The 461,373-nt window shown below is 67.3% G+C and carries 418 protein-coding genes, 3 tRNA genes, 1 other RNA gene and 11 pseudogenes (2 of these 433 running past the window's edge); 243 read left to right on the plus strand and 190 right to left on the minus strand.

The features are described from left to right. The 3 genes and pseudogenes from DYE23_RS08165 to DYE23_RS32015 form a co-directional block, all read right to left on the minus strand. Positions 1 to 265 carry the beginning of an acyl-CoA dehydrogenase family protein gene (locus tag DYE23_RS08165; RefSeq protein ID WP_115326962.1) on the minus strand. It extends 944 nt beyond the left edge of the window, so only the first 265 of its 1,209 coding nucleotides appear in the window; it begins with the start codon at positions 263 to 265; its stop codon lies beyond the left edge, outside the window. Positions 266 to 298: 33 nt separating this feature from the next. After that, positions 299 to 436 (minus strand): hypothetical protein, encoded by a 138-nt coding sequence (locus tag DYE23_RS30805; protein ID WP_011895355.1) that lies wholly within the window; start codon positions 434 to 436, stop codon positions 299 to 301. Then, positions 423 to 575 (minus strand): annotated as a pseudogene (locus tag DYE23_RS32015) (4-aminobutyrate--2-oxoglutarate transaminase); the annotation flags it as partial. The gene DYE23_RS30805 and the pseudogene DYE23_RS32015, both read right to left, overlap by 14 nt. Before the next feature lie 105 nt (positions 576 to 680). Here DYE23_RS32015 and DYE23_RS08175 point away from each other — a divergent pair. From DYE23_RS08175 to DYE23_RS08185, 3 genes are all read left to right on the plus strand, one after another. After that, positions 681 to 1,220 (plus strand): cysteine hydrolase family protein, encoded by a 540-nt coding sequence (locus tag DYE23_RS08175; RefSeq protein WP_041788042.1) that lies wholly within the window; start codon positions 681 to 683, stop codon positions 1,218 to 1,220. 136 nt (positions 1,221 to 1,356) lie between these two features. Continuing rightward, complete coding sequence (locus DYE23_RS08180) at positions 1,357 to 1,608, plus strand: CDGP domain-containing protein (protein ID WP_011895353.1); 252 nt, start codon at positions 1,357 to 1,359, stop codon at positions 1,606 to 1,608. 85 nt (positions 1,609 to 1,693) lie between these two features. After that, a complete protein-coding gene (locus tag DYE23_RS08185; protein WP_011895352.1) occupies positions 1,694 to 2,047 on the plus strand; it encodes a hypothetical protein in 354 nt (117 codons plus the stop codon). Positions 2,048 to 2,050: 3 nt separating this feature from the next. Here DYE23_RS08185 and DYE23_RS08190 read toward each other — a convergent pair whose 3' ends face one another. Continuing rightward, a complete protein-coding gene (locus tag DYE23_RS08190; RefSeq protein ID WP_041788733.1) occupies positions 2,051 to 2,851 on the minus strand; it encodes an SDR family NAD(P)-dependent oxidoreductase in 801 nt (266 codons plus the stop codon). Positions 2,852 to 2,931: 80 nt separating this feature from the next. Here DYE23_RS08190 and DYE23_RS08195 point away from each other — a divergent pair, with 80 nt between their 5' ends. The 3 genes from DYE23_RS08195 to DYE23_RS08205 are packed head-to-tail and all read left to right on the plus strand — an operon-like array spanning position 2,932 to position 6,617. Continuing rightward, on the plus strand, positions 2,932 to 3,819 hold the full coding sequence (locus DYE23_RS08195) for an alpha/beta fold hydrolase (RefSeq protein WP_115326963.1): 888 nt from the start codon (positions 2,932 to 2,934) through the stop codon (positions 3,817 to 3,819). 33 nt (positions 3,820 to 3,852) lie between these two features. Next, complete coding sequence (locus DYE23_RS08200; RefSeq protein ID WP_115326964.1) at positions 3,853 to 5,838, plus strand: flavin-containing monooxygenase; 1,986 nt, start codon at positions 3,853 to 3,855, stop codon at positions 5,836 to 5,838. Further along, positions 5,835 to 6,617 (plus strand): glucose 1-dehydrogenase, encoded by a 783-nt coding sequence (locus DYE23_RS08205; RefSeq protein ID WP_115326965.1) that lies wholly within the window; start codon positions 5,835 to 5,837, stop codon positions 6,615 to 6,617. The genes DYE23_RS08200 and DYE23_RS08205 overlap by 4 nt, the downstream gene beginning before the upstream one ends. On the opposite strand, the gene DYE23_RS08210 is transcribed toward DYE23_RS08205, so the two are convergent. Together DYE23_RS08210 and DYE23_RS08215 are read right to left on the minus strand one after the other, a co-directional pair. After that, positions 6,614 to 9,244, minus strand: coding sequence for a helix-turn-helix transcriptional regulator (locus DYE23_RS08210; RefSeq protein WP_435404782.1), 2,631 nt, complete (start codon positions 9,242 to 9,244; stop codon positions 6,614 to 6,616). The two genes, DYE23_RS08205 and DYE23_RS08210, sit on opposite strands and share 4 nt — an antisense overlap. A gap of 171 nt (positions 9,245 to 9,415) precedes the next feature. Continuing rightward, complete coding sequence (locus tag DYE23_RS08215; protein WP_115326966.1) at positions 9,416 to 10,390, minus strand: NADPH:quinone oxidoreductase family protein; 975 nt, start codon at positions 10,388 to 10,390, stop codon at positions 9,416 to 9,418. Between the two features lie 131 nt (positions 10,391 to 10,521). Between DYE23_RS08215 and DYE23_RS08220 the strand changes: the two genes are divergently transcribed. Further along, positions 10,522 to 11,583, plus strand: a complete 1,062-nt coding sequence (locus DYE23_RS08220) for an alpha/beta fold hydrolase (protein ID WP_115326967.1) — start codon at positions 10,522 to 10,524, stop codon at positions 11,581 to 11,583. On the opposite strand, the gene DYE23_RS08225 is transcribed toward DYE23_RS08220, so the two are convergent. Then, entirely contained in the window at positions 11,559 to 12,899 is a 1,341-nt protein-coding gene (locus DYE23_RS08225) for a flavin monoamine oxidase family protein (RefSeq protein WP_115326968.1), read from the minus strand. The two genes, DYE23_RS08220 and DYE23_RS08225, sit on opposite strands and share 25 nt — an antisense overlap. Positions 12,900 to 12,988: 89 nt before the next feature. Between DYE23_RS08225 and DYE23_RS08230 the strand changes: the two genes are divergently transcribed. Together DYE23_RS08230 and DYE23_RS08235 are read left to right on the plus strand one after the other, a co-directional pair. Beyond that, on the plus strand, positions 12,989 to 13,966 hold the full coding sequence (locus tag DYE23_RS08230; RefSeq protein WP_011895343.1) for a TIGR03617 family F420-dependent LLM class oxidoreductase: 978 nt from the start codon (positions 12,989 to 12,991) through the stop codon (positions 13,964 to 13,966). A gap of 39 nt (positions 13,967 to 14,005) precedes the next feature. Continuing rightward, positions 14,006 to 15,535 (plus strand): flavin-containing monooxygenase, encoded by a 1,530-nt coding sequence (locus DYE23_RS08235; RefSeq protein ID WP_011895342.1) that lies wholly within the window; start codon positions 14,006 to 14,008, stop codon positions 15,533 to 15,535. Between the two features lie 3 nt (positions 15,536 to 15,538). Here the strand turns inward: DYE23_RS08235 and DYE23_RS08240 are convergent, their stop codons facing one another. Together DYE23_RS08240 and DYE23_RS08245 are read right to left on the minus strand one after the other, a co-directional pair. After that, a complete protein-coding gene (locus tag DYE23_RS08240; protein ID WP_115326969.1) occupies positions 15,539 to 16,654 on the minus strand; it encodes an Rv3169 family protein in 1,116 nt (371 codons plus the stop codon). Next, positions 16,654 to 17,802 carry a phosphotransferase family protein gene (locus DYE23_RS08245; RefSeq protein ID WP_115326970.1) on the minus strand — a complete coding sequence of 383 codons (1,149 nt, stop codon included), beginning with the start codon at positions 17,800 to 17,802 and terminating at the stop codon, positions 16,654 to 16,656. The genes DYE23_RS08240 and DYE23_RS08245 overlap by 1 nt, the downstream gene beginning before the upstream one ends. Positions 17,803 to 17,867: 65 nt before the next feature. Here DYE23_RS08245 and DYE23_RS08250 point away from each other — a divergent pair, with 65 nt between their 5' ends. Then, a complete protein-coding gene (locus DYE23_RS08250) occupies positions 17,868 to 18,476 on the plus strand; it encodes a TetR/AcrR family transcriptional regulator C-terminal ligand-binding domain-containing protein (protein WP_011895339.1) in 609 nt (202 codons plus the stop codon). 4 nt (positions 18,477 to 18,480) lie between these two features. Here the strand turns inward: DYE23_RS08250 and DYE23_RS08255 are convergent, their stop codons facing one another. The 16 genes from DYE23_RS08255 to DYE23_RS08330 all read right to left on the minus strand — a co-directional run bounded on the left by DYE23_RS08255 (position 18,481) and on the right by DYE23_RS08330 (position 35,252). Beyond that, entirely contained in the window at positions 18,481 to 19,257 is a 777-nt protein-coding gene (locus DYE23_RS08255) for an enoyl-CoA hydratase (RefSeq protein WP_115326971.1), read from the minus strand. A 13-nt stretch (positions 19,258 to 19,270) separates the two neighbouring features. Beyond that, positions 19,271 to 20,854, minus strand: a complete 1,584-nt coding sequence (gene nuoN, locus DYE23_RS08260) for an NADH-quinone oxidoreductase subunit NuoN (RefSeq protein WP_115326972.1) — start codon at positions 20,852 to 20,854, stop codon at positions 19,271 to 19,273. Then, positions 20,851 to 22,431, minus strand: a complete 1,581-nt coding sequence (locus DYE23_RS08265; protein WP_115326973.1) for an NADH-quinone oxidoreductase subunit M — start codon at positions 22,429 to 22,431, stop codon at positions 20,851 to 20,853. The genes nuoN and DYE23_RS08265 overlap by 4 nt, the downstream gene beginning before the upstream one ends. Beyond that, a complete protein-coding gene (nuoL, locus tag DYE23_RS08270) occupies positions 22,425 to 24,341 on the minus strand; it encodes an NADH-quinone oxidoreductase subunit L (protein ID WP_115326974.1) in 1,917 nt (638 codons plus the stop codon). Before nuoL ends, DYE23_RS08265 begins: the two co-directional genes overlap by 7 nt. Before the next feature lie 8 nt (positions 24,342 to 24,349). Further along, a complete protein-coding gene (gene nuoK / locus DYE23_RS08275; protein ID WP_011895334.1) occupies positions 24,350 to 24,649 on the minus strand; it encodes an NADH-quinone oxidoreductase subunit NuoK in 300 nt (99 codons plus the stop codon). Then, positions 24,646 to 25,365 (minus strand): NADH-quinone oxidoreductase subunit J, encoded by a 720-nt coding sequence (locus DYE23_RS08280; protein WP_115326975.1) that lies wholly within the window; start codon positions 25,363 to 25,365, stop codon positions 24,646 to 24,648. Before DYE23_RS08280 ends, nuoK begins: the two co-directional genes overlap by 4 nt. Beyond that, complete coding sequence (gene nuoI, locus DYE23_RS08285; RefSeq protein WP_011895332.1) at positions 25,362 to 25,889, minus strand: NADH-quinone oxidoreductase subunit NuoI; 528 nt, start codon at positions 25,887 to 25,889, stop codon at positions 25,362 to 25,364. Before nuoI ends, DYE23_RS08280 begins: the two co-directional genes overlap by 4 nt. Further along, the gene (gene nuoH / locus DYE23_RS08290) at positions 25,882 to 27,114 is read right to left on the minus strand and encodes an NADH-quinone oxidoreductase subunit NuoH (RefSeq protein WP_115328903.1); all 1,233 of its coding nucleotides are present in this window, start codon (positions 27,112 to 27,114) and stop codon (positions 25,882 to 25,884) included. Before nuoH ends, nuoI begins: the two co-directional genes overlap by 8 nt. After that, entirely contained in the window at positions 27,111 to 29,510 is a 2,400-nt protein-coding gene (locus DYE23_RS08295) for an NADH-quinone oxidoreductase subunit G (RefSeq protein WP_115326976.1), read from the minus strand. The genes nuoH and DYE23_RS08295 overlap by 4 nt, the downstream gene beginning before the upstream one ends. After that, the gene (nuoF, locus tag DYE23_RS08300) at positions 29,507 to 30,823 is read right to left on the minus strand and encodes an NADH-quinone oxidoreductase subunit NuoF (RefSeq protein WP_013472367.1); all 1,317 of its coding nucleotides are present in this window, start codon (positions 30,821 to 30,823) and stop codon (positions 29,507 to 29,509) included. Before nuoF ends, DYE23_RS08295 begins: the two co-directional genes overlap by 4 nt. After that, complete coding sequence (nuoE, locus tag DYE23_RS08305; RefSeq protein ID WP_099961150.1) at positions 30,820 to 31,686, minus strand: NADH-quinone oxidoreductase subunit NuoE; 867 nt, start codon at positions 31,684 to 31,686, stop codon at positions 30,820 to 30,822. The genes nuoF and nuoE overlap by 4 nt, the downstream gene beginning before the upstream one ends. Before the next feature lie 28 nt (positions 31,687 to 31,714). Next, positions 31,715 to 33,070, minus strand: a complete 1,356-nt coding sequence (nuoD, locus tag DYE23_RS08310; RefSeq protein ID WP_099961151.1) for an NADH dehydrogenase (quinone) subunit D — start codon at positions 33,068 to 33,070, stop codon at positions 31,715 to 31,717. Continuing rightward, positions 33,070 to 33,750: an NADH-quinone oxidoreductase subunit C gene (locus DYE23_RS08315; RefSeq protein ID WP_115326977.1), complete on the minus strand. Its 681-nt coding sequence runs from the start codon at positions 33,748 to 33,750 to the stop codon at positions 33,070 to 33,072. Before DYE23_RS08315 ends, nuoD begins: the two co-directional genes overlap by 1 nt. Further along, a complete protein-coding gene (locus tag DYE23_RS08320) occupies positions 33,747 to 34,301 on the minus strand; it encodes a NuoB/complex I 20 kDa subunit family protein (protein WP_011895325.1) in 555 nt (184 codons plus the stop codon). The genes DYE23_RS08315 and DYE23_RS08320 overlap by 4 nt, the downstream gene beginning before the upstream one ends. Next, positions 34,292 to 34,666, minus strand: coding sequence for an NADH-quinone oxidoreductase subunit A (locus tag DYE23_RS08325; protein ID WP_011895324.1), 375 nt, complete (start codon positions 34,664 to 34,666; stop codon positions 34,292 to 34,294). The genes DYE23_RS08320 and DYE23_RS08325 overlap by 10 nt, the downstream gene beginning before the upstream one ends. 175 nt (positions 34,667 to 34,841) lie before the next feature. Further along, positions 34,842 to 35,252 (minus strand): Rv3143 family two-component system response regulator, encoded by a 411-nt coding sequence (locus DYE23_RS08330; protein ID WP_115326978.1) that lies wholly within the window; start codon positions 35,250 to 35,252, stop codon positions 34,842 to 34,844. 254 nt (positions 35,253 to 35,506) lie between these two features. On the opposite strand from DYE23_RS08330, the gene DYE23_RS08335 reads away from it, so the two are divergent. Genes DYE23_RS08335 through DYE23_RS08350 form a run of 4 tightly spaced genes read left to right on the plus strand, consistent with a single transcriptional unit; the run spans position 35,507 to position 40,157 of the window. Continuing rightward, positions 35,507 to 38,104: a LuxR family transcriptional regulator gene (locus DYE23_RS08335; RefSeq protein WP_115326979.1), complete on the plus strand. Its 2,598-nt coding sequence runs from the start codon at positions 35,507 to 35,509 to the stop codon at positions 38,102 to 38,104. Next, complete coding sequence (locus DYE23_RS08340; protein WP_115326980.1) at positions 38,105 to 39,208, plus strand: lipase family protein; 1,104 nt, start codon at positions 38,105 to 38,107, stop codon at positions 39,206 to 39,208. It abuts the gene before it with no gap. Continuing rightward, positions 39,208 to 39,537, plus strand: coding sequence for a hypothetical protein (locus DYE23_RS08345; RefSeq protein WP_013472361.1), 330 nt, complete (start codon positions 39,208 to 39,210; stop codon positions 39,535 to 39,537). Before DYE23_RS08340 ends, DYE23_RS08345 begins: the two co-directional genes overlap by 1 nt. Then, complete coding sequence (locus DYE23_RS08350; protein ID WP_115326981.1) at positions 39,534 to 40,157, plus strand: hypothetical protein; 624 nt, start codon at positions 39,534 to 39,536, stop codon at positions 40,155 to 40,157. Before DYE23_RS08345 ends, DYE23_RS08350 begins: the two co-directional genes overlap by 4 nt. On the opposite strand, the gene DYE23_RS08355 is transcribed toward DYE23_RS08350, so the two are convergent. Next, a complete protein-coding gene (locus DYE23_RS08355; RefSeq protein WP_115326982.1) occupies positions 40,117 to 41,781 on the minus strand; it encodes a GMC oxidoreductase in 1,665 nt (554 codons plus the stop codon). The genes DYE23_RS08350 and DYE23_RS08355 overlap by 41 nt on opposite strands. 343 nt (positions 41,782 to 42,124) lie before the next feature. Here DYE23_RS08355 and DYE23_RS08360 point away from each other — a divergent pair, with 343 nt between their 5' ends. Both DYE23_RS08360 and DYE23_RS08365 read left to right on the plus strand, forming a co-directional pair. Beyond that, positions 42,125 to 44,896 (plus strand): helix-turn-helix transcriptional regulator, encoded by a 2,772-nt coding sequence (locus DYE23_RS08360; protein ID WP_235660356.1) that lies wholly within the window; start codon positions 42,125 to 42,127, stop codon positions 44,894 to 44,896. Position 44,897: 1 nt separating this feature from the next. Then, a complete protein-coding gene (locus DYE23_RS08365; protein ID WP_011895316.1) occupies positions 44,898 to 45,185 on the plus strand; it encodes a hypothetical protein in 288 nt (95 codons plus the stop codon). Here the strand turns inward: DYE23_RS08365 and DYE23_RS08370 are convergent, their stop codons facing one another. After that, on the minus strand, positions 45,186 to 45,569 hold the full coding sequence (locus tag DYE23_RS08370; protein WP_011895315.1) for a nuclear transport factor 2 family protein: 384 nt from the start codon (positions 45,567 to 45,569) through the stop codon (positions 45,186 to 45,188). A gap of 40 nt (positions 45,570 to 45,609) precedes the next feature. Between DYE23_RS08370 and DYE23_RS08375 the strand changes: the two genes are divergently transcribed. Further along, a complete protein-coding gene (locus DYE23_RS08375; RefSeq protein ID WP_115326984.1) occupies positions 45,610 to 46,248 on the plus strand; it encodes a class I SAM-dependent methyltransferase in 639 nt (212 codons plus the stop codon). 1 nt (position 46,249) lies between these two features. Here DYE23_RS08375 and DYE23_RS08380 read toward each other — a convergent pair whose 3' ends face one another. The 11 genes from DYE23_RS08380 to DYE23_RS08430 all read right to left on the minus strand — a co-directional run bounded on the left by DYE23_RS08380 (position 46,250) and on the right by DYE23_RS08430 (position 56,191). Beyond that, a complete protein-coding gene (locus DYE23_RS08380) occupies positions 46,250 to 46,585 on the minus strand; it encodes a DUF6285 domain-containing protein (protein WP_115326985.1) in 336 nt (111 codons plus the stop codon). Next, on the minus strand, positions 46,582 to 47,553 hold the full coding sequence (locus DYE23_RS08385; RefSeq protein ID WP_115326986.1) for a phosphotransferase family protein: 972 nt from the start codon (positions 47,551 to 47,553) through the stop codon (positions 46,582 to 46,584). Before DYE23_RS08385 ends, DYE23_RS08380 begins: the two co-directional genes overlap by 4 nt. Continuing rightward, complete coding sequence (locus tag DYE23_RS08390; protein ID WP_115326987.1) at positions 47,550 to 48,788, minus strand: acyl-CoA dehydrogenase family protein; 1,239 nt, start codon at positions 48,786 to 48,788, stop codon at positions 47,550 to 47,552. Before DYE23_RS08390 ends, DYE23_RS08385 begins: the two co-directional genes overlap by 4 nt. 24 nt (positions 48,789 to 48,812) lie before the next feature. Beyond that, a complete protein-coding gene (locus DYE23_RS08395; RefSeq protein ID WP_013472353.1) occupies positions 48,813 to 49,433 on the minus strand; it encodes a TetR/AcrR family transcriptional regulator in 621 nt (206 codons plus the stop codon). A gap of 6 nt (positions 49,434 to 49,439) precedes the next feature. Next, positions 49,440 to 50,345: a hydroxymethylglutaryl-CoA lyase gene (locus tag DYE23_RS08400; RefSeq protein ID WP_115326988.1), complete on the minus strand. Its 906-nt coding sequence runs from the start codon at positions 50,343 to 50,345 to the stop codon at positions 49,440 to 49,442. Then, positions 50,342 to 51,544, minus strand: a complete 1,203-nt coding sequence (locus tag DYE23_RS08405) for a CaiB/BaiF CoA transferase family protein (protein ID WP_115326989.1) — start codon at positions 51,542 to 51,544, stop codon at positions 50,342 to 50,344. The genes DYE23_RS08400 and DYE23_RS08405 overlap by 4 nt, the downstream gene beginning before the upstream one ends. Beyond that, positions 51,541 to 52,719 (minus strand): alpha/beta hydrolase, encoded by a 1,179-nt coding sequence (locus DYE23_RS08410; protein ID WP_115326990.1) that lies wholly within the window; start codon positions 52,717 to 52,719, stop codon positions 51,541 to 51,543. The genes DYE23_RS08405 and DYE23_RS08410 overlap by 4 nt, the downstream gene beginning before the upstream one ends. After that, entirely contained in the window at positions 52,720 to 53,823 is a 1,104-nt protein-coding gene (locus DYE23_RS08415) for a homogentisate 1,2-dioxygenase (RefSeq protein WP_011895306.1), read from the minus strand. A gap of 183 nt (positions 53,824 to 54,006) precedes the next feature. Further along, complete coding sequence (locus DYE23_RS08420) at positions 54,007 to 54,396, minus strand: nitroreductase/quinone reductase family protein (RefSeq protein WP_099961159.1); 390 nt, start codon at positions 54,394 to 54,396, stop codon at positions 54,007 to 54,009. 15 nt (positions 54,397 to 54,411) lie between these two features. After that, positions 54,412 to 55,590, minus strand: coding sequence for an acyl-CoA dehydrogenase family protein (locus tag DYE23_RS08425; RefSeq protein WP_011895304.1), 1,179 nt, complete (start codon positions 55,588 to 55,590; stop codon positions 54,412 to 54,414). 37 nt (positions 55,591 to 55,627) lie between these two features. Beyond that, complete coding sequence (locus DYE23_RS08430) at positions 55,628 to 56,191, minus strand: TetR/AcrR family transcriptional regulator (protein WP_011895303.1); 564 nt, start codon at positions 56,189 to 56,191, stop codon at positions 55,628 to 55,630. 392 nt (positions 56,192 to 56,583) lie between these two features. Here DYE23_RS08430 and DYE23_RS08435 point away from each other — a divergent pair, with 392 nt between their 5' ends. Both DYE23_RS08435 and DYE23_RS08440 read left to right on the plus strand, forming a co-directional pair. Beyond that, entirely contained in the window at positions 56,584 to 57,561 is a 978-nt protein-coding gene (locus tag DYE23_RS08435) for an esterase family protein (RefSeq protein ID WP_011895302.1), read from the plus strand. A gap of 124 nt (positions 57,562 to 57,685) precedes the next feature. Next, complete coding sequence (locus tag DYE23_RS08440) at positions 57,686 to 58,684, plus strand: MDR family oxidoreductase (protein ID WP_115326991.1); 999 nt, start codon at positions 57,686 to 57,688, stop codon at positions 58,682 to 58,684. Here DYE23_RS08440 and DYE23_RS08445 read toward each other — a convergent pair. The 4 genes and pseudogenes from DYE23_RS08445 to hisN form a co-directional block, all read right to left on the minus strand. Then, positions 58,644 to 60,916: pseudogene (locus DYE23_RS08445) on the minus strand (molybdopterin-dependent oxidoreductase). The gene DYE23_RS08440 and the pseudogene DYE23_RS08445 overlap by 41 nt on opposite strands. Before the next feature lie 30 nt (positions 60,917 to 60,946). Further along, positions 60,947 to 62,158 carry an acyl-CoA dehydrogenase family protein gene (locus DYE23_RS08450; protein WP_013472343.1) on the minus strand — a complete coding sequence of 404 codons (1,212 nt, stop codon included), beginning with the start codon at positions 62,156 to 62,158 and terminating at the stop codon, positions 60,947 to 60,949. Positions 62,159 to 62,185: 27 nt separating this feature from the next. After that, positions 62,186 to 63,580 carry an acyl-CoA dehydrogenase family protein gene (locus DYE23_RS08455; protein WP_013472342.1) on the minus strand — a complete coding sequence of 465 codons (1,395 nt, stop codon included), beginning with the start codon at positions 63,578 to 63,580 and terminating at the stop codon, positions 62,186 to 62,188. 109 nt (positions 63,581 to 63,689) lie between these two features. After that, positions 63,690 to 64,469, minus strand: coding sequence for a histidinol-phosphatase (gene hisN / locus DYE23_RS08460; protein WP_011895297.1), 780 nt, complete (start codon positions 64,467 to 64,469; stop codon positions 63,690 to 63,692). 23 nt (positions 64,470 to 64,492) lie between these two features. Between hisN and DYE23_RS08465 the strand changes: the two genes are divergently transcribed. Continuing rightward, complete coding sequence (locus tag DYE23_RS08465) at positions 64,493 to 64,870, plus strand: hypothetical protein (RefSeq protein WP_011895296.1); 378 nt, start codon at positions 64,493 to 64,495, stop codon at positions 64,868 to 64,870. Position 64,871: 1 nt separating this feature from the next. Here DYE23_RS08465 and DYE23_RS08470 read toward each other — a convergent pair whose 3' ends face one another. Continuing rightward, positions 64,872 to 66,248, minus strand: a complete 1,377-nt coding sequence (locus DYE23_RS08470) for an FAD-dependent oxidoreductase (RefSeq protein ID WP_011895295.1) — start codon at positions 66,246 to 66,248, stop codon at positions 64,872 to 64,874. Positions 66,249 to 66,443: 195 nt separating this feature from the next. On the opposite strand from DYE23_RS08470, the gene prfB reads away from it, so the two are divergent. The 9 genes and pseudogenes from prfB (at position 66,444) to ssrA (ending at position 74,889) form a co-directional block, all read left to right on the plus strand. Further along, positions 66,444 to 67,562 (plus strand): peptide chain release factor 2, encoded by a 1,119-nt coding sequence (prfB, locus tag DYE23_RS08475; protein ID WP_013472340.1) that lies wholly within the window; start codon positions 66,444 to 66,446, stop codon positions 67,560 to 67,562. 29 nt (positions 67,563 to 67,591) lie between these two features. Continuing rightward, complete coding sequence (locus tag DYE23_RS08480; RefSeq protein ID WP_172527731.1) at positions 67,592 to 68,536, plus strand: mechanosensitive ion channel family protein; 945 nt, start codon at positions 67,592 to 67,594, stop codon at positions 68,534 to 68,536. Then, the gene (locus DYE23_RS08485) at positions 68,533 to 69,069 is read left to right on the plus strand and encodes an Rv3103c family proline-rich protein (protein WP_115326992.1); all 537 of its coding nucleotides are present in this window, start codon (positions 68,533 to 68,535) and stop codon (positions 69,067 to 69,069) included. The genes DYE23_RS08480 and DYE23_RS08485 overlap by 4 nt, the downstream gene beginning before the upstream one ends. 45 nt (positions 69,070 to 69,114) lie before the next feature. Continuing rightward, complete coding sequence (gene ftsE / locus DYE23_RS08490) at positions 69,115 to 69,804, plus strand: cell division ATP-binding protein FtsE (protein WP_011895291.1); 690 nt, start codon at positions 69,115 to 69,117, stop codon at positions 69,802 to 69,804. Next, a complete protein-coding gene (gene ftsX, locus DYE23_RS08495) occupies positions 69,805 to 70,701 on the plus strand; it encodes a permease-like cell division protein FtsX (RefSeq protein WP_115326993.1) in 897 nt (298 codons plus the stop codon). A 2-nt stretch (positions 70,702 to 70,703) separates the two neighbouring features. Continuing rightward, the gene (smpB, locus tag DYE23_RS08500; RefSeq protein WP_011895289.1) at positions 70,704 to 71,201 is read left to right on the plus strand and encodes an SsrA-binding protein SmpB; all 498 of its coding nucleotides are present in this window, start codon (positions 70,704 to 70,706) and stop codon (positions 71,199 to 71,201) included. Beyond that, on the plus strand, positions 71,198 to 72,052 hold the full coding sequence (locus DYE23_RS08505) for a DMT family transporter (RefSeq protein WP_172527895.1): 855 nt from the start codon (positions 71,198 to 71,200) through the stop codon (positions 72,050 to 72,052). Before smpB ends, DYE23_RS08505 begins: the two co-directional genes overlap by 4 nt. A 60-nt stretch (positions 72,053 to 72,112) precedes the next feature. After that, positions 72,113 to 74,426, plus strand: a pseudogene (locus DYE23_RS32020) (putative bifunctional diguanylate cyclase/phosphodiesterase). 95 nt (positions 74,427 to 74,521) lie between these two features. Continuing rightward, positions 74,522 to 74,889: a transfer-messenger RNA gene (gene ssrA, locus DYE23_RS08515) on the plus strand. 67 nt (positions 74,890 to 74,956) lie between these two features. On the opposite strand, the gene DYE23_RS08520 is transcribed toward ssrA, so the two are convergent. Beyond that, complete coding sequence (locus DYE23_RS08520; protein WP_013472337.1) at positions 74,957 to 75,865, minus strand: NYN domain-containing protein; 909 nt, start codon at positions 75,863 to 75,865, stop codon at positions 74,957 to 74,959. An 89-nt stretch (positions 75,866 to 75,954) separates the two neighbouring features. Here DYE23_RS08520 and DYE23_RS08525 point away from each other — a divergent pair, with 89 nt between their 5' ends. Genes DYE23_RS08525 through DYE23_RS08535 form a run of 3 tightly spaced genes read left to right on the plus strand, consistent with a single transcriptional unit; the run spans position 75,955 to position 79,441 of the window. Next, positions 75,955 to 77,394, plus strand: a complete 1,440-nt coding sequence (locus DYE23_RS08525; protein WP_013472336.1) for a DUF2252 domain-containing protein — start codon at positions 75,955 to 75,957, stop codon at positions 77,392 to 77,394. A 38-nt stretch (positions 77,395 to 77,432) separates the two neighbouring features. Then, positions 77,433 to 78,857, plus strand: coding sequence for an SDR family NAD(P)-dependent oxidoreductase (locus DYE23_RS08530; protein WP_013472335.1), 1,425 nt, complete (start codon positions 77,433 to 77,435; stop codon positions 78,855 to 78,857). After that, a complete protein-coding gene (locus tag DYE23_RS08535) occupies positions 78,857 to 79,441 on the plus strand; it encodes a DUF998 domain-containing protein (RefSeq protein ID WP_013472334.1) in 585 nt (194 codons plus the stop codon). The genes DYE23_RS08530 and DYE23_RS08535 overlap by 1 nt, the downstream gene beginning before the upstream one ends. A gap of 2 nt (positions 79,442 to 79,443) precedes the next feature. Here DYE23_RS08535 and DYE23_RS08540 read toward each other — a convergent pair whose 3' ends face one another. Further along, complete coding sequence (locus DYE23_RS08540) at positions 79,444 to 80,163, minus strand: cutinase family protein (RefSeq protein WP_178061078.1); 720 nt, start codon at positions 80,161 to 80,163, stop codon at positions 79,444 to 79,446. A 135-nt stretch (positions 80,164 to 80,298) separates the two neighbouring features. Further along, positions 80,299 to 80,775, minus strand: coding sequence for an acyl-CoA thioesterase (locus tag DYE23_RS08545; RefSeq protein WP_013472332.1), 477 nt, complete (start codon positions 80,773 to 80,775; stop codon positions 80,299 to 80,301). 79 nt (positions 80,776 to 80,854) lie between these two features. On the opposite strand from DYE23_RS08545, the gene DYE23_RS08550 reads away from it, so the two are divergent. Beyond that, on the plus strand, positions 80,855 to 81,739 hold the full coding sequence (locus DYE23_RS08550) for an LmeA family phospholipid-binding protein (protein WP_099961167.1): 885 nt from the start codon (positions 80,855 to 80,857) through the stop codon (positions 81,737 to 81,739). A gap of 3 nt (positions 81,740 to 81,742) precedes the next feature. On the opposite strand, the gene DYE23_RS08555 is transcribed toward DYE23_RS08550, so the two are convergent. After that, positions 81,743 to 82,216, minus strand: coding sequence for an Lrp/AsnC family transcriptional regulator (locus DYE23_RS08555; RefSeq protein WP_011895277.1), 474 nt, complete (start codon positions 82,214 to 82,216; stop codon positions 81,743 to 81,745). Positions 82,217 to 82,353: 137 nt separating this feature from the next. Here DYE23_RS08555 and DYE23_RS08560 point away from each other — a divergent pair, with 137 nt between their 5' ends. Further along, entirely contained in the window at positions 82,354 to 85,800 is a 3,447-nt protein-coding gene (locus DYE23_RS08560) for an indolepyruvate ferredoxin oxidoreductase family protein (protein ID WP_115328905.1), read from the plus strand. A gap of 212 nt (positions 85,801 to 86,012) precedes the next feature. Here the strand turns inward: DYE23_RS08560 and DYE23_RS08570 are convergent, their stop codons facing one another. The 5 genes from DYE23_RS08570 to DYE23_RS08590 form a co-directional block, all read right to left on the minus strand. After that, on the minus strand, positions 86,013 to 87,218 hold the full coding sequence (locus DYE23_RS08570) for an IS4-like element ISMfl1 family transposase (protein ID WP_011891513.1): 1,206 nt from the start codon (positions 87,216 to 87,218) through the stop codon (positions 86,013 to 86,015). A 45-nt stretch (positions 87,219 to 87,263) separates the two neighbouring features. Continuing rightward, positions 87,264 to 87,929: a cutinase family protein gene (locus DYE23_RS08575; RefSeq protein ID WP_255207146.1), complete on the minus strand. Its 666-nt coding sequence runs from the start codon at positions 87,927 to 87,929 to the stop codon at positions 87,264 to 87,266. A gap of 70 nt (positions 87,930 to 87,999) precedes the next feature. Continuing rightward, a complete protein-coding gene (locus DYE23_RS08580; RefSeq protein WP_011895274.1) occupies positions 88,000 to 88,551 on the minus strand; it encodes a nuclear transport factor 2 family protein in 552 nt (183 codons plus the stop codon). A 13-nt stretch (positions 88,552 to 88,564) separates the two neighbouring features. Continuing rightward, positions 88,565 to 89,416, minus strand: a complete 852-nt coding sequence (locus DYE23_RS08585) for an aminoglycoside phosphotransferase family protein (protein ID WP_013472328.1) — start codon at positions 89,414 to 89,416, stop codon at positions 88,565 to 88,567. A gap of 3 nt (positions 89,417 to 89,419) precedes the next feature. Then, positions 89,420 to 90,586 (minus strand): LLM class flavin-dependent oxidoreductase, encoded by a 1,167-nt coding sequence (locus tag DYE23_RS08590; protein ID WP_013472327.1) that lies wholly within the window; start codon positions 90,584 to 90,586, stop codon positions 89,420 to 89,422. Positions 90,587 to 90,710: 124 nt separating this feature from the next. Between DYE23_RS08590 and DYE23_RS08595 the strand changes: the two genes are divergently transcribed. Continuing rightward, positions 90,711 to 91,652, plus strand: a complete 942-nt coding sequence (locus tag DYE23_RS08595) for a tocopherol cyclase family protein (RefSeq protein ID WP_013472326.1) — start codon at positions 90,711 to 90,713, stop codon at positions 91,650 to 91,652. 99 nt (positions 91,653 to 91,751) lie between these two features. Beyond that, complete coding sequence (locus tag DYE23_RS08600) at positions 91,752 to 93,110, plus strand: APC family permease (protein ID WP_013472325.1); 1,359 nt, start codon at positions 91,752 to 91,754, stop codon at positions 93,108 to 93,110. Here the strand turns inward: DYE23_RS08600 and DYE23_RS08605 are convergent. Continuing rightward, positions 93,071 to 94,522 (minus strand): alpha/beta hydrolase, encoded by a 1,452-nt coding sequence (locus DYE23_RS08605; protein WP_235660360.1) that lies wholly within the window; start codon positions 94,520 to 94,522, stop codon positions 93,071 to 93,073. The genes DYE23_RS08600 and DYE23_RS08605 overlap by 40 nt on opposite strands. A 250-nt stretch (positions 94,523 to 94,772) precedes the next feature. On the opposite strand from DYE23_RS08605, the gene DYE23_RS08610 reads away from it, so the two are divergent. From DYE23_RS08610 to DYE23_RS08625, 4 genes are read left to right on the plus strand one after another with little or no spacing between them, the layout of a single operon-like run. After that, on the plus strand, positions 94,773 to 95,441 hold the full coding sequence (locus tag DYE23_RS08610; protein WP_049794298.1) for a PAS and ANTAR domain-containing protein: 669 nt from the start codon (positions 94,773 to 94,775) through the stop codon (positions 95,439 to 95,441). A gap of 14 nt (positions 95,442 to 95,455) precedes the next feature. After that, positions 95,456 to 95,821, plus strand: coding sequence for an STAS domain-containing protein (locus tag DYE23_RS08615; RefSeq protein WP_041788724.1), 366 nt, complete (start codon positions 95,456 to 95,458; stop codon positions 95,819 to 95,821). Next, entirely contained in the window at positions 95,818 to 99,978 is a 4,161-nt protein-coding gene (locus DYE23_RS08620; RefSeq protein WP_099961174.1) for a SpoIIE family protein phosphatase, read from the plus strand. Before DYE23_RS08615 ends, DYE23_RS08620 begins: the two co-directional genes overlap by 4 nt. Continuing rightward, positions 99,978 to 100,286 (plus strand): STAS domain-containing protein, encoded by a 309-nt coding sequence (locus DYE23_RS08625; protein ID WP_013472320.1) that lies wholly within the window; start codon positions 99,978 to 99,980, stop codon positions 100,284 to 100,286. The genes DYE23_RS08620 and DYE23_RS08625 overlap by 1 nt, the downstream gene beginning before the upstream one ends. On the opposite strand, the gene DYE23_RS08630 is transcribed toward DYE23_RS08625, so the two are convergent. Beyond that, the gene (locus DYE23_RS08630) at positions 100,283 to 101,263 is read right to left on the minus strand and encodes a DNA polymerase domain-containing protein (protein WP_013472319.1); all 981 of its coding nucleotides are present in this window, start codon (positions 101,261 to 101,263) and stop codon (positions 100,283 to 100,285) included. The two genes, DYE23_RS08625 and DYE23_RS08630, sit on opposite strands and share 4 nt — an antisense overlap. A 223-nt stretch (positions 101,264 to 101,486) precedes the next feature. On the opposite strand from DYE23_RS08630, the gene DYE23_RS08635 reads away from it, so the two are divergent. From DYE23_RS08635 to DYE23_RS08645, 3 genes are all read left to right on the plus strand, one after another. Then, complete coding sequence (locus DYE23_RS08635; RefSeq protein WP_099961176.1) at positions 101,487 to 103,487, plus strand: TRAP transporter permease; 2,001 nt, start codon at positions 101,487 to 101,489, stop codon at positions 103,485 to 103,487. Further along, positions 103,484 to 104,494: a TAXI family TRAP transporter solute-binding subunit gene (locus DYE23_RS08640; RefSeq protein ID WP_115326994.1), complete on the plus strand. Its 1,011-nt coding sequence runs from the start codon at positions 103,484 to 103,486 to the stop codon at positions 104,492 to 104,494. Before DYE23_RS08635 ends, DYE23_RS08640 begins: the two co-directional genes overlap by 4 nt. A gap of 155 nt (positions 104,495 to 104,649) precedes the next feature. Beyond that, positions 104,650 to 107,496, plus strand: coding sequence for an MMPL/RND family transporter (locus tag DYE23_RS08645; protein ID WP_115326995.1), 2,847 nt, complete (start codon positions 104,650 to 104,652; stop codon positions 107,494 to 107,496). Here DYE23_RS08645 and DYE23_RS08650 read toward each other — a convergent pair. Beyond that, positions 107,480 to 108,178, minus strand: coding sequence for an HAD family hydrolase (locus DYE23_RS08650; protein ID WP_115326996.1), 699 nt, complete (start codon positions 108,176 to 108,178; stop codon positions 107,480 to 107,482). The two genes, DYE23_RS08645 and DYE23_RS08650, sit on opposite strands and share 17 nt — an antisense overlap. A gap of 5 nt (positions 108,179 to 108,183) precedes the next feature. Then, positions 108,184 to 108,615, minus strand: coding sequence for a hypothetical protein (locus DYE23_RS08655; protein ID WP_115326997.1), 432 nt, complete (start codon positions 108,613 to 108,615; stop codon positions 108,184 to 108,186). A 161-nt stretch (positions 108,616 to 108,776) separates the two neighbouring features. Between DYE23_RS08655 and DYE23_RS08660 the strand changes: the two genes are divergently transcribed. Further along, entirely contained in the window at positions 108,777 to 109,730 is a 954-nt protein-coding gene (locus DYE23_RS08660; protein WP_115326998.1) for a DUF808 domain-containing protein, read from the plus strand. A gap of 3 nt (positions 109,731 to 109,733) precedes the next feature. On the opposite strand, the gene DYE23_RS08665 is transcribed toward DYE23_RS08660, so the two are convergent. Continuing rightward, positions 109,734 to 111,575: a DUF1214 domain-containing protein gene (locus DYE23_RS08665; protein WP_115326999.1), complete on the minus strand. Its 1,842-nt coding sequence runs from the start codon at positions 111,573 to 111,575 to the stop codon at positions 109,734 to 109,736. Positions 111,576 to 111,669: 94 nt separating this feature from the next. Next, the gene (locus tag DYE23_RS08670; protein ID WP_115327000.1) at positions 111,670 to 111,864 is read right to left on the minus strand and encodes a hypothetical protein; all 195 of its coding nucleotides are present in this window, start codon (positions 111,862 to 111,864) and stop codon (positions 111,670 to 111,672) included. Positions 111,865 to 111,893: 29 nt separating this feature from the next. Here DYE23_RS08670 and DYE23_RS08675 point away from each other — a divergent pair, with 29 nt between their 5' ends. Together DYE23_RS08675 and DYE23_RS08680 are read left to right on the plus strand one after the other, a co-directional pair. After that, the gene (locus tag DYE23_RS08675) at positions 111,894 to 112,325 is read left to right on the plus strand and encodes a hypothetical protein (protein WP_011895256.1); all 432 of its coding nucleotides are present in this window, start codon (positions 111,894 to 111,896) and stop codon (positions 112,323 to 112,325) included. A gap of 40 nt (positions 112,326 to 112,365) precedes the next feature. Further along, complete coding sequence (locus DYE23_RS08680; RefSeq protein ID WP_013472310.1) at positions 112,366 to 112,965, plus strand: GNAT family N-acetyltransferase; 600 nt, start codon at positions 112,366 to 112,368, stop codon at positions 112,963 to 112,965. A gap of 24 nt (positions 112,966 to 112,989) precedes the next feature. On the opposite strand, the gene mbtM is transcribed toward DYE23_RS08680, so the two are convergent. From mbtM to crcB (DYE23_RS08705), 5 genes are read right to left on the minus strand one after another with little or no spacing between them, the layout of a single operon-like run. Further along, positions 112,990 to 114,576, minus strand: coding sequence for a long-chain-fatty acid--ACP ligase MbtM (gene mbtM / locus DYE23_RS08685; RefSeq protein ID WP_115327001.1), 1,587 nt, complete (start codon positions 114,574 to 114,576; stop codon positions 112,990 to 112,992). Further along, positions 114,573 to 114,851 (minus strand): acyl carrier protein, encoded by a 279-nt coding sequence (locus tag DYE23_RS08690; protein WP_115327002.1) that lies wholly within the window; start codon positions 114,849 to 114,851, stop codon positions 114,573 to 114,575. Before DYE23_RS08690 ends, mbtM begins: the two co-directional genes overlap by 4 nt. Positions 114,852 to 114,891: 40 nt before the next feature. Further along, complete coding sequence (locus DYE23_RS08695) at positions 114,892 to 115,938, minus strand: DUF190 domain-containing protein (RefSeq protein ID WP_115327003.1); 1,047 nt, start codon at positions 115,936 to 115,938, stop codon at positions 114,892 to 114,894. Beyond that, positions 115,935 to 116,303 carry a fluoride efflux transporter CrcB gene (crcB, locus tag DYE23_RS08700; RefSeq protein ID WP_115327004.1) on the minus strand — a complete coding sequence of 123 codons (369 nt, stop codon included), beginning with the start codon at positions 116,301 to 116,303 and terminating at the stop codon, positions 115,935 to 115,937. Before crcB (DYE23_RS08700) ends, DYE23_RS08695 begins: the two co-directional genes overlap by 4 nt. Next, a complete protein-coding gene (crcB, locus tag DYE23_RS08705) occupies positions 116,300 to 116,695 on the minus strand; it encodes a fluoride efflux transporter CrcB (RefSeq protein WP_011895250.1) in 396 nt (131 codons plus the stop codon). The genes crcB (DYE23_RS08700) and crcB (DYE23_RS08705) overlap by 4 nt, the downstream gene beginning before the upstream one ends. A 63-nt stretch (positions 116,696 to 116,758) precedes the next feature. Here crcB (DYE23_RS08705) and pgm point away from each other — a divergent pair, with 63 nt between their 5' ends. From pgm to DYE23_RS08720, 3 genes are all read left to right on the plus strand, one after another. Then, complete coding sequence (gene pgm, locus DYE23_RS08710; protein ID WP_115327005.1) at positions 116,759 to 118,393, plus strand: phosphoglucomutase (alpha-D-glucose-1,6-bisphosphate-dependent); 1,635 nt, start codon at positions 116,759 to 116,761, stop codon at positions 118,391 to 118,393. Next, positions 118,390 to 119,655: an MFS transporter gene (locus DYE23_RS08715; protein WP_115327006.1), complete on the plus strand. Its 1,266-nt coding sequence runs from the start codon at positions 118,390 to 118,392 to the stop codon at positions 119,653 to 119,655. The genes pgm and DYE23_RS08715 overlap by 4 nt, the downstream gene beginning before the upstream one ends. Positions 119,656 to 119,708: 53 nt before the next feature. Continuing rightward, positions 119,709 to 119,781, plus strand: a tRNA-Ala gene (locus DYE23_RS08720). 225 nt (positions 119,782 to 120,006) lie between these two features. On the opposite strand, the gene DYE23_RS08725 is transcribed toward DYE23_RS08720, so the two are convergent. The 4 genes from DYE23_RS08725 to DYE23_RS08735 form a co-directional block, all read right to left on the minus strand. Beyond that, positions 120,007 to 121,101 (minus strand): hypothetical protein, encoded by a 1,095-nt coding sequence (locus DYE23_RS08725; protein WP_115327007.1) that lies wholly within the window; start codon positions 121,099 to 121,101, stop codon positions 120,007 to 120,009. Positions 121,102 to 121,162: 61 nt separating this feature from the next. Beyond that, positions 121,163 to 121,780, minus strand: a complete 618-nt coding sequence (locus tag DYE23_RS31320; RefSeq protein WP_235660361.1) for a site-specific integrase — start codon at positions 121,778 to 121,780, stop codon at positions 121,163 to 121,165. 12 nt (positions 121,781 to 121,792) lie between these two features. Beyond that, on the minus strand, positions 121,793 to 122,395 hold the full coding sequence (locus tag DYE23_RS31325) for a site-specific integrase (protein WP_235660362.1): 603 nt from the start codon (positions 122,393 to 122,395) through the stop codon (positions 121,793 to 121,795). Then, positions 122,392 to 123,081, minus strand: a complete 690-nt coding sequence (locus tag DYE23_RS08735) for an MBL fold metallo-hydrolase (RefSeq protein WP_115327008.1) — start codon at positions 123,079 to 123,081, stop codon at positions 122,392 to 122,394. Before DYE23_RS08735 ends, DYE23_RS31325 begins: the two co-directional genes overlap by 4 nt. Positions 123,082 to 123,134: 53 nt before the next feature. Between DYE23_RS08735 and DYE23_RS08740 the strand changes: the two genes are divergently transcribed. The 9 genes from DYE23_RS08740 to DYE23_RS31930 all read left to right on the plus strand — a co-directional run bounded on the left by DYE23_RS08740 (position 123,135) and on the right by DYE23_RS31930 (position 133,119). Next, complete coding sequence (locus DYE23_RS08740) at positions 123,135 to 123,350, plus strand: helix-turn-helix domain-containing protein (RefSeq protein WP_115328906.1); 216 nt, start codon at positions 123,135 to 123,137, stop codon at positions 123,348 to 123,350. A gap of 90 nt (positions 123,351 to 123,440) precedes the next feature. Then, a complete protein-coding gene (locus DYE23_RS08745) occupies positions 123,441 to 124,967 on the plus strand; it encodes an AAA family ATPase (protein ID WP_147292272.1) in 1,527 nt (508 codons plus the stop codon). Positions 124,968 to 125,245: 278 nt separating this feature from the next. Further along, positions 125,246 to 125,542, plus strand: coding sequence for a hypothetical protein (locus DYE23_RS08750; protein ID WP_115327010.1), 297 nt, complete (start codon positions 125,246 to 125,248; stop codon positions 125,540 to 125,542). A gap of 56 nt (positions 125,543 to 125,598) precedes the next feature. Beyond that, positions 125,599 to 126,360, plus strand: a complete 762-nt coding sequence (locus tag DYE23_RS08755) for a helix-turn-helix domain-containing protein (RefSeq protein WP_115327011.1) — start codon at positions 125,599 to 125,601, stop codon at positions 126,358 to 126,360. Between the two features lie 208 nt (positions 126,361 to 126,568). Then, positions 126,569 to 127,531, plus strand: coding sequence for a hypothetical protein (locus tag DYE23_RS30575; protein WP_147292273.1), 963 nt, complete (start codon positions 126,569 to 126,571; stop codon positions 127,529 to 127,531). A 456-nt stretch (positions 127,532 to 127,987) separates the two neighbouring features. After that, positions 127,988 to 129,424 (plus strand): AAA family ATPase, encoded by a 1,437-nt coding sequence (locus DYE23_RS08765; RefSeq protein ID WP_115327013.1) that lies wholly within the window; start codon positions 127,988 to 127,990, stop codon positions 129,422 to 129,424. After that, positions 129,418 to 131,082, plus strand: a complete 1,665-nt coding sequence (locus DYE23_RS08770) for a DUF2357 domain-containing protein (RefSeq protein ID WP_115327014.1) — start codon at positions 129,418 to 129,420, stop codon at positions 131,080 to 131,082. The genes DYE23_RS08765 and DYE23_RS08770 overlap by 7 nt, the downstream gene beginning before the upstream one ends. Continuing rightward, positions 131,079 to 132,260, plus strand: coding sequence for a DNA cytosine methyltransferase (locus tag DYE23_RS08775; RefSeq protein ID WP_115327015.1), 1,182 nt, complete (start codon positions 131,079 to 131,081; stop codon positions 132,258 to 132,260). The genes DYE23_RS08770 and DYE23_RS08775 overlap by 4 nt, the downstream gene beginning before the upstream one ends. 451 nt (positions 132,261 to 132,711) lie before the next feature. Then, on the plus strand, positions 132,712 to 133,119 hold the full coding sequence (locus DYE23_RS31930; RefSeq protein WP_353961824.1) for a helix-turn-helix domain-containing protein: 408 nt from the start codon (positions 132,712 to 132,714) through the stop codon (positions 133,117 to 133,119). On the opposite strand, the gene DYE23_RS08785 is transcribed toward DYE23_RS31930, so the two are convergent. Then, entirely contained in the window at positions 133,097 to 133,531 is a 435-nt protein-coding gene (locus DYE23_RS08785) for a very short patch repair endonuclease (protein WP_115327017.1), read from the minus strand. The two genes, DYE23_RS31930 and DYE23_RS08785, sit on opposite strands and share 23 nt — an antisense overlap. A gap of 263 nt (positions 133,532 to 133,794) precedes the next feature. Then, on the minus strand, positions 133,795 to 135,201 hold the full coding sequence (locus DYE23_RS08790; RefSeq protein WP_016341434.1) for an IS1380 family transposase: 1,407 nt from the start codon (positions 135,199 to 135,201) through the stop codon (positions 133,795 to 133,797). A gap of 168 nt (positions 135,202 to 135,369) precedes the next feature. Here DYE23_RS08790 and DYE23_RS08795 point away from each other — a divergent pair. Next, positions 135,370 to 135,635: pseudogene (locus tag DYE23_RS08795) on the plus strand (transposase); the annotation flags it as partial. Positions 135,636 to 135,660: 25 nt separating this feature from the next. Here the strand turns inward: DYE23_RS08795 and DYE23_RS08800 are convergent. From DYE23_RS08800 to DYE23_RS08815, 5 genes are all read right to left on the minus strand, one after another. After that, positions 135,661 to 136,848 (minus strand): MFS transporter, encoded by a 1,188-nt coding sequence (locus tag DYE23_RS08800; protein WP_172527898.1) that lies wholly within the window; start codon positions 136,846 to 136,848, stop codon positions 135,661 to 135,663. Positions 136,849 to 136,898: 50 nt separating this feature from the next. Then, on the minus strand, positions 136,899 to 138,008 hold the full coding sequence (locus DYE23_RS08805) for a PLP-dependent cysteine synthase family protein (protein ID WP_235660565.1): 1,110 nt from the start codon (positions 138,006 to 138,008) through the stop codon (positions 136,899 to 136,901). Positions 138,009 to 138,110: 102 nt separating this feature from the next. Further along, complete coding sequence (lpqS, locus tag DYE23_RS32065; RefSeq protein ID WP_459076712.1) at positions 138,111 to 138,464, minus strand: putative copper homeostasis (lipo)protein LpqS; 354 nt, start codon at positions 138,462 to 138,464, stop codon at positions 138,111 to 138,113. 180 nt (positions 138,465 to 138,644) lie between these two features. After that, positions 138,645 to 139,915, minus strand: a protein-coding gene (locus DYE23_RS08810; RefSeq protein ID WP_110783669.1) for an IS3 family transposase whose coding sequence is annotated in 2 segments (ribosomal slippage) — positions 138,645 to 139,642 and positions 139,642 to 139,915 — 1,272 coding nt in all. Because the reading frame shifts where the segments join, the coding sequence is not laid out codon by codon here. A gap of 330 nt (positions 139,916 to 140,245) precedes the next feature. Beyond that, entirely contained in the window at positions 140,246 to 141,652 is a 1,407-nt protein-coding gene (locus tag DYE23_RS08815; protein ID WP_016341434.1) for an IS1380 family transposase, read from the minus strand. 200 nt (positions 141,653 to 141,852) lie between these two features. Between DYE23_RS08815 and DYE23_RS08820 the strand changes: the two are divergent. The 5 genes and pseudogenes from DYE23_RS08820 to DYE23_RS08835 form a co-directional block, all read left to right on the plus strand. Continuing rightward, positions 141,853 to 142,263 (plus strand): annotated as a pseudogene (locus DYE23_RS08820) (response regulator transcription factor); the annotation flags it as partial. Between the two features lie 373 nt (positions 142,264 to 142,636). Further along, positions 142,637 to 143,794: a sensor histidine kinase gene (locus DYE23_RS08825; RefSeq protein ID WP_115327020.1), complete on the plus strand. Its 1,158-nt coding sequence runs from the start codon at positions 142,637 to 142,639 to the stop codon at positions 143,792 to 143,794. A 427-nt stretch (positions 143,795 to 144,221) separates the two neighbouring features. Next, positions 144,222 to 144,326 (plus strand): annotated as a pseudogene (locus DYE23_RS31330) (IS21-like element helper ATPase IstB); the annotation flags it as partial. A 49-nt stretch (positions 144,327 to 144,375) separates the two neighbouring features. Next, positions 144,376 to 144,633, plus strand: a complete 258-nt coding sequence (locus DYE23_RS30590) for a hypothetical protein (protein WP_131808489.1) — start codon at positions 144,376 to 144,378, stop codon at positions 144,631 to 144,633. 541 nt (positions 144,634 to 145,174) lie between these two features. Beyond that, positions 145,175 to 145,774 carry an MspA family porin gene (locus DYE23_RS08835; protein WP_067387100.1) on the plus strand — a complete coding sequence of 200 codons (600 nt, stop codon included), beginning with the start codon at positions 145,175 to 145,177 and terminating at the stop codon, positions 145,772 to 145,774. 1,592 nt (positions 145,775 to 147,366) lie between these two features. Here DYE23_RS08835 and DYE23_RS08850 read toward each other — a convergent pair. The 6 genes from DYE23_RS08850 to DYE23_RS08870 form a co-directional block, all read right to left on the minus strand. Further along, positions 147,367 to 148,410, minus strand: a complete 1,044-nt coding sequence (locus DYE23_RS08850; RefSeq protein ID WP_234787543.1) for a PLP-dependent cysteine synthase family protein — start codon at positions 148,408 to 148,410, stop codon at positions 147,367 to 147,369. Between the two features lie 196 nt (positions 148,411 to 148,606). Beyond that, entirely contained in the window at positions 148,607 to 149,197 is a 591-nt protein-coding gene (lpqS, locus tag DYE23_RS32070) for a putative copper homeostasis (lipo)protein LpqS (RefSeq protein WP_459076707.1), read from the minus strand. Between the two features lie 115 nt (positions 149,198 to 149,312). Continuing rightward, a complete protein-coding gene (gene mscL / locus DYE23_RS08855) occupies positions 149,313 to 149,798 on the minus strand; it encodes a large-conductance mechanosensitive channel protein MscL (RefSeq protein ID WP_067387089.1) in 486 nt (161 codons plus the stop codon). A gap of 100 nt (positions 149,799 to 149,898) precedes the next feature. Beyond that, positions 149,899 to 150,549 (minus strand): SAF domain-containing protein, encoded by a 651-nt coding sequence (locus DYE23_RS08860; RefSeq protein WP_067388097.1) that lies wholly within the window; start codon positions 150,547 to 150,549, stop codon positions 149,899 to 149,901. A gap of 183 nt (positions 150,550 to 150,732) precedes the next feature. Next, entirely contained in the window at positions 150,733 to 152,139 is a 1,407-nt protein-coding gene (locus DYE23_RS08865) for an IS1380 family transposase (protein WP_016341434.1), read from the minus strand. 225 nt (positions 152,140 to 152,364) lie between these two features. Beyond that, positions 152,365 to 153,600, minus strand: coding sequence for an IS256 family transposase (locus DYE23_RS08870; protein WP_115327021.1), 1,236 nt, complete (start codon positions 153,598 to 153,600; stop codon positions 152,365 to 152,367). Positions 153,601 to 153,799: 199 nt separating this feature from the next. Here DYE23_RS08870 and DYE23_RS08875 point away from each other — a divergent pair, with 199 nt between their 5' ends. The 8 genes and pseudogenes from DYE23_RS08875 to DYE23_RS08910 all read left to right on the plus strand — a co-directional run bounded on the left by DYE23_RS08875 (position 153,800) and on the right by DYE23_RS08910 (position 160,990). Then, on the plus strand, positions 153,800 to 154,078 hold the full coding sequence (locus DYE23_RS08875; RefSeq protein ID WP_115327022.1) for a hypothetical protein: 279 nt from the start codon (positions 153,800 to 153,802) through the stop codon (positions 154,076 to 154,078). Positions 154,079 to 154,406: 328 nt separating this feature from the next. Continuing rightward, on the plus strand, positions 154,407 to 154,664 hold the full coding sequence (locus DYE23_RS08880) for a DUF3297 family protein (RefSeq protein ID WP_013472275.1): 258 nt from the start codon (positions 154,407 to 154,409) through the stop codon (positions 154,662 to 154,664). 92 nt (positions 154,665 to 154,756) lie between these two features. Beyond that, positions 154,757 to 155,452 carry a ZIP family metal transporter gene (locus DYE23_RS08885; RefSeq protein ID WP_115327023.1) on the plus strand — a complete coding sequence of 232 codons (696 nt, stop codon included), beginning with the start codon at positions 154,757 to 154,759 and terminating at the stop codon, positions 155,450 to 155,452. Positions 155,453 to 155,517: 65 nt separating this feature from the next. Then, positions 155,518 to 156,633 (plus strand): annotated as a pseudogene (locus tag DYE23_RS08890) (LLM class flavin-dependent oxidoreductase). Beyond that, positions 156,630 to 157,811 (plus strand): sulfotransferase family protein, encoded by a 1,182-nt coding sequence (locus DYE23_RS08895; RefSeq protein ID WP_115327024.1) that lies wholly within the window; start codon positions 156,630 to 156,632, stop codon positions 157,809 to 157,811. Before DYE23_RS08890 ends, DYE23_RS08895 begins: the two are co-directional and overlap by 4 nt. Next, entirely contained in the window at positions 157,811 to 159,055 is a 1,245-nt protein-coding gene (locus DYE23_RS08900) for a DUF1214 domain-containing protein (RefSeq protein ID WP_115327025.1), read from the plus strand. Before DYE23_RS08895 ends, DYE23_RS08900 begins: the two co-directional genes overlap by 1 nt. Position 159,056: 1 nt before the next feature. Then, positions 159,057 to 159,563 (plus strand): VOC family protein, encoded by a 507-nt coding sequence (locus DYE23_RS08905; RefSeq protein ID WP_115327026.1) that lies wholly within the window; start codon positions 159,057 to 159,059, stop codon positions 159,561 to 159,563. Then, entirely contained in the window at positions 159,560 to 160,990 is a 1,431-nt protein-coding gene (locus DYE23_RS08910; protein ID WP_115327027.1) for a carboxylesterase/lipase family protein, read from the plus strand. Before DYE23_RS08905 ends, DYE23_RS08910 begins: the two co-directional genes overlap by 4 nt. A 71-nt stretch (positions 160,991 to 161,061) precedes the next feature. Here DYE23_RS08910 and DYE23_RS08915 read toward each other — a convergent pair whose 3' ends face one another. Together DYE23_RS08915 and DYE23_RS08920 are read right to left on the minus strand one after the other, a co-directional pair. After that, entirely contained in the window at positions 161,062 to 162,582 is a 1,521-nt protein-coding gene (locus DYE23_RS08915) for an HNH endonuclease signature motif containing protein (RefSeq protein ID WP_115327028.1), read from the minus strand. Positions 162,583 to 162,590: 8 nt separating this feature from the next. Next, the gene (locus DYE23_RS08920; RefSeq protein WP_013470473.1) at positions 162,591 to 163,814 is read right to left on the minus strand and encodes an ISL3 family transposase; all 1,224 of its coding nucleotides are present in this window, start codon (positions 163,812 to 163,814) and stop codon (positions 162,591 to 162,593) included. Positions 163,815 to 164,149: 335 nt separating this feature from the next. Here DYE23_RS08920 and DYE23_RS08925 point away from each other — a divergent pair, with 335 nt between their 5' ends. After that, positions 164,150 to 164,377 carry a hypothetical protein gene (locus DYE23_RS08925; protein WP_115327029.1) on the plus strand — a complete coding sequence of 76 codons (228 nt, stop codon included), beginning with the start codon at positions 164,150 to 164,152 and terminating at the stop codon, positions 164,375 to 164,377. A gap of 13 nt (positions 164,378 to 164,390) precedes the next feature. After that, a complete protein-coding gene (locus DYE23_RS08930; RefSeq protein WP_115327030.1) occupies positions 164,391 to 165,785 on the plus strand; it encodes a phenylacetate--CoA ligase family protein in 1,395 nt (464 codons plus the stop codon). Positions 165,786 to 165,821: 36 nt separating this feature from the next. Here DYE23_RS08930 and DYE23_RS08935 read toward each other — a convergent pair whose 3' ends face one another. Both DYE23_RS08935 and DYE23_RS08940 read right to left on the minus strand, forming a co-directional pair. Further along, on the minus strand, positions 165,822 to 167,702 hold the full coding sequence (locus tag DYE23_RS08935; protein WP_115327031.1) for a S9 family peptidase: 1,881 nt from the start codon (positions 167,700 to 167,702) through the stop codon (positions 165,822 to 165,824). A gap of 83 nt (positions 167,703 to 167,785) precedes the next feature. Next, on the minus strand, positions 167,786 to 168,370 hold the full coding sequence (locus DYE23_RS08940) for a TetR/AcrR family transcriptional regulator (protein WP_115327032.1): 585 nt from the start codon (positions 168,368 to 168,370) through the stop codon (positions 167,786 to 167,788). 167 nt (positions 168,371 to 168,537) lie between these two features. Here DYE23_RS08940 and DYE23_RS08945 point away from each other — a divergent pair, with 167 nt between their 5' ends. Further along, positions 168,538 to 169,044, plus strand: a complete 507-nt coding sequence (locus DYE23_RS08945) for a DUF2243 domain-containing protein (RefSeq protein WP_115327033.1) — start codon at positions 168,538 to 168,540, stop codon at positions 169,042 to 169,044. Positions 169,045 to 169,087: 43 nt separating this feature from the next. Here the strand turns inward: DYE23_RS08945 and DYE23_RS08950 are convergent, their stop codons facing one another. Further along, positions 169,088 to 169,447, minus strand: coding sequence for a DUF6319 family protein (locus tag DYE23_RS08950; RefSeq protein WP_011895234.1), 360 nt, complete (start codon positions 169,445 to 169,447; stop codon positions 169,088 to 169,090). A 115-nt stretch (positions 169,448 to 169,562) separates the two neighbouring features. Between DYE23_RS08950 and DYE23_RS08955 the strand changes: the two genes are divergently transcribed. Then, positions 169,563 to 171,011: an aldehyde dehydrogenase gene (locus DYE23_RS08955; protein ID WP_115327034.1), complete on the plus strand. Its 1,449-nt coding sequence runs from the start codon at positions 169,563 to 169,565 to the stop codon at positions 171,009 to 171,011. A 17-nt stretch (positions 171,012 to 171,028) separates the two neighbouring features. Here the strand turns inward: DYE23_RS08955 and DYE23_RS08960 are convergent, their stop codons facing one another. Both DYE23_RS08960 and DYE23_RS08965 read right to left on the minus strand, forming a co-directional pair. Continuing rightward, a complete protein-coding gene (locus DYE23_RS08960; RefSeq protein ID WP_115327035.1) occupies positions 171,029 to 171,706 on the minus strand; it encodes a Crp/Fnr family transcriptional regulator in 678 nt (225 codons plus the stop codon). 148 nt (positions 171,707 to 171,854) lie between these two features. After that, positions 171,855 to 172,412, minus strand: coding sequence for a hypothetical protein (locus DYE23_RS08965; protein WP_115327036.1), 558 nt, complete (start codon positions 172,410 to 172,412; stop codon positions 171,855 to 171,857). Between the two features lie 47 nt (positions 172,413 to 172,459). Between DYE23_RS08965 and DYE23_RS08970 the strand changes: the two genes are divergently transcribed. Continuing rightward, positions 172,460 to 173,251, plus strand: a complete 792-nt coding sequence (locus DYE23_RS08970; RefSeq protein ID WP_115327037.1) for an endonuclease/exonuclease/phosphatase family protein — start codon at positions 172,460 to 172,462, stop codon at positions 173,249 to 173,251. Positions 173,252 to 173,257: 6 nt separating this feature from the next. Here DYE23_RS08970 and DYE23_RS08975 read toward each other — a convergent pair whose 3' ends face one another. Beyond that, positions 173,258 to 174,502 (minus strand): sulfotransferase family protein, encoded by a 1,245-nt coding sequence (locus DYE23_RS08975; protein ID WP_115327038.1) that lies wholly within the window; start codon positions 174,500 to 174,502, stop codon positions 173,258 to 173,260. Positions 174,503 to 174,530: 28 nt separating this feature from the next. Between DYE23_RS08975 and DYE23_RS08980 the strand changes: the two genes are divergently transcribed. From DYE23_RS08980 to DYE23_RS09000, 5 genes are all read left to right on the plus strand, one after another. Next, positions 174,531 to 175,106, plus strand: a complete 576-nt coding sequence (locus tag DYE23_RS08980) for a TetR/AcrR family transcriptional regulator (RefSeq protein WP_099961188.1) — start codon at positions 174,531 to 174,533, stop codon at positions 175,104 to 175,106. Further along, positions 175,103 to 176,215, plus strand: a complete 1,113-nt coding sequence (locus DYE23_RS08985; RefSeq protein ID WP_099961189.1) for a DUF1214 domain-containing protein — start codon at positions 175,103 to 175,105, stop codon at positions 176,213 to 176,215. Before DYE23_RS08980 ends, DYE23_RS08985 begins: the two co-directional genes overlap by 4 nt. A gap of 144 nt (positions 176,216 to 176,359) precedes the next feature. Continuing rightward, complete coding sequence (locus tag DYE23_RS08990) at positions 176,360 to 177,754, plus strand: IS1380 family transposase (RefSeq protein WP_115326321.1); 1,395 nt, start codon at positions 176,360 to 176,362, stop codon at positions 177,752 to 177,754. Between the two features lie 268 nt (positions 177,755 to 178,022). After that, a complete protein-coding gene (locus DYE23_RS08995) occupies positions 178,023 to 178,910 on the plus strand; it encodes a universal stress protein (protein WP_011895226.1) in 888 nt (295 codons plus the stop codon). After that, the gene (locus DYE23_RS09000; protein ID WP_099961191.1) at positions 178,907 to 179,554 is read left to right on the plus strand and encodes a hypothetical protein; all 648 of its coding nucleotides are present in this window, start codon (positions 178,907 to 178,909) and stop codon (positions 179,552 to 179,554) included. Before DYE23_RS08995 ends, DYE23_RS09000 begins: the two co-directional genes overlap by 4 nt. On the opposite strand, the gene DYE23_RS09005 is transcribed toward DYE23_RS09000, so the two are convergent. Together DYE23_RS09005 and DYE23_RS09010 are read right to left on the minus strand one after the other, a co-directional pair. Continuing rightward, entirely contained in the window at positions 179,523 to 180,665 is a 1,143-nt protein-coding gene (locus DYE23_RS09005) for an acyl-CoA dehydrogenase family protein (RefSeq protein ID WP_011895224.1), read from the minus strand. The genes DYE23_RS09000 and DYE23_RS09005 overlap by 32 nt on opposite strands. After that, complete coding sequence (locus tag DYE23_RS09010; protein WP_099961193.1) at positions 180,666 to 181,898, minus strand: acyl-CoA dehydrogenase family protein; 1,233 nt, start codon at positions 181,896 to 181,898, stop codon at positions 180,666 to 180,668. 199 nt (positions 181,899 to 182,097) lie between these two features. On the opposite strand from DYE23_RS09010, the gene DYE23_RS09015 reads away from it, so the two are divergent. Further along, positions 182,098 to 182,901, plus strand: coding sequence for a hypothetical protein (locus DYE23_RS09015; protein WP_235660363.1), 804 nt, complete (start codon positions 182,098 to 182,100; stop codon positions 182,899 to 182,901). 4 nt (positions 182,902 to 182,905) lie between these two features. On the opposite strand, the gene DYE23_RS09020 is transcribed toward DYE23_RS09015, so the two are convergent. From DYE23_RS09020 to DYE23_RS09030, 3 genes are read right to left on the minus strand one after another with little or no spacing between them, the layout of a single operon-like run. Then, a complete protein-coding gene (locus DYE23_RS09020) occupies positions 182,906 to 184,744 on the minus strand; it encodes a putative bifunctional diguanylate cyclase/phosphodiesterase (RefSeq protein WP_013472255.1) in 1,839 nt (612 codons plus the stop codon). A 16-nt stretch (positions 184,745 to 184,760) separates the two neighbouring features. After that, a complete protein-coding gene (locus DYE23_RS09025; protein ID WP_115327040.1) occupies positions 184,761 to 186,893 on the minus strand; it encodes an Rv1355c family protein in 2,133 nt (710 codons plus the stop codon). Continuing rightward, a complete protein-coding gene (locus DYE23_RS09030; protein WP_013472253.1) occupies positions 186,890 to 187,639 on the minus strand; it encodes a hypothetical protein in 750 nt (249 codons plus the stop codon). The genes DYE23_RS09025 and DYE23_RS09030 overlap by 4 nt, the downstream gene beginning before the upstream one ends. Before the next feature lie 762 nt (positions 187,640 to 188,401). Here DYE23_RS09030 and DYE23_RS09035 point away from each other — a divergent pair. From DYE23_RS09035 to DYE23_RS09045, 3 genes are all read left to right on the plus strand, one after another. Next, on the plus strand, positions 188,402 to 188,854 hold the full coding sequence (locus DYE23_RS09035; protein WP_011895218.1) for a MaoC family dehydratase: 453 nt from the start codon (positions 188,402 to 188,404) through the stop codon (positions 188,852 to 188,854). Between the two features lie 94 nt (positions 188,855 to 188,948). Further along, positions 188,949 to 190,289 carry a flavin-containing monooxygenase gene (locus tag DYE23_RS09040; protein ID WP_115327041.1) on the plus strand — a complete coding sequence of 447 codons (1,341 nt, stop codon included), beginning with the start codon at positions 188,949 to 188,951 and terminating at the stop codon, positions 190,287 to 190,289. Beyond that, positions 190,286 to 191,176 carry an alpha/beta hydrolase gene (locus DYE23_RS09045; protein WP_011895216.1) on the plus strand — a complete coding sequence of 297 codons (891 nt, stop codon included), beginning with the start codon at positions 190,286 to 190,288 and terminating at the stop codon, positions 191,174 to 191,176. Before DYE23_RS09040 ends, DYE23_RS09045 begins: the two co-directional genes overlap by 4 nt. Here DYE23_RS09045 and DYE23_RS09050 read toward each other — a convergent pair. After that, positions 191,170 to 191,985 (minus strand): mycofactocin-coupled SDR family oxidoreductase, encoded by an 816-nt coding sequence (locus tag DYE23_RS09050; protein ID WP_011895215.1) that lies wholly within the window; start codon positions 191,983 to 191,985, stop codon positions 191,170 to 191,172. The two genes, DYE23_RS09045 and DYE23_RS09050, sit on opposite strands and share 7 nt — an antisense overlap. Further along, positions 191,982 to 193,196, minus strand: coding sequence for an acyl-CoA dehydrogenase family protein (locus tag DYE23_RS09055; RefSeq protein WP_115327042.1), 1,215 nt, complete (start codon positions 193,194 to 193,196; stop codon positions 191,982 to 191,984). Before DYE23_RS09055 ends, DYE23_RS09050 begins: the two co-directional genes overlap by 4 nt. A gap of 102 nt (positions 193,197 to 193,298) precedes the next feature. Here DYE23_RS09055 and fabG point away from each other — a divergent pair, with 102 nt between their 5' ends. From fabG to DYE23_RS09080, 5 genes are read left to right on the plus strand one after another with little or no spacing between them, the layout of a single operon-like run. After that, entirely contained in the window at positions 193,299 to 194,048 is a 750-nt protein-coding gene (gene fabG, locus DYE23_RS09060) for a 3-oxoacyl-ACP reductase FabG (RefSeq protein ID WP_172527733.1), read from the plus strand. After that, the gene (locus tag DYE23_RS09065) at positions 194,045 to 195,262 is read left to right on the plus strand and encodes an acetyl-CoA C-acetyltransferase (protein ID WP_011895212.1); all 1,218 of its coding nucleotides are present in this window, start codon (positions 194,045 to 194,047) and stop codon (positions 195,260 to 195,262) included. The genes fabG and DYE23_RS09065 overlap by 4 nt, the downstream gene beginning before the upstream one ends. A 30-nt stretch (positions 195,263 to 195,292) precedes the next feature. Next, the gene (locus DYE23_RS09070) at positions 195,293 to 196,486 is read left to right on the plus strand and encodes an acyl-CoA dehydrogenase family protein (protein WP_115327043.1); all 1,194 of its coding nucleotides are present in this window, start codon (positions 195,293 to 195,295) and stop codon (positions 196,484 to 196,486) included. A gap of 4 nt (positions 196,487 to 196,490) precedes the next feature. Continuing rightward, entirely contained in the window at positions 196,491 to 197,159 is a 669-nt protein-coding gene (locus tag DYE23_RS09075) for a GntR family transcriptional regulator (protein WP_011895210.1), read from the plus strand. Further along, entirely contained in the window at positions 197,156 to 198,343 is a 1,188-nt protein-coding gene (locus DYE23_RS09080) for a CaiB/BaiF CoA transferase family protein (protein WP_011895209.1), read from the plus strand. The genes DYE23_RS09075 and DYE23_RS09080 overlap by 4 nt, the downstream gene beginning before the upstream one ends. A 5-nt stretch (positions 198,344 to 198,348) precedes the next feature. On the opposite strand, the gene DYE23_RS09085 is transcribed toward DYE23_RS09080, so the two are convergent. The 6 genes from DYE23_RS09085 to DYE23_RS09110 are packed head-to-tail and all read right to left on the minus strand — an operon-like array spanning position 198,349 to position 205,242. Then, complete coding sequence (locus DYE23_RS09085; RefSeq protein WP_115327044.1) at positions 198,349 to 199,851, minus strand: class I adenylate-forming enzyme family protein; 1,503 nt, start codon at positions 199,849 to 199,851, stop codon at positions 198,349 to 198,351. Further along, the gene (locus tag DYE23_RS09090; protein WP_115327045.1) at positions 199,844 to 201,391 is read right to left on the minus strand and encodes a class I adenylate-forming enzyme family protein; all 1,548 of its coding nucleotides are present in this window, start codon (positions 201,389 to 201,391) and stop codon (positions 199,844 to 199,846) included. The genes DYE23_RS09085 and DYE23_RS09090 overlap by 8 nt, the downstream gene beginning before the upstream one ends. Next, complete coding sequence (locus DYE23_RS09095) at positions 201,388 to 202,830, minus strand: class I adenylate-forming enzyme family protein (protein WP_115328908.1); 1,443 nt, start codon at positions 202,828 to 202,830, stop codon at positions 201,388 to 201,390. Before DYE23_RS09095 ends, DYE23_RS09090 begins: the two co-directional genes overlap by 4 nt. Beyond that, entirely contained in the window at positions 202,830 to 203,609 is a 780-nt protein-coding gene (locus DYE23_RS09100; protein ID WP_041800842.1) for an enoyl-CoA hydratase/isomerase family protein, read from the minus strand. The genes DYE23_RS09095 and DYE23_RS09100 overlap by 1 nt, the downstream gene beginning before the upstream one ends. Further along, positions 203,606 to 204,421, minus strand: a complete 816-nt coding sequence (locus DYE23_RS09105) for an enoyl-CoA hydratase/isomerase family protein (RefSeq protein ID WP_115327046.1) — start codon at positions 204,419 to 204,421, stop codon at positions 203,606 to 203,608. The genes DYE23_RS09100 and DYE23_RS09105 overlap by 4 nt, the downstream gene beginning before the upstream one ends. 14 nt (positions 204,422 to 204,435) lie before the next feature. Further along, positions 204,436 to 205,242, minus strand: coding sequence for an enoyl-CoA hydratase/isomerase family protein (locus DYE23_RS09110; RefSeq protein ID WP_115327047.1), 807 nt, complete (start codon positions 205,240 to 205,242; stop codon positions 204,436 to 204,438). A 120-nt stretch (positions 205,243 to 205,362) separates the two neighbouring features. Between DYE23_RS09110 and DYE23_RS09115 the strand changes: the two genes are divergently transcribed. The 3 genes from DYE23_RS09115 (at position 205,363) to DYE23_RS09125 (ending at position 208,285) form a co-directional block, all read left to right on the plus strand. After that, positions 205,363 to 206,130, plus strand: a complete 768-nt coding sequence (locus DYE23_RS09115; protein WP_013472246.1) for a FadR/GntR family transcriptional regulator — start codon at positions 205,363 to 205,365, stop codon at positions 206,128 to 206,130. Positions 206,131 to 206,142: 12 nt separating this feature from the next. Beyond that, positions 206,143 to 207,027 carry an enoyl-CoA hydratase/isomerase family protein gene (locus DYE23_RS09120; RefSeq protein WP_011895201.1) on the plus strand — a complete coding sequence of 295 codons (885 nt, stop codon included), beginning with the start codon at positions 206,143 to 206,145 and terminating at the stop codon, positions 207,025 to 207,027. A gap of 82 nt (positions 207,028 to 207,109) precedes the next feature. Continuing rightward, positions 207,110 to 208,285 carry a thiolase family protein gene (locus tag DYE23_RS09125; protein WP_013472245.1) on the plus strand — a complete coding sequence of 392 codons (1,176 nt, stop codon included), beginning with the start codon at positions 207,110 to 207,112 and terminating at the stop codon, positions 208,283 to 208,285. Between the two features lie 87 nt (positions 208,286 to 208,372). Here DYE23_RS09125 and DYE23_RS09130 read toward each other — a convergent pair whose 3' ends face one another. Beyond that, a complete protein-coding gene (locus DYE23_RS09130) occupies positions 208,373 to 209,107 on the minus strand; it encodes a TetR/AcrR family transcriptional regulator (protein WP_011895199.1) in 735 nt (244 codons plus the stop codon). Between the two features lie 254 nt (positions 209,108 to 209,361). Between DYE23_RS09130 and DYE23_RS09135 the strand changes: the two genes are divergently transcribed. From DYE23_RS09135 to DYE23_RS09175, 9 genes are all read left to right on the plus strand, one after another. Next, positions 209,362 to 210,123, plus strand: a complete 762-nt coding sequence (locus DYE23_RS09135; protein WP_011895198.1) for a crotonase/enoyl-CoA hydratase family protein — start codon at positions 209,362 to 209,364, stop codon at positions 210,121 to 210,123. Between the two features lie 12 nt (positions 210,124 to 210,135). Further along, the gene (locus DYE23_RS09140; protein ID WP_115327048.1) at positions 210,136 to 210,933 is read left to right on the plus strand and encodes an SDR family NAD(P)-dependent oxidoreductase; all 798 of its coding nucleotides are present in this window, start codon (positions 210,136 to 210,138) and stop codon (positions 210,931 to 210,933) included. A 47-nt stretch (positions 210,934 to 210,980) separates the two neighbouring features. Further along, on the plus strand, positions 210,981 to 211,988 hold the full coding sequence (locus tag DYE23_RS09145) for a dihydrodipicolinate synthase family protein (protein WP_115327049.1): 1,008 nt from the start codon (positions 210,981 to 210,983) through the stop codon (positions 211,986 to 211,988). 76 nt (positions 211,989 to 212,064) lie between these two features. Beyond that, positions 212,065 to 212,913, plus strand: a complete 849-nt coding sequence (locus DYE23_RS09150) for an enoyl-CoA hydratase (protein WP_099961204.1) — start codon at positions 212,065 to 212,067, stop codon at positions 212,911 to 212,913. After that, on the plus strand, positions 212,910 to 214,136 hold the full coding sequence (locus DYE23_RS09155) for an amidohydrolase family protein (protein WP_013472243.1): 1,227 nt from the start codon (positions 212,910 to 212,912) through the stop codon (positions 214,134 to 214,136). The genes DYE23_RS09150 and DYE23_RS09155 overlap by 4 nt, the downstream gene beginning before the upstream one ends. Positions 214,137 to 214,167: 31 nt before the next feature. Continuing rightward, entirely contained in the window at positions 214,168 to 215,793 is a 1,626-nt protein-coding gene (locus tag DYE23_RS09160) for an acyl-CoA synthetase (protein ID WP_115328909.1), read from the plus strand. 74 nt (positions 215,794 to 215,867) lie between these two features. Beyond that, positions 215,868 to 216,638 carry an amidohydrolase family protein gene (locus DYE23_RS09165; protein WP_235660566.1) on the plus strand — a complete coding sequence of 257 codons (771 nt, stop codon included), beginning with the start codon at positions 215,868 to 215,870 and terminating at the stop codon, positions 216,636 to 216,638. A gap of 2 nt (positions 216,639 to 216,640) precedes the next feature. After that, a complete protein-coding gene (locus DYE23_RS09170) occupies positions 216,641 to 217,678 on the plus strand; it encodes an acyl-CoA dehydrogenase family protein (RefSeq protein WP_115327051.1) in 1,038 nt (345 codons plus the stop codon). A gap of 3 nt (positions 217,679 to 217,681) precedes the next feature. Next, complete coding sequence (locus tag DYE23_RS09175) at positions 217,682 to 218,872, plus strand: acyl-CoA dehydrogenase family protein (RefSeq protein ID WP_011895190.1); 1,191 nt, start codon at positions 217,682 to 217,684, stop codon at positions 218,870 to 218,872. A gap of 70 nt (positions 218,873 to 218,942) precedes the next feature. On the opposite strand, the gene DYE23_RS09180 is transcribed toward DYE23_RS09175, so the two are convergent. Next, complete coding sequence (locus tag DYE23_RS09180; RefSeq protein WP_011895189.1) at positions 218,943 to 220,088, minus strand: thiolase family protein; 1,146 nt, start codon at positions 220,086 to 220,088, stop codon at positions 218,943 to 218,945. Positions 220,089 to 220,107: 19 nt separating this feature from the next. Next, positions 220,108 to 220,917, minus strand: a complete 810-nt coding sequence (locus DYE23_RS09185) for a thioesterase family protein (protein ID WP_115327052.1) — start codon at positions 220,915 to 220,917, stop codon at positions 220,108 to 220,110. 88 nt (positions 220,918 to 221,005) lie between these two features. On the opposite strand from DYE23_RS09185, the gene DYE23_RS09190 reads away from it, so the two are divergent. Continuing rightward, positions 221,006 to 222,232, plus strand: a complete 1,227-nt coding sequence (locus tag DYE23_RS09190) for a cytochrome P450 (RefSeq protein WP_115327053.1) — start codon at positions 221,006 to 221,008, stop codon at positions 222,230 to 222,232. On the opposite strand, the gene DYE23_RS09195 is transcribed toward DYE23_RS09190, so the two are convergent. Beyond that, positions 222,233 to 222,607, minus strand: coding sequence for an NYN domain-containing protein (locus tag DYE23_RS09195; RefSeq protein ID WP_013472236.1), 375 nt, complete (start codon positions 222,605 to 222,607; stop codon positions 222,233 to 222,235). A 46-nt stretch (positions 222,608 to 222,653) separates the two neighbouring features. On the opposite strand from DYE23_RS09195, the gene DYE23_RS09200 reads away from it, so the two are divergent. Further along, positions 222,654 to 224,852, plus strand: coding sequence for a molybdopterin-containing oxidoreductase family protein (locus DYE23_RS09200; protein ID WP_115327054.1), 2,199 nt, complete (start codon positions 222,654 to 222,656; stop codon positions 224,850 to 224,852). Between the two features lie 15 nt (positions 224,853 to 224,867). Here the strand turns inward: DYE23_RS09200 and DYE23_RS09205 are convergent, their stop codons facing one another. Both DYE23_RS09205 and DYE23_RS09210 read right to left on the minus strand, forming a co-directional pair. Continuing rightward, positions 224,868 to 225,248: a hypothetical protein gene (locus tag DYE23_RS09205; RefSeq protein ID WP_115327055.1), complete on the minus strand. Its 381-nt coding sequence runs from the start codon at positions 225,246 to 225,248 to the stop codon at positions 224,868 to 224,870. Between the two features lie 92 nt (positions 225,249 to 225,340). After that, complete coding sequence (locus tag DYE23_RS09210; protein ID WP_041800840.1) at positions 225,341 to 226,552, minus strand: CaiB/BaiF CoA transferase family protein; 1,212 nt, start codon at positions 226,550 to 226,552, stop codon at positions 225,341 to 225,343. A gap of 216 nt (positions 226,553 to 226,768) precedes the next feature. Here DYE23_RS09210 and DYE23_RS09215 point away from each other — a divergent pair, with 216 nt between their 5' ends. Next, positions 226,769 to 228,232: an aldehyde dehydrogenase family protein gene (locus DYE23_RS09215; protein ID WP_235660567.1), complete on the plus strand. Its 1,464-nt coding sequence runs from the start codon at positions 226,769 to 226,771 to the stop codon at positions 228,230 to 228,232. 57 nt (positions 228,233 to 228,289) lie between these two features. Here DYE23_RS09215 and DYE23_RS09220 read toward each other — a convergent pair whose 3' ends face one another. Beyond that, complete coding sequence (locus DYE23_RS09220; protein ID WP_115327056.1) at positions 228,290 to 229,507, minus strand: cytochrome P450; 1,218 nt, start codon at positions 229,505 to 229,507, stop codon at positions 228,290 to 228,292. A 139-nt stretch (positions 229,508 to 229,646) separates the two neighbouring features. Here DYE23_RS09220 and DYE23_RS09225 point away from each other — a divergent pair, with 139 nt between their 5' ends. Genes DYE23_RS09225 through DYE23_RS09235 form a run of 3 tightly spaced genes read left to right on the plus strand, consistent with a single transcriptional unit; the run spans position 229,647 to position 232,284 of the window. Further along, positions 229,647 to 230,435 carry an SDR family oxidoreductase gene (locus DYE23_RS09225; RefSeq protein WP_041788687.1) on the plus strand — a complete coding sequence of 263 codons (789 nt, stop codon included), beginning with the start codon at positions 229,647 to 229,649 and terminating at the stop codon, positions 230,433 to 230,435. Beyond that, positions 230,432 to 230,797, plus strand: a complete 366-nt coding sequence (locus DYE23_RS09230; RefSeq protein WP_011895181.1) for a DUF2834 domain-containing protein — start codon at positions 230,432 to 230,434, stop codon at positions 230,795 to 230,797. The genes DYE23_RS09225 and DYE23_RS09230 overlap by 4 nt, the downstream gene beginning before the upstream one ends. Positions 230,798 to 230,847: 50 nt before the next feature. Then, complete coding sequence (locus DYE23_RS09235; protein WP_235660568.1) at positions 230,848 to 232,284, plus strand: coniferyl aldehyde dehydrogenase; 1,437 nt, start codon at positions 230,848 to 230,850, stop codon at positions 232,282 to 232,284. On the opposite strand, the gene DYE23_RS09240 is transcribed toward DYE23_RS09235, so the two are convergent. Genes DYE23_RS09240 through DYE23_RS09250 form a run of 3 tightly spaced genes read right to left on the minus strand, consistent with a single transcriptional unit; the run spans position 232,271 to position 235,618 of the window. Next, positions 232,271 to 233,923 carry a medium-chain acyl-CoA ligase Mig gene (locus DYE23_RS09240; protein WP_115327058.1) on the minus strand — a complete coding sequence of 551 codons (1,653 nt, stop codon included), beginning with the start codon at positions 233,921 to 233,923 and terminating at the stop codon, positions 232,271 to 232,273. The two genes, DYE23_RS09235 and DYE23_RS09240, sit on opposite strands and share 14 nt — an antisense overlap. A 58-nt stretch (positions 233,924 to 233,981) precedes the next feature. Next, positions 233,982 to 234,605 (minus strand): cysteine hydrolase family protein, encoded by a 624-nt coding sequence (locus DYE23_RS09245; protein ID WP_115327059.1) that lies wholly within the window; start codon positions 234,603 to 234,605, stop codon positions 233,982 to 233,984. Further along, positions 234,602 to 235,618: an aromatic ring-hydroxylating oxygenase subunit alpha gene (locus DYE23_RS09250; RefSeq protein ID WP_099961211.1), complete on the minus strand. Its 1,017-nt coding sequence runs from the start codon at positions 235,616 to 235,618 to the stop codon at positions 234,602 to 234,604. Before DYE23_RS09250 ends, DYE23_RS09245 begins: the two co-directional genes overlap by 4 nt. Positions 235,619 to 235,744: 126 nt before the next feature. Here DYE23_RS09250 and DYE23_RS09255 point away from each other — a divergent pair, with 126 nt between their 5' ends. The 5 genes from DYE23_RS09255 to DYE23_RS09275 are packed head-to-tail and all read left to right on the plus strand — an operon-like array spanning position 235,745 to position 240,980. Beyond that, on the plus strand, positions 235,745 to 237,370 hold the full coding sequence (locus DYE23_RS09255; RefSeq protein ID WP_115328910.1) for a flavin-containing monooxygenase: 1,626 nt from the start codon (positions 235,745 to 235,747) through the stop codon (positions 237,368 to 237,370). After that, positions 237,367 to 238,470, plus strand: a complete 1,104-nt coding sequence (locus DYE23_RS09260) for an alpha/beta hydrolase (protein WP_115327060.1) — start codon at positions 237,367 to 237,369, stop codon at positions 238,468 to 238,470. The genes DYE23_RS09255 and DYE23_RS09260 overlap by 4 nt, the downstream gene beginning before the upstream one ends. A gap of 43 nt (positions 238,471 to 238,513) precedes the next feature. After that, positions 238,514 to 239,566 carry a phosphotransferase gene (locus tag DYE23_RS09265; protein ID WP_011895174.1) on the plus strand — a complete coding sequence of 351 codons (1,053 nt, stop codon included), beginning with the start codon at positions 238,514 to 238,516 and terminating at the stop codon, positions 239,564 to 239,566. After that, complete coding sequence (locus tag DYE23_RS09270) at positions 239,563 to 239,937, plus strand: nuclear transport factor 2 family protein (RefSeq protein WP_011895173.1); 375 nt, start codon at positions 239,563 to 239,565, stop codon at positions 239,935 to 239,937. Before DYE23_RS09265 ends, DYE23_RS09270 begins: the two co-directional genes overlap by 4 nt. A gap of 11 nt (positions 239,938 to 239,948) precedes the next feature. Continuing rightward, positions 239,949 to 240,980, plus strand: a complete 1,032-nt coding sequence (locus DYE23_RS09275) for a TIGR03857 family LLM class F420-dependent oxidoreductase (RefSeq protein ID WP_172527899.1) — start codon at positions 239,949 to 239,951, stop codon at positions 240,978 to 240,980. A 54-nt stretch (positions 240,981 to 241,034) separates the two neighbouring features. On the opposite strand, the gene DYE23_RS09280 is transcribed toward DYE23_RS09275, so the two are convergent. After that, a complete protein-coding gene (locus tag DYE23_RS09280; protein ID WP_011895171.1) occupies positions 241,035 to 242,531 on the minus strand; it encodes an acyl-CoA carboxylase subunit beta in 1,497 nt (498 codons plus the stop codon). A gap of 80 nt (positions 242,532 to 242,611) precedes the next feature. On the opposite strand from DYE23_RS09280, the gene DYE23_RS09285 reads away from it, so the two are divergent. Together DYE23_RS09285 and DYE23_RS09290 are read left to right on the plus strand one after the other, a co-directional pair. Further along, entirely contained in the window at positions 242,612 to 243,649 is a 1,038-nt protein-coding gene (locus tag DYE23_RS09285) for an LLM class F420-dependent oxidoreductase (RefSeq protein WP_172527735.1), read from the plus strand. After that, positions 243,646 to 244,884 carry a cytochrome P450 gene (locus tag DYE23_RS09290; protein WP_013472224.1) on the plus strand — a complete coding sequence of 413 codons (1,239 nt, stop codon included), beginning with the start codon at positions 243,646 to 243,648 and terminating at the stop codon, positions 244,882 to 244,884. The genes DYE23_RS09285 and DYE23_RS09290 overlap by 4 nt, the downstream gene beginning before the upstream one ends. Positions 244,885 to 244,959: 75 nt before the next feature. Here the strand turns inward: DYE23_RS09290 and DYE23_RS09295 are convergent, their stop codons facing one another. From DYE23_RS09295 to DYE23_RS09315, 5 genes are all read right to left on the minus strand, one after another. After that, positions 244,960 to 246,261, minus strand: coding sequence for an amidohydrolase family protein (locus tag DYE23_RS09295; RefSeq protein ID WP_013472223.1), 1,302 nt, complete (start codon positions 246,259 to 246,261; stop codon positions 244,960 to 244,962). 54 nt (positions 246,262 to 246,315) lie between these two features. Continuing rightward, the gene (locus DYE23_RS09300; protein WP_013472222.1) at positions 246,316 to 246,453 is read right to left on the minus strand and encodes a CstA-like transporter-associated (seleno)protein; all 138 of its coding nucleotides are present in this window, start codon (positions 246,451 to 246,453) and stop codon (positions 246,316 to 246,318) included. Further along, the gene (locus DYE23_RS09305; RefSeq protein WP_115328912.1) at positions 246,453 to 248,759 is read right to left on the minus strand and encodes a carbon starvation CstA family protein; all 2,307 of its coding nucleotides are present in this window, start codon (positions 248,757 to 248,759) and stop codon (positions 246,453 to 246,455) included. The genes DYE23_RS09300 and DYE23_RS09305 overlap by 1 nt, the downstream gene beginning before the upstream one ends. A gap of 107 nt (positions 248,760 to 248,866) precedes the next feature. Continuing rightward, positions 248,867 to 250,402 (minus strand): ATP-dependent DNA ligase, encoded by a 1,536-nt coding sequence (locus tag DYE23_RS09310; protein ID WP_099961216.1) that lies wholly within the window; start codon positions 250,400 to 250,402, stop codon positions 248,867 to 248,869. Between the two features lies 1 nt (position 250,403). Then, the gene (locus tag DYE23_RS09315) at positions 250,404 to 251,921 is read right to left on the minus strand and encodes a molybdopterin-dependent oxidoreductase (RefSeq protein WP_013472220.1); all 1,518 of its coding nucleotides are present in this window, start codon (positions 251,919 to 251,921) and stop codon (positions 250,404 to 250,406) included. 117 nt (positions 251,922 to 252,038) lie between these two features. On the opposite strand from DYE23_RS09315, the gene DYE23_RS09320 reads away from it, so the two are divergent. Continuing rightward, positions 252,039 to 252,806, plus strand: coding sequence for an SDR family NAD(P)-dependent oxidoreductase (locus tag DYE23_RS09320; protein WP_011895163.1), 768 nt, complete (start codon positions 252,039 to 252,041; stop codon positions 252,804 to 252,806). A gap of 78 nt (positions 252,807 to 252,884) precedes the next feature. After that, positions 252,885 to 253,937 carry a phosphotransferase family protein gene (locus DYE23_RS09325; protein ID WP_041788685.1) on the plus strand — a complete coding sequence of 351 codons (1,053 nt, stop codon included), beginning with the start codon at positions 252,885 to 252,887 and terminating at the stop codon, positions 253,935 to 253,937. Here the strand turns inward: DYE23_RS09325 and DYE23_RS09330 are convergent, their stop codons facing one another. Beyond that, the gene (locus DYE23_RS09330) at positions 253,938 to 254,681 is read right to left on the minus strand and encodes a sulfite exporter TauE/SafE family protein (protein ID WP_013472218.1); all 744 of its coding nucleotides are present in this window, start codon (positions 254,679 to 254,681) and stop codon (positions 253,938 to 253,940) included. Between the two features lie 117 nt (positions 254,682 to 254,798). After that, on the minus strand, positions 254,799 to 255,065 hold the full coding sequence (locus DYE23_RS09335; RefSeq protein ID WP_013472217.1) for a WGxxGxxG family protein: 267 nt from the start codon (positions 255,063 to 255,065) through the stop codon (positions 254,799 to 254,801). 480 nt (positions 255,066 to 255,545) lie between these two features. Between DYE23_RS09335 and DYE23_RS09340 the strand changes: the two genes are divergently transcribed. Further along, entirely contained in the window at positions 255,546 to 256,055 is a 510-nt protein-coding gene (locus DYE23_RS09340) for a 2-isopropylmalate synthase (protein ID WP_013472216.1), read from the plus strand. An 87-nt stretch (positions 256,056 to 256,142) separates the two neighbouring features. Then, positions 256,143 to 257,348: pseudogene (locus DYE23_RS32025) on the plus strand (IS30 family transposase). Between the two features lie 67 nt (positions 257,349 to 257,415). Here DYE23_RS32025 and DYE23_RS09350 read toward each other — a convergent pair. Next, positions 257,416 to 258,897, minus strand: a complete 1,482-nt coding sequence (locus DYE23_RS09350) for a cytochrome P450 (protein WP_011895159.1) — start codon at positions 258,895 to 258,897, stop codon at positions 257,416 to 257,418. Between the two features lie 127 nt (positions 258,898 to 259,024). On the opposite strand from DYE23_RS09350, the gene DYE23_RS09355 reads away from it, so the two are divergent. Both DYE23_RS09355 and DYE23_RS09360 read left to right on the plus strand, forming a co-directional pair. After that, entirely contained in the window at positions 259,025 to 259,645 is a 621-nt protein-coding gene (locus DYE23_RS09355) for a TetR/AcrR family transcriptional regulator (protein ID WP_172527736.1), read from the plus strand. Positions 259,646 to 259,714: 69 nt separating this feature from the next. Next, a complete protein-coding gene (locus DYE23_RS09360) occupies positions 259,715 to 260,587 on the plus strand; it encodes an SDR family oxidoreductase (protein WP_011895157.1) in 873 nt (290 codons plus the stop codon). A 3-nt stretch (positions 260,588 to 260,590) separates the two neighbouring features. Here DYE23_RS09360 and DYE23_RS09365 read toward each other — a convergent pair whose 3' ends face one another. The 4 genes from DYE23_RS09365 to DYE23_RS09380 are packed head-to-tail and all read right to left on the minus strand — an operon-like array spanning position 260,591 to position 264,274. Next, complete coding sequence (locus DYE23_RS09365; protein ID WP_011895156.1) at positions 260,591 to 261,757, minus strand: AAA family ATPase; 1,167 nt, start codon at positions 261,755 to 261,757, stop codon at positions 260,591 to 260,593. 47 nt (positions 261,758 to 261,804) lie between these two features. Continuing rightward, a complete protein-coding gene (locus DYE23_RS09370) occupies positions 261,805 to 262,521 on the minus strand; it encodes a GAF domain-containing protein (protein WP_011895155.1) in 717 nt (238 codons plus the stop codon). A 53-nt stretch (positions 262,522 to 262,574) separates the two neighbouring features. Further along, positions 262,575 to 263,648 carry a DNA polymerase IV gene (locus DYE23_RS09375; protein WP_011895154.1) on the minus strand — a complete coding sequence of 358 codons (1,074 nt, stop codon included), beginning with the start codon at positions 263,646 to 263,648 and terminating at the stop codon, positions 262,575 to 262,577. After that, positions 263,645 to 264,274 carry a TetR/AcrR family transcriptional regulator gene (locus DYE23_RS09380; protein ID WP_011895153.1) on the minus strand — a complete coding sequence of 210 codons (630 nt, stop codon included), beginning with the start codon at positions 264,272 to 264,274 and terminating at the stop codon, positions 263,645 to 263,647. Before DYE23_RS09380 ends, DYE23_RS09375 begins: the two co-directional genes overlap by 4 nt. A gap of 84 nt (positions 264,275 to 264,358) precedes the next feature. On the opposite strand from DYE23_RS09380, the gene DYE23_RS09385 reads away from it, so the two are divergent. From DYE23_RS09385 to DYE23_RS30815, 5 genes are all read left to right on the plus strand, one after another. Further along, positions 264,359 to 264,910, plus strand: a complete 552-nt coding sequence (locus tag DYE23_RS09385; RefSeq protein WP_011895152.1) for an NAD(P)H-dependent oxidoreductase — start codon at positions 264,359 to 264,361, stop codon at positions 264,908 to 264,910. A 580-nt stretch (positions 264,911 to 265,490) separates the two neighbouring features. Next, the gene (locus DYE23_RS09390) at positions 265,491 to 265,745 is read left to right on the plus strand and encodes a redoxin NrdH (protein WP_013472213.1); all 255 of its coding nucleotides are present in this window, start codon (positions 265,491 to 265,493) and stop codon (positions 265,743 to 265,745) included. Positions 265,746 to 265,795: 50 nt separating this feature from the next. Next, the gene (gene nrdI / locus DYE23_RS09395; RefSeq protein ID WP_011895150.1) at positions 265,796 to 266,242 is read left to right on the plus strand and encodes a class Ib ribonucleoside-diphosphate reductase assembly flavoprotein NrdI; all 447 of its coding nucleotides are present in this window, start codon (positions 265,796 to 265,798) and stop codon (positions 266,240 to 266,242) included. After that, positions 266,209 to 268,377 (plus strand): class 1b ribonucleoside-diphosphate reductase subunit alpha, encoded by a 2,169-nt coding sequence (gene nrdE, locus DYE23_RS09400; RefSeq protein WP_013472212.1) that lies wholly within the window; start codon positions 266,209 to 266,211, stop codon positions 268,375 to 268,377. Before nrdI ends, nrdE begins: the two co-directional genes overlap by 34 nt. 4 nt (positions 268,378 to 268,381) lie before the next feature. Beyond that, a complete protein-coding gene (locus DYE23_RS30815) occupies positions 268,382 to 268,546 on the plus strand; it encodes a hypothetical protein (protein ID WP_172527737.1) in 165 nt (54 codons plus the stop codon). A 167-nt stretch (positions 268,547 to 268,713) separates the two neighbouring features. On the opposite strand, the gene DYE23_RS09405 is transcribed toward DYE23_RS30815, so the two are convergent. Then, positions 268,714 to 269,646, minus strand: coding sequence for a GIY-YIG nuclease family protein (locus DYE23_RS09405; protein WP_235660366.1), 933 nt, complete (start codon positions 269,644 to 269,646; stop codon positions 268,714 to 268,716). 9 nt (positions 269,647 to 269,655) lie between these two features. Beyond that, a complete protein-coding gene (locus DYE23_RS09410; RefSeq protein WP_011895147.1) occupies positions 269,656 to 270,042 on the minus strand; it encodes a DUF5997 family protein in 387 nt (128 codons plus the stop codon). Between the two features lie 59 nt (positions 270,043 to 270,101). Between DYE23_RS09410 and DYE23_RS09415 the strand changes: the two genes are divergently transcribed. The 7 genes from DYE23_RS09415 (at position 270,102) to DYE23_RS09445 (ending at position 274,707) form a co-directional block, all read left to right on the plus strand. Next, complete coding sequence (locus DYE23_RS09415) at positions 270,102 to 270,806, plus strand: LysR family substrate-binding domain-containing protein (RefSeq protein WP_115327061.1); 705 nt, start codon at positions 270,102 to 270,104, stop codon at positions 270,804 to 270,806. A gap of 102 nt (positions 270,807 to 270,908) precedes the next feature. Next, complete coding sequence (locus DYE23_RS09420) at positions 270,909 to 271,391, plus strand: MTB12 C-terminal domain-containing protein (protein WP_013472209.1); 483 nt, start codon at positions 270,909 to 270,911, stop codon at positions 271,389 to 271,391. Continuing rightward, complete coding sequence (locus DYE23_RS09425; protein WP_013472208.1) at positions 271,388 to 272,089, plus strand: ABC transporter ATP-binding protein; 702 nt, start codon at positions 271,388 to 271,390, stop codon at positions 272,087 to 272,089. Before DYE23_RS09420 ends, DYE23_RS09425 begins: the two co-directional genes overlap by 4 nt. After that, positions 272,086 to 272,868, plus strand: coding sequence for an ABC transporter permease (locus tag DYE23_RS09430; RefSeq protein WP_099961218.1), 783 nt, complete (start codon positions 272,086 to 272,088; stop codon positions 272,866 to 272,868). The genes DYE23_RS09425 and DYE23_RS09430 overlap by 4 nt, the downstream gene beginning before the upstream one ends. Then, positions 272,861 to 273,661 (plus strand): class I SAM-dependent methyltransferase, encoded by an 801-nt coding sequence (locus tag DYE23_RS09435; protein WP_013472206.1) that lies wholly within the window; start codon positions 272,861 to 272,863, stop codon positions 273,659 to 273,661. The genes DYE23_RS09430 and DYE23_RS09435 overlap by 8 nt, the downstream gene beginning before the upstream one ends. A 12-nt stretch (positions 273,662 to 273,673) precedes the next feature. Beyond that, positions 273,674 to 274,372, plus strand: coding sequence for a helix-turn-helix transcriptional regulator (locus DYE23_RS09440; RefSeq protein WP_115327062.1), 699 nt, complete (start codon positions 273,674 to 273,676; stop codon positions 274,370 to 274,372). Between the two features lie 2 nt (positions 274,373 to 274,374). Next, the gene (locus DYE23_RS09445; RefSeq protein WP_011895141.1) at positions 274,375 to 274,707 is read left to right on the plus strand and encodes a cupin domain-containing protein; all 333 of its coding nucleotides are present in this window, start codon (positions 274,375 to 274,377) and stop codon (positions 274,705 to 274,707) included. Positions 274,708 to 274,711: 4 nt separating this feature from the next. On the opposite strand, the gene DYE23_RS09450 is transcribed toward DYE23_RS09445, so the two are convergent. Further along, positions 274,712 to 275,128, minus strand: coding sequence for a VOC family protein (locus DYE23_RS09450; protein ID WP_115327063.1), 417 nt, complete (start codon positions 275,126 to 275,128; stop codon positions 274,712 to 274,714). Positions 275,129 to 275,236: 108 nt separating this feature from the next. On the opposite strand from DYE23_RS09450, the gene DYE23_RS09455 reads away from it, so the two are divergent. Then, positions 275,237 to 279,436, plus strand: coding sequence for an nSTAND1 domain-containing NTPase (locus DYE23_RS09455; protein ID WP_115327064.1), 4,200 nt, complete (start codon positions 275,237 to 275,239; stop codon positions 279,434 to 279,436). A 9-nt stretch (positions 279,437 to 279,445) separates the two neighbouring features. After that, a complete protein-coding gene (locus DYE23_RS09460) occupies positions 279,446 to 280,594 on the plus strand; it encodes a patatin-like phospholipase family protein (RefSeq protein ID WP_115327065.1) in 1,149 nt (382 codons plus the stop codon). Here DYE23_RS09460 and DYE23_RS09465 read toward each other — a convergent pair. The 3 genes from DYE23_RS09465 to DYE23_RS09475 are packed head-to-tail and all read right to left on the minus strand — an operon-like array spanning position 280,564 to position 284,743. Beyond that, positions 280,564 to 282,933 carry a hypothetical protein gene (locus tag DYE23_RS09465; protein WP_115327066.1) on the minus strand — a complete coding sequence of 790 codons (2,370 nt, stop codon included), beginning with the start codon at positions 282,931 to 282,933 and terminating at the stop codon, positions 280,564 to 280,566. The two genes, DYE23_RS09460 and DYE23_RS09465, sit on opposite strands and share 31 nt — an antisense overlap. A 39-nt stretch (positions 282,934 to 282,972) precedes the next feature. Further along, positions 282,973 to 283,548 (minus strand): hypothetical protein, encoded by a 576-nt coding sequence (locus DYE23_RS09470; RefSeq protein ID WP_115327067.1) that lies wholly within the window; start codon positions 283,546 to 283,548, stop codon positions 282,973 to 282,975. Positions 283,549 to 283,561: 13 nt separating this feature from the next. Next, positions 283,562 to 284,743: a geranylgeranyl reductase family protein gene (locus DYE23_RS09475; RefSeq protein ID WP_011895135.1), complete on the minus strand. Its 1,182-nt coding sequence runs from the start codon at positions 284,741 to 284,743 to the stop codon at positions 283,562 to 283,564. Between the two features lie 154 nt (positions 284,744 to 284,897). Between DYE23_RS09475 and DYE23_RS09480 the strand changes: the two genes are divergently transcribed. The 5 genes and pseudogenes from DYE23_RS09480 (at position 284,898) to nrdF (ending at position 290,546) form a co-directional block, all read left to right on the plus strand. Further along, positions 284,898 to 285,638: a TetR/AcrR family transcriptional regulator gene (locus tag DYE23_RS09480; RefSeq protein WP_011895134.1), complete on the plus strand. Its 741-nt coding sequence runs from the start codon at positions 284,898 to 284,900 to the stop codon at positions 285,636 to 285,638. A gap of 142 nt (positions 285,639 to 285,780) precedes the next feature. After that, positions 285,781 to 286,407, plus strand: a pseudogene (locus tag DYE23_RS31065) (hypothetical protein); the annotation flags it as partial. After that, positions 286,405 to 287,799: pseudogene (locus tag DYE23_RS09485) on the plus strand (HD domain-containing phosphohydrolase); the annotation flags it as partial. The pseudogenes DYE23_RS31065 and DYE23_RS09485, both read left to right, overlap by 3 nt. A gap of 108 nt (positions 287,800 to 287,907) precedes the next feature. Then, the gene (locus tag DYE23_RS09490) at positions 287,908 to 289,428 is read left to right on the plus strand and encodes a flavin-containing monooxygenase (protein ID WP_115327068.1); all 1,521 of its coding nucleotides are present in this window, start codon (positions 287,908 to 287,910) and stop codon (positions 289,426 to 289,428) included. Between the two features lie 155 nt (positions 289,429 to 289,583). Continuing rightward, positions 289,584 to 290,546, plus strand: coding sequence for a class 1b ribonucleoside-diphosphate reductase subunit beta (nrdF, locus tag DYE23_RS09495; RefSeq protein WP_011895130.1), 963 nt, complete (start codon positions 289,584 to 289,586; stop codon positions 290,544 to 290,546). A 177-nt stretch (positions 290,547 to 290,723) separates the two neighbouring features. On the opposite strand, the gene DYE23_RS09500 is transcribed toward nrdF, so the two are convergent. The 9 genes from DYE23_RS09500 to DYE23_RS09540 all read right to left on the minus strand — a co-directional run bounded on the left by DYE23_RS09500 (position 290,724) and on the right by DYE23_RS09540 (position 300,977). Next, positions 290,724 to 291,044, minus strand: coding sequence for a DMT family transporter (locus DYE23_RS09500; RefSeq protein WP_115328913.1), 321 nt, complete (start codon positions 291,042 to 291,044; stop codon positions 290,724 to 290,726). Between the two features lie 9 nt (positions 291,045 to 291,053). After that, positions 291,054 to 291,818, minus strand: coding sequence for an enoyl-CoA hydratase/isomerase family protein (locus tag DYE23_RS09505; protein ID WP_115327069.1), 765 nt, complete (start codon positions 291,816 to 291,818; stop codon positions 291,054 to 291,056). A 15-nt stretch (positions 291,819 to 291,833) separates the two neighbouring features. Continuing rightward, positions 291,834 to 292,970, minus strand: coding sequence for an acyl-CoA dehydrogenase family protein (locus DYE23_RS09510; RefSeq protein WP_115327070.1), 1,137 nt, complete (start codon positions 292,968 to 292,970; stop codon positions 291,834 to 291,836). After that, positions 292,970 to 294,733 (minus strand): acyclic terpene utilization AtuA family protein, encoded by a 1,764-nt coding sequence (locus tag DYE23_RS09515; RefSeq protein ID WP_115327071.1) that lies wholly within the window; start codon positions 294,731 to 294,733, stop codon positions 292,970 to 292,972. Before DYE23_RS09515 ends, DYE23_RS09510 begins: the two co-directional genes overlap by 1 nt. After that, the gene (locus DYE23_RS09520; protein ID WP_115327072.1) at positions 294,730 to 295,524 is read right to left on the minus strand and encodes a TIGR03084 family metal-binding protein; all 795 of its coding nucleotides are present in this window, start codon (positions 295,522 to 295,524) and stop codon (positions 294,730 to 294,732) included. Before DYE23_RS09520 ends, DYE23_RS09515 begins: the two co-directional genes overlap by 4 nt. Before the next feature lie 3 nt (positions 295,525 to 295,527). Beyond that, a complete protein-coding gene (locus DYE23_RS09525; RefSeq protein WP_115327073.1) occupies positions 295,528 to 296,286 on the minus strand; it encodes an enoyl-CoA hydratase/isomerase family protein in 759 nt (252 codons plus the stop codon). Continuing rightward, complete coding sequence (locus tag DYE23_RS09530) at positions 296,283 to 298,277, minus strand: acetyl/propionyl/methylcrotonyl-CoA carboxylase subunit alpha (protein ID WP_115327074.1); 1,995 nt, start codon at positions 298,275 to 298,277, stop codon at positions 296,283 to 296,285. The genes DYE23_RS09525 and DYE23_RS09530 overlap by 4 nt, the downstream gene beginning before the upstream one ends. 8 nt (positions 298,278 to 298,285) lie before the next feature. Beyond that, positions 298,286 to 299,884, minus strand: coding sequence for an acyl-CoA carboxylase subunit beta (locus DYE23_RS09535; protein WP_115327075.1), 1,599 nt, complete (start codon positions 299,882 to 299,884; stop codon positions 298,286 to 298,288). Positions 299,885 to 300,050: 166 nt separating this feature from the next. Further along, positions 300,051 to 300,977, minus strand: coding sequence for an NAD(P)H-dependent flavin oxidoreductase (locus DYE23_RS09540; RefSeq protein ID WP_372516202.1), 927 nt, complete (start codon positions 300,975 to 300,977; stop codon positions 300,051 to 300,053). A gap of 230 nt (positions 300,978 to 301,207) precedes the next feature. On the opposite strand from DYE23_RS09540, the gene DYE23_RS31345 reads away from it, so the two are divergent. Continuing rightward, the gene (locus tag DYE23_RS31345; RefSeq protein ID WP_147292276.1) at positions 301,208 to 302,230 is read left to right on the plus strand and encodes a LuxR C-terminal-related transcriptional regulator; all 1,023 of its coding nucleotides are present in this window, start codon (positions 301,208 to 301,210) and stop codon (positions 302,228 to 302,230) included. After that, positions 302,227 to 303,405 carry a helix-turn-helix transcriptional regulator gene (locus DYE23_RS09550; RefSeq protein ID WP_115327077.1) on the plus strand — a complete coding sequence of 393 codons (1,179 nt, stop codon included), beginning with the start codon at positions 302,227 to 302,229 and terminating at the stop codon, positions 303,403 to 303,405. Before DYE23_RS31345 ends, DYE23_RS09550 begins: the two co-directional genes overlap by 4 nt. A 9-nt stretch (positions 303,406 to 303,414) precedes the next feature. Here the strand turns inward: DYE23_RS09550 and DYE23_RS09555 are convergent, their stop codons facing one another. The 6 genes from DYE23_RS09555 to DYE23_RS09580 all read right to left on the minus strand — a co-directional run bounded on the left by DYE23_RS09555 (position 303,415) and on the right by DYE23_RS09580 (position 308,525). Further along, on the minus strand, positions 303,415 to 303,924 hold the full coding sequence (locus tag DYE23_RS09555; protein WP_115327078.1) for a flavin reductase family protein: 510 nt from the start codon (positions 303,922 to 303,924) through the stop codon (positions 303,415 to 303,417). After that, positions 303,921 to 304,262: a hypothetical protein gene (locus tag DYE23_RS30605; RefSeq protein ID WP_147292277.1), complete on the minus strand. Its 342-nt coding sequence runs from the start codon at positions 304,260 to 304,262 to the stop codon at positions 303,921 to 303,923. The genes DYE23_RS09555 and DYE23_RS30605 overlap by 4 nt, the downstream gene beginning before the upstream one ends. A gap of 163 nt (positions 304,263 to 304,425) precedes the next feature. Beyond that, positions 304,426 to 305,925 carry an aldehyde dehydrogenase family protein gene (locus DYE23_RS09565; RefSeq protein WP_115327080.1) on the minus strand — a complete coding sequence of 500 codons (1,500 nt, stop codon included), beginning with the start codon at positions 305,923 to 305,925 and terminating at the stop codon, positions 304,426 to 304,428. Between the two features lie 14 nt (positions 305,926 to 305,939). Continuing rightward, positions 305,940 to 307,523 carry an acyl-CoA synthetase gene (locus tag DYE23_RS09570; RefSeq protein ID WP_115327081.1) on the minus strand — a complete coding sequence of 528 codons (1,584 nt, stop codon included), beginning with the start codon at positions 307,521 to 307,523 and terminating at the stop codon, positions 305,940 to 305,942. Positions 307,524 to 307,549: 26 nt separating this feature from the next. Then, positions 307,550 to 308,062, minus strand: coding sequence for a ketosteroid isomerase-related protein (locus DYE23_RS09575; RefSeq protein ID WP_115327082.1), 513 nt, complete (start codon positions 308,060 to 308,062; stop codon positions 307,550 to 307,552). A gap of 10 nt (positions 308,063 to 308,072) precedes the next feature. Then, positions 308,073 to 308,525, minus strand: a complete 453-nt coding sequence (locus DYE23_RS09580) for a ketosteroid isomerase-related protein (protein ID WP_115328915.1) — start codon at positions 308,523 to 308,525, stop codon at positions 308,073 to 308,075. A gap of 245 nt (positions 308,526 to 308,770) precedes the next feature. Here DYE23_RS09580 and DYE23_RS09585 point away from each other — a divergent pair, with 245 nt between their 5' ends. Then, complete coding sequence (locus DYE23_RS09585; protein ID WP_115327083.1) at positions 308,771 to 310,012, plus strand: acyl-CoA dehydrogenase family protein; 1,242 nt, start codon at positions 308,771 to 308,773, stop codon at positions 310,010 to 310,012. Positions 310,013 to 310,106: 94 nt separating this feature from the next. On the opposite strand, the gene DYE23_RS09590 is transcribed toward DYE23_RS09585, so the two are convergent. Beyond that, complete coding sequence (locus tag DYE23_RS09590; protein ID WP_115327084.1) at positions 310,107 to 311,141, minus strand: LLM class F420-dependent oxidoreductase; 1,035 nt, start codon at positions 311,139 to 311,141, stop codon at positions 310,107 to 310,109. Positions 311,142 to 311,298: 157 nt separating this feature from the next. On the opposite strand from DYE23_RS09590, the gene DYE23_RS09595 reads away from it, so the two are divergent. Further along, positions 311,299 to 312,192: a hypothetical protein gene (locus tag DYE23_RS09595; protein ID WP_115327085.1), complete on the plus strand. Its 894-nt coding sequence runs from the start codon at positions 311,299 to 311,301 to the stop codon at positions 312,190 to 312,192. Here the strand turns inward: DYE23_RS09595 and DYE23_RS09600 are convergent. Continuing rightward, positions 312,100 to 312,702 carry a TetR/AcrR family transcriptional regulator gene (locus DYE23_RS09600; RefSeq protein WP_115327086.1) on the minus strand — a complete coding sequence of 201 codons (603 nt, stop codon included), beginning with the start codon at positions 312,700 to 312,702 and terminating at the stop codon, positions 312,100 to 312,102. The two genes, DYE23_RS09595 and DYE23_RS09600, sit on opposite strands and share 93 nt — an antisense overlap. Positions 312,703 to 312,903: 201 nt before the next feature. Here DYE23_RS09600 and DYE23_RS09605 point away from each other — a divergent pair, with 201 nt between their 5' ends. The 9 genes from DYE23_RS09605 to DYE23_RS09645 all read left to right on the plus strand — a co-directional run bounded on the left by DYE23_RS09605 (position 312,904) and on the right by DYE23_RS09645 (position 322,894). Further along, complete coding sequence (locus DYE23_RS09605) at positions 312,904 to 313,671, plus strand: MlaE family ABC transporter permease (protein WP_115327087.1); 768 nt, start codon at positions 312,904 to 312,906, stop codon at positions 313,669 to 313,671. A gap of 7 nt (positions 313,672 to 313,678) precedes the next feature. Continuing rightward, positions 313,679 to 314,536: an MlaE family ABC transporter permease gene (locus DYE23_RS09610; protein ID WP_115327088.1), complete on the plus strand. Its 858-nt coding sequence runs from the start codon at positions 313,679 to 313,681 to the stop codon at positions 314,534 to 314,536. A 2-nt stretch (positions 314,537 to 314,538) separates the two neighbouring features. Then, positions 314,539 to 315,906, plus strand: coding sequence for an MCE family protein (locus tag DYE23_RS09615; RefSeq protein WP_115327089.1), 1,368 nt, complete (start codon positions 314,539 to 314,541; stop codon positions 315,904 to 315,906). Then, the gene (locus DYE23_RS09620) at positions 315,903 to 316,931 is read left to right on the plus strand and encodes an MCE family protein (RefSeq protein WP_115327090.1); all 1,029 of its coding nucleotides are present in this window, start codon (positions 315,903 to 315,905) and stop codon (positions 316,929 to 316,931) included. The genes DYE23_RS09615 and DYE23_RS09620 overlap by 4 nt, the downstream gene beginning before the upstream one ends. Continuing rightward, positions 316,928 to 318,238, plus strand: coding sequence for a virulence factor Mce family protein (locus DYE23_RS09625; RefSeq protein ID WP_115328917.1), 1,311 nt, complete (start codon positions 316,928 to 316,930; stop codon positions 318,236 to 318,238). The genes DYE23_RS09620 and DYE23_RS09625 overlap by 4 nt, the downstream gene beginning before the upstream one ends. After that, positions 318,235 to 319,548, plus strand: a complete 1,314-nt coding sequence (locus DYE23_RS09630) for an MCE family protein (RefSeq protein ID WP_115327091.1) — start codon at positions 318,235 to 318,237, stop codon at positions 319,546 to 319,548. The genes DYE23_RS09625 and DYE23_RS09630 overlap by 4 nt, the downstream gene beginning before the upstream one ends. A 23-nt stretch (positions 319,549 to 319,571) precedes the next feature. Next, positions 319,572 to 320,675: a virulence factor Mce family protein gene (locus DYE23_RS09635; RefSeq protein ID WP_115328916.1), complete on the plus strand. Its 1,104-nt coding sequence runs from the start codon at positions 319,572 to 319,574 to the stop codon at positions 320,673 to 320,675. Next, positions 320,675 to 322,102, plus strand: coding sequence for an MCE family protein (locus tag DYE23_RS09640; protein WP_115327092.1), 1,428 nt, complete (start codon positions 320,675 to 320,677; stop codon positions 322,100 to 322,102). The genes DYE23_RS09635 and DYE23_RS09640 overlap by 1 nt, the downstream gene beginning before the upstream one ends. A gap of 456 nt (positions 322,103 to 322,558) precedes the next feature. Next, positions 322,559 to 322,894, plus strand: coding sequence for a DUF3349 domain-containing protein (locus DYE23_RS09645; protein ID WP_013472194.1), 336 nt, complete (start codon positions 322,559 to 322,561; stop codon positions 322,892 to 322,894). A 3-nt stretch (positions 322,895 to 322,897) separates the two neighbouring features. Here the strand turns inward: DYE23_RS09645 and DYE23_RS09650 are convergent, their stop codons facing one another. Together DYE23_RS09650 and DYE23_RS09655 are read right to left on the minus strand one after the other, a co-directional pair. Further along, entirely contained in the window at positions 322,898 to 323,944 is a 1,047-nt protein-coding gene (locus tag DYE23_RS09650; RefSeq protein ID WP_013472193.1) for an NAD(P)-dependent alcohol dehydrogenase, read from the minus strand. Between the two features lie 133 nt (positions 323,945 to 324,077). Beyond that, positions 324,078 to 325,229, minus strand: coding sequence for an iron-siderophore ABC transporter substrate-binding protein (locus tag DYE23_RS09655; RefSeq protein WP_172527739.1), 1,152 nt, complete (start codon positions 325,227 to 325,229; stop codon positions 324,078 to 324,080). Positions 325,230 to 325,436: 207 nt separating this feature from the next. On the opposite strand from DYE23_RS09655, the gene ctaD reads away from it, so the two are divergent. Both ctaD and serB read left to right on the plus strand, forming a co-directional pair. Continuing rightward, positions 325,437 to 327,179 carry an aa3-type cytochrome oxidase subunit I gene (ctaD, locus tag DYE23_RS09660; protein ID WP_011895121.1) on the plus strand — a complete coding sequence of 581 codons (1,743 nt, stop codon included), beginning with the start codon at positions 325,437 to 325,439 and terminating at the stop codon, positions 327,177 to 327,179. Positions 327,180 to 327,218: 39 nt separating this feature from the next. Further along, positions 327,219 to 328,451 carry a phosphoserine phosphatase SerB gene (gene serB / locus DYE23_RS09665; RefSeq protein ID WP_115327094.1) on the plus strand — a complete coding sequence of 411 codons (1,233 nt, stop codon included), beginning with the start codon at positions 327,219 to 327,221 and terminating at the stop codon, positions 328,449 to 328,451. A 64-nt stretch (positions 328,452 to 328,515) separates the two neighbouring features. Here serB and yczR read toward each other — a convergent pair whose 3' ends face one another. Next, positions 328,516 to 329,958 carry a MocR-like transcription factor YczR gene (gene yczR, locus DYE23_RS09670; protein WP_115327095.1) on the minus strand — a complete coding sequence of 481 codons (1,443 nt, stop codon included), beginning with the start codon at positions 329,956 to 329,958 and terminating at the stop codon, positions 328,516 to 328,518. 63 nt (positions 329,959 to 330,021) lie between these two features. Here yczR and DYE23_RS30825 point away from each other — a divergent pair, with 63 nt between their 5' ends. The 9 genes from DYE23_RS30825 to DYE23_RS09710 all read left to right on the plus strand — a co-directional run bounded on the left by DYE23_RS30825 (position 330,022) and on the right by DYE23_RS09710 (position 336,948). Further along, positions 330,022 to 330,174, plus strand: coding sequence for a hypothetical protein (locus DYE23_RS30825; protein ID WP_085978063.1), 153 nt, complete (start codon positions 330,022 to 330,024; stop codon positions 330,172 to 330,174). Between the two features lie 65 nt (positions 330,175 to 330,239). Then, the gene (gene yczE, locus DYE23_RS09675) at positions 330,240 to 330,857 is read left to right on the plus strand and encodes a membrane protein YczE (protein ID WP_443678365.1); all 618 of its coding nucleotides are present in this window, start codon (positions 330,240 to 330,242) and stop codon (positions 330,855 to 330,857) included. Then, positions 330,820 to 331,494, plus strand: a complete 675-nt coding sequence (locus DYE23_RS09680; protein ID WP_115327097.1) for a nucleoside/nucleotide kinase family protein — start codon at positions 330,820 to 330,822, stop codon at positions 331,492 to 331,494. Before yczE ends, DYE23_RS09680 begins: the two co-directional genes overlap by 38 nt. A gap of 4 nt (positions 331,495 to 331,498) precedes the next feature. After that, complete coding sequence (locus DYE23_RS09685; RefSeq protein ID WP_013472187.1) at positions 331,499 to 332,341, plus strand: ABC transporter ATP-binding protein; 843 nt, start codon at positions 331,499 to 331,501, stop codon at positions 332,339 to 332,341. Then, positions 332,338 to 333,189, plus strand: coding sequence for an NUDIX hydrolase (locus DYE23_RS09690; protein WP_115327098.1), 852 nt, complete (start codon positions 332,338 to 332,340; stop codon positions 333,187 to 333,189). The genes DYE23_RS09685 and DYE23_RS09690 overlap by 4 nt, the downstream gene beginning before the upstream one ends. After that, positions 333,186 to 333,878 (plus strand): enoyl-CoA hydratase, encoded by a 693-nt coding sequence (locus tag DYE23_RS09695; RefSeq protein ID WP_041788000.1) that lies wholly within the window; start codon positions 333,186 to 333,188, stop codon positions 333,876 to 333,878. Before DYE23_RS09690 ends, DYE23_RS09695 begins: the two co-directional genes overlap by 4 nt. A gap of 55 nt (positions 333,879 to 333,933) precedes the next feature. Continuing rightward, a complete protein-coding gene (locus tag DYE23_RS09700; protein ID WP_115327099.1) occupies positions 333,934 to 334,959 on the plus strand; it encodes a class I SAM-dependent methyltransferase in 1,026 nt (341 codons plus the stop codon). After that, complete coding sequence (locus DYE23_RS09705; protein WP_235660367.1) at positions 334,917 to 336,131, plus strand: THUMP-like domain-containing protein; 1,215 nt, start codon at positions 334,917 to 334,919, stop codon at positions 336,129 to 336,131. The genes DYE23_RS09700 and DYE23_RS09705 overlap by 43 nt, the downstream gene beginning before the upstream one ends. A gap of 82 nt (positions 336,132 to 336,213) precedes the next feature. Further along, positions 336,214 to 336,948 carry an esterase gene (locus DYE23_RS09710; protein ID WP_115328919.1) on the plus strand — a complete coding sequence of 245 codons (735 nt, stop codon included), beginning with the start codon at positions 336,214 to 336,216 and terminating at the stop codon, positions 336,946 to 336,948. Here the strand turns inward: DYE23_RS09710 and DYE23_RS09715 are convergent. Continuing rightward, complete coding sequence (locus DYE23_RS09715; RefSeq protein WP_115328918.1) at positions 336,938 to 338,488, minus strand: alanine/glycine:cation symporter family protein; 1,551 nt, start codon at positions 338,486 to 338,488, stop codon at positions 336,938 to 336,940. The genes DYE23_RS09710 and DYE23_RS09715 overlap by 11 nt on opposite strands. Before the next feature lie 116 nt (positions 338,489 to 338,604). Further along, entirely contained in the window at positions 338,605 to 339,894 is a 1,290-nt protein-coding gene (locus DYE23_RS09720) for a BamB-related PQQ repeat family beta-propellar protein (protein WP_115327101.1), read from the minus strand. A gap of 142 nt (positions 339,895 to 340,036) precedes the next feature. On the opposite strand from DYE23_RS09720, the gene DYE23_RS09725 reads away from it, so the two are divergent. Both DYE23_RS09725 and zwf read left to right on the plus strand, forming a co-directional pair. After that, entirely contained in the window at positions 340,037 to 340,774 is a 738-nt protein-coding gene (locus tag DYE23_RS09725) for an acyltransferase (protein WP_115327102.1), read from the plus strand. A gap of 74 nt (positions 340,775 to 340,848) precedes the next feature. Beyond that, on the plus strand, positions 340,849 to 342,372 hold the full coding sequence (zwf, locus tag DYE23_RS09730) for a glucose-6-phosphate dehydrogenase (RefSeq protein ID WP_013472178.1): 1,524 nt from the start codon (positions 340,849 to 340,851) through the stop codon (positions 342,370 to 342,372). Positions 342,373 to 342,440: 68 nt separating this feature from the next. Here zwf and DYE23_RS09735 read toward each other — a convergent pair whose 3' ends face one another. The 3 genes from DYE23_RS09735 to DYE23_RS09745 are packed head-to-tail and all read right to left on the minus strand — an operon-like array spanning position 342,441 to position 346,047. Further along, positions 342,441 to 343,667, minus strand: a complete 1,227-nt coding sequence (locus DYE23_RS09735) for a glycosyltransferase family 4 protein (protein WP_041788678.1) — start codon at positions 343,665 to 343,667, stop codon at positions 342,441 to 342,443. Between the two features lie 2 nt (positions 343,668 to 343,669). Further along, positions 343,670 to 345,265 carry a 1,4-alpha-glucan branching protein domain-containing protein gene (locus DYE23_RS09740; RefSeq protein ID WP_115327103.1) on the minus strand — a complete coding sequence of 532 codons (1,596 nt, stop codon included), beginning with the start codon at positions 345,263 to 345,265 and terminating at the stop codon, positions 343,670 to 343,672. Continuing rightward, positions 345,262 to 346,047, minus strand: coding sequence for a methyltransferase domain-containing protein (locus tag DYE23_RS09745; protein ID WP_011895104.1), 786 nt, complete (start codon positions 346,045 to 346,047; stop codon positions 345,262 to 345,264). Before DYE23_RS09745 ends, DYE23_RS09740 begins: the two co-directional genes overlap by 4 nt. A 207-nt stretch (positions 346,048 to 346,254) precedes the next feature. Here DYE23_RS09745 and DYE23_RS09750 point away from each other — a divergent pair, with 207 nt between their 5' ends. The 6 genes from DYE23_RS09750 to mnmA all read left to right on the plus strand — a co-directional run bounded on the left by DYE23_RS09750 (position 346,255) and on the right by mnmA (position 352,235). After that, positions 346,255 to 347,046 (plus strand): electron transfer flavoprotein subunit beta/FixA family protein, encoded by a 792-nt coding sequence (locus DYE23_RS09750; protein ID WP_011895103.1) that lies wholly within the window; start codon positions 346,255 to 346,257, stop codon positions 347,044 to 347,046. 49 nt (positions 347,047 to 347,095) lie between these two features. Beyond that, the gene (locus tag DYE23_RS09755; RefSeq protein WP_115327104.1) at positions 347,096 to 348,052 is read left to right on the plus strand and encodes an electron transfer flavoprotein subunit alpha/FixB family protein; all 957 of its coding nucleotides are present in this window, start codon (positions 347,096 to 347,098) and stop codon (positions 348,050 to 348,052) included. A gap of 146 nt (positions 348,053 to 348,198) precedes the next feature. Further along, entirely contained in the window at positions 348,199 to 349,050 is an 852-nt protein-coding gene (locus DYE23_RS09760; RefSeq protein WP_115327105.1) for a GNAT family N-acetyltransferase, read from the plus strand. Next, positions 349,047 to 349,907 (plus strand): lysophospholipid acyltransferase family protein, encoded by an 861-nt coding sequence (locus DYE23_RS09765; protein ID WP_115327106.1) that lies wholly within the window; start codon positions 349,047 to 349,049, stop codon positions 349,905 to 349,907. Before DYE23_RS09760 ends, DYE23_RS09765 begins: the two co-directional genes overlap by 4 nt. 46 nt (positions 349,908 to 349,953) lie before the next feature. Further along, complete coding sequence (locus DYE23_RS09770; RefSeq protein WP_115327107.1) at positions 349,954 to 351,159, plus strand: cysteine desulfurase family protein; 1,206 nt, start codon at positions 349,954 to 349,956, stop codon at positions 351,157 to 351,159. Between the two features lie 2 nt (positions 351,160 to 351,161). Further along, on the plus strand, positions 351,162 to 352,235 hold the full coding sequence (mnmA, locus tag DYE23_RS09775; protein ID WP_115327108.1) for a tRNA 2-thiouridine(34) synthase MnmA: 1,074 nt from the start codon (positions 351,162 to 351,164) through the stop codon (positions 352,233 to 352,235). A 9-nt stretch (positions 352,236 to 352,244) separates the two neighbouring features. Here the strand turns inward: mnmA and DYE23_RS09780 are convergent, their stop codons facing one another. Then, positions 352,245 to 352,904, minus strand: a complete 660-nt coding sequence (locus tag DYE23_RS09780) for a sensor domain-containing protein (protein WP_115327109.1) — start codon at positions 352,902 to 352,904, stop codon at positions 352,245 to 352,247. A gap of 35 nt (positions 352,905 to 352,939) precedes the next feature. Between DYE23_RS09780 and DYE23_RS09785 the strand changes: the two genes are divergently transcribed. After that, on the plus strand, positions 352,940 to 353,950 hold the full coding sequence (locus tag DYE23_RS09785; RefSeq protein ID WP_115327110.1) for a uroporphyrinogen decarboxylase/cobalamine-independent methonine synthase family protein: 1,011 nt from the start codon (positions 352,940 to 352,942) through the stop codon (positions 353,948 to 353,950). Next, entirely contained in the window at positions 353,947 to 354,096 is a 150-nt protein-coding gene (locus DYE23_RS30830) for a nucleotidyl cyclase domain-containing protein (protein WP_172527740.1), read from the plus strand. Before DYE23_RS09785 ends, DYE23_RS30830 begins: the two co-directional genes overlap by 4 nt. Here DYE23_RS30830 and DYE23_RS09790 read toward each other — a convergent pair. Together DYE23_RS09790 and DYE23_RS09795 are read right to left on the minus strand one after the other, a co-directional pair. After that, positions 354,093 to 355,721 (minus strand): 4-coumarate--CoA ligase family protein, encoded by a 1,629-nt coding sequence (locus DYE23_RS09790; RefSeq protein WP_115327111.1) that lies wholly within the window; start codon positions 355,719 to 355,721, stop codon positions 354,093 to 354,095. The genes DYE23_RS30830 and DYE23_RS09790 overlap by 4 nt on opposite strands. A 38-nt stretch (positions 355,722 to 355,759) precedes the next feature. Further along, positions 355,760 to 356,161, minus strand: coding sequence for an MmcQ/YjbR family DNA-binding protein (locus tag DYE23_RS09795; RefSeq protein WP_115327112.1), 402 nt, complete (start codon positions 356,159 to 356,161; stop codon positions 355,760 to 355,762). Between the two features lie 114 nt (positions 356,162 to 356,275). On the opposite strand from DYE23_RS09795, the gene ligA reads away from it, so the two are divergent. Further along, positions 356,276 to 358,381, plus strand: a complete 2,106-nt coding sequence (gene ligA / locus DYE23_RS09800; protein WP_276051353.1) for an NAD-dependent DNA ligase LigA — start codon at positions 356,276 to 356,278, stop codon at positions 358,379 to 358,381. On the opposite strand, the gene DYE23_RS09805 is transcribed toward ligA, so the two are convergent. Beyond that, entirely contained in the window at positions 358,378 to 359,046 is a 669-nt protein-coding gene (locus DYE23_RS09805) for an ACT domain-containing protein (protein ID WP_115327114.1), read from the minus strand. The genes ligA and DYE23_RS09805 overlap by 4 nt on opposite strands. 74 nt (positions 359,047 to 359,120) lie before the next feature. Here DYE23_RS09805 and gatC point away from each other — a divergent pair, with 74 nt between their 5' ends. The 5 genes from gatC (at position 359,121) to DYE23_RS09830 (ending at position 365,008) form a co-directional block, all read left to right on the plus strand. Beyond that, positions 359,121 to 359,441 (plus strand): Asp-tRNA(Asn)/Glu-tRNA(Gln) amidotransferase subunit GatC, encoded by a 321-nt coding sequence (gene gatC, locus DYE23_RS09810; RefSeq protein ID WP_115328920.1) that lies wholly within the window; start codon positions 359,121 to 359,123, stop codon positions 359,439 to 359,441. Beyond that, positions 359,438 to 360,922 (plus strand): Asp-tRNA(Asn)/Glu-tRNA(Gln) amidotransferase subunit GatA, encoded by a 1,485-nt coding sequence (gatA, locus tag DYE23_RS09815; protein WP_115327115.1) that lies wholly within the window; start codon positions 359,438 to 359,440, stop codon positions 360,920 to 360,922. Before gatC ends, gatA begins: the two co-directional genes overlap by 4 nt. 45 nt (positions 360,923 to 360,967) lie before the next feature. Further along, the gene (locus tag DYE23_RS09820; RefSeq protein ID WP_011895089.1) at positions 360,968 to 361,999 is read left to right on the plus strand and encodes an ATP-dependent 6-phosphofructokinase; all 1,032 of its coding nucleotides are present in this window, start codon (positions 360,968 to 360,970) and stop codon (positions 361,997 to 361,999) included. A 124-nt stretch (positions 362,000 to 362,123) separates the two neighbouring features. Beyond that, positions 362,124 to 363,626 carry an Asp-tRNA(Asn)/Glu-tRNA(Gln) amidotransferase subunit GatB gene (gene gatB / locus DYE23_RS09825; RefSeq protein WP_115327116.1) on the plus strand — a complete coding sequence of 501 codons (1,503 nt, stop codon included), beginning with the start codon at positions 362,124 to 362,126 and terminating at the stop codon, positions 363,624 to 363,626. Between the two features lie 17 nt (positions 363,627 to 363,643). Beyond that, a complete protein-coding gene (locus DYE23_RS09830; RefSeq protein ID WP_011895087.1) occupies positions 363,644 to 365,008 on the plus strand; it encodes a sensor histidine kinase in 1,365 nt (454 codons plus the stop codon). 4 nt (positions 365,009 to 365,012) lie between these two features. Here DYE23_RS09830 and DYE23_RS09835 read toward each other — a convergent pair whose 3' ends face one another. Beyond that, entirely contained in the window at positions 365,013 to 366,134 is a 1,122-nt protein-coding gene (locus DYE23_RS09835) for a PQQ-dependent sugar dehydrogenase (protein ID WP_115327117.1), read from the minus strand. A 148-nt stretch (positions 366,135 to 366,282) separates the two neighbouring features. Here DYE23_RS09835 and DYE23_RS09840 point away from each other — a divergent pair, with 148 nt between their 5' ends. Beyond that, the gene (locus tag DYE23_RS09840) at positions 366,283 to 367,116 is read left to right on the plus strand and encodes a DoxX family protein (protein WP_178061064.1); all 834 of its coding nucleotides are present in this window, start codon (positions 366,283 to 366,285) and stop codon (positions 367,114 to 367,116) included. Positions 367,117 to 367,131: 15 nt separating this feature from the next. On the opposite strand, the gene DYE23_RS09845 is transcribed toward DYE23_RS09840, so the two are convergent. Next, entirely contained in the window at positions 367,132 to 367,527 is a 396-nt protein-coding gene (locus DYE23_RS09845; RefSeq protein ID WP_178061066.1) for a PH domain-containing protein, read from the minus strand. A 271-nt stretch (positions 367,528 to 367,798) separates the two neighbouring features. Between DYE23_RS09845 and DYE23_RS09850 the strand changes: the two genes are divergently transcribed. The 4 genes from DYE23_RS09850 (at position 367,799) to DYE23_RS09865 (ending at position 371,999) form a co-directional block, all read left to right on the plus strand. Beyond that, positions 367,799 to 369,661 carry an acetolactate synthase large subunit gene (locus tag DYE23_RS09850; RefSeq protein WP_011895083.1) on the plus strand — a complete coding sequence of 621 codons (1,863 nt, stop codon included), beginning with the start codon at positions 367,799 to 367,801 and terminating at the stop codon, positions 369,659 to 369,661. A gap of 64 nt (positions 369,662 to 369,725) precedes the next feature. Continuing rightward, positions 369,726 to 370,226: an acetolactate synthase small subunit gene (ilvN, locus tag DYE23_RS09855; protein ID WP_011895082.1), complete on the plus strand. Its 501-nt coding sequence runs from the start codon at positions 369,726 to 369,728 to the stop codon at positions 370,224 to 370,226. A gap of 54 nt (positions 370,227 to 370,280) precedes the next feature. Beyond that, positions 370,281 to 371,294 carry a ketol-acid reductoisomerase gene (gene ilvC, locus DYE23_RS09860; protein WP_011895081.1) on the plus strand — a complete coding sequence of 338 codons (1,014 nt, stop codon included), beginning with the start codon at positions 370,281 to 370,283 and terminating at the stop codon, positions 371,292 to 371,294. A gap of 81 nt (positions 371,295 to 371,375) precedes the next feature. After that, complete coding sequence (locus DYE23_RS09865) at positions 371,376 to 371,999, plus strand: DUF3159 domain-containing protein (RefSeq protein ID WP_041788675.1); 624 nt, start codon at positions 371,376 to 371,378, stop codon at positions 371,997 to 371,999. Between the two features lie 45 nt (positions 372,000 to 372,044). On the opposite strand, the gene DYE23_RS09870 is transcribed toward DYE23_RS09865, so the two are convergent. After that, positions 372,045 to 373,475, minus strand: a complete 1,431-nt coding sequence (locus DYE23_RS09870) for a phytoene desaturase family protein (protein WP_178061068.1) — start codon at positions 373,473 to 373,475, stop codon at positions 372,045 to 372,047. 32 nt (positions 373,476 to 373,507) lie between these two features. Between DYE23_RS09870 and serA the strand changes: the two genes are divergently transcribed. From serA to DYE23_RS09885, 3 genes are all read left to right on the plus strand, one after another. Beyond that, positions 373,508 to 375,094 carry a phosphoglycerate dehydrogenase gene (gene serA, locus DYE23_RS09875; protein WP_115327119.1) on the plus strand — a complete coding sequence of 529 codons (1,587 nt, stop codon included), beginning with the start codon at positions 373,508 to 373,510 and terminating at the stop codon, positions 375,092 to 375,094. Next, a complete protein-coding gene (locus DYE23_RS09880; RefSeq protein WP_013472164.1) occupies positions 375,091 to 376,101 on the plus strand; it encodes a 3-isopropylmalate dehydrogenase in 1,011 nt (336 codons plus the stop codon). Before serA ends, DYE23_RS09880 begins: the two co-directional genes overlap by 4 nt. A gap of 110 nt (positions 376,102 to 376,211) precedes the next feature. Continuing rightward, positions 376,212 to 376,703 carry a hypothetical protein gene (locus tag DYE23_RS09885; RefSeq protein WP_172527741.1) on the plus strand — a complete coding sequence of 164 codons (492 nt, stop codon included), beginning with the start codon at positions 376,212 to 376,214 and terminating at the stop codon, positions 376,701 to 376,703. Here DYE23_RS09885 and DYE23_RS09890 read toward each other — a convergent pair. Further along, complete coding sequence (locus tag DYE23_RS09890) at positions 376,687 to 377,898, minus strand: MFS transporter (protein ID WP_115327121.1); 1,212 nt, start codon at positions 377,896 to 377,898, stop codon at positions 376,687 to 376,689. The two genes, DYE23_RS09885 and DYE23_RS09890, sit on opposite strands and share 17 nt — an antisense overlap. Positions 377,899 to 378,014: 116 nt before the next feature. Here DYE23_RS09890 and DYE23_RS09895 point away from each other — a divergent pair, with 116 nt between their 5' ends. The 4 genes from DYE23_RS09895 (at position 378,015) to DYE23_RS09910 (ending at position 380,613) form a co-directional block, all read left to right on the plus strand. Then, positions 378,015 to 378,803, plus strand: a complete 789-nt coding sequence (locus tag DYE23_RS09895) for a fumarylacetoacetate hydrolase family protein (protein WP_011895074.1) — start codon at positions 378,015 to 378,017, stop codon at positions 378,801 to 378,803. Next, positions 378,800 to 380,275 (plus strand): glutamate--tRNA ligase, encoded by a 1,476-nt coding sequence (gene gltX, locus DYE23_RS09900; protein WP_115327122.1) that lies wholly within the window; start codon positions 378,800 to 378,802, stop codon positions 380,273 to 380,275. The genes DYE23_RS09895 and gltX overlap by 4 nt, the downstream gene beginning before the upstream one ends. Positions 380,276 to 380,403: 128 nt before the next feature. Beyond that, a tRNA-Gln gene (locus DYE23_RS09905) sits at positions 380,404 to 380,478 on the plus strand. 62 nt (positions 380,479 to 380,540) lie between these two features. Next, a tRNA-Glu gene (locus tag DYE23_RS09910) sits at positions 380,541 to 380,613 on the plus strand. Between the two features lie 62 nt (positions 380,614 to 380,675). Here DYE23_RS09910 and DYE23_RS09915 read toward each other — a convergent pair. Beyond that, positions 380,676 to 381,377, minus strand: a complete 702-nt coding sequence (locus DYE23_RS09915; protein WP_011895072.1) for an IclR family transcriptional regulator — start codon at positions 381,375 to 381,377, stop codon at positions 380,676 to 380,678. A 38-nt stretch (positions 381,378 to 381,415) separates the two neighbouring features. Here DYE23_RS09915 and leuC point away from each other — a divergent pair, with 38 nt between their 5' ends. The 3 genes from leuC to DYE23_RS09930 all read left to right on the plus strand — a co-directional run bounded on the left by leuC (position 381,416) and on the right by DYE23_RS09930 (position 384,330). Continuing rightward, complete coding sequence (leuC, locus tag DYE23_RS09920; protein ID WP_011895071.1) at positions 381,416 to 382,861, plus strand: 3-isopropylmalate dehydratase large subunit; 1,446 nt, start codon at positions 381,416 to 381,418, stop codon at positions 382,859 to 382,861. 20 nt (positions 382,862 to 382,881) lie between these two features. Continuing rightward, complete coding sequence (gene leuD, locus DYE23_RS09925; protein WP_011895070.1) at positions 382,882 to 383,475, plus strand: 3-isopropylmalate dehydratase small subunit; 594 nt, start codon at positions 382,882 to 382,884, stop codon at positions 383,473 to 383,475. Between the two features lie 201 nt (positions 383,476 to 383,676). Then, positions 383,677 to 384,330: an HU family DNA-binding protein gene (locus tag DYE23_RS09930; RefSeq protein ID WP_011895069.1), complete on the plus strand. Its 654-nt coding sequence runs from the start codon at positions 383,677 to 383,679 to the stop codon at positions 384,328 to 384,330. 113 nt (positions 384,331 to 384,443) lie between these two features. Here the strand turns inward: DYE23_RS09930 and mutT1 are convergent, their stop codons facing one another. From mutT1 to cofC, 3 genes are all read right to left on the minus strand, one after another. Next, positions 384,444 to 385,325, minus strand: coding sequence for an 8-oxo-(d)GTP phosphatase MutT1 (gene mutT1, locus DYE23_RS09935; RefSeq protein ID WP_115328922.1), 882 nt, complete (start codon positions 385,323 to 385,325; stop codon positions 384,444 to 384,446). 23 nt (positions 385,326 to 385,348) lie between these two features. After that, positions 385,349 to 387,538: an RNA degradosome polyphosphate kinase gene (locus DYE23_RS09940; RefSeq protein ID WP_115327123.1), complete on the minus strand. Its 2,190-nt coding sequence runs from the start codon at positions 387,536 to 387,538 to the stop codon at positions 385,349 to 385,351. Positions 387,539 to 387,604: 66 nt separating this feature from the next. Next, positions 387,605 to 388,249, minus strand: coding sequence for a 2-phospho-L-lactate guanylyltransferase (cofC, locus tag DYE23_RS09945; protein WP_041788673.1), 645 nt, complete (start codon positions 388,247 to 388,249; stop codon positions 387,605 to 387,607). Between the two features lie 53 nt (positions 388,250 to 388,302). Here cofC and DYE23_RS09950 point away from each other — a divergent pair, with 53 nt between their 5' ends. From DYE23_RS09950 to DYE23_RS09960, 3 genes are read left to right on the plus strand one after another with little or no spacing between them, the layout of a single operon-like run. Beyond that, entirely contained in the window at positions 388,303 to 389,298 is a 996-nt protein-coding gene (locus DYE23_RS09950) for an NAD(P)H-dependent glycerol-3-phosphate dehydrogenase (RefSeq protein ID WP_235660368.1), read from the plus strand. 3 nt (positions 389,299 to 389,301) lie between these two features. After that, positions 389,302 to 390,411, plus strand: coding sequence for a cystathionine gamma-lyase (locus DYE23_RS09955; RefSeq protein WP_115327124.1), 1,110 nt, complete (start codon positions 389,302 to 389,304; stop codon positions 390,409 to 390,411). Positions 390,412 to 390,440: 29 nt separating this feature from the next. Further along, a complete protein-coding gene (locus tag DYE23_RS09960; RefSeq protein ID WP_011895063.1) occupies positions 390,441 to 391,544 on the plus strand; it encodes a D-alanine--D-alanine ligase family protein in 1,104 nt (367 codons plus the stop codon). 6 nt (positions 391,545 to 391,550) lie between these two features. On the opposite strand, the gene DYE23_RS09965 is transcribed toward DYE23_RS09960, so the two are convergent. Both DYE23_RS09965 and DYE23_RS09970 read right to left on the minus strand, forming a co-directional pair. Next, on the minus strand, positions 391,551 to 392,123 hold the full coding sequence (locus tag DYE23_RS09965; protein ID WP_115327125.1) for a DUF3515 domain-containing protein: 573 nt from the start codon (positions 392,121 to 392,123) through the stop codon (positions 391,551 to 391,553). A gap of 11 nt (positions 392,124 to 392,134) precedes the next feature. Further along, positions 392,135 to 392,377 carry an Lrp/AsnC family transcriptional regulator gene (locus DYE23_RS09970; RefSeq protein ID WP_011895061.1) on the minus strand — a complete coding sequence of 81 codons (243 nt, stop codon included), beginning with the start codon at positions 392,375 to 392,377 and terminating at the stop codon, positions 392,135 to 392,137. 75 nt (positions 392,378 to 392,452) lie between these two features. Here DYE23_RS09970 and DYE23_RS09975 point away from each other — a divergent pair, with 75 nt between their 5' ends. Together DYE23_RS09975 and DYE23_RS09980 are read left to right on the plus strand one after the other, a co-directional pair. After that, a complete protein-coding gene (locus DYE23_RS09975) occupies positions 392,453 to 393,421 on the plus strand; it encodes a thiamine-phosphate kinase (protein ID WP_115327126.1) in 969 nt (322 codons plus the stop codon). Between the two features lie 28 nt (positions 393,422 to 393,449). After that, complete coding sequence (locus DYE23_RS09980) at positions 393,450 to 394,127, plus strand: uracil-DNA glycosylase (protein WP_011895059.1); 678 nt, start codon at positions 393,450 to 393,452, stop codon at positions 394,125 to 394,127. 84 nt (positions 394,128 to 394,211) lie between these two features. Here DYE23_RS09980 and rpmB read toward each other — a convergent pair whose 3' ends face one another. Beyond that, the gene (rpmB, locus tag DYE23_RS09985) at positions 394,212 to 394,406 is read right to left on the minus strand and encodes a 50S ribosomal protein L28 (protein ID WP_011895058.1); all 195 of its coding nucleotides are present in this window, start codon (positions 394,404 to 394,406) and stop codon (positions 394,212 to 394,214) included. Between the two features lie 228 nt (positions 394,407 to 394,634). Here rpmB and DYE23_RS09990 point away from each other — a divergent pair, with 228 nt between their 5' ends. The 4 genes from DYE23_RS09990 to DYE23_RS30835 all read left to right on the plus strand — a co-directional run bounded on the left by DYE23_RS09990 (position 394,635) and on the right by DYE23_RS30835 (position 399,889). After that, complete coding sequence (locus DYE23_RS09990) at positions 394,635 to 396,278, plus strand: fatty acid kinase ATP-binding subunit FakA (protein ID WP_115327127.1); 1,644 nt, start codon at positions 394,635 to 394,637, stop codon at positions 396,276 to 396,278. 1 nt (position 396,279) lies between these two features. Continuing rightward, positions 396,280 to 398,541 (plus strand): ATP-dependent DNA helicase RecG, encoded by a 2,262-nt coding sequence (recG, locus tag DYE23_RS09995; RefSeq protein WP_115327128.1) that lies wholly within the window; start codon positions 396,280 to 396,282, stop codon positions 398,539 to 398,541. Continuing rightward, positions 398,538 to 399,248 (plus strand): HNH endonuclease family protein, encoded by a 711-nt coding sequence (locus tag DYE23_RS10000; RefSeq protein ID WP_011895055.1) that lies wholly within the window; start codon positions 398,538 to 398,540, stop codon positions 399,246 to 399,248. The genes recG and DYE23_RS10000 overlap by 4 nt, the downstream gene beginning before the upstream one ends. A gap of 134 nt (positions 399,249 to 399,382) precedes the next feature. Then, complete coding sequence (locus DYE23_RS30835) at positions 399,383 to 399,889, plus strand: hypothetical protein (RefSeq protein ID WP_172527742.1); 507 nt, start codon at positions 399,383 to 399,385, stop codon at positions 399,887 to 399,889. 22 nt (positions 399,890 to 399,911) lie between these two features. Here DYE23_RS30835 and DYE23_RS10010 read toward each other — a convergent pair whose 3' ends face one another. From DYE23_RS10010 to DYE23_RS10030, 5 genes are all read right to left on the minus strand, one after another. Continuing rightward, positions 399,912 to 401,120, minus strand: a complete 1,209-nt coding sequence (locus DYE23_RS10010; RefSeq protein WP_115328923.1) for a Dyp-type peroxidase — start codon at positions 401,118 to 401,120, stop codon at positions 399,912 to 399,914. Continuing rightward, positions 401,113 to 401,619 carry a copper chaperone PCu(A)C gene (locus DYE23_RS10015; RefSeq protein ID WP_115327130.1) on the minus strand — a complete coding sequence of 169 codons (507 nt, stop codon included), beginning with the start codon at positions 401,617 to 401,619 and terminating at the stop codon, positions 401,113 to 401,115. The genes DYE23_RS10010 and DYE23_RS10015 overlap by 8 nt, the downstream gene beginning before the upstream one ends. Then, entirely contained in the window at positions 401,609 to 403,081 is a 1,473-nt protein-coding gene (locus DYE23_RS10020) for a PepSY-associated TM helix domain-containing protein (protein ID WP_115327131.1), read from the minus strand. The genes DYE23_RS10015 and DYE23_RS10020 overlap by 11 nt, the downstream gene beginning before the upstream one ends. A 136-nt stretch (positions 403,082 to 403,217) precedes the next feature. After that, positions 403,218 to 403,760 (minus strand): hypothetical protein, encoded by a 543-nt coding sequence (locus tag DYE23_RS10025; protein ID WP_011895050.1) that lies wholly within the window; start codon positions 403,758 to 403,760, stop codon positions 403,218 to 403,220. Between the two features lie 8 nt (positions 403,761 to 403,768). Next, positions 403,769 to 404,608, minus strand: coding sequence for an aldo/keto reductase (locus tag DYE23_RS10030; protein ID WP_011895049.1), 840 nt, complete (start codon positions 404,606 to 404,608; stop codon positions 403,769 to 403,771). 148 nt (positions 404,609 to 404,756) lie between these two features. On the opposite strand from DYE23_RS10030, the gene DYE23_RS10035 reads away from it, so the two are divergent. The 3 genes from DYE23_RS10035 to DYE23_RS10045 are packed head-to-tail and all read left to right on the plus strand — an operon-like array spanning position 404,757 to position 407,319. Next, the gene (locus DYE23_RS10035) at positions 404,757 to 405,881 is read left to right on the plus strand and encodes an alpha/beta hydrolase (RefSeq protein WP_013472145.1); all 1,125 of its coding nucleotides are present in this window, start codon (positions 404,757 to 404,759) and stop codon (positions 405,879 to 405,881) included. A gap of 32 nt (positions 405,882 to 405,913) precedes the next feature. Next, positions 405,914 to 406,687: a DsbA family protein gene (locus DYE23_RS10040; RefSeq protein WP_115327132.1), complete on the plus strand. Its 774-nt coding sequence runs from the start codon at positions 405,914 to 405,916 to the stop codon at positions 406,685 to 406,687. Further along, a complete protein-coding gene (locus tag DYE23_RS10045) occupies positions 406,684 to 407,319 on the plus strand; it encodes a vitamin K epoxide reductase family protein (protein WP_115327133.1) in 636 nt (211 codons plus the stop codon). Before DYE23_RS10040 ends, DYE23_RS10045 begins: the two co-directional genes overlap by 4 nt. Positions 407,320 to 407,668: 349 nt before the next feature. Here the strand turns inward: DYE23_RS10045 and DYE23_RS10050 are convergent, their stop codons facing one another. Then, positions 407,669 to 408,883 carry an IS110 family RNA-guided transposase gene (locus DYE23_RS10050; RefSeq protein ID WP_115327134.1) on the minus strand — a complete coding sequence of 405 codons (1,215 nt, stop codon included), beginning with the start codon at positions 408,881 to 408,883 and terminating at the stop codon, positions 407,669 to 407,671. Between the two features lie 199 nt (positions 408,884 to 409,082). On the opposite strand from DYE23_RS10050, the gene DYE23_RS10060 reads away from it, so the two are divergent. From DYE23_RS10060 to smc, 11 genes are all read left to right on the plus strand, one after another. Further along, positions 409,083 to 412,529 carry a pyruvate carboxylase gene (locus DYE23_RS10060; protein ID WP_115327136.1) on the plus strand — a complete coding sequence of 1,149 codons (3,447 nt, stop codon included), beginning with the start codon at positions 409,083 to 409,085 and terminating at the stop codon, positions 412,527 to 412,529. After that, on the plus strand, positions 412,526 to 413,095 hold the full coding sequence (gene rsmD, locus DYE23_RS10065; RefSeq protein WP_172527902.1) for a 16S rRNA (guanine(966)-N(2))-methyltransferase RsmD: 570 nt from the start codon (positions 412,526 to 412,528) through the stop codon (positions 413,093 to 413,095). The genes DYE23_RS10060 and rsmD overlap by 4 nt, the downstream gene beginning before the upstream one ends. Before the next feature lie 144 nt (positions 413,096 to 413,239). Beyond that, complete coding sequence (gene coaD, locus DYE23_RS10070) at positions 413,240 to 413,722, plus strand: pantetheine-phosphate adenylyltransferase (protein WP_011895042.1); 483 nt, start codon at positions 413,240 to 413,242, stop codon at positions 413,720 to 413,722. 87 nt (positions 413,723 to 413,809) lie between these two features. After that, the gene (locus DYE23_RS10075) at positions 413,810 to 414,376 is read left to right on the plus strand and encodes a hemerythrin domain-containing protein (protein WP_011895041.1); all 567 of its coding nucleotides are present in this window, start codon (positions 413,810 to 413,812) and stop codon (positions 414,374 to 414,376) included. Positions 414,377 to 414,489: 113 nt separating this feature from the next. Continuing rightward, positions 414,490 to 415,227, plus strand: a complete 738-nt coding sequence (gene sepIVA / locus DYE23_RS10080; RefSeq protein ID WP_011895040.1) for a cell division protein SepIVA — start codon at positions 414,490 to 414,492, stop codon at positions 415,225 to 415,227. Positions 415,228 to 415,258: 31 nt separating this feature from the next. Then, complete coding sequence (locus tag DYE23_RS10085; protein ID WP_011895039.1) at positions 415,259 to 415,849, plus strand: YceD family protein; 591 nt, start codon at positions 415,259 to 415,261, stop codon at positions 415,847 to 415,849. Next, complete coding sequence (gene rnc, locus DYE23_RS10090; RefSeq protein ID WP_011895038.1) at positions 415,846 to 416,550, plus strand: ribonuclease III; 705 nt, start codon at positions 415,846 to 415,848, stop codon at positions 416,548 to 416,550. The genes DYE23_RS10085 and rnc overlap by 4 nt, the downstream gene beginning before the upstream one ends. Next, positions 416,543 to 417,391, plus strand: a complete 849-nt coding sequence (gene mutM / locus DYE23_RS10095; protein WP_011895037.1) for a bifunctional DNA-formamidopyrimidine glycosylase/DNA-(apurinic or apyrimidinic site) lyase — start codon at positions 416,543 to 416,545, stop codon at positions 417,389 to 417,391. The genes rnc and mutM overlap by 8 nt, the downstream gene beginning before the upstream one ends. An 85-nt stretch (positions 417,392 to 417,476) precedes the next feature. Next, entirely contained in the window at positions 417,477 to 417,893 is a 417-nt protein-coding gene (locus tag DYE23_RS10100; protein WP_115327137.1) for an OsmC family protein, read from the plus strand. After that, a complete protein-coding gene (locus DYE23_RS10105; RefSeq protein WP_115327138.1) occupies positions 417,877 to 418,161 on the plus strand; it encodes an acylphosphatase in 285 nt (94 codons plus the stop codon). The genes DYE23_RS10100 and DYE23_RS10105 overlap by 17 nt, the downstream gene beginning before the upstream one ends. Positions 418,162 to 418,187: 26 nt before the next feature. After that, complete coding sequence (smc, locus tag DYE23_RS10110; RefSeq protein ID WP_115327139.1) at positions 418,188 to 421,772, plus strand: chromosome segregation protein SMC; 3,585 nt, start codon at positions 418,188 to 418,190, stop codon at positions 421,770 to 421,772. 6 nt (positions 421,773 to 421,778) lie between these two features. Here smc and fni read toward each other — a convergent pair whose 3' ends face one another. Further along, the gene (gene fni / locus DYE23_RS10115; protein WP_011895033.1) at positions 421,779 to 422,807 is read right to left on the minus strand and encodes a type 2 isopentenyl-diphosphate Delta-isomerase; all 1,029 of its coding nucleotides are present in this window, start codon (positions 422,805 to 422,807) and stop codon (positions 421,779 to 421,781) included. On the opposite strand from fni, the gene ftsY reads away from it, so the two are divergent. The 6 genes from ftsY to DYE23_RS10145 all read left to right on the plus strand — a co-directional run bounded on the left by ftsY (position 422,758) and on the right by DYE23_RS10145 (position 431,451). After that, positions 422,758 to 424,227, plus strand: coding sequence for a signal recognition particle-docking protein FtsY (gene ftsY, locus DYE23_RS10120; protein WP_372516208.1), 1,470 nt, complete (start codon positions 422,758 to 422,760; stop codon positions 424,225 to 424,227). The two genes, fni and ftsY, sit on opposite strands and share 50 nt — an antisense overlap. A 184-nt stretch (positions 424,228 to 424,411) precedes the next feature. Continuing rightward, entirely contained in the window at positions 424,412 to 425,764 is a 1,353-nt protein-coding gene (locus DYE23_RS10125; protein WP_115327140.1) for an ammonium transporter, read from the plus strand. A gap of 36 nt (positions 425,765 to 425,800) precedes the next feature. Further along, positions 425,801 to 426,139: a P-II family nitrogen regulator gene (locus DYE23_RS10130; RefSeq protein WP_011779408.1), complete on the plus strand. Its 339-nt coding sequence runs from the start codon at positions 425,801 to 425,803 to the stop codon at positions 426,137 to 426,139. 81 nt (positions 426,140 to 426,220) lie between these two features. Then, positions 426,221 to 428,695: a [protein-PII] uridylyltransferase gene (locus DYE23_RS10135; RefSeq protein ID WP_115327141.1), complete on the plus strand. Its 2,475-nt coding sequence runs from the start codon at positions 426,221 to 426,223 to the stop codon at positions 428,693 to 428,695. Between the two features lie 57 nt (positions 428,696 to 428,752). Beyond that, positions 428,753 to 430,360 (plus strand): signal recognition particle protein, encoded by a 1,608-nt coding sequence (gene ffh / locus DYE23_RS10140; RefSeq protein ID WP_011895029.1) that lies wholly within the window; start codon positions 428,753 to 428,755, stop codon positions 430,358 to 430,360. 2 nt (positions 430,361 to 430,362) lie between these two features. Further along, positions 430,363 to 431,451 carry an amidohydrolase family protein gene (locus DYE23_RS10145; RefSeq protein WP_115327142.1) on the plus strand — a complete coding sequence of 363 codons (1,089 nt, stop codon included), beginning with the start codon at positions 430,363 to 430,365 and terminating at the stop codon, positions 431,449 to 431,451. A 124-nt stretch (positions 431,452 to 431,575) separates the two neighbouring features. On the opposite strand, the gene DYE23_RS10150 is transcribed toward DYE23_RS10145, so the two are convergent. Beyond that, positions 431,576 to 432,409 (minus strand): D-alanyl-D-alanine carboxypeptidase family protein, encoded by an 834-nt coding sequence (locus tag DYE23_RS10150; protein WP_115327143.1) that lies wholly within the window; start codon positions 432,407 to 432,409, stop codon positions 431,576 to 431,578. A 93-nt stretch (positions 432,410 to 432,502) separates the two neighbouring features. Next, complete coding sequence (locus tag DYE23_RS10155; RefSeq protein WP_115327144.1) at positions 432,503 to 433,396, minus strand: D-alanyl-D-alanine carboxypeptidase family protein; 894 nt, start codon at positions 433,394 to 433,396, stop codon at positions 432,503 to 432,505. Between the two features lie 57 nt (positions 433,397 to 433,453). Here DYE23_RS10155 and DYE23_RS10160 point away from each other — a divergent pair, with 57 nt between their 5' ends. Then, positions 433,454 to 433,879, plus strand: a complete 426-nt coding sequence (locus DYE23_RS10160) for a nuclear transport factor 2 family protein (protein WP_115327145.1) — start codon at positions 433,454 to 433,456, stop codon at positions 433,877 to 433,879. Positions 433,880 to 433,888: 9 nt separating this feature from the next. Here DYE23_RS10160 and DYE23_RS10165 read toward each other — a convergent pair whose 3' ends face one another. Beyond that, a complete protein-coding gene (locus DYE23_RS10165) occupies positions 433,889 to 434,383 on the minus strand; it encodes a nuclear transport factor 2 family protein (protein ID WP_115327146.1) in 495 nt (164 codons plus the stop codon). A 103-nt stretch (positions 434,384 to 434,486) separates the two neighbouring features. Here DYE23_RS10165 and mgtE point away from each other — a divergent pair. The 5 genes and pseudogenes from mgtE (at position 434,487) to trmD (ending at position 437,979) form a co-directional block, all read left to right on the plus strand. Then, a pseudogene (gene mgtE, locus DYE23_RS10170) lies at positions 434,487 to 435,846 on the plus strand (magnesium transporter). 163 nt (positions 435,847 to 436,009) lie between these two features. Further along, positions 436,010 to 436,498, plus strand: a complete 489-nt coding sequence (gene rpsP / locus DYE23_RS10175) for a 30S ribosomal protein S16 (protein WP_013472134.1) — start codon at positions 436,010 to 436,012, stop codon at positions 436,496 to 436,498. After that, a complete protein-coding gene (locus DYE23_RS10180) occupies positions 436,495 to 436,737 on the plus strand; it encodes an RNA-binding protein (RefSeq protein ID WP_005148848.1) in 243 nt (80 codons plus the stop codon). Before rpsP ends, DYE23_RS10180 begins: the two co-directional genes overlap by 4 nt. Before the next feature lie 19 nt (positions 436,738 to 436,756). Beyond that, positions 436,757 to 437,278 (plus strand): ribosome maturation factor RimM, encoded by a 522-nt coding sequence (rimM, locus tag DYE23_RS10185; protein WP_115327147.1) that lies wholly within the window; start codon positions 436,757 to 436,759, stop codon positions 437,276 to 437,278. Between the two features lie 2 nt (positions 437,279 to 437,280). Beyond that, a complete protein-coding gene (gene trmD, locus DYE23_RS10190) occupies positions 437,281 to 437,979 on the plus strand; it encodes a tRNA (guanosine(37)-N1)-methyltransferase TrmD (protein ID WP_011895020.1) in 699 nt (232 codons plus the stop codon). 5 nt (positions 437,980 to 437,984) lie between these two features. Here the strand turns inward: trmD and DYE23_RS10195 are convergent, their stop codons facing one another. Then, complete coding sequence (locus DYE23_RS10195; RefSeq protein WP_115328926.1) at positions 437,985 to 438,923, minus strand: serine hydrolase; 939 nt, start codon at positions 438,921 to 438,923, stop codon at positions 437,985 to 437,987. Positions 438,924 to 439,237: 314 nt separating this feature from the next. Here DYE23_RS10195 and rplS point away from each other — a divergent pair, with 314 nt between their 5' ends. The 4 genes from rplS to DYE23_RS10215 are packed head-to-tail and all read left to right on the plus strand — an operon-like array spanning position 439,238 to position 441,558. Further along, positions 439,238 to 439,579, plus strand: coding sequence for a 50S ribosomal protein L19 (rplS, locus tag DYE23_RS10200; RefSeq protein ID WP_011895018.1), 342 nt, complete (start codon positions 439,238 to 439,240; stop codon positions 439,577 to 439,579). Positions 439,580 to 439,627: 48 nt separating this feature from the next. After that, positions 439,628 to 440,455: a signal peptidase I gene (lepB, locus tag DYE23_RS10205; RefSeq protein ID WP_115327148.1), complete on the plus strand. Its 828-nt coding sequence runs from the start codon at positions 439,628 to 439,630 to the stop codon at positions 440,453 to 440,455. 39 nt (positions 440,456 to 440,494) lie between these two features. Next, entirely contained in the window at positions 440,495 to 441,256 is a 762-nt protein-coding gene (locus tag DYE23_RS10210; protein ID WP_011895016.1) for a ribonuclease HII, read from the plus strand. Beyond that, positions 441,253 to 441,558 (plus strand): DUF2469 domain-containing protein, encoded by a 306-nt coding sequence (locus DYE23_RS10215; RefSeq protein ID WP_011895015.1) that lies wholly within the window; start codon positions 441,253 to 441,255, stop codon positions 441,556 to 441,558. Before DYE23_RS10210 ends, DYE23_RS10215 begins: the two co-directional genes overlap by 4 nt. Positions 441,559 to 441,561: 3 nt before the next feature. Here the strand turns inward: DYE23_RS10215 and DYE23_RS10220 are convergent, their stop codons facing one another. From DYE23_RS10220 to DYE23_RS10250, 7 genes are read right to left on the minus strand one after another with little or no spacing between them, the layout of a single operon-like run. Next, a complete protein-coding gene (locus DYE23_RS10220; protein WP_115327149.1) occupies positions 441,562 to 442,062 on the minus strand; it encodes an Rv2253/PknI dimerization domain-containing protein in 501 nt (166 codons plus the stop codon). After that, on the minus strand, positions 442,044 to 443,498 hold the full coding sequence (locus tag DYE23_RS10225) for an MCE family protein (RefSeq protein ID WP_115327150.1): 1,455 nt from the start codon (positions 443,496 to 443,498) through the stop codon (positions 442,044 to 442,046). The genes DYE23_RS10220 and DYE23_RS10225 overlap by 19 nt, the downstream gene beginning before the upstream one ends. Continuing rightward, positions 443,498 to 444,658, minus strand: coding sequence for an MCE family protein (locus DYE23_RS10230; RefSeq protein ID WP_115327151.1), 1,161 nt, complete (start codon positions 444,656 to 444,658; stop codon positions 443,498 to 443,500). The genes DYE23_RS10225 and DYE23_RS10230 overlap by 1 nt, the downstream gene beginning before the upstream one ends. After that, a complete protein-coding gene (locus DYE23_RS10235) occupies positions 444,655 to 445,929 on the minus strand; it encodes an MCE family protein (RefSeq protein WP_115327152.1) in 1,275 nt (424 codons plus the stop codon). The genes DYE23_RS10230 and DYE23_RS10235 overlap by 4 nt, the downstream gene beginning before the upstream one ends. Further along, complete coding sequence (locus DYE23_RS10240) at positions 445,926 to 447,011, minus strand: MCE family protein (protein ID WP_115327153.1); 1,086 nt, start codon at positions 447,009 to 447,011, stop codon at positions 445,926 to 445,928. Before DYE23_RS10240 ends, DYE23_RS10235 begins: the two co-directional genes overlap by 4 nt. Further along, the gene (locus DYE23_RS10245; RefSeq protein WP_115327154.1) at positions 447,011 to 448,036 is read right to left on the minus strand and encodes an MCE family protein; all 1,026 of its coding nucleotides are present in this window, start codon (positions 448,034 to 448,036) and stop codon (positions 447,011 to 447,013) included. The genes DYE23_RS10240 and DYE23_RS10245 overlap by 1 nt, the downstream gene beginning before the upstream one ends. Beyond that, the gene (locus DYE23_RS10250) at positions 448,033 to 449,220 is read right to left on the minus strand and encodes an MCE family protein (protein WP_115327155.1); all 1,188 of its coding nucleotides are present in this window, start codon (positions 449,218 to 449,220) and stop codon (positions 448,033 to 448,035) included. Before DYE23_RS10250 ends, DYE23_RS10245 begins: the two co-directional genes overlap by 4 nt. A 377-nt stretch (positions 449,221 to 449,597) precedes the next feature. On the opposite strand from DYE23_RS10250, the gene DYE23_RS10255 reads away from it, so the two are divergent. Next, entirely contained in the window at positions 449,598 to 450,680 is a 1,083-nt protein-coding gene (locus DYE23_RS10255; RefSeq protein ID WP_115327156.1) for an NAD(P)H-dependent amine dehydrogenase family protein, read from the plus strand. 33 nt (positions 450,681 to 450,713) lie between these two features. Here DYE23_RS10255 and DYE23_RS10260 read toward each other — a convergent pair whose 3' ends face one another. Beyond that, the gene (locus DYE23_RS10260) at positions 450,714 to 452,051 is read right to left on the minus strand and encodes a TetR/AcrR family transcriptional regulator (protein ID WP_115327157.1); all 1,338 of its coding nucleotides are present in this window, start codon (positions 452,049 to 452,051) and stop codon (positions 450,714 to 450,716) included. Positions 452,052 to 452,098: 47 nt separating this feature from the next. Next, positions 452,099 to 453,073, minus strand: coding sequence for an SDR family NAD(P)-dependent oxidoreductase (locus DYE23_RS10265; protein WP_115328927.1), 975 nt, complete (start codon positions 453,071 to 453,073; stop codon positions 452,099 to 452,101). A 93-nt stretch (positions 453,074 to 453,166) separates the two neighbouring features. On the opposite strand from DYE23_RS10265, the gene DYE23_RS10270 reads away from it, so the two are divergent. From DYE23_RS10270 to DYE23_RS10300, 7 genes are all read left to right on the plus strand, one after another. Further along, complete coding sequence (locus tag DYE23_RS10270; RefSeq protein WP_115327158.1) at positions 453,167 to 454,861, plus strand: nitric oxide reductase activation protein NorD; 1,695 nt, start codon at positions 453,167 to 453,169, stop codon at positions 454,859 to 454,861. Between the two features lie 57 nt (positions 454,862 to 454,918). Beyond that, complete coding sequence (locus DYE23_RS10275) at positions 454,919 to 455,767, plus strand: CbbQ/NirQ/NorQ/GpvN family protein (RefSeq protein ID WP_011895003.1); 849 nt, start codon at positions 454,919 to 454,921, stop codon at positions 455,765 to 455,767. Between the two features lie 87 nt (positions 455,768 to 455,854). Further along, positions 455,855 to 456,973 (plus strand): ABC transporter substrate-binding protein, encoded by a 1,119-nt coding sequence (locus DYE23_RS10280; protein ID WP_099961247.1) that lies wholly within the window; start codon positions 455,855 to 455,857, stop codon positions 456,971 to 456,973. Beyond that, the gene (locus tag DYE23_RS10285) at positions 456,973 to 458,121 is read left to right on the plus strand and encodes a spirocyclase AveC family protein (RefSeq protein ID WP_011895001.1); all 1,149 of its coding nucleotides are present in this window, start codon (positions 456,973 to 456,975) and stop codon (positions 458,119 to 458,121) included. Before DYE23_RS10280 ends, DYE23_RS10285 begins: the two co-directional genes overlap by 1 nt. Beyond that, complete coding sequence (locus DYE23_RS10290; protein ID WP_099961248.1) at positions 458,114 to 459,133, plus strand: SDR family NAD(P)-dependent oxidoreductase; 1,020 nt, start codon at positions 458,114 to 458,116, stop codon at positions 459,131 to 459,133. The genes DYE23_RS10285 and DYE23_RS10290 overlap by 8 nt, the downstream gene beginning before the upstream one ends. A 37-nt stretch (positions 459,134 to 459,170) precedes the next feature. Continuing rightward, positions 459,171 to 460,619 carry an aldehyde dehydrogenase family protein gene (locus tag DYE23_RS10295; RefSeq protein WP_099962671.1) on the plus strand — a complete coding sequence of 483 codons (1,449 nt, stop codon included), beginning with the start codon at positions 459,171 to 459,173 and terminating at the stop codon, positions 460,617 to 460,619. A 30-nt stretch (positions 460,620 to 460,649) separates the two neighbouring features. Further along, a protein-coding gene (locus DYE23_RS10300; protein ID WP_011894999.1) for a cytochrome P450 crosses the window boundary here: on the plus strand, positions 460,650 to 461,373 show its 5' portion. It continues 503 nt past the right edge of the window; 724 of the gene's 1,227 nt are visible here — the first part of the coding sequence; its start codon is at positions 460,650 to 460,652; the stop codon falls past the right edge of the window.

The following is a 461,373-nucleotide window of genomic DNA, read 5'->3' on the forward strand; positions in this document are numbered from 1 at the left end:
CGTAGCTGACCGCGTTGGTGCCCGCGCAGCCGTAGCCCTGCAGGTGCATGCCCAGCAGGCCCAACTCGCCGAACCGCTTCCCGAGCTCTTTGGGCAGGGTGGCCGACTCGAACCAGTCCTCGACGTTCGGCTTCAGTTCGCTTTCGACGAATTTGCGTACTGTGGCGGCGATCTCGCGTTCGTCCTGATCGAGCAGCCGCGCCGTGTCGAACAGCTCCAGCGGTGCGTAGACGGCCTTCGTGGCGGGGGCGGTGGTGGTCGACATGAGGTCTACTCCTGATGGTTACAAGCGGCGTGGTTACACGCGGCGTGGTTTCAGCGACGCGAATCCGTCGCGGAGGACGTCGAAGGCTTCGGTGAGCAGCTCATCGGAGATCGACAGCGGGGGCAGGAAGCGCAGCACATTGCCGAAAGTACCCGCGGTGAGCGTCAGCACACCGCACCCGCGAACCCCCGAACGGCCCGACGCCGTGCTTGTAGGGCTGGTTCTTGGCCGTCATGGTCATGGTCAGCAGCGACCGGCCGTGGAAGGCGTGGTCGAACACCACGACGGCGTCGCGCCCGGTCGCGACCCGGCCGGCAGCGCCCATGTCCAGCGGGGACAACCGGTATCCCGTCCTTGTAGGGACCGGCGATCACAAGGTGGGTTAAGGAGCCGCAGCGTGGATATCAGTAGCGCCATGAGTGAGACCGCGCTTCTGGTGATCGACATGTTCAACACCTACGACCATCCCGACGCAGAACCGCTCGCCGACAACGTCGCGGCGATCGTCGACCCCCTCACCGAGCTGATCCGGCGCAGCAACGAGCGTGACGACGTCGCCGTGGTCTACGTCAACGACAACTACGGCGATTTCGCCGCCGAGCCGTCCGACATCGTCGAGGCCGCCGTCAACGGTGCCCGACCCGAACTGGTGCGCCCGCTGGTTCCCGGGCCCGAGGCACGCTTCCTCACCAAGGTCCGGCACAGCGCGTTCTACGCCACCTCGCTGGACTACCTGCTCACCCGCCTCGATACCCGTCGCATCATCCTGACCGGTCAGGTCACCGAGCAGTGCGTGCTCTACACGGCGTTGGACGGGTACGTGCGGCACTACGACGTCGTGGTGCCGCCGGATACGGTCGCCCACATCGACGACAAGCTCGGCACGGCGGCGCTGGAGATGATGGAGCGCAACATGAAGGCCGAGCTGCCCGAGTCCACCGCCAGCCTGCCCTGACGAGTCGGCCGCCGGCGGTGGTTGTCGCCCGGATCCGGGTACACCGGATACACCGGAGGCCGGTGCGTGTCGACGCCGCTTCGCGTGGCCTCCCAGGGTGGCGTCCGCCCTGCGCGGACGCGGGAAGGAGCGAGAAATGAAGAACACGAAACTGCTTCTCGGTATCGGCGCGGCGGCAGTTCTCCCCGCCGCGGGACTCGTGGGTGCGGGGTCCGCCGCGGCACAACCGTGCACGGGGCCGAGCACGGTGATCGCGGGCCACGGGGGTGGCCGGTGCGACTCGCCGCCGGCGCCCGACGGTTCGTTCACCCGCTGCGACACCGTCTATGTCTTCGGCCTGGGTGGCACCAACTGCTATCAGGTGCCCGCCGGCACGCCGCCGGTGTAGCGGCCGCGGGCGGGTGGCCGAATCCGTGCCGCGCGTGTCCGAAAATCGGCGTCGGATCGCGTGGCGGGTGCGGTAACCTCACGGCATGGAAGTACTACGGTCTGTAGTTGTTCTGCTGCACATCGTCGGCTTCGCCGTCATCTTCGGAGCCTGGGCGGCCGAAGCTGCGGCGCGTCGCTTTCGGACAACCCGGTTGATGGATTACGGCGTGCTGGTCTCGTTGCTGACCGGCCTCGCGCTGGCGGCGCCCTGGCCCGCCGGCATCGAGCTCAACTATCCGAAGATCGGGATCAAGCTCGTCATCCTGGTGGTCCTCGGCGGAGTGCTCGGCATGAGCAACGCGCGTCAGCGCAAAACCGGCCAGGACGTGGCGCGCCCGCTGTTCTACAGCGTCGGCGCCCTGGCCTTCACCGCCGCCGCCATCGCCGTCCTGTGGTGAGAGCTACTGCTCTCCCAGACCGAGCAGTTCGGTCACGTGATGATCCCGGCCCGCGGTGTACCCGCCGTCCACGGCGATGGCCTGCCCGCTGACGAAACTGGCCTCGGCTGACACAAGAAACGTTGCCACCGAGGCGACTTCCTCGGGGCGGCCGAACCGTCGGAGCTTGTGCTCGTGCCGCAGACCGTCGCGCGGACCCTCCATCCCGGGTAGGCCCATCACCGAGTCGAACAGGGGCGTCTCGATGAAGCCCGGGCAGATCGCGTTGATCCGGATTCCGCTGGGGCCGTAGTCGATCGCCGCGTTCTTCGTCAGCAGCACCACGCCGCCCTTGGACGCGTTGTAGGCGCTGCCGCCGGCCGTGCCCTCCAACCCCTCCACACTGGAGAGCGTGACGATCGACCCCCGTTCTCCGGTGACGCGGTCCTGGGTCGTCATCTGGGCGAGCGCCGCGCGCAGCACCACGAACGTGCCCTTGAGGTTGACGTCGACGACCCGGTCCCATTCGTCGTCGGGCAGCAGATGGATCGGCCCTCCGCCGCCCACACCGGCGGAGTGCACGACCCCGTCGAGACGGCCGGTTCGTTCGACCACGGCGGTGACCGCACGCCCGACCGCCGCGGCATCGAGCACATCACCCCGGTGATAGGTGAAATCGCCCGGTACGTCGGCGGGAGCCTCGGTGCAGACATCCATGCCGACGACCGCGGCGCCCTCCTCGAGCAGGCGGCGCACGGTGGCCAGCCCGATTCCCGACGCCGCGCCGGTCACCAGGACGCCCTTGCCTGCAAGACCTTTCACCACGCGCCACAGTATGGCCCACACACCCGTGTCATCGGTCGAGTCCGCCGAATACCCGCTGCGGTCGGCCTACCATCTGCGAGATGACGGAAACGCTCGGGGCGCCGGAGCCCTTTCTGACCGACGGGCACGGCGGCATCGTCATCGCCGCCGACCGGCGGGGCGAGCCCGCCGCACGCGCGGTCGTCTTCCTGCACGGCGGTGGGCAGACGCGACGGTCGTGGGACAGGGCCGCCGCGGCGGTGGCTCAGCGCGGCTGGCAGTCCGTCACCGTCGACATGCGCGGCCACGGTGAGTCGGACTGGTCGCCCGACGGCGACTACCGCGTCGCGAGCTTCGCCGCCGACGTGCGCGAGATCCTCGCGCAACTGCCTCCGCGACCGGTGCTCGTCGGCGCCTCCCTGGGCGGGATCACCGCGATGCTGCTGGCCGGCGAATTGGCGCGGGGCATCGCCTCGGCGGTGGTGCTGGTCGACATCGTGCCCGACATGGACCCGACGGGCGCCGAACGCATCCATGCGTTCATGGCCGACAAGATGGTCGACGGTTTCGCCTCTCTCGACGAGGTCGCCGACATGATCGCCGAGTACAACCCGCACCGGCCGAAGCCGACAGACCTCGACGGTCTGCGAAAGAACCTGCGGCACAAAGGGGGGCGCTGGTACTGGCACTGGGACCCCCGGTTCATCGACGGCACCGCGCCGCACCCTCCGATGGAGGTGACCGACATCGACCGGCTGCACGCGGCCGTCGGCCGGATCGTCGACGACGGCGTGCCCGTGCTGTTGGTGCGCGGCCAGGTCAGCGACCTCGTCAGCCGTGACCGCGCGGCGGCCTTCCTGTCCCGATTCCCGCAGATCGATTTCGTCGACGTCGACGGTGCCGGGCACATGGTCGCCGGGGACCGCAACGATCTGTTCGCCAACGCGGTCCTCAGCTTCCTTACGCGACGCGAAGTTGCGAAACCATGACCATCCACTGATCGTCACGCGTATGGTCGGTCCGTGCCTTTCCTGACCGGCGAGCACGTGCGCAGCCCCGAGCTGACGGCGTTGACCGGACTGCCGTTCGACGATGACGACGAGGTGCTGCGGGCGGCGATCGACGACGCCAGCGTCCCCGCCCTGCTGATGTCGATGGTGCACATGACCGGCGATCCGGGGATCCTCGACCGACTGCCCCGGCCGTACATGCTGATCGCGATGGACCTCCAGGGCGGGATGAGCGAACCCGACAAGCAGGTGGTGCGCGACAAGGCTTTCGAGGTGGCGCGCGAGTACCGCGACAGGGGGTGTCCGCCTCCGTTCGTGCCCGATGAGCACCAACTCCGGGTCATGCTCGACGTGATCACCGGCGGCCAGGTCGGAAGCGAGCTCATCGAGTACATCGCCGCCGACCTCCGGGTCACCGACGCCGATCAGAACGGCCCGCCGCTCGCCTCGACCGCCCGACAGCGCGCCGACTTCCCGGTGCTCGTGATCGGGTGCGGGGAAGCGGGTCTGCTCGCCGGCATCAAGCTCAAGGCCGCGGGCCTGCCGTTCACCATCGTCGAGAAGCAGTCCGGGGTCGGCGGCACGTGGCTGGCGAACCGCTATCCCGGTTGCCGTGTCGACATCGCCAGCCAGTACTACACGTATTCCTTTGAGCCGACCGATCACTGGGAACACCACTACGCCACGCAACCGGAGATCCTGCGGTATCTGCGCGACGTCATGGACCGTCACGGCATCGCCGATCATGTCCGCTTCGACACCGAGGTCGTCGGCGCGCGGTGGGACGAGTCGTCGGCCACCTGGAGGGTTCGTGTCCGCACCGGCGGGGGAGCCGTCGAGGAGTTGACGGCGCGCGCGTTGATCTGCGCGGTGGGGCAGTTCAGCAACCCCGTCATCCCCGACATCGACGGCGCCGACACCTTCGAGGGACCGACGTGTCACACCGCGGACTGGGACGACACGGTGGACCTGACGGGTCGACGGGTGGCGGTGATCGGCGCGGGCGCCAGTGGATTTCAGCTGGTACCGGCGATCGCCGGCACCGCTGCGCACGTCGACGTGTATCAGCGCACCCCGCAGTGGATGGCGCCCAACGTGCACTACCACGAGGCGGTGAGCGACGGCGCACGGTGGGCGACCCGACACCTGCCGTACTACGGTCGCTGGCTGCGTTTCGTGTCCTGGTGGCCGATCGCCGACGCGCTCGACGAGCAGATCACCATCGACCCCGACTGGGACACCGGGGGATTGTCGGTCAGCGCGGGCAACCAGATGATCCGGGACATGTTCATCGCGTGGATGCAGGCCTTCACCGACGACGAGGACCTGCTCGCCAAGGTGACGCCGAAGTATCCGCCGATGGGCAAGCGCACACTCCAGGACGACGGCACCTGGCTGCGGACCCTGCAGCGCGACGACGTCGAACTGATCAACGACGGCATCGCGGCCATCACCGCAGACGGTGTCACCGACGTCCACGGGGTGCACCGGCGCGCCGATGTGCTGGTGTGGGCCACCGGTTTCGACGTCAACCACCAGCTCGGGCCGATCGACATCCGCGGCCGGGACGGGCTGAGCCTCAACGAGGTGTGGGGCGACGCCGCCTATGCCTACCTCGGGATGACCGTGACCGGATTTCCGAACTTCTACTGCATGTTCGGGCCCGGCACCAACGCGGTCAACGGTGCGAGCCTCATCTACAACTCCGAATGCCAGATGCGCTACATCCTCGGCTGCATCGACATGATCATCGCGTCCGGCGCCGCGGCCGCCGAGCCGCGCGCCGAGGTGTGCCGTGACTACGACCGCCGCAGCCAGCAGCGGCTGCAGACGATGGTCTACGCCCACCCCGCGGTGACCAGCAGCTACTACAAGAACTCGACCGGGGAGCTGCCGACGCTGTTCGCGTGGCGGATCGCGGACTACTGGAAGTGGACACGCTACCCCGACCCCGCCGACTATCAGCTGGAAACAGCTGCACCCCAGGAGGTTTCATGACCGGACGGTTGGCAGGAAAGGTCGCGCTGATCAGCGGCGCCGCCAGGGGCATGGGAGCATCGCACGCGAGGGTGATGGCCGGACACGGAGCCAGGGTGGTGTGCGGCGACATCCTCGACTCCGACGGTGAGGCGGTCGCCGCCGAACTGGGCGACGCCGCGCGGTACGTCCACCTCGACGTCACCAGTCCGGACGACTGGGACCGGGCCGTGGCGGCCGCGGTCGCCGACTTCGGGGGCCTCGATGTGCTCGTCAACAACGCCGGCATCCTCAACATCGGCACCGTGGAGGACTACGAGCTCTCGGAGTGGCACCGCATCCTCGACGTGAACCTCACCGGTGTGTTCCTCGGAATCCGTGCCGCCACACCGGCGATGAAGGCCGCCGGCCGGGGTTCCATCATCAACATCGCGTCGATCGAGGGGATGGCGGGCACGGTCGGATGCCACGGCTACACCGCGACGAAGTTCGCGGTACGCGGCCTCACCAAGTCGACCGCACTGGAGTTGGGTCCCTTCGGCATCCGGGTCAACTCGGTGCATCCCGGTCTGGTGAAGACACCGATGGCCGACTGGGTGCCCGAGGACATCTTCCAGTCGGCTCTCGGCCGCATCGCCCAGCCCCACGAGGTCAGCAACCTCGTGGTGTACCTGGCCAGTGACGAGTCCAGCTACTCGACGGGCGCCGAATTCGTGGTCGACGGAGGCACTCTCGCAGGCCTGGCCCACAAGGACTTCTCGGCCGTCGACGTCGATCAGCAGCCGGAGTGGATCACCTAGAGGCCGGGCTGATCCATCCGCCGGCCCAGCTCGGCGCGGGAGCTGATCCCGAGCTTGCGGTAGATCCTGGTCAGGTTGTGCTCGACGGTCTTGCTGCTGATGAACATCGCCGCCGCGATGTCCTTGTTGGTCGCACCCGCCGCCGCCATCTCCGCGACCTTCTGCTCCGACGGCGTCAGCCCCTCGGCCGGCGCCACGACCGCGCGCGCGAGCTCCGAGCGCGCCCGCTGTGCCCACAGCGGTGTGCCGAGCTGCTCGAAGGTGTGCAGCGCATCGGTCAGATTCTTTGCCGCCGTGGCCTTCTGCCGGAGCCGCCGCTGAAGCTGGCCGAGCAGCAACCGGGTCCTCGCGCGCTCGAACGGCATCGGGAGGTGGTCGTGCTCGCTGATCGCGCGGTGTGCCATCTGTTCGGCGGCGGCGACATCACCGTGCGCCGCGAGCAGCATGGCCCGGCACCGTGCACCCACTGCTCTCATCCAGCGCCGGTCGTGTTCGACGCCGTTGCGCTCCAGGGCCGCGGTCAGGATCTCGGCATCGTCGAGCCGTCCCACCCCGACCATCGCCTCGATCGCGTCGGGCAGGTGCCACGCGTACATCAGCTCGGTGGTCGGCGGTCCGGCGGTGATGAACGAATTATCGAGCGCTGCAAGGGCTTCGCGGTGATTGCCCAGAGACTCCTCCAGGAAGCACAACGTCATTCCCGGCCAGTCGGCGATGTGGGACGCCTTGCGGTTGCGGACCGCCGCGAGAACCCATCGCGCATCGGCGCGGGCATCGTCGACCCGGCCCGCGTACGCGGCGATGGCACCCCGCACCGTCATCGGGATGATCAGAACGTCGTCGCCGCCCAGTTGTTCGGCACGTTCCACCGCTTCGGCGGCCTCGGCCTCGGCGTCGGCGATCTGACCGCGCCACAGATGGTTGATCGCCAGGAATCCGGCGATCGCCATCATGTCGCTCTCGGCGCCCCGTTCCAGGCAGACCCCGCGTACGGCGGTCAACTCCTGGTGCGCCTGCTCGAGTCGCCCCGTCCAGGACATGGCGAGGGCATGCACGAACGGGGCGCGGAAGATGATCGGCACGTCGAAGGTGCTGTCGTAGAGCTTCATCGCCCGCGCCAGCGCTGTCTCGTCCAGGCCGCGTCCACACTGGAAGTCGACGTGGACCGCCCAGGCCAGCGCGGCACTGGTGGCTCCCGGGAAGCCGAGTTCCTCGGCCAGCTTCACGGCGTCGCGCGCATAGCGGCGCGCATCGTCGAGCTCGCCGATGCTGTTGAGCGCGAACGACAGTCGCAGCAGAACCTGGACCTGCACGGGCACGTTGTCCGCGGCGTCGTCGAGCGCGCTGCGCAGGAGATCCACCGCCTGTCGGTGCTCGTTGTCGTACATCCGCACAGTGGCGAGCAGGCTGGTCGCCATCGCCCGCAGGATCGGAGGTTCGATGGAGCCGACCTCGCCGAGAGCGGCGGCGGCCTTGGCGGTGTCGCCGGCGAGGAAGTGGTTCTCGGCGGCCTTCAACCTGCGCATCGGATCGTGGGCGCCGAGACCGAGCGCCAGATCCATCAGTTCGGCGGCGGCAGCGGGCGCGCCGCGGGCGCGGGCGGAATCGGCCGCCTGGTCGAGTGCGGCGAAGATCTCGTCGTCCCCGCTGGATGCGGCCAGCGCGAGGTGTCGCGCCCGCAGCTCGGGGTGGCTCTCGACCGACGCGATCGCGCGGTGCATGGCCCGGCGCGCGGTCGGTCCCGCGTCGGTGTAGACGCCACCGGCCAACAGCGGGTGGGTGAACCGGACGCGGTTGCCCTCGAGAACGACGATGCCCGCCGCCTCGGCACGCTCCAGACCGGCGGTGATCTCGTCGGTGCTCGCCCCGTGGGCACGGGCCAGGAGCTCGACGGTCGGATCGGCCACGCACGCGACGCCCAGCAGCAGGGTGCGGGTCGCGTCGTCGAGCAGACCTACCCTGCGGCGCACGACGTCGGCGAGGGTGGCCGGCAGCGGAGGTTCCGCCGCGGGCGGGCTGTCACCGGAGTTCACGTGGGTGTGCGCCAGTTCCAGGGCATAGAACGGGTTACCGCCCGACATCTCGGCGATACGCAGGACGACCGGGCGGGTGAGGGTGCGTCCCAGCCGCTGGGAGATCAATGCGTGCAGCCGGCCGGCATCCATCGGAGGGACCGACACCCGGATGAGTCCGTCCGGACGTTCGAGCGTGAGCCAGCCGGCGGTCGTCCCGTCGCCAGGCACGCATCGCTCGGTCACTACGACACCGAACGCGCCCTTGAGGCGTCGTACCGCGAACTCGATCGCGGTGCGACTGGACGCGTCGAGCCACTGCACGTCGTCGATCGCGATGAGCACCGGGGCATCGGCGGCGAGGATGTGCAGGAGGGAGACGAAGCCTGCCGCGACCACCCGTTGGTCGGTGGCCGGCCCGTCGGCGCCGGCGCGCAGCAGCACCCGGTCCAGCGCGAGACGCTGCAGCGGCGGCAGCGCCGCGAAGTGCTCGTCGGAGACCGCCCCCAGCAGATCGGCCAACGCGGCGAACGCCATCACCGATTCGGCCTGTCCCACGCGCGCGGTGAGCACCTGGAAGCCGCGTGTGCGGGCGGTCTGCAGCAGCGACGCCACAGCGTGGTCTTGCCGATGCCCGCGTCGCCCTCGATGATCAGACCGGTCGGGGCGGAGGTCGCCGCGGACAGGAAGCCAGCAACCTGCGGATCGTCGGCGGCTTGCGGGCTAGCGTCGGACATGGCGTTCATCATCGCAGCGGGCAAAGCCGCGCGCATCGGCTTCGCGTACTCAGCGGACCGCGACGACCACTTTGCCGCGGGCCGAACGGTCTTCCAGCGATGCGATCGCTTCCGCGGCGCGCTCCAGCGGATACACGACGGGTTCCGGTGCCGGCACCGTTCCCGATGCCAGCAGCGGTTCCAGCTCGGCCCACTGCTCCTGCAGGTATCCGGGGTGGGTCATCGTCCAGGCGCCCCAGCCGACCCCGACGGCGTCGACGTTGTTGAGCAGCAACCGGTTGACCTTCACCGTCGGGATGTCACCTCCGGTGAACCCGACCACCAGCAGACGGCCGCCGGGGGCCAGGGAGCGCAGGGAATCGGTGAACCTGTCACCTCCGACAGGGTCGACCACGATGTCGACGCCCCTGCCGCCGGTCAGTTCCTTGACCGCGTCCTTGAACCCGTCGGCCAGCACCACGTCCGTCGCACCGGCGGCCCGGGCGACGTCGGCCTTCTCCTCGGCGCTGACGACCGCGATGGTGCGGGATGCGCCGAACGCGGGAGCCAGTCGCAGCGTCGAGGTTCCGATGCCGCCGGCAGCGCCGTGCACGAGCACCGTCTCTCCCGCCGCCAGTCGGCCCCGGGTCCGCAGCGCGAACTGCACGGTCAGATCGTTGAACAGAATCCCGGCACCCGCCTCGAACGATACCGAGTCCGGCAGAGCGAACACCCGTTCCGGTTGCAGCGCAACGACTTCGGCCATCGCTCCGCACAGCATCGTCAGTCCGGCGACACGGTCACCGGCCTTGACATGAGCCCCTGCGGGCGCGCTGCGCACCACGCCGGCGACCTCCGCGCCCGGCGTGTAGGGCATCTCCGGTTTGTATTGGTAAAGCCCGCGGGACTGCAGCGCGTCGGGGAACGCGACCCCGGCGGCGTGGACCTCGACGAGCACCGTGGCGTCGTCGGCGGCAGGCTCGTCGATCTCGACGAGCCTGGCCGCTCCGGGTCCGCTGAGCTCGGCAATCTGGATAGCACGCATGGTCGGCCTCGCTACGTCGCTGGGATGGTCGCGGGTCCCATTTAACCCACCCCCCGGTATGCGGGCGGACGGCAGTCCCCGGCGGGTACAGTCACGTACCCGGCAAAGTCGCCGACCCGAGGAGCGCGCAGATGGCACGAAGCAGCAGCACCCGAAGTCGCCGTGCAGGATCGGGCCCCGCCGTGGAGTTGCCGCGCGGGCGTGTGGTCGATGTGCGATCCAGGGACGGCGTGCGATTGCACGCCGAGGTGTTCGGCCCGGAGGACGGCTACCCGATCGTGCTCGCGCACGGCATCACCTGTGCGATCCCGGTGTGGGCACACCAGATCGCCGACCTGTCCCGCGACCACCGCGTCATCGCCTACGACCACCGCGGGCACGGACGCAGCGGCGTCCCGCCACGGCGCGGCGGGTACAGCCTCGATTATCTGGCGTCCGATCTGGACGCAGTGCTGGAGGCGACTCTGGCGACCGGGGAGCGCGCCGTGATCGCCGGACACTCCATGGGCGGTATCGCGATCTCGTCGTGGTCGGAGCGTCTGCCCCATCGGGTCGCCGAGCGCGCCGACGGCGTCGCGCTGATCAACACCACCACCGGGGATCTGCTGCGCAACGTGAACCTGTTGCCGGTGCCGGCGCGATTCGCCGACGCGCGGGTCCGTGCCGCGGGCGGGGTGATCCGGACGTTCGGTGGAACGTCGATGGTGCGGGTCGCCGATCTGCCGAGCCGGCGGTTCGTCTCGATGATCGCGGTGGGCCGAGACGCCGATCCCTCGATCGCCGACTTCGTGTTCGAGTTGTTCCACCGCACGCCGCCGGCGGGCCGCGGCGGGTGGGCTCGTGTGCTGGTGGACCACCTGGGCCCGCGCCACATCGGGCTGGACAATCTGACCGTGCCGGCACTCGTGATCGGCAGCACCCACGACCGGTTGTTGCCGGTGTCGTCGGCGCGCCACATCGCTTCGGCCGCACCGGATCTGGCCCGGTTCGTCGAGCTCGCCGGCGGACACTGCGCGATTCTGGAGCGCCCCGAGGAGGTGAACCAGCAGCTGCGGTGGCTGGTGGACTCGGTGAGTCGCTCCACCCGGGCGAGCGCAGCGACGGGGGATCAGGCCCGGGCGAGCGAAGCGACGGGGGATCAGGCCCGGGCGAGCGCAGCGACGGGGGATCAGGCTCGGGCGAGCTCGCGGTGAGCCTCGTCGGCCGCGCGCAGACCTGAGCGCACGGCGCCGTCGAGGAACCCGGTCCAGCGGTCCGCGGTCTCGGTTCCGGCCCAGAAGATGCCGTCGACGGGTGCACGCAGCCACCGGCCGTGCGCGGTCCACGCGCCGGGTGGGACGGCGGCCGTGGGGCCGCCGGGGGAGAACGGTTCGGCGCCCCAGCAGTGATCGACGTAGTCGATCGGATGAGCGGCGGCGTCGCCGAACAGCGCGCTGAAGCCCGCGAGCGCGATCTCGCGGCGTTGCTCACCCGGCAGCGGGTCGAAGCTGCGGGGGTCGGTGAAGCCGAGCAGCACGCCGGGACCGTCGTCGCCGGGGCTGCAGTCGAACGTGATGAACACCGGCCCCTCGTCCGACAGTGATTCGCCGGAGTGGCCGTCGGCCCGCCAGAACGGTGTCTCGTAGGCCGCGTAGGCCTTGCTGAGTCGTCCCTGCGGCCAATGCCGGCTCAGCTCACGATGTTCGGCGGGCAGCGGGGGATCGAACTCGATGCCGGAGCGGTGTTCCGGTGGGACGGCCACGATGACCGCACCGGCCTGGTACTCGGCGCCGGCGGTCGTCACGGTGACCGTGCGATCAGGGTTGCGGGTGATACGGCGGACGGGTGCGCCGACGACGACGCGGTCGCCGAGTTCGGCGGCCATCAAGTCGGCGATCTTCTGGGTGCCGGCGGGGAAGCGGTCCTGCTGAGCGCCGCCCTCGACGTCGAGCATGCGGTTGAGTCCGCCGGCGGCGTTGACGTAGCGCACGGCGTGCAACATCGATACGTCGCCGGGCTCGGCACCCCACGTCACGCGGGCCATGATCGCCATCAGGTCCCGGGTGGAGGCGCCCGCGTGGACCGATCGCAACCAGGCGTCGAGGGAGATGTCGTCGAGCTGACCGGCCAGCGGGGAGGCCCACGGCTGGTCCACGGGAACCCGCTTGCTGATGCGGTCGAATCGCCACTGGATCCGCGATACGTCGAGCAGTTCGAGGATCGACAGCCGCGGGATCGTGCTGCGGTAGGACCGCACCCGGCCGCGCCACCGGATCAGGTTCTTGCCTTCGCCGTAGGTCGGCACCGACTCGACGCCCAACTCGGCGGCCAGGGCCAGCACGGCGTCCTGGGTCGGTCCGACGAACGTCGCGCCGAAGTCGACGGGCACACCGCCGACCGACCCGGTGTAGGAGCGGCCGCCCACGCGGTCGCGGCCCTCCACGACCACCACGTCGCGGCCGAGCCGGCTCAGCTCGCGGGCGGCTGCGAGCCCGGCGAATCCCGCCCCCACGACAACAACCTCGGCCATGGGGCCATCCTCGCGGATCCGGCGCGCCAACGTACCCATAGCGGCGTATTGCGCGCCCGATCCGCCTAGCATCCCGGGGTGTGCAGGTAATGACAGCGCTGTTCGGGCCCATCGACGCCGTGGAGCGGGCCCGTGCTCTGCGCGAGGCCGGAGCCGCCGGCGTGTTCACGTTCGAAGGCCCTCACGACGTCTTCACCCCGCTGACGCTGGCATCCACCGTGGGCGGGCTCGATCTGATGACCAATGTCGCGATTGCGTTCCCCCGCAATCCGATTCACCTCGCGCATCAGGCCGTCGATCATCAGCTCCTGTCCGGGGGGCGCTTCACCCTCGGGCTCGGCACCCAGATTCGCACCCAGATCGAGAAGCGGTACGGCACCGACTTCGACCGGCCGGTGGCCAGGATGCGCGACCTGGTCGGAGCGTTGCGGGCGATCTTCCACACGTGGAGCACCGGTGACCGACTGGCCTACCGCGGCGAGTTCTACCGGCACACGCTGATGACGCCGACGTTCACCCCCAGGGCACCGTTCGACCCGATCCCCATCTATGTCGGTGCGCTGGGGCCGAGGCTGACACGGATGACCGCCGAGGTCGCCGACGGGCTGCTGGTGATGCCGTTCGGGTCCAGACGGTTCCTCACCGAGGTCACGATGCCGAACGTGGCGGAGGGGCTTGCGGCGGCGGGACGCACCCGCGCCGACCTCGCGGTGGTCCCGGAGATCATCGTCTCGGTCGCCGACCAGGATCCCGACCACATGTCGGCGCGGCGGCTGCTGGCGTTCTACGGGTCGACTCCCGCCTACCGCCCGGTGCTGGAGGTGCACGGGTGGGGCGACCTGCAACCCGAGCTCAACGCGCTGTCCAAGCAGGGCCGGTGGGAGGACATGGGACGGCTGATCGACGACGACGTCCTGCACACCATCGCCGCGTGCGGCACCCCGGCCGACGTCGCCAAACACATCAGGGACCGGGTCGACGGCGTCTCCGACCGCATCTGCCTCTACCAACCAGGACCGATCGCGGTGAACTCGTTGGCCGAGATCGTCGACGCGCTGCGGGGCTGAGTCTAGGGTGGTACGTACGCGGACCAAAGGAGGTTGCGGGTGGACCAGCTCTATCCGGAGACGGAATCGACCGACGTACTGATCGTCGGCGCAGGCATCTCCGGGATCGGGGCCGCCTATCGCATCCAGGAACGCAACCCGCAGCTGACCTACACCGTGCTGGAGCGACGCTCGCGCATCGGCGGTACCTGGGATCTGCACCGGTATCCCGGTATCCGCTCCGACAGCGACATCTTCACGCTGTCGTTCCCGTGGGAACCGTGGGACCGGCCCGAGAACGTCGCCGACGGCGAGGACATCCGCCAGTACCTCGTCGACGCCGCGCGTAAGCACGGCATCGACCGGCACATCCACTTCGACACCCGCGTCCTGTCGGCGGACTGGGACTCGACGGCCGACGTGTGGACCGTGCGGACCGAGTGCAATGGTGTGCCCCGCACCTACCGGACGCGCTTCCTGTTCTTCGGCACCGGTTACTACGACTACGACAACCCGTACCGGCCCGAGTTCCCGGGTCTGGAATCGTTCGAGGGTCCGGTGGTCCACCCTCAGCACTGGCCCGAGGACCTCGACTGCACCGGTAAGAAGGTGGCGGTCATCGGCAGTGGCGCCACGGCGATCAGCATGATCCCCGCGCTGGCCGAGAGCGCCGAGCGCGTGACGATGGTGCAACGCTCGCCGACGTATCTGCTGTCGGGACAACGGATCAACCCCGTGGTGAACCTGCTGCGCAAAGTGCCTCCGCGCAAACTCGGCTACCGCCTGGCGTGGCTCTACAACGTCCTGTTCATCGTGGCCGTGTACGGGGTGGCGCGCAAGGCGCCGCGGATCTCCCGCCGGCTCATCCGTGCGGTCGCCAAACACTATCTGCCCGAAGGCTATCCGGTGGATACGCACTTCAAGCCCCGGTACGACCCGTGGGACCAGCGCCTGTGCCTGATCTTGTCCGGCGACTTCTACGACGCGATCGCCCGTGGCCGCGCCGAGGTGGTCACCGACGAGATCGACCACATCGACGCGCACGGACTGGTCCTCAAGTCAGGCAGGCGGATCGACGCCGATGTGCTGGTGACAGCCACCGGGTTGCAACTGCAGGCGCTGGGCGGCATCGAGATCAGCATCGACGGCACAGAGGTCAAGCCGGCCGACCGGTTCGTCTACAAGGAGCACCTGCTCGAAGACGTGCCGAACCTGGCCTGGTGCGTCGGCTACATCAACGCCTCGTGGACGCTGCGGGCCGACCTCACCGCGCGTGCGGTCGCGAAGCTGTTGGCGCACATGGACTCTCACGGCTACACCCATGCCTACCCGCATCTCGGTGGAGTGCCGATGGAGGAGAAGCCGGCGTGGAACATCAACGCCGGCTACGTGCACCGTGCCCCCCATGTGCTGCCCAAGTCCGGTACGCACCGACCGTGGAACGTGCGGCACAACTACGTCCTCGACGCCGTCGACCAACGTTTCGACCGCATCGACGAGTCGATGGTCTTCGGTCGGGTATCGCCGAAATTGCATTCCAGCAGCGAAATGTCGAGTGAAGACCTGCTGGAACGCAATTTCGGCGCTTGAGGGTTAGGGAGCGACGGTAAGCCAGTCCGCGAAGCCCGACGGGTCGTGACGGCCCAGGGCGCCGTGCTCGAACAGGCCCCAGCCCTCGCGTTCGGTCCCGTCCGCCTCGCGGCACACCGCCCGGCCGACGTGGTCGATGACGCCGAACCCGGCCCGCCCGATGACGGCGGGATCGGTCATGTCATAGGTCAGCCGTTCGGTGAAGTTCGGTCCCTTCCACACGCCGTGCAGCCAGTCGGAGTCCCCGCCGTACCCGCCGCCGGCGTGAATCGGTACCGCGAGTTTGGATTCCACGTCGAAATGCAGCGGGCTGCCGTCCAATGCGGTGGCCTCGACCGTCGCGCCGGTCGGGATGCGGGTGCCCGAGCGGTACTGGATCTTGACCCGCGGCCAGCCCAGTTGCTCGACACGGCCGTCCTTCCAGACCCGGGTGCAGTCGTTGAGCGACCGGAACCCCAGCGGATCCTCCTGGATGATGATCACGATGCCGAAGTCGTCGAAAGCCATCGGGATGTAGAGCCACCACATGCCTTCGAACGGCGGATCGTCGGGCCGGCCGGCGGGTTCGGCCTCGCCGATCGGCCGGATGCCCCACGACCTGTCGCGGGTGCCGATCCACTGGGCGGGGTCGACGGCGATATCGGTGCCGTCGATCGACAACTGCCCGCTCCATGACCCGACCTGCGCGAAGCGCTGCGCGTTCAGCGTGACCCGGGTGCCGCGCCGCATGATGTGCGGCTGCTCCTGGACGGCGTCGAACAGCCCCTCCCAGGTGAGATCGGCTACGATGCCGTCGGTTTCGTCGAGGACGATACGCAGCTTGCGCAGCGGTTCGATGACCTCGACGCGGTAGTTGCCGATGTGCTGGTTGAGCCGGTCCTGGTCGATCGCGTCGGACAGGTGCACCGCGGTCTGGGTGTCACCGCGCCTTACCAGAAAGAAGGCGTCCTTGACCCCGAGGTTCGGGTAGTACCCGAGGCCGGTGATGACGAAGATGTCGCCGGTGCGGTCATGGGCGTTGAAGTACGACCGGTCGTAGAAATTGCGGTCCGACGAGCCGGGCCACGCAATCGGCTGGGGGATCTGGTGTACCGGGAATTCGTCCATCGGTCCGAGCATCAGTCGGCCTCTCCGATCAGTCGTTTGAGCAGTGACGCGTGGTAGAACAACGATTCGATGTCGTCGGGCCTCTCGATCTCACCGAAGTGGACACGGCGTGTGCCGGTGCGCATGAACACGCAGCACCACACCACCGCCGAGTACACGTGGAACCAGTGCAGATCACCGACCTCGACACCGGTGAGCTTCCGGTACGTGTCGCGAACGTCGTCCTCGCGCAGGAAGTCCGGCATACCCGGTAGCCCGGCGAGTTTCGTCAACTCCTGGAAGACCATGTGCGCGAAGCTGATCCAGGCGAGGTCGAACTCCCGCGGCCCGATGGTGGCCATCTCCCAGTCGAGGACGGCGACGGGGCGGAAGTCCCGGTAGATGACGTTGCCGATCCGCGAATCGCCCCACACCAGTACGGGTTCGGAGGCGGCGACGTCGTGCGAGAAGTGTTCTTCGAGCCAGCTGATCGCGCGTTCGACCAGGGGGGAGCTCCCGAGGTCGGCGCTGCTGAACGCATACCACCGGGTGAGCCAGCCGAAATGACGGTGCAGCGCGGTCTCGCCCGGTGGGTCGATCTCCTGCAGGAAGCCGAAAGTCCGCTGCGCGTCGGGGATCGAGTGCAGCGCCGCCAGCACCTCGACGGTGCGGTCCTGCAGCGCGCGCTGTTGTTCCGGTGAGGCGTCGTAGAGCCAGTTGTCGCCGAACGTGTAGGGCATCACGTCGGGCGGGACCACACCGTCGACACGGTCCATCAGGAAGAAGGGCCGACCCAGCACGTCGCCGGTGTCCTCGAGCCACCGCACCGCCGGCACGGCGACATCTGTCGACTCGGCGACCAGTCGCATCACTTCGTGTTGGTGGTCGAGGCGGTAGTGTTCGAACACGGGAATGTCCGCATCGGTGGGTGCCACCCGGGCGACCCAACGGTGCTCGACGGGATCGCCGCCGTCGGACCACCGCCCGCGCAACAGGATCGTTTCGGAGGACATGCCGTTGGCGTCGATACCGTCTTCGACCGTGATGTCCACCGGCGCGTCCGGGGTGACGCCGGGCAGCTTCGTCGACAGCCACCGGGACAGGGCCGCCGGGACGTCGGACAGGTCTCTGCTGGAGCGCTGGAGCCGATCCACGTTGTCGACAGCTGGTTCGCTCGTCACTGAACTGGTCCTTCCGGCTGAACGCGGCCACCGCACCGCCCTATTACGATACCGTGGGTAGCGATATGAAAACAGACTCGTCCGCGGGTGGCAAGGCCACGGGTGCAGGGCGCCCGCGGGACCCACGCATCGACGCTGCCATACTCGCAGCCACCGCGGATCTACTTGTCGAAATCGGCTATTCGAACGTGACGATGGCGGCGGTCGCCGAGCGGGCGGGCACCACCAAAACCGCGCTCTACCGGCGATGGTCGAGCAAGGCCGAACTGGTGCACGAGGCCGCGTTTCCGGTGACCCCGACGGCGATCCAGTCACCGCCGGGTGACATCGCCGCCGACCTGCGGGCCATGATCGAGGTGACCCGCGACGTGTTCCTCAGCCCGGTCGTGCGCGCCGCACTGCCCGGGCTCATCGCCGACATGTCGGCCAACGCGGACCTCACCGGAAGGATCGGGGCGCGCTTCACCGATCTGTTCGCCGCGGTGCGGGCGCGTCTGCAGGACGCCGTCGAGCGCGGCGAGGTCCGCGAGAGTGTGGATCCCGACCGCCTGGTGAGCCTGGTCGGAGGTGCCACCCTGCTGGCGCTGCTGCAGACTCCCGACGCGCTCGCGAGTCCGTCCTGGGTGGACTCGACGACCGACATCCTGCTGCGCGGCGTGGTGGCCGGAGCGTGACCCGTCAGGCTCCGCCGATCTGGTCCCGGTTGCGTTGCGACACCGCGCTGAACCGGTCGCCGAGGCCGTCGAAATCGCGGTGCTGGGCGAACGCGATGCGCTCTTCGGCGGCCAGGGCGGGGTCGACCACCACCGAGGCGCCGGCGGTGTAGATCTCTTTGAGGCCGCGCATGGTCGGGCGGGGCACCTCGGCGATCTGGTGCGCGAGGTCGATCGCGCGCTGCAGGAGATGCTCGTGCGCGACCACCTCGGTCACCAACCCGATCCGTTCGGCGCGGGCGGCGTCGACCACCTCACCGGTCATCGACAGCCGCCGGGCCATCGCCGCACCGACGAGCTGGGGCAACCGCGCGGTCATCCCGCCGCCCGGCAGGATCCCGACCCGCGCATGGGTGTCGGCGAACAGCGCGCGCTCGGAGGCGACCATGAAGTCACATCCGAGGGCCATCTCCAGACCGCCGGTGAAGGTGGCGCCGTTGATCGCCCCGACAACCGGTGTCCGCATCGCCGCGACGGCTGCGATGCAACTCTGCGTGCGGAACTCGGCGAAGTACGACAGACCGTCGCGGGCAGCCTCTTTCAGATCGACACCCGCGCAGAACGCGGGATCCGCGCCGGTGAGGACGACGGCGCGGACGGCATCGTCGTCGTCGGCGGAGGTCAACGCGGTATAGGTCGCGCGGATCAGGTCGCGGCTGAGCGCGTTCCTCGCGGCCGGGCGGTTCAAGGTGATCACCCGCACGCCGTCGTGGTCGGCGGTCAGCACCAGATCTTCGGTCATGGCTACGGTGTTATCAGAAGAACCGGTCGGCCGAGTCGGCCAGGTCCAGAAGTGGTTGCGGCAGCGCGCCGAGCATGAACGTGACGGCTGCGGTCACGGTGACCACCGCGGTGGTCAACACGCTGGGAACGACCACGGCCGGTGCGTCGTCGGGGCTGTCGGTGAAGAACATCAGCACGATCACCCGCACGTAGAAGTACGCCGCAATCGCGCTGGCGACGACGCCCACGACGACCAACGGGATGGCGCCGCCCTCACCCGCGGCCTTGAACACCGCGAACTTGCCGACGAAACCGCTCGTCAGCGGAATGCCGGCGAAGGCGAGCAGGAACAACGAGAACACGATGCCCACCAACGGATATCGCTTCCCGAGGCCCGCCCAGCGGGCCATCGCGGTGTCCTCCTCGCCGTCGGAGTTCCGCACCAGGCCCACGACGGCGAAGGCGCCGACCGTGGAGAACCCGTAGGCGAACAGATAGAACAGCGTCGACGACACGCCCGCGTCGTTGCCGGCGATGACACCGGTCAGGATGAAACCGGTGTGGGCCACCGCCGAATATCCCAGCATGCGTTTGACGTCGGTCTGGGTCACCGCGGTGACGGTGCCGACGACCATGGTCAGGATCGCGATCGCCCACAGCACCGGCCGCCAGTCGTCGCGAAGTCCGGGCAGGGCGACGTAGAACAGCCGGAGCATCGCACCGAACGCGGCGATCTTCGTCGCGGCCGCCATGAACGCCGTGATCGGGGTCGGAGCTCCCTGATAGACGTCGGGAATCCACGAATGGAACGGCACCGCACCGATTTTGAACAGGATGCCGACCAGCAGCAGGGCGACGCCGATCAGACCCAACGAGGTGGTCCCGGTGCCGTCGGCCACCGCATCCGCGATCCCCGGAAAGCTCAGCGTGCCCGCATAGCCGTACAGCATCGCGGCGCCGTACAGGAAGAAGGCCGACGAGAACGCCCCGAGCAGAAAGTATTTCACCGCCGATTCCTGCGACAGCAGCCGGCGGCGCCGGGCCAGACCGCACAGCAGGTACAGCGGCAGCGACAACACCTCGAGCGCGATGAACATCGTCAACAGGTCGTCGGCGGCCGGGAACAACAGCATGCCGGCCACCGCGAACATCGTCAGCGGGAAGACCTCGGTCTGGATGTTGCCCGCCCTGGCGGCCACCTTCTCGGCGACGCTGCCGGCCACCGCCGAGGCCTGCGGGGTGAAAGCGTCCAGCCCGCGGCCGTTCTCGGAGTCCTCGACAACCCCGATCTGGCGTTCGCCGATCAGCAGGACGCCGAGCACCCCGACCGCCAGGATGGTGCCCTGGAGGAACAGCGCGGGCATATCGACCGCGACGGCGCCCATGACCGCCGAAACAGCCCCGTCGGCCGGCAGATCCCTGGCCACCATGACGACGGCGACGAACGCGGCGAGCAATGCCGCGAGGCTCAGGCCCGCCTGGGCGCGGTAGCGCAGGTGGCGCGGGAGGAGCGCCTCGACGAGCACCCCGAGCACCGCGGCGCCCAGCACGATCAGCATCGGTGACAGGAAGAAGTATTCGACAGTCGGTGTCGGTAGAGGGGTCAGCGTGTTCATCGCACCGGGCCTTCCGCCATCCGGGGTGCCGGGTCGGTCTGTTCGACGGTGGTGAGGGTGTGGGCGACAGCCGGGTCGATGATGTCGAGCGCCGGTTTCGGATAGATCCCGAGCAGCAGCAGAAGTGCGATCAGCGGTGTGACGACCACCAGCTCACGAGGCACGAGATCGCGAATCCTGTTCTCTCCCTCGGATAGTGAAGGGGGCACCGGCCCGGTCATCATCCGCTGGTACATCCACAGGATGTAGATCGCTGAGAGCACCAGAGCGCTCGCGGCCAGCACCGCGAACACGGGATACCTCGTGAAGGTGCCGATCAGAACCAGGAACTCGCTGATGAACGGTGCCAGACCCGGCAACGACAGCGTCGCCAGGCCCGCGATCAGGAAGGTTCCGGCCAGCACCGGCGCGACCTTCTGGACGCCGCCGTAGGCGCTGATGAGACGGGATCCGCGCCGCGACACCAGGAACCCGGCGATGAGGAACAACGCGGCGGTGGAGATGCCGTGATTGACCATGTACAGCGTCGAACCGGACTGGCCCTGACTGGTCATCACGAAGATGCCCAGGATGATGAAACCGAAATGCGAGATGGAGGTGTAGGCGATCAGCCTCATCACATCGGTCTGGCCGATCGCCACGACCGCGCCGTAGACGATGCCGATCACCGCCAGCGTGATGATCGCCGGGCCGAACAGCGTCGCCGAGTCCGGGAACAACGGCAGGCAGTACCGGATCATGCCGAACGTGCCGACCTTGTCCATGATCGCCATCATCAGCACGGCGCTGGCGGGGGTGGCCTCGACCGCCGAGTCGGGCAGCCAGCGGTGCAACGGCCACAGCGGCGCCTTGATCGCGAACGCGAACATGAAGCCGCCGAACAGCAGATGCATCACCACGGGATCGACGGCGAACTCTCCGCTGGACACGGCGGCGACGATCGCCCGGAAATCGAACGTCCCGGCGTCGAAGGCGTCGCTGGTGGCCGTGGCCACGTACAGGCCGACGACCGCGGCGAGCATGATGAGCCCGCCGACGAGGTTGTACAGCAGGAACTTCACCGCGGCCCTGCCCCGATGTTCGCCGCCGAAGCCCCCGATGAGGAAGTACATCGGGATGAGCATCGCCTCGAAGAAGACGTAGAACAACAGGATGTCCAGCGACACCAGCGAGATCAGGACCATGCCCTCGACAGCCAGAGTCAGCGCGAAGTAGATGTGTGTCGAACGCCCGCCCCAGCTGAGTCGGTCACCCGCATCGTTCCAGCCGGCGATGATCAGCAGGGGGAGCAGCACCGCCGCCAGAACCACCAGGGACAGAGCGATACCGTCGATGCCAAGGATGTAGCCGGTGCCGAAAGACGGTATCCAGCGGTAGTTCTCGACGAACTGGAACTGGTCGCCGACGGGATCGAAGCCCACGGCGATCACACCGGTCACCGCCAGCACCACCAGCGAAACGACCAGCGCCGTCCACTTGGCGAGGTGACGCGCGGCGGCCGGTAGCAGCAGTACCGCGACCGCCCCGACCATCGGGACGACCCACAGGGTTGTCAGCAGCGGAAAAGAGGTCACCACAGATTCACCGCCAGAATCATCCCCACCACGATCGCCGTACCGGCCAACATCGACAGCGCGTAAGAGCGGGCGAACCCGGTCTGCCACTGCCGCAACCGCTCTGAGACCCGGGAGACGCCCGCGCCCAGCCCGGCGCCGGCACCGTCGACCGCCTCGTCGTCGAGTTCGACCAGACGGCGGGTGAAGGTCATCCCCGGCCGCATCAGCACCCGTTCGTTGACGGTGTCGCCGTAGAGATCCCGCCTCGCGGCCACGGTCAACGCGGACCCGGGCGGCACGTCGGCGGGGACGGGGCGGGCGCCGTACATGCGGTACGCGATCGCCACCCCGACGGCCACCACCGACAACACGATCACCGTGACGACCCACACCGGCAGGACGTGGTGGATCTCCTGTGCCCCCACCACCGGTTCCAGCCAGTGCTCGAGAGTGCCTCCGATCGCCAGCGCCGCGCCGGCGGTCACCGAGCCGATCGCCAGCAGGATCATCGGCCACGTCATCACCGCGGGTGCCTCGTGCGGATGTGCGCCCGAACCCTCCCAGCGCCTCGTGCCGAAGAACGTCATCAGCATCACCCGGGTCATGTAGAACGCCGTGATCCCAGCCCCCAGAATCGTGACGCCGCCCAGGATCACACCCTTGACGCCGCCCGCACCGAGTGCCGCCTCGATGATGCCGTCCTTGGAGAAGAACCCGGCCAGCGGCGGAATCCCGATGATCGCGAGGTATCCGAGCCCGAACGTGACGAAGGTGATCGGCAGCGCCGTGCGCAGACCTCCGTAGCGGCGCATGTCGACCTCGTCGTTCATCGCGTGCATCACCGAACCGGCGCCCAGGAACAGGCCGGCCTTGAAGAAGCCGTGGGTCAGCAGATGCATGATCGCGAACGCATAACCGGCAGGACCCAGTCCGGCGGCCAGCACCATGTAGCCGATCTGGCTCATCGTCGACGCGGCGAGGGCCTTCTTGATGTCGTCCTTCGCGCATCCGATCACCGCACCGAACAGCAGCGTGACCGCCCCGACGATGACCACCGCCGTCTGGGCGTGCGGCGCGAGGTCGAACACGGGCCCCGAGCGCACGATCAGATACACGCCGGCGGTGACCATCGTCGCGGCGTGGATGAGCGCCGACACCGGTGTCGGGCCCTCCATCGCATCGCCGAGCCAGGACTGCAGCGGCACCTGCGCCGACTTGCCGCAGGCGGCGAGCAGCAGGGTCAGTCCGATCGCGGTCAGCGTGCCGTCACCGAGTTGCGGTGCCGCCTCGAAGACAGCGTCGAACCCGACGGCGCCGACCGACGCGAACATCACCATCAGTGCCACGGCGAGTCCGACGTCGCCGACACGGTTCACGACGAACGCCTTCTTCGCCGCCGTGGCCGCCGACGGCTTGTGCGACCAGAACCCGATCAGCAGGTAGGACGCGAGACCCACACCCTCCCAACCCATGTAGAGCCCGAGGTAGTTGTCGGCCAGGACCAGCAGCAGCATCGCGGCGACGAACAGGTTGAGGTAGGCGAAAAATAGACGTCGACTCCGCCCGGGGTCATCGGGTCGCTCCGCAGGCTGCGCTCCCGAAGCCATGTAGCCGATCGAGTAGATGTGGATCAGGGATCCGACGCCGGTGATCAGCAGGGCGAAGCACATCGACAGCTGGTCCAGTTGCAGACCGAAATCGACGCGAAGATCGCCGACGGGCACCCAGCTGAACAGCGTCTCGTGCACCGCGCGCTGCTCGGGATCTCGGCCCAGCATGCCGGTGAACATCACTGCGGCACAACCGAACGAGGCGAGGGCCGCCGCGGTGCCGAGCAGATGGCCCCACGCATCGCAGCGGCGTCCGGCCAGCAGCAGGATCGCCGCACCGGCCAGCGGCACTGCGATGAGAAGCCACACGGGTAGCGTCATTGCCGGTCCTAGTGCCTCAGCAGGCTTGCCGCGTCGACGTTTGCCGACCGGCGCGTCCGGAAGATCGTCATGATGATCGCCAAGCCGATCACGACCTCGCAGGCGGCGACGACCATCGTGAAGAACGCGACCACCTGACCGTCGAGGTTCCCGTGGACACGGGCGAACGTGACGAAGGCCAGGTTCCCGGCGTTCAACATCAACTCGACACACATGAACATCACGATGGCGTTGCGCCGCAGCAGCACTCCCGCGGCGCCGATGGTGAACAGCAAGGCCGACAGGTACAGGTAGTTGTCGGGATTCACTGCTCACCCCCGGGCGATCGCTCATCGGTAGGTACGGGGCGCACCTGCAGAATCGCGCTCACCGACAACTCCGAGCCCGACCCGTCGGGTAACCGGGCGGGGACGTCGACGGCATTGTGGCGGGCGTACACGCCGGGGTTGGGCAGTGTCGTCGGGTGCCCGCCCGGCGCAAAGCGCTCGACAGCGAGTTCGCGCTGGGTCTTTCGGCGCTGGAACCGCTCTCGGTGGGCCAGCACCATCGCGCCGAGTGCGGCGGTGATCAGGAGTGCGCCGGTCAGCTCGAACGCCCACAGGTACTTCGTGAAGATCAGCGCCGCGAGGCCCTCGACGTTGCCTCCGCCGTTGGCCTTGTCCAGACCGACGATGCCGGTGGCGGACACCGACCCGATGCCCGCGATGAGCAGGATGCCGAAGCCCAGACCGACCGCCAGCGCCGCGATCCGTTGCCCGCGCAGTGTTTCCACGAGGGATTCCGAGGAGTCTACACCGATCATCATCAGCACGAAGAGGAACAGCATCATGACCGCGCCGGTGTAGACGACGATCTGCACGACCCCCAGGAACGGCGCACCCTGGGCGATGTAGAGGACGGCGAGCGCAATCATGGTGGCGGCCAGTGACATCGCCGAGTAGACGGCCTTCGGCGCGGCGATCACCCCCAGTGCGCCACCGACGCTGACGACGGCCATCACCCAGAACAGGATCGTCTCGGTCACCTGGCATCCGCCTCTGCCGATGGCGAGACGGTGCCACGGTAGTAGTCCTCGTCGGTGGCGCCGGGGGCCATCGCGTGTGGCGGCGCCCCCATGCCCGGTTCCAGCGGCGCCAGCAGCTTGTCCTTGCCGTAGATCAGGTCGGCGCGGTTGTCGTCGGCCATCTCGTAGTCGTTGGTCATCGTCAGCGCGCGGGTCGGGCAGGCCTCGATGCACAGGCCGCATCCGATGCAGCGCAGATAGTTGATCTGGTACACCCGGCCGTACCGCTCGCCGGGGGAGTAACGCTCGGCCTCGGTGTTGTCGGCGCCCTCGACGAAGATCGCGTCCGCCGGGCAGGCCCATGCACACAGTTCGCAGCCGATGCACTTCTCCAGCCCGTCGGCATACCGGTTCAGTTGATGGCGCCCGTGGTAGCGCTTGGCGACGGGCCCAGGCTTCTCCGGGTACTCCTCGGTGACCGGCTTCTTGAACATCGAGCCGAAGGTGACACCGAATCCGGCGACAGCGTCGAGGAACTTAGGCATCGGCGGACTCCTTCACCGGTAACGGCGGCACCGGGAAGGCGCCGTGGTCAGAGGACTGGGCGGGGGGACCGTGCGGTGTGCGACGTCTCCTGGCGCGCAGGGCCCGCCACGCGAGCAGTGACGCGAGGATCGCCGCCACACCGGTCACACCGATCAGCGCGGTGACCCACCCCTGGTAGCCCTGGTTCTGCATCGCGCGGGTCGTGGCGACGATCGCGATCCATGCCAGCGAGACCGGGATCAGGAGCTTCCAGCCCAGCCCCATGAACTGGTCGTAGCGCATCCGGGGCAGGGTGGCGCGCAGCCACATGAAGAAGAACAGGAACAGCCACACCTTCGCGGTGAACCACAGCAGTGGCCACCACCCGCTGTTCGCGCCGTCGGCGATGCTGATCGGCCACGGCGCGTGCCAGCCTCCGAGGAACAGCGTGGTCGCCAGAGCGGACACGGTCGTCATGTTGACGTACTCGGCGAGCATGAACATCGCGAACTTCAACGACGAGTACTCGGTGTGGAAACCGCCGACCAGTTCACCTTCGGCCTCGGGGAGATCGAAAGGCGCCCGGTTGGTTTCGCCGACCATCGAGGTCAGGTAGACCAGGAAGGACGGCAACAGAAGGAAGATGAACCACACGTCGTTCTGCGCGGCGACGATTCCGGACGTCGACATCGTGCCCGCGTAGATGAAGACCGCGACGAACGACAGCGCCATCGCGATCTCGTACGAGATCACCTGCGCCGAGGATCGCAGCCCGCCCAGCAAGGGGTACACCGATCCCGACGCCCATCCGGCCAGCACGATTCCGTACACCCCGATCGAGGTGACCGCGAGGATGTAGAGCACCGCGACGGGAAGGTCGGTCAGTTGCAGGGCGGTGCGGTGGCCGAACACGGACACCTCCGGGCCCAGCGGGATCACGGCGAAGGCCATGAAGGCGGGGATCACCGAGATGACCGGTGCGGCAAGGTAGATCCACTTGTCCACCCCCGCGGGTACGAGGCCTTCCTTGAGCGCGAGTTTGATGCCGTCGGCCAGCGACTGCAGCAGTCCCCGTGGTCCGACGCGGTTGGGCCCCAACCGCAACTGCATCCGTCCCAGGATCTTGCGTTCGATGAGGATCGCGGCGAGGACGGTGAGCAGCAGGAAGACGAACACCCCCAGCGACTTCGCCAGGATCAGCCACCACGGGTCATGGCCGAACAGGGTCGGGTCGGGGTAGGTCATGCCGGCCCCCGCTGCTCGGCGCATCCGATGGACACCCGCGCTCCCGTCGTGACACCGAGGGTCTGGTGGACCTGGCTGCCGGGTGAGTTCAAGGGCAACCAGACCACGCCGTCGGCCATGTCGGTCACGGTCAGCGGGAGGGTGATCGCGCCGCGGTCGGTGCTGACGGTGACCACGTCACCGCCGCGTGCACCGATGTCGGCCGCGGTGCGCTCCGACAGCCGGACCGTCGGCGTTCGGGCGGTGCCCGCCAGATGCGGTTCCCCGTCCTGAAGACGGCCCCCGTCGAGCAGCATGCGCCACCCGGCAAGGATCGCCTCCCCATGTGCCGCGGGCGCGCGGTGCTCCTCGGCCCGGGGCGGCGCCGGGCGGTCGCCGGCCCACAGGCCGAGTCGGGCGTGCTCCTCGGCGGCAGCCACGGAGGTGGGTATGCCGAGGTCCACTCCGATCTCGTCGGCGAGGAGGCTCAGCACTCGCAGATCGGTGACGGAGTTCGTGTGCACGGAGGGCTCGAACGGGCGAATTCGCCCCTCCCAGTTGACGAATGCGCCGGCCTTCTCCACGACCGGCGCCACCGGGAACACGACGTCGGCGCGATCGGTGACCGCGCTGCGACGCACCTCCAGGCTCACCACGAACGGGACGGCGTCGAGCGCGGCAGCGGCATGGTCGGGATCGGGCAGGTCGGCCAGTTCGACACCGCCGACCAGCAGTGCACCCAACTCCCCGGCGCGGGCTGCGTCGAGGATCGCCGTGCCGTCGCGACCGGGTTGGGCGGGCAATTCGTCGACGTGCCAGGCGAGTGCGGTCTGGGCGCGCGCGCCGACGTCGTCGACGGGTCGGCCGCCCGGCAGCAGGTGCGGCAGAGCGCCCGCCTCCACGGCGCCGCGGTCTCCGGCACGCCGGGGGACCCACGCCAGCCGTGCGCCGGTCGCGGTGGCCAGTCGCCCGGCAGCCGACAGCGCGCCCGGAGAGGTCGCCAGACGCTCGCCGACCAGGATCACCGCACCCGGCATCGTCAGCAGCTCATCGGCGGCCAGACCGTCCAGTACCCCTGCCTCGGCGCCGGGAGCCGCGGTGATCAGGCGGGCGGAGAGTTTGTCCGAACCTCGGGTGCGCAGCGGTGCCACCGAGATCACCTGAACTCCGTGCTTGCGCACCGCTTTCCGCAGCCGCAGATACACGATCGGCGATTCCTCTTCCGGCTCGAAGCCTGCGAGCAACACCGCGGGCGCTTTTTCGAGATCGGCATACGTCACGCTCTTGGGCCGGCCCGCGACGTACGCTGCGAGGAACGCGGCCTCCTCGGCGCTGTGCGGCCGTGAGCGGAAGTCGATGTCGTTGGTGGCCAGCACGATTCGGGCGAACTTGGCGTAGGCGTATGCATCTTCGAGGGTCGATCGGCCGCCCACCAGCACGCCGGTGCGCCCGCGCGACGCCGCGAGCCCGGCTCCCGCGACGGTGAGTGCCTCCGACCACGACGCCGCGCGCAGGGTGCCGTCCTCGTCGCGTATCAGCGGGGTCGTGAGGCGGTCGCCGGCCGTGGCGTAGGTGAACGCCCACCGCCCCTTGTCGCAGTTCCACTCCTCGTTGACCTCGGGATCGTCACCGGCGAGGCGGCGCAGGACTTTTCCGCGCCGGTGGTCGGTGCGCTGCGCGCACCCGGAGGCGCAGTGCTCACAGACGCTCGGGCTGGAGACGAGATCGAACGGCCGCGCCCGGAAGCGGTACGCCGTGCCGGTGAGGGCGCCCACCGGGCAGATCTGGACGGTGTTGCCGGAGAAGTAGGACTGGAACGGGACGCCGGGGGCGATGCCGACCTGTTGCTGCGCACCGCGTTCGAGCAGATCGATGAACCGGTCCCCGGCGATCTGATCCGAGAAGCGTGTGCACCGGGCACACAGCACACAACGTTCGCGGTCGAGGAGTACCTGGGACGAGATATTGATCGGCTTGGGGAAGGTGCGCTTGACGTCGGTGAACCTGGTCTCGGCGCGGCCGTGCGCCATCGCCTGGTTCTGCAGCGGACACTCGCCGCCCTTGTCGCACACCGGGCAGTCCAGCGGATGGTTGATGAGCAACAGCTCCATCACGCCCTGCTGGGCCTTGTCGGCCACCGCAGAGCTGTGCTGGGTGTGCACCACCATGTCGGGGGAGACCGTGGTCGTGCACGACGCCAACGGCTTTCGCTGGCCTTCGACCTCGACGAGGCACTGGCGGCAGGCCCCGACCGGGTCGAGCAACGGATGGTCGCAGAAGCGCGGAATCTGCACCCCGATCAGTTCCGCGGCGCGGATCACCAACGTGCCCTTGGGCACCGTGACGGGTTGGTCGTCGATGGTCAGCGTCACCATCTCGACGGGTGGCGCGTCGGAGGCGCGCTCGGCGATGGTCATACACCCACTCCTTCCGGCGCCGTGAGCATCGAGGCATAAGGATCGAACGGGCACGCGTTCCCCAGGTGCGCTTCGTATTCGTCGCGGAAATGCTTGAGCGACGACATGATCGGGCTTGCCGCACCGTCGCCGAGGGCGCAGAAGGACTTACCGAAGATGTTGTCGGAGATGTCGAGCAGCTTGTCGAGATCGGCCTCGGTGCCGCGACCGGTCTCCAGCCGCTCGTAGATCTGGGCCAGCCAGTAGGTGCCCTCCCGGCACGGCGTGCACTTGCCGCAGGACTCGTGTGCGTAGAACTGCGTCCACCGGCGCACCGCACGCACGACGCACGTGGTGTCGTCGAATATCTGTAGGGCTTTCGTGCCGAGCATCGATCCGACGCCGGCCATGCCCTCGTAGTCCAGGGGCACATCGAGGTGGTCGGCTGTCAGCAGCGGCGTCGACGAACCGCCCGGCGTCCAGAACTTCAGCTCGTGTCCCGCACGTACACCACCGGCGTAGTCGAGGAGCTCCCGCAGCGTGATGCCCAGTGGCGCCTCGTACTGTCCCGGCGTGGTCACGTGGCCCGACAGCGAGTACAGCGTGAAACCCGGTGACTTCTCCGAACCCATCGACCGGAACCAGTCGACGCCGTTGAGCAGGATCGGCGGCACGCTGGCGATCGATTCGACGTTGTTGACCACCGTCGGGCAGGCGTAGAGCCCGGCGACCGCCGGGAACGGCGGCCGTAGCCGGGGCTGTCCGCGGCGACCCTCCAGCGAGTCCAGCAGTGCGGTCTCCTCACCGCAGATGTAGGCGCCCGCCCCCGCGTGCACGATGAGCTCCAGGTCGAAACCCGAACCGTGGATATCGTGTCCGAGGTGGCCGGCGGCGTAGGCCTCCGCGACCGCGGCCTGCAGGCGCCGCAGCACGGGGACGACTTCGCCCCGCAGATAGATGAACGCGTGATGTGCCCGGATCGCATAGGCTGCGATGATCGCGCCCTCCACCAGGAAGTGCGGCGTGGTCAACATCAGCGGAATGTCTTTGCACGTCCCGGGTTCGGACTCGTCGGCGTTGATCACCAGGTAGTGCGGTTTGGCCGCCGCGCCTTCACCGCCTTGGGGGATGAACGACCACTTCGTGCCGGTCGGGAATCCCGCGCCGCCGCGGCCGCGCAGGCCGGAGTCCTTGACCGTGCCGATGACCTCATCGGGGCTCATCGCCAGAGCGCGTTCCAAGGCCTGATACCCGCCGTGACGGATGTAGGTGTCCATCGTCCACGGTTGCGGCTCGTCCCAGAATCGGCTGAGTACCGGGGTCAGTGACGTCACGGTGCGTCCGTCGCTTCCGGATCGGTCTCGGCAGTGCCCGACCTCGCGGGGACGTCGGCCTCCGGTGCCGGTGCGGGTTCGTCCTTCACCGACTCGGCCGCGACGGCCTGCTCCTGTCCGCCACCCGCGGTGGTGTCCGAGGGGCTTCCGGCCGCGGGCGCGGCCATCCGGTGCTCGCGGGCGAATCGCAGTCCGGCGAGCGTGGCCTCGCCGACGGTACCGGCCGTCGCTGAATCCGGGCCGTCCAGCCCGGCAAGGATTCTCGACGTCTCGCGGAACGTGCACAGCGAGCCGCCGCGTGACGGTGCCGGTGTCTGCCCGGAGCGCAACCCGTCGACGAGTTCACGCGCCGAGGCGGGGGTCTGGTTGTCGAAGAAGTCCCAGTTGACCATCACGACCGGTGCGAAATCGCATGCGGCATTGCACTCCACGTGTTCGAGCGTGATACGGCCGTCCGCGGTGGTCTGCCCGGGTGCGATGTCCAGATGCTGCTCGAGCGACTCCAGGATCGCGTCGCCACCCATCACGGCGCACAGGGTGTTGGTGCACACACCCACCAGATACTCCCCGGTCGGGGTCCTGCGGTACATGGAGTAGAAGGTCGCGACCGCCGTCACCTCGGCGTCCGTCAGGCCCAAACGGTCTGCGCAGAAAGCGATTCCGGCCGGTGTCAGGCAGCCGTCCTGGGCCTGCACCAGATGCAGCAGCGGCAGCAGCGCCGACCTGGTCTGCGGGTACCGGGCGATGATCGTCGCGGCATCGGCCGTCAAGCGCTCGTGGACCGCCGCGGGATAGGTGGCGGGCCCGTGGATCGGGGGTCCCGGTTCGTCGGGCCGCTGTCCGAGCTCGAGAAACACACTCATGACGACCTGCTCTTCGCGCCGGCGCTCATCACCTATCCACCCCACCCATCACCGGATCGATCGACGCCACCGCCGTGATCGCATCGGCGACCATGCCGCCTTCGCACATCGCCGCGACGGCCTGCAGGTTGGTGAACGACGGATCCCGGTAGTGCACCCGGTAGGGCCGGGTTCCGCCGTCGGACACCATGTGTACGCCCAATTCGCCGCGCGGGGACTCCACCGCGACGTAGACCTGACCCGGCGGCACCCGGATGCCCTCGGTCACCAGTTTGAAGTGGTGGATCAGCCCCTCCATCGAGTGGCCCATGATCTTGGCGATGTGCTCCGGGGAGTTGCCCAGCCCGTCGGGCCCGACCTTCAGATCTGCCGGCCACGCGAGCTTCCTGTCGGTGATCATCACCGGTTCGCCGGTACTGCGCTCGAGGCGTTCGACGCACTGCTCGACGATCCGGATGGATTCCCGCATCTCCTTGACTCTGATGAGATAGCGGCCGTAGGAGTCGCACCGGTCATCGGTGATGACGTCGAAATCGTATGTCTGGTAACCGCAGTAGGGCTGCGACTTGCGCAGGTCGTGCGGCAGGCCGGTGGAACGCAGGACCGGACCGGTGATCCCCAGCGCCATGCAACCGGTGAGATCGAGATAACCCACGCCCAGGGTGCGGGCCTTCCAGATGTAGTTCTCGTTGAGCAGGTTCTCCATGTCGCGCAGCCGGGTCGGCAGCAGCGTCAGGAGCTCGCGGATCTGGGGGAGGCCCTCCTCGGGGAGGTCGGCCGCGACACCGCCGGGCCGGATGTAGGCACTGTTCATGCGCAATCCGGTGATGGTCTCGAACACCGACAGGATCAACTCGCGTTCCCGGAAACCGAGGAACATCGCGGTCATCGCACCGAGTTCCATTCCGCCGGTGGCGAGTGCCACCAGATGGCTGGAGATTCTGTTGAGCTCCATCATCATCACCCGGATCACCGAGGCGCGTTCCGGGATGTCGTCGGTGACACCGAGGAGCTTCTCGACACCGAGGCAGTACGCCGTCTCGTTGAAAAACGGTGACAGGTAGTCCATTCGGGTGACGAACGTGACGCCCTGAGTCCATGTACGGAATTCCAGGTTCTTCTCGATGCCGGTGTGCAGGTAGCCGATTCCGCACCGGGCCTCCACGATGGTTTCGCCCTCGATCTCGAGGATCAGCCGCAACACCCCGTGGGTCGAGGGATGTTGCGGGCCCATGTTGACGACGATCCGTTCACCGGCGTGCTCGGCGGCGTCCCCCGCACGCGAGGAGGAATTAGACATTTGCCGTGCCGCCGTGACGACCTGATCCCAGTCCTGGCCGCCGACGACGATGACCCGCTCGGGGCGTTGCGCGGAGGTGGTCATCAGTTGTACGCCCTGCGCTGATCGGGCGGCGGGATCTCCGCCCCGTGGTACTCGACCGGGATCCCACCCAACGGATAGTCCTTCCGCTGCGGGTGGCCCACCCAGTCGTCGGGCATCTCGATACGGGTCAGCGAGGGATGCCCGTCGAAGATGATGCCGAAGAAATCGTAGGTCTCGCGCTCGTGCCAGTCCACCGTCGGATAGACGCCGAACAACGACGGGATGTGCGGATCATCGTCGGGGACAGCCACTTCCAGGCGGATGCGACGGTTGTGGGTGATCGACATCAGCGGATACGCGGCGTGCAGCTCCCGGCCGGAGTCGTCGGGGTAGTGCACGCCGCTGACACCGAGGCACAGTTCGAAGCGCAACGCCGGATCGTCACGCAACGCCTGGGCCACCTCCACGAGGCGGTCCCGGTGCACCTCAAGGGTGAGCTCGTCGCGGTGGATCACGACGCGTTCGATCGACTCGGTGAACGCATCGTCGCCGACGGCCTCGGCGAGTCTGTCCACCACCTCGTCGAAATAGCCGCCGTACGGGCGCGGACTGCTGCCGGGAAGGGCGACGGGACGGACCAGCCGACCGTAGCCCGAGGTGTCCCCAGAGCCCTTGGCGCCGAACATGCCACGCCGTACACCGATGATCTCGGGTGTCTGGTCGCCGGTCGGCTCCGTCACCTCAACAGGCCTTTCAGCTCGATGGTCGGAGTGAGAGCCATGGCCGCCTGTTCGGCTTCCCTGATGGCCTCTTCGCGGTTCACGCCGAGCGGCATCTGCTGGATCTTGTCGTGCAGTTTGAGGATTGCGTGCAACAGCATCTCGGGCCGGGGCGGACAACCGGGCAGGTAGATGTCGACGGGTACGACGTGATCGACGCCCTGGACGACGGCGTAGTTGTTGAACATTCCGCCCGACGAGGCGCAAACCCCCATGGCCAGAACCCACTTCGGCTCGGCCATCTGGTCGTAGATCTGCCGCAGAACCGGCGCCATCTTCTGGCTCACCCGCCCCGCCACGATCATCAGATCCGCCTGCCGCGGGGTGGCCGAGAAGCGTTCCATGCCGAAGCGCGAGATGTCGAAACGCGGACCGGCGGTGGCCATCATCTCGATCGCGCAGCACGCCAACCCGAACGTCGCCGGCCACAGCGAGCCCTTCCGGACGTACCCGGCGACCTTCTCGACGGTCGAGAGCAGGATGCCCCCGGGAAGTTTCTCTTCTAGTCCCATTGCAGTCCTCCCCGGCGCCAGACGTACGCATAGGCCACGAATACGACGACCATGAACAAGAGCATCTCGATCAGCGCGAACATCCCGAGGCTGTCGAACGCGACGGCCCAGGGGTAGAGGAAGACGATCTCGATGTCGAAGACGATGAACAGCATCGCGGTCAGGTAGTACCGCATCGGGAAGCGTTGAGCCGTCGCGGCGACCGCGGGATCCGAGGCGTCCATCGGCTCGATTCCGCACTCGTAGGCTTCGAGCTTCGCGCGGTTGAACCGGCGCGGGCCGATCAGCAACGCGATCCCGACCGATCCCACCGCGAACACGGCAGCGATCGCACCGAGCACCAGGATTGGCGTGTACAGATTCATACTGCGCAGCAGCTCCTCGCAGGCTGTCGATGTGAGCTATCACACAGCCTAGCCCTGTTTGGGATGCAAGCCACACATTTTGGTTAGTATCGCTACTGGCGTCGCCCGGCGATGCCGCGCTGCCCTCAGCGGGCGCGAAGAATCAAGCGCAGCAGTGACTTTCGCCGTACCGGGGTCAAGCGGCAGGTCGCAACAACGACACGACGGCATCCCCGAGGCGTATCGGGTCGATCGGGTGCGGAACCGCCGCCTCGGCACGCGACCATCGCGCCAGCCACGCGTCGTCGGGTCGTCCGGTCAGCACGAGGATCGGCGGGCAGACGTCGAGTTCATCCTTGAGCTGCTTGGCGATACCCATCCCGCCCACCGGCGTCGCCTCACCGTCGAGGATCGCCAGATCGAATCCGCCCGCATCCATCTGGCGGACCACCATCGGACCGGTCGCCACCTCGACGTAGTCCAGCTCGGGCAGTTCGGGGTGGATCCTTCTGCCCAGCGCGAGCTTGACCTGCTCGCGCGTTCTCGGGTTGTCGCTGTAGACGAGGACGCGCAGCACACCACGCGTCTCGGCAGACGGCACGACCATGGGCGCGATGGTAGCCCGTGAATGTCGTTCCCACCTACGGAATCTGGCGGACGATCCGCGCCTGTGGCCGTCGTCGGCCGCCTCCGGCCGGGCCGGCCCCGGCGCCCGGAGAAGCTTGCTGAGGAACGCCCTCGATCGGAAGCTGCCTGGCCGGCGGGGGTGCCCGGCGGATTATCGCGCCCGACAAATTTTGCTATTCATCGCGACGGAGAGATCGGTCGGCGCTAGCATTCGCGCGTGGGGGACGGAGCCGGATGACGGCCGGTCTGGGGCTGGCGCGCACGCAGGTGGAGTCTGCGATCGTGGCGTCGCGCCTGCGCGCCGTGCTGGTCGGCGCCGCCGGCGTCGGGAAGACCTCGATGGCCCGCAAGCTGGCCCGTGACTATGCCCGCAAACATCCGCGGCTCACCTCGCACTGGGTGTCGGCGACCGCATCGGCCAGGGACATCCCGTTCGCAGCGTTCAGCCACCTCATCGATGTGTCCGGCGGCGAGGAACCGACGACGTTGCTGCGCGCCGCGCGGGAGTCGCTGAGGTCTGCGCACGGCCTTCTGCTCGTTGTCGACGACGCGCATCACCTCGACACGTTGTCGGCGACGCTGGTGCACCAGCTCGCCGTCACCGACAACGCGCACATCATGCTCACCGTCCGCGAGGGCGAACCGGTCCCCGACGCCGTCACCGCGTTGTGGAAGGACTCCATCCTCGCCCGCCACGACATCGCCCCGTTCGATCGGCGGGAGAGTGGGCTGCTGCTCGAACAGATCCTGGGCGGCACCGTCGAAGATGTCAGCACCGTGCGGATGTTCGAGATCAGCCAGGGCAATCCGCTGTATCTGCGCCACCTCGTGGACGCAGCGCTGGGAACCGGCTCGCTGCGCCAGGTCGAAGGGGTGTGGCAGCTGCGCGGGGAGATGACGCTGAGCCCGCAGCTCACCACGCTCATCGACGCGCATCTGACCAACCTGCCCGAGCCGGTGCGGTCGGTCCTGGAGTTCCTCGCCATCGACGATCCACTGTCGGTCGACGATCTCGCCGCACTGACGGGTATCGACGCCGTCGACGCGGCGGAGACCTGCGGGGTCGTCACCATCACCGACCGGGCCGGCGCCCTGTACGCCCATCCGTTCCATCCGATCTACACAGAACGCGTGCGCTCGTCGCTGGGTCTGCTCGCGATGCGCCGGCTGCGCAAACTGCTGGCGGGCCGGATGTCCGTGCGCGCCCCGGGGAACCTGAGCACACGGCTGCGGATGGCGGCGCTGGCCATGGGGACCGATGAACCGCCGAGCGCCGACGAACTCGTCGGATTGTCCTGGGAGGCCATGAGGCTCGGCGATCTCGCGCTCGGTGAGCGCCTCGCGCGCGCCGCGCTCGAGCAGGCCGACGGATTGGCCGCGCGACTTCCGCTCGCTCACTCGTTGTCGTGGCAGGGCCGCGGACGAGACGCCGACGACGTGCTCAACCCGGTGGATCCGGACACCCTGACGCAATGGGATCTGATGGCCTGGACACTGCCCAAGGCGGCCAACAGGTTCTGGATGCTGTCCGAATCCGAAGAGGCTGTGGAGTACCTGCGGCAGATGCGCGCACGCATCACCGAACGAGGCGCCCTGCACACCATCGACGCGCTGGCCGCGACGTTCGCGATGAACGCCGGCGACCCTGCGGAAGCGGTGACGGTCGCCAAGGGCATCCTCGCCGCTGACGACGCGCAGGACCTGGCGGTGGCGTGGGCGTCGGCCGCCGCGACGCTGTCGTCGGCGCGTATGGGCCGCTTCGCCGAGGTCGACGGTCTCGCGCAACGCGGCCTGGACGCGGCGCATCCCGGACTGCTCCGGTTCACGATAGGCCTCGGGCAGACGCTCGCTCTGATCATGAACGCCGACGTCGCGTCGGCCGAACACCTGGCCCGCCACTACCTCAGTTTCTCGGAGTTCCAGCAGCCCGGCCGCGCCATCGGTGAGGTGCTGCTGGGGCACACGCTCTTGGCTTCCGGCCGGTTCGGCGACGCGGTGACGCTGTTGCGGCAGGCGGCGGCGGCACTGACCTACACCGGGTACAGCTGGGGGCCGCTGGCGTTGACGGGGCTCGCCCAGGCGCTCGGGCAGCAGGGGCGCGCCGCCGACGCCTCCGCCGTGCTCACACGCGCGGAGGCCAGTCACGGGATGCGCTCGGCGCTCTACGCACCCGACCTGGCGCTCGCCCGGGCATGGACCCTGGCCGCCGCCCGGGACCTCCGTGGCGCGGTCGCCTCGGCGCGCGACGCGGTGCACGCCGCGGTGCAGTCGGGTCAGGATGCGGTGGCGCTGCGGGCTCTGCAGGACTGTGCACGGCTGGGCGACACCCACGGGCTGGCGACGGCGGTCCGTCTCAGTGACAGGATCGGTTGTGTCACAGGACCGTTGTGCGTCGCGCATCTGCGTGCGCTCGCGGCGGGGGACGGGGCTGCGCTCGATGCGGTCTCGGCAGACCTGGAGACCGCGGGTCTGCCGGCAGCCGCCGCGGATGCCGCGGCCCAGGCGACGTTCGCCCACCAGCGCCGGGGAGATCGCGCGGGTGAGGTCGCGTCGAGGTCACGGGCGAGCCGCCTCTCGCAGGTCTGCGGCGCCCCGGCGACTCCGGCGCTCGAACAGGTGCTCAACCCGATGCCGTTGACGGGTCGGGAGCGTGAGGTGGCGGTGATGGTATCCCAGGGGTTGACGAACAAGGCCATCGCGCAGCGTCTTTCGGTGTCCGTCCGCACCGTCGAGGGCCACGTCTACCGGGCCTGTATGAAGATCGGTGTTCCGGATCGGGCGGCGCTCGCGTCGACGGTGGGGGGCATGCACGGACGTGAAGGGACGGCGTGAATGAGCGTGTTCTCCGTGTCGGCGTCGTTGAGGCAGTCCGGTGTCTCGCTGCGCAGCCCCGACGGGGTGACGCTGCCTGAGGTCGAGACGGTCTGGTTCGAGACCGAAGACCGGATGCGCCTGAACTTCCGGCATCTGCCTCCGGTTCCGGGCACCGAGGACAAAGGGCCCGTGATGTTCGTCCACGGGTCCGGCACCCGCGCCGATCTGTTCTGTCCGCCCAGCACGATCACACTGCCCGCGCTGTTGTCGGCGGCAGGCTTCGACGTGTGGTTGTTGAACTGGCGCGGCAGTATCGACGTCGAGCCGACGTCGTACACGTTCGACGACGCGGCGGTCTTCGACTTCCCGGCCGCGGTGTCGGAGATCCTGCAGCGGACCTGTTCGACGGTGGGCGGGATCAAAGCGGTGGTGCACTGTCAGGGTTCGCACGCCTTCATGATGTCGATCGCATCGGGTCTGCTTCCCGAGATCACCACGGTCGTGGCCAATTCGACGGCAATGCACCCGCGGGTGCGGTGGTCGGCCTCGGTGAAACTGCCCTTCGCCCTCAAGACGCTGGGCAAGACGACGGAATGGTTCAATCCGCAGCACGGGTTGTATGCGTCGAGCTTCAGTGCGCGCGTGCTCGATCTGCTCGTGCGGCTGTTCCACCACGAGTGCGACAACGCGGTGTGCAAGCACTCCAGTTTCATCTACGGCGTGGGGTTCCCGACACTGTGGAGTCACCACCATCTCGACGAGGTCACCCACGACTGGATCAAGGGTGAGTTCGCCCACGTCCCGGTGAGCCTGTTCCGGCAGACGCACCGATGCCTCGCGGCGGGCCGGCTCGTGCCGGTACGCGGATATCCGGGGATCCAGCCCGGTGTGGCGATACACGAACCGAAGACCGACGCGAACTTTCTGTTCATGTGCGGATCCGACAACAAGACGTTCCATCCGTCGGGGATGAGGAAGACCTTCGAACATTTCACGACGCGCACGCGCGGCACCCAGGAGCATTGGGAGATCACGGGATACGGGCATCTCGACCCGTTCCTGGGCAAGTATGCCGCCGAGGACGTCTTCCCCAGGGTCATCGCCTTCCTGGAAGGCCAGTGATGCCCAAGGTCTCGTTGGTCTGCCATGTCGGCCTGCTGCTCGTGCTGTCGATCCTGGTTTTCCCCGGCATGTTCGGCGGTGACGTCCCCCGCGCCGTCCCGCTGGCTGTCGTCGCTCTGGTGCTGGCGGTGGTGTTGGCGGTCACCGAGGTCTTCTCCGGGCTGCGGTGGGTGGCGCTGGTCGCTCTCGCCGCGGCCGTGGCGGGCCTGATCGCCACCGTGTGCGACGACCCGGTCTCGGGAGCGGCCCTGTGGGGATGGGGCCTGGCCTGGATGGCAGTGGTTGTGTGGTTCGCGGTGCTGGCCTCGCGGGCACGGAGTAACCGGTGACGGGCCTGCGGTTTCGGGAGACGATGACGGGCCGGATCGCCCTGCGGGCGAGGGATCCCGTGGATGGCTACGGACGGGTCGACGGATATGCCGCGGTCATGCACATCACGATCGACATCCCCGACGTCGCGGCGTTCACCGCCGGCCGGGTGGATGCGGCCCGGTTGCGGGCCGATGTGCTGATCCCTGTGCTGGGCGGGCGATTTCAGACCTCGTCCGGAGAGTTCGTCTGCTTCCGGTCCGGTGAGGGACCGGACGGGACACCGGTTCAACAGATGATCTATACGGCGACGCTGACCAATGACGATCGGGTATTGGAGATGTCGGCGCGAAAGGTGCTGGAACCCAGGGGATGGCGGATCTGGCGGGTCTGGCCGGACACCACCACACTGTTGGTGACGCTGGTCGACGTGACCCCCGATGACGACAAGGAGCGACCGCGGCATCTCGCCGGGGTGGTGTACATCACGGTGCGCGGATTCGCGCGTCAGCTGACCACGATGAGGCCGTACGGAAGTCGGCGGTGGTCGGAGAAGCTCGGTGCCTTGTTCGGCTACCTGAGCTTCTTCGCCGGGCGCCTCATCCGGATCTATCTGAGTCGCCGTATGGCTGCGGAATGAACGGTGCTGGGAGCGAGGGTGTTGCGAGATCCTCTTTTCTCAATTCGTGCGCTGCTCTGCGGGCGAACGCGGCGATCGTCAGCGACGGGTTGGCGCCGACCGGTCCCGGCATCACCGAGCCGTCGGTGATCCACAGCCCGGGAACACCCCGCACCCTGCCATAGCTGTCGACGACGCCTTCCTGGGCGGACGTGTCGGCGGGGCAACCGCCGAGCGGATGCACGGTGATGACCTCGTTGATGAAGTCCCACAGGAAATTACGCAGGAAGCCTGCCCCGAGGTCCTTCGTCAGCGCTTCCATCCGGCGGGCCACATCCTGGAAGTGTTTGTCGGAGGTGTGTTTCTTCCATGTGCACGTCATCTTGGTGTCGTCGGAGTCCTTGAGGCACAGCTGTCCGTCGGGGATGTCGGCGCCCATTCCGAGCAGCGGCAGCGGCCACCGGAGACGCCGCAGCCAGGCGGACGCGAATCTCGGAACCGACAGCTTCGCCAGCGCCTCTCTCAGGTCGTCCGGCCCCCAACCCCACGTGGCGAGATTCGGTAAACCGCCGTCCTGCAACAGAATGCGCCGTTCGCCCTCGTCGTAGGAGCGATAGGTGGTGATGACGGGGCCACCGCTCGGCAGGAGCTCGTCGTCATCTCCGTCCGGGAGCGCGAACCCGAGCAGATCGCCGTTGCCGCAGAACCGCTTCCCGAGTGCGGCGCAGTCGGACAGGCCGAGCTTCTTGCTACGCAGCATCAGATACGTGCTGCCCAGAGTGCCGGCGGCGAGAATCACACGTTTGGCCCGGATCACTCCTTCAACCGGCTCACTCTTGTTCCGGCATTCGGGATGCACGACGTAGGCGACCTCGAAAAGATAGTCGGAATCGTCTGTGCAGGGCGCGATCTCGCGTACCTCGGTACGCACGCAGATCTGCGCGCCGTGATGTGCCGCCATCGACAGGTAGGTGTGGTCCAGGCTGCTTTTCGCCCCACGGTTGCAGCCGACATCGCACTCGCCGCACATCGTGCAGGTGGTGCGCTCCACGTCGTCGCCGTGGATGTTGGGGTAGTCCGCGGGCGGCAGGGGAGCGCCTTTCGCCGGACCGTCAGCTCCGTCGAAGCGCACCGCCAACGGGGCGAGCACAGAGCCGGCATCAAGGAATTTAGTGGTCTTCTTCGAATGTTCTTCGTGCAGGCTCTGCGGTATCTCCTGGACCTGGAGGACCTCTCTGACAGCCCGGTAATGATCGCGCAGGTCCCGGTGGGTGAACGACCAGGTCTCGGTTTTCCCGTTGCCGTCGGGGACGGGCTGGGTGAACCATTGCGCGGGCTTCTCCAGCATCACGTTGGCGTAGATCAACGATCCGCCGCCGAGTCCGCTCGCGGTGACGGCGTCGATGCCGTCGAACGACCACAGGTCGAACATTCCGTGCTTCCCGAACCCCGGTGCCCAGATGGAGTCGTCGATCTCCATCACCCGACGAGGGAAGGATCCTGGCGGATAGGCTTTGCCACGTTCGAACAGGCAGACACCTCTCCTCCTTGTGGCGAGTTCGGCCGCCATGACGGACCCGCCGAACCCGCTCCCGATGATCAGGTAGTTGACTTCGTCGGCGCACGGTCCGTTTTGCAGCTCCATGGCGAAGACGATAAGTCTCCGGTACCGGCTGTATGTGCAGATCAGCAAGGATTCCGGAAATCTCGCCGACGTGGTGGCCGACCGAAAACAGGTAGTGCGCTACGCATGACCGGGTAGCGCCCGCCTCCCTAGTGTTCGGCATGTCAGCCCCCGCACGTCGTACACCACCGAGGAGACGCCGATGCCTGTCACAGTGCTCGGCGCGCAGCCGAAGAAGTTCGCTGACCGTCATGCCGACCCGGTGACCGCGCGGGCGCTGCACGTCCCGGTGCAACAGGTCTGGGGGTACCGCAGTGATCGATCCGCAGTGTCATCCGATAGGCCACCCGCGGTCCACCGACCGATGAGCGAGGAACGGGGCGACGAATACGTCGTCAGCTTCGTCGAGTCGATGACCCGGCGTCCGGCGGCCCTGGTGATCCAGGGGGAGCCCGGGATCGGTAAGACGACTCGGTGGATGGATGTCTGCGAGGAGGCGCGACGCGCGGGCGTGCGGGTGCTCTCGACGCGGTCCGGCGTCGGCGAATCGGCGCTCGACTTCGTCGGTGTCGATGACCTGCTCGCCGACGTCGAACCCGAGGTGTTCGACGCGCTGCCGATCGCGCAGCGCACGGCCCTGCGACAGGTTCTGGTCCGCTCCGGCGCCGACGGTACCGAGATCGACAGACGCGCTGCAATCGGCGCGTTCCGGGCTCTGGTCGCGGAACTGGCCACCCGCACACCGGTGTTGATCGGCGTCGACGACGTGCAATGGCTCGACGAGGCGACCCGCGACGCACTGGTCTACACGATGCGCCGGGTGCGTGGCCCGGTCGCGGTAGTGGTCACCGAGCGTGCCGTGACCGGACGGGGAAGCGCGGTGTCCTGGCTCGACCTCGGAGAGGCCGGATCCGTCACACGCCTGGTGGTCCGACCGATGTCGGTGGCTGAACTGCACCGCCTCGTGGCCGGCCGGACGGGGCGGTCCCTCTCGCGGCCTGCGATGGCGCGGCTCGCGGAGATGTCGGGTGGAAATCCCTACTACGCATTGGAACTCGCGCAGGCCATGGACTCCGCCGGCTGGGTATGGAGCGCGGGACTGCCGTCGAGCCTGGTCGACGCCACCGGTCTGCACAGGGAGCGGCTCGACGCGGACGTCAACGAGGTCCTGCTCGCCGCCGCATCCGTCGTCGGGCCCACCGTCGACCTGCTCGCCGCCGTGCTGCACCGTCCGGTCGAGCAGATCGTCGGATCGCTGGAGAAGGCCGAAAATCTCGGCATCGCCTCGATCGAGGCCGGCCGCGTGGGCTTCTCACATCCACTGCTGCCCCACATCATCTACAGCCAGGCACGGCCGGGTGAGCGCAGACGGATCCACCGCGCCGTCGCCTCGGTCGAACCGTCGCCGCAACGCCAGGCACGGCACCTGGCGTTGGCGGCGACGACCGGCGACCCCGAGATCCTGCGCGCCCTCGATTCGGCCGCCGAGACGGCACGCGCCGACGCTGCGCCGGCGACCGCGGCGGAACTCACGGAGTTCGCGATCGGTCTCGGCGGCGACACACCTGTGCGACGTCTGCACGCTGCCCGCGACCACCTGCTGGCCGGCGACATCGACCGCTCGCTGGCGCTCCTGGAACCCACCGCGCGGGGTCTGCCCGACGGGCTGATGCGGGCCCACGCACGCGTTCTGGTCGGTGGTGCGCTCGCGGTGCGCGGGACTTTCGGTCGAGCCGTCGACGAACTGCGGGTCGCACTCGCCGATGCGGCCGAGGATCCGGGCCTGACGGTACAGATACAGCTGGCTCTGGCGATGACGCTGTCGGCCGCCGGAGACCACGACGGTGCCGATGACCATGTACGACAGGCACGGATGCACGCCGAAGGCATGGCCGACCACGTTCTGACCAGTCAGGCGCTGGCCGCGCAGGTGCTGGTCCGGACGGCGAACGGTGAAGTGGCGGACGAGGTTTCACTGCGGCGGGCGGCCGACCTGGAGCAACGCGTTCACCACACCTCTGGACTCCCGGCTGGCGTCCACACCGCCGCGCCGTTCAGCGCACGGGTGGTCAAAGCGCTGGTCTCGGTGTGGACCGGGCGACTCACCGAAGGCCGGGCACAACTCGCCGAGGCGCAGGCCCGGTACGCCGCCCGCGGATCCGATGTCGATGTGCTCTGGATCCAGTTCCACTCGGCGATGACAGACATCGGGCTGGGACGACACGGCGACGCCGCACGTCTCGCCGAGGACATGCTGCTGGGCGCCGAGCAGCTCGGAGGTGCCGCGGCGAGGGCGCTGGCCGCCGAACCGCGCGCGCTGCTCGCGACGCTGGAGGGTCGGGAGTCCGATGCCAGGGCCGAGGTGGATCAGGTGCTCGAGCAGGTCTCAGACGACGTGCCGCCCAGCAACGGACTCCGAACGGTCCTGGGCTTCCTGGAGTTGTCCCTCGGGCGTCACGCAGCCGCGGTCGACGTGTTGTCCCCGTTGCTGGCGCGCAGCCGGACCGGCGGGAGCATCGAGATCGCGACGCTGCGTTTCCTGCCCGACCTTCTGGAAGCGGCGTTCTCGGTGGGGCGCGTCGATGAGTTCGCGGCGTGGGTCGATGCCCTGGAGGACGCCGGTACCCGGCTGAACCGTCCATGGATAGTCGCGGTCGCGGCACGCTGCCGCACCATGCAGTTGGCCGCACGCGGAGAACTCGCCGCAGCACAGGTCACCGCGCTGCGCGCACTCGACGCGCACCGCGGACTGCCGATGCCGTTCGAACTCGCCCGTACTCAGCTCATCGTCGGGCAACTGCAGCGACGGCTACGCCAGAAACGGCTGGCCCGAACGACATTGACGGAGGCACTGACCATTTTCGAACAACTCGGGACCCCACTGTGGGCGGCTCGCGCCCGCACCGAACTCGCCCGCACCGCGGAGAGCCCGCAGCAGCATCTGCTGACCGCCACCGAACAGCGCGTCGCCGAGCTGGTGGCGTCGGGACTCACCAACAAGGACGTCGCGGCCGCGCTCTACATCAGCCCGAAGACGGTGGAGCACAACCTGGGCCGGGTCTACCGCAAGCTCGGAATCCGCAACCGCACCGAACTGGGCCGCCAGATGGACAGTCTGCGCGACGGGCCGAACTGACATGCCCACCTTTCTCGCAGAATGGCAGCGCTCCACGTTCAGCGACCCCACAATCTCCAAATTCGTCACCCTGCTCGAATCCTGCGCCGCGCAGATCGCGGCACCGGAATCACCGGTCCGGCTGATCATGGTGCTCGCCGTGGCCGCCGACCTCGGTGTCTGCGCGGTGTTCGAAGCCGACAGCGCTCAGACCGTGCTGCGCGTGTGCAGGAACGCCGGCGCGATGCCGCAACGGCTGACACCCGACGTCGAAGCGAGGATCCTCGCGTCCGAGTCCGCGTCGTCCTGATCAGGACCCGCCCACGAGAAGCGGCTGCATCTCGGCGGGATCGAAGTATTCGTCGATACGGGTGATCAAACCGTCGTCACCGACGACGATCACGATGCACACCCGCATCGCGATCGCCTCCCCGCTACGGGCGGTGGCGTGCAGGATGTGCTGCTGCACAAAGCCGCCGTCGAAGAACCGGCGGTCGGTGATCTCATAGCGCCGGTCCACGGTCGCCCGGACGAACCAGTCGATGACCTTCACCGCCCGCCGGTGGTCGCAGTCCCGGTCGTCGCCGCTATGCCACACCGCGACCCCGGGGCTGAACATCTGTGCGACCGTGTCGATGTCGCTGCGTGTGATGGCGGCGAACAACCGGTCGGCGACGACTGCGGTGTCAGGCATGTATTGACCTCAACTCAGGTTTGGGTTGAACACTGTGGACATGGACCAGACACCCACACTCTCCCGTTTCGACGACTTCTACAAGGACGAGGACCAGACCCCGCCGTGGGTCATCGGCGAACCACAGCCGGCCGTCGTCGACATCGAGCGCGCCGGCCTCATCACCGGCCGCGTACTCGACGTCGGCTGCGGGACCGGTGAGCACACGATCCTGCTCACCGCCGCGGGCTACGACGTACTCGGGGTGGACGGTGCGCCGAGCGCCGTTGAGCAGGCGCGGCACAACGCGAAGACGCGCGGGGTCGATGCCCGCTTCGACGTGGCCGACGCTCTCGACCTCGGGGACGAGCCGGCCTACGACACGATCATCGACAGCGCCCTGTTCCACATCTTCGACGACGCCGACCGCGAGAAGTATGTTCGGAGCCTGGGCCGCGCCACCGCCCCGGGATCCGTCGTCCACCTGCTTGCGCTGTCCGACACCGGCCGCGGCTTCGGGCCCGAGGTCAGCGAGGAGACCATCCGCGCCGCATTCGCCGATCCCGGATGGGACATCGAGGCGTTGACCACGACGTACTACCGCGGGCTGATCACCGCTCCGCACGCAGACGCGATGGGCCTCGACGTCGGCACCGTGGTCGACGAACCGGCCTGGCTGGCACGCATCCGTCGACTCTGACTCAGCCGTCGGCATACCCGGGGTGATCGATACCCAGGCGGTGACGGACCAGCGTTCGCAGCGCGGTCATCACCTCCTCCGGGCGGTCATCGAGTCGACCCTCCCGGATGGACTGTGCCAATGCCGACTCGTCGTCAGCGCCCAGCCCCGAGATCGCGTCCCGGACAGCGTCGTCGGTGTCGTCGAGCAGTCCACGTTCCACGATCCGCAGCACATTGGCGGCCACCCTGGCGTGAAAGCCGACCTGGCCGCCGACGCCGCGCACATCATGGTCGAGAAAGTCGGCGACGGCGGCCACCAGCTCGGCGGTGGTGGGGCGTCCTGTCAGCGCTGTCATTGGGGGCCCTTCCCGGACAGTAGGTCCAACAGATCCCATTCGGTCTCGCTCACCCGTCGCCCGATGGCGGCGAGCTCGACCGAGCGTGCCTCCCCGGACAGGTGCCGTTCGGCCTGATGCCGACAGATGACGCCCCAGCGGAGCGTCGCGACGGTCAACCACCAACGGAACGTGCTGCGGTCCAACACGATCTGCGCTGCCGACTCGTAGGCCTGCAGGAACGTCTCGACACTGCCGAGCCCCCCGGCGCCCAGCGATTCGGCGGCGCCGAACCGCCACGCCCGGATGCAGAACCAGGCGAGATCCTCATAGATCTCGCCGATGTGGGTCAACTCCCAATCCAGTACGGCGGCAAGACCCGAGTCATCGACGATCAGGTTCCCCATCCGGAAATCGCCGTGTACGAGGCGCATCGGCGACGGATCGGGTCGTTCGTCGGCCAGCCGGCGGAACGTCCATTCGAATGTCGCGGTGGTGTCACCGATCTCATCGAGACGCGTACGCCACCCGGCCAGTTCGTCGGGCGCGGCCAACCCCACGCCGTCGGGGTCGGCGCGATGGATGGCGGCCAGCGCCTTCGCGCACTGCGTGAGCAGCCGCGCGCGCCCGGTGTCATCGAGCATGCGGAAGATCTTGCGCACGATGGTCTCGCCCGCAATCGCATCACAGATCAGATACGGCTCGCCCACGGCATCAGGCGAGTTGTCGGCGGCCAGGATGTGGGGCACCGGAGCGCCGGCAGCAGCCGCGCGCTGCTGCACCTTGGCTTCGAGTTCCATGCTCGCGTGGATGTCGTCACGGGCCCCGGTGCGCAGGATCAGATGGCGAGACCGCCCGTCCGACCGCGAGGTGAACGCCCACGTGGTCCGGCTCGCGCCACCGGTCAGACGCTGCAGATCCTCGACGGTCGTGTCGCCGAGAACAGGACGCAAGACGTCCTCCAGCGCCCGGGCGAGGTCATCGCTCACTTGCGCCCAAACCCGAACAGGCGCTGCGCCACCCGCCGGATCTGGATCTCCTCGGCGCCCTCGGTGATGCGGTAGCGGCGGTGGTGCCGGTAGATGTGCTCGAACGGCTCGTGCCTGCTGTACCCGACACCTCCGAACACCTGCATGGCGCGGTCGGCGGCTTCACACACCAACCGGTTGGCGCGGTAGTTGGCCATCGACACCTTGTCCGAGACCTCCATGTGGTGGTTGCGGTCCAGTTCGGATGCCGCATAACGCACCAGCAGGCGCACCATCTGCGCCTCGGTCTGCAACTCGACCAGCGGCCACTGGACCGCCTGGTGCGTCGCGAGCGGCTTGCCGAACACCTTGCGGTCGTTGGCGTATGCGACCGCCCGGTCGATGCAGTACTGCGCCGCTCCGAGGCTGCTGGCCGCCTGGCGGATCCGGTTCTCGTGCAGGAAGGTCTGCCCGACCTCCAGGCCGCGATCCACCTCACCCAGGATCGCGCCCGAGGGCACGCGCACGTTCTCCAGCAGCACCTCACCGTGATCGGTGGGCATGTTGAACGTCCACCAGTAGTACGGCACGGTGAATCCCGGGGAGTCGCAGGGCACCAGGAACGCGGTGATCCCGCGGGCCTGCCCGGCCTCACCGGAGGTTCTGGCGAACACCAGATCGTGTGTGGCCCGGTGCACACCGGTGTTGAACCGCTTGGCGCCGTTGATGATCCACTCGTCGCCGTCCTGCACGGCGGTGGTCTCCAGCCAGGTCGCGTCCGAGCCGTGGTTGGGTTCGGTCAATCCGAACGCCATCGACCGCTTGCCGGTCACCAGTGCGTCGGTCCATTCCCGCTTCTGCTCCTCGGTACCGAACCGGTCCATCATGATGACCTGCGGGAAGTTTCCGACGATCGACGACTCGTCCTGCAGGTCGTTGTGCAGCCCGAGGCCCTTGGCCGCCAGATGCTCGCGGATCACCGCCATGTCGAGATTGCTGCCGTCCCGGCCGCCGAATTGTGAGGGCAGCCCGTAACGCAGCCACCCGGCCGCGTCGGCGCGCCTGCGCATCTCGTCGAGCAGTTCCTCCCATTCGCGCCGCGGGACGCCGCCGTTGTCCCAGTCGGTGCGGGCATGCTCGCGGCGGTGATCGAAGTACTGGATGTGTTCCCGCTCCAGCGGCTTGATCTCGGCCTCGATGAACGCATCCATCTCGGCGAGCAGGCCCGGCAGATGGTCGGGAAGGGTGAAATCCACGTGTTCTCCTTTGAACGTCTTCGATCAGTACCCGTACAGCGTTTTCTTCCAGATGCGTGACAGTGTCGCAATGGCGTCCTGGTCGGTCATCTGCACCCCCAACCCGGACGCTCCGACGAACACGGTGGTGAAGTTCTCGAACAACAGCGCGATCGCGGCTGCGGTGTGCTCCGGGTTGAGTTCTGTGCCGTAGCCCTGTTCCTGCGCGCGCCGCACCGACGCCGCTACGATGTCCATCCCGAATCGGCGGAACTCGTTCTGCACCAGGGTGAATCGAGGCTGCGTGGCGGCCAGCTGCGCCACCGCGATCATGATGCCGATGTTCTGCTTGAACATCGTCCAGTATCCGGTGACGACCGCGGTGAAGAACGCGTCGTCGTCCGGGGACTCGGGGAGCGGCACCCGCAGGCCGGACGGGGCGACGACGTCGTGTAGGAACGATTCGGCGAGCGCCGCGAGCAGATCTTCCTTGTCGTTGAAATAACGGTAGAACGCCGCCGGTGACTTTCCCGCCGCCGAGGTGATGTCGGCCAGGGTGGTGCCGTGGAAACCACGTTCGGCGAACAGCTTTCGCGCCGCCTGCGCCAGAGCGTCCCGGGTCTGCCGACCTTTGGCGCTCAGTGTCTCCGACGGTCCCGGCGGCACGATCGGCTAGCCCGGGATCCGGTCGCCGGCGCGCAGCAAGGCACTGGGAAGTCCGTGGCCCACCGCGTGCTGCGCGACGCGCGCCGCGTCGATCGCAGCCGCCAGGTCGACATCGGTGTGGATGCCGCTGTCGCGGAGCAGGTAGACGAGATCCTCGGTCGCGATGTTGCCGCTCGCGCCGGGTGCGAACGGGCATCCGCCGAGTCCGCCGACCGAGGCGTCCAGTCGCGTGACGCCGGCACCGACCGCTGCGTAGGCGCTGGCCAAGCCGGCGCCGCGGGTGTTGTGGAAGTGCGCGCCCAGCGGTGTGTCGCCGATCAGGGGACGTACCAGCGTGATCAGGTCGGTGACCCGTCGCGGCGTGGCGGTCCCGATGGTGTCGGCAATCACCAGCCGATCCACCGCGTCGTTCGTGGCGGCAGCGACGACGTCGAGGACCCGCTGCGGCGGGGTGGGGCCGTCGAAGGGGCAGTCCCAGGCCGTGGCGATGATGACCTCGACGGTGACGTCGCTGTCGTGTGCGATCGCGACGATCTCGGGGATCAGCGCGGTCGCCTCGGCGGTGGACCGGCCGACGTTGGCCCTGCTGTGACCATCGGCGGCCGACACCACATACTCGATCGACCGCAGGCCCGCCGCGATCGCGCGTTTCGCGCCGTTGGGGCTGGCGACCAGCGCCGAGAACTCGATGTCCGGGAAGTTGTGGAGTTGGGCAGCGAGTTCGGCGGCGTCGGCGAGGGCGGGAACCTTCGAGGGGGACACGAAGGCCGTCGCCTCCATCTCCCGAACCCCGGTGGCGGCGATGGCGGCGAGCATGTCGAGCTTGGCCGACAACGGAATCGGCTCCTCGATCTGCAGACCGTCGCGCAGGGACACATCCCGGATGTCGACATGGGTCGGCAGTCCGCTCACAGCACACCCCCTTCTCGCAGCTTCACCAGATCCGACTCGCTGCGGCCCAGCAGATCGCGGTAGATCTCGTCGTTGTGCTGACCCGGTCGCGCCGACCCCGCGGTGCGGATGGTGCCCGGTGTCTCCGACAGCACCGGAACCACGCCGGGGCCCTTGACGTTTCGTCCGATGCGTTCGTCCCAGTGATCGGCGATCATGCCGCGCGCCTGCAGCTGCGGATCCTCGACCACCTCGGCGACGGTGTTGATCGGCCCGCTGATCACCCCGGCCTCCGACAAAGTCGCGATGACGTCCGCGGGCTGACGTTGGGCGGCCCAGGCCCCGATGATCGCGTCGAGCTCATCCTGGTTGCGGCCCCGCGCAACGTGGTTGACGAAACGCTCGTCGGTGGCGAGCTCCGGTTGCCCCATGGCGCTGCACAGTCGACGGAACACGGTGTCCTGGTTCGCCGCGATGACCACCCAGCTGCCGTCGGCGGTGGGGTAGATGTTCGACGGGGCGATGCCTTCGAGGCGGGTTCCGGACGGCCCGCGCACGACACCGCCGACGTCGTAGTCGGGGATCGTCGACTCCTGCACCGCCAGGCAGGATTCGGTCAGCGCAGCATCGACGATCTGCCCCTCGCCGGTGACCGAGCGGCGGTACAGGGCGGCCAGCGCGCCCTGCGCGGCGAACATACCGGCGAGGCTGTCGCCCAGGGACAGCGCCAGCCGCGGGGGAGGACCACCGGGAAAACCGTTCATGTGCCGCAGGCCGCTGGCGGCTTCGGCGACCGACGCGTAACCCGCCTTGTGGGCGTCCGGTCCGGTCTGCCCGTATCCGGAGACCCGCACCAGGATGATGCCCCGGTTACGTTCTCGCAGAACGTCGTAGCCGAGTCCCCATTTCTCCAGCGTGCCCGGCCGGAAGTTCTCGACGATCACGTCGCTGCGCTCGACAAGATCCAGGAACAGGTCGCGACCCTCGGGCACACGCAGGTTGAGGGTGACGGCTTTCTTGTTGCGCGCGTGGACCGTCCAGAAGAAGTGGTGTCCGTCGAGTTCGGCCTGCCCCCAGGTGCGAAGCGGATCGGGTGCACCCGGCGGCTCGATCTTGATCACCTCGGCACCCATGTCTCCGAGTAGCCGGCCGGCGAACGGTCCCGAGATCAGCGTGCCGACCTCGATGACCCGGATACCGTCGAGCGGACCTGTCGTCATCGAACGCCCGCGAAGTCGTGCCGCTGCAGCCAGTCGGTGACGATGCCGACGGCTTGGCGGAGCTTGTCCCGTTGATCCGCGCCCGCGTAGTAGTGGTTCGCTCCGGCGATCTCGTGCATTTCCTTGTCCTCGTGCCCGATGGCCTCGAAGATGCGTCGGGTGTGGCTCGGAGTGCAGGCGTCGTCGGCGAGGTTGCCGATCACCAGCGCCGGGACCGCGATGTCTGGCCCGGCCTTGACCGCGTCGCCGTTGGCGTCGTCGTAGCTCCATTGAGACAGCCAGCTGCGGAGCGTGCAGAAACGCGCCAGGCCGACCGGACTCATGTTCACCACCTGAGGATCGCCCAGGTAGCACGTTCCCGGGGCGCGTTCGTTCGGATCGACGGTGGGATCCAGCCAGCGCGGGTCGGCCATGGTGCCGTGCACGACGAACGCGAACTCGTCCTCCGGGCGCCCCGCTGCCTTCAACTCGGCCAGCTTCTCCTTGACCCACTTGGTGATTCGCCGGTTGCGGGCGATCTGCGCCTGGTGGTAGCGCTCCAGGAACTCCTGGGTGTAGGGCGGCTGATGCGGATTGTCGGGGTTGTACAGATCCAGTTCGGGATCGCGCTTGGACGGGTCGCTCTCGTCGAGGATCGACGCGTCCATCCATTCGGTCATGGTGCCGTGCCTGCTGATGTGTGCGGCCAGCAGCATGATGCCGTCGGCGGGAATCAGACCCAGCTTGGTGAGGTCCGGCCCGTCCCCGGACGGGCTCGCGGTGACCGTGGGGTGCTGGGCCTGCTGCTGGTAGAAGACCGACAGCGAACCACCGCCGCTCCAGCCGGCGAGGACGACCTTCCGATAGCCGAGACGGTTCTTGGCGTCCTTGATGCACTCGCCGAGGTCTTCGACGACCTTCTCCATCAGCAGGGCCGAGTCGGTGCCGCGGAAGCGGCTGTTGCAGTAGATGACGTGATGGCCGGCACGGGCGAGCGCGTTGATCATCGGCAGGTAGGCGCCGCCGCCGATCGGGTGCATGAACACCAGCACGGTATCGGACTCGACGGTCTTGGGCTTGAGCAGGTAGCTCTCCAGCACGACGAGCTCGGCGACGCCGCCATACACGTCGCGCACAGCTGAGTTGTTCTGGTAGGCAACCAGATACGGGATGCGGTCGTACTCGTACTTGGTCACTTAGTGCTGCCCCAGATCGTTGGCGAGAATCTCCGGAGACGGGATCAACCGCCTGCGGGTGTCGACGGCGATGACGGACCAGTCCACGCGGTCGTAGTCGTCGAACTTGCGTCGTGCACGCTCGCGCGCCTTCTCCGGCGCGCCGTGATGGACGCCCTGGGGGGCGTGAGAGACCAGGCCGGGCGGCATCGGGATTCCGTACAGCGAGCCGTCGTGGAAGAACGCGATCTCATCGAAGTCGACGTTGCGGTGGTACCACGGTGTGCGCTCGGTCCCGGGAACCGATTCCGCGGGCTTGGGCAGGAAGTTCATGATGTAGACGCCGGTCGCCTGCATGAACAGGTGCACGGTCGGCGGCAGGTGGACGCTGTCGGAGGTGATCACCGTGTAGTCGTCGATGTTGAAGGTGAACGGGAAGTTGTCGCCGCGCCAGCCTTCGACATCGAGCGGATGGTGCTTGTAGAACAGCGATGTGGGGCCGCCCTCATGGATCAGCCGCACCTCGTATTCGTCCCTGCCGTCGTCGTCGATCGGCTGCGGTTCCGGGATGACCGCCTGCGCCGGGTCGAACGGGAAATGCCGCCCCAGAGTGCCTGCGGGTGGGACACGGAACTCCTCGGTGGCCTGGACCATCAGCAGCGTGGTAGTCCCGGTGGGACCAGGATCAGGAATTTGGCGCCATGTGCAGGCCTTCGGGATGTAGATCCAGTCGCCCTGGCGGTAGGTCAGCGGCCCGAATTCTGTTTCCAGCGAGCCGGATCCGCGGTGGACGAACGAGAGCAGGTCGCCGTCGACGTACCGCACGAAGAAGGGCATCTCCTCGGTGCGCCGGGACAGCAGCACCTGACAGTCCGCGTTGGAGAACATGAGTAGGGGGCCGCCGCGAGGGTCGGTCGCGTCGCTCGGCTTGAGTTCGGAGCTCAGGACGTCGGTGGGTCGCAGTGGCCCGACGGTGCGGTACGCCGTCGGGTCATTGCGGCGGTACATGTTCGCGGTGCGTCCGACGAATCCGCCGCGTCCGAGCTCGTCGTCCTTGAGCCCGTCCAGATCGGCATGAATCCGCTTGGGCGTCTTACCCTTTCGCAGGTGGACGAAGGATTCCACAGTCATCTCCTCGATCGGAAGTGAAACTGACTTTACTTTTAGTTCTCGACGGGGTCAATGGCCTGTCGGAGATGCGGGGCCTGGCTCGCCGTGGGGAACCCGAATGCACGATTTCTGTGCAGATTCGGGGGAAATTACGTCAGAACGCGTGCACTCGATGGCCTGTCTGACCGCCAGTCAGGGTCAGTCGATCAGGTCGACCCTGATCGTCAGCAGGTTGGTGCCGAAGGTGCGGACGCCAACGTTGTTGTACCGCGGCAGCATCCGCATCCGGGCCTGCGCATCGTCCTCGGGAAGCAGATGCGCGATGCCACGGTGCCAGCGTCCCCTCAGTCGCAGCCGGACGTTCGGGTCGGCCATGATGTTGCGCACGTACTGGGATCGGTCGCCGAACTCGGAGACGAACCAGAACTCGTCACCGATGCGGCGGCCGCCCAGTGGCGTGGTGCGCGGCAGACCGGATTTCCGTCCCGTCGTCTCCAGCAGCGTCTGGATCGGAATGTGCCGCATCACGCGGTTGGCGATGTTCTTCTGGAAGAACTTCGTGACGCGGTCACGTGTTGTCTCGGCCATCGGATCCTTCCGGGTTCACACCATCGCGGTGCGGGGGATCGGTGCTCCCATTGTCACCGCCCCGGCAAGTTCGCGGCTGGTGTCGTAGTCGAAGACGACGTGCCCGGCGATCACGTCGACGTCGCGCTTCACCCGCTGCAACGGATTGTCGAGGAAGTGGGCACTGGCGCCCGACGCCCCGAGCAGCTCACCGATCACCGCGCGGGATTCGTGGACGATATGCGCTGCGGCCAGTCGGGCGTGCGCCCGAACCGGCCGTTCGACGGGATCGCCGGCGGCGATGATGTTCTCGATCTCGCCGACCGTGTCGGCCAGCAGAGCGTCCAGCGCGCGCAATCGGACCGAGGCGGAACCCAGATGGATCGACGCCACCGGTTTGTCCTTCTGCATGACGCCCTCGTAGGCCAGGAACCTCTGGGACAACCTCTCGGTGTAGATCTCTACGGCGCGTTCAGCGCTGCCGAGGGCGGGCATCGCAGCCAGTAGGGCGAGCGCGGGCACCATCGGCCACCGATAGGTGTCCGCGTCGTGCAGCGCCGCGCCCGGTGCGGCACCGGTATAGATGTCGGTGACCTTCACGATCCGGTGCGAGGGAACGAAGGCGCCGTCGATGATCACGTCGTTGGAACCGGTCGCCCGCATGCCGTCGGTGTGCCAGACGTCCTCGATACGAGCCTCGTCGATCGGAAGCAACGCCAGAACGGGGTAGAGCGTGCTCGGGTCGCCGGCGGTGCGCTCGCACAGTGCACCGACCATGATCCAGTTGCCGTCCATCACGCCCGTCGCCCACGACCACCGGCCCGTCACCCGGATGCCGCCCTCGCAGGCGACTCCGTGTCCGGTCGGCGCCAGGGGAGCGGGCGCCAGGAACGGACGGGCCGCGAAGCCCTCCTGCTGGGCCTCCTCGCTGAACAACGCCAGCATCCAGTTGTGGAGTGTGTAGAAGCCGAGGGTCCACGCGCTCGATGCGCAGCCGTGCGCCATCCTGCGGACGGGTTCGAGGATCGCCGGGAACGGCGCCTCCTGTCCGCCGTAGCGGCTCGGTACGAGGAGATCGAACAGTCCCGATGCCGACGCATCCGTCAGCGTCTCCGCGGGAAGCCGGCGCAGACGCTCGGCGTCGTCTGCCCGGTCGGACAGATCGGCGATGAACTGGTCGGTTACCGCTGCTGGTGCCGTCACCTTCGAGGACATGCCCGGAAACTACCATACCTTTTGGTATGGAACGCTCCTATCGGCTGAGCATCAGATCGAGAAAGCGTTCCCGTTGTTCGGTCAGCCTCGCGTCGGGAGGCGCCGCGGACAGATGCAGGAAGCCGATACCTGCGGCGAATGTCGCGTTGGCGCGCACGTCGGCGTCGTCGTCGTCGAAACCCGCGGCGAGAAACGCATCGCGCACCGCGCCCAGAACCAGCAGGTCTGCGTTATGGACGCTGTCGGCGACCACGGGGTCGGTTCTGGCCCATTCCCGCATCGCCCGCTCCAACGTCCACTGGCGCTCGCCCAGGAGCGACGCCATCATCCGGGTCAGGCGTTCGCGCGGAGTGAGGTCGCCCAGGTCGCCGAAGTGGCTGCGATCGCTGTCCCGGAGTTCGGCCCACGCCTGCACCAGCGCCGCACGGTAGGCCGCCATATCGCGGAAATGCCAGTAGAAACTGCCCTTGGTGACCCCGAGTCGCGTGCACAGACGGTCGATCTTGAGCGCTGACCGTCCCTCGTCGGCGATGATCGCGTAACCGGCCTGGATCCAGTCGTCGACCGACAGCCGACCCGCGCTCTCGCCGCTCTTCGCCATCCGCGGAGCCTACTGACACGTCCGTGCCGGGGTGCCTGCGCGACGGACCCGAATGTCGGTCACCCGTCCGTTTTGCGAAACAGGCGGCCGCGGTCGGAGTCGGCTTTTGCCCACTTCGGAGATATCTTCATCGAGACCGTCAAATTCGCTTACGTGCAGGAAGAGGCACTGTCTTGCGTGTTCGGGCTTTTCCATACCCCAGACCCATGCTTTACTGCAAACGCTACAACTGAAGTTTTCTCGGGGCCCTCCGTCGTCAATTGGCTGTTTCGGAGTGGTGGGACAGCGCGGTGAAGGCAAGGCTGTGATGTCTGTGGCGTGGACGTCGACCCGGGGAAGCTCGCAGGGACAAGCCGCGCCAGGCGGTACCGGAAGATGGATGGATTGACGGTATGAGACTTCTTGACAGGATTCGCGGGCCTTGGGCACGACGACTCGGCATCGCGACACTCGCCGCGTTGCTGCTGCCCGGCGTGGTGGGCCTCACTGGAGGATCGGTGACCGCGGGGGCCTTCTCCCGGCCGGGTCTGCCGGTCGAGTACCTGATGGTGCCGTCCCCGTCGATGGGACGCGACATCAAGGTGCAGTTCCAGAGCGGCGGCCCGAACTCGCCGGCCCTGTACCTGCTCGACGGCCTGCGCGCGCAGGATGACTTCAACGGGTGGGACATCAACACCCAGGCATTCGAGTGGTACCTCGATTCCGGCATCTCCGTCGTCATGCCGGTCGGCGGCCAGTCCAGCTTCTACTCGAACTGGTACAAGCCGGCGTGCGGTAAGAACGGCTGCCTCACCTACAACTGGGAGACGTTCCTGACCCAGGAACTGCCGGCTTGGCTGCAGGCCAACCGGGACGTGCGCCCCACCAACAACGCGGCCGTCGGCCTATCGATGGCGGGCGGCTCCTCGCTGGTGCTCGCTGCCCATCACCCCGGTCAGTTCAGCTACGCGGGATCGATGTCCGGCTTCCTGAACCCGTCCGAGGGTTGGTGGCCCGGTCTGATCAACATCTCGATGGGCGATGCCGGTGGCTACAAGGCCAACGACATGTGGGGCCCCGCCGAGACCGACCCGGCGTGGCAGTACAACGACCCGATGGTGCAGATCCCGAATCTCGTCGCCAACAACAGTCGCATCTGGGTTTACTGCGGCAACGGCACTCCCAACGAGCTCGGCGGCGGCGACCTGCCCGCCACCTTCCTCGAGGGATTGACGATCCGCACCAACCGGACCTTCCAGGACAACTACCTCGCTGCCGGTGGAAAGAACGGTGTGTTCAACTTCCCGAACAACGGCACGCACAACTGGGCGTACTGGGGTCGCGAACTGCAGGCCATGAAGCCTGACCTGCAGGCACACCTCCTCGGCTGATTCAGCTGAACGAATGGAGCCCCCGGCCGGCGGCCGGGGGCTCCGTCGTGTTCGCGGTCGTGTTCGCGGTCGTGTTCGCGGTCGTGTTCCCGTCGACCCGCCCACGGCTGGCTACTGTGACTGCATGACGCAAATCAACGCGATGGTGGCCCACGAGGACGCCGAAGGCGGCATCGTCCTGCGCCGGGAGATCCTCGACGAATCCGCCCTTCCCGACGGCGACGTCGAGATCCACGTCGAGTTCTCCAGCGTCAACTACAAAGACGCACTGGCCGTGACCCCGAAGGGCGGTGTGGCGCGGTCGTATCCGCTGGTGCCCGGTATCGACGTGGCGGGCACCGTGACGTCGAGTTCGTCCCCGGACTTCGCCGTCGGTGACCGCGTCATCGCCCACGGGCAGGACATCGGCACGGGTCGGCACGGCGGCTACGCGCAGACGGCCCGGTATCCGGCCGACTATCTCGTCAAGCTCGCAACCCTGAGCACCGCCGACGCCGCCGCGATCGGCACGGCAGGCTTCGCCGCCGCGATGAGCGTGCTCGCGTTGCGCACCCACGGAGTCGAGCCGTCCGACGGTCCGGTGTTGGTCACCGGCGCCACCGGTGGGGTCGGGGCGGTCAGCGTGGACCTGCTGGCCGGACTCGGGTACGAGGTCGTCGCGTCGACGGGCAAGAGCCAGGCCCACGATCTGCTCCGTGACCTCGGCGCCGCCGAGGTGATCGATCGGGTCCCCGGACCCGATGAGAAGGTGCGCGCACTGGGGAAGGCCCACTGGGCGGGAGTGGTCGACTGTGTCGGCGGCAAGACCCTCGCCTACGCGCTGAGCACCCTGAAATACGGTGGTGTCGCGGCGATCTCGGGTCTGGCCGGTTCGCCCGAGCTGCCGACGACGGTGATGCCGTTCATCCTGCGCGGTGCGACGCTGGCCGGTATCGACTCGGTTCTGCTGCCCATCGAGTCTCGGCGGGAGATCTGGACGCAGATCGAATCCGACCTGGCGCCACGGCATCTCGCGCGGATCACCCGTGACGTACCGGTGCGCGACGTCGCTGACGTCCTCGGCACGATCATCGGCGGCGGCGTCACCGGGCGGACGCGTGTGGTGGTTCACGACGGCTTCTGAGTCGGCACGGGACACCGTTAACCACCTGGGTGTTGCTCGGAACATCCACCAGCGCGGGCGGGCTGAGCAGGTTGGAGTTGACGCCGGGATGAGCGTTGGCGACGGCCAGGCGGGCGCCGTCGATGCCGTGGCCCCAGCCGTGGGGCAGACAGACCACGCCCGGCATCATCTCGTCGGACACCTGGCGACCACCACGATCGAACCCTCGATGGTCGACACCTCGACCTGCCCGCCGTCGGCCACATCGTGGCGCAGCGCGTCGTCGGGATGAATCAACAAGGTGCAGCGGTCCTTTCCCCGCATCAGTGCCGCGACGTTGTGCATCCAGGAGTTGTTGGACCGGAGGTGGCGTCTGCTCGTGAGGACGAGATCGTCACGGCTGCGGTCGATCCGGCTCACCAGCCGAGGGATGTCGGCTTCCAGCAGCGGGTGCAGCAGCTCGATGCGCCGCGACGGGGTCGTCAAGATGTCGGGGAGGCGGCCGCCCTCGAGTTCTGCGAGCCGTAGCCCGTCGGGATGGCGTCGGACCTCGTCGAGGGTGAGTCCGCCGGGCCGGCGACCGAGGTCGTCGCCCCACGGCCCCACCCTGATGCCGAGGTCGGTCATCCGTTCGGGCCCAACGCCGTCGAGCGCCTCGAACACCTCACCGGGATCACGGCCGGACAGCGGCGTGTCGTCGGCCTGACATGCGGTGTGAATGATGCCCTGGGTGTACAGATCGTCCATTGCCCGCACGTCGACGTCGGGGACCGCGGTACCCAGAACCGCCCCGGCGAGGCGCAGCAGAATCTCCCATTCCTGCGGCCGGTCCGGTCGGGTCGGGAACACCGGCTCCGTCCATTTCACGCACGACGCAACGGAATACATCCAGTAGAGGTCGTCGCAGTGCGCCCGCTCGAGGGGCGACAACCCGGGCAACACGACATGGGCGTGCCGGCTGGTCTCGTTGAGCCAGTTGTCCACCGAGATCATCGCGTCCAACCCGGACAGCGCCGCGTCGAGCCGACGCGAACCCGGTGCCGAGATCACCGGATTGCCCGCCACGGTGATGAGCCCGCGGATCTGGCCGTCACCGGGTGTGTCGATCTCTTCGGCCAGACAGCTCACCGGGAACTGGCCCAGCACCTCGGGGACCCTGCGGACGCGGCTGTGGAAGCGGCCGAACCGCCACCCGGGACCGTCCTGGTCGGGAGGCTTCATGAACATCGGTGACCACACCGCAGCCTTCGGGAACAGTGCGCCGCCGGGTGCGTCCACGCTGCCGAGCGCGACGTTGAGCACGAAGACCAGCCAGGTCGCCAGCGTGCCGAATTCCTGTGTACACGCGCCGATCCGGCTGTAGAGCACCGGGCGTTCGGCAGCCGCGAGGTCGGCTGCCAGTCGGCGGACGGTGCCCGCGGGCACCCCGGTGGCCACCTCCACGCGTTCGGGGGAGAACCGGGCGGCGAGCCCGACGATGTCGTCGAGCCCGGCGACCAGGTCCTGCAGATGCGGTGGACGTCGTATCCAGCCGCGCTCGGCGAGGGTGTGCAGGATCGCGAACAACAGCAACGCATCGGTCCCGGGATGTACGGGCACCCACTCCGAGGCTCGCCGCGCGGTCGGGGTCCGACGCGGATCGACCACGACGACCGTGCCCCCGCGGGCGCGGATCGCCGCGAGACGTCCCATGATGTCGGGTGCCGACAGCATGGACCCCTGAGACGCAGAAGGGTTGGCGCCCAGCATCATCAGGTGGTCGGTACGGTCGAGGTCAGGGATCGGGGCGTTCCACATTCCGCCAAACAGCAGCGCGCTGACCACGTTGAGCGGCCACTGGTCGACCGTGCCCGGCGTGTAGTACGCGGGCATGCCCACTGCCCCTGCCATACCGACCAGCGCGCCGATGTAGGTCTGCAGTCCGAGGTTGTGGGCGACCGGATTGCCGAGGTAGACCGTGACCGCCCGTGCGCCGTACCGGTCGATCACCGGGCGCAGAACGCGTTCGGTCTCGGTGAACGCGTCGTCCCAGGACACCTGCACGTGCTCGCCCGACCGCGAGCGCACCAGGGGGAGCCGCAGACGGTCCGGATCATGGTGGATCTGGTGCAGGGACGCACCTTTCGGGCACAGATGACCCCGCGACCAGACGTCGTCGGCATTGCCGCGAGCCGAGGTGGCGACCCCGTCGGACACGGTGATCTTCAGTCCGCACATCGCCTCACACAGCGGGCACGTGATGCGATGCTCCACCAGCGCACCGTAGCAACCGGTGCGCCCGCATCACTTCAATTCGGCGGAGGACAATCCGAGGAGCCGGCGGGCCACGACGAGCTGCTGGATCTGCTGGGTGCCCTCGAAGATGTCGAGGATCTTCGAGTCGCGGGCCCACTTCTCCAGCAGTGCCTGCTCGGAATAGCCTGTCGTACCGGCCAGCTCCACCGTCTTCAGGGTGATGTCGCTGGCGACACGGGCAGCCTTCGCCTTACCCATCGAGGCTTCCTTGGAGTTCGGGATCCTGTTGTCCGCCTGCCAGGCCGAGCGCAGGGTCAACAGGTATCCGGACTCCCAGTCGGCCTCCATCCGCAGGAACTCCGCGGCTGCGGCGCTCTGGGCGTGGGCGGGCTTGTCGTAGGAAATCTCGATGCCCGCATCGGTCAGGATCTTGCGAAGCTCCTCGAGCGCCGCGCGCGCGACACCGACGGCCATCCCCGCCACGACGGGCCTGGTGTTGTCGAAGGTCTCCATGACCCCGGCAAAGCCCTTCTCGACGTTGATGTCCGGGCTGCCCAACAGGTTTTCCCTGGGGATCCGGACATTGTCGAAACGGATCGCCGCGGTGTCGGAGGCCTTGATGCCGAGCTTGTGTTCCAGGCGTTCGATCGTGACACCCGGATGCTCGCGCGGCACGATGAACGACTTGATGGCCGCCCGGCCCTTCGATTTGTCCAGAGACGCCCAAACCACGATGTGGGTGGCGCGCGACCCTGCCGTGACGTAGATCTTCTCGCCGTTGATCACGTACTCGTCACCGTCGAGCTTGGCGGTGGTCGAGACAGCGGCGGAGTCCGACCCGAAACCGGGTTCGGTGATCGCCATCGCGGCCCACACCTTGCCGAGACGTTCGAGTTGCTCGTCGGTCGCGACGCCGGAGATGGCCGCGTTCCCCAATCCCTGGAAGGGGATCGACAGCACGAGTGCGACGTCGCCCCAGCTCACTTCGATGATGTTCAGGACGGCGGACATGTTGCCGCCGTTGATGTTTCCCTTGGGGCCGTCATCCCCGTCGCGGAACGCCTCGGCGCCGGCGAACGAGATGGTCTTGGCCTCGGAGATGCCTTCGAACAGCGTCGCGACGGTGTCCAACTCGACGGGGTAGGCGTGTTCCTTCTCGTCGTACTTGCGGGAGATGGGGCGCAGTATCTCCGCAGCGCCCTGGTGGCCCTTCTCGATGACGGCCCGCAGTTTTTTCGGCAGTTCCAGATTGATCGCCATGTCCGAATCCTTTTCCTAGAGACTGCGTTACAGGACGACAACACCCTCGGCGACGCCGATGGCCCGCAGATCGCGGTACCAGCGCTCGACCGGGTGTTCCTTCGTGTACCCGTGGCCGCCGAGCAGCTGGACGCCGTCGAGGCCGATCTGCATGCCCTTGTCGGTGCCGAGCTTCTTGGCCAGGGCGGCCTCGCGGGCGAAGGACAGACCCTGCTCGGCACGCGACGCGCCGCGCCACGTGATCAGGCGGAGTCCATCGAGTTCGATGGCGATGTTGGCGCACATGAAGGCGACCGACTGTCTGCGGGCGATCGGTTCGCCGAAGGCTTCGCGTTCCTTGACATACGGGATGACGTAGTCGAGCACTGCGTGCGAGGTGCCGACGGCCAGCGCCGCCCAGCCGAGCCGGGACAGGGCGATCGCCTCGCTGTAGATCCGGGCGGCATCGGAGGTGGACGCGTCCTCCTCGCCGAGCCGGGCGCTCAGCGGCACGGTCACCTTCGCGAGCTCCACCCGGCCCAGTGCGGCGGCGCGGATGCCCATGCTGGGATCGGCGGTGACGGTCAGCCCCGAGGTGGACGCCTCGACGAGGAACAGCGTGGGCCGGCCGTCGAGCTGAGCGGCGATGATGAACAGCTCGGCGTCCGCGGCGGCAGGTACGAGCGACTTGACCCCGTCGAGCCGGTATCCGCTCGGTGTGCGCACCGCGGTGGTCCTGAGTGCCGTGGGGTCGAACAACGGATGGGGTTCGGCGATCGTCAGGCAGGCCTGTGGGACGTGCTCGCCGGCGAACTCCTTCAGGTAGGTGGCCTGCTGATCCGCGCTGCCCCAGTGGGTCAGGGCGGATGCGACCCCGCCGGGAGCCAGGATCGGCAGCGCCAGACCCATGTCGCCGTACGCGAGGGCCTCGGCGACGAGGGCATTGGTGACGGTGCTGCGATGCTCGGCGATGCCGTCGAAATCCTCGGGAATGTTGATCGCGGTGATGCCGAGCTCGGCGGCCTTGGCGATCAGGTCCGGCGGGTACGTGGCGGCGTCGTCGGCGTCATAAGCCGCGGGCCGCAGGATCTCCTCGGCGAACTCCTCGACCGTCTGCACGATCATCTTCTGGTCGTCGTCAGGGGTCAGATCGAAATAGTCCGAGCCCTTGGGGCGGTTCTCGGTCAGCCTGGTCGCCGGTTTGCCGATGCCCTGGACGCGCTTGAACTGGCGGGTTGCGGCGCCGGCTGCGGAGAAGCCGTGTTTCACGCCGTATTTGAGGCCGCGGTTCAACGGGTCGCGGAGGTTGTACTTGTCCAGGAACTCCTGGCCCATCAGCGGCGTGAGCAGCGCCATCCCGACATCGATCGCCGTGCGACGGTGCTTCTGGAGGCCGACGGCGCTCTCGCGGTCGCCCCGCTTGGGCGGCAAGGTGTTCGTCATGAGTGGCTGCCCTCGGTGTGAGTTCGTCGGACGCGCGAACGCGCATCTGACTCCAGAGTAAGGTACGTGAACTGACTGCTGAGTAAGGTAGTGCCCGCTGTAGCCGAACTCACACATCGAGAGCGGCGAGAACCGCGTCGTGCACACGGCCGTTGGTCGCCACCGCGCTGCCGCCGTGCGGCCCGGCACCACCGGACAGATCCGTGAACCGCCCCCCGGCCTCACGGACCAGGACGTCGAGCGGGGCGAGGTCCCACAGCTTGACCTCGGGTTCCACCGCGATGTCGACAGCACCCTCGGCGACCAGGCAGTAGGACCAGAAGTCGCCGTATCCGCGCACCCGCCACACCGCGTCGAGCAGCTCGACGAAGCGGGCACGCTTGTCGTCCCAGCCCGTCGTCAGGTCGGAATACGACAGGCTCGCCGATGCGAGGTCGCCGACCCCGGACACCGAGATCCGCCGCGTCGTCCCGGCGAAGGATGTGAACGCCCCCTGGCCCTGGCCGGCCCACCAGCGGCGGCCCAGCGCCGGGGCGCTGACGACGCCGACGACCGGCACCCCGTCGACCAGCAGGGCGATCAGCGTCGACCAGACCGGGACTCCGCGGACGAAGTTCTTGGTGCCGTCGATGGGGTCGACGACCCACTGCCTGCCCGTGAACTCCTTCGTGCCGCCGAACTCCTCGCCGAACACCGAGTCCTGCGGTCGCGCCTCACCCAGCCGCGCGCGCAGCAGCCGCTCGGCGTCCAGGTCGGCGTCGGTGGCCGGCGTGAGATCCGGCTTCGTCTCCACCCGCAGATCGACCGCGCCGAATCGCTGCATCGTCAGAACATCGGCTTCATCGGCCAGTTGCAGTGCGAGGGTCACGTCGTCGGCGAGGGTGCTCATAGCTGTCGTCCTACCATGTCGGTGTGTTCGAATTCGCGATGATCCTGCTGCTCGTCGGCGCGCTGGTGCTTCTCGCGCGGCCGCTCCTCGCACGCCGGCGGGGGGTGGGCAACGGCTGGGTGCCCGGCACGCTGCTGGTCACCGGGGTCAGCCCACGGCCCGACGGGGTCAGCGGAGAGCAGTTCGTCACGATCACCGGGGTCATCAACGGGCCGACCGTCAACGAGTACACGGTCTACACGCGGATGACGTCCGACGTGAACAGCTGGCCGACGATGGGCCAGCTCATCGACGTGATGTACAACCCCGGAAACCCGGAGAAGTGGGCGTTCGGCTCGCGGCCCGAGCCGCTGCCGCCGACCGACCCGCCGCCACCTGCGCCGCCCGCGCCGTACAACTAGCTCAGGCGTGCCCGATCCGGAGCAGGTCCTCCACACTCGTCACCTTCACCCGCGGCCGGCCTGACCCTTCGCCGGCTGTGCGCTCGTGGGTGTCGATGAGCTTCCAGTGCTCGCTGGTGATCAGCTTCGGCTGCCGCTCCTGCAGCCACTGCTGCACCTTGTCGGGGTGATCGGACCCGAAGTCGGCCAGCTCCGCGGAGCTCAGATCGTTGAGCAGGGTCGCGACGGTATCCGCCGAATCCTTCTTGTTGCTGCCGATGACGCCGGTGGGTCCCCGCTTGATCCAGCCGACGACGTAGTCGTTGCGCCGTCCCTCGACCTTGCCGTCGACATGCGGGATGGTGCCGGCCCGATCGTCGAACGGCAGGCCCGGCGTCGGCAGACCGCGGTAACCGACCGCCCGGACCACGAGCTGGGCGGCGACCTCGTCGCGTTCACCGGTGTCCTTGGCGCTGATCCGGCCGTCGTCGCCTCTGATCAACTCGTTGCGGCCCAGCACGATCGACTCGACCTTGCCGTCACCCCTGATCTCGATCGGCGACGTGCGGAAGCGGAACACGATCCGGCGTTTCGCGCCCTTCGGGGTCGTCTCGGCGTAGCCGCGCAGCACCTTGATGTTGTTGCGCACGGTCTTCCCCGCGGCCTCGAGGTCCTCATCGGTGATATCGGCGAAATCTCCGGGATCGACGATCACGTCGACATCGCCGAGGGCTTCGAGATCTCCGAGCTCCCGCAGTTCGAGCGTCGTGAACGGCGCCTGCAGCGGACCCCGCCGCCCGATGATGAGCACCTCCTCGACACCGCGGGCGTGCAGTGACTCCAGCGCGTGGTCGGCGATGTCGGTCTCGGCGAGGACGTCGGGGTCGCTGACCAGGATCCGGGCCACGTCGATCGCGACGTTGCCGTTGCCGACCACCACCGCGCGCCCGCCCGACACGTCGGGCGCCATGTCCACGAAATGGGGGTGCGCGTTGTACCAGCCGACGAAATCGACGGCAGGCACGCTGCCGGGCAGATCCTCCCCGGGGATACCGAGCGCGCGGTCCGACTGGGCTCCGATGGCGTAGATGACCGCGTCGTAACGCTCGGCCAGTTCGTCGGGGTGCACGTGCTCGCCGATCACCACGTTGCCGAAGAACCGGAACCGCGGATCGGCGGACGTCTTGTCGAACTGCGCGCTGATCGACTTGATCTTCGGATGATCCGGCGCCACACCGGAGCGCACCAGTCCCCACGGGGTGGGCAGCATCTCCAGCATGTCGACACAGACGTCCCGGTTTCCGTCGGCTCCCCCGGATTTCAACAGGGACGCCGCGGCGAAGTACCCGGAAGGTCCCGAGCCGACGATCGCTACGTAGTACGGCCGCAATGGGGGCATGCACACGCTTTCTGTCGAGCCCAGACGCGCGCAAGGGGCTGTCGCGACGCGGCCGGACAAGGTCCAGTGACCGACTTTAGAACGCGCCGACCGGAGGCGATGGGATGTCGACGGGATTGGGGAGACCTCGATGCGAAATTCGGCACCCGGCAGCGACGACCGGCACTCGCGGGAAGGTGGGTAACCTGTTCTTCCGTGGATCCTGACCGCCAATCCGACATCGCCGCCCTCGACACGACGCTCACCACCGTGGAGCGCGTCGTCGACGTCGACGGCCTGCGCGGTCGCATCCAGCAGCTCGAGAGCGACGCGTCGGACCCGAAGCTGTGGGACGACCAGGCGCGCGCCCAGAAGGTCACCAGCGACCTGTCCCACGCCCAGAACGAGCTGCGTCGCGTCGAGGAACTGCGCAGCCGCCTCGACGATCTGCCGGTGCTCTACGAACTCGCCGCCGAGGAAGAGGGGGCAGGCAGTTCCGAAGCCTTCGCCGAGGCCGACGCCGAGCTGGCCAAACTGCGCGAGGACATCGCGGGCATGGAGGTCCGCACCCTGCTGTCCGGGGAGTACGACGAACGCGAGGCGCTGGTCAACATCCGGTCGGGAGCGGGCGGCGTCGACGCCGCCGACTGGGCCGAGATGCTGATGCGGATGTACATCCGGTGGGCCGAGCAGCACGACTACCCCGTCGAGGTCTTCGACACCTCGTACGCCGAGGAGGCCGGCATCAAGAGCGCCACGTTCGCCGTGCACGCGCCGTATGCGTACGGCAACCTGTCCGTCGAGCAGGGCACCCACCGGCTGGTGCGCATCAGCCCGTTCGACAACCAGAGCCGGCGCCAGACGTCGTTCGCCGACGTCGAGGTGCTGCCGGTGGTGGAAACCACCGACCACATCGACATCCCCGAGGGCGACGTCCGCGTCGACGTGTACCGCTCCAGCGGCCCCGGCGGGCAGTCGGTGAACACGACGGACTCTGCTGTGCGGCTCACCCACATCCCGACCGGAATCGTCGTCACCTGTCAGAACGAGAAGTCGCAGCTGCAGAACAAGGTGTCGGCGATGCGGGTGCTGCAGGCGAAGCTGTTGGAGCGCAAGCGGTTGGAAGAACGCGCCGAGATGGACGCCCTCAAGGGTGACGGCGGCAGCTCGTGGGGTAACCAGATGCGGTCCTACGTTCTGCACCCGTATCAGATGGTCAAGGATCTGCGCACCGAGTACGAGGTCGGAAATCCTGCCGCGGTGCTCGACGGCGACATCGACGGATTCCTGGAAGCAGGGATCAGGTGGCGCAACCAGAAAGTCGACGACGAATAACCTTGAATACCACTGTTCTCGCGTTTGACATGGCCGGCGCCTGGCGCGGGTTCTGGCAGGGCGACACCGGAGTCTGGATTCTGGGACGCGGTGTTCCGATCGCGCTGCTGTTGATCGGTGGACTGCTGGCGGCGCGCTTCATCAACTGGTCCGCTCGGCGCATCACCCGCCGCATCGACGCGCAGTACCTGGAGAGCGACCAACTCGTCCGTACCGAAAGCGCGAAGCACCGCCAGGCGGTGGCGTCGGTGATCTCGTGGGTTTCGGTGGCCCTGCTCTTCGTGATGGTGGCCGTCCAGATCACCGACATCTTGGCCATCCCGATCGGTTCTCTGGTCGCACCCGCCGCGGTCATCGGCGCCGCGCTCGGTTTCGGCGCGCAGAAACTGGTTCAGGATCTGTTGGCCGGCTTCTTCATCATCACCGAACGGCAGTACGGATTCGGGGACCTGGTGGAGTTGAACATGGTCGGTGCCCCCCAAGCCGCACAGGGCACCGTCGAAGAGGTCACGCTGAGGGTCACCAAGCTGCGCACCAGCGAGGGCGAGGTGTTCACCGTCCCGAACGGCAACATCGTGCAATCGCTGAACATGTCCAAGGACTGGGCGCGCGCCGTCGTCGACATTCCGGTGCCCACCACGGTGGACCTCAACCGCGTCAACGAGGTGCTGCACAGGGTCGGTGAGACGGCCATGCAGGACGACGAACTGCGCGCGTTGCTGCTGGACACCCCCCAGCTGATGGGCGTGGAAAGCATCGAGGTCGACACCGTGAACCTGCGCATGGTGGCGCGGACGTTGCCCGGTAAGCAGTTCGAGGTCGGTCGACGACTGCGGATCCTGATCATCGCGGCGCTGGCCGGAGCGGGGATCTCCACTCAGGAACACACCCCTGTCGTCAGCAACATCAGCGCCGACGGCGACACCGCGAGCAGCGAAGCCGACGCGCGGAGCCGGGCGGAGCAGAAGTCGTGACCCTTCCATCCTTCTTGCAGCGGCTGCAGCCGAAGAACCGTCACTCACGGGCCTATCTCTTCGGCGGTCGCATGCGGGTATCGACCGTCGGGCTCGTCCTGGTCTTCTTCGCGTTGTACTGGGTGAACCAGAACTATCAACCCGAGCCGCCGGCGCCGGCGATGGATCCGGCTCAGCAGGTGGTGCCGCCCGGTTTCGTGCCGGACCCGAACTACACGTGGGTGCCGCGCACCAACGTCGAGACCCGCGCGCCCGAGCCCACGACGACCACGACCACCACCACGACCACCCCGACCACGACCACCACTACGACCCCGTCGCCGACACCGGACACGCCGACCACGTCGCCGGAGACATCCACGCCACCGCCTGCCGGACCGCTGTTCCCGTCGGAGCCAACGACGACGGTCATCGACCCCGACGGACCGGGACCGCTCGCGCCGCAGACGTTCACCCAGGCGCCGCCGGTGCTGACCCCGACGACGGTCGCCCCGACGGGGCCGGTACTGCCGCCCACGCCGCCACAGCCCTAGTTGCCGGGGTGCGGACAGGCCGCCCCGCTACACTGGCGTGCCGTGATGATCACCCTCGACCGTGTGTCAAAGCAGTACAAGTCGTCCGCCCGTCCGGCGCTCGACAACGTGTCGGTCAAGATCGACAAGGGTGAGTTCGTCTTCCTCATCGGCCCGTCTGGTTCCGGCAAGTCCACGTTCATGCGCCTGCTGCTCGCCGAGGAGAACCCGTCGTCGGGGGACATCCGGGTCTCGAAGTTCCACGTGAACAAGTTGTCGGGCCGCCACATCCCCGGTCTGCGACAGGTCATCGGCTGTGTGTTCCAGGACTTCCGGCTGCTGCAACAGAAGACGGTGTTCGAGAACGTCGCCTTCGCGCTGGAGGTGATCGGCAAGCGCGCCGACACCATCAACCGCGTGGTTCCCGACGTCCTCGAGATGGTCGGTCTGTCGGGGAAGGCCAACCGGTTGCCCGGCGAACTGTCCGGCGGCGAACAGCAGCGCGTCGCGATCGCGCGGGCGTTCGTGAACCGGCCGCTGGTGCTGCTGGCCGACGAGCCGACCGGCAACCTGGACCCCGACACCAGCAAGGACATCATGGACCTGCTCGAGCGCATCAACCGCACGGGCACGACGGTGGTGATGGCCACCCACGACCACCACATCGTCGACTCGATGCGCCAGCGTGTCGTCGAACTCGAACTCGGCCGGCTGATTCGCGACGAACAGCGCGGCGTCTACGGAATGGATCGCTAAGTGCGCTTCGGCTTTCTCGTCAACGAAGTCCTGACCGGACTTCGCCGCAACGTGACCATGACGGTCGCGATGATCCTCACCACCGCGATCTCGATCGGGCTGTTCGGTGGCGGCATGCTGGTCGTGCGCCTGGCCGATCAGTCGCGCGCCATCTACCTCGACCGTGTGGAGAGCCAGGTCTTCCTGACCCCCGATGCGTCGGCAGACGACCCCACGTGTGACAACGACCCGTGCAAGGCGCTGCGGCAGACCATCGAGGACCGCGACGACGTGCGCTCGGTGCGGTTCCTGAACCGCGATGAGGCCTACGAGGACGCGATCCGCAAGTTCCCGCAATACAAAGATGTGGCGGGTCGCGACGCGTTCCCGACGTCGTTCGTCGTCAAGCTCGACGACCCGGAGCAGCACCAGAACTTCGATGAGGCCATGGTGGGCCAGCCCGGGGTGCAGAGCGTGCTGAACCAGAAGGATCTGATCGACAGGCTCTTCGCCGTCCTCGACGGCATCAGCAACGTCGCCTTCGCCGTCGCGCTGGTGCAGGCCATCGGCGCGGTGTTGTTGATCGCCAACATGGTCCAAGTCGCGGCGTACACCAGACGCACCGAGATCGGCATCATGCGACTGGTCGGCGCGACCCGCTGGTACACGCAGTTGCCGTTCCTGGTGGAGGCGATGCTGGCCGCGCTGATCGGCGTGGTGCTGGCGATCGTCGGCCTGATCCTGGTGCGCGCGTTGTTCCTGGAGAAGGCGCTGGACCAGTTCTATCAGGCGAACCTCATCGCCCAGGTCGACTACGCTGACATCCTCTACTACAGCGCGCCGTGGATGCTGTTCCTCGGCCTGGCGATGTCCGGCATCACGGCCTATGTCACGCTGCGGCTCTACGTACGAAGGTAGCGGTGGCCAAGAAGCCGAAGTCCGTCAAGGACACCAACAACATGGTTGTCGCGTCCAACCGGAAAGCGCGCCACAACTACTCGATCCTGGAGACCTACGAGGCCGGTGTCGCGCTGGTGGGCACCGAGGTGAAGAGCCTGCGCGACGGCACGGCCTCGCTGGCCGACGCGTTCGCCACCGTGGACGACGGCGAGATCTGGCTGCGCAACCTGCACATCCCGGAGTATCACCACGGCAGCTGGACCAACCACGCGCCGCGGCGCAACCGGAAACTGCTGATGCACCGCAGGGAGATCGACAACCTGGTCGGCAAGATCCGCGACGGAAACCTGACGCTTGTGCCGCTGTCGCTGTACTTCACCGGCGGCAAGGTCAAGGTGGAACTGGCCCTCGCGCGAGGCAAGCAGGCACATGACAAACGTCAGGACATGGCGCGCCGCGACGCCCAGCGGGAGGTAACCCGCGAACTGGGTCGTCGGGTCAAAGGCATGACGAACTGACCGCCGTCCTCAGCGCCCTGGTGGCCGCTCTGGGCTACGGCGTCAGCGATTTCGTCGGCGGTATCGCCTCGCGCCGCGTCGCCGCCCTCCGGGTGGTCGTCATCTCGTATCCGGTGGCGCTGCTCCTGCTCGTCCTCGCCGCCGTGCCGTTCGGCGGTCAACTCAGCACAGCCGCGATCCTGTGGGGGCTGTCGGCGGGAATCGTCCAGGCCTTCGGGGTCTGGTGGTTCTACGCGGCGCTGGGATCGGGGCCCATCTCGGTCGTGTCCCCGCTGACCGCGATCCTGGTGGCCGGAATCCCGGTACTGGCCGGGCTGGCGTTCGGGGAGCGGCCCGGAACCCTGGCCGGGGTCGGGGTGGTGCTGGCACTCATCGCGGTCGTGCTGGTCAGCCGTGACAGCGCGGGAGATGCCGAGGCCGCGCGCACAGGCGCCAGGTTCACCGCGAAGGTCGCCTGGTTGACGGTCGGCGCCGGTGTCGCCTTCGGATTGAACTTCGTCATCCTGCACCGGATCCCGAAGGAAGCGCAGCTCTGGCCGTTGGTGTTCGGCCGGGCGGCGGCGGTGGTGGTCGTGCTGATCGCGGCAGTGGCGACGGCGAACCTGGTGATCGAACGGGGGGTTCCGCTGCGCCTGGCGGTCCTGGCGGGCGGCCTGGACACAGTCGCCAATATCGCCACGCTGGTGGCCCTCCAGTCGTCATTATTGTCACTGGCCGGTGTCCTGATCGCGCTCTATCCTGCGGCGACGGTGGTCCTGGCGATCGCGGTGCTCCGAGAAAGGGTGTCACGGTCGCAGTGCGTCGGCATGGTGCTCGCGCTGGCCGCCGTCGGCATGATCGCGGCGGGTTAGCACCGCCGACCAGAGGGCACAGTGAGACGGAGCGTTACCGCGGGTTAGGGGGTGGGGACCATGACGGGGTATCGGATTCGCGCCTCTGTGGTGCTCGCAGCAACCCTGCTGGTGCTCGTCAACGGGTTCGCCCCCTGGGGACAGGCCGCCGCGCTGCGCGTCGATGCGATTCTGCAGGTGTGCACGGCGGCCGTCGCCGTCGTGTACGGACTGTGGGTGGCGCGCCGCGTGCACGGCGTCTCCCGCACCTGGCGTCTTCTGGCGGTCGGAGCGGTCGCCGGCCTGCTCGTCGGGGAGCTGGTCTGGTGGGAACCCACCGAGGCGCTGCCGGTGGCCTGGGTGATCCCGTACTGGCTGTTCCTGATCCTCGCGCTGGCATCGATGGTGGTGCTGGCCAGAGCGGGCCGCGGCATGTCCATTCCGGCCGACGGATCGCTGCGGCACACCGCGGTCATCACCGTCCTCGACGCCGGCGTGGCTGCCGCATCGTTCGCCATCCTGGTCTTCCTCGGTCGCTACGGAGCGTTCTCGGTGAGCTCGTGGCCGCATTCGACCGACCCCTCGGTGGAGATCGGCTATGCGGTGTTTCAGCTCGTGGTCGTGGTCATCGCTGCGGTCGTCGGCATGATGTACGCCGCCGATCGCCCCTTCCGGTCCAACTTCCTGCAGCTGGCGTGCGGCGTGGTGATGGCCATCTCGTCGGACCGGGTCATCGCGTATTTCGACTCCGTCGGCAACGAGGGCGCCCAGATCTGGGCGGGCGTCGGGGTGGTGCTGGGCCCGCTGCTGATCGCGTTCTCGTTCCGGGAGCGGACCGACGGCATCCGCGGGCCGACCGACACCATGCGGCCGATGGACTGGGCGCAGATGACCCTGCCGTACGCCGGTTTCATCGGCATCACGAACCTGCTGTCCTACCACGTCCTCACGGGCAACACCCTGGATCCGGCCGTGGTGATGACCACGCTGGTGATGGTCATCCTCGTCGCGGCCCGGCAGGTCGTCGCGATGGGCGCTCAGCGGCGGCTGACGCAGAGGTTGTACGAGGCTCAGCGCGGTCTGGCCCATCAGGTGCACCACGACGCCCTGACCGGCCTGCCGAATCGGCTGATGTTCGCGCAGCGTCTCGAGGCCGCGGTGCAGCACGGCGACTTCGTGCTGATCTTCGTCGACCTCGACGACGTTCAAAGAGGTCAACGACCGCTTCGGGCACGCCGCAGGCGACGAGTTGCTCTGCGCCGTGGGCGAGCGGCTCAGACGGCACGTGCGCAGCGAGGACACCCTGGCCAGGATCGGCGGCGACGAGTTCGCCATCCTGATCGACGGTGTGCGCGACATCCCCGAGCTGATCGCCGACCGCCTGCGGGTGGCCCTGCGGGATCCGTTCCCGGTGCACGGGTCGTCGTTACGGGTGCGCGCCAGCATGGGTCTGGTCCGGTCGGGAGGAGAGGGCGGCCTGCAGACACCGGACGACCTGCTGCGGCAGGCCGACATCTCGATGTATGCGGGCAAACGCCTCGGCAAGGACACCGCCGTCGTCTACCAACCGTCGGCAGGCGTGCGCGCGGAGTTCCCCGCCGCGCTGCGCGAAGCGCAGGGAGGGGTGCCCGACGGCTTCGCGCTGGCCTATCAGCCGGTCGTGCACCTGCCGGATCAGACGCCTGCGGCGCTGGAGGCGCTGGCCCGCTGGACCGCACCGAACGGGATCCTCATCGCCCCCGAGACGTTCGTCGCGGTGGCGGAGGCGTCGGGTCTCGGTGCGACGCTGGACGCGATGGTGCTGGGCCTGGCCTGCCGCGAGGTGAAGGACGCGGGGCTCGACGTGGATATCCACGTCAACGTCGGCGCCGCACGGCTGGGTAATCCGACGTTCGAGGAGCAGGTGCACCGCACGTTCGACGAATGCGGCATGGAACCGAGCAGGCTGGTGCTGGAGATCACCGAAACCGTGCCGATCGTGGACCTCGCCGACGCGGCGGCGCAGATCGAGCGATTCAAAGCGCTCGGCATCCGGATCGCGCTCGACGACTTCGGCGCCGGATACAACTCCCTGACCTATCTGCACGCGCTTCCGGTGGACATCGTGAAACTGGATCGCAGCCTGGCGGTCGGGGCGGATCCCGAGCGCGACCTGGCGCTGTACCGGTCGGTGATCGGGCTGTGCACCGACCTGGGCATGGACGTCGTCGCCGAGGGCATCGAAACGCAACTGCAGGCCGACACGGTGTACGCCGCGGGCTGCGCGTTCGCGCAGGGGCATCTGTTCGGCAAGCCGGTCGCGATCTCGGAACTCACCCGGGGATGGCACGAACCCTCGGGGCAGATCGGCGGGGGCGGCCGCGAGGTCAATCAGCCCACCAATCAGCCCACGTGAGTCGGTGGCGAGCGTCGGGACCAAATATCGGCTGGCCCATGTTGGAATGCCCGGTAGTATGAACTGTCCCACCGAAAGCCGGTGGGGTGTGCGAAGGGGCTGAACGGTTTCGACTTCGCGCATCGAATCAAGGGAAGCGTGCCGGTGCAGACAACTGACCACCGTAAGCGTCGTTGTAACCAATTAAGCGCCGATTCCAATCAGCGCGATTACGCTCTCGCTGCCTAAGCGAAGCTAATCCGTCAGACCGGGAGAGCCCTCGACCCGGACCCTGGCGTCATCTAGAGGGACCCACCCACGGGCCCGGTCGCGGGGACCGTGGGGACATCAAACAGCGACTGGGATCGTCATCCTGACTTGTTCGCGTGATCAGGAGATCCGAGTAGAGACATAGCGAACTGCGCACGGAGAAGCCTCGAGGGAATGCCGTAGGACCCGGGTTCAATTCCCGGCAGCTCCACACGGAAGGACGCGGGCCAGAGCGAAAGCTCTGGCCCGCGTTTCGTATTCGGCTCGGCGGCCCCGCGCCCCTACGCGTTCTCGCGCAACCGCACCATCCGGATCGTCGAGCTCTCGTCCAGCTCGACCACGTCCGACCGGGAGCGCAGGAAATCGCTGAAGGACTTGAACCCCAGGGATTTCTCGCTGAACGACGGATCCATCCGTTTCATCTGCGCCTTCACCGCCGAGTTGTGCAGCCAGTCGGCGTCGTCCTTCTCCAGACCGATGCGCAGCGCGCGGGTCAGCAGCCCGGTCGCGCTCGCCTGCGGGTCCGGTTGTTCCGGCTCCTCCGGGGTCTCCGTCGACGGCTCCTCCGCCGTCGACTTGGTGCGCGTGGACCGCCGCTTCGGCGCGGGCTTCTCGTCGGCCACCGGTTCCGGCTCGAACACCGGCACCCCGGGCAGCGTGTCGTAGGTGACGAACTCGTCGCACGCCGCGGCGAGCATGCGGCTCGACGACCCCGCCACGCCGATGCCCACCACGTAGCGGCCCAGCCGTTTGCACCGCTGCGCCAGCGCGATGTAGTCCGAATCGCCGGCGACGATCACCACGTGGGTGAGGTCGGGGAGGCGGAACATGTCCTCGACGGCGTCGACGGCCAACCGGATGTCGGCGCCGTTCTTGCCGTACGCGGCCGCCGGGAACAACTGCACGAGATCGACTGCGCGACCGACCAACTGACCGCGGTACCTCGCGTTGATCTCGGCCGACCAGTCGGCATAGGCGCGGGTCAGCACCAGCGTGCCGAACGACGATGCGAAGTCGATGATCGCTCCGACGTCGACGGTGGCCCGGTCCAGCTTGTCCCTGACCTCGTCGAAGCCCTTGGCCTTGTCGCGCTGGAACGAGTTACGACCGTTGACCTGGTCGTACCGGGACAGCACGATGTTGTCGAAGTCGAGATACACCGCTACGCGGCTCGCGCCGGATTCCGTCATGGCACCCAGTCTCGCCGACGGGTAGCCCGCCGCGCCCCAGTGCCTCCGAATAGGCCCGAACGTCGCGGTACGAGCACCCATCGGCCACCATGGAAGCCGTGAGTAGCGTCGGCCAGGGTCGCGAGCCCCTCAGACACACCGTGCTCGCCGATGCGGACAGCGCGGCCTACCACTCCCTGCGTCAACGCCCCGTCACGCGCGCCGAGCGATATGCGCTCGGAAAGAGCCTGCGCAAGCGGGTGCCTCGCAAATCGCTGGCGGACTGGGCGCCGCGCGCGGACCGGCCCGACCCCGTCCGGCTCATCGAGGTCAACCACCGGGGCAGGCTCGGGCAGCTCGTCCCGGTCCGGGTGGGACGGATGATCGCCTCGCCCTACGGTTTCCTGCGCGGCACAGCGGTGGTGATGGCCGACGATGTGGCCCGACTCCCGAGCACGGGCATCATGCCGGTCGTGTGCGGCGACTCGCACCTGGGCAACTTCGGCTTCTACGCCTCACCCGAACGTGACCTCGTGATCGACCTCAACGACTTCGATGAGGCGCATCCCGGCGGCTGGGAGTGGGATCTGCGCCGGCTGGTCGCCAGCATCTGGGTCGCCGGCCGACACAACGGTGCCTCCGAGGACGACTGCGAGGCCGCGGTCCGGTCGTGCGTGTCGGCCTACCGCCTCGAGGTGCGCAGGCTGGCCGACGAACCGCTGTTCTCCCGCTCGTTCACCCGGATCGACGTCGACCGCCTCGCCGGGGAGGCGGCCGGGCCGCTGGCCGACGAGGTGCGGCGCTCGGCCGCCCGCGCGCGCAACCGCACCAGTGACCGTGCGCTGCCGCGTTTCACCCAGGAGGTCGACGGGGTCCGCAGGATCATCGAGGAGCCGCCGCTGATCACCCGGCTGCCCGCCCAGGAGGCCGACGCGCTGGCCGAAGCCCTCGACGCCTACCTGCCGACACTGGCCAGCCATTGGCGGCGGGTGCTCGGCGGCTACACGCTGCTCGACGTCGCGCACAAGGTGGTCGGTGTGGGCAGCGTCGGTCTGCGCGCGTATGTGGCGCTGCTGGAAGGGTCCTCGCCCGAGGACGTGGTGTTCCTGCAGCTCAAGCAGGCCCGCCGTTCGGTGCTCGCCCGCTACGTGCACGGCGAATCCGCCTGGCACGCCCATCAGGGTCAGCGGGTCGTCGAGTACCAGCAGGCGTTGCAAACGGTCAGCGATCCGCTGTTGGGCTGGACGACGGTCAACGGTTTGCAGTTCTACGTCCGGCAGTTCCGGAACATGAAGGGCACCATCCCGCTGGACGCGATGCACCCGAAGGCGTTGATCGACTACACGGGGGTGGTCGGGCAACTCCTCGCCAAAGGGCACGCCAGGACCAGCGGCGCGTCGATGATCGCCGGGTACCTGGGACGTTCGGAGAAGGTGGACATCGCGTTGAGCACGTTCGCCCGCCGGTACGCCGATCAGACCGAGGCCGACCATGCCGCGCTGGTGGCGGCGGTCGAGGACGGCCGTCTGCCCGTCGAGCGCGGGGTGTGAAGTTCGCCGATCAGCGGTGATGTCCGTACCCTTCCCCCGTGAGCGCTATCGACCCTGACAAGTTGCGCACCTGCCTGCAGGTGCTCGCCGACATCGAGGCGTTGCCGCCCGAACACCCCGACGCCGTCGCCGTGCGCCGGGCCACGGCAAGCATCTTCAAGTCGGTCCGCAAAGCCCGCCGGCACGCCAAACGCGACGCCGTCGCCGCGGCCGACCGCGCCGTCATCGCCGCGACCGCCACGGGCGCACCCGGTCGTATCGACGACGAAACCGCCGGGCTGCCGCTGGTGTCCACCGCCGACGGCGCCACCGCCGGCACGCTGCAGCGGTCCCGGGCCTGCTACGTCTGCAAGACCCACCACACCGTGGTCGACGCGTTCTATCACCAGCTCTGCCCGAGCTGCGCGGCGCTCAACAGGGCCAAACGCGACGCACGGACCGACCTGACGGGGCGGCGGGCCCTGCTCACCGGCGGCCGCGCCAAGATCGGCATGTACATCGCGCTGCGGCTGCTGCGCGACGGCGCGCACACCACCATCACGACCCGCTTCCCGAACGACGCCGTGCGCCGCTTCGCGGCGATGCCCGACAGCGCGGACTGGCTGCACCGCCTGCGCATCGTCGGGATAGACCTGCGCGATCCGGCACAGGTCGTCGCGCTGGCCGACACCGTCGCCGCGCAGGGCCCGTTGGACATCCTGATCAACAACGCCGCCCAGACGGTGCGCCGCTCTCCGGGGTCCTACGCGGCCCTCGTGGAGGCCGAGCGTGCCGCGCCGGCAGAACTCGACCTCGTCGACGTGATCTCGTTCGACCGCGTCAGCGACGCCCACCCCGCTGCCCTCGCCGGAAGCCTGGCCGAGCAGCACACCCCGCACGCGGTCACCGAGCTCGCGCTCGCGGCACGCAGCGCGTCCCCGGAACGGATCGCGGCGGGCACCGCCATCGACGCCGGCGGGTTGCTGCCCGACACCGCGCCGGTCAACAGTTGGACCCAGCGGGTGCACGAGGTCGACGCGATGGAACTCCTCGAAGTCCAGCTGTGCAATCAGACGGCGCCGTTCATCCTCGTCAGCCGGCTGCGGCCCGCGATGGCCGCCTCGTCGGCGCGCCGCAAGTACGTCGTCAACGTCTCGGCGATGGAAGGGCAGTTCAGCCGGGCCTACAAGGGCCCCGGTCACCCGCACACCAACATGGCTAAGGCCGCGCTGAACATGCTGACGCGCACCAGCGCAGGCGAAATGCTGGAGCAGGACGGCATTCTGATGACCGCGGTGGACACGGGCTGGATCACCGACGAGCGTCCGCATCCGACGAAGCTGCGCCTGGCCGACGAAGGTTTCCATGCCCCACTGGATCTCGTCGACGGAGCCGCCCGCGTGTACGACCCGATCGTGCGCGGTGAGGCCGGCGAGGACCTGTACGGCTGTTTCCTGAAGGATTATTCGCCGGGCAACTGGTAATGGGTTCCGCCCGCCTTGCGGCCGTCCTCTGGATTCTCGGGGCGACCGTCTATCTGGTGTGCGAGACCGTCGCGGCAGCGGCAGTCCCGGGATACAGCTATATCACCGACTACATCAGCGAACTCGGCGTGCGCGAGGTGATGAACGTCGGCGCGTTCATGGTGCACGGGATCCTGTTCGGGCTCGCAGCCGTGGTGCTGGTCCGCGGCTGCCCGCTCATGGGCGCCCGGGTGTTCCTGATTGCGGCCGTGGCGAATACCGCGGGCAACATCCTGGTGGGTACGTTCCAGAGCGGGACGCCCAACGCGCACTGGCACGTCATCGGAGCAGGTCTGGCCATCGTCGGCGGCAACGTCGCGCTGATCACGGCGGGGATAGCCGGTCGCGCGGTGCGTGCGCCCACATGGTTTCGCCGGGCGAGTGTCACGCTCGGTGGTTTCGGGCTGGTGTGTCTGATCGCGCTGATCACCGACGGCGCCAACGGTTCTCGCGCATTGCCGGCCGGCATGGTGGAGAGGGGATCGGTGTATCCGATCATCATCTGGGAACTGCTCGCCGGCATCACGCTGCTGCGCCGGCGGTAGCGTCAGGCCGGCGCGCCGCCCGATTCTGCCGGCGTCTCGGCGAGTTTGCCGACCGCGAAGTCGGCCGCCTGCACCACGAGTCCGTCGGAGATGTAGCGGGCGTGTGCGCCGAGGTCGTTGCCGGGCGAGCACACGAAATCGCCGGGGACGCACAACTCCAGAGTCTTGGGCTGATACAGCGCACCGATGGTCACGGGCGGTTGCTTGATCATGTCCATGAACCGATCCGACGGCGCGCCCAGCAGTGCCACCGCGGCGACGTGGTCGGCGATGTCGGGCGGCATCGGCGCAGGAACCTCCGAGAGGGACACCCCGTCGGGAATCAATTCCGTTGTCACGAAGCCCATCACGGCCGCGCCCTGGGAGTACCCGCCGAGAACGAGCTTGGTGTCGGGACAGTTCATCGCGATCTGCTGAACGTGTGTGCTCGCGTCGGCGATGCCTTCGACGGCGGTCGGGAAGTCGGGGCTCGCCGGATAGTCGACGGCGTAGACGCCCACCGTCTTACCGCCGAGTCTGGACCGGAGGTCCTCGACGAAGGCCTGGCCCATCGCCCCGAGACCGGGCGCCTCGGTCGTGCCGCGCGCGAACACGATCTCGACGTCGGGACATCCGGGGGCCGCGGCGGCGAGTGGTTCGGGAGCGGGAGCGGCGACGGGCGCGGGAGCAGGGCCCGTCGCAGGCGGTAACGCGGGTTGCGCGAACGCATGTGGTGCGAGCAGAAGGCCGGCGGCCAACGCCAGCGCGGGGCCTGTGACACCAGCTAGACACTCTGACAGTCCCACGGTCCGATGGTCGCACAGATGCCACGGATCGGCACCCGCTGCGAGGTCCACAGCAGGGGTGTGTCGCCGGTCCTACGCGACCCGCAGCGCCAACGACTCCAGTCGGTCCCGGTTCTCGTCGGGAATCGGTGTCGGCCCGTCGTCGCCGAGCACCACGAGCACGGTGTCGCACAGGCTGACGCACCCACCGTCATGAAACAGCGCCGTGGAAGCCACGTACGAGGTACGGCCGACGCGGCCGATCCCGATCGCGGTGTCGATCACCGACGGCCAGGGCGCCTCCCGCAGGTAGTGCACGACGATCGTCGAGGTGACGATGCGCAGACTGCGGGTCGTGCGGTCGTACACGTTCGGGAACACCTGTCGGTTCAGCATCGCCCTGGTGTTCTCGTGCAGCGATTCCAATGCCACGTTGTTGAGATGACCGTTGGCGTCCATGTCGCCGAACCGCGTGTCGACGGCACGGTGAACCGGATAGCACGCCGCGTCGAGCCGTGCCGGATGCGGGCGGGCGACGGTGCTGACGATCGGCGGTGATCCTGACTCCATGGCGCCAAACTATCCGGGCGCGGTGTGCCCGCGGCCGGGGTGGGCCCGCACACCCGATGGCTGGGGCACAATCGCGGACATGACGAACCCGCGGGATCCCGAGACCCGGCGCCTCCCGCGTCCGGGTGGGCCCGACGCACCCACCGAGAGAATCCGCCGGCCGCCCCTTCCGCCGCGCCCGTCTCTGCCGCGTACTTCGCCTCCGCCGACAGCCCCGGCATCGGGCGACAATCGCGGTGGCAGAGGGTTTTTCACCCGGCGGACGAGCACGCTGCTGGCCGTCATCGCCGTCGCCGCGCTCGCCGGTGGACTGGCCGGCGCGGAACTGTATGCCCGACACCGGGCCGACGCGGTGCTCGTCGGGATCGCCGAGTGCGTCGTCGAGGACGGCACCACGATCTCCTACGGGGTGAACCCGCCGTTCCTGTGGCAGCACATCACCGGCCGGTACACGAACATCTCGGTACGCACAGCGGGGGATCGCGTGCAGTCCGCGGACGGGATGACCGCCGACGTGACCCTCGAAGACGTGCGCCTGAGCGGATCCGGCGATTCGAAGGGCACCATCGGCGCGTTGGACGCGACGCTGACGTGGACGGCGGCCGGCATCAAGGACACCGTCGCGGCGAACCTGCCGGGCGTGGGCGCCCTGGTCACCGACGTCACCACCGACCCGTCGGCCGGCACCCTCGAGATGGCTGCGGGCAGTGCGAGTGTGATCGCGAAACCTGTTGTCGTCGAAGGCAATCTGAATGTCGAGGTGCTCGATGTCACCGGTCCGTTCCCCAAGGATGCGGTGCAGTCGGCGCTCGACGACCTGACCAGGAAGCTGAACGACAACTATCCGTTGGGGATCCGTGCCGACAGCGTCGAGGTCACCGACGCCGCTGTCGTCGGGTCGTTCTCGAGCCGGGACGCGTCGATACCGGACGGCGAATCGGACCCCTGCTTCGCCCGCCTCTGAGCGTCACCGCCCGCGCGCGAGTTCCTCGATGAGCGGCCGTGTGCGGTAGGCGATGACCTCGTGCATCGCGATCGACATGGTGGTGCGCTCGACGCCGGGGACCGCCAGGACCAGCCCGGCGACCCGGTACAGGTCGTCGGCGTCGGTGGCGACGACGGCGATCAGCAGGTCGGCGGCGCCGGAGAGCCCGGTGACCTGGGTGATCTGAGAGACGGTCGCCAGCTCGGCGATGACGTCTTCGAGCTTGTGCTGGTCGACGACGACGGTGATGAACGCCTTGAGCGGATACCCGAGGTCGCGGGGCGAGACGCACCGGTCGATGGGTGCCAGGACGTTGTCCTGATCCCAGCGCGCCAGCCGCGCCTGCACGGTGTTGCGCGCCAGGTTCAGCATCGCGGCCAACTGCACGCCGGTCGCGCGCGGGGCGTCGCACAGGGCGAGAAGCAACCGTGCGTCGGTGCGGTCCAACCTCGTCATGTCGCACAGTATCGCACGTCACATTCTCCGATAATTGCGCAACATGCTCATTGATGACGTCATCGCTTGCTCACAGTGTTGTGCGGTGTCACTCTGATCACATCAATACGCCCAGCGACTGCGAGGTGGTGAGCCAGGTGACGGATCTCGACGTCCGGCCCCCGGACCCCCATCCCTACGACCTCGACAACAGGTATCGCGCCGGCTCGGATGCGGTCCTGCTCACCGGTGTGCAGGCGATCGCGCGCGCCCTGGTCGAACAACACGAGCGCGATGCGCGGGCCGGCCGCCGGGTCGCGACGTTCGTCTCGGGATATCAGGGCAGCCCGCTCGGCGGTGTCGACCGCATGTTGTCCGGCATGCCCGATGTGCTGCAGGCGCACGACATCGTGTTCGTGCCCGGACTCAACGAGGAACTCGCCGCGACCTCGGTGTGGGGCAGCCAGGCGGAGTTGCCCGCCGGGACACCGACCCACGACGGTGTGGTGGGTGTCTGGTACGGCAAGGGGCCGGGGCTCGACCGGGCGACCGACGCGCTGCGCCACGCCAACATGTACGGCGCCAACGCCCGGGGCGGCATGGTCCTGCTCGTCGGCGACGATCCGGCCTCCAAGTCGTCCACCGTCCCCGCCGTCAGCGAGCGCTCCCTGGCCGCGCTGGGAATCCCGGTGCTGTTCCCCCGCAACGCCCGCGAGATCGTGACGCTGTTTCTGCACGGCGTCGCGCTGTCGCGCGCCTCCGGGTGCGTCGTCGCCGTCAAGATCGTCGCCGATGTCGCCGACGGCGCCTGGACCGTCGATGCCGACGATCTCGACCTCGAGATCGTCGATCCCGAAGTCAAATGGCAGGGAAAGCCTTTCGTCTACCGTCAGCGTCCCATGGCCGCCCCGGCGGACAGCCTGCTGGCCGAGGCCGACCTGTACGGCCCGAGAGCAGAGATGGTTCAGGCGTACTCGTCGGCCAACCGGCTCGACGTCGTGGAAATCGATCCACCCGATGCGCGCATCGGGATCGCCGCGGCCGGAACGACATTCGACTCGCTCCGGCAGGCGTTGACCGATCTTGGCGCCGACGACTCCGCGCTGCGCGCCGCGGGGGTCAGGCTGCTGCGCATCGGCATGGTGTCCCCGCTCTGTGCCGATACCGTCCTGGGCTTCGCGTCCGGTCTCGACGAGATCCTCGTGGTCGAGGACAAGACAGCCTTCGTCGAGGCACAGATGCGCGAGATCCTCTACGGCGCAACGAACCCGCCGCGGATGATGGGTAAGAAGGATGCGGCGGGGCGGTCCTTGATCCCCGCCGATGGTGAGCTGACGGCGGGGCGCCTGCTCGCCCCGCTGCGTCGCGTCCTCGGCGACCGGTTGGAGCTGCGGAAGCCGCCGCCACCGGCATTGCCGCTGGAGGTCCTGCCCACCCGACGTACCGCATACTTCTGCAGCGGATGTCCGCACAACCGCTCCACCGCCGTCCCCGAGGGATCGCTCGCCGGTGGCGGCATCGGTTGTCACACCATGGTGACGATGTCCGGTCGCGCGGACAGTGCGGTCACCGGGTTGACGCAGATGGGTGGGGAGGGCAGCCAGTGGATCGGGCAGGCCCCGTTCACCGACATCGCCCACCTCTTCCAGAACATCGGGGACGGAACGTATTTCCACTCCGGCCAGCTCGCGGTGCAGGCGTGCGTCGCCGCAGGGGTCAACATCACCTTCAAGTTGCTCTACAACGAGGTGGTGGCGATGACCGGCGCCCAGCATGCCGAAGGTGCGCTCGGTGTCGCGTCGCTGACCCACAAGCTGAAACTCGAAGGGGTCGCCCAGGTCATCGTCTGCGCCGACGAGCCGCGCCGGCACCGCCGGCGTGACCTCGCCGCGGGAACGTTGCTGTGGCACCGCGATCGCCTCGACGAGGCACAGAGACGACTACGTGACGTGCCGGGTGTGACCGTGCTGATCTACGACCAGCACTGCGCCGCCGACGCGCGCCGGCAACGCAGTCGCGGAACTCTGCCGTCGCGTACGACCAGGGTGCTGATCAACGAAGCGGTCTGCGAAGGGTGCGGAGACTGCGGCGTGAAATCCAACTGCCTCTCGGTGCAGCCCGTGGACACCGAATTCGGCCGCAAAACCCGGATCGACCAGACGTCGTGCAACACCGACTACAGCTGCCTGGACGGCGACTGCCCTTCCTTCGTGACCGTCGAGGTGACGCCGGGCAGGGCACGAAAGCCCGGCTCGGCCCCGACTCCTCCGCCGGTGCCCGACGTGTGCGTCGAACCCGTGACCTCGACGCACAACGTGCTTCTCGCCGGGATCGGTGGCACCGGGATCGTGACCGCGAATCAGGTGCTGGCCACCGCGGCACTGCGGGCGGGCTACGACGTGGAGAGCCTGGACCAGATCGGGCTCAGCCAGAAGGCCGGGCCGGTCGTCTCCCACCTGCGCTTCGCGGCGGATCGGCTCGAGCCCGCCAACCGGCTCACACCCGGCACCGCGGACTGCATCCTCGCGTTCGATCTGCTGGCGGCTGCCGACGAGAAGAACCTCGGATACGGCGATCCCGCCACGACGGTCTCGATCGCGTCGACCAGCAGGACGCCGACCGGCGAGATGGTGTACGACGCGTCGGTCGCCTACCCGGACACCTCCTCTCTGCTGCACCGACTGGGCCGGGCGTCGCGCCGAGTGCAGGAGTTCGACGCCTCGGCCGCGGCGAAGACCTTGTTCGGGAACACGGCGGCGGCCAATTTCCTGCTGATCGGTGCGGCGTATCAGGCGGGCGCGCTACGCATTCCGGCAGCGGCGATCGAGGAGGCGATCGGAATCAACGGGGTGGCGGTGGCAACCAACGTCGCCGCCTTCCGCTGGGGGCGGGTTGCGATCGCGGATCCGGCGCACTTCCATGACGTGGCAGTCCCCGTACCGGCGGGTCCGGTGGGGACCGCTCCCGTGCACCTGCTTGCCGGAACCGGCATCTCCGGTCGGGTCGGCGACCTGATCGCCCGGCGGGCCGCGGATCTGATCGCATTCCAGAGCGAGGCGGTGGCCCGCCGCTATGTGTCTGTGCTGCAGAGGGTCTGGACCGCCGAGCGCAGGATCGGGTCGCGGACCGAGTTCAGCGAGGCTGCGGCGAAAGGTCTGTACAAGTTCACCGCCTACAAGGACGAGTACGAGGTTGCGCGGCTACTGACGCACCCGCGCTTCCTCGCACAGGTGAGGGCGGAGTTCCCCGCCGGTGAGAACCTGACCTACAAGGTGCATCCTCCGACGCTGCGGGCACTGGGGCGGCGGAAGAAGATCGGGCTGGGTCCGCGCAGTCACGTGGTGCTGAGGGCTCTCGCAGCAGGAAAGCGGTTGCGCGGAACCGTCTTCGACCCGTTCGGATACGCCCACGTCCGCAGGGTCGAGCGCCGCCTCCTCGCCGAGTACACCGACCTGATCACGGGTGTGGCGGACACGCTCGATGAGCACAACTACGACCGTGCCGTGCAGGTGGCCGGGCTGGCGGACACGGTGCGCGGCTATGAGGGCGTCAAACTCGCCAGCGTCGAGGTCTACCGCGCCAGGCTGCGCGAGATGGGATTCTAGACCCAATACCGTTCAGTTAGTGGCTGATGACGGTGACGCTGGGTGGGTGTTCGGGTTGTGGCCAGTGTTGGTGCGCTGATCTTTTGACATGCCACTTGGGCATTTTGCGTTTGATCACGCGGGGAGCTGACCGTGTGCGGCGTGCCGGGTTGATGCGGTCGAGGAGGCGACGGAGGAACGCCTGCCAGTGAGGGTCGGCGGATCGGCGCCGGTTAGGGGGAAAAAGCGCCCTGATGGGCGACGGATTGGCGCACGACGCGCAACGCGGCGGTGAAGCTGAGTCGGTCCGGGTCGTGTCCGCTGTGGTGTGCGGCTTGGCTCATCAACGAGCGAATCGCGTAGTGGCAGCACAGGTATCCCCAGATCTCCTGCAGGACGAGGTCGGGCGACTTCGACCGCAGCACCACCTTCGACCCACGCTGGTGGGTCTTGAGTTCGTCGAAGACGCTCTCGATCTCCCAGCGCTGGGCGTACGCGGCCGCCAACTCGACCGCGGGTGCGGTGTCCGGGTCGGTCAGCGTGGTGAGCAACCGGTAGGCCACGGGGTTGTCGCGGCCGTCGTCGACGGTGTAGTCGATGACGCGAGCCAGCATTGGCTCGCCGTGTCGGTCCTTGGCCGCGCGCAGGTGGGCCAGCCACGAACCGTCGGCGAGATCCTCGACGTGAGTGGGGGTCGGGCCGTTGCGTCCGGTGCTCACGCGCCACAGCAGATCGGCTCCGGTATCGGAAGCGTTACGCCACAACGCGTATGAGAAGAATCCACGATCAGCCAGCACGAGCATTTCCGGTGTCAGTGCATCGAGCACGTGCTCGACCATCGTGGACTCCGCGTCGCGGTAGGCGCCGATCGTGGCGGCGAAGATCGCATGAGTGCCGCACTCGGCGACCGCCAACAACCGCGCCTGCGGAAACGCCGACTTCTCACCCTTGTTCACCCCCGGACGCCCGAAGAACTCCTCATTGACCGGGCTATCCGCCACATCCAGGCACGTCCCGTCGATCGCGACCACCCTGCGTCCGGCCACCCACGTCCCCGGCGTATCCGCCGCGCCCAACGGACGAGCGACCCTCGCGAACAACGCAGCCAACGGCTGGGACCCCAATCGCTCCCGCGCCTGGAAAATGGCCGACTTCCCCGGCAACTGATACTGCTCACGCCACCCGGAAGCCCACGCTAAACCATCCGTGAGCTGGGATAACACATCCTCGTAGGAGCCATCGGAGTACAGGCCCATGCCGATGGCGAAATACGCCATCACCCGTGCCGGCAGTGCACGATGACGCACCTGAGTACGCCCCGTCGCCTCGATCACCTCATCAACCATCGCCGGCGGGAACACCCTCGTCAGGACACCCACAGACACCAGATCCGACAACCGACGATCCGATTCAGGCTTCCGCCAACCCGCGCGAGGCATACCAACAAACTACACCCATGTAGTCTTAACTGAACGGTATTGATTCTAGACCCGCTGCTCCACGTGTTTGGTGATCCACTGGGCCGCCAGCTTCACCAGCCCTGACTGCGGGTAGCGGACGTGGGCGTCGAAATCGGTGCCCCGCGAGCACACGGGGTCGTTGGTGTTGCACAGATCCGCCGTCCGGGATCCGAAGTCGGGCGACAGCAGCGTCAGTGGCCGTCCGATGCGCGCCGACGGGTTTCCGAACACCGCCACCGCCGCGACGTGGGGAACCACCGCGCGCGGAAGGGGCGCGGTGTAGCCGAGTCCGGCGATCGGCGCGGTGGTCACGACGTCGATGACCGCGGCGCCCTGGGAGTATCCGCCCAGCACGATCTTCGTGTCCGGACATGCCGCGGCGATCGTCTGGATGCGCCGGCTGGCGTCATTGGCGCCGACCGCCACCTGGGCGAAGTCCCACGTCGCCGGGTACTTCACCGCGTAGGTTCCGATCGACTTGCCTCTGACCATGGGTTTGAGGCTGTCGAACAGCGACTTGCCGACGACGCCGAGGCCCGGTGGTTCGTCGGTGCCGCGCGCGAAGACGAGCTCGATGTCGCTGCACCTCGGCGCTGCCGACGCCGTCGGCGTGCCGACTGCCGAGCCGGCGAACAGCACGGTGAACGCGGACAACGCAGCGAGCAGCGTCTTCTGCGCGTGCGCAGACATGGTGCGGGCAGTCACGGGCCTCTCCTCGACCTGACGAAGGTGGGGTTCGAATACCCACTCGTCACATTCTTCACTCCTGTAACAGCTTTAGCAGCGTGAAGAACGCGTGCGCCGGATCGTCGTCGCCCATCGACCCCAGCGGAGTTCCCCGGGTGACGGGATGGCTGAGATCCCTGGTGGACGGGTCGAGGACATGTGCGGTGTCGGTGACGATGGCGCGCGCGACGAACTTCCACGTACCGTCGCGCTTCTCGTATCTGTCGAGGTAGCGGCCGCCGACGACCACATCCACATCGCGGCCGTCGGCGATCAGCGTATGGGTGGCGATCATGTAGATCTCGCCTTCGGCCACATTCCCGGCGATCGCGAAGTTGGTTGTCGTGACGTGGTGTTGCATCGACCGCAGGTAAGGCCGCGCCGCGGCGATGCCGGCGATGAAGTCTCGGACCGACCCGGAGGAGAAGTCGCCGTGCGCGTCGTCGGCGTCGTCGTGATACAGGGTGCGCAACGCCTCGACGTCACCGCGGTCGACAGCGCGGCAGTAGCGGTGCACCAGCGCGCGCAGCCGATGTTCGTCGAGCAGGTTCCGCAGGGATGCCGCGTCCGGGTCGTCCCACGTCATGGTCGGTCGCCTCTCAGTCCTGGATCGCCTTGGCGATCGCCACGTACCTCGTCAACTGTGTTGTCGCAGAGGCGGGTTCAGTGCGGAGATCGTCGGCGGCGGCGTGCACCACCCGCACCAGAGTCCACGCCCGCGCGCGGTCCTCGTCGAACCCGGCCCCGTCGACGAGCCGGTGAAAACGCTGCCGGACACCGTCGCGGACATTGCCGGCGAGATCGTCGAATCGGTGCCACAGCATCGGGGCCAATTCGTAGGGCGGGTCACCGTTGCAGGGCCGCGGCGAGATCGCCAGCCACGGTTCGCGGTCGGCGGCGAGCGCATTCCGGTAGTGCAGATTGCCGTGCAGCACCACACGCTCGGCCGGCTCCACCGTGAGTTCGCGACCGAGCGTGATGGCCTGCTCGACCAGCCGTCGGGGGAGGGGAGCGCTGCGCGGCAGATCGGCGAGCGCGAGGGTGCGCCGCCTGACATCCTCTGTCAGCGAACTCAACTGGGGCATCGCCGGCACATGCAAGCGACGGTACAGCTGCGCCACGATCTCGCATGCCCGGCGGTCGGGCGCGGCGGTCAGGTCGTCGCGGCCCGCACGTTCGACGAGGATCGCGCGGCGATGCGGATCTGCCCGCAACAGACGCACGGCGCCGTGGCCGTCCCAACGGCGCAGCACCAGGTGTTCATGGGCGGTCCCCGGCCCGGGCGCGGCGATCTTCAGCGTCGCGGCCTGGCCGTCGGAGGTGCGTACGGGGGCCACATATGCCCGGGTGCGGGCGTATTCCTGCCCGTCGGCCTGCAGGGACCATGCCGCCATCACGGCGCTCGCGTCACCGGCCGGATCGTCGGCGGCCGGCGAATCAACCTCGGGCACAGGCTAACCGGAGGTCGGGTTGTGTTTGGCCTGCTGTTCTGCGGCGTGACTCTCGATGGCCCGGCCGATCGCGTGTGTCGCCTGGTCGACGAAGACGCGGCCGCTCTCGGTCACCCAGTCGCGGGAGGCGATCGGTGCGGCGAGTTGACCGGTGAAGTGCGGTATCACGTACTGGGCGAACAGTTCGTAGCTGCGCAGCTTCGCCGCGGGCGGCGCCCAGTCGTGGTCGAACAGCAGGAACGCGCCGAACCCGCCGTCGCTGGCCTCGACGAGTTCGGAGATCTTGGCGATGGCATCGTCGGGTGTCCCGATCACCGCGAATCCGGACTGGCGGTTGTTGGCGATGATCTCCTCGGGGGTATCGCCCTGCACTGGGCCCGAGGGCAGGATGTGGGTGAAATAGCGGGAGAACTCGGCGATTCCGTACTCCACGTCCCGCTCGGCCTGTTCGCGGGTCTCGGCGAGGTGCATCGGTCCGACGAGCCTCCACTTCGACCGGTCCGCCTGGTGGCCGTGCTCCCGCGCCACCTCGTCCCAGGTGTTCCAGTGCTGGGCGAGCAGATCCATGCCCTGCCTGGCGGTCGCCGCGATCGAGAGCATGCCGATACCGTGTCTGCCCGCACCGCGAGGGCCGGTGGGGGAGAACGACGCGGCCACCGCGATGTCGAAACACGGCTCGCTGTAAGGCTTGAGCTGCAGGCGCGCGTCCTGCAGCGTGAACCCGTCGGTGTGCATGGTGACCGTCTCGCCGCGCAGGAGCCGCACGATGGCGTCGAGGCACTGTTCCATTCGCGGGCGTTGTTCGTCGGCGGGGATGCCGAGCATGTGCGCATCCGAGGTCAGCTGGCCCGGCCCGCAGCCGAGCATCACCCGGCCGCGGGTCAGATGATCGAGCAGCACCATCCGGTCGGCGAGCATCAGCGGGTGGTGGTACGGCAGCGAGCTCACGCCGGTGCCCAGCCGGATGTGCTTGGTGCGTTCCGCCGCGACACCGAGAAACACCTCGGGCGAGGCGATGATCTCGAAGCCGGCCGAATGGTGCTCGCCCACCCATGCCTCGTGAAAGCCCAGGCGGTCCATCGCGACGATCAGATCGAGGTCGCGCTCCAGCGCGAGCGTGGGGTTCTGGCCGACGGGGTGGAACGGAGCCATGAAATTTCCGAAGCGCATCTAGCCATTCTGGCCGCGGGCCGGGGTGCGCACGCCGATTTCGACTAGGTTCCGGTCCGGCGGGTACCAGGGTCGGGTGGATGTCTCCGGCTCTCTGGCCCGAACAGGCAGGCAACTGGCAACGATGTACCGGCGCAGCGGTGCCGACCTGCCGTTCGGGGATCCGCTGCCCACGCACGGCACCGAGATGGAGGGATGGTTCTGGCGTCTCTCCGACGCCGCGAGCGGACGGGTGGCCATCGCGCTGTGCAGCGCGAACCGTCATCCCGACGGGGACTGGTCGACGGCCGCGATCGCCGTTCATCCGGGCGGGACGGTCCGCTCGGCGGCGATCGACGGTGTCCGCGCCGCGCGGGACCGCTTCCTTGTGACGGCGGATTCGGGCGGGCACTGTCTGCACGCGGACCGCGACCGGCTGCACATGGTCATCGACGACTGCGAGATCGACATGACGATGCGCGAGAGCGTCGACTGGCCCAAGGCGTTCGGGGGCGGTGGGGTGTTCTCGTCGGTGCCGTTCCTGAATCAGTACTGGCATCCCTACCGGCTCGGCGGCAGGGCGATCGGCACGGTCCGCACCGGCGCACAGACGTGGACGTTCACGGATGCGACGCTGTACTGCGAACGCAATTGGGGCGCAGGGTTTCCGCGCCGTTGGTGGTGGGGGCAGGCGCACGACTTCGGCGACGCCGACGTCAGCGTCGCGTTCTCGGGCGGGCTGCTCGAGCTCGGGCCGTTGCGCCGGGACGTCACCGGGGTGGTGGTCCGACTCGGCGACCGGGTCATCAGGATCACCCCGCCCGCGCCGGTCCGCAGCGACTGCGATGTCGACCGTTGGCGCATCACCGCGCGGACACCGCGATTCCACGTCGAACTCGACGGTCAGGCCGTGCCGGGCGGGCCCCACGTGCTGCCCGTGCCGTTGCCGGGCGAGCGGCGCAACATCGACACCGACTACGAATATCTCGCGGGGCGCCTGCGGTGCACGGTGCGCGAGCGCGGCCGGACCCTCTTCGACGGAATCTCAGAACTCGCCGGCCTGGAGGTGGGCAGCCGCGCGTCGTGACCGCGGCGTCGGACACCGGGTATTGATCGCCGCGAACGGGGTACCTGGTCTCACGGTCAGACGGCCACACGTGGCATCGACGGAAGGGGCGGGGGCGACATGTCCGTAGACACAGCCGAGGGGACTGCCGAACCGACCAGGTTGGCACGCCGGATCACCGGCCCGCTGCTGTTCCTGTTCATCCTCGGAGACGTCCTCGGCGCCGGCATCTACGCCCTGATGGGCGAGCTGTCCTCGGAGGTCGGCGGCGTGCTGTGGGCCCCGATGACCGTGGCGCTGGGGCTGGCGCTGCTCACCGCCGGTTCCTACGCCGAGCTGGTCACCAAGTACCCCAGGGCCGGCGGCGCGGCGGTGTTCGCCGAACGCGCGTTCGGCAAACCGTTGATCTCGTTCCTGGTGGGGTTCAGCATGCTCGCGGCGGGTGTCACGAGCGCGGCGGGCCTCGCCCTGGCCTTCTCCGGCGACTACCTGGCCACGTTCGTCGACGTGCCGGTCGCCCTGGCGGCCGTGGTGTTCCTCGCGCTGGTGGCGTGTCTGAACGCGCGGGGGATCAGCGAGTCGCTGAAGACGAACGTGGTGATGACCGCGATCGAACTCTCCGGTCTGGTCCTGGTGATCGCGGTCGTCGCGATGATGGTCGGCCGCGGCGACGGTGAGGTCAGCCGGGTCACCGAGTTCCCGGACGGCACGACGCCTGCGCTGGCGATCCTGGGCGGCGCGATCCTGGCGTACTACTCGTTTGTCGGATTCGAGACCTCGGCCAATGTGGTGGAAGAGATCAGGGATCCGCGCCGGGTGTACCCGCGGGCTCTGTTCGGTGCGCTGATCACGGCCGGTGTGGTCTACGCGCTGGTCGGACTCGCCAGCGCCATCGCCGTGCCGACGGATGAGTTGTCACAGTCGTCGGGTCCGCTGCTCGATGTGGTCGCGGCGTCTGGGGCCGCTGTTCCCGACTGGCTGTTCAGCCTGATCGCGCTGATCGCGGTCGCCAACGGAGCCCTGCTCACGATGATCATGGCCAGCCGTCTGACCTTCGGGATGTCCGATCAGGGACTGCTGCCGAGCGTCTTCGCCCGGGTGCTGCCCAACCGGCGCACGCCGTGGGTGGCGATCGTCGCGACGACCGCGGTCGCGATGGCGTTGACGCTGGTGGGTGACCTGTCCATGCTCGCCGAGACGGTCGTGCTGCTCCTGCTGGTGGTGTTCCTGTCGGCGAACGTGTCGGTGCTGGTGCTGCGCCGTGACCACGTCGAGCAGGACCACTTCCGGGTGTGGACGTTCGTGCCCGTGCTGGGCATCGCGTCGTGCCTGCTGCTGCTGACCCAGCAGACCGCGAAGGTGTGGCTGCTGGCCGCTGCGCTGCTCGCCGTCGGCGTGGTGCTCTATCTGCTCGCCAAACGGTTTGGCGGACACGGTGTTCAGGACACCGGAGACGCCGCTCCCAGCAGATCGGAGTAGACGCCGGCGCGGTCCTCGTGGGCGTCCGGCAGGAACGGGAACGTGAACCAGTCGTGGATCAGGCCCGCGCGCAGCCGAAATTCGACGTTCGGAATGCCCTCGGCGCCAACACGTTCCCGCAACCGGAGGGTGTCTACGGTGAGCAGGTCCCGCGACGAGCTGTAGACGTAGGTCGGCGGCAGTCCCTCCAGTGAGCCGAACAGCGGGCTCGCCAGCGGGTCGGTGACGCCGGCCGAACCCGCCCACTTCGCCCCCGAGCGGACCAGGTTGGGGATGTCGAGGAGGGGATCCCGGATCTCGGCGCTGCGTGGGTCGCTCATCGACACGTCCAGCCAGGGCGCGAGCAGCACCAGCCGCGACGGTGTGGCGGCAGAGCGACGATTCAGTTCCTGAACCGCGGCGAGCGCGAGCCCGCCGCCCGCGGAGTCGCCGAAGACACTGACGTTGTGCGCGCCGTGCGCGTCGATCATCTCGGTCAGGAAGTCCGCGGTGCGGGGGACCTCGGTGGCCGCGGTGCCGCCCCGGGGGACGAGGGTCTGGAGGGGGACGACGACGGTGGCACCGGTGTCGCGGGCCATGTCGGCGTAGGTCCACCAGTGGAAGATGCTCGCGGTCGCGACGTAGGCCCCGCCGTGCAGTGCGACCACGATCTGGTCGGTCTGATCGCGCCGCGGCGTGAGTGACCACACCTTCATGCCGTCGAACTCGGTGCGTTCCACGTCGAGTCCCGGCGTCAGGAAGAACGGCGGGACGCCGTCGGTGAAGAACGGGATCTTGAGGCTGGTGAACGCCAGCAGCCCACCGAACGGCTTCAGCACCACCTTGAGGACGTTCAGACCCGCGATGACGACCTGCTGGACGAACGACGGTCGGCCCGTGTACACCGGCTGATCCACGACAGGGACATCGGCGGCCGCCGGAACGGTGTCCGTGGGGTCGGTGGTGTCGGCGGTCGGCGCAGCTTCCGTCGCTGTCCCGGGTACCGCCGCGGTCGCGGTGTCGTCGCTGTCCTGCGGGCGCGCCGACCCGACGAGAGACCACAGGGCAGGTGCGGCGACCGGACTCTCGGGGGCAGGCTCCTCGACGTCGCCCGGGTCCGAAGGTTCGGGCGCGTCGGCGACTTCGACGGTCGTCGTATCGGTGTCGGGGTCGTCTCCGTCCGTCGCACGGGTGCGCGACGGGCGCGACGACACCCGGGTTTCCGACGCGTCCGCACCGGTGTCCGCGTCGGCGCGGCGTTCCGCCGATGCGCGAGAAGGCCTGTCCTGCGCCGGTTTCGATGGGGCCGCGGCGGCACTGCGTGGCTCGGCGGACGTGCCGTCCTCGGAGGCCCACGCCGGAGCTGTGGCGGTGCAGGCGATCACGGCTCCCGCACCGACGGCCAAGGTCCACGCGCCGGCCCGCGCGCTCACGCGTCCGATGCTCGGTCGAATCCGACGTACGGTCATTGGCGGCCTCCCCGGTGAGTCCGCCAACCGTAATCGATCGGTGACGCGACCGGCAATGATCTTCGAAGGACCTTCGAATGACCCTCGGACGCGCCGCATTTCGAATCACGGTGGGGACAGGACCGCCGCGACCCGGCGCCCCGCGGGTGAGCCGCACGGCACCTGAGCAGTCCGAATGCGTTTGAAAAGGGCCCTGAAGTGGAATAATGCGGAAATGCCGCACACTGGCCGGGTCGTCGGATCCGAGTTGGACGAGATGGTGCGCACGCACGGCAATCTCCGTCTGGGCAGCTTCCGTTTCTGGTTCGTCGGCCAGCGGTGGGAATGGTCGGACGAGGTGGCCCGCATGCACGGGTACGAACCAGGGACCGTCACCCCGACCACGGAGCTGCTGCTCGCCCACAAGCATCCCGAGGACCGGCAACACGTCCAGGAACTGCTCGATCGGGCGCTGCATTCCGGAGGCTCATTCTCCAGCCGCCACCGGTTCATCGACACCCGCGGCGGCGAACACACGGTCCTCGTCCTCGCCGATCGGATGACCGACGCCGACGGTGCCGTGGTGGGGACCGAGGGGTACTACATCGACCTCACCGATACATTGGACGAGGCCCGCCGCGATGCGTTGAACTCGACGCTTCCGGACCTGTTCGCCGCCCGGGCGAGCATCGAACAAGCCAAGGGGGCGTTGATGTTGGTGTACGGCGTCGGCCCGGACCAGGCGTTCGAGCTGCTGCAGTGGCGCTCCCAGCAGACCAACACCAAGCTACGCACCCTGGCCGACCGGATCGTCGCCGACTTCCCGAACCTGCGCGCGCCGCGTGACGAATTGCGAAGGCAGTTCGATCATCTGCTGCTCACCGTGCACCAGCGCGTCGAGTGACGGTGGCAGAACGCGTGGGACTTCTCGAGATCGGGCAGGAGGTCCAGGATGTCGCGGTCGTGGTGCGTGCCGGCGGCGAAGTGGACTCCGGCACAGTCGAGACGCTGGCTGCGGCACTCGATTCCGCGGTGGCCGACGCCGCGGCGCATCCGGCGAGGACGGTCGTCGTCGATCTGGACGGCATCACGTACTTCGGCAGCGCGGGTCTGAACGCGCTGCTCACCTGCCGCGAGCAGGGGGAGGGTCGCGGTGTCGCCGTGCGGTTGGTCGCCACCACCGCCGAGGTCACCCGTCCCATCGAAGTCACCCGGCTCGCGCGGATCCTGCGTCCCTACCCGAGTGTGGGCGAGGCGGTCGCGGCGCCGGAAGATCCTCGGTGAGCGGCGTCGACGGCGTCCCCGCGGGCGGGGTGTTCGCCGGCGGTGGCGTGGTGGGTCACGATCACGCACAGGTGAATTGGGCGGCGACGCCGCTGGGCCCGACGTCGGAGTGGCCGCAGAGCCTGCAGACCGCCGCCAACATTCTGCTCTCGTCGCGGTTCCCGATGTGGATGGCGTGGGGGCCCGATCTCACCTTCTTCTGCAATGACGCGTACCGCAACGTCACGTTGGGCCGCAAGTATCCGTGGGCGCTGGGCCGGCCGGCCAGTGAGGTGTGGGCGGAGATCTGGGATGACATCGGGCCGCGGATCGACCGGGTGCTGTCCACCGGGGTGGCGACCTGGGACACCTCGCTGCTGCTGTTCCTGGAGAGGTCCGGCTACACCGAGGAGTCCTATCACACGTTCTCCTACAGTCCGCTGCGCGACGACGACGGCACGGTGGTCGGCATGCTGTGCGTGGTCAGTGAGGACACGCTGCAGGTCATCGGGGAGCGCCGGATGGCGACGCTTCGCGATCTGGGTTCGGACCCCAGCGTGGTGCGCACCGAGAAGGAGATCCTGAGCTTCGTCGACCGGCAGCTCGCACAGAATCTGCGAGACCTGCCCTTCACGCTCACCTACCTTTTCGACGACGACGGTTCGGCACACCTGGCCGGGATGAGTGGCATCACCGGCGACCATCCCGCGGCGCCGGCCGTACTCACCGGCGCGGACGGTGAACTGTGGCCGGTGGGCCCGCCGGCCGGGGGTGAGACGGTTCTGCTCGAGGTGGACACCGCGCCGTATCCGGCGATGCCGACCGGAGACTGGCGGGAACCGCCCCGCCAGGTGCTGATCGTGCCGTTGTTGCAGCAGGGGGCGGCGCCGACGGGATTCCTGGTGGCGGGGCTGAATCGCTACCGGGTTCTCGACGATGCGTACCGCGGCTTCGTGGCGCTGGTGGCGGGCCATATCGCGGCCGGCATCGGGTTGTCGCGCAGCTATCGCACCCAGCAGTTGCGGGCCGAGGAACTCGCCGAACTCGACAGGGCGAAGACCACGTTCTTCTCGAACATCAGCCACGAGTTCCGTACGCCGCTGACGCTGATCCTGGATCCGGTATCGGAGCTGCGACGAGCCGACACCCTCGGCGACGCCGCGCGTCAAGAGCTCGATGTGGTGTGGCGCAACGGGTTACGGCTCACCAAGCTGGTCAACACGCTGCTCGATTTCTCCCGCATCGAAGCGGGACGAAGTCAGGCGCACTACCAGCCGGTCGACCTCGGCGCGGTGACGGCCGAGTTGGCCAGTGTCTTCCGGTCTGCGATCGAGAGGGCGGGACTGGTTTTCGACGTGGACTGCCCGCCGCTGGGGGAGCAGGTGTACGTCGATCTGGACATGTGGGAGAAGGTGATCTTCAACCTGCTGTCGAACGCGTTGAAGTTCACCTTCGAGGGCAGCGTGTCGGTCACGGCGCGTCGTGACGGTCGCGGTGCCGTGATCACGGTGTCGGACACCGGAACCGGCGTGCCGGCCGACGAGATGCCCAGGTTGTTCGAACGGTTCCACCGCATCGAGAACACCAGGGCGCGGTCCAATGAGGGCAGCGGTATCGGGCTGGCCCTGGTCAAGGAACTCGTCGGGTTGCACGGCGGCACGATCGACGCCGACAGTGCCGAGTCCCGTGGCACGACCTTCACCATCCGGCTGCCGTGGGGGGCGGCGCATCTCCCGGCCGACGCGGTCGTTTCGCAGCCCCGCGAGCGCAGACCCGGCAATACCGTGGACGCCTACGTCGAAGAGGCGTTGCGGTGGACCCCCGATGGGGTCCGTGAGTACGTGGCCGAATCCGCCCAGCCCACAACCGGACCCGAGAAGCCGATCGGCACCGGGACGCTCGCGCGTGTGCTGGTGGCCGACGACAACGCCGACATGCGGGAGTACCTGGGCCGGCTGCTGCGCTCGGACGGCTACGCGGTGGAGGCTGTCGTCGACGGCCGGCAGGCGTTGGAGGCCATTCGCGCGGAACCGCCGGACCTCGTCATCAGCGATGTGATGATGCCGCGTCTGGACGGGCTGGGTCTGGTCTCCGAACTGCGGGCGGACCGCCGCACCGCGGCGGTCCCGGTCCTGCTGCTGTCCGCGCGCGCGGGCCAGGAGGCCTCGATCAGCGGCCTGCAGGCCGGCGCCGACGACTACCTCGTCAAACCGTTCGCGGCGGCCGAACTGCTCGCCAGGGTGCGCGCCAACATCCAACTCGCGCGGCTGCGGGAAGGGCACGCGCGGTGGCGTACCGCGCTGGTCGACTCGCTGCAGGAAGCCTTCTTCGTGTGCGACGAACACGGTGCCGTCGTGGAGATCAACCCGGCGTTCACCGAGATCCTCGGCTACGACTCGACCGGACTGCCCTACCCGCTGATGCATCCGTGGTGGCCGCTCAAAGGCAGCGACGCCGAGGCGAACCGCCGCGTCGAGGAGGCGTTCGGCAGCTTCATGCGCGATCCGCACGGGACGCTCACCGAGGTGCCCGTCACGCACCGGGACGGCCACCGCCTGTACGTGACCGTCACGTTCAGCCACGCCGACGATCCCGAGACGGGCCGCGACGTCATCGTCGGAACACTGCGCGACGTCACCGCCGAGCGCTACATCGTGCAGCGCGAGTCAGCGCTGGCGTCGCTGAACGAGAAGCTCGCCCAGGCCGACACCCTCGACGACGCGGTGCTGGCCGCCGCCGAGGAGTTCTCCTCCATCTGGAGCGCCCGCCGTGTGGTCGCGGCGACGTGGCCGGACGAACCCGACGGCGAGCACGAGTCCGACGCTCCGTCGCTGACGGTGGTCGGTGCCCCGGCCACGTGGGACGGACTCCCGGGCAACGCACGTGAGCTCATCCTCACGTTGCGCCGCGATCATCTGCTGGCCCCGCACACCTCCGATGCGGGGGCGGCCGGTGTCGCGCTACGGCATCCGCGCGGGGTGCTGGTCCTCTACGTCGAACTGCCCGAACAGCGCCTGTTCACCGCCGAGGACGACACCCTGCTCACGGTGTTGGCGGGACGTCTCGGGCAGGGCCTGCAGCGGGTCCATCAGATCGACCAGCAGCGCGAGACCGCCCTGGCGCTGCAGCACGCGATCCTCGGCCCGTCGCTGTCGAGCGCGTTCGCAGTCCGGTACCAGCCGGCCACCAGACCTCTCCAGGTCGGCGGCGACTGGTATGACGTCGTCGATCTGGAGGACGGCCGGATCGGTCTGATCGTCGGCGACTGCGTGGGGCACGGGCTGGCCGCCGCGACGGTGATGGGCCAGCTCAGGAGCGCGTGCCGGGCGCTGCTGCTGGAGCATCCGAGCCCGGCGGCGGCGCTGTCCGCCCTCGACCGGTTCGCCGCGCGCCTGCCCGGCGCCCGGTGCACCACGGCGTTCTGCGCCGTGCTCGACCCCCGCATCGGCGAGGTCGTCTATTCGTGCGCCGGGCATCCGCCACCGATCATGGTGACCGCCGACCGCACGACCGAACTGTTGGAAGGCGCCCGAGCGACGCCGCTGGGGCTGAAGAACCCGCCCCACCGCACCGAGGCGCGGGTGACCATGCCGGCGCGTGCCACCCTGCTGCTCTACACCGATGGCCTGGTCGAACGTCGCCGCGAGTCCATCGACGACGGCATCGCCAGGGCCACCGATGTGGTCCAGAGCAACCGGGCCACGGATCTCGATCAGCTTGCAAACGTCATCATGGCGCGTCTCGCGCCCGCCGATGGGTATCACGATGATGTGGCTCTACTGCTGTATCGACAACCAGAACCTCTGGACCTGGATTTCCCCGCCGACGTGGCCGAGCTGGCCGGTAGCCGGACCGTGCTGCGCGGCTGGCTCGACAGCGCCGGCGTGCCGCAGGATCAGGCCCTCGACGTGCTGATCGCCGTCGGTGAGGCGCTGGCCAATGCCATCGAGCACGGGCACCGCGACGATCCGGGCGGACGGGTCCGGTTGCGCGCCGTCGCGCTGCCCGACCGGGTGCAGCTGACCATCATCGACACCGGATCGTGGAAGGCGCCCGACGACGTGCCCGCGCTGCACCGGGGACGCGGCATCGCCCTGATGAAGGCGTTGATGCAGGATGTCACCATCGATTCCCAGACCACCGGCACCACGGTGCACATGAACACCAGGATCGCGTGATGGCCACCCCGCTGCAGTTGCGTACCGAGCGCCACGATGGCGAACTCGTGCTCGTGGCCGTCGGTGAGCTCGATCTCAGCAATATCCACACCTTCGCCGGGGCGATCGGCTCCGCTGTGGCCGGTACCGACGGCGCTCCGCTGCACGTCGACCTCAGCGAGGTCGAATACCTCGACAGCGGCGCCATCAACGTGCTGTTCGACCACGCCGAATCCATCGACCTGGTCGTCAACCCGATGCTGCTGCCGGTCCTGTCGGTCAGCGGGCTGACCGATGTGGTCACGGTCAAGCCGGCGGCAGTTTCCTAACCCGTCTGATCCGCACCTGCTTCATCGTCTTTCCGCCTGGCCCTCGCGCGCCGTTTTCCCTCGTGCATCGCCGCGACCCTGGCCACCGGGATGGCGCGGCCCTGCTCGATCAGGTCGGCCGGCAGACGTGTGGGCGCGGGCATCGCGTCGGCCCAGGGGTCGCCTCCGGCGAGCGCGGAGACCGCGGTGCGCACGGTGAAATCCGACGGGTGTATCCGATCCAGGGCGTCCCATGCCACCGGGAACGACACCGGCGTGCCGGGCCGCAACCGGGGGCTGTAGGCGGCGGCCACCGTCGCGCCGCCGGCGCGCGTGGCATCGACGAATACCTTGCCCGCGCGGTCGGCGACGATGAACGCCGTCGTCGCGACAGTCGGATCGAGGGCCTCGGTGCGGGCGGCCAGCGCACGGGTCGCCGCGGCGACGTCGTCGACGGGGGCGCTGTCGTCGATGGGGACGAAGACGTGCAGACCGCGGGAACCGCTGGTCTTCACCGCACCGTCCAGTCCGCAGTCCGCGAGCGCCCGGCGTACCAGGTGCGCCACGGCGACGACGGAGGCGAAGTCACCGTCGTCGGGCGGATCGAGATCGAGGATAAGGTGCGTGGGCCGGTAGACGTCGTCGGCCGGACCGAGCGCGGGGTGGTATTCGACGGCGCGCTGGTTGGCCAGCCACAGCAGGGTGCGGCGGTCGTCGCAGACGGCGTAGCGGATCTCGCGTCTGGACGCCTCGGCCCAGATCGGCACTGTCCGAACCCAATCCGGGGTGTACTTGGGCACGTTCTTCTGCATGAACGGCGCCCGCCCGCGAAGTGCCCGCAGCACGGTAAGCGGTCGTCCGGCCAGCACCGGCAGGATGCGGTCGGCGACCGCGTCGAGATAGTCGACGAGGTCGCGTTTGGTGGCATCCGCATCGTCGGACAGCGGCTGATCGAGGTTGGTCAGGTCGACGCCGTCACGGTTCTCGCTGGTCCCCATCGGGCCAGGGTAGACCGCGCTGCGCTAGGTGAACTGCGCGATGCGTCTGCGGGCGACCCCCGGCCCGCCGCGAAAGTGGGCCCTGTGCACGGATATTGCGCGTAGTGCGTGCACATCCCCCACGCTCGATGCGGTTCCACGGGTCGGGCACGCCACCCGGTCGGTAACGAAGTCGCAGATTCCGCCGCGGGTGCCGCGACCGCCGCATAACGTTGAGGTCCCTATGGACCGCACCACAGCGTCGACGGTGGAGAGCACCGCCCTCGGGCAGGTGGACGATCAGGACAAACCCGGTCGAGAGTTGCGTGGGTGGACGTACGGACTGGTCGCCGTGGTGGCGTTCGCGGTGGCGGTCCTGACGATCTGGCAGGTGTTCCGGCCGCTCTCGCAGGGCAGCCAGTACTACCTCATCGTGTTCCTGTCCGGCACACTGCCGCTCGTCTACCTGGTGTACCGGTCCGGATGGAGATGGTCGGACCCGGAAGATCGCCCGGGAGTGCTGGACTGGGCCCTGGCCTTCGTCGCGGTCCTCGTGTGCCTGTATCCGGTGCTGGCCCCGGCGATCGGTGCCGCCGGCGGCGGGTACAACGCGTTCCTCGACAGGCAGGGCATGCTCGATCCGCTCGATGTCGTGATGGGCGCACTTCTGTTGGTGCTCATCATCGAAGCCTGCCGGCGCACGACCGGGTGGGCGCTGCCGATCGTGTGCGCAGCGTTTCTGGCCTACGGGTACTACGGCGGGCTGATGCCCCAGGGCTGGGCGATCGCGCACGCCGGGCTTGACTTCGACCAGATCGTCGACGCGTTGTACAACTCGGGGAGCGGATTCTTCGGAACCCCTCTGGACGTCGCGGCGACCTACATCGTTCTGTTCACGATCTACGGTGCGGTACTGGAACTCTCGGGCGGCGCGCGCTTCTTCGTCAACCTGTCGGTGGCGGCCTTCCGCCGCTCCCGCAGCGCGGCCGGTCGCACGGCGGTCGCGTCTGGCTTCCTGCTCGGCACCGTGTCGGGTTCGGGCACCGCGACCGCGGTGAGTGTGGGTGCGGTGACATGGCCGATCATGCGGCGGGCGGGTTACACCCCCGAACGGGCGGGCGGCGTCCTGGCCGCGGCCGGGGTGGGTGCGCTGCTGTCGCCACCGACGCTGGGCGCGGCGGCGTTCATCGTCGCGGAGTACCTCGAGGTGTCGTACCTGACGGTGCTCGGCTGGGCGATGATCCCGACCGGCCTGTACTACCTGGGCATCCTGCTCGCGGTGGAGATCGACGCGCGCCGCTTCGGCATGAAGGCTGCGAACCTCGATGCCGCGTCGCCGTGGAAACTGCTGGGACGCCTCGGCTATCACTTCTCGTCGTTGATCGCGATCGTGGTGCTTCTCGCCGTGGGGATGTCGGCGACCAGGGCCGTGATCTTCGCGACCGCACTCGCCTTCGTGCTGTCCTTCGCCGACCGGCGCTTCCGCCTGACACCGCGTCGCCTGTTCGGTGCGCTCAGCTCCGGTGTGCTCGGGGTGCTGCCCGTGGTCGCGGTGTGCGCGGCGGCGGGTGTGATCACCGCGATGACGACCAAAACCGGCCTGGGCGCGCAGTTCTCGTCCGTGCTGGTCGGTGGTGTCGACGCGATCACCGACAACCGCACGGTGATGCTGGCGCTCACCGCGGTGTTCGCCGCGGTGGCCCTGGCGCTGCTCGGCCTCGCGATCCCCGTGACCGCGTCGTTCGTGATCGGTTGGGTCATCATCGGTCCCGCGCTGCTGGCCCTCGACGTCCCAGCCCCGGCGGCGGCGATGTTCGTCTTCTATTATTCGGTGCTCTCCGAGGTCACCCCACCCACCGCGCTCGCCGCAGTCGGCGCGTCGGCGGTCACCGGGGGACAGGCGATCCCGACCATGTGGCAGGCGCTGCGGTATGCCGCACCGGCATTCCTGGTCCCGATCGCGTTCGTGCTGACCGGCCCCGGCGAATACCTGCTCGCGCGAGGACCGGTGCTCGGCGTGCTGTGGGCGTCCGCGGCCGCCTGCGTCGGCATCGTCGCGCTGTCGTTCGCCGCGGGTGGCTGGGTGCTGGGGGTCGGCGCCATGAGCCCGCCGGCCCGGGTGCTGACGGCCGTCGCGGCGTTGCTGTTGCTGTACCTCCATCCCGTGAGCATCGCCGCGGGATTCACGTGCCTGCTCTGCGCAGTCGCGTTCACCTTCATCACCGACAAGAGGAGACGACCATGAAGCGCACCGTGACGGCGTTCGCGACACTGATGCTCGCCGCGACCGCGGCAACGGCCTGCGGCGGCAGACAGGATGCTCCGGCGGCCGATTCGGGCGGCGAGATCACCTGCGAGGTCGGCACGGAGACGCGTGTGAGCATCGCGACGGGCAACTCCACGGGGGTGTACTTCTCGCTCGGGAATGCCTTCGCCGAGCAGGTGTCGGCCGCGACCGACGGCACGGTCAAGGCCACCGCGGCCGAGACGGGCGCCTCGGTGCAGAACATCCAGCAACTCGTCGCCGGGAGCTACCAGGTGGCGTTCTCGCTCGCCGACACCGCGTCCGACGCCATCGAGGGCACGGGCAGCTTCGACGGCAAAGAGCAACCGATCCAAGCGCTTTCACGGATCTACCCGAACTACACCCAGGTGATCGCCAGGACCGACAGCGGCATCACCTCGATCGCCGACATGCGCGGCAAGCGGGTGTCGACCGGCTCGCCGGGATCGGGGACGGAGGTCATCGCCAACCGGTTGCTGGAGTCGGCGGGGCTCAACCCGCAGACCGATGTCGCGGCGCAGCGTCTCGACCTGACCAAGACCGTGGACGGGATGAAGGACGGCTCGATCGACGCGATGTTCTGGTCCGGCGGCCTGCCGACTCCCGGTATCACCGACCTGTTCACCTCGGCACGCGAGGACGTGACCTTCATCGACGTCACACCGCAGCTGGGCCGGATGGCCGAGATCAGCCCGGCCTACGAGGAGGGCCTGATACCCGCCGCCACCTACCAGTTGCCGTCCGACGTCGCGACGATCGTGGTGCCGAACATGCTGCTGGTGCGCGACGACCTCGACGCGAATCTCGCCTGCGTGCTGACCAGGACCCTGTTCGAGAAGCAGCCCGAGATGGCTCAGGTCGTGGGTGCGGCCAAGGGCATTGCACTCGACAACGCCCGCGACACCGACCCGGTGCCGTTGAACCGCGGTGCCGAGTACGCCCTCGACGAGCTGAACGCACCCAGGTAGCCGACGAACCGCCAGGTCAAGCTGTGAATTCGCTGTCAAGGCCCGATTGACAGTGAATGGTTTGACGGACTAGATGTATGACACGCGACACACGATGTGTCACGCGGGCGGCTTCTGAGCGGGCCGATGGCAGGGCCTGAGCGGGGGCGGTTCACGTGGCAGATGCCGTACGGTCGGGGATCGGCCGGATCATCCGGGTCCTGTCGGTGCCGATCGTGCTCGGATGGGTGCTGCTGACCATCCTGACCAACGTCGCTGTTCCGTCGCTGGAGAAAGTCGGCGAGGAACACACCGTCGGGATGAGCGCCGCCGACGCGCCGTCGATGATGTCGATGAAGCGCGTCGGGGCGAACTTCGAGGAGTTCGACTCCGACAGCAGCGCGATGGTCGTGCTCGAAGGGGAGCAGCCTCTCGGCGATGCGGCCCACCGCTATTACGACCAGCTGATCGACCAGCTCGAGGCCGACACCGCCAACGTTCAGCACGTCGCCGACTTCTGGGGCGATCCGCTGACCGCGTCGGGCGCCCAGAGCACCGACGGCAAGGCCGCGTACGTGCAGGTTTACCTGCAGGGCAATCAGGGGGAGCCGCGCGCCAACGAGGCGGTGGCGGCCGTCCGCGAGGTCGTCGAGCAGACCCCGGCGCCACCGGGCATCAAGGCGTATGTGACCGGCGGCGCCCCGCTGGTGGCCGATCAGCACAGCGCGGGGGACAAGAGCGTCCTGCGCGTCACGCTGATCACGATCGGCGTCATCGCGGTGATGCTGCTGATCGTCTTCCGGTCGGCGGTCACCATGGCGCTGATCCTGTTCATGGTGTTCGCCGAACTCGGTGCCGCGCGTGGCATCGTCGCGTTCCTCGCCGATGCCGAGATCATCGGGCTGTCGACCTTCGCGACCAGCCTGCTGACCCTGATGGTGATCGCCGCCGGCACCGACTACGCGATCTTCGCGATCGGGCGCTACCAGGAGGCCAGGGGCGCGGGTGAGGACCGGGAAACCGCGTACTACACCATGTTCGGTGGCACCGCGCACGTCGTGCTCGGCTCCGGCCTGACCATCGCCGGGGCGATGCTGTGCCTGAGTTTCACCCGGCTGCCGTACTTCCAGACCATGGGTGTGCCGTGCGCGGTGGGCACGTTCGTCGCCGTCATGGCGGCACTGACTTTGGGCCCCGCGGTGATCGTCATCGGGAGCCGCTTCGGCCTGTTCGATCCCAAGCGTGCGATCAGCTCTCGCGGCTGGCGCCGTATCGGGGTCTCGGTGGTGCGCTGGCCTGGTCCGGTGCTCGCCGCGACGCTGGCGCTGGCGCTGGTCGGTCTGGTGACGTTGCCGGGCTACAAGACCAACTACGACGCCCGGGACTACCTTCCCGCCGACGTCCCCGCCAACGTCGGCTACGCCGTCGCCGACCGGCATTTCGGCAGCGCGCGGATGAACCCGGAGCTGCTCATGGTCGAATCCGACCACGACCTGCGCAACCCGGCGGACTTCCTCGTCATCGACAAGATTGCGAAATCGATCTTCCGAGTGCCCGGAGTGGCGCGGGTACAGACGATCACCCGGCCCGACGGCAAGCCGATCAAGCACACGACCATTCCGTTCCAGATGAGCATGCAGGGCACGACCCAGCGACTCAACGAGAAGTACATGCAGGACCGGATGGCCGACATGCTGGTCCAGGCCGACGCGATGCAGACCAACATCGACACGATGACCAAGATGCAGTCGCTGATGACCCAGATGTCCGCGACCACCCATCAGATGGTCACCAAGACCAAGGCCATGACGGCGGACATCACCGAACTGCGGGATCACATCGCCGACCTCGACGACTTCCTGCGGCCCATCAGGAACTACCTGTACTGGGAACCGCACTGCTACGACATCCCGGTGTGCTGGACCATGAGGTCGGTGTTCGACACCCTCGACGGCATCAACCCGCTGACCGACGACATCTCCGAGCTGATCCCCGACCTCGAACGCCTCGACGAGCTGATGCCGCAGCTGATCGCGTTGCTGCCCAGCCAGATCGAGACGATGCGGTCCATGCAGGCGATGATGCTGCGGCAGTACCAGACCCAGAAGGGCCAGCTCGACCAGAACGCGGCGATGTCCGAGGACGCCGACGCGATGGGCGAGGCGTTCGACGACTCGATGAACGACGACTCCTTCTACCTGCCGCCCGAAGCGTTCGACAACGACGACTTCAAGCGCGGCATGGAGAATTTCATCTCGCCCGACGGCAGGTCGGTGCGGTTCATCATCAGCCACGAAGGCGATCCCGCCACGGTGGAGGGCATCTCGGAAGTGGTGCCGATCAAGACCGCGGCCAAGGAGGCCATCAAGGGCACGCCGCTGGAAGGGTCCACCGTCTACCTGGCCGGCACCGCGGCGACGTACAAGGACATGAGCGACGGGGCGTTCTACGACCTGCTGATCGCCGGAATCGCCGCGGTGACACTGATTTTCGTCATCATGCTGGTGATCACCCGCAGCGTCGTCGCCGCAGCGGTGATCGTCGGCACCGTGCTGTTGTCGCTGGGAGCCTCGTTCGGTCTGTCGGTGTTGTTGTGGCAGCACATCATCGGGCTCGCACTGCACTGGATGGTGCTGCCGATGGCGGTCATTCTGCTGCTCGCCGTCGGCTCCGATTACAACCTGCTGCTGGTGTCGCGGTTCAAGGAGGAGCTCTCCGGAGGCCTGAAGACGGGGATCATCCGCGCGATGGCCGGCACCGGGTCGGTGGTCACCTCCGCAGGTCTGGTCTTCGCCTTCACGATGGCCTCTTTCGCCTTCAGCGACCTGAAGGTGATGGCGCAGGTCGGGACGACGATCGCACTGGGGCTCCTGTTCGACACCCTGATCGTGCGCTCCTTCATGACCCCCGCGGTCGCCGCGCTCCTCGGACGGTGGTTCTGGTGGCCGCAGAAATACCAGAGCGCGGCGTCACAGCGGCGCCTCGCGCAGATCAGGGCGCGGACAGCTACCGCGAGTCGCTGATCTTCGCGGCGAGATCGCCGATGACGGTCGACTCGAGCTTCGCCAACAGGTCGCCGGCGTCCTCGAACACGCCCGCGGCGCCTGCCTCCCGCAGTTCCCCGCGAGACACCCCGCCGCTGAGCAGACCGATCGACGAGACACCGGCCCGACCCGCCGCCTCACAGTCCCACACCGCGTCGCCGACGAACACCGCGTCCTGTGCGCCGACTCCGGCCCGGTCCAGCGCAACCTGCACGATGTCGGGTTTGGGTTTGGCCGTGTCCACATCGGCCGACGACGTGACGGCGGCGACCACGTCGTCGCAGTCGAGAACCTCACGCAGCATCGTCAATTCGTCATCGGGTGCCGACGTCGCCAGCACGACCTGCAAGCCCGTCGCCGCCACTCGACGCAGCAGATCGCGGGCTCCGGGGAGAGGTTCGAGCAGCGAGGAGTTCTGCTTGTAGAACCTGCTGTGGGCATCCTTGAGTCGGTCGAGGACGTCCTGGCCGGCATCGCCGGACAGGGTGCGGACCAGCGTCGTGCCGTCCATCCCGATGCAGCGGTGGATGCGCCAGGCCGACACGGGCAGATTCTCCTCGTCGAACGCCTCCAGCCACGCGTGCACGTGCAGATAGTTGGAGTCGACGAGGGTCCCGTCGATGTCGAAGAGGACTGCGGGAGAGACGTTTCGAGTACTCACCCGGGTCAGGGCACCGGAATGTTGATGGTGGGACCGCCGGGGATCGAACCGCTGCCGCCGCCGGGCCCGCCGGTGATGGTCGGTCCGCCGGGAATGGAGCCGCCGCCGCCCTCGGGGCCACCGCCACCGGTCGGCCCGCCGGGAATGGAGCCGCCGCCGCCCTCCGGCCCGCCGCTGCCGGTGGGACCGCCGGGGATGGAGCCGCCGCCGCCGGGCTGTGAGGGATCGCCGGGGGCCGGCGCACCCGTCGTCTCCGGCGCCATCGTCGTCTCCGGTGTGCTCGGAGCCGTGGTGGTCGTCGTGGTGACGCTGCTCTCGGTCGTCGTCGTCGACGTCGTCGTTTCCTCACCGCCGTCGCCGCCTCCGCACCCGACGGCGAGCATCAACACCGTCGTGCCACCCGCAGCGATCAGCGCTGTTCTGAGAGGAGAGTTCATGGATTCCACCTGCCTGTCGAGGATCTCCGGGGGCTTACCCCGGCGCCGACGGGCCAAAACTTGCCGTGCTCACCGCACGGAGACGACGCCGCCGTGGTGTCTGGAGACCGTGAGGTTGGGTACCGTTGCGCCATGACGGCCGACGTGCGCAGGGGGATCCGATGAGCGGGGGCTTGTTCGCGCTGCTCGACGACGTGGCCGTGCTCGCCAAACTCGCCGCGGCGTCGGTCGACGACATCGGTGCGGCCGCCGGACGTGCGACAGCCAAGGCCGCGGGTGTGGTGATCGACGACACCGCGGTGACGCCGCAGTACGTGCACGGCATCGCCGCCGAGCGTGAGCTGCCGATCATCAAGCGGATCGCGAAGGGCTCGCTGCGCAACAAGATCCTGATCATCCTGCCCGTGGCGCTGCTGCTCAGCCAGTTCGTCCCGTGGCTGCTGACGCCGATCCTGATGCTCGGTGCCACCTATCTGTGCTTCGAAGGCGCGGAGAAGGTCTGGGGCATGATCCGCGGCCACAAGTCGCACGGCACCCTGGTGGCCGGTTCCGGGGAGGCCGCGGAGAAGGCGATGGTCACGGGTGCGGTTCGCACCGATTTCATCCTGTCGGCCGAGATCATGGTGATCGCCCTCAACGAGGTCGCCGACCAGTCCTTCCTGCCGCGGTTGATCATCCTGTTGGTCGTGGCGGTGGTGATCACCATCGCGGTCTACGGCGTCGTGGCCGCCATCGTGAAGATGGACGACATCGGCCTGAGTCTGACGCAGCGCTCGTCGGGATTCGCCCAGAAGATCGGCCGGGGTCTGGTGGCGGGCATGCCGAAGCTGCTGTCGGCGTTGTCGGTCATCGGGACGGTGGCGATGCTGTGGGTCGGCGGGCACATCCTGCTCATCGGCGCCGACGAGTTGGGTTGGCACGCGCCGTACGCGCTGGTGCATCACGCCGAGGAACTCGTCCACCATGTGGCCGGCGTCGGCGGTGTGCTGGGCTGGCTGGTGAACACCGCGGCATCGGCGGTCATCGGGTTGATCGTCGGCGCGATCGTGGTCGCGATCGTGCACGCGCTGCCGTTCGGCAAGAAGGTCGGCAAGAAGAACGAAGCCCACGGCTGACCGCTACACGGGACTGCCGAATCGCCTCGCGAAACCCGTCGCGCGCTCGGTCAACTGCGCGGCCCGCTGCGCCGGCGTGACGAACACCGTCGTCGGCGGGAGAACCGAATCCAGATCCGAGACCGCGACGACCGCTGAGGTCAGCGTCGGTGTCTGCGACGACGCCAGGTCGAGATCCTGGAAGCGGATGGAGATGGTGCCTTTGTTCAGCCCGCCGGTGGACACCCAGTTGTGCACGCCGGGGTCGGTCGGCGAGATCACGAAGGTGTACCTGCCGTCGGGGTCGGGGACGGCCTGCGCGTTGTTCAGGCTCGTCTGCTGGTGCCAGTAATCGCCGGTGATCGTCCAGAGGTCGGTGACGGGCACGATGAAGTACCGCGCGTTCGCCGGAGCGATGGTCACGACCAGCGCCTGGTCGTCTGCGAGGTGGAAATAGCTGGCGCTCTGTAGCTGTGTGGCGAGAAACTCGGCGTTGCGGGACGGGTCTCTGAGCACGTTCGGGGGCACGCGCTCGCCCGTCTCGGCGTCGGTGGTCGCGACCTTGATGTACTTCGACTCCTGACCGAGGCCGAGCGCCATGATCACCGCGGTGAACACGCCGCGCAGGAACGGCGGCGGCTCCTTCATCGGTGGGATGGACGACACCAGTGAGGTCAGCAGCGGACTTCTGGTCACCAGTGGCCCGAGGCCCGGGATCGCGAAGCCGCCGAGCTGGCTGAACAGGCTGTTGCGCGGGCCCGTGAGCCGTTCGATGGACAGCGTCATCGGTGATTGGGTGTTCCAGTCCGACAGCGTGTTGCGCACCGCGATCAAGGTGGAGTCGGGGGTCAGCTGCAGATGGTTGCGCTGCCCCGGCGCGGCCGCCTCGCCGCTCACGGTGATCGTGAACGACCCGTCCGGTCCGATCTCGATCTGGCGTCCGCTCAGGTTGTCGGCGGTGATTCCCGAGAGTCCGGTCAGCACACTGAAGTTCGTGTCCGCGGGGTGGGCATCGGTGAATAGGCCCCGGATCACGTACGTCGAGGTCATGTTCACGCCCATGAAGCGGTACACGGTGTCGGGGTTGTCGTAGAGGATCCGTGAGCCGCCGACGGACTGTCGGTACCACGTGTGCGGGGGAGCGACCTGGGTTACGACCGTCGGTGTCATCGAGTTGAGCAGCTGCTGCTGGAACGCCGCGGCGAGTGCGTACTCGTCCACCGCTCGCCGCAACGTCACGAGGTTCTCCGGGTCGGGCCCGGAGATCTGGCGGTACTCGCGCGCGGCGGTGGCCCGCCATCCGGCGCTCAGCACCTGCTTCATCAGCCGGACGGGCCAGGTGCCGACGGTCTCGGTCGCGATCCGCTCCGCCTCGAGCTGCTGCGGGGTCGCCAACGGGCTCACCGGCGCGGCGGGCGACCGGTCGGGGTCGGACGGTTTGGCGGGGGTCGCCGCTGTCGGGGTCGCCGCTGTCGGAGCCGTCGCCGCGGCAACCGCCGTCGCGGGTTCCTCATCCGCCGGCTCGGGCGTCTCGCGCTCGTCGTCGGGGTCCTCGTCGTCAGGGCCCTCGTCGGCGCGCAGCCGGTCGGCGCCCGCGTCGTCAGCGTCGGCATCAGAGCGCTCGGATGCCCGGGTGTCACGGTCCTCTCCGGCGGTCTCGACCTCCGAGCGCGACGGCTTACGTTGGCGGGCAGGGCTTTCGGAATCCGACGAAGACTGCGACGCCTCGGTTCCCGTGGATGCCGCGCTCGACGGGGTGTCCTCGGCGGCGGCCGTCGGTGAGGCGGCAGCGATCGCGGCACCGATACCCAGGGCGACGGCGAGCCCGCCGACGCGTCCGATGAACCGTCCGTGCGTCGCTGCCACGAGCAAGGTCCTTCCGTGCGGCCCCCGATCCGTGCTGATGCGTACGGTAGCCCCACCGCCGCGCCGCCATCGCCGAAATCGCATTTCGGCAGACTCAGTCCGCGTTGGTGTCGCGGTCGCCGACGAACTCCAACAACTGCGGGTCGTCGCTGGTGAACGCCCCGACCTGTTCACCGCCGTCGCAGCTGAACAACGCCACCGTCACCGTCGACGACGTCCTCCCGACCACCCGCCACACCGCGCCGGAGTCCTCCCAGCGCCGCAACTCGGTGACCCGGTCTGTGTCCATGGACCCACCATGTCACTTAAGCTTCGGCCGTGGATGCTGCTCACGCTGTCGCCACCGCCGCGATCTTCGTCTGGCTCGGCATGGTGCTGGCGATCTCGTTCCTGGAAGCGCCGCTGAAGTTCCGCGCGCCGGGTGTCACGCTGCCGATCGGTCTCGGTATCGGCCGCCTGGTGTTCCGGGCGCTCAACACCTGTGAGGTCGTGCTGGGCGTGGCCGCGGTCGCGGCGCTGGTGTCGGGGGAGGGTTCGACGGCGGCGTTGATCGCCTCGATCGTCGCCGTGGCGATGTTGCTGTCTCAGATCGTGTTCGTGCGGCCGGCACTGACCCGCCGATCCGATCAGGTGCTCGCGGGGGCGGATGGCCCGCGCTCGCGCGCGCACTACGTCTACGTCGCGCTCGAACTCGTCAAAGTGGTCGCGCTGATCGTCGCGGGTGTCCTGCTGCTCACCCACAGCGCGTAAGCCTAGCCTCACCTACATTCGGGTAGGCTCTGCGCTCACGATGACTGATGCGCTGCCCCTCCTTGCCCGGGAGCTCACCGACCTCAGCGACGCGGTGCGCGCCGTGCCGGCTCCGCCGATCCCGCACCTCGACGCTCCCTACGCGATGCGGTTGGTCGATCCCGACACCGACGCCGCGATGATCTCCGAGTGGATGAACCGGCCGCACCTCGCCGAGGCGTGGGAGTACGACAGGCCCGTCGAATGGTGGGACGGATATCTGCGTGCCCAACTGGCCGGCGAGTACTCGCGACCCCTGATCGGCACGTTCCACGGGGAGCCGCAGGGCTATGTCGAGGTGTACCGGGCCGCGAAGGATTCGATCGCCCCCCGCTACGACGCCGATCCCTACGATCTCGGGCTCCATGCGGCGATCGCCGACCTGGGCCTCGTCAACCGTGGATTCGGGCCGCTGCTGTTGCCGAGGTTGGCGGCCAACCTTTTCGAGATCGAACCGAGGTGCCGCCGCATCCTGTTCGATCCCGATCACCGCAATGCCGGCGCCCGCCGGCTCTGTGAGTACGCCAGGTGCGAATTCCTCGGCGAGCACGAGATGTCGAACCGCCGGATGGCGCTGTACGCGCTGCACAGGCCCGCCTGACCCCGGGCGGTCGTCGCGCCGGATTCAGGACACCGGGGCGCGAAGACCGTCGAGGTCGTTCTTGACCGCGAGGCGCCGCAACTTTCCCGAGCTCGTGCGGGGCAGCGAGCCGGGCTTCAGGAACACCACCTCGGACGGCACCACGCCGCACTGGGACGCCACTCGTTGCACCACTTCGCTTTTCGCGCCCGACTCGTCGGCGCCGCGGAACTCGGCCGCGATGACCAGGCCCTGTCGCGCCGACCCGGAGTCGGTGCCGACGGCGACGACCGCGCCCTCGCGGACACCGCGGACCTCGGCGGCCACGCGTTCGACCTCGGTGGGGAAGATGTTGCGTCCGGCGATGGTGATGAGTTCTTTGACCCGGCCGCACACCACCAGGCCCGCGTCGGTCAGGTAGCCGAGATCGCCTGTGGGAAACCACTGTCCGGGAGCCAGCGGCTCCTCGCCGAGGTAGCCCGACATCATCGACGTGCCTCGGATCTCGACCTCGCCGATCTCGCGCTCACCGGAGCGACGGCCCTCCGACGGTGCGATCCGCAGTTCCATGCCGGGGATCGGTTCGCCGAGCACGGCGTGACGACGAGGGGTGCCGGTGTCCGGGTCGGTGATGTCGTCGACCAGCAAGCCGGTGCCGGGTCGTGGGGAGGTGACGGCGCAGGTCGACTCGGCGAGACCGTACGACGGGGCCGCCACGCCGGGATCGAGCCCGAACCGGGAGAGTTCGCGCAGGAACAGCCCGAAACCGTCGCAGTCGACGGGTTCCCCGCCGTTGAGCGCGAACCGCAGGTCGGACAGGTCGACGTCGGGCACGCGTCGCGCATACTTGCCGATCACGGAGTACGCGAAATTCGGTGCAGCAGTGAGGCCCGCTCGGCTTTCCGACAGCCAGGTCAACCAGCGGAACGGCGACGCCGCGAACGACGCCGTCGGCGCGAGCCACATCTCGCTGCCGGACATGAAACCGGTGAGCAGAAAGGTCAGCCCCATGTCGTGATACAGCGGCAGCCACGTCAGGCCGCGGTCACGGCCGGGATCGACGTCGGTGTGCCGGAGCATGCCGGCGACGTTGTGCTTCACCGCATCCGGTGACAGCAGCGCGGTACGCGGGGTGCCGGTGGATCCGGCGGTGCCCTGCAGCACCGCGGGGGTGCCCGGGGCGGCGGGTGCGGATGCGAGTGTGGTCGAGCGTTGCGCGTGCCCGACGACCGCGAGGTCTTGGACCGCGATACCGAAATGGTTGGGGCGCAACAACTCCAGATGCTCACCGTAGGTGAGGATCTGGCCGACGCCGATTCCGGCGAAGCGTTGCGCCGTCGCGGCGGCCCACTCGCGCTCATCGGCGCCGCGGATCGGACCCGGCAGGATGGCCAGAGCCCTGCCCGCCAGCCACGTTCCCTGGATCGCCGAGACCAGCTCGGCGGTGGGTTCGCCGACGAGACCGACGGCGCCGTCGCGGTCGTTGAGAATGTGTTCGGCGATGTTCTCGGCGCGGGTGTGCAGTTCCTGCCAGGGATGGCGGACCCACAGGCCGCTGGCACGATCGAGCAGCACCAGGTCGCGCGTCGAGGCGGTCATGGCCTCCGACAACGCGGTCGCGAGCACGCTCACCGGCTTTCGGGCACCTTCGCCAGGACCGCCGTCTCGAGGTCGCCCACGGTGTCACAGCTGAGCAGATCCTCTTCGTCGAGCGTCACCCCGAGCTTGTCCTGGATCGCGATCATGCCGATGGCGAACGCCACCGAGTCCAGACCGACGTCGTCGATGAGGCGCGAGTCGCGGGTCACCCGGCTGATGTCGACGTTCAGGTCGTCGCGCAGGATGTCCGCGAGTGCGGCATCGATACCGTCCGGCGACGGCGCCGCGGGCGCCGGAAAAGTGCTCATGGCGGCAGAGGTTACTCGATCAGCTAAAGGTAGGCTACCCTCACCCGCCCTGCGTGGGATTGCTGTCGCCGAGGTCGAGTGCGCCGTGACGACGTCCGGAATGCACCTCCAGCATCCCGGTCAGCGCGCTGACGGTGACCAACCCCTCGCCCCGCGTCAGCTCGTCGACGATCGGATAGGTCGCCTCGATGTTGGACGCGGTGTCGATCATCACGGTCGTCACAGGCACGTGGCGCGTCAGCTGGATGAACCTGTCGCCGTGGGGGCGCCCGGGCGCACGGAACCCCCAGATGGCCCGCAGTACGGTCGCGCCGCTGGCGTGGTCGGACTCCTTGAGGCGCTCGATGAGCGCACGGTGGATCGGTCGGCCGTCGGACAGCGACGACTCGTCGGCGTGCACGACGAGCGCCTGAAAGGCGCTGTCCGCGGCCGGCGGGCCCTGTAGGTCGCGGCCGTCGTTCTTGCAGACGGCGACCGGGGCGACGGCGAACCGGGCCTCCGGCAGCGAGTTGCCCAGTTCGTCGACGGCGGCGGCGGCCTGCGCGTTGGTGCCGACACCCATGATCGTGAGCGGGACGTCGGCATTGCGCCCGAAGAAGCGGGCGCGGCAGCGCCGGCCGGCGACGGTCCCGTCCACCCCGAGGTAGGCCTGGGCGCCGACGAAGCCGTGCCGGTGGAGCAGATCGCAGACCGCGACGTAGCCGGGCAGCCCGCAGATCCGGTGGCGGCGCCCGAGGTGCAGGGACAACCGCACGGTGTCGTCGGGGCGTCCGCCGTCGGGGACGGCCCGGCCCCGCTCCAACGTGAGGACACCACGGTCGACGAGCGCGGCCACCTGCTCGGCGAGCGAGCCGATCCGGGCCGCGGTGTCGACCGCCGTGACGGTCACCGGCGGGTCCTCGGACAGGCTCAGTGACCGGTCGGAGCGGATCACCTGTGTCGGTCCGAAGCTGGCGATACCCCGCAGCATCACGCTCGTGGCGATCTGCCACTCGTCGCACAGATCGAGGATTGCGTCGGCGAGGAAGCCGTCGCCGCTGCGGTGCCGCTCGGCGAAGTAGGCCGTCAGCGTCACGATGTCGGTCACAGCATGCTCCCGACGGTCTGTCCCGCGAACGCGGCGGCCAGGCCCAGCACGACGCTGAGGCCGAGGTTGCCCAGCGCGGAGCGGATCTGGCGCTCCTCGGCGAGGCGGTGCGTCTCCAGCATCCAGGTCGAGAAGGTGGTGTAGGACCCGACGAACGCGGTGCCGGCGAGCAGGGCGACATGCGCGGGCAGGGTCAGTCCGGCGAGGAATCCGAGCAGGGCCGCCCCGCTGATGTTCACGGCGAGGGTGCCGTACGGGAACGACCCGCGGGTGCGGTGGGACACCGCCTTGTCCACGGTGAGCCGACACACCGCGCCGAGTCCGCCGACGAGGAACACACCGACCCAGACCAGCGCGTCCGTCATGACCGCACCCGGACGCGGCGGGTCAGGACGGTACCGAGGTAGACCGCCACCAGGCCGACCGCGATGCTGGCCGCGACGTAGCCCAGCGCCAGCCAGTGGTGCCCGTGTTCGAGCATCCTGATGGTCTCGACCTGCATCGTGGAGAACGTCGTCAGGCCGCCGCACAGGCCGGTGCCCAGGAACGGTCGTCGATAGCTCGACACCGGGAGGCGTTCGAGCAGGCGGGTGACGAACACCCCGAGCAGGAACGCGCCGACGATGTTGACGGTGAACGTCGGCCAGGGCCACCGGCCCGGATCGGCGGCCGCGAGTTCTTCGAACGCCGCCCGCGCCAGCGTGCCGACCGCCCCACCTGCAAACACCGCGGCCAGTTCCCGCCGGTCGAGCGCCATGGTGAGAAAGTATGCCGACCCCGGGGCGTGCCGTGCGGGAGGTGGGCGAGCAGAATCAACAGCATGGCGGCCAACCCCCGAGCCGGTCAGCCGGCGCAGCCCGAGGATCTCATCGACGTCGCATCGGTGGTGACGGCGTATTACACGGTGAGCCCGGACCCCGACAACGTCGACCAGCAGGTCACGTTCGGTACGTCCGGCCACCGCGGATCGAGCTTGGACGCGGCGTTCAACGAAGCGCACATCCTGGCCACCACGCAGGCGATCGTGGAGTACCGCGCGGCCCAGGGCATCACCGGTCCACTGTTCATCGGCCGCGACACCCATGCCCTCTCGGAGCCCGCGTGGGTGTCGGCGCTGGAGGTCCTGGCGGCCAACGACGTTGTCGCCCATATCGATTCGGCCGATCGTTTCACGCCGACCCCGGCGGTCAGCCACGCGATCCTGGCCTACAACCGCGGCCGCGAGGGCAACCTCGCCGACGGGATCGTCGTGACCCCGTCGCACAACCCGCCGCGTGACGGCGGCTTCAAGTACAACCCGCCCAACGGCGGGCCGGCCGACACCGATGCCACCGGCGCGATCGCCAAGCGGGCCAACGAGATCCTGCGTGACGGTCTCAAGGGGGTGCACCGGGTGCCGCTGGCGCGAGCGATGCGCAGCGTGCACCGCCACGACTACCTCAACGCCTACGTCGAGGACCTGCCCAACGTCGTCGATCTGCACGCGATCAGCGCCGAGAAGATCCGCATCGGTGCCGACCCGCTCGGCGGCGCCAGCGTCGACTACTGGGGTGCGATCGCCGAGCGGCACAATCTGCAGTTGACCGTGGTGAACCCGCTCGTCGACGCGACGTGGCGGTTCATGACGCTCGACACCGACGGCAAGATCCGAATGGACTGCAGCTCGCCGAATGCGATGGCCTCGCTCATCGCCAACAGGGAGTCGTTTCAGATCGCGACCGGCAACGACGCCGACTCCGACCGGCACGGCATCGTCACGCCCGACGGCGGCCTGCTGAACCCGAACCATTTCCTCGCCGTCGCGATCGACTACCTGTTCGCGCACCGGCCCGAGTGGGCCGCCGAGACGGCGGTGGGCAAGACCGCGGTGAGCTCGTCGATCATCGACCGGGTGGTGGCCGGACTGGGACGCACGCTGGTGGAGGTGCCGGTCGGCTTCAAGTGGTTCGTCGGCGGGCTGCTCGACGGGACGATCGGTTTCGGCGGCGAGGAGAGCGCCGGGGCGTCGTTCCTGCGTCGGGACGGGTCGGTGTGGACGACCGACAAAGACGGCATCATCCTCGCGCTGCTCGCCTCGGAGATTCTGGCGGTGACCGGGTCGACGCCGTCGCAGCGGTACGCGGAGTTGGCCGAGACCTACGGCGCCCCGACCTATGCGCGCATCGACGCACCGGCCGACCGTGAGCAGAAGGCGCGGCTGGCCAAGCTGTCGCCGGAGCAGGTGACCGCGACCGAGTTGGCCGGCGAGCCGATCACCGCGAAGCTGACGGCGGCGCCCGGCAACGGCGCCCCGCTCGGTGGGCTGAAGGTGACGACGGAGAACGCGTGGTTCGCGGCGCGGCCGTCGGGCACCGAGGACGTCTACAAGATCTACGCCGAATCCTTCCGCGGCCCCGAGCATCTCGCCGAGGTGCAGGAGGCGGCCCGCGACGTGGTGTCGAAGGTCATTTCTTGAGTTCGACGAAAGAAGGGGACTGTCCCACCACGAAGCAGCGGCTGCCTCGGGAAGTCTGGGTCCTTGTCGTCGCGAACGTCGTCGTGGCCCTCGGGTACGGGGTGGTCGCGCCGGTGCTGCCGCAGTATGCGCGGCACTTCGGGGTCAGTATCGCGGCCGCGACATTCGTGATCACCGCGTTCGCGGTGATGCGTCTGGTCGGCGCCCCGCCGGCGGGTTTCCTGGTGCAACGACTGGGGGAGCGGCGCGTCTACACCAGCGGCCTGATCATCGTGGCCGTGTCGACCGGTGCCTGCGCGTTCGCCGAGACCTATTGGCAGCTGCTGCTTTTCCGATCCCTGGGCGGGGTCGGCTCGGCGATGTTCACGGTGTCGGCGCTGGGGTTGATGATCCGCATCTCGCCGGCCGACGCGCGCGGGCGGGTCGCCGGGCTGTTCTCGTCGGGATTCATGATCGGTTCGGTGGGCGGCCCGATCCTGGGCAGCCTGACCGCGGGGTTCGGGCTGGCGGCGCCCTTCCTGATCTACGGTGCCGCGCTGTTGGTCGCGGCGACGGTGGTGTTCGTCAGCCTGCGCAACTCTGCGGTGGTCGGCCAGGCCGGTGACGACGTGCAGATCCCGATCCCGTTCCGGACGGTGTTCCGGCACCGGGCGTACAAGGCGGCGCTGTTCTCCAACTTCGCGACCGGGTGGGCGTCGTTCGGGCTGCGCATCGCGCTGGTGCCGCTGTTCGTCGTCGAGGTGCTCGGCGAGGGGCCGGGGGCGGCCGGGTTGGCGTTGACGGCGTTCGCGGTGGGCAACATTGCGGTCGTGATCCCCAGCGGGCACCTGTCGGATCGGCTGGGCCGGCGCAAGCTGCTGATCTTCGGGCTCATGCTGGCGGCGGTGTCGACGGCGCTGGTGGGCTTCACCACATCGCTGCCGGTGTTCCTGGTCGCCGCGGTCATCGCCGGTGCCGCGACGGGCATCTTCGTCTCGCCGCAGCAGGCTGCGGTCGCCGACGTGGTGGGTAACAAGTCCCGGGGCGGGCCCGCCGTGGCGACGTTCCAGATGATGGCCGACTTCGGCTCGATCGGCGGATCGCTGCTGGTGGGGCTGATCGCGCAGTACACGTCCTACGGGTGGGCATTCCTGGTCAGCGGCATCATCCTGGCCGTCGCGGCGATCGGGTGGTTCTTCGCCCCCGAAACCCGGCCGACGCCGTCGACGGAGCACACGCCGGGGCGTCCGCTGGGGCCGGAGGCCGGCGGCGAAGTGCCCTGACCAGTGATTTTGAGCGGCCACCCCGCGTGGTGTAACTTCGATGAGCACAACAAGGGGCTATGGCGCAGTTGGTAGCGCACCACACTGGCAGTGTGGGGGTCAGGGGTTCGAATCCCCTTAGCTCCACCCATGTGGAAATCCGCTCTGAGCAGTGATTCGGCTGCCTGCTTTTGTTAGCTGACCGGCTTCGCGGCGAGGGCGTCTGTCCTAAATTTGTCCTATTGCCTGTGATCAACACTGAAATCCCCAGCCGCCGGTGCCGCTTCGAACGCCCTCGTCACGCATTGCGTAATGCGCGGGGGCCAGCCAGCGCTCGTACCAACCTTCAGCTGGAGACACACAGCGAAGTGATCATGGTTGGCCGGTATTCGAGAAGTAAAGCGCTCCGAGCAGCACGGCAAGAGCGAGGGCGAAGATCGCGGCTGAGAAGTAGAAGAGTTCTACCCTGTCTTGCGGTGGGCTGGAACTGGCAGAGTCTTCGTCAGAAGTCGACGTAGCGCCAGCTGTTTGGCTTTGGCCGTAGACCAGTCCAAGTACAGCTAGGGCACAGTAGAGCAAGTAGCCCACAGCCACCAACAACACTGCAAAAAGGTTGCGAGCAAAGCTCTGCTTCAGCAGCGCGAGCCAGACCATCGCGGCCATGATCGCACCGGGCGTTCCCGTTAGAAAGGTCAAGTAGACAGCCCTGTGTTGCCACAGCAACGGGGAGCCGCAGATAAAAAGAAACAGTACAAATAGTCCCATCGCGCAACCCATTTGCCATGTGAAACTCAACGGTTGATGGTTTTTTGCCTGCAGGATCGTATAGCCGAGAAGATAGAGGACGCTCGATGCCGCAATAAAATTGACTAGGAGCAGATGGATAGTATTTGCGATTTGATGTCCTGCTGTCAGTGAGCTGCCACGGATCTGCGACTCCCAGTCGCCGTTGTTCTTCACGAGCTCGTCGATGTTGCGACAGTCGGTGATCTGCTGCCATCGCAAGAACGCGAAAACGACTATGGTCGATAGCGGCAGAACGACATTGAACGCCGATGCATCGCGGAAGTCTGCCGCAAACACGACGAGACCGGGGGTCGTCGATACTGTCGCGAAGAACAGTGTGGCTGCTGCCGCGCCGACAACGTTCGAGGCCAAATGCCCAATAAACCGCTTCGAATCAAAGATCTGCTGGCCGTGCGTCCTGAGCTTATTCTCGGCCAGTCCTACAAATGGCGGTAATATCGCAAAGAACAATAGAATTAGTGCCATTAGAAAGATGGGCGCTTTGACCGGAAACAGAGTAATCATAATGCCGGTCAACACTACTGAAATGCCGGTGATCCAATCTGTGAAGCGATCCTTTATGCGCTTCGGTTGCACCTCTGGAGCCCTGCGGTTCACCCATATCAATACGAGCTGTATGGCGATGCTGGCCCAGAAGAAGTACGTTTTCCCCAGAATCACGAGTCGTGCCCCCAACCCCTCGTTCGCTCTCGCCGCGCCCGCGAAATGTTAGCTGAAGTGCTCAAATGTGGTGGGGCTTTGGAATTCTCGCCGCCGCGGACCCGCTACCCGCCGAGAACACCGCCGACGCGGCGGTCAGGCGGTCGTCGGTCACACGCCCGTACACCGCCTGCGTCATGCGCTCGGTGTGGCCGTGCCACGCGGCGACCACGTCGGCGGCGATCCCCGCCGCACGCATCCGCGAGATATTGCTGTGCCGCAGCTTGCCCAGCGTGATCGCCTTGAGTCCGGCAGCCTTGCGCTGCGCAGCGAACTCCCGGCTGTAGTCGCGCACCGGCAGCGGCGTCCCATCGGCCCGCGATAGCAGCAGGTCAGTGTCGGCCAGCGGTCGGCCCACAGCGAGGCGCTCGCGCAGATGGGCGGTGCGCATGGCCTTGAGCATGGACAACTCGCGGGGCGGCAGCGGCAGATGGCGGGCGCTGCGGTCGGTCTTGGTTCCCACGATCATGTCGCGGCCGTTGACGTCGACCCGAGCCTGCCGGATGCGCAGCGCCCCGGCGTCAAGGTCGACGTCGCACCAGCGCAGCCCGCCGACTTCCTCGCGGCGCAGCCCGAGCAGCGTTAGCGCGAAACACCCGGCGAGGCGGTGGGCGGCGACGTGATCGAGGAACTTGCCCATCTGCGCAGGTGTCTAGATGTCGTCCGCGTCGGTGGCGGTGACCGACTTCTGCTCGGGCGACTCAAGCTCGGCTGACGGGTCGTAGGTCAGCCAGCGCATCCGCTTCGCGTGAGCCATGACCGACTTGAGCCGAATAATGGCGCGGCGCTTGGTGGCCGGGGCCAGTGCCTTGCCGCCCTTGCCGGTCAGCGTCGCCGACCAGTCGGCCAGTGCGGCGGGGGTGAGCTTCTGCACCGCCACCGCGCCGAACGCCCGGCGGGCGTAGGCCAGCGACTCGCGGTCGGCGCGAACGGTGTTCGGCCCGATCGACGGGTCGGCCTCGCGCAGGTTGAGCCAGTGGTCGGCGACCTCGTCGAACGTCTGGATCGACTTGGGTGCCCATGTCGCCGATGCCCACTGCTGACGCTGCTCGGTGACCCACTGCGCAGCCTCCCCCTTGGTGCGGAACACCTTGGTGGGCCGGACCTGCTTGCCGGTCACCGGGTCGGTGCCCAGCGTGGGCCGGGCACGCCAGCCCTTGCCGTTCGGCAACCGCTTGATCGAGCTGTCGGTGCGGTCGCCGCGCTGCTTGGGCTGACGGGCGGGCTGTGTGTCGGGGGCGGCGTCCGTGCTCATCGGTCGGTCTCCTGTCGGTAGGTGGTCGGCTTGCGGGGCTTGCGCAGTTCGTCGCGTCCGAGTAGCGGTGGCTCGGCCTTCTTGCACCGCCGGACCCACCCCTTGACTGTCTCGGTGGATACGTCGCGCCCGAGGGCGCTTGCTGCGCGGTCGGCAACCCGCTCGTAGACGTTGCCGCCCTTGGGCGCTTCCTCGCGCACCCACGCCGCCACTTGCGCCAGAAACTGCCGTGACAGCCGGGGCCGGCCGACGCGCCTGCCGCCGGACGTGGGCGGTGCGACTCCCGGCGGCGCGTGCCGGATCATCGCGTCGATAACGCCGTCGGTGAACCGGAATTGCTCGATCCATTCGTGGCCGTCGGTGGCGCCGGTCGCCGCGTCAAGGGTCTGACGCAGCTTGCGAGCGGAGTCGGCGGCCTCGGCGGTGTCGTGCGTCGCGGCAGTTCGGGCCAGCCGGGCAGTGTTCACGCGGCGCAGTGCGTCCGACGTGATCGGCACGCCGTCGACGGAGGTCACGCGCAGATCAGTGATGACCGGCCCGTCGGCGGTGTCGCGCCACGCAATTTCATAGGTGTGCGCGTGATCGTGGCAGGTGATCGTCACCGGACGCTCGGCGTCGGCGTCCACCTCGACCCCGACCACCTCGCCCGCCCGGCGCGGTGAGTAATTGCGCTTAGTCCCGCTCATAGTTTTACACCCTAGACGAAACATCACTAAGGGGCAAAATAGAAACCATGACGATGACCACAGCCGCTAAGGCAATTCCCACTCTGGACGAATTGCGCAGCGGGCCACCGACTCTCAGCATCGAGCAGGCCGCACGCTACCTCGGCGTGAGCCGTGCCTACGGCTACGCAATGGCGCGTGAGGGCCGGCTGCCGACGATCAAGCTCGGCGCGAAGCGCGTGCGTGTGCCCGCCCTGGCGCTGCTCAAGATGCTCGGCGGTGACGGGTAAGACCAACTGGCGCAACGCTATTGACCTAGATACGCGTGCGTCCCGCCGGTTGACGAGACCGAGTGGGGCGACTTACCGAGATGAGGCCGGGTGAGCCAACAGCACAAGAATAACGCCGCCACGGTCGGACGACCGACCCGAGCGTCGGCCAACGGCCACAAGCGACCAGACCCCAAGGGGCGTATGCCGGGCGAACCCGGCTACAACCCCTACGACAACCCCGACCTCGATGCGAAGTTTGCCGCCGAGCGCGAGGCGCAGGCCGTCAACGAGAAGCGATTGAAGCGGTGGGCCGCTTGGCGGTATCCGGTCACTGTGCTCGACGGTCGGCCCGAGCAGTGGGCGAGGAAGCTCGCCGCCGACATCGCTCGCAGGAACGCCATGGGCGATCCGATGAAGACGACGCCCACGTTGTTCTTCCCCGGTGACAAAGCGGTGAGTGCTGGCGCGTCCGACACCGAGATGAAGGCGCTGCGAGAACTGTCAACAGACGAGATCGACGCTCTGACGCTCAAGGCGGCGGCTATCCGCGAGGATCGGCGGGCGCGGGCGAGAACGCTCGCCCGCAAGATCGCCGCCGACCGCGAGGCCACTGTCGCCGCGCCGGAACCGCTCAGCCTCACCGACCTGCTAGCTGAGCCGGACGACGGGCCGACGTACCGCATGGACGACGTATGGCCGACCGCTGGCCGTGTGCTGCTTGCCGCGCAGTTCAAGTCGGGAAAGTCGACGCTCGTCGGCAACGTGATCCGGTCGCTGGTCGACGGCGACCAGTTCCTCAGCGAGTTCGCGGTGAGGCCGGTCAGCCGCGTCGCTCTGCTCGACACCGAGTTGGACTCACGCACGCTGAGACGTTGGCTGCGTGATCAGGGCATCCGCAACACCGAGGCGGTGTCGGTGCTGGCGCTGCGCGGCGCGGTCTCGACGTTCGACATTCTCGACCCCGCCATACGCTCCGAATGGGCGCAGCGCCTCGCGGGGGCCGACGTGGTGATCCTCGACTGCCTGCGTCCGGTTATCGACTCGCTCGGCTTGTCCGAGGACAAAGACGCCGGGCGGGTGCTGGTGGCGTTCGACGCGCTGCTGGCCGAGATCGGGGCCGGTGAGGGCATGGTCATCACGCACATGGGACACCAGAACGAACGCGCTCGCGGCGATTCTAGACTGCTCGACTGGCCTGACGCGCTGTGGAAGATCGTGCGCGACGGCAACGAGACCGACGACGACGGCAACCGTCGTCGGTACTTCTCGGCGCTGGGCCGCGACGTCGCGCTGCCCGAGGGTCTGCTGAACTTCGACGCTGCCACCCGGCACCTGACCTATAGCGGCGGCAACCGCAGGGACTCCGCAGCCCTGGCATCCATGCCCGCTCTGCTGGCGATGGTCAGTGCCGAGCCGGGCCAGTTGTCCAAACGCGCTGCCGAGTCGCAGCTGTGTGAGGAACACGGCCTCACTCAGCAAGACGCCCGCCGCACGATCGCCAAGGCGATCAAGGACGGGTTGCTGACGGTCACAGTCGGTGCCCGGCGCTCACACATGTTGTCGCTGGGCGGTGTCGACCCGTTCGCACCACCTCTCGATGTTTCGCCCGATCTTGACGATTCGGAGGGTCGATAGATGCTCAGTGCGTTAGTGCGTTGCAGTGCGTTACAACGCACTAACGCAGTAGTGCGTCAGTGCGTATATATGACGCACTGCACTACCTGCAGATATGACGAGGTCGGAACGGTCGACGCGCACCGCACTCAAAGCTGGGTGCGGTGGTCGGGAGTGTCGGTGTGCCGATGACCAGATGACCCGACGCCCCGCCGAGCCGAGGCGCTGGGCGGCGTCGACCGAGACACAGCCCAACGGTCGGCGAACCGCGCCGACCAACCCAACCGAGGGAGAACGAGATGAGTCCAGACAGCAAGACCACCGAACCGACGGACGAACAGGTCGACGCCGCGATCCTGGCCGCGCTCGCCGACGCGGGCCGCGACGACGTACACCCTTGGGCTGCGATCAGGCGGCGGGTGCCCGGCAGCCACGACCGTAAGGGCGACCGGCTGGTCGCGCTGTGGCTCACTGGCCGCGTGTGGCTGTGCAAGGTCCGAGGCCGCAATTACGTCGCGCTCGGCGACGCCGACGACGAGCGGATCGTTGCGGCTGCCGGGGCGGCGGGCCGTGTGCGTTCGTTCCCGGTGCTCTGACAAACCCTCGTCCGATCTGGCCCGTCCGAACACCTGACCCGAGAGGAACCGTCACCATGAGCAACCCGTCGCGGAACAAGCCCGACGCCGACGAGCGGCAGCGTGCGCTCAAGGCGGTCGAACTGCGCGTTCAAGGCCACACCTATGCCCGGATCGCCGCCGCGCTCGACTACAGCGACGAAAGCGGCGCTCGGCACGCGGTGTCGCGGCTGCTCGCTCGCCGTGAAGCCGAGTCGATTGACGAACTGCGGGCGGTGCATGGCGCAAGGCTTGAGGGCGTGCTGTCGAGCTTCTGGCTCGCCGCCACGACCGGCGACACCCACGCGGCCAGGATCGTGCTGCGCACGCTCGATAGTCTCGCCAAGCTCCACGGCCTCGACGCGCCGACCCGCGTCGCGGTCGGCCCGCAGATCAGTGAGCGCGAGTTCGCCGAGGAAGCTGCCCGCCTGATCGAGTCGATTGCCTCGATGGGCGCGACCGATGACTTGTTGCGCTCGCTGCCCGACGGTGCCGGGCATGCTGTGCTCGACGCTCGCAAGTCAGCGGCACTGCCCGGCGATAAGAATGACGATGAGGAATGGTCGAACATCGGCGGGCCAGACCCTGTGCCAGTCGCATCCATGGTCGCGGTGCCGCAGCCGTTCGCCGCACCGGAACCGCTGACTGTGGTCGATGCCGAACCGCAGGTGGTGGCCGAGGTCGAGCCGCAGGCCGAGTCCGAGGTGACACCGCAGCAGGTCCCGTCGCCGCGAAGGTTTAATCCCTGGACTTTTCGGATTAACGATCGGTATGACCCGCTGGCTGGGTGGAGGCGGTAGGCGGTGAGGTTGCCCGCTCTTGTCGGGCGACGGGGCGTTGTCCCAATACTCTCGTTAGTTGCCGAGTTGCCGAGTTGCCGAGTTGCCGAGTTGCCGAGTTGCCGAGTTGCCGAGTTGCCGAGTTGCCGAGTTGCCGAGTTGCCGAGTTGCCGAGTTGCCGGCGTTTCTCCTGATGCCGGTGTCACTCCGCACGGTTACCGTGCGACAGATGGCGACAGATCCGATGGCGGGGCTTCGGAAAACACAGCTCATGATGAGCATCACGGAGCGAGCAGTGCGTGCTTGGCGGCTCGGAGAGTGGGCGCTATTGCACCAGGTGCGACCGGACGGCAGCAGCGCTCCACCAGACCCCCGGCCATTCATGCCCGACCGAGGCAGCAGCCTCGCGTTCGACGACCTCGATTTCACGCCGGACTTGGGCAAAAACCCGGTCACTTCGACTGCGCGGTACCCGGTGATGACGGCAGCCGAAAACCTGGTAGGTGCTGCGCAAGCCCATTCGGCGTCACTGCAGGAAGGAAGAACCAACGTTGTGTCGCTGGGCTCACTATGTCGTTGCGCCATTGAGGGGGCTGCCAAGACCGTGTGGCTGCTCGCGCCCACAGTCCGGACAGAGCGACGAGCAAGGTGCCGTGGTTTCATTCAAAGCGAGCGCCAGCCGCAACAGAGCTTCCTAAGAATCGAAGCTCGGGTGTTGGCTAAGCGGCAGAGTGACGGGCTTCCCGCTGACCTCCCAAACTTCCAGCGGCATCGCGATGAGTACGACGAGCGTCAAGTTCTGATCTCAGCGCTACCGAAGAGCGAGCGCACAAAGCCACCCAGCAACTCGTCGGACATCGTCAGTTGGTCGGCCAAGTGGATCGACGCGAACCCCCCGGCGCACGCCTCCGACGAACTCCCGCTCGGGATGGAACTCGGCGCTGATCGCTTCTACTCCATAGGTTCCAGCTTCGTGCATGGCTTCAAGTGGATGACCGACTACATCCGCGACGACGAGGCGACGCTGAAGGTTGTGGCCGAAGGCTTCGCCGCCGCTGTGGTCATGACCGAATGTGCGGTGTGTCTGTTTGAAGCGCAGGCCACAAATGCTGCCAGGGCTGCGGTGCGGAGGGCTAACTATCCGGACTGGTTGGCACCGACCGTGGCTGCATGGCTGCCCCGGTACCAGTGACGCTCGCCGCATTCCAAAGTGCGCTGAGCAGTTCGAGACAGAAATGAAAGTCCGGACGCGCTTCCTAACTTCACGAATTCGGCGGGTGTGTCGTCGCAGGTGCGCAAGCCCAATTCATGGCATGCTATCGCGCGTGGACGAAAGGCGTCGCGCCGGTGAGCGGTGGCCCTATCGCCTGCCGCGGGACGATCCGCGTCATGGCACAGTCAACGGCTACGGCAACTTGGGCTGCCGGTGTTCATCATGCAGGGCGGCCTCTACGGAAGAGCACCGCCGGTACATCGCACGCGTACGTGCGGAGGGCCGTGTGCTTAGTAAGCACGGAACTGAGACAGCGTACTCATCAGGTTGTCGCTGCGACGTCTGCCGAGAAGCCCATAACAGGCGGAGTCGCGAGTACAAGCGGCGGCGGACCCGCGATGACAACGCGAGTCGGGGCAAGGCAAGGGGCGCTTAATGGCCAATGTGACGGACCAAATCGTGGAAGTGATCAAGAAGCTGGCCGCGGAGCGCGAAACGTTCACAAGCGACGACCTCCGTCCTCTGCTTCCAGATGGCGCTACGCCGATGCAGATCCCTGCCGCGGTGGGTAAAGCGCGTCGCCAGGGACTAGTCGAAGAGGTGGACCGGGTCAGGTCAGTGATCCCCGAACGGAAGGGCAGCCTTGTACCGGTCCTCCGGCGACCAAGTTCCGATATCGCATGGTTCGGTTCAGCGACGCCTGGAGCAGTATCTGATGCACTTAAGGATGCTGGTGACGACGTCGTTTCGAGATCGGCCAGGGAGCTGGATGCGCTACGACGGCACCTTGAAGATGTTGGGTACATCATCGGCCTCGAGGAGCTTGCATCGATCCTATTGCTGTTAGCTAGTCGCGGATGGCTCATACTTTCGGGTCCAAGCGGGACCGGCAAGTCAAGTCTTGTGCGCCACCTGTGTAACGCGATCGGTGGCACTTTCCACGACGTTCAGGTCAAGCCGAATTGGGTTTCGTCAGAGGACAGCCTCGGCTATTACTCGGAGATTGCGCAGACTTTCGTTCCTGGCGTTCTGCTAACTGCGTTGATGACGGGCCAAGAAGCACCAGACGAGTTGCGTTTCATCCGACTCGATGAGATGAATCTCGCGCCGCCCGAGTACTACCTCGCGGAGGTGCTGAGTGCTGCAGAAGACTGGCACCACGCCGACGACGGTCAAAATTGGAGCGCAAAGGTGCAATTACCTCCCGCACCGCCCGACGCCAAAGTTCCCGACGTATGTATCGCCGATCGTGTCTACCTCATCGGAACCGTGAACATCGACGAGACAACTCGGACCTTAAGTCCGAAGGTTCTTGACCGAGCTGCGGTATACGACCTTCATCATGTCGATCTTTTCGCCGCTCCGCCGGAGAAGGGCGACGCCGCCGCGGGCACGAGTAACGCCTTACCGAGTGTCCCCAGTCTTGTTTCGTTATTGACTGATCGTCCTAGATCGCTCCTCGCTCTGAAGTACGCCCCCGACCATCTTGAAGCCGTCGCGACTCTGCTCTCTGCGCTGATGGATGTCGCTGCTCCCCTTGGAGGACCGATCGGTTATCGGCAGCGCGATGCCTTAGTGACGCTCTTGGCTCTAGCGGAGCGCCATGGCTTGTTCTCTGTCTTACCAAGAGACAGCGTGCTCGACGTTGGACTTCGTACCTGTGTGATGCCGAAGTGGCAAGGCTCCACTCCCGCCGCTTCGCTTGCGCTTCGGCGTGCGCTCGCGGTGCTCCTCGAAGTCGATGTAACTGAAGAGGTATCGGTCGAATCATTAAGACCCCAGATTGCCGTCAGTCGCTATCCTCGCTCAGCCGAGCGGCTCCTCGCGATGCTCGAACAGTACAGCCAATTTGGGTACTTCAGCGCATGGTGAAAGCAGCGCCGTTGATCTTTGCTCGTGTCGGCGAGTTCACGTTTACCGCCGTGCTCGTTGAAAGTCCGCCGAGCCACGACCGGCCAGCAGCAACACAGGTAAGCTTCGCTTGGGACGGCAAAGTCGAGGCGTCCGTCGACGTGCTTGGCGCCGCTTTAGGCTCGATCTCCGCTGTGACGTATCCGCTGACAAGACCGCTGATAGCGGAGAACTCACGGATAGCGATCTATCTGACCGGCCCGCAGTCGACCTCCGTAACCACCTCACCGCGATCCGATTCTGCTTCGGAGATAGTCCGCCATCACAACCTCCAACACATCGAGATTAGGTACCGCGGTGCAGTTGGCGATGTTGCTTGGAGATGGGATACGCCGTTCGGAGCTTTGACGATTCGGATGGAATGCTTTCCGACGAAAATCGACTTCAGGCGCGACTTCGAGGCTATCCGAGCCGAGTTGGAAGAACTAGCTCCGACTCTGACCGCGTCACCGGCTGGCGCGGCCGGCGCTGGTTACGCGCCCTGGGAGAAGACCCAAGACACCCCCTTGGAATGGCTGGAAATGGTTCGCAGATCAGCCGAGCGGCTCTTTGAGTCCATGGAACAGCTTCTGCCGCGTCTGAGGCCGCAACTCGAAACCTCGATCGAGATCGTCATGGCTGATCGACTGCGGGGTGCAAAGCCAGTGTCTCGCCGATCGTACGGAACGATCGCAAACCACCGAAGCACATTGCAGGCGCACACATTAAGGCAAAGCGAATCGACCCCGATCAACGGTTACCTTCGCTGGGAGGTCGATCGTCTGCGCTCGATGGCGCGATCAGTCGTTTCCGCGGTTTGGTTCAATAAGATTGATTCGAATCTGGCGGCTCCGGTCTATGCCCTCGCTCAAGCAGCGGAACAATGGAGACTTCGGCTCATCAGCGTTAAACCCGTTCACCATGTGCCCAGTCTTCACGTGCGTCTCCGAGACCCATTGTATGAGCGAGCGTTTCGAGACCTTCGACTCTTATGGCTGGCGCTCCAACCCCTTCGAGATTCAGAGCCGGTTGGTCTGAAGGACCTTCCGACCATGTACGAGTACTGGGTTTTTCTGCGGATTACTCAGATTCTCAAGACCCGCTTCCCGACCGTCATCAAGAACAGCGACCCACTCATCAAGCGTGCCGGGAGCCAGCTCGTGATGACAGCAGGTAGCAAGTCGACCGTAATCCTCGCAGACCCGTCAGGGCGGCGGATCAGATGCCAGTACAGGCGGCTTTTCCTCGGTCTTCCAACTACCGACCAAGAGCCGGACGCAATCATCGAGGTCGAGGATGGGACCAGGTTTTTGATAGTTGATGCGAAGTACCGCATTGGTCAGGATCATTCCTACCTAACGCGATACGGCGTCGCAGGGCCACTCGCCGACGATGTCAACGTCTTGCATCGTTACCGGGACGCCATCGTCAGTAAGGAGCCACCACACGTGCGCCTAGCCCATGCCGGGCTAATCGCGTTCCCTGGCGTGGAGAGGGAGAAGTACCGGTACCACCGCTTCTACATGAGCTGGTTGTCGGTGGGTGTTGGTGGAATACCAATGCTTCCCTCGGGGACTGCCCTCATGGAGGAAGCTATCAACGATTACCTGGATAAGCGTCTGGAGGGGACCGCCGCATGAAGATGCGCATCGTCGACTTGTTTGCCGGATGTGGGGGACTGTCGCACGGCTTCGTGCGTACGGGGAAGTATGAGGTCGTACTTGGGACCGACATAGATGCACAAGCACTGCAGACATTCGCGCACAACCACGCAAAAGAGGGCAATTATCCCGTGTTGATCCCGGGTGACATAACAGCCTTAGCGCCGCTTGAATTTACCGAGCGGCTTGAGCCTTTGGGCTTGGACTCGAAGGGCTCGCTTGATGTGTTGGTAGGAGGGCCGCCGTGCGAAGGCTTTAGTCAGAATCGAAGTAACGGCGTGCGCCTTCCCGACGGAAGCGTCTTACACATGCGCAATCCTCTCGACAGCCGCGACCCTAGGAACACTCTGTTCAGGTACTACTTGAACCTCGTGGACATGTTGCGACCACGAGGAGTGGTTATCGAGAACGTGCCGCAGATGGTCACATCACATGGTGGGAAGACCATCGCCGAGATTGCACGTCGGTTGGATGGGATGGGTTACAACGTTCAATGGGCAGTTCTGAATGCCGCCGACTACGGCGTACCTCAGGCGAGACGTCGTGCCTTCGTCGTTGCCGTCCAGAAGGACTTGCGCCCCTACGACTGGCCTGAACCGACCCATGTGCGCTTGACTTCTTCGTGCAGCAGTCTTGCTCCGTATGTAACTGTTCGTGATGCGATCACTGATCTTCCTCCTGCCACCCGCCGTGAGGTTGGTCGCAGAGACGTGAAGCACTATCGGCCCACCGTGGCAGGTTATGCCCTAGCGATGCGCAGCGACATAGCCACTCCCATGAACCACGTTGCTCGAATTCCTTCGGAGAGAGTGCTTAACCGCATTCGGGCGATGAAGCCGGGGATGATCGCGTCCGACCTACCGGATCACCTGAAGACGAAGTCGGCTTATTACAACAGCTACGGCCGATTGAGCTGGGATGCGCCGGCTAAGACGATTACAAAGAGCTGCAATTACCTCGGTTCAGGATGCTTCGGTCATCCTGTCGAAGATCGCGGGATCACGATGCGTGAGGCGGCACGCCTGCAGAGCTTCGATGACGACTTCGACTTCATCAGCAAGTCTGAGCCACACGTAGCGAAGATGATCGGCTCGGCCGTTCCGCCCCTCTTGTCAAGGCACATCGCCGAGAGTCTCGCGAAGTCGTTGGAGAGCTGATTAGGAAACCCTCGGAGTGATTGATGTTGAACGCTTTTCCTGTAGGCACAAGGCCGTAGACCTATCGGACAGCGCAGCCTTAGTGCTAGGTATCTTGCTCTTTGCGCCTCATGTTGAGTGGAAGTCAACGATCGAAGCCACGATTCGATGCCGCGGACAGGGAATTGCCCGACTTAAAGCTTCGCATCTTGTCCAGATTGCCGACGAATCAATCCGTCCTGATGCCGTGGGGTTTTCAGCGTCCGTGAGATTGAATGCCGGACTAGGGCACCTCGTGCGAGATCGGCTGGGCCGACAGATCCAAGGCGTGCCGCCGGCACTTATGGGCTCCAGTCAACGAATTACACTTCGCGCTGTGGACGGAGCCATCTCCGCGGCTGTGTGCCAGCCACGTGCAACCAGGTGGTGTATCGAGTGCCCTAACCATCATCGATCGCTTGCGTTGCGGGGAATGCTACGGAGGTGCGGAGTTGACGCTCGCATTGATACACGAGATCCTCGCAAGTTGATCGTCGAGGCGACGCAATCTGTGCGGGTGGAAGGGCTTTCGTTGGGTCTGCCGCAACTTGCGAAGCAGAGGGCGAGAGTCCACATCGTTTACGACAGCTTGGAAACGCTCAATGAAGTCCGCCGATCGGACCAGATCAACAGGACGCGATGGGCACTTGAAGTCCTCGGCGACCAAGCGCGTCGCGATCTCCTTGAAACTGGTCGCCTCCGAATTGATCATCCCGACATAAGTCTTGACGAATTAGGTCAGATGATGGAGCCGCCGGCGACCCGACACACTATGTGCGGGAGGCTGCGTCGTCTACACCAGGAAGCATTGAAGAGGGCTAGTGATTCGCCTCAGCCGTGAAGTCCGTCGGACCTTGCCGCGGGTTCGCGGGAAAGCTCGACCGGCTGGCGCGTACCGCAGCCACTATTTCGCTTGCTACATGGGTAGGGTCTTCGTGCTCCCAGAAACGGCGAACAGTCCAACCGCGCTCACGCAGCTGTTCATCCGTTTCATGATCCCGCCTAACGTTGCCCTCAATCTTCGATGACCAATATTCGGCGTTAGCGGCAGGCAGCCGCAGGTGTCGAGGACAGCCATGCCAGAAGCAGCCGTCGAGGAACACTGCAACGCGTGCCCGCGAGAACACGAGGTCAGCTCGGCGGTTCACGGTGGATACCGGCTTCGCGTCGACTCGATAGCGCAGTCCTGCCGCATGAACCAACCGCCGAACAGCAAGTTCAGGAGAGGTGTCACGTCGTCGGTTGCCTTGCATAGCGGCACGAGCCGCTCGGGAGGACGCCCAAGACTCGGTCACTCTGGAACTCCGTGTTCTGGTCGCGTTCGTTTAGTCAGTCGAGCGTATTAGCCCGGATTTTGCGTGGTAATTGGTGTGGGTTCGGTGTGATGCCGAGTTGTGTTGTTGGGTAGTGGTTTTCGTGTGGTGGCGTAGAGGTGCTGTCCCGTGTCGCCGGGTGGGGCGGGCTTTCCTGGGGCCTGTGGGTCCTTCATCGTTGATGGGTCCGATGGGGTGGGGTGTTATCCGAAGGCGGTGCGGACGCGGTGCCAGGCGGCGGCGATCGCCGCCGCCCAGCGCCAGGTGGCATCGATGCGTAGCCGCAGTTGGCGGGCGCCGCGGGTGATACGGGCGGCCACGTGCAGGACCCGGTAGCGGAACGTGGTGATCTCGACGCGGGCCAGAGCGCGATCGCTGGCGAACCCGATGAGGCGGGTCCAGGTGACCAGGTCAGCGGCGGCCAGGACGATTTCGAGCCAGGCAGCATTGGCCCAGAAGGAGTGGCAGGGCAGGTTACGCAGCCCGGTGGCTTTGAGTTCGCGGATACGGTCCTCGACGCGGGCGTGCTGGCGGTGCCGTAGTTCCAGACCGGCGACCTGACCGGGTACGACACCCGGTGGTGTGTCGGTGATGAACGCGGTGACCCGCATGCCGTCGGCGTCGGTGAACCGCAACTGCGCGCCGGGGTGGGGGCGTTCTTTACGCAGGATCAGCCGGGTCCCTTCGGGCCAGGAGGCCAGGTTGACCAGGTCGGTGGCTTCAGCGACCCACGCGCCGTCGCGGATCCCGCCGTCGGTGTCGATCGCTGGATACCAGCAATCGCCGAGGTTGAGGGTGTCCACGGCGTCCTGGACGCGGGTATCGACGGGGTACCCGAAGGAGAACCCGGCCCCGGCGGCCCGGCACGCTGCGGCGAATTTGTGGGTGGATCCGGCGGTATCGCAGCGCACCAACACCTTCGGGGCCTCGGGGTTGTCGGGATCGTCGGGGTTGGGCCGCCACGCCGCTGGCAGCGATGCCAAAGCCTGGTGCAGGACGATGATGTGGTCGGAGGCGGTGTTGGAGCCGGCGTTACCGTTGCGCAGCAACCCGGCCAGGGCTTCGCCGCCGGCGATGTCGGGGCGGTCCAGAAACGCCAGCAGCGGGTGCAGCCCGAACGTTTTCTTCCAGGTCGGCGCAGCCCCGGCCTTGTTGTCGGAGTGATCGATCACCAGCGTGGCATCGATGTCGATATGCAGCCAGCCGCCGGTGGTGGGGGCGGCTCCGACAGCCCAGGCCGCTGCCCGCGCCGCGGCTCGGGCTGCGCGCACCCCGGGTAGATGCGCGGCATCGATCCGCTCATCGATCAGCCGCCACATGGTGGTCGTTGAGGCCTTGGCCCCCAGGACGTGCTCCCGGTCACCGCACAGCTGACCGACCGCGTCGATGCAGTCCGCGCCGTCGGCGACCGCGGCCGCCAGATCAGCGAACACCTCCCCAGGCGCATACACCCACGGGCCGCGGTAGGTGTCGGCCAACGCGGCCGTGACCTGCGCCGATAAGCCGGTCCGGTCGGCAAGCTCACGCAGCATGCCCATCCCGGCATGCGACACAACGCCATGGCCGTCGGCGGAAACTTTCACCGGCGATGCCGCCGCGATATTCTTCACCTGCGAAGTGCCTTCCCGTCAGGGTTTTTGAACCGTAGAGAAGTCCAATTATTCCTTGCAGGACAGGCACTTTCGCTTATCTACACACCCCCACAGTCAACATTCCACGAAAAATCCGGGCTAATATGCGCGGGTTGAGTATCGCAAGAGGATGCGTGAATGCCGAGGGGCTATCGAGAGATCCTCGGTGCGGAGGTGACCTCGGCCGAAGACGGGGCGGGCATGGCTGGTGTACTTCCGCGATCGGCGCCACCCTGCCTGGGGTGGCCTGGCGGCGATGCAGAACCCACTGCACGATCAACCTGATGTCGGTCACCCCGAAGGCTTCCTGACCGTGGGTGTGCACGCTGCTGCACTCCATCTTCGACCATCCTGACGCTGAATCCGTTGTGGCCCAGGATGATCGAGTGCTCGCCGCATTGAGTGGCAAGCTATGTAGTGACCCTTCGTACCTGCCCCTCAACCGTCGGTGGGCCGCAAATGATCCTTGCGGTCGAGGCGGTGTAAGGCAGCTGCCGACATCACGCCGATGACAATCAGCCCGGCCCAGACGAGTTCGCTCCATCCGATGTCTCGCGCCGCGCCCAGGATGGAGCCGGCGGCGAGATTTCCCAAGAGGATACCGACGCCGATAATGGTGTTGTAGAACCCGTAGTGGGTAGCCACCAGGCGTCCGTTGCTCAGTGATACGACGGTGTCCATTTCGAACGGGAAGACGGCAGCTGAGCCGACTGCCAGCAGGGCCGCCGACCCGAGCAGCGCGGCCACCGCGACGGCGGTACCGAGTCGGTCTGCATCCGGGAACACGGCCAGCGGCACGAAGGAGATGGCCAGCACCATCATGCCAATGACCAGGCTGTGCCCGGCCCCCCATCGCGCCGCGAACCAGCGGGTGATACGGAGCTGTCCGGCCACCGCTACAACTCCGGATACTACGAAAGTGGCTGCCACGAGCCAAGCTTCCCGGTTCGGTGCCAAATACTTGGCCTGTAAGGGCAGGGTGAGGTAGATCTGAAAGGACAAAACGTAGGAGCCGATCATCGCCGCTGCGAACAGCAGAAACGACCGATTCCTCACCACTGTTCGCCAGTCGTCTACGATGGAGGTCTTCACTAAGACCTCATCCGCTCTATGTTGAGGTAACGCCACCAATTGTGCAACGGTCAGTGCCGCGAACACGATAGCGGCGGCCAGTGCGGTGATGCGAAAGTCAAACACCATCAAAGCGACTCCCACCAGCGGGCCGAGCAAAATCCCGGCCTGGTAGAAGATGTTGAACAATGCAAACGCTTCCAACCGCCGCTCGCCGGCATCGGCGGCCAGGTAGGCGCGCACCGCGGGATTGAACAGCGCGCCTGCGAAACCGGTTGCCGCCGAGGCTACGAGAACGATCGGCAGGGACTGAGCAAACGCCAGTAGCGCGAATCCCGCGGTGCGAAGTAGGCAGCCGGCCACGATCAGCGGTTTGTAGCCGAGCCGGTCGGCCAGTGTGCCTCCGACGATGAACATGCCCTGCTGTGAGAAGTTACGTACGCCGAGTACGAGGCCGATCGCCCAGGCCGCCAGCCCTAACGGGCCGGCGAGGTAGCCGGCCAGATAGGGCATGAGCATGTAGAAGCCCAGGTTGATGCCGAACTGGTTGATCATCAATATCCGGCTCGGCGCATCAAAGCTGCGGAACTGACCGATGACGCTTATCAACGCTTTCCGGCGGCTGGGTCGATGACGACGGGGCAGCGGGTCCAGGATTGCACGACGCGTTCGGTGGGGTGACTGATGACGTCCGGTTCGCTCGGCGGCTCGACGTCGAGCAGACCGTGCTCGCGGCAGTAGTCGTCGTTATAGATGGTGTCGAAGTAGCGTTGCGGCCCGTCCGGGAAGACCGCGGCGATTATGGTGTCGCGTGGGTGTGTCCGGACGGCCCAGCCCGCGACTAGTGCCACCGCCCCCACACTCCAGCCGCCACTGGCGTAGTGGGTCGAAGCCAGGGCACGACATGCCCATACCGCCTCTGCGGGGGCGACCCAGTGTGCTTCGTTGAAGGCGGGATAGTCGACGTTTCTGGGGTAGATGCTGGATCCGAGGCCGCGCATCAGTCGCGTGGCGGCTGGTTGCCCGAAGATGGTGGAGCCGATGGTGTCCACGCCGATCAGCTTCAGGGCAGGGTTGTATTCGCGCAGCACCCGCGCCACCCCCGCCGAGTGTCCACCGGTTCCCACCGAGCACACCAGTACGTCGATATTCCCCAGTTGGGAGATAAGCTCTAAGGCCAGTGGTCGGTAGGCATCGACGTTGTCGGGGTTGTTGTACTGGTCTGGATACCAGCTATGTGGATCTTCGGCCAATAGCTCGGCGACGCGGTCCTTGCGCGCCTGTTGCCACCCGCCGACCGGGTGAGGCTCGGCGACGAGATCGAGCTGGGCGCCGTAGGCAGTGAGCATGCGCTCGATGATCGGTTCCATGCCGGGATCGGTGACCACGGTGACCGGATGCCCGTACACGGTCCCGGCCAGCGCCAAACCCAAGCCCATGGTACCGCTGGTGGATTCGACGATTCGCGCACCGGGTAGCAGGTCTCCGCGTGCACGAGCTTGTTCCACCATGTGCAGCGCCGGACGGTCCTTCATTCCACCGGGATTAAGCCCCTCGAGCTTGGCCCAGAAGCCGCGGTCCGGGTCACTGAATGGCGCAGACACCCGCAACACCGGCGTGGTGCCGACAATCGTGTTGGCCCGTCCCTGCGTGCCCAACGCAACAGGCTGAGAGGCTATAGGTCGGTTGTTCTCAGAAGATGGAGCAGAGTTCATGATCATCGCTTCTGCGTGGAGCCGCGGCAGAGCGCGGCAGCTGACAATGACGGCGGTCACCAACCGTGATGGCAGCGGAGCCATCGGTTTGACGATGACCGGTCAGCGAATAGTGATACACAATCGGGACAAAATCTGTCTGCCGGTCAAGGAAGGAGCGAGCCGACTAGGCGGCGCCCGCATCATCGGTGACAGCAATTCCGCGAGCCACCCGGCAAGTGCGATGGCGGCCATCGCGGTGAAATCGGAACCGGCGAGCGGCGCGATTCGCGGTAAGACAGCCGCAGCAGCTGACAAGTCCGACGCACAGATTGACTCACGTTCAATGTGGTCGTGACTGGTCAGCGCGACAAAACCGACAAAACGATCCGCAGATGCCGATACGGAGGGATGTGAATGGACCGGAGAGACTTCACACGATGGCAGGGCGACTCTGGTGCCCAGAACGAGTACCACCGCCGCGCCGAAAACGAGAACGGTGGACTTCAGGTAAAGGCCCGTCGAGGTGCCGCTAAAACTTCCAATGGCCCGACTGTAACAGCATCACGACCCGAGAAACGGAGCCAAGCAGCCCACCTGTGCATTACGAATTAACACCTGTCTGAAGTGAATCGCCCCGGGTTTGATGCACACCGGTTACTGGTGTGCAGCCTCTGAGTTGGCCGCGTTTGTAGCGTAGTGGACGGCTTCGTACTCCAGGGGTGGGATGCGACCGAGGCGGTGCATGAGCCGGTCGGCGTTGTACCAGTGCACCCACTCGGCGGTGAGCAGCTCCACGTCGGTCAGACGGCTCAGAGGGCCGCGCCGAAACGGCGAGTCATCGCGGACGGCTTCAGTCTTGTAGAGCCCTATGGTCGTCTCCGCCAGAGCGTTATCGAAGGCATCGCCGACTGTCCCGATTGAGGCCACCAGTCCAGACAGCGCCAGGGTCTCGCCGAACCGCACAGACGTATATTGAGAGCCCGCATCGCTATGGTGAATAGTGTTGCCCAACAATGGATTACCCTCGTCGATACGAAGTTGGGCGGCGTGGCGGATCGCCTGACGCACGAACCGGTCCTCCTTGCTGGCCGAGCAGGTCCATCCCACTATCCGGCCCGCGTAGGCGTCGATGGCGAATGCGGTGTAGACGAACGTTCCGTTGGTCAGCCGTACGTAGGTGAAGTCCGCGACCAGCAGCACGTTGGGCGCGGGCACCCGGAACCGGCGTTTGACCAGATCGGCCGCCCGCGCCGCGGCGGGATCGGCGATCGTGGTGCGGACCTTCTTGCGGCGGGTAACCCCGCGCCAGCCGTTGGCCCGCATGAGGCGCTCCACGGTGCAGCGGGCCACCACAATGCCTTGTCGGTGCAGGTGAGCCCACATCTTGGTAGCCCCGTACAGTGACTCCGGTTTGCGTCGGCCGTGCTCGTCTGGCTCGTAGAAGCCGGCGAGCACCTCGGTGATGACGGTGTCCCACAGCGCCCGAGCGGATGGGGGGCGGGTCAGCCAGGCGTAGAAGGTTCTCGGGGCGATCTGGCAGCCGTGCTCAGTGAGCACGCGGCAGATCGGAGCGACCCCGAACCGAGCACGATGCTCGGCGATGAACGCACAAATCAACGGTGTCGCGGGTCGCTCTCCCGCACGAAGAAACTTGTTGCCGCCTTGAGGATTTCGATGGTTTCCTCAAGCTCGCGGTTCTTGCGCTTCAGCTCTCTATTCTCACGGGCGACGTCGGTGGGCACCCCGTCACGTTGGCCGGTGTCGACCTCGGTCTGGTTGACCCAGCGGCGCAGTGATTCATACGACACCCCCAACCGCTTGGCGACCGCGGTGATGCAGGCCGTGCGGGTGTCGTACTCCTCGGCATGGTCGGTGACCAACCGGACCGCTCGGGCCTTGAACTCGTCGTCGTACTTCCTTGGCATGATGCAAACGACCTTCCCTCGAAAGAAGGTGTGCATCAAACCCGGGGTGGTTCAAAGTGTTATTTGTGGCGAGAGACCGCACGGCTTGAGGCAGCGGCTTGAACCTACGTGGGCTGCCCTGCCCGGAGACAAGCCTGTGCGGCCGCAGCACGCATGTGAGCCCGGATTTTGCGTGGTAATTGGTGTGGGTTCGGTGTGATGCCGAGTTGTGTTGTTGGGTAGTGGTTTTCGTGTGGTGGCGTAGAGGTGCTGTCCCGTGTCGCCGGGTGGGGCGGGCTTTCCTGGGGCCTGTGGGTCCTTCATCGTTGATGGGTCCGATGGGGTGGGGTGTTATCCGAAGGCGGTGCGGACGCGGTGCCAGGCGGCGGCGATCGCCGCCGCCCAGCGCCAGGTGGCATCGATGCGTAGCCGCAGTTGGCGGGCGCCGCGGGTGATACGGGCGGCCACGTGCAGGACCCGGTAGCGGAACGTGGTGATCTCGACGCGGGCCAGAGCGCGATCGCTGGCGAACCCGATGAGGCGGGTCCAGGTGACCAGGTCAGCGGCGGCCAGGACGATTTCGAGCCAGGCAGCATTGGCCCAGAAGGAGTGGCAGGGCAGGTTACGCAGCCCGGTGGCTTTGAGTTCGCGGATACGGTCCTCGACGCGGGCGTGCTGGCGGTGCCGTAGTTCCAGACCGGCGACCTGACCGGGTACGACACCCGGTGGTGTGTCGGTGATGAACGCGGTGACCCGCATGCCGTCGGCGTCGGTGAACCGCAACTGCGCGCCGGGGTGGGGGCGTTCTTTACGCAGGATCAGCCGGGTCCCTTCGGGCCAGGAGGCCAGGTTGACCAGGTCGGTGGCTTCAGCGACCCACGCGCCGTCGCGGATCCCGCCGTCGGTGTCGATCGCTGGATACCAGCAATCGCCGAGGTTGAGGGTGTCCACGGCGTCCTGGACGCGGGTATCGACGGGGTACCCGAAGGAGAACCCGGCCCCGGCGGCCCGGCACGCTGCGGCGAATTTGTGGGTGGATCCGGCGGTATCGCAGCGCACCAACACCTTCGGGGCCTCGGGGTTGTCGGGATCGTCGGGGTTGGGCCGCCACGCCGCTGGCAGCGATGCCAAAGCCTGGTGCAGGACGATGATGTGGTCGGAGGCGGTGTTGGAGCCGGCGTTACCGTTGCGCAGCAACCCGGCCAGGGCTTCGCCGCCGGCGATGTCGGGGCGGTCCAGAAACGCCAGCAGCGGGTGCAGCCCGAACGTTTTCTTCCAGGTCGGCGCAGCCCCGGCCTTGTTGTCGGAGTGATCGATCACCAGCGTGGCATCGATGTCGATATGCAGCCAGCCGCCGGTGGTGGGGGCGGCTCCGACAGCCCAGGCCGCTGCCCGCGCCGCGGCTCGGGCTGCGCGCACCCCGGGTAGATGCGCGGCATCGATCCGCTCATCGATCAGCCGCCACATGGTGGTCGTTGAGGCCTTGGCCCCCAGGACGTGCTCCCGGTCACCGCACAGCTGACCGACCGCGTCGATGCAGTCCGCGCCGTCGGCGACCGCGGCCGCCAGATCAGCGAACACCTCCCCAGGCGCATACACCCACGGGCCGCGGTAGGTGTCGGCCAACGCGGCCGTGACCTGCGCCGATAAGCCGGTCCGGTCGGCAAGCTCACGCAGCATGCCCATCCCGGCATGCGACACAACGCCATGGCCGTCGGCGGAAACTTTCACCGGCGATGCCGCCGCGATATTCTTCACCTGCGAAGTGCCTTCCCGTCAGGGTTTTTGAACCGTAGAGAAGTCCAATTATTCCTTGCAGGACAGGCACTTTCGCTTATCTACACACCCCCACAGTCAACATTCCACGAAAAATCCGGGTGAGTCGTGGGAAGATTCCATGGGAACCGCTCAAGCGCCGGGATTGGATACCACAGGACCGCAGCAGGCATTATGGACGGATGGAAACAGTGCCGCAGACTTCAGTGACCGGCCGCGGTCATCGGGCATTAGTGGTCGACAACGAAGTTTCGCTGGCCGGAGTGGTTGCCAGTTACCTCGAGCATGAGCAATTCGAAGTATGTATCGCTCACGACGGTTACGATGCGCTCACTTTGGCCCGCGCGTTCCATCCTGATGTCGTTGTTCTTGATCTGGGCTTGCCGGGGATCGACGGGATTGAAACCTGCCGCCAGCTACGCACCTTCTCCGACGCCTATGTTGTGATGTTGACCGCTCGGGACAGCGAGGCGGACACACTGATTGGATTGTCGGTGGGCGCCGACGACTATGTAATTAAGCCCTTCAGGCCCCGCGAACTCATCGCACGCATCCTCGCGATGCTACGCCGTCCGCGCACTATGCAGACGGAGAGTGGAGACGGCACCGAAACCCCAGCCGACTAGCAGCAGTTGTGTCGGCGCCTTCCTCATGCACTTCTCGCCTGGACGCAACTTGACTGAACACGGAGTGCCGAAAGCTCAAGCCTTCGCCCCGGCCGCCGCGGTCGGCACAGGCCTCGTAATGCTATGCGGCGACCTAGTATGCGACTCGGAACGGGCAGTCGACCGAGTGACCTCTAGCATCGCGATAACAGTCTTGCCCCGCGATAGAGCTTGGATAGGAGTGCACATTGTCGAGATCGGCTCGGCCAAGCCTTCGGCAAGCAGTTGACCGAACACGGCGACGAGAGATTGCAGTGCGATCGAAGGTCAGCGACGTTAAATTTCGGATGGGAATTGGCCAATGAGTAACAACACCACACCGGGAGCTAAGCCGCCCCGGTTCTTGCGCCGGCCCAGCATCGGGCTGCGATTACTGCTCGCTCAGACACTGGTGCTCGCCGCCGGTGCGGTGGTCACCTGGGGAATTGCCGCCGTCGTCGGACCGCAGCTCTTTAGGATGCACATGCATGACGCGGTGCCCGTCGGCTCGTTCCTTGAAACACATGCCGACCATGCCTACAGAGGGGCCACCGCCGTGGCCGTGGGCGGCGCCCTTGCCATTTCCGTGCTGATGGCGCTGGCGGTCAGTTGGTATGTCAGCCGTCGGCTCCAGCGATCGGTCACCGAGGTCGCCGCCGCTGCGACGGCGGTCGCCCACGGCCGATACGACATCCGGGTTTCGCCTACCCGCCTCGACGAGGATTTCGACACGCTCGTTGACTCGTTCAACCAGATGGCGGCCCGGCTACAGACAGTCGACGCCACACGGCGCCAGTTGTTCAGCGACCTCGCCCACGAGATCCGCACCCCCGCCTCGGTGCTGGACGCCTACGTGGACGCGCTCGAAGACGGCGTGCGGTCGCTTACCCCGCAGACCACCGCGATGCTGCGCGACCAGACCCGCCGGCTAGTGCGGTTCTCCGAGGACACCGCTGCGCTCGCCCAAGCCGAAGAAAGTGCCTTCTCGATGGCCTCTAGCTGGATTGACGTGCCCCAGCTGATCGATGCTGCCGTGACAGCCGCGCAGGAACGCTATCGGAGCAAACACGTTGATCTAGTCGCCACGTTACCTGCGAACCTGGCCTCGCTCTGGGGTGACCCGCAACGGCTATCTCAGGTCCTAGGCAACTTGCTTGACAATGCGCTGCGCCACACGCCGCCGGGAGGACGCGTCGAGATACGCGCGGCTGCGGACGGCACTGTTTTCACGCTTTCGGTCGTCGACAGCGGTGAAGGCATCCCGGCCGAACATTTACCCCATGTGTTCGAACGGTTCTATCGAGCCGATCTCGCCCGCGACCGGGGCTACGGCGGAGGCGGAATCGGACTAGCCATCGTCAAGGCGCTGGTCGAGGCCCACAACGGACGCGTCTCCGCGGCCAGCGACGGCATCGGCAAAGGCACCGCGTTCACCGTCACCCTGCCGCTGTCCCCAACGGGTGCCGAGCGTACCTCCTGAAACCATGTGGTCGGTCGGCACGGTGGGGGACGCCTTCGAATTAGGCTCGCGGAAACCACTATTGGGCTCTACCAAAACGAGTGCGTCCGCGGGGGCTCCCGTTCGCGATGCGCTGCTGCGCGGGCCGCCGCCCAAGTGGTGGTGTCGCATCCGGTCGGTGGCCAGTCCTGCTGGCGAGTCCCCGTCAGCGGAATCGTGATCGCGCGGCACGGGCTGGGTGCCGACAGGGCTGGGAGTGATAGTCCGCGATTGCGGCCATGTCATCGCGTTGAACGCGGCAGCGATGGCGACGGCGGCCACCCGGCCCCCGCATCGCCGCAAGGAACGCATCCCACCGCGACCGGCAGCCAAAGCCGCTGCCAACCAACTACTGTGACTCCGTTACGACACCGGGCGTGCGAATGAATCCTCGACCGCGTCAAACGATTCCACTGTCATCGATCTGTCGGCTTTATACCGACTCCGCGACCACCACGCTGCCGCCGAAACCCTCCGCCGAGCCGCTACCGGCACCCGCGAACCACTACACTGACCGCTGCTCACAGGTGGGGAATCTCAGCGAGGACACCTGGGGACTTTCGATGAGCCCGAGCATCGTCGCCAGACATCAACGCAGCGCGACCATCGTGACCTCGAATCGCGATGCCGACGAATGGCTCTCGGTCATGATGGACGCGATGCTTGTCCAATCCTCCCGAGGTCGTCGTGGGACTGGCGCACGCTCACGCACCCGACCCGACGAAGGGCCCGAATTCAACGACAGAACATGCCCGGAACGACTCAGTGCAGAGATCGGTATCCTCGACCGCCGTGTCGGCATCACAGTATTTATTTCCTAGGTGTTACAGAGATGTTCACTCAGTGTCTCGCGACGTGTGCAGCAGACTGTCGGTCCGCTCACATCTCAGCTTCGTCAACCCCCTAGGCGCCTCGGCGGCATGCTGGTTGCTCAGACTTATCGCGGGCCGACGCCTTTGCCGGGAAATTTGCACCCTAGGCGATCACCGCGGTGAAATACCATGTCCGACAAAGAGAGTATGGCGACAGATAAATGTCGGCCGAACGCGGTATCCCACTACCATAGGGCTAAGTCATGCTGAGCCGAGTTCGTCTCTTCGCCCAGCAGCCCTTCGCCGGTCCTTGTTAACTTGATGTAACCAACTCGGCACTGGGAGTAGAGGCGTCGTATCTTGAGGATGCCTTTCACCGCAACGACAGGTCGCCACAAGGAACCCGCCGAGCCGACGAACTTCTCGTGCCAGAACGAAAGCTAGTCGTACGACGTGGGTTCGGGCGATCGTATGTCGCTCAGCCGTAACAGGGAAGCAAGGAGATTACGTGGCACTGCTCAAAAGGATCATAGGATTGGCTCCGCTTGCGATGACCGTTTGCGTATTTGGGGCTGCAACTGTGCACGCCGAGCCGATAGATATGGCGCCCAAGGTTTTTAGCAAAAACACCCGCGATGGCTGGCAATTGAACATCCGGATCGACCGCGAGAAAGTGAACTCAGTACCCAATCTCGCCGCAGCCGCAAACTCGAGGGAGGCGTTTGTCACGTTCGACGCAACGGCCACCGCGACCGGTGGATCAAGTCCGATCACAGACAGCCTCTTCATCGCCGGGTACCAGCTGGGCTGCCAAACCGACGTGTCGACTGGTCTGCAGATCGGTGGTACGGGGGGCATTGCACCGACGGTAGGCGTCGGCCTCCCCGACCCGTCGGTCAGTGCCGGTGTGAGCTCTGGTGTAGCGGGATTCGTCCAGACGGTTCTACAGCCAGGCGTGATCGTCGATCTTCCGTTGGCCAACATGGTCCTCAACGAGGGCGGCACGGGTATGCTTGACGTCGACAATCTGCACATCAAGGCTGACGCATGCGGAGGCGATGTTACCGTCCGTTCCTACGCTTACCTGCGCATCTCGACGGACGCCGCTCACAGCAATTTCGCCATTTACGGCGATCCGATCAAAATTTGAGGTGAGACCATGGTTTGCGCGAAGCGACGTATATTCGGCGCGGCGACTGGTTTTGCTGCGCTGTTCACCCTTGCCCCCCTACCCATGGCGGACGCCCAGCCAGCGCCGCCACCACCACCGCCTTTCTTTCCTGCTCCCACTTTCGGATTTCTGCCGGCAGTGCCAGGGAGTTACAGCGCTACCTACTACGTGATTCTGCCGCCGTCGCCGGCGATCACTGATTCGCGGGGTCTGAACGTCGCCAGCAACGCCGACCCTGCCTCGGCGGCCCACGGGCTACCTGGCAGCAAACTTGGCAACAGTCCTCACAAGACAAACCCTCTTACATCGTCGAATACGCGTTACGGGCTCTCCGCTCTAGGGGCACCTGTCCCCACGCATACCCCGGGTGTGAACTCCTCCGGTGTGGGCCACATTGCGGCACTGGAGGACCCGAGCGGTCAACCATCCGATGGTACTCCCGCAGTTGAGTCGGAAGCTCCTGACGTAACTCCTACGCCCGCACCGGTTTTGGAGGATCCAAGCGGCCAGCGACCAGAGGCGGCGGAATCGGGCGGCTAGGGCTAACCGTGTAAGGTTCGTTTGAGGGGTCGACCCTGGCAACGCGGCAGCAACGAGAACACCCACAGACTGCTGCGGGGACTACTTCCCCAAGGGTGTCAGGCTCAACAACCACTCACCGGCGGTCCTGCTGGTCATTGAACTCAACTATCGCCGCCCTATGGTCCACCGGGACCGTTGTCCGGCTGACTTGTTTGCCGCGCTGTTAACCTCGATGGCCGTCAACTCAGCGCGCGACCGCATGAGCTGGGCGCCGAAACCCAGAGCCGACTGGCTGCTTTCCGAGTGCACAGATTTTTCGATTCTGCGGTCGCAGACCCGGCTGAAAGCGGCTCAGGGCGACGCGATGCACGACGCCGAGGGGTACGGCATACCGTCACTCACGCAACGGTATGCCGTACCCTCGACCGCTTCATGTGTCATCGGCACGGTAGGAAGGGCACACAGTATTGATGTGGCAGAGGAGGCGAGAAAAATCCATGGCCTCCGCCATACCTTGGCCCGCCGTTGCCGTGTCCGCCGCCGTGTCCGCCGCCGTGTCCGCCGCCGTGTCCGCCGCCGTGTCCGCCGCCGTGAGGTCCGTTCAGACTGTAGTCAACGGCCGGGCCCGACACCGGTGCTGCCTGAGCAGAAGCGGGGACTACGCCGGCGGCCAGAGTTAGTCCGCCGGCGATGGCCAGGGCGCCGGTAAGCACCTGAATCGGTCGACGCAATTGGTTTGCTCGAATCATGGTCGGATTTCCTTCCAGAAGAATGTCTTCAAATCAGATTTGGCCTTCGATGAATGGTGGTCGGCACCTCCTCTTGTTGTCGGCATTTCCATCTCGACCGAAATGGTCGGAGCCCATTTGCGAATGCTTTGATTCCGATCGTCGTTCCCGAAAAACTTCAGCGCGGGCACTTTGCGAGTCGAGTCGTCCAAAAGGGCCGAGTCGCCAGTCCATGCGCGGCCGTGGTCCGCCGTGTCTAGCGGTCGGGAGACATCCCTGTTATGACCGAGGCCGATGTACTTGGCAAGACGCCCTTCAGCATCACTGAGCCGGGTCTACGACCGTGACACAACGGGTCCATGACTGCACCACCTGCTGGGTCGGGTGGTCGATGACCGCCGGTTGGCGCGGTGGGTCACCTCCGAGCAGATTGTGTCGGCGGCAGTAGTCGTTGTTGTAGATGGTGTCGAAATAGCGCTGGGGCCCGTCGGGAAACACCGCCGCGATCGTGGTGTCGGGTTCATAGGTGCGTGCCGCCCACCCGGAGACCAAGGCCACCGCGCCTACACTCCATCCGCCGCTGGCGTAGTGGCTCTTTGCCAGGGCGCGGCACGCCCACACTGCCTCAGCCGGAGCCACCCAGTGCACCTCGTCGAAGGCTGCGTAGTCGACGTTGCCGGGGTAGATGCTCGATCCCAGCCCTCGCATCAGGCGTGTTGCGGCCGGCTGTCCGAAGATGGTCGACCCGATAGTGTCCACCCCGATCAGCTTCAGGTTAGGGTTGGCCTGGCGAAGCACGCGCGCTACTCCCGCCGAGTGTCCGCCGGTCCCCACTGAGCACACCAGCACGTCGACGTTTCCGAGCTGGGCCAGCAACTCAAGGGCCAGCGGCTGGTAGCCGTCGACATTGTCGGGATTGCTGTATTGGTCGGGAACCCACGCGGGCGGGTCGGCAGCCAGCAGTTCGGCCACTCGGTCTTTGCGGGCCTGCTGCCATCCGCCGACCGGATGAGGCTCGCGCACTAAATCGACATCGGCGCCGTAGGCGGCCAGCATGCGCCGCACGATCGGCTCCATTCCCGGATCGGTGACAAGGGTGACCGGATGCCGATGCACCATCCCAGCCAGGGCCAGCCCCAGACCCAATGTGCCACTGGTAGATTCCACAATCCGCGCACCGGGACGCAGTTCCTCGCGGGCCTGAGCCATTTCCACCATGTGCATGGCAGGTCGGTCTTTCATACCGCCGCCAGGATTGAAGCCCTCCAATTTGGCCCAGAAGCCACGGTCGGCGTTGGTCAGCGGCGCCGACACTCGCAACACCGGCGTCCGGCCCACCAGTGTTCCGGGGCTCTGACTGGCCACGGTTGCTGCACGGTGCAATCTGCCCGCGGCGCTACGCCGAGTCGGACGCACAAACTTCCCAGTGCGGGAAGGTAGAGCTGCAGTCATATGAATCGTCGCTTTCTTAATCGCTGCCGCAAGGATGCGCGGCAAGAGAAATAGGGGTAGCGGTCACCGGCCATGCGTGCACGCAGCACGGCGGCCTGGCGCTACCCAGTCAGCGACGAGCGATACAGTTCCGAATCAGCAAGGGGCGACCCGCAGAGAAGCCAAGAAGCACACTGGGCGGCCCGCGCGTCGCGCCGAGCGCAGCCCATGCCCCCATCACGACAACGACGGCGATTGCGGAGATCGCCAACGCGGTCCTATCCGTCTCCGCCCGGAGTCCAGCCGCACAAGTGAGAACATCGGGCGGAGCCGAGTGGCACTCCTTGTCCGGCATTAGGTGAGAATGATCCGTTATCAGCGGCGACGCAGCTTGCGTAAAAGAGGACGCCTGCAGAACATGGACTCCATGACTCTCGACGGCGTCTGCGTGCGGAAGACCAACCTCGGTCCCAAGCAGCACGGCCAACGCCGCAACCGCGATGACAGCTGCGCATCGCAATCGCCTGGCCGCACGACCGGTGACTTTCACGATGCCGAGTGTAGCGCGTATAACTCCGGGCAGCAGATAACGCTGCGGTGAAGTTCCACAGGCAGGTCCATAACGAACGATGCTATGCGCGTCGCTTTGGACTCGTTCTGACGCACGATTTTGGCGCTCGCCGACTGCAATTGTTGAGAGCGACCATAATTTCGTGACCACCTGTAGCGGCCAAGAAACCCTATTGGGTGAGCGTGCCAATCTCGTCTTCCAACGACTTAGCTACGTCACCGCGGAGCCGGCTGAACGAATCGGTTCCCATAGTTGATTGGACAGATTACTCCGTTGACGAAGTGTCGACGTCGTTGCTTGTATCCCCGTTTGTCGTCTTCGATGTACACGGGCTCGGGCCGGGGCCCGAACCGCTGATATGCCTAGCGGTCGTGCCGTTGGTTTCCGCAAGGATGTTGCGGATCTCGGTCAGCAGGGCCAGCTCGGTGTCCTGGGCCTGCTCGACCTCACCCTTCTTGCGCAGCCGGTTGTACGGCAGCACGACGAGGAGATACACCACGGCCGACACCAGAATGAAGTTGATGGCGGCCGACAGGAGAACGTTCAGATCGATTGTCTCGCCGCCGCCGATGCCGAGCCGCAGAATGCCGTAGTTGGACTCACTGCCCGCGCCGATGCGGTTGATGAGCGGTTGAATGATGCTTTCGGTGAATTTGGTGACCAATGCGGTGAACGCCGTGCCGATGACCACCGCAACCGACAGGTCGACGATGTTGCCTCGCGCGAGGAAATCTTTGAACCCCTTCAACATCGTCCCGAACCCTTCCTGTTGTTCGTGCTCGACAGTTAGCGAGGTTAGTTGCGTTGCAACCGAGCAGGTCCGAAATGCCTTTGTGGAGCACCAGTGCGTCTCAATGCAGGGTGAGCGTGACCGTCTGCACCAGCGTCGCGGCAGCCACCTCGTTGGCGGCATGAGCCGGCAGCGCCACCAGAACCACTCGGTCGGTGCCGCCGCCCATTGCCGTTGGCTTGTCAGATACCAGCACGACGATCGCGTCGGTCGCGACAACGCGTGGCTGAGCGTCGGATTCGAAACCGGCGGCCAGCACGTCGACGACATCGCCCGGGCGGATCAGGTCGAGCACCGCAGTCTCGTCGAGAGATAACGGCACTATGCGCGCCGTCGGGCCCACCGCCGCCTCGGCGAGCCGCGGGGTCAGCAGGCGCACGTCGGTCAGCGCCTCGCCGCGGCGCACCGGACCGGCCAGCGTCGCACCGACCACCGCTGTGACATCTGATTGCGCGCCATCGGGAAGCGTTGCGGCACTGAAGGTTTCCAAACGGACATCGTCGGCAGTCAGTTCGCTGCCCGGACTGAGGTCTCGGGTGGCGACGACGGCAGCGACGCGCTGGTCATCGGGATCGGGTCGCAATGCCGCGACGGCGGCGAGTACCACCAGCCCGCCCGCGACGATCCGACGGGCCAACAGTGTTCGCGTCCAGTCCGGCCGCAGCATCTCGGTCAGCCGATGGATCGGCGACGGGTTGAGTGAATCCCCCATGCCGCCAAGTTAGCCCGGATTTTGCGTGGTAATTGGTGTGGGTTCGGTGTGATGCCGAGTTGTGTTGTTGGGTAGTGGTTTTCGTGTGGTGGCGTAGAGGTGCTGTCCCGTGTCGCCGGGTGGGGCGGGCTTTCCTGGGGCCTGTGGGTCCTTCATCGTTGATGGGTCCGATGGGGTGGGGTGTTATCCGAAGGCGGTGCGGACGCGGTGCCAGGCGGCGGCGATCGCCGCCGCCCAGCGCCAGGTGGCATCGATGCGTAGCCGCAGTTGGCGGGCGCCGCGGGTGATACGGGCGGCCACGTGCAGGACCCGGTAGCGGAACGTGGTGATCTCGACGCGGGCCAGAGCGCGATCGCTGGCGAACCCGATGAGGCGGGTCCAGGTGACCAGGTCAGCGGCGGCCAGGACGATTTCGAGCCAGGCAGCATTGGCCCAGAAGGAGTGGCAGGGCAGGTTACGCAGCCCGGTGGCTTTGAGTTCGCGGATACGGTCCTCGACGCGGGCGTGCTGGCGGTGCCGTAGTTCCAGACCGGCGACCTGACCGGGTACGACACCCGGTGGTGTGTCGGTGATGAACGCGGTGACCCGCATGCCGTCGGCGTCGGTGAACCGCAACTGCGCGCCGGGGTGGGGGCGTTCTTTACGCAGGATCAGCCGGGTCCCTTCGGGCCAGGAGGCCAGGTTGACCAGGTCGGTGGCTTCAGCGACCCACGCGCCGTCGCGGATCCCGCCGTCGGTGTCGATCGCTGGATACCAGCAATCGCCGAGGTTGAGGGTGTCCACGGCGTCCTGGACGCGGGTATCGACGGGGTACCCGAAGGAGAACCCGGCCCCGGCGGCCCGGCACGCTGCGGCGAATTTGTGGGTGGATCCGGCGGTATCGCAGCGCACCAACACCTTCGGGGCCTCGGGGTTGTCGGGATCGTCGGGGTTGGGCCGCCACGCCGCTGGCAGCGATGCCAAAGCCTGGTGCAGGACGATGATGTGGTCGGAGGCGGTGTTGGAGCCGGCGTTACCGTTGCGCAGCAACCCGGCCAGGGCTTCGCCGCCGGCGATGTCGGGGCGGTCCAGAAACGCCAGCAGCGGGTGCAGCCCGAACGTTTTCTTCCAGGTCGGCGCAGCCCCGGCCTTGTTGTCGGAGTGATCGATCACCAGCGTGGCATCGATGTCGATATGCAGCCAGCCGCCGGTGGTGGGGGCGGCTCCGACAGCCCAGGCCGCTGCCCGCGCCGCGGCTCGGGCTGCGCGCACCCCGGGTAGATGCGCGGCATCGATCCGCTCATCGATCAGCCGCCACATGGTGGTCGTTGAGGCCTTGGCCCCCAGGACGTGCTCCCGGTCACCGCACAGCTGACCGACCGCGTCGATGCAGTCCGCGCCGTCGGCGACCGCGGCCGCCAGATCAGCGAACACCTCCCCAGGCGCATACACCCACGGGCCGCGGTAGGTGTCGGCCAACGCGGCCGTGACCTGCGCCGATAAGCCGGTCCGGTCGGCAAGCTCACGCAGCATGCCCATCCCGGCATGCGACACAACGCCATGGCCGTCGGCGGAAACTTTCACCGGCGATGCCGCCGCGATATTCTTCACCTGCGAAGTGCCTTCCCGTCAGGGTTTTTGAACCGTAGAGAAGTCCAATTATTCCTTGCAGGACAGGCACTTTCGCTTATCTACACACCCCCACAGTCAACATTCCACGAAAAATCCGGGTTAGAGGGGCTTTCGATGGAGTGACCGGCAATTGCAGGAACAGGGTCGGTCAAGTCCAGGGACGTGGTGTATGACGTCGTCGTGTGATTCTTCGAGGTAGTTGGGTCAGGCGGGCAGTGCCGCGGGGGTGGCCTCCTGTTCGGTTGGGGTGTCGTTGACTGTGCGTGATTTGCTCAGGACGTCGAGGCCGAGGTAGCGCCGGGACTCGGCCCATTCGTCGTGTTGTTCGGCCAGCACGGCTCCGACGAGACGGATCAGGGCCGCGCGGTCGGGGAAGATGCCCACGACGTCGGTGCGCCGGCGGATCTCCTTGTTGAGTCGTTCCTGGGGATTGTTGCTCCAGATCTGGCGCCAGATCTGCTTGGGGAACGCGGTGAACGCCAGCAGATCCGGCCGTGCCGCTTCGAGGTGATCGGCGACATTGGGCAGCTTGTCGGACAATGCGTCGATGATCCGATCATATTGAGCGGCAACGGATTCAGCGTCAGGTTGGTCGAACACAGAGTGCAGCAGGGTGCGCACCCAGGGCCACGAACTCTTGGGAGTGACGGACATCAGGTTGGTCGTGTAGTGGGTTCTGCAGCGCTGCCACGCCGCTCCGGGCAGGGTGGCCCCGATGGCGGCGACAAGCCCGGCGTGGGCGTCGCTGGTGACCAGTTTGACCCCGGACAGGCCGCGGGCGGTCAGAGCCCGCCAGAACGTTAGCCAGCCTGCGCCGTCCTCGGCGGTCGTGACATCGATTCCCAGGATCTCGCGGTAGCCCTCGGCGTTGACCCCGACGGCGATCAGGGCGTGCACGTTGACCACCCGGCCGGCTTCACGCACCTTGAGCACCAGAGCGTCCGCAGCGACGAACGTATACGGGCCGGCATCGAGCGGCCGGGTCCGGAACGCCTCCACGGCGGCGTCGAGTTCCTTGGCCATCACCGACACCTGCGACTTCGACAACGACGTGATGCCCAGGGTCTCGACCAGCTTGTCCATCCGCCGCGTCGAGACACCAAGCAGGTAACACGTCGCCACCACCGTGGTCAGGGCCCGCTCGGCGCGTTTACGGCGCTCCAGCAGCCAGTCCGGGAAGTAGGATCCTTGCCGCAGCTTCGGGATCGCAAGATCCAAAGTCCCTGCACGGGTGTCGAATTGACGGTGTCGGTAGCCGTTGCGGGAATTGGTGCGCTCAGCCGAGCGTTCGCCGTAGCCGGCACCGCATAGGGCGTCGGCTTCGGCGCCCATCAGGGTGTGGATGAACGTGGCCAGCAGCTCGCGCAGCACGTCGGGATGGGCAGTGGTGAGTCGTTCGGCCAGCACAGTGGGCAGATCGATATTGTGGGCAGTGGTCATCGCGTCGATTCCTTTGCTCGAGTGACTTTGGACGGTCTCTCGAAGAATCACGCGATGACCTTCAATCACTCGGCTACGACACGCCGGTACCGCTGATCAGGTCCGACTCGTACACCACCTTGATGGACGCAACCCAGGCACCGAGTCCACCCCGGCGTTACCGTCGCAGTAAGGGGACCAGGGTCACGGGGGGACTTTCATGAGGCGTCAGATCAATCTCCGCGCAGCCCTCGTCGGGATCGCGACTGCCGTGATGACTGTGGTCGTCCTCGGCGTCCTCCTGTACACACTGCTGGAAAACCATAAGAAGGCGATGGCTGACGAGTGTGTTCACGACGTCACCGGAGGCCTGCCCGGCATGGACCTGTCCGAAGACGAGATAACGAGCCTGTTGATCCAGTGCCTACAAGATCCCGAAGTCGCTTCCGATGCCATGTTCGCGAAGTACCTCGACCGAGTCGTCGACGCCGCGAAATAGAAGAAGCCCCGCCCGGATCACCCGGAACGGGGACTTCCTACGTTCAGGGTCAGCAGAGGTCTTTGTCTGCCGCGAGAACCACGAGCTTAGACCGGCCGGTTTAGTAACTCCGTCCGCCGGTCTCTCGTGGATCGGGGTACCAACCAGCGGGGCAGAGCTTGCAGTTCGGTGGGGGAAGAGTTGATAGTGTTGACCGCGTCAAACACCCTTAAAGCGTTTCCGCAGGTCGTTTCGTGTCGCTTGGTGTCTCCACCATGGTGGGCGTGGGCGTCTTTCGAATCCCCTTGGCTCCACCCACGGAACGACGCAGCATCTACCGAAAGTCATCATGTCCGAGGACCAGATCACCGACGTTCCACCGAATCACCTCTCGATTGACCCTAACAGCCCGTTCTACAGCGAAGAGGCGCTCCTGCGCGACGTCGGCATTCGCTTCAACGGTGCCGAGAAGACCAATGTCGTCGAATACGACGTGGCCGAGGGCTGGGTGCGCGTCGAGGTGCCGACCGCCAAGGACCGTCGCGGGAATCCCATGGTGGTCAAGGTCAACGGCACCGTGGAACCCTACTTTCGCCAGTCGAAATAGCGTTGCACCGACGGTTCAAATCGACTGTGAAACAGTGGAATTGACTCCATAGGCGTTGAGGGGCCACCGCCGACGGGGTAATTTCGCCGTTGATGATGACGATCGCGGTGGTCCTGGCCGTATCCGGCGCACTGATCGCGGGTGCCGCCTGGGGGATCTACGGAACCCTTCCGGAAGGTCTGGAAGGCTTCATCGTCGCGTTGGCCGGCGGCGCATTGATCTTCTCCGTGGTCCTTGAGTTGGTCGAACCCGCGGTGCGTGACCTGCATCTTCTGTTGGTGGCGCTGGTGGTGTTGACCGGCGCGATGGTGTTCGCCGGGCTCGACCGCCTCGTGAAGGCCAGGGCGCGCAACAGCGGGGGAGCGGGACTGCTCGTCGCCATCACTTTGGATGGGGTCCCGGAGAACCTGGCGCTGGGGGTTGCGCTCATCGGCGCCGGCCCGCTGCACGTCGCCGCGTTGTCCGGATCGATCTTCCTGTCCAACCTGCCGGAGGCGGCCGGCGGCGCGAAGGAGATGTCGGAAGGTGGCCGTTCGAACGGCAAAGTGTTCGCCCTCTGGGGTGCCACGGCTGTCCTCCTCTCCGTCGCCGCCCTTGCGGGCAATTTCCTGCTGGCTGGAGCGCCGGCAGCGCTTCTTGCCGCGATCAAGTGTTTTGCCGGAGGGGCCGTGGTCTCGTCGCTGGCGACGGAGGTGTTTCCCCAGGCGTTCGCCAAGGACTCCTATCAGGCGGGTATTGCCACAGCGCTCGGTCTGGTTCTGGCGGTGTCGCTGGACCACCTCGCGTGACGACGCTGAGCGAATGCTCAGCATTACGCTGACGTAGCCGTCATCTCCGGTGTAACTTCCGCTGCATGCCCTTGGAGCTGGCCTCGTTCTTCCGGACGACTCTGCCGCTCGACCTCAAAGGGCTCGAGGCCGCCGACGATGGTCGCTACCACTCGCTCTGGATGCCCGATCACCTCGTGAGCTTCTGGCCGGATTCGATTTGGACACCTGAGTTCACCGACCTCGCCGAGGTCTCGCCGTCGCCCCACCGGTACCTCGATACGCTCGCACTCGCCGGTGCCGTCGCGGTGCGCACCACGCGCACCCGGCTGGCCACAAGTGTGCTGGACACCGTCCGCCGCCACCCGGTGATGCTGGCCTAGTCAGCGCTGACCCTGAGCCATCTGTCCGACGGTCGGTTCATCCTCGGGCTCGGCGCCGGCGAGCGAGAAAACCTGGCGCCCTACGGCTTCGACCCTCGCGGCACGGTGAGCAGGTTCGCCGAGGCGCTGCAGCTGATCAGGCTCCTCTGGAATGCGGACGGCCCGATCGACTTCGCGGGCAGGTACTTCACGCTGGAGCACGCGCGGCTCGACGCCGAGGCGCACCGCAGCGGTCCGCCGCCGATCTGGATCGGCGCCAACGGCCCGCGCATGTTGCACCTCGTCGGTGAGTACGGTGACGGTTGGTGGCCGACCGGCAGCGCCGGACCCGAGACCTATGCCCGCCAGCTGGCCCGTATCCGGGAGGCGGCGGAGCGGGCCGGACGCGACCCCCAGGCGATCACGCCGGCCAAGATGGTCGTCTGCTTGATCGGCGAGCCCGACGAACTTCGCGAGATCCTGCAACGCCCACTGGTGAAGTCACTGGTGCTGCAACTGACGGCCGACGCGCTGGCCGCCACGGGCCACCGCCATCCGATGGGGGAGCACTGGCGCGGCATTCAGGACATCGACCCGCGTGCGCTGACCCGCGACCGGCTGCTGCGGCTGTTCGAACAGGTCGACCCGGCCGCGATCCTGTCGGTCGTCCCGCACGGCACACCGGCGCAGGTGGCTGAGCAGGTTGCCGAGTTCGGCGAGGCGGGCGCCCGGGTCGTGTCGGTGCTCGATTACAGCGGAATGGCCGGGCAGGCCTACGCCGCAGCGTCGGCACGCAAGGTCCGCGAGGTCGAGACGCGGTTGACAGGAAGTGGGGCATGACAATTCTGGACAGCGACGTCCTGATCGCCGACGCGAAGGAGTCGACCGGACTCACCGACTTCGGTGACGACACCCTGCCCGAACGTGTGGCCCTCGTCGTCGAGCGGCTGAACAGCGCCGACCTTGACGAAACAGGTTCGCGTGCAGCAGCTCTCACGATCAACGGACTTCTGACCAGCCGCCTGCACTTCATGGCCGACCGCGTACGGATGCCCCTTGCGGCAGAACGGATCACGGCACCGCTGTTCGCCACCGGTGAGCCGCGGTCGGGCACGACGTTGCTGCACGCGCTGCTCGCCGAGGACGAGACCTCGCGGGCGCTGCGGTTCTGGGAGGTGATGTACCCGTCGCCGCCACCCGGCCCGGCCGTTGGGGCGAGCGAAGCGACGGGGGAACACAGCGCCGACGATCCACGCCGCGCGCAGGCCGATGCCGACTGGCGCGAGATTCTCGACCGCATCCCGCCGTGGATCGTCAGCCACCCTTACAACGATCTGCTCGGCGACGGTCTGCCCGAGTGTGAACGCACGTGGGCCTTCGACTTCCGCGCGACGAACCCGAGCGCGTGGTGGCGGGTTCCCGTAACGATCCAGAACTTCGCGCAGGACCATCACGCGCAGTACGCCCTGCACCACATGATGCTGCAACACATTCAGTACGCCCGCCCGCCGAAACGGTGGGTGCTCAAGGGATTTCACGGGCGACGTCTGGGGGCGCTGTTCGATACCTATCCCGACGCCCGCATCGTCTGGGTGCATCGCGACCCCGTGCAGGTGCTGGCATCGCAGATCGTGGCCTTCGGGCAGATCAACGAGAGCCTCGCGGGGGCGTTGGACTGGACGCAGTACGCCAAGGCCACGATCGAGGGGTCACGGGCCAACTTTCACGCCTACCTCATCGACCCGTTCGTCGACGATCCCCGTATCCATCACGTTCGCTACCGCGACTTCGTCGTCGACCCGGTGGCCACGATCGGCGGCTTCTACGATTTCGCCGAGGTGCCGTTCACCGCACACGCGGAGCAGGCGATGCGCGACTACCTCGCCACCAACCGCAGCGACCGGTACGGGAAATTCACCTATTCCACCGACGTCCTGCCCGTACCGGTGCAGCAGCTGCACGACGAATTCGCCCCCTACCGTGAACGGTTCGGCATCGACATCGAGACGAGGCGTTGATGGCCTTCGGTGACACCGACGACGACGCGCAGCTGCGCGCGGCGTGGCACGAGTTCTGCGACCGGCTCAAGACGGCCGGAGATCTCGCGTTCAAAGACACCTCGCCGCCCAATGCCCTGCAGCGGGCGGACGCATTCCGCTACCTGACACAGAACCTCGGCCAGGCCTACGATCTCGCGCTGGAGACGAAGAACACCCGCTATCCGATGATCCACCCGTTCTGCGGACCGACCCGGAAACTGGGCGGTGACAACGCCGATTTCGTCTATCTGCAGGCGTGGATCGACGGCGCGTCGACCTACCGCATCGCCGGTGACCGGGGCACGGCGCGCTTCCTGAACTTCACCGTCCAGGGCCCGCGCCCCGAAAAGGACGTGTACTACGGCGCCGATCACCCGAACCTGCACGAACCCTTCGGCGACACCCCGGAGGCGAACATCACCGGTGATGACCTGGTCACCGAACCCGACGGCAGCTTCGAACTGTACGTCGGAGGTCCGCGGCGGGAGAGCAATTGGCTCCCCACCACCCCTGGCTCGCGAAAGCTGTTCATGCGGCAGGGTTTCGACTCCTGGACGGAGCGCTCGGCGCAGTTCAGCATCGAACGCATCGACATGGACGAGCCGCGCCCTGCGCCGACCCCGCAGGATCTCATCGCGTCGATGCGGTGGGCCGGTGACTTCCTCACCGGGGTGATGACGGACTGGCCTGACCGCGAACTGCAGATCGGCTCTCTGTTCGGCGAGCCGGAGCCGAATGTGTTTCCGGGCGCCCGTTTCGCCGGCACCGCGGAGCAGCGGGATGCGCGTCGCGGCAGGCTCATCGTGACGATGCCGTGGCACCTGGAACCGGACGAAGCGCTGATCTTCGAGTTCGCCGATGACGGGGAGTTCTGGATGCTGACCAACATGGGCGCGTTCTGGAACAGCATGGACTACCTGTACCGACCGGTCAGCCACACACCGAGTCGATCAGCCATCGATGCCGACGGCCGCGTGCGAATGGTGATGTCGCACAACGACCCCGGCGTGCACAACTGGATCGACACGCAACAGTTCAGCGAGGGCTACCTCACGATGCGTGTCATCGGGAGCCGTCAGCTGCCCGAGGTCAGCACCAGGGTCGTCGCTGCGGCCGAGTTGGACACCGTCCTGCCGCCGGACACCCGACGCGTCACGCCCGAGGAGCGCGTGGTGCACCTGCACGAACGTTTCGACGCCATCCGCCGCAGATACAGGATCTGATATGGACCCCACCCTCCAGGCGCTCGCCGCGTCGGCCTTCGACAACGTCTACCACGTGGGTCACGTTGTCCCCGAACTGGTCTCGGCCATGGAGTCGCTTGCCGACGCCATGCAGATCACGTGGGCGCCGCCGTTCGAGATGCGCAGTGGCTTCGTCCGTCCCGACGGATCGGCTGACGACCAGATCGTGCGCCTGGCGTTCTCCATGTCCGGTCCGCCGTACCTGGAGCTGATCGAGGTCGTCCCTGCCGCCGACTCGATCTTCGCCGAACCGACGCTCGGGGGCATGCACCACGTCGGCTACTACGCACAGCGCTGGCGCGACGATGCTGCGCGGTTACAGGACGAGGGCTGGGAGTTGGAACGGACGGGTGCGGGCGTGGCGTTCCTGCGCGATCCACGCAGTGGACTGCGCGTCGAGGTGGTGAGTGTCAAGGGCCGCGATTTTCTCGCCCGGGTGCTCAGCGGAGAGATGGCGTCGGCCTACCCGTTGTCGGAGCGTCCGTGACCACAGTCGCGCGCACGTCGTTCGGAGCTCTTCGCGGCGAGGCCCTCGACGACGTCGTTGTGTTCCGCGGGGTGCCGTATGCGGCATCACCGACGGGCGAGAGACGTTGGCGCCCAGCACAGCCCGTGAGCGCATGGACTGATGTGCGCGATGCGACCGCTTTCGGGTCGATCCCGCCGCAGGACATCTCGCCCGAACGGCTGGCCAAGCGGGGCCTCACGATGAGCGAAGACTGCCTCACCCTCAATGTCTGGACGCCGGCCGCTGATGACACCCGGCGACCGGTGCTGGTGTTCCTGCACGGCGGCGGGCAGGCACAGGGTCACGGATCCGCACCGCTGCTCGACGGCGCCCGTCTCGCCCGCCGGGGCGACATCGTGGTGGTGACGATCAACTTCCGGCTCGGAGTGCTGGGGTCGCTGTATGCGCCCGACTGGCACGGGGCCGACTCCACGAACCTTACTGTGCGCGACCAGCAGTACGCGCTGCAGTGGGTGCGCAACGAGATCGGTGCCTTCGGTGGTGACCCGAGCGCGGTGACGGTGGCGGGGCAGTCTTCCGGGGCGATCGCAATATCGGCGATGCTCGCCGGCGGATGCGGTCTGTTCGACAGGGCCATCCTGCAGAGCGGCGGTCTGGAACGCGTGCGCTCGACGGAGGCTGCTACAGCGGTCGCTGCGCGACTTCGTGCTCTGATGCGCGATGATGAACCGGGTGTCGATGAAATCCTCGCCGCACAACGCGGTATCGACCCTGGCTTCGTTCCGCCGCAGGGTCCGTTCCATCCCTGTATCGACGGTGACGTGATCGCGGAGCATCCCCTGGTGGTGGCGAGAACGCGATCCATGCCGGCGATCCCGATCCTGGCCGGGACAACCCGCGACGAATGGCGGATCTTCGATGCAGCGTTCGACGACGGCGTCTTCACCGAGCAGTACGTGCGGGACAGGGCGCAGGCCCTCGCCGGCGACCGGCACGATCCGGACGCGGTGGTCGACAGGTACCGCGCCGACCACGGGCCGTTGCGCGACGTCGCCAGTGCGATGGTCACCGACTACCACTTCACCGCGCCGACGGAGCAGTTCGTTCGCGCACACGCCGAACGCGGCAACGCGGTGCTCCGCTATGAACTGCAATGGCCCTCTCCCCGCGCAGGTTTCGGGGCGTGTCACGATTCGTGCCTGGCTCTTGTCTTCGGCAATCTGGATGCTGCGCCTGCGTTGGCCGGCAATGACGAAGCAGCGCGTCACATGTCGGACGTCGTGCAGTCGCTGTGGGTCGACTTCATCCGTGGGGGAGAACCGTGGGAACGGTACGACGGTTCCGGCGGATCCACCATGCTGCTCGGCCGTGAGAGCGGAATCACCCGCGACCACCGCAGCGAACAGCTCGCCATCTGGGAGGGCCGTTATCCCGCCTACGGGTGAGGTGGAGGACGTAGACACCCGCCGCCCACGGAGCATCGGCCCGGCGTCATCGACGTCGGGATCTGTGACCGTCAGGCCGCCCGATTGTCGGGTGGTGCGGGTCCGCCGGGTTCGCCGGGATCATCGAGGGGCGGTGGCGCGTCTGTTTCCGGGTCGCCGATCGCCTGGTCCTCGACGGGTTCGGTTGCCGTGGTGCGGGTTCGGTGGGGTGGTTCCGGGTCTTCGGGTGGTGCCAGGAGTCGTTCGGGCCGGTGGTAGTTGTTGACGCGGGCCTGTCCTGTGTCGAGGTCGGGTGGGGGGATCCATTCGACTTCGCAGCGGTCGTTCATGCGGGTGGTCCAGCCGCCGTCGGTGACCGAGCGATTGTCAGGCCCGCAGGCCAGGCCGAGTTCGTCGATGTTGGTGTTGCCGCCGTGGGCGTAATCGGTCTCGGCGTGATGAACCTGGCAGCCGTAGGCGCCGACGGTGCAGCACGGCTTGGTGCAGCCGCCGTCGCGGGCGATCAGCATGACCCGTTGCGCCGGGGACGCGACACGTCGGGTGCGGAACAGATCCAGCGCGGAGCCGGTCGCGCGGTCGAAGACGGCGAGGTAGTGGTTGGCGTGCCCGGCCATCCGGATCACGTCTTTAATCGGTACGACGGTGCCGCCACCGGTCGTACCAACCCCGGCCCGCGATTCCAGGTCTTGCAGCGTGGTGCGAATGATGATCGACACCGGCAGCCCGTTCAACTGTCCGAGTTCGCCGCTCATCAGCGCGATCCGCCCCACCGCGACGAGCGCGTCGTGCTGGCGTTGAGCCAGGCTGCGCTGATCGTTGTCGATCTGCGCCTGGGTGGGTGTGCCCGAGGTGCAGGGTTCGGGATCGGCCGGGTTGCACATGCCGGGGGCCGCGTACTTGGCGAAGATCACTTCTAATACCGCCCAGGCTTCGGGGGTCAGGGTGCCGGCCACATCGATCATCCCGTCGGGGCGCTGTTTGCCTTTCGTCAGGCCGCGTTTGCGGGCCCGCTCGGTGTCGTCGGGTTCGGGCCCGTCCTGATCCAGCAGGAACAGGGTCAGCTCGGCGGCGTCTCTGAGTTCTTTGGGTCCGTTGCCGACAGCGGTGCGGACCAGGTTGACCTCGAACTGCTCGCGGGTCGCGACATCGACCCACCCGGGGAGTTTCTTGACAGCTTTGCGGATGACCTCGACATGTTCTCCGTTGATCAACCCGCGCGATTGCGCCACGGCAGTCGCGGGCAGCGCCGGGGGCAGGGGCTCCCCGGTCAGCGACTGGCGCGGGGCCAGCAGCGCGGCTTCAGTCAATCGGCGGTGGGCCTCACCGGTGGAGATCCGCCACCGCACCGCCAGGACCTGGTTCCACGATTTGGCGCCCATCTCCCGGGCCGTGGTCTCGACCTGCAACCGCGCCAACAACCGATGACCCACCGCAGGCAACTGACACGACAGTTCCTCGAGCTCATCCAGCGCCGCCACGAGATCCGGCCGGGTCAACAGATCCACGTCTGCGGCCGCGACCTCCTCGAACGCCGCCCGCAACACGGCGATCGAGGTCTGCAGGTCCCCACCCGACATACTTCGAACATACATGCGGCTACTCAGGTTCTCGTGGGTAGTTTCACCTGCAGTCCGCCGAGGCAGAGGTAGATCATCGAGGTGAGTGTTTCGGCGGTGTGGTGGCCGTAGCCGCGTGCGTTGATGAGGCGGATCTTGGCGTTGATACTCTCGGCGAGAGCGTTGGAGATGCCGAGTTCGATGGCGGCCAGGATGCCATCGAAGTAGACCGCGAGTCGTTTGCCGAGCGCGACGAATGCGGGGATGCGGCAGCGTTTGGCAGCGGTGATCCAGGCCTTGAGCAGTGCACGGGCGACGCCGGGTTGGTGGTCGTAGCGGTAGAGATCGCGGGCCTGTTCCTTGAGGGCCCATGCTCGTCCGACTCGTCGATTCTGCTTGGCGATCTGGTTGACCAGTTCGCGTTTGGTGTCGGTGAGTCTGTTCTCGCCGGTGCGTAGCGCCCATCGGGTGGTGCGCCATTGCGCTGAGGACATGTGGACTTTGTCGGGGCCGGCTGCCGCCTCGGAGAAGACGGCGTCGAGGGCGCGGTTGATCCATCGCATGATGTGGAAGCCGTCAAAACAGATGATCGCCTCGGGCACCTTCGAGCGAGTGGCGCCGATGTAGGGCTTGCTGACGTCCATGCTGACGGCTTGGATCTGCTTGAGCATCGAATCAGGTTGAGCTGTATAGAAATCAGTCAAGGATTGCTCGCTGCGGCCGGGTCGGATGTTGACGACGGTGCCGGTATCGTGGTCGCCGATGATGGTCAGATAGCGGTGCGGGTGTCGGTAGCAGATCTCGTCGACACCGATCCGATACAGCGTCTGCAGGCGCCGCTTGTCGAGCAGTTCGGCGACGCCGCGGTTGATGATCGCGGTGACCGATTCCCAGGCGCAGCGCATCAGTGTCGAGACGGTGGTGCGGTCGCTGCGTTGGGCCAACCACAGCACCATGTCTTCGAAGTCGCGGGTGAACCTGGATCCGGGCCGCGCCCAAGGCACCGCTTCGGTGATGACCCCGCAGTCCGGGCAATTCAGGCGGCGGATCTCATTAACCAGCCATAACCGCTTGACCCCGAGATCGAGGTGGCGCCAGCGTCGGCGACGGCGGTCATAGACGCTGGGCTGGCGTTTGCCGCACGGGCAGGTCAAGAGACGGGCAGTAGGGCGCAGGGTTACTTCGACATCACGTTCACCGATGACGACATCGGTCACCGATGCCCCCGGGATCGCCAACAGACGGTTAAATGCAGTACTGACGCGCACGTGGGTCGTCCTCGCGGTTGAGGTTGGTGTGGTAACCCCGAAACCTAGAGGTTCGACCACGTGCGCGTCCTTCATCTCGGCGCTGACACGCCGAAACCCTCACCGCACCAACCGAAAACACTGCTGAACAGCAGAAACGCGCCCACTAGAACACTAGGAGCGCCACATACATTCGACCACCGACAAATCGGATGGTACAAACCAGCTCGCCAGCGCGGGAGGTCCGTACCCCCTTTGGTGACCTCTGCCCCTAGGTAAGGGGCACCCGGACGGGCACGCTGAGTGCGCGGGCGTCCGGTGGCCGTCGGGCGGGTGGGCAATCGAAGGGAATCGCTGTGAACCGTGAAGTATGCAAGTTCCTCTCCGGGGCATTCGGTGCGCTGGCATATGTGCATGCCGCATACGCCGTGGCCACGTCGCGCGGCATCATCAACGAGCCCGTGTTCCTCGGCAGGACGTGGGGTGTCGGCTACATGTGGACCGAGGCCGCCATCTACTCGGCGCTCGGTGTGGCGTTCGGATACGCCGGCTGGAACCGTCGTCCTGCGATACCGCAGACGTGAAGGAGCGAACGGCGTGAGTCGGCTCGAATATACCCGCGCCATCATCGACGCGTACCGGGCCAGTCGTGAGGGCGCAGCCGGCATCGACCGCCGTCAACAACAACGGCTTCGCGAGATCGTCGCCTATGCCCGCGCACACTCGCCTCATTACAGACGGCTTTATCATGATGCGCCGGAATCGATTTCGAGGATCGATCAGCTGCCGCCGGTCACGAAGGCCGAGTTGATGAGTCACTTCGACGACTGGGTGACCGACCCCGCGGTGGCCAAGGAGCGGGTGGAGGAGTTTCTGGCCGATCCCGGAAACATCGGGCGCGACTTCCTCGGCCGTTACGTGGTCTGCACGACCTCGGGAGCGACCGGCGAACCCGCGATCCTGCTGCACGACGCGGTCGCGCTGAGGGTCTACAACATATTGGGTTACGCCCGTTCGGTACCGGTGGCGCTGTTGTCGCCCCGCACGGTATGGGCACTGCTGCGCGGACGCGCCAGGATGGCGGCGGTCTTCGTCACCGGCGGGCACTTCCTGGCCAACACGATGATGGCCCGACGAATCCGCAAGCTGCCGTGGCGGCGTCGGATGCAGCGGATCTTCTCGGCCATGACTCCCCTCGCCGAGTTGATCGCCGATCTCAACGCCTTTCAGCCCGTCGTCCTGGGCGGCTATCCGAGCGCTCTGGTCACCTTGGCCCGCGCACAGCAAGACGGCCGGTTGTGCATCCACCCGGTGATGATCAGCGCGGCGGGGGAGTCGCTGCCCTCGGTGACCCGCCGATTGATCAGTGCGGCATTCGGCTGCCGGGTCGGGAACTATTACGGATCATCTGAAGCCGTAGGCCTGACGTTCGAGTGCAGGGAAGACCGCCTCCACGTCAACAGCGACTGGTACATCGTCGAACCCGTCGACGAACACAACCGAACCGTCCCGGCGGGGCAGCTCTCCGAGGGCGTGCTGGTCACGAACCTGGCCAACAGAATTCAACCGATCATCCGCTACCAGCTGGGTGACCGGGTCACCGTCGACCCCGAGCCGTGCCCGTGCGGCAGCCCTTTCCCGACCATCGACGTCGTCGGCCGCACCGACGACACGTTGACCTTCACAACGCCCGACGGTGGCCAGGTCGAGATCCTGCCACTGGCTGTCGCGACCGTGGCCGAGGAGACCGCGGGCGTGGTGGGTTGTCAGCTGATCCAGCGCGCGCCGACGGCGCTCAGCGTGCGTCTGCGGGTCGAGCCGCCCGAGGAGCAGGACGCGGTGTGGCCGGTGCTGAAAGATCGTCTGGCGGCGTTCCTGTCTGAGCATGGAGCAACCGCGGTGACGATCGAGACGGACGACGAGCCGCCCGCGCTGAATCCCCGAAGCGGGGAGTACCGGCAGGTCTACGTCGACATCGCGGAAACGGCGTAGCACTCCCAAGCCCGGCGCCACCGGCGCGGCGGGCCCTCACGCCCGCCCACCGAGATGCCGCGCAAAGAACCGGACCACCGCCTCCCACATCTCGATGGTGTTCTCCGCGTTGACAGCTCCGTGACCTTCGTCGGTCTGGATGAGGTAATCCACCTCGACGCCTCGGTCACGCAACGCATTGACCAGATTGTCGGATTCGGCCTGCACGACGCGCACATCGTTGGCGCCCTGGATCACGAACAAGGGGGTGCGGATCTGGTCGACTTTCGTGATCGGGGAGCGGGCCATCATGTCGGCGAGCTGTTCGGGGTCGTCGGGATCTCCCACGTAGGCGTGCCAGTTGTTGGCCAGCTGCGGTCGCGCGATCGGCGGCAGGGTCCGCATGAAGTTCGCGAGGTTCGAGATCCCGACGTAATCCACTGCGGCGGCGAAGACGTCGGGGGTGAACGTGACGCCGACCAGCGCCGCATACCCACCGTAGGACCCGCCCAGGATCGCCACTCGGTCCGGATCGGCGTAACCCTGCTCGACTGTCCACTTGACCCCGTCGATCAGGTCGTCGTGCATCTTGCCGGCGAACTCGCCGATCGCCGCCTTCAGGAACGCCTTCCCGAATCCGGTGGACCCGCGAAAGTTGACCTGCAGCACGGCATATCCGCGGTTGGCCAACAACTGCACATGGCCGTCGAAGCCCCAACTGTCGCGGAACCACGGCCCGCCGTGCACCACGAGAACCAGCGGCAGCGACATCGCTTCCACCCCCACCGGTAGCGTCAGATACGACTGCAACGGCAGACCGTCGCGCGCGGTGATCGTCACGGGCCGCATCGGGGCGAGCTGCGAAGGGTCCAACTCCGGCAGCGGCCGGAACAACAGCCGACTCTCGCCTGTGCTGTGGTCGTACAGGTACGTCGCGCCGGGGTCCCGGTCGTGGTTGAACCCGACGATCCAGCGCACTCCGTTCTCGTCGGACGAAAGGTTGCCGAGGTCGCCGTCCGACAGCTTCTCCAGGTTGGCCAGGATGTCACCGAACCGGGTGTCGAGAGCCCGGATCGTCTGTCGCTCACCGTAGTAGCGAACCCCGAGCAGCTCGCCGGTGCGACGATCCTGGATCAGCGGCGCCGGAAGGAGCGGGCTGACAGCCGCCCGTGGGTCGACATCGAACGTCGGGTGACTGTCGACGTCGGTCTCCTCGCCGGTGGCGAGGTCGACGTGCACCAGGCGGGTGCGGTCCGTGCCGCGATTGGACCCCAGCCACACGCCGGTGCCGTCGGGGGTGAGAACCAAGGGGTGGATGCCGATGGGGTAGTCGGTGCCGTCGAACCGGATGATCGGTCGCAGGGCCTCGTCGTCGCGATCCCATCGGGACAATTCCAGGTCACCGTCGGCGGTCAGCGCGGTGGCGAAGAGGTCCCCGTCATCGCTGGACAACCACCCGTTGACGTGGCCGGGATTCTTCGCGATCAAGGTGAGATTCCCAGTGGCGATGTCGAGTTCGTGGATGTCGAGTAGGGTGGCGTCGCGGTTGTTCACCATCACCGTGGTTCTGCCGTTCTTGACTTCCCGGACCGGCAGAGCCATCGCACCCGGGAATGGTGTCAGGTCGACCGCGGGCGCATCGGAATCATCGAGATCCACCCGGTGGACGTGCCAGTTCTCGTCACCGTTGGTGTCCTGCAGGTAGATCAGCCATCGGGGATCGTCGGTCCACTCGAAGTGCAGGACGCTGCGATTGTCGTCATCGGTGACGCGCCGGAGCCCGCCGGACTCGGAATCGAGGTTCTCGACCCAGACGTTCAGGCGATTGTTCGACGGTGCCAGAAAAGCCATCCGGGTGCCGTCTGGAGATATCTTCGCCGCGGCGCGGGTCGGCGGGTTGAAGAAGTCCTCGACGGGAATCAGGTCGGGAAAAGCCATGGTGGTGGTCCTCTCGTGGTACGGGCAGGGTTCATCGCACCGCCGGGGTCACGGCGGTGGGTTCAGAACGGTTGTGGGAACTGCTATTTCACGGTGACAGGACCGCCGAGTCGGCCGTTGGTGGCATCGCGGATCGCGCGGTCGATCAACGCCAGGGCTTCCTCCTGCGTGACCTTCTCCTTGTCGACGATGGCGCGGCGGCCGACATCTTCGTCCACCACCCGAAATGCTGCGGTGACCGCCGCCGCGCACAGGCGCGCGGTGAGGTCGTCGTCCGGAAGTCCCAGCCGCCGGGCGATGACAGGAACGAACGTGCGCTCCATCTCGTCGTGCACCATCAGGTACGAGGTCCGCAGCGCCGGCTCGGTCGCCGACATGGTCGCGATCCGCAGTGCGGCGACCTCGTCGGCGATCTCGCGTTCGGAGAGCGGGTTCTCGATCATGTCGGCAGCCATGTGCTCGGCCAGCGACAGTTCGGCGGGCCAGCGTTCGGCCAACCCGATGAAGCGCTTCGCCGACAACGCCAGCACCGGCTCGACGCAGCTCTCCTTGCAGCGGAAGTACCGCCAGATCGTTCGGGTCGACAACCCGGCTTCCGCCGCGATGTCGTCGCCGGTCGTCGCCGCGACGCCCCGTTCCCAGAACAGATCGCACGCGATGCGGGACACGCGCAGCCGGGCGCTGGCTTGCTTGTCGTCGGTCGTGTTCGTCGACGTGGCGCGGGTGATGTCAGAACCTCCTTGTCACTTAGTGACACCACCACAGTGTCACTAAGTGACAAGCCCGTCAAGGCGCCGCTACGTTTTCACCCGACTCCGCGGGGTACCTCGGGGCGATGACCAGCACGACCGCTACGAAACCCAGTGTTGCGCCGGGACTCCTCCTCGGTCTGGGCCTGGGAGGCTTCATCGACGGCATCGTCCTGCACGAGATCCTGCAGTGGCACCACATGGTGAGTCACGTGGAGGACTACCCGGTGGACACGCTCGCCGGACTGGAAGTCAACGTTCTCGCCGACGGCTTCTTCCACGTGGCGACCTGGCTACTCGTGTGGGCCGGAACCATTGCGCTCCTCATGTCCTGGCGCCGAGGGCGCCTGGCGCCCAACTGGTCGTTCCATTTCGGTCTACTGCTGGCCGGCTGGGGCATCTTCAACGTCGTCGAGGGGCTCATCGACCACCAGATCCTGCAGATCCACCATGTGCGCGACGATCTCGGCGGGCCGATGTCATGGGACATCGGGTTCCTGGCGTTCGGCGCGCTCCTGGTGCTCGGCGGTTGGCTGATCTATCGACGCGGTGCGCGCAGAATGGGCGATCAGGCCGGAGCGGACATCCGCTGATCCGACGCGCTCATCCTGTGGAACACAGGCGGGATCGGGGATCTCAGTCCAGATTTGCCAGGGCCCTGCGTGCGGCATCGAGTTCGGCCTCCAGTGCGGCGACTCGGGCCGCCTGCTGCGAGCGCGCCTGCTCGATGACTGCGTCGATCGGGGTCGCGAGGTCCTCGTGCAGTTCCCCCGCTGCGCGGGATACAGCGGCCGCCGCTACCGGCAGGTTCCGGACGACGTACGTGCTGCCCTGCTTGAGTTCCGCGTGCCATTCGCCGTCGGCGGTCCCTGTCACTGTGAGCGTCAGCTCGATGGTCTTGGCTTTTCTGCCGGCGCGTTTGGTCGGCGGCTTCGCTACAGTCTCCGCAGTCGGCGACTCGGTAGATGGTGCTGCTGCCAGTGTGTCTACAGTCATCGGCGGGACCTCCTTCGCGTCTCGCCCGCGACGCGCGGGCGGCCGCACCAGTAGAACACACGTTCGACAGGTCGCCAACCGGCCGCGATTCAGGTACCGAAAGAGGGTCACAGCTATGACGCAGATCGTCGACACCGCAGGGGTATTCGTCGGCGGCGAGTTCCGTCGGACGGACCGGACGGTTCCGGTGTTCGAGGCGGCTACCGGTGAAATTCTGGGGGAGGGCCCCAGTGCGGCGGCCGCTGACATCGACGACGCGGTGGCTGCCGCGCGCGGCGAGGGCGCGGCAAAGTGGCGCGCCGCCACCGTCGACGAGCGCGCTGAGGGCCTGAAGCGCTTCGCGACGGCATTACGCGCCAGGGCGCAGCACACGTCGGCCTTGGTGAGCCGCGAGAATGGGATGCCGATCACGTTGTCGCGCGCCGTGAACGGCGCGTTCCCGTCCGTGCTCGTCAACTACTACGCCAAGCTCATCAGGGGCTGGACGGCCGAGGAAGTTCGGCCCGCGCTGGTCGGGCACACCATCGTGCGCCGCGAACCGATCGGCGTCGTCGGCGCCATCACGCCGTGGAACTATCCGCAGGCGCTGGCGGTGATGAAAATCGCCCCCGCGCTGGCAGCCGGATGTTCCGTGGTGCTCAAAGCATCGCCCGAAACGGCCCTGGACGCAATGGTTTTCGCCGAAGCTGCCGATGAGGCGGGGCTGCCACCGGGTGTGCTCAACGTCGTGCCCGGAGATGCCGAGGCGGGTGCGCACCTGGTGACCCATCCGGGTGTCGACAAGGTCGCCTTCACCGGCTCCACCAACGCCGGACGCGTCATTGGCGCCGAATGCGGCCGTCTGATCCGGCCGGTCACCCTTGAGTTGGGGGGCAAGAGCGCGGCTGTGATCCTTGATGACGCTGATCTCGACACCACCGTCAACGGTCTTCGGACGGCATCTTTCGTCAACAACGGGCAGACCTGCCACCTCAGTTCGCGCATCTTGGTGCCCGCGAAGCGATACGCCGAGTTCATCTCGGCGATAGCGGAATTGGCTGACAGCCTGACCGTCGGCGATCCTCTCGACGAGAAGACCGAGATAGGACCCCTGGTCAGCGAGCGTCAACGAGAGCGGGTTCTCGACTACGTCCAGGTGGGCCGCGATTCCGGTGCGCGGCTCGTCGCGGGGGGCTCGGTGCCCACCGGCCTAGAGCGCGGGTGGTACGTCGCGCCGACGGTCTTCGCCGACGTGGACAACTCGGATCGGCTTGCGCAGGAGGAGATCTTCGGGCCGGTGATCACGATTACCGCGTACGCGGACGACGCCGACGCGGTCCGGCTGGCCAACGACACCGAGTTCGGCCTCGCCGGAACCGTCTGGTCGCAGGACAGCGCGCGTGCAACCGAGATCGCACGGGCGATGCACACGGGCTCGGTGGGTGTGAACCACTACCAGCTCGATATCCAATCTCCGTTCGGTGGAATTAAATCCAGCGGTCTGGGCCGCGAGTTGGGTCCGGAAGGGCTCGATGCATACCTCGTCACGAAGTCCATTTACCAGGCTGATCCGTTCCCGGAGTAGCGAGGTACCGGCGACGCCTACTGTTGCGCGCGCCTGGCCAACCGGGCCGGGTCGTGGATGATCGTCGTCCTGCCGCGCTGCTCGATCCACCCGCGCTGCACGAAATCGGCGAGTGCCTTGTTGATCGTCTCGCGGGACGACCCGGCGAGCTGAGCGATCTCTTCCTGGGTGAGTCCGTGATCCACCCGCAACGAACCCTCCTGCTGCACACCGAATCGGCGTGCCAGGTCGAGCAACTGTTTGGCGACCCGCCCGGGCACATCGGTGAAGATCAGGTCGGACAGCGCGTCGTTGGTGCGTCGCAGCCGGCGTGCGAGGACGCGCAGCAACTGCTCGGCGATCTCAGGCCGTTCGGCGATCCAGAAGCGCAGTGCGTCGCGGTCCATCATGACGGCGTGCAGGGCCGTCAGCGCCGTCACCGAGGATGTTCGCGGACCCGGATCGAAGATGGCGAGCTCGCCGAACATGTCCGACGGGCCCATCAGTGTCAGCAGGCTCTCGCGGCCGTCGGGTGAGGTGCAGCCGATCTTCGCCCGACCCGAAGTGATGATGTAGAGGGTGTCGCCGAGGTCGCCCTCGTTGAACACGCGGTGGCCGCGGGGAAACGACACCTTCTGGAGCTGACTGCACAACGCCGCGGCGGCACCCGGATCGACATCCTGGAAGATCGCGGCCCGCGCCAGTACCTCGTCCACAGTGCCCCTTCTGGCCAACGCGCCTTCCCTGCCCATGCGCCTGCACTACGGACGCCACGCGAGCAAGAGCCTCCGTAAATTAGCAGCTCGGGATCGGCCGCGCGACCCGTCCCCGCCGGGGTGCCGGACCATCGAACGTCAGGCGATCTCAGTGGTGTTCGGCGATCCCGAGACTGTCACACAGTGACAGAAATGCCACGGCGAACGGATTCTCGGCCGTCGCCCGCCGCAGCTGCGCCCAGTCGAGCTGCTCCCGCACGGCGCGCACGGGCCCGAAGAGCTTCTCGAAGTCGCAGTGATGCTCGTGCAGCGCGCGCAGCTTCTGGGTGACGACTTCCGTCGGGGCGAGCACCGGGATGGCCAGCGCCAGGACGTCGGTGACCTCGGCGCGCTCGATGAGCGCGGCGTCGACCGGCACCCGGTTGATCTGATGGAGGACGTCGATCAGGACCGGCCCGTCGACCGAGAAGGCCGCCTTGAACAACCACTCCTCGGGCGGGCGCCGGATGTCGAAGCCGGCTTTCGACAGTGTGGCCGCGGCCGCCTCCGCGTCCTGCTCGGCCACCACGAAGTCGACGTCGTGGACGGGTTCGGGTGCGCCGTGCACCCACAGGGCATAACTGCCTGCCAGGGCGAACGGCGGCCCGTCTGCCTTGAGCGCCGACGCGGCCCGTCTGAGCGCCTCGCGCAGATCGTCCTGGGACATGCACACCGCCCGTGGGTTTGGGTCTGAGGATGGGTAGAGGGGTACCCATGAAGCTGGTGACCTTCAACATCCTGCACGGGCGAACGCCCGGCGCCGAGGTGGACCTGGACCGCTTCGTCGATTGTGTCGCCGGTCTGGACGCCGACATCCTGGCGTTGCAGGAGGTCGATTCCATCCAGGCGCGCTCCGGTCTGGCCGACCTCACTGCGCTGGCGGCCGAGGCGATGGGGGCGCGCAGCCACCGCTTCGTCGCCGCGATCGCAGGCACCCCGGGTGCGACGTGGATGGCGGCGACGGGGGAGGAGCAGCCCGGCACGGCGGCCTACGGGGTCGCGCTGCTGTCCCGGTACCCGGCGGTGAGTTGGCAGGTGGCGCGTCTGCCGCGGATCCCGTTCCCCTTCCCGCTGTACCTGCGCGAGCCGCGGAAGGTCGTCGTCGTGCACGAGGAGCCGCGCGCGGCCGTGATCGGCCGGTTCGACACACCGCTGGGTGAGCTCACCGTGGCCAACACCCACCTGTCGTTCGTGCCCGGCTGGAATCGGTACCAACTCCATCACCTGATGCGTGACGTCCGTGGGCTGCCGTCGCCGTGGATCGTGACCGGTGATCTGAACATGCCGGCCAAGCCGGCCCGCCGCTGGTCCCGGTTGCGCTGCCTGGCCTCCGCGCCGACCTTTCCCGCCGATCGCCCCACCCGCCAGCTCGACCACGTGCTGACCGATGAGCCCGCGTTCACGATTCGTTCGTACGACACCCCGGAGATGGCGATATCGGATCACCGCCCGTTGGTCGTGGACCTGGGGCGCATCGGGCACGGAAATGATTCGGCAGCACGATGATTCGACTCAGCTCAGGAAGCGCGCGGAGTACGGTGCGAACCGTTCGCGCAACTCCTCGGGATCGAGCCCGAACATGTCCGCGGAGGTGTGCACGCGGCCGTGCCTGCCGCGCCGATGGCTCTGGAGGTACTGCGCGACGGCAGTTCGGGACCGACCGTCGAAGTCCTCCCCGGTCAGCGCGTAGATGGACTCGGCGACACCGAGTTCATCGGCCATGAAGTCGTCGAACCGGACGTCGAGCGATCGGTCCGGGGCGATCACCTCGCGGTCGCGGACGCACGCGTCGAGCAACTTCTCCAGGCGGTCCACCCATGCCGCGGCGACGGCCGGGACGTCCACGTGGTCTCGGTGCATCCGCGCCGAATAGGTGACCATCGCGATCATCGACAGCGCGACGGGCACCGGATCCCGGTGGGTGAAGACCACACGCACCCCGGGCAATACCCGACCGATGACCGGAAGCTGGGCGAGATGCTGCGGCGACTTGAGTACCCAGCGGCCTCCGCCGCGCAGAAACTGCAGCGCCTTGAGTTGCGTGACCAGGTACTCGTAGGTCGGCGTCTGATCGCGGTTCCAGTAGTACTCGGTCCAGCGCGGCACGTGGGCCAGCGTCTCCATCAACATGGTCGAGAAGTCGTTGGCGAGCAACTGGATCTCCTCATGCGCATGGTCGGTGGTCATCTCGTGCATCAGTGCGAAGTGGGGCATCAGCAGGTCCATCGTCTGCAGCGCAAGGTCCATCCGGCCGATGCGGGGGTCCGGTTCCACTCCCGCCTCTGCCGGCAGCGGGAACGGCTCGACACTCTCCCAGTACGGCAGGCTGCGGAACGTCGGCGCGGCGGCGAGCAGATTGTGCAGATGGGTTGTGCCCGACCGGGGCAGGCCGGCGATCACCACCGGCGGCAGGAGTTCGATCTCCTCGATCTCGGGATGCCGGGTGAGCAGGTCGGTCAGAAGCAGACGGTTCTTCAGCCACTGGACGAGCTGCACGTGGAAGTTCACGACGCCCGGCGCATGCATGTCGATCTCGCGGAGTTCCGCCAGGTACATCTCCAATCGTTCCCGGTAGTCGTCGGGGCCGAAGTCGTCGAGCCCGGTCGCCTCGCGCGCGCGGGAGTGCAGCACCTCCGCGTCGAGTGGACAGTCGGCGGCCAGGCTCGCCATCAGTTCCCGAAGTTGTTGTGCCTCAGGGGAGTACCGGGGTTCGGCGAGGTCATCGAGATGAACTGTGCCTTCTGTGGTGTCCGTCACAGAGCGTTATGTTACTCTGAGTATCGTAATGACGACGGACATCGGTCGACCCAGAAACAGGGCGATCGCCGACGCGGTGCTCCGCGCGACGGTCGAGCTCCTCGCCGAGTCCTCCTATGCCGAGCTGTCACTCGACGCGGTCGCCGCGCGTGCGGGAACCAGCAAGCCCGCCATCTACCGCCGATGGCGGGGCAAGGCGCACCTCGTGCACGAGGCGGTGTTCCCCCTCGGCGCCGACACGGCGATACCCGGGAGCGGTTCGCTCGAAGCCGATGTCCGTGAGATGACACGCCGCACCCTGGCCGTGCTGAGCACACCGGCGGCACTCGCGGCGCTGCCCGGCCTCGTCGGCGAGATGGCCTCGGATCCCACGCTGCACACCGCCCTGCTGGAACGCTTCGGCGACATCCTGGTGCGCGGCCTCACCGAGTTCCTCGAATCCGCGGTGCGGCGCGGCGACGTGCGTCCCGATGTCACGGCCTCCGAACTGGCCGAAGCCGTCGCGGGAATGACGTTGCTGGCCTTGCTCACCCGCGGCACCGCGGTCGACGAGGCGTGGCTCGACAGGACGGCGAGACTCATCACGAAAGGAATCAGTGCGTGACCACCGAATCTCATGAGGCCACCGCCGCATGGCGTGAGCTGCTCGACACCCTGCGGACCCTGGATGCGTCGTTCATGTCCGGCCCCAAGGCGGTCGGAGACGATCGGCACGTCGCCGACGGATACCGCATGCTGGCCACCACGCTCGGGGTCGCCTTCGACACCTACCTGTTCGCCGATCCGAGTCGGCCGCGCTGGCTGGAGCTGAACTCACCGTTCCGGCCGGACCGTCGCTGGGGCGGCGACAACACCGACGCCGTTTATTTCATGTGCCCGGTCGACCCTGATCGGCGATACCGGATCAGCGGCAATCGCGGTGACAGCGTGTATTTTTCGATGACCGCCTACAACGAACCCGCGCCGGGCGCCTGGTCGGACAAGATCGTCGCGATCGTGCGCGACGACGACCTCGACATCGACGCCGAGGGTGACTTCTCGTTCGAATTCGGACCCCAACCGGACGCCGCGGTGCTGGTGACGCGCGACTATCAGGCCGACCCTCTGGTGGGACGGGCCGCGACATGGACGATCGAGGCACTCGAACCCCCCGACCCCTTCCGCCACGGCGAGGCCGAGACAGCGGCCGCGCTGCGCGCGAGTGCGGCATGGATGCGGACGATGTTCGCGATCCTCCCGCTGTCGGTCGGGGTGAAGAACGCCGACGCGCATGAACTGGGCCACGAAACAGCGCTGGTGGCCAATGATTTCGCCGATCCCTACCAGGTTCCCGACGCCAACTTCGGGTGGTCGGCCCGTGACGCCTGCTACTCGTACGGCAGTTTCGACCTCGCCGAGGACGAAGCGCTGGTGATCACGCACCGCCCACCGGCATGCCGGTTCTGGAACTTGGTGGTGTGGAATCAGTTCATGGCCGTACCCGGTGTCGAGGACGCCCGGAGCTCGGTCAACGGGTACACCGCCGCGCCCAACGGTGACGGCTCGGTGACCGTCGTGCTGTCGCGCGGTATGACCGCCCATCCGAACTCGCTGACGACCCTGGACTATCCGCGCGGAAATCTCGCCTTCCGCTGGTTCCTGGCCGACGAGGTGCCCGCCCGCCCCGAGGTGCGACTGGTGAAGGTCTCCGACGCGCCCACCGCGGTGACGTAACCCCGCGGGGCAAGAGGGGACTTAGCCTTGATCCACCGATCGAATAGGAGTTGGGGCGGGTTGTAAAAACGAAATGCCCTGTCGCGGTGAAAGAATGGGATTTGTCTAGGATCACATTCGGTCAGAACGAAGGGCATCTCGTAGATGCAACTATCTCACACTCGTCCTGTGGCGTCAGCCCGCTTTGATGACCCCAATCTGGTGTCGTGTGCCGGGCTGGTCCCGATGGCCGCTCTGGCTCATCAGTGCGGGTTGAGCAGCCTGGCTGATGAGCACATCACGGTGCCGACCGACAAGGGCGCCAACGCCGGGGCGAAAGTCTTGTCGCTGGTCGCGGGCATGGTAGCTGGTGCTGACAGCATCGATGACATGGCCTTGCTGCGCCACGGCGCGATGGGCACCGTGTTCGACCGCCCGTACGCCCCGTCGACGCTGGGATCGTTCCTGCGCGAATTCAGCTTCGGTCATGTCCGCCAACTCGACGCCGTGGCGGCGCGGTTGCTGGCCGGTCTGCACGAACGCACTCCGGTGCTGGCCGGTGTTGACGGTCCGGTGTGTGTTGATCTCGATGACACCATCATCGAAGTGCACGGCTACACCAAACAGGGATCTGGTTACGGATACTCCGGGGTCCGTGGGTTAAATGCGCTGATCGCCACGCTCACCACTGAGCATGGTGCACCGATCATCTGCGGCCAACGCCTACGCAAAGGCGCCTGCGGATCAGCACGTGGAGCTGCCCGCATCGTCGGCGACACGCTGGCCACCGTGACACGACTGCGCTCTTCGGCGGCAGCCACCCGGCCGCTGCTGCGAGCCGACTCGGCGTTCTACGGCTACCCAACCGTGGCGGCTGCTCTGCGCGGTGGTGCCGACGTGTCGATCACCGTGCGCCTGGACCCAAAAGTCAAAGCCGCCATCGCCGCCATACCCGAGGACGCCTGGATCCCGATCCAGTACACCGACGCGATCTACGACGAGAACACCCAGCGCTGGATCTCGCGCGCCGAGGTCGCCGAGATCGACTTCACCGCGTTCAGCTCCCGCAAAACCAGCGAGCAGATCCCCGGCAGGCTGGTGGTGCGGCGCATCCCCGACCTCAACCCCGCCAGCGGCGAGGGGCAGACCACCCTGTTCGACACCTGGCGCTTCCATGCCTTCTTCACCACCACCGACCTCGATACCGTCACCGCCGACAAGACCCACCGCGGCCACGCGCTCATCGAGCAGGTCCACGCCGACCTCAAAGACTCTGCTCTGGCCCATCTGCCCTCGGGGCGATTCGGCGCCAACGCCGCCTGGCTGGTGTGCGCAGCGATGGCGTTCAACCTCACCCGCGCCGCGGCCACCCTGACCGGACCAGCGCTGGCCAAAGCCCGCACCGGCACCATCCGCCGCACCCTGATCAGCGTGCCGGCACGCATCGCCTCCTCGGCCCGACGCCTGACCCTGCACCTGCCACGCAACTGGCCCTGGGAAACCGCGTGGAACACCCTGTTCCACAGTCTGTTTGGCCGAAACCGGCCACTGCTGGCCTAACAGAGCAACCCCAACCGCCCGCACGAGACGAAAGACCCACAGGAACAAGCCGATACCGAGATCGGGCCATCACACACACCCACCTCACGGCACACCCCGGGCCCAACGCACACAATCGAAATCGACTTCACACCGACAGCTCACCGGTGGATCGAGGCTTAGGTCCCGGGCGCCGATGACCCTCGCCCACTTATGCGCACCGGCGTGTCCGCGCTAGCGTGGAGACATCGGGTGGCGACGGAGCCGCCCGCCGCAAGGAGGCGCACAGATGTCCACCCAACCTGCACCCCTCGGCATCGTCGTCGGAGTCGACGGTTCGGCCGCGTCGCGAGTCGCGGTCGACTGGGCGGCTCGTGACGCCGCTCTGCGGCAGGTTCCGCTGACGCTGGCCTACGTGCTGCCGGGGGCCGCGGTGCAGTCCTGGATCCAGGTGCCACTGCCCGCGTCGTTCTACGAGGACGAGAAGGCCGAGGCGACAAGGGTTCTCGCAGACGCACGGGCTGTCGTCGACGCTGCGACGCAGGCGCATCCGTTACCGGCGGTCACCGAGAAGGTCCTCTCCGGTCAACCGGTGCCGACCCTCGCCGATCTGTCGCGCGATGCGGACATGATCGTCGTCGGAAGCCGGGGGATGGGCAAGTGGGAACGGCGCGTGCTCGGCTCGGTCAGCTCCGGTCTGGTGCACCACGCCCGCTGCCCCGTCGCGGTGATCTACGACGAGGACCCGCTGATCCCGCACCCGGCGCAGGCGCCGGTCGTCGTCGGCATCGACGGTTCTCCGGCGTCGGAACGCGCGACAGCGATCGCGTTCGACGAGGCGTGCCGCCGCGGTGTCGACCTGGTCGCCGTGCACACGTGGAGTGACGCCGGCTACGAGCTGCCCGGGGTGGAGTGGACCGAGGTCCAACCCGAAGAGGAGATGCTGCTTTCAGAACGGTTGGCCGGGTGGCACGAGCGTTACCCCGACGTCACCGTGCACCGGGTGGTACGCCGCGATCAGCCGGCGCGACGGCTGCTCGAAGAAGCGGAGAAGGCGCAACTGCTGGTGGTCGGCAGCCACGGCCGCGGCGGCTTCACCGGCATGCTTCTCGGATCGGTGGGTTCGCAGATCGTGCAGTCCTCCCGCACCCCGGTGATCGTCGCGAGGACCGCGTGAAAGCTTCTGGTGCGGGCGTTGCCGCTCTCGCTCTGGCAGCGACGGTGATCGGGTATCGCACCCGGTTGCGGCCGTGGATATACCGGTGGGGCGCCACCTACGAGGAGTCGGTGGCCGGTCTGCCCGGTGACGAACTCGTCGCCGGAGGGGCTCGCACCACGCGGGCGATCACCATCGATGCCCCGCCGACGCAGGTGTGGCCGTGGCTCGCGCAGATCGGTGAGGACCGCGGAGGCTTCTACAGCTACAGCGTGCTCGAACGGGCTGTCGGGGCGGACATCCGCAATGCGTCGAGGATCCACCGGGAATGGCAGGATCTCGCCGTGGGCGACACCGTCTGGCTCGCACGCCGCGGCGGCGACCGGGGCAGGCAGATCGTCGCCGCTCTCGTGCCGAATTCACACCTCGTCCTGATGTCCCCGGCCGACTACGAACGGGTGCAGCGCGGCGAGAAAGCCTCCGGGAGTTGGTCTTTCCATCTCAAGGCGCAGGGCGGGCGCACGCGTCTGCTGGCGCGCGGCAACGGCGGATACGGCGGAAACGTGCTCTACGACGTCGTGCACTTCATCATGGAGCGCCGCATGCTGCTCGGCGTGCGCGACCGGGCCGAGGTCAGGGAGTCGTCAGTCGGCCGTAGCGCGTGATGTGGTGATCGGTTGAGCCGAACTCGAACTGCAGCGCGGTCAACCGCTTGAAGTAGTGGCCGATGGCCAGTTCCTCGGTCATCCCCATACCGCCGTGCAACTGCACCGCCTGCTGGCCGACGAACTGCGCGGCGCGCCCGACCGTCGCCTTGGCGGCCGACACCGCCCGCGCGCGCGTCGTCTCATCCTCGTCGAGCTTCAGGGTCGCCAGAAGTGCCGCAGCAGCGGCCTGTTCGACCTCCATGTACATGTCGACCATGCGGTGCTGGAGAACCTGGAAGCTTCCGATGGGTTGACCGAACTGCTGGCGCTGCTTGCAATACTCGACGGTGTCTGCGAGCACCTTGCGCATGCATCCCACCGCCTCGGCGCTGATCGCCGCCGCGCCCTCGTCGCGGGCCCGTGCGAGTGAAGGCCAGGCGTCGCCTTCGGCGCCCAGCAGTGCCGTGGCCGGAAGTCGCACGCCGTCCAGCACGATGTCGGATGCGCGGCGGTCATCGACGGTGCGGTAGTGGTGCACCTCGACTCCTGAAGGGGCGGAAGCGATGTCGAGCAGGAACAGCGAGATGCCGGCGGTGTCGGCGCGCTCGCCGGTGGTCCGAGCGGTGACGAGCACGTGCCCGGCCAGGGGAGTGGCCGACGAGACGATCTTCTCGCCGGACAGCACCCACTCGTCGCCGTCGCGTACGGCGGTGGTGCGGACGTCCTGCCAGAAGTCTCCGGATGTCGGTTCCGTGGCGGCCAGCGACACGATGGCCGAGCCGGCCACGATCTCTTCGAGCAGTGCGTCGGCGATCTCCCCCCCGGCGCGGCGCAGCAGTCCGGCTGCGACGACCGCCGTGTCGACGTAGGGCTCGATGACCAGTGCGTGGCCCAGAGCCTCCGCGATGAGCATCATCTCGACGGGTCCGCCGCCGATCCCGCCGTTCTCCTCAGGAAGCGCGGCACCGAGAATGCCGAGTTCCTCGGCGAATGCACGCCAGATCTCAGGTTGCCACCCTGCGCCGGTCTTGGCCGCGGTGCGGCTCTTCTCGAGGTCGTAGCGAGTTGCCAGGAATCGGGTGAGACCCCCGCGCAGGAGTTCCTGTTCGTCGTTGAGTGTGAAGTCCATCTAGAGCCCCAATGCAGCCTTGGCGAGGATATTGCGCTGAATTTCGTTGCTGCCGGCGTAGATCGAACCGGCCCTGTCGTTGAAGTACCGCAGCGGGGCGACGGCCTGCCAGGGTTCGCCGCTGACGTAGTCGCCCTCGGGCGGCTCGAACTCCGCGATCGGCCCGCCCGGATAGGTGGCGTGGGGCTGGTACACGCGTCCGCGCGGTCCCGCCGCCTCCATCGCCAATTCGGTGATGGCCTGGCTCAATTCGGTGCCCAGGACCTTGAGCATCGAGGATTTCGCGCCGGGATTGCCGCCGCCGGCGACCACGGCCAGCACCTGGTACTCGAGGATCTCCAGAACCTCGGTGCGGATGCGGACGTCGGCGAGCTTGCGCGCGAACGCCGGGTCGTCGAGAAGCCGGCCGCCGCCGGGGCCGGGCTGATCGGCGGCCACCGTCGCGATGTTCTCGGCCATCACCTGCAGGCCGGGCGCCACGGCCCCGCCGCCGCGCTCGAACTCCAGCAGATACTTCGCGACCGTCCACCCGTCGTCGATCTGCCCGATGACGTTGCTCTTGGGCACCCGCACCTCGTCGAAGAAGACCTGATTCTGCACTTCTTCGCCGGAGGTCATCACCAGGGGACGGATCTCGATCCCCGGCGTCGCCATGTCGATGAGGACGAAGGTGATTCCCCGTTGCTTCTTGTCCGTGCGGGTGGTGCGCACCAGGGCGAACATCCAGTTCGCCTCCTGTGCGTGGGTGGTCCAGATCTTGCTGCCGGTGCACACGAGATGGTCACCGTCGTCGCGCGCGGCCATCGACAGCGCGGCCAGATCGGAGCCGGCCTCGGGCTCGGAGTAGCCCTGGCAGAAGAAGACCTCGCCCGTCAGGATCCGCGGCAGGAAGAAGTCCTTCTGCTCGTCGGTCCCGAACTTGATGATCGCGTGGGCGACCATCCGGATCCCCATCGGCGACAGCGACGGTGCGCCCGCCAGGGTCGATTCGCGGCTGAAGATGTAGTGCTGGGTCAGGCTCCAGTCGCACCCGCCGTGCGCGACGGGCCATGCCGGTGCCGCCCAGCCCCGCTCGTGCAGGATGGCCTGCCACGCCATGCTGGCGTCGTGATCGGCGTAGACGCTGGTCATGAGCCGTCCCGCCTGTCGAAGCTCTGGAGTCAACTTCTCCTCCAGAAATGCCCGCACTTCGTCGCGGAACTCGAGGTCGGTTGCCGACCACCCCAGATCCATCGGTGTCTCCTCTCGACCGGACGTACACACACAGTAAACCTAGTTAGTTAAGTGGAAAGCTACCCCCAGCCCGGAACCTCGATTCGCCGTACCCACGCACGGACGCACGGTTTGGTCAGCTATCGCCGATGCCATAGCCTTTACCGGCCGGGAAAGTCCAGGTCGGACCCATCTCCCGGGATAAGCGAGGCTAGTGAGAGTGAACGATCCCGAGTGGGACGACGAGGTGGACGTAGTGTGCACCGACACCGGTCTGGCAGCGCTGGCGACGGCGATCTCGGCGACCGAGGAGGACGGGGATGTCTTTCTCGCCGATCCGTCGAGAGCCCCCCGACACGGTTGGTTCGGGCTCGTGCGTCCCGACGGGGAGGTCGACCGGGAGGACGACGAGACGGCCGCGTACCTCGCCGAACTCACCGCAGATCTGGACCTGACGTCGCTTTCCCGCCAGGATGCCGCGCTTCCGGTGCGTCGTGCCGGTGCGGTGGTTCCGGTTCGCCGTCGCCCGATTCCGGCCTTCGAGGGCCGGCGCCTGCGCGACTGGGCGGCGCGGTGCATCCCGTCGCCGACCGGCTACCTCTACACCCAGGTCACCGACTGGACCTCCACCACGATGGACTGCGGTGACGGCGAACTGTTCAAGGTCCTCGACATCGGCGCGGTGGACGTCGGCGACGACCCGATCGGTGCGGTGACGGACTGGCTGGCCGGCGAGGCGCAGGATCGGGGCCTCCACGGCGTGGAGGTGACCAGGTTCGAGCACCTCGTCTTCGACGAAGGCGTGGTGGCAGGTGCCGTGTTCTCGACACCTGACGGCCCGTTGGCCGTGCGGGCTCGCCACGGGGTTCTGATGGGCCCGGGCACCGCCGTCACCGCGGAGGCGTCCGCCGACTCCGCCGCCGCCGGCCACGGCGTGCGGGTGGCGTTGGTGGGCAAGGAGGCCAGCCGTTTCGGCCGGGTCGAACTGCTGACCGCGGATGCGGCGTCGGACCCAGAGGCCTGAGTCGTCAGCCCTTCGAGAAGCTGACCGGGATACGCCCCTGCGCCAGCAGCGTTTCCATCGCGTCGGTCGGAATCGGACGCGACAGCAGGAAGCCCTGAGCGCGGTGACAGCCGTGGCGGAGCAGTGTGAGTGCCCCGACGTCTGTTTCGACACCTTCGGCGACGAGCTCGAGTCCGAACGCCTCGGCAAGCGCGATGATCGCCCGCACGATCGCGAGATCGCCGGGGTCCGAACCGAGTTCGCGCACGAAGCTCTTGTCGATCTTGAGAGTGTCGACGGGCAGCGACTTCAGGTGCGACAGGGCGCTGTACCCGGTCCCGAAATCGTCGATGGCGACCAGGACGCCGGCCTTCTTGAGCCCGTTGAGGGTGACGCGGGTGGTCTCGATGTCCTGTACCACCACGCTTTCGGTGATCTCCAGGCAGACCGAGCCGTGTTCGAGCCCGAACTCGTCGACGATGCCGGCCACCGATTCCACGAACCCGTCGGTGACCAGTTGCACCGGTGAGACGTTGATCCGCATGATGGCGTCTTTTCCGATACCCAGCGCGCGCCAGCGCGCGAAATCGGTGCACGCCGAACGCATCACCCAGCGGCCCAGTTCGCCGGCCAGGTTGATCGACTCGGCCACGCCGATGAACGACTCCGGCGACAACAGCCCGCGGGTTGGGTGCTGCCAGCGCACCAGTGCCTCCATCGCGAGGATGTCGCCGGTGCGCATGTCGATCTCGGGCAGGTAGTGCAGCAGGAGCGCGCCGTTCTCGATCACGCTCTGCAGATGCAGTTCGATGTCGTTGTTGAACTCCTGCTTCAGCGACATCTCCTCGGTGAACACCGTCACCCGGTTACCGCCGGAGTTCTTCGCGGTCAGCACGGCCTGGTCGGCACGCCGGAGCAGGTCCGATGTGGTGTCCTGACCCGGAATTCCCACGGCGACACCGATACTCACCGTTCGGGTCAGCATCTCACCGTCGATGGACACGCGTTCCTTCAACGTCGACTGCAGGTGGTGGGCCAGCAACTCGGCCGCCTCCCCGTCCATCGGTCCGGCGGGCACGACCACGAACTCGTCGCCGCCGAGGCGCGCGATCAGGGCACGGGGGTCCGCCCCTTCCCTGAGACGTTCGGCCAGCACCCGGATGAACCAGTCTCCTGCGGTGTGGCCGAGATAGTCGTTGATGGCCTTGAGTCGGTCGAGGTCGAAGAACAACGCCGACACGGGGCCGGGCTGCCCCTCGGCGAGTCGTCCGTCGAGGTGGGACAGCAACGCGCGCCGGTTGTTCAACCCCGTCAGGTCGTCGTGCTCGGCCAGGTACCGGAGCTGAGTTTCCGCTTCCACCCGGGCCTGGACCTGAGCGAACAGCGACGCGATGGCTTTGAGCGCGTTGAGTTCGACGCCGGTCCAGTCACGGTCGCCGAACTTGACGAATCCGAGCACACCGGTCGTGACATCCCCGGACAACAGCGGAACGGCGGCCATCGACACCTGGGGAACCTGGCGCCCCTCCTCGATGGTCTTCTGGTATTCGTCGGTGTTCGCGTCCGGCCGGAACACCAGCGGCTCCTTCTGGAACTCGGCCAGCGCGAAAACGGGGTCGGCATCGGCGAAGTAGACGACAGCCAATGGGTCGGGATCTGGAATGCCCGGACGGACGGGCCATTCGGCCACCAGCACCGAAGCGCGGATGGTGTGGTCGTTGCGCCGCAGGAAGCTGACATCGACGCCGAAATGCTCGACGAGGTCGGCCAGCACCTGCTGGCTGGCCTCGGCCCACGTCGCGGCGCCCGCGCCCATCAGCCGGGTGGCGACCGACGTGACGACGAGGTCCAGGCTCTCGGACACTGACCTCCGATCTGTCTCAGGTCGGTGTCGAACGACCGGGTATCTTCCGACGTCGGCTCGGCGCCGAGGGCCGGGGTCCGCGGAACACCCTGAGGATCAGGATGAGCGACTCGTCCGAATCGACGCCAATTGACGCTTGCAGAGAGTATTGCAGGTCGGCGAGGCGCTGGGTGAAGGCCGGGGAAAGCGCGTCGAGTTCCCGGCGGTCCCGCGCGTACAGGAACGCAGGTGAGATGGGCTGAACCGCCAGACCGTGTTCTTGCGCACGTACCCACACAGCCTCCATCGCCGCGCCGCCGCGCGCGTAGTCGGCCAGCGTGTCGCCCCGGACGGTGACGGCGGCGACGGCCGATGCGGACGCGACCGCGCCGCGGGTGGTGTCTCCGAGAGCGGATCCGGCACCCCATGCGGCCAGGTGCGCCATCACCGGTCCGCTGCGCAGGATGTCGAGGAACACGGTGTCGGCGGGGTCGAGCTCCAGCGTCGCGATGTCGATGCCGGTATGGGGGTCGGGGTCGCCGGGCCACCGCAGCTCACGGATCATCTCCGCGTGCAGGGCGGGCGTCAGATACCTGATCCGATCGGCGTCGCCGAGCACCGACGCGATCTTGCGGATGTCCTCGGTTCCGGTCACCAGGTGCAGTCGGGCGCCCTCGGACTCGGCCACCCGGGTCAGGGCATCGATGGTCTCGTCGTCGATCTCGGCACGCTCGCCGGTGTGGCGGTTGGTTTCTCGGCGCAGCATGCCGTCGTACAGTCGCGCCAGTTCCGGTTCCTGGCCGGGCGCGGTCCGCACGGTCGCGGTGAGCGGCGGTCCCTGAGGACCCTGCTCGAACGTCTCGAACGTGACGTCGGCGCGCAGTCCGTGGGCCGATGCGGCGACCCTGGCGTTGAAGGTGGCCGCGCCGACGGCGACGGCGCTGGCCCGGTATCCGACGTCCATCGTGGATGTGAGGTCGGTGTCGAGCCGAACGGTGAGCGTCGTGTCGCCGACCTCCACCTGCCAGGGTTGGGTGTTGCCGCCCGACGGCGCCCGGACCGCCGCCGCGGCGATGGCGGTCATGGCGTCGGTTCCGGCGGTCCCCGGCGCTCGAGCGGCTGTGTCGTCGGCTGCGGTCGCCGAAAGGGTCGCGTCGCCCCGGTCGCCGGGCGGCGGCGACGGGTCGTGGACATCGTCCAGTAGCGCCGGGACATCGACACGCACCCGGCCCGAGCCAAGATCCTCGCCGAGTCCGATGCGCCGGACCGCTTCGGCGACGGTCGCGGCACCGATGGCGACCTCGGAGGACAGTTGCGGCCAGGTCGTCAGCGACGTGCCGACCTCGATCAGGGACGCCTGCATCCGCGGCCGCAACGCCGTGGCGTCGATGACCCGCAAGACATGTGGCACTTTGTCTTTGGAGCTCAGGCGGGCCAGGACGGCCGCATCGACATCGCCGAGCAACCCGTGGAACACGGGGCGGTCGGGTTCCAGATCGAAGCGTTCGACGTCGAGAAGTCCACCGCTGCTGGTCGCCATCAGCACCGGCACCTTCTGTGTCCGCGCGGCGTGCCGTACCAGAACCTTGATGTCGAGCGAGTCGCACTCCTCGACGACGATGTCCACACCGTCGAGGAAAGCGTCGACGGTGTCGGCGGTGACGCCGCCGGTGACGACCTCGACCGGCAGGTACGGATCGAGTTCTGCGATGCGGCGGGCGCACGCCACGGCCTTGTTGACGCCGAGATCGAAGACCGTGGCCGGCACGCGGTTGAGATTCGACAGCTCCAGCTCGTCGAAGTCGGCCAATCTCAGCGCGCCGCAGAGCCCCTCGGCTGCCAGTGTGTGGGCGATCGCGTGCCCGACGCTCAGGCCGACGACCCCGATCCGCAGCGTGCCCAGTGTGGCGATCTCGTCGAGGGTGACCAGATTTCGGTTGCGGTCGAGTCGCTCACGCCGGAACAACCCGGGCTCGGGCACCCGGACGACCGCTCGGCGCCACGCGTAGTACACCCACCGCGTCGGGGTGCCCCCGCCCGCGGGCAGCGGGTCGAGGAACTCGATCCCGCTGTCCGCGCGCAGTCGGGCCAGCGTCTGAACATGCGCCGGCTCGGACTCGTCGAGGACGACCGCACGATGACCCGTGCGGTCTGTGTCGGCGTGGGTCACAGAGCAGGCGCCGTGACGGGTGCGCCCATCAGATGCGGCACGGTCTCGGCCAACTGGCGCTGCTCCGAGAAGAACGCCGAGACCTGGCTGGGCTCAGCGTGTTTGGTGAAGGTGGTGCGGTCCCACCACGCGAGCTTGGTGTCGTAGCGGTGATCGGGGTACGGCGTGGCCGGAATCTTCGTTGCCAGCAGGCCGCCGGACGACAGCCATCGCTTGAGCACGTAGGAGGCCGCGGTGGCGACGATGAACTGGATGTCGAGCAGCGTCATCGCGTGCAGCGGGGTCCGGGCGATAGCGGTTGTCAGGCGACGGTTCTCGTCGGGGTCGTCGGTCACCCACGCCGTCTTCATTTCGGCCACACCGAAGGGTATGCGGTCGGTGACCATTTTGTGGACCGCAGCCTGGCCGTCCTGGCCGTCCCACTCGTTGACCGCGTGGCATTCGTCTGCCGATCGGTACGGTCCCCGTGCGCGGAGCCCACCGACGACCGCACCCGCCGAGTTGACCAGCGCCGCGAACAGCACGGTGTCGTGTCCGGTCCGCAGCGCGTCGAGGTCGAGTGCCGCAGCCACACCGTGCTTCTCATAGCTGGCGCAGGCGCCGCGGGCGTAGTCGCGCCACAGCTCGCGCTCACGCGCAGGCGTCGCGTAGACGACCGTGCACTGGGTGGCCGGATCCCAGTAGCTGGGGCTCTCGGTCAGCGACGCGCGATCGAAAGCGGCGGAGTGGAACTCAGGGGTGGTCATATCGTCGTCCATTCATCAGGGACAGCCTCACCATCGGCTGCACTTTGCGGGGGTTGCGCGCGCTATCTGCACGCGCGTCAAGTATCCCGTTACGGCGTGCCCGGGTGCGGGTTATGGACATGCTCGGATCAGAAATTGCGGGGAATGCGAATTTGACCCGAGGGACATTTCCATCCCAACCGTATAGACGGGCTATCGAACCTCCGGCATCTCGGCGCAGGTCAAATTGCGCACGGTGTCTCCGCAGCGAACAACTGGGCGCTGTGCGCAATGGACGCGCACCGCTATTGGGATCGTTTCCGGCGGTCTGCCTGCAACGAAGGCGGCATCGACGGGCCTGCGTCCCCGTGGGCCGCGGCGCGGGCGGGTTACCGGCGGGTAACAGAATTTCGCTTTCCATTCGTAGAGTTTCGACACTTATCCGGTGCCGCATCGGAAACAGCCGGTATTTGCTGTCGCTTTGTATTGCGAACACCTGACTGTGGTATTCCCGCGTTAGGGCGTGCTCTTTGTCGACTGACGTCGTCCACGGGCTTGTGGGGTCGCGAGCGATCGGCAATTCGAATTCGGACGCGCTCGGATATCCGATTCGGTCGAATGCGCCGCGGGTGGCTGACCGTCGGCGTCTGGTTCGACGGCCTGGTTCGACGGTCTGGTTCGACGCTGTGTCCGAGGGGGCTGTGGCACAGTGTGTGAGCGCCGGATCCGCCGCGCAGCCGCAGCAGATCCGGCCTGCCCGAGGCTCAAGGAGGAGGAGTAGGCGTGAAGAGATTCGACAATCTGGCCGAGCTGGTGGCGGCGCAGGGCACCCAGCTGGGGCCCACCGAATGGCTGGAGATCACCCAGGAGCGGGTCAATCTGTTCGCCGATGCGACCGATGACCATCAGTGGATTCACGTCGATCCGGCCAGGGCCGCCGACGGCCCCTTCGGAGGGACCATCGCGCATGGTCTGCTGACGCTGTCGCTGCTGCCCCGCTTCACCCATCAGCTCTACACGGTCGACAACGTCGCGATGGCGATCAACTACGGCTACAACAAGGTTCGCTTCATCACGCCGGTCCGGGTCGGTGCGAAGTTGCGGGCGCGTGCGGAGATCTCGGCGGTGGCCCAACTCGAGAACGCGGTCCAGGCCACGCTCAGCACGACCGTCGAGATCGAGGATTCGGAGAAACCGGCGGCCGTCGCGGAGTCGATCGTGCGATTCATCGGCTGACATGCTCGTGCCGGGGCGGCCCACGTGGTAGAACAAGTGTCAGAAGTTTCTGACAAGCGTCAAAAAGGGTCCGCCTCGGCGTGAGGAGTGACGGGTGTTGCAAACGCCACCGTATGTTGCGGTGATCGGTGCCGGAATCAGCGGGCTCACCGCGGGCAAGATGCTCAAGGATTACGGCATCGACTACACGACGTTCGAGTCGTCGGACCGCATCGGGGGCAACTGGGCGTTCGGCAACCCCAACGGCCACAGCAGCGCGTACCGCTCCCTGCACATCGACACGTCCAAGGATCGGTTGTCGTTCAAGGACTTCCCGATGCCCGAGCACTATCCTTCGTTTCCGCATCATGCGCAGATCAAGGCCTATCTCGACGACTATGCCGACACCTTCGGTCTGCTCGACCACATCGAGTTCGAGAACGGGGTGGTGCATGCGGGCAGGACGGACGACGGTGGCTGGATCATCCGCGACCAGGGCGGCGCGGACCGGCACTTCGACCTGTTGGTGGTCGCGAACGGGCACCACTGGGATCCGCGGCTGCCGGAGTTCCCGGGTTCGTTCGACGGCGAGTCGATCCACTCACACGCCTACATCGATCCCGCGACACCGCTGGAGCTGACCGGTAAGCGCATCCTCGTCGTCGGGATCGGCAACAGCGCCGCGGACATCACCGTGGAGCTCTCGTCGAAGGCGTTGCGCAACCAGGTGACCCTGTCGACGAGATCGTCGGCCTGGATCGTGCCGAAGTACATCGCCGGCCGCCCGGGGGACACCTTGTTCAGGACGTCACCCCACCTGCCGTTGTCGTGGCAGCGCAAGGCCGTTCAGCTGATCGCTCCGATGCTCGGTACCGATCCGACGATGTACGGGCTACCGCCGGCGGACCACAAACTCTTCGAGGCGCATCCGACCCAGTCGGTGGAACTGCCGTTGCGGCTCGGCTCCGGCGATGTGACGCCCAAGCCGAACGTGGCGCGCCTGGACGGGAGCACGGTGCATTTCGTCGACGGCACCCACAGTGACTTCGACGTCATCATCTACGCCACCGGATACAACATCACGTTCCCCTTCTTCGATCCGGATTTCGTCAGCGCGCCCGACAATGCCATCCGGCTCTACAAGAGGATGTTCATCCCCGGCATCGAGAACCTCGTGTTCATGGGATTCGCGCAGGCGGTGCCGACCCTGTTTCCGTTCGTGGAGAGTCAGTCCCGGCTGCTGGCGGCGTATGCCGTCGGGCGTTATGCGCTGCCACCGGTCGACGAGATGGAGCGCACGATCGACGCCGATCAGCAGCTGCACGCCGGGCACTGTACGGATCGGCCGCGCCACACGCAGCAGGTGGACTACTTCGTCTACGAGCACGATCTGCGGACCCGGGAGCTGCCCGCGGGCCTCAAGCGTGCGCAGCGCGCGGTGGCGGTGGCGCTGTGAGCCGCACCGAGGTCGCTTTCCCCAGCGGTGGCGATACCTGCAGCGCATGGCATTTCGCGGCGGACGGGGTGCGTCGGCCCGTCGTCGTGATGGCCCACGGGTTCGGAGGGACCAAGGATTCGGGGCTGGAGCCGTTTGCGCTGAGATTCGCCGAGGCCGGGTTCGATGTCTTCGCGTTCGACTACCGCGGGTTCGGTGCGTCGGAGGGCACGCCCCGACAGTCGCTCTCGGTGCGGCGCCAGATCGACGACTATCACGCGGCGATTCACGCCGCCCGGCAACTCGACGGCGTGGATCCGGACCGCGTCGCGCTGTGGGGAGCCTCGTTCTCCGGCGGGCATGTGGTGCGGGTGGCCGCCGAACGTGCCGATGTCGCCGCCGTGATCGCGCTGACCCCGCTCACGAGCGGGGTCGCGGTCAGCCGCTCCGCGATGGCCTCCCGGGACACGGTGACCTCACTGAAGTGGACGCTGACGGGCCTCAAGAGCCGGATCGCGGTGGGGCGGGGTGGATCTCCGACGCTGATGCCGCTGGTGTCTCCGGTCGGACAACCGGGTGCTCTCGCACTGGAGGGCGCCTACGAGAGCTACACCGCGCTGGCGGGCCCGACCTGGCGCAACGAGATCGACAGCTCGATCGGGCTGCAGGTGGTCGGAGTGCGGACCACCGCCGCGGCCAAGAAGCTCAGATGCCCGCTGCTCGTCCAGATCGCGGACTTCGATCAGTACGTTCCGGCGGACGCGGTCGCGAAGACGGCGGCACACGGCCGGGCGCAGGTGCACCACTATGCGTGCGACCACTTCGACGTGTGGCCGGGCAACGACTGGTTCGACAAGACGGTGACCGACCAGATCGCGTTCCTGCGCCGAACCCTGACACGTCAGTAGTGCGTCGACCCCTGATCCACCGAGATCGCGCTCGCCGTCACGAATTTCGACTCGTCACTGGCCAGCCAGCACACCGCGTCGGCGATGTCCTCCGGTTCGACGGCCCAGGTCGGCAGGAACGGCGTCATCATGTTCGACAACTGCGGGTTGGTCTCCATGGCCTTGCCGAGTGCGGTGACCATGTCGCCGGTACCCATGTCGGTGACGACCGGACCCGGATGCACGCTGTTGACCCGGATCGAATGCTTGCCGAGCTCGGCGGCGAAGGCCCGCGCCATCCCGGTGACCGCATGCTTGCTCGCCGTGTAATGGATCATGAACGGCTGCAACTTGATTCCGGCTGCCGAGCTGATCAGGATGATCGACCCGCCGCGGCCGCCGTCGACGATCTTGTGCGCGCCCGCCATCACGGTGTTCCAGGTGCCGGTGACATTGACGTCGATGACGTCGCGGAAATCCTCGGCGCTGATGTCGTCCCATGCCTGCGGGGCGGTCACACCGGCGTTGGCGACGATGATGTCGAGTCGGCCGAGTTCGGCGACACCACTGTCGACGGCGGCGGTCAGCGCATCGCCGTCCCGGGTGTCGACCGCCGACGCGATGATCCGGCGGCCGGTGGCCTTGACGAGTTCGACTGTCTCGGCGAGATCGTCGGCGGTCGCATGGTCGTAGGGCACGCACGGCGGTAGCGGGCCGGCGATGTCGACGGCGATGATGTCGGCGCCCTCCTTGGCCATCCGCACGGCATGCGCGCGACCCTGGCCGCGCGCCGCCCCGGTGATGAACGCGACGCGTCCTTCCAACCTCATTTCCCCTTCGCTCCCTTCACGAGCCCGCCTCCGATGATCAGTTTCTGGATTTCGCTGGTGCCCTCGTAGAGCCGCAGCAGTCGCACGTCGCGGTAGATCCGCTCCACCGGAACCTCACGCATATAGCCGCTGCCGCCGTGGATCTGGACCGCGAGATCGGCTACCTTGCCTGCCATTTCGGTGCAGAACAGCTTGGCCGCCGACGGGGCGATCCGCCGGTCCTGCCCGGTGACCCACAGCCGGGCGGCGTCGCGCACGAGCGCGCGGCCGGCCATCACCCCCGTCTGCTGATCGGCGAGCATCGCCTGGACGAGCTGGAAATCGCCGATCGGCGTGCCACCCTGCGTCGCGGTGGCGGCGTAGGCGACCGACTCGTCGAGTGCGCGCTGCGCGGCGCCGACGGCCAGCGCGGCGATGTGGACGCGGCCGCGCGCCAGCGAGGTCATCGCGGCGCGGTAGCCGAGGTCCTCGGAGCCTCCGACCAATGCGGTGTCGGGGACCTCGACGTCGGTGAAGTTCACGTCCGCGGTCCAGGCGCCTTCCTGTCCCATCTTCTTGTCCTTGGCCCCGATGTCGACCCCGGGGGTGTCGGCGGGCACGAGGAACACCGCGATACCCGCCCCCTTGTCGTCTGCGGGGCGGCTTCTGGCGAAGGTGACGAACAGGTCCGCATTCGGGGCGTTGGTGATGAATCGCTTCTGGCCGTTGAGGATCCACCCCGAATCAGGCCCGTCGCCGTCACGTACTGCTTTCGTCCGCAGGCCCGACGGGTTCGAACCGGCGCCGGGCTCGGTCAGCGCGAACGATGCGACGATCTCACCGGAGGCGATCCTCTCCAGCCAGGTCTTCTTCTGCTCGTCGGTGCCGTAGCCGACCAGCACCTGGCCGGCGATGCCGTTGTTGGTACCGAACATGGATCGCAGCGCCAGGGAGGTGTAGCCCAGTTCCATCGCGAGCTCAACGTCCTGGGCGAGATTCAGCCCGAGCCCGCCCCATTCCTGAGGGATGGCGTAACCGAAGAGTCCCATCGACTTGGTCTGTTCCCGCAGGTCGTCAGGGACCTGGTCGGTGGACAGGATCTCCTGCTCGCGCGGCACCACCGCGGTGCGGACGAACTCGCGGGTCGCCGCCAGGATCGCCTGGAAATCCTCGTCGTTCACTTCAGCGGACGGGATTCCGGCTTCGGCTGCGTTGGCTGGGGGACTGGCCATCGAACGGTGCTCCTCGCAACGGGATCGCGGGGGAAGCCGCGAGCCAATATCGTATATGAAATACGATAACCTCCCGACAGGTCCGTATACGCGTGAGGATGGGTGGGTCAGGTGTCATTGCTGACAGGTCAAACCGCTGTGATCACAGGTGGAGCCCAGGGACTGGGTTTCGCGATCGCGCAGAGATTCGTCGACGAGGGTGCCCGAGTGGTGCTCGGGGACGTCAATCTCGAGGCGACGCAGGAGGCCGCCGAGAAGCTGGGCGGGGCGGACGTGGCGCACGCCGTCCGCTGTGACGTGACGAGCTCCGCCGAAGTGGACGCACTGGTGGCCGCCGCCGTCGACACCTTCGGCGCGTTGGACATCATGGTCAACAACGCGGGCATCACCCGTGACGCCACCATGCGCAAGATGACCGAGGACGACTTCGACAAGGTCATCGCGGTGCATCTGAAGGGCACCTGGAACGGGTTGCGGGCAGCCGCTGCGATCATGCGGGAGAACAAGCGCGGCGTGATCGTGAACATGTCGTCGATCTCCGGCAAGGTCGGAATGATCGGACAGACCAACTACTCGGCGGCCAAGGCGGGCATCGTCGGCATGACCAAGGCGGCCTCGAAGGAACTCGCCTACCTCGGGGTGCGGGTGAACGCGATCCAGCCGGGACTCATCCGCTCGGCGATGACCGAGGCGATGCCGCAACGGATCTGGGATTCGAAGGTGGCCGAGGTGCCGCTGGGGCGTGCCGGCGAGCCCGATGAGGTGGCCAAGGTCGCGCTGTTTCTGGCCTCGGATCTGTCCTCCTACATGACCGGCACGGTTCTCGAGGTCACGGGAGGACGGCACCTGTGACGCGCGAGGCGGTCATCTGCGAGCCGGTGCGGACGCCGATCGGCCGCTACAACGGGATGTTCAAGTCCCTGACCGCCGTCGAACTCGGGGTGGTGGCACTGAAGGGGCTGCTGGAGCGGACACAGGTGGCGCCCGAGGCGATCGAGGACGTCATCGTCGGGCACTGCTACCCGAGCATGGAGGCGCCGGCGATCGGCCGGGTCATCGCGCTCGACGCGGGCCTTCCGGTCACCGTCCCCGGGATGCAGCTCGACCGTCGCTGCGGATCCGGTCTGCAGGCCGTGATCCAGGCCGCGATGCAGGTGGCGAGCGGCACCAACGATCTCGTCGTCGCCGGCGGCGCCGAATCGATGAGCAATGTGGTGTTCCATTCCACCGATATGCGCTGGGGTGGCGCCAGGACCGGGATCACCGTGCACGACGCACTGGCCCGCGGTCGCACCACCGCAGGCGGCAAGCACTACCCGGTGCCGGGCGGCATGCTGGAGACCGCCGAGAACCTGCGTCGCGAGTACGGCATCTCGCGCGAGGAACAGGACGAACTCGCCGTGCGGTCGCATTCCAAGGCCGTGCGGGCGCAGCAGGACGGCCTGCTCGCCGAGACCATCATCCCGGTGACGGTCTCCGGTCGGTCCGGAGACGCGGTGATCGACGTCGACGAACATCCCCGCGCCGACACCTCGCCGGAATCGTTGGCGAAGCTCAAACCCGTTCTCGCCGCGTCGGATCCGGAGGCGACGGTGACGGCGGGAAACTCGAGCGGGCAGAACGACGCGGCGTCCATGTGCCTGGTCACCACGCCGGAGAAGGCCGCCGAACTGGGCCTGGTGCCGCTGGTGCGCATCGTGTCCTGGGGCGTGGCCGGCGTGGCCCCGAAGATCATGGGCATCGGACCCGTCCCCGCCACCGAGGTCGCGCTGCGCAGGGCGGGGCTGCAGTTGCCGGACATCGACCTGATCGAACTCAACGAAGCATTCGCCGCGCAGGCGTTGGCATGTCTGCGCGAATGGAAGTTCACCGAGACCGATCTGGAGCGGACCAACGTCCACGGGTCCGGTATCTCGCTGGGACACCCGGTCGGGGCCACGGGAGGGCGGATGCTCGCCACCCTGGCCCGGGAACTGGTGCGCCGCGACGGCCGGTTCGGACTGGAGACGATGTGTATCGGTGGCGGGCAGGGCCTGGCCGCGGTGTTCGAGAGGGTTGAGGGATGACATTCAGCGAGAAGCGAAGCGGGATCGCGCATGAGTAGGTTGGCGCAGACCCTGGGGCTGACGGAGTTCCAGACCGAGATCGTCTCCACCGTGCGGCAATTCGTCGACAAAGAGGTGATCCCGACCGCCCAGGAACTGGAGCACGCCGACACCTATCCGCAGGCCATCGTCGACGCGATGCGCGAGATGGGACTGTTCGGGTTGATGATCCCCGAGGAGTACGGCGGGCTGGGGGAGTCGCTGCTCACCTACGCGCTGTGCGTCGAGGAGCTCGCCCGTGGGTGGATGAGTGTGTCCGGAGTGATCAACACGCACTTCATCGTCGCCTACATGATCCGCCAGCACGGCACCGACGCACAGAAGAGTCACTACCTGCCGCGCATGGCCACGGGCGAGACGCGTGGGGCGTTCTCGATGTCGGAACCCCAACTCGGATCCGATGTCGCGGCGATCCGGACCCGCGCGAAGAACAACGGCGACGGTACCTACACCATCGACGGCCAGAAGATGTGGCTGACCAACGGCGGCAGCTCGACGCTGGTGGCGACGCTGGTCCGCACCGACGAGGGCGCCGACAAGCCGCACCGCAATCTGACGGCGTTCCTGATCGAAAAGCCCACCGGTTTCGGGGAAGTCGCACCCGGATTGACCATCCCGGGCAAGCTCGACAAGCTCGGCTACAAGGGCATCGACACCACCGAGCTGATCTTCGACGGCTATCGGGCCGACGCCGGCGACATCCTGGGCGAGGCGCCGGGGCAGGGTTTCTTCCAGATGATGGACGGTGTCGAGGTCGGCCGGGTCAACGTCTCCGCGCGCGCCTGCGGGGTCGGGATCCGGGCGTTCGAGCTGGCCGTGAAATATGCCCAGCAGCGCAGCACCTTCGGCAAACCCATCGCCGAGCATCAGGCGATCGCCTTCCAGTTGGCCGAGATGGCAACCAAAGTCGAGGCGGCACATCTGATGATGGTCAACGCCGCGCGGCACAAGGACTCCGGCGAGCGGAACGACGTCGCGGCGGGCATGGCGAAGTACTTCGCCAGCGAGGTCTGCGCCGAGGTGACCCAGCAGAGCTTCCGGATCCACGGCGGGTACGGGTACTCCAAGGAGTACGAGATCGAGCGCCTGATGCGCGATGCACCCTTCCTGCTGATCGGTGAGGGCACCAGCGAGATCCAGAAGAACATCATCAGCAAGCGGTTGCTGGCGGACTACCGGGTCTAGGCCGGTGACCACCCCCGAATTCGCGGCCAGACCGCAGCTTGCCGAAGATGTCGCACGCTTCGTGCGGCGACGGATCTTCGACGGCACCTACCCCGCGGGCCGGTACATCCGGCTCGAGCAGCTCGCGGCCGAACTGGGGATCAGCGTCACCCCCGTGCGGGAAGCGCTCTTCGGCCTGCGCGCCGAGGGGCTGCTGACCCAGCAGCCGCGCCGCGGGTTCGTGGTGTCGCCGATCACCGAGCGCGACATCGCCGACGTCTCGGATGTGCAGGCCCACATCGGGGGAGTGCTCGCCAGCAGGGCGGCCGAGCTCATCACCGACGAACAACTCGCCGAACTGGAGCGGATCCAGGACGAACTCGAGGCGGCCTACGACGCCGTCGACCACGAGGCGGCGGTGCGCCTCAACCACGCGTTCCACCGCGGAGTGAACATCGCTGCAGGTTCACCGAAACTCGCGCAGCTGATGGGGCAGATCACCCGGTTCGCGCTGGAGTCCGTCTATCCCACGGTCGAAGGCTGGCCGGCGCATTCGATGAACGACCACCGCGTGCTCCTCGCCGCGCTCCGCAAGCGGGACGGCACGGCGGCCCGGGACGCGATGTCGGAGCATCTGTGCGCGGCGGCGGGCCCGCTGATCGACCACCTCACCACTCGCGGAGTGATCGGATGACAGGGGTCCTCGACGGCATCCGCGTGCTCGACTACGGGCGGTTCATCGCGGCTCCGTGGTGCTCGGCGCTGCTCGCCGACATGGGCGCCGACGTGATCCGCGTGGAGAAACGCGAAGGCGGGGAAGACCGCTGGGTCCAGTCGATCGCCGACAGTGGCGAGGGCGGCACGTTCCTGCAGTGCAACCGCAACAAGCGCTCGCTGACGCTGGACACCACCACCGCCGAGGGTCGGGAGGTCACCCGAAAACTGGTGGCCGGGGCCGACATCGTCGTCGCGAACATGCCGGCGGTCGGAATGCGCACCAGTGGACTGGATTACGACACTTTGCGGACGATCAAACCCGACATCATCCTGGCCAGCGCGACGGCCTACGGGGAGGGCGGACCCTACAGCGACCGGATCGGGTTCGACGGTGCCGGGCAGGTGATGTCGGGGGCGGTGTACCGGCAGGGGCTGCCCGACCAGCCGATCCGCACGGTGGTCCCGTACGCGGACTTCGGCACCGCGTTGACGTTGACGATCGGCGTGATGATGGCGCTGTACCACCGCGACCGCACCGGGGAGGGGCAGCACGTGGAGGGCGCGCTGCTGCCCACGGCGATGATGCTGTCGAATGCGTTCCTGATCGAACGTGACCTGCTGGGCACCGACAAACCGCGGATGGGTAACCAGGGCACGTCGGTGGCGCCGTGCGACCTGTACCGCACCTCCGACGACGGCTGGGTGCTGCTGCAGATCGCCGGTCCGTCGATGTTCAGACGGTGGTGCCGGCTGGTCGGGCGGCCCGAACTGTTCGACGACCCGCGCTTCGCCGACGACGATCTGCGCTGGCAACACGGCGAGGAGCTCAACGGGATCATGGCGCAGTGGTGCGCCGACAAGACCAAGGCCGAGGTGCTCGAACTTCTGGAGGCTGCGAAACTTCCTGCGGCGCCGATGCATTCGACGCAGGAGGTGCTGGAGGACCCGCACGTGCAGGCGATGGGTTACCTGAAGCGGGTGCCGTTCCCCGGCACGCCGAAGGACGTGCCGTTGATCGAGACACCGTTCCGGCTGTCGGCCACCCCCGGTGAGATCCGCCGACGGGCCCCGCTGCTCGGCGAGCACACCGACGAGATCCTGGAGGAGATCGGCTATTCCAGTGAGGCCGTTGTCGGCCTCCGTGACCGCGGGGTGGTGTGAGCCGCTCAGTCCTGCAGGAGTTCTCGCAGCCGCGCGGTGTCGACCTTGCCCGTCGCACCCCGCGGAATCGCGGCCTCGTCCGGTAGCAGCGCCCACACGGACGGCACCTTGAAGCTGCTGAGCACCTCACGTGCCGCCCGGCGCAGCACGTCGACCGTCAGAGACGCGTCGCACACCACGGCCGCTCCGACCCGATTCCCTTCGGGCCCGGGCAGGTTGGTCACAGACGCGGCGCGGACCCCGTCGACGGTGCGCAGCGCCTGCTCCACTTCGGCGGGGTAGACGGTGGCGCCGCGCACTTTGAACATGTCGTCGCAGCGGCCGTGGTAGAAGAGGAACCCGTCGCTGTCGAGGTGCCCGAGATCCCCGGTGGGATAGAAGCCGTCGGGGGTGAACACGTTCTCCCGGGTACGCCGGCAGATGCCGCGCATGAGGTGCGGCCCGCGGATCTGGATCATCCCGGTCGCGCCGGCGGGGAGTTCCTCGCCGGTTCCGGGATCGGTGATCCGCACCTGCATGCCGTCGAACGGTGTGCCGCAGCTGCCCCACGCAGTCTCCGGCATGTCGGTGTCGGCCGGGTGGCCGCAGTACGGGCCGAAGGACTCGGTCATCCCGAACAGATTGGCCCGGGCGCCGGGGCGCGCGCGCAGGTTCGGCGGGAGCAGAGCTTCCAGGCTTCCGGGCCGCAGGTTCAGTTCGACGCCTGAGGCAGGTAGGTGTCGGGCCAGCGCCTCGGCCTGATCGGGCCAGCCCCGGAACAGTGTCACGCGCTCGGCGGTCAGCAGCCGCAGCGTCGAATCCGGTTGGCGGACAGCCTCGGTGACCAGGATCGCACCGGCGACCAGCGCCGAGAGCAGGCCGCCGCCGAACCCGCCGACCCAGAAGAACGGCATCGGTAGGTACAGGCGGGTCCGGTCGTCGATGCAGCGGGCGTCGAGACCGGAGCGCACCGCGCCGATCGCGTTGCCGTGCGAATGAATCACCCCTTTGGGTGGTCCGCTGCTTCCCGAGGTGAACAGGATCGCCATCGGGTCGGCCGCGCGGACGCCGCGTGACATGGCGTCCGACACCGCCGCGGTCCCGGGACCGGGTCGGAGTCCGGTGATCTGGTCGGTCGTCCACACCGTGCTCAGGGCGGGCAGATCGGCGTCGAGGCGGTCCAGGTAGCGGTGCCCGCGGAACTCCTCGACCGCGATCAGATGCTGTACCGACGCCGTGCGCAACTGCGCGCTGAGTTCGGGCGGGGTCAACAGGGTACTCAGCGGCACGAGCACCGCACCGATCCGCATCAGTGCCAACGCTGTTCGTGCCCACTCGACACCGTTGGGCATCAGGAGGCCGACACGCGTGCCCTTGGCGATCCCGGATGCGACGAATGCGGCGCCGAGCTCCCGGGTGGCCGCGTCGAGTTCGCGGTGGGTGATCCGCTCGGCGGGATCGACGACCGCCTCCGTGTCGGGGTGCCGTTCGGCCTGGGCGCGTAGCAGGGCGTCGACGGTGTCAGTCATCGAAGAGTCTCCGAAGTGCGGGAAGATCGATCTTGCCGCTGGACATCGTCGGAATCTCCGTGTGCCGCAGTGAAAGCACCCGCCGGGGGATCTTGTACGCCGAGACCTGCGTGCTGAGTGCCTCTTTCACGGCCGGCTCATCGAACACGGTGCCGTTGTCCGTCGCGATGACGGCGGCGACGATCTGGCCGCGCTCGGGATCGGGAAGCCCGACGACGTGTACCGCGACGCCCGCGTCGACGGCCTGCAGCGCCGCGCTGAGCGCCTTCTCGACTTCGGCGGGCGCGACGTTGGCGCCTGCGGTCTTGATCATCGATCCGGCCCGGCCGACGAAATAGAACACGCCGTCGTCGTCACGGCGGACCAGATCACCAGTGTGGAACCACCCGTCGGCATCGAAACACTCCTCGCGGCTGCGGCCGTAATACCTCTGCATCAGATGCGGTCCACGCAACAGGAGTTCGCCGACGGCGCCGTCGGTGTCGGAACCGGTGTCGGGGTCGACCACCCGTGCGTCGAAACCCGGCGCCAGGAATCCGTACGAGCCACGACGCGCCTCGGGCTGATCGGATTCGTCCCCGCTGAGCAGGACCACGCTGCCGGCCTCGGTCATGCCGAGCATGTTGTGCCGAAGCTCAGGGTCGGCCGGTCGAACGTCGGGAGCCATGATCGAGTACAGGTTGCCGCGTCGCATCGACGACAGGTCGCGCCGGGCGAAGCTGGGGTGGCGGGTGAGGTGGGTGATGCCCGCCACGAATCCGTTGGTCATTGTAGGCTTCTCGGCCTCGAGGAGATCGAGAGTTCGTCCGGCGTCGGAGGCGGTGCTGCAGATCAGCGTCGAGCCCGCGACAAGGGTGGCGAGGAGTCCGAATGCGAACCCTCCGATCCAGAAGAACGGGGAGTTGCAGAACAGCCTGTCCTCGGCGGTGAGCCCGCGGATCTCGTTGAGTCCGCGCTGGTGCGCGAGCAACGAGGTGTGTGTGTGCACGACGCCTTTCGGGTCGCTGGTCGATCCCGACGTGTAGATGATCGCCAGGACGTCGGATCCGTCGACATCCCCCTCCAGGGCGCTCACATCGGCCGCCCCGCCGCACTCGGCGTCGAAGACGACGTGGCGCAGCACCGGAACCTCGGCGGACAGCAGCGGTCCGTCGTCCAGCGGTACACCGACCGCCTCGCCGAGAGCCCTCACGTAGTCGTGGGTCCGGAACGCGCGCGTGGCCAGCAGCACGCCGACGTCGCTGTCGCGCAGTTGCCGGCGCAACTCCACGGCCGTGCTGAACGTCGAGAACGGCACCACGACGGCACCGATTCTGGCCGCCGCGAGCATCGCGACGACCCACTGTGCGCCGTTCGGATACAGAATCCCGACGTGGGACCCCTTGCCGACCCCGAGGGTGGTCAGACGCGCGGCCAGCACCGCCGACCGCTCGTCGGCCTCGGCGTAGGAGAGCCGTTCGTCGTCGCAGATGAGCAGCGGCTTGTCGCCGTGACGGCGCTGCGCGCGAAGAACTTCGGCGACGGTGCACGGATCGCTCATGGTTGCGCGAGGCGCGCCCGTACGGCGGTCAGATCTGGCTTGCCCGATGGGGTCCGAGGGATCGCATCGGTGAGGATCAGCGCGGTCGGGATCTCGTACCGGGCCAGCCGGGTCTGCAGATAGGCCGACAGCTCCTCCGGTGACGCGGTCGCGCCGGGGCGCAATTCGACGAGGGCGACGGGGGTTTCGCCGAGGCGCGGATCGGGACGGCCCACCACCGCGGCTCCGGCGACCGCCGCGTGGGATTCCAGCGCGGACCTCACGTCGTCGGGCATCACCTTGAAGCCGCCGCGGATGATCGCCTGGTCGGCGCGCCCGAGGATCCACAGGAATCCGTCCTCGTCGATCCGGGCGACGTCGGTGGTCTGCATCCACTCGCCGGTGTCGGCGAGCTGGGCCGGGATCACCTCAAGCAGGCCCGGCTCTCCGGGCGGCACCGGGTCGCGGTTGTCGTCGACGACGCGTAGCCGGGCACCGGGGTTGGCGCGGCCGACGCTCCCGCGCTTGTCCTGCCAGTACTTCCGGTGGTCGGCCAGCGTCCAGCCCGCCACTCCGCCGCCGAATTCGGTGGCTGCGTACGAGGTGAGTACCGGTATGCCGAATTTGGCGGTGAACGCCTCGGCGTCGTCGGCCGACAGCGGGGCCGTGCCCGAGGTGACGACGCGTACCCCGGCGAGGTCGTCGCGGGTCAGGTCGGAATGCAGCACCATGCGCAGTGCCGCGGGCACCAGGGATACCGCCGCCGGCCGATGCTCCCTGACGGCCTCGGCCCAACTGTGCAGTTCGAACTTGGGTAGCAGCACGAACGGCCGGGCCTCGGCTAGGCACAACAGGATCCGGAACACCCCGCCGACGTGCACGAGCGGGGAGTTGACGATGGCCACCCCCTGGCGGAGTTCCGTCGGGGACGGTGCGGTGTCGGGGTCGCGCCCCATGACGCTACGGGCGAGCATGTCGTAGGTGAGATCGACGCGTTTCGGGGGTCCGGTGGTGCCGCTGGTCAGCATCCGCACCGCGACCCCGGGACGGTGTTGCCCTTCGGAAGGGCTGCCGCCCGTGATCTCCGGCGTCGTGTCGATGTCGCCGAGGGCCATTGTGGTCGCCGTGGTGCCGGGTGCCAGCGACTCCAGGTCCTCGGCGAGTCCGATGAGCGTCGGCAGCTGCAGCGCCTCGATGTCCGCCCGGGTGCGCTCGTCGCCGCGGGACGGGTTGATGACGACCACCGTACCTCCGCCGGACAGCACCCCGAGTAGCGCTGCCACGTGGGAGGGCGTGTTGCGCAACATGATTCCGGCGGTGCCGGAGCCGACCACCGTGCTGACGTGGCGGGCGGACTCGGCGATCTGCCCCCACGTGACCCACCGCCGTTCGAACTGGATCGCCGGCGCCGACGCATCCAGCGCCATGACCTCGGCGATCCGCCGCGACAGCGGATGCATCACCGGATCCTCGGTGCGGTCTTGGGGATGGGACGTTCGGCGAGTTCGGCTTTGGCGATCGGGTTGCCCAGGCGGGTGTAGATCAGTCCCTGATCCATCGCCGCGCGGTAGGGCTTGTCCAGGGATTCCCAGATCGCCTTGACGGTGCCCTGGGTCGCGGTCGGCGGCTTGGCGGCGATGGCGGTCGCGATTTCGTGTGCCCGGGACCAGAGTTCGTCTTCGGGCACCACCTCAGTCACCAGGCCGATGCGCAGCGCGGTCTGCGCGCCGACGCGTTCGTCGTTGCCCATCAACGCCATCCGCAGGGTGTCTCCCAGACCGACCCGGCGCATCAACCCGATGGGCTCCAGGGCGGACACCAGGCCCGCGCTGACATGCGAGTCGAAGAACGTCGCGCCGTCCGAGCAGATCACCACGTCGGCCTCGTTGACGAAGTACAGCGCCCCGGCGGTGCACATGCCCTGGACCGCGCACACCACCGGCTTCCACATCTTCTGCCATTTCGGGCTGAGAAGCTCACCCGGATCTTCGTGGTTCCAGACGATGTCCGGTTGGCCGTAGCTGGATTTCACGTCGAGTCCGGCGCTGAACGCCCGGTCGCCAGCGGCCCGCAGCACGACGGCGTTGATGCTCTCGTCGCTCTTGACGAGATGCCACGCGTCGCGCATCTCCCGGCACATCGCGCGGTTGAACGAATTGAGTGCCTCAGGGCGATTCAGCGTGATGGTCGCGACCCGGACATCGTGGTCGAGGTCGAGGTCGATCGTCTCGAACGTCATCGGCACTGCCAGTTCGGTGCGCGCTTCTCGACGAAGGCCAGTGGGCCCTCCTGGGCGTCCTCGGTGCGCACCACCCGCTCGCGGAACGTCTCGGCGAGGATCTCGCCTTCGAGCAGCGGAAGGTCGAGTGTCTTGTGGATGGCCAGGCGGGTGCCGCGCACCGCCAGAGGCGCGTTCGAGTTCACGATGTCGGCGATCTCGTGCGCGCGTTCGAGAAGCGCGTCGTGGGGGACGACCTCGGTGATCATGCCGAGTTCGTAGGCGCGCTCGGCCGTCATCCGTTCGTGCTTGCCCATCAGTGCCATCCGCAGCGCGACCGACCGCGGTAGCGCACGGGCCAGTCGCACCATCTCGCGAGCAGCGACCAGCCCGATGCTGACATGGGGATCGAAGAACGTGGCCTTGTCCGACGCGATCACGATGTCGCCGGTGGTGACCCAGTCCAGACCCGCCCCACAGCAGATGCCGTTGATCGCGGCGAGGACGGGCTTGGCCATCCGCCGGAACGGGGGAGTGCCCTCCTGAGGCGCTTCCCACTGGTCGTAGGTGGACAGGTACGGCCGCTCGTAGATCACCCGGCCGTCCTCGGGGATCTCCTTGACGTCCGCGCCGGTACAGAAGGCGCGTCCGTTGCCGGTGACGATCATCAGCCAGACGTCGTCGTCGTTCTCGGCTTCGTCATAGGCTGCGCGCAACTCGGAGACCATGTGCGGAGACAGCGCATTGAGCGCCTCGGGTCTGTTGAGCGTGATGGTGGCTTTGTGGCCATCGACGTCGTAGGTGATGGTGTCGTAGCTCGGGGAGGAACTCACGTGCCTTCTTTCGTCTATCTGCCTGTGAAACCGGGTGCCCGGCGGTCGCGGAACGCCGCCAGTCCTTCTTTGAAATCTGAGGTACGGCAGGCCAGTTCCAGATCCGACAGCTCGTGGTCCATCGACTGCGGCAGGGTGGCGTGCATGCCGTAGTGGATGGACCGCTTCGCCAGTCCGATCGCGACGGTAGGCCCGGCGGCCAACCTGTGCACCAGATCCTCGGCGACGCCGGCGATCTCGTCCTGTGGGACGGCCTGATGGATCAGCCCCCAATCGGCGGCATCGGCGCCGGTGACCTTCTCGCCGAGTAGCAGCATGCGTTTGGCCCGTGCCACCCCGGCGAGGCGGGGAAGCAGCCACGTCGCACCCGAGTCGGGACTGAACCCCCGGTCGATGAACGGCTCCCACAGGTTCGCCTCCGGCGTCGCGACGGTGAAGTCGGCCGCCAGTGCGAGGTTGGCGCCGAGGCCGACCGCCCAGCCGCGCACCGTGCACACCACCGGTAGCTGGATGGTCGCGAGGAGTTCGACGACGCGGTTGGCCTGGTGCGGCACGCGACGGAGCAGGTTGCCGGGGCGGGGTTTACCGCCACCGCTGTTGGCGGCCACCCAGTCGGAACCGGCACAGAAGTCCTTCCCTGCGCCCGTCAGGTGGATCGCGCGCAGTGAGTCGTCGGAGGCGGCTGCGGTCAGTGCGTCCACCAATGTGCCGATCATCGTGCGGCTCAACGAGTTCCGTCGTGAGGGTCGATCGAGGGTGATGCGCAGGACGGCGTCGTCCCGGGTCAGTCGCACTGCGCCTGCGTCCGCGTCGTCGCGCACCGGGGCACCATCCTCTCGGGCTGCAGAAGGCCTATACAGATAGCCATGCAGTTGGTAGTACGATTACTATCCTGTACAACTTAGCAAGGAAAGGCCGGCTACGGAACAGTGTCGTCCAAGGTGCCAGCACAGCGCATTCGTCAGCCCCGGGTCGCAGAACTCGTGGCTTCGCGGCTGCGCGACGACATCCTGACCGGCCGCCTCAAGGAGGGGGATGTCCTGCCGTCGCAGGAGTCACTGTTCGCCGAGTTCGGCGTCAGTCCACCGGCGGTGCGGGAGGCGATCCACATCCTGGAGGCCGACGGGCTGATCTCGGTGCGGCGCGGCAACGTCGGAGGGGCAGTGGTGCACCTGCCGTCGGCCGAACGCACCGCGCAGATGATCAGCATGGTGCTTCAGACACGCGCCGCGACGCCCGGTGACGTCAGCGAGGCCCTGCTGCACCTTGAGCCCATCTGCGCGGGGATGTGCGCCTCGCGTGAGGACCGCGCGACCGAAGTGGTGCCTCATCTCCAGGCGGCGATCGACGCCCAGGTCGAGCAGTTCGACAGCCCGTCGCAGTACGTACCCAACGCCCGCAGATTCCACGAGGCGATCGTGTCGCACTGCGGGAACGAACCGATGATCCTGCTGATCGGATCGTTACAGGTGATCTGGTCGGCCCACGAATCATCGGTGTGGTCCGACGAGTACCACCCGTCGGACCCGATGGAACCGAAGACCATGCGCGCCGCGCTGCGGGACCATCAGCGACTTCTCGACGCAATCGCCGAGGGCAACTCCGCGCGGGCGGTGAAGCTGGCCGGCGACCACCTGGCGGCGGCACGGCGTAACACCCTTGCGGCGGCATCGCAGAAAACCATTGAAGCCAAACTGATCTCGAACTGAAGGGTGATCACCATGACCACAACCGACGACGATCGTGTGCTGTTCGATGTCGACCGGGACACGCGGATCGCGACCATCACGCTCAACAACCCCAAGCAGCGCAACTCCTATGACGCGGCGATGCGAAATCTGTTGGCCCGCCATCTCGACGAGGTGGCCGAGGACGACGACATCACCGTGGTGCTGCTGCGGGGCGCCGAGGGGGTGTTCAGCACCGGTGCGGACATGAACAACGCCTACGGCTGGTACGGGCCCGAAGACCCCGCAGGAGCCGGGAAGCCCAGAAAGAGCAGGCCGTCTCAGCGCCGCCGACTGACCGTCGACCGCAAGTCCTTCGGCTTCTATCACAATCTGATGGGCTTCCCGAAGGTCACCGTGGGCGAGATCAGCGGATATGCCCTCGGGGGCGGTTTCGAGATGGCGCTGATGACCGACATCTCCGTCATCGCCCGCGACACCCGGATCGGCATGCCCGCCACCCGCTTCCTCGGGCCTGCGCTTGGCAGCCTGCACCTGTTCTTCCACCGGCTGGGCCCGGTGCAGGCCCGCCGCCTGCTGCTCACCGGCGACATCATCCGCGCCGCCGACGTCGAGCATCTCGGCGTGTTCACCGAGACGTGCGATGCCGATGCGGTGACCGCCCGCGCGCGGTACTGGGCGGAGAAAGCCGCCAAGATGCCGGCCGACGGCGTCGTGATCGCCAAGGAGGCTTTCCGCCTCGTCGAACAGAGCCAGGCCTACCAGGGCGAGGAGGTGGCGAGCTATCTGTTCCACGCCTACGGCACAAACCTGCAGTTCGCCGACGGTGAGTTCAACTTCGTCAAGACCCGCGCCCAGCACGGCACGAAGGAGGCGTTCCGGCTGCGTGACGAGCATTTCCACGTGCCCGAACCGTGAGTGACCCGCCTCACCTACTGTCAGCGCTACATTATCTGTTAGTTTTGTAACGTCCGTCTGCCACGAAACCGAGGTCGAGAGCATGTCTACACCCGTCATCGTCGGTGCTGCCAGGACGGCCATCGGCCGCTCGTTCAAGGGCACACTGGTCAACACCCCGCCGGAAACGCTGATCACGACGGTGCTCCCCGAGGTCATCCGCCGTTCCGGCGTCGACCCGGCCGACATCGACGACATCATCTTCGCGGAATCGCATTACGGCGGTGGTGATCTGGCGCGCTACGCCGCCGACGCCATCGGACTGCAGCATGTTCCCGGCCAGTCGGTGAACCGGCACTGTGCGGGCAGCCTGACCGCGATCGGCAACGCCGCCGCGCAGATCGGCTCCGGGATGGAGCGGGTCATGATCGCCGGAGGGGTGCAGTCGCTGTCGATGACCCCGCTCGTCAACTGGCGGATCCCGGGCCCGGAGTTGAAGTTCGAAGAGCGCTGGATGCCGCCCACTCACGTCGAGACCCCGGACGCCCCCACCAAGGACATGTCGATCACCGTCGGCTGGAACACCGCGCAGGCCGCGGGCATCACCCGTGAGGACATGGACGCGTGGGCCGCCCGGTCGCACCAGCGCGCCGTGGCCGCCCAGGACGCCGGGAAGTTCCTCGACGAGATCGTGCCGCTGAAGGTCGAACAGTTCGACGGTTCGGTGATCGACTTCAGCGTCGACGAGCAACCGCGTCGTGACACCTCCGTCGAGAAGTTGGCCGGCCTCAAGGTGCTGCACCCCGAGATCGAGGGCTTCTCCATCACCGCCGGCAATGCGAGCGGCACCAACGACGCGGCTGCCGGTGTGGCGCTGGTCGAGGCTGATTACGCCGCCGCCAACGGACTCACCGTGATGGCCAAGGTCCGGTCCTGGGGTGCGGTGGGCGTGGCCCCCCGCGACACCGGCCTGGGCGGCGTCAAGGTCATCGGCCGCGTGCTGGACAAGGCGGGCCTCAAGCCGTCCGACGTGACCCTGTGGGAGATCAACGAGGCGTTCGCGTCCGTGCCGATCGCCGCGGTCCGCGAATACGGCATCGACGAGGAACTGGTCAACTTCTCGGGCAGCGGCTGCAGCCTCGGACATCCGATCGCGGCGTCCGGCGCCCGGATGATCACCACCCTGATCTACGAATTGCAGCGCCGCGGTGGTGGCATCGGTGTCGCCGCGATGTGCGCCGGTGGCGGCCAGGGCGGCGGCGTCGTCATCGAGGTGTAGTCCTCTTCTTCACCCGCCGAAATTGCATTCCAGCAGGAGAAGTTCGAGTGATGCCCTGCTGGAATGCAATGTCGGCGGTGAGGGTTTTCAGCGTTTGCGCGCGGGAGCCTTGCGCGTCGTCTTCGCCTTCTCGATCAGCCGGGCGGCGTTCTCCAGGATGCAGTCGAGACCGAATTCGAAGTTGCGGTCGTCGGACGCGCTGAGGTGATGCCCCTTCTGCGTCACCGCCGCCAGTAGCGGTGCGGTCTCCGGATCGATCGCCATGGTGTCGTCGATGTCGCCGTGCCCGTCGTCGCCGGCGAGGTTCTTCTCCCGGAGACGCTGCAGGACCACCGACCCGCGGACGTGGACCGACATCGCCGAATAGGTGTCGAACGCGTCCTCGGGGGAGAGCCCCGCTTCGACGAGGCTGCCGATGGCCTTCTCCACCTGCTGAACTCCGACCTTGGCCGCACGCGGGCTCAGCGCGGAGCGAATCAGGATCAGGTCGCACAGGATCGGATTGCCGTTGAACGTCTTCCGCATCGTGCGCGCGTGGTTCGCCAATGTCTCACGCCAGTCCCTGGCCTCGACATACGGTGTCGCGAACGCATATTGCCGTAACGCCCGGTCGGTCATCGCATTGAGCAGGTCGTCCTTCTTGCGGAAGTACCAGTAGATGCTCGTGACGCCGACACCGAGGTGCTTACCCAGAAGCGGCATGCTCAGGTTGTCGATGCCGACCTGCTCCGCGAGCTCGAATGCGCCCTTGATGATGTCGTCGGGATTGATGGAACCGCGTTCGCGGCGTTGACGCTTCTCCGCGGTCGCCTGTCTTGCCACTGCAGGGCACCTCCCTCATTTCAACGGTGTCCACCAAGCCGCAGAACGGCCTGACGGTCGGGAATCTGTCGGTAGCGCGTGCCCTTACCTGCATCTTTGCATCGGTCTGGAAGCATCGCCGTGAGCGCGACCCTACCGCCTGAGGCGCATCGGGCGGCTGCCGCCGTCGTTCCACTCTTTTACTGTAAGTCCTATAGTAAGCTTTTCCACCTACAGTCTGCGATATCGCACACACGAAAGGTGAAAGGCGACAAGTGTCTGACGAGGTTCTGCTCGAACGCCGTGACCGGGTGCTGATCATCACCATCAATCGTCCCGAGGCGCGCAACGCCTTCAACCTCGCCGTGGCGCAGGGGCTTGCCGACGCGATGGATGAGCTCGACGACACCCCCGAGCTGTCGGTCGCGATCATCACCGGCGCAGGCGGCAACTTCTGCGCCGGGATGGACCTCAAGGCGTTCATGGCCGGTGAGGTTCCGGCGATCGAGGGGCGCGGCATCGGGTTCACCGAACGTCCGCCGCGCAAGCCGCTGATCGCCGCCGTCGAAGGCTATGCACTCGCCGGCGGCACCGAGATCGTGCTGGCCACCGATCTGATCGTGGCCGCCAAGAACGCGAAGTTCGGTATCCCCGAGGTCAAGCGCGGTCTGGTCGCCGCCGGTGGCGGTCTGCTGCGGCTGCAGAAGCGGATCCCGTACCAGAAGGCGCTCGAACTCGCGCTCACCGGCGACAGTTTCACCGCCGAGGAGGCTTCGGCATGGGGTTTCGTCAACGTGCTGACCGAGCCCGGCGGCGCCCTCGACGGTGCGCTCGCCTTGGCCGAACGCATCACGGCCAACGGCCCGCTCGCAGTGGCGGCGACCAAAGAGGTCATCGCCAAGTCGGCGGACTGGACCGAGGCCGAGATGTGGAAGAAGCAGGGCGAGATCGTCTTCCCGGTGTTCTCCTCCAAGGATGCGATGGAAGGTGCGACGGCGTTTGCCGAGAAGCGCAAGCCCAACTGGACGGGAACCTGATCTGACCGCGCCATGGACCTAGGTCTGCGGGACGCGACCGTCGTCGTCGTGGGCGGCGGCCGGGGGATGGGACTGGCGGCCGCGCACTGTTTCGCCGACGACGGCGCGCGGGTCGCGCTGGTGGGCCGCACCCGCGACGTGCTCGACGCGGCGGCTGCCCAGTTGCGGGAGCGCGGTAGCCCGGATGCGGTCGGCGTGGTGGCCGACTGCGCCGACGAAGCCGCTGTGCAGCGGGCGTTCGGCGAACTCGCAGAACGATGGAACGGCGAGTTGAACGTCCTCGTCAACGCCGTCGGGCCGACCGTGCGCGGCACGTTCGATGAACTGGGCGACGCCGATTGGCGCCAGGCCGTCGACGAGGGTGCGATGGGCATGGTGCGCTGCGTCCGCGCTGCCCTGCCGCTGCTGCGGGCGGCGGAATGGGCGCGCATCGTGAACTTCTCGGCCCATTCGACTCAGCGCCAGAGCGTCATCCTCCCGGCCTACACCGCGGCCAAGGCGATGGTGACGAGCATCTCGAAGAACCTCTCGCTGCTGCTCGCGCGTGACGAGATCCTGGTGAACGTGGTCTCGCCTGGCAGCATCGCCTCCGAAGCCCTTGTCGGATGGGCACATTCGGTGGGTGTCGACGGCAGCGACCCTTATGCGCTGATGGCAGCCATCGACGAGCACTTCGGCCATCCGGCCCACCTGCCGCGGGCCGGCCTACCCACCGAGATCGGGTCCGTCGTCGCGTTCCTCGCCTCGCGGCGCAACTCGTACATGACCGGCGCCGACATCAACGTCGACGGCGGTTCAGATTTCACGTAGCCCTCCTACCGGGGGCCCTTCATCTGATCCACCAGAAGGAGAGCGGGATGGCGACAGCCGCAGAAGCCCGGGATTGGGCGCGGGTCGCCCTACGCGGTATCGGCGACTCGCTCTACACGCCGTTCTGCGGCGTCGACGGCGACGACATCGACTGGGAGGCCTACCGGACGCTGGTGCGGTACTGCGTCGGCGACCTGGGTCACCCGCTGCTGTGGTGCACCAGCGGCATCGCGGAGTTCTGGGCGCTGACCCTCGATGAGCGAAAGCGGTTGCTGGAGATCGCGATCGAGGAGGGCCGGGCCGTCAATCCGGACGTGGTGATCCAGGCCTGCACCGCGGCCACCTCGGCCAAGGACTGCCTCGAACTCACCCGGCACGCCCAGCAGGCGGGTGCGGACATCGTCTACATCCAGACGCCGATGATGGAGACCCATGGCGGTGAGGGTGTGCTGCGGTTCTTCCACTACATGGCCGAACGCACCGACATCGCGCTCGGCATGTTCAACTCGCCGTCGTCGGGATACGTGCTCACACCGGCCGAAGGGGCCCGCATCTACGAGGAGATCCCGGCGGTGTGCGCGACCAAGGAGGGCGCATTCCGGCCCGCCGCCAGCCGCATGCTGCACGATCTCGCGCCGGACCTCGTGCTCTGGGAGTGTGACAAGACCGTCTACCGCGCGGGATGGCTGCGCGAGGGCATCGTCTGCGCCGCCCAGCTGGGCACCGCCGGCTACCTGTTCGAAACACCTCGGCGCCCGATATTTACCGAGTACTGGGAGTTGATCGTCGCCGGTGAATTGATCGAGGCGATGGACTTCGCACGCGAGTCCGGGCTCGATCAATTCGACCTCGACATGGGGTCGTGGTTCACCTGTTACCCCGGGCGTGCGGACTACTTCACACACTGGGGTGGGGCGTTCAAGTTCGCGGCGTCGGTACTGGGGCTCCCGATCGGTGCGTATCCGCATTCGCGGCCACCCCAGGCAGAGCTTCCTGACTTGGCGCAGAACCAGATTCGCGCCGCTTACCGTCACCTCGGTCTGATCGACGGATAGTGGGTCCGCATCGTTGCGAGCGGGGCTACCGATAGGTGTACAGTATGGTCATTCATCAAGCTGAGGAGGTCTGCCGGTGAGTGCTGTCGACCGCGCTGTCGATCGCCGTGCCGAGCCGGTCCTGTTCGATCTTCACGACAGTGGCGTCGCCGTGTTGACACTGAACCGGCCGGATCGGATGAACTCCTGGGGCGGCGGCCTGGCGCGCGCGTTCTACGAGTGCATCGACCGAGCCGAGGGGGATCCGGACGTCCGCGTCATCGTGCTCACCGGCAACGGCCGCGCGTTCTGCGCCGGCGCCGACATGGGCGACCTCGACTCGATCAGCGGAGCTTCTGATTCCAGCGATACCGACGTCACCCAGCTCGTCGGCGAACGTCATCCGCACTTCGTGACACAGTTGCGCACGCCGATCATCGCGGCGATCAACGGGGCATGCGCGGGCATCGGGCTGACTCAGGCCCTGATGTGCGACGTGCGGTTCGCGGCGGCGGGCGCGAAATTCACCACCGCGTTCTCCCGGCGCGGCCTGATCGCCGAGTACGGCATCTCCTGGATCCTGCCCCGCATCGTCGGCTGGGGCGCCGCACAGGATCTGCTGCTGTCGGGACGCACGTTCTACGCCGAGGAGGCCAAGTCGCTCGGCCTGGTCAACGACGTCGTCGCCCCCGACGAGCTGATGGCCCACACGCTGTCCTACGCCGAGGACATGGCACGCAACTGCGCACCGAGTTCGATGGCGGTGATCAAGCGACAGCTCCACAAAGACGCTTTGCGAAACCTGCACGACGCCAGTGCCGAGGCAGAGACACTGATGCACGAGTCCATGCTCCGGCCCGATTTCATCGAGGGCATCACCGCCTTCTTCGAAAAGCGCCCGCCCAGCTTTCCGCCATTGAGCACTCAGAAGGAGGAGACGCCATGACGATCCAGCAAGAAGAGCGGGTAGCGGCCCAGCGCCTGGACTACCGGGCGATCGACGTCGACAACCACTATTACGAGCCGATCGACTCGTTCACCCGGCACCTGCCCAAGGAGTTCCGCAGCCGCGGGGTGCAGATGCTCAACGACGGCAAGCGCACGTACGCGGTGTTCGGCGGTGTGATCAACCACTTCATCCCGAACCCGACCTTCGACCCGATCATCGAACCCGGCTGCCTGGACCTACTGTTCCGCGGCGAGATTCCGGAAGGCGTCGACCCCGCCTCACTGATGAAGGTCGACCGCCTCTCCGAGCATCCCGAGTACCAGAACCGCGACGCCCGGGTGAAGATCCTCGACAAGCAGAACCTCGAAACGGTGTTCATGCTCCCGACCTTCGCCTGCGGTGTCGAGGAGGGGCTCAAGCACGACATCCCGGCCACCATGGCCTCGGTCCACGCGTTCAACCTGTGGCTCGACGAGGACTGGGGCTTCAACCGTCCCGACGGCCGAATCCTGTCCGCGCCGATCATCTCGCTCGCCGACGTACAGAAAGCGGTCGAGGAGGTCGAGTTCGTGCTGAGCCGGGGCGCCAAGATCGTCTGCGTGCGGCCGGCGCCGGTCCCCGGTGAGGTGCGGCCTCGCTCGCTCGGCGATCCGGTGCACGACCCGGTGTGGGCGCGGCTGGCCGAAGCGGGCGTCCCGGTGGTATTCCATCTGTCCGATTCCGGCTACATGGCCATCCCGGCGCTGTGGGGCGGCAGCGGCGTCTTCAAGGGATTCGGCAAGCGCGATCCGCTCGACATGGTGATCATGGACGACCGCGCCATCCACGACACCATCGCCTCGATGATCGTGCACCAGGTGTTCACCCGGCACCCGAAGCTCAAGGTGGCCAGCATCGAGAACGGTTCGTACTTCGTGTACCGGCTGATCAAGCGGCTCAAGAAATCCGCCAACAACGCGCCGTACCACTACAAGGAAGATCCGGTTGAGCAGCTGCGCAACAACGTGTGGATCGCGCCGTACTACGAAGACGACGTGAAGCTGCTTGCCGAAACCATCGGCGTGGACAAGATCCTGTTCGGGTCGGACTGGCCGCACGGTGAGGGGTTGGCGGATCCCACATCGTTCACCGCCGACATCCCGCAGTTCCCCGAGTTCAGTCACGAAGACACTCGGAAGGTCATGCGCGACAACGCCCTCACCCTCGTCCACGGCGCCTGACGCGCATGGCGCGGACGCGAGGAGCATGACGGTGCGAGAGTGGACGATCGGCGGTGTCGTCGACGCCATCGCCGAGGCGATACCGGACCGGCTGATGACGGTCTGCGGCAGTCGGAGAAGCACCTACGCCGAGACCGCGGAGCGCACCCGTCGGGTCGCGAATTTCCTGAGCGCCAATGGGATCGGTGCGCACCAGGAGCGTGACACCATCGACGGCTGGCAGTGCGGTCAGGATCGGGTCGCGCTGATCATGCACAACGACCTGTACCCGGACATGGTGATCGGCGCGTTGAAGGCGCGTGCGGTGCCGGTGAACGTGAACTTCAACTACACGCCTCGTGAGGTCGACGAGCTGCTGGCGTACCTGCGTCCCCGCGCGGTAATCTTCCACCGCTCGCTGGGCGCGAAGTTCGCCGACGTGCTGCCCCGTACCGGGGTGGAGGTGATGATCTCGATCGACGACGGCAGCAATGCGCCTGAGCTGACGGGGGCGGTGACCCTCGACGACGCGCTCGCCGCCGGCGACGCCGACCAGCCCATCACCCCGTCTCCTGACGACGTGATGATGATCTGCACGGGCGGCACCACCGGCCGTCCGAAAGGCGTCATGTGGCGCCAGTCCGACACCTACGTGGTGTCGATGAACGGCGCCGACCACGAGTCCGTCGACGAGATCCACGCCAAGGTGCAGCACGCAGGACCGCCCTGGTTCGCGGTGTCCCCGCTCATGCATGCCGCGGGCATGTGGACAGCCTTCGCCGCGCTGCTCAACGGCCAGACCGTGATCCTGTACGACAAGCCGACACTCGACGCCGCCGCGGTGCTGGAAACCGCCGAACGCGAGAAAGTCGGTCTGATGACGATGGTCGGCGACGCCTACGCCCGGCCGTTGATCGCCGAACTTCAGCGCCGCCCGTACGACCTGTCGTCACTGTTCGCGATCGGCACCGGCGGCGCAGCCACCAACCAGCGCCACCAGGACGCGCTGCTGGAGTTGCTTCCGCAGATCACCCTGATCAACGGCTACGGGTCTTCGGAGACCGGGAACATGGCGTTCGGACGCAGCCTGCGCGACGACCGCAAGGACACGTTCGAACGCCGCGACGGTGTGGTGTTGCTGTCCGAAGATCGCACCCGGTTCCTCGAGCCAGGTGAGGACGAGATCGGCTGGGTCGCGCGGGAGGGACGAATCCCGTTGGGCTACTTCGACGACGCCGACGCCACCGCGCGAACGTTCCCCGTCGTCGACGGCCGGCGCGTGGTGATCTCCGGAGACCGCGCATCGCTGGAAGCCGACGGCACCATCCGGCTCTACGGACGAGACTCGCTGGTGATCAACACCGGCGGGGAGAAGGTGTTCGTCGAGGAGGTCGAGGAGGTGCTGCGCGCGCACCACGGCGTCGCCGACGCGCTGGTGATCGGCCGCGACAGCGACCGCTGGGGCCAGGAGATCGTTGCGCTGGTCCAGAAGCAGCCGGACGCCGTAGTCGATCCTTCGGCTCTGCTGGACGCGTGCCACGAGGCACTGGCCCGCTACAAGGCGCCCAAAGAGTTCCTCTTCGTCGACCGGGTGCGCCGGTTGGGCAACGGAAAGGCCGATTACCGATGGGCGAAAAGCCAAGTGGCGCCGCAGGACACGCTGGCGGGTCAGCCGTGAGCGACAGGGTGAACCGTGCCATCGATTGCCTGGTCAACGTGCACTTCGGCGAGACGGCCAACCAGCCCGATTTCATGCTGAAGGTCCGCGACGACTACTTCAAGGGTCCGCAATCGCTGTACGACCAGGTCGAGCTGCCGGCACTGCTCGACGAGATGGCCGAGCACGGCGTCGAGAAGGCCATCCTGATGGACAACCTCGTCAAGCCGTCGGTCACCGCCCGCAAGTTCGTCGAGGAGCGCCCCGACAAGTTCGCGCTCGCGATCGGCGGTGTCAACCTGCTCCGCCCGATGCCGTCGTTGCGGGAGCTGTCGTCCGTCGTCGCCGATCTGCCGGTCGCCTATGCCGCTGTCGGACCGAGCTTCTGGGGCGACGGCATGTACCCGCCCAGCGACGCGGTGTACTACCCGCTCTACACCAAGTGCGCCGAACTCGGTCTGCCGCTGTGCATCAACACCGGCCTGCCCGGCCCGCCGATTCCTGGCGAGGTGCAGAACCCGATCCACCTCGACCGGGTGTGCGTGCGCTTCCCCGAGCTGAAGTTGTGCATGATCCACGGTGCGGACCCGTGGTGGGACGTCGCGATCCGGCTGCTGATCAAGTACGCGAACCTGCGCATCATGACCTCGGCGTGGTCGCCGAAACGCCTGCCCGACAGCCTGCTTCACTACATGCGCACCCGCGGCAAGAACAAGGTGATCTTCGCCTCCGACTGGCCGGTGCTGCGCCAGAGCCGCGTCGTGCCCGAGGCGCTCGCGCTGGACCTGCCGCCCGACGTCCTCGACAATTACCTCTACAACAACGCCAACGACTTCTTCTTCGGCACGGACGAACAGGAGATCTGACCGTGGACCGGTACGAACTGCGCAGGCTGGACTACAGCCTGTCCGAGGACCACCAGGCGCTGCAAGCGGCCTACAAGGACCTCTTCGCCACCCGCTGCACCATCGACACGGTCCGCGCGGCCGAGGAGTCCGGGTTCGACAAGAACCTGTGGGAACGCTTGTGCGCCATGGGTGCGACGACGATGGCGCTGCCAGAGTCGGTCGGGGGCGACGGAGCGACCCTGGTCGACCTGACGCTGGTCGCCGAGGAGATCGGTCGCTCGCTCGCGACTGTTCCGTGGATCGATCACGTGGTGGCGGCTCGGCTGCTGGCCCGGCTCGGTTCCGTGGACGCCGACGTCGTGAACGGGAAGAACCTGGTCGCGCTGGATCCTGCGCCCGACAGCGCCGGGGTCCGGCTGATTCCGGCCGGGTCGATCGCCGACCGCCTCCTCGTGCGCGACGGCGACGAGATCGTCGCATTGAGCTTTTCGTCGCGTCCGGCGCGGGTCGACAACATCGGCAAGCTGCCGATGGCGTGGGTCGATCCGGCGGCCGCCGACAGCCGCACCGTGCTCGCCAGCGGTGCCGCAGCGCTCGCGGAATATCAACGGGCGCTGGACGAATGGCAACTGCTGACCGCCGCCGCGCTGGTCGGTCTGGTCGAGGAGACCATGACGATCGCTGCCGAGTTCTCAAAGACGCGCTACACCCTCGGCGTGCCGATCTCGACGCTGCAGGCGATCTCGCATCCGCTGGCCAACATCGCGATCGTCGTGCAGGGCGGCCGCAACCTGGCCCGGCGCGCCGCATGGTTCCTGGACAACGAGCCCGACGAGCGTCGCGAGCTCGCGCCGTCGGCGTTCGTGTTCATGGCCGAGGAGGCCGCCAAGGCCGCGACCATGGCGGTGCACGTGCAGGGCGGTCTGGGGGTGTCCGCGGAGGCGGCCGCCACCGCCTACCTGGTCCGCGCCCGCGGGTGGGCGGTCGCCGGCGGAGATCCGGGTGTGACGGCCAAGTACACCGCGCAGATCGTCGCCGACCGCGAAGGGCGGAGCTAGACAATGGATTTCTCACGGGTTCAGCTGTCCGACGACGAGCAGAAGTTCCAGGACGAGGTTCGCACATTCCTGAGCGAGATCGTCACCGACGAGGTGATCCGGCGCGACCGCGAGACCGGCGACAACTTCGACGAGGGTGTGCACCTTGCGCTCGGTGCTGCCGGCTATCTCGACCGCGACTGGAATCCGGCCACCGAACGGCCGTTTTCGAGGGTGGAGCGGCGGATCTGGGAGCTGGAGAAGCGCCGCGCTCACGTCCCGTGGGTGACGTCGGGTACGACCGCGATGATCACCAAGTCCGTCGAGAAGTTCGGCTCACCCGAGCTCAAAGACGAAGTGCTGCCGCGGGTCTACAGCGGGCACGTCCGGCTGTGCCTCGGCTACACCGAACCCGAGGGCGGGTCTGACGTCGCGACCTGCAAGACCCGGGCCGTGCGCGATGGATCGAGCTGGGTGATCAACGGCTCCAAGATGTTCACCACCGGTGCGCACAACTGTCAGTACGTCTTCCTGATCACCAATACCGACCCGAGCGCGCCGAAACACAAGAGCCTGACCATGTTCCTGGTGCCACTCGACACCCCCGGCGTCGAGATCCAGGGCATCCGCACCGTCGACGGCGACCGCACCAACATCGTCTACTACAGCGACGTCCGCGTCGACGACCGTTACCGGCTCGGCGAGGTCAACGGCGGGTGGACCGTGGTGCGCGAACCGCTCAACGCCGAGCACGGTGACGTCGCCGCCGCCGACGACGGACTGGCCGACGTGTCGATCATGATGCACCAGGCCATGTTCATGGCCAAGGCCGTCGACACGGCCGCGCAGAAGTCGACCATCCCGGATCCCAACGGCCGCAGGCTGATCGACGACGGTGCTGTCGCCTACCGGCTGGGTCGCAGTGTCGCGCGCCTGGAGGCGTCGCTGTCGGCACCCAGTATCTTCGGGCGGGTCGCACTCGCCCAGACCATGCGTGACATCTCACCCGACCTGATGGACATCCTGGGGACCGCCTCGGCGCTGCCGGTCGGCACCGACGGCGCCGCCGACGACGGTGCCGCTGAGTACGTCTACCGGTTCGCACCGTTGGTCGGGATCTACGGCGGCACCCTCGAGGTGTTCCGCAACATGATCGCCCAGTACGTGCTCGGCCTCGGTAAGCCGAACTACTCGCCGCCGCGCAAGGCGTCCTGAACCTCGCCGAACTTGCATTCCAGCAGGCGTTCACTCGAACTTTCGCTGCTGGAACGCAAGTTCGGCGGGTTTATGTGGTGAGGATGGTGGCGCCTGCGGTGCCGGGGGCGCCGTAGAGTTGGGCGAAGCCGACCTTCGGATCGCCGGGGATTTGGCGGTCGCCGGCTTGGCCGCGGAGTTGTCGGACGATTTCGTGGAGTTGGCGTAGGCCGGAGGCGCCGATCGGTTCGCCGTTGGCCAGTAGTCCGCCGTCGGTGTTGACGGGCATGGTTCCGCCGATCTCGGTGGCGCCGTCGGCGATGAGTTTTTCCTGTTCGCCGTCGGCGCAGAAGCCGGCTTCGGCCATGTGGATGATCTCGGCGCCGGCGTCGGTGTCCTGCAGTTGGATCACGTCGACGTCGGAGGGTTCGATGCCGGCCTTCTCGAACGCCGCCCGCGATGCGTAGACGGTGGGGGCGACGTCTTCGTCGACGGGAGCGAACGTGGTGTTGACTTCGTAGGCGCCGTATTTGCGGGTGCGGACCTCGACGGCGCGGACGAACACCGGTTTGTTGGTGTACTTGTGGGCGAGGTCGGCGCGGCACATCACCACGGCGGCGGCGCCTTCGTCGGGGGAGCAGAACATGTACTGCGTCAGCGGGTAGTTGAGCATGGGGGAGTTCAGGATGGCGTCTTCGTCCATCGGCTTGCGACGGAATGCGTTGGGGTTCAACGCGCCGTTGCGCAGATTCTTGTTGACGACTTTGGCCAGGGTGCGGTGGCTGACGTGGTGGGTGTGCAGGTAGCGGTTGGCTTTCATGCCGAAGAACTGGGTGGTCAGGTATTGGCCGTTCTCGGCGTACCAGCTGGGCATGCCGACCAGGCCGGGGTCTTCGGTGAAGGCGCCGCGAGGATGTTTGTCGAGGCCGACGGCGATGCCGATGTCGTAGTCGCCGAGCCGGATTCCGTCTGCGCAGGTTTTGGTGGCGCTGGCGGCGGTCGCGCAGGCGTTGAAGACGTTGGTGAACGGGATGCCCGAGAGGCCGAGCATGCCGACGATGGCGTCGGGGTTGGCGACCGTCCAGCTGCCGCCGACGCCGAATTGGATGTCGTTCCAGGACACGCCTGCGTCGGCGACTGCTGCGGTGATGGCATCGACGCCCATCTGCATGGCGGTCTTGCCCTCGAATCGGCCGAACGGGTGCAGCCCCACCCCGATGATCGCGACGTCGTGCATGTTCAGTCCCTTCTGACGGTTAGCGACGTGGACGGACCAGTTGCGCCTGCTGGATGGCGGCCACCGGCCCGTTCTCGTCGAACAACGTTCCCCTCGACACCCCGACACCGTCTGCGCCGTAACGGCTTTCCGACCGCACTCCGATCCAGTCGCCCTCGGGCAGGCGGTGTAGGTGCACCGCGAGATCGGTGTTCAGGAAGGTGAAGTCGGCCGGATCGAGCCTACTTCCCATGCCGTTGGCGATGTCGGCGACGGCGAAGAGCCGCTGCGTGGGGGTCATCTGCTCACCGACGACAAGATCCACCAGCGGGGTCGCCCAGCACTCCGCCTCGACGCTGTGCAGGATGTCGTTGAGCCAGAGCCAGTCCAGACTGTGGATGTAGGTGCGGTCGGTGTCGTCGTCGGGTAGCCGTCGTCGGCCTTCGGATACCGGACGCATCGGCTCGATCGGGGTTTCGGGCAGCGTCGGGGTCGGCACACGCTGGAATCGCCATGCCGACGCGGTGGCGACGACGCGCGGCGCACCGTCGGCGCCGGGGGCGGTCATGTCGGCGCCCAGGAGTTCGATCTGTCTGCCGCGGCGATCGATCCTGGCCTGCACCCACAGTTCGTCGGTGACCGGGACCGGGCCCAGCAGGTCGATCACGACGCGGCTGATGCGGGTGTCGTCGCGCGGCGCGCAGCGTTCGATGGCGCGGACCAGGAGCGCGGAGACCGGTGCGGCGTTCTGCATGGACCGGCCCCACGTGCTGATGACGTGGTCGGATGACGCGAACCTCTCCCCGCGGGGATCGTCGGGGTCGACGAGTTCGTAGTAAGCGTCTGTCACGTCCCGTCCTGTCTTGCGCCGCGCCGGCCACCAGCAGGATAGGGTGACGTCTATCGAAAGCACAACCGTATCGCTTACAGGAGTAAGAATGGATGTCGTTGGGCAATCCGTGGCCGACGTGCACTTCGACCCGTTCTCCGCGGACTTCTACGACGACCCGCATGCGTGCTATCCGCGGCTGCGGGCCGAGGCGCCGGTCTACTACAACCAGACCTACGAGTTCTATGCGCTGAGTCGGCACGCCGACGTCGCCGCGGGGCTCAAGGACTTCGCGACCTACTCCTCGGCCTACGGCGTGGATCTGGCGATGGTACGGCGCGGCAAGCCTGTGCCGGCCAAGATGATCATCTCGATCGATCCCCCGGAACACCGTGTGATGCGTAGCCTGGTCAACAAGGTGTTCACGCCGCGGGCCATCGGCGCGCTGAAGGCGATGATCACCGAGACCATCGACGGATTCCTCGCGGACGCGCTCGACGGTGGCGCTGAACTGGATGTGGTGCAGGACTTCTCGGTGTACTTCCCGGTCGACGTGATCACGAAGATGCTGGGTGTGCCTGCGGAGTACCGCCAGCAGGTACGACTCTGGATCGACGAGTCACTGCACCGCGAGCCCGGACAGATCGAGATGTCGAAGTCCGGGATGCAGGCGATGACCGAGATCTGGCTGATGTACTACGAGCTGATCAAACAACGGCGTGAGCATCCGCGCGACGACATGATCAGCGCGCTCATCGCCGCCGAGGTGGATCGCGAAGACGGTTCGACCAGCACGCTCGACGACGCCGAGATCGCGGGATTCGCGACGCTGCTCGGCGGAGCCGGTGCCGAGACGGTGACCAAGCTGATCGGCAGTGCCGTGGTCACCTTCGCGCGTCATCCCGACCAGTGGCGGCAGCTGCTTGCCGACCGCGCCATGGTCCCCGTCGCGATCGAGGAGCTGCTGCGCTACGACGCCCCGGTCCAGTACAACGTCCGCAGGTCCACCACCAACGTGACCCTGCACGGCGTGACCATTCCAGCCGGAGCGCCGGTGTTCCTGCTGGGGGCCTCGGCCAACCGTGATCCCGCCGCGTGGACCGCACCCGACGTGTTCGACATCCACCGGGACCGCACGGAAGCGCAGAACCTGGCGTTCGGATACGGCATCCACAGCTGTCTGGGCGCGGCGCTGGCGCGGATGGAGAGCACGATCGCCCTGGAGCGACTGCTGGACCTGATGCCGCGCTATGAGGTCCACTGGGACCGCTGCCGGCGGGTCAGCATGCAGAACGTATCCGGGTGGTCGCATGTCCCGGTGCGGATCCTGCCGTGATCACCGGGGTTCTATCAGCTCCCGGAACCGCTCAGCGGAGCACACCTCCCCGTGCGCGGACCGGACGCGCTCGGCGAGGGTGCGGTCCGACGTCGCGACGAGGACCCGGCCGGGACGCGGATCGGAGCCGATCATCGTGACGATCTCGTCGTCCGCGGAGTTCGGCGCCGACACGCGAGGATGGGCGACGGTGATCACCGTCGAGTCGATCGGTGGTGCCGGGGGACCCTCGAAAACCACTGTGACGTCGGCGTCCTCGGCCAGCGCCCACCGTTCCAGGTTCGCCACCAGTGTCGTCATCGCGCCGTGCCGGTCGCGCCACCAGCCGTCCGGCCGGCAGCCGATCACGTTCATCCCATCGACAATCCAGCGCATCCGCCGCAGACTAGCGCAGTAGTGCCAGGAGAAAGGCAGCCCCGCCATGGTGACTCGCACCGAGCACACTGGGATCGAACACAGAGCGACCTTCTGCCGGATCTGTGAACCGCTGTGCGGCATGGTCGCCACCGTCGAGGACGGCAAGCTCGTCTCGCTGCGTCCCGACAAGGACCACCCGCTGTCGGCCGGCTTCGCCTGTCAGAAGGGAATAGCGTTCACGGAGATCGTCAACGATCCCGACCGCATCACCACCCCGATGAGGCGCACGCCGGACGGGTTCGAACCGGTGAGCTGGGACGAGGCGATGAGCGACATCGCCGACCGGCTCTCTCGGGTGCTGCGCAGCCACGGTCCCGGCGCCGTGGGCTGGTACATGGGCAACCCGGGCGCCTTCAGCTACGCCCATGTCATGGCGATCATGGCCTTCATCAAGGGCATCGGCCCCGGCACGCACTTCTTCACCGCGTCGTCCCAGGACACCAACTGCCGGTTGATGGCCAGCCAGTTGCTCTACGGCACCCCGACGTCGGTGCCGATCCCGGACCTGACCCGCACCGATCTGCTCGTGATGATGGGCGCCAACCCCGTGGTGTCCCACGGCAGTTTCCTCACCGCGCCCCGCATCAAGGACCGCATGCACGACATCGTCAAGCGCGGCGGCCGGGTGGTGGTGATCGACCCCCGCAAGACCGAGACCGCGGCACAGTTCGAGTGGTGCGGCATCGTTCCCGACACCGACGCGCTGCTGCTGCTGTCGCTGCTGCAGGTGATGTTCGCCGAGGGGATCGCGCATACCCGCGAGATCGATGCTGTGGCAGACGGATCGGCCTGGCTGCGGGCGCAGGTGGCGCCGTTCACCCCCGAGGTGACGCAGTCGCACACCGGGATCGACCCCGACACGGTACGCGGGCTGGCCCGCGATCTGGCGGCCACCCCGCGCGCGGCCGTCTACGGTCGCCTCGGCACGTGCGTGGGTCGGTACGGGACGCTGACGTCGTATCTGATCGACGTCGTCAACCTCGTCGCCGGAAACCTCGACGTGCCAGGCGGATCCGTGATCGTCGGGCAGGGGATGCCGGCGCAACGCCTGGTCAATATCGGGATGGGCGCGGCCCTGCGCCGGACCTACCGGCGCCAACGCTCACGCATCGGCGGCTTCCGGGCGATCATCGGTTCCGAACCCGCCGCGTTGATGGCCAAGGAGATGACCACCCCGGGGCATCGACAGATCAAGGCGATGTTCGTCAGCGCGGGTAATCCCGTGCTGTCCGTGCCGAACGGCGACGAATTGGAGTCGGCACTCGATTCCGTGGATCTGACTGTGGGCCTCGACCTCTACCTGAACGAGACGATGGCGCACTGCGACTACGTGCTGCCGGTGACCACCATGTACGAGCGGGACGACTTTGCCCTGGTCTTCCAGCAGTTCCAGGCCACCCCGTTCCGGCAGGTCACCGAGGCGGTGATCGCGCCGGTCGGGCAGGCGCGCCAGGAGTGGGAGATCATCGGCGAGTTGATCGGCCGGATGGCGGACCACTCGCGGGTGTTCGCGGGGATGACCGCCGCCGGAAAGGTGTTGCGGCGTCTCGGGAAGCCGTTCACGCCGCGGGCCTTCGCCGACATTGTCATCCGGACCTCTACGGGCGGGGACTGGTTCGGGCTGCGTCGCGGCGGGCTGAGTCACTGGCGACTCGCGCGCGAGCATCCGCACGGCGCGGTGCTCTCGCCGCACCTCAGGACGGGCGCGTTGAAGGAGGCGATCGCGTATCTCCGCGGACGAATTCAGTTGACGCACGAGGACATTGCTGCGGAGATCGCGACCCTGCTGAAGCAGGAGCAGCCCGACGCGTACCCGCTGCGGATGATCGGAATGCGCGAACCCCGCTCCGAGAACTCCTGGATGCACAACGCGCCGCTGCTGATGCGCGGCGACCGCGGCCACCACGGGTTGATGAACGCCGACGATGCGGCCGACCTGCAGATCGGCGACGGCAGCGAGGTGCGGGTCAGCTCGCCATACGGCAGCATCACCGTGCCCGTCACGCTGACCAAGGACATCATGCCGGGCGTGATCGCGGTGCCGCACGGTTGGGGGCACAAGGGGACCGGCGGGTGGACGCTGGCCAACAAGGCGGGCGGCGCCAACGTCAACCGGCTGACGTCGAGCGACCCCGACGACGTCGAGTCGCTGGCCGGCATGGCGTGGCTGACGGGCGTCCCGGTCCGCGCGGAGAAGGTCTAGCGTCAGCCGACGATGTCATGTCGCGGTCGTCGGGCGCGCCCCTGTGTAGGCAGCACGAAGATCGGTGACAGTCGCGAGCGCCAGTGCGGCGCTGAATACGCGGGCGTTCCGACGCGAGCGGTCATCCGTTCCGCGGCGCAGAACGAAACCGACTGTCACCAGGTTGCTTGCTGCCCGAGCCGCGAGCCACGGCCATCGCGGCCTTCCGAACAACAGCCCGGGAACCAAAGCGAGGTCGAGGGCGCCCACCAGTTGCGCGTCGCGCTTTCCGGTCAATCCGATGAGCGGACCCAGGCGCTCTGGTGTCCCCAACAGTGCGGTTCCGGCGACTGCGGTGAACAGCCCGGCTGTGGTGGCGATTCGCTGTACGGACGAGCCGCTGTGGGAGTCGGTCATCTCCCCAAGGTACTGCGCCGAAATTGCATTCCAGCAGGCCTGCACTCGAAATTCCTCTGCTGGAATGCACTTTCGGCGAGAAGGGGGTCAGGTCAGGCGATCGCGCCCTTGTCCTTGAGCTCCTCGATGCGATCCCACTCCAGGCCGAGCTCCATCAACACGATCTCGGTGTGTTCGGAGGCCTGCGGCGCACGTGTGGTCTCCAGCGGCTCGTGGTTGAACTGGACCGGCCCGCGGACCACCTTGAAGGGTTTCCCGCCGTCGGAGGCCTCCACTTCGACGATCATGTCGTTGGCGATGGCCTGCTCGTCGGTGCCGAGGTCGACCAGGCTCTGGAACGGCGCCCACTGACCCTTCATGGTCTTGAGGTGCCGGCGCCAGTACTCGAACGGCTTGGCGGCGATCGCCTCGGTGATGAGCCGAACTCCCTCTTCGGCGTTCTGGATCAGCGGCATCACGTCCGAGAACCGCGGGTCGTCGGCGAGTTCGGGCAACCCCAGGTGTTCCCACGTGTCGCGGATGTAGCCGGTCGGGCTGACGATGCACAGGTTGATGGTGCCGCCGTCGGAGGTCTGGTAGTTCGCCATGAAGGGGTTGACCGAGGTGGTGGTGCCGGGCATCAGCGACCGCATCGTCTCGCCGGTCTCCATGCCCTGGGTGACGCTCGCGCCGGCAGCCCACCATGCTGTGCTCAGCAGCGACACATCGATCTCGACCGCCTCGCCGGTGCGCTCCCGGTGGAACAGTGCCGCCGAGATCCCGCCCGCGATGTTCATGCCGCCGATCGAGTCGCCGAACGCTGGGATGCCTTGGGGCAGTGCGCCGCCCAATTCCTCGGGGGTGAGCGCGTGGCCGACGCCGCTTCGGGTCCAGAACGCGGTGCCGTCGAATCCTCCGACGAGTCGTTCGGGTCCCTTGTCGCCGTAGGCGCTGCCCCGGGCGTAGATGATGTTCGGGTTGACCGCGCGGATGTGCTCGATGTCGAACTTGTTCTTCTGCCGGGCCTGTGGCATGTAGTTGGTCAGGAACACGTCGGCGGTCTTGGCGATCTCGTAGAGCACCTCCTGCCCCTCGGGGGTGGAGACGTCGATGCCGACGCTGCGCTTGCCGCGGTTGGGGTGCTCGATGAGCGGATGGCGGTTGGGGTCGAGTTGGAACCCGCCCATGTTGATGAAACCGCGCTGGGTGTCTCCGCGCACCGGATGCTCGATCTTGATGACGTCGGCGCCCCAGTCGGCGAGTATCGCGCCTGCCGCCGGCACGAACGTGAACTGTGCAACCTCGAGGACCCGCACGCCCTCCATCACCTTGATCAAGTCGATCCCCTTCTGACGACCCGGCTCCGACGACCATGTCGAACGGCATTCTGGGGCGAGTGTAGCGGAGGTTCAATACTGTAACCTTTACCGTTGATCATCCGAGACAGCCACCGGAGGTGCCAGGTGAGCGCGACCCCCACCGAACGGACCGAAACCAGCCTCGAGTGGGGTCGGCGTGCGGCACAGCGTGCCGAGAGCCGCATGCTGATCGACGGCGAACTCGTCGGGGCCGCCTCCGGGGAGATGTTCGACAACCTCAGCCCCGCCACGGGCGCCGTGCTGGGCGGGACCGCCGCGGCCGGCGCCGACGACATGCACCGCGCGATCGCCGCGGCGCGCCGGGCGTTCGACACCACCGACTGGTCGACCGACAAAGAGCTGCGCAGACGCTGCCTGCAGCAGCTGCAGGCAGCGATCGAAAGTGAAAAGGAGGAACTGCGAACCGAACTCGTCGCCGAGGTGGGTTGCCCGGTGATGACGACCGAGTCGGCGCAACTGGACTGGCCGCTGGCGGAAGCGCTGCGTTACCCGGCGGGCCTGATCGACGACTTCGAATGGGAGCGCGTCCTCGACGGCGGTGGGCTGTTCGGGGAACGCAACATCCGCATGGTCGTCAAAGAGGCGGTCGGTGTCGTCGCCGCGGTCACGCCCTCGAACTTTCCCATCGAGGTCATCCTGAACAAGCTCGGCCCTGCGTTGGCGGCGGGCAACACTGTCGTCCTCAAACCCGACCCGCACACCCCGTGGAACGCCACCCGCTTGGGCCGGCTGATCGCCGAGAAGACCGACTTTCCTCCGGGTGTGGTGAACGTGGTGACCACCCCGTCGAACGCCGTGGCCGGCCTGCTGGGCACCGACGCGCGGGTGGATCTGGTGTCTTTCACGGGGTCGACGGCCGTCGGCAAGCTGCTGATGCGCCAGGGCGCGGACTCGATGAAGCGGATGTTCCTCGAGCTCGGCGGCAAGTCCGCGGCGATCGTCCTCGACGACGCCAACCCGGCGGTGATCGTGCCGACCGCGGTCGGCGTCTGTGTGCATGCGGGTCAGGCGTGTGCCGCGACCAGCCGGATGCTGATCCACCGATCGCTGTACGACCAGGCCGTCGCCGACATCACCATGGCGTATCAGTATGTGCCGGTGGGGGATCCGACCGACCCGGGGACGCTTGTCGGTCCGGTGATCAGCGCTGCGCAGCAGGAACGGGTGCTGTCCGCGATCGAGGGCGCACGCCGCGACGGCGCCGAGATCACCGCCGGCGGCGGGCTCGTGGCCGGTCTGCCGGACCACCTCGCCGGAGGGCACTTCGTCGCACCGACCGTGATCACCGGTGTCGACAACAGTGCCGCGATCGCGCAGCAGGAGGTGTTCGGGCCGGTCCTGGTACTGCTGCCGTTCGACGATGACGACGAGGCCGTGCGCCTGGCCAACGACAGCGCGTTCGGTCTCGCCGGGGCGGTGATGTCGCGCTCGGCCGAGCGGGGGATGAACATCGCCCGACGGATCCGCACCGGGGCGTTCGGGGTCAACGGCGGCATGTTCTACGGCGCCGACGCCCCTTTCGGCGGCTACAAGAGCAGCGGCGTCGGACGCCAGTGCGGCATCGAGGGCTTCTCGCAGTATCTGGAGACGAAGACCATCGCGCGGCGCGAGCGCCGTCAGGGCTGACACTTCGCGACAGTGAAGCCAGGGCTGTGCTCGGACGCTTGAGCGCGACCCGGAATGCTATTTCGCGGCGGCGGGGGAGAAGGTCACCGGGAGCGCCGTCGGTGACCGGAACGGCTGCCCGTGGATATGCGGATCGTCGTCGGTGACGAACCGGATGTCCGACAGTCGGGTCAGCAGGGTCTCGACAGCCACCCGCGTCTCCATGCGGGCCAGGTGCAGACCCATGCAGGTGTGCTCGCCGGCGGCAAAGGACAGGTGGGGCACCCGCTTTCGGAAGATGTCGAACTCCTCGGAACGCTCCCACCGCTTCTCATCCCGGTTGGCGGAGCCGATGCACACGTCGATGACCGCGCCCGCCGGGATCGGCACACCTTCGAGCTCGGTGTCTTCCGTGGTGAACCGCTGCACGGTGGTCAGCGGCGTCTCGTAGCGCAGGCCCTCCTCGATGGCCTGCCCGATCAGCTCATGGTCGGCGTCGACCGCATCGAACTGGTCCCGATGGGTCAGCAGCAGGTACAGCAGATTGCCCGACGACCGGTAGGTGGTCTCCAGTCCGGCCGGAAGCAGCAGGCGCAGAAAGGAGAAAATGGCTTCGTCGGTGAGGTGTTCACCGTCGATCTCGGCCGACACCAGATCGCCGATGATGTCGTCGGTCGGCGCGCAGCGGCGCTTCTCGATCTGTGCCAGGAAGTAATCCTTCAATGCCGCCGATGCCTCGAACGCCCGCTTGTGGTTGATCGTGTAGCTGATCAGCTCCACCGCGCGTTTGCGGAACCAGGGCAGGTCATCCTCGGGCAAGCCGAGCAGGCGGGAGATGACGCGGGTGGGGAACTCGAACGTGAAGTCACGGACCAGGTCGGCGCTGCCCTTGTCGATGAATTCGTCGATCAGCCCGTTGACGACCGGTCGCACGATCTCCGGTTCCCATCGCGCCAGCGATCGGGTCTTGAACGCCGCCGACACGAGGCTGCGGTGCTCCCAATGCGGTTTGCCCTCCATCGCCAGGATGGTCGGTCCGATGAAGAGCCCGATGGTCGCGTCGTAGATCTTGGAGTTGAAGACCTTGCCGTCCCGGAATACCCGGTTCACCGCGTCGAAAGACACGGCGGCGTAAAGCTTTTCCGGCATGAGCGATTCCGGGGTTTTCGACCAGTCCATGACGGACCCGCGGAAGACCCCGCCTTCGGCGCGGTGACGCGCGAACATCGGATACGGATCGCGCAGATCGATGGGTCCGTCCATCTCGACGTCCTGAACCGGTGTGTCCACGCGCATACTGTAGCCCTTACGGTAACTTGCTGTACAGAAGTCGCGTCATCGGATGACCCGTATGGGCGGCAAAACAGTAATAACTACAGTAGAGATAACTAGGCTGGTGGTCCCCACGATGGAGGGCTACCAGGAGGGATCCGCGATGTCTGCAGAGGGTCGCCGCGTGGTGGTCGTCGGTGCGGGATCGGGAATCGGCGCGGCCACCGCCGCGTGGTTCCACAGCCGAGGTGATCACGTACTGGCTGTCGACGCCAGGCCGCGCAGCGGGCCGTTCGCGGAATGGCTCGTGTGCGACCTGCGCAGCGCCGACGAGATCGAGGGCGCGCTGGGCCGGATCGGCCACGGGTGGGATGTTCTCGCCCACGTCGCGGGTATTCCCGGCACGGCCGACGCCCGCGACGTGCTGACGGTCAACTACCTCGGCGCCAGGCTCATGCTCGACGGCATGCTGCCTCTGATGAACCATGGCGGATCGATGGTCGCCGTCGCCTCGACGGCGGCGCTCGGATGGGACAGCAACATCGGCCTGCTGTCGGGTCTGCTCGACGCCAGGGACACCACGGCGGTGACGCGGTGGCTCGAGGCGCAGGATCCGTCGATGGCCTACTACCTGTCGAAACAGGCGCTGGTTCTCTACGCCAAGCGGCTCAGCGGCGTGGCCTGGCGCGAATACGGCGTGCGGGTCAACACGGTGAGCCCGGGGCCCACCGAGACACCGATCCTCGGGGACTTCGAGGAGTCCATGGGCAGGGACATGCTCGACGGTGTGCGCACCACGATCGGCCGGCACGGCACGGTCGACGACATGACACCGGCCATCGGTTTCCTGTCCTCTCCCGAAGCCCGCTGGATCAACGGCCAGGACATTCATGTCGACGGAGGTTTCACCGCGGCACTTGTCCATCCGATGCCGGAGAGGGCGCAGGTATGACGCGCGGCGACAAGACACTGTGTGTGATCTACGCGGCCGTGGCCCTCGTCGCCCTCGTCGCGACGTGGTGGCACAACGTCGCATTCATTCTCAGCGGACAGGGTGAAAGCCTGCTCGACTTCATCCGTGCGGCGTATGCAAACCATGCCGGCGCCTCACTGACCAATGATCTGCTCCTGCTGGGGGTTGCTGTCTTCGTGTTCATGGTCGTCGAGGCGCGACGGCTCGGGATTGCCCGGATCTGGCTGTATCTCGTGATCAGCATCGGTGTCGCGATCAGTGTGGGGCTACCGCTCTTCCTCATCGTCAGGCAGGTGGCGTTGGCACGTACCCGGGGTGCGGAGAAAGGTGCGCAAGCATGACAACGACGGAGCAGGTGACGGTGACGGTGACGGCGGAGTCGATGTCGTCGATGCTGGAACGTCAGCGCGCGGCATTCGTGGCCGACGGTCCACCGGACGTGGCGCTGCGACGCAACCGGATCGACCGCCTGATGGCACTGGTACTCGACAATGTGGACGACTTCGTCGACGCGATGGGGCGTGATTTCGGTACCCGGCCGAAGCAGGGGTCGCTGTTCACCGAGATCATGGGCATGATCTCGGTGATCGAGCACACCAGATCGCATGTGGGGCAATGGATGAAGCCCCAGCGGCTGATGCGGCCCGCGCGGGCGTTCGGACTGCGGGCCGAGGTCGAACCGTCACCGCTGGGCGTCGTCGGCATCATCGGCCCGTGGAACTTCCCGCTGAATTTGGTGGTGTTGCCCGCTGTGGCGGCGTTCGCCGCGGGCAACCGGGTGATGATCAAGATGTCGGAGGTGACCCCGCGTACCGCGGCGCTGATGGCCGCACTGGCGCCGGACTACTTCGACCCGGCCGAACTCGCCGTCGTCACAGGGGGCGCCGACGTCGCGGCGGCGTTCGCCGCGCTGCCGTTCGACCACCTGTTCTTCACCGGATCACCGTCGGTCGGGGCGCTGGTGCAGCGGGCAGCCGCAGGCAACCTGGTGCCGGTGACGCTGGAGCTCGGCGGCAAGAACCCGGTGGTCGTGGCCTCTGCCGCCGATATCCGCCGGGCGGCAACACGAATTGCGCAAGGCCGCATGATCAACGGCGGTCAGGTCTGCGTGTGCCCGGACTACGTGTTCGTCCCCGCCGAGCGTGTCGAGCTGTTCGTCGCCGTCGTCCGCGACACCTGGCGGGCGATGTTCCCGGCGGTCGTCACCAACGACGACTACTGCTCGTCGGTCAACGAGGCGAACTTCGACCGCGTGGTCGGACTCATCGACGACGCCCGGGCCAAGGGCGCGCGGGTCGACTCGGTGGCCCCACCCGGCGAGACGCTGCCCGACCGTGCGACCCGCAAGATCGCTCCGACACTGGTGCGCGACGCGGACGACAACATGCGGATCGCCGTGGAGGAGACATTCGGACCCGTGCTCACGGTCCGCACCTACGAGCGGCTGTCCGACGTCATCGACTACGTCAACGCACGCCCCGCACCGCTGGTGGCGTACTGGTTCGGGCCCGATGACGCCGACTTCCGCACGTTCGTCGCGCACACCCGCAGCGGCGGGGTGGCGCGCAATGATTTTGCCGCGCAGATGATCCCGTCAGCGGCGCCATTCGGCGGAGTGGGACGCAGCGGGATGGGCGCCTACCACGGCAAAGCCGGATTCGACGCGTTCAGCCACTACCGTACGGTGGTCGGAAGCGATCTGCCGTTCACCATCACCGGCCGCGCCGCGCCGCCGTTCACGCCGTCTATGCGCCTGACCACCTTGCTCGCGCTGCGGATGGCGCGTAGCCGGACGCATAAAAGGCTCCGTCGGCTCAGGAACCGGTGATCGCCTGCTCGCGGGCCCACCGGTAGTCGGCCTTGCCCGCGGGGCTGCGTTCGATGGCGGGCCGGAACACGACCGCCTTGGGCAGCTTGTAGCGGGCGATCACCGCGGACGCATGGTCGATGAGTTCTTCGGCCGTGGCGGTGGCCCCGGAGTCCAGCGCGACGACGGCGACGACCTCCTGGCCCCAGCGTTCGCTCGGGCGGCCGGCTACCACAACGTCGGCGACGGCGGGATGTGAGGCGATCGCGGACTCGACCTCTTCGGCGAAGATCTTCTCGCCGCCGGAGTTGATGGTGACCGAATCACGGCCGAGCAGTTCGACCGCGCCGTCGGCCAGATGGCGGGCACGGTCGCCGGGCACCGAGTAGCGCACACCCTCGATGACCGGGAAGGTGGCGGCGGTCTTGGTGGCATCGCCCTTGTAGCCGAGCGGGACATAGCCGCGCTGGGCGAGCCATCCCATCCCGTCGTGGCCGGGCTCGAGGATCGTCGAGAGATCTTCCGATGCCACGAACGTGTCGGGTCCGGCGGTGAACTTACCGGTCGACACCGCGCCGGGCGCCGACATGTGGGTCATCTGCGCACCGGTTTCGGAGGAGCCGACGCCGTCCACGACCATCAGGTTCTCTTTGACGTCGATCAGGCGCTGCTTCGCCGACGGCGTCAGCTGGGCCCCGCCGTTGGCAACGACGGCCAGTGCGGACAGGTCGGCGGTGGTCCGCTCGAACGCATCGGCCAGCGGGCGCGCCATCGCATCGCCGACCACCGTGACCGCCAGAACCTTCTCGCGCTCGATGGTGGCCACCACGTCGTCGACGTCGAGATGCTCGGTGACGGGAGAGAACACCACGGACTGACCGGTGTTCATCGCGGTGAAGACGGCCCACTGGGCCGCTCCGTGCATCAGCGGCGGCAGCACCATCAACGTCGTTCCGGGTGACTCGACGCATCGCTGCGCGACGTCGTCGAGCGACGAGATGAGCTCGCCGGTGTAGAGGCTGCGGCCGCCGAACGAGGCCATGAAGATGTCGTGCTGGCGCCAGAGCACACCCTTGGGCATGCCGGTGGTGCCGCCGGTGTAGAGCACGTAGAGGTCGTCGGGTGACGGTTGGACCGGCGGTACCTCGGCCGGACCTTCGGCCACTATGGACTCGTAATCGACTGCGCCGGGCAGTAGTTCGTTCCCGGAGTCGTCGGCGATCTGGATCAGGACCTTGAGCGAAGGGAGATCGGCGAGGACCTCGGCCAGCCGCGGTGCGAACGCGGAGTGGTAGAGGAGCGCGGTCGCACCCGCGTCCGACAGCAGGTACTGCAGCTCGCTCTTGACGTAGCGGTAGTTGACGTTGAACGGGGCGACCCGCGCTCGCCAGGCGCCCAGCATTCCCTCGACGTACTCGGGACCGTTGTAGGCGTAGATCCCCAGCAGGTCCTGGCCGACCTCGTGGCCGGGCAGCTCTGAGCGCTCGGTGTGACAGCCCAGACCCTGCGCGTGCAGGAAGGCGGCCAGACGATTCGAGCGCTCGACGATCTGCGCGTAGGTGTAGCGGCGCTCGCCCTGGATGATGAACTCGCGATCGCCGATCACCGCGGCGACGGCGTCGGCGGCGGCCGGGACGGTGAACTGGTTCGGCTCGGTCATGCGATGGACTCTAGACGGCTGTACACATCAGGTAGACAGATAGTCGAAAGTTGTATGGTCAGCACGTGGCGGCCCACGCGCTGATCAGATCATCGGTGCTGGTGAGGGTCGCGAGCAACGACAACGTGTTGTCGATGACGGCGGTCGCGTACTCGGCGGGTATCCCGGCGACCCCGTCGCGCGGGAGCACCACCCGGTAGCCGGCGTTGACCGCATCCATCACCAGGTTGAGGATCGCGACGTTCACCGACACCCCGACCGCGACGATCGTGGTGACCCCGAGGTTACGCAGGATCGCATCGAGATCCGTGCCGCCCATCGGGCCGAGGCCGTGCCAGCGACGCAGAACGAGATCGCTTGGCTGAACGTCGATTTCGGGAACCAGCTGTGTCCCTGGACTGTCCGGGGTGATGTCCACGCCGGAAGCGCCGACGGCGAAGAGCTTCGCGTTGTGGTTGGCGCCGCGCCCGTCGGCGCGCCGCTGCACCAGACAGTGCACGACGTCGACGCCCACCCGGCGGGCGACGGGCAGCAGGCGGGAGATGTTGGGCAGCGCCTCGCCGCGGGCCGCGTCGGCCAGCGCCGCCAGTCCCGCGTTGGTCCCGACGACGGCTTCCTGGCACTCCTGCGTGACGACGGCCGTATGACCGGGGGCCACCAGCTCCGCAAGGGGGATCCTCATCGGGAGGCCACCGGATCGCCGACCGGGGGCACCTCGTAAAACCGCTGAGCCCACTTGCGCATGGCCATGTACGGTTTGGCGTCGATCTTGGCCAGCGGCGGATTTTCGACGTACTTCTGGTAGCGCCAGATGTCGCAGTCCTCCCAGACGGTCTTGAGGAACTGGCGCTCCACCTTCTCGATGACCTCGGCCGGCGGGATATCGGAGGTCTCGCCGGGCAGCTTGGGCCACCAGATCGAATAGAACATGTCGGACACCTCGTCGTCGACCGGGGTGCACGCGAAGATCAGCCGGTGGTTCGACGATCCCTCGAATGCGCTCATCGCGAACCCGAGGCCGGAGAAGTGGCTGTGGATGCGCAGCGCCATCTTGTCCGGGTCGTCACTGCGGGCATCAGGCCAGCCCGTCAGGAAGCGCCACTCTTCGTCGACGTGCTCCCAGTGCAGGCATACCGGAGTCACCGTGGCGCCGTGCACATAGCGGAAATGTGAACTGTCCGGACCGTTTTCGGCGACGATCTGCGGATGCACCGGGATCGCGTCGGCCCGGCTGGAGAACTCGGGATACGGACGGTAATAGGCGTTCGAGTCGGTTTCGAACTGCGGGAACTTGTGGAAGATGTCGGGCAGCTCCCACTGGGGCTCTTTGCCCTGAGGCTGGTACCACATGAAGATGCAGCCGTACTGCTCCTCGACCGGATAGGACCGCAGACGCAGACCGCGATTGGGCCGGTCGGGCTGATAGGGGATGTAGGTGTTGGAACCATCGGGTCCCCAGCGCCATCCATGGAAGGGACACTCGATGCAGTCGTCGACGACCTTGCCCCCGTGCCCGATGTGCGCGCCGAGGTGTTTGCAGTGCGCCTCCAGAACGTGCAGCCTGCCCGACTCGTCTCGATAGGCCGCCAAGTCCTCACCGAAATACCTGAGCGCCTTGACGTCGCCGACCTCGAACTCCGCCGACCACCCGATCATGAACCAGCCGGTGACCTTCCACGTGAACGGAACTTTCATGTCGACTCCTCGGATGCCGCGGTGCTGCCGCGGAAGTCGGGCGGCAAATCGGACCGATCTGCTCACACGCTTCTGTGGACATCGATACTGTAACAGCGACAGTATGTGAACATCCCGGAGGAAACTGTGACGATCGAGCATGGCCCCAGACGCTTCGACGCGATCGTCGTGGGAGCCGGGTTCTCCGGTCTCTATGCGTTGCACCACCTGCGTGAACTCGGCCTGAGCGTCCGCGTTCTGGAGCGTGCGCACAACGTCGGCGGAACCTGGTTGTTCAACCGGTATCCGGGCGCTCGGTGCGACATTGAGAGCATCGAGTACTCCTACAGCTTCTCCGACGAAGTCCAGCAGGAGTGGGTGTGGACGGAGACCATGCCGACCCAGCCGGAGATCGAGGCGTATCTGAACTTCGTCGCCGACAGGCTGGATCTGCGCCGGGACATCGCGTTCGACACGAATGTGACCGCGATGGTGTTCGACGACGACCGCGCCGAGTGGGTGGTGACCACCGAGGCGGGGGAGTCGTTCGTCGCGAGCTACGTCATCGCCGCGACCGGAATCCTGTCGGTACCGCTGGAGCCGACCATCCCCGGTATGGCGAGCTTCGCGGGCACGTCTCTGTTCACCAGCCGGTGGCCGGAAGGCGCGGACCTGCGCGGCCGACGCGTCGGCGTGATCGGCACGGGTTCCACCGGCGTGCAGCTGATCCCGGTGGTGGCCGAGGAGGCCGCGCATCTGACGGTGTTCCAACGTTCACCGGCCTACACCCTGCCCTGGACGGTCCGCCCGTTCGCACCGGGTGAGCTGGACGAACTCAAGGCGCAGTATCCGCAGATCCGTGCCGCCCAGCGTGAGCACCCCGTCGGCGCGGCACGGCTGAGCGCGTTCTCGGTGCTTCTTGAGATGCTGGTCAAGCCTCCGCTGAAGTCCGCGTCGCGCGAGGAGCGGACGCGGGCCGTCGAGGAACGCGGCATCATGGGCGCGCTGGACTGGGGCGATCTGTTCTTCGACATCGACGCCAACCGGATGGCCGCCGAACTCTATGGTGAAGCGGTCGCCCGCATCGTCGACGATCCGGTCACGGCGAGGGCGCTGACCCCCAGCCACCCGTTCGCCTGCAAGCGACCGATCATCGACCAGGGCTACTACGAAACCTACAACCGCGACAACGTGAGCCTGGTCGATCTGCGTGCCGACCCGATCGTGTCGGTGCGTCCCACCGGCATCGAGACCGAGGGCGGCCTGCACGAACTCGACGCGATCATCTACGCCACCGGATTCGACGCGATGACCGGCGCGCTGAGCCGCATCGATGTCCGCGGCCGCGGCGGGATGTCCCTGGGGGAGTTCTGGGCTACCGAGGGGCCGCTGAGTTACCTCGGGATGGCGGTCGCGGGCTTTCCGAATCTGTTCACCATTCAGGGGCCTGGAAGCCCCTCGGCAGCAAGCAATTTCGTTGCAGCGATGGAACAGAACGTGGAATGGATCGGTGCCTGCATCGGCCACCTGCGGGAGCACCGCTATCAGACCATCGAGGCGCTGCCCGACGCGCAGCAGAACTGGATCGAACAGGCGACCGCGCTCGTCGCGCCGACGGTGCTCGTCCACCCGTCCTGCAACTCCTGGTACAACGGCGGCAACGTCCCCGGTAAGAAGCGGATGTACATGGGCTACACCGCGGGCATTCCCGAGTACCGCAGACAGTGCGACGAGATCGCCGCGACCGGCTACGCGGGGTTCAAGCTCGCGTGAAGACCCCCGAACGGCTCTGGCGGATCGGCAGTGATTTTGCCGGGGTGCTGCCTCGGGCGCACAGCGCAGTCGCCGTTGGTCAAGCGTGGAATCCGTTGTCGGTGAGAGGTCTTCGTCAGCTGGGTGAGGTCGCTCTGGATGAACTGGCGCTGACCGGGATGACGCTGACCGCGCCACCGCCGAGGCTGGAGCGGTCCGAAGCGTCGTGCGCCGCAGCCGCCGCCGAACTGGCAGGACTGGGCATCACCGGCGCCAACGCCGACCCGGACCCCGTCGACATCGGATCCCTGAGGCGACGGAGGCTCGGGCGGCACCGGTACGAACAGCTGACCTTCGACCACGATCCGCACCTGCCGGACACGTTGTCGGCCGAGGGATTCGGCGGCGCAGCGACAGCGGTCGCGCATCTGTGCCGGACGGATTCGAAGCGCAGACCGTGGTTGGTGTGGGTACACGGGGCCGGACAGGGACAACCGATCGACCTGCTGTTCTCCCGGGCGCGGCGAATCCAGGATGAGCTCGGCGTCAACGTCGCGCTACCGGTTCAGCCCGGCTGCGGGGTCCGGGCCTCGGCATGGCCGGAGTATCCGACCATGGACCCGCTGGCGAATGTGGCCGGCATGCTGCGCGCGGTGTCCGAGGTGCGGGCGCTGGTGCGGTGGTTGCGGCCGCAGGCCACTGCCATCGCCGTCGCCGGGGTATCGATGGGAAGTCCTGTGGCGGGGCTCGTGTCGCACCTCGAACCCGTCGACGCCGTTGCGGTGTACACGCCGATCTTCGGCCTGAACGCGATGATCGCCGCGCATCTGGGCCGGTGGGGGCCGTCGGTGGACGACACCGTCGCGCTGTTGCGTTCCGAGGTCGTCGAACAGGTCTCCGCGGCGGTGGACTATCAGGCCGTCGAACCGTCCGCGTCGCCCGACCGCCGGTTGATCGTCGGGGCCTGGCACGACCGGATGGCGATGCGGGAGCCCGCGCAGGTGCTGCACGCGCGCTGGGGCGGCGAACTCTACTGGCACCAGGGCAGTCATGTCGGGCACCTGTTCGCGCCCGGCGTGCACACCGCCTCCGAGAAGTTCCTGCGGTCACTGACCGGATGAGCCGCCTGTATGTTCACAATCAACTATCCGCGGGAGGTCAACGGTGACTGTGCCGGGCAGTGTCGACGCGCTGACGGCGTGCTGGCTCACCGAAGCGTTGCGCAGCGACCCCACTCTGTCCGACACGCTGACCGTCGACGGGGTGCGCGCAGAACGCATCGCGATGGACTCTGGCTTCTCGTCGCTGCTCTACCGGCTGCATCTGACCGGGACCGGCGTGCCCGCCACGGTGATCGCGAAGCTGCCCGCCGAGTCTGAGGCACGCGGCGCCATGGAACTGCTCGGGGGCTATCGACGGGAGCTGGCCTTCTATCGCAACGTCGCCGGGCGGGCGCCGCTGGACACCCCGCACGTGTACACCGCGCAGATCGCCGAGGACTCCGTCGATTTCGTGCTGCTGCTCGAAGACCTCCGAGACTGGGACAACGCCGACCATCTCGTTGGCCTGACCGTCGAGCAGACGCGGCTGGCCGTCACGAACCTCGCCGGTCTGCATGCGTGGTCGGTCGACCCGTCCAACAGTGCTGCGCTGCAGCATTTTCCGAGTCTGTCGACGCCCATCGTGCGGGATCTACTGGTGCCCGCGTTCGCCCCCGGATGGCAGGTCTACCGCGACAGGTCGGGGGCGGCCGTCCCGCGGCGCATCGCGCGTTTCGCCGATCGGTTCGCCGAGCTCGCCCCGCAGGCGCTGGCGGCGCTGGTGGAACACTCGATGCTGCTGCACGGCGACATCCGGGCCGACAACATGTTCTTCGACGGCGGACGGCTCAAGATCGTCGACTTCCAGTTCGCGTCGGTGGGCAGCGGCGCCGCCGACATCGCCTACCTGGTCAGCCAGGGCCTGCCGACCGACGCGCGGCGCGGCCACGACGAGACGCTGATGCGCGAGTACCTCGGGATGCTCGGTGTGCCCTACCGGTTCGACGACGCGTGGCGGCACTACCGCTTCGCGGTGGCGTATCTGATGGTGCTCCCGGTGATCATCCTCGTCGGGTGGGACTCACTACCGGAACGATCACGGGCGCTGTGCCTGGAACTGACATCGCGTGCGATCGCCGCGATCGACGACGTCGATGCCACGGAGGTGTTCGCATGACACGAACGGCCCGCGAGGTGGTCGAACAGTACAACCTGATCGTCTGGAACGAGCGCGATTTCGCTCTCGCCGAGGAGTTGATGGGCGACACCGTGATCCGTCACGACGTCGGTGAGTCGACGACGCTGACCCACGAGCAGGCGGTGGCGCGGGTGGTGGACCACTGGGCGATGTTCGAAAGCATCCGGTTCGATCTGAACCTGGTGATCGCCGGAGACGACGGTGAGCACGTCACGATCGTGTACCAGTCTCCGATGAAGCTCAAGGACGGCACCGAGACCACGATCGGGAGCATGGAGATCTTCCGTGTCGTCGATGGCAGGATCACCGAAGTGTGGAATTGCGGCTACAAGCAAGGAGTTTGGGCGTGACCGAAGCGAAGATGGACGAGTTGGGCTATTACCTGCTGGCGGGAGCCGGGGGCGAGGGGCCCGCGACGTTGATGGACGAGGCTCGCCGCGGTGAGGAGCTCGGCTTCGGCACCGGTTTCATCTCGGAACGCTGGAACGTCAAGGAAGCGTCGTCGCTGACCGGCGCGGCGCTCGCCGTCACCTCGCGGATGCAGATCGCCACCGCGGCGACCAACCACAACACCCGCCATCCACTGATCACCGGATCGTGGGCGACCACCATGCACCGCCTCTCGGGCGGGCGCTTCACCCTCGGCATCGGGCGCGGTATCGGCGCGATTTACAACGCATTCGGCATTCCGACGGTGACCACCGCGCAGATGGAGGACTTCGCGCAGGTGATGCGCAAGCTGTGGCACGGAGAGCTGATCTTCAACCACGACGGACCGCTGGGCAAGTACCAGGTGCTGTTCCTCGATCCGGACTTCCGCGAGGACATCCGGCTGGCGATCGTCGCGTTCGGTCCGCAGACCCTGGCGCTGGGCGGACGCGAGTTCGACGACGTCATCCTCCACACCTACTTCACCCCGGAGACGTTGCAGCGCGCGGTCAAGACGGTCAAGGACGCCGCCGAGCAAGCGGGCCGGGATCCGGCATCGGTGCGGGTGTGGTCGTGCTTCGCCACCGTCGGCGACCACCTGCCCGAAGAGCTGCGGCTGAAGAAGACCGTGGCCCGGCTGGCCACGTACCTGCAGGGCTACGGTGATCTGCTGGTCAACACCAACGGCTGGGATCCCGCTGTGCTGCAACGATTCCGCGACGACAAGGTCGTGCAGTCCATCGGTGGAGGGATCGACCACAAGGCCACCGCCGAGCAGATCGAGCACATTGCCACGTTGATCCCCGACGAGTGGCTGGAGCCGTCGGCGACCGGTTCGCCACAGCAGTGCGCCGACCGGGTCCGCAAGGAGTTCGACTACGGCGCCGACGCCGTCATCATGCACGGGGCCACACCCGACGAACTCGAACCGATCGTCGCGGCCTACCGCGCCGGCCAGTCGTGATTTCGGTGTAGTTGGTCACGCTGACGTTGACGAACTACACCGAAATCCCGTGGGTCAGGGGGTGATCACGGTGCGGGTCACCGGCTGCGCGGCGGCCTGACGGCTGTAGAGACCGCGCTCGAGCGCATCGAGCAGCACATCGCGGGTCTCCTGCGGGTGGATCAGGTCGTCGAACCCGAGATGGCCCGCCGAGCGGAACGACGCGTCGACCTCGGCCTGACGCAGCTTGGCCTCGAGATCCTCGGTGGCGTTCGAGGCGCGGCTGAGCGCGGCCGCGCTCATCGCGCCCATCGTCGCGCCCGGGTAGGCGAACGTCGCGCTCTGATTGTCGAAGCCCAGCAGCGACATCACCATCGACCCGAAGCCGTAGGCCTTGCGCAACGTCACATGCAGCTTGATCGTCGAGGCCGCGGTCTGGGCGGCGAACATCCGTGCGCCGCTGCGCAGCACACCGGTCTTCTCCGACCGGCTGCCCGGCAGCATGCCGGGATTGTCGGCGAGGAACACGATCGGCAGGTGGAACGCGTCGGCGACCATGATGAAATGCGCCGCTTTGTCGGCGGCGTCGGCGTCGATCGACCCGGCGAGCACCTTCGGCTGGTTGGCCACGACCGCGACGGGATGGCCACCGAGGCGGGCGAGTGCGGTGATCATCGCCCGGCCGAACCTGGGCTGCACCTCGAACCAACCGGAATCGTCGAAGACGACGTCGAGCACATCGCTCATGTCGTACACCTGGCGGTTTCCCCGCGGCACGATGTCGAGAAGTTCCGGGGTCGCCCGGTGTCCCGTCCCCTCGCCCGGCGGCGTCGACGACGGATACGACCATGCGCTGGAGGGGAAGAAGGACAAGTAGCGGCGGATGTCGTCGAGAACGGCGGCATCGTCGGCGCCGAGGTTGTGGATGACGCCGCTGGCCAACGCGACCGACGGGCCGCCGAGGTCTTCCTTCGAAATGTCCTCGCCGGTGGACTCTTTGACGACCGGCGGACCCGCGGTGAAGATGGCGCCCTGGCCGGTCATGATCGTCCAGTCGCAGACCGGTGCGACGAGCGCGCCGTGGCCCGCAGACGGGCCGAACAGCCCGCCGACCGTCGGCACCTTGCCCGAGCACTGTGCCTGCGCGAGCAGATCGGTGGGGGTGCGTCCGTAATGTTCGCCGCTGGGCCGGAACCCCGCGCCCTCCAGGAGCATGACCATCGGGACGCGATCGCGCAGCGCCAGCTCGGCGAGCCGGTAGCGCTTGGCATTGCCGCCGGGCCCGATGCTGCCGGCCAACGTGGTGAAGTCCTCGGCACCCACCATCACCGGCCGGCCGTCGATCAGTGCGGCGCCGGTGATGATGCCGTCGGCGGCGATGTCGCCTCCGACCAGCGTGCCGAACTCGCGGAAGGAGCCCTTGTCCACCAGATGCTGGATGCGGCCGCGCGCGTCGAGTTTGCCCTTGCCGTGGTGTCTGGCCAGCCGCTCGTCGCCGCCCATCGCGCGCGAATGGTCGCGGCGGCGTGACAACTCGTCGAGCGTCTCCGCCCAGTCCTCGGCTTTGGCCATGCGCAGGCTCCTGTTCTCGGTGACGCGCGGCGATCCGCAACGTTGACCTTACTGAATTGCTTACTGTAGCTTCATTCAACATGGGTGCGGGAGGTGGCCTCAAGGTGGACGCCGCCGTCGTGAGCCAACTTTCCCACGTTCCGGCCGCCGCGAGAACCCTGGAACAGCGGGGATACGACGGCTGCTGGACGGCCGAGATCAACCACGACCCGTTCCTTCCGTTGACACTGGCCGCCGAGCACACCGAGCGGATGGAGCTCGGCACCAGCATCGCGGTGGCGTTCGCGCGTAACCCGATGTCGGTCGCGCAGATCGGCTGGGACCTGCAGGACTACTCCGAAGGTCGGCTGCTGCTCGGGCTGGGATCACAGATCAAGCCACACATCGAGAAGCGCTTCAGCATGCCCTGGGGGAGGCCCGTGGCGCGGATGCGCGAGTTCGTGCAGGCTCTGCACGAGATCTGGGCGTGCTGGCGAGACGGCACGAGGCTGAACTTCGAGGGCGAGTTCTACACCCACACGCTGATGACGCCGATGTTCGTGCCCCAGCAGCACGCCTACGCCGACCCGAAAGTGTTCGTGGCGGCCGTCGGCGACCGGATGACCGAGATGTGCGGCGAGGTCGCCGACGGGCTGCTCGCACATGCGTTCTCGACACAGCGCTACGTCCGCGAGGTCACGATCCCGACGCTGGAGCGCGGCATCGCGCGGGCGGGGCGCACGCGCGCCGACGTGGTGGTGTCGAGCCCGCTGTTCGTGGTGACGGGCCACGACGAGCAGGAGCTGGCGGCCAACGCCGTGGCGACCCGCAAGCAGATCGCGTTCTACGCGTCCACCCCCGCGTACCGCGGAGTGCTCGAACTGCACGGTTGGGGTGACCTGCAGACCGACCTGCACCGGCTGTCCCGTGCGGGCGAATGGGACACCATGGGTGCGCTGATCGACGACACCATGCTGGCGGAGTTCGCCGTCGTCGCACCCGTCGACGAACTGGTGCACACGATCCGGGCCCGCTGCGACGGCCTGATCGACCGTGTCCTGGTGGGCTTTCCACCGTCCATCGACGAGGCGACGGTCGTCGGTCTCGTCTCGGAACTGCAAGCTGAGGAGACGTCATGAGCGTTCGAGTTGCCGACGAGGCCGGCAAGGTCTTCGCCGACCCGACGGCCTACGCCGATGAGCAGAGACTGCACGCGGCCATGACCCATTTACGGGCCAACGCGCCCGTGTCGTGGGTGGACGTGGAGGGCTACAACCCGTTCTGGGCGATCACCAAGCACGCCGACATCATGGCCATCGAACGCGACAACACCGTGTTCACCAACTCTCCGCGGCCCGTGCTGACCACGGCAGAGGGCGACGCTCAGCACGCCAGCATGGGTGTGAGCACGCTGATCCACATGGACGATCCGCAGCATCGCAAGGTGAGGGCGATCGGCGCCGACTGGTTCCGGCCGAAGGCGATGCGCGCGTTGAAGGTTCGCGTCGACGAGCTGGCCAAGACCTTCGTCGACCAGATGTACGACCGCGGCGGCGAGTGCGACTTCGTCCAGGAGGTCGCCGTGAACTTCCCGCTGTACGTGATCATGTCGCTTCTCGGCATCCCCGAATCCGACTTCGGACGGATGCTGACCTACACCCAGGAGTTGTTCGGCAGCGACGACGCCGAACTGCAGCGCGGTACGACCATGGAGGAGCGCGGGCTCGCGCTGTTCGACATGTTCACCTACTTCAACGAGCTCACCGCGTCGAGGCGGGCGCAACCCACCGAGGACCTCGCGTCGGCCATCGCCAACGCGCGCATCGACGGCGAACCGCTCTCTGACATCGACACGGTGTCCTATTACCTGATCGTCGCGACCGCCGGGCACGACACCACCAGTGCCACGATCTCGGGCGGGCTGCAGGCCCTGATCGAGAACCCCGATCAGTTGGCGCGTCTGCAGCAAGCCCCGGAGCTGCTGCCGCTGGCGGTGGAGGAGATGATCCGCTGGGTCACCCCGGTCAAGGAGTTCATGCGAACCGCCCAGCAGGACACCGAAGTTCGCGGTGTGCCGATCGCAGCGGGGGAGTCGGTGCTGCTGTCCTACCCCTCGGGCAACCGTGACGAAGACGTCTTCACCGACCCGTTCCGCTTCGACATCGGGCGTGACCCCAACAAGCACGTCGCTTTCGGCTACGGCGTGCACTTCTGCCTCGGCGCGGCGCTGGCCCGGATGGAGATCAACAGCTTCTTCTCCGAGTTGCTGCCGCGGCTGACGTCGGTCGAGCTGGCCGGCCGTCCGGAGCACATCGCGACGATCTTCGTCGGCGGGCTCAAGCACCTGCCGATCCGCTACTCCCTGACGCGCTGACGCTCGCCGAAATTGCATTCCAGCAGAGGAAGTGCGAGTAAGCGCCTGCTGGAACGCACGTTCGGCGGGGGAGGGTCAGGCGCCTGAGTTGCCCCGGGCTGCGGCGTTCAGAGCATCGAAATGCCCTGCGCCGCCGCCGCGTTCACCCTCCTTGTGGTGTGAGAGCGCCTGGATGGAGACGTCGTGGCCTTCGGCGGCCTTGCGCAGCGCGCCGACGGTGGCCTGCTCTTTCGGGATATGGGTGAACGGATCCCAGTGGTACCACCGCATCGCGTTCTCGTAGGTCATCTTGTTGATCTCGACGTCGGTGACGTTGTTGGCCTTGAGGACCTCGTCGAGTTGCTCAGGTGCCTCCGGCCACATCGAGTCGCTGTGCGGGTAGTCGGCCTCCCAGCAGATGTTGTCGATGCCGATCTCGTTGCGTAGCGCGACACCCACCGGGTCAGAGATGAAACACGTCAGGAAGTGGTCCCGGAACACCTCGCTGGGCAGCTTGTTCCCGAAGTCCTGACCCGTCCACGTCGAGTGCATCTCGTAGGTGCGGTCGGCGCGTTCCAGGAAGTACGGGATCCACCCGGTGCCACCCTCGGACAAGGCGATCTTGAGATCGGGATACTTCTTGATCGGCTTGGACCACAACAGATCTGCAGCGGCCTGCACGATGTTCATCGGCTGCAGTGTGATCATGACATCCATCGGTGCGTCCGGTGCCGTGATCGCCAACCGGCCCGAGGACCCGATGTGGACGTTCATGACCGTGTCGGTGTCGACGAGTGCTTCCCACACGGGAGTCCAGTAGTCGTCATGGAAGCTGGGATACCCCATCGCCGCGGGGTTCTCGGAGAAGGTCAGGGCGTGCACACCGCGCGCGGCGTTGCGGCGGATCTCCTTGGCGCACGCCTCGGCATCCCAGATCACCGGAAGCGTCATCGGGATGAACCGCGCAGGGTAGGCGCCGCACCACTCCTCGACGTGCCAGTCGTTGTAGGCCTGCAGCAGGGCCAGCGAGAACTCCGGATCCTCGGTCGCGAACAACCGGCCCGCGAAACCCGGGAACGACGGGAAGCAGACAGAGCCGAGGATGCCGCCGGCGTTCATGTCCTTGACGCGCTCGTCGACCTTCCAGCATCCCGGCCGGATCTCGTCGAGGCCCTGGGGTTCCAGCCCGTACTCCTCTTTCGGGCGGCCCGCGACCGCGTTGAGCGCGACGTTGGGGATCACGACGTCACGGAATTGCCAGGTGTCCGAACCGTCTTCGTTGTGCACCAGCCGCGGCGCCTCATCGAGGTACTTCTTCGGCAGATGGTTTTTGAACATGTCCGGGGGCTCGACCACATGGTCGTCCACGCTGATCAGAATCATGTCGTCTTTGTTCATCGCCGTCCCGTTCTGTGGGTGCTTACCGTATGGACAACAGTTTACTGTCCGAGGTCAACAGCAGCGAGCTCCCGGCTCGGCGTCCGCCTGCGCGTGGCGGCGGCGCCAGTACTCGCGCTCGGTCATCGGCACCTGGTCGGCGTGGGTGCGTGCGTGATGGTCGAGGTAGCGCCGATAGTGGTTGTCGCCCATCAGCGTTTTCCAGTACCAGGAGATGTGGCCGAGGATCCTGCGGGTGTCTTCGGTAAGGCGTCCCATTGTTTCTGCACCTCCTTCTCTGCCGGCGTCATCGTCATTCCCGACGGCGCGAACATGCGTGAGGGAACCGGGTCGTCCTCGGTGAGCGGGCTGCCCTTGCCGCGGATCGCGCGCAGTGCCACGACCACTCCCGCGGCGAACACGATGATCACCAGCACCGCGAAGATGATCGACAACGTGCCCTGGATGAAGGTGTTGCGGATGACGGCGTCGAGCTGCCCGGCGTCCTTGGCGGCGCCGAACGCGGTCTGGCCGGCGTCCCGGGCGTTGCGGTACTGGAAGTGCTGGGTCCAGTAGCCGACCTTGGGATCGCCGGAGAAGATCTTCTGCCAGGACGCTGTCATCGTGACGATCAGATCCCACAGCAGCGGAACACCCGGTATCCATGCCCATTTCAGCAATCCGCGCTTGATGATCACCACGGTGACGACGGTCAGTGCGATCGCGGCGAGCAGCTGGTTCGCGATGCCAAACAACGGGAAGAGCGTGTTGATGCCGCCGAGCGGGTCGGTGACACCCATCAGCAGGATCGATCCCCACGCCGCGACGACGATGACGCTGCAGATCCACGCACCCACCCGCCAGCTCGGGTTCCGCAGTTTCGTGAACGGACCGCCCAGGTTGCCGAGTCCGTCGGAGAGCATGAACCGCGCCACGCGGGTGCCGGCGTCGACCGTGGTGAGGATGAACAACGCCTCGAACATGATCGCGAAGTGGTACCAGAACGCCTTCAGCCCGGCCCCGCCGAACACCTGGTGCAGGACCTCGGACATGCCGAACGCCAACGTCGGTGCGCCGCCGGTTCGCGACACGATGGACTCCTCACCGACGCTCTCGGCGGCGTCGGTGATCTCGCCGGCGGTGATCGGCGCGCCCGACAGCCCGAGCCCGTTGACGTAGTCGGCGGCGCTCTGGGCCGTGCTGCCCGTCGAAGCCGACGGCGCGTTCATCGCGAAGTACAAATGCTGATTGAGGATCGCGGCGGTGATCAGAGCCATGATCGCGACGAACGACTCGGTCAGCATTCCGCCGTAGCCGATCAGCCGCATCTGGCTTTCCTTCTCCAGCAACTTCGGAGTGGTGCCCGACGAGATCAGCGCATGGAAGCCCGAGAGCGCGCCGCAGGCGATGGTGATGAACAGGAACGGGAACAGCGAACCCGCGAACACCGGGCCGGTGCCGCTGGCGGCGAACTGTGAGATGGCCGGTGCCTCCATGACCGGTCGGGCGATCAGGATCCCGACGGCCAGCAGCGCGATCGTTCCGACCTTCATGAACGTCGACAGGTAATCGCGCGGGGCCAGCAGGAACCACACGGGCAGCACCGACGCGGCCAGGCCGTAGATGATGATGCACCAGGACAGGGCGACCTTCGACAGCGTGAACCACTCGACACCCCAGTCCGTTTCGGCGACCCAGCCGCCCGCGACCACCGCGAGCAGCAGCAGCGCCACGCCGATCACCGACACCTCCGAGACCCGCCCTGGACGCAGGAATCTCAGATACAGACCCATGAAGATCGCGATCGGGATCGTCATCGCGATCGAGAAGACACCCCAGGGGCTCTCGGCCAGTGCGCCGACGACCACGAGTGCCAGCACCGCGAGCAGAATGACCATGATCACGAGCACGCCCACGATCGCCGCCACGCCGCCGACGACACCGAGCTCGTCGCGCGCCATCTGGCCCAGGGACCGGCCCCGCCGACGGACCGAGATCGACATCACCAGGTAGTCCTGCACACAGCCGGCCACCACGGCGCCGATGATGATCCAGATCGCGCCGGGAAGATAGCCCATCTGGGTGGCCAGGACCGGCCCGACGAGGGGACCGGCGCCCGCGATGGCGGCGAAGTGGTGACCGTAGAGCACCCGCCGGTCGGTGGGCATGTAGTCGGTGCCGTTCTCGAAAACCTCTGCCGGCGTGGCGTTGTCGTCGCGCGGGCGGACGACCTTCATCTCGATGAGCCGTGCGTAGAACCGGAAGCCGATCACGTAGGTGCAGATCGCCGCGACGACGAACCAGACAGCGTTGACCGTCTCGCCGCGGAAGAACGCGATGATCGCCCACGCGACCGCACCGAGCACGGCCACGATCGAGAAGATGATCTTGTGTTTGACGGTGATCGGCGACCTGTCCACGATCGCCACCGGCGGCAGGTTCTTGTCGGTGCGGATGTACGTGATGTCCCCATCGGTCTCTTCGATGCGGTCCGATGATGCTGCGGTGGGTGTGGCCACGATGTCTCGGTCTCCCTCCTCGGCGACGGCGTCTGGACGTCGGTCCATGCCTTGGTCGATACTGGCACCGGACGAAGGGCACGTGTGGGGAAACTTGCCTTTGCGATTCAGTTTCCGCGTTCGTAGATCTCACGCACCGTGTCGATGGTGTCGGCGTCGGTCGCGGCTTTGTCGTCGCGGTAGCGGACCACCCGCGCGAAGCGCAGGGCCATGCCGCCGGGATACCGCGTCGAGGTCTGGAGTCCGTCGAAGGCGATCTCGACGACCTGCTCGGGTCGCACCTTCACCACGTAGTGATCGGTGGCGTCTCCGTCGGCGAGTTCGAGGAACCGCCGCGTCTGCCACGCCAGCATCTCGTCGGTCATGCCCTTGAACGTCTTACCCAGCATCACGAATCCGCCGGTCCCGGGGTCACGGGCGCCGAGGTGGATGTTGGACAGCTTGCCGGACCGCCGACCCGACCCCCACTCCACGGCCAGCACCACGAGATCGAGTGTGTGCACCGGCTTGACCTTCAGCCATCCCGCACCACGACGGCCCGCCTCGTACGGCGCCACGGTCGATTTCGCCATCACGCCCTCGTGTCCCGCTGCCAGCGTCCTGTCGAAGAACTCCTGCGCGGCCCCGGGATCGGAGGTCACGAGGCGGTCGACCCGCTGGCTGTCGGGCGTGACCGCGTCGAGCCTCGCGATCCTCTCGTGGGCGGGCGCGTCGAGCAGATCGACACCGTCGACGTGCAGCAGATCGAAGAAGAACACCGACAGCGGGTTCGACGCGGTATCGGAGGTGCCGCCGCGGCGTCCGAACCGCGACGCGGTGACCTGGAAGCGGTGGGGGCGTCCGTCGGGCCGCAGCGCGATGGCCTCCGCGTCGGCGATCAGGTCCGTCACGGGCAGCGCGAGCGTCGCCTCGACCACCTCGGGCAGTCGCGCGGTGACGTCGTCGAGGCTGCGGGTGAAGATCGAGACGGCATCCCCCCGACGGTGGATCTGCACCCGCGCGCCGTCGAGCTTCGCCTCGAACATCGCGGTGCCGCCCAGCCGATCGAGAGCGTCGGTGACGTCGGCCGCGGTCTGGGCGAGCATCGGCCCGACGGGCTTTCCAGCCTGCAGGGTGAACTGCGCCAGACCCGCGTCGCCGTCGGTCAGAGCGGCGGCGGCCACGGCCGGAAGATCGCCGCCGAGCATCGCGGCGCGACGAACCGTCGCGGCGGGAAGGTCCGCAGCTTTGGCCACCGCGTCGGCCATCACCCCCACGAGGGCGCCCTGCCGGAGCTCTCCGGTGAGCAGGCGCCGCAGGAATGTCTGCTCGACGTCGGTTGCCGCGGAGAAGAGATCGGCGAGAAGCTGGGCGCGTCGCGCCTGCGAGCCCCTGCCGGCGGTGGCGCCGATCTCGCCGAACCTGCGCTCGACCTCGGCGACCGTCAAGGTGGGTTCCGCGGCGGCCGCGGGAACCGACCGCAGGGATGCCCAGCCCACGCCGATCTGGCGCTGCGTCAGCTCGCCGGACAGCCAGGACACGACGATGGCGACGTCCTCCCGGCCGGCCCGACGCAGCAGTTCGGCGATCCGGGCGATCTTCGCGAGCCGGGCCGAGGACGCGGCGACGTCGGCCGAGGCGCCGGCGACGTCTACCAGCAGCACGTCACTTCACCGCGAAGGTGATGGAGTGCCAACCGGTCGCGCCGTCGGGCACGGGGTCGGCCCGGTCCGGCGTCTGCGTGTACCCGCTGTCGTCGGTGGCGCGGACGGTGATCGTGTGGAAGCCGGTGTCGCGGGCTTCCCATGCATAGCTCCACATCCGCCAGGTGTCCCCGGAATAGCTGTCGCCGAGCGTCGCCTGTTCCCAGGGGCCGTCGTCCATCTGCACCTCGACGCTGCGCACCCCGCGATTCTGCGCCCAGGCGACGCCGCCGAACGTCACCGGTCCGAGCGCGACGTCCTGACCACTGCGGGGTACGTCGACGCGCGACGCGGTCTTGATCGGCCCGCGTGCCGACCATCCGAGCCGCGTCCAGTACGCCTGAGCCCGATCGAAACGGGTCAACTCCAGGGCGGTGACCCATTTGGTGGCCGAGACGTAGCCGTACAGACCGGGCACCACCAGCCGGGCCGGGTAGCCGTGTTCGATCGGCAGCGGTTCACCGTTCATGCCGATCGCCAACAGCGCATCGTCGCCGGTGAGTGCCTCCACCGGGGTTCCCGCGGTCCACCCGTCCACCGACATCGACAGCACCATGTCGGCGCCGCTGCGCACCCCGGCTTCGGCGAGCAGATCCTTGACCCGGTACCCCGTCCACACCGCATTCGAAATCAGCTCGCCGCCAACCGGGTTGGAGACGCACGTCAAGGTGATCACCTTCTCGACGACCTCGAAGCGGTCGAGATCCTCGTAGGTGAACGTGACTTCGCGGTCGACCATGCCGTGGATGCGCAGCCGCCACTCCGAGCGGCTCAATTGCGGCACGGACAGCGCCGTGTCGATCCGGTAGAAGTCGTCGTTTCCGGTGACCCAGGACGGCAGCTCAACTCCCTTGGGCTGCACAGACTCCGGGATCGGGGCGGCAGGCGTGTCGATGCGGGGGAGGGCGAAGGCGTCACGGTCGCCGGCGACCGACGACGCCAGCCGGCTGATCACCACACCGGCGACACCGCTCACCGCACCCGCGGCCAGCAGGCCGATGGTCAGCAGCGAGCGCCGCCTGCCCGGGTCGGTCCCCGTCTCGGAGGAGGGGCCATCAAGCCTGTCCGACTGCAGGATTCGCAGGACAGCGACTCCGCAGGCCGTCCCGATCAGGGTCGGGATGATGTCGGCGCCGGTCGAGCCGGCGCGCGAGAGCACCGCTGCGCACCCGATTCCGCCGGCGATCACGATCGCGATGCTGCCGACGGGCCGACGTCTGGTCTCGGCCAGGCCCGCGACTGCGGCGATCGCCGCGATCGTCAGCAGCACCATCACGGCCAGCGCCAGCTTGTCGGCCGTGCCGAACGTGGCGATCGCCCACTCCTTGACCGGGCCCGGGGTGAGGTCGATGACCGACGAGCCGACGGCGGTTCGCACGTCGGCCTCGGGGCCGAATGCGGCGCCGACCAGCGAGGCGACCCCCACCGCCACCGCGGCGGCCGCGACGCCTCCTGCCGCTCTGACGCCCGGTGTGGTCATGAGGCCAAAGTACCGCCGCGGAGAACCCGAAATCCTTACCGAAGCATGTCATCGGCTAGGTTGCTTATGAGCTTTACACATTGACCATCAGTTGGAACGTTCGCGAAAGGCAGACAGATGGAGATCGAGGGCAAGAAGGCCATCATCGTCGGTGGTGCGTCGGGCTTCGGACGGGCGACCGCCGAGGCACTGGCCAAGCGCGGCGCCACCGTCGCGGTACTCGACCGACCGCAGTCCAAGGGCAAGGAAGTCGCCGACCAGATCGGCGGCACCTTCTACGAGGTCGACATCACCGACTTCGAGGGCACCGAGTCTGTGCTGAACAAGGTCGTCGAGGACCTCGGCGGCCTGCACATCGCGGTCACCACCGCCGGAGGCGGCATCGCCGAACGCACGGTGAAGAAGGACGGACCGCACAGCCTCGACTCGTTCCGCAAGAGCATCGACCTGAACCTGATCGGCACGTTCAACATCAGCCGGATCGCCGCGTGGCACATGTCGAAGAACGAGCCGGTCGACGACGAGGCCGAAGAGCGGGGCGTCATCATCAACACCGCGTCCATCGCGGCGTTCGAGGGTCAGATCGGGCAGTTGGCCTACACCGCGTCGAAGGCGGCCATCGCCGGTATGTGCCTGACTATGGCCCGCGACCTCGGCAGCCTCGGTATCCGGGCCCTGGCGATCGCGCCGAGCCTGTTCGCCACCGGTCTGACCGAGGGCATCCCGGACGAGTTCGCGACCGTGCTCACCAAGGATGCGGCCTTCCCGAAGCGTCTCGGCAAGCCCGAGGAGTACGCCAAGCTCGCCGTCGCGATCGTCGAGAACCCGATGCTCAACGGGCAGTGCCTGCGCCTGGACGCCGGTCAGCGCTTCGCCCCCAAGTAAGTAGCCGCCGCGATTTCGGTGTCGTTGGTCAATCTGAGGTTGACCAACGACACCGAAATCGCCATTAGGGTGGTTCGGGTGCCAGTCGATGTGACACTGACCGATGACGCCGTGGCCGCCCTGCAGGAGTGGGTGCGTCGGACCGGTCTCGGCTCGGTGGTCTCCGACGTCGAGCCGCTGACCGGCGGGTCGCAGAACATCGTGGTGCGAGTGCGACTCGACGGCAGCGACGTCGTCCTGCGACGGCCGCCGCAGCATCCGAGACCGACGAGCAACGACACGATGCGCCGTGAGATCGCCGTGCTGCAGACGCTGCGCGGCACCGATGTCCCGCACCCGGAGTTCATCGCCGGGTGCGAGGACCTCGACGTGCTCGGCGTGGTGTTCTATCTGATGCAGGCCGTCGACGGGTTCAACCCCGGCACCGAGATCGACGAGGCCTATGTCCGGGATGCGGGAATGCGGCACCGGGTCGGCCTCTCCTATGCGGCCAGCCTGGCCAGGTTGGGCGCCGTCCCGTGGGAGGGCAGTCCACTGGCGGCGCTCAAACGCCCGGGATCCTTTCTGGCACGCCAGGTTCCGCAGTTTCTCCGGCTGCTCGAAAGCTATCGGCACGAGAACTATGCACCTGAGTCGTTCCCGTCGGTCCATGTGCTCGCCGAGTGGCTGGAGGCACACCGTCCTCCCGACAGCGAGCCCGGGATCATGCACGGCGACTGCCATCTCAACAATGTGCTGTTGCGGCGCGACGTTCCCGAGCTCGCCGCGTTCATCGACTGGGAGATGTGTACGGTCGGCGACCCGCTGCTGGACCTCGGCTGGTTGCTGGTGTGCTGGCCCGACGGCCCGAACCCGATCGATGCCGGCTCCGCGCTCGGTGCGCTCGGCGGGCTGGCGTCGCGGGCCGAGCTGATCGACGCGTACCGGGATGCGGGTGGCCGTCCGACAACACACCTGGACTGGTACATCGCGATGGCCTGTTTCAAACTCGCGATCGTCATCGAGGGCACCTGGTCGCGGTATCTCGCCGGGCGTGCCAGCGCCGAGGCGGGGGAGAGGCTGCACGCGTCGGCGGAGAATCTGATCGCGCTGGGCACGCGGGTGTCGACGGGAGACAACCCGTTCGTGTGATCAGCGGTAGGCGTCGATCCCGAGTTTGACCGCGAGCGCCACCCCGGCAAGGCCGATCGCGAGTCGCATGGGTCTGTCCGGGGTGCGTCGCACCACCACCGGCCCGATCCGGGAACCGACGAGACACCCCGCGCCCAGCGCCAGCACCGCGACCCACTGCACGGGCGCCACCACCGCGAAGATCACCGCCGCGACACCGTTGGCGACACCGAGCACCACGTTCTTGGCCGCATTGGCGTGGGCGAGCGTCTCGCCGCCGAGGCGCAGGAACATCGCGAGCAGCAGCACGCCGGCCGCAGCGCCGAAGTAGCCGCCGTAGATGCAGATCGCGAACACCGCGAGGCCTTGTACGGCCAGGCTCAGGGTGCGTCGGCGACGGGATGCGGTCGAGGGGTCCCCGGCCGGGCGCACGGGCAGAAGAATTGCCAGAGAGGCGAACCCGAGCAGCGCAGGAACGATCTTCTCGAAGCCTTCGGCGGGTGTCGACAGGAGCAGCACGGCACCGGTGACGCCGCCGAGCACGGCGAACGGGATCGCCCGTGTCAACAGGGTGCGCTGACCTCGCAACTCGGGTCGGGAGCCGAGGACCGAACCGACCCCGTTGAACACCAGCGCGACCGTGTTGGTGACATTGGCCGTCACGGGAGGCAGACCGGCCACCAGCAGCGCTGGATACGTGGCGACCGAGGCCAGCCCGGCGATGCTTCCGGTCAGCCCGCCGAGGATTCCGGCTGCGAACAGCATTACCGCATGCAGCCAGGACACCGGCACATTGTGCCCGCAGGTGGTCTCGTGTACGCAGTCGGCAGACGGCGAAACCCTGCCGGTGCGGTGCACCGGCAGGGTTTTCGCGTGTGACTGCTAGACCCGCGGGGGGTTGACCGTGCCGGTGTTGGCGGCCGGCCGGTAGTCGGCGTCCTTGCGCCGCTTGAGCCCTGCGAGTCCCACCAGACCCAGCAGGCCGGCGAGGCCCCACAGACCCGTGTTGTCGCCGTCCTCCTGCTCGGCCTCCTGCGCGACGACGGTTGTGGTCGTGGCCGGAGCCACCGTCTCGGTGGCGTTCGCGATTCCCGCGCCGCCGAACAGCAGCGTCGCAGCAGTACTACCGATGATCAGTGATTTACGCATGTTTTCCTCCCGTATGTAGAGCGTTCGCTCTCGCGGGCAACCAATAGCCCGCCTGGTCGGGGATAAACCTGGGTTTGCCATAAACGTAGAGATTCGCAGCGAAACAGCCGCGTTCGACGTCGCATCGGCGCACTCGATCCCTGCGCTCGGCGTTACCGATAGCCAAATATGTTGAGCAGCTTCATAAACCGTATGACGTGCGATTTCGACGGCTGCGCTGAGCGACGGCGGGCGACCTGACTGCTGGTGCCGCTTCGCATTATGGATTTGCTGGTTCGCTTTCTGGTGAGGATTTAGCAAAAGCCGTGATCTGGCTGGGTGCTATCCGGTTGCATCATCGTCTCCGCCGCGTCTAGCATCGCTGACGTGCCGAAGCTCCTCGTAGTAGCAACCCGCAGCGGGGTCTGATCCAGACCGACCCCTCGCTGTGGGTCGTTGTCACTTCGTCGGTCGCTTTCTTTTCGAGCCCGAGGCCGGCACATGAACGTCTCTTCCAGTACGCATCCCACCACCGCGTCGTCTGCGTCGGCGTCGATGCCGTTCGCCGCTCACGTCGACGGTAGGACGCCCCGCGCGTTGCGCGAACCCGCGGAGAGAAAGTCGTTCGACGAATTTCTCGCCGAGTATGCGCCGACGAGCGGTCCGCTCCGGCTCGGTCAGTGGACCTGCGTCGACGATGACCGCCCCGGGCGCCGACTCGGGCCACAGGCACGGCAGTACCAGGCCACCCTCGCCGTCGGTGACCGGATCGCGACGTCGCGCGCCGCGGCGTGCGGGCCCGTCGCGGCGCTCACGGAGATGCTGCACGAGCATGGCGTCGCGATCGAGATGACCGCGTTCCATCAGGTGCCGGCCGGCGATCACACCGCGACGTTCATCCGCGGAAGTCGTTGCGGCGGCGAGCAGTGGGCGATGGGATGGTCCGACGACTCGACCGACTCGGCCCTGCGCGCCGTGATCGCCTGTGTCAACCGCCTGCTGACCGAGTGACGAGCGCGCCGAAACTGCATTCCAGCAGCGGAAGTTCGGGGCGGATTCATACGGTCAGTGCAACATCCGTTGAATGGAGGAGTTGCTATGCCGTCGGGAGTGGCTGTTGGGTGGCCGGTGAAGCGGGAGTTCTTTGATCTGGTCTGTGACGGGATGCCTACGACCGAGGCATCGCTGGCGGTGGGTGTGTCGCGACGGACTGGATGGTTCTGGTGGCGCCAGGCTGGCGGGATGAAATTACGCAAAGGTGGTGATGGGCTCGGCGGTTTGGCCGATGCCGGCGATTTGGAACGTCCGGGTGGGCGCGGGCGCAGACTCAGCTTCGCGGAACGCTTTGAGATCGATCGCGGCTTGCAGGCAGGACGCAGTTATGCCGAGATCGGCCGTGAGCTGGGCCGCGACCGCTCGGTCATCGCCCGGGAAGTCAAGCGGAACTGTCTGCCCGACGGTCGTTACCACGCACTGATGGCCCATGCGGCTGCCAGCCAGAAAGCCCGCAGGCCCAAGACGTTCAAGCTCGACAACCCCGTGTTGTGTGCGCTGATCGCGGGGTGGATGGATGAGGGGTGGAGCCCCAAACTGATCTCGCAGGTGTTGGCCGAGGTCTACGCCGGTGACAAGCTGATGCAGGTGAGTCACGAGACCATCTACCAATGCTTGTACGTGCAGACGCGCGGCTAGTTGCGCGCTGACCTGCATAAATGTCTCTCAACGAAACGTCAGGCCCGTAGCCCGCGAGGGCATCGTGGCCGCACCGGGGTTTATGACCCGGACACGATCTTCACCATTAGCGACCGCCCGGCCGAGGCCAATGACCGGGCCGTGCCTGGCCATTGGGAAGGTGATCTGATCCTGGGCGCTCGTCATGGCAGCGCCATCGGCACCCTGGTCGAGCGTTCCACCCGGTTTGTGATCTTGCTGCATCTGCCGGTCGATCACACCGCCCAATCGGTGGCGGCAGCGATGATCGAGGCTATGGGCGAACTGCCCGCCCATCTACGGCGCTCGATCACCTGGGACCGGGGTAGCGAGATGGCCAGCTGGAAACACATTCAGATGCAACTGAACTCGCCAGTGTTCTTCTGCGATCCTCATTCGCCATGGCAGCGCGGCACCAACGAGAACACCAACCGGCTCCTGCGGTTCTGGTTCGAGAAGGGCAGCGACCTCAGCGTGCACACACGAGACGACCTCAACATCGTCGCGGCGAAACTCAACAACCGACCGCGACCCACCCTCGACCTCGACACACCCGCACAGCGCATGGCCGCCCTACTTAGCCAAGCCGCATAGCCGTGGCGCTAGCCGCTTGACTTTGCGCGGGTGACCAGCTGCTGGAATGCAATGTCGGCGGAAAAGGTCAGTGCAGTGGGCGCAGCACGATCGGCATGCCGTCGATCGGCACCGCCATCCCGCCGTGGTCGTAGCGCGGCCGGTAGTTCGGGCTGACGGGCTCGAGCCGGTACTTGCGCAGCAACCGGTGCATCACCGTCTTGATCTCCAACTGGCCGAAGACCATGCCGATGCACTTGTGTGCGCCACCGCCGAACGGCGCGAACGCGTAGCGGTGCTTCTTGTGCTCGTTGCGCGGTTCGGCGAAGCGTGCCGGATCGAACTTCTCCGGATCGGTCCACAGCTCCGGCAGCCGGTGGTTGAGCGCGGGCCATGTCATGATCGCGGTGCCGGCCGGGATGTAGTACCCGAGCAACTCGGTGTCCCGGACGGCCTCGCGGAAGTTGAACGGCAGCGGCGTCACCATCCGCAACGCTTCGTTGATCACCAGGTCGTAGGTTTCGAGCTTTTCGAGCGCCTCGATGTCCAGCGGGCCGTCACCGATCCGCTCGGACTCCTCGCGGCAGCGGTCCTGCCACTCCGGATTGGCCGCGAGGTGGTAGGCCATCGTGGTCAGCGTGGAGGTCGAGGTGTCGTGTGCGGCCATCATCAGGAAGATCATGTGACTGACGACGTCCTGGTCGGTGAAGCTCTGGCCGTCCTCGTCCTGCGCATGGCACAGCACGCTGAACATGTCGGTGCTCTCGGAGCGGCGCTTCTCGGCGATCCCGGCGTTGAAGTAGTCCTCCAGCGTCTTGCGCGCCCGGATACCCCGCCACCAGCTCAGCGGCGGCACCGGCTTGCGCACGATCGCGTTGCCCGCCCGGGTGGTGGTGGTGAACGCCTCGTTGACGGTGGTCACCAGTTGCTTGTCGGTACCGGCCTTGTGGCCCATGAACACGACCGACGCGATGTCGAGCGTCAGCTCTTTGACCGCGGGGTAGAACAGGAACCGACGGTCGTCGGCCACCCAGTCGTTCGCGATCACCGCAGAGGCGACCTGATCGATGTGCTCGACGTACCCGGTCAGCCGGCTGCGGGTGAACGCCTCCTGCATGATCCGGCGGTGGTACATGTGGTCCTCGAAGTCGCGCAGCATCAGGCCGCCTTCGAAGAACGGTCCGATCACCGGATCCCATGCGCGCTGTGAGAAGTCCTTGTTGCGGTTGGAGAACACCGCCTGGGTGGCGTCGGGGCCGAGCGCGCCCACTGCGGGCAGCACCTGCGAGCCGGAGTAGTAGACAGGTCCGTACTTGCGGTACTGGTGCAGGATGAAGTCCGGTCCGCCGCGGAACATCTCGATCATGTGCGCGACGATCGGCAGCCCGTTGTCGCCCCTGACCGCTTTGAGGCCGCTTCCGGCAGGCGGCTCGGCCAGGATGATCTCGTCCCACTGCTTCTCCAGAAGGCGCTTTTCGATCGCGCCCATGCCCGGGATCGTCACCGGAGTCGGCTTCAGGCGTCGTTTCGCCTGATCAAGGAGGTATTCCGGGGTTGAGATCGCAGTCATTCAAGCACTCCTGGAAATGGGGGCTGTGGCCGATGTCACTGTGTGCCTATCCTGGTGTAGCGACTTGACGCCTGTCAAGTTTCCGAAAGTTTGTATCTGAGGTGGTGCGATGCCAAGGTCTAATTCCATGACGGCCGAACCCGCACCGACAGACCTGCGTCGCAGCAGAGGCGACAGGCAGCGGGACGCGATCGTGACGGCCGTGCGGGAACTCCTTCACGAGCGTCCATTCGCCGAGCTGTCGGTCAGCACGATCAGTGAGCGCGCCGGGGTGGCACGGTCGGGCTTCTACTTCTACTTCGACTCCAAGTACGCGGTGCTCGCGGTGATCATCGCCGAGGCGATGGCCGAACTGGACCAGCTCACCCACAGTTTCGCGCCGCGTGACGAGGCCGAGTCGCCGTCGGAGTTCGCCAAGCGGATGGTCGGATACGCAGCGATCGTCTTCGCGTCGAACGACCCGATCATGCGTGCCTGCAACCTCGCGCGGAGCACCGATGCCCAGATCCGCGAGATCATGGACGACTTCCAGAACACCGTCGTCGAGAAGATCGTCGGCCTGGTCGGCCGCGACGCGGGCGCCCGGCCGATCTCCGATGACCTGCCCGCGCTGGTGCGGGTGATGATCGCGGTGACGTCCTCGACGCTCGCACACGACAGCGCTTTCGTGGGCCGTGACGGGGATCCGGCGCGCGCCCTCGCCGTCGTGGAACGGTTGTGGGAGAGCAGCCTGTGGGGCGGCCAGTAGAGAGTCGCCGGTGCGGTTCCACCGCGCCGCCGGGAGGGCGGCCGTCGGCGCGCCGGTAGTGTCCCGCGTATGGCGCAGCGGAGCGGATCTGACAGGTTCTCCGGTAAACGATGCTTCGTGACCGGCGCGGCCAGCGGCATCGGGCGGGCGACTGCCCTCAAACTCGCCGCGAGGGGTGCTGAGCTCTATCTCACCGACCGGGACGCCGACGGTCTGGCGCTGACGGTCGCCGACGCCCGCGCACTCGGCGGAGTCGTCGCTGAGCATCGCGCGCTCGACATCTCCGACCACGACGCCGTGGTCGCGTTCGCCGACGACATCCACTCCCGGCATCCCGCGATGGACGTGGTCATGAACATCGCCGGCATCTCGGCGTGGGGAACTGTCGACAAGCTGACCCACGACGACTGGACCTCGCTGATCAACATCAACCTGATGGGCCCGATCCACGTCATCGAGACCTTCGTACCGCCGATGATGGAGGCTCGCCGTGGCGGGCACCTGGTCAACGTGTCGTCGGCGGCCGGCATCGTGGCGCTGCCCTGGCACGCCGCCTACAGTGCCAGCAAGTACGGGTTGCGGGGTCTGTCCGAGGTGCTGCGGTTCGACCTCGCCCGCTACCGCATCGGGGTCTCGGTGGTGGTGCCTGGTGCCGTGCGGACACCGCTCGTGGACACGGTGCGTATCGCCGGCGTCGACCGCGACGACCCGCGAGTCCAGAAGTGGACCAACAGATTCTCCGGGCACGCCGTGTCACCGGACGTGGCCGCCGACAAGATCCTCGACGGTGTGGCCAGGAACCGCTATCTCATCTACACCTCACTCGACATCCGTGCGCTGTACCTGTTCAAACGCACCATGTGGCTGCCGTACAGCATCGCGATGAAGCAGGTGAATCCGTTGTTCACCCGGGCGCTGCGCCCGAAGACCAAGCAACGCTGAGCTTTACCGCCTGCCCCAGTCCCACGGGGGCATCGTCGACAGGTCCTGATCGCCGACCCTGGTCTCGCCCCAGTCCTTGTACAGTTCGATCTCCCACGCGTCGCCGTCCGTACCGATGGGCTCGGCGCCCAGGCATTCTCGCAGCATCGCCGAGTGGGTGACCACGACGAGCTGAGTCCGTGTCGCCGCCTCGCCGATGAGGCGGGCCAGGGGTGGCACCAGGTCGGGATGCAGTGAGGTCTCCGGCTCGTTGAGCACCATCAGTGACGGGGGTTGCGGGCTCAGCAACGCGGCCGCCCAGAGCAGGAAACGCAATGTGCCGTCGGATATCTCGGCGCTGCGCAGCGGTCTCAGCATGCCGCGCTGGTGCAACTGGAGATCGAACAGGCCGTCGGTGATCGCGACCGACACCGTCGCACCGTCGAAGGCGGCATCGACGGCGCGCGCGAGATCACCGTTCCCGGTCTCCAAGATCGTCTGGATCGCCGCGGCCAGGTCGGAGCCGTCGTCGGCCAGAACCGGTGTGCGGGTACCGACCTGGGGTCGACGTGCCGGGGCATCGGCGTCGGCGCGGAAGCCGTCATAGAAGCGCCAGTTGCGCAGCCGCTCACGGACCATGGCGAGCTCGGGCGACGCACCCGCCCAATCGGTCAGCACGCTGCGGTGTGCGGGAAGGTTGCGCGCGAGTTCGTCGAAACCACGGCCGGTGTCCGAGGCGACCTCGACCATGCCGCGCACCCGGCGCACCAGGGTGGTGGTGCTGCGGGCCACCGGGCCGGCGAACACGAGTTCCCGTTTGATCTCGGGGTCGCGTCCGAACGCGGTCTCGGTGGCCTGCGGCAGGCCGAGATCGATCAGGTAGCCGAAATCGTCACCGGCATAGCCGAGTTCGATGGACACCGACCGGCTCCGGGGGCCGCCCTGCGCTGTTCCGGTGCGGCGCGCGCCACCGAGATGTTCGGGCCCGGCCCACAGTGCCGACGCGACTCCACCCTCGCGCGCGAACGATCCGATCACCTCGCCCCGGCCGCAGTCGGCGAGCAGCCGAAGGGCCCGGTACAGCGAAGACTTACCGGTGCCGTTGGCGCCGGTGATGACGGTGAGCCGGCGCAGGGGCAGCACGAGGTCACGCAACGAGCGGTACCCACGGATGGCGACGGTCTCCAGCATGCCGTCGAGCGTATTGTCCGGCTCGGACATCCGGCGGGCGGCGTGGGTCAGGCGGCGCCCCTGCCGAAGATGCGATCGCAGATGATCGCGGTGAAATCCTCCAGGATCTGGATGTGACCGTCGGTCCACCGCCGCGGCGTGGAATCCCAGACCGCCAACGTACCGATGGTGTGTCCGCCGGAGTTCGTGATCGGCATCGCGGCGAACCCGACGACGAAGCCGTCGAGGACCATCGGATGGTCGCGCAGCGCGGGATGAGACCGGGCGTCCTCGACGATCACCGGTTCGCCGGTCGCGACGATCGGCCGTGAGATCGACCGCTCCAGGGAGACCTGCCGGGCCGCGGCGAGGACACCTGGCATGCCGATCGCGCTGGGCAGATACACGCTGTCGCGGTCGACCAACGACACCACCGCCGTCGGCACGGCGAGTGCCGCCACGGTCATCTCCACGATCCGGTCGAGGACCGGTCCCCGCCGCTCGTCGAGCAACCCGGTCTCGTAGAGGGCCTGCAGCCGTTCGGGATCGGCGATGACGGATCCCGTGTCGGCGGGCAGACCCGGTCGCGGCGGGGACAGATCCATGAGCCGCAGCCGGCGCAGGATGCCGTCGAGGTCCGGGTCGCTTCGGCGCGCCATCTCGACGGCGATCCGCGCGGCGACGGCGCGGGCGATGAAGACGTCGACGGGCTCACCCGCCCGCGCGGCCTCGTCGACAAGTGCGTCATCGAGGCGCTCGTCGAAACCCGGGACCTGCGACGCCATGACGGCCACGGTAGCGCGGCTTGCTGGGTGCGAGCCGGTTTCGGCTCCGGGGATCAGCCTCGAGCGGCCGTCGCCGACGGCATCGCCAGTTCGAGGCGGACGCCGAGAAGGCGGACAGGCCGCTGGAGATCGAAGGCGTCGAGCAGAGTGGTCGCCGTCGAGATCACCGCGTCTGCGTCGATGGTCGGTTCCGGCAGTTTCCGGATCTTCGACCTGGTGTGGAAGCTGCTGGTCCGAAGGGTCACGGCGACGTGGGTGACGATCCGCTGCTGCGCGATGACCTCGTCGAGGGTGCGTCGGGCGAGTTCGGTGACGGCTTCGTCCATCGCCGCCCGCTCGGTCAGATCCTGCGGAAAGGTGATGACGTGGCTGCGGGACCGCGGCACCCACGGCTCGGCGCTGACCGTGGTATCGCCACCGCCCTTGGCCAGCAACAGGATCCAGAGTCCCGTTGTCGGTCCGAATGTCTTCGTGAGCTCTGCAGAGTCAGTGCCCGCCAGATCCGCGACCGTCGTGATGCCGATCGCCGCAAGCTTTTTCGCGGTCTTCGGACCGACACCCCACAGGGCGTCGACGGGCCGGTCGCCCATGACCGGCATCCAGTTCTCGTCGGTGAGCATGTGCACGCCGGCGGGCTTGCCGAAGCCCGTCGCGACCTTGGCGCGTTGCTTGTTGTCGCTGATCCCGACCGAACACGTCAGACCCGTCTGCGATGCGACGACAGTCTGGATGTGCCGGGCGAGCGCGAACGGATCCGACACGCGCGCACCGACATATGCCTCGTCCCAGCCCCAGACCTCCACGGGATGGCCGAGATCGCGCAGGATTCCCATCACCCTGTCCGAGGCCGCGTCGTAGGCCTCCGGATCGGACGGCAGAAACGTCGCGTCGGGACAGCGGCGGGCCGCGGCGCGCAGCGGCATCCCCGCGTGCACACCGAAGGTCCTGGCCTCGTACGAGGCGCAGGTGACGACCTTGCGTGGCTCGGCCGGATCGCCGTTGCCGCCGACGATCACCGGGAGGCCGACCAGGTCGGGGCGGCGCTGTAGTTCCACCGAGGCGAGGAACTGATCCATGTCGACGTGAAGGACCCAGTCGCGCTCTCCGGCCGCCGGGGGGTCGCTCATGTGCCGCAGAGCTTGCGCGCCACCGTCTCCCACGCATCAGCGATGCTCTCCAGGGAGCGTCCCAGGTCGGTCCGTTGATGGTGGACGTAGTCGGCGTCCAGCAGTGCGAGCAGAGCGGCGGCCTGGGCATCGAGATCGCCGGTCGTCTCCGCTTCGTCGAGCAGCAGGCGGACATGGCTGTGGTGCAGGGTCATCGGAGCGTTGAACCGCATCTGTGGGTCGCGGCCGACGTCGGAGAGCAGCGCATGGTGGGTGTCGACGAACTTCAGGCGGTGCCGGCCGTATGCCAGGAGGCGCTCCAGTGGCGGTGCGCCCGGTCCGAGCGGTGGTGGGCCGAACAGCAACGCGTGTTGCTGCGCCTTCTCGTCTTCGTCGAGGAGCACGATCATCAGGCCCGCACGGCTGCCGAAGCGGCGGAACAGCGTGCCCTTGCCGACGCCCGCCGCGTTGGCGATGTCGTCGGTGGTGACGCTGTCGGCGCCGCGTTCGTCGACCAGACGCCGCGCCGCGTCGAGCAGAAGCACCCGATTGCGTGCCGCGTCCCCACGTTCGGCGGCGCGCTCGGAGGGGCCGGATTCGGCCACCGACAGCACCGGCAGCCCGTTCCGGTTCTCGGGTGCGCTCACCTGGCAACTTTAACTCAGCCGGAATAGAACGGACCGCGGTCCGGTTAGTGTGTGTGACGATCGTCCACGACCTGAAGGAGAGCGATGTCCGAGAACGGCAGCAGCACGGTACTGGTTCTTGTCGGAAGTCTGCGCGAAGCGTCGGTGAACCGTCAGCTCGCCGAGCTCGCCGTGGAGTCCGCGCCGGCGGATGTCGACGTGGAGTGGTTCGACCGGCTCGGTGAACTTCCGTTCTACAACGAGGACATCGACACCGCCGACGTCCCGGAACCGGTCGCCGCACTGCGGACCGCCGCCGCCCGTGCCGATGCCGCCCTGGTCGTCACGCCGGAGTACAACGGCACGATCCCCGGCGTGTTGAAGAACGCCATCGACTGGCTCTCCCGCCCCTACGGCGACAGTGCGTTGAAGGACAAGCCGCTCGCGGTCGTCGGTGCAGCGCTGGGTCAGTACGGCGGTGTGTGGGCCCACGATGAGACGCGCAAGTCTTTCGGTATCGCAGGTCCGCGGGTGGTCGACGGCCTCGAGCTCTCGATCCCCACCAAGACGCTCGACGGCAAGCACCCGCGGGAGAGCGACGACGTGGTGGCGCGCCTGCGCGACATCCTCGGCAAGCTGGTCGCCGAGATCGACTGACGCGCCTTTGTCACGGGTGAATCCTTGCCGCGGACGCCGGCTGGGCGCCGTCGACCATCGCTGACGTCGAGCCCCTGCGCCCGGGCGCGGGGCCCCACGGCCGTCGATGGCGGACGCGGTGCTCGGTGACGGCTTTGCTGGCTCCGTGAAGAACCTTCCATCCTGTTTGCTGACGCGGCGTCGGCCGCCGAGGCGCGCGCCCGACGATGTCGGTGGGCTCTGGTAGACCGATCGGCGCACCAGGCGGCACCGCGGCGACACGCCGTGTGACACGCGACACGCCGACGAGGGAGGGCTCGAAGCGCTTACGACCAGGGAATTTCAAGAATGTCATTCAGAACATCTTGTATCTCTTCGGATTGTCGGACACTAGGTGTAGTGTTTCGAACACCGACAGACCCCCGATATCCAGGGGCCGGCCGGGGCCAGAACTTCCGGTGAAGTCGGGGTCACCACCCACCGACTCGCTACCCGGACGGCCTGGAATTTCGGTGACCTCGCGGTCGCTGATACTTAGCGACCCGCACGACCGCAGCAGTTGCCAGCTCACCCAGCCTTCTTGATAGGAGCCGTACCGCAGATGACTCAGCCAGCACCCGTCACCGTGTACACCAAGCCGGCCTGCGTGCAGTGCAACGCGACCTACAAGGCGCTCGACAAGCAGGGCATCGCCTACGAGGTCGTGGACATCAGCGTCGACACCGAGGCGCGGGATTACGTGATGGCCCTGGGCTACCTGCAGGCCCCCGTCGTGGTGGCGGGCAGCGACCACTGGTCGGGCTTCCGCCCCGACCGGATCAAGGCGCTCGCCGGCGCGGTCACGGCCACCGCATAGCGCGTGGCCTGACGGTCACCGACAAGTATCGATTCGTGGGAGGAGTGGCCGTGGCCAACATCGTCTACTTCTCCAGCGTCTCGGAGAACACCCACCGATTCGTCCAGAAGCTGGAACTCCCCGCCATCCGGATCCCGTTGAAGGACCGGATCCGGGTGGAGGAGCCCTACGTGCTCATCCTTCCGACGTACGGCGGCGGGCACGCCAACGGTCCCGATCCCGATCGCGGGGGCTATGTCCCCAAGCAGGTGATCGCGTTCCTCAACGACGAGCACAACCGATCGTTGATCCGCGGCGTCATCGCCGCGGGCAACACCAACTTCGGCGCCGAATTCGGCTACGCGGGGGTCGTCGTCTCCCGAAAGTGTGACGTCCCTTTTCTCTACCGCTTCGAACTCATGGGAACGACGGACGACGTGTTCGCCGTCCGCGCAGGATTACAAGACTTCTGGAAGGACCAGTCGTGCCCCCAACCGTCACAGCTGCAGAACCGTTGACCACCGGCGCGCACGCGCTTCCGGGTGAGATGGACTACCACGCGCTGAACGCGATGCTGAATCTGTATGACGCAGACGGCAAGATCCAGTTCGAGAAGGACGTGCAGGCGGCGCGGGAGTACTTCCTGCAGCACGTCAACCAGAACACGGTGTTCTTCCACAGCCAGGACGAGAAGCTCGATTACCTGATCGAGAAGAACTACTACGAGCGCGAGGTGCTCGACCAGTATTCGCGCAACTTCGTCAAGGGGCTGCTCGACCGCGCGTACGCAAAGAAGTTCCGCTTCCCGACGTTCGTCGGCGCGTTCAAGTACTACACGTCCTACACGCTGAAGACCTTCGACGGGAAGCGTTACCTGGAGCGGTTCGAGGACCGCGTGGTGATGGTCGCGCTGACGCTGGCCTCCGGTGACACCGTGCTCGCCGAGAAGCTGGTCGACGAGATCATGGACGGCCGGTTCCAGCCGGCCACGCCGACCTTCCTCAACTCGGGCAAGAAGCAGCGCGGCGAACCGGTGTCGTGCTTCCTGCTGCGCATCGAGGACAACATGGAGTCCATCGGGCGCTCCATCAACTCGGCGCTGCAGCTGTCCAAGCGCGGCGGCGGAGTCGCGTTGCTGCTGACCAATATTCGCGAGCACGGCGCCCCGATCAAGAACATCGAGAACCAGAGTTCCGGTGTCATCCCGATCATGAAGCTGCTGGAGGACTCGTTCTCCTACGCCAACCAGCTCGGCGCGCGTCAGGGCGCCGGCGCGGTGTACCTGCATGCGCACCACCCCGACATCTTCCGGTTCCTCGACACCAAGCGCGAGAACGCCGACGAGAAGATCCGCATCAAGACGCTCTCGCTGGGCGTCGTCATCCCGGACATCACCTTCGAGCTCGCGAAGAAGAACGAGGACATGTACCTGTTCTCGCCGTACGACGTCGAGCGCGTGTACGGGCTCCCGTTCGCCGACATCTCGGTCACCGAGAAGTACTACGAGATGGTCGACGACGCGCGGATCCGCAAGACCAAGATCAAGGCCCGCGAGTTCTTCCAGACGCTGGCCGAGTTGCAGTTCGAGTCGGGTTACCCGTACATCATGTACGAGGACACGGTGAACCGGGCCAATCCCATCGACGGCAAGATCACCCACTCGAACCTGTGCTCGGAGATCCTGCAGGTCTCCACGCCGTCGCTGTTCAACGAGGATTTGTCGTATGCCAAGGTGGGCAAGGACATCTCGTGCAACCTCGGCTCGCTCAACATCGCGAAGGCGATGGATTCGCCGGACTTCGCGCAGACCATCGAGGTGTCCATCCGCGCGCTCACCGCGGTGAGCGATCAGACCCACATCTGGTCGGTGCCGTCGATCGAGCAGGGCAACAACAGCTCCCACGCGATCGGTCTCGGCCAGATGAACCTGCACGGTTACCTGGCGCGTGAGCGGATCTTCTACGGCTCCGACGAGGGCGTCGACTTCACCAACATCTACTTCTACTGCGTGCTCTACCACGCGCTGCGCGCGTCGAATCGCATTGCGATCGAACGGGGTACGGCGTTCGGTGGATTCGAGAAGTCGAAGTACAAGTCGGGGGAGTTCTTCGACAAGTACACCGATCAGGTGTGGGAACCCAAGACCGAGAAGGTACGCGGGCTCTTCGCCGATGCCGGCATCCGGATTCCCGACCAGGAGGACTGGAAGCAGCTCAAGGCCTCGGTGCAGGAGCACGGCATCTACAACCAGAACCTGCAGGCCGTGCCGCCGACGGGCTCGATCTCCTACATCAACCACTCGACGAGCTCGATCCACCCGATCGCCAGCAAGGTCGAGATCCGCAAGGAAGGCAAGATCGGTCGGGTCTACTACCCGGCGCCCTACATGACCAACGAGAACCTGGAGTACTACCAGGACGCCTACGAGATCGGCTACGAGAAGGTCATCGACACCTACGCCGCCGCCACCCAGCACGTCGACCAAGGGTTGAGCCTGACACTGTTCTTCAAGGACACCGCCACCACCCGCGACGTGAACAAGGCGCAGATCTACGCGTGGCGTAAGGGCATCAAGACGCTGTACTACATCCGGCTGCGTCAAATGGCCCTGGAGGGCACCGAGGTCGAGGGCTGCGTCAGCTGCATGCTGTAGCGCCATGAGCCCGGTAGCCGAGGTACTCGGTGTCTCCGCGCTGGTCTTCGGCATCGTCGCGCTATTGTTCGCGCTGATCTACATATGGGATAGGTGGGTAAAGGGCACGGTGCTCGAGCGGAGCATCGATGCGTTCTTTGACCGCCTCGGGAAGCTGTTCGACCGCTAGCTGCCGCGAGTGTGGGCCTTATGTACGTGATTTGGCGATTTCGCGTGCACAGGGCCCACGGTCGTCGGGGCCGAGTCAGTGGCCCTGAGCGTTGCCTGTTTGAGTGTGTCAGTTCGGGGCAAGCTGCTCAGGATTCAACCGGGGCTGACACTCGTGGCGCGTGACCGTCAGTTGCGGTTGAGACCGAATTCGCGGGTCAGCAGCGACTTCTTGTAGTGCGACTCGGCAGCGTCGATCTCCGAAGACGACGTGCTTGGTCCGAATACCCGCAAGATGCTAAACACGAAATGTCGAGCGTGGTCGGTCTTAGCGCCTCCGGCGCCGATACTGGCTTGGGCGAGTTCCCGCAGCGCTCGGTTCCCGCCGTGGCCGTCGCTGGCATACGCGCGCCAACGCCCCAGGATCCGTTCGGCGCCATCGGCTTTCCCGATGTACTGCTTGCCGTTCGAGGCGTCAGTGATCAGGTAGATACCCTGTACCTGCGACAGTGCGACCTGCCAGTCCGCGTAACGATGGTCGGACACCATTTCGCCCAGCTCGTGGAAGGTGAGCAGCACGTTATCAAACCCTGGGAAGGGCTCTTTGTCTCGATCGGAGATCTCGAGGACGGGCATATGCGCCGCGCTGGCTGCGCGTCGGTGCCAGGCGCGTGGCGTGTCCCACTCCACCACGAGTCGGTTCACGAGTGGTGCCAAGAAGTCGTGGGGGCGGAGATTGAAGTAGCGAGCCGACTCCGTGCGCTCCGACGCGACCTCACCGTGGTTTTCAAACGTCCCCCATAAGCGAGAGCGCCGTCGTCCGTCGGCGATGAGTACTACCCAATACCGCTCAGGCTGTGCGGGGAATTGCCGGCGTGAGATGCCTTGGAAGCGGGTGTATTCCCGAACCCGATCCTCAGTTAGGTCCTCTTTGCCGCGCAAGCTCGCTTCGTCGCCGGTGTTGAAGCTGTGCCGGATCACCCGAATATCCTCCAATCCGATGGGAGGATCGTGCTCGGCGCCAATGGCGGTCAGTAGGTGGCCGAACGTGAGGAAAGCACTCGTATCGGGGGCGTCACCGTGGATATGTCCAGAGCTGACATCGGGGCGATGGTCGTCCACGGGGCTGGCTCAGCTGTCGCCGGCTTGGTCCGCTCGCAACGATTTCAGCCGTCGCTCCTCGCGAAGCACCTGTTGATAGCCCTCGCGCTCGACGGCCAACCACTCAGGGTTTTCCTCGACCAGCTCGTTGATCTCCTCGGTGGTGAGCGCAGTCCCGACGCCGTTGCGGGCCAACGCCGCGATCGAGACACCGAGCTTGGCGGCGACGAGGTTCTTCGGGTGCGGCCCGTTCTTACGGAGATCGATCAGCCACTGCGGCGGGTCGGCCTGCAGCGCGGCGAGTTCGTCGCGGGTGATCGGGTTCTGCTGGAAGTCCGCAGGCGTCGCGGGCAGGTACACGTCCAGCTTCTTGGCCGCCGTGGCGGGTTTCATGGACTGCGCATTCGGCCTGCTCATGGCTAGAGCTTAACGACTGGCTTGAGATTAACGACGATGCCCGCCGGTAGCCTGATGCGGTGACCCGGCCCTCGTTGACCCTCGGATACGTCCCTGGTGCGACGCCGGCGAAGTGGGCGCGACACTGGGCGGACCGCCATCCGGAGGCGCCGCTGCGTTTGCACGGCGTCACTGCGGCCAACGCTGCCGCCGCGGTCCGCGACGGCAGCGTCGACGTCGCGCTGCTGCGATTGCCCACCGAGACGTCGGGGCTCGCGGTCATCCCGCTGTATGAGGAGATGACCGTCGCGGTGGTGACCGCCGAGCACGTGCTGACCGCGGCGGACAACGTCGATGCGACGGAGTTGCACGATGAGGCGATCCTGATTCCCGCCGATACGGTCGTCGACTGGCCGGACGCTCCCGGCACTCCGGTCGAGCATCGTCCCGAAACCACCGAAGCGGCAGTAGAACTCGTCGCGGCGGGGGTCGGGGTTCTCCTCGTCCCGCAGTCACTGGCCCGGCTCCATCACCGCAAGGACCTCACCTATCGTCCGATTGTCGACGCGCCTACGTGCCCGGTGGCGCTCGCTTTCCCGGAGGGGCCGCAGTCGGAGCTTCTCGAGGAGTTCATCGGCATCGTGCGCGGCCGCAGACCCGGCTCGTCTCGCGGGCAGACGCAACCGGAACGCAAGCGGACGGCGCGGGAGAAAACCCTCGCCAAACAGGCGGCGCGCGCCGCCGCGGGGAAAGTCGCGCGCAAGCCCGGCCGCGGCCGTCGCTGACCCATCGCCAAAGGTAAGGCTTGCCTATATCGCTGCGTGCTCCTACATTAAGCGGAAAGCTTTCCGGTTAATAAGGGGTGAGGCATGGTCCGACGACATCGCATGACATCGGCAGCGGTGATGGCCTCGGCCGCCGTGACGTTGTCGATGGTGATCGCGCCGGTGGCAATCGCCGATCCCGCGGTTCACGCCGACCCCGCTGCCGCCGGCGAGTTCGCGATCACCTCCGAGGTGCCGACGCTGGCCGAACTCGACGCCCAGATCCGGCTTCTGGTCGCCTCGCCCGCCCCGGACGACGTCAAGGCCGCGCAACTCGAAGGCGGTGTGCGCGCCGTCGTGGTGCCGAAGATGATCTACCGCGTCGGCTTCTTCCGGCCGCCCAAAGGGTCGAGCGTGGTCACCGGCCCCGAGACCCACGAGCCCGACCGGCACACCGCGGTGATCAACGCGAGTCGGCAAGGGGCTCCGACGGTGCAGGTCGTCGCCGAGTGGCGGCGTATCGACGGCCGGTGGAAGCTGGCGAGCAAGTCATTGTGCAACGGCATCAAGACGATCGGCCTGCCGATCCCGTGCAACTTCGAATGATCGAAACATCCGGCCTCACCAAGAGTTTCGGGCCCAAGAAGGTGCTCGACGATGTCTCCGTCTGCTTCCCCGGAGGTACGGTGACGGCGCTGCTGGGCCTCAACGGCGCGGGCAAGACCACGCTTCTGCGGCTCATCGCGGGACTCGACCGCCCCGACGGTGGGACGGTCGCGGTGGACGGTCGCGCACCCGGCGGTGATCCGAATCAGGTGGGTGTCCACCTGGGGCCGGGCGCACTCGATCCGCGTCACACGGTCGGGCGACACCTCAGATGGCTCGCTGCGCTGGCCGGGACCGAAGTGGGACGGGTCGATGACGTTCTCGACGAGACCGGGCTGCATGCGCAGCGCCCGGAACGGATCGGTGCGCTGTCGCTGGGGGCCAGGCAGCGGCTGTCCATCGCGGGAGCGCTGTTGTGCAGCCCGCGTGCGTTGTTGTTCGACGAACCGCTCAACGGGCTCGACGTCCCCGGAATCGTCTGGTTCCGAGGACTTCTCCGAAAGCTCGCCGACGACGGGTGTGCTGTCGTCGTGGCGACACATCTGCTCGCCGAGGTCGTGCTGTCGGCCGATCGTGTGCTGCTGCTGGACTGCGGACGACCGCGAGTGCACGGGCCCCTCGGCAACGTCATACCCGCGGGCGACCAGCCGCGGGACTGGCTGGAATCCGCTCTCCTCGATGGGGCGAGGTGCGCATGAGTGTCGCGCTGGCGGTGCGCGGTGCGCGCGCCGAGATGGTCCGGACGGGCGGGCGGAGCCGGCTGTGGACCGTGCTGATCCCCGCTGCGGTGATGCTGCCGGCGGGGATCACCGTCGCGATCGCGATCGCCGCCGAGACGTTCGCGCGCATACCCGGGCAGATCTCGGTCCTGCAGGTGCCGACGTCCAACGCGGCCTACTGGGTCATCACCGTCACCACCGTGGTGGTGGCGTTGGCCGCTTCTGACGGCCAGGCCTGCGAAAACCGTTATCATGCAGGGGAATACGTGCGCCTGGCCGCGCCGCGCCAATGGCCTGTGCTGACAGGCCGGTGGTTGTTCTACGGCGCGCTCGGCGCGGCCGCCGCCGCCGTTGCGCTTCTCACGGTGCTCGTTCTCCTGCCGGTCGTCTCACCGCTCGTGTACGGGTCGGTGTCGGTGACCGATCCGGTGGCACTGCGGCTGCTGTGGACGGTGCCGCTGCTGAGCTTCTTTGCCGCCGGCGCAGGCATCGGTATCGGTTCGCTGATCCGTTCGCCGCTCGGCGCCGCGGCGGTGATCCTGCTGTGGGTCTACGCCGCCGAGTCCGCCGCGGGATACCTGCCCAGTGGTGCGTACCTGCAGCGCTTCATGCCGGTTCTCAACGGGGTCTACGCCACCGGCCAGGACGCTGTGCTCATTCCTCCGTGGAGCCAGAACGTCGCCCTGCTGTACGTGTGTTCGTTGTTCACGGCGATCTTCGTCATCGCCGCCGTCGAAAGGACTGTCCGCCATGGCTGATTCGCCACTTCCGCTCGCCGAGCGATCCGACGCCGACCTTCCCGGCCATTGGTTGCTGGCCCGGCTCGGCAAGCGGGTTCTACGACCCGGCGGGCTGGAGCTGACCACCCGTCTGCTCACGGCCGCACGCATCCAGGGCGCGGACGTGGTCGAGCTGGGGCCCGGGCTGGGCCGTACCGCCACCGACATCGTCGCCGAGCGACCGCGTTCCTACGTCGGAGTCGACGACACCGCCGCGGCGACCGAGCAGGTGCGCTCCATCGTCGCGCCGGTGGGCGGCAAAGTCGTCGTCGCCGACGCGGCGTCGACCGGATTGCCCGACGGCAGCGCCGACGTGGTCGTCGGCGAGGCCATGCTGACGATGCAGGGTGAGAAGGCCAAACGGGCCATCATCGGTGAGGCGTTCCGCGTGTTGCGCCCGGGCGGCCGCTACGCGATCCACGAGCTGGGGCTCAGTCCCGACGATCTGTCCCAGGGCATCAAGGACGACATCCGTCGCGACATGTCGCGTGCCATCAAGGTCAACGCCCGCCCGCTGACCAGCGCCGAATGGACCGCGCTGCTCACCGATGCGGGCTTCGAAATCGAGAGCGTCGACCATGCGCCGATGGCACTGCTCAACCCGGCGCGCGTGCTCGCCGACGAAGGTCCGCTGGGTGCGCTGCGAATTGTCGGCAATCTCATCCGGCGTCCCGCCGCACGCAAGCGGGTCATCGGCATGCGCAAGACCTTCCAGCGGTACCGCCGCTCGCTGACCGCCGTTGCGGTCGTCGGTGTCGTACCCGGTCAGTGACACACTTGACCCATGGCAGTGTTGAGCAGCGAGGCCGGCCAGAAGCCGGACCGCGCAGCGGGCCGCCAGCGCCACAGGGTGCTGGACCTGCTACGGGAGGCCAACGGCCCGGTCGACGCCCAGGGCGTCGCCGACCTGCTCAAGATCCACATCACCACCGCCCGGTTCCATCTGTCGACGCTGGAGACCCAGGGTTTCGTGCGGCGGGCCGGCGTCCGCAAGTCAGGAGCCGGCCGGCCCAAGCTGACCTACGAGCCGGCACCGCGACTCGACTACGCCGACATCGTGGCGTTGTTCGCGACGCACCTCGGTGGCACTGCGCAGGAGCGGGAAGCGCGAGCGCAACTCATCGGAGCGGACCTCGCGCACCGGGTGCGGTTGGCGCGGCCCCGCGCCGAGTCGTCGATCGGCGACCTCGTCGTCGCGACCCTGACCGAGCTGGGTTTCCAGGTGCGTTCGGTGCTGTCGTCCTTCGGTGAGGTGACGGTGCAGCTGTGCACCTGTCCGCTCGCCGAGGTGGCGCAGAGCGCACCCGAGGTGGTCCGCGGTATCCAGCAGGGGCTGATTCAGGAGGTGATCGACCTCAACGTCGACGTGATCGGCGGCAGCTACGGTGTGTCGGTGACGCCGGATCCCCGCGGGGGTTCGTGTGAGGTCGGGTTGGTGCTACGCCCCACGCGGGTGGCGGCGAGCGAACGAGAAGGAGTGTGAACATGGACGTGGTGTCACTGAAGGCGACGGCAGCCGAACAACTCGAGGCGGCCCGCAACGCGCACGCCGGCAGGGCCGCGCACACCGTGTACGGCGGACACGAACACAAGTTGCGGCAGACCGCTATCGCGCTGCTGGCCGATCATCGGCTCGATGATCACGAAAGCCCCGGCGAGGCATCGCTTCTGGTGCTGCACGGCCGGGTCCGGCTCAGTACATCGAGCGAATCGGCCGAACTCGGCGAAGGTGAGTACCTGATCATCCCGGCCGAACGGCACAACCTTGCCGCGCTGGAGGACTCCGTCGTCCTCCTGACGGTCGTCACCGGGATCTGACACCTCAGATCGACACGGTGCCGTCGTCGTTGATGGTCCACTGCGGGTTCATGGCGACTTCCCAGACGTGGCCGTCGGGATCGGCGAAGTAGCCCGAGTAGCCGCCCCAGAACACCCGCTCGGCGGGTTTGAGGATGGTCGCCCCGGATGCCTCGGCCTGCGCGAGGACGGCATCGACGTCGGCTTCGGTGCGCTGGTTGATCGCGATGGTGATTCCGCTGAAGCGGCCGTCGACGGGATGGTGGGCGTCCTCGGCGAGATCACCGCGTCCGAACAACGCCATCGCGATGCCGGGAAGCTGGTAGAACACGACGCCGTCCGGAGAGGACTTCGGTACCCAGCCCAGGCCCTGTTCGTAGAACTCGCGTGCGCGGGCCAGGTCGTCGACGCCGAGGGTGATCAGGCTGATGCGTTGGTCCATGAGCGCACGGTAGCCCTCGGCGGCGACATGGCACTCGGTTCGTCACTCACAGCAACGGGATGTGGATTAGCCTGACTGCGTCGTAAAAATGATTCGCGGGGGCTACGCATGTCACGGATTTTTCTCAGCCATTCCAGCCGTGACACGCGCCAGGCGATAGCCCTCAAACAATGGTTGATCGAGCAGACGCCGCCGCTGGCAAACGAGATATTCCTCGACGTAGACCCCGGTTCAGGCCTACGGGCAGGTACACGGTGGAAGGATGCGCTACGCCAGGCAAATGCGCGCTGCGAAGCGGTCATTTGTTTGCTTTCGAAAAATTGGGAAGCGTCACACGAATGCAAAGTCGAATACCGAACTGCTGAGAATCTCAACAAGCAGATATTCGTCGCACGGCTCGAACCGTCCACCGGCGACGATCTGACGTCCGAATGGCAACGCTGCGACCTCTTCGGCGAGGGGCCGACGACGGCGATCGACACCGGACAGGGCGACCCTGTCGAATTCGCGACAGCGGGCCTCTACCGCCTACGCGACGGCATTCGGGGAGCCGGCATCGGTGCGGCGTCGTTCGTCTGGCCGCCACCTCGTGATCCCGACCGTGCCCCGTACCGCGGGTGGGAACCTCTCGACGAAGCAGACGCCGCGGTGTTCTTCGGACGCGATGCGCAGATCGTGCGCGCACTCGACACTGTGCGCGGTATGCGCCTGTCCGGTGTCACGTCGATGTTCGTCGTACTGGGTCCTTCAGGAACCGGAAAGTCATCGTTCCTACGGGCCGGTCTGCTCCCTCGGCTACGGCGGGAGGACCGTCGTTTCGTCGTCATGAACATCGTGCGACCCGAGCGAAACGTGCTCAGCGGAGACGCGGGCTTCGCGGCGGCCCTGTGTGCCACCCGGTCTGAGTTCGGGCTGTCCGAACCGAGTCTGGGAGAAGTCAAGGCAGCGTGCCTCGCAGGCGACGCGGACCGGGTGATCTCGATGCTGGCCGAGTTGCGGCAGGTGGCCGCCGACCGCTTACTGCAACGGGGCGGCGACGGCGATGAGCTGGTGGCGCCGACGGTGATCCTCCCTCTCGATCAGGCGGAGGAGCTGTTCAACGCGGAGCACGCCGAGAGCTCGGAGCGATTCCTGGATCTGCTTCGGCAGATCCTCGACGCCGCCAATGGCTCTGATCTGGGACTCGCTGTGGCGGCGACGATTCGCACCGATCGCTTCGAGATCATGCAGACACACCCGCGACTGGCGGGGCTGGGAACTGCGCTGTTCGACGACCTCAAGCCGATGCCGGCCACACAGTTCAAGGAAGTGATCGTCGGCCCGGCGCAACGCTCGACGGAGGGTGGCCGGCCCCTGCAGATCGCTGTGGACCTGGTGGATCGCCTTCTGGCCGATGCCGGTAGCGGCGCCGATACGTTGCCGATGCTGGCGCTGACGTTGGCACGGCTGTACACCGATTACGGCAGCACCGGCGAGCTCACCTTGCGTCAGTACGAGGGCATGGGCGGGATGAACCGCGTGGTGCAGTCGGAAATCGACGAGGTGCTCTCACGCGACGCCGTGCAGCGCACGCGACAATTGCAGGCGCTGCGAAGCGCTTTCATCCCATGGCTCGCGACGATCAACCCGGACAACGGCCAGCCGATGCGCAGAGTGGCGCGTCTGTCGGACCTGCCGCAGGACAGCCGCGGCCTCATCGACGCTCTTGTCGCCAAGCGCCTGATGGTCAGTGACGTCCGCGGCGGAACCACCGTCGTCGAGGTGGCGCTGGAGAGTCTCCTGCGGCAGTGGAGCGAGCTGGCAGGTTGGCTGCGCGACGAGCGCAAGGACCTGCGTGACGCCGACGACCTGATCCGTGGTGCGGCGGCCTGGCGTGGGAGCAACCGCAATCCCGCGTGGCTGTTGGAGGGTACGCGTCTGTCCGAAGCCGCCGCACTGGTCAACCGGCCCGGGTTCCGCGAGCGTCTGCGGGAGGTCCACGACTATCTGGATGCATCACATCGGCGCCAACAACAGGAGCGCGATGACGAGGAGAAGCGCCGGCGCGGCGAGCTGATCGCGGCGCAGGAGCGTGAGCAGGCGGCTCAGGAACGTGCGCGGTACGCCCAGGAGCAGCAGCTGACCGCCGAGCGGCATGCGACGACCTTGCGCAAGCGCGGACGGGTGTTGCGCTCTGTGCTGGCGCTCACCGCGGTCGTCGCCGTCGTCGCGGTGGCAGGTCTGGCCTGGGCGGTCTCGGCCAACAGCAGGGCTGCTGAACGGTTCAGACAGGCAACCAGTTTGCGGCTGACATCCGACAGCCTGGCCATGATGAGGGGCACCCGCCCCGGTGGCGACATCCAGGCGATTCAGCAGATGGTCGCGGCGAGAGCATTGACCTCCTCGCCGGACGACTACGCGTTGTCGACCATCGTGGAGCAGGACAACAACACCACGAAAATCATTCCGGCACAGGGCGTCATGGCCGGAGTCTCCTACAGTCCCGACGGCAGCCGGCTCGCGGCCTCGGGGGCAGACGGATACGTGCGCGTCTGGGACGCCGAATCCGGCCAGCCGGTCGTCGATCCGATTCCCGATCACCAGGGGGTATCCGAGATCGCCTTCAGCCCCGACGGCCAGGCGCTGGTGACTGCCGACCGAGACGGCGTACTCCGGATCTTCGACGCCGGCGACTTCAGCGTGGATCACGAGATCGACACCGGCACAGAGAATCTCAGCTCCATAGCGTTCACCTCCGATGGTTCCCGATTCGCGACGATCGGCAACGATCGCGTCATCCAGGTGGTCGACACCGACACCGGTGACCCGGTACGTGAATTCCCCTCCGGACATCAGGGATACGTCAGCGAGCTGGCTTTCAGTCCCGACGGAGCCCTGCTGCTGTCGGGAAGTGAGGACGGGACACTCCAGATGTGGGACGCCGAGGCCGGGACGGCGATCGGTCCTCGGATCGAAACCGGGGGGATGGTCGCAGATGTCGCATTCCGGCCGGACGGACGAAGGTTCGTCAGTAGTGGAAACTCGGTCATCTTGTGGGACACACAGACTCGCAAACCCATCGGAGATCCGTTGCAAGGCCACGTCAACGCGGTGACAACGGTATCCTTCAGTCCCGACAGTCAAGTCCTGGCGACCGGCAGCGCGGATGCGACCGTCAGGGTCTGGGACGCGGACACGGGTGCTTTCCTGTGGAACGTCATGTACGGCCACGAGGGCCGGATCTGGGGTCTCGTCTACAGTCCCGACGGGCGGCACATCGCCAGCGCCAGCAGTGACGGCACGGTGCGGATCTGGAACCCGCTGGGGAGTCAGCCGCTGCTCGGACACACCGCCGCCGTTCGTGACCTGAGCTACAGCCCCGACGGCGAGTTCATGGCGAGCGCCGGCGAGGACGGCACCGTGCGTCTGTGGGATCCGGACACCCATCAGTTGCTGGGCAGGCCGCTGGATGCCGGGGTTCCGCTGTACGCACTAGATTTCAGTGAGGACAGCTCGACTCTGGTTGCCGGCGGCGACGGAGGAACCGTCGTTCTGTGGAACATGGGATCCCGCCAAGTCGCCGGCAGGTACGAGACCGGGCGCGCAGGTGCCATCCGAACGCTGGAGTTCGAGGACAAGGGCGAACGGTTGAGCGTTCTGGACTGGGACGGCGTGGCCAGCGTCATGGACATCGACGGGCAGCAGGTCGGTGAAGAGGTCCCTGATGTCGAAGCGATAACTTTGTCGCCCGCATGGAATCTCGCGGCCACGAGCAGGATGAGCGAGAACAACGTCTACGTGCTTCCGATCGGTGGGGATTCGCAGGGGTCGGAAGTGACCTTGGAAGGCCATACGAACCGGGTGGGCCGATTGGTGTTCAATCCGGACGGCAGCCTGCTGGTCTCGGCGAGCGACGACACCACGGTGCGCAGGTGGAACCCCGCGACAGGTGAGTCTGTCGGCGGACCGTTGGCTGGACACACCGACGAGGTCCTCGACCTCGCCTTCAGCCCCGACGGTACGCGCCTGGTCACCGGCAGCGCGGACACTACGGCCAGGCTCTGGGACGTCGCGACCGGCCGCCAGATTGCCGACCCCTACGTGGGACATACCGAACACGTGACGAGCGTCGCGTTCGACCCCGACGGTGGGAGCTTCGCGACCGGCAGCCGGGACGGTACGGTGCGCGTGCGATCCGTGACGGCCAGCCCGGAAATGTTGTGCGCCAAGTTGACCGCGAACATGAGCCACAAGCAGTGGGACGTATGGGTATCTCCCGACATCGATTACGTCCAGGCGTGTCCAGGCCTCCCGATCGCTCCGGACTGAGGGGCTGTCGTGTCCGCGAAGACCCGTGACGATCACCTGTTCGGTGCCGGTCCCAAACGCATCCTTGCCCTCGACGGCGGGGGTATCCGGGGCGCGCTCACGCTGGGCTACCTCGGCCGGATGGAGGACATCCTGCGGGACCGGCACGGGGGCGACCCCGAGTTCCGGCTCTGCGACTACTTCGATCTCATCGGCGGCACCTCCACCGGTTCGATCATCGCCACCGGGTTGGCGCTCGGCTTCGCGGTGGACGAGCTGGTGGATCTGTACCGATCGCTGGGGGAGAAGGTTTTTGACAAGAGCAGGCTGCGTCTCGGCCTGTTCGGCGCCAAGTTCCCGAAGGAGCCGCTGCTGCGCGCCCTCGACACCCACTTCGGAGACATGACACTCGGCGGCGACGAACTACGCACCGGTCTGATGATCATGACGAAGCGACTGGATACCGGGAGCCCCTGGCTGCTGCACAACAATCCTCGCGGCAAGTACTTCGACGGCGACGGTGGCAGCTATCCGAATCGGGATCTGTTGCTGCGCAATATAGTCCGTGCAAGCACCGCGGCGCCGCACTATTTCGAGCTGGAGACGCTGCGCATCGCACCCGGTGTCACCGGGGCATTCGTCGACGGCGGTGTGAGCCCGTACAACAATCCGGCGCTTCAAATGCTGATGCTGGCGACGTGCAGCGGCTACGGACTGAACTGGCGGTTCGGTGCAGAGAACCTGATGCTGGTGTCAGCGGGCACCGGACACCGTCCGCTGCGGATGACGGCGGCGCAGGTGACGGATATGCCCGCGGTTGTCCTTGCGGCACAGTCGATGTTGTCGATCATGGCCGATGCGAACTGGCTGGGGCAAGCGGTGCTGCAATGGCTCGCGTCGAGTCCGACATCGTGGCAGATCGACAGCGAGATCGGTGATCTGCGGGACGATCGGCTGGGGCCCGGTCCTGATCTGATCACGTATCAGCGGTACGAGGTCTCACTCGAACCGAACTGGTTGCGTGACACGCTCGACGTGCACATCGATGACGAGCAGTGCGACGCGCTCTACGCGATGGACAACCCCAAGAATCTGACCCGGCTCGCGTCACTCGGTGTGACCGCGGGCGCTGTCCAGGTGCAGCCTGATCATTTCCCGCCGGGGTTCGACCTGTTGTGATCCGCGAGGGCATAGCGTCGTGTGAATTCGTCACCCGGCACCGCCCAGACGTCCCCGTGGTCCCCTTGCACGATCCATGACCCCGGTGGGGCGGTGATCGTTCCCTCGAGGGTGCGTACGCTCTCACCGTCGTTGGCCGGCCGGGCCAGGACGGTGCCGAGCCTGCGCCATCGATTCCCGCCGATATGCCGGTGGGTAGCGCGGAAGATGTCGTCGCGCACCGACCACGAATCGGTCCCGCTCTCCTCGCGCACCTCCCAGTCGCCGGCGGCCGCGTGCATGGTGGAACCGTCGTGCGCGGTCCACGTCCATGCAGTCGCACGCTGTTCGGCGATGACCGCCCCGGCGCGGCGGAACCGCTCCCAATGCGTACTCGCGTCGGAATGCGAGCGGTACCCGAGCTCGCGTAACTTCGTCAGCGTCGCAGCCAGACTCCTGAGAGCGGCAGCCACCATCGCCGGATCGGATTCGAGCTGCGTCCAATCGATCAACTTGTCGTGCACCTTGGCCCGATCGTCGCGCCGGGGGCCGTGACGCCAACCGTGCCGGCGGTAGTAGCGACACCAGTCCTCATGCTCGGCGCGAGCCATGGCGGTGGCTGTGGTCAGGTCAAACCCCAACTGGCGCAGTTGTTCCTGAGGCTGAAGCCCGCGCAGGGCGACGGTGCTCACGCCGTCAGGCGGCTTGCCCCATGTGTTCCAGGTGTGGCCCCCGATCTTCTCGACCATCCACAAGGCGTTGCGGACCTGACGGCGGTTCGATTCGCGGTAGAACTCGCCAAGCTCTTCCCACGGCTCGGCCGCGGGTCCCGTGGCGCCGGATTCGGCGACATACCGACGGTGTATCAGGATGGCTGCGCGCTCCCACGCGTCGTGGGCCTGGCCGCCGGGAAGGTCGAGGCTGAGGCGATATGTGTACAGGCGGCCCACCACCGAAACCCTCTCCCGAGTGGCGTCTGCCCGGTGGTCGTGGACGTGGATCGTGGTGTCGGGCAGGCGCGCCGCGATCCTCGTCGCGGTGCTGCCATAATCGGTCGAGTCGGCGAAGATCAGCGCAGTCGATTGCGCATCGCCCTCGCCGACGAGCCGCAGAAGTGTTGCCACTGAGGGGGCTTCGTCCACCGCGACGATGTCTGCTTCTCGATCGGCGTGCCCCATCTGCGTAGCTGTGAATGCATAATCTCGCTGGTACTGCGTCGCGTCGGGCGCGAGGACGTGCAGCACAGGAAGTTCGTCGTCGCCGAGGTATTCGGCTTCGAGGCGACGCGTGAGCATATCCGCGCACAAAGCGGTTGTCAGCTGCGATGATCCGCAGACGAACAACCGGTCGACTCGTGGCCCCGTCAGCGTCCGATCGAGAAGGCGTCGTGCGGTCACCTCGTACAACCCGACGGTATCGGCCGCCCAACGGTTGTGCGCCCCTCCGAAATGCTGGGCGCGCCACGCAGCGGCCTGCCACGGGTCGTCGATCCGAACGACCAGTGGTATCCGGAGCCGCTCATCCCCGCCACGCGCGGTGACAGCGCGGAGCCGCAGCAGGTTGGTCGATGGATCGGGGGCGAGTAGATAGAGCCGGTCCAGCTTGTCCCATACCGGCACTGCGAGAAGTTGTTCCGCGTCGTCGAGGTCGACGGCGACGATGCAGGCACCGGCGGTGCGGGCCCGCCGCGCATAGTCGGTTTCCGCAGAGCCGACGACGACGACCAGGGTGCCGGTACGGCCCATGGTGTGGGCGATCGCGGCCACCAGTGAGGAGGCGTCGTCATCCCCGCCGACCGCGACTGTCACCGATCGGGACAACCGAAGGCGCAGCCGATCGAACTGAGAACGAAAAAGTGCCAGCGCAACGCCTGCTACTGAGGTGAACAGCGCGGCAAGGGCTGACAATTGGGCGATGTTGAGCGCGACCGGCATGGGGGAGGGACATGAGCCGTCGGCGAGCGAGCGCGCCGGATCGCCGCCTTTCAGCAATGCGGCGGTCCAGAGCAGAGGCGTGAAGAAATCGGGATGGGTCTCGTCCTGACAGCGCCAGTAGGACGCGACGCCGAGAAGTGTGGTCGCGATCGCCAAGATCAGGACAATGGCGACCGGAGTTCCGCCGCGCCGACCGCCGCTGGCCCGGACCAATACGACGGCCAGTGCGATATAGGCGATCACGACGATGCCCATCGTGACGGCCGAGTTCGGGGCGCCGAACCACCGCAGTTGCTCGGGCACGAGGTCGTGCACCTGCGGCCAGGCGGCGACTGCTGCCAGATAGCCCGTCAGACCGGCGACGATCATTGCCAGCACGTTGCGGATCACGACGGTGCGCGTCGATGACAGACTCGCAGTGCGCACGGTCGGATTCTATTGGCCGGGTTTGCCCCGTGTGCGGACTCAGCAGCGATAGTCACCCGACAGCGTCGACCAGAACTCGACGGTCGCAACCGCGTCGACGGCGGCGGGCCCACCCGCGCCGAACTCGGACGTCACGTAGTCGGCAAGATCGGCGCCGCGGACGACGACATCGGTGCGCACCACCGACAGCACCGGATGTCCGAACGATCCGCGACCGGCCGGCAGGTAGTGGTGTGAGCAGATCGGCAGCAGCATCGGCACACGCTCCAGCTGGTAGCGCGCGGTGCGCAGCGCGTGCTTCATCTGCGCGGGCCGCCGACCCCAGCTGTCATGCCAGAACCGGTTCCACTCGACCGCGAACAGAATGCCCTCGGCGGGCAGGTGCAGCCGTTTGGTCAGGCTCCGGCGTCCCTCGTCGCGCCAATTCGGCCACGACCCGCCCGTGGGCAGGCCGGCCGCCAGGAACGCGCGATGGTCGTCGGCGAACTCGATGCCCAGGTCGGTCTCGGCACGGTCCAACTCGTCGTCGGACATGCCCCGCTCGATCGTCACCGCACCCAGCGCGGCGAGGCGCTGCGCGGCGTCGGCTCCGAGGGTGGCCCCGGCGTCGTGCATCGGAGGTGCCAGATCAGAAGCTGTGCTGCGGACCCTGGGCCTTCTTGTACAGCGCCTTGAGCATCCGGTCACGGAACGCGGCGTTGTCGATCAGCTTCACCCCGGCCTCGGCCAGCTTCGGCTGCCCGATCAGCTTGTGCATGATGCGACCGCGGCGGTACTCCCGTCCCCACGCGGCCTCCATACGCAGCGCGTAGTTGGTGAAGTCGTCGGGACCGCCGTTCGTCAGGGCGGCGACGGCGCATTCGCCTGCGGCCAAACCGGATTCGAGCGCCTTGGAGATACCCGCTCCCGAGGCCGGCTTGCCCGCACCCAGCGAGTCGCCGGTGAACAGCACGCCTGGACGCCAGGGCGGCCATGCGGTGAAGCCCATGGGCAGGCGCCACGCGCGCACACTCTTGTTCTTCTTCAGCTCCTCGATGGGCGGAAGCTCCCATTCGCGCGGGAGCGTGCGCAGGAACTCGCCGAGGAACTGGGTGGCGTTGATGGACTGCCAGTTCTTGTAGCTGTTGACGTAGCCGAGTCCGATGTTGAAGATGCCGTCGCCCATCGGGAACACCCACCCGTAGCCGGGCAGCTGATCGCCTTCGAACAACAACTTCAGGTAGATGTCCAGCGAATCGGTGTCCGGACGATTGGCCGGCATCTCCGAGCGGATCGCGATGGCCGAGTAGCCGTTGTATTCCGAGTCGATCTTGAGGGCCCGCTTGATAGGGGAGTACGCGCCGTCGGCGGCGATCACGGCGTCGCCGAGCACCTTCTCGCCACTCTTGAGGATCACGCCGACGACGCGTCCACTGGCGTCGAACTCCGGCCCGGCCACCTCGGCGCCCTGGCGGATTTCGGCCCCGGCGGACTCTGCGTGCTTGAGCAGCACCGTGTCGAGATGCTCGCGGCTGACGGTGTGGCCGTGGTCGGGCATCCCCGGACGCTTCGGGAACGACAGCTCCCACCGGCTGGGGCTGAACACCGTGACCCGGTTCACCCGGTGGTAGGTGGCCACCTCGTCGGCCAGGCCCATCTTCTGCAGGTAGCTGACGGCACGCGCCGTCAGGCCGTCGCCGCAGGGTTTGGCACGGGGGAACTGAGCTTTGTCCAGCACCACCACTTTGGCGCCGGTCTGTGCGGCCTGCCATGCGGCGGCCGACCCCGAGGGCCCTCCACCTGCGATGACCACGTCGTATCGCTGCGTCATAAATCTCTCTCGTTGAGCCGCGCTGTCGCAGGAGATAGTACCCAAACTCCCTGTACGCGCGCGGCGAGCGGATTTTGCCGGTCGTGGCCCTGCGGTGGCGCGCCCCGCCGCGGTCTGGGCAGGTCAGCGATGCACCGACGGGTACAGTGAGCGGGTGCGACGAGGGTCGAGGGCACGCGCTGCCGAAGAAACGGGCGTCAAGGTGGACGCCCGTAGTGAGCGCTGGCGCGAGCACCGTAAGAAGGTGCGCTCCGAGATCGTCGACGCGGCGTTCCGGGCGATCGACCGGTTGGGTCCGGAGGTTTCCCTGCGGGAGATCGCCGAGGAGGCCGGCACCGCCAAACCCAAGATCTACCGACACTTCACCGACAAGGCCGATCTCTTCCAGGCGATCGGTCAGCGGATGCGAGACATGTTGTGGGCGGCGATCTTTCCGTCGATCGACATCTCCACCGATCCGGCGCGCACCGTCGTCTTCCGCGCGGTCGAGCAGTACGTCCGGTTGGTCGACGAACACCCCAACGTCGTGCGGTTCCTGATGCAGGGGCGATTCGCCGAGCAGACGGAATCAGCGATGCGGGCGCTCAACGAAGGCCGCGACATCACCCTGGCGATGGCCGACATGTTCAACAACGAGCTCAAGGACATGCAGCTCGACTACGCGGCGTTCGAGCTGGCCGGCTTCGCGACGTTCGGTGCTGCCGCGTCGGCGACGGACTGGTGGCTCGGCGCGGAGCGGGACAGCCCCCGCCGGCTGCCGTCGGAGAAGTTCGTCGACTACCTGACCAAGATCATGGTCGGCTCCATCAACGGCACCTGTGAGGTGCTCGGCGTCAAGATCGACCCGGACGTCCCGCTGCACGAGGGCGTCACGCGCCGCGAACAGGTCGCCTGACCTCCTGCGGCCGGCGACGCCGAGATTGCGTCCACGCAGCGGAAGTGCGAGAGCTGACCTGCTGGAATGCAAGTTCGGCGGGTGGAGAAGTTGAGGCAGATGCCTCATGTCGGCGGCCCTGGCGCAGCCGACGATCAGTGGCATGAACACTCACAGCACACCCCGGGCCGCCGCGGCGGCCGTCACCGCCCATCCCGTCCTGCCCGACGGCGACGACGAACGGTTCGTCGGCTTCGGCATCATGGGCCTGCCGTTCGCCAGCGGCCACTATCTGGCGCTGCGCCAGTTCCCGGCGACCACCTTCGCGCCCGCCTACACCTCGGTCTGGCATCGCGATCCGTCATGCACGTGGACCTTCTACGCGACGACCCCCGGACAGCAGAGTTGCGCGAGGTACTTCAGCTCGGCCACGCCGAACGATCCGGTGCAATGCGACATCCGTGTCACCTGGGACTCGGAGTGGGACGTCCGGATCGAGATCCCGGACCTGCTGCGCTGGGACGTCCAGCTGGAGAACACCTTGGCGACAAGGACGATGACGTCTCTCGGCGGACGGCTGCCGCAGGCGGCCTGGACCAGCAAGTCGGTGCTGTCGTTGATCAGCAGAGTTGCCGGGCCCGTGCTCGGCGCCGGCGACATCCGCCTCACCGGCACCGCGGCCAACGGACAGCACTACATGGTCGCCCCGACGACCGTGTGGGCCGTCGGCGCGTCGCGCGCGACCGTCGACGGCAAGGACCTCGGGCCGACGGGCCCGCTGATGCGCCAGCGGGACTGCACCTATTACACGGCGCTGATCATGTGGATCGGCTGTCACGCCGACTCCCACGAATACGCCCGCTGGTTCGGAGACGACATCGCCGTGCGCCGCGACTCGTATCTGGTCGACTGGTCGGGCCTGCCGTACCTGCGCTTCCTGATGGCCAACACCGGACGCGGCCAGCCGGTGCTGCGCCGATTGAGTGTGCTGGCAACGCTTCTCGCTGACGCGCGCGGCCAGATCGCCGAACTCATCCACTCACACTGTTCCTCGGCGGGGATACTGGCCGACCGGCTCGGGCTGAGCGCCGACGTGCAGACCGTGCTCGGTTACACCTTCGAGCGGTTCGACGGTGGCGGACTGCCCGGTGGCGTCGGTGGGGACGCGATCCCGATACCCATGCGGGTCGCCCAACTCGCCGACACCGCAGAAGTCCACCATCGGACCTTCGGCGTCGACGGTGCGGTGGCGATGGCGCGCAGCCGCAGCGGCGGACAGTTCGACCCGCGTGTCGTCGACGCGTTCCTCGCCGATGCCGACGCGATCCTGGACCCGCCCGAGGACGCGTGGTCGGCGGCACTGCGCGAAGCACCCGACTACGAGACGGCACTGGCAGACGGTGAGCTCGACGAGCTGCTCGTGGCGCTCGGCGACTTCGTGGACCTCAAATGCCCTTTCACCCTTGGGCATTCGCGCGCTGTCGCCGAACTCGCGGCAGGCGCGGCGGCGCTGATGGGGATGGACACCGGGGGCGTGGACCTCGTGCGCCGTGCCGGACACGTGCACGACGTCGGCCGCATCGGCGTCTCCAACCAGGTGTGGTCGAAGCCGTCGACGCTGACAACGGGGGAGATGGAACGCGTGCGGCTGCATCCGTATCTGACCGTGCGGATCCTGAGCCAGGTCGGCGGCCTCGACGCGGTCGCCCGCGTCGCGGGGAACCATCACGAGTGCCTGGACGGCTCCGGGTACCCGCGTGGTCTGACTGCCGCGGCGCTCAGCGTGCCCGACCGCGTGCTGGCGGCCGCGGTCGCCTACCGGTCGGCCGTCGAGCCCCGGCCCTACCGCGTCGCGCTGTCCCCGGCGGCGGCCGCGACGAGGCTGCGGGACCGCGTGCGCGAAGGGCACCTCGACGAGCTCGCGGTCGACGCCGTCCTGTCCGCGGCGGGGCATGCGGCCCGGCGCGTCAGCGCGCGGCCCGGCGGGCTCACTCCCCGCGAGATCGAAGTGCTGTGCCTGGTCGCCCGCGGCGCGTCGAACAAGGAGATCGCCGCAACGCTCGGGATCTCGGGCAAGACTGCGCGCAACCACGTCGAGCGGACCTACGCCAAGATCGGCGCCACTAACCGCATCGGTGCCAGCATGTTCGCGCTAGGCCACGGTCTGATCACCCCGGCCTGACATGCCGCCGAGAATGCGTACAGGCAGACGAAGTGCGAGTACAGGCCTGCCGGAATGCGAGTTCGGCAGGAGCGAAGCGGTACCGGCGTTCCCAGGTACAGTCGGTTCATGACCGTGGCGGAATCAGCGGATACGACCGCACCCCCTCAGACGCCCGTCCGGACCCGCACGTTGATCATCGGGTCGGGGTTCTCCGGGCTCGGCATGGCCATCGAGCTCCAACGGCGCGGTGTCGACTTCCTGATTCTGGAGAAGGCCGACGAGATCGGTGGCACCTGGCGGGACAACACCTACCCGGGATGCGCCTGCGACATCCCGTCGCACATGTACTCGTTCTCGTTCGAGCCGAAGGCCGACTGGTCGCACATGTGGTCCTTCCAGCCCGAGATCCAGGAGTACCTGCTCGGCGTCACCGCCAAGTACGGCCTGCGCCGCTACATCGAGTTCGGCGCACACGTCGACCGTGCCCACTGGGATGACTTCGAGATGCGCTGGCACGTGTTCAGCAAGGACGGTCGCGAGTTCATCGCGCAGTTCCTGGTCTCCGGGGCCGGAGGACTGCACATCCCGCTGATCCCGGAGTTCGAGGGCTATGACGACTTCCTCGCCTCGGGCCGTGCGGCATTCCACTCCGCGCAGTGGGACCACCGCGTCGACATCGCCGGCAAGAAGGTCGCGGTGATCGGCACGGGCGCCAGCGCGATCCAGATCGTCCCGGAGATCGTCGAGGACGTCGCGGAACTCCAGCTCTACCAGCGCACGCCGGCGTGGGTGATGCCCAGACCGAACAATCCGATCCCGGAGAGAATGCAGCGCGCGTTCGCCACGGTGCCGGGTACCAGGGTCGCGATGCGCGCCGGCATCTACTGGATCCACGAGACCGTCGGGTTCGCGATGACCAAGCAGCCCAAACTGCTGAAAATCGGTGAGCTGCTGGGGAAGTGGAACATCCGCAGATCCGTCAAAGACCCTGTGCTGCGCCGCAAGCTCACGCCGGACTATCGCGCCGGCTGCAAACGCATCCTCAACTCCGACACGTACTACCGCGGGATCGCGGACCCCAGGACCGAGGTCATCACCGACCGCATCGCCCGCTTCACGGCGCGCGGCATCGTCACCGCCGACGAGCACGGCCGGGAAACCGAAAGGGACGCGGACGTGGTGGTGTTCGCGACCGGCTTCCACGTCACCGACTCCTACACCTACGTCGACATCAAAGGTCCGGGCGGGGAGGATCTCGTCGACCGCTGGAACCGCGAGGGCATCAGCGCTCTGCGCGGCATCACGGTCGCCGGCATGCCGAATCTGTTCTTCCTGCTCGGGCCGAACACCGCCCTCGGGCACAACTCGGTGGTGTTCATGATCGAATCGCAGATCCGGTACGCGGCGAAGGCGATCGCCGCGGTCGAGAAGAAGGGTGTCCAGTGCATCACCCCGACGCGGGAGGCGCAGGACGCCTACAACGACGAATTGCAGGACGATCTGCGCGGCACCGTTTGGAGCACCGGCGGCTGCCGTAGCTGGTACCTCGACGAGCACGGTGTCAACAGGACGTTGTGGAGTGGCATGACGTGGCAGTACTGGCTGGCGACGCGGCGTTTCAAAGAGTCGGAGTACACCTTCGGCTGAAGCGTGCGCACGGGTCGGTGTAGCGACACGCCAGACACAACATCTCGTATAGCGCAGGGATGTCGCACACCAGTTGTAGTGTTGACCTCGTTGCGGGAGATTCCGCGGCGACAGCACAAACAGCCAGGTGAAATGGGGTTCTCGTGAGCGATGGCATGAAACTGATCGACCGTGTCTCGGCCATCAACTGGAACCGCCTGCAGGACGACAAGGACGCCGAGGTGTGGGATCGCCTCACCGGCAACTTCTGGCTGCCCGAGAAGGTCCCGGTGTCGAACGACATCCCGTCGTGGAACACGCTGACCGCCCACGAGAAGCAGCTCACGATGCGCGTCTTCACGGGGCTGACGCTGCTCGACACGATCCAGGGCACCGTCGGCGCTGTCAGCCTGATCCCGGACGCACTGACCCCCCACGAGGAGGCGGTGTACACCAACATCGCGTTCATGGAGTCGGTGCACGCGCGCAGCTACTCCAACATCTTCTCGACGCTGTGCTCGACGTCGGAGATCGACGACGCGTTCCGCTGGTCGGAGGAGAACCCGAACCTTCAGCGCAAGGCCGAGATCGTCATGCAGTACTACAAGGGTGACGAGCCGCTCAAGCGCAAGGTGGCCTCGACGCTGCTGGAGAGCTTCCTGTTCTACTCGGGCTTCTATCTGCCGATGTACTGGAGCAGCCGGGCCAAGCTGACCAACACCGCCGACATGATCCGGCTGATCATCCGCGACGAGGCCGTGCACGGTTACTACATCGGCTACAAGTTCCAGAAGGGCTTGGCCCTGGCCGACGATGCGACCCGCCAGGAGCTCAAGGACTACACCTACGAGTTGCTGTTCGAGCTCTACGACAACGAGGTCGAGTACACCCAGGATCTCTACGACGAGGTCGGCCTCACCGAAGACGTCAAGAAGTTCCTGCGCTACAACGCGAACAAGGCGTTGATGAACCTCGGCTACGAGGCGCTGTTCCCGCGCGACGAGACCGACGTCAACCCGGCGATCCTGTCGGCGCTGAGCCCCAACGCCGACGAGAATCACGACTTCTTCTCGGGTTCCGGGTCGAGCTACGTGATCGGCAAGGCCGTCATCACCGAAGACGAGGACTGGGACTTCTGAAGGTCCTGTTCAGGACGTCCGGTAAGCCCCTTCCTGCCACGTTCGGGCTGTGATCGTTCGGCAATCGCCACAAGGTGTTGGGACGACGGGCTGAATCCGCCCGTCAAGCCAACTCAGATTCGACCGTTCGATTACCGTACCGGTACGTCGCCGTCCCACGACCGCCCGCGATTCCGGTCAGCTCGCAGCGATGTTAAGGATCACCACACCGGCGACCACCAACGCGACTCCGATGATCTTGATCATCGAAATGGGCTCACCGAGGAATGCCACTCCCACCGCGACGATTGCCGTGGTGCCGATAGCAGACCAGAGGGCGTAGGCGATGCCGACCTGCATCCCGTGGGCGGTCGACTGGGCGAGAAACAGGAACGCGATGCCGTAGAGGAGCAGGCAGACGAGCGTCGGCCACAGTCTGGTGAAGCCCTCGGTGAACTTGAGCAGGCTGGTGGCGATCACCTCCGCCACGATGGCGCCGCCGAGCAGCAGCCACACCACACCTGGCACTTAGCGCGCCTTGGCCGTCCGGGCGGCGGTGAAGTCGGCGAGCGCTCTGGTGTTGGCCGGACCGCCGACGAGCTCGTCAAGGAGCGCGCTCTCCCGGGCGAGCGCGGCCCGAATGTTGTCGACGTGTGGCGCACTCATCGCAGCCTTGACGGCGACGAGGCTCTCGATGGGCTGCGCGGCAAGCCGTTCCGCATATCCGACCGCCACCGGCAGCAGATCATCGGGCTCGCACACCTTCCACACCAATCCCATCGCCAGTGCTTCCTCGGCTGTGATCCACTCAGAGGACATCAGGATCCACGCGGCGTTCTGCCGGCCGACGAGTTCGGGCAGCAGGTATGTCGATGCTGCTTCCGGTGAGATTCCGAGGCTGGTGAACGGGCATCTCAGTCGGGCACCGGTCGACATGAACACCAGGTCGGCGAATGCGAGCACTGTGGCGCCCAGACCGACCCCGATCCCATTGACTGCGCACACCAGCGGCTTCGGGAAATCGATGAGGGTGCCCATCAGACGCTGAAAGCCGTGCGCCCCTTCGGTGAACGGGACCGTCGGATCTCTATCCAGCATCTCTTGCAGGTCGGTACCCGCGCAGAACGCGCGGCCGCTTCCGGTGAGCAGGACGACGGCGACGTCGCCGTCGTCCGCGGCATCGCGGAGCGCGTCGGAGGTGGCGTGATAAAGCGCTTCATTGAAGGCGTTCATCGCTTCCGCGCGGTCGAATGTGATGGTGCGGACGCGGCTTGCGGTGGTGATGGTGAGCATCTGTACCTTTGGCGATCAGTAGGACCTGGGGAGTGAGAGGCTGTGCTGGGCCACGTAATTCAGGATCATCTCGCGGCTGACCGGGGCGATTCGCAGCAATCGCGCCAGCCCCCACTGCGGGAGGAGGCCGAAGTCCGCGGAAAGCCCGTTTCCGCCATGGGTCTGAATGGCGTGGTCGACAGCTCCTACCGCTGCTTCGGCGGCGGCGTACTTCGCCATGTTCGACGCTTCGCCCGCGGGAAGGCCGTTATCGTAGAGCCAGGCCGCCTTCGCGGTCATCATCGCCGCGAGGTCGACTTCGATCTTGGCCTTGGCCAGCGGATGCGAGATGGCTTGGTAGGAACCTATCGCCGGTCCCCACACCGAGCGGGCGCGCGCGTAGTCGGCCGCCTGCTCGATAGCGTGGCGTCCGACGCCGATGCACACCGCGGCGCCGGTGATCCGCTCCGGATTCAAACCGTCGAACACCTGGCGGAATCCTTCGTGCTCGGTACCGACGAGGCCTGCCGCCGGAAGCCGGACGTCGTCGAAGTGCAGCGTGAACTGCTTCTCAGGCACGCTGATCCCGACCGGAAGACGTTGTGCGACAAGGCCAGGTGCGTCTGTCGGTACCAGGAAGAGTGACAGCTTGTCGGCGCCGGTGCGTGCCACGACGATCAGCGCGTCGGCTTCGTCGACACCGGAGATGTAGTACTTGGTGCCGTTGAGGACGAAATCGTCACCATCCCGCACCGCGGTGGTGGCGATCTTGTGGGTGTTGGAGCCGGCGTCCGGCTCGGTGATCGCAAAAACGACCTTCGTCTCACCGGTCGCCATGCGAGGCAGCCATTCTCGGCGCTGATCAGAGGTGCCGTACCGGGCGATCAGCTCGCCGGAGATCGCAGACGACACCAGCAGCAACAGGAGGGGACAGCCGTGTGCTGCGGTCTCTTCGCACACGATGGCCAGTTCGGTCATGCCGGCCCCTCCGCCACCGAACTCCTCCGGAAAGTTGATTCCGATGAATCCGTGCGCAGCGAGGTCCCGCCACAGGTCGGTGGTCGGATCGCCGGCCGTGGCGCATTCGGCGAAATAGCAAGACCCGTACTTGGCCGTCACGGCGCCGATGGCGTCGCGAAGTTCACGGTGCTCGGGAGGTTCCAGGAAGTCCATCAGTTCACCAGCTTGTCGGGGATGTCGGTGTAGACCGCGCGCAAGTATTCGCCGAGACCCTTTGCCTGTGGATCGGTCTTCGTGCACGACGCGACACCCTGACCCAGATAGCCGACGATCACGAAGTTGAGGGCCTTGAGGTTCGGCAGCTCGTAGCGCAGCACGGGCAACCCGGCGGCTTCGGGGATCAGTGCCTTCAGGCGTTGGACATCGAGATGGGAACACAACCAATCCCACCGTTCGGGAGTGTCGGTCCAGACGCCGACGTTCGCGTTTCCGCCTTTGTCGCCCGAGCGCGTCGCGACCACAGCACCGAGCGGCCGGCGGGTGGTCGGCCCGAAATCGGCCTCTTGTGAGAGGAATTCACGCTGTGCGGGGGCGGTCGCGGAGTGTTCGTGGTCGCCGTGCGAAATGGTCTCCCGGTTGCCGTCGGCGTGGACGACGATGTGGTCGACTGCGGATGCCGGTACCAGCGTCGGCCAGTACACGCCGAACTCGCCCGCCGACGTCGGCGGCGTCGTGGTGTGAAACCCTGGGTAGCCTGCGACTGCGAGTTCGACGACACCGTTGGAGAATGCGCGGTCCACCTTGGTCCTGTCGCGATCCTTTACGGTCACCCGCAGGTGCGCCGTCGCGTCGACCATGGACTTGGGATCAGCTCTGTCGTACCTCAGTAGCTGCACGTCGACGGAATCGAATTGGTCGCGGCCGCCGAGCAATTCGAACAGCTCGTCGACTGCCCAGGCGGCCTTGTCTTCGATGTCGAGTCCGGTGAGCACCATCGTCATCGTGTTGCGGTATCCGCCGATGGAGTTCATCGACACCTTCAGTGTCGGAGGTGGCGGACTTCCGATGGTGCCGGTGACGAGGACGCGGTCAGGGCCTTCCTGCGTGACCGACATCGTGTCGAAATGGGCCACCACGTCGGGGTTGACGTATGCCGGCGAGGCGATCTCATAGAGCAATTGTGCGGTCACCGTTCCCACTGAGACCAGGCCGCCGGTACCGGCGTGTTTGGTGATGATGAAGCTGCCGTCGGCTGCGAGTTCGGCGACCGGGGAGCCGGGATAGCGCCGGTCGGTGATCTCACTGAATTGCGAGTAATTACCTCCCGTCGCCTGCGGACCACATTCGATGATGTGTCCGGCGGCGACCGCGCCGGCCAAGGCGTCGTAGTCCGTGCGCTTCCAGTCGTGCCACCAGGCGCCGACCCCGACGACGAGGGCGGCGTCGGTGACCCTACCGGTGATCACGACATCGGCTCCGCCGCGGAGGGCGGCGGCGATACCCCAACCGCCGAGATACGCGTTCGCGGTGACCGGCGAAAGGTCCGAATCCGCCAACGGCGCTCCGGTGTCCAGGTTTTCGAAGGCGATTCCACTGTCGAGCAGGGAATGCAGCTTTGGCATGAGGTCGTCACCCTCGACGTGGGAGATCCTAAGATCGGCTCCGGCCTCAGCCGCGACGGCGCGGATCTGCCGGGCCATCCCGGCTGGGTTGAGTCCACCGGCGTTGACGACGATCTTGATGTTGCGCTGCGCGCAGTCAGTGACGATCTCGGAGAACTGACTGAGGAAGGTTCGCACGTACCCAGTTTCAGGGTTCTTCTGGAGGGCTTTCCACAAGATCAGCATCGTCAGCTCGGCCAGGTAGTCGCCGGTGATCACGTCGATCTCACCGCCGCTGACCAAGTCGCGCATCGCGGTGAGACGGTCACCGTAAAAACCCGACGCATTGCCGATCCGAACCGGTCGTTTGGTCATGGAGTCACCTTCGGTGGACGGCGGCTGGGCGCCCCGGCGAAAGCCTGCGCGACATCGAGCCAGCGGCTGGCGATGCCGCCCTCGGCAACGAGATCAGTCTCGGTCCAGTGCCGACGTTGTGTCACGACCAGGACGAACTCCTCTGCCGAACCGCGCACTTTCTCCGGGCTGTCGACCGTCCCCCACGTCCAGAGGCCACCATCGGGCGCATCCAGCGCGACGTACACATCTTCGGTGGGGACGTCGAGACCATGAAGCCGGTGGGTGAACGCGAAGGTGGCGACCCCGAGGTGGGCGATGCTTCGCAGACCAGGACTGGGTGGATGCTCGACGCCGAGGGCATCATAGATGTCCTGGCCGTGCGCCCAGGTCTCCATCAGCCTGGCGGTCGCCGCCGACGCTGCGCTCATGTCGGGTCCGAACCACGGCATCCGGTCCTTGGGCTCATGCGCCGACAGCACGTCGAGCAGATCGGCCCGCGAATCCCTGAACCAGTTGAAAATGCTCTCGGGGGAGAGGATTCGGTGGTTCTCCGCGATACGGTCGGGAAAGTCCATCCCGTCCGCCATCAGCGCGTCGGCGAATGACCGGAACTCGTCGGGCCGTTGCAGGGCCATTGCCGTCGCGTCGTCGAAGAACGCCAGGTGTGTCACCTGATCCTGGATGCCCCAGCCAACGGCCGGAGTGTCGTGCCCCCACTGCTCGAATGACAGCGTGCGCAGGCAATCGGTCAGCTGATCCGATTCGGCCTTCAGGTCATCCAGAAGTTGCTTGTACCCGTCGTGATCCACAGCTCAGATACCTTTCCAGGCGGGTTTCCGCTTCTCTTTGAACGCTTGCATGCCCTCTTGGGCGTCGGCGCTGAGATAGACGTCTCGCCAAAGGCTCTCGGCACGTTCGAAGGCCTCGCTGAGCGGATACTCGGCCGTCAATGTGGCCGTGGCCTTTCCGGCGGTGACCGAGAGCGGTGCGTTGGCGGCGATCTGTTCAGCGAGGTCCTGAGCGGCTTCCACGAGTTCGTCCGGCTCGGCGAGTTGGTTGACGAATCCGATCTCGTATGCGCGCTGCGCAGTCAACGGGGCACCGGTCAATACGAGTTCCATCACGACCCGGCGCGGGATCATCAACGGTAATGGCGCCGCCCACGGAGAACCACGGCCCACCTTGACCTCGGTGATGCCGAAGGACGCGGTGGTACTTGCCACGCACAGATCGCAGGTCTGTGCCAGCAGGAAGCCGCCGGCGAACGCGACACCGTTGACCGCGGCGATGGTGGGTTTGTCGACCTCGATGTTGCGCCCGAATTGGGGCACGTAATCGACCGGCGGAATGGTGAGGCCCTCGGCGGACATTTCCTTCAAATCACCTCCGGCGCAGAAGGCCTTGTCACCGGACCCGGTCAGCACGAGCACTTTGGCCGTGTCGTCGTCGTTGTATCGGCGCACACCCTCGAACAGCCCCTGGCGGACCGCGTTGCTCAGGCTGTTGCGCGCCTCCGGTCGGTCGATGGTCAGCCAGGCGACACCGTTGCGGACTCCATAGGTGACGCTCATGACGAACCGTCGGACACCACGGCGAGCACCTGACCGGAGTCGACCTGGTCGCCCACGGTCACCGACAGAGTCGTCACGATTCCGTCGGACGGTGCACGCACGGCGTGCTCCATCTTCATGGCCTCCAGGACGACGACCGTGGTGCCCGCTGTAACGTCTGCCCCCTCGTTGACCTCGATGCGCACCACCGAACCCGGCATCGGCGCCAACAGCGAGCCGGCTTCCTGCAAACTGGTGGGATCCGGGAACCGTGGGACCTCGGCCAGGGCCGCGGAGCCCAGCGAGCTGTCCACGTAATGCATTGCACCGCACCGGGTCACGTGATAGCGGCGCCGTACCCCGGCGATCTCGGCGTCCACCAGCCCATCGCTGGCGGAGAGGACACGCATCTGGGGCTGCCAGTCGCCGACGGAGGCCGACAGCTCGCCACGGGTGAACCGGTAGTCGACGTCGAAGGTGTCTTCGCCGCAGTGGAACGATACGCGCTGGTCTTGGCTGGCAAGGGTCCGCCAGCCCGACGGCAGTCCGGGCAGCACCGGTGAGGCGGTGCGTCGATCGGCCTGCGCGGCAACGGCGGCCACCAAGGCGTGCACCCGGGCGGTCTCGCTGTGGGTACCGGTGGCCATCAGGTCCGCTGGATCGTGGCGCTCGAGGTATCCGGTGTCGATCGACCCGGTCCGGAACTCGTGCTCGCGCAGGATGCCGACGAGCAGATCGCGGTTGGTGGTGACGCCGTGGATGCGGGTCTCGGTCAACGCCCGCGCCACCCGGGCGCAGGCCTCGTCACGGGTGGCGCCATAGCCGATGACCTTGGCCAGCATCGGGTCGTAGAAGGTGCTGATCCGCGATCCGGACGTGAAACCGGCGTCGACGCGGATCCCGTCGAACTGCGGGAACTCCAGACTCGCCAGCGTGCCGGACACCGGGATGAACCCGGCCGCAACGTCTTCGGCGTAAAGCCGGACCTCGACGGCGTGTCCGCGGGGCGTGCTGTCGAGCATCTCCGGGGGCAGCGGCTGGCCGGCCGCCACCAGCAGTTGTGCCCGAACCAGGTCGATGCCGGTGACGAGTTCGGTGACCGGGTGCTCGACCTGCAGACGGGTGTTGACCTCCAGGAAGTAGAACGAACCGTCCTGCGCCATAACGAATTCGACGGTTCCGGCGCCTTCGTAGGCGAGTGCCTTGCCGGCCGCGACCGCGGCGCGGCCCAATTCGTCGCGCAGCGTCTCGTCGACGGCGACCGAGGGGGCTTCCTCGATGATCTTCTGGTAGCGGCGCTGAATCGAGCACTCCCGTTCGCCGAGGTGAACCAGGGTGCCGTGGCGATCGCCGAAGATCTGCACCTCGATGTGCCGGGGCTGCTCGACGAACTTCTCCAGGAACACCGTGCCGTCGCCGAAGGCCGAGGCCGCCTCCCGGCGGGCGGAAGCCACCGCCTCGACGAGTTCGTCCTCGGTGCGCACAATCCGCATGCCTCGTCCACCGCCGCCGAACGCGGCCTTCACCAGGATCGGAAACCCGATGTCGGCAGCCGCGGAGCGCAACCGCTCGGGATCTTCGTCACTCGCGGAATCGACAGTGGCGCCCGGCAAGACCGGTACCCCGGCGGCGTGCATCATCTCTTTGGCCGCGATCTTGGAACCCATCGCGGTGATCGCCTCGGGGCTCGGACCGACGAAGATGACACCCGCTTCGCCGCAGGCACGTGCGAATTCTGCGTTCTCCGAGAGGAATCCATACCCCGGGTGGATGGCGTCGGCGCCAGTGGTGGCGGCGGCGGCAAGCACCAGATCGGCACGCAGATAGGTGTCTGCCGGCGCGGTGCCCGGCAGGTGGACCGACTGGTCGGCCTGCCCGACGTAGGGTGCGTCGCGGTCGGCGTCGGAGTAGAGCGCCACGGTCGCGATGTCCATCGCGCGGGCGGTCCTGACGATGCGGGAGGCGATTTCGCCGCGGTTGGCGATCAGCAGTGTGGTGATCGGGCTGCTCATGGTGGGTCTCACATCCTGAATACGCCGAAGCCGCGACGGCCGGCGACGACATTGGAATGGGCTGCCGACAGTGCCATGCCGAGTACCGAGCGGGTGTCGCGCGGGTCGATGACGCCGTCGTCGTAGATGCGCGCGGACACGAAGAACGAGTGGGACTCGCGCTCGATCTGCGCCTCGATCTCGGCGGTGCGTTTGGCATCGGCCTCGACGTCGAATTCCCGGCCGGCAGCTTCGGCGGAAGCCTTGCCGACGATGGACATCACCCCGGCCAGTTGCGCCGCGCCCATCACGGCAAGTTTGGCGTTGACCCAGCTGAACATGAATCGCGGGTCGTAGGCACGCCCCGACATCCCGTAGTTTCCGGCGCCGAAGGAGCCGCCCATGTTGATGGTGATGTGCGGGACGGTGCTGTTGGTGACGGCGTTGATCATCTTGGCGCCGTCCTTGATGATTCCGCCCTGTTCGTATTCGGTGCCCACCATGTAGCCGGTGACGTTCTGCAGGAAGATCAGCGGAGTGTCCGTCTGGTTGGCCAGCAGGATGAATTCCGTTGCCTTCTTGGACTCCTCGCTGAACAACACGCCGCGGGTGTTGGCCAGGATCCCCACCGGGAAACCGTGGATGGACGCCCAGCCGGTGGCCAGGCTGGTGCCCCAGCGGGGCTTGTACTCCGAGAAGCGCGATCCGTCGGCGATGCGGGCGATCACTTCACGGGGATCGAAGGGAATCCGGGAGTCGCCGGAGGCGATTCCCAGCAGTTCCTCGCTGTCATAGAGCGGTGCGTCGGCGGGTTGGGTCGGCCCGGGACCGAGCTTGCGCCAGTTGAGATGGGCCACGATGTCGCGGCCGATCCGGATGGCATCGATTTCATCGACGGCGAAGTAGTCGCCCAACCCGGAGACGCGGGTGTGCATGTCAGCCCCGCCGAGGGCTTCGTCGTCGGCGTCCTCCCCGGTGGCCATCTTGACCAGCGGCGGGCCGCCCAGGAACACCTTGGCCTGATTGTCGACGAGTACGGCGTAGTCGCACATGCCCGGCACGTAGGCGCCGCCGGCGGTGGAGTTGCCGAAGACCAGTGCGACGCTGGGAATTCCCATCGCCGAGAGCTCGGTGAGATCGTGGAAGATCTTGCCGGCGTGCACGAAGAGCTCGGACTGAGTTGGCAGGTCCGCACCACCGGATTCCACCAGATAGACCACCGGCAGGCGGTTGACCCGGGCGATCTCCAACGCGCGCAGATTCTTTCGCAGTGTGAACGGGTTCATCGTGCCGCCGCGCACCGTCGGGTCGTGCGCGATGATCGTGCACTCGACACCCGAGACCACCCCGACTCCGGTCACGATGGCCGCACCGACGTTGAACTCCGTGCCCCACGCCGCCAGTGCCGACAGTTCCATGAACGGGGCGTCGCGGTCCACGAGAAGTTCGATGCGTTCCCGGGCCAGCAGTCGACCACGGTCGTGGTGGCGCTTGACGTAACGCTCGCCGCCGCCGGCAGCCACGAGTCTGAGCTGTTCGTCGAGCGCGGCGACGGCGCCGACCTGCATCTCACGGTTGGACAGGAAGGTTTCGGAGGTGGTGTCCACCTCCGATGTCAGGACTGTCATCGGTGACCTACTCGACGGGTGATCAGTGGTGTCAGAACAAGAGTGAATGTCCATACGCTAAAGGAGCGCGAGTGCCGGACAAAGGGCATGCCGAGAAACACCTCCAACTGGTGATATGAATGGCTCGCCGGGGATAGGCAGGGCGCCAGGCACCGTCGATAGCTAGTCATCGATCACTTTCTTTCCGTTGATTTTGGGCTGCGCGATATCCGGCCCGCAGTTCCCGGACCAACCCCTCGACATCGGTGACCTCGTGCACACCGGACACGCTGTGGCCGGCGCTCCAGGCGTCGCGGTTGGCCAACAACTGGTCCTGACCGAAACCGACCCCGGACGCCCCGGTAGCGGGGTGGGCATCGAGCCAACACGACAACAGGCTCGCCGGTATCCCGCCGACCCGATCGGACAAGCGGACATCGTCGAGCGTGGCCGATACAAGTGCCCGGCGGTACTCGTCATCGGCACCGCTCTCCTGGGTGGCGATGAACCGGGTGCCGAGGTACACGAGATCGGCGCCGAGCATCTGGGCGGCGAGAATGGATCGGCCGTCGCTGATACCCCCGGCCAGTACCACCGGCCCGTCGTACCGCTGCCGGATCGCGCGCACGAACGCGAACGGATTCGCCCATCCAGTCTGTCCGCCCGCGCCGGCGGTCAGCAGCACCAGCCCGTCGGCACCGGCGTCGAGTGCCCGCCAGGCATGCTCCAAACTCGCGACGTCGGCATACACCGCGGCGCCCGCGTCATGCAACGGGTCGATGACCGGCGCGGGAGACCCGACACTGGTGATGACGAGTTCGACGCCGTGGCGCACGAGCACGGTCAGGTCGGCATCGCGCCGGGTGTTGCTCCGGTGTACGACGAGATTGGGGGCCGGCGGTGCTGCCGTCGTGTCCAGTTCCGCCTGCATCCGGTACAGCCAGTCGTCGAGCTCTTGCGGGTTCCGGGCGTTGTGGGTGGGAAAGGCGCCGATCACGCCGCTCCGGCATGCGGCCAGGACCATCTCGGGCGTCGACACGCTGGTCATCGGTGCGGCGATCACCGGCAACTCGAGCCGGGCTTCCCACGGGATGGTCCGGGCGGGATAGGGCACGTGAACCTCGGGATCGGCGAATGAATTAGTGAATTCAAAATAACTAAGTGTGCCGCGTTCGTCAACCGGCGGGACGGCTCCGCATGGGCCTCTTGTCCCGAAGTTATCCAGGTCATCGCTCGATAATCGGCGGCGTTGACAAAGTGACACACGTCACCAATGATGGGTGACGTTAGTTAATCGTTAACCGCATCGTGTCGTTCCGGAAGGAGTCACCCATCGACATCTGCGTGCCTTCCCCCTCCCTCGCGGCATCGGCCGGTTTTGCGGAACTGGCGGACCGGCTGGCCGAAGCGAGCGCGGCGCAGCACCGCACCCTGGCGGCATCCGGCGATGAAGCCGGCCGTGACCTCGCGCGAATACTGGACGCGCTTGCGCGGGTGCGCGAGAATCCGCGGTTGGCGGACACTCTTGAGCGCGCCGGTCGCGAACTGGTGGCCGCGGGTGTCTTCGGTCGGGTGATGGTGTCGCGCGTCAGAGGTTCGACCTGGCTGCCTGTGGTTCTCTACGTGTCAGGTGAAGACGGCCGGGTTTCGGTCGATCTCGACGAATGCGGCTGCGACGTCGACGTCATGGAGATTGCGTTGGCCTCCCCCCTGATTGAGGCCGAGGTGGTGCGTCGACGGCTGCCGGCGCTGGTGCTCGACGCCGACCATGAGTCCCGCATCCATCGACCGCTCCTGGAACGCACCGGCACGCGTGAATACGCCGTCGCCCCGGTGGTCGCCGACGGTTCGGTGATCGGGCTGCTGCACGTCGACAGCCCGTCGAGCGGGCGGATGCTCAACGAGATCGACCGTGACCTGCTGCGTATGTTCGCCGATGGCATCGGGCTGGTCTACGAGCGGGCCGACCTCGCAGAGCGCACCGAGCTACAACGTCGCGCGGTCGCCGACGTGTGTGATGCCGCGCTGCGCAACCTCGAGAACATCGACGGATCAGCGCCTTTCGGACTCCGGCGCGGTGTGACCGCACCCGATCATGGGCCAGGCGTACGCGGCCGGGATACGGTGTCGGGAGCTGGCCGGGACGGTTCCCGGTTGAGCCGGCTGACCGCACGGGAACGTGAAGTCCTGGCGCTGCTCGCCAGTGGCGTGACCAACGCGCAACTCGCCGATCGGCTGACCGTGGCCGAGAGCACGGTGAAGTCCCATGTCAAGCACATCCTGCACAAATTGGGCGTCGGCAACCGCGCCGCGGCGATCGCCTGCTATCTGAAAGAATCCCGAGACAACGAAAGACGGCCGCGATGAGTGTCTCTATGGTCAGCGACAGCGCGCGGACAGCGGCGGTGGCCCGTCCCGGTGGGGACTGGTGGTCACGCGAGATTGAATTGGTCGACCACCTGCGCAGCCTGCGGGAAACGGCCGCCAGGGAGTTGTGCGGGTCGGTCACATTGCCCGCCGTCGAGTGGGACGTCCCCTGGCGTGCGGCGGAAACGATCTCCGCCCTGACCCACCTGTGCATCGATGCGCTGCGCCGGGTGCCCGGCAGCGAGGACGACCGGGGGGAGAGACTGTGCGGTCTCATCCTCGATCTGCAACGGCTCGCGATGGACTGGTATCTGCACGACACCGCGATGCGCGGTCAACGGCTCGCCGACTGCGCCGCGGGTCTGAGCAGGTTGCGCGGAGTCCCGGATTCGGCGGCGCTCTTGGACAACGCCTGCCAAGAGTTGGTGTTGCGGTGTGGCTTTCATCGTGCGGTGCTGTCCAAGGTGGAGAACCGCAGCTGGACGCCGCTGATGTTGCACGACAGGTCCGCACCGGCAGGCGGATCCTGGTTCAGCGACTGGATCAACCAGACCGTCCCGCTGGTCGGCGACGCCCCGGAAGCGGAGATGCTCTCCCGGCGCCGGCCGTCGCTGGTGTACGACACCGACAACGCCCCGGTGTACCGGCCGTTGATAGTGCAGGCCGGCCAGTCGCGGTCCTATGTGGTGGCCCCACTGGTGCTCGGCCAGGACGTCGTCGGCTTCCTGCACACCGACCACCATCCGCTGGCCCGCAGGGTCGACCAGGCGGATCGAGATGTGGCGTGGGCCTTCGCCGATGGCATCAGCCACCTCTACGAGCGCGCTGTCCTGGTGGAACGTCTGCAGACCCATCGCGACAGTGTCCGTGAGTTGTTCTTCGGGGCGGTCGACCGTATTGACCAGCTGTGTGAGTCCGGACGGGACGCGACGCGGTGGAGCGAGACCGCCCGCACCGAGGATGCCGGCGGGCCCGTGGGAAATGTTCCGGTGGGGTTGACCGAGCGGGAATCCGATGTGTTCGATCTGATGGTGACGGGGGCGAGTAATCAGGAGATCGCCGACCGGCTCGTCATCACCGAGGGCACGGTGAAATCGCATGTCAAGCACATCCTGCGCAAGTACGGCGCGGTCAACCGGGCACAGGCGATCGCTTGGGCGCTCAACGGTAGCTGATACACCGCGTCAGGTGCTGACCGCCGGCAGCGGGCTGGTCGCCAGAAAGGCGCCGTCGTGGTACACCAGAGGGGCCGGCGTGACACCGTCGCGGTCATCGCAGTGGATAAGGGTCACCTCGGCGATCGCCAGGGTGGAGTCACCCGCCGGAATCAATTGCTGCACTTCGGCTCTCAACCAGGTGGGGGTGCCTGCCAGTACCGGCTCGCCGGACTCCAGCAGGGACCAGGAGCCCTGATCGCTGAACCGATGTTCGGCGCTTCGGGAGAAGCGCTGGGCCAGCTCGAGCTGATGTTCACCGACGATGTGCACCACCACCGATGCCGCCCGTCGCAGCGCCGCGATGCTCGATGAGGTGTGGGTGATGTTGAAACACACCAGCGGGGGGTCCAGCGAGAGCGAGGCCAGCGATGTCGCGGTGAACCCGACGGGTCCGGCCTGCGACATCAGCGTCACGATGGCGACCCCGGCCGGGTGACGGCGCAGCGCTGCGCGGTAGGACTGCGGGGAGACGGTCATGCGGTCTGCGATTCGTGAGAAGCGAAACCGTTGATGCTCAAGGAGTTCAGATGTGGGAGGGTGACTTTCTCGATGAGTTCGACGACCTCCGGCAGCATGGGGAGAAGCACAGCACCGTCGGCGATCCCCAAGGCGTGGAGATCGCTGACCAGTCCCGCGAGGCCTATCGGTGTCCCGACGTACCGAACCGTGTCGGACCTGTCGCAGGAGGTTATGCCGGCAAGCAGCTCGCGAGCCGCCGGCGCCGTCGCGGCGATCATAACGTCGATGTCGACGAGGACATCGACGCCGGGGTGCTGTTCGCGGGCCGTGGCGGCGCGCTGTGCCAGCTCGCGCAAATCCCGTCCACGAACGCGAACAAACCCCGGCGCTGAGCACGAGCTGACGTCGCCCAAGGCTGTGACGATGCGTGGCGGCTTGCGCACCGCGATGTCGTAATCCGCTTGGGCCGCTGGGGTCAGAGCCGGTGTTGTCGGCAAAGTCACTGTTTCACCGCAGCTTTCACGTCGCCGGATCGATGACGATGGCGAACGCCTTGTTCTCGATGCCGCCGGACCGGTCGATCGAGATGAACTTCTCCTCGACGTACTCGTCGATCGCGTTCGGCCCGCCCTCCCGGCCCAGGCCGCTCTCCTTGTAACCACCGAACGGGTAGGCGGGGTGGATGACATGCCAGTTGTTGACCCACACCATCCCGGCGTCCAGCCGGCGGGCCACCTCCACGGCGCGGGATTCGGTGCCCCACACGCCGGCCGACAGGCCGTAGTTGGTGTCGTTGGCGATCTTGACCGCCTCGTCCACCGATTCGTAGGTCAGCACGACCAGGACGGGTCCGAAGACTTCCTCGCGGGCGATGCGCATGTCGTTGGTGACGTCGACGAAGATCGTCGGCTCGATCCAGTAGCCCTTCTCGAAACCGGGTCCGGTGGGGGCTTGCCCGCCCAGGGCGACGGAGGCGCCCTCGGCCTTGGCGATACCGAAGTAGTCCAGGATCCGGTCGCGTTGGTGGGCCGAGATGATCGGGCCCACATGGGTGGTCGGTTGCAACGGATCACCAAGTTGTAGCGTGGACGCGCGAGTCACCAGCTTGTCGACGATCTCGTCGCGCCGGGTGGCGGGAATCAACAGGCGGGTACCTGCTTCGCATGCCTCGCCGTTGTTGGCCATGCATGCGAACAGTGCGCCGTCGACGGCCATGTCGATGTCGGCGTCATCGAGGATCACATTGGCGCCCTTGCCGCCGAGTTCCAGGGTGACCCGGCGGATCGAGTCTGCAGACTGGCGCAGGATGCTCTTGCCCACCGCCGTCGAGCCGGTGAACGCGACCTTGCGCACCCCGGGATGCCCGGACAGGTGCGCACCGACTGGCTCACCGTCACCGGTGACGACGTTCAACACACCGGGCGGCAGGCCGGCGGCCTCGAATTCGCGCGCCAGTTCCAGGGACAGCAGCGGGGCGTGCTCGTCGGGCTTCAACACCACCGAGTTGCCGGCCACCAGGGCCGGCCCGATCTTCCACACCGTGGTCAGCAGCGGGATGTTCCACGGCACGATCGCCGCGACGACTCCGATCGGTTCCCGTACGACGATGCCGTCGGCCGGGATGGGTTCGATGGCGGGGCCTTCGGTCTCCCACTCGTATTCCGCTGCGATGGCGGCCACATATTGCAGTTGGGCCGCCGACAAGCCGACGTGCAGGGCGCCGGTGATGCGGATGGTCGCGCCGTTTTCCCGCGACTGCAGTGCCGCGAGTTCGTCGGTGCGTGCGGCCAGGCGTTCGGCGACGGTGTTGATCAGCGCCGCTCGTTCGGCGGGCGGGGTGCGGCGCCAGGTGCCCTCGTCGAAGGCGGCCTGCGCAGCGGATACCGCGGCCTCGACGTGGGTGACGTCGCCTTTGGCTACCGTGGCGACGACTTCTTGGGTGGCCGGGCTGCGGATCTCGTAGCTGTCGTCGGTGTCGATCCACTTGCCGTCGATGTAAAGCGAATAGTGATTGGTCATTGCAGGTCTCCTCGTCACCCGATCTGTCGGGTTCTGTTCTGCCAATAGGGTTTACGGATCGCCTTCTTGTCGACCTTGCCCGCCGGGTTGAGCGGGAACTCGTCGGTGAACAGGATCTTCTTGGGTGCCGGGACGCTGCCGAGGAGCGTCTTGACATGGCCGATCAGTTCACGCTCGAGGTCGAACCCGCCGATTTCGCCGGGGCGGGTCACCACCATGGCCAGCACCGCTTCACCCCACTTGTCGTCCGGGACCCCGATGACGGCGGCCTGCGCGACGGTGGGATGGGCGCACAACGCGTCCTCGACCTGTCGGGGGAACACATTGAAGCCGCCGCTGACCACCATGTCCTTCTTGCGGTCGACCAGGTAGAGGTAGCCGTCGTCATCGACGCGGCCGATGTCGCCGGTGTGCACCCAGCCGTCGCGGACCGTCTCGGCGTTGCGCTCGGGATCGAGATACCCCAGCATCTGACCGAGCTGACGGGAGCAGATCTCGCCGACCTCCCCCGTCGGCAGCACGTTGTCGTCGTCGTCTCGGATGCTGACCGCAACCGCGAACATCGGCCGGCCGGCCGACGCGAGCCGGGCAACCCAGTCGTCCGACGATTCCCTCTCCCCGGCAACGTGTTCGTGCTTGCGCAGGCAGGACACGTATCCCTGTTCGGTGCCCGCGTAGGTCTGGATGAAGATCGGGCCGAAGGTGTCCAGCGCCTGCCGCAGACGCTCGGGTGCCATAGGTGCACCGGCATAGATCACGGTGGCGAGGCTGCTGAGGTCGAAGGCGTCACGGCCGGCATGGTCGAGTAGTAGATAGATGATCGTCGGCACCACGGCGGTCGCGGTGACTCGGTGGCGCTCGATGTTCGTCAGCAATGTTTCGACATCGAGGCCGGGCAGCATCACGTTGGTGCCGCCCCGGACGAAGGTGGGCATGGCGAAGATCTGGGTGAAATGCGTCAGCGGCGCCCCGTGGGCGAAGACTTCGCCGAACCTGATGTCACCGATCTCCAAGCCGGCGGAGATGGCGTAGTAGCTCCACGTGAAATGCGAATTGACAACGCCTTTGGGTTCGCCCGTGCTACCGGAGGTGAACAGTACGTAGGCCTCGTCGTGCTCGTCGATGACGACGTCGGGACGGTTGTCCGCGGCCGCGGAGACCACTGCGGCGAAGTCCACGGCGTCCACCACGGGCTGATCGACTTCGCCGACACGGATCACCGTCTGCAGCTTGGGCAGTTCTTCGCGGATCGAGGCGACGGCGTCTTCGAACTTGGCGTGGTAGAGCAACGTGGTGGCGTCGGTCTGGGCCAGGTTGGATCGGAAGCCGTCGGCGGCGGCGCGGGTCGGCATCTGCACCAACACCGCGCCGGCTGCCCATACCGCCTGCTGAATGGGAATGAACTCCAGGCAATTGGGCATCAGCAACCCGACCCGGTCGCCCTTCTGCACACCGGCGGCGATCAGCGCGTTCGCGATCCGGTTTCGCCACAACCACATCTGCTGATAGGTGATGCTGCGATCATCGTCGACGATGGCAACCCGGTCGCGGTAGTAGGTGCAGGCCCGGTCGAGAACATCGGGCAACACACCCCACATGCCGGTATCAGAACGCTTCACGGGAGCTACTGCGCCAGCGCCGCTGGGTCGAATCCTTCGACCCAGTACTCCGGTGTGATGATCGGCAGTCCGAGTTCCTGCAGCACCGAGGTGTCGTTCCAGTAGGTGGTCTCCCGGGCGATCTTGCCGTTGGAATCCAACTGGTGCCAGGTGATTCCGCGAGTGCTCAGGGTCTTGCCGCCGGTCGGCACGCCCCGGAAGGTGTCCAGTCCCGCGCCCGTCCAGCCCCACAGGATGACCACGGCGGGGTCGCCGTCGATACCGGCGAGCTGGAACGCCTCGTTGGCGGTGAAGGTGTGAACGCCCACGCCGTTGCCGGGGTCGGTGTTGGCGAACGGGGCCAGGCGCGGCCGCAGTTCGTCCTTGGTGATCGCGGTGTCGATCACGTGATCGGAGTCGGCATGATCGTCGTAGACCATGTCGTCGGCGTAAAGGTCGACGGCGGCATCTGTGTCGGTCGTCAGCGCGTTCGCCCAGCGGGCAGCGTGCTGGGCGGCCAGGGTGGTGTCGAGGCTCATTGGTTTCCTTTCAGGCCAGAGCGGGGGCTTTGGCCACGGCGGTGGGGTCGACGGGCAGACCGAGATCCCGGACGGCGGTGGAGACGTCCCAGAAGCTCTCCTCACGCTTGATGCGGCCGTCGGTGTCGTAGATGTGGAACGTGAGGCCGCGGGCGCCGGCGACCTTGCCGTTGGTCGGCACACCGACGAAAGCGGCGGCGGTGGGGGCCTGCCAGGTCCAGCGGTAGATCGCCGCCCGATGGTCGCCGACCACCTCGTCGATGCGGAAGTTGTTGATTCCGATGCCGTTCTCAACGTCGGCGTTCGCGTACGGCGCAAAGACGCGCAGAAGCTCCTCCTTGGAGGTGATGGACTGCCCGAGCATGGGGTCCTCGAACAGGAAGTCGTCGGCGTAGAGGGCGACGACGGCTTCGGGGCTCTCCCGGAAGGCCTTCAGCCATTTGACGGCGAATGTGTGGCTCATGGATGTTTTCTCCTCGCTGGTCATGCAAGACCTCTCCGACGCTAGGCATCAGGGGCCCGGCCCACGACTACCGCGGGGAGGAAAGGACCTGCCCCATGGGGGTAGAGCGCCCGTCCACGGCTGCGCAGCGGCGTCACCAGTGCCGATCTCCTCCGACGTTGGACCGAGTTACCCCCTGTGAGGGGTGTGGAGCAGACGTGTCCTGGGCAGCATCGGGGGCACCACAGCACAACCGAGGAGTGATAATGCTGGAACAGGACCTGACGGACGAGGAGTTCGAGCCGTATTTCGCCAAGGCACAGGAGGTCTCGCAGTTCTTCCGCGAGATCGGCCCCAAGCACGACGCGGAGAACACCTTCGCCTATCCGTCGATCGAGGTGTTCAAGAAGTCCGGCCTGGGTGCGCTGCCGGTGCCCAAGGCCTTCGGTGGACCTGGAGGCAACATCCTGCAGGTATCCAAGGTGGTCTCGGAGCTTTCGAGGGGTGACTCGGCGATCACACTGGCTTACAACATGCACTACATCATGGTTGGCATCGCCGGCAGCCTGATGAGCGACGAGCAGAACAAGTACTGGCTCGGCCGGGTCGCCGACGGTGACTTGATGTTCGGACCCTTCTCCGAACAGCGCGCGGGTTTCTCCGGGCTGGCCGACATGCAGGCCGTGCCGCAGCCCGGCGGCGGCTGGAAACTTTACGGCAAGAAGACGTGGGGCACGCTGTGCGAGGCAGCCGACATCATCACCACCAACGCCACCGAGACCGACGCCGGCGGCAACCTGCCGGACACCTTCGACGGCCGAGTGGCCGCCGAGAAGCTGTTCATCGGGGACTTCACGGTCGATGAGAACGGGGTCGGCGACGGCATCCGCATCGAGAAGACCTGGAACGCACTGGGCATGCACGCGACCGGCACCCAGACCATCGTGTTCGACGGCTACTTCGTGCCCGAGGACGGCTTCGTCTCACCATGGCGCGCAGGCGCTTTCGGCGTGCTGGAGTGGGCGTCGCTGATGTTCGCGAGTATCTACCTGGGCATGCAACAGCGCATCCTCGAGGAGTCGATCAACGCACTGTCCAAGAAGCATCTCGGCGCCACCTTCGGCGCGATCGTGGCCGCCGACACCGAGGTCAAGAGCATCGGGCACATCATCGACGGCATCGGCGACATGGCCTCGCGGGTCGAATACAGCCGGCGAGTCCTGTACCAGACCTGTCAGGACCTGCTCGACGGCAAGGACAAGCTGTGGGCGCCGGAGCTGCGGTTCCCCTACCTCGGTCTGGCCAAGACCTTCATCGCCGACAACGTGACGCACATGTCGAAGCACGCGATGAGCATGGTGGGCGGCCAGTCGTTCCGCAAGGGCAGCATCTTCGAGCGGCTCTACCGAGATTCGGCGGCTTCGATGTTCCAGCCGCTCAACGCCGACCAGACCCGCACCTATATCGGCCAGTTCATGCTGGAAACCGCTGCCGCACAAGGCAAATAGTTCTTCACCGCAAGGGGCGTGTCTGCACGCAGACACGCCCCTTGCGGTTGTCCGACGCTGGGCGGCAGCGCTGCTGCACAGAAGATCGCCGCGTTCAGCCGGTCTTGATCCCGCCGACGATCGTGACCCGGGTGGCCTCGTCGAGGGGATAGGGCGTATAGAGGGTGAACCGGTCGACGAGTCCGTCGAAGCGCCGAATGACCTCAGCGCCGATGTCTTTCGGCTCGCCGAGCACCGCGAATGTACCCAGCACCTCGTCGTCGACCAGACCCGTCATGGTGGCCCAGTCGCCGGTCTTGGACAGCCGGTGCAACTCGGTGTGCAACTCGCTCCACCCGTGCAGATCGAGCACCGCGCGGTAGGCGGGAGTTGCGCCGTAGAAGGCGATCTGGTGGCGCACCCGCTCCAAGGCCTCGGTGAAGCCCCGCTCGTCTGCCCCGGTGACCACCAGGCCCGGATACGACGTGGTGAACTCGCCGCGGCTGCGCCCGGAGACGGCCAGCCCCGCCTCGACAGCCGGCATCGTCACCTCGCGCAGGTACCGCGCCGTGGTGAACCCGTGCACCAACAGGCCGTCGGAGGATTCGGCGGCGACCGCGGTCATCTTCGGGCCCACCGCCGCCACCATCACCCGCGGCCGCCCGAACGGACACGGTTGCGGACTGAACATCGGCGTCATCAGCGTGTGCTGATAGTGCTCGCCCCGGAAGTCGAGCTTCTCGCCGGTCTGCCAGCTCTGCCAGATCGCCTGCAGCGCCGCGATGTACTCGCGCATCCGGTCCGCCGGCGCTGACCACGGCATGCTGAATCGCCGGGTGATGTGCGGCTGGATCTGCGAGCCCAATCCGAGGACGAACCGGCCGCGGCTGAAGGTGTTCAGATCGTTGGCCACCGTCGCCATGGTCATCGGACTGCGGGCGAACGCCACCGCGACCGCCGTGCCGAGCTGCAGCGATTCCGATCTGTCGGCGGCCAGCAGCAGCGGCAGAAACGGGTCGCGGCTCACCTCCGTCGACCAGATCCCGTCGAAGCCGACCCGCTCGGCGCTCGCGATCTGTTCGGCCAGTATCGCCAAGTCCGCCCCGCCGGTACCGTCGATCGAACCGCCGAAGTTACCGTCCACATGCATCCGGTCAGCTTGGCATGACGAAGGGCAGCCACCGGACTGTTCACCCCTTCGGGGGGAGGGAAATCCACCATGGTGGAGCGGTGTCGACGTGACGAGGCTCATAGTCTTGCCGCCACAACCGCCAGCTGTGGCGAGCGAAGTCGCGGAGGAGTGCCGAATGGGCCGGATGTCCGATGAAGTGATGCGCCATGAGCTGAGCCTGATGTGGCAGCAGATATTCACCTGGGCCAGTTGGGGAATCGTCGCGGTCATGCTCGTCATCGCCGTGCGCATGGGGCTGCGACAGCGGACGCCGTTCTACCTGTTCGCCATCCTGGCGGCGGGCGTCGCCGCCTACGCTGAGCCGCTCTACGACGTCGCTTTCGACCTGTGGTTCTACGATGCGCACGCCGACGGCAGCCCGGGTGCCGGCTGGTCTCACTTCTCGGCTTTCGTTGTGGTGCAGCCGAACTGGACGCACAGCGGGTACATCATCCTGTATGCGGCCGCCTGCCTGTACGCGGGGCGGTGGATCTACGACGGACGGCTGAGTAGACGGGGACTGTTCACCATCTGGGGCGCGGAGATCGCGGCCTCCTGCGTTTTCGAGATGGTCGGGACGGGGACGAACGTTTATACCTACTACGGACCTTACGTCGGGCGGATCTGGAACTACCCGATCGTCATCGGAGTACTCGAGGGCACCCAGGTGGTGCTGTTCACCGTTGTCGCGGTGCTCGTCTGGCGAAAGGTGTCGACGAACTGGGGTCTGTTGAGCCTGTTCATCGTGTTCCCGATGACGTTCTTCGCCGCCAACTTCGGTCTCGGCTTCCCGGTCATCATCGCCCTGCACCTGGACAACGGCCTGGCCACTCCTACGCTGATCGGTCTTGCCACGGTCACCGCGATAGCGTTGTGTGCCATCGTCGTCAACGGTCTGACCAGGTTCCTGCCGGACGCGCCGCCGTCCGCTGTTCGGTCAGGTGACGATGCCGAGGACCGCGCGGGCGGCCTCGGTCAGCAGCGCCCGCAGGCGATCTTCGGCCAGGCCGGTGTTGTGAAACAGCGGTGACTGGATAGCCCCGATCACCGCGTGCACCACCGTGCGCGCCTCGGTGTCGCTGAGGTCCTCGCGTAGTTCGTTGACCAGATGGACCCACTCCTCGAGGTACAGCCGCTGCTTACGGCGTAAGCGGCGGCTGTCCTCGTCAGGCAGGTTGTTGATCTCGTTGTAGTAGACCTGCGCCAGTTCGCGGTCGGCGACGACGAACTCCACCTGGCCGGCGATCAGCAGATCGAGGGCGCGGGCCAGGTCGTCGGTGGTGTCCAGGATCTGCTGCTCGTCGTGCAGCAGGTCGTCGATCACCCGGTCGAACAACGCCACCAGGACCGCCGACTTGCTGTCGAAATGGCGGTAGATACCCGAGCCGGTGATGCCGGCCGCGGCGCCGATCTCGGCGATGGAGACCGCATGAAAACCTTTGCGGGCCACCAGGTCTGCGGCGGCGGCGAGAATCCGGTTCTTGCGCTCGGGATCACGGGTACGCGTCGACGCGGGCGCACCGGCCGGGGATGCAGGCATGGTTCACCTCCAAGTGAATCGTGATCAGCATTATGCACGAATCCAACTGGTACTTCGACCTTGCCCTTGTGAACTGCGGGTGACAAGGCCTCCCAATGGGGGAGCGAAATCCCTCCTATTGGAGCAGTCTCCCGCTCGGTGGTGGCGATACCTTTCGGCAATGCAGTCGGCCGAAGAGGACCAGGCACCGGGGCGAGCGCCATGGCGATGACCCTGGCCACCAAACCGCTGGGATCACTCGGTGGATTCTTCGCGATGTCCATCGACACCTTGGTCTCGATGTTCCGACCGCCCTTCGCGTTTCGCGAGTATGTGTTGCAGAGCTGGTTCGTCGCCAGGGTTTCCGTGCTGCCCGCGCTCATGCTGACGCTGCCCTATTCGGTGCTGCTGGTCTTCACGTTCAACATCCTGCTGACCGAGTTCGGTGCGTCCGACTTCGCCGGCACCGGTGCCGCCATCGGCACCGTCAACCAGATCGGTCCGATCGTCACGGTGCTGGTGGTGTCCGGCGCGGGTGCCACGGCGATGTGCGCTGACCTCGGGGCTCGCACGATCCGCGAAGAACTCGACGCGATGAAGGTCATGGGCATCAACCCGATCCAAGCGCTCGTGGTGCCGCGGGTGTTGGCAGCCACGACGGTGGCGTTGGCGTTGTCGGCGACGGTGATCATCGCGGGATTGGCGGGTGCTTTCTTCTTCTGCGTGTACATCCAGCACGTGTCGGCGGGAGCGTTCATCGCCGGGATGACCTTGCTCACCGGCGCCGCCGACGTCTTCGTGGCGTTGACGAAGGCCGCACTCTTCGGTCTGGCTGCAGGGCTGATCGCCTGCTACAAAGGCATTTCCGTGGGTGGCGGGCCTGCCGGCGTGGGCAATGCCGTCAATGAGACGGTGGTCTTCACCTTCATGGTGTTGTTCGCCATCAACGTCATCGTGACCGCCGTCGGCATCCAGTTCACGGTGCAGTGAGGTTCTCATGACAACCCGAGCGGCTCCCAGTAGACCTCACCCCGTGCTGCGTCGAGCGGTGGGCGGTGTCGCGGGCAGCTGGAACCGGCTGGGAGACCAGGCCCGCTTCTACGCTTCCACTCTGGGAGCCATCCCCGACTCGATACGGCGTTATCCGGGGGAGGTGCTGCGCCTGATTGCCCAGATGGGCTTGGGCACCGGTGCTCTCGCGGTTGTCGGCGGTACCGTCGCGATCGTCGGCTTCCTCACCATCACCACCGGCGCGCTGGTCGCCGTCCAGGGCTACAACCAGTTCGCCTCGGTGGGAGTCGAAGCACTTACCGGTTTCGCGTCGGCATTCTTCAATGTGCGACTGATCGTGCCGGGCACCACCGCAGTGGCACTGTCAGCCACGATCGGGGCCGGCGCCACCGCCCAGTTGGGTGCGATGCGGATCAACGAGGAGATTGATGCGCTGGAGGTGATCGGCATCCGCAGCGTCACCTACCTGGCCGCCACCCGGGTACTGGCCGGCGTCGTCGTGGTGATTCCGCTGTACTGCATCGCGGTGATGATGGCCTTCCTGGCCGCGCGGACGGGAACCACCGTCATCTACGGCCAGGGATCCGGCGTGTACGACCACTATTTCAACACGTTCCTCAACCCCACCGATCTGGTGTGGTCGTTTCTCCAGTCGGTCGCGATCACCGTCGTGATCATGCTGGTGCACACCTATTACGGCTATACCGCCAGTGGCGGTCCCGCTGGTGTCGGCGAGGCGGTTGGTCGGGCGGTACGGACGTCCATGGTTGTCGCGGCGGTGGAGATCGTGCTCATTTCCTTGGCGATTTACGGCCAATCCGGCAACTTCAACCTGGCTGGCTGACTGTGAGCACGAGAGCGGGTCAGCACCGCCTGCACAGCGCCTGGTGGGCGCTCATCCTCGTCTCGATGCTCGGCGTTTTCCTGGCCACAACAGGTTTCGCGTTCACCGGAACGTTCAGCTCCTATGTCCCGGTGACGCTCACCGCGGAGCGCGCCGGATTGGTGATGGAGGACGGCGCCCGCGTCAAGATGCGGGGTGTGCAGGTCGGGCGGGTCGGCGGGATCGCCGCTGGCAAAGGTCTGGTCGAACTCCAGTTGGAGATCGACCCCGAGCAGATCGACTACATCCCCGCCAACGTGGAGGCGCAGATCTCGGTCACCACCGCGTTCGGCTCGAAGTTCGTCGATCTCGTTCCCCCCGAACAGCCCAGCGCCGAACGCCTCGCGGCCGGAGCCGTCCTGATGTCGAAGAACACCAGCGTCGAGGTGAACACCGTCTTCGAGAACATCGTCGACCTGCTCGACATGGTCGACCCGGCCAAGCTCAACGCTGTGCTGTCCGCGGTCGCCGACGCGGTTCGCGGGCAGGGGCCGCGGATGGGGGAGGCCACCACCGCGCTCAACACGGTGCTGACCGAACTGAACTCGCGCAGCGACACCATCCGCGACGACTGGCGCTCCTTCAAGGGATTCAACGACACCTATGCCGCCGTCGCCGACGACGTCGTCGACATCCTCGACGCGGCCAGCACTACCAGCAGCACCGTCGTAGCGCACAGTGCCCAACTGGACACTCTGCTGCTCAACGTGACCGGGTTCGCCGAATCGGGCACCACTCTGCTGGCCACCAGCAAGGACAGCTTGATCGGGGCCGTCAACACGCTGGCGCCGACCACTGCGCTGCTACACAAGTACAACCCCGTCTACACCTGCTGGCTGCAGGGCGCCACCTGGTTCCTGGAGAACGGCGGCTGGGACATCTGGGGCGGAGCCAACGGCAAGTCGATCCAGCTCGACATCGCGCTGCTGGGCGGCAACGACCCGTACCAGCACCCGCAGAACCTTCCGATCATCGGCGCCAAGGGCGGGCCAGGCGGTCAGCCCGGATGCGGATCTCTGCCGGATGCCACCAAGAATTTCCCGGTGCGCCAACTGGTGACGAACACCGGATGGGGCCGGGGGCTGGACTTCCGACCCAACCCGGGAATCGGCCACCCCTGCTGGGCCAATTACTTCCCGGTCACCCGCGCGGTTCCGGAGAAGCCCAGCATCCGGCAGTGCCTGCCCGGTCCTGCGATCGGTCCCGTTCCTTATCCCGGTGCCCCGCCGTATGGCGCAGCCCTGTACGGGCCGGGCGGCACGCCGCTGTGGCCTGGCATTCCGCCGGCCACCCCGGCCCCGCAGACCCAGGAAGGACCGCCGGCACCATGAGAGGCAATTTCGCCGCCGCGGCGTGGCGCCTCAGCATCTTCCTGGCCGTCTGCTCGCTCGGAACGTTCGTCCTGCTCAGTGTTTTCGCCCAGTTCCGGTTCGGAGAGGGCAAGACCTACAACGCCGAATTCGGCAACGTATCGGGTCTCAAGGACGGCGACCTGGTGCGCATTGCCGGTGTCGAGGTCGGCAAGGTGCAGAGCATCACCGTGAAGTCCGATGCCACCGTCGCTGTCAGCTTCGATACCGACGACACCGTGGTCCTCACCGACGGCACACGGGCGGCGATCCGCTACGACAACCTGTTCGGCGGCCGCTACCTCGCGCTGGAGGAAGGTGCCGGAGGCGTCACGACGTTGCCGCCCGGCGACACGATCCCGCTGACGCGTACCGAGCCTGCGCTGGATCTCGATGCGCTCATCGGCGGATTCCGGCCGCTGTTCCGCGCGCTGAACCCCGAACAGGTCAACGAACTCAGCGGCCAGCTCATGGGCGCGCTGCAGGGCCAGGGCCCGACGATCGGTTCCTTCCTCGACCAGGCCGCCGCGGTGACCAATACGCTGGCCGACCGGGACCAACTCATCGGGGAGGTGGTCGTCAATCTCAACACGGTGCTCTCCTCGATCGGCGATCAGAGTGACCGCTTCGACACCGCGGTCACGTCGTTGTCCGAACTGGTCAACGGGTTGGCCGAACGCCGCACCGATATCTCCGACGCTGTCGCGCACACGAACGCGGCCACCGCGTCGCTGGCCGACCTGCTGGCGGCAGCGCGCCCGCCACTGCAGAAGGTCGTGCATGAAACCGACCGCGCCGCAGCGATTGCCGTCGCCGACCACGAGTACCTCGACAACTTGCTCAACACACTGCCCGACAAGTATCAGGCGTTGGGCCGGCAAGGCGTGTACGGCGATTTCTTCAGCTTCTACCTCTGCGAGATCGTGCTCAAGCTCAACGGCAAGGGAGGCCAGCCGGTCTACGTCAAGGTCGCGGGCCAGGACAGTGGGCGGTGCACACCCCGATGAAAACGTTCAGCGAACGCAACCCGGTCACCATCGGCGCCATCGGCGTCACGATCGTCGCGGTCATCGTCACCGCGGCGCTGCAGTACCAGAAGCTGCCCTTCCTCAACCAGGGCAAGGAGTACTCGGCCTATTTCGCCGACGCCGGAGGCCTGTTCACCGGCGCGGGCGTAGAAGTGTCCGGATATCCGGTGGGCAAGGTCTCCGACATCGGCTTGGACGGTCCGCGGGTTCTCGTCACCTTCAAGATCGCGGAGAACATCACGTTGGGCGAGCAGACCGAGGCGGCCATCAGGACCAAGAGCCTATTGGGTACGAAGGTCCTCAACGTCACTCCCCGGGGCGCCGGTCAGCTAGACGGTCCAATCCCGATGGAGCGGACGTTCTCGCCCTATCAGTTGCCTGATGCCCTCGGGGACCTCGCCCGGACCGTCAGCGGGATCAACACCAACCAACTGTCGGACTCGCTGTCGACGTTGGCGCAGACGTTCGCTGACACCCCACCTCATCTGAAAACCGCCGTCGAGGGCGTGGCCCGATTCGCCGACACGATCAACAAGCACGACGACCAGATGCGCTCGCTGCTGGGTAACGCCGCCAAGGTGACCGCCGTGCTCGCCAAGCGAACCGACCAAGTGGTCCGATTGGTGCACGACACCAATGCACTGTTGGCCCAATTGCGCACGCAGAGTGAAGCTCTCGACAGCATTTGGTTCAACATCTCCGCAGTTTCCGAGCAGTTGAGGGGTTTCATCGCCGAGAACCGTGATGAACTGAAACCCGCCCTGGAGAAGCTCAACGGCGTGCTCACCATCGTCGACAACCGCAAGGACCGGCTACAGAAGGCGATCAAACTGCTGAACTCCTATGCCATGTCGCTGGGTGAGTCGGTGTCCTCGGGCCCGTTCTTCAAGGCCTATGTGGCGAACCTGTTGCCCGGCCAGTTCGTCCAGCCTTTCATCGACGCTGCCTTTTCCGATCTCGGGCTGGACCCGAATGTGCTTGCGCCGAGCGAACTCACCGATCCGCAGGTCGGCCAGCCCGGCACTCCGGCTCTGCCGTCGCCGTTCCCGCGCACAGGTCAGGGCGGCGCGCCGGCGCTGACCCTGCCCGATGCGATCACCGGGAAACCCGGCGACCCCCGCTACCCGTACCGCCAACCGCTGCCCGCGCCGCCGCCCGGAGGGCCGCCGCCCGGTCCCCCGGCGGTCGCTCCGCCGGGCATCGCCTCCACACCCGACCCGGACCCGTCCGCGGTCTTCGTCCCGGCGCCCGGCGAGTCGCCTACGGTTACCGCGGGGCAACCATGAACCGACTGTGGCGCAATAGATCTGTGCTCGCGGTACTGCTCACCGCGATCTTGGTCGGTGGACTGGTGGCGGTGGTGCGGATCACCGACCGCATTGCCCAGAACGTCGTCGTCGCATACTTCGAGAACAGCAACGGATTGTTCCCCGGCGATGACGTCCGGGTGCTCGGGGTTCCGGTGGGACGGGTCCTGGCCATCGAGCCCCAACCCGAACGCGCCAAGGTGACATTCTCCTATGACAGTGCGGTTCAGGTACCCGCTGACGTCAAGGCCGCCATCCTGTCCCCGCAACTGGTGACCGGACGTGCCATTCAGCTCACCCCGGCCTATACCGGCGGGCCGGTGATGGCCGACGGAGCCACCATCAGCCAGGGCCGCACCGTGGTCCCCGTCGAGTGGGACGACTTCCGTGACCAGCTGCAAAGGCTGACCGAACTTCTCGAGCCGACCGAGCCCGGCGGAGTCAGCACGCTGGGCGGGTTCGTCGACACCGCCGCGGACAACATGCGCGGGCAGGGCGGAGCTATCCGCGACACCGTCATCAAGCTTTCCCAGACACTGTCTACGCTCGGTGATCACAGCGACGACATCTTTGCGACGTTCACGAACCTGTCCACCGTCGTGACGGCGCTGCATGACAGCGCCGGAGCGCTGGAAGCACTCAACGGAAACCTCGCCGAGGTCAGCAGGCTGATCGCGGACAACCCAGACAAAGTCGCCATCGCCGTCGAGGCGCTCAACACCGCCGCCATCGATGTGAAAGCCTTCGCCGAGGAGAACCGCGACGTTGTCGGCACGACGGCCGACAAGCTGACGTCGATCTCGAACACGTTGGTGGGCAGCCTCGACGACATCAAGCAGACCCTGCACATCGCGCCCACGACCATCGGCAACTTCGACAACATCTACGAGCCGGCCAACGGGGCGCTGACCGGCGCGCTCGCGGTCAACAATTTCTCCAACCCGATCGAATTCCTCTGCGGCGCAGTGCAGGCGGCGTCCCGGCTGAACGGCGAACAGTCGGCGAAGCTGTGCGCGCAGTATATGGCGCCGATCTTCAAGAACCGCCAGTTCAACTTCCCGCCGCTGGGTTTCAACTTCTTGGTCGGCGCGCAGGCCCGTCCCAACGAGATCACCTACAGCGAGCCGTGGCTGCGTCCCGACTTCGTTCCACCGGCACCGGGGACAGCACCAGCCACCGTCCCGGTCGGGCCCCTGCCCGCTGAGGCAGCAGCGGCTCCTGCGGCGGTCCCGACCGACCCTGCCGCCGGACTGCCCGGGCTGATGATTCCGGACGGCGGCGGATCGTGAGAAGGCGCATACCCGCAGTGGTCATGATGCTTGCCGCCGTGCTGATGACCACGGGGTGCTCTCAGTGGCGCGGGTTGAACTCGCTGCCGATGCCCGGAACACAGGGCCGTGGCGAGGGGTCGTTTCTGGTCCAGGTGCAGATGCCCGACGTGAACAACATCGAGCCGAACTCCCGGGTGCGGGTCGCCGACGTGTCGGTGGGCACGGTTACCAGGATCGAACGGCAGAACTGGCACGCCCTACTCACGTTGACGCTCGACGGCGACGTCGACCTGCCTGCGAACTCGACCGCCAGGCTGGGCCAGACGAGCCTGCTCGGGTCACTGCACCTCGAGCTTGCCCCGCCGACCGACGAAGCCCCGCAGGGTCGGCTGCAGCAAGGTTCGCTGATTCCATTGTCGCGCACCGGGTCCTACCCAAGCACCGAGGAGACGCTGGCCGCGCTGTCGTCTGTGCTCAACGGCGGCGGACTGGGTCACGTGCAGGACATCACCGAGGCGTTTTCCACCGCGTTCCGCGGCCGCGAACACGATCTGCGCAACCTGATCGGCCAGCTGGACACCTTCACCACGGATCTCGACGACCAGACACCAGAGATCATCGCCGCCACCGAAAGTCTCAACCAGCTGGCCGCCAAGTTCGCCGCGCGCCAACCCGTCCTGGACCGGGCACTGCAGACCATCCCGGATGCGCTGGCCGAGTTGAACCGACAAAAGGACGACCTGATCAACGCGGCCGACCAGTTCGCGAAGTTCAGCGCACTGACCGTCGACACCGTCAACCAGACCAAGGAGAACCTGGTTCTCCAGCTGCAGCAGATCGGCCCGGTGCTGGAGAGCCTGGCCAACGCCGGGCCCAGCCTCACCCGGTCACTGAGCCTCATCCCGACCTTCCCGTTCCCGAACGAGACGATCGAGAAGTGGCAGCGCGGCGACTACGCGAACCTGACCGCGATCGTCGACCTCACGCTGAGCCGCATCGACGCCGGACTGTTCACCGGCACGCGCTGGGAGGGTGACCTCACCGAACTCGAATTGCAGTGGGGCAGAACGATCGGCCAGTTCCCCAGTCCGTATACGGCTGGCAATCCGCTTGTGGCACCATACCGTTGGGATCAGGGGCCCTGATGCATCTGCACCGAAAGATCAAAATTCAGCTGGCGGTCTTTACCGTGATCGCGCTTTTTGCGGTTGCCGTCATGATCTTCCACTTCATGAAGCTGCCCGCCCAGCTGTTCGGAGTCGGACGGTACACCGTGACCGTCGAGCTTCCCAAAGCCGGTGGTCTGTACAACACCGGCAACGTCACCTATCGCGGCACGGAGGTGGGACGTGTGCAGTCGGTCCGTCTCACCAACGACGGAGTCGAGGCCGTTCTGTCGCTCAAGTCCGGCATCGACATTCCCTCCGATCTGCAGGCGCAGGTGCACAGCCAGTCGGCCATCGGCGAGCAGTACGTTGCGCTGTTGCCCAGGGACGGATCGTCGCGACCGCTGCGTGACGGTGACGTCATCACCATGGCGAATACGACCGTGCCACCCGACATCAACACGCTGCTCTCGGCGGCAAACACCGGACTTCAAGCCATCCCGGCGGACAGCCTGAAGACGCTGATCGACGAGTCCTACACCGCGGTGGGCGGACTCGGGCCCGAGCTGTCCCGTATTGTGCGCGGGTCCACCGATCTCTCGATCGCCGCGCGTGACAACCTGGATCCGCTTCTCGCGCTGATCGATCAGGCGCAGCCGGTGCTCGACTCCCAAACCGGTACGGCGAACGAGATACAGACGTGGGCAACACATATCGCCGGGGCCACGGCCTCGCTCGAGGAGCGGGACGAGGCGGTCGCGGGCTTCATCGACAACGGAGGCCCGGCCGCCGACGAGGCCCGCCAGATCCTCGATCGCCTGCAGCCCACCTTGCCGATCCTGATGGCGAACCTGGTCAGTGTCGGCCAGGTCGCGCTGACCTACGCCGACAACATCGAACAACTGTTGGTGCTGCTGCCTCATGCCGTCGCCGCGGGCCATGCGGGCATCCTCGCGAACATGAACACCAAGCAGGCCTATCGAGGCCAGTACCTGAGCTTCAACCTCAACATCAACCTGCCGCCGCCGTGTACGACGGGGTTCCTGCCGGCCCAACAGCGCCGACCCCCCACCGAGGTGGACTATCCAGACCGCCCGCCCGGGGATCTGTACTGCCGGACACCGCAGGACGCGACGTTCAACGTGCGCGGGGTGCGCAACACCCCGTGCGCACAGAACCCCGCCAAACGTGCCCCGTCGGCCAGGCTGTGTGAAAGCGACGAACAGTTCGTACCGCTCAACGACGGCATGAACTGGAAGGGCGACCCGAATGCCACGCTGTCCGGGCAGCCGATCCCCGACCTCGGCCCCGCCGACCCACCGCCACCACCTGCTCCCGCGCCCGATGTAGTCGAATATGACCCTGCCACAGGCAGCTTCGTCGGTCCCGACGGAAAGCGGTATCAACAGTCCAACCTCGCTCCAGGAGAGCAAACCTGGCAGACGATGTTGCTGCCCCCGCAATGAGGACCGAACTCCGGCTCGGCTGGTGCGGTGGTCGTCGGCCGGATCGGCCATACTGAGACGGCTCGCACATGGCAGACGAAGTGGGAAAGCAGCCGAACGTGAAAGTTGTTGTAGAACTGAGATCTTGGGGCAGTCAATCTCAGACGTACCGTGCTGAATATCGCGGCATGACGAGCTGACAGCAGGCAGGTACGTCTTCAGCTCAAGGCGCTTTCGATGTTGTGGCCGGCCTTGGTGCAGAATCGACTACTTCTCAAGACCAGGACTGGGACTCCCAAGTGGGCCGTCCGTGGCAACGTGTGCCCCTCCCACGAACCAACCCTGGCTGGGTCCGGCGATCCTCTACCGCCGCATCACGGTGCTGACGGGCGCACGCCGGTGAACGTCGGGTGACGCAGCGGAGAACATTGCCCCCGCCGCTGGCCGCCGTGCCTCGCCGGGGAGGAGACTGTGTCGGTGACCGTCACGTCGATGCTGCACTCGATCCTGGACTGGCTGCGCGCCGGCTACCCCTCTGGCGTGCCCGGCCCGGACCGTGTCCCGCTGCTCGCGCTGCTGCGCGCGACCCCGCTGACCGAGGACCAGATCAAAGAGGTGATCGCCCACCTGACCGAGCCCGGAGCCGCGGCGACCGAGGACGGCGCCATCGACGCTGACGAAATCGCCGCGTTCATCAAGGACGTCACCCAGCACGACGCCGGACCGGAGAACATCGCCCGGGTGGCGGCGAAACTGGCCGCGGCGGGGTGGCCGCTCACCGGGGTCGATCCCGGGGCGACCACCGCCGATTAGCGGTCAGCGCAGCGATGCGGTGTCGATCACGAAGCGGTACCGCACGTCGCTGGCCAGCATCCGCTCGTAGGCCTCGTTGATGTAGTCGGGGGCGACAACCTCGATCTCGGGCGTCACATCGTGCTCGGCGCAGAAATCGAGCATCTCCTGGGTCTCGGCGATGCCACCGATCAGAGACCCGGCGATGCTGCGCCGTCCGAAGATCAGCGCGCCGGCCGGCACCTCCATCGGATGTTCGGGCATCCCGAGTTCGACGAGCGTGCCGTCGAGCTTGAGAAGCTTCAGGTAGTCGGCCAGATCGAGGTTGGCCGACACGGTGTTGATGATCAGGTCGAAGGTCCCCTTGAGATCCTTGAAGGTGTCGCGATCGCTGGTCGCCCGGTAGTCGGTCGCGCCGAGGCGGAGTCCGTCCTCCATCTTCTTCAGCGACTGGCTCAGGACGGTGACCTCCGCGCCCATGGCCACCGCGATCTTCACCGCGAGGTGTCCCAGACCTCCGAGGCCGATCACCGCGATCTTCTTGCCGGGCCCGGCGTTCCAGTGATGCAGCGGCGAGTAGGTGGTGATGCCGGCGCACAGCAGCGGAGCGGCCTTGTCCAGAGAGATGGAGTCCGGGATGCGCAGCACATAGTTCTCGTCGACGACGATCGCGCCGCTGTACCCACCCTGCGTGGGCTCCCCGTCCCGTCCGACACCGTTGTAGGTGCCGACCATGCCACCGCCGGTGCAGTACTGCTGTTCTCCGGCACGGCACTCCTCGCACTCACGGCAGGAATCGACAAAGCAGCCGACGCCCACCCGGTCGCCGACCTTGTACCTGGTCACCTCGGGACCGACCTCGGTGACGATGCCCGCGATCTCGTGCCCGGGAACCACCGGATAAGCCGGCTGCCCCCACTCGGCGCGCACCGTATGGACGTCGGAGTGACAGATGCCCGCGAAGTGGATGTCGAAGGCGACGTCGTGCGGTCCGACCTCGCGGCGGGTGATCGTGGTCTTGGTCAGTGGTTCGGTGGCCGACGTGGCCGCGTAGGCCGAAACAGTGCTCATCTTTTACCTCGTCTTCGCTTGATGGTCTATCGACAACTCGGCGCCCACGGCGACGGTGGGACACCACAAGGCCGCCTCATCGCGGCTCGTGTTCCGTTCAACGCTCAGTCGAACCGGTTAATCCCCGGTCCGCTCAATTGATGGGGGAGTTGACCCACCGGAGGTCGGCGAGTATTCCGCGCGCGGCGACGATGCCGTTCGGGCCCTGATCTCCCTGCCAGACCTCATTGTTGACGGCGAACACCCGGTCGTCGCGGGTCGCGGACAGTCGCCTCCAGGCGTCGCTCTCCAGCACCTTCGGAGCGCGGTCGCGGGCCTGCGCCGTGGCGAAGGACACATAGATGAGGTCCCCGTCGGCGAGCGAGAGATCCGGGGAGTCACCCAGATCCTCGTCCGTGATGCCGACCTCGATATAGGGCTTGTCGGTGAACCGCTGGGTGGCGGGACGATCCACGCCGACGTCGGCGAGCACACTGCCGGCGAAACTGTCGACGCCGAACACCCTCATCGTCGTTTCGGTGAACTGCACGACCGACGCCTGGAAGTGTGTCGCGTCGTTGTCGGTGCCCGTCCGGTCGGCCGCCCGGTCGAAGTCCTCGATGAGCGCGTCGGCGGCCGCTGCCCGTCCGGTCGCGGCGCCGACCGTGCGCAGATTGTCCTTCCACGCGGCACCCGCCGGGCCTTCGAACACCGTCGGCGCGATCTCCGACAGTTCCGGATGCTCTTCGGGGGTCAGCGCCACCGAGCCGAGGATCAGATCGGGTTCCGCACCGCGTATCGCCTCCAGATCGGGGTCGGACCGGGTACCGGCACCGGGCAGATCGTGGATGAGCTGACCGAGGTAGGAGGGTTGGACGTCGGAGCCGTCGGGCAGTGCCGCGGCGACGATGCGCGATTGAAGACCCAAGGCGCAGAGCGCGTCGAGCTGGTCGCCGGACAGGACCACGATGCGCTGCGGGTCCGCGCGCACCGTCGTCACCTCCGGAATCGGCGGCGTCACGCCGTGGGCATCCGCGTTGCGCACCTCGCGGTCCGGGGGACCGTCGTCGAGGCGCGCAGGTTCGGGTGCACACGACTCATCGGGTCGGCGGTCGTTGCCCAGCACTCCGGCACCGGCGATGCGGGTGACGGTGGTCTCGACCGGGCTCCTCGCACCTTCCGGTGCGCCGTCGCCACCGGAGGCACCGCACCCGGCGGCCGCGAACACGACCACGGCGGTGCCCACCGCGGCCAGCCCGGTCGACCGGGCCACCCGGCGGCCGGCCTGCGCTCCCGTGAACAGCACGCGCAGACCGTAACATTCACCGGCGTCGCGGCAGGTCAGGGTGCGTCGCGCGGCGTGACCGGCCATGATGGGCGGGGAAATACGACCGTTTGTAGGACCTCCCCGATCCCGGACGCGTAGGGGGGTTAGGATTCATAAGCGAGCCGCCGGTCTGCCGGCAGCTCGATCCGGGTAACCGGTCAGCGACATGGAAGGTTGGAGGACCAGTTGGTAGCCGAAGCGCCCCCAATCGGAGAACTTGAGGCCAGGCGACCGTTTCCCGAGCGGATCGGCCCCAAAGGCAACCTGATCTACAAACTGATCACCACGACCGATCACAAGTTGATCGGCATCATGTACTGCGTCGCGTGCTTCGCCTTCTTCCTCATCGGCGGGCTGATGGCGCTGTTCATGCGGACCGAACTCGCCCTGCCGGGCTTGCAGTTCCTGTCCAACGAACAGTTCAACCAGCTGTTCACCATGCACGGCACCGTGATGCTGCTGTTCTACGCCACCCCGATCGTGTTCGGGTTCGCGAACCTGGTGCTGCCGCTGCAGATCGGCGCCCCTGACGTCGCGTTCCCGCGCCTGAACGCGTTCTCGTTCTGGCTGTTCCTGTTCGGCGCGCTGATCGCCACCGCCGGCTTCATCACCCCCGGTGGTGCCGCCGACTTCGGCTGGACCGCGTACTCGCCGCTGACCGACGCGATCCACTCGCCCGGCGCAGGCGCCGACCTGTGGATCATGGGCCTGGCCGTCGGTGGCCTCGGCACCATCCTCGGTGGCGTCAACATGATCACGACCGTGGTCTGCATGCGTGCACCCGGCATGACGATGTTCCGGATGCCGATCTTCACCTGGAACATCCTGGTGACGTCGATCCTGGTGCTGCTGGCGTTCCCGATCCTGACCGCCGCGCTGTTCGGCCTGGCCGCCGATCGGCACCTCGGCGCACACGTCTACGACCCGGCCAACGGCGGTGTGTTGCTGTGGCAGCACCTGTTCTGGTTCTTCGGCCACCCCGAGGTGTACATCATCGCGCTGCCGTTCTTCGGCATCGTCTCGGAGATCTTCCCGGTGTTCAGCCGCAAGCCGATCTTCGGCTACACCACGCTGATCTACGCGACCCTCGGTATCGCCGCGCTGTCGGTGGCCGTGTGGGCGCACCACATGTACGCCACCGGTGCGGTGCTGCTGCCCTTCTTCTCCTTCATGACGTTCCTGATCGCGGTCCCGACCGGCATCAAGTTCTTCAACTGGATCGGCACGATGTGGAAGGGGCAGTTGACGTTCGAAACACCGATGCTGTTCTCCGTCGGCTTCATCCTGACGTTCCTCCTGGGTGGCCTGTCCGGCGTGCTGCTGGCCAGCCCGCCCCTGGACTTCCACGTCACCGACAGCTACTTCGTCATCGCGCACTTCCACTACGTGCTCTTCGGCACCATCGTGTTCGCCACGTACGCGGGCATCTACTTCTGGTTCCCGAAGATGACCGGACGCCTGCTCGACGAGCGCCTGGGCAAGCTGCACTTCTGGCTGACGTTCATCGGCTTCCACACGACGTTCCTGGTGCAGCACTGGCTCGGTGACGAGGGCATGCCGCGCCGCTACGCCGACTACCTGCCCAGCGACGGATTCACCACGCTCAACATCGTCTCGACGATCGGCGCGTTCATCCTGGGTCTGTCCACGCTGCCGTTCCTGTGGAACGTGTTCAAGAGCTGGCGCTACGGCGAGGTCGTCACGGTCGACGATCCGTGGGGCTACGGCAACTCCTTGGAGTGGGCCACCAGCTGCCCGCCGCCGCGGCACAACTTCACCGAGCTGCCCCGGATCCGTTCGGAGCGTCCGGCCTTCGAGCTGCACTACCCGCACATGATCGATCGGATGCGGCGTGAAGCCCACGTCGGACGGGCCCACGGCCCCGAGGACGGCGATGTGACGCGCAACGAAGAGAACGTCCGCACCTGACCGGTGGACGCACGCGACACTCGGGGGTGAGCGCTCGCCGTGGTTGATCTTTCCGGCTCCTCGGTCCTGATCACCGTCACCGGTCGCGACCAGCCCGGCGTCACCTCAGCACTGTTCGAGGTGTTGCCCCGGTACGGCGTCACTCTTCTCAACGTCGAACAGGTCGTCATCCGGAATCGGCTGACGCTCGGGGTTCTCGTGGCCGCGGCACCCGACGTCGCGGCCGGCGCGCAGTTCCGGGAGGACGTCGAGGCCGCCATCCACGGCGTGGGTCTCGAGGTGACCATCGAGGGCAGCAACGGGCTGCCGGTGATGCAGGTGCCCTCGACGCACACCATCGTGGTCCTCGGGCGTCCCATCACCGCCGAAGCTTTCGGTGTGGTGGCCAGGGAAGTCGCCGAACTCGGCGTGAACATCGACTTCATCCGTGGCGTCTCGGACTATCCCGTGACGGGTCTGGAACTGCGTGTGTCGGTGCCGAACGGCGTGTACGGCGACCTGCAGCGGGTCCTGGCGCGCCTGAGCGCCGAGGAGGCCGTCGACATCGCGGTCGAGGACTACAGCCTCGCGCGCCGGGCCAAGCGCCTCATCGTGTTCGACGTCGACTCCACCCTGATCCAGGGCGAGGTCATCGAGATGCTCGCCGCGCACGCGGGCGCCGAGGCCGCCGTCGCCGAGGTCACCGAGGCTGCGATGCGCGGGGAACTCGACTTCGCCGAATCGCTGCACCGCAGGGTCGCGACCCTCGCGGGCCTGCCCGCCGGTGTCGTCGACGAAGTCGCCGCCACGTTGGAGCTGACACCCGGTGCGCGCACCACGATCCGGACCTTGCGACGGCTCGGCTACCACTGCGGCGTCGTCTCGGGTGGATTCCGCCAGGTGATCCAGCCCCTCGCCGATGACCTCATGCTGGACTACGTGGCCGCCAACCACCTCGAGATCGTCGACGGCAAACTCACCGGAAGGGTGATCGGACCCGTCATCGACCGCGCCGCGAAAGCCAAGGCGCTGCGCGATTTCGCCGCCCAGGTCGGGGTGCCGATGCAGCAGACCGTGGCGGTCGGCGACGGCGCCAACGACATCGACATGCTCTCGGCGGCGGGGCTCGGGGTGGCGTTCAACGCCAAGCCGGCACTCCGGGAAGTCGCCGACGCGTCCCTGAACCACCCCTACCTCGACACCGTGCTGTTCATCCTCGGCATCACGCGCGGTGAGATCGAGGCGGCCGATGCCCTCGACGGCGTGGTCCGTCGCGTCGACATACCGGACTGACCCGCGATTCGGGTGTAGTTCGTCATGCTGACATTGACGTAATACACCGAAATCGCCGGGGAAGTCAGACCACGACCGTGGCCGGCTCCGGTGCCGTGAGCCCGGTGACGCTGCGCCAAGCGCGGGCGAGCAGCTCGATCGCCTCGACGAGTTGAGCGTCGGGCAGCGTGTACGGCACCCGGATGAACCGCTCCAGCGTGCCGTCCACCCCGAACCGCGGGCCCGGGGGGATCTCCAGCCCCATCCGCGACGCGGCGGCCGACAGTGCCGAGCTCATGGGCGCGGGCAGCCGCACCCAGACCGACATTCCGCCCTTGCCGGGGACCGGCTGCCATTCAGGAAGGTGCTCGGCGAGCAGCCTGAGAAGCAGCGCCCGACGAGACCGAAGAATGTCCCGGCGCTCCGGAAGCACTTCCTCATCGGCGGCCAACAGCCTTGCGGCAGCGAGCTGTTCGACGATGGGTGTACCCATGTCGATCGCGGGCCGCAGCGTCGCGATGGTCGCGAGCGTGCTCCGCTCGGCCCGGATCCAGCCGATCCGCAGGCCGCCCCAGAAGGACTTCGACATCGACCCGACGGTCATCACCAGATCCGGACGCGATGTCACCTCGGTGGCCAGCGGTGGTGGCACCTGTTCGTCGAGCCACATGTCGGTGATGGTCTCGTCGATGATGGTCCGGGTCTTCGTCTCGCTGATGATCCGGGCCAGCCGGGCGCGGTCGCCGACCGGCATCGTCATGCCGGTGGGGTTCTGATTGTCCGGGATCAGGTAGGCCAGTTCGGGGGCCAGTTGGCGGATGGCCGTCTCGACGGCGTCGAGTTCCCAGCCGTCGGGCGCCATCGCGACGGGCACGGGTCGCAGACCCCGGGAGGCCATCGCGGCCAGCGCGCCGTGATAGGTCGGCTGTTCGACGAGGACCCTGTCGTCGGGCTGGGTGTAGGTCGCCAGGATCAGGCTGATCGCGTGCAATGCGCCCGTGGTCACCATGATCTCATCGACATCCGTGGGAAGTCCGCGCGCACAGTATCTTTCGGCGATCGCCGCCCTGAGCGGGGGCACCCCGGTGAGTTCGATCCCGATCTCCTGCAGATACGGCGCGACCATGTCGGCGGCTTCGGTGAAGGCACGAGCGGTCACCGAGGCCGGCGCGGCGAGGGTGGCGGCGGCGAGATTGGCCGAGGCGGTCACGGGCCGCAGCGCCGGCGCTGGCGTCAACGGGAGCGCGGTGGTGCTGCGGGCGCCTCTGCGGGCGTTGAGGTACCCGTCCTCGCGCAACTGGGTGTAGGCGGCGGTGACCGTGGTGCGGGACACCCGCAGAGCCTCGGAGAGCGCGCGCTCGCTGGGAATGCGGGCGCCCACCGGTAATCGGCCGTCGACGATCAACAGACGGATCGCGTCAGCCAGACCGTGATAGGCAGGCCCGCTACGACTGGAGGTTCGCCAGTTGCCGAGCTCGCGGGCCAAGAGGTCCACATCGAGCGATCTGGTAGCCAGTGCTTCAGTCATTGAAGCCAGTATCGCCAGACTGGCTATTGAAAGGCAAGCCACTTCGCCCAGAAGATAGCCAACATGACCCACTGGATATCTCGCTTGGGCCAGCGGCTGGCCGATCTGTACTACTCACCGTCCTTGGGCGGCATGCTCGACGAGCGCGACGCCGACGCCCGCCGTGTGCGCAGCGAACTGGACGCCATCCGGATGCACTTTCCGGACCACGCGTGAGACTGCGTCGCGGCGCGATCCGCGGCGCAGCTCTGCTGATCGGTTTGTGCGGATACGGCCTGTCGATGGCGATGATGGTCCGTGCCGGGCTCGGCCTCGACCCCTGGGATGTCTTCCACCAGGGGCTGGCTCTGCGGACCGGCATGACCATCGGCACCGCCTCCGCGCTCGTCGGCTTCGCGGTGCTGGTGGCCTGGATCCCGCTGCGCAACCGGCCGGGCATCGGCACCGTCGCCAACGTGATCGTCATCGCCGTCGCGGTCGACGTCGCTCTGTGGCTGATGCCGGCGCCGACGTCGCTGCCGGTCCGTGTCGCCATGATGGTGGCTGCCGTGGTGCTCAACGCCGTGAGCACGGTGCTCTACATCGGCGCCGGGCTGGGGCCCGGGCCCCGCGACGGCCTGATGACGGGGTTGGTGGTGCGCACCGGCAGATCAGTTCGCTTGGTGCGCAGCGTAATTGAGGTGTCGGTACTGACCGTGGGCTGGTTGCTCGGTGGCACGGTCGGCGTGGGCACCGTGCTGTATGCGTTCGGGATCGGACCCCTCGTGCAGCTGTTCGTGCAGTGGACTCCGGACCGGGTGCTGGCGGTCAGCGGATGGGCCGGGGTGGATTCGTCGCAGCGCGACGTCGAAGATGACCGGAATGGACAACCCGCCGGGATCGGAGTCGCTGGCGGCTGAGGCGGTCGCGCTGGGCGACGGGCCGCACCGTGCCGTCCTCGGGATCGCCGGCAGCCCGGGTGCGGGCAAGTCGACACTGGTCGAGCTGCTGGCGGCCCGCATCCGACAGATGCGGGGGCCCGGGTGGGTCGCGCACGTTCCGATGGACGGATTCCACCTCGCCGATGCGCAGCTCCGCCGCCTCGGACTGCTCGACCGAAAAGGGGCGCCGGAGACATTCGATGCCGCGGGCTATGCCCACGCGCTGAACCGCATCCGAACCGATGTCGACTCCGACGTGTACGTCCCCGGGTTCGACCGAGACCTTGAGCAGCCATTGGCAGCGGCGCTGGTGGTGCCGGCCTCGGCGCGACTCGTCCTCACCGAGGGCAACTACCTGCTGCTGGACCAGCCGGCGTGGCGCCGGGTGCGTCGCACGCTCGACCAGACGTGGTTCGTGAGCGCCGATGACAGCCTTCGCGTCGAACGGCTGATCGCCCGCCACGTCGAGTTCGGCAAGACAGCCGCCGCCGCGAGGGCCTGGGTCGGCACGGTCGACGAGGCCAATGCCGCACTCGTCACCTCGACGGCGGCGGCGGCCGACCGCATCGTCGTCAACGGCACGCGGGGCTGGTCCATCGGAGCCTGTCTACGATGAGCGGGTGCCTGTCGAGGAAGTAGAAGCAGCAGATCCTGACCTACTCATCGACTTCGCCGAGGTCACGCTGCGCCGCAACGGCCGGGTGCTGGTCGGGCCGGTGACCTGGGCGGTCGAACTCGACGAGAGATGGGTGGTGATCGGGCCGAACGGCGCGGGCAAGACGTCGCTGCTCCGGATGGCCGCCGCGATGGAACACCCGTCCTCGGGTACGGCGTACGTGCTGGGGGAGCGGCTCGGCCGGGTCGACATGTCGGAGCTGCGGTCCCGCGTCGGCCTGAGCAGCGCCGCGCTCTCCCAGCGCATCCCCGACGACGAAACCGTCCGCGACCTCGTGGTGTCGGCGGGCTACGCGGTGCTGGGACGGTGGCGGGAGAAGTACGACGACATCGACTACGTGCAGGCCATCGACATGCTGGAAAGCGTCGGCGCCGAGCATCTTGCCGACCGCACGTACGGCACCCTGTCCGAGGGAGAGCGCAAACGCGTCCTGATCGCCCGCTCGCTGATGACCGATCCCGAACTGCTGCTGCTCGACGAACCCGCCGCCGGGCTCGATTTGGGTGGCCGCGAGGAGCTCGTCGCCCGGATGAGTGACCTGGCCGCCGACCCCGACGCGCCCGCGCTGGTCCTGGTGACCCACCACGTCGAGGAGATCCCGCCCGGCTTCACCCACTGCCTGATCCTGTCCGAGGGAGCGGTGGTCGACTCCGGCCTGCTCACCGACGTGCTGACGGCCGAGAACCTGTCCACCGCCTTCGGGCAATCGATCGCGTTGGACGTCATCGACGGACGCTATTTCGCGCGGCGCGTCCGCAGCCGCGCAGCGCACAGGAGAAGGCAATGAGCGAACTGAAGACGACCACCGAGCCCGATCCTCTCGTGCCCCGGCCCGCGGCGACGGTGATGCTCGTGCGGGACACTCCGGAAGGGATCAAGATCTTCCTGATGCGCCGGCATTCGGCGATGGACTTCGTCGCCGGCGTGATGGTGTTCCCCGGCGGCGGAGTCGACGACCGCGACCGCAACGCCGATGTGGCCTGGCACGGGCCGGACCGGCACTGGTGGGCCGAACGCCTGGGCGTCGACGCCGAACTGGCCGAGGCGCTGGTGTGCGCGGCGGCGCGGGAGACGTTCGAGGAATCCGGCGTCCTGTTCGCCGGCGCTGCCGACGATCCCGACCTGCTGGTCGACGACGCGTCGGTGTACCGCGACCAGCGGGCCGCGCTGGAGAACAAATCGCTGTCCTTCGGCGAGTTCCTGCGGTCGGAGAAGTTGATGTTGCGCGCCGACCTGTTGCGCCCGTGGGCGAACTGGGTCACCCCGAAGGAGGAGCGCACCCGGCGCTACGACACCTACTTCTTCGTCGGTGCGCTCCCGCAGGGCCAGCGCGCCGACGGGGACAACACCGAAACGGACAAGGCCGACTGGGTCACTCCGCAGGCCGCTCTCGACGACTTCGCCGAAGGGCGGAGCTTCCTGCTTCCGCCGACCTGGACACAGCTCGACGCGCTGAACGGCCGCACCGTGGCCGAGGTGCTCGCCGTCGAGCGCAAGATCGTCGCGGTCGAGCCGTCGCTGGCTGCCACCAAGGGCGGCAACTGGGAGATCGAGTTTTTCGACGGCGACCGGTACAACGCGGCGCGTAACCGGCGCGCACCGCAGGGCTACACCGACGGGGCGCCACTCGCGTGAGGGAGTTCGTCACCGTCGCTGTTTCCGGAGAAGGCGTGGCGCCGGACGACGGGGAGCGCCGCATCGCGACGTTGCTGTTGTCCAGGCCGCCGACGAACGCGCTGACCCGGCAGATGAACCGGGAGATCGCCGACGCGGTGGCCGAGGTCGGCGGGCGTGACGACATCTGCGCGGTGATCGTGTTCGGCGGCCACGAGATGTTCTCGGTCGGCGCGGACGTGCCGGAACTCAAGACGCTCGACACCGACGAGGCCGGGACCGCGGATGCCGTCGCCGCACAGGCTGTCGCAGCGCTCGCCGCGCTGCCCAAACCGACCGTCGCCGCGATCACCGGGTACGCGCTCGGCGCCGGTCTGACACTGGCGCTGGCCGCCGACTGGCGGGTCAGCGGTGACAACGCGAAGTTCGGGGCGACGGAGATCCTGGCGGGCCTGGCGCCCGCGGGCGACGGCGCCGGACGCCTCGCCGAGGCCGTCGGCCCGAGTCGAGCCAAAGACCTGGTGTTCAGCGGGCGGTTCGTCGACGCCCGCGAAGCCCACACCCTCGGTCTGGTCGACGAGCTCGTCACACCCGACGGCGTGTACGACGCGGCGTTGGCGTGGGCCGGCAGATTCCGGGAACATCCGCCCGAGGTGCTGGCGGCCGCCAAAGCGGCCTTCTCAGCGCCGCGGAGCGTTGCCGGACCCTAGGACGGGGACGCCCGGGCGCACCGCCCCGCCCGTGCCAGACGTTAGGCTGCCCTGCATGACGGAAACGAAGGAATCCGGCGCCAACCCTGACGTCGCCGTTCCGGCTCCGGCCGCTGATGTCGCCGTCCCGGCTCCGACGCCCCACGCGACCAAGGAGCAGGTCGAAGCCGCGATGCACGACACCAAGCTCGCCCAGGTGCTCTACCACGACTGGGAGGCCGAGACCTACGACGAGAAGTGGTCGATCTCCTACGACCAGCGCTGTGTCGACTACGCCCGCGGCCGCTTCGACGCCGCGGTCCCCGACGAGGTGCAGCGCGAGCTGCCGTACGACCGCGCCCTCGAGCTGGGGTGCGGCACCGGCTTCTTCCTGCTGAACCTGATCCAGGCCGGAGTGGCCCGCCGTGGGTCGGTGACCGATCTGTCCCCGGGCATGGTCAAGGTCGCCACCCGTAACGGCCAGTCGCTCGGCCTGGACGTCGACGGCAGGGTGGCCGACGCTGAGGGCATCCCGTACGAGGACAACACGTTCGACCTGGTGGTCGGGCACGCCGTCCTGCACCACATCCCCGACGTGGAGCTGTCGCTGCGCGAGGTTGTGCGCGTGCTCAAGCCGGGCGGACGCTTCGTGTTCGCCGGCGAGCCGACGACGGTCGGGAACCGCTACGCCCGCGAGCTGTCGACGCTGACCTGGCATGCCGCGACGAACGTCACGAAGTTGCCGATGCTGTCGGACTGGCGCCGCCCGCAGGCCGAACTCGACGAGTCCTCACGCGCCGCGGCCCTGGAAGCGGTGGTGGATCTGCACACCTTCGATCCCGCGGATCTTGAGCGGATGGCGGCCAACGCCGGAGCCGTCGAGGTGCACACCGCCAGCGAGGAGTTCACCGCGGCCATGCTGGGATGGCCGATCCGGACCTTCGAAGCCGCGGTGCCTCCGGGCCGATTGGGTTGGGGCTGGGCGAAGTTCGCCTTCGGCAGCTGGACGACCCTGTCGTGGGTCGATGCCAACGTCTGGCGTCGGATCGTGCCGAAGGGTTGGTTCTACAACGTGATGGTCACGGGGGTCAAGCCGTCGTAGATTTCGGCCTCGACGATGTCGGCTACCTCCGCAGCGATGCGGGATCGCTGGCGTTGTCCGAGGTCGCCCGATACGACCTGACCGAGTCTTCGCTGATCTCGGACATCGCTTCGGCGAGAAGGCGATTCGGAGACCGGACCGCGGTTCTCGTCGAGACCGTGAAGCTGCGTCGCAAGGCCGCGGTCAAATTCGTCGATGCCGGCGAATGGCTGTTCACCGACGATGCCCTGCAGCAGGCCACGGCTGCGCCGGTGGCCGCGCACCGGGCTCGCAGGCTTGCCGGAGCAATCGTGCACGACGCGACCTGCTCTGTGGGTACCGAGCTTGCGGCACTACGGAATTCGGCGGCGTTGGTGCTCGGCAGCGACATCGATCCGGTGCGCGTGGCGATGGCGAGCCACAACCTCGGGCTCAGAGGTCCCGGTGTGGCGTTGTGCCGGGCAGACGCATTGCGGCCCGTATCCGAGGGGGCCGTCGTCCTCGTCGATCCGGCCCGCCGGAGCGGGTCGCGTCGCCGGTTCGATCCGCGCGCGTACCTGCCACCGCTGGACACGCTGCTCGATGTGCTGCGCGAGCGTGACTACGTCGTGAAGTGCGCTCCGGGAATCGATTTCGCGGTGGTGGGGGAACTGGGCTTCCACGGTGAGATCGAACTGGTCTCGCTGGGCGGCAGTGTGCGCGAGGCGTGCCTGTGGTCGTCGGGATTCGCTGCCGACGGGGTGCGACGCCGGGCGACCATGCTTGACACCGGCGAACAGGTCACCGACACGGACCCGGGGGAGTGCCCGGTCGCCCCCGCGGGCCGCTGGATCGTCGATCCCGACGGCGCGGTGGTGCGGGCAGGGCTGGTGCGGCACTACGCCGCGAGGCACGGGCTGTGGCAACTCGACCCCGACATCGCCTATCTGTCCGGTGACCGGCTGCCCGACGGGGTGCGGGGCTTCGAGGTGCTGGATCAGGTGGCCTTCAGTGAACGTCACCTGCGGCAGGCCCTTTCGGCCCTCGACGCGGGTGCACTCGAGATCCTCGTCCGGGGCCTCGACGTCGACCCGGATGCCTTGCGCGCGCGGCTGCGCCCCCGGGGCGCCGCGCAGATCTCGGTCGTGGTGACCCGGATCGGTTCCGGAGCCGCAAGCCGGGCAACGGCATTCCTCTGCCGGCCGTCACGTTGATCGCTCCCGTACGCTGGGCGTAACGGTATCGGCTCGACTGCCGAAATCACTGATGCACCCCCGGATAATGAGGACCTCGACGATGCGCTTTCTCGCTGCTGCGCTGACGGTTGCAGCCGTCTCGGCAAGCTTGGCGGCCGGCCCGGCCGCTCTCGCACAGCCGGCGCCCCCGGCCACCCCGTCGGCCTGCGTCGCCCTGGGCGGCACCGTCGATGCCGACGAAATGTGCCGGGTTCAGGTCGAAAACCCCACCTATCGGCTGGATTACAGCTTCCCCGCCGACTACCCGGACCAGCAGGCGCTCACGGCGTACCTGACCCAGACCCGCGACGGCTTCGTCAACGTCGCAGGGATGCCGGGTTCCTGGAATCTGCCGTACGTGCTGGACGGCCGCGGCACCGGATACCGCACCGGACCGGACGACGGCGGCACCCGCAGCGTGGTGTTCGAGATGTACGAGAACGTCGGCGGGGCCCACCCGCAGACCTGGTTCAAGTCGTTCAACTGGGATGTCGCGAAGAAGGCGCCGATCACGTTCGACACCCTGTTCAAGCCCGGGTCCGAGCCGCTCGCCGTGATCTTCCCGATCGTGCGGTCCGACATCTCGCGTCAGCTCGGCATCGAGGCGCCGATCACGACGGCAGACGGTCTCGATCCGGCCAAGTACACCGAGTTCGCCATCACCGACGATGCGGTGATCTTCTACTTCGGTCAGGGCGAGATCATGGCGGGCGCGGGAGGCGCGTTGCAGGCGACGATCCCGCGATCGGCGATCGCGTCGATGCTGGCGTTGGAGCCGACCGAGGTCACGCCGTAGTCGTCGGCAGCTTGTCCCTGCCCGTGACCGGGTCGTAGTTCTCCCAGAAGGTCGCGTTCCGGATGCCGAGGGCGATCGGATCGAAGGTCGGATCCAGTCCGGCCTTCTTCTGCCGTTCGTAGTCCCGCAGCGCTGTGTAGGCAGGTTGCTGGAGAATGATGATGCCGATGATGTTGAGCCAGGCCATCAGACCGACCCCGATGTCGCCCAGCGTCCACGCCTCCGATGCCGTGGAGACAGCGCCGAGTGTGACCGACACCAGGATCAGGGCCTGCAGCAACATCGTGATGTTGGTTCCGACGGTGCCGCCGACGAGAGGCATCTGCCTGATGGCACTCCGGCCCAGCAGGAAGCGAAGGTTCGTCTCGGCCATGTAGTAGTACGCGATGATCGTCGTGATGCAGAAGAACGCGAGTGAGATCGCGATGAAGCTGGAGCCCGCACCGCTCCAGAGGGTGTCGAAACCGGCCTGGGCGAAGGCGGGTCCGACCTCGGCGTCGGCAGGCAGGAAGTTCCCGCCCTCGCTGAGCACGGCGCCATCGGCGCTTTCACCCTCGAACACCCGGTAGGCGCCGGTCGACAGGATCAGGAAGCCGGTGGCCGAGCAGATGAACAACGTGTCGATGTAGACGGCGAACGCCTGCACCAGGCCCTGTTTGGCCGGGTGCGACACCTCGGCCGCGGCGGCTGCGTGCGGACCGGTGCCCTGGCCGGCCTCGTTGGAATAGATACCGCGCTTGACGCCCCACATCACCGCGGCGCCGATGATCGCGCCGAAGGCAGAGTCCAAACCGAATGCGCTGGAGAAGATCAGCGAGATGATCGCCGGGATCTCGCTTGCGTTCGTCAACACGATGATCAGGGCCAACACGATGTACACGACCGCCATGAACGGCACCACGACGGATGCGAACGTGGCGATGCGCTTGACCCCGCCGATGATGACGAACGCCAGCACGATCACCGTGCCGACGGCGACCCACCACTTCGAGAAGCCCCAGGCGGAGTTCATCGCCGACGCCATCGAGTTGGACTGCACGCTGGGCAGGAGCAGACCCATCGCCAGCAGCGTGACCGCGGCGAACACGTAGCCGTAGACCTTCATGGCGCCGGCGGCCGCGGTGTGGGAGAGCGCGGTGCTCAGGTAGTACGCCGGTCCGCCGCGGTACTCGCCGGTGAGCTTGTCGCGGTCCTTGTAGATCTGGCCGAGGGTGCACTCGACGAACGACGTCGATGCGCCGAGGAACGCGACCATCCACATCCAGAACAGCGCACCGGGACCACCGAACGCGATCGCGGTTGCCACGCCTGCGATGTTGCCGGTCCCGACACGACCGGCCAGCGACATGGTCAGGGCCTGGAAGCTCGACACCCCGGACGGCGACTTCTCTCCTCTGATCATCAGGCGGACCATCTCCGGGATCTGCCGCACCTGGACGAAGCGCGATCTGGCGGAGAAATAGACACCGGCGGCCAGACACAGGTAGACGAGCGTCTCATGCCATACGAGGCCGTTGAGTGTGCTCAAGAACTCCGACATCTCCGGCATCCCCTTCGTCGCCCGTCAGATCGGTCCTTCCCTGCATGCTGGCAGGGTTGGGGCCGTCGCAGGTTGCCTTGCTGTGAAATGCCTGTTAGAGGATGACCGGGCAGCGGTCAGGCGGGTGCGAACCCGTAGACCTGGCCGTCGCTGGTGGCGGTCACCACGCGGCCGTCGTGGCCGATCGACACGCCGACCGGCCACCCGCTCGCGTTCGGCAGCGGGTAGGTGTTGACGGTGGAGCCGTCACCGAGCGTGAAGATCGTCAAGGCCAGACCCGCTGAATCGCCGTCTCCGTCGCGGACGACCGCATAGCCGAGGCCGGCAAGGCTGCTGGTCGTCAGCGGTGCCACGTCGTCACGGGTCCAGAGCTCCTCGCCGTCGTCGGCGGTGTCGCGGATCGCGACGAGGCGGGAACCGGGCCCGCCCCCGGCGATCACCAGCCCATCGGGTGTCACCGACGGCGGGGTCTGCGCGAGGTAACTCAGGGGAACCGACCACTTCGCGGATCCGTTGGCGGTGTTGATCGCCCACAGCCGCTCATCGCGGCCGTTGACGTACACCGTCGCTCCGTCGTGCGACAGCACCGGACTGGCCAGTGGGCCGCCTCCGACCGCGTCGCTGGTCCATTCGCGGGTCAGTTGCGGCGTCTGTCCCTGCTGGTAGCGCAGGCCGACGAGCACCGGCTTGTCGGCGCCGGGCTCCCAGAGCGTCAGCACCACCATGCCGTTGGACTCCGAGTAGGCGGGTGCGGCGGCGATCGGACACTCCGGGCGGGCCTGCCTGCAGTCGGCCAGACCACGTTCGGAGTCGCGGGGATCCAGGCCGGCGACGAGGTCCAGCGAATTGCCGGTGACGGTGCCGCGATGGGCGTCGAAGACCAGCACCTGGCCGAGGTGGGTGACCGCCAGCACGCGCCCCGGCGCCACCAGCCGTGCGGTCAGCGGGAGCCCGATCACCGGTTTGCGCCAGCGGACCCACTGGGTGGTGGGGAAGGACTGCAGCAGCCCCGGCTGCCCGATGTAGAGGTTGTCGAATCCGTCGAACAACGGGCTGGCGATGCCGCCGCCCTGCACCAGGCGGGTACACCACCGCTGCCGGGCACGGTTGTCGACCTCCCAGACCATCAGCGAGCAGCCGCCCTCGGTCTGGGCGTTGACGGCAAGATAATTACCCGACCCCAGCGCCGCCTGCGCGGCGAGGCTGCCCTTGACCGAGCGTCCCCATTCCAGTTGCAGCGTGTCGGCTCCCCGGGTCGGGGTCGAACTGGAGTTCGCCGCGTCCGCGTACTGCGCCGACCAGCCGGTCGCGGCGCGGGAGTCGACCCAGGAGTCGGTGGTGCCGCAGCCGGCGAGCACGCCAGCGACCAGCGTCGTCCAGGCCACCACGATGATTCGCCGGAGCACGGAATCCCTTCTGGTCGTGTTGTACGTCAGCCCACGTGAGGGTAACCGGCGCCGGGTGCACGGCCGTGGACCTCCCGCCCGAGGGCCGGGCGAGCCTGCCGACCCGGGAGGCGTCCGGGATGGGCGCGTAGGCTTTTCGGCCATGACAACGATGTGGGGTGCGCCGCTGCACAAACGTTGGCGAGGCTCGCGGCTGCGGGATCCGCGTCAAGCCCGGTTCCTGACCCTGGCGTCGTTGAAATGGGTGCTCAAGAACCGGGCCTTCACCCCCTGGTACCTGGTTCGGTACTTCCGGCTGTTGAAGTTCAAGCTTGCGAATCCGCACATCATCACCCGCGGCATGGTCTTCCTCGGCAAGGATGTCGAGATCCAGGCCACCCCTGAGCTGTCCCAGATGGAGATCGGTCGATGGGTACACATCGGCGACAAGAACACCATTCGCTGCCATGAGGGTTCGCTGCGCATCGGCGACAAGGTGGTTCTCGGACGCGACAACGTCATCAACACCTACCTCGACATCGAACTCGGCGACTCGGTGCTGATGGCCGACTGGTGCTACATCTGCGACTTCGATCACCGGATGGACAGCATCGAGTTACCGATCAAGGACCAGGGGATCGTGAAGGGGCCGGTGCGCATCGGTCCCGACACGTGGGTGGGTGTGAAGGTCAGCGTGCTGCGCAACACCTCGATCGGCCGGGGCTGCGTTCTGGGATCGCACGCCGTGGTGCGAGGTGAGATCCCCGACTACTCGATCGCCGTGGGCGCACCGGCGAAGGTGGTCAAGAACCGCAAGCTGTCGTGGGAGACGTCGGCGGCGGAGCGGGCGGAATTGGCGGCGGCGCTCGCGGACATCGAACGGAAGAAGGCCGCGCGCTAGCTCGACAGTCGGCGGGCAGCCGCGCAGGTGCGGGAAGCACTGCGGCGACGCTGCGGGGATGACAGCATCGCGAGGTGTCCTCGAGGAAGCTCCAGACGATCTCCTATCCGGCCAGCGGCGCTCATCCCTACCGCAGAGACGAACCTCCGCTGGCCCCGTTCGTGATCGTGCTGTTCGGCGCGACCGGCGACCTGGCCAAACGGAAACTGCTTCCGGGCATGGCCTACCTGGACCAGTCCGAGCTGGCGCCGCACATCCAGGTCGTCGGCACGTCGCTGGAGGACCTGACCGACGACGAGTTCCGTGCCCTGGCACGGGAGGCGGTCGACGCTCACGGCACGCACAAGCTCACCGACGAACAGTGGGAGAACTTCGCGAAAATCCTGACCTACGTCCCTCAGAGCGCGGGTCCGGACGCCCTCGCGGCTGCGGTGTCCGAGGCCGAATCCCGGCTCCTGGCCGGATACGGTTCATCCGATGCCGGCGAGGTGCAGCGGCTGCACTATCTCTCCGTACCTCCCGACGCGGCGCGCGCCGTGATCACCATGCTGAGTGAGGCGGATCTGGTACGCCGGTCGCGGGTGGTGATGGAGAAGCCGTTCGGCACCGATCTGGAGAGTGCGGTCGGGCTGAACAAATTCGTGCACGAGACGTTCAAGGAACGGCACATCTTTCGCATCGACCACTTCCTCGGCAAGGAAGCCGCGCAGAACATCCTCGCGTTCCGGTTCGCCAACGGGTTGTTCGAGCCGATCTGGAATCGCAATTTCATCGACCACATCCAGATCGACATTCCCGAAACGCTCGGGCTGGACGAGCGGGCCGGCTTCTACGAGAGCACCGGGGCCTACAAGGACATGGTCGTCACACACCTGTTCCAGGTGATGGCCTTCGTCGTCATGGAACCGCCGACGGCCTTGGAGCCTCGCGCGATCAGCGAGGAGAAGAACAAGGTGTTCCGCTCCATGCTGCCGATCGACTGTTCCACCGTCGTCCGCGGACAGTTCAGTGGATATCGCGAACTCGACGGCGTGGCAAGGGATTCCGATACCGAGACGTTCATCGCGCTGAAAGTGGGCATCGACAACTGGCGGTGGGCGGGGGTGCCGATCTACCTGCGCACGGGCAAGCGGATGGCCGAAGGTCAGCGGATCATCTCGATCGCGTTCAAGGAGGCGCCCCGCACGATGTTCCCCGCCGGATCCGGTGTGGGATCGCAGGGGCCCGACCATCTGACATTCGATCTGGCGGATGCGTCGAAGGTGTCCCTGTCGTTCTACGGCAAGCGCCCCGGACCCGGGATGAAGCTGGAGAAGATGTCGATGCAGTTCTCGACGCAGGAGACCGAGCAGAGCAACGATGTGCTCGAAGCCTACGAGCGGCTCATCCTGGACGCGATGCGCGGCGACCACACGCTGTTCACCACGGCCGAGGGCATCGAATCACTCTGGGAGCGTTCGACGGACCTGCTCGTCGACCCGCCCCCGGTGAAGATGTATCAGCCCGGGACGTGGGGGCCGAACTCCATCCACCAACTGATCGGCCCGAATGCCTGGCGGCTGCCTTTCGAGCGGGAATGGCGCGAGCGCAGAGACTGAGCGCGCTCATCGGGCCCAATGCTCTTCGCGCAAGCGCTCATCGGGCCCAATGCTCTTCGCGCAAGCGCTCATCGGTCCGGCAGGGGGCGCTCCACAATCGTTCGCCTCGGCTGCGGCCGTCGCTCGGCGCGCTTGGCCGCGAGGTAGACCTGCGCTGTCTCGGCGGCCACGGTGTGCCAGGCGAAGTCGGAGGTGAGCCGGGCCCGCGCCGCTGTCGCACGCTCCTGCGCGGCCGCGGGCGCGTCGAGGACGGCCCTGATGGCCGCGGCCAGCGCGGTCACATCGCTCGGCGGATACGACATGCCCGTGACGCCGTCGATGACGGCCTCGCCGAGACCGCCCGCGGTCGAGGTGACCAGCGGGGTGCCGGTCGCCGCGGCCTCGAGCGCGACGATGCCGAACGGTTCGTAATGCGAGGGCAGCACCGCGACGTCAGCGCGATGCAACAACGTGAGCAACTGGGAATGATCAACCCTGCCAACGAATTTCGTCGCCTTGAGGACCTTGTGGCGCCGCGCCTGCTCGGTGAGGAAGCCCAGCTGGGTGCCGTCACCGGCGATCGTCAGGGTGGTACCGGGATGGGTGCGGCGAACCTTGGGCAACGCCGCGATCGCGTCGTGCACACCCTTCTCGTACTCGAGACGTCCGAAGTACAGCAGTTCCGCCGGTCCGGAGTGTGCGCGCCGCGCCGCGAACGGCCAGCCGTCGGTGTCGATGCCGTTGGGAATGACCGAGATCTCGGCGAGCTCGGGTCCGAACAGCGCGCTGATCTCGTCGCGCATGGACGCAGAACACGTGATCAGCGAGTCGGAATCGCGCACCAGCCACGACTCGAGGGCGTGCACCTGCCTGCTCACGGATCCCGAGACCCACCCCGAATGCCTGCCGGCCTCGGTCGCGTGGATGGTGGAAACCAGTGGCACGTCGAAGAATTGGGCCAGCGCGACCGCAGGGTGGGCGACGAGCCAGTCGTGGGCGTGCACGATGTCGGGACGCCAGCCGTCGAGGCCGAAACCCGCACGGATCATCGAGTGCCCCATGGCCAGCACCCACGCCATCATGTCCGTGCCGAAGCCGAACTCGTGGGGATCTTCCGCCGCGGCGATCACCCGGACACCCTCGTGCGTCTCGTCGGTGGTCGGATGCGTCTGCGGATCCGTGCCGGTCGGGCGCCGGCTCAGCACCACCACCTCGTGGCCGGCCGCGACGAGTTCGGTGGCCAGGTGATGCACGTGCCGGCCCAGGCCGCCGATCACCACCGGCGGGTACTCCCAGGAGACCAGCAGAATCTTCATCTTCATGGCGCCGGCAGCCTCCGGGCGTCGAGCGCACCGAACAGCCCGTCGGCGCGATTCCAGCCGTCGGCCAGCTGCTGCGCGTGCTCGCGGCGGCCCGACGCCAGTGCGTCGGAGATCTCCCGCGTGGCGTGGGCGTGCAGATGGGCGCGGTAGCGCGCATAGTCCGCGGCGGAGTCCTTGCTCACCATGAACGGCCAGTCACTCGACACCGTCAACAAGGTCTCGCGAAGGATCTGGTCGGCCACGAAATCCCTTGGGGTGGGCGAACCCAACGCCGCACCGTGGGCGAGTGCCTTGTCCACGGTGCTCAGTGCCACGTCGACGACCTCACTGTTGAGCTGCACCAGATCGGCCACCTGGTCGCCCGACCACACCTGCCAGTCCTTGCCCGAGCCCCACGAGCTCGGCGGGAGATCGACCGGGGCACCGACATAGCCCTCGGCGATCGCATCCGACAGCGTGCCGACCCGCACGCCGGCGGCCGGCAGCGCCCGCAGCACCCGCTCCAGCCAAACCGGGCCCTCGTACCACCAGTGCCCGAACAGCTCGGTGTCGAACGCGGCGACGACATGGGCGGGCCGGCCGATGCGTTCGCTCTCGGAGACTAGGCGCCGGCGCACGGTGTCGACGAAGTCGGCGACATGGACGTCCACCGCGGCGTCGGCGCGCGCCGGATCGTAGGGTGCCTTCGCGTCCGAGGGCACGTTGCGTCCCGTCACCCGAGCGGGTTTGAGCCCGGTGGCGTGGTCGTAGGTGTGGAAGTCGCGGTAGACGCTGTGTCCGGGATATCCCGATTTGGGCGACCACACGCGGTAGCTCACCTGAAGGTCGCGACCGAACGCGACGACATCGGAACCGCCGACCGGTCGGCCGAGCGAGGTGTCTCCGCGCAACGACGGCCCGTCGACCATGAAGTGGGTGACACCGGCGTCGTCGTAGCCGATTTCCATCCCCGGTGCGTACGCGCATTCCGGCGCCCAGATCCCGCTCGGGCGGTGGGCGAACCGCGCGTGGGCATCGGCGAGACCCTCGCGCAGCGCGAACTCGCGCAGACGTGGATTCAGCAGTGGCTGGAAGGGGTGAGCGAGCGGGCCGCCGAGCAGTTCGATGGTCTGGTTGTCGAGCAGTTCGCGAAACAACGGGCTCGCACCGTGCCGCCACAATGCGTCGAACTCACCGAGTTCCCGTTCGGCCTCGTCGTATTCGCGAACACCGAACTGCCGCAGGGCCTGTGGCTGGGATGCGGGTGGGGCGCCCGGCTCCGAGCTCCGCGTCGTCGAGGCCTCCAGCGCCCGCAGTTGCCAGTTCGCGAGCCAGTGGTTCATGCCCTGCAGGCAATACGGATCGTCCAACTGGGCGGCCACCACCGGGGTGATGCCCAGCGTGATCAGGTGTCGGCGGTTCTCGGCGGCCAGCGTGCGCAGCACGCGTATCAGCGGCAGGTACGCAGCCGACCACGACTGATAGAGCCATTCCTCGCCGACCGGCCAGCGACCGTGATGCGCGAGCCACGGCAGATGCGTGTGCAGAACCAGCGTGAAAAGTCCTGGTACCGAATTCTTTTCGTCCCCAGACGCGACGTCTGCGTGGCTCACGGCCGCACCGCGATCGCGACCAGATCCAGACTGTCGTCGATGTGCCGGCCGGGTGTGGTGTCCGACCCGGCGGTCAGATCGAAGTGGTCGATCGTCACCGACTCCACATCGGCGAGCAGATCCGGGGGCCAGGGAGCATCCGCGACGGCGCGGGCGATCTGCGCCTCGATGATCGAGCCGCCGTGGCGGGCGTCGAGTTCGACGAGCGGCGGGCCGTGAAAAACACCGAGCATCGTCTCCATCGCGAAACCCGCGGACTCGATCAGCTCGGTGAGTTCGGCGGCGTCGAGTTCACGGGTGTGGAACGGGTTCACCGGGGCGTCCAGTCCGGGGGAGAACGTGATGCGGTTGGGTGTCGACATCAGCAGGACCCCGCCCGGGCGCAGCACTCGCGCGCACTCGGCGACGAACTGGCCCTGGTCCCACAGATGCTCGATCACCTGGAAGTTCACCACGACGTCGACCGAGCCCGACTCCAGCGGCAACTCGGCGAGGTTGCCGTGACGCATGTCGACGCGCGGGTAACGCGCCCGGACGTGTGCGACCGCGCTCTCGTCATAGTCGAGGCCGATGACGCTGCGTGCGACCTCGGCGATCAGGTCGGCGCCGTAGCCCTCGCCGGAACCGGCCTCCAGCACGTCGCGGTCACGGCAGCGCTCGACGAGCCGCCGGTACACCACCTCGTGGCGGCGGAACCAGTAGTTCTCCTCGGCCAGACCCGGGATCGTCCGCTCGCCGGTGAGGGGCAGTCCGGGATCACCGTTCGTCACTGATGCGCTCATTAGAAAGGCAGGCTAACCCGTAACGGACCGTTGGCGAACTCTTCGCGAGCGCGATGTGATCGCCGCGGCGACAGATCGCAAACATCGACCAGCTATGGTGTTTCTGCGAGCCCCCCAAAGTTACCGGCGGGTAACATGGGGTTGATTGCATCAAACGTGGTATTGCAGGCCGGCCACCGGCCTCATCGAGGAGGACGAACCAGAGTCATGACGAATATCGTGGTCCTGATCAAACAGGTCCCTGACACGTGGTCCGAGCGCAAGCTGTCCGAAGGTGACTGGACGCTGGACCGGGAAGCCGCCGACGCCGTTCTCGACGAGATCAACGAGCGCGCTGTCGAAGAGGCCCTGCTCATCAAGGAGAGGGAAGGCGGCGACAGCACCGTCACCGTGCTGACCGCCGGTCCCGAGCGTGCGACGGAGGCCATCCGCAAGGCCCTGTCCATGGGTGCCGACAAGGCCGTGCACCTGCTCGACGACGGCCTGCACGGCTCCGACATGGTGCAGACCGGCTGGGCCCTGGCCCGCGCGCTGGGCACCATCGAGGGCACCGAGCTGGTCATCGCCGGCAACGAGGCCACCGACGGCACCGGCGGTGCCGTCCCCGCGATCATCGCCGAGTACCTCGGCCTGCCGCAGCTGACGCACGTGCGCAAGCTGTCGGTCGAGAACGGCAAGGTCACCGGCGAGCGTGAGACCGACGACGGCCTGTTCACCCTCGAGGCGTCGCTGCCCGCGGTGGTCAGCGTCAACGAGAAGATCAACGAGCCCCGCTTCCCGTCCTTCAAGGGCATCATGGCCGCGAAGAAGAAGGAAGTGACCACTCTGACGCTGGCCGAGATCGGTGTCGAGGCCGACGAGGTCGGTGTCGCCAACGCCGGCTCGAAGGTGCTGTCGTCGACCCCGAAGCCGCCGAAGACCGCAGGCGAGAAGGTCACCGACGAAGGCGAAGGCGGCAAGAAGGTCGCCGAGTACCTGGTCGCCCAAAAGATCATCTAAGACACCCATTCCGCAGATTTCCTGACAGACACAGAGGCAAACAGAACCCATGGCTGAAGTACTTGTGCTCGTCGAGCATGCTGAAGGTGCTCTGAAGAAGGTCACCGCCGAACTGATCACCGCAGCGAAGAAGCTGGGTGAGCCCTCCGCGGTGGTGGTCGGCAAGCCCGGCACCTCCGAAGGACTGGTGGACGGGCTGAAGTCGGCCGGCGCCGCCAAGATCTACGTCGCCGAATCCGACGACGCGGAGAACTACCTGATCACCCCGTATGTGGACGTGCTGGCCGCGCTGGCCGAGTCCGCGACGCCCGCCGGTGTCGTCCTCGCCGCCAGCGCCGACGGCAAGGAGATCGCCGGTCGTCTGGCCGCGCGCATCGGCTCGGGCATCCTGAGCGACGTCGTCGAGGTCCAGGACGGTGGCAAGGCCATCCACTCGATCTTCGGCGGCGCCTACACCGTCGAGGCCGAGGCCGTCGGCGACACCCCGGTGATCACCGTGCGTCCCGGCGCGATCGAGGCCGAGCCGTCCGACGGCGCCGGCGAGGTCGTCAACGTCGAGGTGCCCGCGCCGGCCGAGAACGCCACCAAGATCACCTCCCGTGAGCCCGCCGTCGCGGGTGACCGTCCGGAGCTGACCGAGGCAAGCGTCGTCGTCGCCGGTGGACGTGGCGTGGGCAGTGCCGACAACTTCGGCATCGTCGAGGAACTCGCGGATTCGCTGGGCGCCGCTGTCGGCGCCTCGCGTGCCGCGGTGGACTCCGGCTACTACCCGGGCCAGTTCCAGGTCGGCCAGACCGGCAAGACCGTGTCCCCGCAGCTGTACATCGCCCTGGGCATCTCCGGCGCGATCCAGCACCGGGCCGGCATGCAGACGTCCAAGACGATCATCGCGGTCAACAAGGACGAAGAAGCCCCGATCTTCGAGATCGCCGATCTCGGTATCGTCGGCGACCTGTTCAAGGTCACCCCTCAGCTGACCGAGGCGGTCAAAGCCCGCAAGGGTTAACCCGCACCTCACGCAGTCGCGAGGCCCCCATCTCACACCGAGGTGGGGGCCTCGTGCATGTCTCGGCTCCGAACCGTCACCCACCGCTCACGAACACGTCACACGCCGATTGCCCGCACGCCCCACGCCTGCGCGACCGTGCAGCCATGAACGCCAGTTCTGTTCTCATCCCCAGCGACCACTCCGTGACGGCCGGTTCGGTCCCGCGCTACAGCATGCTGCTGTGCACCGACCCCGCGTCGATCGAGGCGGCACAACGCCTCCGCTACGACGTCTTCACCTCCGAGCCGGGCTATACCCTCAACCGCGGCACCCTCGACCGCGGCGCCGCCCCCGACGGTCTGGACGCCGACCGGTTCGACGAGTTCTGCGACCACCTGCTGGTGCGCGACGACGACACCGGGCAGCTCGTCGGGTGCTACCGCATGCTGCCTCCGCCCGGGGCCATCGCCGCCGGAGGTCTGTACACGGCGACCGAGTTCGACATCTCCGCACTCGATGCCCTGCGGCCGTCCCTGGTGGAGATGGGACGCGCCGTGGTGCGCGACGGGCACCGCAACGGCGCGGTGGTGCTGTTGATGTGGACGGGGATCCTCGCCTATCTCGACCGCAGCGGCTACGACTACGTGACCGGTTGTGTGTCGGTGCCGGTCGCCGATCCCGACGGTCTGACCCCGCCGGGAAGTCGACTGCGCGGCGTCCGCGACCTGGTTCGGCGGCGAAACGCCGCGCCCCCCGAATACACGGTGCGTCCGTACCGCCCCGTCGTCATCGACGGTCATCACCTCGACGACATCGCCGCACCGCCGCGGGTGAAGGTGCCGGCGCTGCTGCGCGGCTATCTGCGCCTCGGCGCGCAGGTGTGCGGCGAACCGGCCCACGACCCGGATTTCGGTGTCGGAGACTTTCCGGCCCTGCTCGACAAGCGCCGCGCCGACGTCCGCTATCTGACGAGACTGCGCTCGGCTGCGGCTGCTGCGGCGGACGTGACGCGGTGACCGTCACCCACGGCCACGCGTGGCTGCAGGCCGCGACATGTGACGCGGGGTGCGTCGACGCCGGCGCCGACGGGCCGGGCCGCCGCTGGGTGGTGGCCCTGCGCACGGGCGTCCGCGTGTCCGCCGCGCTGACCCTGTTCACCGGGGTGTGGCTGCTTGCGCTGCCGCTGCCCGGGCGGTCACACCTGCAGCGGGGATACTGCCGGCTGATGCTGCGCAGCCTCGGGGTCCGCATGTCCGTGGCGGGCGGGCCGGTCCGCAATCTGCGTGGCGTCCTGGTGGTCAGCGGCCACGTGTCCTGGCTCGATGTGTTCGCGATCGGGACGGTGCTGCCCGGGTCCTTCGTCGCCCGCGCCGATCTGGTCACCTGGCCGGCGCTGGGCCCGGTGGTGCGCTTGATGAAGGTCATCCCGATCGACCGGGCCCGTCTGCGGCGGCTGCCCACCGTGGTCGCCTCGATCGCCGACCGGCTGCGAGCCGGGCAGACGGTGGTCGCCTTCCCGGAGGGCACCACGTGGTGTGGCCTCGGTTACGGACGATTCCGGCCGGCGATGTTCCAGGCCGCCGTCGACGCCGGCCGCCCTGTTCAGCCGCTGCGGGTGAGCTACCGGCACAGGGACGGTCGCCCGTCGACCGTGCCGGCCTTCGTCGGGGACGATTCGCTGCTGGATTCGATCACCCGGGTGATCACCGCGCGTCGCACCGTCTGTCACATCTCGGTCGAATCGCTGCAGCTGCCGGGGCGCGACCGCAGGGAGCTGGCGGCCCGGTGCGAGTCCGCTGTCCGCGGGCACAGCGCACCCGTGCCGCGCGCGACGGCGGCGGCCTGTGGCGGAGGGCATGCGCTGGTCGCGTGAGCGCGATAGGGGAGCACGGCTGCGTGGCCGCTATCCTGGAACGGCTATGTCTGCGTCCGCGGCCGCTCCCCGGCCGGTCTACCTCGACCACGCCGCCACCACCCCGATGCGCCCTGCCGCCATCGAGGCGATGACGGCCGCGCTGGCGACGGTCGGTAACGCGTCGTCGTTGCACGGCTCGGGCCGCACCGCCCGGCGCAGGCTGGAGGAGTCCCGTGAGACCCTGGCCCAGCTGCTGGGCGCGCGCCCGTCGGAGGTGATTTTCACCGCCGGCGGCACCGAGAGCGACAACCTCGCCGTCAAGGGCATCTACTGGGCCCGTCGTGACGCCGAACCGCAACGACGGCGGATCGTCACCACTCCCGTCGAGCACCACGCCGTCCTTGACGCGGTGCAGTGGCTGGCCGACCACGAGGGCGCCGAGGTCACCTGGCTGCCGGTCGACGAGTACGGGGCGGTCAACCCCGCTGATCTGCGCGTGGCGCTGAGCGAGACCGCCGACGTGGCGCTGGTCTCGGTCATGTGGGCCAACAATGAGGTCGGCACCATTCAGCCGATCGCCGAGCTGGCCGCCATCGCAACGGAATTCGGTGTCCCGATGCACAGTGACGCGATTCAGGCGATCGGTCAGCTGCCCGTTGACTTCGGTGCGAGCGGACTGTCGGCGATGAGTGTGGCCGCCCACAAGTTCGGCGGACCCGCCGGCGTGGGCGCGCTGCTGCTGCGCCGGGATACGGCGTGCGTCCCTCAGCTGCACGGCGGCGGCCAGGAGCGCGACGTCCGTTCCGGCACACAGGATGTCGCCGGTGTGATCGGGATGGCCGTGGCCGCGCGCGACGCCGCGGACACGATGGAACCGGTGACCGCCCGCGTGCGCGAACTGCGGGACCGTCTCGTCGCAGGCGTGCTGGAGTCGATCGACGATGTGGATGTCAACGGCGCTCCAGGCCAGGGCCGGTTACCCGGCAACGCGCACTTCACCTTTCGCGGGTGTGAGGGAGATTCCCTGCTGATGCTGTTGGACGCCAAGGGAATCGAATGCTCGACCGGTTCGGCCTGCACCGCGGGTGTGGCGCAGCCGTCGCACGTGCTGACCGCGATGGGTGTCGACCCGGCCAGTGCGAGGGGATCACTTCGCCTGTCTCTCGGGCATACCAGCACCGAGGCTGACATCGAGGCCGTCCTCGAGGTTCTTCCCGCCGCGGTGGACCGTGCCCGGCAGGCCGCCCTCGCGAGTTCGGGACGGCACTGACGATGCGCGTACTTGTCGCCATGAGCGGTGGCGTGGATTCCTCGGTGGCGGCCGCGAGGATGGTCGCCGCGGGCCATGACGTGGTCGGAGTGCACCTGGCACTGTCCTCGGCGCCCGGTACGTTGCGCACCGGATCGCGCGGGTGTTGTTCGAAGGAGGACGCCGGCGACGCCCGCCGCGTCGCCGATGTGCTCGGCATTCCGTTCTATGTCTGGGATTTCGCCGACCGCTTCAAAGAGGACGTCATCGACGACTTCGTTGAGTCCTACGCGCGCGGTGAGACGCCCAACCCGTGTGTCCGGTGCAACGAGCGGATCAAGTTCTCCGCGTTGGCCTCTCGTGCGCTCGCGCTCGGGTTCGACGCGCTGGCCACCGGACACTACGCCCGGCTGGCCGACGGCCGGCTGCGCCGTGCCGTCGACCACGACAAGGACCAGTCCTACGTGCTCGCCGTGCTGACCGCCGATCAACTGCGTCACGCGGTCTTCCCGATCGGAGACACCCCGAAGGCGCAGATCCGTGAGGAAGCGGCACGCCTGGGTCTCGCGGTGGCCGACAAGGCCGACAGCCACGACATCTGCTTCATCCCGTCGGGTGACACCAAGGCGTTCCTCGGCGCCAGGATCGGTGTCCGGCGCGGCAACGTCGTCGACGCGGCGGGCACCGTCCTGGCCGAACACGACGGGGTGCACGGATTCACGATCGGGCAGCGCAAGGGGTTGGGGATCCCGGGGCCGGGTCCGGACGGCAGTCCGCGCTACGTGACGGGAATCGACGCGCAGACCGGCACCGTGCACGTCGGTGATGTCGCCGATCTCGAGGTCACCAGCCTGCAGGGTGACGCGCCCGTCTTCACGTCCGGCGTCGCGCCCACCGGCCCGCTCGAATGCGTCGTCCAGGTCCGGGCGCACGGGGGCGTCGCCGACGCTGTCGCCGAACTGCGGGGCGACACCCTGGAGGTGTCGCTGCGCACCCCGCTGCGCGGAGTGGCCCCCGGGCAGACACTGGTGCTCTACCGCCGCGATCCCGCCGGCGACGAAGTACTGGCCAGCGCGACGATCCGCGCCACGCACTGACCGGCCGGCCTACCTGTCGGGAACGTTGGCCAGGATGTTGGTCATCACGATCTCCGGGACCGAGTCCGGAAACGCGCAGAACGTCACCTCGACCAGCACCACGGACTTCACCCGGTAGTCGCGGCCGCAGTTACCCGGTCTGGTCTGCACCGAATCCGGGGTGGTCGTCACCACGCCCACCATGGCGGCACCCGAGTCCGTCGTGCCGCATCCCTCGATCTGCTCGACGATCGCGGCGAAGGCGCGTTGCGCCGTCGCGGCGTCGCGATATCCCGCGGCCGCCTGCGAGATGAGGCCACCCCGGGGCGGATTCTGGTAGCTCGTCTTGCGGAACTCCTCGACCTCCGAGCCGAACACCTGGGTCTCGGCGAACACCCACCCGCATTGCGGCGGAAGATCTTTCGCCATCCGGGGAAGTGCCATATCCACCGGGACGTCCACCGGGACCTTGCTCTCGGTGCCCGGTATCGCCGTCAGATCCCGGCCCGCGCCCGTGACCGCCTGCATCTGAGCACTCTCGAGCAGGACGGTGTCGACATCCACCGGGGACCGGGAGTCCTCGTCGATCGCCCGTACTGCGCGCACCGCATCGCCGCCCACGATCTGAGTGCACCCGACAGCCATGATCGCCGTCGCACACAGCAGCGGCGCCCAGGCACGGCCCGTCATACCCGAACCCTAGCCCGTCGCATATCGTGAGGCGAGTGAGTGTTTTCGCGACTGCGACCGGTGTCGGCTCCTGGCCCGGCACCTCGGCCAAGGAGGCCGCCGAAGTCGTCGTCGGCGAACTCCACCGTCTCCCGCATCTGGTCGAGCTTCCCGCCCGCGGGCTCGGCGCCGACATGATCGGACGTGCCGGCGGGCTGCTCGTCGACATCTGGATCGACACCGTGCCTCGCGGGTACCGCATCGCGTCGGGTCGCAGCTCGGTGACCCGACGTGCGGTGAGCCTGCTGGAGGAGGACCTCGACGCGCTGGAGGAGGCGTGGGAGAAGGCGGGGCTGCGCGGCGGTGCGCGTGCGGTCAAGGTCCAGGCGCCGGGGCCGGTCACGCTCGCGGCGCAGTTGGAGTTGCCCGGCGGGCACCGGGCGATCACCGATCCGGGCGCGGTCCGCGACCTGACGGCATCCCTCGCCGAAGGCGTGGCTGCGCATCGCGCCGCCCTGGCACGCCGTCTGGAGAGCCCGGTGGTGGTGCAGTTCGACGAACCGACCCTGCCCGCGGCACTCGCCGGCAGGCTGACCGGGGTGACGAGTCTGAGCCCCGTGCACCCGGTGGACGACGCGGTGGTCACCGCGCTGCTCGACGACTGCGTGGAGACAGTCGGCGGTGACGTCGTCGTCCACTGCTGCGCGTCGGGTGTCCCGTGGAAACTGTTGCAGCGCAGTGCTGTCCATGCGGTCTCCGTTGACGTCGACACGCTGTCCGCCGAGGACCTGGACGGTGTCGGCGAGTTCGTCGACTCGGGCCGGACCGTCGTGCTGGGTGCGGTCCCCACCGCGGCGCCGGCCGTGCGCCCTTCCGCAGAGCAGATCGCCGCCACGGTCGCCGCGGTGACCGACCGGCTGGGCTTCGCGCGCGCCGTCCTGCGGGACAGGGTCGGGATCACGCCGGCGTGCGGCCTGGCCGGTGCGACCACGGCGTGGGCGCGCTCGGCGATCGAGTTGGCGCAGCGCGCCGCCGACGGTCTGGCCGATGACCCTGAGGCCTTTTGACCCTCGATCACCCCTGGAACACCGCAGCTTCGTGCCCTCCGGCGCCGGAGGCGTTGACCGACACCGTGATCCGCGCCGACAACACCCTCTACCCAGCCCTCTTCCAGGCCAAGCGTCGTGGGAAGAACCGGATCGCCCGGCTCTAACCGGTCCGCAGATCCTTGCGCAGGATCTTGCCGGACGCCGACTTCGGGATGGCGTCGATGAACTCGACCTTGCGCACCTTCTTGTAGGGGGCGACCTGGCCCGCGACGAACTCGATCACGTCGGTTTCGGTCAGCTCGGAGTCCGCCTGCGTGACGACGAAGGCCTTGGGGACCTCCTCGCCTTCCTCGTCGCGCACACCGACCACCGCGGCGTCGGCGATGTCGGGGTGGGACAGCAGCACGGCCTCCAGTTCGGCGGGAGGCACCTGGTAGCCCTTGTACTTGATCAGTTCCTTGAGCCGGTCGACGATGTACACCAGGCCCCGGTCGTCGATCTGGGCGAGGTCGCCGGTGTGCAGCCAGCCGTCCTCGTCGATGGTCTCCTTGGTGGCCTCCTCGTTGTTGAGGTATCCGGCCATCACATTCGGGCCCTTGAACCACAATTCACCGGTCTTGCTCAAGCCCTCGTCGGGGATCTCGATCTCGGCGCCGGTCTCCGGGTCGACGAGCTTGGAGGCCGCATTGGACACCGTCCACCCGACCGACGCGAGCGGAGCGTCGTCGTGCATGTTCAGCCGGCCGCCGTCGAACGGGGTGATATGACTGACGGGGCTGAGCTCGCTCATGCCGTATCCCTGAACGACCTTGCAGTCCAGGCGCTTTGCGACGGCGTGGCCGAGATCGGCGTCCAGTGGCGCCGCACCCGACATGACCACCTGCAACGAGGACAGATCATGGTCGTCGACGAGCGGGTGCTTGGCGAGCGCGACCGCGACCGGAGGAGCGATGAACGCGATGGTGCACCGGTGTTCGGCGATGTTGCCCAGGAAGTCGCCGAGGTCGAAGCTCGGCATGATGACCAGCCGGGCACGCGCATGCAGGGCGGCGTTGAGCAGCACGGTCATTCCGTAGATGTGGAAGAACGGCAGCACGGCCAGCACGACATCGTCGGGCTCCATGCCGTGCAGCGGGCGGATCTGCGCGACGTTGGCGACGAGATTGCGGTGCGTGAGCATCACGCCCTTCGGGTTCCCGGTGGTGCCCGAGCTGTAGGGCAGCACCGCCAGATGCGACGACGGTGCGAAGTTCACCTGTGGCGCAGGCGTTCCCGGTGCGAGGATGTCGGCGGCGTTCGGGTGTCCCGCGCCGTCGCCGGACCCGTCGCGGCCGGGTCCGTCGAGCACGATCACGTCCTCGTCCGACAGCCCCGCCAGCGCCGCACCTTCCCGGGCCTGGGCCAGCAGCGGTGTGACCGTGATGAGAGTGCGGGCCCGGGAATCGGTCAGCTGCTTGGCGATGTCCTTGGCGGTGAACAGCGCGTTGATCGTCGTCGCCGTCGCCCCTGCGCGCAGGATGCCGTGGAATGCCACCGCGAAGGCCGAGCTGTTGGGCGCCAGCAGGCCGACGACGTCGCCGACTCCGACGCCGCGGGCGGCCAGCGCCCCGGCGAACGAGTCGATCCGGGCGACCATCTCGCGGTAGGTGGTCTGCCTGCCCGACTTCGCGTCGATCAGCGCGACGCGGTCGAGGACGGGGTCGTCCGGATCGGACAGGCCGGAGAAGAGGTAGTCGTAGACGCTGGCCGTGGGGATGTCGACTTCGGGGAAGGGGCTCGAGAAAGTCATGATGTCTCCGATCGAATCATGGGGCGGGTGCCCGTGGGTCAGCGTTCGCCGAGCTGTCTGATCAATTTCTTGGCGGCCACCATCCGGTACGACGCGTCGATCAACTCGGTGATCTCGGTCCAGTCCACCGCCGCCGCGGTCAGGTCCAGGCCGAGCCACCCGAACGGGCCCAGGTAGGCGGGGAAGAAGAATCGGCGGTCCTGCTCGAGCGCTCTGCGTTCGCTCTCCTCGACCTTGACCAGGACCGAGTGGGGGTACTGCACGTAAGCGCCCTTGTCCGCACCTTTGACGCTGCCGCCGTAGATGGCGAACATCTTCGGCGCGCAGAAGACCGGCCGGCCCCAGGAGATCTTCTCCATCGCGGCCGGGAACCCGAGCGCGATCTCCCGTACCTCGGCCAGCCCCATGTCGTCGTCGCGGAACATGATCGGATGCGCCATGGATGCAGCCTACGCAGCGGGCGTGGGCCGGTCCGGTGAACTGAGGGCGTCGTTGTCGGGCCCCTTCGATAGCCTGCGTGGGTGAGTCCCGAGGCGATCCCGGATCCCGAGTCGATGCTGGCCGAGCAGGCCCACGATGCGCTCGACCCCGACCTGCGCCGCAGTTGGCAGGAGCTCGCCGACGAGGTCCGCGAACATCAGTTCCGCTACTACATCCGCGACGCCCCGATCATCACCGACGCCGAATTCGACCAGCTGCTGCGCCGGCTGCAGGCGCTCGAAGACGAGTATCCGGAGCTGCGCACGCCCGACTCGCCGACCCAGCTCGTCGGCGGGGCGGGGTTCGCCACCGACTTCACCGCCGCCGAACATCTTGAGCGCATGCTCAGCCTGGACAACGTGTTCGACCCCGAGGAACTGGCCGCGTGGGCCGCACGGATCAGGACCGAGATCGGCGCGGATGCGCAGTACCTGTGTGAGCTCAAGATCGACGGTGTCGCGCTGGCTCTCGTCTACCGCGACGGACGGCTGGAGCGGGCGGCGACACGGGGGGACGGACGCACCGGCGAGGACGTCACGCTCAACGCACGCACCATCGAGGACATCCCTGAAAGGCTCAGCGGCACAGATGAATTCCCGTTGCCCACCGTTCTCGAGGTGCGTGGCGAGGTCTTCTTCCGGGTCGCCGACTTCGAAGACCTGAACGCCGGGCTGGTCGCCGAGGGCAAGCCGCCGTTCGCCAACCCGCGCAACAGCGCCGCCGGTTCTCTGCGCCAGAAGAACCCGGCCGTCACGGCGCGCCGCCGGTTGCGGATGATCTGCCACGGACTGGGGCATGTGGAGTCCTCCGGAGGCTCCCCGTTCCCGACGCTGCACGACGCCTACCGCGCACTCAAGGCGTGGGGGCTGCCGGTTTCCGACCACACCGCCCAGGTCACCGGGCTCGACGCGGTCACCGAGCGCATCGCCTACTGGGGTGAGCACCGCCACGACGTCGAACACGAAATCGACGGCGTGGTGGTCAAAGTCGATGCCGTGGCGCTGCAACGCCGCCTCGGCGCGACCTCGCGCGCACCGCGGTGGGCGGTCGCCTACAAGTATCCGCCCGAAGAGGCCCAGACCAGACTGCTCGACATCCGGGTCAACGTCGGGCGCACAGGACGGGTGACGCCCTTCGCCTACATGGAGCCGGTCAAGGTGGCCGGTTCGACGGTCGGGCTGGCCACGCTGCACAACGCGTCGGAGGTCAAACGCAAAGGTGTGCTGATCGGCGACACCGTCGTCATCCGCAAGGCGGGCGACGTCATCCCCGAGGTACTGGGACCCGTCGTGGACCTACGCGACGGCAGTGAGCGCGAATTCGTGTTCCCGACCCACTGTCCGGAGTGCGGAAGCGAGCTGGCCCCCGCCAAGGAGGGCGACGCCGACATCCGCTGCCCGAACACGCGCAGTTGCCCGGCGCAGTTGCGGGAGAGGGTGTTTCACGTCGCCGGTCGGGGGGCCTTCGACATCGAGGGGCTCGGCTACGAGGCGGCGACGGCGCTGCTGCAGGCCGGCGTCATCGCCGATGAGGGTGACCTGTTCGGGCTCACCGCGGACGACCTGCTGCGCACCGAGTTGTTCACCACCAAGGCCGGTGAGCTGTCGGCCAACGGCAAGCGGCTGCTGGCCAACCTCGGCAAGGCCAAGGCGCAACCGTTGTGGCGCGTGCTGGTCGCACTGTCGATCCGGCACGTGGGCCCGACCGCGGCCCGCGCGCTGGCCACCGAGTTCGGCAGCCTGGAGGCCATCGAGACCGCGTCGGAGGAACAGCTCGCCGGCACCGAAGGCGTCGGGCCGACGATCGCGGCGGCGGTCATCGACTGGTTCACCGTCGACTGGCACCGCGCGATCGTCGACAAGTGGCGCGAGGCCGGGGTCCGGATGGCCGATGAACGCGACGCCAGCATCGAACGCACGCTGGAGGGGCTCTCGATCGTCGTGACCGGATCGCTGGCCGGCTTCAGCAGGGACGAGGCCAAGGAGGCGATCATCGCGCGCGGCGGCAAGGCGGCCGGTTCGGTGTCGAAGAAGACCGCGTACGTCGTCGCCGGCGACGCGCCGGGATCCAAGTACGACAAGGCGATCGAACTGGGCGTACCCGTCCTCGACGAGGACGGGTTCCGTCGACTGCTCGCAGAAGGTCCGGAGCGCGACGCCGAGGACGGCGAGCCAGGCTAGCCGATGATCGTCGTGACGATCCCGGCCAGGTAACCGAGCCGGGCGACCTCGCTCGGCCGGAACGCCGGTCCGCCGGGACGGCCCAGGACGACCGCGGTACTCGGATCGGACAACGGGGCCGCGGCCAGCGTGGTGTCCATGTCGCGCCACACCTGCGGAACCCACTGCGCGGACGCGTCGAGAGCTTCGGCACGGGCGAGCGGAAGCCACGGCGTCTCGGCCGCCTGCGTCTCCGGCGCCCCCGAACTGCCGACCAGCCGCTGCGGACCCGAATCGGTCAGCGTCACCACGGTGCACCACCCGACCCGAAGGACCTTGGGAGCCTCGTCGGCGAGCACCTGTAACCGCTGGAGCCTCCCGTCCGCGGCGGCGACGTGGTCGATCAGTTCGAGTTCGCGGTGCGCGTCGAGCAGACCGGTGTGCGGGCGGATGCTGTCGACGTACACGCCGTTGAGGTTCTCGGCGGCCGTGATGAGCATGTCGGGCATCGCGCCGGGCGGCAGTTCGACCACCAGGTCGTCGATCGCGTAGCCGGCGGCGCGTTCCACCACGTCGAGGGACAGGATGTCGGCGCCCACCGAGCCGAGGGCCACGGCCAGAGAACCGAGGCTGCCGGGCCTGTCCTCCAGCTCGACCCGCAGCAGATACGAAGGCACGGGCAACACTGTGTCACGGACTGCCAGGAACGGGCGACTCGGGCGCGGAGCCGTCGGAGGGGGCTGGACTAGGCTTCGTGGTCGTGTCCCAGATCTCCAGAGACGAAGTCGCGCACCTCGCGCGCCTGTCGCGACTCGCCTTGACCGACGGCGAGCTGGACAGCTTCGCCGGCCAGCTCGACGCCATCCTCGGCCACGTCAGCCAGATCCAGGCCGTCGACGTGACCGGTGTCGAGGCCACCGACAACCCCCTGGTTCGGCGGGCGGAAGCGGGTGGAGTCGTCAACGGGTCCAGGCCCGACGAAGTCCGGCCCAGCCTGAGTCAGCAGCAGGCGCTGGCGGAAGCGCCCAACGACGCCGAAGGTCGATTCGCCGTCCCACGGATCCTGGGGGAGCCCGAATGAGCGAGCTCATCAAGCTCGACGCCGCGACGCTGGCGGACAAGATCTCGAGCAAAGAGGTGTCCTCGGCCGAGGTGACCCAGGCGTTCCTGGACCAGATCGCGGCCACCGACGGCGACTATCACGCATTCCTGCACGTCGGGGCGGAGCAGGCCCTGGCCGCAGCGCAGACCGTCGATCGCGCTGTCGCGGCAGGCGAGCACCTCCCGTCGCCGCTGGCCGGCGTCCCGTTGGCGCTCAAGGACGTGTTCACCACCACGGACATGCCGACCACCTGCGGATCGAAGATCCTCGAAGGCTGGACGTCACCGTACGACGCGACCGTCACCGCGAAGCTGCGGTCCGCCGGTATCCCGATCCTCGGCAAGACCAACATGGACGAGTTCGCGATGGGCAGCTCCACCGAGAACTCCGCCTACGGCCCGACGCGCAACCCGTGGGACACCGACCGGGTGCCCGGGGGATCCGGCGGCGGAAGCGCCGCAGCGCTGGCCGCCTTTCAGGCGCCGCTGGCGATCGGCACCGACACCGGCGGCTCGATCCGCCAGCCCGCGGCACTGACCGCGACGGTCGGGGTGAAGCCCACGTACGGGACGGTGTCGCGCTACGGCCTGGTCGCCTGCGCGTCGTCGCTGGACCAGGGCGGACCGTGTGCGCGGACCGTCCTCGACACTGCACTGCTGCACCAGGTCATCGCGGGTCACGACCCGCTGGACTCGACGTCGGTCGAAGCCCCGGTGCCCGACGTCGTCGCCGCGGCCCGAACCGGAGCCGGTGGCGACCTCACCCGTGTGCGCATCGGTGTGGTCAAACAGCTGCGCAGCGGTGAGGGCTACCAGCCCGGTGTGCTGGCGTCGTTCAACGCCGCGGTCGATCAGCTGACCGCGCTGGGCGCCGAGGTGACCGAGGTGGACTGTCCGCATTTCGACTACTCGTTGCCGGCCTACTACCTGATTCTGCCGTCTGAGGTGTCGTCGAATCTCGCGAAGTTCGACGGCATGCGCTATGGCCTGCGGGCGGGCGACGACGGCACCCACAGTGCCGAGGAGGTCATGGCGCTGACGCGCGCCGCGGGCTTCGGCCCTGAGGTGAAGCGCCGCATCATGATCGGCGCCTACGCGCTGTCGGCCGGCTATTACGACGCGTACTACAACCAGGCCCAGAAGGTGCGCACGCTGATCGCGCGCGACCTCGACGCGGCGTACCAAAAGGTCGACGTGCTGGTGTCGCCGGCGACGCCGACGACGGCATTCCGACTGGGGGAGAAGGTCGACGACCCGCTGTCGATGTACCTGTTCGACCTGTGCACGCTGCCGCTGAACCTCGCGGGGCACTGCGGGATGTCGGTGCCCTCGGGGCTGTCGGCCGACGACAACCTGCCCGTCGGGCTGCAGATCATGGCGCCCGCGCTCGCCGACGACAGGCTCTATCGGGTCGGCGCCGCCTACGAAGCTGCCCGGGGACCGCTGCCGACGGCGCTCTGAGCGGGTTAGATGGAACGCTCCCGAGGAGCAGAGAGGACGCGAGCCATGCGTATCGGAGTGCTGACCGGCGGCGGAGACTGCCCAGGCCTGAACGCCGTGATCCGGGCGGTGGTCCGCACCTGCGACGCGCGCTACGGCTCGTCGGTCGTCGGTTTCCTCGACGGCTGGCGGGGTCTGTTGGAGGACCGCCGCGTCCAGCTCAAGAACGACGACCGCAACGACCGGCTGCTCGCCAAGGGCGGCACGATGCTGGGCACCGCCCGGACCAATCCGGACAAGTTGCGCGCCGGCCTCGACCAGATCAAGCAGACGCTGGAGGACAACGGGATCGACGTGCTGATCCCGATCGGCGGCGAGGGAACCCTGACCGCTGCGCACTGGCTCTCCGAGGAGGGCGTGCCGGTGGTGGGTGTGCCCAAGACGATCGACAACGACATCGACTGCACCGACGTGACTTTCGGGCACGACACCGCTCTGACCATCGCGACCGAGGCCATCGACCGCCTGCACAGCACGGCCGAGTCCCATCAGCGCGTCATGCTCGTCGAGGTGATGGGCCGCCACGCCGGCTGGATCGCGCTGAACGCGGGCATGGCCTCCGGGGCGCACATGACGCTGATACCCGAGCAGCCCTTCGATGTCGAAGAGGTGTGCAGACTGGTCAAGCAGCGCTTCCAGCGCGGTGATTCGCACTTCATCTGCGTCGTCGCCGAGGGCGCCAAACCCGCCGAGGGTTCGATGCAGCTGCGGCAGGGCGGCATGGACGAGTTCGGCCACGAGAAGTTCACCGGGGTCGCGGCGCAGTTGGCGATCGAGGTCGAGAAGCGCATCAAGAAGGACGTCCGCGTCACCGTGCTCGGTCACGTGCAGCGCGGGGGCACCCCGACCGCATTCGACCGCGTGCTGGCGACCCGCTTCGGCGTCAACGCCGCCGACGCGGCGCACGCGGGGGAGTACGGGATGATGGTGTCGGCCCGCGGCACCGAGATCGGCCGGGTACCGCTGGCCGACGCCGTGCGGCAGCTCAAGCTGGTCCCGCAGACGCGCTACGACGACGCCGCCGAATTCTTCGGCTGACCCTTCTCCCGCGAGCTGGGGGCACCACCCGCTTGCGGGGAACGCATACTCGGGCGTGTCGCCGGCGAGCCGTGCGAGTTCGCGTCTGCTCGCGGGCAAAAGGCGACCCACTAGGATCAGGGGCATGTCTGTCACGACCGATGAGCTGCTGGATTACGACGAGGTCATCGCCGCCTACGAACCGGTGCTCGGCCTTGAGGTCCACGTCGAGCTGTCGACCGCGACAAAGATGTTCTGCGGATGCGCCAACAGGTTCGGCGGGGAGCCGAACACCCAGGTGTGCCCGGTGTGCCTCGGCCTGCCCGGCTCGCTGCCGGTGCTCAACCAGTCCGCGGTCGAGTCCGCGATCCGGATCGGTCTTGCGCTCAACTGCGAGATCGCGCCGTGGGGCCGGTTCGCCCGGAAGAACTACTTCTACCCGGATCAGCCGAAGAACTACCAGATCTCCCAGTACGACGAGCCGATCGCGATCAACGGCCACCTCGATGTGCCGCTCGACGACGGCACCACCTGGCGCATCGAGATCGAGCGCGCCCACATGGAAGAGGACACCGGCAAGCTGACCCACCTCGGCAGCGACACCGGCCGTATCGCCGGCGCGACGACGTCGCTGGCCGACTACAACCGCTCCGGCGTGCCGCTGATCGAGATCGTCACCAGGCCGGTCGAGGGAGCGGGCGCGCGAGCCCCCGAGATCGCCCGCGCCTATGTGACGGCGTTGCGGGATCTGTTGCGCGCGTTGGACGTATCTGATGTCCGCATGGATCAGGGGTCGATGCGCTGCGACTCCAACGTGTCTCTCAAGCCCATCGGGCAGGTCGAGTTCGGCACCCGGACCGAGACCAAGAACGTCAACTCCCTCAAGAGCGTCGAGGTCGCGGTCCGTTACGAGATGCGCAGGCAGGCAGCCGTGTTGAAGGCCGGCGGCTCGATCGTGCAGGAGACCCGGCACTTCCACGAGGACGGTTACACCTCGCCGGGCCGCAGCAAGGAGACCGCGCAGGACTACAGGTACTTTCCCGAGCCCGACCTCGAACCCGTGGCCCCCAGCGCCGAGCTCGTCGAGCAGCTGCGTGCCACCATCCCGGAGCTTCCGTGGCTGTCGCGCAAGCGAATTCAGCAGGAGTGGGGCATCGGCGACGAGGTGATGCGCGACCTGGTCAACATCGGGGCGCTGGACCTCATCGCGGCCACCGTCACCCACGGTGCCTCCAGCGAGGCGGCGCGGGCATGGTGGGGCAACTTCCTGGTGCAGAAGGCCAACGAGAAAGGCGTGGAACTCGACGCGCTCCCGATCACGCCGGCGCAGGTCGCCGCGGCCGTCAAGCTCGTCGACGACGGCAAGCTGTCGAACAAGCTGGCCCGCCAGGTCGTCGAGGGTGTGCTCGCCGGCGAGGGTGAACCCGAGCAGGTGATGACCGACCGCGGACTGGTCGTGGTCCGTGACGACTCGCTCATCCAGGCCGCGGTCGACGAAGCGCTGGCCGCCAACCCCGATGTCGCCGACAAGATCCGCGGGGGCAAGGTGGCTGCCGCCGGCGCGATCGTCGGTGCGGTGATGAAGGCGACGAAGGGGCAGGCCGACGCCGCGCGGGTGCGCGAGCTTGTCATGGCCGCCTGCAGTTAGCCTCTAGTGTCGACGCGATGACGCGAATTCAGGACCTGGTCTACCGCGTCCTTGACCACCCACTGCGCTGGCTGTCGCTGCGCTCCATCGTGATCCTGTCGCAGCTGGGTGTGACGATCCTCGTGCTCACCCTCGGCGTGTGGGTGTGGGTGGGCGTCACCAACGACCAGTACGACCAGCTCGACCGGCGCCTGGACTCCCTGTCGAGCCTCGGGGACGTCAACACCCTGCTGCGCAGCGCCCAGGAGGGGGTCGGCCCCGAACCCACCGAGGGTGGACTCGTCCGGACCGCCCGGTGGGCCGGCAGCACCGTCTCGATTCCCGCCGACATCGTGCTGCCCGACCTCGACAGCGGTTACGCCGACGCCACCATCGACGGTGTCGAGTACCGGGTCCGCACGATCAAGACCGGCAACGCGTCCATCGCGCTCGGCGCGCCGATGGCCGAGACGCAGGCCCGCATCGATTCCCTGCACTGGCGGGTGTTCTGGATCTGTTCGGGCGTGATCCTGACCACCATGCTGGTCGGTTGGGTGATCGGGCTGATCATGGTCAACCCGTTCCGGCTGCTGGCCCAGCAGGCGCGTGCCATCAATGCGCAGTCCAATCCCGACGAGGTCCAGGTGCGCGGCGTCTGGGAGGCCGTCGAGATCTCCGAGGCCGTCGAGGGCATGCTCGCGCGCATCGGCGACGAGCAGCAGCGGACCAGAGCCGCGCTGGAGTCGGCCCGCGACTTCGCCGCCGTCGCGTCCCATGAACTGCGCACACCACTGACGGCGATGCGGACCAACCTGGAGGTCCTCGCGACTCTCGACCTCGGCGCCGAGCAGCGCCAGGAGGTCCTCGGCGACGTCATCCGCACGCAGTCGCGCATCGAGGCGACGCTGACCGCGTTGGAACGTCTCGCCCAGGGCGAGCTGACGACGGTGGACGACTTCGTCCCCGTCGACGTCGCCGAACTCCTCGACCGGGCCGCCCACGACGCGATGCACAACTATCCGGGCGTGGAGGTGACGCTGGCCTCGTCGACGACGGTGCTGATGCTGGGCATGCCTGCCGGCCTCCGGCTCGTCATCGACAACGCGATCGCCAACGCGGTCAAACACGGTGGGGCCACCCAGATCCGGCTCAGCGTCGTCAGTTCGCACACCGGCGTCGAGATCGCGGTCGACGACAACGGTTCCGGCGTCCCCGAAGAGGAGCGTGCCGAGGTGTTCGCACGCTTCCACCGCGGCACCACCGCATCGCGGTCGGGGTCCGGACTGGGACTGGCGCTGGTCGCCCAGCAGGCCGAGATCCACGGGGGCACAGCGTCGCTGGAGGTCAGTCCGCAGGGCGGGACGCGGCTGATGCTGCGCCTGCCCGGCTCCGGCCCCAGCTAGCCGATCAGGTCTTCTCGTCGTTGGCGCGCGGGAAGCCGCCGCCCTGCGGGAACAGCGGGAAGACGACGTCGTCGAGCTTCATCGCGTCCCCGGAGGTCTTGTTGACGGTGCCGCCCCACACGTTGCCGTCCGGGGAGACCTCCAACGCCCACGCGTGACCGTGCTGGTCCTGCCGGACCACCTCCGGGTCGCCGGTCACCGCGCCGGTTTCGGGCGCCATCCGCACCGCGACGGTCTGCTTGGTGTTGACGAGATTGAGCAGCACCGTGCCGTCGAGCGCCGCGCACCCGGCGACCCCGGGTCGGTCCGGCCATGTCCACACGGTCGACACCTGGGAGTCCTTGGTGATGCGCTGCAGGCGGTCGGCGGTCGGCGTCCGGTCGGTGACGTACAGCGACTCGTCGGACGGGTCGATGCACATGCCGCCACCGGGTCCCAACCCCGACAGCGCGGTCGTCGTCGGCGCCTGGTTGACCGTCGTCGGCTGCTCGATGCGCAGCATCTTGCCCGCCATCGAGCCCGGATCGGCGGCCTGCGCCGGATTGCCCGCATCGCCGGTCTGCACCACGAGCGTCGTCGGACTGGTGAAGATCAGGGAGCCGGTGTTGCCGGTCGCGCCCTTGGGGATGCCGGTGAGAATCGGCTTGGGCGGGTCGCCCTCGGCGATGCGCACCACCCGGTTGTCGGTCGGCGTGCTGATGTAGGCGTACATCAGCCTGTCCTGCGTGTAGGTGGGGGACAGCACGATGTCCATCAGACCGCCGTCGCCGCTGCCGTCGACCGGGATCATCATCTTCTGGATCGGCTCGGCGCGCACCGACACCTGCTTGACCGCACCGGTCGTCCGTTCTGCGACCAGCGCCGACTGGCTGTCCGGCAGCATGATCAGACCGCTGGTGCTCTCCAGGCACCCCTGCATCACGCCGGGTGCCGGGCACTCCTTGGGGAACGGCTTGGCGGGCAGCGGGGGAGGCGGCGGCGGGGTCGAGGTGGGTCCCGGCGCGAGCTGCGGTTCGGTGGTGAACGGCTGGGACTGCGCCGAGTCGAAGCGGGCACAGCCGGCACCGGCCAGCAGCGCCGCGCTCAGCAGCACGACAAAGGCCCCCGACGACCGACGCTCGCTCATGGCAGCCAGATTACGGATCGTCTGGCCGGCCCCGCCACGCGCTCCCCGGAGCCGACCTGTCCCGACCTGCGGCGCTGCGGAGAAACCCGTGCTCAACGCGCCGAGTGAATTCCCGGCACGGGATCGTTCTGCACTTACCCTGGCTGTCGTGACGAGTCCCCTTGACCCCCGCCCGTGGCAGCGGCCCGACGACTCGGCCGGGCGACCGGCGTCGGCGAGCCTGGTGGACCCCGAGGACGATCTTCCGTCGGCGAACTACGGCGGTGACTTCGAGACCACCGCGATCCCGCGCTACGACTCGGCCAAGCCCGCCGAGGCGCAGCAACCCTTCGCTCTGCTCAACGATCCCGAGCCGCTGCCGTATGTGCAGCCCAGCACCGGTCTGGCGCCGGGTGCCTACGGCTCGGCGGCCGCGCCGACCGAGGTGGGCGTCGACCCGGACCGCCACAGCGGCGACCGCCGCGGCACCCAGGACCTGGGCCTGCTGCTGCTGCGCGTCGCGGTCGGTGCGCTGCTCATCGGTCACGGCCTGCAAAAGGTCTTCGGACTCTGGGGCGGCCCCGGTCTGGGCGGCTTCCGTGACCAGCTGACCGACGTGGGCTTCCGCAACGCCGACATCCTGAGCTACGTCGCCGCCGGCGGCCAGATCGCCGCGGGCGTACTGCTCGTGCTCGGCCTGTTCACCCCGATCGCCGCCGCCGGGGCACTGGGATACCTGGTCACCGCGACGCTCGCCGAGGCCACGCTCGCCCACAACGACGCGCGGTTGTCGTCGTTCCTGACCGACGGCCACGAATACCAGATCGTGCTGCTGGTCGCGGTCGCCGCGATCATCCTGGTCGGTCCGGGCAGGTACGGGCTCGATGCCGGCCGCGGCTGGGCCCGCAGGCCGTTTGTCGGCTCCATCGCCGCCCTGATCCTGGGCGCCGGCGCCGGGGTGGCCATCTGGGTGCTGCTCAACGGCGCCAATCCGCTGGGCTGAGCCCGCTACTCGCCGCTATTCGTAGGGGTTGGGCACCGGTCCGCCGCTGGCGGCGGTCAGCACGGGCAGTGTCGCGAACGTCACCCCGGGCAGGGTCAGCTCGGAACCGTCGCGTCGCCGCGCCACCGCCCAGGCCTGACGACCGAACCGCAATCCGTGAATGTCCTCCCAGCGCACGGTCTGCTTGCCGAACAGGGTCCGGGCGGTGACCGTGTCCCGGTCGGCGACGGTGCGGTAGCGCGCCACCGCGTAGGACACCCCCGCCGGGATCAGGAACAACAGGAGGAACCAGATCGGTCCGGCCAGCACGACGGCCAGCAGCGCGACGGTCAGGAAGCCCACCGCGACGTGGGCCATCGGCGAGATCCTGATCACGACAGGGGCCGACTCGGGCGCGGAGGAGGAACGCATGTCGCCATCATCGCACCGCGGCCCGGGTGGGTGCGCCGGGCGCCCGGGGCCGGGATTTGACCTCGGGCCGGTACGGCGGCTACCGTCGTCTGCTATGCAGACCCTGCTCGTAGTAATTGGCTCGCGCGTTGATGCCGCGCTGGCCCTGATTCGGGCATAGCACAACCGCATCAACGCGCACCCTCGTACAGCCGCCGGGCTGACGGGGGTTTTTTGTTGCCCCAACACCGATTTGAGAAGATCAGCCGAGCGAGAAAGACCAGAGGACACCGTGAGCGCACCTACCAAGCGACCGCCCGAGCAGTCGGAGACCCCGACGAACGGGACAGCGGCCGCCGCGAAGTACAACTCCGCGACGACCCAGGCGCAACCCAATGTCGTTGCCCCGCACCAACTCACCGGAGCGCAGGCGGTGATCCGCTCACTCGAGGAACTCGGGGTCGACGTCATCTTCGGCATTCCCGGCGGGGCGGTGCTGCCGGTCTATGACCCGCTGTTCGACTCGCAGAAGCTGCGCCACGTGCTGGTCCGCCACGAGCAGGGCGGCGGGCATGCCGCCAGCGGCTACGCCCATGCGACCGGCCGGGTCGGCGTCTGCATGGCGACCTCGGGGCCGGGCGCGACCAACCTGGTGACACCGCTGGCCGACGCCTACATGGACTCGATCCCGATGGTGGCCATCACCGGCCAGGTCGGACGCGCGCTGATCGGCACCGACGCCTTCCAGGAAGCCGACATCTCCGGCATCACCATGCCGGTCACCAAGCACAACTTCCTGGTGCGTGACGGTGACGACATCGCCCGCGTCATCGCCGAGGCGTTCCACATCGCCGCCAGTGGCCGGCCCGGTCCGGTGCTCGTCGACATCCCGAAGGACGTGCTGCAGGGCCAGTGCACGTTCGCCTGGCCGCCGCAGTTCGAACTGCCCGGCTACAAGCCGAACACCAAGCCGCACAACCGTCAGATCCGCGAAGCCGCCAAGCTGATCGCCGAATCCCGCAAGCCCGTGCTCTACGTCGGCGGCGGCGTCATCCGCGGCGAGGCCTCCGAGCAGCTGCTCGATCTGGCCGAGCTGACCGGGATCCCGGTCGTCACCACCTTGATGGCCCGCGGCGCGTTCCCCGACAGCCATCCGCAGAACCTGGGCATGCCGGGTATGCACGGCACCGTCGCCGCGGTGGCGGCGCTGCAGCGCAGCGATCTGCTCATCGCGCTCGGCACCCGCTTCGACGACCGTGTGACGGGCAAGCTGGACTCGTTCGCGCCCGAGGCGAAGGTCATTCACGCCGACATCGACCCGGCCGAGATCGGCAAGAACCGCCATGCCGACGTGCCGATCGTCGGGGATGTGAAGAACGTGATCGCCGATCTGATCGAGGTGCTCCGACGCGACGGTCAGGGCGCGGTCGAACTCGACGCGTGGTGGGAGTCGCTGCGGGGGATCCAGGCGACGTTCCCGCTGAGCTACGGCCCGCAGAGCGACGGCAGCCTGTCTCCGGAGTTCGTGATCGAGACGCTGGGCAAGATGGCCGGCCCGGACGCGGTGTACGTCGCGGGCGTCGGGCAGCACCAGATGTGGGCCGCGCAGTTCATCTCCTACGAGAAGCCCAAGACGTGGCTCAACTCCGGTGGGCTCGGCACCATGGGCTTCGCGGTGCCCGCGGCGATGGGCGCCAAGATGGGTCGTCCCGAGGCCGAGGTGTGGGCCATCGACGGCGACGGCTGCTTCCAGATGACCAACCAGGAACTGGCGACGTGCGCGATCGAGGGCGTGCCGATCAAGGTCGCGCTGATCAACAACGGCAACCTGGGCATGGTGCGGCAGTGGCAGACGCTGTTCTACGAAGAGCGGTACAGCCAAACCGATCTCGCCACCCACACCCGTCGCATCCCGGACTTCGTGAAGCTCGCCGAGGCGCTCGGTTGCGTCGGATTGCGTTGCGAGCGTGAGGAAGACGTGGCCGACGTGATCGCCCAGGCGCGGGCGATCAACGACCGTCCCGTGGTGGTGGAGTTCGTCGTCGGCGCGGACGCCCAGGTGTGGCCCATGGTCGCCGCAGGCACCAGCAATGATGAGATCCAGGCGGCACGCGGGATCCGTCCGCTGTTCGACAACGAAGAGGGGCATGCGTGATGAGCGCTTGCGCGAAGAACATCCAAGCGGGCATGAGCGCTTGCGCGAAGAACGGAGCACGCTGATGGCCACCACGCACACGCTGTCGGTGCTCGTCGAGGACAAACCCGGCGTCCTGGCCCGGGTCGCGTCGCTGTTCTCGCGCCGCGGCTACAACATCCAGTCGCTGGCCGTCGGCGCCACCGAACACAAAGACCTCTCGCGGATGACCATCGTGGTCGATGTCGAGGAATCTCCGCTGGAGCAGATCACCAAACAGCTCAACAAGCTGATCAACGTGATCAAGATCGTCGAGCAGGACGAGGAGCATTCGGTCTCGCGCGAGCTCGCACTGATCAAGGTCCGTACCGATGCGACGACCCGCGGTCAGGTCATCGAGGCGGTCAATCTGTTCCGTGCCAAGGTCGTCGACGTCTCGACCGAGTCGCTGACCGTCGAGGCCACCGGCACGCCTGAGAAGATCGAGGCGTTGCTGCGGGTGCTCGAACCCTACGGGGTGAGGGAGATCGTCCAGTCCGGTGTGGTGTCGCTGTCCCGCGGCCCGCGCGGTATCAGCACCAAGTAGTTATCCGAAAAGCTCGCAATCGAAAAGCGATGAGCAGAAAGAAGATTCATAAAGATGGCAGTTGAGATGTTCTATGACGCCGACGCGGACCTGTCGATCATTCAGGGCCGCAAGGTCGCCGTCATCGGCTATGGCAGCCAGGGGCACGCGCACTCGCTGAGCCTGCGCGACTCGGGTGTCGAGGTCAAGGTCGGCCTCAAGGAGGGCTCGAAGTCTCGCGACAAGGTCACCGAGCAGGGTCTCGACGTCGACACCCCGGCCGAGGTCGCCAAGTGGGCCGACGTGATCATGCTGCTGGCGCCCGACACCGCGCAGGCCGAGATCTTCACCAAGGACATCGAGCCCAACCTCGAAGACGGCAACGCGCTGTTCTTCGGCCACGGCCTCAACATCCACTTCGGGCTGATCAAGCCGCCGGCCAACGTCACCATCGGCATGGTCGCCCCCAAGGGGCCCGGCCACCTGGTGCGTCGCCAGTTCGTCGACGGCAAGGGCGTGCCCTGCCTGATCGCCGTCGACCAGGATCCCAAGGGTGAGGGCCAGGCGCTGGCGCTGTCCTACGCCGCTGCCATCGGCGGAGCCCGCGCCGGGGTCATCAAGACCACGTTCAAGGACGAGACCGAGACCGATCTGTTCGGTGAGCAGGCCGTGTTGTGCGGCGGCACCGAAGAATTGGTCAAGACCGGGTTCGACGTGATGGTCGAGGCCGGTTACGAGCCCGAGCTCGCCTATTTCGAGGTGCTGCACGAGCTCAAGCTGATCGTCGACCTGATGTACGAGGGCGGTATCGCGCGGATGAACTACTCGGTGTCCGACACCGCGGAGTTCGGCGGCTACCTGTCCGGCCCGCGCGTGATCGACGCCGACACCAAGAAGCGGATGCAGGACATCCTCAAGGACATCCAGGACGGCACGTTCGTCAAGCGTCTGGTCGCCAACGTCGAGGGTGGGAACAAGGAGCTCGAGGGTCTGCGCAAGCAGAACGCCGAGCATCCGATCGAGGTCACCGGCAAGAAGCTGCGCGACCTGATGAGCTGGGTCGACCGGCCGATCACCGAGACTGCCTGATTTTCTGGGATTTCGGTGTAGTTGGTCAACGCAGGCGTGACCAACTACACCGAAATCACCGGGTCGGTACGCTCGGTTTTCATGACGGGCACCCCGACGCCGGCCAGCGCGCTGCTCACCCGTGCCGGCGGGATCCGCGGACTGGTGTACACCGCGTTGCCGGTGACGACGTTCGCCGCGGGGAACGCGATCGCCGGTCTGATGCCTGCGCTGATCGCCGCCGTGGTCGCCGGCGCGCTGGTGATGACCGTGCAGCTGGTGCGGCGGGAGTCGACGCGGCCGGCGATGTTCGGTTTCGCGGGTGTCGCCGCGGGCGCCGGTTTCGCGCTCGTCACCGGCCGGGCGAAGGACTTCTACCTTCCCGGCATCTGGATGTACCTGGCGCTGGCCGTGCTGTTCACCGCGTCGGTGCTGGCACGCCGCCCGCTGATCGGCGTCGTCTGGGCGTGGATGACGGGACGCGACGACACCTGGCGGCGCACCCGCCGCGTGCGAATCGCCTTCGATCTGGTCACGCTGATGATGGCTGCGGTGTCGGCGACCCGGTTCGCGGTGCAGTTCTACCTCTACGACACCGACCAGGAGGGTCTGCTCGCCGTCGCCCGGATCGCGATGGGCTGGCCGGTGTTCCTGTTGACGTCGACGTTGATCTACCTCGCGATCCGCACCGCGATGCGGACGCTGCCGCGCGGCGTGCCCGAGTGATTTCGGTGTCGTTGGTCAACGCAGGCGTGACCGACGACACCCGAATCACGGTGCCAGCGGCGGCATCTCCCTGATCCCGAACTCGCGACGCAGCACGGTGCGCGCGGCGTAGTAGCCGGCCATGCCGTGCACGCCGCCGCCGGGAGGAGTCGCCGACGAGCACAGATAGGTCCGCGGGATCGGCGTGGCCCACGGATTCCACCGCAGCGCCGGGCCGGTCAGCGCACTGAACATGTTGTTTCCCCCGACGCCGATGTCGCCGCCGACGAGGTTGGCGTTGTGGTCGGCGAGCCGGGCTGCGGGCACGCTGCGGACGCCGACGACGAGGTCTCGGAAGCCGGGGGCGAACCGCTCGAACACGCCCGTGATGGTCTCGGCCATGTCGACGGTCGATCCGGCCGGCACGTGCGCGTACGTCCACAGCGGACGCCGCCCCGCGGCGTCGATCCGGCCCGGGTCGGCGAGGTGGGGCAGTGACGCCAACACCATTGGCCACTGCGCGTGGCGGCCCTCGGCGATGTCCTTCTCGGCCAGTGCCATCGTCGCCCGGTCGCCGCCCATGTGCAGAGTGGGTGCGCTCGCCAACCGTTTGTCGCGCCAGGGGATCTCACCGGACAGGACGAAGTCGACCTTCGCGACACCCGGCCCGTAGCGATAGCGGCGCAACGTGCGCGCGTAGCGCGACGGCAGCCGGTCCCCGTAGATGTCCAGCAGAGCCGTCGGCGCGGTGTTGTACAGCACCACACCCGAGGGCGGTGTCGAAACCTCCTCGCCGACAACGAGTTCACCGCCGTGGGCGCGCAGGTCGGCGATCAGCGCGTCGGGTATGGCCTGTGAGCCGCCGACCGGGATCGGCCAGCCGACGGCATGGGCCAGCGTGGACAGCATCAGTCCCGCCCCCGACGCGACCAGCGACGGCATCCGTGAAATCGTATGTGCCGCAACGCCGGTGAACAGTGCTCTGGCATCCTCTCCGAGGAGGGTGCCCCACGCGGGAGTGCCCTGGGCGAGCAGGCGCGGGGCGACCCGCAGCGCGGCGGGAATGCTGGGCGGGATCGAACGCTTGTCCCCGAGCAACAACCCGACCACCCCGTCGCAGTCGGCCGCCAGCGGTCCCAACAGTCGCCGCCACGGCTCGCCGTCTTCGAGCTCGGCGCAGGTGCGGTCGATGTCGAGGTAGCCGATCGCCGCCCGGCGGCCCGGCAACGGGTTGCCGTAGGACACCTCGGGGACCTCCAGCGTCACACCGCGAGCCCTCAGATCGAACGCCGCGAAGAACGGTGACGCCAGTGCCAGCGGGTGCACCGCCGAGCAGATGTCGTGCGAAACACCGGAGAACTCCGGGTCGGGCAGGGTGCGCGCGCCGCCCCCCGCGGTGGGTTGTGCTTCCACCACACGCACCGAAACCCCAGCTCGCGCGCAGATCACGGCCGCAGCCAACCCGTTGGGCCCACTCCCGACGACGGTCAATTCCACCTGGCCATTAGAGCCCATTAGGCTGAGGCCTCGTGAGTCTTCCTGTAGTACTGATCGCCGACAAGCTGGCCCAATCGACGGTGGAGGCCCTGGGCGACCAGGTCGAGGTCCGCTGGGTCGACGGGCCGGACCGCGAAAAGCTGCTGGCCGCCGTCGCCGACGCCGACGCGCTGCTGGTGCGGTCGGCCACCACCGTCGACGCCGAGGTGCTCGCCGCGGCCCCGAAGCTCAAGATCGTCGCCCGCGCGGGCGTCGGCCTCGACAACGTCGACGTCGACGCCGCGACCGCCCGCGGAGTGCTCGTCGTCAACGCGCCGACGTCGAACATCCACAGCGCCGCCGAGCACGCGCTGGCGCTGCTGCTGTCGACGGCCCGGCAGATCCCGGCCGCCGATGCGACGCTGCGCGAGCACACCTGGAAGCGATCGGCGTTCTCGGGTACCGAGATCTTCGGCAAGACCGTCGGCGTGGTCGGCCTGGGCCGCATCGGGCAGCTGGTCGCCCAGCGGCTCGCCGCATTCGGTGCACACATCACCGCCTACGACCCCTACGTGTCCCATGCGCGGGCCGCGCAGCTGGGCATCGAGCTGCTCACACTCGACGAACTGCTCTCGCGCGCCGACTTCATCTCGGTGCACCTGCCCAAGACGAAGGAGACCGCGGGCCTGATCGGCACGGAGGCGCTGGCCAAGACAAAGCCCGGCGTCATCATCGTCAACGCCGCCCGCGGCGGGCTGATCGACGAGCAGGCGCTCGCCGACGCGATCACCAGCGGCCACGTCCGCGGCGCCGGACTCGACGTGTTCTCCACCGAGCCGTGCACGGACAGTCCGCTGTTCGAGCTCCCGCAGGTCGTTGTCACCCCGCACCTCGGTGCCTCGACGGTCGAGGCGCAGGACCGCGCCGGCACCGACGTCGCCGCCAGCGTGAAGCTCGCGCTGGCCGGGGAGTTCGTGCCCGACGCCGTCAACGTCGGTGGCGGTGCCGTCGGCGAAGAGGTCGCTCCGTGGCTCGATCTGGTGCGCAAGCTGGGCCTGCTCGTCGGGGCGCTGTCGGCCGAGCTGCCCACCAACCTCTGCGTTCAGGTGCGCGGCGAACTCGCCTCCGAGGAGGTTGAGGTGTTGCGGCTCTCGGCGCTGCGCGGCCTGTTCTCGGCCGTCATCGAGGACCAGGTGACGTTCGTCAACGCGCCGGCGCTGGCCACCGAACGCGGTGTGGAGGCCTCCATCGACACCGAGAGCGAGAGCCCGAACCACCGCAGCGTGGTGGATGTGCGTGCGGTGGCGGCCGACGGCTCCACCGTGAACGTCTCGGGCACTTTGACGGGTCCGCAGCTGGTCGAGAAGATCGTCCAGATCAACGGCCGCAACCTGGATCTGCGCGCCGAGGGCGTGAACGTGATCATCAACTACCACGACCAGCCCGGTGCGCTCGGCAAGATCGGCACGCTGCTCGGCGGTGCGAACGTCAACATCCTCGCCGCGCAGCTCAGCCAGGACGCCGACGGTGAGGGCGCGACGCTCATGCTGCGTGTCGACCGGGAGGTTCCGGCCGATGTGCTCGCCGGTATCGGACGTGATGTCAACGCCCTGACCCTGGAAGTGGTGGATCTGACATGAAACTCGCGGTGATCGCCGGCGACGGCATCGGACCCGAAGTCATCGGCGAAGCCCTCAGGGTGCTCGACGCCGTCGTGCCGGGGGTGGAGAAGACCGAGTACGACCTCGGCGCCCGGCTGTATCACCGCACAGGTGAGGTGCTGCCCGACTCGGTGCTCGACGAGCTCAAGGGTCACGACGCGATCCTGCTCGGCGCGATCGGCGATCCGTCGATGCCCAGCGGTGTGCTGGAACGTGGCCTGTTGCTGCGCATCCGTTTCGAGCTCGACCACCACATCAACCTGCGTCCCGGACGTCTCTACCCGGGTGTGCAGAGTCCGCTGGCCGGGAATCCCGAGATCGACTTCGTCGTGGTCCGGGAGGGCACCGAGGGTCCGTACACCGGTAACGGCGGCGCGATCCGGGTCGGTACCCCGCACGAGATCGCGACCGAGGTCAGTGTCAACACCGCCTACGGTGTGCGCCGTGTCGTGCAGGACGCGTTCAAGCGTGCCCAGCAGCGGCGCAAGCATCTGACGTTGGTGCACAAGAACAATGTGCTGACCAACGCCGGGTCCCTGTGGTGGCGCACCGTGCAGGCGGTCGCCGCGGAGTACCCGGAGGTCGAGGTCGCCTACCAGCACGTCGACGCCGCCACCATTCACATGGTCACCGACCCGGGCCGCTTCGATGTGATCGTCACCGACAACCTGTTCGGCGACATCATCACCGACCTCGCCGCGGCGGTGTGTGGTGGTATCGGCCTGGCGGCCAGCGGCAACATCGATGCGACGCTGACGAACCCGTCGATGTTCGAACCCGTGCACGGCAGCGCGCCCGATATCGCCGGGCAGGGCATCGCTGACCCGACGGCCGCGATCATGTCGGTGTCGCTGCTGCTGGCCCACATGGCCGAGATCGATGCGGCGGTCCGGGTCGACAAGGCCGTCGCCGAGCACCTGGCCACCCGCGGGGACGAGAAGCTCTCGACCACTCAGGTGGGCGATCGGATCCTCGGAAAGCTGTAGCCATCACGGGGTTCGCGTCGCTGACGCGGCAGTGCGGGCTCTTCGCGATCGGCTCGACGCTCTTCGCGCTGGCGACCGCGCCGGGTTTTCCCGGCTGGGCGGGCGCCGCGGTGGCAGACTCGCTGTGCTTCGTGGGTTCCTGGTTCTTCACCACCGCCGCGTGGATGCAACTCGCGCTCTCGGACCGGCGGGTGCGGTTCGAATGGTCCTCGGCGTTCGTGCAATTCGGGGGCACCGTGCTGTTCAACCTGAGCACCGGCGCTGCCGTGTGGGCGCACGCGGTCACCGAGGAACGCCGGTATGTCTGGGTGCCCAATGTGACCGGCTCGATCTTCTTCCTGGTCAGTGGCGTTCTCGCGATGGTCTCGGTCGCGCCGGTGACGGGAGTTCTGGCGTTCCGCAGCGGCGCCTGGCGCGCCGCTGCGGTGAACCTGGCGGGATGCGTCGCGTTCGGCGTGTCCGCGGTGTCGGCGTTCGTCCGCGGCGACGGGGTCACCGTCGACGAGTGGCTCGCCAACTTCGGGACGTTCCTCGGGGCGCTGTGCTTTCTCGTTGCCGCACTGATGGTTCTGCCGCGAGCCGTACCTAGCGGTCCACCGTGACCTTCAACGGCACGGCAGGGATGGCCAGCACCGGCAGCAGCGCGCAGACGGCGAAGGCGACCGGGTAGCCGGCCACCGCGATCAACCCTCCGAACAGCGGAGGGGCGACGCCTTGGGCGAACAACTGGCTGGTGTTCTGGGTGCCCAGGGCCCGGCCGCTCCAGAACGGCCCGGCGTACTCGGCGATCAGGGTGAACGCCAATCCGTTGTCCGACACGTTGATCACCGACGCGACCATCATCAACGCGATGCTCAACGGCGAATTCACCAGGTCGGTGAGCGCCAGCAGTGCCATCGACGCCGCCGCGGCCGCGGCGATGATCCGGATGGGACGCAGCCGGGACGCGATGAGATCTCCGGAGCGACGGACGTAATGGTCCGACCATCGACCGGCCCCGATACGGCCTGCGGCGCCCATGATCTGGGCGACCATGACGAGCACGCCTGCCGATTCCGGGGACCAGCCGTGTTCGGAGATCATCCAGACCAAGGTGAACGTCCACACGACGACCTGCGGGATGACGAGCAGCACCGACGTCAGATGGATGCGCCAGAGCATCGCGGAGTTGCGGTACGGGTTGGCCAGGTCGGTCCGGGCGGCGTCGGCGCGTGCGGGCCTCGGTGGATCGATGACGGCGGCCAGGCACAGCACGGCCGACACCGCGCACACGACGGCGGGGAACAGCAATGCCGCTGAGAGTCCGTGGCTTTCGGCCAGTCGCGGGATCACCAGGGCGCCGACCCCGACACCGAGCGGCTGAGCGGTCTGGCGGATCCCCATCACCAGTCCGCGTCGTTCGGCGTCGAACCAGCCGACGACCAGCCGTGCACTGGCGGTGTTGCTGCTCGCCGCGGCCATCCCGCCGAGGAACAGGAAGATGCCCGTGGTCAGCAGGGTGTCCATCGAGGCTGCGGCGAACGATGCGGCAGCGGTCAGGGCCGATCCCGCGGTCAGTACGGCGCGCTCGCCGATGCGGTCCACCACGTATCCCCAGGCGATGAGCGTCACGACCATGCCCAGGCTCGGCAGGGACGACATCAGAGCCGCGCCCGCGAGATCGAGCCCGCGCTCGTCGTGCAGGGTCGGGATGAGGAATGCCACCCCGTTGATGAAGACGTTGGCGCACAGCGTGGTCAGCAGCCCGATCGCCAGCATCAGCCAGCGCCGCGTGGGGCCGATCGACGAGGGGGCCATGGCGCCATGTTTTCACAGCCGTCTCAAAATACTGAACATTGATCTCGAAATATGAGACGTGTTCAGGCGTGTGGCCGTGTTACCGGCGACATCGGCCCGGGCACTAGGCTGACGTCATGCGCCTCGGTCGAATCGCCAGCCCAGATGGAGTCGCCTTCGTCGCCGTCGAAGGCCCGCCCGACGACCCGGCCGCCGCGGTCGCCCGCGAGATCGCGGAGCATCCGTTCGGTACCCCGACGTTCACCGGCCGGCAGTGGCCACTCGCCGACGTCCGACTGCTCGCACCGATCCTCGCCAGCAAGGTGGTGTGCATGGGAAAGAACTATGCCGCCCATATCGAGGAGATGGGCGGCGGGACCTTCGAAGACCCGATCATCTTCCTCAAGCCCAACACCGCGATCATCGGGCCCTACACGCCGATCCAGCTTCCCGCCGATGCCGACCCAGTGCATTTCGAGGGGGAGCTCGCGGCCGTGATCGGGCGGCCCTGCAAGGACGTTCCGGCGTCGCGGGCCGCCGAGAACATCCTCGGGTACACGATCGCCAACGACGTGTCGGCCCGTGACCAGCAGAAGAAGGACGGCCAGTGGATGCGTGCCAAGGGGCACGACACCTTCTGCCCCGTGGGCCCGTGGATCGTCACCGACATCGACCCCTCCGACCTGGAGATCCGTACGGAGGTCAACGGCGAGCTCAAGCAGCACAGCCGGACGTCGCTGATGATCCACGACATCGGCGCGATCATCGAATGGATCTCGTCGGTGATGACCCTGCTGCCGGGCGACCTGATCCTGACGGGCACGCCGGAGGGCGTCGGTCCGCTCGAGCACGGCGACACCGTCAGCATCACCGTCGAAGGTATCGGAACACTGAGCAATCCTGTTGTGCGGAAAGGCAAGTCGTGAAGGTTCGGGTCAGGTTCTGTCCGTCGCCCACAGGCACACCGCACGTCGGGCTGATCCGCACGGCGCTGTTCAACTGGGCCTACGCGCGGCACACCGGCGGCGATTTCGTCTTCCGCATCGAGGACACCGACGCCCAGCGCGACAGCGAGGAGAGCTATCTCGCGCTGCTGGATGCGTTGCGCTGGCTCGGCATGGACTGGGACGAGGGGCCCGAGGTCGGTGGGCCCTACGCGCCGTATCGCCAGTCCCAGCGCCGGGACCTCTATCTCGACGTGATCCGGCGACTGCTCGCCGCCGGCGAGGCCTACGAGGCGTTCTCGACGGCCGAGGAGGTCGAGGCGCGCCACCTCGCGGCGGGCCGGAACCCGAAACTGGGCTACGACAACTTCGACCGCGATCTGACCGAGGAGCAGCGGGCGGCGTTCCGGGCAGAAGGACGGCAACCGGTGGTGCGTCTGCGGATGCCCGACGCCGACATGACCTGGGTGGACCTCGTGCGCGGCGAGACGACGTTTCCGGTTGGTTCGGTCCCGGACTTCGCGTTGACCCGTGGCAGCGGAGATCCGTTGTACACGTTGGTCAACCCCGTCGACGACGCGTTGATGAAGATCACCCATGTGCTGCGCGGTGAGGACCTGCTGCCCTCCACGCCACGTCAGCTCGCGCTCTACGCCGCGCTGATCCGGATCGGTGTGACGGATATGACACCGCAGTTCGCGCACCTGCCGTCAGTACTCGGCGAGGGCAACAAGAAGCTGTCGAAGCGTGATCCGCAATCGAACCTGTTCCTGCACCGGGAGCGTGGATTCATCCCCGAGGGCCTGTTGAACTACCTTGCGCTGCTGGGCTGGGCGATCGCCGACGATCGCGACATCTTCAGCGTGCAGGAGATGGTCGCGGCGTTCGATGTGGCCGACGTCAACTCCAATCCCGCGCGGTTCGATCAGAAGAAGGCCGACGCACTCAACGCCGAACACATCCGCCGACTCGACGAAGCGGAGTTCGTGCGGCGTCTCGCCGACTATTTCTCCGCGCACGGCTACGACACCGGCCTCGACGACGCACGGTTCGCCGAGGCGGCGGCGCTGGTGCAGACACGCATCGTCGTGTTGGGCGACGCGTGGGATCTGCTGAAGTTCCTCGACGAGTCGTCGTTCGCGCTCGACGAGAAATCGGCGGGCAAGGAACTCAAGGACACCGCGGTTCCGGTGCTCACCGCCGCTCTGGCGGCCCTGGAAGGGGTCGGGGAGTGGACCACCGCGCAGATCGAGGATGCCCTCAAGGTGGCGCTGATCGACGGCCTTGAGCTCAAGCCGCGGAAAGCTTTCGGTCCGGTGCGGGTCGCGGTCACGGGCTCGTCGATCAGCCCTCCGCTGTTCGAGTCGCTGGAACTTCTCGGCCGCGACCGCAGCCTTGAGCGGTTACGGGCCGGCCGGGATCATGCCGCGGCGGCCGTCACCATGGACGCGTGAAAAACCGGTCGGAAATCTTTGGTAGTCTGCTCGTCGGCCCAAGAGTTCGAGCGCACCGGCCCGCAGAGATGCAGAAGGTGCGCACCGGGTCGGAAAACAGCTTGTGACCAGCGGTTACGAGCTGGCATTGGGGTATGGTGTAATTGGCAACACAGCGGTTTCTGGTACCGCCATTCTAGGTTCGAGTCCTGGTACCCCAGCCAATGCCACTGATTAGGTCAGCAATCTCTCCTGAGCTATGCTGACCAACCGGAAAGTAGTTCTGGCCCCCGTCGTCTAGCGGCCTAGGACGCCGCCCTCTCACGGCGGTAGCGTGGGTTCGAATCCCATCGGGGGTACAACACAGACTCCGGGCCTCATGCAGGCCCGGAGTTTTTCGTTTCTGGCTTTCGGGTGGGAATCAGAGGCGACGGGTCAGCGCATCGGCGGCGGCGACGAGATCTGCTGCCCAGCGGGCACCGGGGCGCCGGCCCATCCGGTCGATCGGACCCGACACCGACACGGCGGCGATGACGGCTCCGCGGCCGTCGCGCACCGGCGCCGACACGCTCGCGACACCCGGTTCGCGCTCGGCGGCACTCTGGGCCCATCCGCGCTTGCGCACCTCGGCGAGCGTGCGGTCGGTGAACTTCGCGTTCGGCAGCACAGCCTGCTGGGTGTGGGTGTCGGCATAGGCGAGCAGCACCTTGGCGCCCGACCCCGCGGTCATCGACAGCCGGGTACCGACGGGCACGGTATCGCGAAGCCCGGCAGGAGGTTCCAGAGCCGCGACGCAGATCCGGCTGGTGCCCTCGCGCCGGTACAGCTGCACGCTCTCTCCGGTGAGCTCGCGTAACCGCGGCAGGACCACGGCTCCGGCGGCCAGCAGTGAATCGTTCACGTGGCCGGCCAGTTCGGTGAGTGCGGGGCCGAGCCGCCACAGTCCGTCGCCGTCCCTGGCGAGCAGCCGGTGCACTTCCAGTCCGACGGCGAGGCGGTGGGCCGTCGCGCGCGGCAGGTCCGTGCGCTCGCAGAGATCGGCGAGCCCACATGGGGACTCGGCCACCGCGTGCAACACGGTGATCGCTTTGTCCAGAACGCCGATACCGCTATTCTGTCTCACAAGGAGATACTAGCTTCCCAGAATGTGAGAAAGTCAAGATGGCCGTTGCGAATCAGCCCCGCACGCTCGCCGAGAAGGTGTGGAGCGACCATGTCGTCGTTTCCGGATCGGGGGAGGGCGCGGCGCGCGAACCCGACCTGATCTACATCGACCTCCATCTGGTCCACGAGGTCACCAGCCCCCAGGCGTTCGACGGGCTGCGACTGGCCGGCCGCCCGGTGCGCCGGCCGGATCTGACCATCGCCACCGAGGACCACAACGTCCCGACCGTCGACATCGACAAGCCGATCGCCGATCCCGTGTCACGCACCCAGGTCGAAACCCTGCGCCGCAACTGTGAGGAATTCGGCATCCGGCTGCACCCGATGGGCGACGTCGAACAGGGCATCGTCCACATCATCGGACCGCAGCTCGGGCTGACCCAGCCGGGCACCACGGTCGTGTGCGGCGACAGTCACACCTCCACCCACGGCGCGTTCGGAGCTCTGGCGATGGGCATCGGCACCTCGGAGGTCGAGCACGTGCTCGCCACCCAGACCCTGCCGCTGCGACCTTTCAAGACGATGGCGGTCAATGTCGACGGCGAGCTGCCGCCCGGGGTCAGCGCCAAGGACGTCATCCTGGCGGTGATCGCCAAGATCGGCACCGGCGGCGGTCAGGGGCACGTCATCGAATACCGCGGCAGCGCCATCGAATCGCTGTCGATGGAAGGCCGGATGACGATCTGCAACATGAGCATCGAGGCCGGCGCCCGCGCAGGCATGATCGCTCCCGACGAGACGACCTTCGAGTTCCTGAAGGGACGTCCGCACGCTCCGCAGGGTGCCGACTGGGACGCCGCGGTCGAGGCCTGGAAGCTGTTGCGCACCGACGAGGGCGCCCAGTTCGACACCGAGGTCTACATCGACGCCGCGTCGTTGAGTCCGTTCGTCACCTGGGGCACCAACCCGGGCCAGGGTGTGCCGCTGTCGGATTCCGTTCCGGACCCCGAGATGATCTTCGACGAGGGCGAGCGGTCGGCCGTCGAAAAAGCCTTGGCTTACATGGACCTTCGCCCGGGTACCCCGATGCGAGAGATCCCGGTCGACGCGGTCTTCGTCGGCTCCTGCACCAACGGCAGGATCGAGGATCTGCGCGTGGTCGCCGACGTCCTGCGCGGCCGCACGGTGGCCGACGACGTGCGGATGCTCGTGGTGCCGGGGTCCATGCGGGTGCGCGCGCAGGCCGAAGCCGAGGGTCTCGGCGAGATCTTCACTGCCGCAGGCGCCGAGTGGCGTCAGGCAGGCTGCTCGATGTGCCTGGGCATGAACCCGGACCAACTGGCTCCCGGTGAGCGGTGCGCGTCGACCTCGAACCGCAATTTCGAGGGCAGGCAAGGTAAGGGTGGCCGAACGCATTTGGTGTCCCCGGCCGTCGCCGCGGCGACAGCGGTCCGCGGCACGCTCTCCTCGCCCGCCGACCTGACCGCCGAACCCACCCGCTGAGAACGACAGGAGATTTCGTGATGGAAGCCTTCCGCACCCACACCGGGATCGGCGTGCCGCTGCGCCGCTCCAACGTCGACACCGACCAGATCATCCCGGCCGTCTACCTGAAACGGGTGACCCGCACAGGATTCGAGGACGGTCTGTTCGCCGCATGGCGCAACGATCCGTCGTTCGTGCTCAATCAGCCACCGTTCGACCAGGGCTCGGTCTTGGTCACCGGACCGGATTTCGGCACCGGATCCTCGCGCGAGCATGCGGTCTGGGCGCTGATGGACTTCGGATTCCGGGTGGTCATCTCGTCCCGTTTCGCCGATATCTTCCGGGGCAACGCCGGAAAAGCGGGACTGCTCGCCGCCGAAGTCACACAGGATGACGTGGAATTGTTGTGGAAGGTCATCGAGCAACATCCCGGGACGGAAATCACTGTGAATCTTCAAGATCGGTCCGTCACCGCCGGAACGGTCATGGTGCCGTTCACGATTGACGACTACACCGCGTGGCGGCTGCTGGAGGGACTCGACGATATAGGCCTTACGCTGCGCAAACTCGACGAAATCGAGGATTTCGAAACTCATCGGCCGTCGTGGAAACCACGCACTCTGCCCGCGTGATCGGCGGCTGAAAACACCGAAATCCCGCACCGGTAACCCCCTTTTGGCTACACGGCGCAGGACGGTAAGGGAGCCAAGCGGATTGAAAAAAGTTCGCTGAGCTGGCCCGAAATTGCGCGTGGCTCTTGGAAATCAGTGGCCATTGGGTTTACCGTGTGCATTAGTCGGTCCAAGGAGGACCACTAATTTCGGAGGTTTTGCATGAACAAAGCAGAGCTCATCGACGTACTCACGGAGAAGTTGGGCTCGGATCGTCGGCAAGCGACTGCGGCGGTGGAGAATGTCGTCGACACCATCGTCCGCGCGGTGCACAAAGGTGAGAGTGTCACCATCACCGGCTTCGGTGTTTTCGAGCAGCGTCGTCGCGCAGCCCGAGTGGCGCGTAATCCGCGCACTGGCGAGACGGTGAAGGTCAAGCCCACCTCCGTCCCGGCGTTCCGTCCCGGTGCTCAGTTCAAGGCCGTTGTGTCTGGCGCGCAGAAGCTTCCGGCCGAAGGCCCGGCGGTCAAGCGCGGCGTCGCAGCTGCGAGCACCGCCCGCAAGGCGGCCAAGAAGGCTCCGGCCAAGAAGGCCGCGCCCGCCAAGAAGACCGCAGCCAAGAAGGCAGCACCTGCCAAGAAGGCTGCGACCAAGGCTCCGGCGAAGAAGGCCGCACCCGCCAAGAAGGCGGCACCGGCCAAGAAGACCGCCGCCAAGAAGGCGGCACCGGCCAAGAAGGCTCCGGCCGCCAAGAAGGCAGCACCTGCCAAGAAGGCTCCGGCCAAGAAGGCCGCGACCAAGGCAGCGCCCGCCAAGAAGGCTCCGGCCAAGAAGGCGCCCGCCAAGAAGGCTCCGGCCAAGCGCGGACGCAAGTAGTCAAGCTCACACGAATACGCCGCGGACCCTCGGGGTTCCGCGGCGTATTTGTGTGTGGCTGCGTCAACCGGCGCGAACGGGATCCCGCCGCCCGGTTGAATTCATCTGCGGTGTCACTTCTTCGGGGGCAACGCGCTGCTGAGATGGTCGGCCGCGACCAGACGGCCTTCGGCCAGCGACAACACCCACGTACTGCCCTTGCGGTTGCGGGACTTGTCGGCGCGGACACCGTCGCGCTCGCACCACCACGCGATGAGGTCGGGGATCACCTTGCCCTGACTGCAGATCACCGGCGTCCCGGCGGTCTCGGCGATGTCGAGGATCCGTGCCCGCGCCGCCTTGCGGTCCTCGGCGTAGGCCTCTTCGGTCAGCGTGGGTTCCCCGGCGATGCTCACGCCCAATTCCTCGGCCAGCGGCTCGAGCGTCTGGCGGCACCGCACGCGGTCGGCCGCGAACAGCTCGGCGGCGCCGAAGGCCAGGAGTTGCCCGACGAGAGATTCGGCCTGGGCCCGTCCGTGCTTGTCGAGCGGGCGCTTTCGGTCGTCACCGCGGTACCGCTTCTTGTCACCGGCGGTGCCGTGCCGCACGATCAGGACCGTCTTGGTGTCGGCGGGGAGCTTCAGGAACCGGCGGACGACCTTGCGGTCGTGGGGATAGCCGAGTTCGGCGATCGCTCTGTCGGCAGGCAGCCACTTCATCTCGTCGACCTCGTCGTTGGGCACGAACTCCCCGCCGACGGCTCGCGCCGCCCAGTACCGCACCTTCTTGACAGCGCCGTCGACCGGATAGGTGACGGTCGGCAGCCGGCGTCCGAGGTGAGACCGAAAGCCGGTCTCCTCCTCGATCTCCCGGACCGCGGCGACGGTGTCGGTCTCACCCGGGTCGACCTTGCCCTTGGGTAGGGACCAGTCGTCGTAGCGCGGACGGTGGATGATCGCGATCTCCGGTGCGTCGGTGCCGTCCTGGGGGCGCCACAGCACCGCGCCCGCCGCCATGATCGAGGTCTTCGTCACTGCTTTCACGGATGCCGGCGGCGTTCCATCAGCGAGATCTGATGGTCCCTGACGCTGTGCCCTTCCTGGGGCAGCGCCGTCCAGTGACCGTCGCTGCCCAGTTCCCAGCACCGGGTGCGTGGATCGGCGGCCGAGTCGAAGATGTCGTTGAGCTGGGTGGTCAGGCGCGGATCCTTCACCTGTGCCATCACTTCCACGCGGCGGTCCAGATTGCGGTGCATCATGTCGGCGCTGCCGATCCAGTATTCGTCGATCGCGCGGAAATGGATGATCCGGGAATGCTCCAGGAACCTGCCGAGGATCGAGCGGACCGTGATGTTGTCCGAGAAACCGGGTTCGCCCGGGCGGAGCGCGCAGATGCCGCGGACGACCACCTCGACCTGGACCCCCGCCTGGGATGCCCGGTAGAGCGCGTCGATGACCTGTTCGTCGACCAAAGCGTTGGCCTTCAACCTGATCCGGCCCTCGGCGCCGTCACGGGTGGCGGCGATCTCACGGTCGATGCGTTCGATGATCCCGCGGCGGACACCGTACGGCGCGACGAGGAGATTGCGGTAGGACTCCTTACGGGAGTATCCGGTCAGCGAGTTGAACAGGTCGGTGAGGTCGGCGCCGATGTCCGGTGCGGCGGTCAGCAGGCCGATGTCCTCGTACAGGCGCGCGGTCTTGGGGTTGTAGTTCCCGGTGCCGATGTGGCAGTAGCGGCGGATCGTCGATCCCTCACGACGCACCACCAGACATGTCTTGCAATGTGTCTTCAACCCGATGAGGCCGTAAACCACGTGCACGCCGGCCTGTTCGAGTGCTCGTGCCCATTTGATGTTCGCCTGCTCGTCGAAGCGCGCCTTGATCTCGACGAGCGCCACCACCTGCTTGCCCGCCTGGGCGGCGTCGATGAGGGCGTTGACGATCGGCGAGTCGCCGGAGGTGCGGTAGAGCGTCTGCTTGATCGCCAGCACGTTGGGGTCGGCCGCGGCCTGTTCGATGAACCGCTGCACTGTCGTGGAGAACGAGTCGTACGGATGGTGGACGAGCACGTCGCCGTCGCGCAGGGCGGAGAAGATGCTCTTGGGCGTCTCGCGCTCGCCGAACGCCGACGGGGTGGCGGGAACGAACGGCGGATCCTTGAGGCCCGGCCGGTCGACGCTGTAGATCTGCCACAGCGACGAGAGATCAAGCAGCCCCGGTACTTCGACCACGTCACCGGGAGCGACGTCGAGCTCGCGCAGCAGAAGCTCGAGCATGCTCTCGGTCATGTCGTCGGAGACCTCCAGCCGCACGGGCGATCCGAAGCGCCGGCGGGCCAGTTCGCGCTCCAACGCCTGCAGCAGATCCTCGTCGCGGTCTTCCTCGACCTCGAAGTCGGCGTTGCGGGTGATGCGGAACGCGTGATGCTCGACAATCTCCAGACCGGGGAACAGGACGGTCAGGAACGCCGCGATCAACTCCTCCATCGGAAGGAATCGGACCACGCCGGGGGAGTCGCCGCGGGCGGGCAGCTCGACGAAACGGTCGACGTTGTCGGGCACCTTGATTCGGGCGAAATGCTGGCCGCCGTCGTCGGGGTGTTTGACGGTGATCGCGAGATTGAGGCTCAGCCCGCTCACGAACGGGAACGGGTGGGCCGGGTCGACCGCGAGTGGGGTCAGCACCGGGAAGACCTGCTCGTGAAAATAGGTCGAGAGTTTCGCGCGTTCGGCGTCGTCGAGTTGCGCCCAGGTGACGATCACGATGCCCTCGTCGGCGAGCGCGGGCCGGACCGAATCCAGGAACACGTGGGCGTGGCGGCTGGCGATCTGTTGGGTGCGCTCGCTGATCCGGCGCAACTGCTCACGGGGGGACAGCCCGTCGGCCGAGCGCACCGACAGTCCCATCTCGTCGCGGCGTTTGAGCCCGGCGACCCGCACCATGTAGAACTCGTCGAGGTTGGAGGCGAAGATCGCAAGGAATTTCGCGCGTTCCAACAGCGGCAGCGACGGATCGGCGGCCAGCGCGAGGACGCGGGCGTTGAAGTCCAGCCAGCTCAACTCCCGGTTGAGGTAGCGGTCCTCGGGGAGGGGATTCTCGATCGCCGGGGCGGTCGTCGCCGGTGGCGCCTCCGGTGCCGAATCCGCGGCGCTCGTGATCGCCGGCGCCACCGCCTCCGAGGACTCCGAGGACTCCGAGGGCTCGGTGCGGGTCTGGGCTTCGGTCATGTACCTGATGATTCCCTATTCCCGGGTCCCCGTGCCACTACGGCCGGCCAACGGTGGGCGAAATCCTCACGCCGCCGAGATTGCCTGCGACGTCGCCGGGCCCACGCCGAGTTCGCACGCGGCGACGAGGTCCTCGGGAGTGTCGATGTCGGAGCGCAGTCCCGGCCAGTCGCCGGTCAACTCGACCGCGCCCGACTCGCGGTGACGCTGTGCGGAGCCGGCGCCGAAACGTGGTTGCAGGGCCACACCGAACGCGAACAACGCCGCGGTGCCCGTGCCGTGCCGGTCGGTGACGAAGCTGCGCGGATGGGCGCGGGCCGCGTGCAGCGCCTCGGCGAGTTCGACGCTCTTGAGAGCTGGTAGATCTCCTTGTAGGACAACGATATTGGAGCACTCTTCGCGAATCGCCGTTTCGGCTGCCGACAGCGCGTTGTTCAGCGGATCCCGGTGACCGGCGGGAGTCGGGTCGGCCAACACCCGTGCACCGAGTCGCCGGGCCGCGGATGCGGCGCCGTCGTCGGGGGTGACGACGAGCACCGAGCGCACCGCGGGCACCGTGATCGCGGCGCCGATCGTGTCGACGAGCATCGCGAGCACCACACTCTCGCGGTTGGTCGCCGAGAGGACCGGAGCCAGCCGTGTCTTGGCGGCGGTGAGCCGCTTGACCGCGATCACCAGTCCGATGTCGGCGTCCGGAGCGCTGTTTCTCATGCCGCTCACGAGCGCCATCCTGCCAGTCGATTATTCCCGGCTACTCTGAAGCCGTGGTTGAGGCGGCGGTGATGGGTGCCGGGGCATGGGGCACGGCTCTGGCGAAGGTACTGGCCGACGCGGGTAACAGTGTGACGCTCTGGGCGCGTCGACCCGAGCTCGCCGATGCGATCAACCGCACGCACCGTAACGACAACTACCTCGATGCGACGCTGCCCGAGTCGATCCGCGCCACCAGCGACGCCGCCGACGCCCTCACCGGCGCCTGCACGGTGCTGTTTGCGGTGCCGTCCCAGACCCTACGGACCAACCTCGAAGCCTGGAAATCGCACGTGGGCGCCGATGCCACCCTGGTGAACCTGGCCAAGGGCATCGAGCTCGACACCCTCCTGCGGATGAGCCAGGTCATCGCCCAGGTGACCGGCGCGGACCCGGGACGCATCGCGGTCGTCACCGGACCCAATCTCGCCAGTGAGATCGGGGCCGGGCAACCGGCGGCCACCGTCGTTGCGTGCACCGACTCCGGCCGGGCGGTGGCGTTGCAGCGGGCACTGGCCACCGGCTATTTCCGCCCTTATACCAACGCCGATGTCATCGGCGCCGAGATCGGCGGCGCCTGTAAGAACGTCATCGCCCTCGCCTGTGGAATGGCGGCCGGAGCCGGACTCGGCGAGAACACCGCGGCCGCCATCATCACCCGAGGTCTGGCCGAGATCATGCGCCTCGGAATCGCATTGGGCGCCAAGCCGGCCACCCTGGCCGGTCTCGCCGGGATCGGGGATCTCGTCGCGACGTGCACGTCGCCGCACTCCCGAAACCGGTCTTTCGGAGAACGGCTGGGCAAGGGAGGCACGATGCAGGCCGCGCTCGACGCGACCGGCGGCCACGTGGCCGAGGGGGTGACGTCCTGCCGGTCGGTGCTCGCGCTGGCCGCGAGCTACGACGTCGAGATGCCCCTGACCGAGGCGGTCCACGGGGTGTGTCACAAAGGACTGTCCGTCGACGAGGCGATCGCCCTGCTCCTCGGCCGAACGACCAAACCGGAGTAGCCGATGGCCGGGACCCACGGCGACTCCACCCGGAGTGTCAAAGCTGTTGCCTCTCAGGATGTTCCGGGCACAGCAGTAGCGGCCCCACCGGTTTTCGCCTCTGCGTACCACCTCGCCGCCGACGAGGACGACACGCTGGACAGCTACGGGCGCCGATCCAACCCGACCTGGCGACAGCTCGAATCGGCCCTCGCGCAACTCGAAGGCGCCGCCGCTGCTTTGTCTTTCGCCTCCGGGATGGCCGCGCTGACCGCGGTGCTGCGCGTGCTCGCACAACCGGGGCACACGCTCGTCGTCCCCGCCGACGGCTACTACCAGGTCCGCGCGTACGCCCGGGAGTACCTCGCCCCCCGCGGGGTGACCGTCGTCGAAGCGCGCTGCGCCGACATGGTTGATGCGGCCGCGCGCGCCGACGTGGTGCTCGCCGAGACACCGTCCAACCCCGAACTCGACGTGGTCGACCTGCACCGGCTGGCACTCACGTGCCGGTCGCGCGGCACCGTCCTCGTCGTCGACAACACCACCGCCACCCCGTTCGGCCAGCAACCGCTGTCGCTGGGCGCCGATCTCGTGGTGGCCAGCGCCACCAAGGCTCTCGCCGGTCACAGCGACGTGCTGGCCGGCTATGTCGCGGGCAGCCATCCCGAGCTGATGGAGCGGGTGGAGCGTGATCGTCTGCACGCGGGAGCGATCCTCGGCGCGTTCGAGGCCTGGCTGGTGACGCGCAGCCTCGGCAGTGCCGGGCTCCGGTTCGACCGGCAGTGTCAGAACGCGGCCGCTGTCGCGCTGACGCTGCGGTCACACCCCGCGGTGCGGTCGGTGCGTTTCCCCGGACTGGCCGACGATCCGTCGCACGAGGTCGCCGCCAGGCAGATGCGCCGGTTCGGAGGCATCGTGTCCTTCGAGCTGGCCGACGCCGACGCCGTGCATGCCCTGGTGGACCGCAGCGCCCTACTGGTCGCGGCGACGAGCTTCGGCGGCATCCACACCTCGGTGGATCGCCGCGCACGCTGGGGCGACTCCGTCGCCGCCGGCTTCGCGAGGATGTCGATGGGCATCGAGGACACCGACGACCTGGTCAGCGACCTGCAGCAGGCACTCGGACCGGCGTGACAACGCTGAACCGGTAACGTCTGCAGGTTGTGAATGCCCGCATCCGCGTCGCCGTCGTGTACGGCGGACGTAGCTCCGAACACGCGATTTCGTGTGTTTCCGCAGGCAGCATCCTGCGCAACCTCGATCCGGACAGATTCGAGGTGACCGCGGTCGGCATCACGCCCGAAGGGTCCTGGGTGCTCACCGAAGGACGTCCCGAGACGCTGGCCATCACCGACGGCAAACTGCCCGGTGTCACCGGCGATTCCGGGACCGCGCTGACGCTCACCGCGGACCCCGCGCGCCGCGGCCAGCTGGTGTCGCTGGGTGAGGCCGCGGGTGAGGTCCTGGCGTCCGCCGACGTGGTGTTCCCGGTGTTGCACGGACCGTACGGCGAGGACGGCACCATCCAGGGCCTCCTCGAGCTTGCCGGGGTGCCCTACGTCGGTGCGGGGGTGCTGGCCAGCGCGGCCGGCATGGACAAGGAGTTCACCAAGAAGCTGCTCGCCTCGGCAGGTCTGCCGGTCGGCGACCATGTGGTGCTGCGCGCCCGCGACTCGACACTGTCGCTGCAGGACCGGGAGCGGTTGGGGTTGCCCGTGTTCGTGAAGCCGTCGCGCGGCGGCTCCTCGATCGGCGTCAGCCGCGTCACCGCCTGGGACGAATTGCCCGCCGCCATCGAGCTGGCCCGACGCCACGACCCCAAGGTGATCATCGAAGCCGCCGTGCCCGGCCGCGAGCTGGAATGCGGTGTCCTGGAATTCCCGGACGGGCATCTGGAGGCGAGCACCCTCGGCGAGATCCGCGTCGAGGGAGTGCGGGGACGCGAGGACGGCTTCTACGATTTCGAGACCAAGTACCTCGACGACGGCGCCGAACTCGACGTACCCGCCAAGGTCGACGACGACGTCGCCGAGGCGATCCGCGCCCTGTCCCTGCGCGCGTTCACCGCGATCGACTGTCAGGGGCTCGCGCGCGTGGACTTCTTCCTCACCGACGACGGTCCCGTGATCAACGAGATCAACACCATGCCCGGCTTCACAACGATCTCCATGTATCCGCGGATGTGGGCAGCCAGCGGCGTGGACTATCCGACGCTGCTCGCGACGATGGTCGAGACCGCCCTGGCCCGGGGGACCGGTCTGCGCTGACGGCCGCTATCCGAGGGGCGCCGGTTGCGGGGTCTGCGCCGGCAGGGTCTCGGCGATGATCGTCGACAGCGTCTGGATGGCGGTGGGCCCCGAATCACGCGGAAGGGTCAGGGCCACATACACCGGGCGATCAACGGCGAACCAGGTGCTGCGGTCACCGTCGCCCACCCTGTCATCTCCCGCCCCAGCTTCGCCCACCCGGAACCACGAGACCGCATCCACCACCTGCAGCGGCGCCCCGGTGACGAATTCGGCGGGCCGATCGAGGCCGCAGCGCAGGATCAGGGCCTCGCCGTCGGGCGCCTCGGGCTGCCAGGCCGCGGCGCCCTGGGGTGCGGGCTCCACCAGCTGGGCACGCCGGTAATCACCGAGTTGCTCCGGGAGAGCCTCGACCAGGGACCGGCACTGCGGACTGTCGGCCTGCGGTGCGGGTATCCCGCTGACGGCCACCGGCTTCTGCGCGGGCTCACGTTGCATCACCGCGACGACGATCAGCAGCGCGACGACCGCACCGACCGCCACTGCAGCAGCGGCGATCAGCACGGCCCGCGGCGGTCCGTCGGCGGTCTCGCTGTCCACAACGCGCAACTCTAGGGCGCGGCCCCGTCGGCGATCGGGCAGGTCAGTGTCCGGGTGATCCCGGCCACCTGTTGCACTGCGGGCACCACGCCGGACTTCAGGTCATCGAGTGACGGCGCACCCACACGCACGACCACGTCGTAGGGGCCGGTGACATACTCCGCCGAGAGCACCCCGGTCAGACCGGCGAGCTGTTTGGCGATCACCTCGGCGCGGCCGACCTCGGTCTGGACCAGAACGAAAGCCTCGACCACGCCGAAATCCCTCCCACTGTCTGCATAGACTCCACGCCGCAGGGACCAAACGTACCGCAGGTGAAAGGAACTGACATGGCGGCCGAAGACGCCGACGCGACGCTGTCGGAGTTGGGGGAGTTCGCCGTCATCGACAGGCTGGTGGCCGACCGCCGGCAACCACCCGCGGTGTCGCTCGGGCCCGGCGACGACGCCGCAGTCGTGTTCGCCGCCGACGGCAGAACCGTCGTGTGCACCGACATGCTCGTCGAAGGGCGGCATTTCCGGCTGGACTGGTCCACACCGCACGACATCGGACGAAAAGCCATCGCGCAGAACGCCGCCGACATCGAGGCGATGGGCGCCCGGGCGACCGCCTTCGTGGCGGCGTTCGGGGCGCCGGGGGACACCCCGACGGCCGCGGCCGTCCAGGTGGCCGACGGGATGTGGCACGAGGCCGCGCTGCTGGGTGCGGGCATCGTCGGAGGTGACACCGTCGCGGCGCCGCAATGGGTGATCTCGGTCGCCGCGCTCGGTGATCTGGGCGGGCGTGAGCCGGTGCGCCGCGACGGCGCCCGACCCGGCGACACCGTCGCCGTCACAGGCGTTCTCGGACGTTCGGCGGCCGGGTATGAGCTCCTGCGCAACGGGATCGACGGCTTCGACGAGCTCCGTCGGCAGCACCGGGTGCCCTCGCCGCCCTACGGTCAGGGGGCCATCGCAGCCCAGGCCGGGGCCACGGCGATGACCGACGTCTCCGATGGGTTGCTGGCCGACCTCGCTCACATCGCGTCGGCCTCCGGCGTGAGCATCGACATCACGCTCGACACGCTGACCGCCGACGTGGCAGCCGTGGCCGACGCAGCGGGGGCGACCGGTGTGGATGCGAGGCAGTGGGTGCTCGGCGGCGGGGAGGACCATGCGCTCGTGGCCACGTTTCCCGGTGCAGTCCCGCCGAATTGGCGCGTCCTGGGCACGGTGGCCGCGACGGCCGCGGACGGAGCGCCTGCCGTGACCGTCGACGGGTCGCCCTGGATCGGTAACGCGGGCTGGCAGTCGTTCTGATCCGGGCGGCCCGCTAAGTTGGCGTCTCGTGAACGCACGCCCCTTGAGTGAACTGGTCGACGACGGATGGGCCGCCGCGCTGGCGCCGGTCGAATCCCAGGTGGCGCAGATGGGGGAGTTCCTGCGCGCAGAACTGGCTGCCGGCCATCGCTATCTACCTGCCGGACCGAACATTCTGCGGGCATTCACGTTCCCACTGGAGAAGGTCCGGGTGCTCATCGTCGGACAGGACCCCTACCCGACGCCCGGCCACGCGGTGGGACTGAGTTTCTCGGTGGCACCCGACGTGCGCCCGTTGCCGCGCAGCCTGGACAACATCTTCAAGGAGTACCGCGCAGACCTCGGCCATCCGGCGCCGTCGAACGGGGACCTGACGCCGTGGTGCGAGCAGGGCGTCATGCTGCTCAACAGAGTCCTCACGGTGCGACCCGGAACACCGGCCTCGCATCGCGGGAAGGGATGGGAAGCCGTCACCGAATGCGCGATCCGCGCACTCGTCGCGCGCAGACAGCCGATGGTGGCGGTGCTGTGGGGGCGGGATGCGTCGACGCTGAAACCGATGCTGGAGGACACCGCGGTGATCGAGTCACCGCATCCGTCGCCGCTGTCGGCCTCGCGTGGATTCTTCGGCTCGAAACCGTTCAGCCGCGCCAACGAGTTGCTGGCGCAGCGGGGCGCCGAGCCTGTGGACTGGCGCCTGCCCTAGGAGACTGCGCCATCGTCGTCCGACTAGCCGCACCGGTCGGACTCCTCAACGCGGCTCGTACCTCGCCGCTTGATCGTCGTCCGACTAGCCGCGGGCGACCTTGCCGGCCTTCAGGCACGACGTGCACACATTCACACGCTGCTTGTTGCCGCCCGGGCTCGATACCGCGCGCACCGACTGGATGTTCGGATTCCAGCGACGGCTGGTCCGGCGATGGGAGTGCGACACCGACTTGCCGAAGCCGGGGCCCTTCCCGCAGATCTCGCACACGGCAGCCATAGTGAGAACTCCTCGAATCAGTACTTAGGGGTCTAGGTCGGGGTCTGGGTCCGTTCGGCCACCACCGTGGCGCGGACCGACCCGACAACCCGATCAGAATACCGGCCGTCCCATCGATCGCCAAAAACGCGGTGATCGCGGTGTCCACAGCCCCCACCCTGCGGTCTTCGATGCTGTCCGTGTCACTGGATAGGCTGACGCCGACGGCGGTGCGGATGTGGAGGTGGAATGTCGGCTCGGCGGCTCGATGCCTCCACGTTACGGCGGTGGGCGCACGATGCGGTCGCCGCGCTGATCAGCCACACCGACGAGATCAACCGGCTCAACGTCTTCCCGGTCGCGGACGCCGATACGGGCACGAACATGCTGTTCACGATGCGTGCGGCGTGGGCTCAGGCCGACTCGGACGCGGCCGACGACGTCACCGCGATCACCGCGGCGCTGGCCGCCGGTGCGCTGCGCGGCGCGCGCGGCAACTCGGGTGTCATCCTCTCGCAGATCCTGCGCGCCCTCGCCGAGGTGACGGCAGAAGCCGCCGAGGAGCGTGGGGGAGTGCTCAGCGAGGTCACCGGGGAGATGCTGGCTGCCGCGCTACGCCACGCCGTCGCCCTGGTCGTCGCCTCGATGGGCGAGGCTGTGCCCGGCACCATCGTCTCGGTCCTGCACGACGCCGCGGCCGCGGCCGAGGACGCCGTGTGCGGGCAGGCCGACCTCGCCGCCGTGGTGGTCGCGTGCACGCAGGCCGCCGCCGCCGCACTGGACCGCACCCCGACACAACTCGACGTGCTGGCCGATGCCGGGGTCGTCGACGCCGGCGGCCGGGGATTGCTGGTGCTGCTCGATGCGCTCAGTGCGATCCTGACCGGTGAGCTGACCCGGCGGCAGGTGTATCTGCCGGATCCGAAGCACGCGGCGGGGGCGGCCGCACCGCCGTCGCCGACACCCGGCTTCGAGGTGATGTATCTGCTCAGCGACTGCGACGCCGAGAACGTCGAGCAGCTTCGCGCCCGCCTCGATGCGCTCGGCGACTCCGTCGCCATCGCCGCATCCGGGTTCGGAGAAGCCGGGGCGGGTCACTATTCGGTCCACGTCCACGCCGACGACGCCGGCGCCGCCGTCGAGGCGGGCCTCGCCGTGGGCACGTTGAGCCGGATCCAGATCACCTCCCTTCACGGCGGTGCCGACCGCTCGTCGGCGGGCAGCTGGGGCCGGGAGCGCGCGGTGCTGGCCGTCGTCGACGGCGAGGGCGCCGAGGAGCTGTTCGTCGGTGAGGGCGCCGCTGTGCTGCGCACCGAACCGGGCGTGGAGATCAGCGCGCAGCAGCTGCTGCACGCACTCGTGAAGACCGGCGCCGCACAGGTCATGGTGCTGCCCAACGGGTATGTCGCCGCCGAGGAGATCGTCGCCGGTTGCGCCGTCGCCGCCGACTGGGGGATCGACCTCGTGCCGATCCCGACGGGTTCGATGGTCCAGGGACTGGCCGCACTGGCCGTGCACGATCCCGGCCACCGCCTCGTCGACGACGGATACACGATGGCCCGGGCCGGCGCAGCAGCGCGTTTCGGTTCCGTGCGGATCGCGGCGGAGGACGCGCTGACCTGGGCCGGGGCATGCCGTCCCGGCGACGGACTCGGCATCACCGGCGACGAGGTCGTCGTCGTCGGCGACGACATCGTCTCTGCGGCAACAGGTCTGATCGATCTGCTACTGGCCGCGGGTGGAGAGCTCGTGACGGTCCTGACCGGCGACGGCGTCGAATCCGAGGTGGGCGCCGCGCTCGCCGAACACGTCCACCACAATCATCTCGGCGCCGAACTGGTCACCTTCCACACCGGCCACCGCGCTGACGCGCTGCTGATCGGGGTCGAGTGACATGGCCACCCTCGACGACAGACTCGATTTCGTGATCGGAGCCAAGGCGGCCCGTCCCCTCGAAGAGCACCTCGGGCTGCACACGGTCGGCGACCTCGTGCGGTACTTCCCCCGCAAGTACAGCGACGCGATGACCGTGCGCGGCGAAGGCGAGGATCTCGATCTCGAAGAGGGAGAGCACGTCACGTTCGTCGACGTGATCGCCAGAGCCGAACTGAAGAGGGTCAGGAACCAACCGTCGCGGGAGTTTCTCGTTGTGACCCTGCGGGACCGCCGGCCGAAGGTCACGGCGACCTTCTTCAACCCGAAGTGGCTGAAGAAGACCCTCGTGGAAGGCACGAAGGTGATGCTCTCCGGCGAGGTCGGCTACTTCCGGGGCACCATGCAGCTGACACATCCGGCCTTCATGGTGCTGGATTCGGCCTCCGGCAAGACCGTCGGCACGAAGTCGCTGACGTCGATCGCGTCCACCAGTGGCGCCACCGGAGACGATCTGCTGGCCGAGTTCGAGAAGAACTACTTCCCGATCTACGCCGCGACGTCGAAGGTGCAGACCTGGGACATCTACGCATGCGTGCGCCAGGCGTTGGCCGTCCTCGACCCCGTCCCCGAGACTCTGCCGGACTGGTTTGTGCGCGAACACGATCTGATGAGCGAGGACGAGGCGCTGCGCGCGGTGCATCTCAGCGAGAACGCAGAAGACCGCGCCCGCGCCATCGAGCGGCTGACCTTCGACGAGGCCGCAGGCCTGCAGTGGGGTCTGGTGGTACGCCGTAACAGCGAACTCGGCGCGTCGGGCCCACCCGCCCCGCGCCGCGGCGGCGGACTGGTGGACGCGATGACCGCGCAGCTGCCTTTCGAGCTCACCGCCGGACAGCAGGAGGTCCTCGCCGTGATCTCCGAGGAACTGGGCGCCGCCCGGCCGATGAACCGCATGCTGCAGGGTGAGGTCGGGTCGGGCAAGACCGTCGTCTCGTTGTTGGCGATGTTGCAGATGATCGATGCCGGCTACCAGTGCGCACTGCTGGCACCGACGGAAGTCCTTGCCGCCCAACATGCTTCGTCGATCAGGTCGATGCTCGGCGCACTGGCCGGCGCCGGTGAGCTCGGTGGCGCCGAACAGGCCACCCGGGTGTCGCTGCTGACCGGGTCGATGTCGGCGGCGCAGAAACGTGACGCCCGACGCGAGGTCGCCTCCGGAGTGGCCGGAATCGTGATCGGCACGCACGCCCTGCTGTCCGACTCCGTCGAATTCGACAACCTGGGCATGGTCGTGGTCGACGAACAGCACCGCTTCGGGGTGGAGCAGCGAGATCGCCTGCGCGCCAAGGCGCCGGCCGGCCTCACCCCGCACCTGCTGGTGATGACCGCGACGCCGATCCCGCGGACCGTGGCGCTGACCATCTACGGCGACCTGGAGACCTCCACGCTGCGCGAGCTGCCGCGCGGCCGTCGGCCGATCACCACGAACACGATCTTCATCCGGGACAAGCCCGCCTGGCTCGACAGGGCGTGGACCCGCATCGCCGAGGAGGTCGCGGCGGGCCGTCAGGCCTACGTCGTCGCGTCGCGTATCGACGAGAACGACACCGCGGACGGTAAAGCAGACGGCAAGGCCAAGAAGGCGAAGAAGACCTCGGAGTCCGATCAACAGGGGCCTCCGCCGGTCACGGTGGTGGATCTGCTGGCCCGGTTGCAGCGGGGGCCGCTGTCCGGAGTGCGGTTGGGCCTCATGCACGGCCGGCTCTCCGGAGACGAGAAGGACGCGGTGATGGCTGCGTTCCGTGCCGGCGACATCGACGTGCTGGTCTGCACCACGGTGATCGAGGTGGGCGTCGATGTGCCCAACGCCACGGTCATGGTGGTGATGGACGCCGATCGTTTCGGCATCAGCCAGTTGCATCAGCTCAGAGGCCGCATCGGGCGCGGAGAGCATCCCAGCCTGTGTCTTTTGGCGACCAACCTGCCGGAGTCCTCGAAAGCGGGCCAACGTCTCACAGCGGTGGCGGCCACCCAGGACGGTTTCGAGCTCGCCGAGCTCGACCTGCGGGAGCGCAGTGAGGGGGATGTACTCGGGCTGTTCCAATCCGGGCGTCCGGTCACCCTGCGGTTCCTGTCGCTGGCCGACCACGTCGAGATCATCCTGTCCGCCAGGGAGCTGTGCGAGACGGTCTACGCGTCGGATCCGCTCGACCCCGGCATGGCGGCGCTGTCGGCACCGTTCACCGATTCCGACAAAGTCCAGTACCTGGACATGTCTTGAGCCGCAAGCAGACTCTGTGGCTGGCGGTGGCCGTCGTCCTGGCGGTGATCGTCGCGTACCAGACCGTCGAGAACTCCGCGCAGCGTTCGGCGCAGTTCGTCGCCGACGCCGACGTGCCGACCGTGGCGCCCGGCGAGGACGTCCTCGCCGGCGTGGCGGTGGTGCCCCTGCGGCTCCGTGGTCACGACTACCGGCGCGACGCATTCGGTGACGCGTGGACCGATGACAACGACGCACCGGGCGGCCGCAACGGCTGCGACACCCGCAACGACATCCTCGATCGCGACCTGGTGGACAAGACCTACGTCGCGATCAGTCGGTGCCCGACGGCCGTGGCCACCGGCATCCTGCACGACCCGTACACCAGTCTGATCGTTCCGTTCACCCGCGGAAACCAGACCGGGGCCGCCGTCCAGATCGAGCACATCGTGCCGTTGGCTTACGCGTGGGACCAGGGTGCCCGATTCTGGACCGACCAGATGCGGGTGCGCTTCGCGAATGACCCGGCCAATCTCGTTGCCGTGCAAGGCGAGGTGAACCAGGACAAGGGTGACAAGGAGCCGGCACTGTGGATGCCGCCCAACGCGGCGTTCCACTGCCAGTACGCGATGCAGTTCATCGCGGTCTTGCGCGGCTACCGCCTGCCCGTGGACGCGCCGTCTGTGCCTGCGTTGACGCGGGCCGCCGAGACCTGTCCGACACGCTGAGTCCCGTCAGCTAATTGACGTCTTCAGCAAATGTCGTGTCGGGCAATCGCGTCCGCATTCCTCGGTGTCTGTGCGACGATCGGTGCCGATGTGCCGGCCTTAGCAACTTCGATGCTCACGATGGGGTGGTGGACATGACGATGTCGATGGTTGTGGTGTGCCGGGCGGTGACGGTTTTTGCGTTCGCGGCACTGGCCGCCGCAGCGACACCGGGCGCGTGGGCCGAGCCCGGTGCACCCACCGGGCCGGGCGACCCGCGCTGCATCGAGATGCCCACCGCCGGCGTGTGTCAGGGCGGTCCGTACGCGATAGCGCCCGCGGCGCCCACGGGACCCCTGGATCCCGCGTGCATGTCCAATCCTGCCGATGCGGCGTGCGCGGGTAGCCCGTACCTGCCGCCACCACCGCCGATCGTCCAACCGCCGGCCGCCGCCGCTCCACCGCCGATCGCCGCGCCTCCGATCGCCGCGCCTCCGATCGCCCCGCCGCCGATCGCACCACCGCCGATCGCCGCGCCTCCGATGGCGCCCATCGCGCCGCCTCCCATCATGGCGCCGCCGATCAGCGCGGCGCCGACGATCGCGACCCCGTCGATCTCACCCACGATGTCGGGCGGCGCCGGCATGCCCGGCATCATGTGAACGCGACGTGGAGGAGAGCCCGCTATTCGAGCAGGCTCTGCCCCAGGTAGCCGCCGTCGGCGGCCCCCGGCAGGATCGCGAACACCGCCGAGCCGATGGTGGTGATCCACGGGTTGAGTGCGTCGGACGCTGCCAACCGCTGCTGGACGGGAACGAATTGCTGCGCCGGATCCCGTTGGTAGGCGGCGAAGATGAGGCCCGCGTCGGTGGTGGCGTCGGTCGGCGGATCGTCATAGTTGTAGGCCCGGCGCAGAAACCTCTCCCCGTCGTGGCGGTGCCGGGCCAGCGCGACATGCGAATTGGGCGGGATGACCGGGATACCGTTTTCCGCGGCGTCCAGATCGGGCTCGTCGAACTCGTGCGCACCGGTCAGGGGAGCGCCGGTATCGAGTCGACGGCCGACAGTCAGTTCCCTGCTGGTGCGGTCGAGTTCGTCCCAGCTGTCCAGCTCGGTGCGGATGCGCCTCAGCACGAGCACCGTGCCGCCGGCGAACCAGGGCTGTCCGGCTCCGTCGTCCCAGACCAGGCGGTCCACGTCGGTGGCCGTCCGCAGGTTGACCGTACCGTCGACCTGGCCCATCAGATTGCGCATGGTCGCGCCCGAGGTGTCCGAGCCCCGGGCACTGCGGAATCCCCGTTGCTGCCAGCGCTGGGTTGTCATGGTCCAGACGTTCTTGAGCAACACCCGCGCCGTGTGGGCGACGACCAGCGGATCGTCGGCACAGATCTGCAGCAGGAGATCGCCTCCGCACCAGCGTGATTCGAGACGGTCGGTGCTGAAGGCGGGCACCTCGGTCACCGAATCGGGCCGGCGGTGGGACAGTCCCGCCCGCTCGAACAGGCCCGCCCCGAGACCGACGGTGACCGTCAGCCGGGACGGCCGCGCGGCGAGTTCGGGCTCGGTGTCGGCCAGGGCCGGCCTGCCCTGGGTCAACCGTGCCGCGTCAGCGGTCCACAACCGCAGGACCGAGGCGAGCGTGTCGCGCGGTGCACGATCCGGGGTCGCGACGAGATCCAACGCGACGAACAACGCGTGCGCCTGGGCGGGTGTGTCCACACCGCCTTGATGTGCCCCGTGGAACGGCTCAGTATCGGATCCGAAACCGGTTGCTGCTGTCGCTGATTCAGCTCTGCCGCAGCGCGTCAACGTGGTGGTGGCCGCCAGCGCGGCGCCCCCGGTGAGGAGAAGGCGCCGCCGATTGAAGCCCCGCGGACGGGACGGCTCACCCATGATGGTGAGCACCGGGGGCGTATTCCTCGTCGCCTCCGGCGAAGTCGCGGACCTGCGCGGTGATCGGCAGCACCGACCCGTCGGCGAACGTCACGGTCAACGCAACATCGTCACCGGGTTGCAGAGGTTGCGTGAGGTCCATGAGCATCAGGTGATCACCGCCGGGCAGAAGGTCTTTCGTGCCGCCCGCAGCGACGCTGAAGCCGCCGTCCTTGGGTCGCATCATCGCGCCGCCCGAGTTGTGGGTGACTTCATGCAGTTCCACCCGGTTCGCCGCCGCCGATTCGCCGGAGATGATGACGGCGTCGCGGTCTCCGCCGTTGGTGAATGTGCCGAACACCGCCGTCATACCGGAGTCCGCAGCGCGGGCCCACGACTCGTCGAAGGTGACCGCCGACGCCATCGAGGCGTCCGGACCGGATCCCGAGGACGTGCATGCGGTCAGCGAGATCGCCGCCGCGAGGACGGTGAGTGCGAAGCGATTACGGTTACCGGACATGGGAATTCTCCGTGTTCTCATTTAACGAGGCGTTCTTCTTCAACGAGACGTTCTTTTTCAACGAGGCGTTCTTTTTGATCGAGCCGAGGATCAGATCGGTGAGGACGAACGCGGCCAGTGTCAGACCCAGCAGGGGCAGGAACCATCCGACGGTCACCGCACCCGCGACGAGCGCCGTCACCGTCAGCGGGCGTAACCGCCGCAATCCGCCGCGTGCGGGCGGGCGGCCCACCGCCCACCGGGAACCGCGTGTCGGCCTGCGCTGCCACCACATTCGGTAGCCGCGAACGATCACGGCGAGTAATCCGACGGCGATACCCAGCAGCAGCAGTTGGTTGAGCAGGCCGAACAGGAACCACATGTGCCCGCGGATGCCCCAGTCGGCGAGTTTGGCGATCAGCGAGTAGTCGCGCCAGTAGTCCACGGTCCCGGTCACGGTCAGGTCGCCGGGGTTCACCGCGGCGGCATCGGTGGTCCACCGGTAGGGCTTGTCGATCTCGCTCACGGTGACGGCGGCGCCGTGCTCGGCGGGAAGGAGGATCTCGACGGGGAGGTCGACCCCGGCGGTCGTGGCCGCAGCGAGCACACCGTCGAAGTCGACCGATTGCGGGCCGGCGGTGTGGCCGGCGGCCGGTGCGTGGTCCCCGTGGTCCCCGTGCGTGGCCGTGTCCAGTTGTGGCCGTTGCCATTCGAAGGCGGCCCGCAGGTCGCTGACATGGGCGCCCGCGTAGGTCGACCAGGTGATGCCGGTCGCCGAGAGGAACAGCAGCCCACCCAGCAGCCACACTCCGGTGGCCCCGTGCCAGTTCAGGTTTCGTGACCGGCCGCCGGCGGTGCGGTCCACGGTGAGAATGCGGGGCTTACGCCCGCGGCGGCGGTCTCCGGCGGCTTTGACAAGCCACAGATACAGCCCGCCCGATGCCACCACCCACAGCCACGACGCCGCGAGCTCGCTGTAGAGCCGGCCCGGTTCACCCAGGTTGAGGTGACGGTGCAGGCCGTCGAGCCAGGTGCTCACCGGAAGGTAGCCCAGCCAGGTCACCTCGTCGCCGAGCACGCGGCCGGTGTACGGGTCGACGAACACCGCACGACCCAGGTCGGGTGCGAGCGCGGGGTCGGCGAAGTACACACGGACGGACTCGTTCTCGGCGGCGGGCGGACGCACGCCCGTCACCGTCAGCGCCGGGTACGACCTCCGGGCGGCGGCGACCTGATCGTCCAGCGGTAGTACACGGTCCCCGGGTTCGACGAACAGAAGATCGCGGTAGACGACCCGCTCGACCGTCGGTGCCATCGCGTACAAAGCGCCGGTGAGGGCCGCGATGACGAGGAACGGGCCGACGAGGACGCCGGCGTAGAAGTGCAGCCGTACCAGCAGTGCCCTCCACCGGTGCTTCGGGATCGCTTCGGGTGCTTGGTTTGTCAACGTTGTGGGGTCATGGGTGCCCTCGGGCAGGGTCATATGAGGAAAGCCTTGTGATCGGACGAACGAGTCGTCGGCGACAGAAGATGCCGTCGGCGTCGGGATACGCGACGGTGCAAACGCGAATACCGCGGCGAGTCGCCACGGCTCGGTACAGGTGCGAAGAAGAAGGGTGTCAGGCAGTGACGGTGGCGTGCGGGGGAGCGCGCATGCCCAGCCCGGTCGCCAGAACAGGCCGGGGGACAACGATTCTGGTGGCGCGACGGCGAGCCCGCGGCATCGGCCGCGGGCTCTGGAGAATGAACAGGCGCAGCCAGTGCAGCACCGACGCGCAGACGGCGTAGAGATACTCCGCGGCCGAGATGGCACCGCCGAGCAGCACTGCGGCCGCGATGTGGGCCACGATCATCGACGGGCCGGGCGTCGGAACGAGGGCATCGTGGTGATGGCCGGTGAGGGCCAGCGCGATGTGTCCGAGGAACTGTGCGCCGCCGAGTGCGCTCGTCGTCGCCAACCAGCGCACGCGGCGGTCATCGCTGCGAACAGCGCCGGCGAGCGCGCCGACCGTCGCGCACACCAGCAGGGCGAGTACGAGCGAGCTGCCGAGAGGGAGGGCGCCGCCGCCGGCCGCGGCGTGTGCGCCGAGGGTCATGGCCGCCGAAGACGCCCCGACCAGGGCTCCACGGGCCCACCGGGCCCGCATCTTCGGCGTGTTCATCCGGCCGCTCAGCTCCCGCTGTATGTCTCGGGATCCGGCCGGAACCGGGTGCCGTCGTCGAGGCCGTTGAGCGTGCTCATCTGCTCCTCGGACAGTTCGAAGCCGAACACGTCGATGTTCGACCTGATCCTCTCAGGTGACGACGAGCGCGGGATGACGATGTTCCCGAGTTGCAGGCTCCACCGGATCAGCACCTGCGCGGGTGTCCTGCCGTGGGCCTCGGCGATTGCGTTCACCGCGGAGTGACTCAGCAGGTTTCCCACCCCGAGTGGTCCGTAGGCCTCGGTGGCGATGCCGTGTTCGGCGTTCACCGCGCGCAACTCCGCCTGGTTCAGCAGCGGGTGCAGTTCGATCTGGTTCACGGCCGGGGTGAAGAACGAGAGGCTGATGATGTCGTCGAGGTGGTGGCCGTGGAAGTTGGCGACGCCGATCGACCGGGTCAGGCCGACCTCCTTGGACTTCATCAGCCCGCCCCAGCTGTCGACGTGTTTGCCCTGCTGGCTGACCGGCCAGTGGATGAGGTAAAGGTCCACGTAGTCCAGACCGAGCCGCTCGAGGCTTGCCCGGAGGGCGTCCTGCGAGGACTGGAAACCGGCGTCCTCGGTGGCGAGCTTGGTCGTGACGAACAGCTCGTCACGCGGTACGCCGGAGGCCGCGATGGCGCGCCCGACGGCGGCCTCGTTGCCGTATGCGGCGGCGGTGTCGATCAGCCGGTACCCGGCCTCCAGCGCGGCCGTGACGGCCTGCTCGGTCTCTGCGTCCGACAACTCGCCCACACCGAGGCCGATGACCGGCATGGTGTTGTCGTCGTTGAGTGTGACGGTGGGGATGGCTGCCGCCGACGTCATGTCACCTTCTTTTCTGAAGTGGAATGCTGGCGAAGACTATATTGCCGCCCTTAGATCTTTCTAATACCGGCCGAACCACACGGTACGGGTATGCCACGCCGTGGACCGGGCGAACTCGTCCCGGCCGGACACCGAACAGGAGCTGACGATGACCGATGTCGCCGCGGGTCACACCCCCGAAACCACGCCCCGGGTGCGGACCCGGCCCGCCGGCGGTGCCGTCGAGAAGCTCACCAACACCCTGGCCGGTGTGACGTTGCGCGCTCTGCCGCGCATTCCCGACCCGGTCAAGCGGCTGCTGCTGGGCCGGCGAACGATCACCCTCGACGGCAACACCCTGGACACCACGCTGCATCTGATGCTCGCCGGGCAACGCCTCATGGGCATCGAAGGTCTCGTCGCCGACGACGACGTGACTGTCGCGAGAGCCCAGCTCGAGGTGCTCGCCGCCGCATTCAAGCAGCACATCCCGGTGGCCGCGGTGACCAACCTCACGGTGCCGGGGGCGCAGGGTCCCCTCGACGCGCGCCACTACCGGACCGACGAACCCGACGCCGCCCTGCTCGTCTTCTTCCACGGCGGCGGTCACGTCATCGGCAGCCTGGACTCCCACGACGACCTGTGCCGCGAGATCTGCCGGGCCGGACGGATCCACGTGCTCTCGGTCGACTACCGGCTGGCTCCCGAGCACAAGGCGCCCGCCGGCGCGCAGGACGCCTACTCGGCGTACCTGTGGGCCCGTGAGCACGCCGCCGAACTCGGCGCCGACCCGGAACGTGTCGCGGTCGGAGGGGACAGCGCCGGGGGCAATCTGTCGGCGGTGCTGACGCAGCGTGCCCGCGACGAAGGGGCACCCCTGCCCGCGCTGCAGGTGCTGCTGTACCCGGCCACCGAGGTCGGCATCCAGACCCGGTCGCAGACGTTGTTCTCCGACGGGTTCTTCCTGACCAAACGGGACATGGACTGGTTCATGGACCACTTCCTCGACGGCGCCGATGTCGCCGACACCGATCCCCGGGTGTCGCCGCTGCGGACCGACGACATGTCCGGACTGCCGCCGGCGCTGGTGGTGACCGCAGGGTTCGACCCGCTGCGTGACGAAGGGCGGCTCTACGCCGAGGCGCTGCGCGAGGCGGGCACACCCGTGGACTACCGCGAGTACGGCACCGTCGTCCACGGCTTCGCCAACTTCTTCCCGCTGGGCGGCGACAGCGCGACGGCGATGGCCGACGTCATCTCCGCGATCCGCGCCCATCTGACCCGCGCCGGCTAAGGCAGGACGGGCGCGCCGGTACTCTGTTTTCCGTGGCTTCCAAACCCAAGAAGAACGCGCGTTACGACCTCAAGGCCGCCGACCGCAAGCGCAACCTGCTGATCCAGATCGGCCTGACGGCCGTCGTCGTCATCTTCGCGGTCGCGTTGGTGCTCTACATCGTGGGTTCGGCGGACGACAAGCCGACCGCCGGCGAGTCGCGCGGCATACGGGTGGAGTCGACGAGCGTCATCAAGAAGGAAGGCACCGACGAGCCCAAGGCCGTCGTGAGCATGTACGAGGACTTCCTGTGCCCGCACTGCGGTGCGTTCGAGCAGCAGTTCGGTCCGACGATCAACAAGCTGGTCGACGCGGGCGCCATCGCCGCGGACTACTACATGGTCGGCATCCTCGATCGTCCGCAGAACCAGAACTACCCGGCACGCGCCGGTGGTGCCGCCTACTGCGTCGCCGACGAGTCCATCGACGCGTTCAAGCGTTTCCACGCCGCCCTCTACGCACAGCAGCCCGGCGAGACCGGTTCCGCCTACCCGGACAACGCCCGACTCATCGAGATCGCGCGCCAGTCCGGTGCGACCGGCGGAGTGCCCGAGTGCATCAACAAGGGGACCTACGTCGACATGGTCGGCGGACTCGCCCGGGCAACCGAGATCAAGTCGACGCCGACGGTCCGCATCAACGGTGAGGAATACCAGTACAGCACCCCTGACGCGCTGGTCGCCAAGATCAAGGAGATCGTCGGCGACGTGCCCGGTCTGGAAGCCGCGCCGCCGGCACCCGCCCCGCAACCCGCTCCCGCATCATGACCGTCACCGCGACCGACTCGGTAGATCACGCCGACCCGTCCGCCGACGAGGCGACGGGGGTCGCGGTTGCACGCGGTAGCGCACTGTGGGTGCTCATCGCCGGTGTCGTCGGCCTGGCCGCGGCCCTGACCCTCACGGTCGAGAAGATCGAGCTGCTCATCGATCCGGACTACATCCCGTCCTGCAGCATCAACCCGGTGCTGTCCTGCGGGTCGGTGATGATCACCCCGCAGGCGTCGCTGTTCGGCTTCCCGAACCCGCTGATCGGCATCGTGTCGTTCACGGTCGTCGTGGTCACCGGTGTTCTCGCCCTGGTCAAGGTCTCCCTGCCGCGCTGGTACTGGGCCGGTCTGGCCGTCGCGACACTGCTCGGCACGGTGTTCGTGCACTGGCTGATCTTCCAGAGCCTGTACCGCATCGGCGCTCTGTGCCCGTACTGCATGGTGGTGTGGGCCGTGACGATTCCGCTGCTGGTGGTGGCGACCTCCGTCGCCGTGCAGGCCCAGCGCAGCGGCAACGCCGCGGTCAGGTTGATCTACACCTGGCGGTGGTCGCTGGTCACGCTCTGGTTCACCGGCGTCCTGCTGCTGATCCTCGAGCGATTCTGGAACTACTGGTCGACCCTGATCTAGCTGGCGGTAGGTCGAGTCAAGGGGCGTGGTGGGCGTAGTTGGTCGACACCCTTGGTTGGGGTGTTGAAGTTTCTACGGCCGATGGTGCTGCGGGTGGATTGACGGGTGCCTGGCGCCCACGCTGACGTATGCAACCTCGTTGGGTGGTTATCTGGCGTCGTTCGGGCTGCCGCGGAGGCGAAGGGCCGGGTGCCAAGCTAGATGCGGCGTAACCCGCGGGGGTCCGCCATAGCCGACACGGCATCTGATCCGGCCCTTCGTCCCGTCTGCCTAGCGTGGCACTACCGACTGGAGTTGTGAAGGGTTGTTGGTCGGTCCTTTCTCGGGGTGTGGTGTCGCTGCGGGTGGCTCAGGCCCAGCGGGTTGGCTCGTAGACAGCGTGGTCACGCACGAGCGCGTGAGCGATTCGGTTGGCGCGGTTGGCCAGTGCGCAGGCCACCACGCCGCCGTGTTTGCCGCGGTCTTTGAGTTCGTGGGCGTAGGTCTTGGCTGCCGGTTCACTGAGCCACAGGCCGATACCGAGGTCGATCAACGCGCGGCGCAACGCGACGCTGCCTTCACGGCTGATGCCGCCATCGCGGCGTTTGTGGGCAGATTCGTACTGCACCGGCGAGAGGCCCGATGCACGGTAGATTTGTCGCGGCCCTGGCCATCGTTGCGGGTCACCAAGGGCTGCAGCGTAATTGGATACCCGCACCACGCCCCAGCCCGGTACCGAAGTCAATGTCGCGTACGGGCTGCGCGGCAGCAGCGACCCCAACTCCGTCTCGGCGGCATCAATCTGGGCGTCCAGGTCGGCCAACAGGGCCATGTCGGCGGCCAGGATTCGGCGGGCGATCACCGCGTCGCGCGTCGGCAGTGCATCGCGCGCCACAGCGACCAGACGCTCGGCGACCGGTCGACGCAGTTGCAGGTCGCGAGTGGCGGCGAAACGGATCAGCCGGCTGACTCCCAGGCCGGCCAAACGGGCAGGGTCGGTGAACTCGGCGGCGACCAAACGGCCGATCTTGGTTCCCAGCACGTCGGGCAGCGCCAAGGTCAGTCCGGGAAACGCTCGGTCCAGTTGCCCGAGCAGCTGATTCTTCGTTGCGGTCCGCGTCGCGGTCCGCCGGCTCCGATGCACCGCCCAGGCGCTCACCTCACCAATCACGACATCGCGATCGCTCACCGAGCGCCCGTACCCGGCCAACACCAGATCGGTGATCGCTTCCAGGTCGATCACGTCGGTCTTGATGCGGCGCCGCCCCTGCACACGACGCTGCTCGGCGACCTGGGCGGGATTGAGCTCCAACACTTCCCACCCGGGCGGCCAGCGATGGTCGAGCACCGGTCGGTGATAGTGACCGGCGGCCTCCACACCGACTTTGACCTGCCCTGATAGCGGGATCGAGGCCGTCGCCTCAGCGGTGACTGCCGCAAGACCGGTGCGGTTCATCGCAAACTCCGATGGCCCGAACAACCGATGGCGACTCGCATCGGTCACCGACAACAGGGCCGAGGTCTTGCCGACATCGACAGCAACGACAATCGTGGACGACGTGACTGGAGCAACATGCACAGACACAACAGACACCTCCGGGGCGTGTCAGGAGGTCCACGTGCGTCAACACACGGACCGCCAAAGGAATCGGTTACAGATCCCTTCCTGACACCTCCGGAGGCATTGAGAAGGACTAACCCGATCTATATCAGCCGCCCGACGTGCGGTGATCACAGCCCGTGGTCGGGCTCGGTGAGAAAGATCAGCAAGGTTAAGGTGAACCGTGGCTGGTCAGATAACCAAGGTCCTCGTCGCCAACCGTGGTGAGATCGCGATCCGCGCCTTTCGCGCGGCCTACGAGATGGGGATCGCCACCGTCGCGGTGTACCCCTACGAAGACCGCAATTCCCTGCACAGACTCAAAGCCGACGAGTCGTATCAGATCGGTGACGTCGGCCATCCGGTGCGGGCGTACCTGTCGGTCGACGAGATCATGCGCGTGGCGCTGGAAGCCGGCTGCGATGCGGTGTATCCGGGCTACGGGTTCCTCTCGGAGAATCCCGAGCTGGCTGCCGCGTGCGCGTCGGCGGGCATCACCTTCGTCGGTCCCAGTGCCCATGTGCTGGAACTGACCGGCAACAAGGCGCGCGCGATCGCGGCGGCACGCTCGGCCGGGCTTCCCGTCCTGGCGTCCTCAGAACCGTCCGCCTCGGTCGAGGAGCTCGTCGAGGCGGCGCGCACCATGGAGTTCCCGCTGTTCGTCAAGGCGGTCTCCGGTGGCGGCGGACGCGGCATGCGCCGGGTCGCCGAGCCCGAGGGGCTGGCCGAGGCGGTGGAGGCCGCCAGCCGCGAGGCGGAGTCCGCATTCGGGGATCCGTCGGTGTACCTGGAGCAGGCGGTGCTCAACCCGCGCCACATCGAGGTGCAGATCCTCGCCGATTCCCGCGGCAACGTGATGCACCTGTTCGAGCGTGACTGCAGCGTGCAACGCCGTCACCAGAAGGTCATCGAGCTCGCGCCGGCCCCGAATCTGCCCGAGGAGCTGCGGCAGCAGATCTGCGCCGACGCGGTCGCCTATGCCCGGGAGATCGGCTACACCTGCGCGGGCACCGTGGAGTTCCTGCTCGACGAACGCGGTCATCACGTCTTCATCGAGTGCAATCCGCGAATCCAGGTCGAGCACACCGTCACCGAGGAGATCACCGACGTCGATCTGGTGGCCAGCCAGATCCGTATCGCGTCGGGTCAGACCCTCGCCGATCTGGGGCTGAGCCAGGAGGATCTCGTCATCCGGGGTGCGGCGATGCAGTGCCGGATCACCACCGAGGATCCCGCCAACGGTTTCCGGCCCGACACCGGCCGGATCACCGCCTACCGCTCGCCCGGCGGCGCCGGAATCCGCCTCGACGGGGGCGCGGTGCTCGGCGGCGAGATCGGCGCCCACTTCGATTCGATGCTGGTCAAGCTCACCTGCCGGGGCCGCGACTTCGCCACCGCCGCCGCGCGGGCACACCGTGCGCTGGCCGAGTTCCGCGTCCGCGGAGTCTCGACGAACATCCCGTTCCTGCAGGCCGTCATCGACGACCCGGACTTCCGGGCGGGCAGGGTCACCACGTCGTTCATCGACGAACGGCCGGGGCTGCTCACCTCGCACACGCCCGCCGACCGCGGAACGAAGATCCTCAACTACCTGGCCGATGTGACCGTGAACCAGCCGCACGGCCCGCGCCCGTCGACGGTGTATCCGCAGGACAAGCTGCCCCAGATCGACCTCAACACGATGCCCCCGCGCGGCAGCAAGCACCTGCTCTCCGAGGTCGGTCCGGAGGGTTTCGCCCGCTGGATTCGGGAGTCCAAGGCGGTGGGTGTCACCGACACCACCTTCCGGGACGCGCACCAGTCGCTCCTGGCGACGCGCATCAGGACCTCGGGGATGCTGATGGTCGCGCCGTACGTCGCGCGGATGACCCCCCAGCTGCTGTCGATCGAATGTTGGGGTGGCGCAACGTATGACGTCGCTCTGCGGTTCCTCAAGGAGGACCCGTGGGAGCGGCTGGCGGCGCTGCGCGAAGCCGTGCCCAACATCTGCCTGCAGATGCTGCTGCGCGGCCGCAACACCGTCGGGTACACGCCCTACCCGGAGTCGGTGACCCATGCCTTCGTTCAGGAGGCGACCGCCACGGGGATCGACATCTACCGCATCTTCGACGCGCTCAACAACGTCGACTCGATGCGTCCGGCGATCGACGCCGTGCGGGAAACAGGCACGGCCGTCGCCGAAGTCGCGATGTCCTACACCGGCGACCTGTCCGACCCGGCGGAGAACCTGTACACGCTGGACTACTACCTCAAGCTCGCCGAGCAGATCGTCGACGCGGGCGCGCACGTCCTCGGCATCAAGGACATGGCGGGGCTGTTGCGCCCGCAGGCCGCCGACACCCTCGTCGGGGCGTTGCGCAGTCGGTTCGACCTGCCGGTGCACGTCCACACCCACGACACCCCCGGGGGTCAGCTCGCGACGTACCTGGCCGCGTGGCAGGCCGGCGCGAGTGCCGTCGACGGCGCGTCGTCGCCATTGGCCGGCACCACGAGCCAGCCCGCGCTGAGTTCGATCGTGGCCGCCACCGCTCACACCGAGTTCGACACCGGACTGTCCCTGGAAGCCGTGTGCGACCTCGAGCCGTACTGGGAGGCGCTGCGAAAGGTGTACGCGCCCTTCGATGTTGCCGCCGCGGGCCCGACCACGCCGACGGGACGGGTGTATCACCACGAGATCCCGGGCGGGCAGCTGTCGAATCTGCGCCAGCAGGCGATCGCGCTCGGGCTCGGCGACCGGTTCGAGCAGATCGAGGCCAGCTATGCCGCCGCCGATCGCATCCTCGGCCGGCTGGTCAAGGTCACCCCGTCGTCGAAGGTGGTCGGCGACCTGGCGCTGGCACTCGTGGGCGCGGGGGTGTCCGCCGACGAGTTCGCCGCCGACCCCGAACGTTTCGACATCCCGGATTCGGTGATCGGCTTCCTGCGCGGCGAGCTGGGAGACCCGCCGGGAGGCTGGCCGGAGCCGCTGCGCTCCAAGGCGCTCGCCGGGCGTGCCCCCGCCAAACCGGCGACCGAGTTGTCCGCCGAGGACACCGCGGCCCTCGCCGACGCCGGTGCCACGCGGCAGGCGACGCTCAACCGGTTGCTGTTCCCGGGGCCCACCAAGGAATTCGAGGCACACCGGGAGCAGTACGGTGACACCTCGAGCCTCTCGGCGAACCAGTTCTTCTACGGTTTGCGCCACGGCGACGAGCACCGGGTCACCCTGGAGAAGGGCGTCCAACTGCTCATCGGCCTCGAAGCCATCTCGGATGCCGACGAACGCGGGATGCGCACCGTGATGTGCATCCTCAACGGGCAGCTGCGACCGGTCGTGGTTCGCGATCGCAGTGTCGCCAGCGAGGTTCCGGCCGCCGAGAAAGCCGACCGCAACAACCCCGACCACGTCGCGGCGCCCTTCGCCGGCGTCGTCACCGTCAACGTGGCCGAGGGGGACCAGGTCGAGACCGGTCAGACGATCGCGACGATCGAGGCGATGAAGATGGAGGCAGCGATCACGGCCCCGAAGGCGGGTGCCGTCGGTCGTGTCGCGGTCAGCGCGACGGCGCAGGTCGAAGGGGGAGACCTGCTGGTGGTGATCGGTTCCGCGGGCGCGAAGGTCAGCAGCGACGCGGCCGGGGAGTCGTCCTGACCCGGATCGTCGCAGGCGACTTCGGCGGACGCCGCATCGCCGTGCCGCAGCAGAAGTCCGGACGCGGCACGCGGCCGACGACAGACCGGGTGCGCGAGGCGATGTTCAACCTGCTGTCCGCCCGGATCGACTTCAGCGGTATCAGCGTGCTCGATCTGTATGCAGGGTCGGGAGCCCTTGGGCTGGAAGCGCTTTCGCGCGGCGCCCGATCGGTGCTGTTCGTGGAGTCCGACGCCCGCGCGGCATCGGTGATCGAGCAGAACATCGCGGCGTTGGGTGCGCGCGGAGCGACAGTTCGTCGGGGAAGCGTGGCAGCCGTCCTGTCCGCGGGGGCGGCCACGCCCGTCGACCTGGTGCTGGCCGACCCGCCCTACGAGGTCGACGCAGCACAGGTCGCCGATATGGTCGACGCGTTGGACAACGCCGGCTGGGCGTCGCCGGGAACGGTTGCGGTGGTGGAGCGTCCGGCCTCGGCCTCCGAGATCGACTGGCCGGCCCGATGGTCGGCGTGGAAGGCGCGCCGCTACGGCGACACCCGCCTGGAGATGGCGTCGGTCACCGACTGATCCGGAGGGTCGAAATCGTCTCCACGGCAGCCGAGTTCCCGATCGACGTGCCGTTCACCGCCGTCGCCGCCGCGCGGGCCGGCGCGCGGATCCGGCACCGGCGATCGCCGTGGACCGCGGCGGCCCCTGCTACGGTCACACCTCATGAGTGGAGCGGTGTGCCCGGGGTCCTTCGATCCGGTGACCCTCGGTCACATCGACGTGTTCGAGCGCGCGGCGGCGCAGTTCGACGAGATCGTCGTCGCGGTGATGGTCAACCCCAACAAGTCGGGGATGTTCACGCTCGACGAGCGGATCGCGCTGATCGAGGAGTCGACCACGCACCTGCCGAACCTGCGCGTCGAATCCGGGCAGGGTCTCATCGTCGACTTCGTCCGCGAGCGGGGTCTGACCGCGATCGTCAAGGGCCTGCGCACCGGCACCGATTTCGAGTACGAACTCCAGATGGCTCAGATGAACAAACACGTCGCCGGGATCGACACGTTCTTCGTGGCCACCGCGCCGAGCTATTCGTTCGTGTCGTCATCGCTGGCCAAAGAGGTGGCCATGCTCGGCGGCGACGTCACGGCGCTGTTGCCTGCGGCGGTGAACACCCGCCTGACCGCCAAGCTCGCCGAGCGCGGTTGAGCGTCACGGGGCGGGGTACGTAGGAATCGCCGGTGCTCAGCCCTCAGCGCCGACACCACACAGCCCTGCGTGATGGAGGTACCCACTGTGCCCGAGACATTCGTCCAGTCCACCGATGACGTCGTCGCGTTCCTCAAGGATCAGCACAACCTGATCCGTGACATGTTCGACGACGTAATACATGCGTCCGACCCGAAGGCGCGAGAGAAGGCGTTCACCGAACTGCGGCAACTGCTGGCCGTGCACGAGACAGCCGAGGAGATGGTGGTGCACCCCCGGATCCGTCGGGAGGTCGACGAGGGCGACGACATCGCCGAGGCCCTCCTGGCCGAGGAGCACGCGTCGAAGGAGAAGCTCGTCGCCCTGGAGAACCTCGACATCGCCTCCGATGAGTTCCTCCGCGAGCTCACCGAGTTCCGGGACACCGTCCTGGCGCACGCCGAGCACGAAGAGATCGAGGAGTTCACGAAGCTCTCGCGCGAACTCGGCGCCGACGACCTCAAGCGCATGGCCGGCGCGGTGCAGGCCGCTGAGGCGATCGCCCCGACCCGGCCGCACCCGGGCGTCGAATCGGCCACGCTGAACTTCGCGGTCGGGCCGTTCGCGTCGATGCTCGACCGGGCCCGCGACGTCATCGGGGCCGCGCTGAAGTGACATCCGGGCCGGTGTTCGGGCGATTTCGGCGCGACACACCGGCCACGGAAGCCCAGTCACAGGCGTAACACCAGGCACACTGGTCACTAACAACTACGCCTGGAGGGTGTGCCGTGTACCGAGTGTTCGAAGCTCTCGACGAGTTGGGCGCGATCGTCGAAGAAGCCCGCGGTGTGCCCATGACCGCCGGTTGCGTGGTGCCGCGCGGTGACGTCCTGGAACTGATCGACGACATCAAGGACGCGATCCCGGGCGAACTCGACGACGCGCAGGACGTGCTCGACGCGCGTGACGCGATGCTGCGGGAGGCCAAGGACCACGCCGAGTCCACCGTGTCCACGGCCAACGCCGAGGCCGACTCGATGGTCAACCATGCCCGGACCGAAGCCGATCGTCTGCTGGCCGACGCGAAGGCGCAGGCCGACCGGATGGTGGCCGAGGCCCGTCAGCACAGCGAACGCATGGTGGGTGAGGCGCGCGAGGAGGCCGCGCGCATCGCGGCGACGGCCAAGCGCGAGTACGAGGCCAGCACCGGCCGGGCCAAGTCCGAGGCCGACCGGCTCCTCGAAAGCGGCAATCTCGCCTATGAGAAAGCCGTCCAGGAGGGCATCAAGGAGCAACAGCGCCTGGTGTCGCAGACCGAGGTCGTCGCGACCGCGACCGCGGAAGCCACCCGCATGATCGACTCGGCGCACGCCGAGGCCGACCGCCTGCGCGGAGAATGCGACATCTACGTCGACAGCAAGCTGGCCGAGTTCGAGGACTTCCTCAACGGCACGCTGCGGTCGGTCGGACGGGGACGCCACCAGCTGCGCACCTCGGCCGGTACCCACGACTACGCCGCCCGGTAGGCCGCCGCGGAGCTGACCGTACGATACGGACATGGCGACGCACGCAAGCGCGGCGGCGCGCCGCTCGTCGCGGTCGCCGCTCGTGATCGACATCACCCGACTCGGCCGCCGTCCCGGTTCGATGATCACCGTCGAGACGACGGTGCCCAGCCCGACCCGCATCGGCGTGGAGCTCATCGCCATCGAGGAGGGCGCTCCGCTGGAGCTCGACCTGCGACTGGAGTCGGTGTCGGAGGGTGTTCTGGTGACCGGCACGATGTCGGCTCCGACGTCGGGCGAATGCGGGCGCTGTCTGAAGCCGATCACCGGTGAGGTCTCCATCGACCTCACCGAGTTGTTCGCCTATCCCGACAGCACCACCGACGAGACGACCGAATCCGACGAACTGCCCCGTGTGGGTCGCGAACGCGGTACCGACACGGTCGATCTGGAACAGTCGGTGATCGACGCGGTCGGGTTGGCGCTGCCGTTCTCCCCGGTCTGCGGACCCGACTGCCAGGGCCTGTGCCCCGACTGCGGCGTCGCGCTCGAGGACGCAGAACCCGGGCACCACCACGAGAAGATCGATCCGCGCTGGGCCAAGCTGGCCGAGTTCGGCGAGAAGGACGGGGATGACGCGTGACGGTCGACCGCGCACTTCTGTTGAAGGCGCTCGGTATCGATCTGCCCGCGGAACTGCTCACCATCGCGCTGACCCACCGCAGCTACTCCTATGAGAACGGTGGCGTGCCCACCAACGAACGGCTGGAATTCCTCGGTGACTCCGTGCTCGGGCTGACCATCACCGAAGAGCTCTACCACCGCCATCCAGATCGCTCCGAGGGTGATCTGGCCAAGCTGCGCGCGAGCATCGTCAACACCCAGGCGCTCGCCGACGTCGGCCGCAACCTCTCCGAGCACGGCCTGGGCGCCTACCTGCTGCTGGGCAAGGGCGAGGAGAACTCCGGCGGAGCCGACAAGTCCAGCATTCTCGCCGACGGTGTCGAATCCCTGCTCGGCGCGATCTACCTGGAGCACGGCGCGGTCGCGGCGCGCGAGGTGATCCTGCGTCTGTTCAGCGATCTGCTGGACACCGCGCCGACGCTGGGCGCGGGACTGGACTGGAAGAGCAGCCTTCAGGAACTGACCGCATCGCTGGCGCTCGGGGCGCCGAGCTACCACGTCACCTCGACCGGACCCGACCACGACAAGGAATTCACCGCGGTCGTGATCATCGCCGAGAGGGAGCACGGAACGGGCGTCGGCCGCACCAAGAAGGAGGCCGAACTCAAGGCCGCCTCGGCCGCCTGGAACGCACTCCAGCGCGCGCACCCGGATGCCTGAACTCCCGGAGGTGGAGGTCGTCCGCCGGGGATTGGCAGCACACGTCACCGGCAGGACGATCTCAGCGGTCCGCGTGCACCATCCGCGGGCCGTCCGCCGGCATGAGGCCGGTCCGGCCGATCTGACGGCGCGGCTGCTGGACTCCGTGATCACCGGCACCGGACGCCGGGGCAAATACCTGTGGCTGACGCTCGGCGACGGCTCCGCGGTCGTCGTGCATCTCGGGATGAGCGGCCAGATGCTGCTCGGGCCGGTGCGCAACGAGAATCACCTGCGCATCGCCGTGCTGCTCGACGACGGCACCGCGCTGAGCTTCGTCGACCAGCGCACGTTCGGCGGCTGGATGCTCGCAGACCTGGTGACCGTGGACGGCTCCGACGTCCCGGCCCCCGTCGCGCACATCGCCCGCGATCCGCTCGACCCGCTCTTCGACCGCGCTGCGGTGGTGAACGTGTTGCGGCGCAAGCACTCCGAGATCAAGCGGCAGTTGCTGGACCAGACGGTGGTGTCGGGGATCGGCAACATCTACGCCGACGAATCGCTGTGGCGGGCCAAGATCAACGGCGCGCGCCTGGCGTCGGGGGTCTCCAAGGCCAAACTCGCCGAACTGCTGGATGCGGCGACCGACGTGATGACCGATGCGCTCGCCCAGGGCGGTACCTCGTTCGACTCGTTGTATGTCAACGTCAACGGCGAATCGGGCTACTTCGACCGCTCGCTGGATGCCTACGGGCGCGAGGGCGAGCCGTGCCGGCGTTGCGGTGCGATCATGCGGCGTGACAAGTTCATGAACCGCTCGTCGTTCTACTGCCCGCGCTGCCAGCCGCGCCCCCGGGTCTGACGTCGCCGAACGTGCATTCCAGCAGGTCTCCACTCGATCTTCGTCTGCTGGAATGCAATTTCGGCGGAGGTTGTAGAAATAGGGCGTGACCGAACTGTGGGTGGAGCGCACCGGGGTGCGTCGCTATACCGGGCGCAGCACGCGTGGCGCCGAGGTGCTGGTGGGCTCGGAAGACGTCGAGGGTGTCTTCACGCCCGGTGAGCTGATGAAGATCGCACTGGCCGCGTGCAGCGGTCTGTCCAGCGACCAGCCGTTGCGTCGGCGCCTGGGCGACGACTACCGGGCGAAGATCAGGGTGTCTGGTGCCGCCGACCGCGAGCAGGAGCGCTACCCGCTGCTCGAAGAGAAGCTCGAGGTGGACCTGTCCGGTTTGTCTGACGACGAGAAGGCGCGCCTGGTCACCGTGGTCGAGCGCGCGATCGACCAGGTGTGCACCGTCGGGCGCACGCTGAAGGCAGGTACCGAAGTGACCTTTGAGGTGGACGATGCCGGAGGCGAGTGACGTTCGGTTGACCGCCTGGGTGCACGGGCAGGTGCAGGGCGTCGGTTTTCGCTGGTGGACGCGGTCGCGGGCGCTCGAACTGGGGTTGACGGGCTTCGCCGCCAACAAGCCCGACGGGCGGGTCCAGGTGGTCGCCCAGGGTCCGCGGGAGGCATGCGACCGCCTGCTCGGCGCGCTGCAGGGCGGGGACACCCCGGGTCACGTCGACAAGGTCATCTACGACTGGTCCGAACCAGCCGACGCGATCGCGGGCTTCACCGAGCGCTGACGCCTCCGGCGGTAGGGTATCGCGACATGCATCTGAAGAGTCTGACGCTGAAGGGCTTCAAGTCCTTCGCCTCGCCGACGACTCTTCGCTTCGAACCGGGGATCACCTGTGTGGTCGGGCCCAACGGCTCGGGCAAGTCCAATGTCGTCGACGCGCTCACCTGGGTGATGGGCGAGCAGGGGGCCAAGACGCTGCGCGGCGGCAAGATGGAGGACGTCATCTTCGCCGGCACCTCCTCGCGGGCCCCGCTGGGCCGCGCCGAGGTCACGCTGACGATCGACAACTCCGACAACGCGCTGCCCATCGAGTACTCCGAGGTGTCGATCACCCGGCGCATGTTCCGCGACGGGGCGGGGGAGTACGAAATCAACGGCAGCCGTTGCCGTTTGGCCGATGTCCAGGAGCTGCTGAGCGATTCCGGCATCGGCCGGGAGATGCACGTGATCGTCGGCCAGGGCAAGCTCTCGGAGATCCTCGAATCCCGTCCGGAGGACCGCCGTGCGTTCATCGAGGAGGCCGCCGGCGTCCTCAAGCACCGCAAGCGCAAGGAAAAGGCGGTCCGCAAGCTCGACTCGATGGCAGCCAACCTGGCGCGGCTGACCGACCTGACCACCGAGCTGCGCCGCCAGCTCAAGCCGCTGGGCCGCCAGGCCGAGATGGCCCGGCGCGCCCAGACCATCCAGGCCGACCTGCGCGATGCCCGGCTGCGGCTGGCCGCCGACGACCTGGTGGCCCGCAAGGCCGAGTTCGACGACACCGATCAGGCCGAGACCACCCTGCGCCGCGAGCACGACGAGCTCACCGAGCGGCTGCAGGAGCGGGCGGCCGAGCTCGACGCCCACGAGACCGCGGTCGAGGACCTCAGCGAACGGGCCGACGCCGCCCAACAGCGCTGGTTCCGGCTCTCCGCCCTCGCCGAACGGGTCAGCGCGACCGTCCGGATCGCCAGCGAGCGTGCCCAGCACCTCGACGGGGACCCGGATTTCTCGGCGGGACCCGATCCCGACGAGCTCGAAGCGCAGGCCGACGCCGTCGCCGAACAGGAACAGCAGCTGCTCGACGAGCTCGCCGAATCCCAGGAGCGTCTGGAGGCGGCCCGTGAGGAGCTCGCCGAACGCGAGCAGGCAGCCGCCGAGGCCGAGCGCGCCCACATGGCCGCGGCCCGCGCCGAGGCCGACCGGCGCGAGGGGCTCGCCCGGCTGTCCGGCCAGGTCGACACCATGCGCACCCGCGTCGAATCCGTCGACGAGACCGTGGCCCGTCTCACCGCGAACATCGACGACGCCGCCGCCCGCGCCCAGCTGACGCAGGCCGAGTTCGAGACGGTGCAGGCCCGGGTCGGTGAGCTCGACGCCGGTGAGGTCGGCCTCGACGAACACCACGATCGCAGCGTGGCGGCACTGCGGCTGGCCGACGAACGCGTCGCCGAACTGCTCGCCGCCGAGCGGGCCGCGGAACGTCAGGTCGCTTCTTTGCAGGCACGGATCGATGCGCTGTCGGTCGGGCTCGACCGTCGCGACGGAGCGGCATGGCTCCAGGAGAACCACAGCGGTGCCGGACTTTTCGGCTCCATCGCGAACCTGGTCAAGGTGCGGGCCGGCCACGAGGCGGCCATCGCGGCGGTGCTGGGCGCCGCCGCGGACGCGCTGGCCGCCGAGGACTTCGGTGCCGCGCGCGCAGCGGTGGCCGCGCTGAAGGAGTCGGACGGCGGCCGGGCCGCGCTGGTGCTGGGGGACTGGCCGGCTCAGGAGGCGGTGACGGGTCAGCTGCCCGCCGGCGCCGCATGGGCGGTCGACCTCGTCGAGCCCGCGGACCGGGTGCGCGGCGCCGTCACCGCGATGCTGTCCGGGGTCGCAGTGGTCGAAAACCTGACCGCGGCACTGGATCTCGTTGCCGCGCAACCCAGGTTGCGCGCTGTGACCGCCGACGGCGACCTGGTGGGCGCCGGCTGGGTCAGCGGTGGGTCGGACCGCAAACCGAGCACCCTGGAGATCCAGTCAGAGGTCGACAGGGCCCGTTCGGAGTTGGTCGACGCGGAGCGGCGGACCGGGGAGTTGTCGGCGGCCCTGTCCGGAGCGCTGGCAGAACAGGCCGCGCGTCAGGATGCCGCGGAGCACGCCCTGGCCGCGCTGAACGAATCCGACGCGGCGATCTCGGCGATCTACGAGCAGCTCGGCCGGCTCGGGCAGGATGCGCGAGCGGCCGACGACGAATGGCAGCGCCTCATCAGGCAGCGCGACGAGATGGAGGCCGGACGCAACCGCACCGTCTCGGAGCTGGCCGAGCTCGAGCTGCGGCTGCAGAACGCGCAGCAGGAGCCGATGTTCGACGCCGAGGTCGTCGACCGGACGGAGTTCACCGCCGCCGCCGAGGCGGCCCGATCCGCGGAGGTGGAGGCGCGGCTGTCCGTGCGGACCGCCGAGGAACGCGCCAATGCCGTTCGGGGCCGGGCGGATTCGCTGCGCCGCGCCGCGGTGGCCGAGCGCGAGGCGCGGGTGCGCGCGCAACGTGCCCGGGAGGCGCGCGTGCATGCCGCGGCCGTCGCAGCCGCGGTCGCCGAGTCGGGGCGGGCCGTCGCGCAGCGACTCGCCGACGCGGTGTCGGTCGCCTCGCGGATCAGGGACGAGGTCGCCGCGGAGCGTCAGGTGCGTGCCGGCGCGCTGACGAAGGCGCGCGAGGAGGTCAACGAACTCACCGCGCGGATCACCGCCCTGACCGACGCGCTGCACCGTGACGAAGTCGCCAAAGCCCAAGCGGCACTTCGCATCGAGCAGCTCGAGCAACAGGTCCTGGAGCAGTTCGGCATGGCCGTGGCCGATCTCGTCGCCGAGTACGGGCCCGACGTCGCCCTGCCGCCCTCGGAGCTGGAGATGGCCGAGTACGAGCAGGCCAGGGAGCGCGGCGAGCAGGTCACCGCGCCCGCGCCGATGCCGTACGACCGGCCCACCCAGGAGCGGCGGGCCAAGCGTGCCGAGCGGGAACTCAAAGAGCTGGGACGGGTGAATCCTCTTGCGCTGGAAGAGTTCGCGGCGCTGGAGGAGCGCTACAACTTCCTGTCGACCCAACTCGAGGACGTCAAAGCCGCCCGCAAGGATCTGCTCGACGTGATCGCCGATGTCGACACCCGCATCCTGCAGGTCTTCACCGAGGCCTACATGGATGTGGAGCGGGAGTTCACGCAGGTGTTCTCGACGCTGTTCCCCGGTGGTGAGGGACGGCTGCTGCTGACCAACCCGTCGGACATGCTGACCACCGGTATCGAGGTCGAGGCCCGTCCGCCCGGTAAGAAGATCAAGCGGCTCTCGCTGCTCTCGGGCGGGGAGAAGTCGCTGACGGCGGTGGCGATGCTGGTCGCGATCTTCCGTGCGCGGCCCTCACCGTTCTACGTGATGGACGAGGTCGAGGCGGCGCTCGACGACGTGAACCTGCGCCGGCTGATCAGCCTGTTCGAGCAGCTCCGTGAGCGATCGCAGTTGATCGTGATCACCCACCAGAAGCCGACGATGGAGGTCGCCGACGCGTTGTACGGCGTCACCATGCAGGGCGACGGCATCACGACGGTGATCTCGCAGCGGATGCGGGGTCAGGAACTGGTCACCAGCTCGTCCTGAGACCGCTCAGGGCAGTTCGGTGACGCCGCGCTCGCGCAGTGCCGACAGGTTCGCCGCGCCACTGCCGTGCAGGCACACCAACAGCTCGTCGATGAATCGCTGCAGCCAGTCGACGACGGCGCCGACGGATTCGACGGCGGGTGCCAGCAGCGGTCGCGCGATGGCCACCACCTCGGCGCCCATCGCGAGCGCCTTCGCGGCGTCCATACCGGTGCGGATCCCCCCGGACGCGACCAGCGGCACGTCGGGCAGAATTCCCCGCACCTCCGTAAGCGCCTGGGCCGTCGGGATGCCCCACTCGGCGAGGGCGGGGTAGCGCACCTCGCCGTAGCGGACGAACTGCTCGATCCGGGCCCAGGACGTGCCGCCCGCACCGGCCACGTCGACGGCGGCGACCGGACAGTCGACGAGCTGAGCAGCCGCCGACGCGCCGATCCCGTGGCCCACCTCCTTGAGCATCACGGGGTACCCGAGGGAGTCCACGACCTCGCGCAGCCGGCTCATGGAGCCCGAGAAGTCCGTGTCGCCGTTGTGCTGCATCGCCTCCTGCAGCGGGTTGGTGTGCACGGCGAGACCGTTGGCGCCGACGCGGTCCAGTGCCGCGGCCAGCGCGGGCACCATCGAGGGCTGCAGTTGCGCCAGCCCGATGTTGCCGATCACCAGAACGTCGGGGGCGACCCCGCGGACGTCGAAGCTCTCGGCGGCCACCGCGTCGTCGATCATCACCCGCTGCGACCCGAGCATCATGCCGACCCCGAGTTGCTGGGCGGCCTCGGCGAGGTTGCGGTTGATGATCCCCGAGAGCGCCGCGCCGCCGGTCATCGCGCCGATCAGCACCGGTGCGCGCAACCGGGAACCCATGAATTCCGTGCCGAGGTCCACGCTGTGCAGGTCGGTCTGGGTCAGCGCGTTATAAGGAAGCTGATAGCGCTCGAAACCGGTGGTCAGTGTCTGGTAGTCGACCGGGTCGGTCAGGCAGACGTCGATGTGGCGCCGCTTGCGGTGCTGCAGCGCTGATGCGGGGTCGGGCGTCACCGGTCAGACCCCCTGCGACAATGTGACGGTGAGTGAGGGTCTCTGGATCGCGATCGCGGTCATCGCTGTTCTGCTGGTAGTCGCGCTCGTCGTCGGGTTGGTGCGGTATCGCCGCCGCCAGATCAAGCTGTCGGCTCCGGACACTGCCACTCCCGTCGATCGCTCGGGCGGCTATACCGCCTCGTCAAGTATCACGTTCACCCAGTCGGCGCCGGTGAAGGAACCGCCGGCTCCACCGAAGGAGCCGCAACGCCCACGGCGTCTGGACACCACCGGTCTACCCGCCGTCGGCGATGATGCCACCATTCCGCGCGATGCGCCGAAACGCCCCATCGCCGATGTCCGCCTGCCCGAACCGCCGGTCGTGGAGCCCGCGCCCGCTCCCGCGCCGCCGGAGCCCGTCGCAGAACCCGAGCCCCTCCCAGAAATCCAGGTCCCCGAGCCCGTCGCAGAGCCGGAGCAGGTCACCGAGGCGCCCGCTCCCGACATCGACGCGATCGCCCCGACCGAAGGCCGCCTGGACCGCCTGCGCGGACGCCTCGCCAAGTCTCAGAACACGCTGGGCCGCAGCATGCTCGGCCTCATCGGCGGCGGCGACCTCGACGAGGACTCGTGGGAAGAGGTCGAGGACACCCTGCTGATCGCCGACCTCGGGCCCGTGGTCACCGAGTCGGTCGTCACCGCGCTGCGGGCCAAGATGGCCAGCAGCAAGGTGCGCACCGAGGCCGATGCCCGCGCGGTGCTGCGCGAGGTGCTGATCGCCGAGCTGCAGCCTGACCTCGACCGTGCGATCAGGGCGCTGCCGCATGCCGACAAGCCGTCGGTGCTACTGGTCGTCGGGGTCAACGGCACCGGTAAGACGACGACGGTCGGCAAGCTCGCCCGGGTCCTGGTCGCCGACGGGCGCCGGGTCGTCCTGGGCGCCGCGGACACGTTCCGCGCCGCCGCCGCCGACCAACTCCAGTCCTGGGCATCGCGGGTCGGCGCGCAGGTGGTCCGAGGACCCGAGGGGGCCGACCCCGCGTCGGTCGCGTTCGACGCCGTCGACACCGGGATCGCCTCGGGTGCCGATGTGGTCGTGGTCGACACCGCGGGCCGGCTGCACACCAAGACCGGGCTGATGGACGAGCTGGGCAAGGTCAAGCGCGTGGTGAGCAAGCGGGCCGAGGTCGACGAGGTGCTGCTGGTGCTCGACGCGACGATCGGGCAGAACAGCCTCCCGCAGGCGCGGGTGTTCGCCGAGGCCGTCGACATCACGGGCGTCGTCCTGACGAAGCTGGACGGCACGGCCAAGGGCGGCATCGTGTTCCGGGTGCAACAGGAACTCGGGGTGCCGGTCAAGCTCGTCGGCCTCGGGGAGGGGCCCGACGACCTCGCCCCGTTCGAGCCCGCCGCGTTCGTCGACGCCCTGCTCGGCTGACCTCGATGAGGCCGGCGGACAGCACATTTGTGCTGGTCGAGCCGGGTGAAACATGAGCGTAACGACTTAGGCGTGTCCGTTCACCTGGGTGAAACACAACAGAATCACAGGTGAAACGCTTGCCAAAGAGTCTCTTCGGGAGGCCGATCATGATCGGCCGTCATCCCAAGGAGGTTCACACAAAGTGCTTTTAGCCTTGCCAGACGAAGCGTTTCTGCCGTTTGGGCCCGAGGGCCTGAGCGCCGGAGATACGGCGTGGGTGCTCACGTCGGCGGCGCTGGTGTTGCTCATGACACCGGGCCTGGCGTTCTTCTACGGTGGTCTGTCCCGCCAGAAGTCCGTCCTCAACATGATGATGATGTCGTTCGGCTCGATGGGCGTCGTCAGCGTCATCTACGTGCTGTGGGGATACTCGATGTCCTTCGCCTCAGCACACACCGGTGAGAGCGACTTCTTCGGGGTCTTCGACAATCCGTTCTCGCTCTTCGGCGTCAGCCAGCTGACCGAGGTCCGCGAGATCGGCGGTGTCGACACGTTCGTCTCCGGCGGCTTCGGCACGGTGCCCGCCATCGTCTGGGTGGCCTTCCAGCTCACCTTCGCCGTCATCACCGTCGCGCTGATCAGCGGTGCGGTGGCCGAGCGGATGAAGTTCGGCACCTGGCTGGTGTTCGGCGGCATCTGGGTCACGCTGGTGTACTTCCCTCTGGCGCACATGGTTTGGGGTGGCGGCCTGCTCTCGGGTGCCGAAGACGGCATCGCCGCAAAGCTTTTCGGCGTCGACGAGGAAGGCGCGGCCAACGTCTCGCCGATCGACTTCGCCGGTGGCACCGTGGTCCACATCAACGCCGGCATGGCGGCACTGGTTCTGGCGATCCTGCTCGGCAAGCGGGCCGGTTTCGGACGGACCCCGTACCGCCCGCACAACATTCCGTTCGTGATGCTGGGCGCCGCGCTGCTGTGGTTCGGCTGGTTCGGCTTCAACGTGGGCTCCGAAGGTGCCGCCGACATGCTGGCCGGCTCGGTGTGGGTGAACACCACCGCCGCCACCGCGGCAGCGATGCTGGGCTGGCTGCTCGTCGAGCGCATCCGGGACGGTCACGCCACCAGCGTGGGTGCCGCATCGGGCATCGTCGCCGGCCTGGTCGCGATCACACCGGCGTGTGGATCGCTGTCGGCGATCGGCTCGCTGATCCTCGGCGCCGTCGCCGGTGTCCTCTCGGCTCTCGCGATCGCGCTGAAGTACAAGTTCGGCTATGACGATTCGCTCGACGTCGTCGGCGTGCACCTCGTCGCAGGGCTGTGGGGCACCATCGGCATCGGTTTCCTCGCTCTTGAGACCGGCCTGTTCTACGGCGGCGGCTTCGAGCAGCTCGTCGTGCAGATTGTGATCGCACTGGTTGCCGTAGTGTTCACCGCAGTCATGACCGCCATCATCGCGTTCATCGTCAAGCCTCTGGGCTGGCGGGTGTCCAAGGAGGATGAGGACACTGGTATCGATGAGACCGAACACGCCGAAACGGCTTACGAGCTCGCCTGACCGGCGACAATTTCATCGGAAGGGATCATCTAACACATGAAGCTGATAACCGCGATCGTCAAGCCGTTCACGCTGGAAGATGTCAAGACCGGTCTCGAGCAGACGGGCATTCTGGGCATGACCGTCAGCGAGGTGCAGGGCTACGGTCGGCAGAAGGGCCACACCGAGGTCTACCGCGGTGCGGAGTACTCGGTGGACTTCGTGCCCAAGGTCCGCGTCGAGGTCGTCGTCGACGACGCCGCCGTCGACAAGGTGGTGGACGTCATCGTCCAGGCCGCGCGCACAGGCAAGATCGGTGACGGCAAGGTCTGGGTCAGCCCGGTCGAGACCGTGGTCCGGGTGCGCACCGGCGAGCGTGGGGCGGATGCCCTTTGAGCCGTATCGCGCAGTGAGAGGTCATCTCCCGGCGCTTGCGCCGCGTGAGTACTGGATCGTCAAGTGCCGGGAGGACAACTCATGAAGGATTCGACATCGAAGCCCGCCGCCGGCGCCTCCCGTTGGGAGCGTCCGGCGGCGGTTTCGTCCCGTCCCGCAACAGATCTCGTCGCAGCCGCGGAGCAGCTGCTCGCAGGTGGCGCCCGGCCGCTCGACTCGGCCGCGTTACGCGACGCGCTCCTGGACCTGCACGACTTCTGGCTCACCACGAAGGCGACCGAGATCGGTATCACCGCCACCAGTGGCTTCGCGATCGTCGCGACCGGTGGTCTGGGCCGGGGTGAGCTGCTGCCGTACTCGGACCTGGATCTGATGCTGCTGCACGACAACATGCCGGCCGAGATCGTCGGCGAGGTTGCCGAGTTGCTCTGGTATCCGTTGTGGGACGCCAATATTCGACTCGACCACAGCGTCCGTACGGTGCCGGAGGCGCTTCGGGTGGCCGGTGAGGACATCTCTGCCGGGCTGGCCATGCTCGAGGCCCGCCACATCGCCGGGGACGCGGATCTGTCGTCGTTGCTCATCGGGGGCGCGCGACGGCAGTGGCGTACCGGAATAGCGCCCCGCTTCGAGGAACTCGTCGAGCACGCCCGGGCGCGCTGGCAGCGCAGTGGAGAGATCGCCCATCGTGCCGAACCGGATCTGAAGTGCGGCCGCGGCGGGCTGCGTGACGTGCAGCTGCTCAACGCGCTGGCGATCGCCCAACTCGCCGACGTCTATCCCAGCCGCTCACTGGCCTCGCCGACCGAAACCCTGGGCGAAGCCAACCTGGCCCTGCTCAACGTCCGCACCGAGCTGCACCGGGTGGCCGGCCGGGGACGCGAGCTGCTGCTGGCCCAGCACGCCGACGAGATCGGCGCCTCGCTGCGCATCGGCGACCGGTTCGACCTCGCGCGCACCCTGTCCGACGCAGCGCGCACCGTGAGTTACTACGTCGACGCCGGAATCCGCACTGCGGCAAACTCATTGCCACGGCGCGGGCTGGCCTCGCTGCGCCGGCCGGTGCGGCGCCCGCTCGACGAAGGGGTCATCGAATTCGCCGGCGAGGTGATCCTGGCGCGCGATGCCCGCCCCGAACGCGACCCCGGCCTGATCCTGCGCGTGGCCGCGGCGTCGGCGACCACAGGCCTGCCGATCGCAGGATCGACCCTGAGTCGGCTGGTGGAGGCCGCGCCGGAACTGCGCACGCCGTGGCCGAGGCAGGCGCTCAAGGACCTCCTGGTGATGCTCGCCGCGGGGCCGTCGGCGGTCGGCACCATCGAGGCGCTCGACCGCACCGGACTGTGGGGCCGGCTGTTCCCGGAATGGGGTGCCGTGCGCGACCTCCCGCCGCGCGACGTTGTCCACATCTGGACCGTCGACCGACATCTGGTCGAAACCGTCTCTCGAGCAAGTGCTTTCACCACCAGAGTGTCGCGTCCCGACCTGCTGCTGCTCGGTGCGCTGGTGCACGACATCGGCAAGGGGCGCGGCGGCGACCACAGCGTCATCGGCGCAGAACTGGCCCATCAGATCGGCAGCAGGCTCGGCCTGTGGCCGTCGGACATCAAGATCCTCGCTCAGGTCGTCCGGCATCATCTGCTGCTGCCCCACACCGCGACGCGGCGCGACCTGCAGGACGCGGCGACCATCTCCGCCGTGGTCGACGCACTCGACGGCGACCCGGCGGTGCTGGAACTCCTGCACGTGCTGGCCGAGGCCGACTCACTGGCCACCGGGCCGGGGGTGTGGGGCGACTGGAAGGCCTCGCTGCTCGGCGAGCTGGTCCGCCGCTGCCGCATGGTGATGGCCGGCGAGCCGCTTCCGCATCCCGATCCCGTTGATCCGCGGTTCATCTCGCTGGCCGGGCAGGTCGGCGTGCACGTCGAGCTGACGCCCACCGACACCCCGCACATCTATCAGGTGACGATGATCGCGCCGGACAGCCGAGGCGTGCTGTCGAAGGCCGCCGGGGTGATGGCCCTGAATTCCCTTCGGGTGCACTCGGCGTCGGTCAACGGTCACGAGGGTTCGGCGATCAACAGTTTCGTCGTCTCGCCGCGCTTCGGGACACCCCCTGCGGCGGAACTGCTGCGCCAGCAGTTGATCCTGGCCATCGACGGCGAGCTCGACGTGATGGGAGCCCTGGAGAAGAAGGAAGCCGAGAGCGTCGCCACCGGCAGGGCGGGAGAGGTCAGGGCAGCCGTCCCGATCAACGCTCCGACCGCGCCGCCGAAGGTGTTGTGGCATGAGCCCTCAGGCTCCGGACACGTCGTCGCGGAGATCCGGGCCACCGACCGGACGGGGCTGCTCGCGGTGCTCACCCGCGTCTTCGAGCGCGCCGGGGTGGACATCGCGTGGGCGAAGGTGACGACGATGGGCTCCTCGGTGATCGATGTGTTCGGGATCGTGCTGCCGGCCGGCGAGGACGCTGTCCGTGAGTCGCTGGAGAAGGAACTGTTGGCGGTGCTGCCCGCCCCGCCGCAGCCCAAACCGGTCCGCGAGGAGGCCAGCTGAGCCGGACTGCCCAGCGTTGCCGGAACCCCGACGACCGCCCGCGATAGGCTTGGCCACGTGTTTGAATCTCTGTCCGACCGGTTGACCGGTGCCCTCTCGGGCCTGCGGGGCAAAGGTCGGCTGACCGATGCCGACATCGATGCCACCGCGCGCGAGATCCGACTGGCCCTGCTCGAGGCCGATGTCTCGCTGCCGGTCGTGCGGGCCTTCATCTCCCGCATCAAGGACCGCGCCAAGGGCGTCGAGGTGTCGGCCGCGCTGAACCCCGCGCAGCAGGTCGTCAAGATCGTCAACGAGGAACTCGTCGCGATCCTCGGCGGCGAGACCCGCCAGCTGGCGTTCGCCCGTAACCCACCGACGGTCATCATGCTGGCCGGTCTGCAGGGTTCCGGTAAGACGACGCTGGCCGGCAAGCTCGCGAAGTGGCTCAAAGCGCAGGGGCACACGCCGTTGCTCGTCGCGTGTGACCTGCAGCGTCCCGGTGCGGTGAACCAGCTGCAGATCGTCGGCGAGCGCGCCGGCGTGCACGTCTTCGCCCCACACCCGGGGGTGTCCCCGGCGGGCGAGACGATCGAGCAGATGACCGCGCACGCGAGGAGCGAAACAGCTGGGGCGGGTGACCCGGTCTCGGTCGCGGCGGCGGGCCTCGCCGAAGCCAGATCCAAGCTCTACGACGTGGTGATCGTCGACACCGCGGGCCGCCTCGGCATCGACCAGGAACTGATGGCCCAGGCCGCCGCGATCCGCGACGCCGTGAACCCCGACGAGATCCTGTTCGTCCTCGACGCGATGATCGGTCAGGACGCCGTGACCACCGCCGATGCGTTCCGCGAGGGCGTCGGCTTCACGGGCGTTGTGCTGACGAAGCTCGACGGTGACGCCCGCGGCGGTGCCGCGCTGTCGGTGCGCGAGGTCACCGGCCAGCCGATCCTGTTCGCGTCGGCGGGGGAGAAGCTGGAGGACTTCGACGTCTTCCACCCCGACCGGATGGCCAGCCGGATCCTTGGCATGGGCGACGTGCTCACCCTCATCGAGCAGGCGGAGCAGGTCTTCGACGCCGAGCAGGCGGAGGCGACCGCGGCCAAGATCGGCAGTGGAGAACTCACCCTCGAGGACTTCCTCGAACAGATGCTCGCGATCCGCAAGATGGGTCCGATCGGCAACCTGCTCGGGATGCTGCCCGGCGCCGGGCAGATGAAGGACGCGCTGGCCGCCGTCGACGACAGCCAGCTCGACCGCGTGCAGGCGATCATCCGGGGCATGACACCGCAGGAGCGCGCGGATCCGAAGATCATCAACGCGTCGCGCCGGTTGCGGATCGCGAACGGGTCCGGGGTCACCGTCGCCGAGGTGAACCAGCTCGTCGACCGCTTCTTCGAGGCCCGCAAGATGATGTCGCAGATGGCCGGCCAGATGGGTATGCCGTTCGGCCGCAAGAACACTCGCAAGGCGGCCAAGGGTAAGAACAAGCAGGCGGGCAAGAAGAAGGGCGGCCGCGGCCCCACTCCGCCGAAGAACCGCAATCCGCTCGGCGCGGGCATGCCCGGGATGGCGGGGCTGCCGCCCGGGTTCCCGGATCTGTCGAACATGCCCAAGGGGCTCGACGAATTGCCGCCGGGGCTGGCCGACATCGACCTGTCGAAGCTGAAGTTCCCGAAGAACTGACGGTGGACGGCACGCCGCTGCACGTGCGCGGTCGCAGCCTGCCCGACGGCGAACCCGTCGAGTGGTGGATCGTCGGAGGCAGGCTCAGCGCCGACCCGGTGGCCGGTGCGGAGACCGTGTTCGGCGCCGACGGGGACGGCGGCTGGGTGCTGCCCGGGCTGGTCGACGCGCACTGCCACGTCGGTCTGGGACCCGGTGGTCCGACCGGTCTCGACGAGGCCATCGGTCAGGCTGAGACCGAACGCGAGGTGGGCGCGCTGCTGCTGCGCGACGCCGGCTCGCCCGTCGACACCCGCAGCCTCGACGATCGTGCGGACCTGCCCCGGATCATCCGGGCCGGTCGGCACCTGGCCAAGCCGAAGCGCTACATCCCGGGTCTGCCCATCGACATCGAAGACGAATCGCAGCTGCCCGAGTACGTCGTGCAGCAAGCCCGCTTCGGCGACGGCTGGGTGAAGCTGGTCGGGGACTGGATCGACCGCGGCATCGGCGACCTGGCGCCGCTGTGGTCCGACGAGGTGCTGGAGGCGGCCATCGCCGCCGCGCACGCCAACGGGGCTCGCGTCACGGCGCACGTGTTCGGCGAGGACGCGCTGCCCGGTCTGATCAAGGCCGGCATCGACTGCATCGAACACGGCACCGGGCTGACCGAGGACTCGATAGGTCTGATGGTCGAGTACGGCACGGCGCTGGTGCCCACCCTGATCAACATCGAGAACTTTCCGGGCATCGCCGAGGCCGCGGGCAAGTACCCGACCTACGCCAGACACATGCGTGACCTCTATGCATCGTGCCGCGACCGGGTGGCGGCCGCGCGCGACGCCGGCATTCCGATCTTCGCGGGAACCGACGCCGGCGGCATGATCGCCCATGGCCGCATCGCCGACGAGGTCGAGGCACTCAAGGGCATCGGTATGACGCCGACCGAGGCCCTCGGCGCGGCGTGCTGGGACGCTCGCGAATGGCTCCGGAGGCCGACTCTGCGGCACGGCGCGTCAGCGGATCTGGTGTGCTTCACCGAGGATCCCCTCACCGGTGCAGAGGTGCTCGCCAACCCGACCAGGGTGATCCTGCGCGGGGTCGTCTACTAGACGGACAGACACAGGCGGCCTCAGTGGGCCCCACCCGTCACACCTCTTCGTGTTGTGCAGCGAAAGTCCGAGTGCAGGCCTGCGGAACGTCGACAGGTGTGACTCCGGAGGCTCGGCGGCGGGGTTACGGCTGGCTGAATCCGTAGTCCAGCAGCTGCATCGCCTGCCCGTAGAGATCGCCGGTGCCGTACATCTGCACCACGACAAGTCGGCGGTTTCCGCGTTGCGCGGCGCCGACGTAGGTCTTGCGGGCGAGGTTGGTGAACCCGGTCTTGCCACCCAGGTCACCCGGGTAGCGGCTCAACAGTTCGTTCTGGTTGTGCAGGGTCTTGCCGGGGAACGGCGCGGTCGGCGATCGCATGATCTGGGCGATCAGCGGATACTTCAGCGCCGCCCGCATGATGACCGCGAGATCGTGCGGCGTGGTGACCGACTCCCATCCGGGTCCGTCGAGCCCGGACGTCGAGGATGCCTTGGTGGAGCGGGCACCGACGAGTGCGGCCTTGCGGTTCATCGCGGCCACAGCGACCCGCTGACCGCCCAGCATGTCGCCGAGCATGGTGGCCGCGTCGTTGCCCGACACCATCAGGATCGCCGAGACGAGCTGGGCGGTGGTGTACGCCTGACCGGGTGTGAGCCCGGCACACGAACATTCGATCTTCGTGTGGGATTCGTTGGCCCGCGCGAAACTGTCGGGCCGCAGGTGGTCGAGCACCGTCATCGCCAGCAGCACCTTGATGGTGCTGGCCGGAGCGTAGGTGCCGTACGGGTCCTTGCTCGCCAGCACCCTTCCGGTGTCCAGGTCGGCAACAAGCCACGCCTTGGCGGGTCCGTCCGGAATCGGCTGCGCCGCCGCGGGTTGGGCCGCGGGCTGGGCGACGCCCGGTGCGGCGACCGACACGGAGGCGGTCAGCAGCGCGCCGAGGGCGAACGCCAGCCCCGTGAGTCGTCTTCGCACGAGGGGCGACGCTAGTCGCGGCAGGACTCGACACGGTCTCCTTCCGGTATCGAGTCAGCCCGACCAGGTTTGAGCGGGCGCACGCGCGGGGTTCTACAGCCGGCTGACGCCTGCGTTCGGGCCCAGCGCGAATCCCCAGTCCAGCAGTGCCGACGCCTGGTCCCAGTACGTCGGCCCGCCCTCTGTGACCAGCCCGTACATCATGGCGACCACCAGATGCCTGCCGTTGCGGGAGGCGCCGGCGACGAACGTCTTGCGGGCCAGATCGGTGTAGCCGGTCTTGCCGCCGAACGTGCCGGGGTAGCGGTGCAGCATCTCGTCCTGGTTCACCAGCACGACATCGCCGGACTTCGTCGGGAACACGGCCGTCGGCTGTGCGGTGATCTGGGCGAACACCGGGTAGGCCATCGCGGCGCGGAACAGCACCGCCAGATCGCGCGGGGTGGACCAGATGTCGATGCCGGGTCCGTCGATTCCCGACGGTGAGCCGGCGCGGGTGCCGTGGGCGCCCAGACCCGCGGCCTTGGCATTCATCTTCGCCACCGCGGCGTGGCGTCCACCAAGCATGGTGGCCAGCGTGTTGGCGGCGTCGTTGCCCGACACCAGCAGCAGTCCTTCCAACAGCTGGCGCGTCGTGTAGGTCGTGCCGGGCGCGACGCCGGCGCAGTTGCACTCGACCCGGGTGTCGGCCTCGTTCGCCACCACGGTGGCGTCCAGCGGCAGCTCGTCGAGCACGACCATCGCGAGCAGGATCTTGATGGTGCTCGCCGGGGCGAATCGCCCGTTCTCCTGCCGTGCGGCCAGGACGGCACCGGTGTCCATGTCGGCGAGGACCCAGGCCTGCGCGGGTCCGTCGGGAACGGGAACAGAGCCGGCGGGTTGCACGATCCCGGTCACCGGCACCGCCGACGCGGTCGGGGAGACGACCCCGGAACCCGCGAGGATCAGGCACAGCGCCGCCCCCAGGGACGCGAGAAGCCTTGTCATGACGGGGAAGTCTATCCAGCCCCGGCCCGCCCTTCCGGTCGTGTTCAATCGGATCCCATGATGACCCTCGAGGAGATCTCGGACCGGCTTGAGATCCAGCAACTGCTCATCGATTACTCCACAGCGATCGACGCCAAGCGTTTCGACGATCTCGACTCGGTGTTCACCGCCGACGCCTACATCGACTACCGGGTCAGCGGCGGCGTCGACGGCCGCTTCCCGGAGGTGAAGGCGTGGCTCGCCGAGGTGCTGCCGAACTTCCCCGCGTACTACCACATGCTCGGCAACGTCGACGTGCGCCTCGGCTCCGACGGGAACACCGCGACCTCCCGGGCGATCTGCTTCAACCCGATGGTGATGGGCGGCGATGCCGGCCAGATCTACTTCGTCGGGATCTGGTACGTCGACGAGTTCGTCCGCACCGAGGCGGGCTGGCGGATGAGCAGGCGCGTCGAGGAGAAGGCGTTCGACAAGCTGGTGTGACGACCCGGCTCAGTGCGCGACCCGGCGCGCCAGCGCGCCGATCGCCCTCTTCATGCGGGGGGACACGTACACCGAGACCGCCGTGTTGAAGATGTCCTCGCGCAGCCGGGTCAACGTGGACTCGGTGATCAGCCAGCGTCCGTCGAGCTTCTCGTAGGACTCGGTGTAGTGCCCGTAGCCGCGCAGGTTCAGGCCGGGCGCCAGGCGCACGACGTCTTCGAGCGCCCAGATTCCGTCCGCGGTGGTCGCCGACGTCAGGGTGATCTCCGGCGCGTGCACCTGGTGCACCGTGGCGTTGGTGCGCAGACTGCGCCGGGTGAACGCGACGAAGTCGTCGGCGCCGACGATGACCTTGCCGCCGGCCCGCGAGGTGTCGCTGCGGAAGTCGTCGCTGAACAGCGTCCGCCAGGACTCCCAGTCCTTGGTGTCGAGGTACCGGCAGTAACGTGCCTTCAGCGTCTTGATCGCCTCGATCTCCAGCACCGTCACCGCTGCGTCGGTCATCGGTGAAGCGTGTCATCTGCGCCCGTGACTGTAAAGCTGCCCGCGATGGTTTCCGTTCGGCGACACCGTCGTTCACCTCGATCGTGTAGAGCTATCGCTCGACATGGCCGATATCACCGCCCCGCCCTCGGAAACCCAGCTCAAGAGCCTCCTGCGGGCCCTCGACGACCTCGACCTGCCGGCACTGACCGCACTGCCTGCGGCCGCTGTCGGCGATCCAGGTCGTCGACGTGCTGGAACGCCTGGATGTTCACGAGCGGGCCGTGCTCTACCGCATCCTTCCCAAGGACCGGGCGCTGGAGGTGTTCGAGATCCTCCCGCCCAGCCTGCAGGGCGACCTCGTCGGCGCGTTGCAGGACGACGCCGTGGCCGCGCTGTTCGCCGATATGGACCCTGACGACCGCGTGGAACTCCTCGACGAACTGCCGGCGACGGTGGCCGGGCGTCTGATGCACGGCCTGCCGCCCGACGAACGCGAGCTGACCGCCGTGGTGCTCGGCTATCCGCAGCGGTCGATCGGCCGCCGGATGAGCCCGGAGTTCGTGTCGGTTCGCCCCACGATGACGACGGCCGAGGCGCTCACCCGGGTCTCGGCCGGCTTGGACGACGCCGAGACCGTCTACATGCTGCCGGTCGTCGACGACGAACGCGTCCTCATCGGAGTGGTCAGCCTGCGGCGGTTGCTCGCCGCCGTGCCGGGAACGACGATCGTCGAGGTGATGCGTCCGCCGCACTGGGCGCGCGCGACCGAGGACGCGGAGACGGCTGCGCGCCGGTGCGCCGATCTGAGGGTGCTGGCGTTGCCGATCGTCGACAACGAGACGCGGCTGGTCGGCATCCTCACCGTCGACGATGCACTGCAGATCCTCGAGACCGCGGAATCCGAGGACCAGGCGCGCATCGCCGGCACCGAGCCGCTGCGCAGGCCGTATCTCACCGCTCCGGTGGTCAGCCTGGTCCGGTCCCGCGTCGTCTGGTTGCTGGTGCTCGCGATCGGCGCGACGCTGACGGTGCAGGTGCTCGAGGTGTTCGAGGCCACCCTGTCGGAGGTGGTGACCCTGGCGTTGTTCGTCCCGCTGCTGATCGGCACCGGCGGTAACACCGGAAATCAGGCGGCGACCACGGTCACCCGCGCCCTGGCGCTCGGCGACGTGGGACCTCGCGATCTGGGCAGGGTGCTGCTCCGCGAGCTGCGGGTCGGGCTGTCGCTGGGGCTGCTGCTGGGCGGCCTGGCGTTCGCTGTGACGAGCCTGGTGTACGACCGTTCCATCGGTACGGTGATCGGGTTGACCCTGGTGAGCCTGTGCACGATGGCGGCGACGGTCGGCGGTGCGATGCCGTTGATCGCCCGGGCGATCCGGGTCGATCCGGCGGTGTTCTCGAACCCGTTCATCTCGACCTTCGTCGATGCCACCGGGTTGCTGATCTACTTCACCATCGCCAGAGCGGTCCTCGGCATCTGATCGGCGATTTCCGCCCGACGACGGGGTTCTGGCACAATGAGCGGCTGTCTGCCGTAGGACTCCGGCCCTGCGGCGGTCACACACGTAAGGCAAAACCGGACCGGGCAGCCCGCCCGCGTCGCTCGAATTGCCAACGTGGCAATCACAGGAGAACTCGCAACACATGGCTGTCAAGATCAAGCTCGCCCGCTTCGGCAAGATCCGCAATCCCCAGTACCGCATCTCCGTCGCCGATGCGCGCAACCGCCGCGACGGCCGCGCCATCGAGGTCATCGGCCGGTACCACCCGAAGGAAGACCCCAGCATCATCGAGATCGACTCCGAGCGTGCGCAGTACTGGCTCGGCGTCGGCGCGCAGCCCACGGAGCCGGTGCTGCAGCTGCTGAAGATCACCGGCGACTGGCAGAAGTTCAAGGGTCTGCCCGGCGCCGAGGGCACGCTGAAGCACAAGGAACCCAAGCCCAGCAAGCTGGACCTGTTCAACGCCGCGCTCGCCGAGGCCGAAGGTGGTCCGTCGACCGAGGCCACCACGCCCAAGAAGAAGAAGGCGCCCGCCAAGAAGGACGAGCAGCCCACCGAGAAGGCCGCCGAGCCGGCCGCTGAGGCCCCGGCCGAGGCCGCTGCCGAGTCCGAAGCGCCCGCCGCCGAATGAGCTCGGTCGTCGTCGACGCCGTGGAGCACCTGGTCCGCGGAATCGTCGACAATCCTGACGACGTCCGCGTCGACATGGTGACCAACCGCCGCGGCCGCACCGTCGAGGTTCACGTCCATCCCGAGGATCTCGGCAAGGTCATCGGGCGGGGCGGTCGCACGGCGACCGCGCTGCGCACGTTGGTCGCGGGTATCGGCGGACGCGGTATCCGCGTCGACGTGGTGGACACCGACCAGTAGCGACGAAGGACCGCCCCTGATGGATCTCGTGGTCGGGCGAGTCGCGAAAGCACACGGCGTCACCGGTGAACTGACCGTCGAGGTCCGCACCGACGATCCGCAGGGCCGCTTCGTACGCGGAGCCGTCCTGCGCGGCCGGCCCCCCAGGGGCGGCGCCGAGCGCGAATACGTCATCGAATCGGTGCGCACACACGGCGATCGGTTGCTGGTGCGCTTCGACGGTGTCGCCGACCGTGACGCCGCCGACGCTCTGCGGGGGACCGTCTTCCTCGTCGACTCGGCCGACCTGCCACCGATCGAGGACCCGGACGAGTTCTACGACCATCAGCTCGAGGGTTTGACGGTCATCACCGTGTCCGGCGGCGAGGTCGGAAAAGTGGCCGAGGTGTTGCACACGGCGGCAGGCGAATTGCTCGCCGTGCGCACGGCGGACGACACCGAGGTGCTGGTGCCGTTCGTGTCGGCGATCGTTCTGTCGGTGTCGCTCGACGATCAGCTGATCACGATCGACCCGCCCGACGGCCTGCTCGAACTGGACTGATCGTGCGGATTGACGTTGTCACGATCTTTCCCGCGTTCCTCGACGCGCTCCGACAGGCGTTGCCGGGCAAGGCGATCGAGGCCGGCATCATCGACCTCGCCGTGCACGATCTGCGCGACTGGACCCATGACGTGCACCGGTCGGTCGACGATTCGCCGTACGGCGGCGGGCCGGGGATGGTGATGAAGGCACCGGTGTGGGGCGCTGCCCTCGACGAGATCTGTTCGCCGGAAACGCTTCTCGTGGTGCCGTCGCCGGCGGGTCGGCTGTTCACCCAGGCCACCGCGCAACGGTGGTCGACCGAGCGCCATCTGGTGTTCGCGTGCGGCCGGTACGAGGGCATCGACCAGCGGGTGGTGGAGGACGCCGCCACGCGGATGCGGGTGGAAGAGGTCTCCCTCGGCGACTATGTGCTGCCCGGCGGCGAATCCGCCGCGGTGGTGATGGTCGAAGCCGTGGTGCGGCTGCTGCCCGATGTGCTCGGCAATCCGGCGTCGCATCAGGATGATTCGCACTCGGAGTTCGTCGGAGGCCTGCTCGAGGGCCCGAGTTACACCCGACCGGCGAGTTGGCGTGGTCTCGACGTCCCCGACGTGCTGCTCTCCGGCGACCATGCCCGCATCGCGGCGTGGCGGCATCAGCAGGGGCTCGAGCGCACCCGCGAACGTCGACCGGATCTGCTCCCGCCCGACGCGAGCTGAGCCCGTCAGATCCTGCCGTCGGGGAACATCGTCTTCACCGCGTCGGTGATGGTGCGGCGGGCCGCGTCGTCACCACCGGCCTGCATCGAGCCGATCACCATGACGTAGCGCCGATCCCGTCCGATCACACCGGTCGACAGGTGCATCCAGTCGGCGCCGATGCAGCACATCCAGCCCTGCTTCACCGCGACGGGTTCGGCGAACAGTCCCTCCGGAATCCCGAAGCGCTGCGGGTACACCCCGCCGGGGACCATGCCGTCGGGTGCGGTGGGTGTCGAGGCGGCCAGGTTCGACACGATGACGTCGGCCTGCGCACGCGGCAGGCCTCCGGCTCCCGACAGCAGCATGTCGTAATACCGCACCAGGTCGGTGGCCGTGCTGATGGTGTTGAACCAACGGCCGTCCGTCGGCCGCCTGGTCGAGGTGAGCCCGTAGCGCTTCACCACCCGGTCGATGATCGCGGCACCGCCGCCGCGATTCCAGAAGACTTCGGCGGCGCTGTCGTCGGAGGACCGCAACATCACCTCGAGCGACTTGCGGTCCTGCGGGGACAACCCGGTTCGGCGCTGCGCGACCTGCAGGAGAAGGTCGTCGGCGATGAACACCTTCACGACCGAGGCGATCGCCATCGTCATGTCGTTGCCGTTGGTGACCAGCTCGCCGGTGTTGCGGTCGAGCACCGCAGCGGTGATGTCGGCGCCGGCCGCAGCGGCCTTCGACGTCGCCTGGCGCTCGAGGTCGGCCAGCCGGGTGAACGCCGCGGGGGGCTCGTCCGGCGGAGCTTCCGGCAGTGGGGCCAGCCTGCCCAGCGGCGCGACCACCGTCAGATGCGGACCGGCCGACACCGGCGGCGCGCCGTGGCCGGCCGGCGTGCAGCCGGCGAGAACCGTCGCGACCGCACTCGCCAGTGCTGTCGCGGTGATCAGCCTCCGCGGCCGTGGCATCGCTGTTCCTCCGTGATGGGCCGGGCCGACGCTGTCCCGAAACGCGGGCAGCATCGACGTGCCGCCTGGTGCATCCAGGGTAGTCGCTACACTCGCGACACGCTGCTCACCGACATCACGCGCACCATCGCAGCACCGCCGATTTCGGGGAAATGGACTCCGTCTGGCACAATTGAGCAGTTGTCTGTGCACGGCCGGAAGAGCCTTCCGGTGTCAGGCGCACGACAAGCCTAAGACGCCCGAACCCACATCGGTCTCTGTCCGCGCCACCACGGTGTCGGCGTACGACCGCGAACAGCAAGGAAGTGTCACCGATGAACACGCTGGATTTCGTCGACCAGTCGTCGTTGCGTGACGATGTCCCGGCCTTCGGCCCCGGCGACACCGTCAATGTGCACGTGAAGGTCATCGAGGGTTCCAAGGAGCGCATCCAGGTCTTCAAGGGCGTCGTGATCCGTCGTCAGGGCGGCGGCATCCGGGAGACCTTCACCGTGCGCAAGGAGAGCTACGGCGTCGGCGTCGAGCGCACCTTCCCGGTTCACTCGCCCAACATCGACCACATCGACATCGTCACCCGTGGTGACGTGCGTCGCGCGAAGCTGTACTACCTGCGCGACCTGCGTGGCAAGAAGGCCAAGATCAAAGAGAAGCGCTGACCCGAGTGGTCGCGCCGGAGCTGACGTCGCGCTGGCTAGTCTGATCCCGTGACGTCACCTTCTGAGCCTTCCGGGCCATCTGGGCCTACCCGGACCCCTGAGGATTCCGTGCCGGAGGACGATTCTCCCGACGGAGAGAAGACCGGTAAGAAGCGCGGCGCGCTGCGAGAAGCCGCGATCCTCATCAGCATCGCGCTCGTCCTCTATTACGTCACGCTGACGTTCATCGCGCGTCCGTATCTGATCCCGTCGGAGTCGATGGAGCCCACGCTGCACGGCTGCAACGGCTGTGTCGGCGACCGGATCATGGTGGACAAGATGTCCTATCGCTTCGGGTCGCCCGAACCCGGCGACGTCGTGGTGTTCAAGGGCCCGCCGAACTGGAGTATCGGCTACAAGTCCATCCGCTCGGACAACGCGGCCGTGCGCTGGATCCAGGACACCCTGTCGGTCGTCGGCTTCGTCCCGCCCGACCAGAACGACCTGGTGAAGCGGATCATCGCGACCGGCGGTCAGACCGTCCAGTGCCGCGTCGACACCGGGCTGACCGTCGACGGCAAGCCGCTCAACGAGCCGTACCTGAACGCCGAGACGATGATGGCCGATCCCGCGGTGTATCCGTGTCTGGGCAACGAGTTCGGCCCTGTCACCGTGCCGGAGGGCCGGCTGTGGGTGATGGGGGACAACAGGACCCACTCGGCGGATTCGCGCACCCACTGCACCAACGAGCCCGCGGACGTGCAGAAGGGTCTGCTGTGCACCGGCGATCCGACGGCCGGGACGATTCCGGTGGAGAATGTGATCGGTAAGGCCCAGTTCATTGCGTGGCCGCCCGGACGCTGGGGCGGCGTGAACTCGGTGAACCCGCAGTCGTAGCGGGTGGCTTCACAGGTTGGGTGGAAGGGGCACTGACACTTGCCGGCTGTTTGGCCTCCCAGAACGGTCATCCGCAAATCGTCGGGTCTGCGCACGCTCGAATCGGCGCTGTACCGTGCAGGCCTGGGCCCGGTCGCGGGGGTCGACGAGGTCGGCCGCGGCGCGTGCGCGGGACCGCTCGTCGTGGCGGCGTGCATCCTCGGCCCGAACCGGCTGGAGAGCCTGTCCGCGCTCGACGATTCCAAGAAGCTCAACGAGAGCGAGCGCGAACGCCTGTTCCCGCTGATCCGACGCTATGCGGTGGCGTTTCACGTGGTGTTCATCCCGTCGGTCGAGGTGGACCGCCGCGGAGTGCACGTCGCCAACATCGAGGGGATGCGGCGCGCGGTGGCGGGTCTCGCGGTGCGCCCCGGATACGTGTTGTCGGACGGCTTCCGGGTGCCGGGTCTGCCGATGCCGTCACTGCCGGTGGTCGGGGGGGACGCGGCGGCCGCCTGCATCGCCGCGGCGAGCGTGTTGGCGAAGGTGAGCAGAGACCGGCTGATGGTGGCCATGGACCAGGAGCATCCGGGATACGGCTTCGCCGACCACAAGGGGTACAGCACCCGGGCGCACAGCGCCGCACTGAACGACCTCGGCCCGTCGACCCAGCATCGTTTCTCCTTCATCAATGTGCGACGGTTGGTGGTGGACGGGGAACCCGGTCAGGGTGGCGAACTCGAATGCGGGAAACTGGCAGTGGACGTACCGGTGGACATGCCGGTGGACCGTGTACTACGTGAAGGACAGCTGAGCCGATGAGTGCCGAAGATCTCGAGAAGTATGAAACCGAGATGGAGCTCTCGCTCTACCGCGAGTACAAGGACATCGTCGGGCAGTTCAGTTACGTGGTGGAGACGGAGCGGCGTTTCTATCTGGCCAACAGCGTGGAGATGATCCCGCGCAACGCCGACGGCGAGGTCTACTTCGAACTGCGTCTCGGTGACGCCTGGGTGTGGGACATGTACCGGCCGGCGCGGTTCGTCAAGCAGGTCCGGGTGATCACGTTCAAGGACGTCAACATCGAAGAGGTCGAGAAGCCCGAGTTGCGCCTGCCGGAGTGACGGTCAGGGTTTCCTGGTCAGTTCGAACGGCATCCGGATGTTGAGGGAGCGGTTGACGCCGCACGCGCCGCTGGGCCCGATCGTCTGATCCCAGCCGGTCAGGCGGTCATGGCGGTCCGCGGCGTCGAGCCTGGCGGCCCAGAAGGTGAAGCTCTGTTCTCCGCGCGCGGTGCTGCCGTCCGGGCAGCGCTGCCAATTCTCGATGGTGTGCACCGCTTTCCAGCGTTGACTCTGATACACCAGGTTCGCCGTCCAGCCCTGGTCGCTGACCACCGTTCCGGTGCAGTCCTGGAACGTGGTGCACGACGAGGTGATCGTCCAGGTCGCCACGACATCCTGCTGATAGACCATGATCTCGTTGGTCTTCGCCCACAACCCGTCGGAACGCGCGGTGAAGACGCCGTTGAGCGCGACGTCGGACTCGGCGTGAGCCGGCGCGACATCGCCCACTCCGCCGGCGAGCACGAGCGCGCAGGCTGCGAGCGTCACGGCGCGGCGGGCCATATCAGGTCCTTCCAGGTTCGGGCGGGAGCGACGAGATCGGTCTGCTGCACCGCCGTCCCGTCGTCGGTGGCGATCCGGCCGGTCTGCGGGTCGTAGGTGGCGACCGCCAGCGGTGGTGGCGGGGATCCGGGCGGCGGTGTCCCGCCGGGTGGGGCGAAGAGGCGTTCGTCCCGGGTGACGCGATCGTCCGGGGGTACGCCCTGCGCGACCAGACTGGGGTCGAACGGGTACGGACCCAGCGCGTGCGGGCGGGCGGCGAGCGGCTGAAAGGCCCTGTCGCTCCTGCACAACTCCACGGTCGGGGCTCGCTTGCCCGGCACGTCCATACACGGCAGATTGCGTACGCCGCGCACAGCGATGGCGGAGTCCTGCGGCAGTTTGCAGTAGAGGCCGTCGGGCGTGTCGATGGTCGTGGTGTCCGCCGGAGAGCGCCACGCTGACGGCGGAAGGAACCCCACGGTGCAGGCGGGCGGGTCGTCGACGGAGATCCGGAAGTCGCCGACGGGGATCCCGGTCGCGTTGTTCGACCCGACGGCGGACTGGTAGAACGCCGAGGCCGGAGGCAACAGGACCAACAGTTGTTCGAGTCCCGCCCGGTAGGTGAGGCCGACCTGACCCAGCGACGTCAGGTTCGCCAGAAGTACGGGCAGGGTGGGCCTGACCTGTTCGATGAGTTGGGTAACCTGTTGTGCTGCAGGGGTTCCGGTGGTGAGGATTCGGCGGATCTCCGTATCACGGTCGACCAGTTGCGCGCTGATCGCCGCGAGGTCGGCCGCCCAGGTGTCCAGCGCGTCGGCGCTGGCGGCCTGGCCGTCGAGCACCGGGGCGGTGTCCTCGATCAGCGACGACGTGCGGCCGGCCACCCTGTCCATGTCGGCGCTGATCCGCGTCATCGACTCGGCCAGCGTCTGCAACTCGTAGCCACTGCCGTCGAACGCCGTGAAGGATTCGTCGAGTAGTTGTGCGAGCTTGTCTTTCGGGATATCGGTGATCAGGTCGCTGAGATTCTGCATCATCGGGGCGACCCGCTGGGGCACGGTCACCGCCGAGGACGGGATCACCGCCCCGCTCTCCAGGTACGGGCCCGAGCGGCTGCGCGGTTGCAGGTCGACGTACTGCTCGCCGACTGCCGATACGCTGCGCACCTCGGCCCGCAGGTCCGTCGGGACCCGGGGCGTGCCCGACAGGGACAGCGTGGCCTCGGCGCCGTCGCGGTCGACGTCGAGCGCGGTGACCTTGCCGATCTGCACACCCCGGTAGGTGACGTTCGCGAACCGGTACAGGCCGCCGGCCTCGGGTAGTTGCAGCGTGACCTCGATCCGGCCGATGCCGAGAAGCGTCGGTACCCGGATGTACTGCAGGACCATCACAGCGATGCCGACCACCGATGCTATGGCGAAGAGCGTCAACTGGATTCGTACCAGACGGGTCAGCATCACCGACCTCCGGTGGGCAGTCGGTCGGGGCCCATCACCCCGGGTGGCGGCGCGACCGCCTCGCCCAGGGGGTTCTTCGAGTAGAACGTCTCATAGCCGGGATCGCCGGGAGCGGGCACCAGTGGTGCGTTCTCGTCGCCGAACGAGGTACCGGCCAGCAGTCCCCGTTTGAAGCGTCCCAGCGTCAGATCGACGGTCACGAACAGGTTCATGTAGTCGCCACGTACACCGCGGTCGATGATGTTCTGGTTCAACGGGAATGTCAGTGCGTAACCCAGCCCTGTGCTGATGTCGGGCCCGAGGTCGGCGACGGCGCGCAGCGCCGGTTCCAGGTTGGCCAGGTTGGTGACGAGATCGGTGTGGACGGCGTCGATCACCGTTCCGGCGGTGTCGCTGAACCGGCGCAGCGCGTCGAGCGCTTCGGTGAATCGGGGCCGTTGACGCACGAGAGTGTCCAGGGCGGGCGGTATCTCACGCAGCGCTCGGCTGACGACATCACGTTGCTGGGCCAATGTCGCCGAGAACCGGTCCAGTTCGGTGATCGTCGCGATGATGTCGTCGGTCTGGGTGTCGAGAATGCCGACGAAGCGATCCAGCCGGCCCAGCAACTCGCGGATGTCGCTCTGGTGACCCGCGAACACGTCGTTGAAAGAGTGGACGACGTCGCCGATCTGGCCCAGTCCGCCCCCGTTGACCACCGTCGACAACGCCGCCAGCGTCTGCTCGGTCGACGGATGGGTCGACGACGCGTCCAGCCCGATCGACGATCCCGGCGCCAAGACGCCGACCGCGGGTTCTCCGAGCGGCGCGGCGAGTTCGAGGTGCATCGACCCGAGCAGGCTGGTCTGGCCGACGGTCGCGATCGCGTTGGCCGGGATCTCGACGCCCGCTTTCACCCGGATGCCGACTTCGGCGTGGCGGTCGACGATCCCGATGCGGGAAACACTGCCGATCACGACGTCGTCGATCATCACCGGCGAATTGGTCTCCAGCGTACCGACGTTCGCGAGTGCCACGGTGTAGGCCGTCGCGCCGTCCCCGCGTCCGACCGTGCCGGGCAGCGGAAGCGAGCTCACCCCGTCGAAACTGCACGCGGTCGTGGTCATCAGGGCCGCCGCGGCGATCGCGACGGCGCGTCGGGCTGCGCGGACGGGTCTCACGGCGTGGGCCTTTCGGCCGGCAGAAGCATCTGAGGCAGCGTGGGCTGCTGTGCCTGATAGGCGGAATCGCCGGGAGCGATCGCGGTGGGTCCCGAGCGTGTGCCCGGGCCCCCCGGTCGGAGATCGGGTTCACTGTAGATCAGCTTGCTGTCCGACGGGACCGGCGTCAGCAGCGGATTGACCGGGAAGGGCAGGTAGTTGAAGTTCACGGTGTCCAGGCCGGGCCCGAGATACTGGGCGCACAGCTTGGAGCTCTCCGGTGCGGTGACGTTCGCCAGCGCACCGAGCATCCCGCAGAAGAACGCGGTCGGATCCGCCATGTTGTTGAGCACGAACACTCCGCTGGCCCCGCCGGTGCGCGGATCCATCATGTTGTAGGCGTTTGCCATCGCCGACGGCGCCACGTGCAGGACCTGTTCGAGATCGGCACGGTGATCGACGAGGTTCTGGGTGACCCCGGCCAGCCGCGCCACCTGCTCGCCGGTTCGGTCACGGGTGCCCGCGACGAAGCGCTGCACCTCGCCGACCGCCTCGGCGAGGTTGATCAGCGCGGCGTCCAGATCGCCGCGGCTGCCGTCGAGCACGCTGCTCAGCGTGGCGAGCCGCTCCTCGAACCGCACGATCTGTTCGTTGCTGTCACGCAGCACCGCGACGAATGTCTGCAGATGGGAGAGCATCTCGGTGATGTCACCGCTGCCGTCGGCGATGACCCTGCTGATCCCCGCGAGCTGGGTGATCGCGGTGCGCAGCTTCTGCCCGTTGCCGGCCATCGCATCGGCGGCACTGTCGACGAATCGGCCGACCGAACCGGTGGTCAGCTCCGCGGTGGGGCCGAGATCGGCGGCGAGTCGGTCGATCTGCTCCTTGACCTCGTCCCATTCGACCGGGACCGCGGTGCGTTCCCTCGGGATCACCGCTCCTGATTCGGCGACGGGTCCGGAACCGCCGCGCGGTGTCAGCGCGACGAAACGTGCCGAAACCAGGTTCTGCGCCACCACAACGGCTTTCACGTCCGCGGCGATGCGCACTCCATGGTCGACCTGCAACGTGAAGACGGTCTGGGTGCCGTCGGCCTCGATCGCGGTGATGGTGCCGACCCTGACCCCGGCGATACGGACGTCGTCGCCGGGGTAGATCGCGTTCGCGTTCGCGAAGATCGCGGTGAGGGTCGTCGGGGGGAACAGACGCGCAGCGGCGATGACGCCGGCCGATGCGACGAGCAGTGTGCCCAGGGCGGCGGCGGTCAGCCTGATCAGCGTCGGCCGCGTCACCGGGGTGGCCTCTCGGGGATTCCGTTGCGCGGGAACGGGAGCTCGGCACGCGGACCCGTGTCGTCGGGTGGTTGACCGGCGTCGACACCGCGCCGGAAGCCGAACGCGTAGTCCAGGAACGGCTGCAGGATGGGTGGCAGGTCCAGGTTGGGGATGTAGGCCGAGTAGTACGGACCGCTGGCGACCGTCTCACCGAGGGTGACCTGGTACTTCGCCAAGCGGGGGAGCGCCAGTGCGATGTTGTCGCGTTGGCGTTCCAGCATCGCGAGCACCGTGTTGAGTTTCTCCAGCGTCGGTGCGAGTTGCTGTTCGTTGTCGTGCACGAGGCCGGTCACCCCCCGGGCCACCGCTGAGGTGTGGGCGAGCAGTTCGACGATCGTGTGTCGCCGCTCTGCCAGCATGGCGACCAGATCGTCGGCGTTGAGGATCAGCGCCGAGACTTCCTCACTGCGCTCGGCGAGCACGGCGGTGACATCGCGTCCACTCCCGAACAGGCGGCGCAGCGCGGTGTTCCGGGTGTTCAGTGCCTCCGAGATGCGTGCCAGCCCATCGAAAGTCGGACCGAGCTGCGGGGAGATCTGGTCGATGGTGTCCGACAACGTGTTCAGGGCCTCGTTGAGCGCGGCGGTGTCGGTGCCGGTGGAGTTGGTGGTCAGGTCGCCGAGGGCCTCGGTCAGGGTGTACGGCGACGACGTCCGGGTCAGCGGGATGATGTCCATCGCCGACATCGAACCGTCACCCTCGGACTGCACGGTGAGGACGCGCTGGCCGAGCAGGGTCCCGGTGCGGATGTGGGCGGTGGACTGCGATCCCAGCGGTGTCGTGTCGTCGACGGTGAAGGTGACCAGAGCATTCGGGTCCTGCAGCTGCACTGCCGTGACCTTCCCGAGGGTCATGCCCGACACCGTCACGTCGTTGCCGACCGACAGACCGCTGAGATCGGCGAAGACGGCCTGGTAGCGGATCGCCTTGGCCCACCCCGTGATTCGTTCGGGTGCCAGACCCACCGCGATCACGAGAACGATGAGCACCACACCGATGAACCCCGCTCGCACCGTGCTCGCCCGCCGATACTTCAGCATCAGTTCTCAGCGCACCTTCCGTTGTCCTGACGGAACACGGGGAAGACCGCGGTGCGGCCCGCGAGATCGGTGACGCGCACGCCGAGTGAGCAGATGTAGTAGTTGACGAAGCTGCCGTAGGACCCGATGCGCACCAGCTTCCGGTAGTTCTCCGGCGCCTTGGAGATGGCGGTTTCGAGACGGTCCAGTTTGCTCCCGAGGTTGGGCGCCAACCGGTGCAGCTGGTCGACCGTATCGGCGAGCGGTGGCCGGGTGTCGGTGAGGAGGTCGGACAGCGATGCGGTGCCTGCGGACAGCGAATCGATCGCGGCGCCGATCGGCTGACGTTCGGCGGACAGTTCGGCGACGAGCGTGTGCAGCCGGGTCAGCCCCTCCGAGAAGTCGTCGCGCTGGTCGGCCAGCGTGCCCAGTGTGGTCTGCAGGTTGACGATGAGTCGGTCGATCACCTCGGTCCTGTCGGCGAGCGCATTCGAGAACGACGATGTCCGGGACAGAAGGGATTCCAGCGTTCCCCCTTGCCCCTGGACGATCTGGATCAGTGCGGCGCTGAGAGTGTTGACCTCCTGCGCGTCAAGTCCCTTGATGACCGGCTTCAATCCGCCCAGGAGCAGGTCGAGGTCGAGCGCCGGCGCGGTCTGCTCGACGGGGATCCGCGCACCCGCGGGCAGGATCCTGGTGGAGCCTTCGTCGTCGACGAGCTCCAGGAACCGGTCGCCGACCAGGTTCAGATAGCGCACCACTGCTCGGGTGCCACTGGTGAGCACCAGGCCCCGTTCGGCGTCGAAGGTGACGACCACGGTCTTGTCGGGTTGCATCGACAGGTCTTTGACCGTGCCGATCCGCACTCCGGCGAACCTCACCGATTCACCGGCCCGCAGGTTCGAGACATCTTTGAAGACAGCCGAATACACGTTCGTCGAACCGGAGCGGTACTGACCGAAGACGGCGAACAGGCAGCCGGTGAGCAGCGCCATCACCGTGACGAAGAGTGCGAACTTGAGGCCCGCACCGCGTTGGTGTCTCATCCGGGCTGGCCGATCTGGGCGCTGTTGCGCGGCGGTCCGTCGATCGGCCCGAACATGATCTGTTTGAGCAGTTCGGAGTTCACGATCGGGCCGCGGTTGCCGTACTTCCACGGGTTGGCGCCGGTATCGGTGACGACGAACGGCGGCGCCTTGCCGTAGGGGATCTTCGGCAGGTCGGTGCACTGCGGCCCGCCGGTGGCGGCGACCCTGGGCAGATCGGCGGGGTAGCGGTAGCGGTCCTGGCCCCAGAAGAATCCGGCCAGCACCTCGACACCGGGGACGTCGAGTGGAGGATTGTTGGCCATCACGGTCAGCGAGCCCAGGCCACAGGACAGGGCGGGATGGTAGTCGCGGAGAAGCTCGGTCGTCGGTGCCAGGAGTCGCAGCACCTCCGTCAGTGGTGGTCCGTTGTCGGCGAGCACTTCGCTGCCGACCTCGCCGAGGCCGACTGCGCTGACCAACAGCGCATCGAGCTCGTTCTCGGTCTCGACGATGCTGGAGCCGATCTCCGTGGCGGCGGCGACGATCGACATCAGATCGGGCGCGGCGTCGGCATAGGATCTCAGCACCGCCGGCGCCGTCGACAGGTCGTGTTCGAGCGCCGGAAGCGACGGATCGATCTGTGCCAGAGCCGAGTTGAGGTCGGCGAGACCCTGGCCGATCATGGTGCCGCGGCCGCGCATCGCGGTGGCGATCGCGCCGAGGGTCTGGTTGAGCTTCTCCGGCGTGATGGTGTCGAGCACCGCCACCAGCTGTTCGAACAGCGTGTTGGCTTCGATCATGACGCGATCGGCGCCGAGGATCTGGCCGGCGTGCACCGGGGACGGGGACGGATCCGCCGGTGGGACCAGGCGCACTGACTTGGCGCCGAAGACCGTGGTGGACGCGATGTCGACGGTGACGTCTGCGGGGATGATGTTCTGCCGGGCCGGGTCGATCGCCAGGTGCAGCGCCGCTGTCCCGTCGTCGCGATAGTCGATAGAGACCACCTTGCCCACCTGCACCCCGTGCAACTGGACTTTGGCGTCGGGATTCATCACGAGTCCGGCGCGCGGTGAGATGACGGTCAGCGGAACGGATTCGGCGAAGCCGTCCCGGAACAGGGTGACCGACACCGCGGTCAGTGACGCGACGGCGGCGAGGGAGATCAACCCGATCACCGGGTGGATCACTGCGGACTTCACACGTCGCGCTCGGTAGTCACGGCGGTCATTGCGCCTCCCCGGATGTCGTCGGTGTCTGCACCGGCGCGGAATGTCCGGGCCGGCTGGGTCAGCCGCGTACCGGTGGGGGAATGCCGGTCAGTCCGGACCGACGACTCGTGGGTGCCGGACCGGTGTCGGCAGTTCCGCGGTGCGTCATCACAGGGATCCTCGGATCAGGTCGCCAGGCATGTGAACCTAACGTTTGCTCCGGCAAGCTAACAGTTGCGGGTCCGGACGGTCAAGGCTCAGAACACCGCGACGGGAACAAAAGTTGGGTTACATTGAGGAGCCTTCGGCGTGGGTCGGAATTGACGTCGACGTTCGTCGCCAGGCTCCGTCGACAGAGGAGAGATCTCATGACACACGCGGTCCGGCCTCTCCGAATGGTGGTGTGGTCGACCGGCGGCGTCGGTTCCCTCGCCGTCAATGCGGTGGCGACCAGACCGGACATGGAGCTGGTGGGTGTCTGGGTGCACTCGGCCGACAAGGTGGGCCGTGACGCGGGCACCCTGTGCGGCCGGGAACCACTGGGGATAGCGGCTTCTGGGGATGCCGACGAGATGATCGCGCTGCAGCCCGACTGCGTGGTGTATGCGGCCAGCGGTCCCGACCGTGATGCCGCGGCCGTCCCCGACTACGTCAGACTGCTGGAATCGGGGATCAACGTCGTGTCGACGAGTTCGACCGCACTGGTCTATCCACCGGTCTACTACTCGCCGCAGTGGCGTGAGCAACTCGCCTCGGCGGCGTCGCAGGGCGGCGCATCCTTCTACGTGTCGGGGATCTTCCCGGGTTTCGCCTCCGATCAGCTTGCGCTGCTGCTGTCGACGTTGTCCGCGTCGATCTCCGAGGTGAAGGTGACCGAGGTGGCGCTCAACGACCACTACCCGGTCGCGGAGGTGATGATGGACGGTATGGGCTTCGCCCGGCCGCTGGACTTCGAACCTCTTTTGAAGACACCGGGATTCATCGAGATGGCGTGGAAGGCTCCCATCGCGCTGATGGCCGACGCGCTCCGTGTCGAGGTGACCGAGGTCCGCGGAACACTGGATCGCCGGCTGACCGACCGCGACATCGAGGTGGCGTTCGGGACCATCCCGGCGGGCACCTGTGGTGCGGTGTGCACCCGAGCGGCCGGTGTTGTCGACGGACGCGAAGCCATCATTGTGGAACACATCATCAGAATGGCGCGCGACGTGGCGCCCGACTGGCCCGCGTCGGACTTCGACGCGACCTATCGGGTGGACATCACCGGAGATCCGGACATCCACTGCGCGATGAATCTGGGGGACGCACAGGGGCACGGCGCCGGCCGGGCGGCGATGACGGCCACCGCGATGCGGGTGGTGAACGCGATACCGTTCGTGGTGGCCGCACCACCGGGTCTGCTCAGCTCGCTCGATCTGCCGAACACGCTGCCGCGCCACGCTTTCGCCTGAACAGGATCGCGTGCCGCACCATCCGGGAGTGGCTCAGGTGCGCACGGCCACGCCGCGCAGGATCGTGTCCCTGGCCAGGATCAGCGCGTTGCGGGGTCCGACCTCCTGCAGGATGTTCTCCGGGATCCACTGCTCGCCGATGATGCATCTGGCCAGCATGTCCGCGGTGGGGCTGTCGATGTGGATCTCGCCGGCTCTGATCCCCTCGGACAGCAGGGATTTCATCTGGCGGATCCGGGTGGTGAACGACCACGCCGGATTCGCGGAGTCGGGCGGGGACTGGCGCAGCCACGCCAACTGGATGCGGAACTCGTCCGGGAACTGATCGAGGGCGTTGATGTTGAGCCAGCTCAGCGCGTCCAGCTTCTCCACCGTCGTCGACTCGGTACGCACGATGTCCGACCAGGCGCCGCCGACCTTGCGGCCGAACTCCAGCATGATCGACATCAACAGTTCGTCCTTGGAACCGATGATGCGGTACACGGTGCCGGTTCCGAGACCGGCCGCAGAGGCGATGTCGCGGATGGTCGTCATCTCATAGCCGCGCCGCCCGAATTCGGCGCGGGCGACGGCTCGCAGGTGCGCCGCCTTCAGATCGGTCTCGTCCTCGTCGTCGGTCCAGGTGCTGATGACGGACTGCGCCGCGGCGAAGGCCTTCGACCGGTCCAGCGAGGCGTCCGAGGGCGCCTCGCTGGCGAGCCCGTTCAGCGCGATCCGGCATTTCAGCGTCGCGAGATCGTCGGTGCGTGCCTTGTGGCGGATGACGTCGAGGCCGACGTGCAGCATGGACTGGCAGAGGCGGTCGGCGAGGGTGGGGAGGTCGACGTCGGAACGGATTTCACCGCTCCACCGTCCGGCGCGAAGGGCCTGTAGCATCGCGGCCTGGACCTTCTCCGGTGCTCGGGCGCTCAGCGCCTGCAGCTCCGGGTCGGCGCTGGGCCCTTCGTAGAACGACATCTGCAGCGCGGCGCGGTGTTCGACGGCGCAGCGCGCGATCGCGCATCCGAGCGCGGTGATCTGAGCCGACACCGGCCCGGGGTCGGGCTCGTCGAGTTTGCGCAGCGCCAGGTCGCCGATGCGGTCCAGATCGTCGTGGTAGAGCCGGATCAGCTCGACGAGGATGGCTTCCTTGCTGTCGAAGTGGTGGTAGAGGCTGCCGGCGAGAATGCCTGCCGCATCGGCGATCTGCTGAAGCGAACTGCGCAGGCCGGTCGCCGCGATGACGGTGTTGGCCGTCTTGAGGATTTCGGCCCGGCGGGTCGTGTCGGCGGGCGCAGCGTCGCGGACCGCTGCCAGTTCGGCGCTGCCGGACCTCTTCCGTCCCGAGCGACGCCCGCGTCCGGGTTTCTGCCCTGCAGCGTCGGCGGCCATCGGTCCGCTCCTCCTTCGTCAGTACCGGCACCGCCGGAACACCGATGCTACCGGCCCGGGCCTTTCGGAAACGTCACCGCGGCATTGTCCGGCATCGCGCTGATACCGCGGCGGTCACACACCTGCAGGACCTCGTCGACGATGGAATCGGGCACGATGAACGGTTCGGTGGCCGACACCGTCCCGAAGCGGCGTTCGATGTCCTCGGCTGTCGGCTCGTTCGCTGTGTCCGCCAGCCAGCCGTCGGCCAGCGCGGTGAATACGCGCGCGTACCGGCCGGCGCATGCCGAGTAGTTGTGATGGGTGACCGTGCACTCGCGGCTCGCGAGGAAGGTCACCAGCGGTACGACGAGTTCGGGCCGGATGGCGCGCAGGAAGCCGGACTCGGCCAGAAACTTCTCGTCACCGACGGTCTCGGTGACCATGCGCGAAAAGCCGGTGGGCAGAACCGTGTTCGACAGTATCCCGTGCGCGGCACCTTCGATGGCGATGACATTGGACAGGCCCACCAGCCCGGTCTTGGCCGCGCCGTAATGCGCCTCCATCGGCTGTCCGAAGTTGCCCGCCGACGATGACACGAACACGAACCGTCCGTACCCCTGCCGGATCATCGCCGCGTAGGCCGGTCGGCTCAGGTAGAAGGCGCCGTCGAGATGTACCTCCAGCATCTGCCGCCAGCGCTCGGCGGTGAGGCTTTCGAAAGGGATGCTGATGAAGATGCCCGCGTTGCTGATGACGACGTCGACGCGGCCGAAGCGCGTCAGCGCGGTGTCGATGATGGCCTGCCCGCCTTCGGGGCTGCCCACCGACTCGTGGGACGCGACGGCCTGCCCGCCGTGGGCGCGGATCTCGTCGACGACGGTGTCGGCGACAGTGGTGTCGTGTCCCTCGCCGTGCATGGTGGCGCCGATGTCGTTGACGACGACGGCCGCACCACGGCGGGCCAGATCGAGTGCGTAGAGCCGGCCCAGGCCCCGGCCGGCGCCCGTCACCACGGCTACCTGCCCGGTGAAGTCGATCAAGGCGCCTCCCCGCATTGACTCCGTTACCGCCGGACCCTACGGTGGAACAGATATTTGGTCAACACACTGGGGTGGACGCCGAGGGAGTGGCGAATGACCGACGACACCGGTGGTGAACGCTGTTCCGGGCTGGGCATGCTGGCCTCGGCGCTCGCCGGCCGCGCGGTCGCCGTGGACAGCGTGGCGGGCGGTAAGCCGGCGTGGACCGACGGCGAGACCGTGTACGTCGATGCGTCTGCGCCGCTGCGCACGCAGTACGAAACCGTGGCCGTGCAGGCGTCGATGATCGCCGCCGGAAGCCTGACTCCCGAGGTGGTCCGCGCCCTGGTCCGGCATCCCCGGTTGGCGAAGCGCTATCTCGCCATCGAGGGGCACCGGGCGCTGCTGGACAATTCCGCGTTGTTGCCGAGTGTCCTTGCGGCGTCGATGGTTCCGGACATCGGCAGGCGCAGCGACAGCGCCGAGAGATCCCTGGCCCTCGCGCGTGGCCGCGAGGGGCCGGCCGAGGCGCCGGCGAGTTTCGGTGCGATCCAGGCCAAGAAGGTGCTCGCGGTGCGGGCCCTGGCCGACAAGCAGGCCGGCGACGACGTGGGGCACGTCCCGCGACGCCAGGGCGGGCAGGAACTGGCGGAGTTCGACGACGACGATCCGGACAACTGGGACGACACCGACGATCCCGACCTGTTCTCCAGCCCGGTCGGCGGTGGTGGGGTGATCGGAAGGTGGCTGCAGAAGTTGCTCTCCTCGTCGCGCAAGAGCGGAGGGGATGGGGCCGGTCCTCCCGGCGCGGACGCGCCGACGCACCGGACCACCTCGACGACGCGGGGCGCGCATGCGGTGTCGTCGCTGGCCGCTGTGTCGTCGGAGGAGATCGTCGATGTCACGACCGAGGGCGTGAAGTATCCGGAGTGGAACGTCGATCGCCACACCTACCGGCTCGACTGGTGCACCGTGCGCGAGGTCGAACCCGAGATCCACGCCGCCGCGACCCAGCAGATCGAGGACGCGATCAGTGTCCGCCGTCCGCTCGCACGCCTGGGCATGGGTCTGCATCGCCGCCCTCGACAGCCCCAGGGGGACGACATCGACATCGACGCGGCGCTGGAGGCACGCGTCGAGGTCCGCGCCGGATCGGTGCCCGACGAGGCCGTCTATCTCGACAGCCTGCGCAGGCAGCGGGACCTTTCGGTGTTGCTGCTGCTCGACATCTCGGGATCGGCGGCCGAACCCGGAACGGTGGGGCGCACGGTGCACCAGCAACAGCGCACCGCGGTCGCCCATCTGATGGTGGCGCTGCACGACCTCGGTGACCGGGTGTCGCTCTACGCGTACTACTCGCAGGGCCGCGACGCGGTGAGCATGGTCCCGGTCAAGCGGTTCGACGAGCATCTCGACGCACGTGTCATCAGACGGTTGAACAGCCTTGAGCCGGGGGCCTATTCGCGCCTCGGCGCAGCGATCCGGCACGGATCGGCGGTCCTGGAGGAGCGCGGTGGCACCTCGCGGCGGTTGCTGGTGGTGCTCTCGGACGGCCTCGCCTACGACCACGGCTACGAACGGGCCTACGGGGCGGCCGATGCCCGGCGCGCCCTGGGCGAGGCGCGCCGTCGGGGCACCGGGTGCGTATGCCTGACCGTCGGTGCGAGCACGGACGTGGATGCGCTGCGCCGGGTCTTCGGCAGCACCGCCCACGCCACCGTGTCGGATCCCGATCAACTCGCCGGGGTGATCGGTCCGATGTTCCGGTCGGCGGTCCGCTCGGCCGAGGTCCGGCGCCGGGTCTCGTGACGGTACCGACAAGTCCAGTCCCAGAGCGGTTCTGCCGACGTAACGAAAGGTGTGTTCATGGCCATCGAGTCCGGGTTCGCCCACAAGAACGGAGCCGGCGGTCGGCTTGAGGGCCGGCGTCCGTACTACACGCCGGTCGGTAACGAGGACACCGTCTTCAAAGCCGCCTACCGGCAGGGGCTCTCGATCGTCCTGAAGGGTCCGACGGGATGCGGCAAGACGCGTTTCGTCGAGGCGATGGCCCACGACCTCGACCGCCCGCTCATCACCGTCGCGTGTCACGACGATCTGACGACCGCCGATCTGGTCGGCCGGTACCTCCTCAAGGGCGACGAGACGGTCTGGGTGGACGGGCCGCTGACGCGTGCGGTCCGGGAGGGGGCGATCTGCTACCTCGACGAGGTGGTCGAGGCCAGACAGGACACCACCGTGGTGCTGCACCCGCTCGCGGATCACCGGCGCCAACTGCCGATCGAGCGCCTCGGGGTCACGCTCGACGCCGCTCCCGGGTTCGGCCTGGTGGTGTCGTACAACCCCGGTTACCAGAGTGTCCTCAAGGATCTCAAAGATTCGACGCGCCAGCGGATGGTCGCGATCGAGTTCGGCTTTCCCGCCCCGGAGGTGGAGGTGGGGATCGTCGCGCACGAGGCCGGCGTCGACGAGCGCACAGCGGCCGAACTGGTGCGCTTCGGGCAGGCCATCCGGCGACTCGAGACCGGTGGTCTGCGTGAGGTCGCCTCGACCCGGGTGCTGATCGCGGCGGCGCGTCTGATCGCCGAGGGTCTGCCCGTCGCGGTGGCCGCTCAGGTCGCCGTCGCCGGCCCGCTGACCGACGACATCGCCGTCGCCCGAGGCCTCAACGAGCTGATCGAGGTCTATCTCGGCGAGACCGCGGCAAATGATTGACGCTGTGGGCAGCCCCCGCTACTGTCTGAACAAATATTAGGTTTGGATTTTCCGAACCGTGACGGTCGGCGCCGACCCGGAGGTCAGATGTCCTACGAAAGCACCGCAGAACCCATCAAAGTCGGTTACCTGATGGACTTCACGCTCCCGCCGGGGTTCCCCGAGGAGCTGCGGGCCTCGTTCACCCGGACCTTCGACCTCGTCTTCGCCGAGGCGGTCGAGCAGGGGCTGATGGACCGCGGGGTGCAGATGATCTACCGCGAGGTGGAGGGTCTGCCGAAAGGTTCGGTCAAGGCCGTCATCGACGCCTACGGCGAGCTGGTCGACGAAGGCTGCCTGGTGGTGTTCGGGCCCAACATCACCGACAACTGTGTCCCGCTGCGCGAGGCGATCGAAGACCGCTTCAAGGTGCCCGCGATCAGCGTCACCGGTACCGACGACTGGCTCGGTGAGTGGACTTTCGCATTCCCTCAGGGGTCCATGACCGATGAGCCGATCTTCCTGATCGACCTGGTGGCCAAGCGGGGGCTCAAGGAGATCGGCGTCCTCGTCGAGCAAAACCTGATCGGTGAGAGCTACCTGCGGAACCTGCGGAGTGCCGCTGCGCGCAAAGGGATTCGCATCGTTGCCGAGGAGGCGATCGCGCAGACCGCCCAGGACATCGACGGGGCCGTCCGGGCGTTGCACGAAGCGAAGTCCGAGGCGATCGTGCATCTGGGCTTCGGCTTCGGGATCGTCTTCATCAACCCCGCTCTGGAGGCCGTCGACTGGGACCCGCCACGGTTCACCACTACCGCGTTCCAGAACGCGTGGGTCAACCCGATCATGTGGAACGCGTTTCTGGGCTGGGTCGGCGTCGACCAGTACGACGAGGGCAACAGGATCGGCCAGGCCTGGCTGGACCGCTACGCCGACCGGTACGACGGCAGCCGCCCGGAGTACTGCGTGTCGGTGGTCAACCACGATGTCGCCGCAACCCTGGTGCGCGCCTTCACCGATGCGCACCCCCTCAGTCCGCGCGGAGTCAAGGAGGCGCTGGAACGCGTCAAGATGATGCCCGCCGCATCCGGTGCGCCCGGGACCCGGGTGTCGTTCGGCAAGTGGACCCGACGCGCGTGGATGGGCGCCGGATACCTGGTGGCGCGCACGCTCGACGCCGACGGCGTGAACTCCCACCTGGTCGACCGCTTCGGCGAGGAAGCCTGATGACCACGCAGAAGGCGGGTGCTCCGCTGCCACAGGCGAAACCGGACGCCGGCGCGTCCCCCCGAAAGGGGCCCAACTGGGGCCGGTGGATCTCGGCGTTCGCACTACTGGGGTTCTTCGGTCTGTTCACCGCGTTCTCGCGCACCGAACTGGACCCGAGGGTCGCCAACCCGAACGTCGAGGGCAGACCCCGCCCGGTGGAGTTCCTGTTCGGCTGGGACGGTTGGCTGTGGGTGCACCAGATCGGCTGCGTGATCCTGCTCGTGGTCCTGGTGGCGATCTTCGTCCGGGGCTGGCGGCGGGACCCGGGAAGCCCGGTCATGTTGATGTTCCTGTGCACGACGCTGATCGTGTGGCAGGACCCGATCATGAACTGGGCCCCGTTCGCCGTGTACAACCCCGAGCTGCTCCACTGGCCGGAGAACTGGCCGCTGATCATGTTGTCCCCGACGGTCGAACCGTTCATCGTCTTCGGCTACGTCGCGTTCTACTTCGCCCCCTTCTTCCCGGCCATCTGGTGCCTGCGCAAGCTGCAGGCCAAGCACGGTCCGACCGCGTTCGTGTCACGGCATCCGCTGATCAGCCTCGGGGCGCTCACCCTGGTCATCGGCTTCATCTTCGACGCGATCCTCGAGGTGAGCCTGGTTCGGACAGGTCTCTACATCTACTCGCAGGCGATCCCGTTCGGGACGCTGTTCCCGGGCACGACATTTCAGTTCCCGCTGATCTGGGAATCGCTGGCGGTCACCTTCGTGATGGTGCCGGCGGCGGTGCTGTGCTATCGCGACGACACCGGCAAGGCCGTCGCCGAGAAGCTCGCGGCCCGGGCCAAGCTGTTCCCGAGCAAACCGGTGCTGGGCACCTTCCTGGTGATGTTCTTCATCATCAACATCGCGTACTTCGCCTACGGATCGTGGTTCGCCGCCATCAAGGCCAGTGGCCTGGCCACCGCGGTCGCGTGCCCCTGGCCGTATCCGGAGGCGAAAGTGTATGACCCACAGGGCTATTTCGAGAAGGAAGGCGCCCAAGGGCCGTTCTCGGTCGGGAAGTGGGCCACCTGGCAGAGCGGTCTGCCGAACGGGAGGCCCGAGGTGACACCGCCGCCGCCGGGCGAGGGTGACTGCGCACCGGAGAACGCCGATGGCTGAACGTGCGGGCGCGCAACGTCGGGTCGCCCTCATCACCGGGGCGTCACGGGGGCTCGGCTTCGCATCGGCGGTGCGTCTCTACCGCGAGGGATGGGGCGTCGTCGCCGCCATGCGCACACCCGAGCGCGGCATGCCGCGCCTGCGTGAGGCGACGGGGGCGAGCGAGGACGACGACCGGTTGGTCGGGGTGCAACTCGACCTGATGGACGCCGCCTCCATCGCCGCGGCGGCCAAGTCGATCGACGAGGCCGTCGGCGCCCCGTACGCCGTCGTCCACAACGCCGGCATCTCCGCGGCCGGGGTGGTCGAGGAGACGGACATCGAGCTGTGGGAGCGGATGTTCACCACCCACGTGATGGGTCCGGTCGCGCTGACCAAGGCGCTGTTGCCGTCGATGCGCGCCGCCGGCCAGGGCCGAATCGTGTTGGTGTCCAGCGCCAGTGGCGTGCGCGGGCAGCCCGCCACCGCACCGTATTCAGCCGCCAAGGGCGCACTCGAACGCTGGGGCGAGGCGATGGCCGTCGAGATCGCGCCGTTCGGGCTCGGCGTGACGATCCTGGTGACGGGCACCTACGACACCGACATCATCACCGACGCGGGGACCACCGACAACCGTGACCTCGCCGGCCCGTATGCGCGGATCCACCAGACCATGGACTCGCGCGGCCGGTTCGCCATGGGAATGGCCAGGCCTCCGGAGCGATTCACCGACGGGTTGGTCAACGCGCTGGAGGACACCGCTGCGTTCCGTCGCCACGGTGTGGGCCCTGATGCTTCGATGCTGTTGCTGAGCAACAGGATTCTTCCCGCGGCGGGCATGCACCACATGTCACGGGTGGTCCTGGGGATACCGCGCCAGGGTGCCATGCGCGACGGCGCCTGGCCGCTGACCACCGCCCAGCGGGCGATGGTCGCGGCGGCCAAGGTGATTCCGCAGCCGGTGATGCAGCGCCTGGTCCAGTGGTCGGCCCGGCGTGCCGCAGGCAGCGGGGGAGGTACGAGTGAAGGCTGACACCGATACCCAACACGGTGCGACCCACGAGTCGAGGATGTTGATCGACGGCAAGCTCGTCGACGGCGAGGCCGGCTCGTTCGTCAACATCAACCCGGCCACCGAGGAGAACCTCGGCGAGGTGTCCGACGCGTCGAAGGCAGACATGCTGCGCGCCATCGACGCCGCCCGGCGATCCTTCGACGAAACCGGTTGGTCCACCGACCATCAACTGCGCCGGCGCTGTCTCGAGCAGTTGCACGACGCGATCGACAGCGAGAAGGAGGAGCTGCGGGAGGAGTTGATCCGTGAGGTCGGCGCCCCCCGCGCCGTCACCCACGGCCCGCAGCTGGACGCGCCGCTGGCCGACGGTCTTCGGTATCCGGCACGGCTGATCGACACGTTCCCCTGGGAGACCGACCTCGGCGACCAGGTCGTCTCGGTGACCGGGGTCAACACCACCAGGAAGGTGTGGCACGAACCGGTCGGGGTGGTCGGGGCGATCACGCCGTGGAACTTCCCGTTCGAGGTGGTCCTCAACAAACTGGGCCAGGCGCTCGCCACCGGAAACACCGTCGTCCTCAAGCCGGCGCCCGACACCCCGTTCAACGCGACCCGGCTCGGGCGGCTCATCGCCGAGCAGACCGACATCCCCGCCGGCGTGGTCAACGTCGTCACCGCATCCGATCACTTCGTCGGCGAGGAACTCACGCTCTCGCCGAAGGTGGACATGATCTCGTTCACCGGTTCCACCGCCGTCGGCAAGCGAATCATGGAGAAGGGCGCCGCGACGATGAAGCGGCTGTTCCTCGAGCTGGGCGGCAAGTCGGCCACGATCGTGTTGGAGGACGCCGACTTCGAGTTCGCCTGCATGCTCGGCATCGGACCGCTGATGCACGCCGGACAGGGCTGCGCCGCACCGACACGGATGCTGCTGCCGCGGTCCCGGTACGACGAAGGCGTGGGGATCCTCAAGAACCTCTACGAGAACATCGCTGCCGGCGACCCGCAGGATCCCGGCACTCTGTGCGGTCCGGTCATCTCCGCCAGGCAGCAGGCGCGCATCCTCGGCTACATCGGCAGGGGCGTGGAGGAGGGCGCGACCCTGCTGGTCGGCAGTGCGGAGGCGCCCGCGCGCTTCGACAGGGGATTCTGGGTCGACCCCACCCTGTTCACCGACGTCGACAACTCCATGACCATCGCTCAGGAGGAGATCTTCGGGCCTGTGCTCGCGGTGATCCCGTACGACGACGAGGACGACGCCGTCCGCATCGCCAACGACAGCGCGTACGGCCTTGCGGGCAATGTGATGTCGGGTTCGTTGGAACGTTCACTGCGCGTGGCCCGTCGGCTCCGCGCCGGCTTCATCGGTCTCAACGGAACGGTGGGTTACGGCGCCGACACCCCGTTCGGAGGCTACAAGGACAGCGGCGTCGGCCGGCAGAACGGGCTCGCGGGGTTCGGTCAGTACACCGAGATCAAGTCCGTCGCCTACCCGGCCCAGTAGCCGCTTCAGGCGGAATCTCAGGAGGAAATCGTGTCCCAGCTGTTCGAAGACCTGGAGGACTTCGGGTCGTTTGACGACGCCGTGTCGGGAGATGTGCGTGATCCGTACCCGGAACTGGCCAGGCTCCGGAGGGAGGAGCCGATCCAGCGCATCGACATGTCGGCGATGCCGGGCGAGGAGGGCAAACCCGTCTTCATCGTCTACCGCTACGAGGACGCCCAGCAGATGCTGCGCGACAACGTGACCTTCTCGTCGTCCGGCGTCATCGCCGCGTTCGGTCCCGTCCTCGGTGAGCGGGTGATGCTCGGCATGGACGAACCGGTGCACGGCCGGCTGCGTTCGCTGGTGTCGAAGGCGTTCTCGCAGAAGGGGTTGGCGCGCTGGCAGGATGAGCTGGTCGGGCGCGTCGGCAACGAGCTGATCGACAGATTCCAGGCCGACGGCAAGGCAGACCTGGTGAAGCAGTTCACGTTCGACTACCCGAGCCGGATCATCGCCGGTCTGCTCGGCTTGCCCGAGCAGGACTACCCGCAGTTCCAGCGCTGGTCCATCTCACTGCTCAGCTGGATCCTGAACCCGGAACGCGGACTGGCCGCCGCGGCGGCGCTGTGTGAGTACTTCGCCCCCATCCTGGAGGCACGCCGCACCGATCCGCAGGACGATCTGATCAGCCTGCTGGCCGAGGCCGAGATCGACGGCGAGAAGCTCACCGACGAGGAGATCTTCTCGTTCCTGCGGCTCCTGCTGCCCGCCG

Source organism: Mycolicibacterium gilvum, assembly GCF_900454025.1.
Taxonomy (GTDB): domain Bacteria; phylum Actinomycetota; class Actinomycetes; order Mycobacteriales; family Mycobacteriaceae; genus Mycobacterium; species Mycobacterium gilvum.

Coding starts and splice junctions, on each gene's coding strand:
- DYE23_RS08175 (WP_041788042.1), top strand. CDS start 681: ATGAGTGAGACCGCGCTTCTGGTGATCGACATGTTCAACACCTACGAC.
- DYE23_RS08180 (WP_011895353.1), top strand. CDS start 1,357: ATGAAGAACACGAAACTGCTTCTCGGTATCGGCGCGGCGGCAGTTCTC.
- DYE23_RS08185 (WP_011895352.1), top strand. CDS start 1,694: ATGGAAGTACTACGGTCTGTAGTTGTTCTGCTGCACATCGTCGGCTTC.
- DYE23_RS08195 (WP_115326963.1), top strand. CDS start 2,932: ATGACGGAAACGCTCGGGGCGCCGGAGCCCTTTCTGACCGACGGGCAC.
- DYE23_RS08205 (WP_115326965.1), top strand. CDS start 5,835: ATGACCGGACGGTTGGCAGGAAAGGTCGCGCTGATCAGCGGCGCCGCC.
- DYE23_RS08215 (WP_115326966.1), bottom strand. CDS start 10,390: ATGCGTGCTATCCAGATTGCCGAGCTCAGCGGACCCGGAGCGGCCAGG.
- DYE23_RS08220 (WP_115326967.1), top strand. CDS start 10,522: ATGGCACGAAGCAGCAGCACCCGAAGTCGCCGTGCAGGATCGGGCCCC.
- DYE23_RS08225 (WP_115326968.1), bottom strand. CDS start 12,899: ATGGCCGAGGTTGTTGTCGTGGGGGCGGGATTCGCCGGGCTCGCAGCC.
- DYE23_RS08230 (WP_011895343.1), top strand. CDS start 12,989: ATGACAGCGCTGTTCGGGCCCATCGACGCCGTGGAGCGGGCCCGTGCT.
- DYE23_RS08240 (WP_115326969.1), bottom strand. CDS start 16,654: ATGCTCGGACCGATGGACGAATTCCCGGTACACCAGATCCCCCAGCCG.
- DYE23_RS08250 (WP_011895339.1), top strand. CDS start 17,868: ATGAAAACAGACTCGTCCGCGGGTGGCAAGGCCACGGGTGCAGGGCGC.
- DYE23_RS08255 (WP_115326971.1), bottom strand. CDS start 19,257: ATGACCGAAGATCTGGTGCTGACCGCCGACCACGACGGCGTGCGGGTG.
- nuoN (WP_115326972.1), bottom strand. CDS start 20,854: ATGAACACGCTGACCCCTCTACCGACACCGACTGTCGAATACTTCTTC.
- nuoL (WP_115326974.1), bottom strand. CDS start 24,341: ATGACGCTACCCGTGTGGCTTCTCATCGCAGTGCCGCTGGCCGGTGCG.
- nuoI (WP_011895332.1), bottom strand. CDS start 25,889: ATGCCTAAGTTCCTCGACGCTGTCGCCGGATTCGGTGTCACCTTCGGC.
- nuoH (WP_115328903.1), bottom strand. CDS start 27,114: ATGACCTACCCCGACCCGACCCTGTTCGGCCATGACCCGTGGTGGCTG.
- DYE23_RS08295 (WP_115326976.1), bottom strand. CDS start 29,510: ATGACCATCGCCGAGCGCGCCTCCGACGCGCCACCCGTCGAGATGGTG.
- nuoE (WP_099961150.1), bottom strand. CDS start 31,686: ATGAGTGTGTTTCTCGAGCTCGGACAGCGGCCCGACGAACCGGGACCC.
- nuoD (WP_099961151.1), bottom strand. CDS start 33,070: ATGACCACCTCCGCGCAACGCCCCGAGCGGGTCATCGTCGTCGGCGGC.
- DYE23_RS08320 (WP_011895325.1), bottom strand. CDS start 34,301: ATGGGACTAGAAGAGAAACTTCCCGGGGGCATCCTGCTCTCGACCGTC.
- DYE23_RS08325 (WP_011895324.1), bottom strand. CDS start 34,666: ATGAATCTGTACACGCCAATCCTGGTGCTCGGTGCGATCGCTGCCGTG.
- DYE23_RS08330 (WP_115326978.1), bottom strand. CDS start 35,252: ATGGTCGTGCCGTCTGCCGAGACGCGTGGTGTGCTGCGCGTCCTCGTC.
- DYE23_RS08335 (WP_115326979.1), top strand. CDS start 35,507: ATGACGGCCGGTCTGGGGCTGGCGCGCACGCAGGTGGAGTCTGCGATC.
- DYE23_RS08340 (WP_115326980.1), top strand. CDS start 38,105: ATGAGCGTGTTCTCCGTGTCGGCGTCGTTGAGGCAGTCCGGTGTCTCG.
- DYE23_RS08345 (WP_013472361.1), top strand. CDS start 39,208: ATGCCCAAGGTCTCGTTGGTCTGCCATGTCGGCCTGCTGCTCGTGCTG.
- DYE23_RS08355 (WP_115326982.1), bottom strand. CDS start 41,781: ATGGAGCTGCAAAACGGACCGTGCGCCGACGAAGTCAACTACCTGATC.
- DYE23_RS08360 (WP_235660356.1), top strand. CDS start 42,125: ATGAGCGAGGAACGGGGCGACGAATACGTCGTCAGCTTCGTCGAGTCG.
- DYE23_RS08365 (WP_011895316.1), top strand. CDS start 44,898: ATGCCCACCTTTCTCGCAGAATGGCAGCGCTCCACGTTCAGCGACCCC.
- DYE23_RS08370 (WP_011895315.1), bottom strand. CDS start 45,569: ATGCCTGACACCGCAGTCGTCGCCGACCGGTTGTTCGCCGCCATCACA.
- DYE23_RS08375 (WP_115326984.1), top strand. CDS start 45,610: ATGGACCAGACACCCACACTCTCCCGTTTCGACGACTTCTACAAGGAC.
- DYE23_RS08380 (WP_115326985.1), bottom strand. CDS start 46,585: ATGACAGCGCTGACAGGACGCCCCACCACCGCCGAGCTGGTGGCCGCC.
- DYE23_RS08405 (WP_115326989.1), bottom strand. CDS start 51,544: ATGACGACAGGTCCGCTCGACGGTATCCGGGTCATCGAGGTCGGCACG.
- DYE23_RS08420 (WP_099961159.1), bottom strand. CDS start 54,396: ATGGCCGAGACAACACGTGACCGCGTCACGAAGTTCTTCCAGAAGAAC.
- DYE23_RS08425 (WP_011895304.1), bottom strand. CDS start 55,590: ATGTCCTCGAAGGTGACGGCACCAGCAGCGGTAACCGACCAGTTCATC.
- DYE23_RS08430 (WP_011895303.1), bottom strand. CDS start 56,191: ATGGCGAAGAGCGGCGAGAGCGCGGGTCGGCTGTCGGTCGACGACTGG.
- DYE23_RS08435 (WP_011895302.1), top strand. CDS start 56,584: ATGAGACTTCTTGACAGGATTCGCGGGCCTTGGGCACGACGACTCGGC.
- DYE23_RS08440 (WP_115326991.1), top strand. CDS start 57,686: ATGACGCAAATCAACGCGATGGTGGCCCACGAGGACGCCGAAGGCGGC.
- DYE23_RS08450 (WP_013472343.1), bottom strand. CDS start 62,158: ATGGCGATCAATCTGGAACTGCCGAAAAAACTGCGGGCCGTCATCGAG.
- DYE23_RS08455 (WP_013472342.1), bottom strand. CDS start 63,580: ATGACGAACACCTTGCCGCCCAAGCGGGGCGACCGCGAGAGCGCCGTC.
- hisN (WP_011895297.1), bottom strand. CDS start 64,469: ATGAGCACCCTCGCCGACGACGTGACCCTCGCACTGCAACTGGCCGAT.
- DYE23_RS08470 (WP_011895295.1), bottom strand. CDS start 66,248: ATGCCCCCATTGCGGCCGTACTACGTAGCGATCGTCGGCTCGGGACCT.
- DYE23_RS08480 (WP_172527731.1), top strand. CDS start 67,592: ATGGCCGGCGCCTGGCGCGGGTTCTGGCAGGGCGACACCGGAGTCTGG.
- ftsE (WP_011895291.1), top strand. CDS start 69,115: ATGATCACCCTCGACCGTGTGTCAAAGCAGTACAAGTCGTCCGCCCGT.
- DYE23_RS08520 (WP_013472337.1), bottom strand. CDS start 75,865: ATGACGGAATCCGGCGCGAGCCGCGTAGCGGTGTATCTCGACTTCGAC.
- DYE23_RS08525 (WP_013472336.1), top strand. CDS start 75,955: ATGGAAGCCGTGAGTAGCGTCGGCCAGGGTCGCGAGCCCCTCAGACAC.
- DYE23_RS08535 (WP_013472334.1), top strand. CDS start 78,857: ATGGGTTCCGCCCGCCTTGCGGCCGTCCTCTGGATTCTCGGGGCGACC.
- DYE23_RS08545 (WP_013472332.1), bottom strand. CDS start 80,775: ATGGAGTCAGGATCACCGCCGATCGTCAGCACCGTCGCCCGCCCGCAT.
- DYE23_RS08550 (WP_099961167.1), top strand. CDS start 80,855: ATGACGAACCCGCGGGATCCCGAGACCCGGCGCCTCCCGCGTCCGGGT.
- DYE23_RS08555 (WP_011895277.1), bottom strand. CDS start 82,216: ATGACGAGGTTGGACCGCACCGACGCACGGTTGCTTCTCGCCCTGTGC.
- DYE23_RS08570 (WP_011891513.1), bottom strand. CDS start 87,218: ATGCCTCGCGCGGGTTGGCGGAAGCCTGAATCGGATCGTCGGTTGTCG.
- DYE23_RS08575 (WP_255207146.1), bottom strand. CDS start 87,929: ATGTCTGCGCACGCGCAGAAGACGCTGCTCGCTGCGTTGTCCGCGTTC.
- DYE23_RS08580 (WP_011895274.1), bottom strand. CDS start 88,551: ATGACGTGGGACGACCCGGACGCGGCATCCCTGCGGAACCTGCTCGAC.
- DYE23_RS08590 (WP_013472327.1), bottom strand. CDS start 90,586: ATGCGCTTCGGAAATTTCATGGCTCCGTTCCACCCCGTCGGCCAGAAC.
- DYE23_RS08595 (WP_013472326.1), top strand. CDS start 90,711: ATGTACCGGCGCAGCGGTGCCGACCTGCCGTTCGGGGATCCGCTGCCC.
- DYE23_RS08600 (WP_013472325.1), top strand. CDS start 91,752: ATGTCCGTAGACACAGCCGAGGGGACTGCCGAACCGACCAGGTTGGCA.
- DYE23_RS08610 (WP_049794298.1), top strand. CDS start 94,773: ATGCCGCACACTGGCCGGGTCGTCGGATCCGAGTTGGACGAGATGGTG.
- DYE23_RS08625 (WP_013472320.1), top strand. CDS start 99,978: ATGGCCACCCCGCTGCAGTTGCGTACCGAGCGCCACGATGGCGAACTC.
- DYE23_RS08630 (WP_013472319.1), bottom strand. CDS start 101,263: ATGGGGACCAGCGAGAACCGTGACGGCGTCGACCTGACCAACCTCGAT.
- DYE23_RS08635 (WP_099961176.1), top strand. CDS start 101,487: ATGGACCGCACCACAGCGTCGACGGTGGAGAGCACCGCCCTCGGGCAG.
- DYE23_RS08640 (WP_115326994.1), top strand. CDS start 103,484: ATGAAGCGCACCGTGACGGCGTTCGCGACACTGATGCTCGCCGCGACC.
- DYE23_RS08655 (WP_115326997.1), bottom strand. CDS start 108,615: ATGAACTCTCCTCTCAGAACAGCGCTGATCGCTGCGGGTGGCACGACG.
- DYE23_RS08660 (WP_115326998.1), top strand. CDS start 108,777: ATGAGCGGGGGCTTGTTCGCGCTGCTCGACGACGTGGCCGTGCTCGCC.
- DYE23_RS08670 (WP_115327000.1), bottom strand. CDS start 111,864: ATGGACACAGACCGGGTCACCGAGTTGCGGCGCTGGGAGGACTCCGGC.
- DYE23_RS08680 (WP_013472310.1), top strand. CDS start 112,366: ATGACTGATGCGCTGCCCCTCCTTGCCCGGGAGCTCACCGACCTCAGC.
- DYE23_RS08690 (WP_115327002.1), bottom strand. CDS start 114,851: ATGAGCACTTTTCCGGCGCCCGCGGCGCCGTCGCCGGACGGTATCGAT.
- crcB (WP_115327004.1), bottom strand. CDS start 116,303: ATGACGGACGCGCTGGTCTGGGTCGGTGTGTTCCTCGTCGGCGGACTC.
- crcB (WP_011895250.1), bottom strand. CDS start 116,695: ATGGCGCTCGACCGGCGGGAACTGGCCGCGGTGTTTGCAGGTGGGGCG.
- pgm (WP_115327005.1), top strand. CDS start 116,759: ATGGCGGCCAACCCCCGAGCCGGTCAGCCGGCGCAGCCCGAGGATCTC.
- DYE23_RS31320 (WP_235660361.1), bottom strand. CDS start 121,780: ATGGGCAAGTTCCTCGATCACGTCGCCGCCCACCGCCTCGCCGGGTGT.
- DYE23_RS31325 (WP_235660362.1), bottom strand. CDS start 122,395: ATGAGCACGGACGCCGCCCCCGACACACAGCCCGCCCGTCAGCCCAAG.
- DYE23_RS08735 (WP_115327008.1), bottom strand. CDS start 123,081: ATGAGCGGGACTAAGCGCAATTACTCACCGCGCCGGGCGGGCGAGGTG.
- DYE23_RS08740 (WP_115328906.1), top strand. CDS start 123,135: ATGACCACAGCCGCTAAGGCAATTCCCACTCTGGACGAATTGCGCAGC.
- DYE23_RS08750 (WP_115327010.1), top strand. CDS start 125,246: ATGAGTCCAGACAGCAAGACCACCGAACCGACGGACGAACAGGTCGAC.
- DYE23_RS08755 (WP_115327011.1), top strand. CDS start 125,599: ATGAGCAACCCGTCGCGGAACAAGCCCGACGCCGACGAGCGGCAGCGT.
- DYE23_RS30575 (WP_147292273.1), top strand. CDS start 126,569: ATGGCGACAGATCCGATGGCGGGGCTTCGGAAAACACAGCTCATGATG.
- DYE23_RS08765 (WP_115327013.1), top strand. CDS start 127,988: ATGGCCAATGTGACGGACCAAATCGTGGAAGTGATCAAGAAGCTGGCC.
- DYE23_RS08770 (WP_115327014.1), top strand. CDS start 129,418: ATGGTGAAAGCAGCGCCGTTGATCTTTGCTCGTGTCGGCGAGTTCACG.
- DYE23_RS08775 (WP_115327015.1), top strand. CDS start 131,079: ATGAAGATGCGCATCGTCGACTTGTTTGCCGGATGTGGGGGACTGTCG.
- DYE23_RS31930 (WP_353961824.1), top strand. CDS start 132,712: ATGCTACGGAGGTGCGGAGTTGACGCTCGCATTGATACACGAGATCCT.
- DYE23_RS08785 (WP_115327017.1), bottom strand. CDS start 133,531: ATGCAAGGCAACCGACGACGTGACACCTCTCCTGAACTTGCTGTTCGG.
- DYE23_RS08800 (WP_172527898.1), bottom strand. CDS start 136,848: ATGATCAACCAGTTCGGCATCAACCTGGGCTTCTACATGCTCATGCCC.
- DYE23_RS08805 (WP_235660565.1), bottom strand. CDS start 138,008: ATGAACTCTGCTCCATCTTCTGAGAACAACCGACCTATAGCCTCTCAG.
- DYE23_RS08825 (WP_115327020.1), top strand. CDS start 142,637: ATGAGTAACAACACCACACCGGGAGCTAAGCCGCCCCGGTTCTTGCGC.
- DYE23_RS30590 (WP_131808489.1), top strand. CDS start 144,376: ATGAGCCCGAGCATCGTCGCCAGACATCAACGCAGCGCGACCATCGTG.
- DYE23_RS08835 (WP_067387100.1), top strand. CDS start 145,175: ATGACCGTTTGCGTATTTGGGGCTGCAACTGTGCACGCCGAGCCGATA.
- mscL (WP_067387089.1), bottom strand. CDS start 149,798: ATGTTGAAGGGGTTCAAAGATTTCCTCGCGCGAGGCAACATCGTCGAC.
- DYE23_RS08860 (WP_067388097.1), bottom strand. CDS start 150,549: ATGGGGGATTCACTCAACCCGTCGCCGATCCATCGGCTGACCGAGATG.
- DYE23_RS08870 (WP_115327021.1), bottom strand. CDS start 153,600: ATGACCACTGCCCACAATATCGATCTGCCCACTGTGCTGGCCGAACGA.
- DYE23_RS08875 (WP_115327022.1), top strand. CDS start 153,800: ATGAGGCGTCAGATCAATCTCCGCGCAGCCCTCGTCGGGATCGCGACT.
- DYE23_RS08880 (WP_013472275.1), top strand. CDS start 154,407: ATGTCCGAGGACCAGATCACCGACGTTCCACCGAATCACCTCTCGATT.
- DYE23_RS08885 (WP_115327023.1), top strand. CDS start 154,757: ATGATGACGATCGCGGTGGTCCTGGCCGTATCCGGCGCACTGATCGCG.
- DYE23_RS08895 (WP_115327024.1), top strand. CDS start 156,630: ATGACAATTCTGGACAGCGACGTCCTGATCGCCGACGCGAAGGAGTCG.
- DYE23_RS08900 (WP_115327025.1), top strand. CDS start 157,811: ATGGCCTTCGGTGACACCGACGACGACGCGCAGCTGCGCGCGGCGTGG.
- DYE23_RS08905 (WP_115327026.1), top strand. CDS start 159,057: ATGGACCCCACCCTCCAGGCGCTCGCCGCGTCGGCCTTCGACAACGTC.
- DYE23_RS08915 (WP_115327028.1), bottom strand. CDS start 162,582: ATGTATGTTCGAAGTATGTCGGGTGGGGACCTGCAGACCTCGATCGCC.
- DYE23_RS08935 (WP_115327031.1), bottom strand. CDS start 167,702: ATGGCTTTTCCCGACCTGATTCCCGTCGAGGACTTCTTCAACCCGCCG.
- DYE23_RS08945 (WP_115327033.1), top strand. CDS start 168,538: ATGACCAGCACGACCGCTACGAAACCCAGTGTTGCGCCGGGACTCCTC.
- DYE23_RS08950 (WP_011895234.1), bottom strand. CDS start 169,447: ATGACTGTAGACACACTGGCAGCAGCACCATCTACCGAGTCGCCGACT.
- DYE23_RS08955 (WP_115327034.1), top strand. CDS start 169,563: ATGACGCAGATCGTCGACACCGCAGGGGTATTCGTCGGCGGCGAGTTC.
- DYE23_RS08965 (WP_115327036.1), bottom strand. CDS start 172,412: ATGTCCCAGGACGATCTGCGCGAGGCGCTCAGACGGGCCGCGTCGGCG.
- DYE23_RS08970 (WP_115327037.1), top strand. CDS start 172,460: ATGAAGCTGGTGACCTTCAACATCCTGCACGGGCGAACGCCCGGCGCC.
- DYE23_RS08980 (WP_099961188.1), top strand. CDS start 174,531: ATGACGACGGACATCGGTCGACCCAGAAACAGGGCGATCGCCGACGCG.
- DYE23_RS08990 (WP_115326321.1), top strand. CDS start 176,360: ATGCAACTATCTCACACTCGTCCTGTGGCGTCAGCCCGCTTTGATGAC.
- DYE23_RS08995 (WP_011895226.1), top strand. CDS start 178,023: ATGTCCACCCAACCTGCACCCCTCGGCATCGTCGTCGGAGTCGACGGT.
- DYE23_RS09005 (WP_011895224.1), bottom strand. CDS start 180,665: ATGGACTTCACACTCAACGACGAACAGGAACTCCTGCGCGGGGGTCTC.
- DYE23_RS09010 (WP_099961193.1), bottom strand. CDS start 181,898: ATGGATCTGGGGTGGTCGGCAACCGACCTCGAGTTCCGCGACGAAGTG.
- DYE23_RS09030 (WP_013472253.1), bottom strand. CDS start 187,639: ATGACCACCCCTGAGTTCCACTCCGCCGCTTTCGATCGCGCGTCGCTG.
- DYE23_RS09050 (WP_011895215.1), bottom strand. CDS start 191,985: ATGAGGTTGGAAGGACGCGTCGCGTTCATCACCGGGGCGGCGCGCGGC.
- DYE23_RS09055 (WP_115327042.1), bottom strand. CDS start 193,196: ATGGCCAGTCCCCCAGCCAACGCAGCCGAAGCCGGAATCCCGTCCGCT.
- DYE23_RS09070 (WP_115327043.1), top strand. CDS start 195,293: ATGAGTAGGTTGGCGCAGACCCTGGGGCTGACGGAGTTCCAGACCGAG.
- DYE23_RS09080 (WP_011895209.1), top strand. CDS start 197,156: ATGACAGGGGTCCTCGACGGCATCCGCGTGCTCGACTACGGGCGGTTC.
- DYE23_RS09085 (WP_115327044.1), bottom strand. CDS start 199,851: ATGACTGACACCGTCGACGCCCTGCTACGCGCCCAGGCCGAACGGCAC.
- DYE23_RS09090 (WP_115327045.1), bottom strand. CDS start 201,391: ATGAGCGATCCGTGCACCGTCGCCGAAGTTCTTCGCGCGCAGCGCCGT.
- DYE23_RS09095 (WP_115328908.1), bottom strand. CDS start 202,830: ATGCATCCGCTGTCGCGGCGGATCGCCGAGGTCATGGCGCTGGATGCG.
- DYE23_RS09100 (WP_041800842.1), bottom strand. CDS start 203,609: ATGACGTTCGAGACGATCGACCTCGACCTCGACCACGATGTCCGGGTC.
- DYE23_RS09120 (WP_011895201.1), top strand. CDS start 206,143: ATGACCACAACCGACGACGATCGTGTGCTGTTCGATGTCGACCGGGAC.
- DYE23_RS09125 (WP_013472245.1), top strand. CDS start 207,110: ATGTCTACACCCGTCATCGTCGGTGCTGCCAGGACGGCCATCGGCCGC.
- DYE23_RS09140 (WP_115327048.1), top strand. CDS start 210,136: ATGGACCTAGGTCTGCGGGACGCGACCGTCGTCGTCGTGGGCGGCGGC.
- DYE23_RS09145 (WP_115327049.1), top strand. CDS start 210,981: ATGGCGACAGCCGCAGAAGCCCGGGATTGGGCGCGGGTCGCCCTACGC.
- DYE23_RS09155 (WP_013472243.1), top strand. CDS start 212,910: ATGACGATCCAGCAAGAAGAGCGGGTAGCGGCCCAGCGCCTGGACTAC.
- DYE23_RS09165 (WP_235660566.1), top strand. CDS start 215,868: ATGCTGAAGGTCCGCGACGACTACTTCAAGGGTCCGCAATCGCTGTAC.
- DYE23_RS09175 (WP_011895190.1), top strand. CDS start 217,682: ATGGATTTCTCACGGGTTCAGCTGTCCGACGACGAGCAGAAGTTCCAG.
- DYE23_RS09180 (WP_011895189.1), bottom strand. CDS start 220,088: ATGCACGACGTCGCGATCATCGGGGTGGGGCTGCACCCGTTCGGCCGA.
- DYE23_RS09190 (WP_115327053.1), top strand. CDS start 221,006: ATGGATGTCGTTGGGCAATCCGTGGCCGACGTGCACTTCGACCCGTTC.
- DYE23_RS09195 (WP_013472236.1), bottom strand. CDS start 222,607: ATGCGCTGGATTGTCGATGGGATGAACGTGATCGGCTGCCGGCCGGAC.
- DYE23_RS09200 (WP_115327054.1), top strand. CDS start 222,654: ATGGTGACTCGCACCGAGCACACTGGGATCGAACACAGAGCGACCTTC.
- DYE23_RS09205 (WP_115327055.1), bottom strand. CDS start 225,248: ATGACCGACTCCCACAGCGGCTCGTCCGTACAGCGAATCGCCACCACA.
- DYE23_RS09210 (WP_041800840.1), bottom strand. CDS start 226,552: ATGGAGGGCGTGCGGGTCCTCGAGGTTGCACAGTTCACGTTCGTGCCG.
- DYE23_RS09215 (WP_235660567.1), top strand. CDS start 226,769: ATGCTGATCGACGGCGAACTCGTCGGGGCCGCCTCCGGGGAGATGTTC.
- DYE23_RS09220 (WP_115327056.1), bottom strand. CDS start 229,507: ATGCGCGTGGACACACCGGTTCAGGACGTCGAGATGGACGGACCCATC.
- DYE23_RS09225 (WP_041788687.1), top strand. CDS start 229,647: ATGTCTGCAGAGGGTCGCCGCGTGGTGGTCGTCGGTGCGGGATCGGGA.
- DYE23_RS09230 (WP_011895181.1), top strand. CDS start 230,432: ATGACGCGCGGCGACAAGACACTGTGTGTGATCTACGCGGCCGTGGCC.
- DYE23_RS09235 (WP_235660568.1), top strand. CDS start 230,848: ATGCTGGAACGTCAGCGCGCGGCATTCGTGGCCGACGGTCCACCGGAC.
- DYE23_RS09240 (WP_115327058.1), bottom strand. CDS start 233,923: ATGACCGAGCCGAACCAGTTCACCGTCCCGGCCGCCGCCGACGCCGTC.
- DYE23_RS09245 (WP_115327059.1), bottom strand. CDS start 234,605: ATGAGGATCCCCCTTGCGGAGCTGGTGGCCCCCGGTCATACGGCCGTC.
- DYE23_RS09250 (WP_099961211.1), bottom strand. CDS start 235,618: ATGAAAGTTCCGTTCACGTGGAAGGTCACCGGCTGGTTCATGATCGGG.
- DYE23_RS09270 (WP_011895173.1), top strand. CDS start 239,563: ATGACACGAACGGCCCGCGAGGTGGTCGAACAGTACAACCTGATCGTC.
- DYE23_RS09275 (WP_172527899.1), top strand. CDS start 239,949: ATGGACGAGTTGGGCTATTACCTGCTGGCGGGAGCCGGGGGCGAGGGG.
- DYE23_RS09280 (WP_011895171.1), bottom strand. CDS start 242,531: ATGGCCAAAGCCGAGGACTGGGCGGAGACGCTCGACGAGTTGTCACGC.
- DYE23_RS09285 (WP_172527735.1), top strand. CDS start 242,612: ATGGGTGCGGGAGGTGGCCTCAAGGTGGACGCCGCCGTCGTGAGCCAA.
- DYE23_RS09290 (WP_013472224.1), top strand. CDS start 243,646: ATGAGCGTTCGAGTTGCCGACGAGGCCGGCAAGGTCTTCGCCGACCCG.
- DYE23_RS09295 (WP_013472223.1), bottom strand. CDS start 246,261: ATGAACAAAGACGACATGATTCTGATCAGCGTGGACGACCATGTGGTC.
- DYE23_RS09300 (WP_013472222.1), bottom strand. CDS start 246,453: ATGGGCGACAACCACTATCGGCGCTACCTCGACCATCACGCACGCACC.
- DYE23_RS09315 (WP_013472220.1), bottom strand. CDS start 251,921: ATGACCACACCGGGCGTCAGAGCGGCAGGAGGCGTCGCGGCCGCCGCG.
- DYE23_RS09320 (WP_011895163.1), top strand. CDS start 252,039: ATGGAGATCGAGGGCAAGAAGGCCATCATCGTCGGTGGTGCGTCGGGC.
- DYE23_RS09330 (WP_013472218.1), bottom strand. CDS start 254,681: ATGCTGTTCGCAGCCGGAATCCTCGGCGGGCTGACCGGAAGCATCGCC.
- DYE23_RS09335 (WP_013472217.1), bottom strand. CDS start 255,065: ATGCGTAAATCACTGATCATCGGTAGTACTGCTGCGACGCTGCTGTTC.
- DYE23_RS09340 (WP_013472216.1), top strand. CDS start 255,546: ATGAACGTCTCTTCCAGTACGCATCCCACCACCGCGTCGTCTGCGTCG.
- DYE23_RS09350 (WP_011895159.1), bottom strand. CDS start 258,897: ATGACTGCGATCTCAACCCCGGAATACCTCCTTGATCAGGCGAAACGA.
- DYE23_RS09355 (WP_172527736.1), top strand. CDS start 259,025: ATGACGGCCGAACCCGCACCGACAGACCTGCGTCGCAGCAGAGGCGAC.
- DYE23_RS09360 (WP_011895157.1), top strand. CDS start 259,715: ATGGCGCAGCGGAGCGGATCTGACAGGTTCTCCGGTAAACGATGCTTC.
- DYE23_RS09365 (WP_011895156.1), bottom strand. CDS start 261,757: ATGCTGGAGACCGTCGCCATCCGTGGGTACCGCTCGTTGCGTGACCTC.
- DYE23_RS09370 (WP_011895155.1), bottom strand. CDS start 262,521: ATGGCGTCGCAGGTCCCGGGTTTCGACGAGCGCCTCGATGACGCACTT.
- DYE23_RS09375 (WP_011895154.1), bottom strand. CDS start 263,648: ATGAGCGACCCCCCGGCGGCCGGAGAGCGCGACTGGGTCCTTCACGTC.
- DYE23_RS09385 (WP_011895152.1), top strand. CDS start 264,359: ATGTCCGAGAACGGCAGCAGCACGGTACTGGTTCTTGTCGGAAGTCTG.
- DYE23_RS09390 (WP_013472213.1), top strand. CDS start 265,491: ATGACTCAGCCAGCACCCGTCACCGTGTACACCAAGCCGGCCTGCGTG.
- DYE23_RS30815 (WP_172527737.1), top strand. CDS start 268,382: ATGAGCCCGGTAGCCGAGGTACTCGGTGTCTCCGCGCTGGTCTTCGGC.
- DYE23_RS09410 (WP_011895147.1), bottom strand. CDS start 270,042: ATGAGCAGGCCGAATGCGCAGTCCATGAAACCCGCCACGGCGGCCAAG.
- DYE23_RS09420 (WP_013472209.1), top strand. CDS start 270,909: ATGACATCGGCAGCGGTGATGGCCTCGGCCGCCGTGACGTTGTCGATG.
- DYE23_RS09425 (WP_013472208.1), top strand. CDS start 271,388: ATGATCGAAACATCCGGCCTCACCAAGAGTTTCGGGCCCAAGAAGGTG.
- DYE23_RS09430 (WP_099961218.1), top strand. CDS start 272,086: ATGAGTGTCGCGCTGGCGGTGCGCGGTGCGCGCGCCGAGATGGTCCGG.
- DYE23_RS09435 (WP_013472206.1), top strand. CDS start 272,861: ATGGCTGATTCGCCACTTCCGCTCGCCGAGCGATCCGACGCCGACCTT.
- DYE23_RS09440 (WP_115327062.1), top strand. CDS start 273,674: ATGGCAGTGTTGAGCAGCGAGGCCGGCCAGAAGCCGGACCGCGCAGCG.
- DYE23_RS09445 (WP_011895141.1), top strand. CDS start 274,375: ATGGACGTGGTGTCACTGAAGGCGACGGCAGCCGAACAACTCGAGGCG.
- DYE23_RS09450 (WP_115327063.1), bottom strand. CDS start 275,128: ATGGACCAACGCATCAGCCTGATCACCCTCGGCGTCGACGACCTGGCC.
- DYE23_RS09455 (WP_115327064.1), top strand. CDS start 275,237: ATGTCACGGATTTTTCTCAGCCATTCCAGCCGTGACACGCGCCAGGCG.
- DYE23_RS09470 (WP_115327067.1), bottom strand. CDS start 283,548: ATGCACGACGCCGGGGCCACCCTCGGAGCCGACGCCGCGCAGCGCCTC.
- DYE23_RS09475 (WP_011895135.1), bottom strand. CDS start 284,743: ATGACGCAGCGATACGACGTGGTCATCGCAGGTGGAGGGCCCTCGGGG.
- DYE23_RS09490 (WP_115327068.1), top strand. CDS start 287,908: ATGACCGTGGCGGAATCAGCGGATACGACCGCACCCCCTCAGACGCCC.
- nrdF (WP_011895130.1), top strand. CDS start 289,584: ATGAAACTGATCGACCGTGTCTCGGCCATCAACTGGAACCGCCTGCAG.
- DYE23_RS09505 (WP_115327069.1), bottom strand. CDS start 291,818: ATGCTCACCATCACCACCGCAAGCCGCGTCCGCACCATCACATTCGAC.
- DYE23_RS09510 (WP_115327070.1), bottom strand. CDS start 292,970: ATGGACTTCCTGGAACCTCCCGAGCACCGTGAACTTCGCGACGCCATC.
- DYE23_RS09515 (WP_115327071.1), bottom strand. CDS start 294,733: ATGACCAAACGACCGGTTCGGATCGGCAATGCGTCGGGTTTTTACGGT.
- DYE23_RS09525 (WP_115327073.1), bottom strand. CDS start 296,286: ATGAGCGTCACCTATGGAGTCCGCAACGGTGTCGCCTGGCTGACCATC.
- DYE23_RS09530 (WP_115327074.1), bottom strand. CDS start 298,277: ATGAGCAGCCCGATCACCACACTGCTGATCGCCAACCGCGGCGAAATC.
- DYE23_RS09535 (WP_115327075.1), bottom strand. CDS start 299,884: ATGACAGTCCTGACATCGGAGGTGGACACCACCTCCGAAACCTTCCTG.
- DYE23_RS09550 (WP_115327077.1), top strand. CDS start 302,227: ATGAGTGTCTCTATGGTCAGCGACAGCGCGCGGACAGCGGCGGTGGCC.
- DYE23_RS09555 (WP_115327078.1), bottom strand. CDS start 303,924: ATGACCGTCTCCCCGCAGTCCTACCGCGCAGCGCTGCGCCGTCACCCG.
- DYE23_RS09565 (WP_115327080.1), bottom strand. CDS start 305,925: ATGACCAATCACTATTCGCTTTACATCGACGGCAAGTGGATCGACACC.
- DYE23_RS09570 (WP_115327081.1), bottom strand. CDS start 307,523: ATGTGGGGTGTGTTGCCCGATGTTCTCGACCGGGCCTGCACCTACTAC.
- DYE23_RS09575 (WP_115327082.1), bottom strand. CDS start 308,062: ATGAGCCTCGACACCACCCTGGCCGCCCAGCACGCTGCCCGCTGGGCG.
- DYE23_RS09580 (WP_115328915.1), bottom strand. CDS start 308,525: ATGAGCCACACATTCGCCGTCAAATGGCTGAAGGCCTTCCGGGAGAGC.
- DYE23_RS09585 (WP_115327083.1), top strand. CDS start 308,771: ATGCTGGAACAGGACCTGACGGACGAGGAGTTCGAGCCGTATTTCGCC.
- DYE23_RS09590 (WP_115327084.1), bottom strand. CDS start 311,141: ATGCATGTGGACGGTAACTTCGGCGGTTCGATCGACGGTACCGGCGGG.
- DYE23_RS09595 (WP_115327085.1), top strand. CDS start 311,299: ATGGGCCGGATGTCCGATGAAGTGATGCGCCATGAGCTGAGCCTGATG.
- DYE23_RS09600 (WP_115327086.1), bottom strand. CDS start 312,702: ATGCCTGCATCCCCGGCCGGTGCGCCCGCGTCGACGCGTACCCGTGAT.
- DYE23_RS09605 (WP_115327087.1), top strand. CDS start 312,904: ATGGCGATGACCCTGGCCACCAAACCGCTGGGATCACTCGGTGGATTC.
- DYE23_RS09610 (WP_115327088.1), top strand. CDS start 313,679: ATGACAACCCGAGCGGCTCCCAGTAGACCTCACCCCGTGCTGCGTCGA.
- DYE23_RS09620 (WP_115327090.1), top strand. CDS start 315,903: ATGAGAGGCAATTTCGCCGCCGCGGCGTGGCGCCTCAGCATCTTCCTG.
- DYE23_RS09625 (WP_115328917.1), top strand. CDS start 316,928: ATGAAAACGTTCAGCGAACGCAACCCGGTCACCATCGGCGCCATCGGC.
- DYE23_RS09630 (WP_115327091.1), top strand. CDS start 318,235: ATGAACCGACTGTGGCGCAATAGATCTGTGCTCGCGGTACTGCTCACC.
- DYE23_RS09635 (WP_115328916.1), top strand. CDS start 319,572: ATGATGCTTGCCGCCGTGCTGATGACCACGGGGTGCTCTCAGTGGCGC.
- DYE23_RS09640 (WP_115327092.1), top strand. CDS start 320,675: ATGCATCTGCACCGAAAGATCAAAATTCAGCTGGCGGTCTTTACCGTG.
- DYE23_RS09650 (WP_013472193.1), bottom strand. CDS start 323,944: ATGAGCACTGTTTCGGCCTACGCGGCCACGTCGGCCACCGAACCACTG.
- yczR (WP_115327095.1), bottom strand. CDS start 329,958: ATGACTGAAGCACTGGCTACCAGATCGCTCGATGTGGACCTCTTGGCC.
- DYE23_RS30825 (WP_085978063.1), top strand. CDS start 330,022: ATGACCCACTGGATATCTCGCTTGGGCCAGCGGCTGGCCGATCTGTAC.
- yczE (WP_443678365.1), top strand. CDS start 330,240: ATGGCGATGATGGTCCGTGCCGGGCTCGGCCTCGACCCCTGGGATGTC.
- DYE23_RS09680 (WP_115327097.1), top strand. CDS start 330,820: ATGGACAACCCGCCGGGATCGGAGTCGCTGGCGGCTGAGGCGGTCGCG.
- DYE23_RS09690 (WP_115327098.1), top strand. CDS start 332,338: ATGAGCGAACTGAAGACGACCACCGAGCCCGATCCTCTCGTGCCCCGG.
- DYE23_RS09700 (WP_115327099.1), top strand. CDS start 333,934: ATGACGGAAACGAAGGAATCCGGCGCCAACCCTGACGTCGCCGTTCCG.
- DYE23_RS09710 (WP_115328919.1), top strand. CDS start 336,214: ATGCGCTTTCTCGCTGCTGCGCTGACGGTTGCAGCCGTCTCGGCAAGC.
- DYE23_RS09715 (WP_115328918.1), bottom strand. CDS start 338,488: ATGTCGGAGTTCTTGAGCACACTCAACGGCCTCGTATGGCATGAGACG.
- DYE23_RS09725 (WP_115327102.1), top strand. CDS start 340,037: ATGACAACGATGTGGGGTGCGCCGCTGCACAAACGTTGGCGAGGCTCG.
- DYE23_RS09735 (WP_041788678.1), bottom strand. CDS start 343,667: ATGAAGATTCTGCTGGTCTCCTGGGAGTACCCGCCGGTGGTGATCGGC.
- DYE23_RS09745 (WP_011895104.1), bottom strand. CDS start 346,047: ATGAGCGCATCAGTGACGAACGGTGATCCCGGACTGCCCCTCACCGGC.
- DYE23_RS09750 (WP_011895103.1), top strand. CDS start 346,255: ATGACGAATATCGTGGTCCTGATCAAACAGGTCCCTGACACGTGGTCC.
- DYE23_RS09755 (WP_115327104.1), top strand. CDS start 347,096: ATGGCTGAAGTACTTGTGCTCGTCGAGCATGCTGAAGGTGCTCTGAAG.
- DYE23_RS09760 (WP_115327105.1), top strand. CDS start 348,199: ATGAACGCCAGTTCTGTTCTCATCCCCAGCGACCACTCCGTGACGGCC.
- DYE23_RS09770 (WP_115327107.1), top strand. CDS start 349,954: ATGTCTGCGTCCGCGGCCGCTCCCCGGCCGGTCTACCTCGACCACGCC.
- mnmA (WP_115327108.1), top strand. CDS start 351,162: ATGCGCGTACTTGTCGCCATGAGCGGTGGCGTGGATTCCTCGGTGGCG.
- DYE23_RS09780 (WP_115327109.1), bottom strand. CDS start 352,904: ATGACGGGCCGTGCCTGGGCGCCGCTGCTGTGTGCGACGGCGATCATG.
- DYE23_RS09790 (WP_115327111.1), bottom strand. CDS start 355,721: ATGACTTTCTCGAGCCCCTTCCCCGAAGTCGACATCCCCACGGCCAGC.
- DYE23_RS09795 (WP_115327112.1), bottom strand. CDS start 356,161: ATGGCGCATCCGATCATGTTCCGCGACGACGACATGGGGCTGGCCGAG.
- ligA (WP_276051353.1), top strand. CDS start 356,276: ATGCTGGCCGAGCAGGCCCACGATGCGCTCGACCCCGACCTGCGCCGC.
- gatA (WP_115327115.1), top strand. CDS start 359,438: ATGAGCGAGCTCATCAAGCTCGACGCCGCGACGCTGGCGGACAAGATC.
- DYE23_RS09820 (WP_011895089.1), top strand. CDS start 360,968: ATGCGTATCGGAGTGCTGACCGGCGGCGGAGACTGCCCAGGCCTGAAC.
- gatB (WP_115327116.1), top strand. CDS start 362,124: ATGTCTGTCACGACCGATGAGCTGCTGGATTACGACGAGGTCATCGCC.
- DYE23_RS09830 (WP_011895087.1), top strand. CDS start 363,644: ATGACGCGAATTCAGGACCTGGTCTACCGCGTCCTTGACCACCCACTG.
- DYE23_RS09835 (WP_115327117.1), bottom strand. CDS start 366,134: ATGAGCGAGCGTCGGTCGTCGGGGGCCTTTGTCGTGCTGCTGAGCGCG.
- DYE23_RS09845 (WP_178061066.1), bottom strand. CDS start 367,527: ATGCGTTCCTCCTCCGCGCCCGAGTCGGCCCCTGTCGTGATCAGGATC.
- ilvN (WP_011895082.1), top strand. CDS start 369,726: ATGGCCACCACGCACACGCTGTCGGTGCTCGTCGAGGACAAACCCGGC.
- ilvC (WP_011895081.1), top strand. CDS start 370,281: ATGGCAGTTGAGATGTTCTATGACGCCGACGCGGACCTGTCGATCATT.
- DYE23_RS09865 (WP_041788675.1), top strand. CDS start 371,376: ATGACGGGCACCCCGACGCCGGCCAGCGCGCTGCTCACCCGTGCCGGC.
- DYE23_RS09880 (WP_013472164.1), top strand. CDS start 375,091: ATGAAACTCGCGGTGATCGCCGGCGACGGCATCGGACCCGAAGTCATC.
- DYE23_RS09890 (WP_115327121.1), bottom strand. CDS start 377,898: ATGGCCCCCTCGTCGATCGGCCCCACGCGGCGCTGGCTGATGCTGGCG.
- DYE23_RS09895 (WP_011895074.1), top strand. CDS start 378,015: ATGCGCCTCGGTCGAATCGCCAGCCCAGATGGAGTCGCCTTCGTCGCC.
- leuC (WP_011895071.1), top strand. CDS start 381,416: ATGGCCGTTGCGAATCAGCCCCGCACGCTCGCCGAGAAGGTGTGGAGC.
- leuD (WP_011895070.1), top strand. CDS start 382,882: ATGGAAGCCTTCCGCACCCACACCGGGATCGGCGTGCCGCTGCGCCGC.
- DYE23_RS09930 (WP_011895069.1), top strand. CDS start 383,677: ATGAACAAAGCAGAGCTCATCGACGTACTCACGGAGAAGTTGGGCTCG.
- mutT1 (WP_115328922.1), bottom strand. CDS start 385,325: ATGGCGGCGGGCGCGGTGCTGTGGCGCCCCCAGGACGGCACCGACGCA.
- DYE23_RS09940 (WP_115327123.1), bottom strand. CDS start 387,538: ATGACCGAAGCCCAGACCCGCACCGAGCCCTCGGAGTCCTCGGAGTCC.
- cofC (WP_041788673.1), bottom strand. CDS start 388,249: ATGAGAAACAGCGCTCCGGACGCCGACATCGGACTGGTGATCGCGGTC.
- DYE23_RS09955 (WP_115327124.1), top strand. CDS start 389,302: ATGGCCGGGACCCACGGCGACTCCACCCGGAGTGTCAAAGCTGTTGCC.
- DYE23_RS09975 (WP_115327126.1), top strand. CDS start 392,453: ATGGCGGCCGAAGACGCCGACGCGACGCTGTCGGAGTTGGGGGAGTTC.
- rpmB (WP_011895058.1), bottom strand. CDS start 394,406: ATGGCTGCCGTGTGCGAGATCTGCGGGAAGGGCCCCGGCTTCGGCAAG.
- DYE23_RS09990 (WP_115327127.1), top strand. CDS start 394,635: ATGTCGGCTCGGCGGCTCGATGCCTCCACGTTACGGCGGTGGGCGCAC.
- recG (WP_115327128.1), top strand. CDS start 396,280: ATGGCCACCCTCGACGACAGACTCGATTTCGTGATCGGAGCCAAGGCG.
- DYE23_RS30835 (WP_172527742.1), top strand. CDS start 399,383: ATGACGATGTCGATGGTTGTGGTGTGCCGGGCGGTGACGGTTTTTGCG.
- DYE23_RS10010 (WP_115328923.1), bottom strand. CDS start 401,120: ATGGGTGAGCCGTCCCGTCCGCGGGGCTTCAATCGGCGGCGCCTTCTC.
- DYE23_RS10015 (WP_115327130.1), bottom strand. CDS start 401,619: ATGTCCGGTAACCGTAATCGCTTCGCACTCACCGTCCTCGCGGCGGCG.
- DYE23_RS10020 (WP_115327131.1), bottom strand. CDS start 403,081: ATGACCCTGCCCGAGGGCACCCATGACCCCACAACGTTGACAAACCAA.
- DYE23_RS10025 (WP_011895050.1), bottom strand. CDS start 403,760: ATGAACACGCCGAAGATGCGGGCCCGGTGGGCCCGTGGAGCCCTGGTC.
- DYE23_RS10030 (WP_011895049.1), bottom strand. CDS start 404,608: ATGACGTCGGCGGCAGCCATCCCCACCGTCACACTCAACGACGACAAC.
- DYE23_RS10035 (WP_013472145.1), top strand. CDS start 404,757: ATGACCGATGTCGCCGCGGGTCACACCCCCGAAACCACGCCCCGGGTG.
- DYE23_RS10045 (WP_115327133.1), top strand. CDS start 406,684: ATGACCGTCACCGCGACCGACTCGGTAGATCACGCCGACCCGTCCGCC.
- coaD (WP_011895042.1), top strand. CDS start 413,240: ATGAGTGGAGCGGTGTGCCCGGGGTCCTTCGATCCGGTGACCCTCGGT.
- DYE23_RS10085 (WP_011895039.1), top strand. CDS start 415,259: ATGGCGACGCACGCAAGCGCGGCGGCGCGCCGCTCGTCGCGGTCGCCG.
- mutM (WP_011895037.1), top strand. CDS start 416,543: ATGCCTGAACTCCCGGAGGTGGAGGTCGTCCGCCGGGGATTGGCAGCA.
- DYE23_RS10105 (WP_115327138.1), top strand. CDS start 417,877: ATGCCGGAGGCGAGTGACGTTCGGTTGACCGCCTGGGTGCACGGGCAG.
- smc (WP_115327139.1), top strand. CDS start 418,188: ATGCATCTGAAGAGTCTGACGCTGAAGGGCTTCAAGTCCTTCGCCTCG.
- ftsY (WP_372516208.1), top strand. CDS start 422,758: ATGTGGCGCCGCTTGCGGTGCTGCAGCGCTGATGCGGGGTCGGGCGTC.
- DYE23_RS10130 (WP_011779408.1), top strand. CDS start 425,801: ATGAAGCTGATAACCGCGATCGTCAAGCCGTTCACGCTGGAAGATGTC.
- DYE23_RS10135 (WP_115327141.1), top strand. CDS start 426,221: ATGAAGGATTCGACATCGAAGCCCGCCGCCGGCGCCTCCCGTTGGGAG.
- DYE23_RS10155 (WP_115327144.1), bottom strand. CDS start 433,396: ATGACAAGGCTTCTCGCGTCCCTGGGGGCGGCGCTGTGCCTGATCCTC.
- DYE23_RS10160 (WP_115327145.1), top strand. CDS start 433,454: ATGATGACCCTCGAGGAGATCTCGGACCGGCTTGAGATCCAGCAACTG.
- DYE23_RS10165 (WP_115327146.1), bottom strand. CDS start 434,383: ATGACCGACGCAGCGGTGACGGTGCTGGAGATCGAGGCGATCAAGACG.
- rpsP (WP_013472134.1), top strand. CDS start 436,010: ATGGCTGTCAAGATCAAGCTCGCCCGCTTCGGCAAGATCCGCAATCCC.
- DYE23_RS10180 (WP_005148848.1), top strand. CDS start 436,495: ATGAGCTCGGTCGTCGTCGACGCCGTGGAGCACCTGGTCCGCGGAATC.
- rimM (WP_115327147.1), top strand. CDS start 436,757: ATGGATCTCGTGGTCGGGCGAGTCGCGAAAGCACACGGCGTCACCGGT.
- DYE23_RS10195 (WP_115328926.1), bottom strand. CDS start 438,923: ATGCCACGGCCGCGGAGGCTGATCACCGCGACAGCACTGGCGAGTGCG.
- rplS (WP_011895018.1), top strand. CDS start 439,238: ATGAACACGCTGGATTTCGTCGACCAGTCGTCGTTGCGTGACGATGTC.
- DYE23_RS10215 (WP_011895015.1), top strand. CDS start 441,253: ATGAGTGCCGAAGATCTCGAGAAGTATGAAACCGAGATGGAGCTCTCG.
- DYE23_RS10220 (WP_115327149.1), bottom strand. CDS start 442,062: ATGGCCCGCCGCGCCGTGACGCTCGCAGCCTGCGCGCTCGTGCTCGCC.
- DYE23_RS10225 (WP_115327150.1), bottom strand. CDS start 443,498: ATGCTGACCCGTCTGGTACGAATCCAGTTGACGCTCTTCGCCATAGCA.
- DYE23_RS10240 (WP_115327153.1), bottom strand. CDS start 447,011: ATGCTGAAGTATCGGCGGGCGAGCACGGTGCGAGCGGGGTTCATCGGT.
- DYE23_RS10245 (WP_115327154.1), bottom strand. CDS start 448,036: ATGAGACACCAACGCGGTGCGGGCCTCAAGTTCGCACTCTTCGTCACG.
- DYE23_RS10255 (WP_115327156.1), top strand. CDS start 449,598: ATGACACACGCGGTCCGGCCTCTCCGAATGGTGGTGTGGTCGACCGGC.
- DYE23_RS10260 (WP_115327157.1), bottom strand. CDS start 452,051: ATGGCCGCCGACGCTGCAGGGCAGAAACCCGGACGCGGGCGTCGCTCG.
- DYE23_RS10270 (WP_115327158.1), top strand. CDS start 453,167: ATGACCGACGACACCGGTGGTGAACGCTGTTCCGGGCTGGGCATGCTG.
- DYE23_RS10275 (WP_011895003.1), top strand. CDS start 454,919: ATGGCCATCGAGTCCGGGTTCGCCCACAAGAACGGAGCCGGCGGTCGG.
- DYE23_RS10280 (WP_099961247.1), top strand. CDS start 455,855: ATGTCCTACGAAAGCACCGCAGAACCCATCAAAGTCGGTTACCTGATG.
- DYE23_RS10285 (WP_011895001.1), top strand. CDS start 456,973: ATGACCACGCAGAAGGCGGGTGCTCCGCTGCCACAGGCGAAACCGGAC.
- DYE23_RS10290 (WP_099961248.1), top strand. CDS start 458,114: ATGGCTGAACGTGCGGGCGCGCAACGTCGGGTCGCCCTCATCACCGGG.
- DYE23_RS10295 (WP_099962671.1), top strand. CDS start 459,171: ATGTTGATCGACGGCAAGCTCGTCGACGGCGAGGCCGGCTCGTTCGTC.